Genomic DNA, 461,373 nt, shown 5'->3' on the forward strand with positions numbered 1-461,373 from the left:
GTCTGACCAATTATATAGCTTCTGGTTTTCTCTTATCCCCCTTAAAATGCTAGGTTTTAGTTTCCACTCTTCTTCTGTAAGGCGAATTGGATTTGGTATATCTTCTTTCTTAATTTGCTCATACCATTTCTGATCTACTTGATAAGGTGGATGAGGAAGACTTAAGGCCAGATAAACACAGAAAGGATTTTCTTCATATCGTTCTTCCTGAAGAAATTCGATAGCATTATTAATTTGTTCCCAATCTAACTTAGCAGGGCTTTCTTTTACTCCCTTAAAATGAGAATAATCGAAGTCTTTGGACTCCTTCTTTTTTGGTTGAGCTCCTCTCATTTTGCGGAAAAATTCTGCATACTGATTATCCCTTGTAGAACAATATTCTGCAACATCAACATCGGCACGTAAAAAATCATTACGTCCGCCCCAATATACGTGATATCCTTCTTTTTTTAATGTCTTTAATATATTCGGATCCTCTTCTCCCATTAAATGGTGCATCGTTCTAAAACCTTTTGTATGTGGATACCAACCTGAAAGAAAGGAACTTCGACTTGGGACACAAACAGGCAGTTGACAATATGCATTCGAAAAACCTACACCATCTTCTACTAAACTATCAATATTGGGCGTTACCGTTGTAGTATTACCTGTATAACTAATGGAATCTGCTCGCCATTGATCTGCTACTATCATTACAATATTTGGCCTTTTCATACCCGCAACAAGAAAGATTATCTTTCTTGTCATCCACCTCCTATTTCAAACTTTTGTTTTTTATAAAAATAAGTGGGAACTAAATTATTCCCACCTATTTACATTACTGTATTAGTTCTTCTATTCTTTTAAGCACCTTGCTTCCTTTTGCCATCGCATAATCTCGGCTGTCAATGACTTCGCATGGCTTCCCATTTGCATCTGCTACTTTCTTTACCGTTCTTAATTTATGACGAATTTGTGGTCCTAATAAAACGACATCAAATCGGTCAATTAAGTTCTCTAGTTGATCAACTGGATGGGCTTCTACTGTCCAATCCGCTTTTTCCGGACCAAACGAATCTCTAATACTTTTTTCTAGGATACTTGTTGAAATTCCGCCTGCACATACTAATAAAATATTCATTATAATACCTCCGTAAGTTTTTCTATTAAGTCTCGCATCGTAATGGTTGTCATTAAATGATCTTGAGCATGGATTAACAATACACTTATTTGAACTCCATCCCCCCCAGCTTCAGCTGCTAATAACGTAGTTTGTTTCTTGTGAGCTTGATTTAATTCTTCTTTCGCTAACAACATAAGTTCGTTTATTTTATCTTTCTTTTTAGGCTTTATATAATCCATTGATTCTAAAATGTATGCTCTTGCATTTCCACTATATAGGATAATTTCCATACACAGTTGTTCTAAATTCATTTTTGTCTCTTCCATCTTCGCTTTCATTCCTTCCTTATTGGACGCTTATGCCACTTTCTTGATCATTACTTCTTGCTGTCATTTGTTCTTCCTCTTGTTCTTCTTTCATCATGTCTTTCTCAAAACTCTTATGAAATGGATAATATATAGCAATGTCCACAAGAATGATTATCAAGGCAACCAATCCTGCTTTGACAGATGCAGAAGCTGCCATCGCAATTAAGATAACTGGTGTTTGGGCTGGTACATTTAAGATAGGATAATTAATAAAATGGAACCAATCAAATGCTGCATAAGTAATTATTGTATTAATAACCGGCACAGTAACAAATGGTATGAACAATTTCGTATTAAAAGGTATTGGTGTTCCGAACATCGTTGGTTCACTAATATTAAACACAGAAGGAATAAAGCCAATTCTTCCTATTTGCTTCAACCCTTTAGATTTACTAAAAAGATTAAGGAAAGCTAGAGCAAAGATTCCTGCTCCTCCAATCAAAATAAATCCAAAGTGTACCGGTGTAGTAAATACCTTGTCATAAGGAAGCCCAGCTGAATAGTTATTAAGATTCTCAACGATATTTTGAAGTTCTATCGGTAATATAATGGGCATAATGATACTTCCGCCATGTATTCCCATAAACCAAAATAAGTTTATTATGAGCATGAACAAACCAACTAAAAATACATTATCAAAATTATTTACAAGCGGACTAAAGATAGTAGTAATTAATTCAGGAAGCTTCACTCCAAATAAAGCAGTTAATATACCGTTAATAAGGATGAAAACCAATACCGTGACAATACCTGGTAAAATTGCATTAAATGAAGTTTTCACATAAATCGGTACAGAATCAGGAAATTTAATGCCTATATCTTTCACATGAAATAACCGAATGATTTCTACAACAATTATCGAAATAATAATCCCTGAAAATATACCCGTAGCGCCAAATGCACTCATATTAACTTGTAAGGTGGCAACATCATTAATCAGTATAGAAGTTGGCTCTCCTACAATGAAAAAATAAATCATCAGACTAGTAATTAGGGCACCCAGCTCATTCAGCTTATAATGTTTGGCTAAATTATATGTCAACCCCATTGTGAAAGCGATGCCAATTATTCCAGTAGAAATATCATTTATTCCTCTTATCCATAAATGATTGTCCCCCCAATTCGCCCAACCTACAAGCATCTTAGCAAATATACTCTCTGAATCAAAAACTACTTCAGGAATCGGCGGCTTCCCAATAATAACTCCTAAGGCTCCAACAATAGTCAGTGTAAGCGTAGCCAAAATACCTGTCATAATAGCCTTTAAATAACGATTGCTCGATGCCCAATCTGCTACTGGCCCCATAACCTTCTCTATATTTCCCATCATTTTATCAAACATTTTTATTCCCCCTTTATCTTTTATTTTGTTTTAACTTCTATCTTCATTATAGATAAGCACCATATTAGTTCCATTTAGATATTTACCAGATAAACTGGAAAAAGAAAAAGACATGCTTTTTACATGCCTTTTTTACTTTATATATGAAAATATGAGTTAGCTAACTCCCATGCTGTGTCAATGTTTGGCTGATATTTTTCTAGTTTTGGCTGATTTCTCCCTTACTTTGGCTGATATTTTCCCAGGTTGGCTGATTCCTCTCCCACTTTGGCTGATATTTTCCTAGGTTGGCTGATTTCTCCCTTACTTTGGCTGATATTTTCCTAGTTTTGGCTGATTCCTCCTCCACTTTGGCTGATATTTTCCTAGTTTTGGCTGATTTCTCCCTTACTTTGGCTGATATTTTCCTAGGTTGGCTGATTCCTCCCCCACTTTGGCTGATATTTTCCCAGGTTGGCTGATTTCTCCCTTACTTTGGCTGATATTTTCCCAGGTTGGCTGATTTCTCCCTTACTTTGGCTGATATTTTCCTAGTTTTGACTGATTCCTCCTCCACTTTGGCTGATATTTTCCCAGGTTGGCTGATTTCTCCCTTACTTTGGCTGATATTTTCCCAGGTTGGCTGATTCCTCCTCCACTTTGCCTGATATTTTCTCAGGTTGGCTGATTCCTCCCTCACCTTGCCCAATAATTAATGGATAATGAGTACATTTTCATTCTCTACTCATCATCCATTCGAATATTTATCCTGATTGCTTATGGGTTTTGATACTTTCTTCCTCTATTTTCTCCTATACTTCGCAAATTCATTCTTACTAGCATTTTAGCAGCTGTTTCACGTGAGGATATGTTGGCAAATTGCCGGAATTCTTTATTTGTAATAGTGGCTTTTATTAATAAAAAATAATCGTTCACTGTTTGGTGATGGGCATTTTTGTCATATGTGTGGCAGTGAGGACAGAACCATTTGCGTTTTTGACGTATCATCGCAAATTTTTCGCATGCTGGGCATTGTACACCTGTGATGAGGTCACTTTGTGGGATTCCATATTTTCTTAGTAGATCGATACTTTCAGGAGTGTTATTTTTCAAGAGATTTTTGGATACTTTGCGGAGGAGCTTCCCTTCTACCACAGTCACTTTATATTTTTGAGAGAGATTGTCCCATTTTTCTAAAAAACTATGACTGTGAATGACTTTATCTCTGATAGCTGGACTTCCTTTTAATATAGTAGATGAACTGCTGAATATTATGATGAATTCGATGGGGATTGGCGGGAGATTATGCAGTTGAAAGTACTTTTGCAATTGACGTTGGTGCCTTTTTGCTTGGGAAATTGGATTCGAATAGCCTTCTACCTTTTCATCTACTTTGCGAATCATCTGATTAAAGTTGGAGTCAATCTCTACTTCTCCATAATAGTTTTTGCATTCGACAATAAGAGCAAATTTTTGCGTGAGGATGAGATAGTCCATCTGGAAATATGTTTTTCCATCGTAGAGGCGAAGATTATGAATGATGAGGCAATCTTTGTCTGGCAAAAATTGAAAGTAATACTTCATATCTTTCTCACCCCGATAGCCTGCTAACAATTTCCTTAAATCTTCCATTACATTCGGTCTAAGCTTATACATTTCTTTTAATCTTTTGATTAGAATTTCCGTAGTTTTTAATCTATTGCTCTTACCAATTTCGTTTATAAACAATTTACCACTTCCTTTCTCTATTTCATTTATTCTATTTGTTTGCTTGAAAATCCTTTTTTTGGTGGGGAGAGGGATTGGGGTTGGCTGATATTTTCCTAGTTTGGCTGATTCCACCCTCACTTTGGCTGATATTTTCCCAGTTTGGCTGATTCCAACCTCACTTTGGCTGATTCCTACTCTACTTTGGCTGATATCCCCCGCACTTTGGCTGATTCCACCCCAACTTCGACTGATATCCGCTGATTTCCTCGCCTGCTTCAGCAAAATCCACCCCAATCAAGCCAATTCTCCCCCATATTTCAGTCCATTCACATCAAACTTCTCCAACCACCCCGCTCAATTAGTCAAACTATCTTAAAACTCTTCATAAACAGCTGGATCTTGATCGGCAATTCGCCCGTCAGCACGGGTTAGGCTGGAAATTTTATTCATTTCGTCTTCGTTCAGTTTAAAATCGAATATCTCTAAGTTTTCTTGTTGGCGTTGAGGGGAGCTTGATTTTGGGATTGGTAATGCTCCTAGTTGGGTGTGCCATCTAAGGATGACTTGGGATATTGTTTTTCCATGGGCTTCTGCTATTTGTTTAATTGTTTCGTTTTCTAACACGTTATTGGCGCGGCCGAGCGGGCTCCATGATTCGGTTACAATACCGTTTGCTTTATCGTAGGCCAGTTGTTCTTTTTGAGAGAAAAATGGGTGGAGCTCTACTTGATTAATGCTTGGCAGTACGCCGGTTTCTTTTTTCAAGCGGTCGAGATGCTCTGGCAGGAAGTTACATACGCCGATGGAGCGGATGAGTCCCCATTTTTGGGCATCAATTAAGGCTTGCCATGCCTCTACATATAAGTCTGTTTTTGGGTTTGGCCAGTGAATTAGGAATAAATCGTAATAATCTAATTTGGTGCGGTATAGTGATTCTTGGATGGTATAGATGGCTTTGTCGTATTGATGATGGCGTCCTGGAAGTTTGGAGGTAATAAATAACTGTTGTCTGCTTACGGTGCTACGGCGAACTGCTTCTCCAACTGCGCCTTCATTTTCGTAATTGAATGCAGAATCTAGTAACCGATAGCCCATGTCTATTGCTGATGTCATGGCCTGAACCCCAGTTGCTCCTCGTAAATTATAAGTACCAAAACCAATTGCTGGAATAACAAGACCGTCATTAAGCGTGATTTGTGGAATAGTTGTATGCATGATTAATATCCTCCTTCTATGAATTAGAAAAGATTTCCTCTTCAAAAAAAGTATAGTGGAAACCTAGTAGCTAATTCTAGTGATATGCTTTCAGCAAGTTATCTTTACTTCAAAATATTTCTTCATTTTCCGAGACTGTATGTTAAAATATAGGATATATATTAAAAATTGTATAGGGAGGGAAAAGTATGAAAAGCACAGGAATTGTTCGTAAAGTGGATGAATTGGGTCGTATTGTTATTCCAAGAGAATTGCGAAGAACATTAGGAATTGAAATTAAAGATCCTTTAGAAATTTTTGTCGAAGGGGAAAAAATTGTCTTCCAAAAATATAAAGCTTTTGAAGAATGTGCCATTACAGGAGAAGTCTCCCCCGATAATATCACGGTTGGGAATGGAAAGCTTGTGTTAAGTAAAGAAGGCGCAGCATTATTAATGAAAGAGTTGGAAACTGTCTTTGCAAGTGAATCACAGAAGTAAACTTTATAATAGGACAATTCCACCTTTTTCAATCACAGCGGAATTGTCTTTTTCTATGGAAATCGATTCATTAAGAAGGGCAGACTCTCGCCTAGGAGGAACTGCAGACTACTACATTTCTTCCTAATTTCTTCGCCTTATATAGCATTTGGTCACTCTCTTTTATTAATTCGTCTAGTGATTTCCCCGCAGAAAGACCACCTATTCCAACAGAAACGGTTACTTTTCCATTAGGCTGTGTCTCTTCCCCAAAGAATCGATACTCTTCCACATTTTTCCGAAATCGCTCGGCAATAGTTGCAGCTGTTTGCATATTCGTTATTTTGGTAAAGCACATTATAAATTCTTCGCCGCCATATCGAGCAAACACGTCTTCTTGTCTCATCGTATCATTTAATAACTGTGCAATCGTACGTAGTACAGCATCACCAGCTGGATGCCCATGGGTATCGTTATATTTTTTAAAATAATCCACATCCATCATGGCAATGACAATGGGAACATTATGCTGCATTAATTTTTCAACATTGGTCCGAAAAAAACGAAGATTGTATAAATCGGTCATACTATCATGTCTTGAATAATATTCTAGTTCTTTTCGTAATAATTGTTTTCTACTTACCCCATTTTGCATAAAAAAAATGCTGAGAACGGCAATGAACTCGAATACTATCAGGACAATTACTGTCATAAACGAAACATGAGTTGTCTGCAGAATAAGGAATAACCTTAAGATCTGGTAGCAGAAAAATGCGCTTAGCATATGCTTCATATTTACAATGGAATATGGTGGATTATGGGACTTCTTATTTTGAAAAAAAGCGCCTATTATAAAGGGCAGGATGATTGCCTGAAATATTCCTTCCATTACAACGGTTCCACCAAGCTGATAACGATATAAAGCCGGTAGGATGGTCGAGATTAATCCACATTTCCATCCCAATAAATAAGAAATATAAAAAATCGGAACACCTCGTAAATCCAATCGCACCTCCCCATAAATTAGTGGTTCCCACATGGCTGCAATACTTAATAGACTAACAACGATTGGAGTAACCCACATATACTTGAGAATATTTTTATATCGCAAGACAAGATATTCTTTTAACTGAAGTGCCAAAAACATAAAAGCAATTATTAATGTCATATTATTTAAAAAGGCATGGAACGTTATTTTAATGTCAATCACCCTATTTTCATGTTATCTCTTGTTGAATTGCGAATGATTATCCACTCTAGTTACATGGAAACTATTCCTACTTTTGTCCCTGTAAAAGATGCTTATTCCTAGGGGATATTTATTCAAGAGGATTTATAGAGGAATCACTTTACACATTTGAAAGGAAGTATCCCAAAACGAGCAATTAATGACGCGGTGCAAAAACCATTATCATTACACCTATTAAACAAATTCCTGCCCCTATCCAGTCATATATATCTGGTGTTTTTCTATCTATGCCCCACCCCCATAATACGGAGAGAATAATAAAAATTCCTCCATATGCAGCATATACTCTACCAAAGGACATAAAAGATTGGAAGGTTGCAATAACACCATATAAAACGAGCGATATCCCGCCAAAAATCCCCCAATAATAGGGTTTTCCTTCGCGAAGCCATTGCCAAATAAGATAGCCTCCACCAATTTCGGCTATACCGGCGATGATAAATAGAAGAATTGTCATGTCAAACCACCTAAGATTTTAGTATTTCCTTTATTATACCAAATTGGAGGCAGTTTAATGGTCGCTTTCTCTCCTGCTTCTTTTCAATAATTTCACCGTAAATTGATGAAAGAGAAGGAGCGTGACATAAAGAACTGGATAAGTAAATATAGAATATGATTGCTTCCAACCATTTAAATAGAAGGTACCGCTCCAAATAAATATCGTTTCAAAGATCATGGCAAGGACGACCAAGACAAAAACATAAACTATCTTATTCCTGAGCCTCTTTTTATACGGAAAGCAATTGAGAAAAATAATATTGACCGCAGGGTAAATTCCCAGAATATAGATAAAGCTTTCCCAATCCGGTCCTTTTTCGAAGTAACCATAAATATTATATTTCAAACTAAGATAGATATCTGTTAATAACTGAATTAACATTGCAAATAGTGTTGTTGTCAACATTTCAATAGGAGTTAAACGTTTTGGTATGCTATAGGCTAGCGTATTAAATAAAAGCACAATAAGGATAAGAACGAGCATGGAATAGACTCCAATCTATACTAAAATGTTCTTTCTTATCCTTGCCGAAATCAGATAAATTACTCATCTTCTTGCCATTTCATAAATAGTTTTGTTACTAAATATCCACCAATATATAGGAGCAAATAAATCAAGAAGATATGAAAAAAGTTAACCCATTTATATGGTTCAAATAATCCAATGCTTGTTAACAATGGTTTAAAGCCAAAACCAAAAATGGCTGCTAAAATGACAGCATATAGATAGAAGTTCTTTCCGTGTTTTAATGTCCATTGAAATACTAGCATAACCGCGACTGGAATAATCGACCCATCTAACGAAAAGCTTGGTAAGAAAGGAAGCATCTGGTATGGATAGGCCCATAACCCAAAGCGAATACCAATTGCATCTGCATAGAAAAATAACATATGCACGGCGAATCCAAAGAAACCAATGATGAAAATCCGCTTGCGGTCAATGGTAAAATATAAGACGATCAGGGGAACAACTAACATAAGCAGCACCACCCAAAATTGCCATGAATCTATGCTTGAATACAAACTCCAATACTCTTGTGCCTCTTTTGTATATTTTTCTTGAATGGAAACTAATCGATCAAAAAAGGAACGTTGTTGGTCATCATCTGATCACCTCAGGAATTATTTTCATTTTTGTAGTATGAGCTTTTTTTTAGAAAATATTTCTCCCCTGCAAAGCTTATTAAATTAGAAGAATAGGGAATGCTTCCATTAATAGAGGTTGGTTCGATTAAGATTAGCACTGGAGGTCCGATATGCATCATCGAATTTGGAATAATCCTGCTTATTTTCGTTATTTATTCTTTATTCTCTTTATCATTAGTATCATTTTAAATCGCTATATTCTGCAAAACCATGATAATTACTTTATTTTATATATATTATGCTCTATTTTTCTGGGACTCGGCTTCTACAATAGCTCTCTTTGGAAAATTGTAATGTTGACGTTTCTAGTCGTTATTTGTAGATTTTTTTTCATTCCGGATCCACATACTTCGTCTATGCTTACTTTTATTACCTATTTATTAACCTACCTTCTTATCACATTCATATCCGTTGCCTTTATGTCCCGTGTGCAAAGAGTGATGGAAGATAATTTAGCTTTAACAAAAGTACTTTCAAACGCACTAGACTCCCGAGATTCCTATACGATGCACCATTCGAAAAACGTCGCAAAATACGCCATGCAAATCGCCAAAAAAATGAAGCTCCCTCATCATTTATGTGAGGTTATTCATATCGGGGGATTACTCCATGATATTGGAAAAATTGGCATCCCAGAATCTTTATTAACAAAACCTGGAAAGTTAACAGAAGAAGAATACGAATTAATAAAAACACATACAACAAAAGGGTATGAAATCATTAAACATGTGAAGCAATATAAAAACAGCGGAATATTAGATATTGTCTTATATCACCACGAGCGTTTTGACGGAAAAGGATATCCACGACAATTAAAAGAAGAAGAAATCCCCTTGCTTGCTCGTATCGTCGCAGTAGCAGACACGTTCGACGCGATGTCTTCTGGACGTGTCTATCGAAAAGAACTTCCTTTAGCGGAAATTCTCCACGAAATTAGGCTGAATAAAGGAAAGCAGTTTGACCCAAACGTAGTCGATGTCTTTCTCGCTCTTTTTGAAGAAGAAAACAAACCATTTACAGCTGATTAATAAATTAGTGATTTCCTTAACAAGATCTCACCAAATCCGTTGACTTCTTTAAAAAAATATGCGAAAATCCAATAGTTCGCATACGAACAGTTCTGATAAAAACTATTAGAAAGGGAGAAAAATTTCAGATGAACGGGTCGTTAAATAATGAATTAATCCGCTCCTATTCTCGCATTAATAAAGCCTATAACCACCTAGTGCACCTTGATGCGAAGAAACTGGATTTAACAGCCGTGCAGCTAAAGACACTGTACAGAATTTATTTCTGCCCTAATATCGGCATTGGAGAACTTGCAACAAAACTATCTTTAACCAAAAGCACCGTTAGTGGCGTTATCGATCGACTATCCCAACGACAATTAATTGAACGAACCATTCCTGAAAACAATCGTCGATCGGTCAACATCCAACTAACTGCAGAAGGTCAGCACGTCATGCAGCAATATTTCGCCGGAACTTCCATTCTAGCGGGCAAAGTGAGAGAAGTTATGCAGCTTCCAGAGGAAGACATAAACAAATTACTTGAGCTAAATGAAAAAATACTGACCATTTTAAATGAAATTGAGGAGGAACAACCATGAATAGTAAACGCATGATTTTATTAAATATTATCCTATTGATTGTGTTAGTTGGCGGAGGGTTTGCCGGCTATTACTTCTACGATCAATCTGTTTCCTATATCAAAACAGATAATGCACAAATTGCTGGACAACAAATCAGCATCGCATCACCAGCAACAGGGAAATTAACGGATTGGAAAGGCGAAGCAGGTACTTCTTTTAACAAAAACCAAAAAATCGGTACTGTAGAAGTTGTAACAGAATCAGGTACAAATAAAATGGATATTACCGTTCCAGAAGATAGTACCATTGTTCAATCTAGCGCTGTTCCAAATACATTTGTTGCTGCAGGAACTTCCCTTGCTAAAAGCTATGATTTAGAAAATCTATGGGTTACAGCAAATGTCGATGAAACAGATATTAACAAAGTAAAAGTTGGCCAAGAAGTTGATTTATATGTAGATGCCTTCCCAGAGACTGTTTTAACAGGGAAAGTAGACAGCTTGGGACTTGCAACAGCAGGAACATTCTCCCTTCTGCCAAGCAACAACAGCTCAGGAAACTATACAAAAGAAACACAAGTAGTTCCGGTAACAATCTCTATCGATAACTACGGCGGACTAAAGCTAATTCCAGGTATGAACGTTTCCGTAAGAATTCATAAGTAGGTGATGGATATGACCACTTACATCACAAGCTATATTATAGGAAGCATCCTCCTCCTGCTGATCATCAATCTTCTTTTACGAAAAAAGAAGACAGTAGCAGAACCAAACCGCGTTATGGAAGATGCCAAGAAGGAAAATGACACTGCGTCATCCCTTACAAAATCAGAGATGGTGAAACAAGAAGAGCCATCGAAGAAAGAAGATGGCGTAGCAGAAGCAATGGAAACAAATGAAGGAATATCCGATGAAGAGGAACGCCTTGCTAATGCGGTCGAATCTAACGAAATAGCGGATGAAGAGGAGCCAGCAGCTGTGGCCAAAGAATCAAAAACTGCAAAAGCGCCTTATAAACCACTTGAAATGGGCGAAGAAATCCACCGCGGCAAAGTGATTATTGCCCTCATGCTAGGTGCATTTGTCGCTATTCTGAACCAAACTTTACTAAATGTGGCCATTCCACATATCATGAACGATTTAAATGTATCAACAAGTACTGTCCAATGGCTGTCCACTGGATATATGCTGACAAATGGAGTGTTTATCCCAATCACCCCATTTTTAATCAATAAACTAGGAACACGGAAACTGCTGATTTCAGCAATCTCCGCGTTTACTATCGGATCCATTGTCTGTGCAACCTCTGTTGGATTTTCGATGCTCCTAATTGGGCGTATCATCCAAGCAGCAGGTGCCGGTTTACTAATGCCACTTTTAATGACCGTCTTTTTAATTATTTTTCCGCCCGAAAAACGCGGAACAGCAATGGGAATTATGGGCGTCGTTATGATTTTCGCCCCAGCCATTGGGCCAACTTTATCAGGCTGGTTAATCGGTCATTATTCTTGGAGAGTTTTATTCGAGCTTGTTATTCCAATTGGCATTCTCGATTTAATTATCGCTATTCTGTGGATGAAGGATGTAACGAAAGTATCCAATCCAGTCTTTGATACAATTGGCTTTATCACTTGTACAGTCGGCCTAGGCTCCTTACTTTATGGTTTCAGTGAAGCAGGAAATAACGGCTGGGATAGCAGAGTAGTTGTTCTTTCTCTTGTTATCGGAGTAATCTTCTTATGCCTCTTCGTCTGGAGAGAACTGACAACAGAAGCGCCAATGGTGGACTTACGTGTATTCAAATATAGTATCTTTACTTTAACAACATTAGTAAGCATGATTGTCAATATGGCAATGTTTGCGGCAATGCTGCTTTTACCAATCTATTTGCAGAATATCCGTGGCTTCACTGCCCTCGATTCAGGATTATTAATGTTGCCAGGTGCGATTGTGATGGGAATCATGTCACCAATTTCCGGTAAACTTTTTGACCGCTTCGGGGCAAGACCACTAGCGATCATCGGTTTAGTCATTACGGTTCTCACCACATGGGGCTTCACTCAATTAACGATGCAGACATCTTATTCTCATCTCATGATGCTTTATATTTTCCGGATGTTCGGGATGTCGTTTATTATGATGACGGTAATGACAGAGGGAATGAACCAGCTTCCATTAAGCTTAACAAGCCATGGGACTGCTGTCTCCAATACAGCAAGAACGGTTGCGGGAAGTATTGGTACTGCCTTCTTAATCACAGTTATGACTAATCGTACCGCTTTTCATTTAGATAACTATAACAACATTATCTCGTCTGCCAACCCATATATTGCAGAGAAATTAGCTCAGCTTGGTCAAGGCTTAGCTGGTCTCACAGGACTTCCGACTGGAGCAGGCCAAACCCTAGCGATTTCTACGATTTATGGAAAAGCAACTCAAGCATCTACAATCAGCGGAATTAATGACGCTTTTATTGTAGCTACAATTATTGCGAGTGTTGCATTAGTGCTATCGTTTTTTATCCGAAGAGCTACTGCAAGTTCGAAATAAAGTTAAAAATAGGAAAAATCCCGAAGCAGAAGATGGTGCTTCGGGATTTTATTTTTTGAAAAGAAAACTGGTTTATGAAAGAGTGTCGTAAGATAGAAAGTTAATTTTTTAGCAATATTGTCATTAATATGCTGAAATAAAGGAGATGATCAGCAAAAATAACCGGTTTTTCAGCCAAAGTAAGGGGCGAATCAGCCAAAGTACAGAGGGTATCAGCCAAACTGGGGATTTATCAGCCAAAGTACAGAGGGTATCAGCCAAACTTGGAAAATATCAGCCAAAGTACAGAGAGAATCAGCCAAACTTGGAAAATATCAGCCAAAGTTCAGAGAGAATCAGCCAAAGCTCAGAGGTAATCAGCCAAACTTGGAAAATATCAGCCAAAGCTCAGAGGTAATCAGCCAAACTTGGAAAATATCAGCCAAAGCTCAGAGAGAATCAGCCAAACTGGGGATTTATCAGCCAAAGCTCAGAGAGAATCAGCCAAACTTGGAAAATATCAGCCAAAGTACAGAGGGTATCAGCCAAACTTGGAAAATATCAGCCAAAGTACAGAGAGAATCAGCCAAACTGGGGATTTATCAGCCAAAGCTCAGAGAGAATCAGCCAAACTGGGGATTTATCAGCCAAAGCTCAGAGGTAATCAGCCAAACTTGGAAAATATCAGCCAAAGCTCAGAGGTAATCAGCCAAACTTGGAAAATATCAGCCAAAGCTCAGAGGTAATCAGCCAAACTTGGAAAATATCAGCCAAAGCTCAGAGGTAATCAGCCAAACTTGGAAAATATCAGCCAAAACAAAGTCAGCGCTGCCACACAAAAAAGCACCTCTCAACGAGATGCCTTTTCCCCATAATACCCTTTAATCAGCTGATCCATTACCCAGTTGGTTCTTGCTCCACTTACGCCTGTGCTTGGACTAGTGCCTTTTCCAGTTAACTCATCCACCATCAATTGAATCATATGCTGCTGAATATGACGCGGATTTTCGATTACCCACTCTTCCGTTCCTTCTGAGGTTGTTAACGTAATGGGACCATTCCCAAAGGTTGCAAAAGTCAGTTTCCCTTTGCTTCCGACAATTTCGTTTTCGTCCATATGGTCATAGGCGCCAAAACACCATGTCCCTGTTCCATGCACACCTGATTCAAATAGATAATTGCCGGTCACCATGTCTTCTGCTTCGTAGCTGCCATTTTGGTTGGTTGCGAATCCTTCTGCCTCCTTAATCGGTCCAAGCAGAAAATCCAGAATATCCAATGTATGGCTCGCTAAATCAAGGAATAGTCCACCGCCTGCAAGTTCTGGCTGCACTCTCCATGCTTGATCATCTTTTAAAGGTGGCTGGTATTGGATTGTTCGCACAAAGCGAATATCCCCAAGCACACCGCTGTCGACTATTTCTTTTATTTTTAGAAAACGAGGAAGTGCACGTCGATAATAGGCAACATATAAAGGCACATCTGCTTGTTTACATGCTTCAATCATCTCTAGGCACTCTTGATAATTTCTTGCCATTGGTTTTTCAACATACACTGGTTTCCCTGCTTTTGCGGCAAGAAGTGCATATTCTTTATGAAAAGCTGGTGGAGTAGCGACATAAATAGCATCGACATCTGGATCATTTATTAGCGCTTCTCCATCGTCATACCATTTGGAAACATGATGACGCTCCGCATAATCCTTAGCCAATTCACCATTGCGGCGCATAACTGCCACTAGCTTTGAGTTTTCAGCTAGTTGAAAGCCTGGTCCACTTTTTACTTCTGTCACATCTCCACAGCCAATAATTCCCCATCGAACTTCTTTTTCTATCTTTTTCATCTATTTTTTCACCTCACCTTTTTATTCGCTCTTCGCCTTTGAAAACCCTTCATTTTCCACAAAATATGTCTAGTCAATTCAGATTTTTATCGCTTGCCCAGGATAAATAAGGTCCACATTTTTAATCTGTGGATTTTTTGCTTGGATGGATGAAAGGCTTGTTCCATAGATTTTGGCAATTTTCGTTAACGTTTCACCACTGGAGACGATGTGGACTGTTTCTTGCTGCGGGTTAATCCATGCCCCCGGTTTTCCTGCTATTTTCGTGACATTTATCATTCCTTGGGATGTGTTAAAAATCGAGTATGTTCCTGGCTTGACGATTCCCTTTTTATTTTGGCCAGCTTTAGCATCTGCTGCTGTTAGAAAGGCACCTGTTTCCTGCTGAACAGTGTACTTATTCGCCTGCATTTTGTCTGCTCCCCAGTGTCCAGGACTTTGCATAATCTGATTCCGGTCAATGTTGACGCCTTCTAGGATGATATTATTTTCATGTTGATACATATGAATAAAGGGAGCGACTTCTCCCCGTGACCATGCATAGGTCTGCCATAAGTAATCAACTTCCCCCTTCATGGCATGCATTACTCCATAGGAACCGTATACGCCTATTTTGTAGGATTTTAGTTCCTTTTTCACAGCCGCAGTGTAAGCTTGGATTTGTGCCATTTGCTTTCCTGTAACCTCACAATCAACTGCAAAGTAAATAGCGGTTCCTGCCGGCTGTCCAACTGCCTTTGCCCACTTTTCTGCGTCCTTCCCATCTACTGTTCCTTGCTTTTCTGTAAAATAGGAAATCTTATTAGCGCTTTTTTGAAAAATACTAATTAGCTTTATTCCTGCCTTCTGAATCACTTCAGCCTCTTTCTTATTAAAGGACTTCCAGCTATCCCCTAAATAGCGTGCGGCATAACGAAATCCTGCTCCATACAAGTCTTTTGCCATTTTCGCTGTTAATTTGGTAGCACAATCAAAGCCTATTGTCATTCTGACCCACTCCTTTTTCTTTTTATATAGAAAAAAAGCAAATAAATGGTCAGCACCTTTTCCATCTGTAAATGCATATCGTCATGTAGTGAAACTATTATCTTGGAAAGAAAAACGGGAAAAAATTCTGCAATGAGCTATCTCTTTCATCCTATCTATATTGGCGAGAAAAGAAAGTTATTCTTTGTTGCTATTTAAGAATCATTAAAGAGTATGAATAAACGACAACTGGAAGTCGTATCCGGTCCTAATTTTGCTCATCAAATAGTGGTGCCGGATCAAAAAAGTTATTGACATCCTTGTTATTCACTTTTATCATGATATTGTACTCGAGTTCAAAAAAATATACCTTAGTACAATTTTATAAAAAAAGGTGGATAAGAAGAATGACAAATATTAGAACACATCCAATTGACATTAATGGAAATCCATTTAGTAGAGCCGGATTTGTCATCGTTTTAATGATTGGTACTTTTTTAACTATCATAAACCAAACGTTATTGGTCACAGCTTTGCCAAAGATAATGGTTGACTTAGACATTAGTGCTATTAACGCACAATGGCTCATTACTGCATTTATGTTGATCAGTGGCATCATGATTCCCACTTCAGCATTTTTGTTAAATACAATAAATAATAGAACATTATATATGACAGCAATGGTAAGCTTTGTAATAGGCACAGTAATTTGTGCTCTCAGCCCTACATATAACATACTGTTATTAGGACGTATCATCCAGGCGGTTGGTTCAGGATTGATTATTCCTTTAATGCAGACATTAATGTTTTTAGTATATCCGGTTGAACGACGAGGAGAGGCTATGGGGTTAGTAGGAATTGTTATTGCATTTGCTCCCGCTATTGCTCCTACTTTATCTGGGTGGATTGTTGATTATTTTAATTGGCGATACTTATTTTATATTATTCTCCCAATTGCTGTGATTAACATGTTGCTGGCATGCTTCTATTTGAAAAACGTCATTAATTTAAATAAACCGAAGATTGATATCCTTTCTATTATACTTAGTAGCTTAGGTTTAGGTTCCCTTCTATATGGGATTAGCGTTGCAGGTAATATAGGGTGGCAAAATAAAATTACAGGGTTCTCTTGCATAGCTGGTCTCCTAATCATAATCTTATTTTCCCATCGACAATTTAAACTCACCCAACCTTTTTTGGAGTTACAAGTTTTTAAAAGTAGAACATTTACATTGTCTACAATGATCGTTTCTATTATTTTTATGACAATGATTGGATTTGAAATTCTTTTACCTATTTATACACAAACTATAAAGAGCTTCTCAGCACTTCAATCGGGGCTAATATTGCTTCCTGGTGCGATTGTACTGGGTATTATTTCTCCAATATCAGGGAAATTATTTGATAAGTATGGCGTTAAAAAAATATCAATAATGGGCATGTTCATTCTAGCGGCAGCAACTTTTCCATTCTTATACCTCTCTAACAATACAGCTACTTGGTGGATTGTTTGTCTTTATTCATTTAGAATGCTAGGTATGGGATTTGTCATGATGCCGTTAGCCACTGCGGGAATAAATGCGTTATCTAATGATTGGATAAGTCACGGTTCTGCAATAAATAATACTGTTCGACAAGTGTTTGCCTCACTAGGCTCCGCAGTCATGGTTGGAGTTATGTCGGCTACTGTGACCAAATATTCAAGCTATTACGAAGACTCTTCCTTTATTCCGTTGTTGAATGGTCTTAAGAATGCCTTTATATCCGGCTTAATTCTAATCGTCATCGCATTTATACTATGTTTTTTTATAAAGTCTCCATCGAATAAAGCTGAATAAACAGTATCTCTTCTATTAAGTCATCTGCCTTATGGGTACTCTTTTAAAAGGAGAAAGGATATCTGGAAATTCGATATAGCTTTGAAATTTAGAGATATTGGGGAATTATTTAAATCGACTTACAAAAGTTCCATCTATTAATCTATTTGTAACTTAAGAACTCTTAACAAACAGTGATCTAAAATCAGTCATAAATTATTTCTTAAAACTTAACTAAAACGATTGGTGAGTTTTAGTAAAAACAACTATGTGGAGGAATTCAAATGAATCATTTAAAGTCAGACGACCCAAAAAGTACATACATTCAATCTTACGATAACGTATTAAAAGCATTATGGCCAACACAATTTTCCTCTTATTTTGTAGAAACGTCTTATGGAAAGACCTATATAATTGAGAGTGGAGATAAGTTGTCTCCCCCACTACTCCTTTTGCATGGTGCTAAAATGAGTTCGACCATGTGGTATCCAAATGTGGCAGAATGGAGTAAGCATTATAGAGTCATTTGTATTGATATTTTAGGTGATACAAATAAAAGCATTGCAGAGAAACCATTCTCCAATCGATTAAGCTATGCCTCTTGGTTAAATGAAGTGCTAGACTCTTTGAAAATTGCTAAAACAAATATTGTAGGTTTATCCTATGGTGCTTTACATACGGTTAATTTCTTGACCTTTTTCCCTGATAAGGTGAATAAAGCTGTTATTATGAGCCCAGCTGCTACTTATATTCCTTTTCAGCCTGAATTCTATTCTTACGCTATCGGATTAGTTAGTAATGAAGCAGGAGTTAACAACTTTTTAAACTGGATTTTTGGCAACCGTTATACTGTTGACCCTCTAATAAAACAACAATTAATAGCTGGAATGAAGGACACTGTGTCTTCTCCACCAAAAGCAACTCAGGTGAAACAAGCATTCCCCTATGTATTTGAGGATGAGGAATTAGCTCAAATTCAGACTCAACTTCTTCTGTTACTTGGAGAAGAAGAAGTAATGTATGATCCTGTGGAAGCTTTTAATCGTGCCAAGAACTCCTCTCCTCATATTATGACAGAGATTATAAAAGGAGTTGGTCATTTGATGTCGATGGAGAAGCCAGAACAAATTAATAATCGCGTCTTAAATTTTTTTAATAAATAGAAAAAGATAAAAGCCCTTATTGATATTACATGAGGGGCTTTTATCTTTTCATCCTCTCTTAAAAATAAACAAAAGTTTATTTTTCTGTACTCAAGTCTATTTTTATGGTAGATTGGTATTATAATGATAACCATCATATTTTAAGGAGTTAAAATTGTATGAGTAAAAAAGAAAAAATCATTGAAGCAGCTAAACAATTATTTCGAACAAAAGGCTATCATGATACTGCAATCCAAGATATCTTGGAACAAGCAAAAGTTTCCAAAAGCACATTTTATAATTACTTCTCTACAAAATCACAATTGATTCTTTCTATTATTCAAAAAGTTGACGAAAAAGTTGACGAACAACAAGATACGTTATTGCTGGAAGGAAGTCCATATGATAAACAGCTATTTCATTCCCAGCTTCGAGTAAAGCACTCCATTTATGGGACGGAGAAAATCTCGGAATTGTATAATATCTCTTTGGGCGAAAATGATGAAGAATTACAAAGTTACATGCAAGAAAGACATTATAAAGAACTAAATTGGCTGTCAAAACGCTTAATAGACGTTTATGGAAAAGAGATCGAAAAAAGTGCAATGGATTTATCCACACATTTTATTGGAAGTTTAGGTTATCAGTTTAGATATTCCGATCAAATAAAGCTGAATATAAGTAGTTCTGATATTCTAGATTATAATATTTTACGTTTAGAAAATAACATTGAGATTACAAAACAAACGAATCAAGTTTTATTTCCGTATAAATCAGCTAATTCAGCCGACGATCAAGAATCAGCTATTAGGGAAATAAGAAAATTACTTGACAAGTGTATAAGTTGGGATGAATTATCACAAGAGCAAAAAGAATTAATAAGTTTTATTTTAGAAGAAACTCAAAGTTCTTATACAAGATGGGGTGTTTGTGAAGGTGCTATTCGTCAATTACAGACACTATCTTCCTCCACAGATTTATCTTATCAAAATATATTGAAAGAATTATTTGACATTATCCATACGCAAAAAGATATTTATCAATAATGTTAAATGTTATGTAACACACTTTTTTATATAAATCAGCAGTGTAGCTAATTGAAAAGCGCTATCCTACCTTAATAAATTGAAGGCTATCAATGGATTTAACTAACCTATATTTAAATAAGTGTAAGGAGAGAATACCATGAACAACTACTTAGAGAGAGTAAGGAAGCTGAGTAACTTGGAGCCAAAGACACTGGAGCAAATGGCATTAAAGTTATCAGAAGAAGCTGGGGAAGTGTCGCAGGCTGTGCTTTCTTATTCAAATGCAAGTGGAAGCGACTATAAACAGCTCAATAAAGAAGACATTAAGGAAGAATGTGTTGATACTCTCCTTGTTGCTTTATCATTATTTTATAAGCTTTCTAATCAAGAAGAAGAGCTGTATGACTTACTAGATAAAAAAATGAATAAATGGGAAAACAAAATAAGTTAAACAAAAAGCCTGCGCTATAGCGAGTCTGTTGAAATGAACAGATAATACCAGCTCGGAATAAAGGTTGGAGTGGTAATTACTTCTTTTGTCAAAATGCCTTTACAACGCAGCAAATAAATTTTTCAAAGAGCTTTGATTCTTAATACTGGACTAGTGAGTCTTTGATTAGAATAAGAAAATTCCTAACTATAGGATTTAAACGATAAAAATATAATAATAAAGGCCGTTTTCTTGTCATGTTATTCCAAATATATATTTTTTTCCTCTAATATTCAACGAAGTCTTATTTATGAGATAGAATGAATGCTATACAATCCAATACATATGGGAAAAAGCTAGATATGCCTGTGTTCCCAACATGTCGGTCTGCACTTTAAGCTATTGCAGCTGCTGACTCCTGAATAAAAATCACTCTTTCTTATCACACTAAGAGAAAAAAGGGTGATTTTTTTATGACTAATTTTCTGCTGACTAACTTGTTTTCGGCATTTCTCCTTCATCGCAACTTACAATGGCACCGTAAACTCGTCTTTCTTGCCATCCCATTGTTTTTTCTATTTATGCTTCTGCAAGGAGAGTATATTATTGCTCGTTTGAAAAAAAATACCTTTCATTTATAAATTAACGGGGAACATGGATAGCATCCTCTTCCCCCATTTTTATTTAGGTTTTCAGCAATGAAATAGGAAATATAGACAAACATAATGCCATAAACAAGTTGTTCTAATTGGTGTAAGTCGATAAAAAACGGTAATCGGCTTCCGCAACGTCTAATATCCCAAACTATTTAATGTATAGTGAGGATGTATGGAAATACATTCAAGCAACTATCTAGGATAAGCGCGAGGGCGGTGAATGGTACTCCCGCATTGACGCAGACGGCGAAGTTATTTCTTCCCTCCGCGATGAAAAGTATCAAACACAAGAAAATATCGTCGATTCCTGGAAATGTCCCTATCATCATGCAAGAATGTGTTTAGAAATGATCAAACGCTTAGCTAATTAAAGAGAAAACCACTGCTCCAGCAGTGGTTTTCTCTTTATCCTTTTAGCACCTTATCAATAGCAGCAAGCTCTTCCGCACTAAAACGAATATTATCCAGCGCCTTCACATTGTCTTCAATTTGGCTTACCTTGCTTGCGCCAATCAGTACACTTGTGACAATGCCATCACGCAAAATCCAGGCCACGGCCATTTCGGCAAGGGTTTGCCCTCGTTCTTTCGCAATATTGTTTAAAGCTCTGACTTTATCGATCGTCTGATCCACATTTTCTTTATGCAGCCATAGTCCCGTTTCCCGATTGGCACGAGAATCCTCAGGAATTCCATTTAAATAGCGGTCTGTCAATAATCCTTGAGCAAGTGGACTGAAGGCAATCGCTCCAAGCTGTTTTTCCACTAAAACATCCTTCAATCCATCCTCGATCCAGCGATTAAACATGCTGTAAGAAGGCTGATGAATAATGAATGGCGTTTTTTTCTCTTCAAAAATCCGCGCGATTTCTCTTGTTTGCTCCGATGAATAGTTGGAAACACCAACATATAACGCTTTACCTTGACGGACCAATAAGTCCAAAGCCTCGGCCGTCTCCTCTAATGGCGTTTCCTCATCTGGACGATGGTGATAATAAATATCCACATAATCAAGCCCCATCCGCTTTAAGCTTTGATCAAGACTAGCCACTAAATATTTCTTCGAGCCACCATCACCATACGGCCCAGCCCACATCCCATATCCTGCTTTTGTGGAGATAATCAGCTCATCCCGATACGACTGTAAATCCTTTTCTAAGATTCTTGCAAAATTCTCCTCCGCACTACCAGCAGGCGGCCCATAGTTATTCGCCAAGTCAAAATGCGTAATCCCCAAATCAAACGCTCTTCTTACAAGAGCACGACTATTTTCAAATAAATCGACACCCCCAAAATTATGCCACAGCCCCAGTGATAGCGCCGATAATTTCAATCCACTCTTCCCCACACGATTGTAGATCATCTTTTCATACCTATTATCATTTGCCATATACATAATTCGTCCCTCTTCTCTCATTATTTTAACTACTATTTTTTGAAAAAAAATAATATTGTGGACTAGCAATATATTGAATCTTAATCGTTGTTTAATGGTCAGCGGCTACTTCGGCGATACTATGTCAGTTAGTTTGAGAGCTACGAAAGTTTGTTTGCGCGATTCACTAGATTACTTGTGGGTTTTGTCCGTTTATTTGCAGTTCTTGCGAGTTTCCTTGCGGCTCTCCACACTTTACTTGCTCCTTCCGCATACTTACTTGCGACTTCGCACACTTTGCTTGCGCCTTCCTCACACTTACTTGCGACTCCGCACTTTCCATTGCCTACTTTCCAAAAACAAGCTCATAATTATAAACAGCACCAATTAAATTGGCATCATTTTGAAAATCGCATATAGCTACGTCGGGAATGAATGGAGCGATTTTTGTGCTTTCTACTACTCTGGCAAGATGAACGTTCAACTCGTCTAGTAAGCCTTCCTTAGCAGAGACACCGCCGCCAATTATGATTTTTTCCGGATCGAAGCTATACTGCAGATTGTAGATGCCTGTTGCCAAATAGTGATAGAACGTTTCTACTTCTTCTTTTGCTGCCTTATCTCCTTGTTCGGCGAGTTCGAATACTTCTTTGCCGCTTAACGGAGTTTCTAATCCCATTCTCTTGGAATAGCGTTTCGCCATATTGACAGCCGTCCCTAGGTCACTAAAGGTTTTATCCTCTTTTAGCAGCATGTATCCAAACTCGCCTCCAAATAGATGCTTCCCATGACGAATTTTTCCATCCACAATAACTGCACCGCCAATTCCCGAACCAATAACTACGAACAGAACATTCTGCATTCCACGAGCGGCACCTTTCCATACTTCCGCCAGACCTGCACAGTTTGCATCATTTTCCATGGAAACAGGACAGCCAAATAGTTCCTCTAACTCGAATATAACCGGAAAGTGGTGAATATAAGGAACAGCACTTGCCCCTTCAATCACTCCTTTTCTTTGATTCACCGCACCTGGAGCACTAATTGCAATGCCCTCAATAGTGTATTTTGCGTCCATTTTTTCTTTTAACTGCATCATTTCTTGTTTCATCTCATCCCACATTTTTGGTGTGATGAAAGAGCCTTTGTCCACTAGCTTTTCTTTTTCCCAGACAGCAAACTTGACGGAAGACCCGCCTATATCCATTACTAATAAGGACATTTGAACACCCTCCATTTGTGTACGCTTTCACTTTTATTATATGCTTTGAGAAAAGATCACCGCAAAAATTAAGCGATGATCTTCTTCCTAATTATTCAATCCCATTCTTGGCACTTACTTCTTTAATCCAATAACCCGATTTCTTAATAGTTTTCACTTGGGTATGAATATTGTTTGAAATAAATCCATAGCGGTTGCGATAGGCATTCATCCAGCTCCAGCAATCGATTGGAGTCCATAAATGATAACCATAACAATTAGAGCCCTCCTCGATTCCCTTATGAATCCATTCCAAATGTTCTTGAATAAATTCAATGCGGTAATCATCCTCGATTACGCCTTCTTCATTTAAGAAACGTTCCTCACGGGAAACGCCCATGCCATTCTCTGATACAAACCATTCGATATTTTTATAGTTATCACGAATATTGATGGCAATATCGTATAGCGCCTTTGGGAATATTTCCCATCCTTTATCCAAGTTCATACGACGCCCAGGCATGGCGTAATGATCGTAATAGCGATCTGGCATCCAGTCCCCGACACTGTTTGGTGCTACATCTGGTGCTTTTACGCGCGAAGGATGATAGAAGTTTACCCCAAGTGTATCAATGGTATTTTCTTTTAAAATCGCTAGCTCTTCTTCTGTTGCTTCCCAAATTACTTTATCCTTTGTTAAAAGTTCCACTAATGCAGGCGGGAATTCTCCGTAAACGGCTGTATGCAAGAACATTTCATTGCGCCAGAGGTCCGCAATTCTTCCTGCTTCCACATCTTCTGGCTTATCGCTAGCTGGATAGGACGGAGTTAGGTTTAAGATTGTGCCTATTTTCGCGCCTTTTTCGTTCATTTTTAAGTCGCGGAATTCTTTAATGGCTTTTGCAGATGCTAGGTTCAAGTTATATGCCACCTGTACTGCCTTTTTTCCATCTACTACTTTTGGATAATGGAATTGGTATAAATATTGCCCATCGACAATGACCATTGGCTCATTAAACGTGAACCAATGCTTCACGCGATTGCCGAATAATTCAAAGCAGCGGCGAGCAAACTTGGCAAAAAGATCAACGACATGCTTAGATTCCCAGCCGCCATACTGATGATACAGCTCGACAGGCAAATCGAAATGATGCAGGTTCATTACAGGTGTAATCCCTTGCTTGATAAATTCATCAATTACATTGTTATAAAACCGTACGCCATCTTCGTTTAAGCTTGCTGTTTCGAAATCATCAATTAAACGTGTCCACTGAATCGATGTACGAACAGAGTTTAAGTTGATCTCTTTCATTAATGCAATATCTTCTACATAACTATTGTAAAAATTAGATGCTGTATCTGGTCCTACATGATTATGGAATACTTCCGGCTCTGTTTCATACCAGTAGTCAAAAACGTTCGCATGCTGTTTATTAAAACGGCCTTCACTCTGCGGCCCAGATGTTGCTGCACCCCACCAAAAATTTTCCGGAAATTTTTTCATGATACTAATCTCCCTTATTGTTTTCTTATATGCTCTAAAGTAAAAGGATGATTCCCCTCTATTTGATTAATAGAAGGACGAATCTCTCTTTCTAGTATGTATTGAGAATTATCAAGTGTCGGTTTGCTTTTACCAAAAATAAAGATGCTCTAGCCAGGATGTTTTTTCAATGACATGAAATAAATAACCTATTAATCCATTTGATAAATAAAATTCTAGTGTTTCTTCTTTGAGTATAATCATTCTACTCATGATTTAACAAAAATCCCCTGACTCTATCTCCGAGCTTCGGCAAATATTCATGCCCATACTCTGGGAAGAAGATCATCTCTTTTGGTGAAGAAATCTGATTATACACAGCAAATTGCGTTGCTGGCGGACAAACTCCATCTTCTAACGCAATTGCCACTTTACTTCTGCTTTAATTCTCGGTGCCAAATGCTGTAAATCAATGTATTCTAATGTATCGAAAAACTCCTCTTCTCTGTCATGCATTGGGTCGCGGAATCGAAACCAATATGCCAATTCCTCATATGCAGATGAATTAATGTCTAACTCAAATACTTTGCGATAATCACTAAGGAAGGGATATTGCACTACTACTTTTTTCACTCTCGGTTCCAGTGCTGCACAGACTAATGATAAAGCTCCCCCTTGTGAGGACCTTGAACAGAAATAGCCTCTTCATCAACTTCCTCCATGCTCATTAAAATTCTAGCTGCATGAGCAGTATCTAAAAATACGCTTCGATAATAAAGGCTCTCTGGTCCTTCTTCGACCCCGCGGATAATTAATCCTTTTAATGTCGTTCCTTTCGCCGTTGTCTTATCTTCTGACTCTCCGCCTTGCCCGCGACAATCCATCGCAAGAACAGCGAACCCCTCTGTTACCCAGGAAAGCTTATCACCAAAGTCCCCACTATCGCCATGGTAACCATGAAACATCAGCATCCCAGGCACTTTTCCTTCTATTTTTTTCGGGCGGATATATTGGCATCTTATCCTTGCACCTTTTACACCTGTAAAATATAAGTTGAAAAACTCTGCCGTTTTGGAAGGAATCTCTACTCTTTCTAACTCGTAATCTAAGCTTTGTTCTGCTAGCTCTTGTATCGCTTTATCCCAATACGCATCATAATCCGCGGGCTTTCGACCAGATCCTTTATATTCTCGATATTCATTGATTACCTGCTCTTTTTTCATGAAGGACACCTCCGAACTGTTATCGTTTTCATTATAATGTTTATACTTGTAATTGTAAATGTCTATGTTTATTTCTTTTAATGTAAAACCAAAACTTTTATTGAAGTATTTTTTCGATTATAAGTGCGGTTATTGGCTATTTTATTGAGTAACTTTCTTTGTATACTTGCTGATTATGTGTTTTGTTGGAGCTGATGGAGGATGAGGTTGCAGCATTTTTGGTATTGTTGCGGTTTATTCAACTTTGTTTGCAGTTTTGCTACTTTTGCTTGCGACTCTCTCCATTTTACTTGCGACTCTGTCAACTTTGCTTGTGGGCTCCCCCTCATCCTCTCCAATCCAATAAACTTTTCACAAAAACAATAAAAAATGTATATCTGCGGAATTGGCTGCATTTGTTAGAAGTAACAGATTTGCATTTAAAGGGGGACTTACAATGGGGCGACATTCAAAAAAGGTAATGGTGATGGAATCGGTAAAGGATTGGGTAATCAATGGACGGGTGAAACCGGGGGATCGGATTTATTCGGAGTATGAGCTTTCGAAGCTGTTTGATGTAAGCAGGCACACGGTTCGATTAGCGATTGGAGAGCTTGTCGATGAGGGATGGCTCTATCGGGAGCAGGGTGTTGGCACCTTTTGCGGGGAACCTTTTGCTAGTAGAAAAGGTAAGAAAATAGCGAATGGGAAAAACATTGGGGTGATGACCACTTATCTTTCTGATTATATTTTTCCATCGATTATCCGTGGAATGGAAACTTATTTAACAGAAAAAGGCTATACTTTAACATTAGTTTGTACGGAAAATGATCATGCAAAGGAGCGATTATGTATCCGCAAGCTCCTTGATTTGAATATGGATGGGCTTATTTTAGAACCTACGAAAAGTAGTCATTTCAATCCTAATCTAGATTATTACCTGGAGCTGGAGGAACGCCATATTCCCTATGTAATGATCAATCAATATTATTCGCAGCTTTCTCCCTTCTATTTAATCATGGATGATGTAAAAGGCGGATATATGGCAACAAATCATTTAATCCAGCTTGGGCATGAACAACTTCTTGGTCTCTTTCAATCAGATGATTTACAAGGCGTTCATCGCATGCAAGGCTTTTTGCAGGCGCTGCGAAATGAAAAGCTTCCGATTGCACCAGAGCTTGTCGTTACTTTTACAACAGAAGAATTACATGCTGGTTTGGAGGAGAAAATTTTGAATACGCTTACAAATCGAAAGAATATACCTACTGCTATCGTCTGCTACAATGATAATATTGCCGTTATTGTTCAAAAAGTTTTACAAAAATTGCATTTATCTGTACCAGAGGATATCTCCCTTGTTGGCTTCGATGATACTGCATTAGCTGACTCACCAAATCTTCCCTTAACTACTATCGCCCATCCGAAAAGTCATATGGGAAGAGATGCAGCTAGAAGAATAATTGCAGCCATTGAAGGAAAAGAATACACGCTTTTCTTGAAAGACCCGATTATTTATGAACCAGAACTAGTCATCCGTTCCTCCACTAACATTGTAAAAAAGAACAGATCCGCCGTGTATTGACACACGCGGATCTTAACATACTAGAATATTAATTTTCCTATTAATCCACTGATAATTCCTAAAACGACTACCGATATGGATACAAATACGAGCACTTTTCTTGGAAAGGATTTTGCTACCATCAATAAAGATGGCAAGCTTATACTTGGCAGTGTAATAAGCAGGGCTGCAGCTGGTCCTGCTCCAAGACCCATCGCCATTAACGTTTGAATAATTGGAATTTCTGCGGCTGTTGGAATAACAAAAAGCATCCCAGCAACTGCAAAAAGCAGAATAGCAAGCAAACTATTAGACATGCTGTCACTTAGCTGCGGGAAGAGCCAAAAACGCGCTGCCCCTAGAATTAATACGGACAGAACATAGGCCGGTACCACATAAAGAACCATGCTTCCAAGAGAAGTAAGCCATCTATTTAAAAATGGACGCTTATCTACTTCCGCATCTTCTATTAATTTATCCACAGAGACAGGAGTTGGATTTTTAACAAAGCGGTTGGCAAAATAGCTAATGCCAAATGTTAAAACTAGTCCAACGATAAGACGTAATAATGTAAACTTCCAAGAAAGGACAAAGGTCATAAAAATTAAGGTTGCTGGGTTGATGGTTGGATTCCCAATCCAAAAAGCCAAGCTTGCGCCGACGGAAGCATTTTTTTTACGAAGCCCCACAGCGACTGGCGCGGCACAGCAAGTACACATCATTCCTGGTATGGATGCTAGTCCTGCTGCTGCAGTACTGCCAAAGCTCGTTTTTCCTAGCACCTTTAATAGCCAGCCAGTCGGCAGAAGCACTTGCACAAGGGAACCAAGTAGAATACCTAAAATTGCTGCCTTCCAAACAGATTGGAAGTAAGTGACCGTATAATCTACTGCGGCACTCCATGTGAATGTTCCGGAAATTTGATCCTGTAAAATCGAATCTCCGATAGAATTTGTTTGAAAAGAAAGGATGGCTTTATGATAATATGGCCACCATTTCACATATGTGAGACCGATTACTGCGACTAAAACAAATAGAAAAGCGAACCAAAACGTTCTTTTTTTGCTTGATTGCTCCTCTGCTAACGTACTCATCACTTTCACCTTCGATATATTAGATTAATTGCGTATAAATTATATCATATTTTAAATTTTAGGTACCCGAAAAATGATTCAACCTCCTTTTTTTCCCATCCAATCTACTAGGCATGCAATGAACCGCCCATTGCTTTATAATAGAGAAGGATACTTAATAAAAAATATTTAATTTACTAGAAAGAAGGTTGGTGTCATATGACACAGTCTTATTCCGTTAAACTTACATCTTTATCCTCCAAAGGGGGCTGCGGCTGCAAAATCGGTCCTGCTGACTTATCTGAAGTTATTCGTACATTACCACCAGCAGAGAAAAATCCAAATCTTCTTGTTGGCTTAGATACAAGCGATGATGCTGGCGTTTACAAGCTGACAGATGAATTAGCAATCGTGCAAACAGTCGACTTCTTTACGCCAATTGTGGATGATCCTTACTCGTTTGGACAAATTGCTGCAGCGAATGCCTTAAGTGATATTTATGCAATGGGTGGAAAACCGTTAACTGCCCTAAACATTGTGGCTTTCCCTATTTCTGTTTTGGAAAAAGAAATTTTGGCTGATATTATGCGAGGTGCTGGCGATAAAGTGAAAGAGGCTGGAGCTACCCTTGTTGGCGGACATTCCATTGATGATAAAGAACCCAAATTTGGTCTTGCTGTCACTGGAACCATTCATCCAGATAAAGTACGTACAAATGCCGGTGCTAAGCCTACTGACAAACTAATTTTAACAAAACCAATCGGTGTCGGTATTCTAACCACTTCTATTAAAAGAGGTCTTTTATCAGCAGAAGAAATTGATCGTGTGACAAAAGTTATGGCTACACTGAATAAGAAGGCTGCTGAAGTGATGGAGGCTTATAATGTGCATGCTTGTACAGATGTAACTGGATTTGGATTACTTGGACATGCTTCAGAGATGGCGAAAGGAAGCAATACAACCATCCATATTAAGCGCGATCAAGTTCCTGTTCTTCCACGCGTAAAAGAATTAGCGGAACAAGGAGTAATTCCTGGCGGTACGAAAAATAACTTTGCCCACCTAGAAGGCGATGTTACTTTTGCTTCTGACTTAGATGAGCTTGATCAGTTGATTTTATGTGATGCTGTAACGTCTGGCGGATTGCTTATTTCGGTGGAAGGTGAACAAGCAGATGCATTGCTGCAAGAATTAGTTGATGCCGGTGTAGAAGCGGCGATCATTGGAGAAGTCACAGAAGAGAGCCCTGGCCATATTTTTGTTGGGTAAGAGAAAGGCGGAGCTACCTTGTTTCAAGATATAACAATCGAACGATTATTTGAATTACGGGAGAAAAAGGAATTTTCTTTAGTAGATGTTCGCTCTCCTTCTGAATTTAACGAGCATACAATTCCTGGCAGTATCAATATCCCTCTTTTTACAGATGAGGAAAGAGCAGAAGTTGGGACTCTTTATAAGCAGGTAAGTGTGGAAGCGGCAAAAGCTCGCGGCTTGGAAATCGTGTCTGCTAAACTGCCTGCTTTCATCCAGTCCTTCCAAGAATTATCAAGGGATGTAGTGGTCTTTTGCTGGCGGGGCGGCATGCGCAGTAAAACAGCGGCAACCGTTATTGATTTAATGGGCGTGCATAGCTACCGCTTGCAAGGCGGTTTCCGAACGTACCGCCAATGGGTTATCCACCAATTAGATACAATGGAAATGGCTCAGGAAGCAATTGTCTTAAACGGCTACACGGGTTCCAATAAAACTGTTATTTTACAGCATTTAAAACAAGAAGGACTTCCTGTATTGGACTTGGAAGGAATGGCCAATCATCGTGGCTCCATCTTCGGACAAATTGGACTCAAGCCCCATAATCAGAAGACTTTCGACTCCTTGCTTGTCGGTGAAATCGAAAAGCTGCCTGCTTCTCCCTATTTTTTAATGGAAGGTGAAAGCAAGCGGATTGGCAAAGTACTGATGCCTAACTTTCTTCTGAAAAAAAAGGAGGCTGGCCTTCAGCTATTTATTCATATGCCCATCGAGGAGCGAGTTCAGCATATATTGGCTGACTATTCTCCAGCCGATCATCATGATGAATGTGTAGAAGCATTCCAATTAATCAAGCGGCGCATCCACACACCCGCGGCTGCTAAAATTGAAGAAGCTCTGCAGACTAGAAATTATGCTGAAGCTGTTGAATTGCTGTTAACCTACTATTATGATCCACTCTATGAAAGAACGGCTTTACAATATAAAGATGAGCAAACTATCGATTTATATGTGCAAAACACAGAGGATGCGATCATCAAAGTGAAGGAGTTTTGGCAAAAGAAGAGTCGGACTTCAGCGAAGAGTGAAGTGAACTAATTTAGAAACTTTGCTTTTGGAAATAGCTTTATTACTTGTTATTGAGGACAAGTGATAAAGCTTTTTTTAGTTTGGAAGGCGTGGTGCGAGTAGAATGTTAAATGAAGGAAGGGAATTTGCAGTGGTGATTGAATGTGGAGTCGATTTGAGTGCCGTTTTGTGGTAATCCTTCTAATTTTGGCGGAGATTTGGAATTATTGGCTAGAAACACTGAGACAAGAGCAAAATTAAACGAAGAGATTTTAGGATATCAGCCATTCTTCAGCACTTATCAGCCAAACCTCAGTACTTATCAGCCATTCTTCAGATTTATCAGCCAAACCTCAGATTTATCAGCCAAACCTCAGATTTATCAGCCAAACCTCAGATTTATCAGCCAAACTTCATAACTTATCAGCCATTCTTCAGATTTATCAGCCAAACTTCAGTACTTATCAGCCAAACTTCAGATTTATCAGCCAAACCTCAGTACTTATCAGCCAAACCTCAGTACTTATCAGCCAAACCTCAGTACTTATCAGCCAAACTTCAGATTTATCAGCCAAACCTCAGTACTTATCAGCCAAACCACCAGCAACTACCAACCCCCTCTCACTCACACCACAAATTCCAAATAAAAACGCCTCTCACATGCAGATTATCTACATCCAAAAGGCGTTCTCTTATTACAATACTTTGATTTTATCTAGATCAGCTTTATCCAGTACTGTTTTCATATATTCAATAATTTCTTCTCGCATTTCATCGCGTTGTAAAGCAAATTCTAATGTTGTTTTTACGAATCCTAATGTTTCACCAACATCATAACGATCTCCTTCGAAATCATAAGCAAAAACACGTTGAATTTGGTTTAATTGTTGGATGGCATCTGTTAATTGGATTTCTCCGCCTGCACCTGTTTTTTGATTTTCCAAGTACATGAAGATTTCTGGCGTTAGCACATAGCGACCCATGATTGCTAGGTTAGAAGGTGCTGTTCCAGGAGCTGGTTTTTCAATGAAATTATTCACCTGGTATCTTCTTCCTTCGCTCTCGCCTGGATCGACAATTCCGTAACGGTGTGTTTCATTATCTGGCACTGTTTGAACGCCGATAACAGAAGCATGTGTTTCTTCGTATTGGTCAATTAATTGTTTTAAGCATGGTGTATCGCTCTGAACGATGTCGTCACCAAGTAAAACAGCAAATGGCTCATCGCCAATAAAGCTTTTTGCACACCATACAGCATGTCCTAAGCCTTTTGGCTCTTTTTGTCTAATATAATGAATATCTGCAAGATTTGAAGAATATTGAACTTTCTCAAGCAATTCAAATTTCTCTTTATCACGAAGATTCTGTTCTAATTCATGTGCGTAATCGAAGTGATCTTCAATCGCTCTTTTTCCTTTACCTGTAACGATAATAATATCTTCAATACCAGAAGCAATTGCTTCTTCTACGATATATTGAATAGTAGGTTTATCGACAATTGGTAACATTTCTTTCGGCATCGCTTTCGTTGCTGGCAAAAATCTAGTACCTAGACCAGCGGCTGGAATGATCGCTTTTCTTACTTTTTTCAACTTATTTCCTCCTTTAGGCAATTCACTTTTGATTATACCATTTTTTTGCTAAAAAGGAATTCAAATACGAATTTCTTCTTTGTAAATTATTAGTAAAAAACACAAAGATGTTCTGTATAAAATCCTATCATCCTACCACTTCGTTCTTTATAACGTACAACTATTATATCACTTTGGCTTTTCTTTGAGAATAGTTGTATATGTATTTTTTAATAACTTATCACTTTTTACAATATTTTGTCAAATTATCCCTAAAAAGCATTAATTACATCTATAATTTTCAGAAAACTTATTATTTCAGCATACAAAAAAAGAGTTGTGATGACAACCCTTTTCTTCTAATATTATTCCGGATATACTTCTTCTTCGGTGACCCACTTGTGGTTTGTTACCCTTTCGCCACCTGTTGTCGGTTGATAATCTACCATATATACGGTTGTGTTCTCAGCGGATTCAATCGTTGCTTTTGCACCTTTCATCCCTTCCATATGATCTGCTTCTAAGGTAACCTCTGTCCCTTTTTCAAGCATTTCATTTCCAGCATCCTTTATTTCCTCTTGGATAACCCATTTATGATGCTTGACTGGTTTTCCACCTGTTGTCGGAGTGTAAGTCACTTCATACGCAATCGTGTTAAATGCATTTAATACCGTCGCTTCTGCTCCGTCCATTCCTTCCATATGATCTGCCTTTAAGATGACTTGACTACCTTCTTTATAAGTTGGATCTGATGCTGGCTCTAGGTCATCGGGAATATCTGAAGATCCTGTTTCTTTATGTTCATGCTGAGTTTGCGTAGATTGATTTTCACCATCGCTATTTTTTTCACCAGATGAACAACCGTAAAATAGTAACAGTACGGCAAAAATCGCCGCCATGTAAAAATGCCTTCTTTTCATTTCATTACCTCCTCTATTATTATGAATTCTTTCACTTTAGAGGTTATTTTAAACATACGTCTATTTATTAGCGAGAGGTAATTGGATTGTGAATGTGGTACCCATTCCATCTTCTGAGACAAAATCTATTTTGCCCTTATGTTCTGCGATAATGTTATAGCAGATTACTAGCCCTAGCCCGGTTCCTTTTTCTTTTGTTGTATAAAAGGGTTCCCCCAGCTTATTCTTTACTTCATCTGGTATTCCTTTCCCATTATCATTAATAGTAACAACTACCCATTTTCCATCAAGCTTTGCTTCCATATTTATGGTGCCGCCATTATCCATTGCTTCAATCGCATTTTTGACCAAATTGATAAAAACTTGTTTCATCTGATCCACATTGCATAATGTAATTAAATGATCTCCATATGTATCTAAATTAATGACAACATTATCTAAATTGGCTTGTGATTGCATCAATGTATAGACATCGAGAAGAATTTTCCCAATATTTGTTTCTTTAATCTCTGATCTGGCTGGCTTTCCTAAGAACATTAGCTCGCTTGCGATTGTTTCGATTCGATTGATTTCAAGATCAAGGATTGGATAAATATCATCTAATTTCATCGCACCTTGGTATGCCAGCTTTAAAAAACCTTTAATAGCCGTGAGAGGATTTCTAATTTCATGGGCAATACTTGCTGCTAGTTGTCCTGCTATTCCAAGTTTTTCATTTTTTATCTGAAGCTGCTGATTCTCTTTTCTGACACTTATATCTCGAGCAATGATAATAATGGTGGAACTTAAATCTTCAAAAAGAAACGGATAAGCTAAAACTTCTACCTCTACCTTTTTTCCTTTTGAGGTAATCAGCTGCATTTCATACGGAGTCGAAATTTCTTCTTTCCATATATTTCTATTTTTATCTAAATAGTTTTCTAGAAAATCTGGCTCCATAATCTCATAAGCTGACTTTCCGACAAGATCTTCTGCATCTAGTAACTTTGCAGCTGCTTTATTTACATACATAATAATATTGTTGGAAGTAATAAATACCGCGTCTAGCATGTCCTCTACTAGCCGGGAATAGTAGGTTTGTGCTAATTGTAAATTAGCAATTGTCTCTTCATATTTACCATTTCGCACGGGGGATGGAGGTAAGATTTCTTTTTCATAAACACTGGATAATGTAAATTCCGTATCTGTCATCACATATGGATGGTATTTTTTTAAGCGTATATAATTGCTTGCTGATAACTCCATCCCGTCATAAACACATACCGTATAATTATGATAATTCCTTATGTACTCATCCACTTCATCCTCATATTGAAGTAATTTGTCTATGTTACTTTTTTCACTTAAGACTCTTGGTATTATTTTCCCCCAATAACGGATGGTAATTTCTTTATTGAAAAAAAGGGTAGGATCCACCAAGTCTTTGCTTGCCTCCAACATATTCTCCAAACATAGCTCTCCGTTTTTAAAATAAACATCTTCACTATTAATAAAGTTTATTTTATCAATTAGCTTAGTATGTAATCCGTTCGCTTCCAACTTTTTTATTATTAGTGGCCATATTTTCTTCTGATCGACAAAAATTACTATTTGCTCCAAAAGCAGACCGGTTTTTAAGAAGGACGCCGCATTAGTTATGTATTTATCTTCATCGTTCATTAAGTACAAGATATGGGCGCCACTTGTCATATCAGAGAGATTTGTAAGAGCAACCTCTGGATGAAACCTTGTCTGAGGAGTATATACAGCCATTAAAAACCCCCAACTTTCTTTATAAAGTTTAATATCCTTTTATTATAGCATGTAAATTTCCGACTATTTGGATGATTTTATTATTTTTTCAAAAAGAGAGAGTTCCTTACTATGCAGGAAGGAACTCTCTCTCCATCTATTCTTCATATTCATACAATGTTACACTCTCAATATAATGAACAAATCTACGAAGTTCTTTCGCCTGTTCTCGATTCACTTCTCCTTTTTCATACATCTTCTGTATGGCTGCACGTTGCTGATCCACGATACCTAGACGCAATTCTTCTATTTGTTCCTGCAGCCTTTCATTAAATGATGCAGTTGGTTTTTCCCAGCGATCGACCATCCGTCGGTATTCTAAAATAACGGATTCCACCTGCTGTTTATGTTCCGCTGTCTCTTTCCATTGTTCTAAATAGAAAAGAGCAGATTTCATCGAATTTAATAGAACTTCTTTGCTGATACGAATTTGTTCTCTTCGATCGGATTTATTGCCGCGGTGCTTCCGAACAAAACGTTTCCAGCCTCTCATGGCCTTTCCAAACAGAAATCTCGTCCCAGTCTGCACATTGGTACATAGAATTTCTTCGCATTAATCCAATGATTTTTCAAAAATCGCAAACACTTCTTCTGAAATTTTTTCCTTTTTTACTAACTGGTGTACATAGTTACGTTCTTCTTTTAAGGCGCGCAATCTAATTTCAACCAAGGCTGAATAATTATTCTCTTCCTCTTCTGTTCTTGCCACTTGATAATTTAATTGCTTAATGCGTCGTTTATACTCATCAATTAGTTCATAAGCAGCCGCTGTATTTTCTTCATTCATTTCTAAATAGAGCTTATCAATAGTAGAAAGCATAATTTTTTTCTTTGCCCTAATTACTAGATCTTCATCATTTATTTCTGTCTCTCCACTACTTTTACTAAGAAATGGCAAAAATATCGTAGCTGCAAGTAAAGTGAACATGATAACACCTGCAGCTAGAAAAAGAATTAAGGAACGCTCAGGAAATCCTTGACCAGTATGGATGACAAAGGGGATAGACAGCACCCCTGCCATTGTTACCGCCCCGCGGACTCCTGTTAGACTGACAAGTAAAGTATGTTTAATACTCGGCTTTTCAATTTCTCTCTTCTTGTTCATTTTATATTCATAAATGGAAAATAAATAAGACCAGAAAAAGCGAATACCAAGAATAACCATTCCAATTAACATAACATATCCGATAATTAACCAGTTACTTAAAGAAGGATCTTCCACTGTATCCACAATAGAAGATGGGATATTCAATCCGAGTAATAAGAAGACTATTCCGTTAAGAATAAAGATAACGATAGACCAAATATTTTCCGTTAATACCTGTTCCTCCGCAAGCATCGTTTCTGTTCGTTCACTGACTAAGGAGTGAATAATTCCACCTACTACAACAGCAATCACCCCAGAAGCATGGAGCATTTCCTCCGCTATAATAAAAATTAGAAACGGTGTCAGCACCTGTAACAAGGAGTGAAATGTAACATCCTGAATTCCCTGTTTTCGTAAAATAAAGCGGATGATGATGATAAGGAGACTTAAAACAAGTCCTGCTACAGCTCCTATAAAAAAGGTATACGTGAAATCAGTCAATGCCTCTGTAATCGAGAAATATCCTGTGACAACAGCAGCAACTGCGTAATTAAATGCCACTAGTCCTGAAGCATCATTAATCAGCGATTCTCCTCTTACAAGGTTGAGCACACTTGCCGGAATATGAATACGTTTCGCAATCCCATTGACAGCTACTGGATCTGTCGGGGATAAAATTGCCGCTAAAGCAAAAGCTGCTGCGAGCGGGATACTGGGAATAAGCCAATGAACAAAATAGCCGCCAACGATAGTTGTAAGCAATACTAAAATGATGGCATTGCCTAAAATAGAAGTGCGCATCTTCCATAGCTCTTCTCTTGGAAAATGCCTACCATCGTTATAGAGCAAGGGGGCAACGAACAAAAGCAAAAACCACTCTGCCTCTAGTTCAAGCTCAAAGTCGGAGAAGAGAAGTGCCATCACTACTCCAAAGGCAATTTGCGTTAAGGCAGTTGGGATAGAGGGAAGATAATGACTGACAATATTTGAAATCAGTAAACAAAATAATAATAAAATAATTGTTATTAATAACTCCATCTTGTTGGCTCCTTGCAGATTCTTATGCTAGTTTTTCTCCTTTTTATGTAGATTATGTTGGAATGAGATTAAAAAGAGATTCCCAACAGGAACCTCAATCCATAATTAAACCATATATCTTTCCTTTATCAGTTTCAAATGATGAAGCTCATGACCGGCGATAATATAAGCAAGAGCCAGGACAGTAAATTCTCCATTATTAGCAAAACCCCTGTTTTCCCAAGTATCTTCTGAAAGACCTCTCAACAAGCTTACCGTAGATTTGCGGACTGCCACCAATTCTTCTAATAGGTCCTCTATTGTTCTTGTCGAAAAGCGGGCATTCTCCACATAGCCTTCATCATCATAGCCGGCTAATGGTGTTTTATCTCCTCGAGCAATCCGCATTAAGCGATATGCCTGAATTCTCTCCGTATCGATCATATGACCAATTACTTCGATGAGCGACCACTTTCCCTCTGCATAGCGAAAATCTCTTCGGTCTTCGTTTTTCTTTATATAAGCAACTGTTTCTTCTATTTGAGCATTAATTATTGCAATAATATCTCCCTCTGGAACTAAGCCTACATACCCCCGATAATGTTCTGGATAATCGCAAATTGCTGGTCTTATCATGCTGACTCCCCCTTATTCTTCTACTGGAGATTTAGGTCCTGTTAATTCTAGCTGATAAAAAGCTAAATCTAACCATTTCTCAAATTTATAGCCGGCTTTTTTGATCGTGCCTGAATACGTAAATCCTAATTTCTCATGAATAAAAATACTTCCTTTATTCGTACTGTCAATTCCTGCAATAAGGGTTGCATATCCCTCTTCTTCCGCTCGCTCGATTAGCGCTTTTAATAAGTGTGTGCCAATTCCTTTCTTTCTTGCTTCTTTATGAACATACACCGAATGCTCAATCGAATATTTATAAGCAGGCCATGCGCGAAATGGTCCATATGTTGCAAAACCAAGCACCCTCCCAGCCTCCTCGAAAACAAAAAGAGGATATCCGCCCTCCAGTTTCTGGTTATACCATGCTTTTCTGTCTTCTAAGGAATGTGCACGATAATCATATACAGCCGTTGTATGTAAAATAGCATCATTATATATTTCCAAAACCTCTTCTAAATCTGTTTCCTTCATCTCACGGATCATCGCCATATCCCCTTTTTTCTATAATTTGAAAAATTCCATCTAATTTTATAATCTTATTAAGTAAGATACCAATTTGGGGCGAAAAATGAAAGTATTATCTACCTTATCTAATGAAAAAAGATGTCCTATTAAAGACATCCCAGACTGTAGACAAACTCCTGTATTTTGGAAATAGAAGTTTAACTAAAAAAATATTTATTAACCTCTTTGAATCAAGGGGTTACTTTCCGCTCCAAGCAACGATAAAAATGCAATTCTACTTCACCAATACCTTTTTATCGACAAACTGAGATGTCTATTAAAGACATCCCTTACTCTTTCCTGCTATTATAGCCACTATCTCCAAACGGCTGTAATTTCTCCAGCCACTTTTCTTCCAACTTAGTCAGCTCTTCCTTTTCATTGTAATAAGGATCATCTTTCCTTGGCTTTAATACTTCTACTATCTCAAAGGAAAATGCCTCTTTTCCATATTGCTTCCATTCGTCCACCAGTTTTTTATTTGCATATCCGCCATTTTCCAAGGAAAATTTTACGCCATTAATGGTTTTGAAATTTCTTGTACTAACGACACAGACTTTCCCATTCTTCTTATTAGTGATTGTATAAATACCGGCTTCAACTGGAATTTCTTTATATTGCATTTTCAACTCTTTTTTTCGATCCATTGTGATTCACCTTTCTCTTATTTTTTTACCAGTAAAGACTTCCATCTGCTTTACGGTCAAGAAATCCGTATTCGATTAAATATCTTCTAATAAGAACATAGTCATCGTAAATTGTTTTTAAATGTTGATTCAATTGCTTCTCCGTGTAGCTTTCTTGCGCATCTAAATACTTCGCTATTTCCCGAAGCACCCCTAATTTCTGCTTTTGTTTGATTGGAAATTTACTTAATATACCATTATTGAAATATTTGGCTACTATCTTTTCCTGCTCTTCTTCCGTGATATTATATCTGTCGTCAACCATTACAGCAGTAGGATGAACAGGGACAAAGCTTGGCGCATGATGGTCCTTTTCCTTCAGCAGCTCCATTATTGCCAGAAAATTTTTCGCCTGCCTTTCTTTTTCCTTAAGAGCAAAACGATGATGCCGAATGGTTGAAGCACTGCCGATTTTCAACTCCTCTTTCACTTCTTCATCCCTTTTTCCCTGATAAAACAGCTCCAGCAATTTTGTCTGATGCTCCGTTAACCCTGTCAGCTTTTTATCTAAGCTTAGTAAATAATGAAAAACTGATTGATGGACATCCTCGATATGACGCTTCATGTACTTTTCCGCTTCATATAATCTGCCGCCTTCCGGGTAGATAACCCCTTTCTCGATCTCCTCCCCACATAAAAGACAAAGATACGAATCTGAATTCTCTATATAACCTTTTTTTAATTCATCAATCGTTGCATTTTGAAAATAAGATGAAACATTCATTTATAAACACTCCATTAATTCGTTTGTTATTTTACAAACAATTATTATTTACGTTAGTTAAATATTAAACTTTCTTTGGATAATCGTCAATAGTCTTAGGAGTTTTTTGTTGATGGATCTTTGGCGTGCTTTGAGGCTTTTGGGGTTTCTTTCTTTTTCAGCTTCTATTGGAGTTAGGTTATGCAAGCTATTTTTCTTCTCTATTCTATTTTTTGGTTTTCATCTGCGCTATGAACGCCATCTTTCTCTTCCCTGCTCTCCTTTTTGGTTTTCATCTGCGCTATGAACACCATCTTTCTCTTCCCTGCTCTCCTTTTTGGTTTTCATCTGCGCTATGAACACCTTTTTTCTCTTCCCTGCTCTCCTTTTTGGCTTTCATCTGCGCTATGAACGCCATCTTTCTCTTCCCTGCTCTCCTTTTTGGCTTTCATCTGCGCTATGAACGCCTCTTTTTTCTTCCCAACTCTATTTTTTGGTTTTCATCTGCGCTATGAACACCATCTTTCTCTTCCCTGCTCTCCTTTTTGGCTTTCATCAACGTTATGAACACCTTTTTTCTCTTCCCTTCTCTCCTTTTTGGTTTTCATCTGCGCTATGAACACCATCTTTCTCTTCCCTGATCTCCTTTTTGGCTTTCATCTGCGCTATGAACACCATCTTTCTCTTCCCTGCTCTCCTTTTTGGTTTTCATCTGCGCTATGAACACCTTTTTTCTCTTCCCTGCTCTCCTTTTTGGCTTTCATCTGCGCTATGAACGCCATCTTTCTCTTCCCTGCTCTCCTTTTTGGCTTTCATCTGCGCTATGAACGCCTCTTTTTTCTTCCCAACTCTATTTTTTGGTTTTCATCTGCGCTATGAACACCATCTTTCTCTTCCCTGCTCTCCTTTTTGGCTTTCATCAACGTTATGAACACCTTTTTTCTCTTCCCTTCTCTCCTTTTTGGTTTTCATCTGCGCTATGAACACCATCTTTCTCTTCCCTGATCTCCTTTTTGGCTTTCATCTGCGCTATGAACACCATCTTTCTCTTCCCTGCTCTCCTTTTTGGTTTTCATCTGCGCTATGAACACCATCTTTCTCTTCCCTGCTCTCCTTTTTGGTTTTCATCTGCGCTATGAACACCTTTTTTCTCTTCCCTGCTCTCCTTTTTGGTTTTCATCAACGTTATGAACACCATCTTTCTCTTCCCTGCTCTCCTTTTTGGCTTTCATCTGCGCTATGAACGCCATCTTTCTCTTCCCTGCTCTCCTTTTTGGTTTTCATCAACGTTATGAACACCTTTTTTCTCTTCCCAGCCCTCTTTCATCTTAGCTCTCCATCTATCAATCTCTGAATGGACATTCCCAAACAAGTGTACTACCATGAAAGAAACAGCTTTTATTGGAGGATATATGGATGAATATTCTTTGGGATTTTGATGGTACGTTATTTGATACGTATCCTGCTTATACAAATATTATTTATAAGGTATTAGGTGAAAAGGTGGACAAAGCTCTTATCTATAAAGAGCTAAAAGTATCTTTTTCTCATGCGATGGAATATTTCAACATATCAGACCAGCAGCGAAGTGAGATTAAGCTTATGAATAAAGGAATTGCTGCGGATGAGGTAAAACCTTTTACAGGGGTAGAAGAGATTTTGAAAGCTGCGAAAACAAATGTAATTATGACGCATAAAAGCTATAATGGTGTTGTCCATTTTCTTCGGCACTATGGGTGGGAGCTTTATTTTGCTGAAATAGTAACATTGGAGAATGGTTTTCCGCGGAAGCCTGCGGTTGATGCCTATCACTATTTGCACACGAAGTATTCTATTGACTTAGCTATTGGTGATAGAGAACTAGATTTGATTCCGGCTAGGGAATTAGGCATACAAACTTGTATATTTCAAAATCAATGTGAATTTGCTGACTTTCAACTTTCAAACTTTGCTGATTTTTTCAAAGTATACCCAATGAAGGCGTAATGATAAAGATAACAAAGAGCATTCCTTCCATCACGGAATGCTCTTTACTCTTTTTCCAACACTACTTCGATGATTTCAGGGCGATTAAAAATCCGCTGGGGAATGATGCTATTTCCTAAGCCCCTATTCACAATCATTGCTGTGTCTGCTTTTTTATACATACCAGCTGTGTATTCTGGCATGAAGCCTTGATCTGGTGCGACGACTCCACCGATAAAGGGCAATCTTACTTGACCACCATGGGCATGACCTGTTAAAACTAAATCTATTTTTTCATAGAGAGAAAAAAGCTCTGGTCGATGGGAAAGCAATAAATTGAAATGTTCTTCATCCTTCAATCCACCTATTATTTCAACTAGCTCATCCTCTCTAGATAAAAAGGTTGGATCATCTACACCCATAATATTAATCGTTTCTCCTCCAACCTCTACAAGAGTCTGTTCATTTCTTAACACAAATACACCTGCATGCTTTAAATTCGCTTCTAACGACGGAAATTCCCCTGACCAGTATTCATGATTACCTGTTACATAATACGTTGGCGCTAGCTTAACAAGCCTTTCCATTAAAGTCATACTTTTTTGTTCATCGTATTTTTTTGAATCCACAAGGTCTCCCGTAAAAACGATCAGGTCTGGTTTTAGCTTTTTTACTTGCTGTATTAAACGCTGTTGCTCTTTTCCAAATTGCTTGCTATGTAGGTCCGATAACTGCACTATTTTTATCGGCTTTGTTATTTTGGGAGACGAGAGAGTAAAGCTCGAGGTCGATAAATGATTATTCTGGTAGTATGAAAAAAATATACATATGCCTATTAAAATAGCAAGAAGCAACACTCTTTTTTTCACTATATTCACTCTTTCTCCCAGTTCACCTCAAATCCACCTTGTAATCCATCTCCGGTCACAATAAGCTTATAGGTTTCTGTTTTTTTTGCATCAAAGGTTAAAACTTTTTTCTCTTCATTACTTATGCCAATTCTTCGATTTTTTTCATCTATCAAATAATACCCGAAGCCACCGCCATTGCGATTGGTAAAATCAATGTGAACGGTAACCCTTTCCCCTTTTTTCGCTTTAATCGGAACCTCATCCTCCCCGTTAAAATAAGCAAAATAGGCTTCGTAGGACTGTTCGCCTCTTACTGTATTCCATTCTTTTTTCACCGTGAAGTCTGGGATTGTTAACAAAAGAAAGAGAATAGGTGTACAAGCAAATATCCACTTAAACCAACTTACTTTTGCGGCTATTTTAATCCCTATATAGAATAAAATCGCGCTAAAACCAGAAACGATAGCAAGGATAGGTAGAACATTCCACATAATCGGCAAAAAAAGACAGACTCCAACCACAATATATAATAATAATTCTAGCTTTGGAAAATAGTTAGATACCCAATCTATTACGATCGAAATAAGAATTCCAAAGCCAAAAAAGCCTATCCAAAAGTATGGATTTTCAATTTCATGTGAAAATAAATATAAATCGAAACTTGATAGAAAAATATAAGAAAAAAAGAGTGTTGCCGCAAAACCAGCTCCTGCTAGTTTTATGAAGGCATATCCCATTCCCCTTCTAAAATTCTGACTATCTACCATATTTGTTCCTCCTAAAGGATAGTTACTCATATTCTATCAAAATAAGAAAATAAATTGTTAAAATTTTGGAAAATAAGCATAAGTTAAGGAAAACTTCCATCAGTCGGTTTTGCTGAGATGGTTATCCTAGCCTTTAGGCATGCGATAAAATCAATTATTGATTTTATATGCTTTTATCATCTTATTCTTTTCCGTCTCAAATAATCACGAGTAGATATCCTTATCTATATATTTTTCAGGAAGTAACATGAAGATTGCTATCTCCTTATTTTCTATTTTGACGGTCAAGCAGCTCTCTTTAAGTTATCCTATTGGGATTCGAAAATTTATTATGCTGTGGGGGATTTAGCTTTTATAAGCTGTGAGGAGGAGGAGGGCATGTTATAACCAACCATTCCGCTTCGCCTCGGCAATGGCCTCCATTCGGTTTTTTGCCCCTAATTTGCTGATTGCTTCTGAGATATAATTGCGAATCGTTCCAGAAGATAAATAAAGCATTGCCGCAAGCTCCTTTACCGATTTCCCTTCTTCAATCAGTACTAATATTTCTCTTTCGCGCTTTGACAATGGGTTTTCCTTTCCTATACTGCCAAAAATCAGTTCAGAGGCGAACTCTCTTTTGCCGTTCATGATTTTGCGAATAGCTTCTGCTAATTCCTCGCTAGGACCATCCTTTAATAAATAGCCATGAACATTGGCATTTAGCGCTCTTTCAAAATATCCTGGTCGCGCAAATGTCGTTAAAATAATCACTTTACAGGGGGATTTCTGCCGCTGTAATTCCTCTGCGACATCCAGGCCGCTTTTAATAGGCATTTCAATATCTAATAGGCAGACATCTGGATTATATTTTTTTATAAGCTCTAATGCCTGTTCGCCATTTTCTGCTTGTCCCACGACCTCCATATCCTCTTCAAAATTAAGCAAGGTTCCTAATGCTCCTCTTAGCATGCGCTGATCTTCAGAGATGATAATTCGTATCACAATATCTCCTCCTCTCTTCCTTCCTTTTGAATAATGGGGACAATGATGTGAATAGTGGTTCCCGAATCAGATGTCATACTCCATTTTCCGTCAACCAATTCCAGTCTTTCACGCATTCCCTTTAATCCATTCCCTTGCGTTTCCTCCGCCTTCACCCCTTTCCCGTTATCCTGCACGATAAGCTCTATCTCGCCTAAACGTTGTTGAATCAATACTTTACTGATGGTCGCCGCACTGTGCCTGATTATATTTGTTACTGCTTCTTTTAAGCAGAGACTAATAATATTCTGGGTTAAAAGCGGGACCTTTTCATCTTCTAGTTCGATTGTTAGTTCGCTTTCTATCTCTGCTGCCTGTATAGCTGTCTGTATCTCTACTATTGCTTCACGAATGGTTATGGCGCGCATATCAGACACAAGCTCGCGAACTTGCTTTAATGCCGAGCGTGATATGCTTTCCATTTCCTTTGCTTCCTGTATAGCACTATCTGGTTGAGCCGGTACCATTTTTGCGACAAGCTGGCTTTTTAATGTCAGCAGGGATAAGGTATGGCCGAGCGTATCATGCAAATCTCGAGCAATTCTCATTCGTTCTTCTCTTTTGACAAGATGGCTAATTTGCTCATTCGCTATATCTAATTGTCTTTCTAAATCCATCCGTCGGTTCATCGAGCGGATTCCAAAAGGAGAAATCAGCATAATGATAAAGAACGGCACTAAGAAAAAGAGAGACTGAGGATTGACACCCTTCCAACTAAAAATAATTGGAATAACCAAAGAAATGGCGAAAAGGCTGTAAAAGTAATAGAAGTACTTTTTGCCTGAGTAATATCCGATAAAGTTAGCAGGAAAATACCCCATAAATAATAGATTAGGATCATAGAAGATACTAAAAAACATGACTATCAAGATTTGCACAACCAGCCAATAATTAAATATACTCTCTTCCATATGACAGTATAATTGTCGATACGCCAGGAGGAAAACAAGTACAAGCAGGATACCAATCAATTGCTTTATCCCCTTCTCCTGCATTACCTGAATAATCGGAAGTAATACGTATACTAAAAAGATATAAGGAAAAAAACCATATCTTTTCGGAAAAAGCTCGAATCTCTTTTTGGTATCCATTTTGCGCCTTACACCGCCTCTTGTTTTTTTCCAATATAAATTGATAATACCATAAATAGGAGAAGATACCCGATAATCATCAGATAATTTAGAAAGGATGGATATTGATCTCTAATAATCTCCCACGCTCCATTAGCGAAATGATAGGAAGGAACCCATTTCGCCACTTGCTGCATAAAGGATGGAAACACATCAATCGGCATCCACATTCCTCCTGTTATTGCCATAGACATATATAATAGATTGCTGATTCCTGAAGCTGTTTCCACTTTTTTGATATTACCGATAATGGTTCCAAGCGCTAGAAACGGGAGGGAACCGAAGAGAATCCAGATTCCGCAAAACATCCACTGGGAAAAAGAAAGATGTACCCCATTAATAAGAACTCCATCTGTAAATATTACCAAGATAGAAAATAAATGAATAACTGTTTGTGCCACCATCTTAGCCCCAAAGTAAGCAAATTGGGAAAGAGGCGTAATATGCAGGAAAATGGTCCACCCTTCTGCTTTTTCCTGCACAATTTTGATTCCTAATGTCATAATACTAGACCCCATAATACTAAATGTTGTCATCGACATTAAATAATGTACATTCCATAACGCCTCATCATCTCGTGGTGCCGTGAAAATATTGGTAAATAAAAAATAAAAAAGGACGGGAATAAGTAAGGACCAAAAGATATAATATTTATTCCGCAGTGTTCGGACGATTTCCGCTTTACTTTGCATCCAAAAAGATTTCATTCTCATTAACCCCCTTCGTATCTTCCATTAACTGCGAGAAAACTTCTTCTAACCGACCAAGCTTTACTTCAATATGCTGAATATCCAACTGTCTTTCGAAAAGTTCTTGTAAAAGCTGATCCGAATTTGTAGCAATCAGCGTTACTTTCTCCTTCTCTTTCTGTACATCCACAACATATGGCAATTCTCGGTAGAAATTTAGACTATAAGGAGATTTCTCCTGAAACATTACCCTTGGTTTTGTAAGTTTTTCCTTCAATTGCTCTGGCGTACCGTCGCCTACTACCTCCCCCTTATTAATCATAATAATTCTTTCCGCTACTTCGTCTGCCTCCTGTAAGTAATGGGTTGTAAAAAGGATTGTCTTTCCTTGCCTATTCAATTCTTTGATTTTTTGCCAAAACTGTTCTCTTGACGTTACGTCCATGCCCACGGTTGGTTCATCTAAAAACAACAAATCAGGATTTCCTGCCAGTGCCAACGCAAAATTCAAGCGTCGTTTCTGCCCGCCAGAAAGCTTTTCCGTCCGTTGATTCCACACTTCTTCTTGAAGCCCCGTTAGTTCCAACAGAGTTGATAACGCTAGCGGACTTTGATAATAGCTTTGAACTAATTGGATTAGCTCCTTTACCTTCAAGCTGTCCATCACACTAACTTCCTGCAGCATCCCACCTACCTTTTCTAATACTTCCTTTTGTCTAGGATTCTTGTGAAAAAGAGAGATAGTTCCTCGGGTAGGCTTAATTAAGCCAAGCATCATCCGCATCGCTGTCGTTTTCCCTGCGCCATTCGCTCCTAAGATTGCCACCATTTCTCCCCGTTTTATTGAAAAGGATATATCTTGAACTGCTTTCTTCCCCTGAAACTCTTTCGTTACATGCCTTAACTCTACAATTGTTTCCAACTACTCCACCTCCAAGCTATTATCCTTAGTATAGCGAGCAAATAAGGGGCGGTTTAGTCGCAGATGTCAGGAATTTAAGATGACAAATGTCATTTTTTTATAAAAAAATGCTCTGGTTACTAACCAGAACACGGTTTGTTTCCTTCTTCTCTTGTCATTACGAAAAACTCTACATCATTTGCATTCATAAAAGCAGAAACTTTACGAAAGCCAAATTTTTCATATAAGGCATTGGCTCGTTTATTAAAGGCTGCAACTGTTAAGCGCAACGGCTGCTTCGTTTCTATGGAATCGATAATAAATTGCATAAAGCCCATGCCCCGTCCCTGTCCTGTTAAGTCAGGACGCATACCGAGGCCGATATCGAAGTATCCTTCTGGATATGCTTGAAACAGATATCCAATTGGAACCTGAGCAACAAAGCCTGTGCAATAGAATCCGACTAGATTCCCTTCCTGTTCAATCGCATAATAAGGGTTTTCTGCAAATTCTTGTAACGATTCCTCTGTTACCTCCCCATTATATAAATCATAGGGGGCAGGATAGGTCCAGCTAAGGATTTCCCTGGCCACCTCTTCTGTCATCTTTTGGATAGTGTAATTCATCCGCTATTTTCTCCTGTCCTTTTATTTCGCGTAAATCCTAAATATCTTGTTCCTTGAAATTGCAGTTCCCCGCTGTCCCCTTCAGCCAGCATGCCGTATTCTTCGTCTTTCAGTTGAAATTCGGTGCGATCTCCATTCGGAAATTCAAATGTGGCAAAGTAATGATTATATGCATGAGTATTTCCTCCGCCGTGAATACTTGTTCGCTTGCCTATTACCTTCGCAGCAGAAGTAAGACGTGGCTGCTGATTGTTCTTGCCCCACTGAAAGATTCCCTTTAAAACATTAAATAAAATAATAGCAAACACAAGAAAAATAAAGAGGCGTACAACTGTAAACATAATATCCCCACCAAGTAGAAATTCTTCCATAGACCAATCTCCTTTTATGATAAGATTATTTTCTTTTTCTCAATATAGTACTTATTACGCCGCTATATGGGAAAAGGTTTCAAAAGGTAGTCATCGTTTTCCTAAAAGGTTATGTTTTTTCACAAAAAAATCTAGTGCTCTCCGCACTAGATTCTGTTAATATACTCGTATTTGTGAATTACTGATGTGGTGCACCTGGAGGATAGAAGCTCGGCGGCATCTTAATCCATCCATGCTCCCTCATTCTTGTTTTCAGCTCCATCCCAAAAATGCTTTTCTCCGTATGGAAACGAATCCACATTAACCCCACATCACTTCGCACACTTTGCGTGATATTAGTGGAACACATAACAATATTGCTTGTCACTTTTGCCGCCAGCAAATTGGCTATCTCCATATCAGTAGATTTCGCTCCTAATGGAACGGCATTCGGATCAGACTTAGGCTTTGACTCAGCAGAATTCGAGAGAGGAACACCTTCCTTAATCATAAACTCCTCTAAAGTTCTGCGTTGCTCTGTTGCTAATTCCTTTGCTTCATGAACCAATTTAATTAAAACATTATCTGTCGTTGTATTAAGTGCCATCTCAAGGACGGGAATTTCATCCGCAATTGCAGCATGATATGTCCAGCAGCCCATCGCCTCTCCAATATGAAGCAAAGGTTTTGGTTCTGAATCAAATCTTGTCCTAATATAATCAAGAAGCGCTTCCATCTTATGTGCCATTACTACACCTCTTAGTGTTTTTTACCTATAATGTTTACAACTAGATGGCAGTTTATTCAAAATAAATGGAAAGGCAAGCAAAAAGTGAAAAGAATCTCCTTTTTTGACAAATGAGCGAGCAGTTAAGTTCACACTAAAACTTATTGATGCTTTTGTTTGCGGGTCTATCTAGTTTTCTTGCGACTTTCTCCACTTTGCTTGCGACTTCCGCTCTTTTACTTGCGACTCTCCACTCAACGCAGCACGCCGATCCGCTTTCTTACTTCTTCTAAAAATGGCAATGTTCGCGCTCTAGCTTTTTCTGCTCCTTTTTGGAGAATAAGATCTATTTTTTCCGGATTTGCCATTAACTCCTGATATTTCTTTCTTGGTTCTTCTAAGAATCGATTCATCACAGCAAATAATTCTTTTTTCACTTCGCCCCATCCGATTCCGCTTTCGTACTTTTTACGCATCTGCGCTATTTCTTCGACACTGGCAAATTCCTTATATAGTGTAAATAGAATAGACGATTCTGTATCCTTTGGAGCTTCTGGCGGAAGCGAGTCAGTTTTGATTTTATTAATGAGCTTTTGTAGCTTTGCCGGTTCTTCAAAAAGCGGAATTGTGTTATGGTAGCTTTTGCTCATTTTTCGACCGTCTAAACCAGGCAAAATGCTTGTTTCTTCATCTACAATATATTCTGGAAGTACAAATGTCTCTCCATATTGGTGATTAAAGCTATCCGCAATATCGCGAGCAATTTCCACATGCTGAATTTGATCTTTTCCGACTGGTACCATATTTGCTTGAAAAGCAAGAATATCAGCTGCCATCAAGATTGGGTACGTAAATAATCCCATATTTACCCCGTCATCTACCTCTTTCCCTGCTTGTTTATTGCTAGCAACTATCCCTTTATAGGCGTGAGCTCGGTTTAGCAATCCCTTTGGGGAAAAGCAAGATAATATCCAACTCAATTCAAAAATTTCCGGCACATTCGATTGACGATAGAAGATTGTTTTTTCAGGATCCAATCCAAGCGCTAACCATGTCGATGCTACTCCATATGTTAATGTTCGAAATTCTTCCTGATCGTGAATTTTTGTTAAACCATGGTAATCCGCAATAAAATAAGCTGCTTGATAATTGTTATTTTCTGCTAGCTTCAAAGCGGGTTTAATCGCTCCTATATAGTTTCCTAAATGAATCTGCCCTGTTGGCTTAATACCTGTTAAGACAATTTGCTCCATTTGATAATCCTCCCTTTTCTTAAGCGAAACCTCCGTCAGCGGGACGATAAGCATCGGATAAAACACAAAAAGGGCTACTCATCCTAAAAAAGGACGAGTAACCCGTGGTGCCACCTTCATTCGTTTATATCCGATAAACGCACTTATCCGTACAGAAACATAGCCGTTTCTTATACTTTGTCTTTTTTAACGGTAAGACGTTCCGCGCAGCCTACTATTGGTTCAGCCTTGAAGCTCCGAAGCCCATTCAGCAATCAATCCGTACTGATTCGCACCAACCATCAGCTCTCTTAAACCTTTCAACTGCCTACTCTTCTTCCTCATCGCTCAATAATATTACATATATAGTAAAATATACATTTCAAAAGGTCAAGAGATCCAAAACGAAAAAATTTTTAAACATAAAATCAACATAACCTCTTGTATTTGCAAATTTTATCTGTTAGTATCTTTATCAAGTTAGCGCTAACTTTAAATTTTACTAATTATATCTTTTAATATATATGCTTTGATTGGAATCAGTAGTGCCTATTTCCCTGTTCTTAGAGAGTCAATGGCCGGTGCAAATTGACACAAAAATAGACGCGAATTACCTCCAGGAGCATTCTTTGTGAAAGAATTTTATTCGATTAGCAAAGAACGGATGAGCCGTTACCCATAATGAGTGGAAGAATAGGAATAATTATATTCTTCAATTAGGGTGGTACCACGTGCTTACAAGCAACCACGTCCCTTTTTTTAGGGGCGTGGTTTTTTTGTTTATTAATCATTTAATTTAACGAAAGGAGAAAAAAGATGAGTCCATTTATTGAACAGTTAACGAGCGACCAAGAAAAAGAAATGAAGAGGCAGCTAGATGTCTATCGCCAAGGCGTGCAAGACATCATTCCAACAGAAGAACTCGCAGAAAAAATTGCAAAATCCCTTGTGACCAATACGCCATTAAAAGTAAAGCTTGGTCTTGACCCATCTGCGCCAGATGTTCACCTTGGCCATACTGTTGTACTGAATAAATTACGCCAATTCCAGGAAAATGGGCATACTATTCAATTGATTATCGGCGATTTCACTGGGAAAATCGGTGATCCAACTGGAAAATCTTCTGCTAGAAAACAACTGACAGATGAAGAAGTAAAGGAGAATGCGAAAACTTATTTTGAGCAATTCGGAAAAGTATTAGACATGGAGAAGGTTGAGCTTCATTACAACTCTAAATGGCTCTCTTCCCTTTCTTTCGAAGATGTTATAGGACTTGCTGGAAAAATAACCGTTGCCCGCTTACTAGAACGAGATGATTTTGAAGAGCGATTAGCATATGGAAAATCGATTTCCTTGCATGAATTTTTTTACCCATTAATGCAAGGGTATGATTCTGTTATGTTAGAGGCAGATATTGAGCTTGGTGGGACAGATCAGCATTTTAACATTCTCATGGGCCGCCACTACCAAGAGAAGTTTGGAAAAGAAAAGCAGATTGCTATATTAATGCCGCTATTAGAAGGATTAGACGGGGTAGAAAAAATGTCTAAGTCAAAGCATAACTACATTGGCATTGATGAGAATCCCAATGAAATGTACGGCAAAGCAATGTCCATCCCTGATCCATTAATGAGCAAATACTTTGAGCTTATTACAGATCTGGAGCCTGCTGAAATCACGCAAATAAAAAAAGAATTGCATACAGGAACTCTTCACCCTCGGGATGCTAAAATGCTGCTAGCCAAAACAATCGTCCGTATGTACCATGGCAAAGAAGCAGCCGAAAAAGCAGAACAGCAATTTATTGCAGTTTTTCAAAAAGGCTCCTTACCAGAGGATATTCCAACCGCTAAGTGGACTGGAAAAAATCCTGAATCGCTTGTTCGGCTATTAGTAGACTTACATCTATTAACCTCGAAAAGTGAAGCAAGACGGATGATACAAAACGGTGGTGTACGCATCAATGGAGAGAAAGTCGAAGAAATGGACCTTGAAGTTTCAATCAATAAGGACTTGATTATTCAAGTAGGAAAAAGAAAGTTTGTAAAACTGCTTAGCGAATAAGAAAAAATGGGCTAGCTGCTAGCCCATTTTTCTATTCTCTCTTTAGGAGCTTACTGCTTCGCCTCCATTTACGTGCAGAACTTGCCCTGTTACAAATCGGGAATCATCGGAAGCTAAGTATACAAAGGTTGGTGCTAGTTCAAATGGTTGGGCCGCTCTTTGCATTGGATTCTCTGAACCAAAGATAGCCACTTGATCAGAGGAGAAGCTCGCCGGAATTAATGGTGTCCAAATTCGTCCTGGCGCTACTGCATTTACTCGAATGCCATCTTTGATAACACTTCTGGCAAGAGCGCGAGTGAAGCCGACATTTGCTGCTTTTGTGGCAACATAGTCAATTAACAGAGGTTCCCCAGCATATGCAACAACAGAAGCAGTGTTAATAATGCTGCTGCCCGGCTTTAAATGAGGAAGCGCTGCTCTTGTCGTATAAAAATGAGAATAAATATTAACCTTAAATGTATTATCAAATTGTTCATCCGTAATATCTGTTAATCTCGCCTGTTGAAATTGAATGCCGACATGGTTACAAAGAATATCCAATTTTCCGAATACCTTAACTGTTTTCTCTACAATATCTATACACTGTTTTTTCTTGCGCAAGTCTCCTGGTAATAACAGACATTGCTGCCCTAACTCCTCAATTCTTTTTTTCGTACGATTCGCATCCTCATGCTCATCTAAATAGGCAATCGCTACATCTGCCCCTTCCTTTGCAAAGGCAATGGCAACGGCTGCACCAATTCCACTATCTCCTCCTGTTATTAAAGCCACTTTCCCTTTCAGCTTTCCACTTCCTATGTAGTGGTCATTTTCAATAATTGGCCTTGGAACCATATAACTTTCAAGTCCCGGCTGACGAAGCTGTCTATTTTCAGGAAAATTAATCGGTATTTCCTCATACTTTGTGATTCTTCCGTAGTTCGGATAAAGCGGATATGGGTCTGTCTGTTTATTGTCAGCAAAAAGTTCTTGAACTTCCTTTAATCCCAAAAGCTTCTCTGATTGATGATTTCTTGTTTCTACTAATTCATAATATGCTTTTGGCACTTGGTACATCGGATCTCTCGGATCATTTACATAAATAGACATACTGATCCCTCCTCATAGTCGTAACATATCGTATGTGGCATTTATTATTTGGTGCCTAATTATCTTTTTGGGACTAACTCTCTTTTGTCGGAAATGAATACATTAAAAGAAGAAATGAAGGAGGGGTATAGATGAGATATGAATTTAACCCAAAGGTAAAACTATTACTACAAAAGCATTCTAATGAAACTGTGTATATGACCTATATCAACCATAAATGGACAATGCCCAAAATAACGTTAAGACCGCCATATTTTAAAAGGCCAGTTTATGAATTACATTTTCCAAAAATATGAGAAAATTAGAGGAATGGAATCTTTTCCATTCCTCTTAGCTTGTCGACAAAAAGATATTGGAGAAGTAAAAATGCATTTTCATGCGTTGCTTGGAGTGGAGGGGGTGAGACTCCCTCGAGGAAAGTTGATATACCAACGTTTACAGCGTTATTTTTTTAGTCCAATATTTTTTTAGGAAAACTCTTTGAATCATATTTTAACTAACTATTCCATTAATTATAATATTTGGTAAGTAAGTGGACGCGACGCTAGAGCCAATAGGGATTTATTGACAAATATACACTATTAGATGCATCCGGTATCTCTACTCTTCTTATGAGGACGTACCCTCCCATGTCTCTTAGCGTCGCGCGCTTACATTCCTTCGTTTGGTCTCATCATAAGGCAGAGGCTGGCATCATGCTCCTGTATGGACTCTAAGTCGTAAGTCTCTCTAAAAGCCAGCTTTCCTGTCATCTTTTTGAATATAACCGTCTTATAGATTTTTATTTGGGTTGGAGGATAGAGAGATCTTGTCTCATTCGCTCCTTATCAAACAGTACTTCTTGCTGACAAAGTCCATGAAAAATCTTTAACATTTTATTACATAGAACGACTAATGCTTCTTTCTTCTTCAAAGGGTTTTCTTTTCTAGAGATATAATACTGATATAAATCATAAAAGGTTTCATTATTTCTAATCAAAGGCAAGACAGCACGATAGAGAAGGGCTCGCAGCTTTCTTCTCCCTCTTTTGGAGATTCGCTTTTGTCCAATCATCTTTCCAGAAGAGTTCTCTCGTAAGGTTAATCCCGCTAATTTAATAAGTTGGCGTGGATGTTTATAATGCTTGAGAGAACCCACTTCTGCTAGTAAATCTATAACGGTAGTTTCCCCAATGCCAGGGATTGATAATAAATAATGATATTCCGCTTGTTGCTCTGCTAGTGTCTTTAAACTTTCATTTACCTGTTCTAATTGCTTTGTCAGAAGTTCGTATTGAGTAATTAAAGAGTAAATTTCTATACGAGCCATATTGGAGCCTTCTGTTAATCCAATAGATTGTACCGCCACTCTCTTTAGTTGTGCTATTTTAGGTCTTGCTGGATACTTTAGTTTTTCCTTTTCCAAGTATAAAAGGACTAACTCCTCGATTTCTTTTTCCATTAAGTCTACTGGTAAAGGGGTATGTTTTAATATGGCACATGCATTCAGCCCTAAATCTTTAAATGCTACTTTAAATTCAGGAAAGTAACGATCCGTCCAGCGAATGATACGATTCTTCACTTTCGAAATGTCCTTTTTCAGATTCCACCGAATAGAGGAACCTTCTCTAAGCTCTGCTTCTATTCCTTCTATTTGACGAGGATCACTAAAGTATCCATTGGTTATTAGTTTAGCAATGACTCTCGCATCCTTCTTATCATTCTTCGTTTGTAAGTTATCATCCAACTCCTTGGAACGATTCACATGTAGAGGATTGACCATGACAAAACGAATATCATTTTGGGTAAGAAAAGCAGCTAAATTCATCCAATAGTGCCCAGTAGGCTCGAATCCAATCAATAAATCATCCTTTTGATGAATTGCCTTTAGATTTTGAAGCTTGAGATAAAATTGATGAAAACCATGATGAGACTGGTGGATAGAAAAAGAGGTACTTAACTCAACCCCTCGATCGTCCACCGCACATGCATAGTGTGTATTTTTAGCAATGTCAATTCCAATGATTAAAGTGGAAGTAGACACTTGATTTAAACGGTGATTACGGGTATTATTCATAATAGATTCTCCTTCTGACGCTGTGTTGATTGGTCTCAATATTAGCATCATAAAGGAGGATCTTTTTTTGTGCAATACCACAGAAACTAATCCCACAGGAATGCTCCTGTGGGATTAGCGAGACAGTCTGAGACCCTGCAGGCTGTAAGCCGAAGCGGCTCAGCGCGAGCCCCACGGAAAGCGAACCCCCGGAGCGGAAAGTAACGTCTAAATTCAAAGAGATTAATAAATATACTTTACTCAAACCTCTATTTCCAAAATACAGGAGTTTGTCTACAGTCTGAGAGGAATGGAATCTTTTCCATTCCTCTTTTATAGGCTAATTCCCTGATTCACTCACCTTCCGCTTCAAAGCAGCATGAGCTTGTCCCCAAAAGATAAGTAAGATACCAATAATCTGCAGAAAATCAGGACGATATGCTGTTAAAACTATATCCATAAAGATTGCAACTGCTGGATCGATAAATACCAGGATTGCAATTGTCCCTGAAGACAGCTTTGGCAAACTGCTAAAAAACAAATAATACACATACCCCGTATGGACGATCCCTGTTAATAAAATATAAAACCAATTCTCTCCCGTTAACTGGCTAAAATAATCCCATTGGACAAATGGCAATAGCATGAGAACCCCTACACCTGTTTGGATAATGGTTGTTAAAATAGGATTTAATTTTGAAATTTTCTTGCCCATCAAAGTGGTTAATGCATAAAACAAGGCTGCTCCAAATGCCCACGGCAATCCAGCTGACATAAGACTTTCTAAAGACAGATAATCTTGCATTCCCCCAACTAATAATGTTCCAATAAAGCATGTAATAACCGTCAACATTACTTTTAAAGTGATCTTTTCCCGATAAAGAAAACTTCCCAGTAACACAACTAGAACCGGTGCCAAATGATAGATCGAAACGGCAACCGTTACGGACATATGCTCAAAGGAACGAAAGAAAAAGACCCAATTGACAACGAGAAACACACCACACAGGACACTAAAGCCAATCTCCTTTTTCTCCACCGTTTCTTTTTTCTTATTTGAAAATAAATACACCAAACTTAATACGACACATGCACAAATGCACCGAATAAATACAAGTTCGATTGATGGCAAATTTGTTTTGGCAGAGAAATAGCCAATCGAACCAAATATAGCCATCGATAATGCAAATTTCATTGCTGCACTCATAATACTCCCCCAAATTCTTCCCAGTTGCTCATTTTACTCTTAATGATATAGAAAAATTGGTCTTTTTGGAATATGTTGGGATGATTTTTTCAGTTTATTTCGTAAATTCTTGAAAAAAATCCTTATTCATTAGAAAAAGAAGGGGTGTGGTCATCATCCGCAGACTGAATACACTTCACTTTCCATAGGGCGAGCGCCGAGCCGCTTCGGCGTATACGCTCCTGCAGGGTCTCGGACTTTCTCGCAGCTCCCATAGGAGTCTCCGTGTATTCAGTCAACTCCATTTTCCCTAGTAATTTTAGTTTACTAAAAAAAATAGAACTAAATAAACACTAAAAACGGAGTGTAATGGAGCGGAGGACACTCAAATCCTATGGGAAGCAAAGCAATCTTTAGACCCTACAGGAGGCTTAGGTTGTTCCCCGGCGCATAGAGTGTCAGTAGCGTAATAGAACGAGTTGATTTTACTTCTTAATTAGAGATTGTTTGTCTTTATCTATTATATATTTTATCCTAGCCTCCATTCAGAAAACAAAAAAACCCTTTCTGAGAAAGGGTTAAATTCTTTTTGCACCATAGTATTTTGTTTTCCAATAAGAGTTAGATAGCTTGTCCACTTTTACTCCTTTGGAGGAGGAACTATGGATAAACTGATTACTTCCTATGTATATGCCGACATGGGAGGCACCTTTTTTATATGTTTTAAAGAAGATTAAATCTCCTTTTTTCAAGTTTGATTTCTTTACTTTTTTTCCTTTTTTATACATGCTCGCGGTTGTTCGCGGCAGTGATTTGCCGACCTTTTTGTAGCTATAACCGACAAAGCCGGAGCAGTCAAATCCTTTTGGAGATGTTCCTCCATATTTATATGGTGTTCCAATGTATTTTTTTGCAACAGTAACAACTGATTTCTTTGAAGCAGCGCTTGCTTCATGGGCATTAAATATGCCGGAAAATAACAAACCAAATGACAGGAGTGACATAACAAGAACTTTTTTCATGTAGTGACCTCATTTTAAAATATTGTTCCCAAGGCTTCCTTCTATCAACAAAATCTATCTTCTCATATTATTCAGATAATTAGGTTACAGCTAGATAGAAATTCGATTACAAATCTATTACACTATTATTCAAGAATAACTTTCCTACGGTTCCAATATCTTCTTATTAGCTAATTTCTCTAAAGAAAGGAACGAACATGATATACTAATAGAAAAAAGAAGGAGCGTATAAACAGTGGATTTTATTGCTATCGATTTTGAAATTGCGAATGCTGATATGGCAAGTGCCTGTTCCATCGGATTAGCTTATGTAGAAAATAACGCGATAATAAAAGAACAATATTTTTTAATAAAGCCGCCAAGTCTATCATTTGATCCAAAGTTTATAGCGGTTCATGGAATAACAGAAAAGGATATTGAGAATGCGAAGAGTTTTCCAGAAGTGTGGGAACTAATAAAAGAAGATATTTCTTCCCATACTATTATCGCTCATAATGCCCAGTTTGATATGAGTGTTCTGTATTCCTGTCTAGAAAAATATCAATTGGCTAAACCTGATTTTTCCTATATTTGCAGTATTCCTATTAGCAATCGGGCAACAAGAGGAGCAAAAATTGGGCAATCATTGAAGGACCGGACCTCTTATTTTGGCATTTCTATGCAAGAACATCACCATGCAGGTTCCGATGCGCGAGCATGTGCAGAGCTAGTAATCGCTTGTATTCAATCGAGAAAGAAGAATTCGTTAAGCCATTACTGTGCGTCCTATCCAACTCTTCCTATAAAACAATTTTCAGAATTAAAACCACAAAGAACTTTTGGAAGAGCAACTAATTTTTCCAACAAAAAACCATTCAAGAAGTTTTCTTCCGTTTCCATATCAGACATAACACCAACAACGGATTCCTTTGATGTGGATCACCCGCTATATGAAAAAAATCTTGTATTTACTGGTGATCTGCGTACACTAGAACGGAAAGATGCGATGCAGCAAGTAGTTAATGTTGGAGGTATTATTAAAAGTGGTGTCAGCAGTAAAACAGATTATTTGGTGGTCGGTGACCAAGACCAAAAGCTTGTTGGATCTGAAGGCATTAGTTCTAAAGAGAAAAAAGCGTATGATTTACAGGCAAAAGGAAAGCCCATAGAAATTATTAACGAACAGGAATTTTTAGCACTATTAAAAAGAGAACGAGTCAATCATTAATTGAATAGAAAAGACTGTTTCTTCCCCACTAAGAAGCAGTCTTTTTATTATCCTTTTTTCCCTTTCTTCCATCGGAAAGGCATAAGCAAAACAAAAAATAAAAAAAAGGCGACTGCCTCAAGAACCAGTATGTAATATGGATATGGACCTAAATAATCGAGTAAAGAACCATTTTCCGGTTTATATGCTAAAAACATATAATTACCGCCTGTATAAACATTAACAATCCATGCAAGCACTGCGCTGCTATTGAGAAAAACAAAGGACAAAACCATCCCTTTTTTAGTCGGTTTATATTGGTGGACAAGCACAAAATAAAGACAAGTCCATATAATAAGAATATGCGTAACAAAAAAGTGAAAATAGCGGAAATGGGGATAACCTATAAATAACTCAGGTGTGACAATAGCCATTAAGGCGCCAATCATGCCGAAAAAATAGACAACTTGAAAAACAAACTCCCATTTTGTAATCAAAAGCAGCAAACAAAGCACTAAGCTAATGGAACACAGATGGAACGGCAGCATAAAAGAAGCATCCCATAAACCATCCTTATACATCCAATAATGATACATCACCTCAAAACCAAGTAATAATACAAAGAAAACAGACTGAAAAATACCCCTGATCATTTGGATGCAATTCCGAAAAATAACAAGGAAAATTCCCCCTATTATAAGAATACCTATCATGATTAGATGGGAAACAGAAAATAATTCAAAGGGAAAATCATCATAAAGATGCCCGTACCATCCCTTCATTACCACCATTCTCCTTTCTGATATTTTCCGAAAAAAAACTTTTTCCAAATTATTTTTAAAAACTATGTATAAAAGTTTAATAGTTTGGGAATATTATAGACAAATACTACTGAAAAGAAAAAATCATTTTTAAAGGAGAGGATTATGATGAAACTACAAACAAATACTGCAATGACTGATTTTATTGACAAAGATAAATTCGAATTAGAATCCTACCTTGAATATTTATTTAACCTTGCTTCGGAAAAATAATCTGAAGGATACGATGATTTTTCTTTATTAAAAAATCATCGTATCCTCCAGACTCCTTTTAGGTGACATGGTGGATATCACTATCCTTCTAGCAAAAAAGGAAAATTATCCAACAAGTCATTCTCCTACATTTTTGTAAATTTAATAGAAAAAGTACTTATTTTTTCCAATTTAATTTGGTAAAATAATAAAGCAATCTATAAAATATAGGAGTTTTAAATGTTAATGGTACTTTCTCGAATGAATATAGAAAATGTTTGTGAACTTATGGACACAATCGATTCTTTAAAAATACAATTACTTAAATATGGGATTGAAAAAGGATTAAATGATCCCAATACCATTCAAATAAGTGAACTGCTGGATACATATATTGTCATGTATCAGAAAAAAATGGCTCAAAAATAGACAAGTATACAAAATTCTCCTGAATCCTCTTCTACAATTATTCCTGCCGAATAAGATTAATCATATCTTTCATCGCCGCTGCCGCTGCGCCCCTTGGATGTGACGCACCGCCAACACAGCAAATTGCTCCCATTTCTTCCGTTTCAAACAAGATTCCTTTATTTGTTCCCTTTACATGGATTAGCGGATTTTCAGGAGGAATCATTTCGGGTTTTACTTGTAAGATAAACTTATCTCGTTGCTTTTTCGCTGTTGCAATTAACTTCCACTCACAGCTATTTATTTTGGCACGCTGTATATCTGCTTTCGTAATCTTGTCGATGCCATCGATATCCACATCTTCTAAAGTTAGATTCGTATGAAGTAATCCATTTGCTAATAGCAATATTTTGCATGCACTATCCAACCCCTTAATATCTAAATCAGGATTTTTTTCCGCAATTCCATTTTCCTGTGCTAACTGTAATGCTTTTTCAAAAGTCAGGTTTCCCTCTGACATACTTGTCAGGATGAAATTGGATGTCCCGTTCAAAATCCCTTTTATCGATTGAATGGTACTGCCTGCCAAACTAAATTCACCGATATCTAATGTAGGCAACGCTGCTGCCGTAGCACCACTATACTTAATATGACACCCTTTTCCTTTGGCAATTGCCAGTAATTCTGGCAAGGAATGAACAAGTGCCCCTTTACTGATAGATACGATATCCATTTTTGCCTCGAGCGCTTTTTTTATGTAAGAAAGTGCTGGTTCGCCTGTTTCTAAATTCGTAGGGGTACACTCTACGAGAATATCTCCTTGGATTACTGGAGATTCAAGCACTAAATCTTTCATACTAGCATATTGCGAAATTCCGATCGATCCTGTGGGGAGCTGATTTAAAATAGTTAGATCCAGGCCTTGTGGTTCATAGATCATCCCTACAGATCCAACCACGCCAGTTACTATCAATTCTGTCTGATACTGTTTTATATACACTTCTTTTTTCCGATATAATAATTCGATAAATTCCTTCCCGACTGTGCCATATCCCGTAATGATTATTTTTTTTTGTTTCATTGTTTCAGATATTCCTTTCTTTGCTATTCTTGCTATAGACTTCTTTTTTTTCGTTTGTATTTCCTTTATTTTGGAATAAAAAATTTTTCACTGTAACTTTTCTTCTCATTAAACGTGTTATAAGCAATAGGGGGCGAAGATGAAGGATTCAATTGATACTATTTATCAAACTTATTTTAATGATATTTATTATTTTCTCCTTTCACTCTGCCATAATCATCATTCTGCAGAAGACTTAGTTCAAGAGACATTTTTCAGAGCACATCTCTATCTGGAAACTTTCCAAGGAAAAAATGTGAAGGCCTGGCTTTTCACGGTGGCGTATCACGTTTTTATCGATCAGTTTCGAAAAAATAAGCGACTAGTAGTCAAAGAGAATGATTTCTTTCAAGAAAAGATGGAGAACGCGCAAAGAATAGAGGAGACAGTCTTATTAAAAGAAGAGATTCAAAGAGTGAAAACCATTCTAAAAGTATTACCAGAAAAACAAAGGATGGCCGTATTACTAGCAGACTTCCAAGAGCTTACAACAGAGGAAGGTGCCATGGTAATGAACATTAGTCCAACCTACTTTAAAGTTTTACTCTTCCGAGGGAGACAAACAATAAGACAGAGGGGGAAACAAATTCGTGAGTGAAGAGTACAAAAAAAGGTTAGAAGCATATAAAAATGGAGAACTTTCTAAAGAGGAAGCAGAAGAAATAGAGAGAGATTTAGAAAAAGTGGAGCAATATTTTCAAGTTTTTGAGGAAGCAGAAATAGGCAATCCTCATCAAGCCGCACCACTGCTGATTGATTCAAAAAAACAAAGGAGAATTGTAAGAAGAGGAAAGTGGATAGCCCGATTACAAACAGCGCTCACTGCATTAGGACTAATCATTCTTTTCACCATTCTTTCTTCCATTTTCACTGCCGTTTATTACGCTTGGGGCACTCCCGATAGAACAGATGTATACCGAAACATTATTGATTTAACCCTTACTGTAACAGATCCCTATGGGCAGTACAGTGGAACAAGTACAGCTACAAAGCCATACTTTGGACTGGAAACAACAACAGATATTGAAAAAAGAGTCGGGGATGAAATCTATAAAACGGGGGAATATAAAACAAATTTCTTCTTTTCTCTCATGGGAGTGCCTGAAAAGAAAACACAGGGAGTCATCTCCCAACAACAAGCCTCCTTTTCCTTTTTACCAAAAGAATCATCACCATCGGAATGGAAGCGACTAGAAAAAGTAAAGAATGGCACTGTTGCGTCTGTTTATCTGTCCTTCTCTGAATTATTATCAACAAATAAAGTGTTTGATTATTTAAAAGATAGAAATGTAGAAATTATCTGGTTTGCTGTTGATACAGGGGTAGAGAATAGAGACGAATTTGGTATAGACCCAATCGGGTTTCCTAATACCCCCATTTGGCATGATGATGATATGATTACAGATTCAACCGAAAAGGAAGGAAACTTTTGGTTTTCCATTGAATCGAGCTCTTCTTCTTCGCCAGAGTATACAGAAGGAGATGCGGAGATTCTCCATAAACAATTTCTAAAAACACTTGCATTTTTGGAACCCTATGAAAAAAAGGCGGAAAATTTTTATTTTGGTCATTTAGAATTAAATAAACGAATTGCTTATATGAAAAAACATGGTATTAATCATTATGGGGTTGTTATTACTGGTCCTACAGAGGAAATTCTCAAATTAAAAAAAGAAAGCTGGATAAGGGCAATTCATATTGATGAAATAGGGTTTTGGAATTGGGATGAATAAAAGAAGCATAAGTACCCACAGGGCGCTATAAAGCACTGTGGGTCTATTTTTTCTATAAATACTTCCGGTGCAGCGCTTTTCCATCATAGCTATAAAGAAGCGGTTTATCTTCTACTACCGTCTCCATATGCACGCCTCTTCCCCATAATTGATGAATATACGGAAGAACCTTTTCTAAATATTTCAAGTCTAATTCAATTCCCTCGAAGCCATGCTTTAAGTACAACTCGCCATTTTTATTATAATCACCATCATTGACTGTAATATATGGAAAGCCCCCATTAACGCGCATGCTGACTAATTGATCTCGGACTTGTTCCCATGCCTTATCGACAATTTTATAATCTCTTCCTTGCTTTTGGAACAAATACATATCTTCTCTCATGACAAGATCTTTGGTTAAATAGTTTCTCAGAAACGAAATATCTGATTCTATTTCCCGAACTTCAAACATTTTTTCCCGTCCTGATCCCGGTTTGACACCTCTTTGCTTCATTTCTTCTGTTGGATTATTATAGCGTTCCTCGATATCTTCAAATATCTTTAATCCTAGATAATAGGGATTAATACCCGTTTTAGATGGCTGTACTACACCAGCATTCAGCTTCGCAAATTCAATGGCTTCCGCACTTGTTAAATCTAATTCTCGAACAATCCGCTGATGCCAATAGGATGCCCAGCCCTCATTCATAATCTTTGTTTCTAATTGCGGCCAGAAATAAAGCATTTCTTCGCGCATCATCGTTAAAATATCCCTTTGCCAGTCGGTAAGCTCTCTACTAAAGTTTTCAATAAAAAGTAATAAATCCTTCTCTGGCTGGGGCGGGAATTTCTTGGCTACCTTTTTCTTCGGCTTCTTTGGTTTATTTCGGTCGTCTAATCCCCATAATTCATCATAAGGCGTACTTGCTGTCTCCTCTTCCTCTACAAACTCTACATCGTCCATAGACCAGGCTAATTTAGGTCTCATTAAGCTTGGATCAATATGTTCATCAATGGCCAATACCGCATCTAAAAACGTTTCCACTTCCTGCTTCCCGTATTTAATTTCATATTGACGAATCCGATCAGCTGTTGCAGCCATACTTTCAACCATTTCTCGTTTGGTATTTTGAAAGCGAACATTATTTTTAAAGAAATCACAATGTGCCAAAACATGGGCAACGATAAGCTTATTATTTATTAAAGAGTTACTATCAAGCAAAAAAGCATAACAAGGATTTGAGTTAATGACTAATTCATATATTTTGGATAAGCCTAAATCATAATGTAATTTCATTTTATGAAACTGCTTTCCAAAGCTCCAATGGGAAAATCGAGTTGGCATTCCGTAAGCACCGAATGTATAAATGATATCCGCAGGACAAATTTCATATCTCATTGGATAAAAGTCTAGTCCAAATCCAGTAGCAATCTCAGTGATTTCTTCAATGGCATATTCCAGTTCCTTTTGTTCTACCTCATTCATTCCGCTCTCTCCTTTCACCGTTTAAACTAATGTATGAAAAGAAAAAGAGAATCATGAGTAAATTGAATAAAATTGAGTTGGATGGATCTTCTTATTTAATGCTTGTGTGGGTGTTGGGGAATTGGTTTTAGAGTAAGTATAGTGCTGGTTTTTTGTGGTTTATCTTGGTGATAAAAGCTAGTTTTTGTTGGACTAATTTGGTTTTGGCTTTCATCACGGGTATGAACACCTTTTTCAGTTATCCTGACTGTTTTTTAGTTTTCCTTCTGCCTACGTACGCTTATATGCTGTCGTTCCTCTTACTTTCCCGCTTTCATCCCGCCTTTTGCCCTTGACCGTCCCTCTTTCTACTTTTATTCCAAAAAAAGGAGCATTCCCACGGAACACTCCTTTTCTCCTTATTCTATTATCTCTTTCACCTTTTTCACAACGTATCCGGAGCTGCCTTTATCTTGTACGCTTTCCATCATCATTGCAATCAAGAGATTCTTATTGCCTTTATCATAGGTAACATACCAGCCGTTTTCTGTTCCTTTTTCGCCTTGCTTTTCTTTTAATTCAGCTGTACCTGTTTTTCCTGCGAATGTCTTGCCGCTTATTTTTCCGGCACGTGCTGTACCGTGAGGACTTTCAATAACCTGTTGTAAGTCGGCAGAAATGGTAGTGGCTACTGATTCATCCATGATTTTTTCTTTCCAAACCTTACTCTTCTCTTCACTATCTAATAATACAGGTGTTATTAAATTTCCACCGTTCACAAATGGTGTGTATGCTGTCGCAAGATGAATCACGCTCATTTCCACATGCCCTTGGCCATATCCTGAGTCTGCTAAAAGCGGCTCCGTATCTAATTTACCATAGGTAGATGTTTCAATTGGGTAAGCATAATTAAACGGTTCTTCAAACCCGAATTTTTTTAGTTCTGCTGCAAATTTATCTTTGCCTAAGTCAAGTGCTGTTTGCGCAAAGTAAATGTTATCACTATATATCAAAGCATCTGCGAGATTTACAGGCTCTGAGCTTGTATGCACTCTTGTGACATAATAACCGCCCCAAGATTTATCCTTCTGCCACTTCTTAGTGGTAATCTTTCTTTCCTGTTCAGGAGTGATAACGCCCTCTGTTAATGCAGCAGCTGCTACAAGCGGCTTCATAACAGAACCAGGAGCATATTTGTTTTTAAAGCGATTGGTAAAAGGATCTAGCTTATTATTTTCATATGCTTCTTTGTCAGATGTTGTCAGGCCAACAATCATCTTGTTTGGATCAAATGCGGGACTGCTGACTAGCGCTAGTGTTTCCCCTGTTTGCGGATTAATAGCTGTAGCTGCACCTGCTTCGCCATCCATTTTTTCATATATTTTCTTTTGCAAGTCTGCATCGATTGTTAACTTTATATTTTCGCCATTCTTTACATCTTTTTTGGCTAAACTAACTGTACTACCGTCGGCTTTTTTAATAGAAATTTCTTCGCCATTCGTGCCCTTCAATCGTTCTTCCAGCACTTGCTCTAAGCCTCTTTTTCCAATTACATCACTGCTTGAATAGCCCTTCCCTTTATTCTCCTCTAGCTCTTCTGCAGTGATGCTGCCAATGTAACCAATTAAATGGGCAGCACTTTCGCCAAATGGATAAATTCTTCCTTTAGTATCCTGCTTCTGCACACCAGGTAGTTTAAAGAGTTTATCTAAATAAGCACGGTCTCCTGTGGCAACTTTTTTAATTGGTACAAAAAAGCTCGGTTGTACCCAATCAGCCTTGATCGCTTTCTCTATGGTTTCTTTTTTAATATCCAAAAGCTTTGCTAGATTACTTACGACTGCATCTGGATTATCTCCCATTTGTTCTGGAACCAGTCCAATTTCATAAATAACTCCATTCATTGCCATCGGATTTTCATTTTTATCAACAATACTGCCGCGTTCTGCAGGTATTGTGTTGACTGAAATTTTATCATCAGGACCTAACTCAGAAAAAATATAAGTAGTATCCCAATTAATATACCAATTCTCATCCTTGTCTCGCTCTTCTTTTACAAGCTTGGCCTTATTATCAAAGCTGATTTCTCCGGCCATGCTGTTCATTTTAACCGAAAATGGAATTTCTGCTTTCTCTACTTTATCAAATTTTTCGTCTTCTGAAGGCTTCTTATATGTTACCTCTAAATCTTTAATACCTAAATCTTTATAGATTTTTTCGTATCTAGAAACAAATTCTTCTTCCGAAACATTTTTCTTTGCTTCTGTTGATAAGAAAGCATACATTTCTTTGAATTTTTCATCATTCCACAGTTTTATATATTGTGATAGCCGTTCATCTGGGGTAGGATCATTTTTATTGCATCCTGTTACCACTGCTATCAATACAAATATCAGTAAAAGCATCCATCTCTTTTTCATTCCTATCTCCCCTTCTAATCTACTATTACTAGCGTACCATTTTTTTATAAAAACGGAAAAAGAATTACATACAAAATGGTCATTTTTTTTATTTCTTCTTTCCTGCATCCTGTATATTATTACCTTTCTGACAAAATAATAACTTTATTACGAAAACCAATTGAAAAAGTTACAAATCGTTTTTAACATACTTTTGTTTCATCATTTGCTAAAATACAGGCTAAGGGGGGATATAGATGATTGTGTTATTTGATGGAGTTTGTAATTTATGCAACAAAAGTGTGCAGTTTATTATTAAAAGAGATCCAGTTAACCAATTTTCCTTTGCTTCCTTACAGAGCGAAACGGGCAAAGATCTATTGAAGAAATATCATTTATCTGAGGTTGATAGTGTCATCCTATTGAAAGATGATAAATACTATTTAGAATCGAATGCTGCTTTAGAAATTTGCAGCCATCTTACAGGTGGATGGAAGCTTCTAGCTATTTTTAAAGTAATCCCGCCTTTCATCAGAGACCCTCTTTATCGAATTATTGCTAGAAATCGTTATAAATGGTTTGGCAAACAAGATTCCTGTATGCTCCCAACAGAAGAAATGAAAAAGCGTTTTTTCGAATAAAAAAAGACCGCTTTCTCATCAGAAAACGGCAGAAAATTGGAGATAAAAGGACTACTCGTAAAACAGATATTGGGGTTTAATAGAAATCTTAAAATTTCTATTAAAAATGCTCAATTAAGTTTTATTATGCGAATAATCAGAAGGCGTAGGTGGGCACTTCTAAAAATAGCAAAAATATTCTTAATATATTGCGGTAAAAACAATTAAATCATATTATAAAGATAGATGAATTCTTGATTTTTAAGTGTATTTCGCCATTTTAAGGCATTTAGTACTGTTTTTTCACAAAAAACCTTCGAAAATATAACTTTAGGAATATCATTTAAAAAGGTGAGCTTTTCTATGTAGGAGTGAAGCAATTGGATTTTTCAGCGGTTGGGGAAAAAATCAAGGAATTACGAAAGCAAATGGGACTATCACAAAAGGAACTTTCTCACAATATTTGTACACAAGCGCAAATAAGCAAGATTGAAAAAGGAGAAGTACTTCCATTGTCCTCTACTCTTTATCTTATATCGAAACGATTGGGAGTAGACGTAAATTACTTCTTCGATATTGGTACGACCCCTAGACTAGATTATGTGGAAGAAACTTTTCGGCAACTAAAAGCAGCTAGAAGAAATACTGATTATCACACAATAAAACAGATTGTAAAAGCAGAAGAAAAAAATCCTTTATTTACGCACCATAAAAAAAACTATCAATTGTTGCTTTGGCATAAGGCGATTTATGTATTTGAAATCGACCGTGATTTTAATCGAGCAGTAAAGATTATTAATGAAGCAATTAAACTTACCTTTGACACTGTTTTCACAGAAAGAGAAATAGAAATCTTTATTAGCAAAGGAATCTTCCACTATGAAGAAGGATTTATTGATGATTCTTTGACCATTTATGAACAAGCCTTTAAAGCGATCAACCAACTACCCTATTTACAGGATGATACGATTAAAAGCAGATTATATTTTAATGTTGCAAAATCCTTAACAGATCAATCAAGGTACGATGCATCCATTACCTATTGTAAGGAAGGTATCGATTGGGCGATCCAACAGGATAACCTTTATTTGCTGGCTCACTTTCACTATCATATCGGATATAACTATGAATTACAAAAGAATTTTGATCTAGCTATTCCTTATATGCAAGATGCACTCATGATTTTTCAATTAGTAAAAGATCATCGTTATACTGATTATATCGAAGGAAAAATCCGCAGCTGGCAAACATAATATATGTATTATAAAGATGTCTTCCAACTATTCTCTCTTACGAATCGAGAAATAGTTGCGGGTATCTTTTTTCTATTATTTTCTTAAGCGGGATATGATCATTTTCCATCTGCTGCCCGCATATATACCTAGTTAGTTTGCACCTGTTTATAAAATTAGTTTTCACTCCCAATAACTAATGTCCTAACGATAAGATTCTATGAATAATTACCTATTTTCGTAAAACTCTATCTATTTAATTAAAATAAAAGGTCAATAGTCTGATAGGTTATGGTAAGATAGATATACCATAGTTTAATCATTAGGAGTGAGTGATAAAAAATGAAGAAGAAAGTCACAGTATTGGCAACTACCGCTATTCTGTCAACCACTTTCGCAGCGAACGCCTCCGCTAGTACTTATGTAGTAAAAAAGGGGGATACTTTAGGACAGATTGCGAAGAAATTCAATACGACTGTTAATGACTTAAAGTCGCAAAATAATCTTTCATCAGACCTTATTTTGATCAATCAAAAATTATCTATTGGCGATGATTCAAAATCTAGCAGCGATACAACTAAAGCTAGTAAATCTTCTACAAAGACAAGCTCAAGTGCCAAAACATATAAAGTCGTTTCAGGGGATTCTCTTATTAAAATAGCAAATAAGCATGCTATATCTTTAGGAGAGTTACAGCAATGGAACAATCTATCCTCTTCGCTTATTTATCCTGGTGATATTTTATATGTTTCCAAACCTGGAAATTCTAATTCCAACCCATCTAGTAATTCTGGAAGTTCTAGCAGTAACAGCAACACAGCTGTAAAGGAAAATACAACTGCTTCTACAGGAACTTATACGATTAAAAGCGGAGATACTTTAAGTAACATTGCCTCTTCGTATAAAATGTCTGTAAGCCAACTAAAGCAATTAAATAACCTAAAATCTGATTTGATTTTCCCAGGACAAAAGTTGAAGGTTACTGCCTCTGAAAAGGCAACTGACACTGGAAATTCTAATTCCAACCCATCTAGTAATTCTGGAAATAACAGCAATACAGCTGTAAAGGAAAATACGGCAGCTTCTACAGGAACTTATACGGTTGTAAGCGGAGATAGTTTAAGTAAAATTGCCTCTAATTATAAAATGTCTGTAAGCCAACTAAAGCAATTAAATAATCTAAAATCTGATTTGATTTTCCCAGGACAAAAATTGAAGGTTACTGCCTCTGAAAAAGTAACTAACACTGGTAATTCTAATTCTTCTTCCAGTAAACCGACCCTTATTTCTAACGGAAACAATGGACAATCCTATGCTTCCAAAGTCGTTTCTGTCTCTAAAAGTTTAGTTGGCATTCCATATGTTTGGGCAGGCTCAACTACTGCAGGGTTTGATTGCAGCGGATTTGTTTACTATGTGTTAAATCAAAGCGGTAAATCTATTGGACGTTATTCTGCTGAAGGCTACTATGACCGCAGCTATTATGTAGATGTGCCAGCTGTTGGAGATATTGTCTATTTTAAAAATACCTACAAACAAGGTATCTCTCACTTGGGTATTTATATTGGCAACAATGAATTTATTCACGCGGACTCAAGCGGCGTTCGTGTTACAAGTTTAGATAACTCATACTATAAAGAGCATTTTGATAGTTTCAAACGTTTATATTAAAAGATAATAGTAGAAAGGACTGTCTATTTAGCAGGCAGTCTTTTTGTTTGCTTTCGGGTTAGTTCATTTCCTCCCCAGTTTGGCTGATATATCCCCTACTTTGGCTGATTTCCTCCCCAGTTTGGCTGATATATCCCCTACTTTGGCTGATTTCCTCCCCAGTTTGGCTGATATATCTCTACTTTGGCTGATTTCCTCCCCAGTTTGGCTGATATATCCCTTTCTTTGGCTGATTTCCTCCCCGGTTTGGCTGATAACCCCTTACCTTGGCACAATTATTCTTCCATTTTGCTAATACATTTGCAATTTCGCACCATTCTGCGCCAAACTTTTACCAAACTGCCTATATTTTCTCTTCATTCCCTATATTCATTACTTCAAAACTAGTAATCCAATTGCGCTCTCTTACTTCTCTTCTTCTGTCCCCTACCATCTCCATTCAAAAAGCGTTATAATTAAAGAATGGACTTTTTTGGTGCCTCTACATTTTAGAGCACATCTTTAAGCAAAATTAATCGATTTACAAATATGGGAGGGATACATTATGCTTCTAGAAAAGTATTTGGAGCCAGTGAATTTTTGTGCAGAAAACTTAATGGATTTATTGGATGCAAATGATCCCCAAATGAAAAAAATTGTGGAAAAGGGACTTCTTCTGTACAGACAAAGCTTTGTCTATCAGGTCAAGTTCTCCAATGAATTGGTGACGGGAATGATCCAAGATGTGACGCCTGTAAGGGCCACTTTAGATTTGGATTATGTTCAACAGAGCTCTTGTACTTGTCACGCTGAAGGATTTTGTCGCCATCAGCTCGCTCTATTTTTCTATTTACTCGCACAAGTTGGGAAAGTGTCCACTTGGTTGGAAAATTGGCGTAAACCCATTGAGAATGCAGAAATGTTAAAAAATCTCGGTATTATGCGAGCAAGTGATTTACTAAAGGAAAAAGAAGACAAAGAGCCAAATTATACAGATTGGATTGAAACATTTGAAAAGAGCTTTCAATCCCTTATAGAGACGAATCATACTAAACCATATATGATTGCAGAAACGTATTATATTTATATACGAAAAATAAAAGCAGCTACTCCTCTCCAAACAGAGTGGAAGCTCCTGTATTTAGTCATCGCCCATGTATTTACTTTCAAGCAATTATTAATACTTAGTAAAAAATTAGATCATAATACACAAACAATCAATCGCTATTATCGACATCTTTTTCATGATTTAATGAATAGCATCGAGGATAACCTCTATAAATTATCGAACTTTACCTTTCCATTTGCGTTTGATAATTTTTTAATTAGTCTAAAGGGTGATATTAGAACCATTCTTACCATCCAGCCAATATTAGCATTTGAATGTATTCAGCTTTATCGCTTAATGTGGACAGATCTTTTTGCCACGAAAAGATGGAGACAGGATGAATTGGCACAATTATCAGCGAGCAGCAAGCCAAGCTTTTCCGAAAAAATTGCCATCATTCATCTTGAAATCCTACTTCAAAAGGATGAGAATGCCCTTAAAATCATTCAATCACTCGATACACAAGTGACCTCGTACATGCTTTATTGGATTGATTATTTATCGAGTCGCAAAGCTTGGAAAAGAATGGATTTATATATACCAGCATTTATTCAAGAGCTGAAAAATTATATATGTACAGATGATGATGACGATTATTGCTACGAATTTACACAGATGGCAATCCGATCAATTCTTCCTTACTGCCTAGCTATGAATAAAGAAGACTTGCTTGAAAAAGCCTATATTCATACACTTCCATATAGCTACCGCAAATACGAGGATTTTCTGTATGAGAAGAAACAATTTGATAAATGGATGGATCTGTTTACCATGATGGGATATGGACTAGATCATCTTCACAAAGAACAAATAAAAACGCTGCAGGAATATGATCAATCATTATTGCTTTCCTTATATCATCGTTCGATTCAAGAACATATCGAAGGGAAAAATAGAGAGCATTATCGAATCGCTGTCCGCCAATTAAAAAAACTGCGTACCCTTTATAAAAAGCTGAAAAAACAAACCGAATTCGAGCAATTCTTATTGGTTATCTTAGAACGTACGAAACGATTAAGAGCCTTTCATGAAGAATGTAGAAAGGGAAAGTTAATCCATGCTGAAAACTAACTATCTAAAAATAAATGTTCATTACTATGACAATAGAGGATTTTTTTTAACAGGAGAAATAGAGAATCGTTATCTATATCCTAATTATTGGAAAAAACTTCTTTTTCAGCAGCATCAAGAGAGCTATTATGGAACTATCCTAGATACTGTAACAATTGATGAAATAGAAGGCGTATTATTAAGTGGCTGGCAGTTGGTGACTTTGCTTGCTACTGAAGGGTTCAATCGTTATGTAGATTGGGATTGGAATGATACTGCACAGGTTTGTCTGGCTGCTGCTCCAAGTATTTTGGAAGCTATTAAACATAAAGAATGGATACCGGATTTCAGCCAATGGGAGGCTGGGAATTTCCAATGGTCCCTTCCCAATCGTGTCATGGACGAATTCGATCCGAGCTTTTGGGAAATGGAACTTCACGATGAGTTGGCAGGTCAAACAAATAGAGATTTTATCCAGCAGTGGTTCCAGCATTCGCTCAATCATTATTTAGAAGACCATCAAGAGACAAAACAAAATTTCCATGAACAAATCCAAACATTAAAGAATGCAAATATTCCATCCGAGCAGCTGGCTGCTTATTTCACTGAAGATAAATGGCAGGAATGGATGGGGTTAAAAGAAACAGACTATCCATTCACATTAGGAATCCGTCTGGAAGAACCAACTGAAATCGATACAACTTGGGATTTGGACTTATTTTTACGTTCAAAGGAAAATCCTGATCTCGTTGTGGATATACATGATGAAAGTAATATGCCGAAGAAGTGGTTAAACTATACCTCCTATATAGAGGAGGAACAACAGCGCTGGCTCCTGCTTTTCCCATGGTTAAAAGGAAAAAGCGGGATAACCAATCAATTAACAGAAGAAGAAGCTTGGCTTTTCTTATCAGAAGCTAGTGAAACATTCCTTGCCCTTGGAGTGGATATTCTTCTTCCTTCTTGGTGGCAAGCAATGAAGTCAGCCAATTTGAAAGTGAAAGCAAAGGTTTCGAGTGCAAGTCATCGTCCATCCTTTGTCGGCCTGCAGGCAATGCTGGACTATAATTGGCGCTTTTCTATGAATGGCGTCACCCTCTCTGAAGATGAATTCAATAAATTAGTGGAGGAAAAACGCCGCCTTGTCTTTATTAAAGGCAGTTGGATTAAATTAGATCCTGCTTTTATTCGCCAAATTCAAGATTTAATGAAAAAAGCTGAAAAAGAAGGTTTACATGTCCGCGATATTATTGAACAAGAGTTAATGCAAGCAGAAGAACAGCAGAATGATGAGCTAGAGAATCCGAAAACATTTGCCAAAATCCAAATCGAACTAAATAGACAATGGCGAACGATGATTCATCAATTAAAAGAAGTAAAGAATCTACCATTAGAAGACGTTCCGCACAGCTTTTTAGGCGATTTGCGTGCATATCAAGTACTTGGAATGAGCTGGCTTCTCTTCTTAAGAAAGTATGGTTTTGGCGCCATTTTAGCAGACGATATGGGACTAGGAAAAACAGTTCAGCTTATTTCTTATTTATTAAAAGTGAAAGAAATAGAAGCGGAACTAACGACTCCTGCTCTTATCATTTGTCCTACTTCTGTCCTCGGCAACTGGCAAAAAGAGTTAGAGCGATTCGCACCTGATTTAAATGTATATCTCCATTATGGAGCTAATCGCTTAAAGGATGAGGCCTTTTCTAAAAGAGCACACGAATCAGATGTAGTCTTAACCTCTTATGGATTAACACATATCGATAAGCAAAACTTCGAAGAGCTCACATGGAGTACCATTGCAATTGATGAAGCACAAAATATCAAGAATGCGCAGACAAAGCAATCAAGAGCTGTGAGAAAATTAAAGGGAGCACATTATATTGCACTCTCTGGAACACCGATGGAAAATCGTCTCAATGAGCTTTGGTCTATTTTTGATTTTACCAATCACGGTTATTTAGGTAGTCTCGGACAATTTCAAAAGCGCTTTGTCATTCCGATTGAAAAGGAAAATAAAACCGAACAAATCCAGCAATTGCAGACACTTATTCGTCCATTCTTGTTAAGAAGAACGAAAAAGGATGAAGAGGTTGCCTTAAATCTCCCTGATAAACTGGAGCAAAAGGAATATTGTCCTTTAACAACGGAGCAGGCTGCCTTATATGAACAATTAGTTACCGATACATTTGTCCAAATTGAACAGCTCTCTGGATTTGAGCGGAAAGGCCTTGTCTTGCAGATGTTAAGCAAATTGAAGCAGCTCTGCAATCATCCTGCCCTTTATTTAAAAGAGCAAGCACCTACTAGCCTAATTGATCGATCAGTAAAAATGGAGAAATTGGCAGAACTGACCGATACCATTATAGAGAGAGGTGAAAGCTGCCTTATTTTCACACAATATATTGAAATGGGACATATGATTCAGGAAATGATGAAGAAAAAGTTCAGCATCGATGTTCCATTCTTAAATGGTAGTATGTCCAAGCAACAACGTGATCGCTTAATTGAGCAATTTCAAGCTGGAGAATTTCCGATTTTCCTCCTTTCCTTAAAAGCTGGGGGAACAGGATTAAATTTAACAGCTGCCAACCATGTTATTCATTATGATCGCTGGTGGAATCCTGCTGTAGAAAATCAGGCGACAGATCGCGCATACCGCATTGGCCAGACTCGTTTTGTTCATGTTCATAAGCTTATTTGTACAGGAACATTAGAGGAAAAAATTGATGCGATGCTGGAAAAGAAACAATCACTAAATGACCAAATTATCCAAAACGAAAATTGGATGACAGAGTTAACAACAGATGAATTAAAGGATTTGGTGTCATTGAATGAAAACCCAGCAGCCTTATAGGATGCAAGCAGAGCACACCCAAATGGATAATGACAGAAGACATGAATAAAAACCCCACCAAGGATACAATTTACTCGGTATCCTTGGCGGGGTTTATCTTTGATTGAACTATTTATGTCCCAACCCGTTACTCGTCTTCTTTTATAGATCTGTTTGTTTATTTATCCTCTGGAACTTTAATATCTTTTCGTTTTTCTTGTTTAGTCATCTTATAGAAATAAACAGTTTTCGTTGTTTTATGGCCAGCTAAATCGGTTGCTGTGAATTCAAATTCATTTAAGCCATTTTCTAAGTCTAATTCCACTTTCTTGACTGTTTTTTCTAGACTTCTCATAGCATACGGCTCTTTAAATGTCTGATAATAAAGCTCACTCCCATTTAGAGCTAATTGAATATCATCAAAATTATCCTTTACTGTTACATGCACAGTTGGATTTTTGCCATTGCTATTTACAATTCGATTGCCAGAAAGCCCTTTGAAAGAGATGACGGGCGCCTCTGCATCAACGATAAAGCTTCGCTTAAAGACTGCTGTATTATCAGCACTGTCTGTTGCTTTGATTTCAACAGAATGCACGCCATTTTCATAAGGAATAACTGTATTAAAGGTATATTCTTCTTTCTCCTTATTATAATCAGCATCTACTTTTTGTCCGCCAATCGTAAATTCTTTAAGGTCCGAATCATCCTTGATTGTTCCACTAAACGCTACTTCCTTTTCTCCATACACCTCTAAAGCTTCTGGAGTCGTTAAAGAGATTACAGGAATTGTTGTATCCTTCTTCTCTTCTTCTGCAACCACATTTGCTTCCTGTTTATTGCCAGCATAATCATATGCAACAACTGTTACAGATGTACCTTTTTTTACTTCATTCGGCAAAGTAAATTCAGTTGTTTCACCGCTGACTGGAGTAGTTACAACCGATTTTCCATCTACTAAAATATCTAAATAAGAGATGCCAGAGCCATTTTCATCATCAGATGCAGCAATTTCCAATACTTTATTACCTTCTGCTAAATCCACTTCAACTGTTGGACTTACTGTATCAACAATAACTGGAATATCTACTATCTGTGGCTTTGCACCTTTATAGTCAAGAGTTGCACTAACGCGGTAGAAATATTGCCCTTCCACTAGCTTTCCATTCACTTTTCCATCCCAAGCCCAATTGGAATCAAGAACATATTTTGTTCCTTTGCCGCCATCATAGAAATTCTTTCTAATTTCTTCTTGTGTACGTAATGTTCTTACGGTTTTTCCCTTACTATCAACAATGGAGAATTGAACTTTCTTTGCATTTCTTAAAAATGATAGAATCGGAATAATTTCTTCTTGGACTCCATCATTATTTGGAGAAATAGCAATTCCTTCTTTTATAAACTTACTTGTAATCGGATCATATCCAAGGTATAGGAAGTCTTCTCCTTCTTTTGTCACCGCTCCAGCCATACCATAGAAAGATGTTTCATCATATTTCATCCCATCTAAAATTGGGGCTTTGTTCCAGTCACCTTTAAAGCCAACATATGGCACGGTTAATGTTGCATTTTTTTCCTGTGGATCTGTTAATGTTACATACCCTTCCACAAAATAGCCGTTTTCAAATACGCGATCAATCGCTACAGGCGTTTCCCAACTGCCTGTTTGAGAAGGATCAATTACTTTTGCATTTGTTAAATCAACAGATACTTTAATTTTTTTGCTTTTATTGGCAGGAATGCTGATCGTTGTTTCATCCTTATCATTTACTTTTATCTTTGCATCCAAAATCTTCTGTGCTTCTAATAGGTCAGCAGTATAGCCTAGCTCTCCGTAAGCCGCAAAGTCTGTTTGAATATTTGCAGCCACATCATACTTAACCTTCTTATCACTATAATTTTTCGCTTCTAGAGTAAAAGTAAAGGTGTTTCCTACTTCTTTTAAGGCTACTTTCCCTTCTTTCGTCTTCTTCTCCGTTACAATTACAGGTGATTGTAACGCTGCATGCAGCTGCATTAATCCAGCTCCTTGACGGCGTGGAGAATATGGTACTTCCCAGTCAAATGCACTGTTTACTGTTCCAATATCTGTCACCGGTTTAGCAGTGTTCATTAAAAGATTTTTGGCAATGTTTACTCGATCAAAGCCTGATACATCGAATTCATTATCTACACGTTCTAATACGAGGGCAGAACCTCCTGAAACATGTGGGGCTGCCATCGACGTTCCACTCTTCATCCCATATTGATTATTTTCTAAAGTAGAATAGATTTGGCCGCCTGGCGCTGTGATTTCTGGTTTAAAATCTAAGTTATTCGTTAGGCCCCATGAGGAAAAGCTACTCATTTTTCCTGCTTCTGGATTAGCGGAAGTTATTTTTTTGCCATCAAATGTAATCGAGATATTTTCACCACTTTGAAGAGCTGCTGCTAATTTATCCCCATCTGTTTTTAATAAGAATAGTTGAGGAATCTTAATGCTTGCATCTGTTGCCATGCTAACAAAGCCATCTGTATTATTATAAATAATTACACCAGCTGCCCCTGCCTTCTGTGCATTGATTGCTTTATCCACGAAGCCGATTTCGCCTCTTTGGATGAGCGCATAGTTATCCTGCACATCAACTGCGGCTAATTCCTCTGGTGTTCCTAATCCAGCATAAACAATTTTAAATGTTTTTTCCGCAACTGAATTCGGATGAACACTGCTTGCTGACAGGAATCCAGCTTGTTCCGTTTGACCATCATATTGATAGGAAAGTGCATCAATATCTATAAAACTATTTTCAATAGACGCAACTTGTAAACTATCATAGGCGACACCTGGTGAACCAGATACGCCAATATCAGGATTAGAGCTAGATGGATTGGCAAAGCCATTTCCAAAGTGGGCGGAGTTTCCAGCCGAAATAGACATCATTATTCCATTTTCCACAGCACGCTCTACAGCTTGCTGCTCTGGTGCATCAGCCGCAACAAAGCCTGCTGGAGATCCTAAACTCATGTTAAGGACATCTGCACCTAATACGATCGCATCATCAATAGCTTTAATATAAATATCTCCCCAAGTAGTAGAAACAGTTGGATCATTTCCGAAAACCTTTAAGGCTAAAAGCTGTGCCTCTGGCGCAACTCCTTTAATCCCATTATTGTCTTCATCGCCATTTGCACCAACAGTACCTGCGACGTGCATCCCATGCATGCTTGCCCCTTCAGCGATATCTTGGATAATATCATTTTCATCCATATAGTTATATCCGTATGGAACCTTTTCGCTATAAAATTTGCCTTGCAGCCCATTTTCCTTTTTAAATTGGGCAATTTCTGCTTTGCTTAATTCCTCTTCTGTTTCATCAGAAAGCACCATGTCCTTATGATTCGGGTCAATGCCGGTATCAATTACACCAACAATCATTCCTTCCCCTTTAAAACCATAATCTCGCCAAGCATCTTGAGCTTGTACAAGTTCTTTACTATATATCATGTCTGCTTCTTCTTCTGGTCTTTCATAAGCTGTGGCAATATGTACTTTTGCTACCTCTGGAAGTTCTTCGATTTTTTCAATATCCCCGTACTTCATTTCTCCACTAAAACCATTAAAAATAGTGGTGAAATTCTCTAATTCCTTAAATTTTACTTTTTTTGCTTTTACTTTTTCTTTTACTGTTTTCTGCTCTGCTAACTTCTCACTCTTTAATTTTTCTTTTGTTGATTTAGGCAATTCTTTTACTTGCTTTGCCTGTGCTTGAGCATATTGCACCGTCGGCTCCGTGTTCATCTCTACCACTACCCGGACCGTATCGGTTTTTTTATAAGCAGTCTCTAGCTCGTCCGCCTTTATGGTTTGGATATTTTGCTTGTTTTCTTCTCCTTTTTTACTTATTTCCTTATCAGGTACAGTTGCTGCCAATACACTATTGGAAAATAGCATAAAGAGCATAATAACTAGAAAAAATACTTTTCTAAGTTTCACGTTAAAACTCCCCTCTAATCCTTCTTTATTTTCGGAATATATCGAACTATATAAAAATATCATAATATTCTTATATTTTTTAAGGGACGAAAGTACTGTCTCTTGCTTGATATGCTAGTAATTTAGTCAGTTAATATCGCATTTTTATTCTTTTTTCGGCAAGAGTTGACGTTATTCTGCTTTTCTGCCAATTTCAGGATATAATCACCTTATAGAAAATAGTGGTACAGCTGTAATAGAAGCTACTTTTAAGAAGGAAATGTTAGCAAAATGATAAAACACTTTCATTTCAGAAAGAATGGTCGAATAAATAGTGAACAATATGGAACAAACTTTTATTAATATAATTTTTAAAGAGATTGTTTTCAGATGGAGCAGGGAAAATATTTTTGTACTATACGAAATAAAATTATATTCACTTATTTTTCAATCAGAGCATTCGAGAGCTTAGATAATTCATGAAGGTAAGGTATAATAAAAGAAATGAAGAATTTGCCTGGGGAGGGATTATTGTGAAAACGTTTAAATTAATTTCCTTACAGATCCTGACGAAGGAAAAGCTAATACCGATTAAATTGATTGATGGATTGATTATAAATAAAGAAGATGATTTTAATCATTGGCTAATTGAAGTTTATACAGAATTAGCTGCTATTGCTTTTCTTGATGAAGCATTTCAGAAGAAGGAAGAGTTGCTTGTTCAAGCTGTTATTTCAAAAAAAGAAAATGATCCCGCTCCTTTTGAAGTAACCATTCTTTCTATCCAAAATTTTGGCGATAAAGCAAGCATTCTATTAGAAGGAACATTAAAAAGAGACAGAAAAGACTATGCAGAGCTATTGCTCCAATATCTAATCGAAGAAGGCTATGAAGGGAAAAAGCTATCGAATAAATTTACTGAGCTGATGCAAAGTAAACCACAAACGTTTTTGGAGAAGAAGTTGTAGGTTATAGAATAGACGAATCTCAAGGTCCAAAATAACCTTGAGATTCTGAACAAATAGACTTTTTATCGATCTAAATCGTCTTTGTCATTCATATCATCTTTATCTTCGATCATGTCTTCACCAGGATCATTATCATCCTTTGTTGGATCTAGATCATCATCTCTATTTTCATCTGGTACATCTGATTCGTTGTCATTATCCAAATCAGTACCTCTGTCTGGAACAACGTCATTCGTATCTAGATCTTTATCTTCGACTGTGGTATCATCATCCGGTGGAGGACTTTGATTATCATCATTGTTACCACAAGCAGTTAACAGCATAGCAGATAATGCTGAAACTCCTAATAACTTCATCCATTTAGTCATTCGTTATACCCCTTTTCTTGATAAGTATCATTCATGACCAATTATTTGGTCAGTTATTAGGTTATCCAAGAAAAGAAAATTATTACGCCTTAATATTCAATTCCAATAATAAACAATGTTTGAATGAAAAAAAGAAGAAGCTCCTCGTTATACAGACACCTCTTCTTTCTACCTTTTTATGCTTCTTTCTTATCTCCAAGAGCAAACATAATTTCTGCTTCACATGCAATTTCTCCGTCAACAGTGGCTACACATTTTCCCTTTCCAAAGTTGCCACGTAATCTCGTCATTTCTACTTCTAATCGCAGCTGATCCCCAGGAAACACTTGCTTTTTAAAGCGACAGTTATCCACTCCAGCAAAGAAAGCTAATCTTCCTTTATTCTCTTCCTTGATCAACATGGCAACCGCTCCTACTTGTGCTAAAGCTTCTACAATTAATACACCTGGCATAACTGGGTATTCAGGGAAATGACCATTAAAATATTCTTCATTTGCCGATACATTTTTGATTCCTACAGCTTTTTTACCTTCTTCCACTTCTAAAATTCTATCTACTAATAAAAATGGATATCGATGCGGAATAATTTCTTTAATTTGATTAATATCTAACATTTTGTGACCTCCTACTAATATGTGGTTATATTATATTGTACTAAAAAAAGCTATGAAAAAGGAAGGGATATCCCTTCCTTTTTTAAGATGTTTTTCAAAATAATTATTTTAGCTAACATCCTGAACAGTTATTACATTAACTTGATCATTCCAGCACATCACCAAAAAAGGAATCTGTAATTATTTTTACAAATTCCTCTCTTAATTACTCTTCATTTATTAAATTGACAATATGCGTCCAGGTTTCTTTTTTAAAGGTATCCGTTGCTTTTCCGTTTCCCATAACACTATAACCGACAACGGCTCCAGCTAGAACACTTACAGCCAGTACTAAAAGAATGACAACAATACGTAGCCATATAGGAAACAGACGAACTCTAATCTTCTGCTTAGGAGAAGTTTTCTCTTCTGGATTATTCTTCTCTTTTTGATCTTCTTTAACCTGTTCTCTTGTCTTAACCATTTCTTGACTACTGCTATTTAATGCCATCACTTTTCTCCTTTTTAACGTATTCCATTCACTAATCCCATCATCTGATCTGCTAAAGAGATGGATCTGGACTGAAATTGATAGGAGCGCTGTGTAGCAATCAGATTGACCATTTCTTTGCTTATATCCACATTAGATTGTTCTAATGCATTCTGTTTCATTGCGATTTCATTTCTTCTGCCGCCATTCAAATCAACCATCACTTGATTTTCATCAGCAGTGTCAGAGAGTCGATATAAGTTCTCCCCTGTTTTTTCAAGGCTTTGTGGATTATTAGCATACGATATGCCAAGATTAAAGGTTTCCTGACCGCCATTATCCAATTTAACTGTTAAAGATCCGGTTGGTGAAAAAGCATATTCTTTAACATTATTATTTAATAAAATTGGGTTATTATTCTCATCAAGGATAGCATGGCCTTCTTTCGTAACCAGCATGTTCTCATTATTAGATACAGGTGATAAATACATCGCTCCATCTCTCGTATAACGCATTTCGGAAGTTCCTCCGTCTTGCACCAATACTCTGTATAATTGTCCTTCTTTCGTCAGTGCTGTATCTAAAACGCGATCAGTTGCTTTAATCGTTCCTTGTGTCATCACTAATTGTGTTTGAGCCATTTTAGCGCCTACGCCTTGCCTAATTCCGTTTGGCGTCTGACGATTGACTTCTTGTGTTTCATCCTTTTGATTATTAAATTGCTGATAAAGCATATCTGTAAACGTCCCATTTTGTCTTTTATAGCCTGTAGTATCTACATTAGCCATATTATTACTAATAAGATCCATTTGCTTTTGCAGCTGTGTTAAAGTATTACTAGCCGTTATCATCGTTCTATTCATAGCGATTCCCCCCTTTACTACTATCTAAATCATTCTTATAGCTTACCAATTTCATTTGCGGCTTGATCCATACTCTTATCATAAGCCTGCAATATTTTCTGATTAGCTTCAAATGCTCGATAAGCAGTCATCATATCTGTCATTGTCTGCGCTGTATCAACATTAGAATTCTCTAAAAAGCCTTGATTGATTTGAAAGGTAACTTGGTTATTTGCATATGCACTTTGTAAAGTGGCTCCATCTTGTGCTCGATACAAACCATCACCCTCTTTTACGAGTTGTTCTGGTGAATCTGTATAACTTATTCCAAGACGATACGCTTCTCCATTACTGCTTGTAAGCACTCCATCAGATGTAACAGAAAAATCCGTGCTTGTAAGCTGAATTCGTTCGTTATTTTCATCTAAAACGTAAGCACCACTAGAAGTAGTTAAATACCCTTGGCCATCTAATGTAAAATTTCCGTTTCTTGAATAGGCAACTCCATTATCATTTTGTACTGTAAAAAATAATCCGCCGCCAGCATTCGTTCCATTCCCTGGAACATTCGCGTTTAAGATCGCTAAATCTGTCTTTAATCCTGTTTGATTAAGATCACCCTGAGTAAACTTCGGTATTGCTTCTTGCATATAGACTCCTGTTGCTAAATAGCCTACTTGCTGCTTTTCTGTCGCACCAACCGCATTTTTCCTAACACTTTGCTGTAATAATTCAGGAAAAGCTCTCATGGATGATTTGTCTGCCTTAAAACCCGGTGTCGTACTATTGGCCATATTATTAGAAAGCATTTCGGTTTTGCGTTGCTGAGCAAGCATACCAGAAGCTGCTGTATAGAACCCTTTAAACATAACTGTCTCCTATCTATACAAAGATTTCGATTCAAGCATATATATTCTATTATAAAAAAAATATCAAAAGATTACATTAAATTTTGTTGAAAAAAGTCTAAAAATGTTCATTATATTTATCATTTATTATATCGGCTATTCATAAGAACAATCTACTGGAAGATAAAGGAGGAAGAATCTTATCGCCACTGAGAAAAACAGAAACGGCAAAATAAAAAATCGGAAAAAGAAAAAGAAATTTTTCCATTCCGATTTTTTATGTTTAAGACTTATTCAAACGGGTATGAAATAAATAGATTTCATTTTCCTATGCATAAACGAGTATTTTCCACTTGTTTATGCACCCCCCATTTTTTAGCCTAATTTTCTTTTGGGAAGACGATCAATATTATCTAACATTATTCCTGTCCCGATTGCTACACAATCCATTGGATTTTCAGCTACTAATACGGGAACCTTCAACTCATCCGCTAATAGTAAGTCAATCCCGTGCAGCAATGCTCCACCACCAGTTAAGATAACTCCACGATCAATGATATCAGCAGAAAGCTCAGGCGGTGTTCTTTCTAAGACACTTTTAGCAGCTTGTACAATAATAGATACGGACTCTCTTAATGCTTGCTCAATTTCCTCTGAATGTACCGTAATGGTTCTTGGAAGACCAGAAACCATGTCACGACCGCGAATATCCATTTCTTCTTTTCGAGAACCTGGAAAAACAGTTCCAATATTAATTTTTATATTCTCTGCCGTCCTTTCTCCAATTAACAGCTTATATCTTCGTTTAATATATTGTAGAATTTCATTATCAAATTTATCTCCAGCCATTTTAATACTAGAAGAAGTAACGATATCACCCATTGATAACACTGCTACATCTGTAGTACCGCCACCAATATCAACAACCATATTTCCACTTGGTTGGAAAATATCCATTCCTGCACCGATCGCTGCAACCTTTGGTTCTTCTTCTAAATAGATTTTCTTTCCACCGCTTTTTTCCGCTGCTTCTTTAATTGCTTTTTGTTCCACACTAGTAATATTTGTAGGACAACAAATAAGAATTCTTGGCTTTGAAAGAAATCCTTTTACGTTCAATTTATTAATGAAATGCTTTAGCATCGCTTCTGTTACATCAAAATCAGCGATAACACCGTCCTTTAATGGGCGAATAGCAACAATATTTCCTGGCGTACGTCCGACCATACGACGAGCTTCTTCTCCTACCGCTAATACTCTGCCTGTATTGCGATCTAATGCCACAACAGAAGGCTCATTTAATACAATCCCTTTTCCTTTTACATGAATGAGAACATTTGCTGTTCCTAAATCGATACCAATATCTCTAGCAAACATTATATATGCTCCTCCTTCGCCTTTAGCTTTTCCATTTTTTTCGTTTGTTCATTTTATAATTTCATTTTCCTTATAGAGACAAAGAGCTGGCTTCCACACTATATGTAACGACATCCTCATATTTAAGTTTCATTAAATGTAGTTAAATGAAAAACATTCCTAAGAATACCTTTCATTCACACAGTTATAGCACCTTTTTAAATGCCACTAAATATTTACATCGCTTAAATATGTCTTTCTTATCGCTCTATATTAAATCAACCATTTTCATTCTTTTGTAAAGTGAATTATGTATGTTTTCAGGTTAAAATTTGTATGTTTTTTTCTCTATCTATTTAAACCACTCTAATTTTTTATTTTATCATAAGATAACGAAATAAGTAACTTTTTGTAAAAAAAATGAGTTTTTTTTCACAAAATAATCCTCTTTTTTTCAAAAAAGAAAAAGGACATTGCTTCCAAGGTCCTTAAAGCTATTATGTACCCTTTATCAGCATTCCAAAATGAGTTGCTTTTTATACTCATTCTTTTTCTCTATCGATGGAGGCACCTCCACCGATAGACTGTTGAAACTCCATTTTTCTAAACTTCCCTTTCTGTTTTAAATATTTCCAGGGTAACTTCCTATCGATACTTTTTCTATATAATTAATGTCGTCATAATAAAGAATTACCCTGGAATTTCTTACTGTACAGTTTCCCCTTCAAGCTCTTCCTTTTTATACTTCATTTTTGTTGCTTCCCCACCGCGTAGATGTCGAATAGATTTATGATAATCAAGGATCTCTTTCACTTCATTTGCTAAATCTGGGTTAATTTCAGGAAGTCTTTCTGTTAAATCTTTATGGACTGTACTTTTGGATACGCCAAACTCCTTCGCTATTACGCGAACCGTTTTTCTCGTCTCCACGATATACTTTCCAATCTTGATAGTTCTCTCTTTGATGTAATCGTGCACACCACTCGCCCTCCCTAAATTGGATGTGAGAAGTGTGAAATGAGACTCGCTTTTCGCTTCATCGAAATTCTTCATCCCGCACGTTTCCTTTCCTGCATAATACTTTTCTTCATGCGGCAGAAAGTTAAAACCTTTCTGTTGTTATAGGGATTAAACATGTCCTCAACTACATATCCACTGTCTTCAAACGACCCCTCACTCCAAACTTCCGCTTTGTAAGGTTTGTAACATTTTATTAGCTTGGGTAAGACTTTATGCAGAAAAATATGAATAGGGACAAGGTTTATCTGTTTTTTTCTATATTTACTTGTTTTTTTTGAATTAAATGGCTAAGTCTTATGTGAAACAATTGATAGGAATTATATTTTGCAAAGAGGAAATTGCTGATGTACGGTTTTACATCTGTTATTTTTGGTGAAATATCTGTCGTTTTCACTGTTTGGAGGTTAAATATTTCCCGAGAAATTTGTCATTTTCCGCTCGTAAGTGACAATTTTTCATTTGTGTCTCTAACTTATAGTTAAATTATACTAATACTTTTTACTTATTAATATTTTGAGTCATTATTTTTCTTGCCTTTAGTGGACTATTCGAGGATATAAATAGAGATGTCTAGATGAGAATTTTTTCTATTTCTTATTATTTTCGACATTTCCCATCCATAAAATACTTCTTTCGAGAATACATAAAGGTTGCCATAAAGCAGCTATCACTCGCATAATATTATTTTATGCTTTGTAAAAACTACTTATAGCAACCTCTAGTAATTAAGCGTTCGGATCTGTGGATGTAGATCCTTCTGAATCTTCATCCTGATTAGCGTTTGTTCCATTTTTTAAATTGTTATCTGTCGGCATTTCTTCATCGGAATTGCTTGATTCTTCTACTGCTGATCCGTTTTCAGAAGTAGCACCAGAAGTATCATCACTTTGTAAAGCACTTAACGGTTTACCAAAATAATCAATAGGGTTCACAGCTACATTATCTTTTCTTACTTCAAAGTGTACATGAACACCTGCTTCTTGATTCAACTTACTTTTTCCAGCAGTTGCTAATGGTTGGCCTTTCTTGACTTCAGCGCCTTCTTCCACTTGGAAATCCTTCACAGATTGATAATATGTTTTAATCCCATTGTCATGATCAATTTCAATTGTATTCCCTAATAGAGAATCCTCCGCAACTTTTGTAACGGTTCCACTTAGAGCAGCTACTACTTCAAATTCGCTGTCATCTTCCATTTTCAAATCAATACCTGTGTTTGGCTGATATTGATTATTGTAGAATACTAAGGATTCAGCTTGTTTTTCTTTACTAGCCGTATTATCATAGAACTCTTTTTGTGTAATGAAAGACTCTTCATCAACTACTGGCCATGCAAAGTTCTCAAATTCTTTTGCAACTGGTTCTGCAGGTTCATCTGTTTGTTTTGTTGGCATATCAGCGTTATCATATTTATACTTATCTGTTTCTGATGCGCTATTTTGATACCAAAGGACACCTGTTAGAATAATAGCTGCACTTGCGATATAAATGGCTGGAAATGCCCAACGCTTTTTAAAAAAGCTTTTTACTTTTGACTTTGGAGAAGTACGTTTGTTTTCTTCCTCTCTCATTTTATCATCACCTCAGCAATCATTCTGAACAGATAATGATAAATATATACCTACATGCTAAAAAAATTTTTTGGACTTATTTTTCGACAAAGTTCTAGAGTTTATACATAGAAACGAAAATTTTAATTATTAGCTGAATAAAGAACGCAAAAAAGCAAGCCTTCTTGAAGAAGACTTGCTTTTTAAAGTGGGGAAGTTATGGGATTAAGCTGTAAGATGAATCTGTAATTAATGCTTTGGCTGATTCCTCCGCCGCTTTGGCTGATTCCTCCGCTACTTTGGCTGATTTCTCCGCTGCTTTGGCTGATTCTCCCACTACTTTGGCTGATTCCTCCGCCGCTTTGGCTGATTTCCCAGCTACTTTGGCTGATTCCTCCGCCGCTTTGGCTGATTCCTCCGCTACTTTGGCTGATTTCCCCGCCACTTTGGCTGATTCCTCCGCTACTTTGGCTGATTCCTCCGCTACTTCGGCTGATTCCTCCGCTACTTTGGCTGATTCTCCCACTACTTTGGCTGATTCCTCCGCAACTTCGGCTGATTCCTCCGCCGCTTTGGCTGATTTCCCCGCTACTTTGGCTGATTCCTCCGCTACTTTGGCTGATTCCTCCGCTACTTTGGCTGATTCCTCCGCCGCTTTGGCTGATTTCCCCGCTACTTTGGCTGATTCCTCCGCTACTTTGGCTGATTCCTCCGCTACTTTGGCTGATTCCTCCGCTACTTTGGCTGATTCCTCCGCTACTTTGGCTGATTCTCCCACTTCTTTGGCTGATTCCTCCGCTACTTTGGCTGATTCCTCCGCTACTTTGGCTGATTCTCCCACTTCTTTGGCTGATTCCTCCGCTACTTTGGCTGATTCCTCCGCTACTTTGGCTGATTCCTCCGCTACTTTGGCTGATTTCTCCGCTGCTTTGGCTGATTTCCCCGCTACTTTGGCTGATTCCTCCGCTACTTTGGCTGATTCCTCCGCTACTTTGGCTGATTTTCTTATTTCTGGGCTGTATATTTCGCTAGCATATCATCAGATGCTGTTACATCTACCCCTTTATAATAGTATTTTACGATTTCCTTGTAGTTTTTCCCATTTGCGGCCATTCCGTTTGCCCCATATTGGCTCATGCCGACACCGTGACCGTATCCTTTTGTAGTAATATAAACGGTATTTCCCTTTCGTTCCATTGTAAAGTCCGTTGATTTTAATTTTAACTTTTCTCTAATGTCTGTTCCTGATATTTTTTTTCCATTAATCTTGGCACTTGCAATCCGTTTTCCTTTTGTATATTTAACGTCTTCTAATACTTCCCTATCGGCTGTCAGCGTAACGCCTAAGCTCTTCTCCAAGTCCTTTACTGGTATGGTCACTTCCCCTTTAAATTTCGGCGAATTGACATCCCAGGGGCTTTTCACACTTTGTAAATAAGAGATCGAATTAGCCCAGACATCATCTGAATTTTCCGTGTATCCGTTGCTTGTAGAAAAAAAGGTGGCATCAATAGGAGTACCCTCATACGTTAAAATTTGCCCCTTTGTAGCCGCTACAGCCTCTTCTATCTTAGCCATATTCTTTTTCCAGTCCAACCCATCGTTTTCCCAAATTTTCTTTAATTCATCGCGATTATTATACACTTGATAGTTAATTGTATCGCCAACTAAAGCTCCCTCTGGCAGATTTGTTTTCTCTTGATTCATCATTCTTTTTACAATATATGTTCTAGCTGTTAAGGCTTGTGCTTTTAATGCTTCTTTTTCAAATTTCGCTGGCATTTCTGATGCAACAACTCCAACTACATATTCTTCTAAGTCTAATTTCTCTACTTCTTGTTTATTTTCACGATATACAGCTACTTCAATAGCAGGCTCTGGCTTTTCTGCAGGTGGTATATGACTCTTTACCTCTTCCTTTTTATCCTGAATAGAGGGGAGAACAAGGATGGTAGGAACAAGTAAAGTAATAACAAACAGAATGACTCCTAGTACGATGAAAGGTTTGATTTTAATCATGAATAAAGCCTCCATAAGATAGAAATAAGACCTTCTTAACTGTCTCTAAAACATTCTTATGGGAATGGACAAGCTTTTATTCCTTCTTTTTTCTAGAGAAATACCCTTAATTTATGGTTCTAAATATTTCGGTTTTGCATACTATTTTAGCAATCCTGTTATTTAAACATCTTCTGCATTTCCCTCTATTATATAACAGCCTTTTAATAAAAATTATGGCACATACCTAAACACAATTTGAGCCTTCATTGAACTTCTAAAATATTTTTCATATTATGTATAATTTTACCCACAAAAAAACAAACTTTATCTATCGGAATGAAATCGATAAATAAAGTTTGCTTAATATATTATGCATTTAAATCTGCAACATAGCTTGCTGTTAACGTTAATTCGCTTTCTTCAGTAATTCTTTCAATATCAGCGCCTAATGCAGCTAATTTTTCGTGGAAATTAACATAGCCACGATCTAAATGCTTAAGCTCTGTAACGCGTGTAATACCGTCTGCAACAAGTCCAGACAATATTAAGGCAGCTGCAGCACGTAAATCAGTAGCAGCTACTTCTGCGCCTTGAAGATTAGTTGGTCCATTCATAACAACAGAACGACCTTCAATTTTCACGTCGCCATTCATACGTCTAAATTCTTCTACATGCATAAAACGGTTTTCAAAAACAGTTTCTGTAATCATGCTAGTTCCCCTTGCACGAAGAAGTAATGCCATCATTTGAGATTGCATATCTGTTGGAAATCCTGGATGAGGCATTGTTTTGATATCTACAGCTTTTAAATTTTCTGCACTAATCACACGGATACCGTCTTCTTCTTCTTTGAAAACAACACCCATTTCTTCCATTTTGGCAATCAAGGATGATAAATGTTCTGGAACAGCACCCTGTACAAGGACATTTCCATTCGTAATAGCAGCAGCAATTAAGAATGTGCCTGCTTCAATTCTATCCGGAATAATCGTATGTTCTGTACCATGCAGCACTTCTACACCTTCAATACGAATAGTTCCTGTACCTGCCCCTCTTACTGTTGCGCCCATTTTATTTAGAAAGTTTGCTAAGTCAACAATTTCCGGTTCTTTTGCCACGTTTTCAATAATAGTCGTACCTTCTGCTAAAGAAGCAGCCATCATGATATTTTCCGTAGCACCAACACTTGGGAAATCAAGATAGATTTTCGCACCTTTTAAACGTCCATCTACGGAAGCTTCGATAAATCCATTACCAACCTGAACCTTTGCTCCCATTGCTTCGAAACCTTTTAGATGTTGATCAATTGGTCTTGATCCAATTGCACAACCACCAGGTAATGCTACTCTTGCATGACCATTTCTTGCTAACAAAGAACCCATTACTAAAACAGATGCGCGCATTTTTCTTACGTACTCAAATGGCGCTTCTACGCTTAAATCGCTTGATGCATCTACAGTTACTTCTCCGTTTTCAAAATGTACTTCTGCATTTAAATATCGCAATACTTCATTAATCGTATATACATCTGAAAGAGTCGGAACTGATTTAATTATACTTTTTCCATCACTTGCTAATAATGTAGCGGCGATCACAGGCAAAACGGCATTTTTTGCGCCTTCTACTTTAACCGTTCCATTCAACCTTTTTCCGCCGCGGACGATGATTTTATCCAAAGTCTATTCCCCTCCGCGTCCAATATCTCTATATTAATATTCAATCGTTATGATGGGTGTGCCAACTACGAAGGTAGTTTTTCCTCCCATATCTTGTGTTCTTAGTCCTATTTGTACATTCATTTCCTTTTCGCTATTATCAATTCGTTCTTCAAATAACGGCGTATATGCGGAGGTGGATATAAAATCATCCTCTTCCAACGCCTCTACTTTTTTTGCCTGAAATGCATCTAGCAAATGGTTAACTTTATAAGGCAAAGTCTCATTCATCTTATCACTGAATTCGCCTTTAATACAAGAGAAAATTGTTGGTTTTCCTCGAAATATGTCAGAAATTTTTTTATTAATTTCCATATCTAACCTTTTCATTTCTTTGTCCGCTAACTTCTTTCCTCTCACCTCATACATAATATATGATTGGACGTTATCAGTTGTTAAAGAAGTGGTTAAGATTATACTTTCTTCTGTTTGGCCACTGGATTTCAAGACCATCTTTGCTTGCCAGCTCTGATGATTTTTCGTTTCCACCCAATCACCATTTGGGAAAACTGTTTTTAACTCCGACTGATATGCTTTTGCATCTTCAATGCTTGTAACATTTTCCAGTCTTTCTCTTGCATGCAGAGACCATTCATTAATCGTTACATTTTCTTGTTTTTGTAAAATTTCATTTATAGTTATTAAGTCAGACTTCGTTCTCGCGATAGTGATGTTATTCCCAATTGTAAGACAAGCCAAACCAATTAATATTGTTATTATAATTAACGTTTTATTTATTTTCATTGTTATTCCTCCCCCATACTACCATTGTTTCCAAGGAGAAGAATTGCATACTAATGATTAATCGTCACTTTTTGACATGAATAAAACGTTAATCAATGAACAAACTATTTAAGCACACAAAATGAATTTTACTTAAAAAACGAACGAATGAAAACATGTATGAAGACCTATCTTTGTAATTAATTATTTCTTATTTTGGTAATTACTTCAATATTAATGGTAATTGTTGAGACCAAACTAAATAGTCGAGTAAAAAATTACTGACAACCGATCCCATTATAATGGCTAATAATACATATAATACTCGTGCTTGAAAAACTCTGTTTTTACGAAGGAATTTCTCAAAATTTAGTGACTGTAATGCCCACCACGAAAGAGCGATAAAAACGATATGTATCAAAATACTCAGTAATGCCTGTTGTCCAAAAGCTTCTACCATTTTTTCCTCCCATCTATCCCTTCTGTTTCAACTATTATTTGACGTATTGACTTATAAAAAGGTTTCACTTTGTGTTATTATTTTTTTATTTTTTTCATCTTAAAAAATGTAAACATTCATCCAGAGTGGGTTTCTCTACTCCATGCTGACTGTTTGTTGCATTTTTATGCCCAATCCGGAGTGTTAGCTTTACTCTTAGTGTCACTTATTTAACTGCCCAATAATTTTTAAAATAATAGGACATCTACTTTACCGCTCTATATCTTTCCTTTAGATCTAACCCACTAAAAAAAGTCCCCTTAGGGACTTTTTTAGTATTTTTTCTCAACAATGGATAAACGATTCATTGCACGTTGAAGAGCAAGTTCTGCACGTCTAAAGTCCACATGTTCTGATTTTTGAGCATGTAATCTTTGTTCAGCGCGCTCCTTAGCACGTAAGGCACGATCATAATCAATTTCTTCCGCTAATTCAGCAGATTGAGCAAGTACTGTCACCTGATCTGGGCGAACTTCTAATATTCCACCATTCACCGCTATATATTCAGAATCTGAACCATTTTTCAAATGAACAGCTCCTATTTTAAGTGGAGCAACCATTGGAATATGGCCTGCTAAAATTCCAAGTTCTCCACTTTCTGCTTTTGCGATCACCATTTCTACATCTGATTCATGCACCGGGCCATCAGGAGTTACTACATTGACTTTAATCGTCTTCATTACTACCCCTCCTGATTATTTTATACTTCTACACCCATAGATTTAGCTTTTTCGATTGCTTCTTCAATACGACCAACTAAACGGAATGCATCTTCTGGAAGGTGATCATATTTACCATCAAGAATATCTTTAAATCCTTTTACCGTTTCTTTTACAGGTACGTAAGAACCTTTTTGACCTGTAAATTGTTCTGCAACGTGGAAGTTTTGAGATAAGAAGAATTGAATTCTTCTTGCACGGTGAACAACTAATTTATCTTCATCGCTTAGCTCATCCATTCCTAAGATACTGATGATATCTTGAAGCTCTCTATAACGCTGTAGTGTAGATTGCACATTTCTCGCTACATTGTAATGTTCTTCCCCAACTATTTCAGGAGAAAGGGCACGAGAAGTAGAAGCAAGTGGATCTACCGCTGGGTAAATACCCATCTCTGTTAATTTACGCTCAAGGTTTGTTGTTGCATCCAAGTGAGCAAACGTTGTAGCTGGAGCTGGATCTGTGTAGTCATCCGCTGGTACATAGATTGCTTGGATAGAAGTTACAGAACCTACATTTGTTGATGTGATACGTTCTTGTAATTTACCCATTTCAGTTGCTAATGTTGGCTGGTAACCAACCGCTGATGGCATACGGCCAAGCAACGCGGAAACCTCAGAACCAGCTTGAGTAAAGCGGAAAATATTATCGATGAAGAAAAGAACATCTTGTCCTTGTTCATCACGGAAATATTCAGCCATCGTTAATCCTGTTAAGGCAACACGCATACGAGCACCTGGCGGCTCATTCATTTGTCCGAATACCATCGCTGTTTTCTTAATAACGCCTGAATCCGTCATTTCATGATAAAGGTCATTTCCTTCACGAGTACGTTCCCCAACACCAGCAAAAACAGAAATACCACCATGTTCTTGCGCGATATTGTTGATTAATTCCTGAATTAAAACTGTTTTACCTACACCGGCTCCACCAAATAGACCAATTTTCCCACCTTTAATATACGGCGCTAATAAGTCTACCACTTTAATACCAGTTTCTAAAATTTCTACTTGGGTTGATAATTGCTCAAACTTAGGAGCTTCTCTGTGAATAGAATCACGTCTTGCACTTGCTGGAATTTCTGAATCTAAATCGATTGTTTCTCCTAATACATTAAATACACGACCTAGTGTTACATCCCCAACAGGTACGGAAATAGATTTTCCAGTATCTAATACCTCTGCGCCTCTTGTAACGCCATCTGTAGAAGACATTGCAATAGCCCGAACTGTGTTATCACCTAAATGAAGGGCCACTTCAAGGGTTAATTCTATGTTAGAAGAACTATTTGGACCTTGAACAATGCGTAATGCGTTGTTAAGGTCAGGTAGACTTCCTCCATCGAACTTCACGTCAACAACTGGTCCCATAACTTGAAGAACTCGTCCTGTGCTCATTAATTTCCCTCCTAAACTTTCTTAAAGCAGGTTCTGCTAAAACATTAAGTCTAGCAGAACTTATTTATATCGTTATTCTAACGCTGCAGCTCCACCAACGATTTCCGTAATCTCTTGTGTAATCGCTGCTTGTCTTGCACGGTTATACTGTAAACTTAAATTGTCTATTAATTCTTTCGCATTATCAGTAGAATTCTTCATCGCTGTCATACGTGCAGAATGCTCACTAGCTTTACTATCAAGCAGAGCACCATAAAGTAGACTTTCTGCATACTGTGGTAATAGAACATCGAGAATTTCTTCTGCTGATGGCTCAAATTCATAGGATGTTAATGTCTTATTAGAAGCATCCATTTCCGTTAACGGAAGAACCTTCTTCTCTATCACATCCTGCTGAATAGCACTTACATAATGACTATAGTAAACATAAAGTTCATCAAAAGTACCATCATCATACATACCTACTGCTTTGCTTGTTACATCTCTAATATCTAGGAAATCTGGTAAATCAGGAATTCCCACTACATCCAAAATGACATTATGTCCTTGCTTTAATAGAAAGTCTCGACCGATTCTACCAATAACAATTATGGCATATTCATCTTTTGATTGATGACGTTCTTTAATTGTTTGATTTAGCTTTCTTAGTACGTTACTGTTGTATGCTCCTGCTAATCCACGTTCAGAAGTAATAACCAGATATCCTGTTTTTTTAACAGGGCGTGTTTGAAGCATTGGATGGCTAACACCTGAGCTGCCTAGAGCCACAGAATGTGTCACTTCTTCCATTTTAGACATATACGGAATAAATGCTTTTACATTAATAACCGCTCTATTCATTTTCGCCGAATACACCATCTGCATGGCTTTCGTAATTTGGCTAGTCTTTTTTGTTGAGTCAATACGAGCTTTTATATCACGTAAAGATGCCAAAGATTCTCACCACCAATCTATAAGTTTGCCTTCTTATTCAGAAGCTACAAACGTTTTTTTGAAGTCGTTAATTGCTGCGTTCATATCATCATCAGATGGAAGATCCTTAGTTTTAACAATATGTTCTACCACATTTGTATGATTATGATCTAACCAATTTAAGAATTCTTCTTCGAAACGTTTAATATCCACTACAGGAATATCATCTAAATGACCACGTGTAAGTGCATATAGAATTGCAACTTGTTTTTCAACTTTTAATGGCTTATTAAGATCTTGTTTCAATACTTCTACTGTACGAGCACCACGATTTAATTTATCTTGTGTCGCTTTATCTAAATCAGATCCAAATTGAGCGAATGACTCTAGCTCACGGAATGATGCAAGGTCAAGACGTAATGTTCCAGCAACCTTTTTCATTGCTTTGATTTGGGCAGAACCACCAACACGAGAAACAGATAAACCTGCATTAATCGCTGGACGTACGCCGGAGAAAAATAGATCAGATTGTAAGAAAATTTGTCCATCTGTAATCGAAATTACGTTTGTTGGAATATAAGCAGAAACATCTCCTGCCTGTGTTTCAATAAATGGTAGAGCCGTAATTGACCCTCCACCTTTTGCATCACTCAATTTAGCGGCACGCTCAAGTAGACGTGAATGCAAGTAGAATACATCCCCTGGATATGCTTCACGACCTGGAGGACGACGAAGTAATAGGGACAGTTCACGATAAGCAGATGCTTGTTTTGTTAAATCATCATATACGATTAAAACGTGTTTACCGTTATACATAAACTCTTCACCCATTGCTACACCAGCATATGGAGCTAAGTATAGAAGTGGTGCTGGTTGAGAAGCAGATGCTGTTACAACGATTGTGTAATCTAATGCACCATTTTTACGTAATGTTTCTACAGCGTTACGTACTGTTGATTCCTTTTGTCCAATCGCAACATAAATACAAACCATATCTTGGTCTGCTTGGTTTAGAATCGTATCGATCGCTACAGATGTTTTACCTGTTTGACGGTCACCAATGATTAACTCACGTTGTCCACGACCGATCGGCACTAGTGCATCAATGGCCTTAATTCCTGTTTGAAGTGGCTCACTTACTGATTTACGATCCATTACACCAGGTGCTAAATACTCAATTGGACGAGTCTTGGTAGTGTTAATTGCACCTAGTCCATCAACTGGTTGACCAAGAGGGTTTACTACGCGTCCAATCAGCGCATCTCCTACTGGGACTTCCATGATTCTTCCGGTACGACGAACTTCATCACCTTCACGAATATCTGTATAAGGTCCAAGAATAATGATACCGACATTGCTTTCTTCTAGGTTTTGAGCTAAGCCCATTACTCCATTAGAAAATTCAACAAGCTCTCCAGCCATACAGTTATCTAGGCCATGTACACGAGCAATACCATCACCAATATTAATTACAGTACCAACTTCACTTACTTGAACTTCCGATTGGTAACTTTCAATTTGCTTTTTTATAAGAGCACTGATTTCTTCCGCTTTGATGCTCATGCGTTTCACCCCTATCTAAAGAATTACTATCCTAATAATTGTCGTTGTAGACGGTTCAGCTTCCCTTGAAGACTACCATCATATATTTGATTACCGATTCTCACCTTAATTCCGCCTAATAGGTTAGAATCAATGATATTTTCAATATTTAGCGATATTTTCCCCACTTTTGCAGCGAATGTAGCTGAAATAGCTCTTTTCTCATCCATAGTTAACGGTTTGATGGAATATACTTTTGCATCTGCAATCCCTTTTGCTTCATTAACTAGTGCAATAAATTGATCACATATACTAGTAATCATCTCTTCACGATGACGATCAATCAATAGCATTAAAAGGTTTTGTATATACTCACTCGCAGAAGCAAATGCCACTTTCACCATTTCTTTTTTCTTTTCTAATGCAATATTAGGAGATTGTAGAAATGTATGAATATCAGGTGAAGAAGTGACTAATGATCTTACTACTCGTACTTCTTCATCTAGCTGATCGATCTGTCCGTTTTCTTTGGCGATTTGGAAAAGGGCTAAAGCATAACGCTTTGCAACACCTGTATCCATCATCGTTTCTCGCCTACCTCTTGAATGTAATCATGAATTAACTTTTCTTGATCTTGTTCATTTAATTCTTTTTCAATCACTTTAGAAGCGATTAAAACAGAAAGAGAAGTGACCTGATCGCGAATTGTTGCAACAGCTTTTTCTTTTTGCTGTTCAATTTCTACTAGAGCAGAATTTTTGATTCGCTCTGCATCTTTTCTTGCATCATCAATGATTGTTTCTCTTTGAGCATCTGCTTGTTGTTTTGCTTTATCAATTAATTCTTGTGCGTCATTATGTGCTTCTTTTAATAATGCTCTTTGTTCTTCTAATAGTTTGGCAGCTTCTTGTCTGCTTTTCTCTGCATTATCTATTTCATTTGCAACAAATTCCTCACGATCCTTCATCATTTTCATTAAAGGACCCCATGCAAATTTTTTGATTGCCCACAGTAATAATAAGAAAGATAGTAATTGAACGATTACATCACCGCCCGCAAAATTCATTACGGCACCTAATACTAATCCATTTGTGAACACGCTTGATTCACTCCTTTCAGATAGTGTTTTGTATCACATACAGGAAACCTTTATTCGCTTATGGAAAAAAGGTGAATATGCTTATTTATAAAATAATAGGAACAATTTGTTAGCTATCGAAATACGCTTTTCACATGTTTTTCATGTGAATTGTTGATTTTAAATAAAGGAATGGCGAAGGTTCTTATCGAATGATCTTCGCCATAACTGGAATAATATTATTCTTATTCTATTAAAGAACCATAAATGCGATAACAACCGCCATGATAGGAATCGCCTCTACGAATGCAACCCCGATGAACATTGTTGATTGAAGCATACCTCTTGCTTCTGGCTGACGAGCAATCCCTTCTACTGTACGAGAAACGATTAATCCGTTACCTAAACCTGCACCTAGTGCTGCTAAACCAATTGCAATTGCTGCTGCTAATGAACCCATTATTAAAATCCTCCCTAAATTGTAATTATTATAAAGTTTGTCCATATTCTGAACTGGGTATATATATTAATGGTCTTGACTTACTTTATGAGCCATATAAACCATTGTTAATAAAGTGAAAATAAATGCTTGGATACTTCCGATAAAAATGGAGAATCCCTGCCATACCATTGTTAATGGGAAGGCCGCTACTGTTCCAATATAATTGGCTTTCGCTAAACCATTTACTAGTAAGTTTAGTAGTACCTCACCTGCATAAATGTTTCCGTATAAACGAAGACCCAGTGTGAGTGTGTTTGAAAATTCCTCTACTATTTTCAATGGTAATAAAAATCCTACTGGTTGGACAAACTCTTTAAAGTACCCTTTTGTACCACGCATTTTGACACCGTAGTAATGAGTTAAACCGACTACCATAATTGCCAGCGTTAACGTTACACCAGGGTCTGCAGTTGGCGATTTCCACCAAAGCTGATGGTCTACTGTAATAGCAAAAGGTAAACCTAACATATTGGAAATAAAGATATACATTAGAAGAGTGATTCCTAAAACATGAAACCTTCCTCCGTCTTTCCAATCCATGTTATTTTTAATAATATTACGGACAAAGTCCATAATCCACTCCATCAAATTTTGTCTGCCGGTCGGCTTCATTTGAAGATTCCGAGTGAGAAAAAACGCAATTAAAAAAACAATTAAACTTGATACAACAATCATTAAAACATTGGAATAGTTAAAATATAATCCAAAGTGTTCATGAATCGGTGCTTCATGATGCAATATTACTCACCTCTTTTCTCACCATTCTTATGTAAAATAAAATAACGCACTAAATAATCTGCCATAATGACAATATAAGCTGTCATCAATCCAATTACAACACTTATTAAGTGAACTTTTTGTGGATATTCTACGGCAATTAAGCAAACTATTACTGCTGTAGCCATTCGGGAAATGGTTCCTAAGCCATAAACCTTTCCTTGTTCTTCAATGGCTTTATCAAAGACCTTTGCTCTTCTAACCAGTAAGGTGAGATTGAATACACTGGCACTTGTCCCGACGAATAGACCAAGAAAAACAGATTGATAGGGGGTGAGCGCCCAAGCAAATGCACAAAATGATAAAAAGAAATAAAGGTATTTCTTAACCCTCATATAAATCTCAAACAATTGTTCCAATTCTCTATCCTCCTTATTTTCAGGGCATCACTCTAAACCCGCGAAAATAAAGCGAAGCAGAGAAAAAGCACATTCCTTTTGTATCATTTCGGGCATTATACCATATGTTTATCTTTCCTTTTCAACCGATAAACGAAGCGATTATATCGCTTGCCCCTTAACTCTATTAACACTATACTAGTGTTAAAATCTTGATACTCCGCGGGTGAAAACCTATTCATACCCCTTGTAAGCATACAATAGGGTATTGTCAATGTCAATGCATTTAAATACAAAAAAAAAAATTCATTGCTCACCATTTAACAATCTCTTTCTTATAGCTTATTTTATTTTTAGAATTTTTTCAAGCATGTCCTCCTTCCCAGCTTTTTTGGCAAATATTTTCATTCGATATGTCCCTGCTTCTTCTACTTTTGTTAGGGCAAATTCACCTTTTAACCGACCTCTTTTTACTTCTTTTTTCCAATCTAGAAACCGGACAAATTGTAATGTATCTTCTCTAAAAAGAGCAATTCCAAATTCTTCAGCACCAGTCGGCAAATAGGTCTCATATTCATAACAGCTTTCTCCATTTTTCTTGTGAAAATCGAATCCCATAATTCTTGGATAATCTGGTTCTTCCAATACATATAAATAGGGTAATTCAATTAATTTTCCGCCTGCCCTCACTCTAATTATACCATCTTGCAGTTTCCTATTGAAAAGGTTATCATCGATATTCATTATTATTGGAATATTTTTCTTTTCTCCTGGTTTTATTGTAAAAGAAAGAGGAAGTTTCCAGCTAATCCCGCGCTTTCCTTTGGGAAAATCAAAAGATATTTTTTCCTTTCTTTTCCCTGCATTTTTAATAGTGATATACGCTTTATATTGATTCTTTTCTTTTACTAATTTATATTTTCCGAAACGAATACTACCTGGCATAATTAAAATATTGGCATCTACGGCTTGGTCAACTTGAATTCGACCCGCTCCCTGCTCATACACTTTATATGTCACATTTTGTCTATTTTTGACTGACTTTGCGGTATTCATTAAAGCCGCTTTTACTTCTTCCGGACCCCAGTCAGGATGCACTTCCAACAATAACGCACAGGCTCCAGCAACAAACGGAGCTGCCATACTTGTTCCCTGTAAAGCCATATATCCATCTGGAACTGTGCTATTTATCACAACTCCAGGCGCGAGAACATCTGGTTTAATTTCCCATGTACTTGTAACAGGTCCACGCGAGCTAAAATCTGCCAGTATATCCTTTTCCCACTTTTTTTCGATGGTTACATATATTTTCTTTTTTTGAATAGTCTTCTTTATAAATTCTCCTTCCTCCTTTGTAATTCCTGCTACTGGTATAGGGACTTCTTTTTCTAGCATTCCTTGAAATGCTCCGGGCAAGTTATTAAATATTAATACCCCGACCGCCCCAGCCTCATAGGCATTCTGCACTTTTTCAGTAAATGTCAATTCTCCTCTTTCTATTAATACTAACTTTCCTTTTGCATTCGTTAACTGCTGCTTCTTTCCTATTCCACCGCTTGCTAATGGAATAGATGCCATCCCCTTCCATTCTTTACTGTTCTCCATATTTGTTAAGGCAATTTTCTTATCATTTATGGTGAAAAAAGGAGTATGGATATTTGGCGTGGTAGCGCCAACGGAAATGGCTTTAGCTGCTGTTCCTGGAGAGCCAACTGTCCATTCGGCCGGGCCAGCGTTTCCAGCTGCTGCAACCGCAATTATCCCCTTCTTAACGACTTCATTTAAAGCCAGACTAATTGGCAAATCTGGGCCGTTCACATCACTGCCTAATGATAAATTGATAATATCAACTTTATCTCTGACAGCTCTATCGATTGCTGCTAATATTTGTTCTGTTGTTCCAGAACCACCTGGACCTAATGCTCTATAGGCATAAATTGTTGCGTTCGGAGCAACTCCTTTGATTTTTCCGTTTGCTGCAATAATTCCAGCAACATGAGTTCCATGAAAAGTATCTTTATTCCCTAACCCTTTTGTTTCCATCGGGTCCTTGTCCTTATCCACGAAATCATAGCCACCCCGATAATTTTTGGCTAAATCAGGATGTTGATAATCTATCCCTGTATCGATGACCCCTATTTTTATTCCTTTGCCACTAATATGATCTAATGACTTGCCTAAGTAATTCCTAATTTCATCTGCTCCTATTATTTCAACTGGGTCTTCTGCTTCTGCCATATAAGTCTGAACCTTTGAGACTTGGTTCACGCTTTCGCTTTGTTTTAATTTTTCAAGTTCATATACCGGTCCTTCCACAGAAAAACCACTGAATACCTCTGTAAAAATATATCTTCTTTTTAAATCAGGATATCGGCTAAGCAGCCGATCGATTTCTTGTTCGGCATAATTCTTCTTTGTATGCACAATAGCAATTTGAACTTCATTGGAATTTTGCGAGGGAAGATTTGGAGTTTTTAAAGATGCTGCCATTGTTAAATGTGATAGTAATAGTGGTATAAAGAGGAGAATTCCGAGTGTTTTTTGTAGCATTATTACCGCCCCCTGCAAATCTTTATGCTTTTTATTTTGACCGCAAGTTGTGTTTTTATGTATTGGCAAAAATACACATCGCAATCCAGATGTGACATTTATCACAAATGAATATTCAACTATTGAGGAAAGCAAAAGACTCTCAAATTTATAAAGATTCTTTTCCTAAGAAGACTTTTTTAGATGAGCAGAATAAAAAAATACCCAGAGCTATGTTGCTCTGAGCATTTCTTCCAACGGTATTATTTTGTACCAAATAATCGGTCTCCAGCGTCTCCTAGACCTGGTATAATATAACCTTTTTCATTTAATTTTTCATCTAGTGCCGCAATGTAGATATCTACATCTGGGTGTGCCTCTTTTAATGCCTCTACCCCTTCAGGAGCTGCGATTAAGCACATAAATTTAATATTTTTTCCGCCTCTATTTTTTAAAGAGTGAATTGCTTCAATTGCAGAACCACCAGTAGCAAGCATTGGGTCTACAACAATAAAATCTCTTTCTTCGACATCCGAAGGTAACTTAACATAGTATTCCACTGGCTTTAATGTTTTAGGATCACGATATAATCCAATATGTCCAACTTTCGCAGCAGGGATTAATTTTAGAACCCCATCCACCATTCCGATACCAGCACGCAGGATAGGAACGATACCCAGTTTTTTACCTGAAAGAACTTTTGATTTTGTTCTTGCGACCGGTGTATCAATTTCAATTTCTTCTAATGGCATATCACGAGTAATTTCAAAAGCCATTAAAGTAGCCACTTCGTCTACTAACTCCCTAAATTCCTTCGTACCTGTTTGTTTTTCTCTGATGTATGTAAGTTTATGCTGAATTAATGGGTGATCAAATACATATACTTTTGCCACAACTATTCACTCCGTTCCTTCATTAGTATAAATATCCACTTTTTTCGACAGGATACTTCGTTAACACACTTCTATTTATTCTACAGAAAAAGTATTTCTGAATCAACTGAAATTCTTTTCTAAATTTGAATTTTCTATGATAGTTTTTCCGAAAACCTAGAAAAAAAATCGTCTTAAAAAAAGAGAACAGTCAATAAGCCGCTATGCGTCTTATCGATTGTTCTCTTCCTCTTATAGTTCCTTGTACAATTCAAATTTACTTGTTAATGCTGTTACTCTTTTGGCAGCTTCTGCTAACTTCTCAGCGTCTTCATGGTTTTTAAGTGTAAACCCAATAATAGATGCTATTTCATCCATGTCCTCTAAACTAAAGCCACGAGATGTTACCGCTGCTGTTCCAATGCGGATTCCACTTGTCACAAAAGGACTTGCTGGATCATAAGGAATTGTGTTTTTATTTACAGTAATCCCCACTTCATCCAATACATGCTCTGCCACTTTTCCAGATAAACCCAATGATTGAAGGTCAACTAATAATAAATGATTATCCGTACCGTTCGACACTAAGTTTAATCCTTCTTTTTGCAGACCACTTGCTAACCTCTTTGCATTTGCAATAATATTCTCTGCATAATCTTTAAAATCAGCTTGCAATGCTTCCCCGAAGGCAACAGCCTTTGCTGCAATTACATGCATCAACGGACCACCTTGAATTCCTGGAAAAATAGATTTATCAATCTTCTTCGCATATTCCTCTTTGCATAGAATCATTCCTCCACGTGGCCCACGTAAAGTTTTATGTGTTGTAGTAGTAACAAAATCAGCATAAGGAACTGGATTTTGATGTAAGCCTGCAGCAACCAAACCAGCTATATGAGCCATATCCACCATTAAGTATGCTCCAACCTCATCAGCAATTTCACGGAATTTCGCAAAATCGATTTCACGTGGATATGCACTTGCTCCAGCTACGATTAATTTTGGTTTATGAGCCAACGCTTTTTCACGAACATCTTCGTAGTTAATATAATGTGTTTCTTTATCCACACCATACTCCACGAAATTATATTGAACACCACTAAAATTAACAGGGCTACCGTGTGTTAAATGCCCACCGTGTGACAAATTCATTCCTAACACAGTATCTCCATGCTCTAAAATGGTAAAATAAACAGCCATATTTGCTTGCGCACCTGAATGCGGTTGTACGTTTACATGTTCCGCACCGAAGATTTCCTTCGCACGATCACGAGCAATATCCTCGACAATATCTACATATTCACATCCACCATAATAACGTTTAGCAGGATAACCTTCTGCATATTTATTAGTTAATACAGATCCTTGCGCTTCCATTACCGCTTCACTAACAAAGTTTTCTGATGCAATCAATTCAATCTTCGCTCTTTGGCGTCCTAATTCTTGTTTTATTGCTTTAAAAACCAGTTCATCTTGCTCCGCTAAATGCTTCATATGTATTTCCTCCCGACTATTCTCTCTTTTCCACCGTAAATCTGCCTCTATTCTATCATGTATATATTTTAAAAAGAAAGAGCAAATTTACGAATTATCAAATGATTTATACACTTTTCGTTCGGTTTTTTTAAAGTATTTTCGTTATTTTTTTTAAAAGATACAAAAAAAATTATTTTTCTACTATTTCAATAAAATGAACCTGTGTTAAAATATTAATTTTTTTATTATCATTGGGTGGTTTTCTTAGCAAAAAATTATTATTTAGCGATAGTACTCAGGGGAATAGGATATAGGTGAGCGGAGGTGTCGGAGTCTCTATTATCTTTTTTCTCTCTCTTCTTAATTTCAACGCCAGTGCATAAAAACAAGAAACCAACAAAATCCCTAAAAAGCATGCAGGAATTTCATTGGTTTTTCATTAACAAGAAAGATTTTCTTTTGTGTTCTCATATACAGCTCTTGGACCACCAATTAATTTAGGACGGGATTTCGCCAGTGTGACATGAGCATTTCCTAGTTCCTTCAGCGAGGTTCTGATTGGTACAGCAACATGCTTTAAGTGCATACCAATAAAGGTGTCGCCAATATCGATTCCGCCATCTGCCTGAATAAACTCTACGACCACCGGATCTTCCATCTGCTGAAAAGCAAAAGTGGCCATAGCTCCACCGGCATGACGCACCGGTACAACAGAAACTTCCGGTAAGTTCCTTGCTAACATTACTTTTCTTTCGACTACCAAAGCTCGGTTTAAATGTTCACAGCATTGAAAAGCAAGCGAAATCCCTGCTTGCTGCTGAAATTTTTGGCATTCTTCAAAAATTAAGGAAGCGACATCTACCGTTCCCGCGGTACCAATCTTTTGGCCGATAACTTCACTTGTACTGCAGCCAATCACAAATAATTGCTGTTCTTTCAGCTGTGCCTGTTCTTGATATTCCGTTAGAATCGTTTGTAACTGCTCCTTTAGCTTAAGTGTTTCCTCATTCAATTCAAACACCCCTCTTCAAGTTACCTACATTTCTTATACTATAACCATCATTGCACAAAGATATAGGGAGTACAAGTATACTATTCTTTAATTTGAAAACGACAAATGGTTTGCTGCAATTCTTCTGCATGCGCTTGTAATTCCAATGCTAATCCATCCACCTTGCGAATAAGTGCCGTTTGATTATCCGCAATATTCGTTACCTGTTGTGCTCCGGCAGCCGTTTCTTCCGCAATCGCTGCAACTTCTTGCGATTGCTGAGTTGTTTCATAAATTTGCTGTTTTTGCTTATGAATCAATTCGGTTATATCAGCTGTTGCATCTATCATTTTATTTGTAGTTTCATTCATTTCATTGAAAATTAAATTCGTTTTCTTCCCTGTTTCCGCTTTTTCTTGGGCATTCTCGACTTGGTTTGTAATTTGCGTGACGACATTTTTAACTTCTGTCTGCATATTACGGATAATCTCCGCAATTCCTTCTACTGCTTTACCACTCTCATCAGCAAGTCTTCTTACTTCTTCAGCAACCACGCTAAAGCCAGCACCATGTTCTCCAGCTCGTGCAGCTTCAATAGAAGCATTTAATGCTAATAAATTCGTCTGTGAGGCAATTTCTCCAACAAGCTTTAACACTTCTTCAATTTCTTTAGAGTGAATTTCTAAATTTTGCACAGACTTTAAGGAATGCGTATTTTCTACTGCCAACTCCATCATCCCATCCACCAAGGAACGAACTACTGTATTTGTCTCTATTAACTTTTCAGACATTTGTCCGGAAATAGATTTGGACATATTCGCTTTTTTTTCCACACTAAGAGCGATATTCATTGATTCTTCCACAGACTCTGCTGATGCTTGTACACTTTGTGCAGACATTTCAGCCCCCCCAGCAATTTCTCCAACCGAATTAGAAATTGCTAATGTTTGCTCCAGTGCATTATCCGATTCAGCAGAAATCCGTTTTACTGTTTCGTTTGTTTTGTTAAAATTATTTTCAATACTTTGAACCATGTCGCGTAAATTAAAAAGCATATGATTAAAGGCTAAACCTAAAGATTTAATTTCATCATCTGATTTTGAAACTTCCGCATCTTGGCTTATATCTCCATGTGCGGCTTTTAATGCACTTTGTTCCAATCGCTTTAACGGTTTAATAATAAACCCCGCCGCCAAAAAGCCCAAAAAACCAGACCAAAATATACCTAATACTAAGGTGACAATATTAAAAATAACGGAACTAATGGCGATTTTGCTTTCAATGACTGGATAGAGAATATACATAAAAAAAGCACTTGTTGAATACGTAATAATCGCAAGAATCGTAATAAATAGCGCCAATTTCTTTCGTAAACTAAACTTATACTGCCCCTTTGTTCCCACTCTTTTTCCCCCTCATGAATAAGAAACACCTTACCACTCACTTTTTGTTATTTTTTCCATTATTTTATCTATCAAGATTTCTAATTCTTCATATGTGTCTCGATACATCGAAACAGTCCCTCCAAAAGGATCACTCACATCCCCATTCAGGTCATCCTCTGCATATTCTTTTATCGTAAACGTTTTCTCAATGGAGGATGGATATGCTGACACAAGCATATTTTTATGTCCTTTTGTCATAGTGAATATATAATTCGCCCAGTCTATTAACTCTTTTGTGACCATTGTGGAAAAATGGTTATGCTGGATTCCCTTTTCAGAAAGAACCTCCTGCGCCTGCAAAGATGCAGCACTACCATCTACCGCATAGACTCCAGCGGATTTGACTTCGACATCAGCAGAAAATTTATGCTTTAAAATAGCTTCTGCCATTGGACTTCTGCACGTGTTACCTGTACAAACAAACAATATGCGAATCATCATTTATCCTCCTTTATATGGTTCTATTATAGACCATTTTACCTAAAAATTCTATTTAACCTACAAAGAAGACGGTGCAAATACTCGTTTATTATCGGTTAAAACTAGTATATTTTTAGCATTTATTAATTGTTAGTATTTTACACTACCTAAAAAATTGTCTTTTCACTCTATATTTTCTAAACAAACGAACGCGAAATGGCTTTCACCAAAAGATGAAAGCCACTTCTCCGTATCTAGAACTACTATAAACTAATAAGCAGCTTGATTCCAAAAATAAGAAGGATTCCTCCTCCAAGCATTTCTCCATAGGAGCCTAACCAACCCTGTACTTTTCTTCCAATTAGTAAGCCTAACCACGTCAGCACCATCGCACTAATTCCAAAGCAAAGCAGAACCACTACTGTTCTTGCCTGATATATTCCTAGACTTAAACCAACGGAGAAGCTGTCCAAACTAACACTAACCGCAAATAGAAGCAAGCCGAGACCAGCCGGCGTAATGCGACTTGTCTCCACTTCTTTAAATCCTGTCCAAATCATTTGAATTCCTAATATAACCAGAAGTGCTCCACCTATATATCCGGCTATTTCACTAAAATTTTCCGAAAGAAACTTCCCTGTAATCATCCCCAGCAAAGGCATTATTACATGAAAAACCCCAATTATAAAACCGATTTTTGCGATTTGCTTTAATCTTAATTGAAACATCCCCATCCCTAGCCCAACCGAAAATGCATCCATTCCTAAAGCAAATGCCATTAAAATAAGTGTAAAAAGTTCTCCTACGACTGCAGACATTTTTTGGCCCCCTTGGACTTGCTCATTAGAGATTATGCACGTCCAAGTTCTTTTAGAAGTAAGAATCTGCAAATAATTTAAGAGCTAACTTCTGATTTAAATACTATTTTATTACTTGGTGGGAAGCAGCTTTCATCAGTCTGTTCATAACAGCTTGTCCAACACCCTCTGTCGGAAAAATTTCTCCGAAAATAATATCCACTTGCTGATGATCAAAGCTTCGCAAACCATCATATAGATCAGCGGCTACCGTAGATAGATCCTGTCGCTCACCACAAGCATAAATAAAATCAGCTTGATAGAATACTTTATTTTCCTCTGTAGTTAAGACACCGACTCTATGTCCCTTTTGTTTTTCTTCTTCTATTAGTAATTGAATTTTCTCCTTAGAACCATCGACTAAAAACAATGGCGCATTGGGAGCGTAATGAGTATATTTCATGCCAGGTGACTTTGGTTTTATTTCCGTATCAGTCAGCGCCTGATCAACTTTCACTTCGCCAACAACACTTTCTAGTTGTTCTTTTGTAATGCCTCCTGGGCGGAGAATCATTACTTTCTCATCCGTACAATCCACAACAGTAGACTCTACACCTACTCCTGTGGAACCACCATCCACTATTCCGGCAATGTATGTATCTAAATCTTCTTTCACATGAATTGCTTTCGTAGGACTCGGTTTCCCAGAACGGTTAGCACTTGGAGCTGCAATGGGCAGGGCTGATTGCTCAATAATCTGTAATGCAACAGGGTGATTAGGCATTCGAATCCCTACTGTAGAAAGACCAGCAGTCGACAACTCCGATAACACCCCATTTTTCTTTTCGAAAATAATCGTAAGTGGTCCCGGCCAGAAGGCATCCATTAATTTCTCCGCTGTCTCCGGCACCTTTTCAACTAATTCATCTAATTGCTCTCGTTTTGCAATATGGATGATAAGCGGATTGTCAGACGGTCTTCCTTTAGCAGCAAATATTTTTGAAATGGCGGAATCTTCTTTTGCATTTCCCCCAAGGCCATAAACCGTTTCTGTCGGAAACGCAACCACCTCATTTTTTCTTAAAAGATCAGCAGCTTGTTTTATTTGTGAATAACTTTCCTCTTTATCCACATTTTTATCCACTGACCAATAATTTGTCTTCATTCAAATCCACCTTTTTCCATTCTAATATCAATTTCTCTAAATCGCTTCTTATTCCTCATTTTTCGACAATACCACCATTTGTGAAAAAGGACAAGTTTCTTCTTAAATGGGGATAAAAATCTGACTTGTCCACAAATTGTGAATAAACACCCCTGAAAAGTGGATAACTTTTACTATTTATCCACAATATTCATCGGAATATACATAAAATGTAACTTATCAACAGTGTAAACGTTTTTTACAGTATTCGACTCTTTCATTGCTGCTGGAATGTTTTCTTCTTCTATCGCTTGAAATCCTAATAAACGAAATAATTGCATGGAATGCGGATTATGAACCTTACAATAGATAGCATCCAGGTCTTTATCCTTCGCTAATTTTAACGCTTGCTGTATTAAAAACAATATATCTTCCACATTTCCTTTAGAAAGAACCATCGAACGCAGTAATCCTGTTTTCCCAAAAGGTTCTATTCCAATTGTGCCTATCAGAGTTTGATCAGCTTCCGCTTCCATAAGCAAAAAGTAGTCCAGCCATTCTTGCAACCCTTCTACTGTCACTTCTGCATTTGTTAAAAAAGCAGCAATTCTTTCTAAATCTCCTATTTCTGCTTGTCGAATGATATGCATCTTCCTCATCCCCTCACCATCTAGTATTTAATCTATTACTATGAAATGATGGAGGAAAAAATGCGAGATTTCTTACTTAAGGCCAAATTCTTTTATTTTGTTATATAGCGTTCCTCTTGATATTCCTAGCAATGTTGCTGCAGCACTCTTATTTCCATAGGTTTTTTTGAGCGCTTCTTCTATTCGTTCCATTTCGTTATCTTCCCTATTCCCTCTTTCACCCCGAATAGAAACCTTATACTTTTCCACAATTTCTGCCGGGATATGTTCAAGCGTTAATTCTCTATTCCCCTCACATACTAATACACTATGCTCTATCACATTCTTCAACTCTTTTATATTACCTGGCCAATCGTATGAACATACAATATGCATTGCTTGTTCATTTATTTTTATTATGTTTTTCTGATATTTTTCATTGTACATCTTTATAAAACTATTAACTAAATGCGGTATATCTTCTTTTCGGTTGCGGAGGGGAGGAATTTCAATATGGACAACGCTAATTTGGTAATAAAGCTTTTCGTTAAATTCCCCTTTTCTTACTAACTCTCCTAGAGGCTGGGTAGAAGATAAAATAAGTCTTGTTGCTGGCTTTTTCTGCTGCTCCCCACCAACCCTAGTAAAGGATCGCTCTGTCATATAGTGCAAAAGTTTTTCCTGAACGGCTAAAGGCATTTTATCTACTTCTTCGATAAAGAGTGTCCCTGACTCAGCCTGTTCTATCTTTCCTTCTATTTCTTCTGGATCTCCTGCATTAAAAGTCATTTTCTGATATCCAAACAGTTCCATCTCCACCAAATCTTTTGGAACAGTGGAACAATTTAACGATAAAAACTGATTCTTTCTTTTCGATCCCCCATAGTGAATCGCTTGCGCTAGCTGTTCTTTTCCGGTACCTGTTTCTCCAGATATAAGAACAGGTATTTCAGCCGAGGCTATTTTTTGTGCCATTTCAACCGCTCTTTTCACTTCTTTGCTGCTTGATAAAATAGAAGAAAAAGGCTCATCTTTTTGTACATATATAGAGGTAGTCGAATCTAATTCTTGATTTAGGTGTATTAGCTTCGTAATATCATGTTCTGTTGAAATGCCACCGATTATTTTATTATCTACAAGAACAGGTGAAGCATTAATTAACACATGTGTATGTTCATTTGGGCGATGATACGTTCCTCTAATCGGATTGCCTTCTTTTAAAATACGATGCAATTGAATCGAATCTGTTTCAAAATGCTCGCCAATTTTTTTGCCGATAATCGCTGCTTTTGTAATTTGATAGGTATCTTCTGCTACACTATTCCAGTAAAAAACGGTTCCATCACTATCTACTGCTGTTACAGCATCATTCATTGTCTCTGCAAGTGTTTCAAAATAAGTAGCGAGATATTTATTTTCCTTTTGTAAAGCTTGGATTCTTGCTGTTGCAGTTACAATCCCTTGAAATTCATTTTGTGTCTTTATAATGACTGGTCTTAACCAACTTAGATTTTCTCTCTTTATATCCTGTACAGCAATTACCTCTGAAGGTAATATATTACTTACTTCTAGCCAATCTTTTATTGTTTGATTATTCCTTACAGCTGCTAAAAGGTATTGCTCTTCATTTCCAATCGTAAATAGCTGCTCACTTTCAATAATAACGTAGGAATAATCTGCTAACACCTCTGTTAGCGTGCTAATTTTTTCGTTGTCTGAGAGGATGGTAAATGAAGTTTCAATCTTCATTTGTGAATCTGTAAACATATCTTTATCCTTTCTTTCCTTATTATTGTTAATTTATCACTAAATAACCGTTTTTTCCAATAAGGGAAAATGGATGCGATTTATGCTATAGAAAAAAGCTGGCTCTAATAGGACTACACTCGAATGATTAAAATGCAGAAGGTACTACTTCCTTCTAGTAATATTCTTGTGTTCCTAATAGAGTCAGCTTGATAAAGTTGATTTATTTTCGACTATGGATTTAACACTGCTTGCTAGCACTTTTCCAAAAGCCAGCTAGCAATTACACTGATTACACTACTTTTTTTGTGCTTAGTTTCGCTTGTGTGAAAAGCAACAGATAATCGAATCCTCCTGCTTTGGAGTCCGTTCCAGACATATTAAAGCCCCCGAATGGATGCACCCCTACTAATGCACCAGTACATTTCTTATTAATATACAAATTGCCGCAATGCTGATTTTCTAATGCATACTCGATTCGATCTTCTTGAGAAGAAAAAAAGGAGCCAGTCAAGCCATATTCTGTATCGTTGTATACTTCAATACCTTTTTTCCAATCAGGTACCTTACAAATTGCAAGAACTGGACCAAAAATTTCCTCTTTCATAATGCGAGCATCTGCAGGAACATCGATAAAAATGGTTGGTTCAATATAGTAGCCATTTCCTTCTGCACGCGACCCGCCTATTGCTAGTTTCCCTTCGTTTTTTCCAATTTCAATATAGCCTAGTATTTTGTTTAATGCTTTTTCATCAATTACTGGCCCTACTGCTGCATTAGTCTCTGGTAGGCCAATAGCTAGATTTTTTGTTCGTGTTAGTACCTTTTCTACTACTTTATCGTACACAGATTCCACAATCATTGCTCTAGATCCGGCAGAACATTTTTGACCTTGAAAACCAAATGCCGCTGCCACAATCGCTTCTGCTGCTGCATCAAGATCTGCTGTTTCATCGACTACAATGCCATCTTTCCCACCCATTTCGGCTACAATTCGCTTTAACCATATTTGGCCCGGCTGTACAACAGACGCACGCTCATAGATACGACAGCCTACAGCACGAGATCCAGTGAAGGAAATGAATCTTGTTTTGGGATGCTCCACTAAATATTCTCCTACTTCCAAGCTATCGCCAGGAAGATAATTAATAACACCTGATGGTAAACCCACTTCTTCCATTAATTCCACAAACTTAGCGGCAATAACTGGTGTATTATCGGACGGCTTTAAGATAACAGTATTCCCCGATACGACTCCAGCAACTGTTGTCCCTGCCATAATAGCAAGCGGGAAGTTAAATGGAGAAATAACAATTCCAACCCCAAGCGGAATATAGGTAATCTTACTATCTACTTCACCAGCTGTCGGGTACAGCGGTTGATGGATCGATGTCTCACTTAAACGAATCATTTCTCTCCCGTAAAACTCAAGGAAGTCAATTGCTTCCGCAGTATCTGCATCTGCTTCAACCCAGTTCTTCCCTGACTCTAAGATTAAGTATGCGGAAAACTCATGTTTTCTTTCCCTCATTAATTGTGCAGCTTTAAACAAATATTCAGCACGCTCAGCTGGTTTTACTTTCTTCCATGTCTCAAACGTATGCAAGGCTTCCTGCATAGCCTTTTCCGCATACTCTTTATTCCCTTTACTTACTTCTCCGATGACTTCATCCACATTCGCCGGATTAATCGATACCGTTTTTTCTTCTGTCATTATTTTGTCTTTGCCAATTACAAGAGGGAATGTTTTTCCTAATTCCCTTTTTACTTTTTGAATAGCCGCTTCCATTGCATGCTGATTCTCGATTTGAGTAAAATCGGTAAACGGTTCATTTTTATACGGTGGGATACTTGTCAAATTCGTCATCTTTATTTCTCCTTTTTTGTTTATATTTTTTCATCCTAAGTCTTGCAAACTTAATATATAAAAAGGGGAGCTCGATTCAATCGACTTACTTAAATAAGTTTTTCAAAATAAACCAAACGTTTGCTGGTCTTTCTGCCAATCTTCTCATAAAATAGCCGAACCAATCTTTTCCGTATGGCACATACACTCTTACTTTGTACCCTTCTTTCACTAGCTTATTTTGCAAATCCTCACATATTCCATACAGCATTTGAAATTCAAACTTGTCTTTAGCAATCCCCTGATTTGCGGCAAGCTCTTTAGTGAATTGGATTATTTTTTCATCATGGCTGGCAACAGCTGTGTAGTTTCCATTCAGCATATGCATTTCAATAATTTTTTTGTAATTTTCGTCTACATCCTTTTTCTCTGGAAAGGCAACATCCGGTGGCTCTTTATAAGCTCCCTTTACCAAACGCAGATTTGCATTTAATTCATTCAAACGTTTCATATCTTCTTCTGTTCGATACAAATAGGCTTGAATGACCAAACCAACATTATCATATTCCTTGCGGAGCTCTTCATAAATATCAATGGTTACTTGGCAATGAGCGTAGTCTTCCATATCAATGCGGACAAAGTTTCCGTATTGGCTGGCTCTAGAAACAATTTTCCGCATGTTATTCAAGCATAAATCCTTATCAATATCCAACCCCAGTGATGTCATTTTGACTGATAAATGGGAGTGAACGCCAGATGCATGAATCTCATCTAGTGTTTTTAAAGACATTCTCGTTGATTCATCGGCTTCTTCTTTCGTGTAGACAAACTCTCCTAAATGATCAAGCGTAACCACTCTACCAGATTTGTTTAATTCGCTGACTTTTGAAATTGCTTCTGCTATCGTTTCACCAGAAACGAATCGTTTCGCTCCAAAGCGTAAACCATATTTGCGAGCTAGTTTATTGGCGGACTTATTCTTAGCTAATGACTGAAACATATTTCTCAATGCAACTTCCATTATCAAGCTCCCCTTTTGAACACTTTTGTTTAAAATTTAAACACTGTACATTTGTGTATAATTCATATTTCGATTATACAATAATATCAGCTTTGAAATCTATAATTTTCTGATTAATTTTTATTATTAAAATACTGGAAGCGCATAATTTTTTCTTTTGATTACGGCTTAAAATTTAGAGGGGAGAGTATAAGAAGTGATTAATGAGGCTGACGATCACATAAAAAAGACTGTCTGACTAGTACGCTTTTAAAAGAAGGTTCTAACCCCTCTTTTAAAAGCGTACTTCATAGACAATCTCTTAACTAATTTTGTATGTTCTCGCGTTGTGTTTTCTTCTTGTCATTCTTTTTGCTAATACTCCATATTTAGGAGAGCAAAGGAAGCTTATCATAAAAATGATGCCTGTAGAAAAAGCCATCGCCCCTGAAATAGAGGTATCTAACCATACCGCCATATAATAGCCAATAAACGCCGCTAGAATCCCAAACCCACTGCTTAACAGAAAAAGAAAGGATAATCGATCTGTCCATAAATAAGCGGCGGCCGCTGGAGTAATAAGCATCGCTACTACCATAATGGCACCGACAGCATCAAAAGCAGCCACTGTTGTTAAGGATACTAAAGACATAAATAAATAATGCATAAAGATAACAGGAATGCCCAGACTTGCTGCAAGTGCTGGATCAAATGAAGTAATTTTCCATTCTTTATAGAATGCTATAATGACCAATAGAACTACAAATAGCACGGCGCTTAGTAATACTACTGCCTCTGGAACCCTTCCTAAAATCGGAACTTCTACTCTTTCCCATGGAATGAAAGTAATTTCCCCCATCAACGTATGTTTCACATCTAAATGAGCATTACCTACTTTTGTTGCAATTAAAATGACCCCTATCGCAAATAGTGTAGTAAAGACAATTCCAATCGAAGCTTCTTGCTGAACTCCGTGTGTATGCAGCCACTGAATGACAACCGCAGTAACAAGTCCAGCAATAACCGCTCCAATTAACATATGAATTCCTGTTAATTCTCGTGTTATTAAATAAGCACACACTATCCCCAATAACACGGTATGACTAATAGCATCAGCCATCATTGCCATTCTTCTTAAAATCAACAAAACGCCAATTAAACCACAACTTAGTCCTACTAATGAGGCAGTCAACAATATCCAACCAGTATAGCTCATTATTGTTCTACCTCCCTCGTCATTTTTACTAACTCCATGCCCTTCCTTTGTCTTTTCTGTTGAAAAAAGACAACAGCCAATCCTTTTTTACTTCCTAAAAATAAGGAGATAAAGAAAATAGCAGCTGCGGTTACTACGATAAACGGACCAGTTGGCCATCCTTTTCCAATTGTGCTTAAAAATGTCCCCATCATTCCGGAGGCTCCTCCAAACAAGGCGGAAAGAATCACCATCACTTTAAAGGATTCTGTCCAATATCTAGCACTTACACTTGGAATTATTAATAAGGCTGCCATTAATATGACGCCGACCGCTTGAATACCAACCACAATAACTAAAACAAGAATTGCCATGTAGAGTGCATTCATCCCAGTTATGGATATACCTATTCCTTTTGCAAAGCTTGGGTCGAACAAAAAGATTTTCCACTCTTTAAAAAGAATTACTGTTAAGAAAAGTACAATAATAGCCACCATCATCATAGTCCAGACATCTCTTGATACCATGGATGCCGCTTGCCCAAATATAAAACTATCCAGCCCGCTCTGATTACCGCCAGGCATTCGATTAGCAAATGATAACAGCATAATCCCTAAGCCGAAGAAAACAGATAACACAATTCCCATGGCTGCATCTTCTTTCACACGACTGGAGCTTCTGATCCACTGAATAAGAAATGCACCTAATAAAGCGGTAATCGCTGCTCCAATTATCATAACAAAGAGATTTTTTTCTCCCAGTAGTATAAACCCTAATACCACTCCTGGTAACGCAGCATGAGAAAGAGCATCACTCATTAAACTTTGTCTCTTCCAATAAGCGAAGCTTCCAATAACACCTGCTGCCATTCCTAATAAGAACGTACTGAATAATACAGATTGCGCATTATAAGATAGAATACTAAACATTATCTCTTCTCTCCCATCCAGTGCAATGTACCACCATACGCTTTCCTAATATTTTCTTTTGTAAAAGTCTCACTTGTAGGACCATGGGCAATGACCGTTTTATTTAATAAGAGAACATGGTCAAAATATTCTTCAACTGTCTGCAAATCATGGTGGACGACCATGACTGTTTTACCTCGCTCCTTCAGCATCTTTAAGGTTTCCATAATCGCCTTTTCCGTTGTCGCATCTACTCCGGCAAGCGGTTCATCTAAGAAGTATAGATCAGCATCTTGCGCAAGCGCGCGCGCAAGAAACACGCGCTGCTGCTGGCCACCTGATAACTGACTAATTTGACGATCTGCATAGTCTTCCATCTTCATTTCTTTTAAAGCTGCCATCGCCTTTTGTTTATGCTCTTTCTTCGGCCACTTGAGCAACCCTATTTTCCCATATAAGCCCATTGTAACTACATCGAGAGCATTTGTTGGAAAGTCCCAGTCTACCGAACCACGCTGGGGCACATACCCAATTCTCGATTTTGCTGTTTGATAGGTTTCACCGAAAAAATTCACCTCTCCACTAATAGCATGGTGAAGCTCTAATATTACTTTTAACAAAGTGGATTTTCCAGCCCCATTTGGTCCGACGATACTCGTCAGAGTTCCCTTCTCCACTTGAAAACTAACATCAGATAACACTTCATTTTTTCGATAAGCAGCGGACACATTTTCCACTGTAAGTATTGTTTCCATCTTTATTCCACTCCTCTGCTCAATGCTTGATAGATGGTTGCAACATTATGTTCATACATCCCGATATATGTTCCTTCTTTCGATTTCGCATCGCCCATAGCATCAGAGAATAATTCTCCTCCAAGTTCTATATCAAGCCCTTGTTTTTTTGCTCCTTCCACAACCGCATTGACGGAGGCTGGGTTAATGCTGCTTTCAACAAAAACTGCTGGAACTTGATGCTCTACTAGTAATGCAATAGTATCCTCTATATCCGACAACCCAATTTCAGCTTCCGTACTTAAACCTTGTAAACCAACAACCTCTATATCTAGCATTCTTCCAAAATAACCAAATGCATCATGTGCTGTAACTAATACCCGCTTATCTTCAGGCAATGATTCCATTTGTGTTTTTGCTTCTTCTTTTAACGAATCTAATTTCGCAAAATATTCCTGTTTATTTTGTTCAAAATAGTCACTATTATCAGGTGATGCTTTCTTTAACTCGGTCGTTGCAGCATCAAGTGCCTCTTTCCACAAATCAACATCAAACCAAATATGGGGATCAATCGCTCCTTCTTCATCCTTCAAAAGCTTCTCCTCTGCAATAACATCCCCGATCGCAAGAACTGGTTTTGTTTTGCTGATTTCTGCAAAAACCTTTACCATGTTGGCCTCTAGATGCAACCCGCTATAAAAAACGATATCCGCCCCATCCATTTTCTGGATATCTCCTTGTGTCGCTGTATACAAATGTGGATCCACTCCAGGTCCCATTAAGCTTTGCACCTCTACTTTGTCGCCGCCAATAACCGACATAGGCTCTGCAATTTGCGCAATTGTAGTAACAATCGTAAGCTTACCATCTTCTTTAGATCCCGTTGATTCAGCTGAACATCCTGTTAGAAAAACAAACGACATTAGCAATCCTGTTAGTATCAATTTCCACATTATTTATTCCTCCTTTTCTTTATCGCAACAAATATACCCATTGGACAATTTGTTTCCTCAAGGAAACTTTTATGTTTATATACAAAATACTTAACTATCCGAAAAATGTCAATGATTTAATCATAATTAGGTAAATTTTTTTAAGTAACTTTACTAACATTCAATAAAAAAGATGCCTTTATTAACAGCATCTCTCTTAAAAACTATTTTGTTATCCAAATATCTTCTCCCATAACTCCACAAGAAAGAATTTCACTTCTACTTCCTCTTCTTTTTCTCCTTCTACAAATACAGGATCTTGTTTCTCTTCCGCTTTAGTTTGTTCTTTCTTTTCTTCCTTTGCTGGTTTATCTGGTTTATCTGCCTTTCCTTCTTTCTTCTCAGCTTCCCCTTCCTCAAATCCATCACTTACCGCAACTCCATTAGAGAAATCCAAGAAGCATAATGGTGGGAAAAGAACACACCACCAATTGGCCCCTTCACCTTCTCCTAAAGTAATTAGAATGGCATCATATTGACCAGCTGGATATAAGAACTCCCCATAAAGCTTTGTTGGAAAATCTACTTTATCAAACGTAACATTTACGGCTTGGTTGGCATTTTCATCTTCTACTACTCTTTCTGCAATCTGTTGAATCTCTGGTAACTTTTCCTTCAATAAGTCTTTAGCCACTTCTTTAGAAGTTAATTCGGAAACCCAGTTTGTAATTTCCTCATTTACAGCATCTCTTACTTTTCTTTTTAACTCCTGATCATCTTCCTTATCACTATTCGCTAATATTCTTAGACGAATCGCATCGTTTGGAATAATTACTTCATTATTAGCTGTCACTTCATTTTTGGGAATATATAAACTCATCATTGTAGATAAAATAAGTACAAATAAATAAATAGTTGCCATCGGTTTATTTTTCATCTTTAGCACCGCCCCTTCACTAACACAGTGTGGGCAGATTAATAGAATCTTAAACTAGTAAATTTCATTTTTTTAGAGTAATTTTTGTAGATTTGGAATTTGCCCTCATTTATCTTGCGGTTCTGCTGCTTTTTCTTGCGATTCCCACACTTTTACTTGCGACCTCCTCTCTCTTTCTTACGATTTTCACACTTCTACTTGCAATTCCACCCCTCTTTCTTGCGACTCAACCTCTCTTTCTTTAACAACGGCTCATCCCCAAATAAAAAAGGCATATGCTATACACCGTATAACCGTGTATAGCATATGCCTTTTCTACTGCCAGCATCCCACAAATCAAAAGCCCACTTCTGCAAATACCATGCGATCTTTGCCATTGATATCATATTGAACTTCTACTTTTGCCTGAGGGAAGGCGGCTTCTAAAAGCTTTGCAACAGCATCGCTCTGGCCTGCGCCTACTTCGAAGCCGATAATAGCTTTTTCCTTGACGACTTGAGGTAGTTCTTCACATAGCCTTTTATATAAAAGGAGTCCATCCTCTCCAGCGAACAGTGCTCTATGCGGCTCGTGCTCAGTTACAACGTCAGACATCGTCACAACATCCCTTTCTGGTATATAGGGAGGATTGGATAGTACAACATCAAAGCTCTTCCCTTGAGCAATAAAAGGCTGTAATAAATCTCCTTGTACAAAATCTATTGGCTCTGCCCCTAAATTCGCAGCATTCTGCTTTGCAACAGCTAAAGAAACTTCATAAAGATCACTAGCTATCACCTGCAAGGATGGACATTCTAACTTCATAGTCACAGCAATTGCACCACTTCCTGTCCCCACATCTATTAGCTTTAAGTCCGCACCTTCTCCAAACAGTCTATCTATCCGCGTAAGTGCGGATTGTACAAGCTCTTCCGTTTCTGGTCGAGGAATGAGCACTTCCTTATTCACCTTAAAAGCTCTGCCATAAAAGTCTTCTTGACCAATAATATATTGGACTGGTTGTCCTTCAGCATGTAAGGAGACTAACTTTTGGAAATCCTTAAATTGTTCTTCATCTATGTCTTCACGAAATTTTATAAGCAATTCAGATCTACTCACTTGTAAAGAATGCCTTAATAATAACTCCGCTGCATATTCTTCTCTATTATGCTCCTTTAAATAAGAAGAAGCCCATTTGAGGGCCTCGAATACCTTACACATCAGAAGCACTTTCCAAACGACTAGATTGTTCTTCAAAAATGAGGGCATCGATTATATCATCCATTTTCCCTTGAAGAATCTGGTCTAACTTTTGAATAGTTAATCCGATACGATGGTCAGTCACACGGTTTTGCGGGAAATTATACGTACGAATACGTTCAGAGCGATCCCCTGTTCCAACTGCAGATTTACGTTGTTGATCATATTCTGCTTGTGCTTCTTGCTGGAATTTATCATAAACACGCGCACGTAATACTTTCATTGCTTTTTCTTTATTTTTTATCTGTGATTTTTCATCCTGACAGGAAACGACTGTACCTGTTGGAAGATGCGTTAAACGGACAGCAGACATCGTTGTATTAACACTTTGCCCTCCAGGACCACTAGAAGCAAATGTATCTACGCGTATATCTTTTTCATGGATTTCAATCTCTACTTCTTCTGCTTCAGGCAAACAAGCAACTGTTGCAGTAGACGTATGGATACGTCCGCCAGATTCCGTTTCCGGCACACGTTGTACACGGTGGGCCCCATTTTCAAACTTTAATTTGCTGTATGCCCCTTTTCCGTTAATCATAAAGATGATTTCTTTGTAGCCGCCAACACCCGTTGAGCTCGCATCAATGACTTCCATCTTCCATCCTTGCGCCTCCGCAAAACGGCTGTACATACGGAAAAGATCTCCTGCAAATAAAGCAGCTTCATCCCCTCCAGCAGCACCTCTTATTTCCATAATAACGTTTTTATCGTCATTAGGATCTTTAGGAATTAATAATATTTTTAAACGTGCTTCTAGCTCTTCAATACGTGCAGCCGTTTCATCCAATTCCTCTTTTACCATTTCACGCATTTCAGGGTCTAGCTTTTCTTCCAGCATTGCTTTAGCTTCTAAATGCTGTTCTTTTACTTCTTTATATTCACGATAAACTTCTACTGTTTCTTGAATATCCGATTGTTCTTTCGAATAGTCACGCAGTTTTTTTGTATCATTCACAATTTCAGGATCACTTAATAATTCATTAAGCTTGTCATAACGATCCTCTACAGCTTGAAGACGATCAAACACACTATTCACCTCGTTTTTATCCATAACGTACTCATTATATTATAGGCTATTTTCCTCGTCAAAACCAATTCTTATGAAAAATAGCGTATTAGTTAAATAAACAGAAGAATGTAAAGCCAATTTTTTTATTATCTATTATAATAGATATAACACTAAAAAGAGAGGAAATGAACTATGTCCCTAACAAACCATTCCATTTATGAATATGTGATGGACAAGGCACCCTCTATTACGAAAACTTGGTTTGCTATTAAAGATGGAGAACCAGGCTCTATTTATTCAAAAAACTCCTCCCCTGCTGTTGAAAAATTGCTAAAAAAACAGCATACTTTTACCATCCAGACTGTCATCAGTGCATTTCTAGAGGATGAAAGCATCTTTGCTAATAACCTAGAAGTATGGGCAAATGAGGTTGCTAAAAGCAGGGTAGAGCTAGCAACGCCAGTTCATGAAGTATTAGAGGCATTGAGCATCACCAGAAAAGCAATATGGAATACAATTGAACAGTTTATCCTGGAGCATAAAGAGGTTTCAACAGCCTTAGTTTTACAATGGAGCTCTAAATATCAATCTACTTTTGATCAATTGACAAATCAATTTACCAGTATGTATCATGCTTTTACAAAAGAAAAAATCCACTCGCAGGAGGAGCTTATCCAACAATTAAGTGTTCCTGTTATCCCAATTACTGAATCGATTGGTGTTCTTCCCCTAATCGGTGACATTGATAGCCTACGGGCAAAACTAATATTAGAAACCGTTCCTGTACGCTGCAAAGAGGAAGGCATTGAGCATTTGTTCATTGATTTATCAGGTATTTCTTCCATTGATACAATGGTTTTGCATGAGTTAATGAAACTAACAAAAATACTTTCTTTTATTGGTATCGAGTCTACTATTTCTGGACTCAGTCCTGATACTGCTCAAATGATTGCTGCCTTGGGAATTAAATTAGGAAAGGTTTCCACATTTAGTACGCTCAAACAAGCGCTATCTTTACAGGGAAAATCTTTAGAAGTCGCAGCCTCCAGCATAAATGCACTGCCTTTTCGCAAAGCATAAACCATAAAAAACTCCGCTAAATTGTTTACACCACTCAGGAAATTGATTTCCTGCGTAACAATAAATGATTTAGCAGAGTTTTTACTCTTTTTCTATTGAACTAGTAAATTCGAAATTAGAATCCTTTATTCAGAATCTCTTCTCCTACAAATTCATCACGTATCTCGCCAACAATTTCTTCTAGAATATCCTCCATTGTAACAAGACCTACAATTACGCCTCTTTCATTTTTCACTAGAGCCATATGCACTCTCTCTTGCTGCATTTTAAGAAGAACATTTTTAATAGGCGACGTTTGAAGAAAAATAGGCATCTCATGAATAAATTCTTCCATTTTTGTTTCTCTTCCCGCTACCACATTTGTTAGCATCTCTTTTGTATTTACATACCCTACTAGCTTTGTACCATTCTTTGTAACAGGATAACGAGTGTATTCTTGTTTATCCAAGACTGTCAGCATCTCTTCCAGTGACATTTCTATTTCTACATTTACAATTTGTTCTCTCGGAATCATAATTTCTTTGAGAATTCGATTATCGAAAGCAAAAATATTCTTTAAATAAGCTAATTCTGTTTGATTGATTTCGCCACTCTCGTAACTTTGAGTCACAATCAACTTTAATTCCTCTTCCGAATGGGCTATTTCATGTCCAGTTGGTTTGATACCAAACCAACCGAGGATCGCTCTTGATGATCCATTTAAAGCATGGATAATCGGCTTTGTAATCCGCCCAAACCAATATAAACCAGGAGCAAGCATCAACGTCATTTTTTCAGCATATTGAATAGCCAATGTCTTTGGAGCTAATTCTCCGACTACAACATGTAAAAAAGAAACAACAGATAAAGCAATTGCATAGGAGAGTACTGTTGATAAAGCATTAGGCACATCAAACCTCTCAAATAAAGGATGAAGAATTTTTTCTACTGTCGGTTCTCCTAATGCTCCTAAAACCAATGCCGTAATGGTAATTCCAAGCTGACAGGCAGATAAATAATAATCCAGGTCATGCGCTACTTTCTTTGCAGTAATTGCCTTTTTATTCCCCTCGGCAATAAGCTGATCCAATCGTGACGTTCTTACTTTTAAAATAGCAAATTCCGCCCCAACGAAAAACGCCGTTAACATAATAAATACTGCTACTAAAAACAAATTCAATAGTATTATACTGTCCAATTATTTCCCTCTTTTAAAGGGATTCACCTCCATGAGTTATCGATAAAGCAGTTTTGACATCTAGATTGTTTTAAAAGCGTTTTGTATAAGGCTAACCTCTTTGATTTGATAATTATCCATATCGGTCACTGTCCATAACCGGTCCCCTTGTTCTACTTGATCCCCAATTTTCGCTGTATCTAATAGCTGATATTGAATCCAACCGGCAATAGTATCAAGTTCTTCCCTTTCTTCAAATGGAATACCAAAACGTTCTTCTAGTTCATCTAGCAATACACGGCCATTAATGAAATATTTATCTTTCCCTGACTCCCGGATGTCCGCCACTTCATCTGCATCAAACTCATCACGGATTTCTCCAACAAGTTCCTCTAGTATATCTTCCATTGCCAATATACCAGAGGTACCACCATACTCATCAATAACCAATAACATATGCACTCGCTCCTGCTGCATTTTTAACAGAGCATCCTGCAATCTTGTTACTTCTAACACAACAGGAAGGTCGCGAACGAATTCGTCTAATTGACGATTTCTTCCCCAAGCCATCTGTGTTAGCATTTTCTTTACATTCACGACACCAATAATATGATCTTTATCTCCATCCTCTGTTACAGGATAACGCGTATAATTATGCTCATCCAAGACTTTTACAATCTCTTCATAAGACATATCTTTATTTAGTGTTACCAACTCTGTTCTAGGAACCATAATATCCTTCGCTACTCTTTCATCAAAGGAGAATACATTTTCCATATACTCAAGCTCTGTTTGATCAATTTCTCCACCTTGATAGCTCTGTGTCATTACTATTTTCAATTCTTCTTCAGAATAAGCCTGTTCGTGCTTAGCAGGTTTAATCCCCATTAAACGAAGTACTACTTGTGCCGAACCATTCAATGCCCATATAAAAGGTTTCATTACCTTACCAAACCAATATAATGGCGGTGCCAGCAACAAGGTTAATTTCTCAGCGAATTGAATAGCAAGTGTTTTCGGAGCCATTTCTCCTACCACCACATGCAAGAAAGTTACCAATGCAAAAGCAATAGCATAGGAAGCAACTGAAGCAACAGAGGGAGAAGCATTCAGTAAATTAAAGATTGGATACAATAGTTGCTCAATTGCCGGTTTTCCTAAAGCACCAAGACCAAGCGCTGTTACGGTAATACCTAATTGACAGGCAGAAAGATAGTAATCTAACTCACTTGCTACTTTCTTCGCCATAATGGCCTTCTTATTTCCTTCTGCTATTAACTGATCAATTCTTGACATACGAATTTTAACAACAGCAAATTCAGCACCAACAAAGAAAGCTGTTAGCGCTAATAATAGCACCAGTAAAAATAAATTGATTATCGTTATTATGTCCAATTATTTCCCTCGTTTCGAGGGATTCACCTCCAGGAATGGTTACATTAAAGACAGTAATTTCATTACGTCTAATAATTTTGTTTCAAGTGTACGATACACTTTCTTTTTCTCTTCCTGCGGCGCATCTTTCAATCGTTCTTCCAAAGAGGCCAGTTTTTTATGCAAACAGGCAATTTCGTCCTGTACCTCATCCATTATTGGTTCAATTTCTTGGTCTTCCATTGAATGAATAACATTTCGTATTTCTCCAATCGACATACGTTGTTTTTTCAAAAGTTTTATTCGTTCCAATGTATAGAGAACATCTTCGGAATACAGGCGATAATTGGAATCAGATCGCGTCACCGGAAGCAATTTATTACTTGTATAATAATCAATCGTTCTTGTAGATAATCCACTTAATTTCGCCACTTGGCCAATACGCAATAACGCCTTCCCAATGAAAAAACCCCTTTCTGTTTATAAGTTAATTATATAGTAACATGAAAAAAAAAATCCGTACAGTATTACGTTATGGTTTATCATTCACGTTGTTACTGAATTTAACTAAGTATAGCGAATGACTTCCATGAGTTTTATCAATTCTACGGTTTTGTACGGCTTTTCGAGCTTTTTTATAAACAATAAAAAAAAGCTCCCGTTAAGAAGGACCAACCATTCCTAACAAGAGCTTTTTCTTATAAAGCCGTTGAGGTATTATCTTTATTTGCTTTCTCTGTACTTCTAGGTACTTCATGATGATGGCGGCATCTTGGTTCATAAGATTCAGAAGCACCTACTAAAATTACAGGATCTTCGTAGTTAGCTGGGGCACCATTAATCAACCTTTGTGTTCTGCTTGCTGGAGAACCGCAAACGGCACAAACCGCCTGAAGCTTCGTCACTAATTCTGCGATCGCCATTAATTCTGGCATTTTTCCAAATGGCTCGCCTCTAAAGTCCTGATCTAAACCGGCACAAATCACTCGATGGCCACTATTTGCTAAATGTTGTATAACTCCAATAATTTCATCATCAAAAAACTGCACTTCATCTATTGCAACTATCTCTATATCGGAAGTAACATATTCAAAAATGTCGGCTGATTTACTAATAGGAATCGCATTAGTTGCAGTTCCATTATGGGAAACGACAGATTTTTCACTATAGCGATTATCGATACTTGGTTTAAACACTATAAACTTCTGCTTAGCAAATTGCGCTCTTCTTACACGGCGGATGAGTTCTTCTGATTTTCCTGAAAACATACTTCCGCAAATAACTTCTACCCATCCATGATGTTTCATTACATACATGAAACCGCTCCTTCCTAGATAAAACAACTTGTCTCTTCCATTACTCTATTTATATTTTTCTAATTAATAGTCAAGATATGAAAATCACTATTCATATTCTCTCTTACATACTTTAACAGCTATCCATGCTAATGGAAATAATAGATTCACTTCAAATATCATTTTTTCACTAGCATCTCGAGTGAAAAATAGAAGAAAAATAACATAAGATACTTAAGAATAAAAGTTATATTATGACTTTCATTCTTAAAAATCCTACTATCAGTCCAAATAAAAAACAGGCAAGGAGAAGTAACTTCTTGCCTGTTCTTGATATTCCATATTACTTAAGACCGTATTTTTTGTTGAAGCGATCAACACGTCCGCCAGCTTCAGCAAATTTTTGACGTCCAGTATAGAACGGATGGCACTCAGAACAAGTTTCAACTTTGATTTCTTTTTTAACAGAACCAGTTTTGAACTCGTTACCACAAGCACATTTCACCGTAATTTCGTTATAAGTTGGATGAATTCCTGTTTTCATTCCTTTTCATCTCCTTCCGCCCTGCAACTTTCGAAACAGAGTTCTAAAACAGTGCTTAGACACTGTAATTGTAAAACACATTGATTATATTATAACAAGTACATTCTTGTTTTGCAACACTATTAACCATGCATTAATTACCAAATATTGAAAAATACTGAAAGCCTTCCATCATAGAAATAAACTATTTAAAATCACTTCTATATATTTAGGAACGTTTAGCAGTTCCTGCTTTCATTTGTTCACCAAGGATCGCAAAGAAATCCTCATTGCTTTTCGTTTGTCTTAATTTTCTTAAGAACTTTTCAGCAAAGTCTGGTGAATCAGACATTGACTTACGAATAGCCCATAGCTTGTCTAAATGTTCTTTAGGAATCAATAGTTCTTCTTTCCGTGTTCCAGAGCGTCTAATATCAATAGCAGGGAATATTCTTCTTTCTGCTAATGCACGATCTAAATGAAGCTCCATATTACCTGTTCCTTTAAATTCTTCATAAATAACATCGTCCATACGTGAACCAGTATCAACTAATGCTGTAGCCAATATCGTTAAAGAACCGCCTTCTTCGATATTACGTGCAGCACCGAAGAATCGTTTTGGTCTATGGAATGCCCCTGGATCAATTCCTCCCGATAAAGTTCTTCCACTTGGAGGAATGACTAGGTTATATGCACGTGCTAATCTTGTGATACTATCCATCAAGATAATAACATCACGTTTATGTTCCACAAGACGCATTGCTCTTTCTAATACTAATTCAGCAACTTTAATATGATTTTCGGGAACTTCATCAAATGTTGAGCTAACAACGTCTCCACTTACAGATCTTTCAATATCTGTTACTTCTTCAGGTCTTTCATCAATGAGTAAAACAATCAGCTCTGCCTCTGGATGATTTGTTGTAATACTATTTGCTATTTCCTTAATCAGCATTGTCTTACCTGCTTTAGGAGGAGCTACAATCAGACCACGTTGTCCAAAGCCAACAGGAGCTAACACATCCATTATTCTAGTAGATACATTTCTCTGTGTTGTTTCTAAATGTATTTGACGATTCGGGTATAGAGGTGTTAAGGCTGGAAAATGAACTCTTTCTTTCGCTGACTCTGGATCGTCTCCGTTAACAGCTTCTACTTGAAGTAAGCCAAAGTATCTTTCGTTTTCTTTAGGCGGGCGAACTTTCCCTGAAACTTTATCTCCATTTCTCAAATCAAATCTTCTAATTTGAGATGCTGAGATATAAATATCTTGTGAACTTGGAGAATAATTAATCGGTCTTAAGAAGCCAAATCCTTCTGACTGAATAATCTCTAGAACGCCTTCCATGAAGAAATAGCCTTCTTGCTCTGCTCTTGCTTTTAAGATGGAAAAAATCAGTTCCTTTTTTGTTAACTTACTGTAATAGGCAACTTTATATTCGCGAGCTAATTCATACAGCTCTTTTAATTTCATATTTTCTAAACTAGATATATTTAATCCCATTTTTACACCACTCTTTTATATTTTCAGTTATCCCTACCATTTATTTCGAAATGTGGGAAGGTTATTCTTCTGTTTGAGGCGAAAGCTTTTTTGAAGAGAAATTTTGATGCGAGAAATAATTAAAGTGAAGGATGGAAAAGAAGAATCCTGCTTCTTCTCCAGCTATCGATAAATCGTATACTTTCATTTTCTTATAACTTTTTCATAAGAATGGCTGTCTTTCAATAAAGCGGAAGGAGCCGTGATTTGAATATAAATTTATCTTAAGAGGAGTTTTTATTTTATCCTTCATGTTTCTATTAGCTTCGACGAGAATCAATTAAAAGCAATCTCTATTTTACCTCCATCTACGAAAAATGTGCAACAAGAATTTTTTTACCAACACTTGTTCACTCCATAATGGAAGCAGAATATGGATGAAGTTTCGTTTTTCATCCTTCTTTTTTAGGGTCTTTCGAAAAGGAAGGTATGGAGGAAGCTTAATGAATATTCCCGTATTGGAGGACATTTATTCTTTCATAAACAAATTTAAAAGGATGGTCCCTACATGCCTTTAGTAGCAAAAATCTGCTTTTAAAATACGTATAAATAATTTATCTAGACTTATTTTCTTTTTCCAAAAAGTTATTAATGAATTTAGAACAGAGGGAACTTCCTCCCCCTGCTATCCTATATTGGCTAATAAATAGAAAAAGGTTCAACACATGATTCGAATAACACGGCGCTGTACTAGTTCACAATTGATTAGCCATTATTTATTTGTTCATATTCCTCTTCGGTCATCTTTTCTCGCCATATTGTCGCCCCTAAACCAGTAAGTTTTTCTACTATATGGCTGTACCCTCTATCAATATGCTCAAGACCTGTAATTTCTGTCACTCCATCTGCCATTAGCCCTGCTATTACTAAGGAGGCACCAGCACGTAAGTCACTTGCTTTTACTTTGGCACCTTGCAAATGAACTGGACCATTAATAATGGCAGATCGTCCCTCTACTTTTATTGTGGCATTCATTCGACGCAGCTCATCAATATGTTTAAATCTAGCACCGTAAATTGTATCTGTAACCATACTTGTACCATTTGTCTTTGTTAAAAGGGATGTGAATGGCTGCTGAAGATCTGTTGGAAAGCCAGGATATACAAGTGTTTTTATATCTACTGGTTTCAAAGAATTATTGGAGCTGATAAACACTTGTTCATCACTTGATTCTATCGAGACTCCCATCTCTCTTAATTTCGCAATTAAAGACTCTAAATGTTGGGGGATTACATTATCCACAAGCACACCATCTCCAACCGCTGCTCCAATAATAATATACGTACCTGCCTCGATACGATCCGGAATAATAGTATGACGGCAACCATGAAGATGATCTACCCCTTCAATCCGAATCACATCAGTCCCTGCACCTTTTATTTTCGCTCCCATATTGGTTAAAAGTGTTGCCACATCAATAATTTCCGGTTCTTTAGCTGCATTTTCAATGATGGTTTTCCCTTTTGCTCGTACTGCTGCAAGCATAATATTAATTGTTGCCCCTACGCTTACTACATCTAAGTAAATTCTTGCTCCCCTTAACTCATCTGCCCGAAGATAAATGGCTCCTTGTTCATTTGTAACCTGTGCACCAAGTGCTTCAAATCCTTTAATATGCTGATCTATCGGTCTTGGTCCTAGATGACAGCCACCAGGTAAGCCAATTACCGCCTTTTTAAATCGTCCTAGCATGGCTCCCATTAAATAATAAGAAGCACGCAATTTTTTTACCTTCCCATTCGGCATAGGCATAGAAATCATAGAAGAGGGATCAATTGTTATATCAGACTCTGATATAGATACCGTTCCACCTAACTCTTCCATAATCTCTTTTAATATCTGAACATCTGAAATGTCAGGCAGTCCCTCAATTGTAACGGGAGATTCAGCTAAAATGGTTGCTGGAATAAGTGCCACTGCACTATTTTTTGCACCACTCACTCTAACCGTTCCTTTTAAAGGTGATCCACCTGCAATCATAAGTTTTTCCATTTCTAGCTCCCTTCTAAGCCAATGCAAAAGTACGAATTCTGCTATAAGTTAATCAAGATGAGGCTTGGATGTAGAATCTTGTTTGAATTACTGTTACTTATTATACCAAATATTAAGACTCAATGGAAAAGTATATATGTATGAACTTTACGTTCTATTGTGTTAACAAAGTACAAACATTTTTAGTATTACCTATATAAGGAGTCCTGATACTTGGAACCAATTCATCGATAACTTCTTTTACTATAATCTTCCACTTTCATATACGCTTTTTCCATAAACAAGTCATGATATCCCTTGGTAATTCACAAATCAACTGAAACCGCTCGCTATTGATGATTGCTAGTAACCTTTTGGAATATAAATAGGGAAGTTATTTTCGAAGTATTTACCTACGCAATTATTTGAAGATATTACCTTTCCCCCCTTCCAAAAACAGCTTTTTTTGAAGAATGCCATAAAAAAAAGGATATCCTTTAAGGGTCTGCCCCTAAAAAGATATCCTCTCTTTCCTACAAATAAAATTATGCTTTATTAGAAGAACCAAATTCTTTGATTTTGCCGATTACAGTTGCTTTAATCGCATCACGAGCAGGTCCTAAGTATTTACGTGGATCGTATTCTTCTGGTTTAGCAGCTAATGTTTCGCGAACTGCTTTTGCAGAAGCAATTTGGTTTTCAGTGTTAACGTTGATTTTAGCTGTTCCTAAAGAAATAGCTTTTGTGATATCTTTAGTTGGGATACCAGTACCACCGTGTAATACTAATGGTAAACCAGTTAAGTTACCGATTTCTTCCATTTCTTTGAAACCTAAGTTAGGCTCACCTTTGTAAGGACCGTGCACAGATCCTAAAGCAGGAGCTAAAGTGTCAATGCCAGTACGTTTAACAAGTTCAACACATTCGTTAGCATCAGCATAAATTACACCTTCAGCTACAACGTCATCTTCTTGTCCACCAACAGTACCAAGTTCTGCTTCTACAGAAACACCTTTAGCATGTGCATATTCTACTACTTTAGAAGTAATTTCAACGTTCTCATCAAATGGATGGTGAGAAGCATCGATCATTACAGATGTAAAGCCAGCATCGATTGCTTCTTTACATTTTTCGAAACTTGAACCGTGATCTAAATGAATAGCAACAGGAACTGTGATGTTATAGTCTTCCATTAAACCTTCAACCATTTTTACAACAGTTTTGAAGCCACCCATATAACGGCCTGCACCTTCAGAAACCCCAAGAATAACTGGAGATTTTTCTTCTTCTGCAGCTTGAAGAATTGCTTGAGTAAACTCAAGATTATTTAAGTTAAATTGACCAACAGCATAGCCTTCTGCTTTTGCTTTGTTTAACATGTCTTTCATTGAAACTAAAGGCATATTTCTTCCTCCTTATTTAATGATCGTTCTTTTTTACAAGAGAATCTTTATTAAATTTCCCAAAGGAAAGTTGAATATGTATATAATACCTCAAGTAAAACAAAACGAATCATTCCATTTAAAAACTCAATTGTAATCATACCAAAATAAATCAAGAAATGCTATCGTTCAAGCTTTTTTTTCTATTTTGTCACAAATTAGTAGACTTTTTGTCGAATGAAAGCACTTTAATTCTAAGTCCACTTATGATGGCTTAGTAAAAAATATCACAGATCTAGTTTTCGAAAACCAATAGCTTCAAAACAGAAACTACATTTTTCGGGTTAAGGGAAAACATATAGGAACTGGCTGGCTAATAAATATGTATAAAATATGGCGATTAATAATTAATGTACTTCTTAACAGCCTCTCTCAGATCATCAATATCAAACGGTTTAGCAAAATGCGTTAGGGCACCGAGGTCCTTCGCTTCTTGAATCATATCTAGTTCTCCATAAGCTGTCATGATAATCACACGAATATCCTGATTAAGCTTTTTCATTCGTTTTAATATTTCAATTCCATCCATTCCTGGAATTTTCATATCAAGCAGCACTAAATCAGGTGATTCTCTTGTCACAATTTCTAACGCCTGATTTCCATTTGCAGCTTGGAATGTCTTATATCCTTCCTTTTGAAAAACTTCATTCAAAAGGATTCTAATGCCGAATTGATCATCAACAATTAATATTTTCCCTTTCATAAGGAACCTTCCCTTCTAACTCAAGTTATATGTATGTATTCTCTCGTTTTTATCATACTTTATCTTTTTCTACTATTTACTCGACTTTTCCTGCTAATCCCCTTAAATTTTACCTTTTCCTTCAATTTAATTATAATTATCTACTATATGAAGCAAATTACTGTTTTAATTTAATAAAATGGAGGTTTTCCACTTGCTTAAAATGTTTTCCACTCAACTAAGTGGGTTATTTAAAAGATTGCATGAGAAAGAAGAGGAAGCAATCGAAGACAGCTCAAGACTATTAGCCCAAGCCATTGTCAGTGACGGAAAGGTTTATATCTATGCAACAAATGAAATGGCAGGAGTGATAGCAGAGGCTACAACTGGGATGGAGCCGATGCTAAATACAGAAAAATGGGCAAATGCATCGCTTGAATCTATTACCTCAAACGATCGGTTTATTCTTTTTGCTCGAACAAATGAAGAGGAAGAAATAAACACATTTGCTAAACAACTATACGATGCTCAAGTTCCCTTTATTTCCATCTGTTCTATTACCAATCCTGATATTGAATCACTGGTTGACTTTGCAGATGTTTCTATCGACTTAAGACTTTCTAAAGGCTTATTGCCTGACGATGAAGGAAAGCGATATGGCTATCCATCGTTAATTGCTGCTCTTTTTATTTATCATGGCATTAAATTTACCACTGATGAAATTTTGAAAGAATATGATTTATAAAAGAGAATTACTATTACACTAAACGTTAGAAAACATTACAAAAAGAGGCTTTTCCAAATAAATGGAATAGCCTCTTTTTTTAAGTTCGCCAAAATTTTATTTTTCTGCTAAGCGGATAGATGCACCGACAAACTCACGGAAAAGAGGTTGCGGGCGAGTTGGTCTCGAGATAAATTCTGGGTGGAATTGAGAAGCAACAAACCAAGGATGATCTTTTAATTCAACAATTTCCACTAAACGGCCATCTGGGCTAGTTCCTGAGAATACAAATCCTGCATTTTCCATCTCTTGACGATATTGATTATTGAACTCATAACGATGACGATGTCTCTCATAGATTACCTCGTCTTGATATGCTTCATACGCTCTTGTATCTTCTTTTAATTTACATGGATATAAACCTAAGCGAAGTGTTCCACCTAAATCTTCCACATCCTTCTGTTCTGGCAGAAGGTCAATAACTGGATGTGTTGTTGCTTCGTTAATTTCAGAAGAATGAGCATCATTCCACCCTAAAACATTACGAGCAAATTCGATAGATGCTACCTGCATACCTAAGCAAATCCCAAAGAAAGGAACCTTCTGTTCGCGTGCATATTGCGTTGCAAGAATTTTTCCTTCCACACCACGGTCTCCGAATCCACCTGGTACGAGAATTCCATCTGCATCTTGTAATATTTCTTGCACGTTTTCTTTCGTTACCTGCTCTGCATTAATCCAATCGATCTCAATGTCAGCATCATATGCATACCCAGCGTGCTTTAATGCTTCTACTACAGATATATAAGCATCTTGTAATTCAACATATTTACCAACAAGGGCAATTTTTGTTGTTTTAGAAAGATGACGAACGCGATCTACTAGTTCAATCCATTCTGTCATATCTGCTTCTTGGCATTTAAGCTTTAAATGGTCACATACGATTTGATCAAGATTTTGCTCTTGAAGAGCTAACGGAATAGTATAAAGTGTATCTGCATCACGACATTCAATAACAGATTTATTGTCTATATCACAGAATAAAGCAATTTTATCCTTCATATCTTCAGAAATAGGTTTTTCTGTTCTTACTACAATCACATTTGGCTGAATTCCTAAGCTGCGTAGCTCTTTTACACTATGTTGTGTTGGTTTAGTTTTCATTTCCCCTGCAGCTTTGATGTATGGTACCAATGTACAATGAATGTACATAACATTGTCACGACCAATATCACTTTTAATTTGACGAATAGCTTCTAAGAATGGTAAAGATTCAATGTCTCCAACCGTTCCGCCAATTTCTGTAATTACTACATCTGCATTTGTTTCACGACCAGCTCTAAATACACGTTCTTTGATTTCATTTGTAATGTGCGGAATTACTTGCACTGTTCCACCAAGATAATCTCCTCTACGTTCTTTTCTTAATACAGTAGAATAGATTTTTCCTGTTGTCACATTGTTATATTTCGTTAAATTGATATCAATAAAACGCTCATAGTGACCTAAGTCTAAGTCTGTTTCTGCGCCATCATCTGTTACAAACACTTCTCCATGCTGATATGGACTCATTGTACCAGGATCCACATTGATATACGGGTCAAACTTTTGAATCGTTACACTTACACCACGATTTTTCAGCAAGCGTCCTAGTGATGCTGCTGTAATACCTTTTCCGAGTGAAGATACTACTCCACCTGTTACAAAAATATATTTTGTCATTATATTATCCCCCTTGATTTAAGTTTGCTCCAATTCCTCTTTATTTAAGACGAATTAACTAATTTTTTTAGAGGGGTATGAAACGATTGCTATTTACTTTCTTTACTAAAAAATAAAAAGCGCTCCACTTACTTTCTAAAAGTAAGGGAGCGCTATATTTAGCGAATTTAAGTTCGTTCCTCTTTTTAAGGAGCCCAAAAAAGATTTTACTAGCAACGACTATAAATGTCAAGACTAGGAGATTATTTATCCTCATCCTCGTCATCAAATTCGTCGTCTTCTTCCTCTTCATCCTCATCTAGCTCATCGTCATCGATTTCATAATCTTCATCGAAATCATCATCTTCTTCCGACAAATCGTCATCTAATAGATCATCATCTTCTTCATCTAAATCCTCATCCTCATCTAGAAGCTCTTCGTCATCTAGATCAGCATCAAAGTCATCAAAATCGTCATCCTCATCAAGGCTATCAAAATCACCGAAGTCATCATCAACAGCTTTTTTCGCTTTCTTCTTCTTCGGTTTTGTAACTGTTACGACATCTTCTTCTGATTTATCTACAGGGTACCATAAACGAAGTCCCCAACGATTGTCTCCTAATGATAAGAAGCGACCATCAATATTAACATCTGTATATAATTGTGCTATTTTTTCATTAACCTCTTCTTCACTTAACCCAACTAATTTTGCTACTTGATCCATTAGTTCATTAAATGCATAAGGTGTTTTACCACCATTCATAATTTCATGTGCTACATCAATTAGCGACATTTCTTTTAGTTCTTCTTGAGTGTATTTATCAATACTCATTCTTTCGCACTTCCTTTCTTATCTACTCTTATCCCTTTCCTGAAAGCTCGGACCGAAATTCAGGTGGAAGTTTCACTTTTCGGGAGTTTATTATTTTTTATGCTTTTGTTGACCATTCTGCAATAAATCCTCTAACCTATTTTAAAGCCTTTTGAAAAGAACTCTAACTAAAATAGTAAAAATACATATTCTCCATTATAAACAAATTTTAGGTGAATATGCTAGTTCTAGTTAAGGTTTATTTAACTTTTCTTCAAAATAAAAGTTTTCCTTCTCTTTTCCCGTTATTTTTGAGTGTTTATTCTTAGCTAGTTTAAAAAACAGAAGGGATAAAAGAAAGAAGCCAATGGAACCTAATTGGTGCTTATAAAGGAAAGAAAACACCACTATATATACAGGCATTCCCAGCCATATCCATAATTTCCGCACTGTTAATCCACCCCAACTAAATGTAGAATATTCTTACTTCTAGGATAACGATTCTATCAAGGGGCACGCAAGTCTAAACGCTATTTTTTTCTTCTCTCTTCCATTATCTATTGTATTTTTGGTGAATAGCAATCTCTTACGGACATGACCAAGCAAGGTATGAAAAGAAGGGAATATCGGCAATACTATCCTTCTAAGGAGGGCATTATGAATGAAGACATTCCTGATTATCCTAAGCATTATTGCCATACTTATTTTCCTTCTTTACCTGGACTTTCAATTAGGAAAGAGAGCTCAGCAAAAAAAAATCAATCGAAAAAATCATCCTTTTAGATATAGTGACTTTCACATTTACTCGGACGGTACAGAACTATTTCCAGCCCTTTTTCAAGCAATTGAAGAGGCTGCTGAACATGTCCATATTCTTTTCTATACTATTAAAACAGACAGTATTTCCAACGAGTTTCTCAATCTTTTAAAAACAAAAGCACATGAAGGAGTGGAAGTGCGACTTATTTTAGATTGGTTAGGAAGTTATAAAATAAGAAAAAAGGTTAGGGCAAAATTAAAAAAGGCCGGCGTTCAGTTTGCATTTTGTCAGCTTCCAATTTTCCCTTATCTTTTTTATTCCTTGCAGGTTAGAAACCACCGAAAAATTGCTATTATCGATGGTAAGGTTGGTTTTATGGGGGGCTTTAATATTGGCAAGGATTATATTCATGCTAATTATAAATTGAGCCCTTGGCGTGACTATCATCTTAAATTGATTGGTGAAGGGGTCGATGACTTACAACGAGAATTTTTAATGGATTGGTTAAAAGCTTCTAAGATAAATTTACTGCAAAATCGTGTATATTTTCCCCTGCAAAAAAAGGGAGAATCTAGACATCAAATAATTCCTACACAAGGGGTTTATTTAGAGGAAATAGTCTGTCATGTCATAAAAAACTGCAAAAGTTCTCTTCTAATTACCACTCCTTATTTTATACCTAGTAAACAAATAACAAAGGAGTTACTAAGAGCATTACATAGAAATATTTCCATTACCATCCTTATACCTGATAAGGCAGATCACTTGTTAGTCAAAGAGGCCTCCTTTCCATATTTACGTACATTGATTGCACATGGAGCAAGTGTTTATCAGTATATGAATGGTTTTTTTCATGGTAAATTAATTAACATTGATAATGAAATTATTATTATAGGTTCAGCCAACTTTGATAGACGGAGCATCTTTTTAAATCATGAGTTAAATTGTTGTATCTACGACCAAGGCTTTATAGAAAGAATGAACAAGATTACAACAGAGGATTTACAGCAGGCAAAGGAGTTATCGCTTGAAGGTTTAGATACTATCACAATCAGAAGTAAGCTAAAAGAATGGATAGCCCGCCTTTTCGCTCCATTTCTATAAACGGATTAGCGATTACGGAACTATCCTAGACGATTTGCATAGACATGCCCAGGACATAAGTATTCCAACAAACATAAACCCAAACAATTATACGAAGAAGTAATAAAACATCTTGTGACTGTTTGGGTCTTTATTAAAAAAAGAATTACTTGTAGGTATTTCCCGCAGACGGACTTTTCATGGTGCTACACCTAAGCTGCTTCGGATTTGCAACCAATATCCAATTAATCATCGTTGCTGTTTTTTATGACTGGTATTTTTATTTTGACAAAAAATGATTCCTCCTTATAGGTGTAATCAAGATAGCCATGATGCTTCTTCACGATATCAAGGATGATTCTTGTTCCATATCCACGTTCTTTCCCCTTCTTCGTCGACTTACCAAATTTCTTATATAAAGAGTCTAAGATGGAAACTGGAATAGGCAAGCAGTCATTTTTGCATGTCAGTAAGTAAAGCCCACTTCTTTTGGAGAGCCGAATAATAATATGGGGCTCTCGTCGATACTTTTGCTGCCATTCTCGACTTGCTTCTAAGCTATTAGACAATAAATTCCCTACTAAACCGACGATATCCTTTTCTTTCATCGGCAACGTTGATAAAGGGATATCAAAATCATATTTTAGCGTGATATTTTCCTGGACCGCCTGCTTATAAACTCTATGTAAGACAGAAGCTACAGATCCACTTTCCCCTTTTATAGATAGATTTGTTTCTTCATATCCTTCTACCAATTCGTCTAAATAAGATTTAGCATGGGAGGAACCCTCTTTTTCCAGCATAAAATGCACTGCTGAAATATGCTTTAGAAAATCATGTCTTTCGCTGCGCACTACTTGAAAAAGTTCATTATATTGGCTTATCTCCTTCTCATAGGACTCTTTTGCCTGTTGCAGTGAAAAAATTTTTGCTCCAATCATAAACCGCACTATTTCGATTAGTACGAACAACAGAAGGAATAATATATTCCAGTATGTGAATGCAACTTGAATATGCAAAAGCAAAACCAATGATTGTACAAGCCAAAAGAGAACTTCTATTCTGGAATTAATAACAGCTTTATCTGCATGTAAATATTTCGAAAGAACAAAGCATATCCCCACAAAGAATGCAAAGATCCAATATGCTTGCACCGAAAAACTTACGTGGTCGATTACTCTTTTGCTATGTATGGTGCTATAAACAGCAATAAGCAGCCAATAAAAATGGTTATTATTAATCATATATACCTCTTTAAAAGTAATTTTCCTGAAGAAAATCTACTTTTTCCTTTGTAATCATTGCCTTTTCCTCTAATCCTTCGAATGCTACAGCATAAGAGTTCTTTGCATAAAGAGAAAAATTTTTAACATAATGAATGTTTATAATAAAAGATCGATGGGAGCGTATAAAATCTCTTTCTCTCAGCTCTCCCTCTAATTCATTTAGCGTTTGATATGTTTTGATCGCTTCGGCTTTAGTATAAATGGTTGTTGACCTTCCGGATCGTTCAATAAAAACAATATCCTTCTTTTGGATAATGTGAATTTCACTCTTTTGTTTAATATAAAGTCTTCCTGCAATCTCTGTAGACTTTGTCTTTTCTAACGCTCGCTGTACCGATTGAGTAAGACGCTCCTTATTATAAGGCTTCATAATATAGTCATGGACATTCAGTTCAAAGGCATGAACAGCATAGCCACTAGTACCTGTTACAAAAATGACCAAAATATTCAAAACATGAGAATGAATAATGTCCGCTAATTCATATCCCGATAAACCTGGCATTTCAATATCCGCAATTAATAAATCAATGCTTTCTTTTTTTATTTCCGTATAAGCTTCTTCCGCCGATATCGTTGAGAAGATAATCTCAACATCAGGAATACCGGAAACAATGCCTATTAATTTATCTAGATCAATCATACGGTCATCTACTAAACCAACTCTCAACTCTTCTTTCTCCCTTCATCCCCACAAATACTGACAGAAATTACCCTTTTTATTTTACCATGATTTCTCTACGTTCGGATGGGTTTCACCGCATTTTCCATCCCCACAAGTATTCCTATATGCGACATCTTCCCTTTTCACGACATGATAAGCCATTTTCGTGACATAATGGCAGAAAAAAAGAGGCTCTCCAATTATGATAAATGTAACGAAACCAATACGAGGTGAAAGAGTATGATAACGATTCAAACGGTAACTAAAAAATTTCAAGATAAAAAAACTTCTGTAACAGCCCTTAAACACGTGTCATTTTCCATACAAAAAGGAGAAACCATTGCTTTACTTGGAGAGAATGGAGCAGGCAAGACAACGCTTCTACGTTCTATTGCCACCCTTATCCAACCAACAGAAGGAACTATAACGGTTGATCAATATGATACAAAGAAAAACCCCAATGAAATTAAACAAAAAATTGGTGTTCTATTCGGTGGAGAAACTGGTCTTTATGAGCGATTAACTGCAAGAGAGAATCTAGAGTACTTTGCCAATCTATATGGATTAGGAAAACATGAAACAAAGGTTAGAATCGATGAGCTTTCAAGAATGTTTGGGATGCGAGATTATTTAGATCGAAAAGTTGGCGGATTCTCTAAAGGAATGAGACAAAAAGTGGCGATTGCCCGAACGATTATTCATGACCCCGAAATTATTCTTTTTGATGAACCTACAACAGGCTTGGATATTACTGCTTCAAATGTATTCCGTCAGCTTGTTCATCAATTAAAAAGAGAAGGGAAAACCATTTTATTTTCCAGCCACATTATGGAGGAAGTTGCGATGCTATGTGATAGCGTTGCAATGATACATAAAGGAGAGCTTGTCTATCATGGAAAGCTTGACGATTTATACAAAGCGGAAGGCAGCAAGGACCTAAACTACATCTTTATGAGCAAATTAGTTAGAGGAGGAAACACATATGCTATTTAAATTATTTTTGAAAGAATTAAAGGATTCATTTCGTGATAGACGAACATTATTACTTACCGTTTTCTTACCGATTATTATGATGACAGGCTTAACCCTCTTTTATGAAAAGTTAGTATCTAGTGATGAAGGAGACACCTACCAATTAGCCATTCCAACAAATATAAATGAAGAGATGCAAGCAAATTTAGCTGTTTATACAAACATTGAATTAGTAGATGCTGATAATCCCGAAAAAATGGTAAAAGACGGAGATGCACAAGCTGCCATTCTGATAGAGAATGATTTTAGCGAAAAACTCAGCAAAGGAGAAAATACCAATATCGTTCTCATTGGAGATTCTTTTAGTGAAAAATCTTCTACATTACTTTCAATTGTTATGAATGCATTAAATGAATACGAAAAGACGGTGGTAACAGAACGGTTAAATGAAGCAGGTGTCGAAAGTACGGTTGTGCAGCCTTTCTCTATTGAACAGCAAGAAATTTCTGCAGAGGACCCAACCATTAATTTAGTCGCTATGCTTATTCCATTAATCCTATCATTAGCTTTAGGAATCGGCGCTTCTCCTGCCGCTGCAGATCTGTTTGCAGGAGAAAAAGAAAAGAAAACAATGGAGGCATTATTAATGACTCCCGTAAAGCGTTCAACTTTAGTTATTTCTAAATGGTTAACAATCACTACTATCGGGGTTTTAACTGGTTTGATCACTTTGCTGGTAGTTGTGCTTGAAATTGCCTTTTTTACGGAAAATTTAAAAAATGCTGTTCCTGTGCATGATAATTTTGCATTAATTATCGTTTTTGCTTTGGTTATGACGATTATTTACTCTATGTTAATTGCTTCCTTGCTTATGATTACTAGTATTATTGGTAAAACGATTAAAGAGGCTCAAAGTTATAGCACGCCGATACTGCTTCTGACTATTTTTCCAATGATGCTCTTATCAACTACTGGAATAAATGAATTAACTACTAATCATTTTATTATTCCTTTTGTTAATGTATTTAGCACTTTAAAGGAGTTAATATTCGGGGAAATAATCTATCAGCATTTGCTTCTTACCCTAGGATCTAATTTAGTCTTTATCGTAATTTCATTTCTGATTGGCAGAATGCTATTTTTGAAGGATAAATGGGTTATTAATTAAGCAGCATGAATGTTCCTTTGATAAGATATACAAAGGAACTCCAGACTGTCGACAAACTCCTAATTCAGTAATTAGGGGTTTGTCTTAGTTTATAAATATACATTCCCTGTTTCTCTTCTACAGGCACTTCCTCCCCTTCCGTTCCTAAAAATCTATTTTCTATACTTTTAATTACGTTTTTGATGTCATCGAATCCAAAGTCTCACTGCCCTTATTTGACGATTCCAGTCACTTTTCTATTTTATTTCTTGAAAATTGGACAGCAGGAATTTTTTATACTTTGGAAACAGGCAGTGCAGGAAAGAAAATTTTGAATATCAGTTATTCACTCCACATAATTTTTGTTTTAAAGAATTAAAATTGTATAACCTTAAAGATTATTTATTGGACAAGTTGATCGTATTGCCAGTAGCCCAAATGTTTTTAGTTTCCAGTTAGAAATGTATCTTGATTAAATTTTGATAAAAGTATTCTAAAATAATCAACATCCCACATAGACACGCACAGGGGGAAAAGTCATAAGATTGAGGTGATGTATATGTTTTTAAAAAGATGTATAAACATTTCAGGCTGTATTATTGTTTTATTTATGTTATCTGCATGTCAATCATTAACAAAGTTTAAAGATAAAACAATGGAAGAAACAAAAAAAACAATGCATTTTACTGAGGGTAACGAAAACGAAACAGCTGAAACAATGGAGAGGTTGATTGATAAGGGAAAACTCGATCAAGTGGTCTACAACGAAAAACTTTATCAGCTGAAAGAAAAAGTTGATGAAGACAAAAAAGGAAAAGTCATAGGGGTAATAGGCAAAACTTTCTTTGTAGATAGCGATGGAAAGAGATGGTCAGAAGAAGAACTGAAAGAACCGTATCTCTCTCTAGACCCTGATGAAATCAAAGAGAAAAAACCTTTACGCTATGGGAAGGTTTACAGTGCAAACGAGGATTCCAATGCCGAAGATGAAATCATTGTGGAGTTTAATCGTGAGTATTATCGGGCGGTTTTGATTAAGAATGAAAAGGAATAAGGGAGGGTGTGACATGAGTACAGCCTTATTAGAAACCAAAAGTCTTACAAAAAAGTTTGGCAAAGAAACAGCTGTTTCAGATGTTTCACTAACTGTTCAGAAAAACAGTATTTATGGTCTACTTGGACCAAATGGAGCTGGGAAATCAACAACACTAAAAATTTTGACAGGAATTTTACGGAAGACTTCTGGTGAGGTTTTCTTCGACGGACATAAATGGAAACGTTCTGATTTGCAAAATATTGGATCTTTAATAGAAGCTCCGCCCCTTTACGATAATTTAACAGCATTTGAAAATGTAAAAGTACATGCCACGTTGCTGGGCCTATCTGAGGAGCGGATACACAGTGTGCTAAAAACTGTAGATATGCAGCATGCTGGTAAGAAAAGAGCAGGCCAGTTTTCTATGGGGATGAGGCAGCGACTGGGAATCGCTATTGCTTTATTAAATCATCCTAAATTATTAATTCTTGATGAACCTACGAACGGGCTTGATCCAATCGGTATTCAGGAGCTCAGAGACCTTATCCGCTCTTTTCCTCAAGAAGGAATAACCGTTATTTTATCTAGTCATATCCTTTCAGAAGTCGAACAAATAGCAGATCATATTGGGATTATCATCGGCGGTCACCTTGGATACCAGGGCGAAATAAATAAAATTGATGATTTAGAGCATTTGTTTATGGAAGTTGTAAAGGCAAGCCGTGAAAAAGAGGGTGTAAAAAAATGATAAATTATATGAAGGCCGAAAACCTGAAGTTTAAGCGGACTTTTTCTAGAAAAATGATAATCTTTGTACCGCTCCTTAATATAGGTTTTTCTTTTTTAATGAACAATCAATTTTTTGTTTCCGGTACTTTTAACTGGTGGTCTATTATTTTTATGCCGGTGATGATTGCTTTACTTTGTTCATTATCTCATCAAAAAGAAAAAAAAGCCTCTAATTATACTGGCACATATTCATTGCCTATTGATTTGGGGAGATTATGGTATTCTAAGATTGTCATTATTATGATTTATTCGTTATTATCTCAAATTGTATTTTTATTGTTTATGTTACTCATGGGATTCGTTATAGCTGATTTTACCATTGTTACGCTTTCTACAGTTGCCGCAAGTTTATTGCTTTGGGTAACAAGCCTTTGGCAGGTTCCACTTTGTTTATTTGTGGCCAAAAAGTGGGGTCTTACGATAGCGGTAATGTTGAATCTCATAGGAACATTTATTCTGGGTATAATGCCGGCATCTCGCTCTTTTTGGTGGTTTATTCCTTGGAGCTGGCCAATTCGAATGATGTGTCCAACAATAGGTATTCACCCTAACGGTCTGTTGCTTGAAAAAAATAATCCTTTGTTGAGTTGGATGGTCGTCCCTCCTGCTATATTGATTTCTGTACTATTATTTTTGATAATGGCGTTTTTGACCAGCCGTTCGTTTGCTTCTTCCATTGATTATAGAATAAAAAAGCAAGGGGCGATGTAAAGTGAGACTGCTTTTGAGGTGTTTACAAGCTGATTTTCAAAAAAACAGGCACACCTCCTTTATGTGGCTGCATTTCATTATCCCTATAGTTTGTTCAGTTGTATTAATCCTGTATTATTATGGAAGAGACCAAAGCCAATTTCACTTGTATAAATCTTTTATGGAAGCTATTGCTATTGCATTGCCGTTGCTCATAGGGGTCTTATGCGGCATGACCGCATCTTTAGAAGAACAGGCTGGAAAATTTCAAGTGTTGCTGGGAGGCACATCTCCAAAAATTATTGCTTATGCCAGTAAAATGTTAATGCTTCTTCTCATGGAACTTTGCTCAATTGGCATAGCGCTTTTCCTTTATATAATGGGATTAACATTTATTTTAAATGTGCCGGATTTGTCTTATGATATTTTTATAACAGGTGCTGCCTGGCTGGTTGCAGGTAGTGTCATTCTATATGTTATTTATTTTTTTATCAGCTGTATGTTTGGAATGGGTGCTTCTGTCCTGATAGGCGGAGCAGGCCTGCTTATGACAGCACTCATGAATACTGGATTAGGAGATGCGATATGGAAATATAATCCTTGGGCTTGGAGTATTAGACTATCAGGTTTAAATGGGGTTCTCCATTTTATAGAAAAAGATAATTATTCTTTATTAATGCATGAAATAAATTCAGGAGTATTCATTGTGATTTTTGGTACAATCTGTATAATCATTGCCGGTCTAATATGGTTTAACAGATGGGAAGGCAGAAAAACATTTGAATAGCATGAGGAGGACGGGAAATGGCAAAAATCCTTGCTGTCGATGATGAAAAAGATATTCTTGCACTGATACAAAACATTTTGCGCCGTGACCAGCATAAAGTCGACACTTTAGATCGTGTTAAAGGCCAGCCGCCTGATTTATTTCAAGGATATGATTTAATTTTGCTTGATGTTATGATGCCGGACATTGACGGTTTTGAGCTATGTAAACAGATACGCCCTTTGGTGGATTGTCCCATATTATTCCTCACAGCTAAAACCGAAGAGGAAGCGATAATCAATGGCCTCATTACTGGCGGAGATGATTATATTACAAAGCCCTTCGGCGTTAGGGAGCTTAGTGCTAGAGTTAATGCTCACTTAAGAAGGGAACGGAGAGACAAACATCAATCGAAAAGAGTCATCTCTGGTTTTTTATTTCATTTTGATAGTAAAGAAGTATTTATCAATAACCAAAAACTTAACTTAACAAAAAATGAATATAAAATATTTGAATTTTTAGCTCAACATAAAGGGAGAACTTTTTCAAGAGAACAAATTTACGAAGAGATATATGGATTAGAGGGGAATGCCTTGTATTCAACAATTACGGAGTTTATCAGAACGATTCGCAGAAAATGTAACGAGCATAATGCAGACCCTATCAAAACGGTATGGGGCTTTGGGTACAAATGGGAATAAATCATAAAGGCCAAAAAACACTTCTTAGAGAACTGATAAAGTATATAGCTGCGTTATGTATTAGTTTGATTGTACTTGCTTTACTCTATTTATTTATGAATACCATCGCTATGAATATGGGCTTCTCACATCCAGCAAATTATAATGAACGAGAAGCAGAGAAACTTATGCCGAAGCTGGAACATGTAGATAAAATAACTGCTGATATGATTCCCGATACGATGTCATTTGCCCTCCTTGATAAAGAAACAAAACAAAAAACAGCTGGAACTATTAAAGTAAAAGATCTGAAACTGGTAAAAAAGAAGATTGAAAAAAAACCGTATGTTAATTATAAACAAAAAGGATATTTGGTTATAGAAAGAAAAAATGAGTATTGTATTTTGCAATATTCATTACGGGCAGATTTTAGCTCACCTTTATTAAGAAAATACCTTCCTAATTATGAATTAACGAGTATCAGTATTTTGATAGTCTTGCTCATTATAGACATTTCTATTATAACAACGTACTTTGCTAATAGATTAAGAATACATTTTGAAACACTGAATGTAATTACTCGATATATAAAAGAGCAAAATTTGCAGTTTACCCCCGAATTTACACATATTAAGGAATTTGACGATGTAATTGACTCCTTAATTGAAATGAGAGATGCTCTTCGGTCATCACTCGAGGCTCAGTGGCGGTTAGAAAAAAATAAGAAAGAGCAAATTGGTGCTTTGGCACATGATATCAAAATCCCGATTACCATTATTAAGGGAAATGCTGAATTACTCAGTTTGTCTATTCAAAACGAAGAACAAGCTGAGTATACAAAGTATATTCTTGGAGCAGGAAATCAAATTGAACAATATATTTCTCAGCTGATTTATCTTTCGAAAACAGAGGAGTCCTTAACTATTCATTTGGAGAAAGCCTTTATAGATAAGCTGACAGAAACTCTGCAGAAAGATATATCCGCCTATAAAGGGAATAAAAAAATAACTATTTCATTTAAAAAAGAAAATCTCAAGAAAGAGGCGGAAATAGACTGGCAGCTGTTACATAGGGCGTTATTGAATATTTTAACAAATGCGGTTGATTATACACCGGAAGATGGGACTGTCTCGGTGCATGCGGAATGCGATTCTGATACTCTTTACTTTTTTGTAAAAGACACAGGAAATGGATTTTCGGAAAGCGGGCTAAAAAAAGCAACAGAACTTTTTTACATGGATGACAAGGCCCGTCAGTCTAAAGGTCATTATGGAATGGGGTTGACCTTCGCAAAAAATGCTGTGAATCTCCATAATGGAGAACTGACTCTTGGAAACACGATAGAGGGTGGCGGAGAAGTGCGAGTGAAAATACCCTTATATAGAAATCATTAAACCCACGCCCTATCTGGACGTGGGTTATAATGCTTCGCGCTATATAAAGGCAAATGAAAATGCTGATGATGATCGATGCTGACAGCAATGCTAATATAATATTCAGTTTCATCATCTCTTTATTTATTTCTTATATTATCTTACAAAGACTGAAGAGTATTATAGGAATAGAAAAAAGAAAAGGAGAAATCGGAAGCTCTGCAAATGTTGAAGAAACAACTTATTAAAAAGAGGAAAGCGTCTATTTTCGCTTTCCTCTTTTTGATTTATTACATTTTTTCTGGTGCAGATACGCCAATAAGCGCCAAGGCGTTTCTTAATGTGATTTGCGTTGCTTGGATTAATGCTAAACGTGCTTTTGTTCTTTCTAAGTTGTCTGCATCTAATACTTTTTCAGCATTATAGAAGCTATGGAAAGTAGATGCCAAGTCGTAAATATAATTCGTAATACGGTGTGGCATTCTCTTTAATGCCGCTTCTCCTACTGCTTGCGGGAATTCTCCTAATTTCTTTAATAGATCAAATTCCTTTTCCGCCGTAATTAGTGCAGCATTTAGCTCGTCCTTCGGCTCGATTCCTTGTTCTTTTCCTTGTCGAAGGATACTAGAGATACGAGCATGGGCATATTGTGCATAATATACTGGGTTTTCATTCGATTGGGATACAGCTAGATCTAAGTCAAAATCTAAATGCGTATCTGCACTTCTCATAGCAAAGAAATAACGAGTTGCATCTAGACCTACTTCTTCTACTAAGTCTCTCATTGTTACAGCTTTTCCTGTACGCTTACTCATCTTCATTTTTTCGCCATTTTTGTATAAGTGAACAAGCTGAATAATTTCCACTTCTAATGCTTCTTTGTTATATCCTAATGCTTGGATTGCAGCTTTCATACGAGGAATATAACCATGATGATCTGCACCCCAAATATTGATAAGCTTTTCAAAGCCTCTATCTAATTTATCCTTATGATAAGCGATGTCTGGCAATAAGTACGTATAAGATCCGTCATTTTTAATAAGCACACGGTCTTTATCATCTTCAAAATCAGTAGAACGTAACCATGTCGCTCCATCTTGTTCAAAAATATAGCCATTCTCCTTTAACTTGTTTAACGCTATATCAATCTTTCCGTTTTGATAAAGAGATGTTTCGGAGAACCACACATCAAATTTTACACGGAAATCTTCTAAATCCTGTTTCAGTTTAGCCATTTCATACTTCAGTCCGTATTCACGGAAAAAGTCAAAACGTTCCTGTTCTGAAACATGGACATACTTATCCCCATATTCTTCTGCTAACTTTTTCCCGATTCCGATAATGTCTTCCCCATGATAGCCATCTTGCGGCATTTCTTTTTCCATTCCTAACGCTTGGAAATAACGCGCTTCTACAGATAATGCCAAGTTATTAATTTGGTTACCAGCATCATTAATATAGTATTCTCTTGATACCTCATAGCCAGCTTTGTCTAAGATATTACAAAGAGAATCTCCTACAGCTGCTCCACGCGCATGACCTAAGTGAAGGTCGCCAGTTGGATTAGCTGAAACAAACTCTACTTGTACTTTTTCATTATTTCCAACTGTAGTTTGTCCATATTGCTCTCCCGCTTGAAGGATGGTTGGAATTAAATCCGTTAGATAGCTGTTATCCATATAAAAATTGATAAAACCTGGACCTGCTATTTCTACTTTTTTAATAGAAGCTTTCGTTTGATCGAAATTCTCAATAATAGCCTCCGCAATCATTCTTGGCGCTTTTTTGGCAACTCTCGCTAATTGCATCGCCATATTCGTTGAATAATCACCATGGGCTTTATCTTTTGGCAATTCCAAGATTACTTCTGGAATTTGTTCTTCTGCTGCTAATCCAGCTTTTATGACGCTTTGTTTAATTTCTTCCTTTAGCTTGTCCTTTATTTGATCTACAATATTCATTCTTACTCTGTCTCCTCCTTAAATGAAATAGTCATATGATAGGTTCCATTATTGCTGCCTTGCATCTTTAAATCATATAAAATATCTAATGAACCTGTGGTTGCTTGCTGTTCCACTTCTAGCGCAAGTCTCTTTGTATCGGTAACTAGCTGAAATACACCGTATGGACTTTCATAGCTGCCGATCTTTTGTTTATTAATAAGAAAAGGAAGGCGCATTTTGACCGCTCCACTTCGAAGGATTAGTCCTTCCTTTTCTGTGATTTTAATAATTGTTTTAATGGTTCCTTCTTCTATGATTTCTTCATATTTTATATATTTACTAGTATCTTTTTCTAAGTATTGACCAAACCCAATCCACTCAATACTTTCTTTATTTTTCCCATTATATATATGTGTTGTAACGTGTAATTTTACAGGCACCTGTTGCCCTGATGGTTGAGACAACGACAACACTTCCTTTTCATTTACTGTGTAACTTTATAAGTATAAATTTTTTAAAGGGGAAGTGCAAGATGGTTCGCAAAAGAACGAAGATATTCTCTCTTGACAGAACCCTGCATGTGTAAAAAGGGTGAGACATAAGTATTTCAACCCAATATAACCCCGAACAATTATGCGTACATATTAGAGAATATTCGTATAATTGTTTGGGGGTTTTTATTTATTTTAAGAAAAAAGGTTTGTGGTAATCACCCGCAGACTGAATACACTTCGCTTTCCATGGGGCGAGCGCCAAGCCTCCTCGTTCCTGCGGGGTCTTGGACTTTCTCGCAGCTCCCATAGGAGTCTACGTGTATTCAGTCTGCTCTGTTTTTTCCTAGTAATTTTAGTTTGCTTAAAAACAAAATAAGCTTTAAAAAAGGAGTGAAATGGAACGGAGGATACTCGACTCCTGCGGGAAGCAGAGCAAAGCCTAAGACTCCACAGGCTTTAGCCGAGGAGACTTAGGTTGCTCCCCGGCGCATCGTGTGTCTGTAGTGTAATGGAACGAATTGGTTTCACCACTGAATTAGAGATTGTTCGTCTTTATCCAATATATATTTTGTTTTGTCCCAGCCTCTTCTCTTTAATAATTGCTTAGTTCCTTGATTGGTGTTTGGATAATCACAGGGTTTTTAGATGGATCTAGCCATTTTAAAATTTTCACAACATTTGCCTCTGTCGTTGCTGTACAGCCTAGTGTATAACTATTTGCAATATGGAAGAAGATTGCGCTTCCTTTATTAGGAATTCGCTTTGTATTATAGTCAATAACAAATCCATATTTATATGCCGGCACATTCATATTTTCAGCACTTTTCCATTGACCTTTTGTTTTCTTTTTCGACTGCCAAGTATTATATAGCTTGGATTTCGGATCATCTACCCATACATCATCTTTGGTTATTTTTCGATAAGGTAATTTTGTCCCAGGGTTTTTTTGTGTACCAAACGCTGTTCCGATCGTAAACTTACCAATGGGTGATTTTTTTCCGCCTTCATTCATATTTGAGGTAAAGCCGTATTTCCCAATATGTCCAGTTGTCGTTAAAACTGGAATCCATTCACCCTTTTTATTTTTTTCAAAGGTACGAATATCAGCAGAGGATGTATTATAGCCATTTGAAGTAACAAGGATCAATTGTTTATTTTTTCCTACTGTTTTTAGGCCTGCTGCTAAATTTTTTGGTGATGCGGGTTTTTTGGTTGTTAGGTATTTACTTGATGCCCAGCCTGTCTTACTGCCCACCGTTACCTTGCTCCAAGATCCCTTTGTTTGAGATACTTTTAAAGATTGATTTTTTTTGACTGTCGTAACTACTTTATAGTTAGTTCCTGCACCACTTCTTACATTTAACGTACTTGCTGTAACATACATCGTTTTTGTAGATGTCGTAGCTTTTGCTGCTGGCTTTTTTGTCGTTAAATATTTATTAGAGGCCCAGCCGGTTTTCTTTCCAACTGTCACTTTATCCCAAGAACCTTTTGTCTGGGTTACTGTTACAGCCTGATTTTTCTTAACGGTTGTCACTATTTTATAAGAAGTACCTGCCCCGCCTCTTATATTAAGAGTGCTTGCTGTCACATATTTCGTTTTTTTACTAGCAGCTTGAGCCGTATTTACCGAATGAAAGCCAGCAAATAAAACCATTACTCCTACTAATAGAACAAAAATCCTTTTTCCCATTTCCATCCTTCTCCCTATGTATAATCAAGCTTCTTTTTTTCATGGACAAGCATGCGCAAAATGCTCCATATGTAGTCTAGCAGAACACTATTTCAGTTTCTTAATATCTACATTACAAAGCTACAATATTTTCATTGCCATTCCAATCTCGAGGGGAATTTTCTTGCCAAACGGCACTTATCTAGTAAAAATTGATAGTAGCCTTTTTCTAAAGTTAATGGTTGAATTTTAAAGCGTCTACTAAATAGATTAACTTCTCACTTTCTATATTTTAACATATTTATCCATTTTTCCGATGGTAAGTAAAGTGCATCCAGTTACGGAGGAAAACCACTAACCAGTAATAATAAAGCCAAACAACCATATGAAATCTTTGGTACAATTGTTTGGCTTTATTTCTAGCTGGAACTATGTCCCCACTTATCAAAATTATATTATTTTACAAACCCTAAAATCATTTCACGAATTAATTTACTTGCTGTATTCGCTGTTTGTTCAGATGGATCGTAAATTGGCGCTACTTCAACTAAATCTGCTCCAACTACCTGAACATTCGAACGTGCTATTTCATGAATGGATGCTAATAATTCTTTTGAAGTAATCCCCCCTGCATCCACCGTACCTGTTCCAGGGGCATGCGCAGGATCTAATACATCAATATCGATAGTTACATATACAGGTCTGCCTGCAAGTGTTGGCAAGATTTCTTTTAATGGCTCTAGCACCTCAAACTTAGAAATATGCATCCCTACTTCTTTTGCCCACTGAAACTCTTCTTTCATTCCAGAACGAATCCCAAAAGAATAAACATTTTTTGGACCAATTAAATTGGCTGCTTTTTTGATCGGTGTGGAGTGAGATAATGGCTCTCCTTCGTATTCATCGCGAAGATCTGTATGGGCATCCATATGTATGATAGCTAAATCTGGATATTTTTTATACATTGCTTGGAACACGCCCCAAGATACTAAATGCTCTCCTCCCATTCCAAGCGGAAATTTATTATCATCTAATACTTTGTCCACAAATTCTTCAATCATATCTAAGCTGCGTTGCGGATTTCCAAATGGCAAAGGAATATCTCCTGCGTCAAAGTATTTTACTTCATCAAGCTCTCTATCCAAATAAGGACTGTACTCTTCTAACCCTACAGAAACCTCTCGAATTCTTGCTGGGCCAAAACGGGAGCCCGGACGGAAGCTAACGGTCCAGTCCATTGGCATACCATACAATACTACTTGGCTTTCTTCATAATTTGGAAAACTTTTAATAAATACATTTCCTGAATATGATTCATCAAAACGCATTGGTCATCTCTCCTTTTTATTCAAAGACAGTCCAATCATTCACTTGCTTTGTTGCTATCCCCTTCACAGAGATCTTGAACAAACTTTGGTAAGATGAAGGCTGCTTTGTGTAACTCTTTCGTATAATATTTTGTCTCTATCGAATGGAATCGACTTTCTGGAACATTTAATGGATCATACTTTTTAGATCCAATTGTAAATGCCCACATGCCACTTGGATACGTCGGAATATTGGCGATATATAATCTGGTGATCGGGAATATTTCCTTTACATCTCTTTGCACGGAACGAATGAGCTCTCCCTTAAACCAAGGATTATCACTTTGAGCAACAAAAAGTCCATCGTCCTTTAACGCTTTCGCTATTCCTGCATAAAAGCCTTTAGTAAACAGATTAACAGCTGGACCCACTGGTTCTGTTGAATCGACCATAATGACATCGTATTCGTGCTCGCTTTTGGCAATATGCATAAACCCATCGCCTACTTGTACATCTACTCGTGGATCATCCAGCTTACCTGCTATTTCTGGTAGAAATTTCTTACTATATTCAATTACTTTACCATCGATATCAACAAGCGTCGCTTTTTTGACACTAGGATGCTTTAAAACTTCTCGAATAACTCCGCCGTCCCCACCGCCAACAACTAGAACATACTCAGGGTTGGGATGTGTAAACAGTGGAATATGGGCTACCATTTCGTGGTAAACAAACTCATCTCTAACAGAAGTCATCACCATATCATCCAATAATAGCATATTTCCCCATTCTTCCGTTTCTACCATATCTAACTTTTGAAATGGTGTTTGTTCTGTATGTAATGTACGCTTGATTTTCATCGTGATTCCAAAATCGTCGGTCTGCTTCTCTGTAAACCAAATTCCCATTGACATATCCTCCATTCATTTGATTGGTATAAAGTTTCTTATATGCTAAAAGTTCCTTATTTCTTCATTTCTTGTGAGTACAATCTTCTTTTTATACTTCCCAATCAAACAAATAACAAACACGAAAAAAGTATAGTGGATATTCGTTAAAATGCAAAGATTTTTTTTATATTCCATGATAAAAATGTTTAAAACGCCAATGTTTACCACATACTAGTTTTATCTATTTACCTTTCATTTAATGTGATAAAAGAACAAAGAAGTTTCTATTTAGGAGGTGTCATGTTTTGGAGGTCATTGTAAATAAACTTAAAAACTCTGGCAAGTATTTACGTCTATTGATTATATTAGGGCTTCTTTTCATGATAACCGCCAGCATCATTTTTATCGGTATATATGTATATGCTCGTACACTAGGCCCTCCACCACTTGCTGTTTCTCAGTCAACAATCTACTATTCAGATGATGGCAGCATTATTGGCGAAAGCAGCAATGGACAGAAAAGGTATTGGGTGTCCATTGATGATATTAGTCCCTATTTAGTAGACGCTACTGTTTCTATTGAAGATAAAAATTTTTATTCCCATCACGGCTTTGACTATAAACGAATTGGCGGTGCTATTTTAGCCGACATAAAAGCAATGGCAAAAGTTCAAGGGGCGAGCACAATAACCCAGCAATATGCCCGAAACTTATTTTTAGAGCATGAAAAGACGTGGAAGCGAAAAATTGCAGAGGCCTTTTACACCCTTCGATTAGAAATATTCTATACAAAGGATGAAATACTAGAAGGCTACATCAACACTATTTATTATGGTCATGGAGCATATGGAGCAGAGGCGGCAAGCCAATATTACTTTGGAAAAAAGGCCTCCGAACTAACTTTAGGAGAAGCAACCATGCTTGCTGGTATTCCGAAGGGACCTAGTATTTATTCTCCTTTTTCATCGATGGAGAATGCGAAGAAAAGACAGGGCATCATCCTAAATTCCTTAATTGAAAATGGATATATAACAGAGGAAGATAAAAAGTTAGCAGCAAAGGAAAAACTATCGTTAGTAGGAAAATTTCCAAATGCTAGTGTGGAAACAGCACCTTATTTTCAAGATACTGTAAAAAACATTCTAAAAAACCAGCTTCACTTAGATGATAAAACGATTCAATTAGGTGGATTAAGAGTGTATACAACCTTGAATACAGAGCAGCAAAAAATAGCAGAGGAAACGATTAATCAAACGATAAATAAGGCTAGTAATATACAGATTGGCTTTGTTGCTATGGATCCAACTACAGGCAATGTTAAGGCAATGGTAGGCGGAAAAGATTATGAGGAAAGCCCATTCAACAGAGCAATTCAAGCAACTCGGCAACCTGGTTCAACGATCAAGCCTTTATTGTATTATGCAGCTCTTGAACATGGATTTACACCTGCTACGATGATGAGCAGCGAACAAACAACCTTTCGCTTTGATGATGGGAGAGATCCATATACCCCGCATAATTTTAACAATCAATATGCCGATGGAAATATTACCATGGCACAGGCACTAGCTGTCTCTGATAATGTTTATGCTGTTAAAACCCATCTTTTTTTAGGGCAAGATACATTAGTGAAAACAGGAAAGAAATTCGGCATTACAACCGATTTACAAGAGGTTCCATCTCTCGCTCTTGGAACGTCCAATGTTCGTGTGATTGATATGGCAAATGCTTATAGTATATTTGCCAACGGAGGAAATAAGGTATCTCCTGTTTTCATTACAAAAATTGAGACAAATGATGGGCAAATACTCTATGAACATAAGCCAAAACCAGAAAAGATTTTAGATACGGATTTAACGTTTGTGATGAATCAAATGATGACAGGCATGTTTGACCCTACTCTTAATGGCTATGCCTCGGTAACGGGAAGTACTATTAAAGACGACATCACAAGAATTTATGCAGGAAAATCTGGCTCCACTGAATCAGACAGTTGGATGATTGGTTATACTCCACAGCTAGTATCCGCTGTTTGGACAGGCTATGATCAAGGAGAGCCTATAACTTTAGCAGCTGATAAAACATATGCAAAGAAAGTTTGGGTTCAGTTTATGGAACAAAGTTTAAAAAAGGAGCCGATCAAAGGATTTACACCTACTAAAGGTACTGTTGGAGTTTATATCGATCCTAAGAGCGGCAAACTCGCATCAGCTGCATGTAATACAAAAAGAATGATGTATTTTACCAAAGACACTGTACCAACAGAATATTGTGCTGATTTACCAAAAGAAGATTCTAGCGAAAAACCAGCAAATAAGGAAAAAGGAAAAGAAAAAGTACCATGGTATAAACGAATTTTACCTTGGTAGGATAAACTTGATAAAGCATACTACCAGCTATTTTGAGGGGAGTATGCTTTTTTGTTTAGGTGCGACAGGGGAAAGCTCTCTTCTTCCTCTAAATGGTACCAGAGAGCCTTTCTCTGTTCCCTTTCCTCTCTCTTCTTCCTCCAAACGGGAACGGAGGGCCTCTCTCTGTTCCCTTTTCTTTCTCTTCTTCCTTCAAACGGGAACGGAGAGCCTTTCTCTGTTCCCTTTTCCCTCTCTTCTTTCTTCAAACGGGAACGGAGGCTCTCTCTCTGTTCCCTTTTCTCTCTCTTCTCCCTCCAAACGGGAACGAAGGGCCTTTCTCTGTTCCCTTTTCTCTCTCTTCTTCCTCCAAACGGGAACGGAGGCTCTCTCTCTGTTCCCTTTTCCCTCTCTTCTTCCTTCAAATGGGAACGGAGAGCCTTTCTCTTCTCCCTCCAAACGGGAACGGAGAGCCTTTCTCTGCTCTCTTTTCCCTCTCTTCTTCCTCCAAACGGGAACGGAGAGCCTTTCTCTGCTCCCTTTTCCCTCTCTTCTTCCTTCAAACGGGAACGGAGGATCTCTCTCTGTTCCCTTTTCTCTCTCTTCTTCCTTCAAACGGGAACGGAGGGCCTTTCTCTGTTCCCTTTTCTCTCTCTTCTTCCTCCAAACGGGAACGAAGGCTCTCTCTCTGTTCCCTTTTCTCTCTCTTCTCCCTCCAAACGGGAACGGAGGGCCTCTCTCTGTTCCCTTTTCTCTCTCTTCTTCCTCCAAACGGGAACGGAGGCTCTCTCTCTGTTCCCTTTTCCCTCTCTTCTTCCTCCAAACGGGAACGGAGAGCCTTTCTCTGCTCCCTTTTCCCTCTCTTCTTCCTCCAAACGGGAACGGAGGGCCTCTCTCTGTTCCCTTTTCCCTCTCTTCTTCCTCCAAACGGGAACGGAGAGCCTTTCTCTGCTCCCTTTTCCCTCTCTTCTTCCTTCAAACGGGAACGGAGGGCCTCTCTCTGTTCCCTTTTCCCTCTCTTCTCCCTCCAAACGGGAACGGAGGCTCTCTCTCTGTTCCCTTTTCTCTCTCTTCTTCCTCCAAACGGGAACAGAGGCTCTCTCTCTGTTCCCTTTCCTCTTACCTCCTATCCCCAAAGGGCTTAGACAGCGAGTCTCTCCTCCTATTCCTCCTCCAACCACACATCTTCTACATGCTTTCTTTTTTGCTGCTTGTTTATTTTCCGATATTCTTTCGATTTAAAAATAATATCGAAATCATAATCTTCTGGATATAGCTCTGTTCCTTTTATATAGAGCTTTAATCGTTTTTGGTTCACGGTTCTTTTTTCCTGCCGAACCTGGACTATATATCTTCCTTGTACATCAGGACCTTGATAAACAATTCCCATTTCATCCGTTTCTGTAAGAATCACATTATCCCCTTTCTCAAAAATAGGCTCCCGGGATGGAGTGGGATTAATCGTTTTTTTCTCAACTGACTTTCGCGCGTACTTATTGACTACAATTTGCTGCTGAAAATCCAGCTCCTTTAAATTCTGGTCATGATGGAAATTCCGATATGTTTTATACGTTATCTGATGCGCTTTTTCGATGAGCTTAGGGTGCAAGCCTAATTTGCTTGCAATTTCAAACGCCTGGCTTCTTCCGCTTTGTCCCAGTAATAGCTTATATGTTGGTCGCAATGTATTGATATCAAATTCCATTGTTCCATTTAAAAAACCTTCTGTTTGATCTGCAAATTCTTTCATCTCGCTATAATGTGTGGTCGCAAATAAGGTTGCTCCTTTTTGATAAAGCTGTTCTAAAATGACAATAGCAAGCGCCATCCCTTCTCCCGGATCAGTCCCTGATCCCAGCTCATCAAGTAATACAAGGGAGCGATCATTGGTTGTTCTTAAGATATCAATTATATTCACTAATCTGGAGCTAAACGTACTTAAATTTTGTTCAATGCTTTGTCCGTCGCCTATATCCACAAATATATGTTGAAAAATAGCGATTTTACTCCCTGCCTTCGCCGGAATTAGTAAACCAGATTGAGCCATCATTGTTAATAAACCAATTGTCTTTAATGTGACTGTTTTCCCACCTGTATTTGGTCCTGTAATAACAAGGGCACGATGCTCTTCTCCAAATGAAAGAGTTAAAGGAACTGCTTTGTCTCCAAGCATTGGGTGCCGAGCCTCTTTTAAATAAATCGTATAATCTTCTGATAAGAAAGGCGGCTTTGCAGCAATCACTCGGCTATATTTTGCTTTCGCAAATAAAACATCATAATAGTGCATCGTTTCTATCGCTAAATTAATAGCCTCTTCCTCAGCCAAAAGCTTCTCCGTTAATTCATATAGAATTCTTTCTACTTCAGATTCTTCTGCTAGCTTCATGGTTTCGATTTCTGCTTGCATGTCAGCAAGTTAGATTGGCTCAATAAATACAGTTGCTCCAGATGCGGATGTATCCAGTACGCTACCTTGGATTTTTGTTCGATATTCTCTTTTTACAGAGAGTGTCAAATGACCGTTACGTTCCGAAACAATTTTGTCCTGAAGATAACTCGCATATTTTTTGGATTTCACTAATTGGCTCGCTTTTTCTTTTACTCTATCTGTCAGGATGGACAGCTGTCTTCTTAAATAGGCTAAATCACTTGAAGCATAATCATCCACATTACTATGCCTAATACATCTTGCTATTTCCTCTGTAAGCTCTCTAACATCAGGAATGGATTGAACATAAAGCGAGACATTTGGTGCCGCATATTCCTTATCCCGCATAAATAGTTTAAGCTTTGTACAATGTTCCAAAAAGGAAATAACAAACGGAAATTGATCTGCCCGAATATAAATCCCTTTTTTCGCTTGGCTTAAATAAATAGACATTTCATCAAGTGTATGAATCGGCACACTACTAGATATTTCTATGATTTTCATCGCCTCTTCTATTTCCTTGATTGACTGCTCCATTTTTCTTTTATCCTGCAGCGGCCGCAGTTTTCGTATTGTCTCTTTCGCTAAATTTGTTTTGGCATAGGATTCTATCTCTTCTAAAATTTTATAAAAACCTAATACTTCAAATGCCTGTTGATTCATTTTAATTCCTCCTATTTTTCTTCCAATAGCCCTTAAAAATAGAAAAAGCCAGCGTGAACAAACACTCACACTAGCTTTTTGGGTAGACCTATCCACTTTAAGAAGCGGAGTAGGAGATCCTTTACAATAAAAAAATAAAAACTATGACAAATATGCCATAGCTTTTTATCATCTATTGCTTGCTATGAGGCTTATTCTTAACCTTCCTTGAAATTCCCATGCTAAATAAACCGGTATATCCCCAGTTTTTTAACAAAATTCAAGGCCGTATATAATTAACGGTTAGTTAAGAACACTCACACTCATAAAACAATCTCCTTTAAAAGGGCTATTTATTATAATTTCTCTTTCAGTTTATCGATTTCCTCGCTCAATTGTCAACATTTTCAAAAAATTATCCTAACAAGTCTTGTTTCAGCTGTTCTACAGAGTTATCCCATAGTCGCTGATCATGTTTTTTCAGAAAATCTGCCAGCACCTTTTTAGACTTCTCATCCATATGATCGACCATAATATGTCTTTTCATACTTTTATCCATCTTATTCACATGCTCTGGAAGAGACTTATAACCTCTTCGAATAGAACGGTCTACAGTCATTTCACATGCTGTTACACCAGCATAATAAGGACCTTCAGGCTTACGGTCAATTGTCACCCAAACTAACCAGTAAGGCTTGCCATTAGGAACCTCTTCCTTTGTTTTCAAAAATTTGATGCCACGTTCCACTGCACTTCTTGCATGCATGGCGCCGATATCAACGATCGCTTCTCCCTCTTCTACATCAATAATAACAGGAGATACATTTTCTAAACTAAGACTGCCAATTCCAAAGCCTTTATGCCCATCGGTTGGGTCATTTTTAATAATATTAAAGCCTATTGTTTTCTTCTTTTTTTCTTCCATTTTCATACTCCTTTTGCGATTTATTATAAACGATCGCGGATTGGTATAGCTTGACGATTTTTATTAGTCGTATATATAAAACCGACTTTTATCCTCTGTAAAATCAAAAGAACAATTGATTAAACAGCGACAGAAAAAAGTATCGTATCACTTCAATCCAAGGGAATATCGTATAGCTTGATAAACCTGTAACAATTAATACAATAAATAAAATAGATCCATAAACTTCATACTTGGACATCGCTGCTCTGACTCGTGAGGAAACCAGATCTTCAATAATTCGGTAACCATCTAAAGGAGGCAAAGGAAGCAAATTAAAAGCAAATAGTAATAAGTTCATATAAACAAAAATTTCAAAAAACGGATATAAATCAAAATTACTTCCCATTGGTACTTGTAACTTTATTAATATTGCAAGAATGATAAAACCAAGAAAAGCTAATATTAAGTTACTGACAGGACCTGCTAAAGTCACCAATACTCCAGCTAATTTTGGCCGCTTAAAATAATGACGATTAACCGGTACTGGCTTCGCCCATCCGAATCCTGCGATTAAGATAAAAATTGCCCCTATGAGATCAATATGAGCGATTGGATTTAGCGTTAACCTTCCTTGCTTTTGCGCCGTGGGATCTCCAAATTTATAGGCTACAAATGCATGTGCGAATTCATGGAAGGTAAAACCTATTACAATGGAAATAATAATATATGGCAAATCCGCCAAATTTTGCGAAAATAACAAATGATTAGCTCCCCTCTATACACAGTTTCTATGGAAAATGAATATTCTCTATCTAGTAATGTTTCCTTTTAAAATTATACATGATATTAAATTGGAAAGGAAAATTTTCTTTTGTTGGCCTCTTCATAAGACTCTATTTACATGCATATACGCTGATTAGAAACTTGCACTTTTCCAAGAAATATGAAAAACTACAATCAAAACTAAGGAGGATTTGAACAAATGCCATATGTCACTGTAAAAATGTTAGAAGGTAGAACGGAGGAGCAAAAGAAAAATTTAGTAGAGAAAGTAACAGAAGCAGTTGTGGAGACAACAGGCGCATCAAAGGAAAAAGTAGTAGTCTTTATTGAAGAAATGCCTACAAACCATTATGCTGTTGCAGGCAAACGCCTAAGCGATCAGTAAAAGCAGTTCAAAAAGGTCCCGCCCAGCAAATCAAATCGTTGCACGGCAGGACCTTTTTTTAATGATTTCTTTTCTCTCTTAAGCTTTCAATATACGCATAGGCAATCTCTATTTCTTCTTCCGTATATTTTTGTTTGGCCTTTAATGTGAATACTTTTTCCTTCACTTCTTCCTTTGGAAGGCTATCAAAGAAAAGAACGGTTGACACAAGCTCAAGGAAGCGAGAATTCTGGCCATTCATATCTTCTAGACAAGGAGACAAATCAGGCATTTCCACCTCATTAAGGTCCAAAAATTCCTTTCCATTATCGGTTAAAGTATATCGATATTGGAAATATCCTCCCTTTTTCTCTTTTACTTCATTCAAAAAACCCATATTGCATAATTCTTCTATTCGCAAGGTTAGTTCTTCTGAATAGGGACCGAAAAAGTGAAACTGATATTTTTCATGAAATGGAAAATCGAGCTTTTTTGCGATATATATCATTTTTTGCAGCTTTTTTCTTCCAATAATTTCGCCCGAAGCAGCAATTGCTTTCATTACTTTGGCATGATCTTTTAACAAATTGGGTCATCTCCTACTCCATTTAATCCTAAGACATACATCTATTGAATATCCAACAATTGACGAATTTGTTTTTTTATTTCCCCTTTGGAACTGTCATCCTTTAAAATATCCTTAGGAAAATATAACTTGTGATCGGTTCTTCTTTTTCCAGAAATACTATCAACAATTTCTGATTCTCTGGAAAGCTCTCTAATTTCTCCGTTTTTCATCAATAGATGAATCGGTAATCGCTCTTCCTCTTCTCCAGGTCGATAAAAATCATAGGGAAGATCTGACGAAGAATCGACAACTAAATAATACTCCGGATCCAAACCTACTTTTTGGAATAAACCAGATAATTCTTGAAGCTTTTTATATTCTTTAGCTGGATCAAACTCCACATATTTAAAAAGATTCCGGTTCATAAACCTGCGGCAGAGATCCTTCAAAACGGCATCATCTTCTTCTTGCCACATCTGAAAATAGTAGAGAATAATAGCCTCATCCAATTTTAAGTAGTCTTCTAACGATGTTTCGTCTTCAAAAATTGAGTAAAAATGAATAGGGTGATATTTAAAAGAGTAGAATTGCTCGTGTAAATATTTCGCTCTATGTAGAATTTTCGTAAGAATTACTTCCGCACTTCTTGTCACTGGATGGAAATAGACCTGCCAGTACATTTGATAACGGCTCATAATATAGTCTTCTACCGCGTGCATTCCGCTTTTTTTAATAACAGCCTGATCTTCACGCGGGCGCATTACGCGCAAAATTCGTTCCATATCGAAATTCCCGTAGCTAACCCCTGTAAAATATGCATCTCTTAGCAAATAATCCATTCGGTCTGCATCTATCTGACTGGAAATTAAACTAACTACTAGTTTTTCCTTGGAGGTTTTGGCAATTATTTCGGCAACCTTTTTAGGGAAGTCCTTCTCTACTTTTGTCAAAACCTTATTAACTTCTGTTTTTCCTAAGATAATTCTGCGTGTAAATTCTTCATGATCAAGATCAAACACTTTTTCAAAAGAATGAGAAAAAGGGCCATGGCCTAAATCATGTAAGAGAGCGGCACATAAAGAAAGCAACCTTTGGTCATTGTTCCATTCTTCTCGGCCTTCAAAAACATCGTCAATGATTCTTCTAACAATTTCATATACTCCTAGAGAGTGATTAAACCTGCTATGTTCTGCACCATGAAAGGTAAGATAAGTCGTGCCCAGCTGTTTAATTCTTCTCAGTCGCTGAAATTCTTTTGTTCCAATCAAGTCCCATATCACTCTGTCGCGAACATGAATATAGCGATGGACTGGATCTTTAAATACTTTCTCTTCATTTAGCTTATCCGTCGAATATGGCATCTTTCTCACTCTCTTTCATTCATTGGCTATTTTTTATCATTCTAGTAATTAGAGTAATTCCATATTCTAAAGATAGAAAAAGAGGGTTCCGTGTAGGCATTTTAAAAGGGAAAAGAATCATGGCTTTCTCCATAAAATAACTATCCAGTGGAAACTCCTCTGTTTTACTAAGGCTCTGTTCATTTTCATTGTTGTTTTATACGAAGATTATTTTTTCAGCTTCGCATTGATCTTATCCATTAACTCTTCTTCTGTTAATGCAGCTAGTGGACGATTATTGACAAAAGCAAATGTTTTTTTACGACCAGGACCGCAATAGGATTGACAGCCTATATCAATTTTAGCATCTGGATCAATTTGCTTTAAACGGGGTATTAACGTTTTTAAATTCACTGCCTGACAATCGTCGCAAACACGAAATTCGTTTGCCATTTGGACAACCCTTTCTATACATGCTCTCCAATTACGTTATCGAAAATTTATTCGACAACATTCTCACTTATTACTATATGGTATTTTACCCCTTCTCCACTAGCAATGCAAGATGCAAAAGATTGTAAAATAGTGACGAATTTGTGGAGAAAATCCACTAGTCCAACAGTATTATTCCCCCACTACTATAACAATAATTTTTGTAAACTAGCTCGCTTCTCTATATTAATTAAGCAATATGGGTTATAATTTTCTCTTGAATATAGGGAGGTTATACAATGAACAAAAGTAGAATATTAGTAATGTGCAGCATTGTTCTTGCGATGCTTATTGCCTCTATTGATACGACTATTATGAATACAACTATGCCAATTATTGCAGAAGAACTTGGCGGTACGGAATTATACGCTTGGTCTTTTGCTGCTTATATGATAGCAAGCACAATTCTATCACCAATTGCAGGAAGACTTTCCGATTTATTTGGAAGAAAAAAGCTGTTTGCTTTTGGAATTATTGTCTTTTTAATTGGTTCCCTGCTATGCGGAATCTCATCCACTATGACTCAATTAGTTATTTTTAGAGCATTGCAAGGGATGGGAGCTGGATTCATGATGCCATTTCCTGCAATCATTGCTGGGGATCTTTTTTCTATTGAAAAGCGAGGGAAAATCCAAGCATTATTTACTGGCATGTGGGCTTTATCCGCCATATTAGCCCCTACTCTTGGTTCTCTCTTTGTAGAATTTATGAGTTGGAGATGGATTTTTTATATCAATTTACCAGTATGCATTATTGCACTCCTAACTTTAATTCCATATAAAGAAGTCTATCAAGCTAAAAAGGCACAGGTGGATTACATCGGAGCAATGCTATTTGGAATCGGAATAACTTGTTTATTACTAGTTACAGTCCTTGAAAGCTACCTTTATCTTTATGCTATAATAGGTGTCCTTCTGTTAATCACCTTTTATTTCTTTGAAAAAAGACAAACATCTCCTATTGTTCCATTATCCATTTTCAAAAATAAGACGATCACTTGGATGTTTATTAATGGATTTGTTGGAACATTGGCCTTATTTGGAACATCGAGCTATATTCCATTATACCTCCAAAATCAGGCAGGGTTGTCTGTATTATGGAGTGGGGTTTCTCTCCTTGGCCTATCGGTTGGATGGATGGCCATGTCTGTTCCTGCAGGGAAATGGATATTAAAATATGGCTATCGCATTCTATTAATTATTGGAAATGCACTATTGCTGCTTTCAGGAATATTATTAGTATTATTAAATGAATCAAATGGCTTCTGGTACGTATTTATTCTTATGGTCGTACAAGGTCTTGCCTTCGGCTTACTAAGTACAGTAGGTGTGATTGGTGCCCAGGCACTAGTTGGAAACCATGAAAAGGGAATTTCCACCTCCTTCTTTATGTTTTGCCGAAACATGGGAACAGCTATTGGCGTAACGATTATGGGATCATTGCTAAATAGTGGTACAACCTTTATGGATGGCATTCACCATCTCTTCCTATTTGGATTTATTGTTAGCATATTTGCTTTTCTTTCTGCATTCTTCATTCGAAACGAAGAAGCTTTAGTTGAAAAAAATGTATAGAGATTCCCATCTTCTTTGTTCCAAAAACAGTCGGTTTATCGCCGGCTGTTTTTTTAATCCTCTTTATCCGCTAATTTCCCTTTTTTCTATTCTATAAAAAAATCTACTATCCTTGTATTTCTTTTGTATAAACATCCAAGTTTCTGGAAAAGATGGGACTAGAAATATTTATTTATCGTGATTAAGTTGGGAGTTGAGTTATCAATGAAAGTTAGACAAGATGCATGGTCAGAAGAAAATGACCTATTATTAGCAGAAACAGTTTTAAGACATGTACGAGAAGGGAGCACACAGTTAAATGCCTTTGAAGAAGTTGGGGATAAACTAAACAGAACTTCGGCAGCCTGTGGATTCCGCTGGAATGCAGTCGTTCGCCATCAATATGAAAAAGCACTTCAGCTTGCAAAAAAACAACGAAAGCAACGACAACGGATGTTAGGAAAAGATCAAGGCGGCAAGAAAAAGCTATTATATTCACCACCTGTGCCAACAGTGGATGATTTCGAAGCACTTACTGTATCCACTAGCTTAGAAATGGGTTCTATGGATTTAGATTCTATGGAAACATTCATTACAGCAGAAACATTAGATACAAATGTTAATAGTCCACAAGAAGAAGAGCTTGCAAACTATCAATCAGAAGAAGATGAGCAGCCATTACCAGCGTATGAAGCGAAACAAGCACCTGTCTATTCATCTGTAAATCATAGCCAAGCTGGCACACTAAATTTCGACATGGTTCTTTCCTACTTACAAAATTTCCGAAATGCTACCATCCAGATGGAAATCTTAAAAAGCGAGAATGAAAGATTAAAAAGAGAAATGACTTCCATTAAAAGTCGAAACAAGGAATTAGAAGACAAGCTCCATCAAATCGAAAACAACTCAGAAACCATGCAAGAAGATTACGAGACACTGATGAAAATTATGAACAGAGCCCGAAAACTCGTCCTCCTAGAAGAAGACGAGCGCCCAACCAAATTTAAAATGGACCGAAACGGAAACCTCGAAAAAGTCGCAGAGTAACTAAAAAGCGGAAGCGCCTTGCTCATCAGCGTACAAACTGGAGGGCTTCGACTGAGATAAAGGATACACGGCGAACGCCAGTGAGTCGATGTTGACTTATCGTAGGGAGAAGACCGAAGTTTGCTAGCTGATAGGCGCTGTAGCTGGATTATGTTAAAGCGGAAAGGGACTGTTTAGCGGCGTGTGGGATGGAGCAACATTTCCTGAGATATAGGAAACACAGTGAGCGACAGCGATCTGATGTTGACTTATCGTAGGGAAAGGTTGTGAAGCCCATCAGCCGCTGGTCCCTTGAAGCTGGATTATGTTAAAGCGGAAGCGCCTTGCTCATCAGCGTACAAACTGGTCGACTAAAAACGCCACGTCCTGTGGCAACGTCGACACTAGTACATCCTATACGTCGAAGGGCTTCGACTGAGATAAAGGATACACGGCGAACGCCAGTGAGTCGATGTTGACTTATCGTAGGGAGAGGTTGTGAAGCCATTATCTAATCTACCTGTAGCGGTCCAAATTTATTAAAAAGAGAGAGGATTAATAGTTGGCAGCACATTTCTCGATTATAAATAGAGGATAAGAAAAGGGATTTTCTTTACTTGAAACCCCCTTCCTTATCCTCTTTTTGGTTTTAGCGAAATGGCTGCATGATTTTCTCGTTTCTTTCCACAACCCGATCATAATAAGATTCAAATAGCGAAAGCTCTTCTCCTTGTAATTGATCTGCAAATAAAAATTCTGCATGATCCTTTAAAGCTAGTAACAATTTGGTCATAACTTGATCAACTGTTAAAGATACTCCTAACAATTCTGCTAAGGATGCCATTACTTCAGGGTCTATCTCGGGATACTCAAACTTTGTCGTCTCTCCTTGTAGACCAGAAGAATAAAATTGTTTGATGATCCCTGCTCTATCCTGTCCACTTCCATTTACGCAAAGATAAATTTGCACAGCAACTCCGTTTCTTAAGCGTCTCTGGGAAATTCCAGCGAATTTTTTTCCATCAATACTTAAGTCATAGCTGCCAGGGCAATAGGAACCAACAATCTCTTTTGCTTCAATCGTTTTTCCATACTCACGGAACATATATTTAATCAATTCAAACATCGTATCATAACCACTGTTAATATCAATTCGTTTCTCCTGCTCTGGGAGAATAAGTGATATATTTAACACGTCCTTATCTAATACGACAGCTAGACCACCTGAATTACGAACAATATAGTGGTATCCCTGCTCCTTTAAAAAAGTTAATGCCTCTTTCAAATGTGGTAATCTCGTATCTTGAATTCCTAATACAATTGTCCGATCATGCACCCATGTTCTGGCCGTAGCTGGCGCCATCCCGCTTCCGACGGAAGAACATAAGGTATCATCCATACCAAAAGATGTAAGCGCGGATACATGTAAACCTGTTGTAGACTGATCAATAATTCTCCATTTTTCTTGTTTTAATAAACTAGTATTGCCAACCATCACTTAGCTCCTTCTGTTTATACCAACTATCTATTCTATTTTAAAAAGTTTTAGTCCTCTTTATTCATCACAATGATTTATTATAACGAATTTAGAGCTATTTCAAAAGCACTCTTCTCTTATTTGCATATATTTTCGTATCAATTTTTAGGAATAAACTTAAATCTGCTTCGTTCATTCGCTCTAATTACTTTTTCTTTAATCCGGGACAGATACTACCCATATGTTGTATAACTTGAAAATTTTATGAGAGGGATAAGATAAAAGGTAGATGACATAAACAAAAAAGACGCCTCCCATTCTAAGGAGACGCCTGCTTTTAAATTTATTTTGTTAAGCTTTGACCAGCTGTAATTAGAGCTAATTTATAAACATCTTCTTCGTTACATCCACGAGAAAGATCGTTTACAGGAGCATTTAATCCTTGAAGGATTGGTCCTACTGCTTCAAAGTTACCTAGTCTTTGGGCAATCTTATAGCCAATATTACCAGCTTCAAGGCTAGGGAATACAAATACATTTGCATCACCTTGAATTGGAGAATCTGGAGCTTTTTGTTTTGCTACAGATGGAACAAATGCAGCATCAAACTGGAATTCACCATCGATTACTAATAATGGATCTCTTAATTTAGCTTCTGCTAATGCACCTTCTACTTTTTCTGTTTCTGGTGATTTTGCAGAGCCTTTTGTAGAGAAGCTTAACATTGCAACACGTGGATCAATGTCAAACATTCTTGCTGTTTTCGCACTTTCCACAGCGATTTCAGCAAGATCTTGGCTATCTGGAGTAATATTGATTGCACAATCCGCGAATACATATTTCTCATCTTCACGCACCATGATAAATACACCAGATGTCTTTTTCACACCTTGTTTTGTTTTAATGATTTGTAAAGCTGGACGAACTGTATCTGCTGTTGAGTGAATAGCGCCACTTACTAAACCATTTGCTTGATTAGCATATACAAGCATTGTTCCAAAATAGTTTTCATCTAAAAGAATTTTACGAGCATCTTCTTCCGTTACTTTTCCTTTACGTCTTTCCACAAAAGAAGCAACTAGTGCATCAAACTGAGCATATTTCTTTGGATCATAAATTTCTGCGTTTTCTAATGAAACACCAAGATTGTCTGCTTTTGTTTGAATTTCTTCTATGTCACCAATTAAAACAGGGATTAACACTTTATCTTCTGCTAAACGACCAGCAGCTTTTAAAATTCGCTCATCTAAAGCTTCTGGAAAAACGATTTTTACGTTTTGACCAGTTACTTTTTCCTTTAAACCTGTAAATAAATCACTCATTAATTTTCTTCCTCCTTTTTATGTACACTTAATAGGATACTCTACCATCATAAAATTTCAAGAAATTTTCCTTACTTTCTTCTATTTTTATCCCATATAAAGCAAGATCTACTCATCTCACTCAGAAGAAGATGGAGAAGAAAAAACATTGGTTGTAGTTCTATTTATACAATGTGATATTTCCCTATATTTATCTTCCTTATACTCTTTTGACCAAACTGAAACTTCCATTTTTTAGAAGTCACAATAAGTTCACAATTATCCTAAGGGTTATTCCACTAAAATCTGGAGAAACTATGATATAGTTAAAATCGTATTAACGTTATTAATAAGGAGTGAACATATAAATGAGTGAAGCAGCAAAAACATTAGATGGCTGGTATTGTCTTCATGATTTCCGGACAGTAGATTGGACTACCTGGAAAATGTTACCTGACGAAGAAAGACAAGAAGCTATCACTGAATTCCTAGGTCTATTGGAAAAATGGAACACTGTTCAAGAAAATAATAGCGGCAGCCATGCATTATATACAATTGTTGGGCAAAAAGCGGACTTCATGATGATGATTCTCCGTCCCACTATGGAAGAATTACAGCAATTAGAAACAGAATTTAATAAAACCAAATTAGCTGAGTTTACGGTTCCAGCTCATTCCTATGTTTCTGTTGTAGAATTAAGCAATTACCTGCCTTCCGATTCCGATAAAGATCCATATGAGAACCCATATGTAAAATCTAGACTATACCCAATCCTACCAGAATCCAGCTATGTGTGCTTCTATCCGATGGATAAACGTCGTCAAGGAGAAGATAACTGGTATATGCTACCTATGGAAGATCGTAGAAGCCTAATGCACAGCCATGGCATGATTGGCCGCCAATATGCAGGGAAAGTAAAACAGATTATAACAGGATCTGTTGGTTTCGATGACTATGAATGGGGAGTAACCTTATTCTCAGACGATGTTCTTCAATTTAAAAAGTTAGTATATGAAATGCGTTTTGATGAAGTAAGCGCCCGTTATGGTGAATTTGGTTCTTTCTTTGTAGGAACCCTTCTAAAACAAGAAGCAATCACTAAATATTTACATGTAAACTAACACAATATGGAGAATTCCCTAAAGAATCTAGCTGATAGATGATTTAGGAGTTCTTCATTTTTTTTATAAAGTTTTCTCATTAATTTAAATATAAAATTCAACTCTCCTTGTCATAACTTATTCCCTTTTCTCATAGGATGAAATAGTGAGCGATGACCTATGAATGAAACAACATTCACCGTCTACTTTCTAAAATTTATGGTCAACTTCGAATGGCGGAAGTATGTAGTGAAGAGTGGATAGAAGATAATGGAGGGATGAAAATGAGTCAGTCAAATTATGGGAACTATGGTTATCCACAAGGATATAGGAATTTTTCTGGGCAAATTCCTACCTATGGAAATCAGCAAGGGTTTCAACAACAAGTACCAATACAGCAAGGAATGCCTATGCCTACACAGGCACCAACACCAACACCGCCTGCTACACCTACTACATTACCAGGACAGTTGCCAATAGAAGCATCCTATATCGAGAATATTTTACGCCTTAACAAAGGGAAAATTGCTACTGTCTATGCAACATTTGAAAACAATAGAGAATGGAATGCCAAAATCTTCAAGGGAATTATTGAAGCAGCAGGGCGAGATCATGTTATCTTAAGTGATCCACAATCTGGAATTCGCTATTTAATTCTAATGCTCTATATCGATTATGTTACATTTGATGAAGAAATAGAGTATGAATATCCTTTTGCCGCTGGTATGCCAGGGTTAGCAACATCCCCACCTAGATAACCAAAACACCTTCCCGTGCATCACTCATTTAGTGATGTACTTTTTTGTTCTTTATTAAGATTAATAATGTTTCTCTTTTTATAGAGACAAAAAAGAATAGGATGAACATTATGATCTGCTCACCTATCCTTTTTAATATACTCTTATTACATCCATTTCCATGCAGCAATAATCACTAAGAGCCACGCTACTATAAACGCTACTCCGCCAAGTGGTGTGATAGCGCCTAATACTTTTATTTGGGTAACAGCCAATATGTATAGGCTTCCTGCAAAGAGGATAATCCCAATGAACATCAGCCAGCCTGCCCAGTTTAACAAACCGCTTTCTGGAAACTTCCCTAAGAGTAAACCGATTAGAATTAAACCAGTACTATGAAACATTTGGTAGGTAACGCCAGTTTTCCATACTTCAAGGTATTTATTTGTGATTTTCCCCTCTAAGCCATGGGCACCAAACGCTCCTAAAGCGACGGATAATAATGCATTAATTGCTCCAATAATAATGAAAGCTTTCATTTTTATCTCCTTTTTTAAGGCTTTTTGCTAACAGAATCTATGTAAATAGATTGGATATTGCTTAACCCTTTTATTTACGATCGTAAAACAAGTATGCTTAAAAATCAAATAAGGAATCGCCATTTCCTTCGTCCATTTTTATTTTATTTGTTTGTGTCTGTATAGGTTGTTTTGGAATGCTTATTGGTGCTTGAACAGCTTGGAAGGATGGTTGCTGAACGGGTTGCTGAAAGGTTACGCCTTCTTTTCTTTCCTGTTCTAAAACCAATTCACATAAGGATTTAATTGCGTAAACTCTTTCTCTTATTCTTGCGTCAGAATTGCTTGCTTTTGCTTCTGTCAGCTGATCCTCTATTTTAGCTAATAATTGCTGGATTGATATATTCACTTCATCCCTCCTTTGCCTGAAATCGCAGGCATTCTTGTCCAGATGCTCTTTTTACCTCGACAGATGGCATCATTCTGCCTTTAAATTGGAATGCCTTGCACCCTTTAGGGAACTGACTATCCCATGTAACATAGTAGAATTTGCATTTATAACAATTAACCTTCTTCTTTTCCATTCCAAACCCCTTCTAATCCCTTAGAAGGAAATACATGATGAGTAGATACTTCTATTTATCTAATAGAAATGACCCTCATATATATTTCCTTTATTATATTCTTCTTTTCACAAAAAATCATCTATACACCAATTGATCGGGGACTGTCCATTATTTTCAAGCATCCTATTTATAGTAGAGAATGGTCTGCTTCCTAGAAAACCACGGTGAGCAGAAAGTGGACTTGGATGTGTCGATAAAATGGTGCCATGCTTTTCTTGATCAATAATAGCAAGCTTTTTTTGAGCTGGATTTCCCCATAGCACAAAAATAACTGGTTCTTCTCTGTCATTCAACATCTTTATTACTTTGTCTGTAAATACTTCCCATCCTTTTCCACGATGAGAATTTGCTTGTCCCGCTCTCACTGTTAAAACGGTATTTAATAGAAGCACTCCTTGGTCTGCCCAGCTTTTTAAATAGCCATGGTTCGGAATAGAACAGCCAAGATCAGCGTGAAGCTCTTTATAAATGTTTTTTAAAGATGGCGGAACTTTTACATCTGGCTTAACGGAAAAGCTTAAGCCATGAGCTTGATTCGGGCCATGATAAGGGTCCTGTCCCAAAATAACAACCTTTACTCTGTCATAAGGAGTATAGGTTAAACTATTAAAAATATCTTCTCTTTTAGGATAAATAGTAGATTCTCTGTATTCTGTTTCTAAGAAGGTTTCCAATTGGATAAAATACTCCTTCTGACGCTCCTGTTCCAATAATTGCTTCCATGATGCTGCCATACTATCTCCTCCTTTATTCTCCTGCAAAGCTGACTTCAAGCGTATAGCCTAGTCTTCCATAGAATTCCTTCAATGTTTTTTGAGCATTTTCCTCTGCTTTCACTAAAATCCCCTGGTCTACAGCCTCTTCCTTCATCGTTTCCTTTGCTTCATCCATTAAACTATATGCTTCTTCCCACTTTACATCTCCTCTAAAAATGCCTGCAACAGAATATGTTTCTACATTGTCAAAATCAATGGAAGGATCCTGAAGAAAATCTGCCTTTGGTAACTCGATATGGATGCTTTTCTCATCCTCATTTACTTTTAATTGATTTTCCGTAACTCGTGATAAGTCTACACCAGCTGTTAGTGTCCCTGGTACAACTAACAATATTTTTCTTTTTGTTCCAGGGAAATCCGTTTCAATTTCCTTACCAAAAATTTCATTATCCTCTTTTTCTAGAATTGTTTTTACAAAAGCTTGAGAGGTGGCTAAAGTGGATAAATCTTTCATCTGTTCTAGATAAGCTGTTGTTTTTAGAACAGACTCTTTCGGAAAGGCTACTTTCCACAAACCTACTATTCCGGCTATCAAAAGTATGATTAACACACTTAAAAAAAGCATGATTTTTTTATTTAACCGATTCCTTAGTCTATATAAACCAAAAAAAGGAAAGCGAATTCCCCTTCTGTTATTTAACTCCATTGCTGTACTTGCCTGTTCCCTTTTCCCTGCACTTAACTCCCGGTTGATTCGTTCTTTTTCTTTTTTACTTACCATTTAACCCCTCCTGATCCTATTATTGTCTCCTTCTATTATATAGGGAAATTTGTCGATTGTGGGGATATTTGTCTATGTAGTATTTCCCAAATCGCAGACTATGAAAAAATTACCAACGAAAAAATTGTTTCATTACCATTTTAAGAGGCTATATAAAAAACATAGATAAATTCCACTATTTTAGGAGGCTATCATTATGTATAAAGTAGAAGTAGTAGAAAACGGTGTACAAGCAACAAATATTATTAATGCATTAGAAAATCAAGGCTACAAAAAAGAGAATATTTACATTTTTGCTCACGATAAAGACCGTTCTGAGGATTTAACAAATGCAACGGAAACTGGAAATGTATCGATGAAGGAGCAAGGTTTACTTGATTCTATCAGCAACGTTTTCCGAAAAAGAGGAGATGAATTGCGTTCTAAATTACAATCAGTTGGCTTAACAGATGCAGAAGCGGCCAAATACGAGGAAGTATTAGATACAGGTAAATTAGTAATCGTTGGTTCACAAGAATAAAAAGAAATCCCGCTTTCTTCTAGCGGGATTTTTTTATCCTAATAATTGGTCATATAGCTTCTTTGCATAGACAACATCTTTTGTTTCATGAATTAACGCTCTCCCATCCTTAAAAAATACTACTCTGTTCCTTTCTAGCTGAACAGATAGGAGGAAAGGATTTTGTCGAACTTTGTAGCCTTTCTTTTGAAAGCTTTCAGTTAATCGTTGAAAAGGAATATTTTTTGGAATAGAGGGGCGAATTTGGACCGTTTCTCTTCCACATAATACAGCTACCCTTGTCTGATTCTCCTTTTCGAGAAAAGGATATGTCCGTTTTTCACCACATGTAGGACAATCACTTCTCTTCGCACGGCTTACTTTCACATTGTGATATTCATTATTCCATAAATCAAACGTTAAAAAAGTTCCGCGCAAAGCAGCTTTGTCTTCTATTAAAAGCTTCAACGCCTCTGTTACTTGATGAGAAACGACCATCTGTACAGCTGGCGCAATAATTCCAACCGTATCACAAGTTAAACCAGTCATAGGCATTGTTTTCAATAAGCAATGAAGACAAGGTGTCTCACCTGGTATTATTGTGTAGCTCATCCCCGAACTCCCGACACAGGCCCCATAAATCCAGGGAATTCTATGCTTAACAGCCATATCATTTACTATCATTCTTATTTCCATATTATCAGTAGCATCTATTATTAAGTCGATATTCTCAACTAACTGTTCTAATAGCGCAGCCGTTGCCTCACCAATTATTCCTTTCACTGTGCAGTCTCTATTAATTTCCTTTAGTCTATTTTCGGCGGCAAATGCTTTTGGTATTTTCTCATCAGCATCCTTTTCTGTATATAGCTGCTGCCGCTGCAGGTTGCTTTTTTCGACATAATCTCTATCTATAATGGTTAAGCTTCCGATACCGCTTCTGCATAACATCTCTGCAACGGAAGACCCTAATGCACCTGCACCAATAATTAATACATGCTTCCTGCCAATTATTCTCTGCCCTTCTTTTCCAATAGAGGAAAACAAAACTTGGCGTGAATATCTGCTTTGATCCATTTGTAACTACTCCTTCCTCATCCCCCGCTAACAGGTGGAATAAAGGCAATTGTATCGTTTTCTTCCACTGTATCTTCTTCCAATGCAAATTCCTCGTTTACCGCAACCATTACTCCTTGAAGAGACAGCGAAGGAAATGCATTTAATAAATATTCCTTAAGCTGTGCAATCGTCTGCCCTTGCCATTCCAATTCCATTGCCTCTTTTCCTATTATTTCTTTCACTCCAGCAAAGAAAAGTAATTGGATCAATTTAATTCCTCCTCACTTGGTGTGCCATCTTCATACCTTTTCGTTCCTTTCTGGTTCCCAATCCACTCTTCACCAGATTCCCAATGTTCCCTCTTCCAAATTGGCACGATTTCTTTTATTCTTTCTATCGCATATTGATTGGCCTCATAAGCATCCTTTCGATGAGGAGTCGAAACTGCTATCACTACCGCTACATCACTGATTTCCAGCTTGCCGATTCGATGAGTAATTGCAATATCAATGTCTCCCCACTTCTCCTTTACCTCTTCCCCTATTTGCGCAAGTTTTTTCGCAGCCATCGGCACATATGCCTCATATGTTAAAAATAATGTTTTTTTTCCAGCAGTCATTTCCCTTACCGTACCAATAAAAGTAGTAATCGCACCTGCATTTCTTCTTACAACCTTATCAATAACCTCTTGCAAATTAATTGGACGGTCCGTTATTTCAAATCTCATATGAATTCCTCTCTCGATCTACTCTTACCTTTTTTTCTTATCGATTTTTCTATTTTTCTTTCAAACGGAAAGATTATATTTAAAGGTTACCATAAACAAAGACAGAATTCTCTTACTACTCTTTGCTCTTTTCCATATTTTTTATCATTGGTATGCAAAATCATCTTGTAAAGCAGACTAAGCAAAGGGTGCTGAAAAGTTGTATGATTAATTAAAATGGTCTACAATTATTCAATCAAACAAAATTACTTTTCGCTGAAATAATAGCCATTACATAGGAGGCGTAACAAATGAAGAAAGTACTAACTTTAGCAGGTTCTGACACAAGCGGTGGTGCAGGTATTCAAGCAGACTTAAAGACATTCCAAGAACTAGGTGTTTATGGTATGACTGCTTTAACAACGATTGTAACAATGGACCCTAAAAATCATTGGCACCATAACGTATTTCCACAGGATATTAATACAGTTAACGCACAATTAGAAACCGTGTTATCTGTGGGAATTGATGCTATGAAAACAGGAATGCTTGGATCTGTTGAAATCATTGAAGCAGCGGCAAAGCTAATTGATGAAAATAATATCAAAAATGTTGTGATTGATCCTGTCATGATTTGTAAGGGCGAAGATGAAGTTCTTCATCCAGAAACAGCTGATGCCCTACGTGAATTGCTTGTTCCAAGAGCAACTGTAGTAACACCAAACCTTTTTGAAGCTTGGCAGCTTGCACAAACTGATAAACCAATTAAAACAGTAGAGGATCTAAAAGAAGCGGCAGTTAAAATTCACGAACTTGGACCTAAATATGTTCTCATCAAAGGCGGCAGTAAGTTAGGACATGAAAAAGCAATTGATCTTCTGTACGATGGAAAAGAATTTACTCTCTTTGAGAGCGAACTAATAGATACAACGTATACTCATGGGGCAGGCTGCACAAACTCGGCTGCTATTACAGCTGAACTAGCTAAAGGTGCTACCGTAGAGGAAGCTGTTCAAACAGCAAAAGATTTTATTACAGCAGCTATCCGAAATGGTTTTAAATTAAACGAGTATGTAGGACCAACTATGCATGGAGCATATCGTAACGAAAAAGAAAAGCTCAGTGCAAAATAAAAACAGCAGTTCAATATATTCTCCTTTTGCCATGCTATTATAAAAGGAGAGTATGCCCTTACCATTTTTTATTATTTAAATAAACTATTAGCAAGGAGGGATATTCTGTGGAATTTGTACAACTGGAAAAAGTGCAAAACGAAATCGACCGTTTTAGTGGAAAGGAAATCTATATCCACTTAGAAACAACAAATGGCGCTTATGCCAACCATAATGATGAAACCTTCTTCAATTCAGGCGCCTATATCCGTAACGCCCAGCTAACTTATGAATATGGCAAAATTACAGGAAACGGCCCTTATCGAATTGGCTTAAAAACAGCAATAGGCTGGATTTATGCTGAAGGTATTACCCACTATGAAATTGACGATAAAAATAGATTATTATTGGCAGGCTTAGACTTTACTGGAAAATTAGCAGTAGCCTTAGAAATAAGCGAAACACCATTTGAATAAACAATTAATGGAACATACTTTTTTTCATTACATGAAAGGAGGAACTCAGATGGAAACAGAAAGACAAGTATTAGTTATTTTTCCTCACCCCGATGATGAAGCATTCGGCGTATCTGGAACCATTTCAAAATTTTTACACGAAGGAGTTCCAGTTACTTACGCTTGCTTAACCCTTGGACAAATGGGAAGAAACTTAGGAAACCCACCATTTGCAACAAGAGAATCCTTGCCAGAAATTCGCAGGAATGAATTAGAGGAAGCAGCAAGAGCAATGGGACTAGAAGATCTCCGTATGCTCGGCTATCGTGATAAAACAATCGAATTCCTAAAAGAGGAAATATTAGTCGATGAATTTACAGCATTACTAGATGAATTAAATCCTTCCTTAGTAATTACTTTTTATCCAGGTTATTCTGTGCATCCGGACCACGATGCTACAGGAGCAGCTGTTGTAAAAGCCATCGCAAAGAGAGAAGCTTCTAAACGACCAAAACTTTATTGTGTAGCGTTTTCCAAGAACACAGAGGAAGATCTTGGACAGCCAGATATTGAAATTGATGTGGAAAATTTTGCAGACCAGAAAATCAAAACGATTGCAGCCCATCTTTCTCAAACACAACAATATGTGGCAGTATTGCAAGAAGGAATAAAGAATCAGGATCCAGAAGTTTTAGCTCGACTATATACGGAAAAATATTGGACATATAAATTTTAATTTTAAAAAAAACAGGGAAAGTGATAGGGGCATACGTATTGCGAATATAAAAAGGTTTGTGGTAACATCTGCTTCTGCGAGAAAAGAGACGCCTTAGCCCCTTCTTTTTCCCTAGTACATTGTTTGTCTGTAGAGTAACAGAACGAATTGCTTTCGCCTCTTGGGTTTTTATTTACCTAAATACCCAAAGTTGTGAAAGCAATCGTTATTAAATCGCTATATTAGATATTGTTCATCTTTTCCCATTATCTATTTTGTTTTGTCCCTGTATGATTTTTATTAAAGAATAATCGCCTAAATTAAGCTTTCAGCCAAGCATTTGCAAGTAGAAGCGCTCCTTTTGCTGCCTCAGTGTGCGCCAATGCATTTAGCATAACAAAATCATGAATGATTCCACCAAAACGAACAGAGGTTACCTTTACTCCCGCTTCACGAAGTTTATTCGCATAAGCTTCTCCTTCATCTCTTAACACATCTGCCTCAGCTGTAATGATTAAAGCATCTGGTAGCCCAACTAATTGATCTTTTGTTGCTCTTAAAGGAGATGCTGTAATTTCTGCTCTTACTTTTGGATCAACAGTATATTGATCCCAGAACCATTGCATACCATCTCTTCTTAAAAAGTACCCTTCTGCAAATTGTTTATAAGAATCTGTTTCAAAGGATGCGTCTGTAACAGGGTAAAATAGTAGCTGTTTTTGAATAGCAGGACCTTTGCGTTCTTTTGCCATTAATGTGATAGCTGCGGACATATTTCCTCCCACACTGTCACCTGCTACAGAAATTTTATTAATATCAAAGGCATACTCTTCTCCTTTTGCTGCAATCCATTCTAACACCGTATATATTTCTTCAATCGCAACCGGATATCTTACTTCTGGAGAAAGGCTATAATTGGTGAATACCACGGCAGCGTTCGAACCTACTGCTAATTCACGAATTAGGCGATCATGTGTATGTGCATTACCGAATACCCATCCTGCACCATGTGTATATAAAATCACTGGCAATTTAGTTGTAGAGCTGTTCTCTGGACGAACAATTTTAATTGATACTTGATTGGTCGGTCCACCTTTAATAAAAAATTCGTTTTCTATCACTGGTAATTTATCTATTTCACTAGATTGCACTTCATCTACTGCTACTCTTCCTTCTGCTGGCTCCAACTCAAATAAATATGGGGGATCAGCTGTGTCTTCTGTAAATTTTTTAGCCGCTTCTTCTAATACAATTTCATTTTTGTTATTCATAGCAAATTACTCCTTTTTTAATTTTCCAAAATTTAATTGTGCACAACTTATTAGATTAAAATTTTTTACTCCTATGTTTTCTGTTCCTTTACATAAAGAGTATAAGTAGTTAGTTTAATCTGCTGCCCGCAAATTAGATTGTGTACAATTTAATTTTATAATAACCATTTCCTCATTCAAAGTCAATTTATTTTTTATTAAAAATGCTGAGGAAAAGTCTTTTTCCTCAGCATTTCATCAAAAAGATATATTTTATAAATTTTCTACTCTTTCTTCTAATACTTCTTTCGCATTCTGCACATGATCATTATCTTCAGATTTCACCATTTTGACAAGAAACTTTCGCATAAGCAGCATTTTTAGTCCCTTAACATGTACAGTGCCTTCAAACTCTACTTGTGTGCCTTCAGGAATTTCCGAAAAGCGATAAGCATAGTCAACCATCAGTCCATTGGAGCTACTTCTTCTAGTAAATGCCTTATTTTTATCAAATGTAAGATATTCTATTTCTGCATACACTCTATTTCCACGAACATTTCTTATTTCTTTATATTTTGTGCCAACGCCAATTGGCTCTTCTGTCAACTTCTCTGCCGATATTACTTTATTCATATACGCGGAAGCATTTGCCATGTCAGCAAAATACGCAAAAACCTCTTCAATGGGCTCACAAATAATAACACTTGCATGAAAATCAGCCATTTTCCACCTCAATAGGATCTATCTTTTTAGGTTTATCATTACTATTATAACGGATAAATGACTAATTGAATAATTGATTTCTAGTGGAAGAAATGGAATTTTTCTTTGCGGATTAAAACCTATAGAAGTTTACAAAGAAAGGTAGATGAACTTATCCATGTTCATCTACCTTTTTTGACTATATTATTCTTCTAATGCTTTTCTAATTGCTTGAGCAACTCCACTTTCTTCATTTGTTCCTGTCACAAAGTGGCATTGGCGTTGAATATCTTCCACCGCATTTCCCATTGCTACTGCTCTGCCGGCCATTTGAAACATGGAAACATCATTATAATTATCCCCAATTGCCATCGTGTCAGAAAGAGAAATGTCACGAGCTTTCACAAATTTCTCAAGCGCAATCCCTTTTTGGGCATCAACAGAAGTAATTTCTAAGTTCTCCTTACCGGAAGCACTGATTGCTGCTCCTTCAAGCTTAGTCAACTCTTCTCTAACATTACCTAAAACAATGGGATCAAAATGGAATGCTAATAATTTATAAATAACCTGGTCATCATCCTCAAATAATTCTTCATAACTATCTAATTGATGAATTTCCTTAAGTCGTTCCTCAGCCGCTTTTTTAATCTCTTCCATATCTTTCACATGGCCACTTACTGTAAAAATATCCATAATCAGTGATCTTGCTACTGTTTTATCAAGCGTATACGTCCCTCTATTAGTATAAACTTCATAATACACTTGATATTTATGTAAAATTTCAGCCATTTGTCTGGCTAGATCTTTACTTAATGGATTTGTATCGACGATAATATGCTCATTCGTTCTAATTTCTGCTCCATTTGCACAAATCATCGGTGTAATAATACCTGCCTCTTTTAAAAGGTCTCCTGCTTCTTCATAAGCACGACCAGTAGCAATTACTACCTCTACTCCTTTATCTTGTGCTTCTTTAATTGCTTCTCGATTTTCTTTCGTAATTTCTTGTGTGGATGTTAACAACGTCCCATCCATATCAATTGCTATGCATTTAATCATCTAAACACCCTCAATAATTTATTCAGCTTCATCAAAATTTTCTAATTCCTTTATCATCATAACATGAAAGAACAAGCAGCAAAAGGAAGAGAACTTTAAGAGATGCTTGTCTTTTTGTAAATTATTTATCTGCTTGCTTTATATGCAGGAGCACAGGTTAGGAATAGGAATGCCTTTACTTGCGGCTTTCCACTCTTTTCTTGCAGCTCTCCACTCTTTTCTTGCGGCTCCCCGCTCTTTTCTTGCGGCTCCCCGCTCTTTACTTGCGGCTCTCCACTCTTTTCTTGCGGCTCTCCACTCTTTTCTTGCGGCTCTCCACTCTTTTCTTGCGGCGCTTCTTATCTAATACCCTCACCAACCCAACTAATGAAATATCCCTGCTGTCCTCTTTCCCTTCTCAGCTTTCTTCCTAAACCATCTTCTATTTTGTCTTTTCTGTGAACGGATATGTGAACATTTTTCAAACAATGAGTGAACTTTACCGCAAACAGACGAAATTTCATTATGATATACCTATCATTTACCAAAAGGAGACGATCGGAAAAATCAACTTTGTTAAAAACCTTTTATATCAATGTTTATCGACTTTTTCCATCATTAAATTACATAGGATGAACATCAAGGAATAGCACTTTTAACAAGTTTTTTTATCCTACTACCTCAATTAAATCTAATTGAATTTCATCTTATGCAATGATTTTTATCGCTTTAGCGAACTGGAAGATTCACAAATCTGTTCAAAATACAAAAAAGGAGGAGAAATTCATGGATATGATTTTTCTATCGCGTTTACAATTTGCTTCAACGACCATATTCCACTTTTTATTCGTTCCCATTTCTATTGGTTTAGTATTTATTATCGCAATCATGGAATCTTTTTATGTGAAAACTGGGAATGAAGAATATAAAAAAATGGCAAAGTTTTGGGGCAAATTATTTTTAATCAATTTTGTTATTGGTATTGTTACAGGGATTCTTCAAGAATTCCAGTTTGGTATGAACTGGTCTAACTATTCTCGCTTTGTTGGTGATGTATTTGGGGCACCACTTGCGATTGAGGCATTGCTCGCTTTCTTTATGGAAAGCACCTTTATCGGACTTTGGATATTCGGCTGGGATCGTTTATCAAAAAAAGTACATTTAGCATGTATTTGGCTTACCGCATTTGGAACAACCATTTCCGCTTTCTGGATTTTAGCAGCAAACAGCTTTATGCAGCGCCCAGTTGGATTTGAGATTAATAATGGCCGCGCTGAAATGAATGATTTTTTTGCACTTATTACAAACGGCCAAGTTCTTGTTGAGTTCCCTCATACTGTATTTGGAGCACTAGCTACTGGCGCATTTTTAGTATGTGGAATTAGTGCTGTTAAATTGCTAGGCAAAAAAGATGTGGATTTCTTTAAAAAATCTTTTCAAATCGGTATTACCGTTGCATTAAGTGCTACTTTTCTAACACTTGTTGCTGGTCATGCCCAAGCGCAATTTTTAGTAGAAACACAACCAATGAAAATGGCTGCTAGTGAAGGACTATGGGATGAAAGCGAAGATCCAGCACCATGGACCGTTTTTGCCAATATTGATGTAGAAAACAAACAAAATAGCGGAGAAGTAAAAATCCCTTATCTACTAAGCATCCTCTCTTACAACACATTAGATGGCAGCGTAAAAGGGATGAATGACCTGCAAGCAGAGTATGTGCAGAAATATGGGGATGGCAATTATATTCCTCCAGTTAAAACAACATTCTGGAGTTTCCGCATTATGGTTGCAGCAGGAGTAGCAATGATTCTCCTTGGGATATATGGCGTATTTCTGGCTTGGAAAAAGAAATTAGTTACTAAACCTAATAAATGGTTCTACCGTTTCATGGTAGCAGGAATTTCCCTGCCATTTATCGCTAATACCTCTGGATGGATTATGACAGAAATTGGCAGACAGCCATGGACCGTTTTTGGATTAATGACAACAGCAGATAGTATTTCCCCAAGTGTTTCAGCCGGGCAAGTATTATTCTCTATCATTGCCTTTTGTACCATCTACGCGATTCTAGGTGCTATCATGGTTTACTTATATGTAAAAGTTATTAAAAAAGGGCCATATTTGATGGAAAAAGAAGATACAAAAGTAACGAATGACCCGTTTGCAAAGGAGGGTTTCCATGCTTGAGTTAAATGTTCTTTGGTTTATCTTAGTCGCTGTTTTATTTATTGGATTCTTCTTTTTAGAAGGTTTTGATTTTGGGGTTGGAATGTCAACAAAGCTTTTAGCAAGAAATGATATGGAAAAACGAATACTCATTAATTCTATTGGTCCTTACTGGGATGCAAATGAAGTGTGGTTAATTACTGCAGGGGGCGCCATGTTCGCCGCTTTCCCTCATTGGTATGCTACGATGTTCAGCGGATTTTATACACCGCTTGTAGTTGTTTTATTAGCATTAATCGTTCGGGCAACAGGATTTGAATTCCGTGCAAAAGATAGCCACCCTGCATGGAAAAAGGCATGGGATCTTTGTATTTTCTTAGGAAGCTTTCTTCCACCTTTATTATTTGGCGTTGTTTTTGCTTGCTTTATGCAAGGACTGCCAATCGATAAAAATATGGAATTAAAAGCTGGCTTCTTTGATGTTGTAAACTACTATACATTAACAGGAGGGCTTACAGTATTAGTCCTTTGCCTTGTACACGGACTAGTATTTACTACCTTACGTACCGTTGGGGACTTACGAGAAAGAGCAAGAAATTTAGCACAAAAGCTTTTGCCTTTACTAGGTATCTTATTAACGTTATTTTCTGCATTAACCTATATTAAAACAGATATTTTCCAAGAACGCGGCTTAATCCTTTCCTTTATCTTCTCATTAGGGGTTATTGCTTTTGTCGTTGGCGGATTCTTTATCTCTCGAAAAATGGATGGATGGGCTTTCGGGATGACTGGTGCCGTTATCACCTTATCCTTTGCTTCCATTTTCATCGGCTTATTCCCTAGAGTAATGGTTAGCTCAATAAGTGATGCATTTAGTTTAACCATTCACAACGCAGCTTCCGGTCACTATTCTTTAAAAGTGATGACAATTGTAGCCCTAACGCTTCTGCCATTTGTTCTTGGCTATCAGATATGGAGCTATATTGTGTTCCGGAAACGTATTACTGAGAAGTCCCATTTAGAATACTAATGGATAAAAATCTTTTAAAACTTACTGGGATCAAGCCGATTCTCGCAACTATAGGAATATTAACCATTGTGGAAGGAGCTGCTATTATTCTGCAGGCCAAATGGCTTGCAGAAATAATAGCCTCTTTATATAACGGAGAGGCCTATCAAGAACAATATGTAAAGATCATATTGTTCTTATTAGCTTTTTTAGGGCGGCATTTTTTACACACTATCCAACAAAATATCGCTACCGCATTTGCTGAAAAAACGAGTAAAGAGCTTCGTCTTCAGTTAATGCAAAAATTATTTGAAGTAGGTCCTAAGTTCACCAAGAAACAAGGAAGTGGAAACATTGCTACACTTGTCCTTGAAGGGATTAGCCAATATAAAACATATTTGGAGCTTTTTCTACCAAGAATGCTGGCTACCGGAATAGTTCCAGGCATGATTATTCTATATGTATATTGGAATGATTGGCTATCGGGTGTAATCTTAACAGTTACAACGCCGATTTTAATCGGATTTCTAATACTTGTGGGCATGGCAGCTAGCAGCCAAATGAATCGGCAGCTTGCCACCTACAAAATCTTATCTAATCACTTTTTGGATTCTTTAAGAGGACTAGAAACACTGAAGTTTCTAGGAAGAAGCAAACAGCATAGCGGAAATATCGAAAAAGTAAGTGAACAATATCGCGGGGCAACGATGAAAACATTACGATTAGCATTCTTATCCTCCTTTTCTTTAGACTTCTTTACCTCGCTTTCTGTTGCAGTGGTAGCAGTAAACTTAGGATTACGCTTAATAAACGGTGATTTAGTTTTATTACCTGCCTTAATGATTCTTATTTTAGCACCAGAATTTTTCCTGCCTGTTCGAATGGTCGGAGCTGATTATCACGCAACATTAGACGGAAAAGAAGCTGGGGATGCAATCCAAACGATTATCCAAACCCAAAAATCTACCAAAATGACAGGACAGTCTATTTCTTTAGGTAATAATCCTTTCTTAACGTTTGACCATGTTACCTTTCAGCATCATCCAAAGGAAAAGGCAACCTTAAAAAACCTTTCCTTTACGATTGATGGTTATAAAAAAATTGGTGTTGTCGGTGAAAGTGGCGCGGGGAAGTCTACGCTTATTGACCTCCTAAGCGGGTTTTCTCAGCATTGCGCGGGGAGTATTTCTGTAAATGGTGTTTCTTTACCTAGCCTTATGACAGAGGAATGGAGACAGCTGACTACGTATATCCCGCAAGCTCCTTATATATTTAGCATGACGTTACGAGAAAATATTGCCTTTTATCATCCAGATGCTACCGACGAGGAAATTATCCAAGCATTAAAAGCAACTGGGCTATACGACATTTACACCACTTTTCCTAATGGTCTAGATGAAATATTAGGAGATGGAGGAAGAAATTTAAGTGGCGGGCAGGAACAAAGAATTGCTTTGGCACGTGCATTCTTAACCAATCGAAAAATCATGCTGTTAGATGAGCCAACTTCCCATTTAGATATTGAAACGGAGTTTGAATTAAAAGAAATGATGCTTCCTTTATTTAATGAGAAATTAGTATTCCTGGCAACTCATCGTCTTCATTGGATGAAAGAGATGGATTCGATTATTGTCATGGATCAAGGCACCATCGTAGAAACAGGCACACATGAAGAGCTAGTCGCAGCAAAGGGCTTTTATTATAAGCTATTACAACAGTAAGGAGGATGACTCTAAAAATGAATGAAAACAAATGGATTTCTCCATTTCTGAAAGCAAATAGTGGCCGAATTGTCTTAATTCTTTTCTTGAGTGTCCTAGCTTTACTTACAGCTGCGATGCTTACCTTTACTTCTGGCTATCTTATTTCTAAATCAGCCATCCCAGTCGAAAATATATTAATGGTTTATGTACCAATTGTTGGCGTGAGAACCTTTGGTATTAGTCGGGCTGTTTTAAGCTATTTAGAAAAATTGGCTGGTCATCATACCGTTCTGCGCATTTTATCGAAAATGCGGATAAAGCTATATCAAATTTTAGAACCACAAGCTTTGTTTTTAAAAAGCAGATTTAAAGTTGGCGACATGCTCGGGATTCTTTCTGATGACATTGAGAAACTGCAAAATATATATTTACGGACCATTTTCCCTACCTTTGCAACCTCTGTTTTATATATTTTAGTGGTATGTGCTATTGGGATATTAGATATTCCTTTCGCCATTCTTATGGCCATTTATTTAGGCCTATTATTATTCGTCTTTCCTATTCTTTCTTTAGTGCTCATGCGCGAAAATCAAAGAGAATTTAAACAAAAAAGAAACGGGCTATATCAAAAATTAACGGATAGTATTTTAGGTATTAGCGACTGGGTTATCAGCGGTCGGTCGAAAAGCTTTATAGAGGAATATGAAAAAGAGGAAGCGATTGTTGCGCAAATCAATTATAAACTTGTTCAATTTACTCGGTGGCGCAACTTTGCTTCCCAAGCAGTTGCGGCATTGATTATCCTTTCTCTCGTTTTCTGGTCTAGTAAGCAATATATCGATGGAGCTATTCCTGTTACATTAATTGCTGCTATTATTCTAGTTGCCTTACCAATCTTGGACGCTTTTCTAGTCGTTTCTGATGCATTTGAAAAACTGCCAGCCTATCAAGACTCGCTAGCTAGACTTAACAAACTAAATGTTCCTGAACAAAAAAACGAAAGAGTTCGTCCGATCTTGGACACCGATATAGTCAATATTCAAGTTGATCAAATTTCTTATCAGTATGAGAAAGAACAAACTTTATCCCTATCTAATGTAAGTTTAGATATTCCACAGGGGAAAAAGATTGCCATTATCGGTAGAAGCGGTGCTGGTAAATCAACCTTACTGAAATTGATTCAAGGAGTAATCCAGCCAACAACAGGAAGAGTCACTTATAATGGAGAGACATCTGCTTCGTTTCATGCAGAGACTTCTTCGATTATATCTGTGCTCAATCAAACACCTCACCTCTTTGCAACAACCTTACGAAATAATATTTTACTAGGGGTAGAAGAAGCATCCGATGAAGAACTAATAAAAGCGATTAAAGCGGCTCAATTAGAGGAGTTAATTTCCTCCTTGCCAAATGGGTTGGCTACTTTTATGGAGGAAACTGGCCAACGTTTTTCTGGCGGAGAGAGACAAAGAGTAGCACTAGCCAGAATATTGCTCCAAAAGACTCCTATTGTTATTATGGATGAACCAAATGCCAGTCTTGACCCAAAAACAGAAAAAGCATTGCTTAAAACAATCTTTACAACATTGGAAGGAAAAACAATCATCTGGATTACCCATCATCTTGTAGGTGTAGAAGAGATGGATGAAATTATCTTTATGGATCAAGGAGAGATCGTTCTGAGAGGAAGCCATCAAGAACTGCTAGCTACAAGCAGCCGCTACCAGCAATTATATGCATTAGATCATCCAGAATGAATCCGATAATAGGCGAGTCTTCATTAAAGAAGGTCGCCTTAATGTTTTATTTGTTTCGGTTCTTCCTCTGTTACCTTTTCACTCTTCGGTTTTCGCAAAAGAGCCTTTGAGGATACCTCTTCACTAAGACATGTTGAACGGCCTGCCCTGCTCTTAAAAATTTAATGAATTACATCTTCTACTCTTGCTTCTGTTACTTGGATTAAATTGTTAACTTCCATTTCAATTTGAACACCAATCTTCCCTCCACTAACAATAATTGAGGATTGTTTGTTCACACTCTCATCCAGGATTGTCTCATATTTTTTTTTCATGCCGATTGGCGAACAGCCACCCCGAATATAACCAGTTGTTTTTTGAATATCCTTTACGGCAATCATTTCTAGCTTTTTTGCATTGACTACTTTTGCTGCTTTTTTTAAATCAAGCTCTGCTTCAACAGGGATAACAAATACATAAATTCCATTCCCCGTATCTTTCACCACAAGTGTTTTATACACCATTTCGATTTCTTTACCAATCTTACCCGCAACGGATATACCATCGATTTTTCCATCCTTATTTTCATAGGTATGTACACTGTAGGGAATCTTTTCGGCATCCAAAATTCGCATTGCATTTGTTTTGGTAATAGCCATAGCTATATACACTTCCTTTCCTAACGCTGGTAAATTTTCTCTAATTAAACCATATCATATCGCCACCCAAAATGAGTATTAATTATTGCAGAACCAAAGCATCATATTCTTCATATAGTATGGAAAGTAGAAATCGACTTGCTGGGAGGAATAAAATGAAACCGACCTATCAAGATGCCCTTGCCTATTTCGGGGTGAGCGGTGCACATCCAGGTGGATTAACATTAACAAAGTTCTTATTAGAACAAGAAAAAATTACGAGCCATACAACATTACTTGATGGCGGCTGCGGCACAGGCCAAACATCAGCTTATATAAAAAAGAACTATCCATGTGCTGTTACAAGTATTGATTATCATCCTACAATGGTGAAAAGAGCAAAAGAACGATTTAAAAAAGAAAAGCTGTCGATCCAATTAGTGCAAGGAAGCCTAGAGAAGATGCCCTTTCCTTCCAACAGCTTTGACATCATTTTAATAGAATCTGTACTAATTTTCACTAATTGCAAAAACTCCCTTGCCGAAATTAAAAGAGTGCTCAAACCAGGCGGCATCCTACTATTGTTAGAAATGACGGCAGAAAGAAGTCTCCATGCAATAGAACAACAGAATATGTGTGAAGTATATGGAATTGAAAAGGTTTATACAGAAAAAGAATGGATATATTTAATGACGGAAGCTGGTTTTCCCAAAGTAGAAATAAAACTTGGGCACTCTGTTTTTTCCCATATGATGACGGGAATGGAAAAAGAAGATGAAGCAATTGATAGAACCGTACCAACGAATGTCCAATTAGAAGGTAAATTGATGGACCATTCCTATATTCTTTATACCTATGGTGATATAATCGGTTATCGAGTCTATAGAGCTAGTTTGTAAAAAAAGGAGGTTACTCAAAAAGATTAGCATCCATTTGAGTAACCTCCTTTTTTATTTTCAGCTGTCCTTTAGTAAAGCTTTATGAATCCATATAGCTGCTTGCGATCCTTCTCCCATTGCGATTGTAACCTGCTCCGAATGAGCCACAACATCACCCGCTGCCCAAACCCCATCTATATTGGTCATTTTCGTACGCGCATTTACGATTATATGATTATTTTCCATTATCTCGACCCCTAAAGGCACTGCCAAATCTGACTTTACTTTATTCCCGCCAAATGCAATAAAACTATGACTCGTCTCGAGCATCTTCCCATTTCCCAATACATACCCTTTGATTTGGGAATCATCTGCTAATACACGATCTATTCTCTCTGTAAAAACGGAAATTCCACTATCACTTAATTGTCTTCCCAGCTTTTCGCAAATAGCCTCCCCACCATGATTAATATACGTAATATCACTTGTCCAATACAACAAAGTAAGGGCCATATTTGCCCCGACACTTCCATTTCCAATCACTATTGTTTTTTTATCCTTTACTTCATATCCATCACAATCCGGGCATAAATAAACACTGATTCCAAGACAAGGATACAATTCTGTAAATGGAGGAATATTATCCATGACACCTGTTGCAAGCAAAATTTTCCGAGATTGAAACAAGCCTTTTGCCGTTGCTGCCGTAAAATGCCCCTCTTCCTTCTTTAAAGAAGTAACAGTACTCTTCAGAAACTCTACCCCAAGGTTTTCTGCCTGCTTCCTTCCTAAGCTCCGCAATTCTGAGCCGCTGATTCCATCAGGATATCCTAAAATATTATGATAGCTTTTACATATCGTAGATCGACCATCCTCTGCATCAATAATAAGCACATCATGATTATATCTTCCTAATTGAATCGCTGCCTGCAATCCTGCTATGCCACCGCCTATAATAATGCAATCAAGAACTTCGGCCATCTTTTTCCCTTCTTTCTTTTAGTCAATCCTGTTTCTTTAGTTTTTACGTGGAAACTATTCTTATTCTTCCAAAATACTGTCCGAAATGGGCAAAATTAAAAAATGGCTATGTATTACGGGATTCCCGAATACATAGCCATTTAATCCTATCTTATGAAGATACTACTTCTTCTTTAAAGAATTGCGGTAAGTGTTCTTTATGTGCTTCTAGCATTTCATCCAAAATTTGTTTTGCCACTTTGTCTGACGGCAACAACGGATTAATCGTCATAGCTAATAATGCTGTATGATAATTCCCGGTAACTGCCGCTTCTGCTGCCACTCTTTCAAAGGACTTAATTTGTTGAACAAGTCCGCGAACTGCAACAGGTAAATCGCCGATTGCAATCGGTTTTGGACCATCCTTTGTGATAATACTGCTAATTTCTACCGCTGATTCATCTGGAATGCTTGCAATAGCTCCATTATTTATTGTATTGACAGGCTGAATATCTCTTCTGTCATTGTACATAGAATCAATTAAGCTGCAAGCTGCATCACTATAATAAGCGCCACCTCTTTTTTCTAGCTGCGGCGGTTTTATGTCTAAGTTTTCATCTTTATAAAGTTCAAACAGCTCTTTTTCTAATTGCTGAACGACTTCAGCACGTGTACCTTGTTCTGCTGCTTCTTCCAGCTCATTTTGCAGCATTTCTGATTGCTTATAATAATAACGGTGATACCCACATGGAATAACTCCTAATGCTTTTATAAAGTCTGGCTCCCAGTCAATAGCAGCAATATTCCTCATCGTATCACTTTTATGCTTCGACATTTTCTCTAAAAATTCTGGTGTAATGTTCTCCCCATCTAAGTATACATTTAACCCGAATACCATATGGTTCAAGCCAGCAAAATCAACGTGTACACGACTAGATTCTACTTCTAATAGCTTAGCGATACCCATTTGGATAGAAATCGGTACATTACATAACCCGACAATCTTTTTCCAATTACTATGACGAAGAACAGCTTCTGTCACCATTCCAGCTGGGTTTGTAAAGTTAATGAGCCAAGCGTTTGGACAAAGCTCTTCCATATCCTTTACAATATCTAAAATGATAGGAATGGTTCTTAATCCTTTAAACAGTCCTCCTGGACCATTCGTTTCTTGTCCAATCACATTATACTTTAGAGGAATTCTTTCATCTTTTGCACGTGCAGCTAGTAAACCAACTCGAAATTGAGTTGTAACAAAATCAGCATCCTTAAGCGCTTCTCTTCGATCTAGAGTTAAGTGAATTTCAATTGGTAAACCTGCTTTCTTCACCATTCTCTTCGCTAGATTTCCAACAATATTAAGCTTTTCTTGTCCTTCAGGAATATCTACTAACCAAAGTTCCCGCACAGGTAATGAATCATATCGCTTAATAAATCCTTCCACTAATTCAGGTGTGTAGCTTGACCCACCGCCAATAGTAACAATTTTAATCCCTTTTCCCATAATAGATCGCCTTCCTTTTCCGTTTATTTCTGCAATCCCTTACAAAATTACCGATAAAAATCAAACGAATATCTCTTCACTTACAACCTTAACGTCTAACTAGTCCCGAGTAAATAGGATGCTGGGAAATAGGTTTTTTTCACACATATTGGAACGTGTTCCAAAAGAAAAACATGCTGTTCCACAAGGAATACTGCCCCCTCTAAAAAAACAATAGAATTCCTTTGCTCTATTTGCTTATAAAAAAACTTGATAAAGAGCTTTTACCCTTTATCAAGTGACTTTTTCCGAGTGCTTGCCCGGAATATTAATTGATTAATTACTTCCGATAACATTAGACCCATTGCAATAGATCCTGAAATTAAGCAGACCTTTGCTGCTAAGCTTACCGCTACATAATAATTATTCTCGACAAAATTACGCATCGCATTATAAGCAGCTCCCCCCGGAACTAAAGGAATGATCCCAGCGACACTAAATATAATAACTGGTGATTTATATATTCTGGCGAACACTTGACTTATGACGGCGACAAGAAAAGAGCCAGACAAGGCCGCAATTACTTCATTTTGATGAAAATGAACAATTGTCCAATATGCCATCCATCCAATTGTCCCTGCAAATCCACATTGGATTAATAATTTCCGAGGAATATGAAAAATAATTCCAAAGCCAAACGTTGCAACAAAGCTAGTTATTGCCTGTGCTAAAAATTCATTCATTACTTATTCCTCTCCTTAAAAAATAAAAAATGCAACGGCGATCCCTGAACCAATTGCTGTAGCTGTTAAAAAAGCCTCTGCTCCTTTTGAAATACCAGATACTAAATGACCTGCTATTAGATCCCGCACTGCATTTGTAATAAGCAAACCTGGTACAAGCGGCATTACAGAGCCGATAATAATCTTATCCACCTCTTGTCCAAAGCCAATGGAAACAGAGAAAAAAGCCACTAGCCCAATAACAAAGGCTGCCGATAACTCAGCAAAAAACTTTATTTGCAAAGCTTTGTGAAAATACAAGGAACACAAAAAGCCTAAACCACCAGCTAGCAAGGCAGGGATAAAATCTCCCCAAACTCCATTGAACATGATTAAAAAACAACCACTTGCAATGGCAGCTGCGATGACTTGAAAGGAATCCGAATACGTACATTTTTCATCTTCCACATCTTTCAATAAATGGTACGCTTCCTTCATACTTACTGTTCCTGTACTTATTTTACGAGAAATATCATTTACACGAGCTACCTTTTCTAAATTAGTTGTCCGCTCAATAATCCGATTTAATTTCGTCTTTGTCGGTTCTTCCCCTTCTAATGATAAAATAATGCCTGTTGGGGTAACAAAGCAGTCAGAATCGGTCACACCATAAGCAGTTGCAATTCTTGTCATCGTATCTTCTACTCGATGGGTCTCCGCTCCATTTTGCAGCATAATACTTCCTGCTAATATGCAGATCTCCATAATGTCATATGTTTTTTCCACTGATATATATGTCATACTATCTCTCCAACTAGAACAGTATAGGTACTCTCAAAATCATCCACAAGAAGTTTCATCTCATTAGTACTTTTAGCATTCTTTATTAGTCATTTAAAAAAGCTATTTTTATCATAAGCAACAAATTACAGTTTATATGAAATATGGCTATTTTATCAATAATTGAAGGGAAAATAAAATAGAGGAATTTTTATTAACAAAACAGAAGAGTGAAAAAAATTTTTTCCAAAATAAAAAGTCCATTATGACATCAAATGGACTAAAAAAATAACATATAGTGTTTTTTATTAATCGTTCTGAATGCCAAATCTCGCATTGATTTGACCACGGAGCATTTGCTTTTTGACTTTCCGCTCTTCTTCTTCCTTGTTTTTTTTCATAATCTCTTGTCTAATTTCATGTGTCCGAACTCCTTCTTCTCGTTTATTAGCAATCTCAATCAGTCTTTCTACATCAGAGAATGAATATTTTCTATTTCCTCTTTCTGGTCTCTCCGGAAAAATTAATTTTCGCTGTTCATAATATCGAATTTGTCTTTCCGTTAATCCAGTTAGTTCACTTACAACACCAATAGTAATGACCTTTCTTTTCTTATAGGACGGTTCATGATCCATTACATCTCACCTCATGAAGTAAAGTAGTATTCTCATTTATCCTAATTATAATACTTTTCAGATAAAACAGAACACCTTTTGTTATATTTCCTAACATAAAATTAAAAAATAGGTAAGATTTCCTTACATTTTTAATGATTTTTTCTTTACTTTTCGTTAAAATGCTAAATGTATAAACTATTTCTTATTTTCCAGCCAAGGAATAGGTAATAGGTATTATTTTTTGTAAATGGAGAGGAGCCTTCTTAGATGATAACCAAAGAAGCAGTCGATTTAGCTAAAAAGATTGTGGAACTTGATCTTTTGAGAGACGAAATTTGGGAACACTTAGCAGAAGTTGCGGGTGAACACGCCCATGAACTTCTTCGAATTGTTCAGAATAGCTAAACAAACTGTATAACCTTTACAATTCATGTTGTTATATAGAGGAATTCCCAATCAAAAACGATTGATGGATTCCTTTTTTGTTTATAAACAGTGACTCTATCATTCATTAACTTTCAAAGAAACAAATCATGTTACTTTATTGTTAATAAACTTAACATCATTTTATAAGAATTTACCTACAATCGCAAGTGATTGTCTATTTCTTTTAATAATCTAACAAAAAAACCATCCGTTAAGTCCCCAATAAAATGGGGAACTAACAGATGGTTGTGATCATTAAATACTAACATCTTTCTTTTTGAAAAACCAAAAAGTGATGATCATGATTATCGCATAGTAGATAAATAAGATACCTAGAGACATCGGCATGGTTATTGTTTCGATTATTTTATCTTTAAACAAGAAAACCGTTTGGTCTAAGTGTGGGAACACTAACAGTTTTAGCCAGGCATACTTTTCAGCTAACGATTGAATAAGTTGACCAATTGTTGAGGAAACAAACAATATAAATACCCCAACTCCCACTGCGATTGCTTGATTTTTGAATAATGTCGATAGCATAAAGGATAAAGTTAATACAAACAATAATCCCGGTAAATAATATAGGATGCTTTTCAAAAAGAACGGTCCACCACTTGCTACAATTTGGTCAACTGTCCCAAAAACAAGCACTTTATCTTCAAAATTTCCAACTCCGAAAAATACAATACTTACTAAATAGCCAACACCCATTAAGAACGCAATTAATATGGCAGTATATATCAATAAAGCAATATATTTAGATAGTAGGATTGCCCAACGCTTATATGGTCGAATCAACAATTGCTTAATGGTTCCATCTGAGAATTCCGAGGAAACGCTACCCGCACATATAATTACCACAAATAAAGTTACTAGAGATTTCATTCCAATAACTATTCCATTCATATTGGACCAAGTATTTGAATACGGACTGACGTCCTGCTTTAAATTATTTTGATAATCTTGGATTTTCGTTTCAATCGATTCTTTCGTATCATCCCAATCAAAATCTTTTCCACTTTTCATTAAAGTATCTTCTGTTTCAGCTGTAGGCAGTTTCTGTTCCAGTTCATTTATTTCTGCTTGTACTTTTGCACGCCAGTCATCTCCTTTATATTGGGGAGTTATCTTCGTTTCCAAGAAACTTCCGCCAATAAGGGCAAATAAGAGAATGATGGGAAATATCCAGCTGTTTTTCTTTTCCCAAATCTTTATAAGTTCATTTTGTACTAATCCAATCATTTTGTTTCCTCCTCTCTCTTCTGATTGGTTATTTCTAAGAAGCGATCCTCTAATGTAGCTTTTACAACATAAATGCCGTATACAGCAACATTGTTCTCGACAAACAATTTATTAACAAGAGGAATCGTTTCTTTAGGCAGCTTCGCCATCAACTCTCTGCCTTTCACGGAACTTTCCGCGACTTCATATTCACTATTACGAAGGAGTTCAACTGCTTTTTCGGGCGAGTCTAATTCAAACGTTACTTCCCTTACACTTACTTCTTCATCCGAAACTGTTTCGTCCATATTAGAAATATGAATTAATTTTCCCTTTTCAATAATCGCAAATCGATGACACATTAATTGCATTTCCGATAAAAGGTGAGAGGATACTAAAACAGAAATCCCTTCACTCGCTAATAAATGCAAATAATCACGAAATTCGCGAATCCCTTGGGGGTCTAAACCATTTGTAGGTTCATCTAGAATAAGAAGTGCTGGTTTATGTAATAACGCCTGAGCAACTCCAAGACGCTGCCTCATACCAAGCGAATAGGTCTTCACTTTTTGATGAATGGCATTTTCTAATCCTACTAGTTTAATAACTTCATTAAAGCGTTCTTCTGAAATTGGCTCCTTAGCCATTCTTGCATAATGCTTTAAATTCTTATATCCACTCATATATTTATAGAACTCAGGATTTTCTACAATCGCACCTAAGCTGCTCATCGCTTCTGAAAAATTATCATCCACATTATAGCTATCGATGATTACTTTTCCATTCGTTCTATTTATTAGGTTAACAATCATGCGGATAATCGTTGTTTTCCCCGCTCCGTTAGGACCTAATAATCCGAATATCTCCCCTTTTTCCACAGAAAAACTAACATTATCAACAATGTTTCTGCCTTTAATTCTCTTAGTGAGATTTGTGACCTCTAATGCATTTAAGCTCATTTTTTTCTCCCTTCTATATAATTGCTCTTAAGTAGTTCCGTCTACCCACAAGATGTATTCCTTCACTTTCCGTATACTAATACGGTTTTTTTTAGGAAAAGTTTCAATTAAATAAACTTTTTTGGAAATTTTTTTCTCCATACTGACAACACGCTGGCTGATTACATATTTTTTCTAGTGGGAGCAGACCAAATCCGCTATAACTCTTAGGAAAAATAAATAAAAAACCGCTCGCCTTTGATTTATTCAGAGGGAACGGCTATGGATATTCCTATAGAACTTGTATGTTTAAACAGTGGTTGTAGATAAATTGTTAATAAGTTCTTGAACTGATTTATACTCATAACCAAGATCTTTTGCTACTGGAGCAGAGGTGATTTTTCCAGCAAAAGTATTTACACCTTGTTTAATAGCGTAATTCGTTTCAATTGCCGCTACTGCGCCTAGATTAGCAATTTGAAGTGCATATGGCATTGTTACATTTGTTAAGGCAATCGTAGATGTTCTCGGAACAGCACCAGGCATATTTGCTACAGCATAATGCACAACTCCATGCTTCACATAGGTAGGATTATCATGGGTAGTGATATGATCTACTGTTTCAAAAATCCCGCCTTGATCAATTGCCACATCCACAATAACAGAACCTGGAGCCATCTTCTTCACCATCGCTTCTGTTACTAGCTTCGGTGCCTTTGCACCTGGAATTAATACAGCACCAATCACCAAATCTGCATTCACCACAGCTTCTTCAATGTTTACTGGGTTAGAAATAACAGTACTTAGGCTTGCACCAAATTGATTATCTAACTCTCTTAATCTTTCTGGATTTAAGTCTAACAGCGTTACATTCGCCCCTAAGCCAATGGCAATTTTCGCTGCATTCATTCCCACAACTCCACCGCCAATGATGGTTACATTCCCTTTTTTGACACCAGGGACACCTGCTAATAAGATTCCCTTTCCTCCATGAGGCTTTTCTAAGAACTGAGCACCAATTTGAACAGCCATTCTTCCTGCAACCTCACTCATTGGTGTCAATAATGGTAATTTACCATTTACTTCAATTGTTTCATAAGCGATTCCAGTCACACCATTCTCTGTTAACGCCTTTGCTAGTTCCTGTTCTGCCGCTAAATGTAAGTACGTAAATAAAATAAGTCCTTTACGGAAATATTGGTATTCTGAAGCGAGCGGTTCTTTTACTTTTATAATCATTTCTGCTGTATTCCATACTCGAGCAGCTGAGTCGATTATCTGCGCACCCGCCGCCGTATATTCTTCATCTGTAAAGCCACTGCCGATTCCTGCATTTTGTTCTACTAAAATTTCGTGACCGCCATTCTTTAAATAAGACACACCGGAAGGAGTAATTGCGACCCTATTTTCATTGTTTTTAATTTCCTTTGGGATACCAATAATCATGAGAATTCCCCCTTGTGATAAAAATTAACATTAATTGTTAGTTGTGTTAATATTATAATAGGACGAATTCAGAAAATTATCTTTGTTAAAATTAATGAAACAAAAATCGCTCATTTGTGAAAAAACACAAAGGGAAAAGAGGAAAGGTTTCTAATCCTATTTCTATTCTTTCTGCCAATGCATTAATTTTAAATCTAAGTAGATCATAAATTTTTGACTAGGAACCGACAAATCCACTTCCATGATTTCTACCATCCGCTTTAAACGATAAGTAAGCGTATTAGGATGGATGTGCAAACGCGCAGCTGTCTTTTGAATATTTTCACTTTCATCTAAGTAAGCCTCTAGTGTTGCTAATAATTCTGTATGATGGGTTGAATCATATTTTTTTAGATTTCGAATGGCAACATTTTCCGATCCATCTTGTCTTCGTTTTTCTAAAAGGATATCTAAAAACTGATAGATACCTAACTCTTGGTAGTGAACGAATGCCCCTGCTTCCTGAGGGAATTTCTCACGTACCTCTAAAACAGTCCTCGCTTCTCTGAAACTCTTTGGTATATCTCGATGCTGTTTGTAAATCCCTCCAAAGGAACCCCTTACTTCTTTAATAGAAAATCTTTCTTCTAGGTTTTGTTGAAAACTTTTAATGAATTTTTTATAACAAGCAATAGAGTCCCCGTTATCCTCAAGGGGAGTTGCCAAAATAATTAATTCGTTATCTTCAATAGTGGAGAAAGAAATTTTTACATCTTGGGATACCTTCAATAGATAGAGGATATGCTTTTCTATTTCCTTTGTAATCATTTTAGAAAACGGAAAAATCATCACCGTAAAGCAAGCTGCTGCAGACATTCCCATTTCCTTTAATTTTTCGTCTATATCTGTCTCTTTCACATACCCAGTTAACATTCTCCAAAAAAATTCTTGATTGTCCTGTAAAGTAGGAGTTTTGCTTGTAGCAAAGCGTGACAATAAATGACGCGCTACTGATGCCGCGTTCTCTAAAAACCCCATCTTTTCTTCTGTTAGAGAGGTACCCATTTCAATGGCCCAAATATATCCGATTACCTCCTCCCCTCTCCAAATGGAAACTGCCACCCGATTTCCAAGGCCGATTTCCCTTTTCTCTTTAATTCGAATTGGCTTTTTACTTTGAAGAAGCTGCGGAATCACCCCATCCTTCCATAAACGATTGATTACCCTCTCCGGAACCCTGCGGCTAATTATGGTAGAGATTCTGACCATATCCGTTTCTTCGTCATGACTGCTGTATACTAGCACACGATGATGAGGATCCTCCAACGTAATCGGACATCCTAATAATTCACTAACATGATCTACAAAACTTTCAAGGGAATCATACATATCCCTTCTAAACGGGTTTCGCGGCTCAGCTGTCATCCATCTACTCCTCTCCAAAACGCTTACTAAAATCGTTCAATCTTGTTATATCTTTATTTTATCTCGTTTATAACGCTTTCAACAATAAGAATCTTTAGAAGATTATATTCTTTCGGCCAAAACGGTATCACTTCTCGTTTGCTTGTTCTCGCCAGTAAAACCTAAGATGGGTTGGTTCCCTTTTACCTTTTCTTCAACAAAAAACCTTTCAAAAGAATTTACTCCTTTGAAAGGTCTGTCACGCAGGATTAAATCAGCCGTTTTTTAGGCTTGCTTCCATTAATATCCTTGTTTCTTTTATCCTTTGCATATTATAGGATGATTCCTGCATTAATGTCTCATCTATATAAGCAGGATGGGTCATTACTTCAATGCTTGTTCCAGGTTTCACACGCTCTCCTAATTTTTCAAAATAATTCTCTGTAATTCCCTCACCATAGAAATCATCAAGAAAAACATCTGTTAATGTTGGAATATCCGTAAAATGAGTGCCTCCATTTCTTACAGGTAATTTATATTTTTCCGAAAGCTTTTTAATTACCGGATAAAATTCTTTTATTCCATGCATATGATGATGACTATCTAAATGGGAAGGGGCAAGGCCGGCATTTAAGCACTTTTCAATTTGTGCGGTCCATTCTCTTTCTAAATCATCTAAGCTTATAGATTCTGGATCGCCATATACAAAAGGCTGCTTTTTAAAATTACCAGACTCATCTACAAGTGTTGGAACATCATGTAAAAGTGGCCTTCCCCATGTTAATACAAGATGGACACCAACTTTTAAAGAAGGTGTCTCCTTTGCTAAAGTGATGGCATGCTTTGTTGCTGTTGCATTCATCATCATGGTTGCGGAAGTAACAATTCCCTTAAGATGGGAATCAACAATTCCATAATTAACTCCTCGGCTAAAACCAAAATCATCTGCATTAATGATTATTTTTGTCATGGATTCGTCTCCTTTTAAAGCTAGTCACATTCAGCATAACTCCGCTTTTTACATACGAATATTTTCCTTTTCCGTGAAAAACTGTGGTAAATATTCCTTATGTGCTTCAAGCATCTCATCTAGGATCAGTTTAGCAATTCGATCGCTTGGGACAAGGGGATTAATGGTCATAGCAAGCAATGCCTTATCATAGTCACCGGAAATAGCTGCTTCTATCGCTACCCTTTCAAAGGACTTGATTTGGGTTACTAATCCTTGAACTGCTACTGGAAGTTCTCCCACTGTTATTGGCTTGGGACCATCCTTTGTAATTATACAGCTTACTTCTACCGCTGATTCATATGGAATTCCTGTAATGGCACCATGATTAGCAGTATTCACCGCTTGAATATCACATTTATCTGTATAAATGGAGCAAATTAAACGTACAGCAGCGTCACTATAGTAAGCTCCTCCGCGCTTTTCTAACTGAGGAGGCTTAATCGCTAATTCTGGATCTTTATATAATTCAAACAAACCCTCTTCTAACTTCTGTACAACCTCTGCTCGCGTTTCCCCCTTTTCTGCTTCCTTTAATTCCTGAGCGAGCACATCTCCTGTTTTATAATAATAGTTGTGATAAGGGCAAGGAAATAAATTCAATCCTCTTAAAAACGAAGGTTCCCAGCCCATCGCGTGAATATTTTGCATCGTAATAGCCTTTTTCGGATCTGTGATTAACTTAATGACCTGTTCCTTTACACTTTTACCATCTATATAAACGTCTAGCCCGTAAACCATATGATTTAACCCTGCAAAATCAATTCTCACTCTGGCAGGATCAACTGCTAGTAAATCAGCAACCCCCCGTTCCATCCCGATTGGCACATTACACAAGCCAGCAACTTTTGTGATACGACTGTGGCGAAGAACTGCTTCTGTTACCATTCCAGCTGGATTTGTAAAATTTATGAGCCAGGCATTCGGACAAAGCTCCTCCATTTCTTTCGCTATTTCCAAAATAACCGGAATAGTTCGAAAAGCTTTAAATACCCCCCCAGGTCCATTTGTTTCCTGTCCGATGACTCCATACTTCAAAGGGATTTTTTCATCAAGTGCTCTTGCAGCGAGCTGACCGACTCGTAATTGTGTTGTAACAAAATCCGCTCCCTCCAGAGCCTTTTTTCGATCCAGCGTAAGGAAAATATCAATAGAAACTCCCGCTTTCTTTACCATTCTACGCGCAAGCTCCCCAACAATTTCTAACTTTTCCTTTCCTTCCTCAATATCTACCAGCCAAATTTCTTTAACTGGTAACTCGTTATGATATTTAATAAAGCCTTCTATTAGTTCCGGTGTATAGCTTGAGCCACCTCCAATAGTTACAATTTTTAAACCGCGACTCATTCTACCGACCCCTTTCTCGTTGTCTGTTGCATACACTCCTGCCGTAAATCAATTATTTCAACCGCAAGATCCTTCAATGTCATTGCATTCATTAAGTGATCCTGTGCATGAATAAGAATAATCGGAATCATAAATTGATCTCCGCCGGCTTCAAGATGGAGTAATTTGGTCTGGATTTTATGAGCCTCCGATAGTTCTGCTTCCGACTCTGTTATCTTCTTTTTGGCTTCAGCAAAATCCTTTTTTTTCGCGTCTTGAATTGCTTCCATCGCAAAGCTTCTCGCATTTCCACTATGTAATATCAGCTGAAAGGAGAGTTGGTATAATTCTTCCTTATTCATGTTTGCACCCTTCTTCCTTTAGAGACTAACTGAATCCGAATCTTTCGTAAGCTCTGTTTTATTTTTGGAATCAATTTTTACTTGTGCATAAACAAATGGTAAATAAACAACTGTTGATATCACTAAATTTAATGCTGCCAAACCAGCTCCCCAAAAGCTTCCCCCCGTCGCTAAGTACCCGCCAATTATCGGTGGTGTAACCCATGGAATCTTAGCCGTTACCGGTGGAACGATGCCATACTGCACAGCAAGATAAGAAATGACAGTTGTAATAACTGGCCCAATTACAAATGGAATAAACCAAATAGGGTTTAAGACGATTGGCAAACCAAAAAGGATTGGTTCATTAATTTGGAATACCCCAGGCGCCCCACCAAGACCAATCATTTGTTTATACCGTTTTCTCCCTGCAATTATCATCGCAATAATTAATCCTAAAGTAGCACCTGATCCGCCCAAGTAAACAAATGCATCTAGGAAGGATCCAGCTAATATATGATATTCTCCTAATGCTTGAATTCCTGATTGCGCTAAATCAATGTTTTCTGCTCCTGTTTTTTCAAATAATGGTGTCGTAATCCCACCTAATATGTTTGGACCATGAAGTCCAACCATCCAGAATAAATGCACTAATAAAACAATTAATACTGCAAATGGAAGAGAATCAACTGCATTTGTTAATGGAGAGACAATAACCGTATTTAACCAATCATTTAGAACTTTTCCATCTGTTATCATTCTGAAGATAACGCCAAACACGCCAACTAGAAAAATAGTTCCCATACCTGGTACTAATTTTGCAAAGGATTTAGAAACAGCTGGCGGTACTCCATCTGGCATTTTGATGATTAAAGCCTTGATTTTCGATAAACGCAAGAAAATTTCTGTGGCGATTATCGCTACGATAATAGCAGTAAAAAGGGCAGTGGCATTGAAGTAATTGACAGATACTAGCCCCCAGACTCCACCTGCAACTGTTTCAGTAGCAGCTTCATCTATTGGTAACGTGACACTTGCTGTTTGGGGCAAAAGTAAAAAGAAACATGCAGCAGAAATAAGCATTGCTTCAAACCCTTCATCCCCATAGGATCTAGCTAATTTATAGGAAATCCCAAAGACTGCAAATACAGAAAGAAAAGCAAATGTTCCAAACCATATGTCCCCACCCAAAGTCGACCAGTTAGCTCCGAATATTGCTTCCATCATTTTTCCATAAGGGGGAATAATTTGACCTAGATTATTAAAAAGTACAGCAAATGAACCTACAATGGTAATAGCAATCATTCCAATTAACGTATCCCTGATAGCAAGCAAATGTCTTTGATTACCAAGCTTTAATGCAAAAGGCATAATATATTTTTCAATAAATCCCATCATCTCTTTATTCCCCCTTTATTAAAGCTGTGGCATGTTCTAACACTTTTTCACCATTACATAATCCATAGTCCTGTGGATTAATTGTTGCAACTGGAATTCCTCTTTGGTCGCCGGCCTTTTTTACTTGTGGTAATAGAAATCGTACTTGAGGACCTAACAAAATAACATCAGCTTTCTCTATCTCGTTGTTCACTTCTGAGGCTGCTATTGCCCAAATCTTGCAGTCTATCCCTTGGTTTCTGGCACTTTGCTCCATCTTTGAAACTAATAAACTTGTAGACATTCCGGCTGAACAACATAGTAAAATATTCACTATTCCATCCCCTTTTAATTGATAGATTATTCCGATATTTCATTCTAAAAAATGTTTCCTTTCGTACGTCTTTTTATCAGCCACCCTTCTTCGGAAAGTAGTAATATCTTATATTCATATTGTAATAACAAATATGACATATTTCAATAACAAATTTATTTGTTACTACAAATTTGTTATTTATTTGCTTATTAGGAATAGAAAAGATATTCTATATTTAGGGACAATATGGAGGGAAACGATTGTGGAAGAAATGAACAAAGATGCTGCGCTACACTCGATTGTAAAAGAGTCCATTATCGACATGATTAAAAGCGGCGAATATCAACCAAATACTAAATTACCAACCGAAGCTGAATTTTGTAACACATTCGGTGTCAGCAGAACAACGATTCGCACAGCCCTTCAACAACTAACAGTTGAGGGCTATGTTTATCGAGTACAAGGAAAAGGTACCTTTGTAGCCGAAAATAAAATCAAACAATCTTTAACTAGTACAGTAGAGCAATTCTCTGAACAAATTACTTTGCAAGGGAAAGCCCCTTCTATCAAGGTGCTTCAGCTGAAGGTTATTGAAGCGACCGATTTTCTAGCTAAGCAATTCAACCAAAATATAGGGGATCCCGTTAACTGCTTAGAACGCATGCGTTATGTAAATGATGCTCCACTACAATATGAAATCTCTTATCTGCCTTGGCACAAGGCACCAGGATTAGATAGCGCTGCTTGCGAAAAATCTTTATACAAGATGTTGGAAACGAAGTATAATATTAAAATCCGCAAAACAATAGAGCACTTAGAAATAGTTTTAGCAGATGACACTATTTCTAAGAAATTGGAAATTCCTGCAGGATCCCCTTGCTTTCTACTTGAAACCTTTGCTTATGCAGAAGATGAAACTGCCATTGAATACTCCAAAACTATTTTCCGAGGAGACAGAGCACACTTTGTTATTGAGCGGAATTATTGAAGAAGGCAATCAAAAGGATATTTGTAATAACAAATATCCTTTTTTGTTCCAACTGTTTTTCCTCTATTCTCTTCATTCTAACTTCTCTTTCCTAGCCTTCTCCCTCGCCTAGTTTTCCACAATAAATCCACAGAACATCTTTTCTCCTACTAAATATCACCTGATTCCTACTTGGTTTTCCACAAATACAATAAAAATCACCTGCGTTATCCACATACCATCCACAAAATTAGTATATTTATCCACAAAAAGACCGGTTATCCCATAAGCATGTTCTAACCGGTCCTTCATCTATTATGCTGCTAATTTTGAGTTAACATTTGAATTGATTTTATTTTTACTAAACGACTTACTAAGATGACACCAATGATGGATCCTGCAAAACTGCTAACAGCAAAGGATGGCAAATAAAAGAGAGCACCCGTTTTTGTCCCTAAGAAAAACGATGCATATGGTACTGCCACTAAGGAGGCGATGACGCCTGTTCCAATAAATTCACCTAAAGCTGCAAAGATTGGCTTAGCTGTTTTATGAAATAGATAGCCTGCCAAAAGTGCGCCAATCATACTTCCTGGAAATGCTAATAAGGATCCCGTTCCTAATAGGTTTCTTAACAAGGAAGTAGCAAAAGCGATGATAACTGCTGGAACCGGTCCAAGTATTGCTCCCGCTATTACATTTAAAGCATGCTGAACAGGATATGCCTTGGCAATACCTGCCGGAAACCATACTAAGGTTGAGCCATATGTCCCAATTGCCGTAAACATGGCCATAATCACCAATAATTTAATTCTTTTCATCGTAATTATTTCCTCCACTCAAAATAGTTTTAAGCATGGAGACTAAGCAAACCTTCTATTGACTCGTAGACCCATAAGGCTTACAGGGCAATTACACGACAGCTTTTTACAAACTAAAAAAGCCAGATCTAAATAGACCTGACTGCTAAAGTCAAAAGAAATAGAGTGAATCCGCTACTTCCCTACGCTGGTATGATCCAGATCAGGTCGTTAGGGTTAAAAAACGAATTTGTTTTTCTCTCAGCCACCAACTGGCACCCCTAGTAGTCCATATATGCTTATACCTTCATTTTAACTTATTTCATTTAGGACGCAAAGAATTATTCTCATTGTTTCTTGGACAATTTATCCACAAACTGCATATCGATTAATTCTTCGTATTTATAGCCTTCCGTATAGACACCCGTTTTCTCGACAACATCCATTGGTTTTGCAACAGCTTCCTCTGAGATGTAACCGTCCTTGCTCCATAATTCATCAGCATAAGCACGATCCAAGGATGCTTGTAAAATCTCATCCGATGTAGTTGGAAATTCTGCTTTTAACACTTTCATGGCTAGGTCTGGGTCTTCATCCACTTTCTTAAGTCCTTTTAAAACTGCTTTTACAAAGCTCTCCACAACTTTCGGTTCTTTCTCAATCGTAGATTTTTTTACACTGACAACAGAATAAGGGTAGTCTCCCAAACTAGCAAAACTGTAGAATGGCTCTTTCCATGCTCCCTTTTTCATTCCTTCTGTGATTTGCGGTTCTCCACCATTAGCAATATCCGCATTTCCGGATTCTACAAGAGAAACTACGGCACTGGCATCAGCTGGTTCTTCTAACTTTACATCTTTTTCCGGATCTAATCCTAGCTCCATTAACAGCCATCTAGTTAAAAGATTCGGACTACCACCATAACGCCCAGCTGCAATAACTTTCCCTTTTAAGTAATTTGCCAGCTCTTCATCGTTTGTACTATCAATCGTTTCATCTGAGTTTCCCATCAAATAAACATTAGCACGGTTAACGACGTTTACTACTGACTGAATCGGATCAGAACTTCCTAAATTGGCCATTTGCACAGAATCTGGTCCGCCCATAACGCCCCAGGCATCACCGCTAACAACAGACGTAACATGTGCTCCTCCGGTTGCCGTAATCACTTCTACTTCCAATCCCTCTTCTTTAAAATAACCTTCTTCTATGGCAACATACAGTGGAAGATAGCCGATCAAATGAACTGGCTCTGAAATAACAATCTTCCGCAACCCATCCTTCGTTCCCTTTTCTTCTTTTGATGAACATCCTGCAAGGATTAAGACAAAACTAAAACACATAAGTAGAAAAAGCCTCCACTTTTTCAAGGTAAAGCCCCCTTTTTCATATATGAATAGAATGGGAAATTTAGTAGTAGATAAGAAAATGAAGATGAACCAGAAGTATATTGCGGATAATGGAAATACATATTCTATTTCATATATATGGAACATTTTTTCTCTTTATGTTCTTTTCAAGGGGGAAAATATTCTATTCCACATTTCTTCCTCGCAAAAGAAGCCTTTCTATCCATACTGTAGCAAAGTACATTACAATCGAAAGAATAGACAGCACAGCTACGCCCACCCAAACAAGATTGATATTCATAATTTGTCCTGCATATAGAATCATTCTGCCAATCCCTTGTCTAGAGCTAATAAATTCGCCAACGATCGTACCTGCCAAAGCTAAAGCAATGTTTATTTTTAAACTACTCACAATCCATGGCATTGTAGTCGGTACCACCACCTTTGTGAAGACATGCCATCTCTTTGCGCCAAGGGAATACATCAATTTTTCCAAATCTTTATCAACTGCCTTTACGCCGCTATATGCTGCAAGAGCTGTTGTAATGATGGTCATCATAAAAGCAAGAACTACCTTGGAGCTAAAGCCTATTCCTAATAAAATAACAAGGACAGGAGCAAGAGCCAGTTTCGGCACTGCATTAAAGGCAATTAAATATGGTTCAGATATACGAGAATAATAATACGACCACCAGAAGGAAAGACCTAATAAAGCGCCAAAAAAGGTACCTAATCCAAAGCCAAAGATAGTGGCTCCTGATGTGTATAATAGATCACTCCATAAAGTTCCTTCCGTCCAAGCTACATAACCAGTTTTCCAAATAGTAAACGGACTGCTCCAATAATACGAATCAATTATTTTCCACTTAGAAAGCAGCTCCCACGCAAGAAGAAAAATAAGTCCAAAGCTCCATTGTCCAATGCGGGTGAATTTCTTTCTTCTTTTGGCAATGGCCTCATCATCCTCTATATAAAGAACTTTCGTTTTATCCTGTGATTCCATATCTCCATTCCTCCCTCCCTATTCTTTTTCTTCTGTTGATTTTAGTGCTTGTAGTACATATTCTTTTAACTGAATAAATTTAGAGTCTAGCAGTGTTTGTTCATTTCTTGGTCTTGGTAATTGGATCGATACCTTCTCCTTAATGGTGCCTGGTCTCGGCGTCAAAATATATATCTCATCTGATAAAAAAATAGCTTCATCTATATCATGGGTGATAAACAAAATAGTTTTCTTAAAATCTCCCCATATTTGTAAAAGCCATTCCTGCATAAATAAGCGTGTTTGTGCATCTAAAGCACCAAAAGGTTCATCCAGTAAAATAACATCTTGATCATAAAGCAATGTTCGCAACAAAGCTGCACGCTGCCTCATTCCTCCAGAAAGTTCTTCCGGAAAATGTTTTTCAAAGCCTTCCAATCCATATCTCTCTAGTAAAGGCAGTGCTCTTTGGATCGCCTCCTTTTTAGGAACACCCTTTACCTCCAATCCTAAAATCACATTATGAAGAATATTTCTCCACGGAAGGAGCAAGTCTTTTTGAAGCATATAGCCAACATGCCCACTCTTTCCAACAATGTCCCTTCCGTCTAACAAGACATGGCCTGTTGATGGTTTTATTAATCCTGCAATTATATTGAATAGCGTTGATTTTCCACATCCACTTGGACCGATAATACTGACAAATTTCCCTTCTGGAATCTGCAAATTTGTATCCTTTAATGCGAAAAACTCCTTGCCATTTTTTCGAAAAACCTTACTACTGTCCTTAACCTCTAATTTATACAATTACAGCCCTCCGTTCTAAAATATTCATATTTTTAAGGTGTTTTTTATAGACCAATTCTCGTGCCTGTTATACTCAACTGAATTATCGTTCACTTCACATGGTCTCGTGTAGAGAAAAAAAGTGATCAACAGCCTTTAAAACTCCCTATTGTCAATGAATATGCCATGCTTCTAAATTTACTCTTGCTATACTATATGTAAAATTAGGCGAATGGGTAATTATTATAGAAAAAAGTTCATTCGAATAAATGAAGGCTTTACAGGAGACTATTCCGAAATCAATATTCTGAAAATTTTCGCAACTACAACTTATCCACAGCATTTCTATGTTAAAATGAACTTATATTTTTACAAGAACTGGAGTCCTGTACATGTTAGAAAAAATCAATGCTTTTCTTGGGAAGTGGATGCCCCTTTTAACCCCGATTAGTGTCCTAATTGGGGTATTGCTATCAGATATCCTTCATCATGTCTCTTTCTTAGTTCCATGGATTTTTGCAGTGATGACTTTTATAGGGAGCTTGACATCTAACTTAAAATCAGTGAAATATACAATCACCCATCCGTTTTCTTTGCTTTTAACACTGGCTATTCTACATATTCTTACTCCTTTGTGGGCATTTTGGATTGGTCACTTATTTTTCCAAAATGACCCTTACACGATTACAGGGCTAACATTAGCTGTTGTTATTCCAACTGGAATCACGAGTGTTATCTGGGTTAGCCTCTATAAAGGAAACATTGCACTTACTCTTGCGATTATCTTGCTCGACACCTTACTGTCTCCGTTCCTTGTTCCATTAAGTATGAACCTTTTTGTAGGAGAAACGGTACAGCTTGAGGTTTGGGGGATGATGAAGGGGTTGCTTGGAATGATTGTTCTGCCATCTATTTTCGGTATGGTGATCAATCAGTTTTCAGTGGAAAAGGCGAAAAAGTGGAATCACACACTATCCGCTTTTTCTAAAATTGGGTTAGCACTAGTTGTTAGTATTAATAGTTCTGTAGTAGCCCCTTACTTACGAAATATTGATAAAAAGTTTCTCCAAGTAGCGCTTACTGTTTTTGTAATAGCATTATCTGGATACTTTTTTGCGTGGATATTAGGAGTAGTTACCAAACGAAGCAAAGAAGAAACAATAGCAATGATCTATTCTGGCGGGATGAGAAATATTAGTGCTGGAGCAGTTCTCGCTGTGAGCTTTTTCCCTCCAGCAGTAGCAGTTCCCGTTGTGATTGGCATGCTATTCCAACAAATTCTAGCAGCTTTATATGGGTACTTCATTAAATTAGTCTATGAAAAGCCTGTAATAGGGAAAATAAAGGAAGGGAAAATTTCTTAATTCATTTGAAAATTAAGAGGTTTTAAGTATTCTAATCGAGGATAATCCCAAACGACTGATAGAAAATGCTACTAATATTTTCCTTATCAATCGTTTGGTTTTTTATTAGTTTGTGAGTATTACCCGCAGACTAAAATCCATTTCACTTTCTAAGCTGCTGACTTTCGGTCTCCTCAACTTAGCCTTTGAGGTCTTGACTTCTTCTGCTCGCTAATCCTATAAAAATCTATGTGTCTGCTTCGTGTTAATTTTTATGATTTTTTCTCTATAATCATGGCACACATTTCTATCATCTCACTTGCCATAATCTTTAATGTTTCGGTTGTGAGCATTTGATCTTCTGCATGCATGAGAATAAGGGAGAATGGCAGTTGTTCTCCAGCAGCTTCTCTTTGGATAAGAGAAGCATGGACTTTATGAATTTCATTGTAAAATTGAACACCTTCTTCTATTTTTTGCTTCGCTTCGTCCATTTTTCCATTTCTTGCAATCTGAATAGCTTCTACATAACAACTTCTTGCTTCTCCAGCGAATGAAATAATCTGAAAAGCTGCTGTCTGCATTTCCTCTAAAGTATTCAATTTCACCACCCCTATTCTCTTCGTCAATTTTTAGCTAATGATAATGCATGATCTAGTATTTTCTCTCCATTAGCTGTACCGTATAATCTTGTATCAATGACATCCACTGGAATTCCAAATGGTTTCGCAGCACTTTCTGCCGCCTGTTTCATAAATCGTACTTGTGGCCCTAGAAGAATGGCCATTACCCCTTCGCTTGAAGTTGCTAATTCATCAGCAATTGCTCCTTCTGGAATGGCATAAACATCAATTTCTTCGCCTCTTGCCTTAATAGCTGCCTTCATTTTTGATACTACAATGGAAGTAGACATACCTGCTGCACAAGCTAATATTATTCTTTTCATTCTTCATTCCTCCTATTATTTAATAAAATCATCATTTTTTACGGTGATTTCTCGAGATTTAATGATTTCCTTATACCAATAAGCTGACTTTTTCATTTTTCGGTTTCGATTTTCTTCTAAATTAATTTCAACTAGTCCATATCTATTTTTAAAAGCATTCATCGGCGAAACATTGTCCGTAAATGCCCAGAGCATATATCCTTTACAGTTTGCACCTTGTTCGACTGCCTTTAATAACCATTTAAGATGTTCGCTAATAAACTCAATGCGATAATCATCTTGGATTACTTCACTTTCGTCTTTATACTTAAACTCATTTTCCACACCCATTCCATTCTCGGCTACAAACCACTCAATATTGCCATAATCCTCTTTCAAGCGAGTTGCCATATCAAACATAATCTGCGGATAGATTTCCCAGCCTCGGAATGGATTCATTTTCTTACCTGGCATATCGAACATTTCATAATAATAAGCCGGATGAAAAGGGGTATTTTCGTTCCATGCCGTTGTCCTTGCCTTTACACGATGAGGATAATATAAGTTAATCCCCACATAATCAACGGTATTATTTCTTATTACCGTTAAATCCTCTTCTGTATGTTCAAATAAAATATCGTGTTTGTGTAAAAGATCCATTAATTCTGCTGGATATTCTCCTTTAATCGAGGGATCTAGAAATACTCGATTAAAAAACAAATCATAAATGCGGGCAGCATCTTGGTCATGCGGAGCCGAAGATCTCGCATATGTTACCTCTGGGTTTAAAACAACCCCGATTTTAGCTCCTGTTCCATGCAGCTGCTTTTCTTTAAACAAGGCAACAACCTTAGCAGTAGCAAGTGCTTTATGATAATTCCACTGCATCCACTTTTGGGTATTTTGCTCAAATGGATAACGTATTGCATCTAAATATACACGGGTCTGCACAACAATTGGTTCATTAAAAGTAAACCAGTGCTTCACTTTACGACCGTAACGCTCGAATACTTTTTCTGCATATTTGACGAATAAGTCCACAACATGTCTATCGTTCCAACCGCCATATTTTTCAAAAAGAGCAGCCGGTAATTCATAATGCTCTAAGCAAATCATTGGCTCTACACCTTTATCTATCAGCTCATTAATAACATTATCGACATATCGAGCATACTCCTCGTCTACCACTGCGTTTTCATAATCCACCAAGAAACGGGACCAATTGATCGATGTCCGGTAATGCGTTAACCCAATTTCCTGCATTATGCTGATATCTTCTTTATATCGATGGTAAAAGTCTGTAGCGATTCCTGGTCCATAGCCATTGTGCCAAACATTTTTATTATTTTTATACCAGATATCCATATAGGAATCTTGTGAATCCTTCTTTCCAGCCCATCCTTCCGTTTGCCACGCAGATGATGCTGCTCCTAAAATAAAATGATCTGGAATAGTAACTTTCATTTGTTCCATTATTTTTTCCTCCTTACCCTTCACAAGTAGCTGTTAACTGCATTGCCTAATGATCCATCATAGACCACCTCACAAGTATTGGTCGGATAGGAGAAAAGAGGAATCATCCCCTCTTTCCTATACGATCCGATTGTCAGATTTATCTCCCCCTCCCTTTCCCTATTAAATTACTCTTCTTCCGGAACAGCAGGAGCCTTATTGGCAATCAATACAAATGGCAAGTAAATTAGAACAGATACGACAATACAAATGATCTGGGTAATAACCGCTCCAATACTTCCGGCCGTAGATAGGTATGCATTAATAATAGGCGGAGTCGTCCATGGAACCATAACAACAGCCTTAGCAGCAAAGCCAGTTACTGTAGCAATATAACCGATTGTCCCTGTAATCAGCGGGGTAATAATAAAGGGAATCGCCATAACCGGATTTAACATGACTGGTAATCCAAAGATAACTGGCTCGTTTATATTGAACACACCTGGTCCTGCGGAAAGTTTTGCAATACTTCTCATTTCTTCTCGTTTAGATACCATAAAGATCGCTATTAATAAACCAATGGTTACTCCTGAACCACCAATATTCATATACACGTCCCAAAACGGCATTGTGATAATATTAGGAATTTCCTTTCCCTCTTGGAATGCCGTCATATTAACAGTAATAGATGCCAGCAGCAGTGGTTCTCTTATCGGTTTTACCATTTGATTTCCATGAATACCAATCACCCAGAAAAATTGGGCGACAAACATAAGAATCAAAATCCCTGGCAGTCCTTGCATGACACTTTCTAAAGGTCTTTGTACAATGTTATATACTGCTTCATATAAATAAATCCCTGTAACTTTGAAAAAAAGAAATCCAAAAGTAGCAACAATCGTTACAGTTAAAATAGAAGGAATTAGTGCTGAAAACGAAGTCGCAACATTTGACGGAACACTATCAGGCATCTTAATTTGCAGCTTATCTACTTTCGATAACTTGCAATAAATTTCAACCGATACAATGGCGATAATCATTCCGAGGAATAAACTTTTTGGGTCAGAAAACTGCCTGGCTAAAACATCAACCACTAATTGACTCTTCTCATTAACAAGCAGTTCTAGCGTTGTTGGAACGACAGAAACATAGGACATTAATGCTAATATTCCAGGGAATAACGACTGATGGCCATTGATCCGTCCGAGCTCTATCCCAATAAGAAAAACGGCCCCAATTGTAAGGAAGTTCAAGGTAGCATATTGGATCGCTTTCATAATTGGCTGGTAATCAGCCAAAAAGGCAAATGCTTTAAAATGGGCTAAACCACTCTCTGTTCCCATCACCATATTCGCGATTAAAACGGCAAATGCTCCTGTTATAATGACAGGCATTAACGTCACAAAAGCTTTTTTTATGGCCATAATATATTTCTGATTTGTTATTTTGTAAGCAACATTTCCAAGGGTCTCGGTAGCTTTGTCTTTAAAACTCATTGATTAACCTCCATTCCTAATTTAAATGGAAATGATATGATTCATTTCTTGTTTTCCATTCTATTGGATAAGCGCTTACATTTACATGCACTTATTTTCCACGTTAAACTGGAAATGGCTGACTCAAAAAAAGGAACTCTAATCCGGAGTTCCTTCCCTTCTATAAATTCCTATTGGCCAATAGCTAAAATACATTCTTTGAATTCGTCAAAGGACTTTACCTTTAATAGCTGATTCACCATATAGGCATTTCCTGATATTTTGACTAGCAGCTGATATAGCTTTTGAATATCTTTCTTGTACTTTTTTTGGACACTTAATAAGAAAATAAGCTGCACTTTATTTTCGCCCCATTGAATTGGTTTTTTTAACGTGCAAATAGATAAAAAAGTACTGTCAGTGATTGGTTTTAGAGGATGAGGAATGGCTATGGAGTTTCCATAGCTTGTTGGAGCAATCTCTTCTCGTTCCATGATTAACTCAAAGAAATGATCTGGCGCAATCCCCTTCTGTATAATTTCTCTTGCTAAAAACGCCAATACTTCCTCCTTCGTTTGATACTCTTGTTGAAAAAATCCAAGGTCAGGATAAAAATATTGTAAGGTAGTTTCAACTCTATCCACAACCATATGCTCTAATTTACTAATGTCTTCCTCTCTTAAAATAGTATGTACATCAATAACAGGTATGGTTAATTCCCTGTTAATAGGAATGGTACTAACAATGAAGTCTAATGTACTTAGATCATAATTATCAATGGTAAACATATTAGCAGTTCCTACAATTTCAAGTTTATTGCCAAAGGTGGACTGAAGCTTATGATACAGTAATTGAGCACTTGCCACCCCAGTAGCACAGACAATCAAGCATCTTTTTACACTGCCTTTTGCTTTCTTTCGCTCGAGCGCTGCGCCAATATGTAATGCCAAATAGCCTATTTCATCTTCATTAATGTCCATCCTCTTATGTTTGCTTAAGTATTTCCCCATAATAACAGCAGCGTCAAAGGACATTTGATAATTTTTCTTGATTTCAGCAAGAAGAGGATTCTTTATAGTTAAATCATATTTATATCTATTGATAGCCGGCTTTAAGTGCAGACATAACCCGTAGATTAATTCTTCATCATAGGCTATTTCTAGATCCAATTCTTGCTCCACTTCTTGGAGCATCGCTTTTGTTAATGCTAGAATATCTTCCTCAATCATTTCTAACATATTCTCTCTGCTATCAGACTGGTAAACTACCATTTTCGCACCTAATAAATGGATGGTTATATAGGCTATTTCAGATTCAGGAAAAGTAACATATAACGTTTTTTCTAGAAAAAAGACAATCTGTTTGGCAATCGCAAATTCTCTCTTTTCTTTAAGAGGCTCCATTTCCTTTAAAGGCATGGAAACATAATTATCATTTTGTATGCGAATACAGGCAATCGCAATATGTGTTGCTAAATTATTTACGCCAATATCTGATAAAAAAATAGACGCCTTTTCGGCTTGTTCGATAATAATTTTTCTTATTTCTTCTAGTTTTTTATTTGGAAGTATCCAATCTGTTTCATCTTGGTCAAACACATATGCCGCAAGACAATAACGCAGCTTAGCTTCTTGTCCCATGATTTTTAAACCATAGTTTGGCTTCTTATCTAAATTTAAATTAAAGTCTTTTAATAATCTTCTTACTTCTTTCAGATCATTTTTAATAGAGGATTCACTTACAAAAAGCTCCTCAGCAAACTGTTCAATTTTCAAGTATTCTTCCGCCAATAATAGACGTTTTAGAATATAGTCGACTCTTTCCTCAGGTTCCGTTGGAAGGGGTGTACTTACGTTATTTTCATTCATTATTTTTGTTAAAAATGGTTTAAAATAATGATAATTTCCTATAACTAATTCATACCCCTTCCCTCTTGTCAGTACTATTTCTGCTCCATTATCTTTTAATGTATCGATCAATGCCTTCATATCACTTCTAATTGTTCGCGTGGTTACATCCAGGGCATTTGCTAAGTAATCACTGGAAAGCGGAGACTTTGACTGCATAAGCTGATGCAGTATCTTTTGTTGTCTTATTGGTAACAATTTCACTCACTCCTTTTAACCAATTCCCTTCTATGTTAGTTATATCCATCATATCTTATCAGGCCTTTTATTAGAAAGCGGTTTCCAAACAAATTATCCGTTATCCATAATGCCAATAATCTGCAGCAGACAGCACCTCGCCTTTTTTCATTCCTGATACGTATGGGTGCCCTTTTACATAATATCGTAATGGTTTTAGCGTCCATTCCTCCTTATTTGGAATCCCAATTCTCGGAGACTCGATTATTTGGGATGGTACTTTCCCATCTACAATCCATAAAGATTCTTCATTTATAAAGACACCATTTAAAGCCTTGGTGATTTCCATTGCTTTTGTTAGCTTCCCAGGTCCATTGCATACATTTATACCATTTGTTTTTCGGTTCTTTTCCATCTCTTCTATTCCTTCAAAAGGTTCAATCGCCCGGATAAGAACAGCCTGAGGATTTCCCTCTTCTTTTGTAACAATGTTTAACATATGGTGGGTATGCATCGTGTAAATATAGATGGTTCCACCTGACTTATACATCGATTCCAATCGAGGCGTGCGTCTGCCTGCATAGCTATGACAAGCCATATCTTCTATCCCAACATAGGCTTCCGTCTCTACAATATAACCACTATACGTATATGCCGGCGTTTTATGAATAAGCTTTTTTCCTAAAAGTAACTGTGCTATTTCTTCTGTTGACTGGTTTATATAATCAATCATTTGTCTCTCTCCTATTATATTTCTTCTAGTATACGTTTCTTTCCCCCAAAAAAGAAAGGATCACCCCTTTATAAAAAGAGATGATCCTTTTCACCTAGTGCTTAACAAGTTCTTTTTGTTTTGCTATAGCTGCCAATCCAGCTTGATTTAATGTATTCCACGGTTTGTTAAAATGCGGTTGGAAGAAGAAATCGATAAATCCTAATTCGTCAATCGTCATTTTAGTTTGAATACATACAGATAATGTATTCATCATTTGCGTAACATCTGCTTTTGAAATTAATTGTGCCCCCAAAATTTCTCTTGTCTCTTGATGGAAAAGTACTTTTAAACGAATTTCATGAAATGTCGGCATAAATTCTGGGCGATCATTATCGATTACTTCTGCCACTTCATAAGGGATATTATTAAATTTAGCCGTAACTTCTGTTAATCCGGTAGATGCCATATTTAAGCCAAAAATATGCAAGCCAGAAGTCCCTTGTGTTCCCATGTATTTCAATGGTCGTCCAGCAATATTATAGCCGACAAGTGTTCCCATTCGAACAGCATTTGTTGCAAGAGGGATATACATTTTTTCTCCAGTTGGATTATAATTAACAGCACAGCTGTCACCTGCTGCATAAATATCTGGATTACTTGACTGCATATATTCATTAATTTTAATAGCACCATTAGGAAGGAGGTCTACTTTACCTTTTAACAGATTTGTGTTTGGTCTAAAGCCCACACATAAGATAACTAAATCTGTTTCATATTCTCCTTTTGTGGTATAAACCTTTGTTACTTTTCCTCGTTCATCACCTGCAAATTTTGTTACAGTTTGTTGTAAAGCTAAGTGAATGTTACGCTCCGCAAATTCTGCCTCAACCACATCTGTAAACTCTTTATCTAAATATTTATTTAGAATTCTGTCCTCACTATCAATTAACGTGACATTTTTTCCATTAAGCGCGAATGCCTCTACTAACTCAACACCAATATATCCCGCTCCAATTACGGTAACATTTCTTACATTCTTAGAACGCTCAATAATTTCATTTGCTTGATTATAGTTTTTAGAAAGCAATATATTATCCAGATTAATTCCTTCAATTGGTGGGATTATTGGCCAAGAGCCTGTAGTCATTACTAACTTATCATATGGATCAATCTTTTCTTTGCCTGTTTGTAAGTCCTTCACATGTACTTGCTTGTTTTCTGTATCAATTTCTAGGACTTCATGCTCCATATGCATCGTTGCGCCAAGCGCTTTTAACTCTTCTGGTGAAGAATAAAATAACTGACTCGCATCTTTGGCAACACCGCCAACATATAAAGCAATTCCACAAGATAAAAAGGAAACATTATTATTTTTTTCATAAACAGTTATATCTATATTTTTATTTACATTTGCTAACGTTTTGACCGCTGCTGTCCCAGCATGTGTACATCCAATTACAACTACTTTCATGTATAAAAACTCCTTTTGTAATAGATTGAATGTGAAACCTTTCACTTAATTAGTGAAAAAAATCACATATATTGTGATAGAATTCACATTCCGTTCACATCTTTATTATACATCGAATATTTCTTAATGCAAGTATTTTGTGATTAAATTCACAAAAGAAAACGCGGAAATTTATTCCAGATTTAAATAGAAAGCAAAACCTCTTATTCAGTCTACCGATAATGCAACAATCTTTCTTTTTTAATGAATTAAAACCCAACCTATAATATTTTCGCTATCATTAGTTGGGTTTGTCTTCGGTTGAAAAACCTCTATTATTTGCCAACTCAAAAACACTTTTTAATGCTTCTACGCCTTATTTTGCACGGTAAGCTCAACTAGCTGATCAATCGATTGGTCTAATGCTTCCTCATATCCCAACGGATCTGATAAAGCACGCCAGCCCTCCTTTCGTATAAAGGATAACGCTTCTTCCATTTCCTTATCCTCTATTCCAAGTTCTGTTAATAAGACTAAGGTACGTTCCAATGCACCAACCATTCTTAGTGGTCCGTAATGAGCAGGCTCTCGATATAGTCCTTTTGCACTTGTAAGAATATAGCCGCTATAATCTCTAACAAGTTCTACTAGCTTCTCATTTTTGCGTGTTTCCATATCTGTCAAAAGAAATTACCTCCTCTTTTTCCCTGTTTTTTTTCTTTCTTGGAGATTCTTTTGAATAGCCTAAACTGATGAGAAGCTCTGGCTCCATCTCATGTGGAAGCTCCAACAATTTCTTAATGGCTTCTTTATGAAAGGATCTAACTGGGCAATTTCCGACACCTAATGAATGGGTAGATAAAAGAATATAGGCAGCGGCTATTCCTAAATTTACAAAACGCAATACTTCTTCCGAATCTTTTCCGCCTTTATGGAGGGCTTCTGCAGGGTTGGAGCACAACACAATAACAGCCTCGGGATCTCCTGATAGACCAGGGGAAAATCTTTTTATACTTTTTATCTGTTCTTCGTTCTGGACTATGAGGAAGTGAGATTCTTGAGCATTGCTCCCTGACGGACTATGTAAAATACTTTGTGCAATTGAATCAACTATTTCTTGAGGTAATCCGCCACGTTCTGCAAATGCGCGTGAACTTCTTCTTGTTTTTATTGCCTCCAGTACATCCAATATCCATTCCTCCTTTAAAAAGAAAAGCCTCTACTTTCTAATACTTTTTTCAAATTTTCTCTTAAACTTGCTGAGGCAGCGATCGTTTCTGGTCTCGTGCATCTTCTAGCAGTATGTTCTCTCCATCCATAGTCCTTTCCCTGCTTTTCTGGTTCTCCAGCTAAGGAGACTCTACGGCCATCGTAGGTTTTACGAGAAATCATCGTATGATCGTATTGTTCTAGCAGCTCGTCAAGATTTTCTATTGTATATTTTTCCTGATGAACCATTACTTTTTCTGGCAATCTCGGCTTTACGCCTCGCCTTGTTCCTTCTTTTTCAAAGCCGATCGATAATCCCGAAACAGCAAATACGCCTGCTGGGAGGCCGAGTTCCTCTGCAACCGCATCAGGATGGTTACGAATGGAACCAACAGGTACACAACCTAACCCTAATGATTCCGAAGCCACTACTGCATTTTGCAGGGCGAGGGTGGCGTCCATTGAGGAAAGAAGAAACATTTCTAGCGTATTGGCTAAAAAAGAATATCCTTGTGATTCTGTCACATATTTCAAACGGTAAATATCTGCACAGAAAACTAGAAACACAGGTGCCTCATGGATAAATGACTGTTCGCCAGAAAGGGTAGCTAACCGTGATCTCCTTTCTTCATCCTTTATTACAATAATGCTATACGCCTGCAAGTTTGAAGAAGTTGGTGCACTTCTAGCTGCAGTTATAATCGTTTGAAGAATATTGGCCGGAATATCTTTCGATTGAAAAGCCCTTACTGATTCATGAGCAGTAAGTACCTCGATCGTTTCATTAAGTAAATGCTCCTCTTTTGATAAGCCTTCTAACTCAATTCTCGTTTCCCTTTTTGTATATTCCCTCACTCATGTCACCACCTTGCTATTTGATCAATACGCCTTTCTCCATCAATAATGCATCATCTATATATACGGTAGGTTGGGTGACAACTCCATCTATATGAACGCCTGCTGAAACTATTCCACCAAACGTGGCATTGCTTCCAAAAGCTACATGAATGGTCCCGTATACTTTTTCATCCTCTAATACCACACCTGTGATCCTTGCCTTATCATTTGTTCCTATCCCAAATTCTGCGAGCATTCTGCCTTCCCCATTGCCTAATATCTTTAATAATTGCTCTCCTTCTTCTCCTTCTGCCTCGACTAGGCGACCTTCTTTTATTGTAAGCTTAAGTGGATTACTTAGCTTTCCTATTCCAGCCACAGAGCCATCCACGACAATTGTGCCAGTTGCAGTTCCTTCTACTGGTGCTATATATGCTTCTCCAGACGGCAGATTACCTGATTCCCCTGGATATAAGTACATCCCCGTACTTGGGATGCCCTTTCTTTCTGTAATATCCAATGCTAAACAATAGCCGTCTTTTTCAATTTTGACATGCTTTCCCTTTGTAAGCTGGTCTGTTATTTCTTCCGTAAGAATTCTCACTTGTTCATAATCTGCAGAAATGGCTCCTTCTAAGAACATATCCTTTGTTATTCCTGGCATTGTCGCAAGCCTTGTTCCTGTCTCTACTGCTTCTTTTCTAGCTTGTGTATGGGTTAAGGAATGCGCCGTTACACAAACAGCCACATCTGCTGCTTTCATGGCCGCTGCGACAGTTGCTGGTGGCTCTTGTCCCGACTTTTCTCTGTCCTGCATAACAATAAACATCGTCTCAGCACGTAACGCTTTGCCAGCTTCATATATGGATTCAGCTATTTCCCTCTTTGCTTCATCTGTGACAACGAGAAATGACTCTCCTTCTTTTATGCCTAAACAGTTAGCAAGAACATTTTTGCTTGTTTCTATCATTTTTTCATTCATTTTACCCTCTCCTATATCATTTCTGATACTAATTTTGCCATGATTGCATTGGAGAGAATGACTGGTTTATTAGCTATTTCGGCTACCATCTCTCTAGCATTCTCTGTATACCCCATACAATCCAACAAAATTATATCTGCTTCCTTCTTTAATTCTTGAGCCGCATTCTTAAAGGTCTCTCTACTCATATTATATGGTGATGCCACACTAAAAATAGGTTTTAATCCTAAGGGGGCATATTTAGGAAGAGACGTCTTTATTTGTTCCTTAAGTGGAACAATTACTCCCAGTCTTCTATTTCCTACTAACGCATTAATGGTGGGGGGAATGATATGATCAGGTTCAATTAAATAAGCTTTCCTTGTTTGCAGCCCTGGAAAAACACCCGTGCACAACAGCAATATTTGGCTTATTCCCATATTCTCTAAATAATAGATTTTCTCCTGTAAAATTGGCTTTATTTTTTCGCGAGACATAACTACCGACTCATTTGTTACTAGTCTAGAGGTTAAAACATAATCGCCTTCTTCAGGATATAGATTTGTCTGAATATAATCTTTCGACATCCCATCTAATACTCCAACTTGGACAAGCTCCGCTTTGTTTACATACTTCTCTACAATTGGAGCAACATCCGTTCTTGGAGCTTGACCAATTGTAATCATTCCAAGTTTTTTCATATAAACAACTCCTTTTTATAAGTCACTCTCTCCTCTACTATAAGGAAAGAAAGGAAGCAATGCTCCCTCTCTGCATTACTTGGTTAAGACTGAGGAGAAGCAGCTTTTCCCATTGTTTGCAGGACTTTCATGGAACCATATAAGGTTGTTATTCTATTAAATTCATCTTTATCATAAAACTCACAAGTACCATTAGCTGTTTCCTTTGCCACCTCTATGGAAAAACGAACTGCATCTGCAATATCCGTTTCATGACTAGCTCCCGTTCCACACCCTGGGACGATTGATTGAGCAGTTATTGCCAAGCCAATAACTGGTGCGTCTGTCGCCACAGATGGCTGCAAAATAGAATTGATATGGTATAAATCATTTCCATATGGCGTTATATCTTGTGAAGTGACAGGGAAGGTGACGGGAAATTTCCCTGTCGTCATTTCCATAATTCTTAGTAAGTCCTCACTAACTCGAAGAATGTAACCTTCTTTTACTGTTGGAGAAAGAGCAATCCCTTTATGATTAATCACTCTATTTCCTTTTGTGGTATCAATTGAAATAATACTGTCCATTTCTGGAATTACTTCATGTTTATTCATTGTTAAAATATCAACTGGAGAATCCATAAAATCAACTGGTTCATGCGGTCTTGTTGGTGCATCTGGGCAAATATGTGTGGATACAATCACATCCCCAGCAAGTACATCTCCCTTTACCTGCATATCTGCTAGTTTCAAAGCAGAAGCAATTGCCGCTACGGCACCATCAGCATCAGAGACTAGCCCAATTCTGCTTGGTCGTGCACCAATGCCCCCTAATCTCCCAATAATCCCCAATGTCGGAACGGTGCCACCAGCAGATTTCCCTTTTGCTCCCGGTATGGTAATCTTAATAAAATCTGTGCTTCCTTTTTCCCCTGTTACTTTTACAACATCTGTTTGTACATTTGGATATTCTTTAAATAAATCGGCAACGGTTTCTCCTGTTACAAATGCATTATCTAACGTTTCTAAAGCTACTAAAGTTTGTTTTAAAACCATTCTATCAATCTCTCCTTTTTAAAGATAAGTTAGAATTTCTTTGTTTATTATTTTTTCAATTGGTTGGATTAACTTTTGGTTACTCATCGTACTACTTAAGCGTAATTTTTCCTTAGGAACGGTTATAACAGCTACTTGCTGCCCTTTTGCCATTTCCGCGGTTACAATAGGTCTAGCTGTTTTTGTATCCAATGTCATAATAAGATCTGGAAAGGTGCCAAAACGCACTCCATCTTTCTCAATTGTCATATACTCGTTCCAAAAGGTCATATCATAGCAATCCTCAATCGTTACTTTTCCTACATCAAAACCTCCTATTGTTTCTAAAGTACATGCCGTTACTGTTCCTTCTGTGACTACAGATCCTCCTAGTTCAGACACAACTGCTTCGATAGCAGATTCTCCTTTATTAGACAGCAAGGCTTTGCCAACTGTAATTGCTTGCGATATGGCTCCATTCGCTCCGTTTTGCTTTGCATATCCCACTGTTATAGGATTTCTTGCCACTGCTACTAACCCGCCAGCATCAACGGACAATTGGCGAACTGCTTTTGCTGTTATATCAAGGGAACCAGTGATAAGCATTTCTACATACTTATCTCCTTTCCCGCCAACGGCTGCTTGATAAGAAATATAAGTAGGCATCTCTGTTAAATTTAATGACCCCATTGTGCCAGTTGGATGAGCTCTTCCATTACAAGGCAGATCTACTACTGGTAATCCTGTCATAGCGGATTGAAACCAGCCATTTACTGTAGTGCCAGCTCCATTTTCATTGGTAATAATTCCTTGAAGTGGTCTATCTAGCTTACTTGCCAATAGCTCCATTGCTTTGACATAATGAACTGGCTTTACGTACTGCTCTTTAGCAGCTGGAGCGCCAACTAGCGAAACCGTTACAAGTAAGTCTTCATCTGCCATTTCCTCTGCTATTTTTAAGATAGGCTGACCAACCTCTAAAGCAAGGCGTCCTATTTGAAGTCCATCTTCTATTTTTCCTCCTCCGCCGCCGCCTAGTATGGCACCACCATATACAGCAAATTCAACGATTTGTTCATCTAATTTTATTGTCACGTTTCATCTCCTCATTTCCCTAATTTAAATACAGAGTTAAAGAAACTATACAGTGCATCCCCAGCAATAAACCCTGCAGCTAAAATACTCATTGGCGTCTCTGCTTCTTTTCCTTTTTTCTTCACCCACATTAATCGAATCGCAATCCCTACCAATACTGCAATGCCTGCATATGGAGTTAAAATTAATAAACCTGTTGCAAACATTACTCCTAGTTGTCTGCTTGAACCACCAAGTATTTGTAAGATAGCACCTGGAATAGCCCATATTAATAATTGCCGAGCGACTTCCATTGAAGTGCCTGCCTGAATCGTAGAAACATAGACAGCGTCTATTGGAGGAACAAGGTTATTGGCAAAATATCCTTTATAAGTGATTAGCACTGTTAGCAATGCGACTCCAAAGGCAACTAATGACGTCATATATTGTTGCTTTCTTCCATCTATTTCATATTCTTTATCAGCGCCATTTCCTCGTAAAATATGGCCTGTTTTAAAGTCATAGCCCATATCTGCAAAGGCCGGTCCTGTTGCAGCACTGAATCCTGCAAGTAAAGCAAGTGCTAAAGGCGGAAAACCAATCATCATACCAATAAGGAGGGTAATAAAGGCAACCGCAAAGGCTGGAAACCACCCTGAATGCATGGCAGCAATACCAACGATTAATTCATGAACAAACGCAGCAAATGCGGCAAAAATCAGAAATCCAATCAACATACCAAATGACATATCTGTAATAAGTCCGCCTGTTAAAGCAATAATTAAAGCAATCGCAATATAAACAATAAAGCCAATTCCTAAAGTCTTTCTTGCTACTGAAATAGGTGTTGTATAATTCGAGTCGTCAACATCATTTTCCATAGCTGCAGCTACCTCTTGATTTTTTCCCTTTTGCTTTCTCTTATCTTTTCCAAAGATTAATAGCGTAACTTGGACTAACGCCACAATTCCTGCACCAATCATAATGCCATGTGGAATGTAAAGGGCGTTTACATCTACACCAAAAACAGGAATAGAATATTGTCGGAATAGTAAGCCAATCCCAAACATCGTTAAAGCCCAAATGTTACCGATAAAAGCAACCCCAAAGGCAGACATCGGAATATGCAAAATCGAACCGATAACGCCAATAAGTGTTCCAATTCCAAGAAGCCCTGCCCGTTTTCCTCCCTTATCACCAGCAACGATAGCTTGTGCTGTTGCTACTCCTGGTGCCCATGTACCTGATGCAGGAAACAGCTTGGAGTCAAATAGTTTATATAAAATGGCAGCATCTGCAAACATGGCCAATGCTGCTCCAATCAACATCGGAACAATCAAATCTGGTTCCCCAATTAGAAAAGGAATACCGATAGGAATTAATAAACTATTTGCAGCCCCAAAAGTTGCTGCAGATATAGAGGTTTGCATTAAATTCTGTCTATGAATAGACTTATACCTTTTAAAGATAGTAACTGGAATTCTAGCAATCAGCATTGCTAGAAGCGCACCAATAATAGATGTATTTGGTGTCACTCCTAAAGAGACGATAATTTGCATCCCGATAATGGCGCCAAACACTGCTGTAATAATGGTAAATATGAGGGAAACAGGTTCAAATAGACGAGGGTGTTTTTTTACTGGTTCTACTTGTTTCATAGACTAGCCTCCAAATTATTTTTAAATAGCATTTTGATGTTAAAGAGTGGGGTCATACTAAACTAAGTGGTACATTTGATGGTTTGAATAAAGAATATTAAAAATAAGGCCAATTAATTCGTTATGCTTATTTACAAATATAATCTGGCAAACAATGAAAATTTTGGTTGTCCATATGACAATGTCAGTATAACTGTGCTGCAAACTGTCCTTCTGCTTCGACTGCATCGATAACGGGAACTTTCAATTCATTACGCAATTGGTCTGCCAGTCCAATTGTTGAAAAACCTGTGCAAGCAAACACAATTACCTTGGCTCCTTGATCTAACAAATCTTTAGCAGCCTTTAGCCCCTTTTCCTTCCCTTCCTCTTTCAGTAAATCAGTCGTATTTTCTACACCTTCTGGAACTTTGAAGCCAACCAACAGCTCCCCTAAAATTTTCTTCATAACTTCTGGAACATCCTGAGTTATCCCTAATATCCCAACAGGTTTTCCTAAAGAAAAAGCTGTTAATGCAGCAGCACTTCCCGCCCCTATTACTGGGATAGACACCGCTTTTCTTAGTTCTTCAATCCCAGGATCTGCCGCACAGCTAATAGCAAGTATCCTTGCTCCTTCCCTTTCCATCTTTTTTCCTAACTCTACGATTTTTGGTATTGCTTCTTTTTCTGAAGCATCATCATAAATACCTAACGCTTGATCTGGAATACATTGATTTACTGTTGGCAATCCAAACAATTCTGTAATTATTTTGCCATGATGGTCCAAGACTGCTTTATTCTCCGTTGTAAAAACACGAATGACACCAATCATATCCCCACTCTCCTAATTTAAATTTTCTGAATATTTATATTTTATTTTAACTTTTCTGTCTTTTTTTCACAATGTCCTAAAAAAACAAAAAACAGAAGGATCTATTGTGCTCCGAGTACAATAGCCCCCTCTGTTTTAGGAACCCTTAAAGTTATGAAAGAATATACAGCAATAGTATAAAACCTTCTCTTGGAAAGTATCTAATTTAATATCTGCAATTTCTTTTATTCTATCCATGCGATATTTTACTGAGTTACGATGAATATATAATTGATTTGCTGTGTCCTTTAAACTGCCATTAAAAGTCAAATAATAAAAGAGTGTTTTGACAAGATCACTGTCATTTTCTTTATCATATTGTATTAACTTACCTATTTTCCTTTCGATTACTGGATCCATATTGACATAGTCGGAACTGTCTAGTAACAATTTAAATAGCTCAATATCTTCATAAAAGTACATTCTTTTCCCTTTATTAAGACTGGATCCAATTAAAAGTGAATTTCTAGCTTCTAAATAGCTTAAATGTATCTCCCATAATAGCGCTCTTCCGCCAAATCCTACTTGAAAATCGGTATATTTCTTGATAAGAGGGAGTAATTTATCCATCCATAGTTGATTTGTTTCTTTTGTTATAATTGGTTGATAGGGAACGGCTGATAGGATGACAAGCCGGCTTCCTTGTTTCTGTGTGTAAATCTTATTAGCATGGGATAGATTAATGGATTCTATAATGCTGCTTAAATCATGTAACAATGATGAACCTTCTTCCATAAGGGTTGCACTTTCCATCACGATTATTTCCCACATTATTTCAGGATCCAATCCAAGTTGTCTTCCTTTATTCACTACTTCCTCTTGGGGGAGAAATATGCCTGCAAGCAGTTCTTCAATAAAATTTCCTCTTAAATGATTCTCTGTATCCATTGCTGTTTTTCTTCTCATTAGTTCTAAAGAAAAAACTAGACGTGCCTGTTCAACACAAATTTTATCCATTTCATCCAACTGTTCTTTTTCAATTAAAAATTTGCCAACTCGCTCCTTATCTACTGTAATATCCCACTGCTTTATATGCGTAAATTCGTTCATCCATCCTTCCTTTGGGGAGCAAACAATTTTTTTACCATCTTTATCTAAGAGAATAATAGGTGCTTCTATCATTTGTGATACATTATCAGCAACCGTTTGTATCCCACTGTTTTCAAGAACCAATGTCGTTAACTTCTTATAAATTTCTTCCGACCTTCTAAGTAGAGCAGCATGCTTATTCACAATTTGTTCCATGACAGCATTTGTAATATCAATGTATGGCACACCAACTGGAAGCTGAATAATAGGAAGGTTATATTTATTACTTACCTCCATCATTTCTTTTGGCATTTCATGTAAATACCTTTCCGGTTTTATTGCTAATGCTGCAGCATTTGCCTGCGCTAATTTCTCCACAAGCTTTGTCAATAAGGAAAGATCATGTCTTATGGAATAAGCTGTTGTGAGCAGCAACTCTCCCCCTCTTAACCAGCCGTCGATGTCGGGAACCTCCATAATATCAATATTTTGCACGTTTCTATTTAATCCTTCCCTCCCACTTATCACCTTTGCATCCTTTAAAACAGGGAGTCGTAATAAATCATTAACTGTAATGCCCGATTGATTCATTCTTACCACCTCCACTACAATATCTTTGATCCATTTTCATTAAAAGAGGCTTCCTGTCTATCGGAAGCCTCCATTCATAAGTTTTACTGAACCCTCATAGCCAAATCTCCAGTTTTTGCCCAGCCTACGCGAAGAATTACGAAATAAAGAGGAAGGGTAATCACAATTGGAAGAACCATACCTACTGCCACATAAATTAAGAATCCCTGCAAGCCTTGAGTGGCCATAATGCTGATTGGCGCAATTAAAGAATTCAATCCTAATCCAGCCAATTCATACGTTGCCGTGAATCCGAATCCTAATGTTGCAATCGGGGCACAAATGACGGCTGCTACAAAAGGTGGAATGATTAACAGCGGATTTTTCACCAAATTAGGGAATTGTACTTTTGGTGTAATGATCGATTGTGCAAGAAATCCTCCTAAATCATTTTGACGAAGAGACATCGCTGTAAATCCAACAAATTGGACCGTACACCCGATTAATGCAGCCGCACTTGATACTGGATCCATTTGCAATGCAATTGCTAAAGCTGCTGATGATGCTGGAGTCATCAGTAGGATGCTCCATACTAACGAGATAACCATTGGCGCTATTAAAGGTGAGCCTTGTACCGATGAAGTGATTTGGGCACTAATCCATTCTAGCATCGGAGTTGTAACTGCCGCCAAACCTACTCCAGCAATTCCTCCAACTAAAATTGCTGCAGCTGGAATGGCCACCATATCTAAAATTGTTTTTCCGTTAACCCGCTTCCCAACATATGTTGCCACTACCGCTGCTAATACTGCGCTGATTGGTTGTCCGGAAACAAGCACCATTCCAGCATCCGTTGCATGCAGCGCGTTCCCCCCAATCGTACTACAAACCATCGCACTAAAAATAACTAATGTGTTTCCACCTAACTGATAGGCAATTCCCGCTCCAAATGCCGGGGCTAACAATACCTTTGCCACTCCGCCAATTTGAACTAAGACATCCCAGCCAAATGCTTTTCCGATCGATTCTAACAACAATCCCATTCCTAACGTTACAAGGACTGCATTTGACATTCCTGCTGAGGCTTTATACATTCGTTCCATAAAATATTCTTTAGTCTTCATCATTTTCTACTCCTCTATTTAAAAATAATTATTAGCTAGATAAAAACAAAAAAGCCTGTCCAATAATGGATAGGCACCTTCAAGTCTTAAAAACTGTTTAGCGCCTTGTTTTTAATAACAAAAACTGGACTAAACAATTCCCGTTATAATACAGAGGGATTATTTAATCCTAAGAGCATAATATGAGTATAATAATCAGTGCTGTATTTGTTTTGATCTTCATGTTATGCTCCTCCTAAACCGTTTAATAGTGTGTAGCTATAATATCATCAATATTCAGAATATGTAAATAATTTTTTTATTTCAGTTTTTAATAAAACGCTATCATCAAAATCAGAATGCAATCTTCTTCTTTTCTTTCTGTAAAAAGTGATTATTATTCAAGAAAAATAAAATCAATATGAAGGCTATATGTGGATTTTTTTACTTTATTGAAGTTTTGTTAGATTATTTAACAAAAAAAAGAGTGGCGAACCACTCTAAATAATTTCGGTATTCTTTGTTTCTTTTCCAAAAAACAGAACTACTGCTGCCCCGATTAATACAGCAATACAAAAAATAGTAAAAATAGAGGGAATGGAGACCTTTTGTGCTGTTAAATAAGGAACTAATAATGGTCCTAAGATTCCGCCAACTCTTCCAATCGCAGCTGCCATTCCTGCACCTGTCCCTCGAACCTTTGTAGAGTATTGTTCTGGTGTATAGGCATAAAGAGCTCCCCATGCACCTAAGTTAAAGAAGGATAAAAGAATTCCTGCTGTAAGAAGCATCGCTGTGCTTCCCGCTAACCCAAACATAAAGGCACTTCCTGCTGTCCCAATTAAAAATAGCACGAGTACAAACTTTCTGCCTGCTTTTTCAATTAAATAGGCTGCCAAAGCATATCCCGGTAATTGTGCTAGTGTCATAATTAATACATATTCAAAGCTTTTTATCATACTAAATCCTTGAGATACCATGACACTTGGAAGCCATAAAAACATTCCATAATAAGAGAAGACTACACAGAACCATAAAATCCATAAGGTTGCTGTTTGCTTCCGATTTTCCTTCGACCATACAGCTTGCAGGCTTTCCTTAATTGTCAGCTTTTTCTCTTTTTCTACTTTTAAGAATTTCGGTGAATCCGGTAAATGCAAACGTAAATATATAGCGTAAAAAGCTGGAAGAACGCTTATGATAAGTGCTGCCTGCCAGCCATATTTTGGGATAACAAAGTAGGAAATTACTGCAGCGAGTAACCAGCCAAATGCCCAAAAACTTTCAAGTAAGACAACGACTCTGCCTCGTTTTTCCTTTGGAACACTTTCAGAAACAAGTGTAGATGCTACCGGCAGCTCCCCACCAAGTCCCATTCCAATGAAAAAACGTAGAATTAGAAAGATCGTTAAGGAAGTAGTAAAGGCAGAGAGCCCGCTGCCAATAGAAAAGAGTAATAATGTAATCATAAATACATGTTTTCTTCCGATTCTATCTGCCATTAATCCAAAAACAAGTGCACCGACAGCCATTCCTATTGAATTCATACTGCCAATCCAGCCCATCTCCTTGCCCGATAAACCCCAATCTGCTTGGAGAGCAGTAATAATAAATGAAAGCATTCCAACATCCATCGCATCAAACATCCACCCTAAGCCTGCGATACCAAGAATCTTTCTTTGAGATATTTCCTTTTTCATTGTAATCCTCCCATTTTCCCCTTAGGTTTCCACTGATAGGTGTAATTATGAAAACTAACTATTATAATAACACTTGTCATGACACTATTCATTACATTTCAAACATTTTTAGCAAAAATTGCGGTAAATAATGGATTATCCTCATAAATAATTCCAAAAAAAGCGTTAATTACTACTATATTCAAGATTTTTGAAAAATTTCTAAAAAAAAATGTTATCTTTCCCTTTACTTTCTTCCAAATAAGCATAAAATGATTGTTATGTTTTCTATTTTTAAATGTAAAGGGGAGTTTTAACTGTTGAGTGTTTCAACAAATAAAATACAAAATCAGTCTCTTTTTAATATATCTTGGCCACTGTTTATTGAACTTGCTTTACACATGGGTATGGGAGTAACTGCTACCTTAATGCTAAGCCATTATTCTGATAGCGCAGCTGCAGGTGTAGGAGTTGCCAATCAGCTTCTGGGAATTTTTATTCTAGTCTTTAATGTAACATCCATTGCTGCCATGATACTAATTGGGCAAAAACTTGGGGCTAATGAGCTTAACCTTGCTAGAAGGTTTGCACGCTCTGCGGTTGGTTTAAACTTCTGGTTCGGAATAATTATTGCAGCCCTCGTTGTTATCTTCGGTGAACATTTATTACAACTTTTCGATATTCGCGGTGAAGTATTAGAATATGGATTAATATTTGTTCGTATATGTGGTGCGTCCCTCTTCTTAGAATCTCTCTCACTTGCACTTAGTGCCATATTAAGAAGTCACGGCTTTACAAAAGAATCCATGATTGTTAGTGTTTTGATGAATGTAATTAGCGTAACCGGTTATGCCATTAGTATTCTTGGTGTTTTTGGTTTACCTATTACAGGTGTCATTGGTGTTTCTTGGACTATCGTTATAGCCCGTACATTTGCTGTACTTGTTTTGCTTTATCTTGTTTATAAGAGAATTGCTTTAACTTTTTCCATTAAGGATTTCATCAAAGTCAATAAACAAGATATTCGAGATATGCTCTATATCGGCATTCCTTCTGCGGGAGAAAATTTATCGTATCAATTTTCTCAGCTTATGATTACTGCAATGGTTGCTTCTTTAGGAGATGCCTCCTTAGCAGCCAGAGTATATATTAGTAATATTTCCATGATCTGCTACTTATTTACATTAGCAATTGCTGAAGGTACTCAGCTCCTGGTTGCACGTTATATCGGCGGGAAGCAGTTTGACCGTGCATTGAAACGAGGCATTAAAACACTTAGACTGGCCATGGTCGTTTCATTAGCGGCAGCTCTTGTAATGGCATTAATCGGTCAGCCAATATTAGAGCTATTTACAGATAACTATGAAATTATTGCTATCGGGCTACCTATTCTCTGGGCAGTGGTCTTTACAGAACCAGGAAGAGCAATGAATATTGTCTTAATGAGTTCCTTAAAGTCCTCCGGTGATGTTCGCTTTCCTGTCATTATTGGTATTATCTCCATGTGGGGAATTGCCGTTACGTTGAGCTATGCTCTCGGAATTACATTAGGGTTGGGACTTCTTGGTATCTGGTTGGCTCAAGGGATAGATGAATGGTTTAGAGGAATATTTGCCTTCAGACGCTGGAAGACAAAACCTTGGGAACGAGTGAAAGTTAATCGTTCGATTGCATAAAACTATTTTGGAAAGGTCTATGTAAAAGAGTGTTTTACATAGACCTTTTTTTGGTTTGGCTGATAATTAGTGTTTTTCGCGAATTTTCTCTTCTTTTTCGCGAATTTCTCAAGTGTTTTCACGAATACCTTCCCTCTTTTCGCGAATATCCCCCCAATAATTCATATTATCCCCTTCTCCTACTTTTTCCCTAATTATTGAAAATTACAAACTAATCATTGAAAAGCGCTTTCATTCCATTTATAATATCACTAAACCGGTTTACTAAATCGTTTTATTAGAGGTGAGATATAAATGTCTACTATATATATCCCTTTAAATTCCTTTTTTGATGAAAAAATAGCAACGAAAGATTTACTTCAAGCCATTTCAATTATTGAAAAATCAAATGCCTCCGGAATTGAAATTAGGAGAGAATTATTACATGAAGAGGAGTTGCTAACAACCTTACAACATATACAGCCTATTCTCCAGCAAGCTAACTTATTTACCGTTTACTCTGCTCCTATTCCAATCTGGAACAATGCTGGGGCTGTAAATGAGCAAGCACTTCATACTATCTTGGAAGAGAGCGAGATTCTCTCAGCAAAATGGGTTAAGCTACCCTTGGGGCATTATCTGGAGAATAAATCAGATCTACACGACTTATGGAAAATTATCCACAACTACCCTTCTCTTTCATTATTAGTGGAAAATGATCAAACAAGGGAAGGGGGGAAAATCCAGCCGTTAGCATCCTTTTTTGAAAACGCTTCTAATTTAAGGATGCCAATCAAAATGACATTTGATATAGGCAATTGGACCATTCAGGAGGAAGATGCATTGGCAGCATTCCAAATTTTCCAGCCTTATATTTTTTATTTTCATTTAAAACATGTATTTAAACAAGGCAAGCATTTTTTTACCGAGCCCTTGCCACTTGACCCAAATGCTGATTGGCGAAAAATGGATCATTTGATTCCAGCTGCCATTCCGAGAGCATTGGAGTTTTCCTTGGAGAGATCAATGGTGGAGATTAATAAATTTATAGATATTGTCCATTCAAATCAAAGGAGGGAAAAATTACATGCACTCAATTGATGTCATTACATTCGGCGAAGCCATGGCGATGTTTATAGCCGACTCTTGCGGCCCACTACATGAGGTACAGCATTATACAATGGAACTGGCAGGGGCGGAAACAAATGTAGCAATCGGCTTAGCTAAATTAGGATATAAAGCTAGCTTTGTAAGTAAAGTTGGTGCTGATGCCTTTGGAAAATTCATTATGGAAAACCTCCAAAAGAATCAAGTTGATGTAGAAAAAATCATGACAGATGCATATTTCCCAACCGGATTTCAATTAAAATCACGGGTAACCAAAGGTGATCCAGAAGTCCAATATTTCCGAAAAGGCTCTGCTGCAAGCCATCTAGCTATTGCTGATCTTGATGAAGATTATTTTCAGAAGGCAAAGCATCTGCATATGACTGGTATTCCATTAGCGCTTTCCTTGGAAACTAGAGACTTTGCTCAGCATGCTTTATCATTTTTTAAAAAGCAGTGTAAAAAGGTTTCTTTCGATCCAAATTTGAGACCAAAACTTTGGAATTCAGAAAAGGAAATGGTAGATACCATCAATTTCTTCGCGAAACAAGCGAACTATGTGTTACCAGGAGTAGAGGAAGGCATCAAACTAACGGGCTATCAAACGCCTGCCGATATTGCTTCCTATTATTTAGACGCTGGCGTAGAATTAGTTATCATCAAACTTGGCGCGCGAGGTGCCTATTATAAATCCCCTACAGAAGAAGGAACCATCTATGGCTACCCTGTAGCAAAGGTGATTGATACAGTTGGTGCAGGTGACGGCTTTGCTGTTGGAGTAATAAGTGGGTTCTTAGAAGGTCTTCCTGTAGAGGAATCCGTGCAGCGCGGAAATGCAATTGGCGCGTTAGCTGTACAATCGCTGGGTGACAATACTGGCTACCCGGATAAACAAGAACTTAGGCAGTTTATAAACAATCATTCTCAAAGGAGTGTACGTATATGAATACCCTTTCTAAAAAAAGATGGATTCGTCTTATCCCGATTGTTTTTATTACTTATAGCTTAGCTTATTTAGACAGAGCAAATTATAGTTTTGGAGCTGCTGGCGGCTTAGCTGAGGATTTAAATATTACTGCGGCTACCTCTTCTCTACTTGGTGCATTATTCTTTTTAGGCTATTTCTTCTTTCAAATTCCAGGTGCTCATTACGCAGAGAATAAGAGTGCAAAAAAGCTAGTATTTTGGGCATTAATCCTTTGGGGTTTCTTAGCAACAGCTACTGGTCTTATTTCAAATGTGAACGTTTTATTCGTCATACGCTTTAGCTTAGGGGTAGTAGAAAGTGCTGTTATGCCTGCGATGCTAGTATTTCTAAGTCATTGGTTTACAAAAGCAGAGCGTTCTCGAGCAAATACATTCCTCATTCTAGGAAATCCGGCAACTGTTTTATGGATGAGTATTGTATCTGGTTATATTCTTGAATCACTCGGTTGGAGATGGATGTTTATATTAGAAGGTTTACCTGCCGTGATTTGGGCATTTTTATGGTGGAAACTCGTCAATGATCATCCAAAAGATGCAAAATGGCTTAACAGCGACGAAAAGGCTGCCATTCATCAATCATTGCTGGACGAACAAAAGGAACTTAAACCAGTTAAGGACTATCGTGAAGCATTTAAGTCAAAGACTGTTATTCTGCTCAGTCTTCAATATGCGCTTTGGAGCATTGGCGTATACGGTTTTGTGATGTGGCTTCCTACTATTATTAATTCAGCCCCAAATGCAAGTATTGTAACAACGGGCTGGCTCGCATCAATTCCTTATGTATTAGCATGTGTGTTAATGTTAGCGGTTTCTTACTTCTCAGATAAATTTCAAAATCGCAAACTATTTGTCTATCCATTCCTCTTAATTGGGGCAATTTGCTTCTACGGCTCCTATTTAATTGGCACAAGTAATTTCTGGTTATCCTTTATTCTCCTTTCTATTGCAGGAGGAGCAATGTATGCACCTTATGGTCCGTTCTTTGCGATTATTCCAGAAATCCTTCCTAGAAACGTCTCTGGTGGGGCAATGGCATTAATCAATAGTATGGGAGCATTAGGCTCTTTTGCTGGAGCCTATATCGTTGGCTATTTAAATGATTTAACTGGTGGTTTTGGAGCTTCTTATAATTTCATGGCAATTTCCTTATTATTGTCAGCTATTTTAACAATTATTGCTACAAAAAAGGAAAAGAAGGTAATAGGAAAATTAGCACAGCAACCATTGCATGAGTAATTTTTAAGCGTTTTCCTCTTTCGCTTTCTTGTAACGATAGATTGTTTTATACTAGAAAAAGAATCTATTAAAGTAGCGAGAGAGGAAAACAAATGGCGAAAGTAACCATGGCGGATGTAGCGAAATATGCAGGTGTTTCTAAAAGCACCGTTTCACAATATATCAACAAGCGTTATGAATATATGGGAGAAGACACAAGGGAAAAAATCAAAAGTGCCATTGAACAACTAGGTTATCATCCCAATTATATTGCACGCAGCCTTAAGCAAAAGAAAACTTCTATGATTGGAATTATTGTAGCCGATATTGTTCATCGTTTTTCGACAGAAATCTGCCGTTCTATTGAAGATTACTGCTTCGAGCATGATTATCAGGCAATCATCTGCAACGCTGACAACAATCCCAAAAAGGAACGAACATATATCGAAACATTGCGTGCCAAACAGGTAGATGGTCTGATTATTTTTCCTACAGGGCAAAACACCGATATTTATGCCAAAATGATAGAGGAAGATTATCCCGTTGTTTTTATGGATCGAGATATTCCGGAAATAAATGCTTCTTTTATTTTATCCACAAATATAGAATCAAGCTATCATGCAATCAAATTATTTTTGGAAAATGGCCACAAGAATATTGCTATTTTGACACAGCCATTAACTATCTCAACAAGAAAAGAACGAATTGAAGGCTATAAGAAAGCATTGCTAGAAAACTCTATAGACATATGCGAAGACTATATTATCAGCTCAGAAATAGAAAATGTGAAAACTGAATTACATCACCTATTTCAGAAAAAGAACCCGCCCACTGCTATCCTGGCAGGTAATGATTTAGTATTCTTAGAGACTTTAGCATTTTTACAGGAAAAGAAACTGCGTATTCCTGAAGATGTATCCCTAATTGTTTTTGATAATTTTCCTTTTGCACATCTTTCCAATCCTCCAATGACGATGATTGCACAGCCTGCCTTTGAAATGGGAAAAAAGGCTACGGAAATATTATTAAAACAAGTTAACAAGGAACATTTTAAAGTAGAAAAAATTATTTATCCTTGTGAATTAATTGTTAGACAATCCTCCATAAAGAAAATATAAAAAATCGATCGGAGAAGCGTTCCTTCTATATGAGCAGAATGACGCTTCTATACTGTTCCATTACTCTATTAAAAATTTTTACTGTTTAAATAAACCGGTTTAGTATTGAAAGAAAGGATGGTTAACAATGATCATTCAATTAGCTTTGGACCGATTAACTATTTCGGAAGCAATTCATATAGCCCAGTTAGTAGAAGCTGATATTGACTGGATTGAAGTTGGGACCTCTCTAATCAAGGAATTCGGAATAGACAGCGTCCGCCAAATGAGAAAAGCATTTCCCCATAAAAAGATCCTTGCTGACACGAAAACAATGGATAATGCGAAATATGAAGCAGAGCTTAGCTTTGCCGCCGGGGCAGATATCATCACGGTTATGGGAACAGCCCCAAAAGTAACCATTGAGACATGTATGGAAGTAGCAAAAAAGAAGCAAAAAAAAGTAATGATTGATTTATTAAACACTTCCAGAGAACAAATGATATCACTTGCCACGATTAAGGATGCTATTTTTTGCTACCATATAAGTAAGGATGAGCAAGAACTAAATGGGAAAAGCGAATGGGAAACCGGCACTGCCTATCTAACTCCAATTGCAGCGGCAGGCGGAATTACTATCGCTTCCATCCCACAGCTTCAAAAAGGCGGCATTGATATAGCCATTATCGGATCCGCTATTACGAAGGCTGCCGATCCAGCAAAGGCGGCAAGACAATTTAATCAGGAGGTATTGTCCAATGAGTAAGCTTACAGCTATTCAACAGGAAATCCAAGTCGTTTTGTCACAAGTCGATGAGAACTTATTAATTGATACAGCAGCATTAATTAGAGAAAAAAGGAGAATTTTTGTCGTGGGAGAAGGACGATCTGGGCTCATGGCGAAATCCTTTGCCATGAGATTAATGCATTTAGGAGCAACCGTTTATGTAGTGGGCGAGACAATTACTCCTTCTATTTCTTCTGAAGATATATTAGTCGCGATTTCTGGTTCTGGGAAAACAAAGTCTGTTATTTGGACGGCTGAAACTGCTCATAAACTAGGATGCACTGTGTTAGTCTTAACTACTGATCCTAGCTCTCCACTTGTGGAAGAGGCAACCCATACAATCTGCATTCCGGCAAGCACGAAATATCGGCAGGCAAATGAGATGAAGTCTATCCAGCCCTTAGGCTCATTATTTGATCAATGTGCCCATATTGTCTTTGATACCATTTGTCTAAATTTTGCTGAGCTAAATGAGATTGGATTTGAGGAAGCCTTTAAGAGACATAGCAATATGGAATAATAATGCTTAATAAATACCCGTAGAAGCGAGTGACTGAGTTTACGTGCTCCTAAGCGGGTATTTTGTGCCTCTTTTGAAGAGCATATCGGCTGTTTTTATCGTAAAAGAACAATCCTCTTATTTTCACTGCTATTGTTTATCCCCGCCAAAACACAAATTGACAATTACTAAAATGGTTAAATCACTCTACTCTTCAAGAATAGTCGATCCTCGAACAACAAGCTTCGGCTCAAAAATATGTTTGCCTTGATTTTTGTTCCGTTCATTAATTTTTTTTAGGAGCATGCGTGCACAAGCCTCTCCCATTTCCATTAAGGGCTGCTTAATTGTGGTAATTTTTGGTGAGGAGATTCTATCTAGAAAGACGCCATCAAACCCAGTTACTGCGTAGTCTTCTGGCACACTTTTCCCCTTCTTCTGAATAGCACGAATCACTCCTGTTGCAATGCGATCTGAGGCGCAAACAAATCCAAATTTACCATCGTTCTTTGATAGGAATTCAGAAACCTTTGCCTCGGCTGCTCTTGAACTATTTGCTACTCTTATAATTTTTCCTTCTATAGCATTCTCTGAAATTGCATCTAGGTACCCTGCCTCGCGAAGTTGCCCAAAAGGCTCTTTCTCATCAATTCCGATAAAAATTAGCTGCTTATATCCTTGGTCTAAAATATGTTTAGTCGTAACATATGTCCCTTTTTTGTTATCCACATCGACAAAATCAAATCCATGCAAATTCTCTCCAAATAATACAACCGGAATTGTTAACTTTTCAATAAAAGCATAGTCAGATTCGCGCATACCCGTAACAATGATGCCATCACACTTTCCTATATTAAGTGATGTCCTTGTTACTAGCTGTAAGGAATAATGGTTCTTATCCAGCTCCCTGCTCATTCCCGTTAATAAATTCATATAATAAGGTTCAACCGTGTCCATTTCTTCTAAAATAAGTAATTTAATCACTTGTGTTCGATTATTAACCAATGCTCTTGCCGCATAGTTAGGAACATAATTTAATTCTTCCATTGCTTTATATACAAGCTGTTTTAATTCATCTGTTACTTGCTCTGGATGATTTAACACTCTTGAAACTGTCATCTTTGAGACATTTGCTTTTTTTGCCACATCTGAAAGTGTTGCCAATGGAACTCCCCCAGTATTAAATTTAGATTTCTCTATTCATTAGATTACTAATTATTGAAAGCGATTTATTATACTACTTCATTTATTCTACAACAAATAATTATTCACTATTATATTTAAACTAAACTTTTTTATAATTATGCTTGATAAATAACGAAAATGGGTTGATAATAGAGGGGCGCAAACGTTTTCCTTTTATCTTTTTATATTATAATTGTTTTTTGCTAGATACTCAACTCTTTAATAATGCAAACGCTTGCGTAGAAAGGGAGATTTTATGTTAAAAGAAGCGATTTATCATCGGCCTGGCAATAATTTTTCTTATATTTATAAAGACGATCTAGTCCACATCCGTCTCCAGACAAAAAAAGCAGAAATGGAATCTGTTCAGCTTATTTTTGGAGACCCTTACATTTTTGTGAATCAAGCTTGGCAATACGAAAAAGCTCCCATGAAAAAAAGTGGCAGCACAGAGCTTTATGATTATTGGTTTATTGAAATAAAGCCTGAGTATCGACGCTTACGCTATGGATTTGAGCTTTCATCTGAAAAGGAGACACTTATCTATACAGAAAAAGGATTTTATGAAGCAATTCCAACAGACGATACTGCCTATTATTTTTGTATCCCTTTTGTGCATAAAGAGGATTCTTTTCATGCTCCCGACTGGGTAAGAGATACGGTTTGGTATCAAATTTTCCCAGAACGCTTTGCCAACGGGAATCCTATGCTTAATCCTGCTGATACGCTCGAATGGGGAAGTACAGAGCCTACCCCTACTAATTTTTTTGGCGGCGATTTTCAAGGTGTTATCGATCATGTTGATCATTTAGTTGATTTAGGAGTTAATGGTGTTTATTTCACTCCAATATTTAAAGCTTACTCTAATCATAAATACGATACGATTGACTATATGGAAATCGATCCCCAGTTTGGCGATAAACAGACGTTTCAAAAAATGGTAGATGTTCTTCATGATCATGGGATTCGGATTATGTTAGATGCTGTTTTTAATCACAGTGGCTATTTCTTCCCTCAATGGCAAGATGTCATGGAGAGGGGGGAGGAATCTATCTATAAAGATTGGTTCCATATTCGTGAATTCCCAATTCAAACAGCACCAATTCCAAACTATGATACATTTGCCTTTACCCCGTTTATGCCAAAGCTAAACACAAGCCATCCAGAAGTAAAAGAATATTTATTAGAGGTTGGCCGATATTGGGTAAGAGAATTTGCCATCGATGGCTGGAGGCTGGACGTTGCCAATGAAGTAGATCATCCATTTTGGAGAGATTTCCGCACAGAGGTGAAAGCATTGAAGCCCGATGTGTATATTCTCGGAGAAATATGGCATGACTCTATGCCTTGGTTGCAAGGAGACCAGTTTGATGCTGTTATGAATTATCCGTTCACAACAGGTGCCGTAAATTTCTTTGCGAAGGATTCGATTACTTCGACAGAATTCAAACATACGATTACCAATGTCCTTCATATGTATCCAAATAGTGTTAATGAAGTATCTTTTAATCTATTAGATAGTCATGATACGCCTCGTATTTTGACCCTTGCAAATAATCGAAAGGATAGAGTGAAACTACTCTATTTATTCCTTTTATCTTTCACAGGAACACCTTGTATCTACTACGGCGATGAAATAGGGATGGATGGCCCACAGGATCCAGGCTGCAGAAAGTGTATGGTGTGGGAAAAAGAGAAGCAAGATCTTGACTTATTTGCCCATATTCAAAAATTAATTTCACTTCGTAAAAACCATCCGGCATTTGGTAACAAAGGATCATTTATTTTCTTGGATTCCAATAATAATAATATTACAATGTACCGAAAAACATACAAAGAGGAACATATTATTTTCTCTATTAATAACACAGATCAAGAACAAACTTTCACGATTCCCGTTGAAAATATCGATAATAAAAATGTTCAAGATCTCTATCATGATAAAGAGATTATTTGGGACCTAGAAAAAGAATTAACACTGTCTCCAGGTGCGTTTTCAATTTTACAATTCAAGGTGAAAAGCTAACACCAACCTTCTTTTAAAAAGCGGATTCCTTCTGCGCTATGCAAAGGGAATACGCTTTTTTGTTTTTGCAATTAATTTGGTTGGGACTTATATGCGTTGAACACCACTTTTCCCCCTATCCCTTCCTCTCCCCAAAACAGCACTTTCCCCAGCCAAATAAAAAAGAACAGAGCATACAATACACTCCATTCCCTCTCACTCTATTATTCTCCTAATTTCTCCCTTAGCCGTTCAAGGGTTATTTCTGCGGTACTTCCGACTTGCCAATCTGCTAATTTCATGCGGTCAGGGGTGCCAACACCAACTGCAAACATATTTGCTCCCTTTATTGCTTGAATGCCAGCTTCCGCATCTTCCACTCCCACACATTCACGCACTTGTAATTGCAGCTGCTCTGCTGCTTTTACAAAGATTTCTGGATCAGGCTTCCCTTTTTTTAATTTTCCGGGATCGACGATGGTATCAAAAAAGTTTGTTACTTCTAAACGATCTAATATCACTGGACCATTTTTACTTGCAGAAGCAAGGCCAAGCTGTAAGCCGGCTTCTTTGCATTCTACCAAGAAGTCTTTTATCCCTGGCAATAAATCATGAGGGGTAATTTCTTTAATTAGCTCTTGATAATAGGTATTTTTATCGTGTGCCAGCTCTTCCACTTGCGCTTCAGAGAATTGCCCGCGAATTCCCCCATGATCTAGTATTTTATATAAAGAGTCCATGCGGCTAACACCTTTTAATTCCTCATTAAACTCACGATCAAAAGGAACTCCAATGGCCTCAGCTGTTTTCTTCCACGCTAAATAATGATATTCTGCAGTGTCTGTAATAACTCCGTCTAAATCAAAGATAATTCCTTTTAACATATTAATTGGCCTCCCTATATAAAAGGAGCCGTGCTTGCTTTATTCTAGCGCTCTTCTCTAGCAATAGAATACAATCAATCAGCGGCTCCCTTCTTCTAACTAGTTATTTCTTTCCAACAAACTCTTTTTCTAGTAAAATATCTTTTCCATATAACTGCATCTTTAGCGAACTCCCGGATAGAAGTTCTAATTTCACTTCCTCTGAAGTCGTTGTGACCCGAATTAATCGATTCCGATAATTGATTGTAAAGGTGTAGCTATTCCATCCTTTTGGAACAAATGGTGCAAAGGAAAGAGTTCCTGCTGCTGTGCGCATTCCAGCAAAGCCGTGGACAATAGCCAGCCAGCTTCCTGACATACTAGTTATATGCAATCCATCTTCTGTATCGTTATTATAATTATCAAGATCTAATCTTGCCGTGCGCTGATACATCTCATATGCCTTTTCCTCCAGCCCGATCTCTGCTGCTAAAATAGAATGGACGCAAGGGGAAAGACTTGATTCATGGACAGTCATTGGCTCATAAAAATCAAAGTTGCGCTTTTTCTCTTCTAAGCTAAATTCATGATTTAAGAAATACATCCCTTGTAAAACATCTGCCTGCTTAATGAAACAAGAACGTAAGATTTTATCCCAAGACCAATTTTGATTAAGTGGTCTCTCTTCTTTTAAAAGGGTATCTACGGTTCTTAAGTCTTTATCAAGGAATGTATCGTGCTGAACAAAGATTCCCAATTCCTCATCTACTGGGAAATACATCTTGTCAATGATTTCTTGCCATTTTGCTAATTCACTTTTGCCAATATTTAAATCTATTTTTCTTTTTGAAGTTGTTTTTTCAAGTAATTCTAAAGTATATCTTAATGTCCACGTCGCAATCTTATTCGTATACCAATTGTTATTCACGTTATTCTCATATTCATTTGGTCCTGTTACTCCATGTATCATGTATTGATCATTTTTTTTCGAATAATGTACGCGATCTGCCCAAAAGCGACTGATTCCGACTAACACATCTAATCCTTCATTTAGTGCATAGGTTTCGTCACCTGTGTACGTTGTGTAATTAAAAATGGCGTGGGCAATGGCACCGTTACGATGAATTTCTTCAAAGGTAATCTCCCACTCATTATGGCATTCTACCCCTGTGAAGGTTACCATCGGATATAATGCACCTTTCAGTCCCTGCTGTTTGGCATTATGCTCCGCACCTGGCAGCTGTTGGCGACGATAGCGTAATAGCTGCTCTGTTACTTTAGGCTCTGCTACTGCCAAATACATTGGAACGATATATGCTTCTGTATCCCAGTAGGTTGCTCCACCATATTTTTCTCCTGTAAAACCTTTTGGCCCTACATTGAGACGCGCATCGTCCCCATAGTACGTAGAGAATAATTGGAAAATATTGAATCGGATCCCCTGCTGCGCTTCTTCATCCCCATCAATTTGAACATCCGCCTTTTCCCAGCGGGCTGCCCATGCAGCAATATGTTCTTCTTTTAAGGAATCATATCCTTTTTCTTTCGCTTGTTTTGCTAACAAGTCAGAAACAGCACCTAATCTTTCTTCTTTCCAATCGCGAGAGGTCGAAACTGCCACATATTTCTGGAGGTGGATTGTATCCCCATGTTTAAGCTTATTGTTATATGCATTAGCAACATACATCGGCTTTTCATTGTAAGAAGTTACTTCTAGATGATTAATGGTATTTGCCATCGAAGCAGATACTGCAAATCTTGGTGTTCCAAAAGGATTATCAACCGTTTTCATTATTAGATTGGCAGCATTAGCTTCTACTTTTCTGCCAGTCTCTTCCCAGAATTTTTCTTCATAGTTGGAATCTTCATTAGTCACATCACCATCTAAATATGGAACCAATTCAATCTTATGCGCTCCTGTTAGCGTTGTTACCTTTATATCTATTGCACAAACTTCTTTTGCAACAATACTTAAAAAGCGTTCAAACTCAAACTTGATTTGACTTTCTCCTTTTTGGAGGATGAAGCTTCTTCTTAAAATGCCTTCCTTCATATCTAGCTCTAGGTGAAAATCAATAATGTTTTCCTTATACAAATCTACTTTGGTACCGTCTACATAAATATCTACACCAATGAAGTTCAGCGCATTGATCACTTTGCCAAAATATTGAGGATAGCCATTTTTCCACCAGCCAACCCTTGTTTTATCAGGAAACCATACACCTGCAATATACGTACCTTGATGGAAATCCCCTGAGTATCCTTCTTCAAAGTTACCACGCATCCCCATATAACCATTTCCGATGGAGGTTAGACTTTCCTGCAGTCGCTTTTCTTTTTTTTCCAACTTATTTGATATTAATTTCCAGCTGTTTATTTCGAAAAGACGCTTATTTGTCATAATCTTCTCTCCCTATGCTTTATCTGAATCTATCTTTAGTCTTTTTTCTTTAAATCCTGTTCTAAAAAAAGCAAATGCAATCATTAATACCGTTCCAAGTCCTTGTATCATGATGAAGGTTGCAACATCAAATTGAATAAATCCATAGATTACAGCTAATATGGTTGGTAGTCCTGCTGCGTTAAGGACAATGGTTGCTGCCTCTTTAAAGGTTCTTATATCGGTAATATTTGATTTCTTTGTCAGCCATAATACGAGTGACATAAATAGAAATTGCACTACATTCATCGCTGTATAAACACCTGCTAGTAATAGTAACAGGATTGGCAGAAGGAACGCTTTGTTCTGCACATACCATAATGTTCCGATATATCGCAGGACATCTTCCTTGTTTTCTATTTTGAAAGGATATTTCTCCTCATTCATTGGGTAATACAATTGAAACCCAAACCCATTTTCTTCGGCAATTACAGCATAGTCCTCTTTAAAAACAATGGCATTTTCATAACCTTTAATAGCAATTGTCTGATCTTCTCCAGTCATCTGATATTTATTGTCCTTATCAATTGCAATCACATTTCCGCCTGTCTCTTCTGTATATTGACTGTCTATTCCCACTAACTTACCGTTTTTAACTTGTTTTGAAGACAATGACTTGGCAAAATCATCTGTAATTAATTCAGCTGTCTGGGGAAACAAAAACTCAAATGGGAAATTTGTTAGTTTTGCCATTTGAATAGAGGTTGGCATCATCATACATGCAATTAAGAAAATAAAAAGGAAAATCATTTTCGGCCATGTTAATAGATTCTTACCCTTAAATACATTTGTCGGTGTAATAATAGACTTGAAATATTGCATCAAAAATGGTTCCGACTTCTTCATTGTAATCCCACTCTCTTACTTTAAAATTCTTTGTTGTTTTCTTTCTATCCTAAGACGCCCGCGCCACTACTAGCAGACGTCTCTAACATTTCTTCAGTTGGTCACCGATTAGCCTTTTGATCCGCCGCTAGTTAAACCAGATACAAAGTTCTTTTGCAGGAAGAAGAATAAGACAACAATTGGTAATGCTGCGAGAACCGCTCCTGCCGCAAATAGCGCTACCTTTTGTTCACGCGGGTTGGAAATTAATGTTTGTAATCCAACAGCCAATGTTAATAATTCGTTGGAGCGTAATAAAAACTTAGATAATAAGAAATCATTAAATGGTGTCATAAATGCCCATAAAGCTTGAACGGCAAGCATTGGGCGCACTAATGGTAAGTTAATTTGTACAAAGATTCTTAAATGACCTGCTCCATCAATTCTTGCACTTTCGTCAAATTCACGCGGTATGGTATCAAAATACCCTTTCATTAACCATACGTTCATCGGGATACCACCACCGATATAGATTAATGACAGCAGCCAATAAGAATCAATTGCTCCAAGTACTGTTGCTAGTACGTAATAAGCAGTTAATGCTGCCATTGTTGGAACCATTTGAATAACAAGGAAGAAAATTAAGCTATATTTTCTTCCAACAAAGCGATAGCGGCTGAATACATATCCAGAAAGAGTGACCAATGTTACTTGCACAACCATTACTGCAACCGCAATAATAATCGTATTTTTATACCAGCTTAAATAATTCGTTTCACTAAAAAGTCTTTGGAAATTATCAAGTCCCCAGTTTGCATCCAATTTCAATGTAAATGCCGCCATATTAGTAGCTTGAAAGGCACTTGATGCCGTTACTAATAATGGGTAAATGATTACTATTGATAGGATTCCAAGAAAACCATATGTTAATATTCTATTGATAAGTCGCGATGCTTTCATGCTCATCCTACATCATCTCCTCATTGCCAAAAGCATTTGTTTTCTTAAATGTTATGAGTGATACTGCAATTACAATTGCGGAAATAATCAATGTTACCGCTGCTGCAACTGCATATTGCGGTGCTTGCCCTGTTGTTAATTTATAAATCCATGAAATGAGGATATCTGTCGATCCTGCATTCCATCCAATACTTCCTGGACCACCTTCATTAAACAAGTAGATGATAGAGAAGTTGTTAAAGTTAAATGTATACTGTGTGATCATAACTGGCGCTGTTGCAAAAAGGATCATCGGTAATGTGATATTGCGGAATTGCTGCAAAGCAGTTGCTCCATCAAGGTTTGCTGCTTCATATAAATCATCTGAAATAGATTGCAATACTCCTGTTACCATTACAAAAATATATGGAAATCCAAGCCAGCCTTGAATCATAATAAGTGCTGTTTTTGTCCAAGTCGCATCTGTCTTCCAAGAAATTGCCGGTATATCAATGAATGGAAGATGATTGATCAATGGGATTACTTGTGCGTTAATGGCACCAATACTGTCATTAAACATATTAGAGAATCCCATGATCGAAATAAATGCTGGTACAGCCCATGGCAATAAGAAAAGAATTCGGAAAAATGCTTTCCCTTTTACATGCTTCTGATGTAGCACTACAGCAGCAACGACACCAAGAACGATTTGTAAAGTGGTTGCCCCAAATGTCCAAATTAATGTCCAAACAAGGATTTTCATAAATGTTGCACGATAAGAACTTAAGAAAAAGATGTTGGTAAAGTTCTCAAAACCAATCCAATCAATCAGCTTAAATGGCGGTATATGTTGAAAATCATAGTTTGTAAATGCTATAAATAATGTCACTAATACCGGAAAAATAATGATAAAAGCCATTAAAATATAAGACGGGAATGTAAAGATGTAAGGGAATCCTTGCTCCCAAAGATTTTTCAATATATCAACCGTCTTCGTATTGATTTTTTCTCCTCTATCTCTTAATGCCCCTATTTTACGAGCATCATAAATGTTTAGTATATAGAAGAAGAGAAAGATAACAGTTAAAATTAACTGTAATGTTCCTTTAATCATTAGGAATAACGAGTGATCATCACGAGGTATACTTCCTAATGTTATTAAGCCTTCCAAAGCCTGAAATCCAGTTAATGCCATCTCTATTGCAAAAACCAAGAAGAGAGCAAAAAATACTATTCCTTTAAATGCTTGTTTATTATAAAACTGACCTAACCCAGGAATAATGGATAACAGGGATGCTTTCTTTTTATGATTTGTTTCATTTCGACTCATTGTGGGCTATCCCCTTTCTATAAAATTGCATATTGTTGCATAATGGTAATTTATTGATTTACCAAAAGAAATCATCACTCGCCCAACTTCTTTTGATAAACCAACTTGTTTTGAAAGTGTTTTCAATGCAAACGATTGCGTTATGGAAAGACGAAATTTCTAATTATCAGTTATGACAATTAGAAATTTCGACTAAAAGGGAGTGGAATATCTCCCTTCCTTTAAGCTACCTTATTTATATTTTTGATCAATCGATTCTTTAATATTTTTCACTGTATCTTCTGCAGATTGTTCAGGTGTTTTCGCACCAGAAACTGCATCAAATATTAGATATTGTCCGCCATCCCATACTTCAGCCATTTGTTGAATATTAGGCATTGGAGAAGCGTTTTCAAAGTTTGCAATAACTGCTTGAGCTAATTCATTATCTGCTGGTACCGCTTTACGTGCAATTGTGTTTGCAGGAATTTCATTTGTAGCTTCAAAGAATTTTGTTGAATTATCAGCATTCCCAACATACTCTAACCATTTTGCAGCTAATTCCGGATCTTTCGCATAAGAAGAAGCTACCCACGCTTTTCCTCCACCAAATGCAGCGAATTTTTCACCATTTGGTAATGTAGGGATTGCACCAACTCCATAATTAACGCCAGCATCTTTAAAAGTATCTGCCATCCATGGGCCATCAATAATTACAGCTGTTTTCCCAGTAGTAAACATTTCTGTGATAAAATCACCAGAACCGGTTACGTCCTGCATACCTTTAGGCCATTGATCATACCAAGTCTTTGCATATTTAATGGCATCGATTGTACCTTGATTGTTTAACCCAATGTCAGTTGGATCTGTTCCTTCACTTCCAAATGCATATCCGCCATATCCAGCAACTAATCCATAACTAAAATAGAAGTCCGTCCATTTTGCTAAGAAAGCTGTGTTCTTGCCAGACTCAGCTTCAAACGCATACTTGCTATCTTTTGTTAATGCTTCTACCTCTGAGAAATCTTTAGGCATTTCTTTAATTAAATCTTTATTATAGAACCCTACTAAAGTTTCGATAACAAATGGTGTTCCATATTGTTTGCCATCAAACGTTACTAGTTTTTCTTCCGTTTCTGTAATTCCTTCAGGCTGTGCTGTTACTTCAGCTAAATGCCCTTGGCTTCCCATTGAACCAACACGGTCATATGGTGCGATAAATACATCTGGACCAGTTCCAGCAGGACCATCTAGCGCTAATGCGTCAGCTTGATCTGTCATCGCCATTACGACGACTTTTACTTCAGCATTATTTTTAGATTCAAAATCGCCTTTGATACTATCAATATATTTTTTATATCCATCTCCATCTACTGACACTGTTAATGTTTGTTTTCCGTCAGAAGATCCGCCTTTTGAACTTTCTTTCGTATCATTGCCGCCACAAGCGGTTAAAGAGAATGCAGTAAGCAACGCTACTCCTGACATTAATAGTTTTTTATAACTCTTCATGAAATTTTCCCTCCTTATTTATCTCACATTCTTATTGTAGATTTGAAACCGTTTTAATGCAATCGCTTTCTCTGTGTTACCGATAACAGAATGTAACATAAAAACATAACAATGAATAAATTACGCTATTATTGGGTAATGTCCGTAAAAGTATGTATATTTCTATGGACCAATAGAATTTGATTACCTTTGTCCGATCCTTTTTTATTAGCTTAGAGAACCTCTCCATGTACAAATAACGGAACGCAAACAAAAAAGAGTCGAAGTTATCCCTCCTAAGGGATACTGTTTCGACTCTTACTTATTAAAATTTTATCCTCTTACTCTTTTCAAAGAAACTTTCCCCATATTAAGCTTTGAGAAAACAATTGTCAGAATAAACGGTATAACAATTGCGAGCACCATTGCAATTAAAAATGTAGGCATATGTTCTGCTTTGATAGATAAAAATCCTGGCAATCCTCCTACCCCAATAGAATGAGCCATAACTCCTGATCCAACTGAGATAACTGCTGCCGCCATCGATCCAATCATGGCCGCTAAGAATGGGAAGCCATATTTTAAATTAATACCAAACATGGCTGGCTCTGTAACGCCTAAATAACAGGAGATTGCCGCTGGAACGGATACTTGTTTTTCTTGTTCGTCTTTACGATTTAAATAAATCATCGCTAATACTGCTGATCCTTGGGCAATGTTAGATAAAGCAATCATTGGCCATAGATTTGTTCCGTCAAATACACTCATTAATTGTAAATCGATTGCATTTGTCATATGATGTAATCCTGTAATAACAAGTGGTGCATAAGCAAAACCAAATATGGCCGCAAATAACCATCCTACCGAAGAGGTTAGTCCAGAATAGACAACATCGGAAATGGCAGAACCAATTGTCCATCCAATTGGGCCTAATACGGTATGGGCAATTAATACAGTTGGTACTAATGCAAGGAATGGCACAAAAATCATCGAAATCGCATTTGGAATGATTTTACGCAGACGCAGCTCTAGGAATGAAAGTAATAGACCTGCTAAAATAGCGGGAATTACTTGAGCTTGGTACCCAATCATGTCTACTTGAGCAAACCCAAAATCCCAAAATGGAATTTCTTCTGCTCCAGCTACTGCATAAGCATTTAATAATTGCGGCGACACCAGTGTGATCCCTAATACAATTCCAAGAATGGGAGTAGCCCCCATCTTTCTTGCAACTGCCCATGTAATTCCGACAGGCAAGAAGTGGAATATCGCTTCTCCTATTAACCATAAGAAATCATTTGTCCCGGCCCAAAACTGCGATACTTCTACTAATTTTTTAGTTCCGCCCTCCACTAATTTAATTTCGCCTATAACATTACGGAAACCAAGAATTAATCCTCCCACAACAATCGCTGGAATGAGCGGAGTAAAGATATCTGCTAAATGGGCAATCATTCTTTGCAGAAAATTCATGTTTTGCTTTGCTGCCTTTTTCGCTTCATCTTTAGAAGTATCACTTACTCCCGCAATAGCGATAAACTCATTGTAAAAAGATGAAACTTCATTGCCAATGATAACTTGGAATTGGCCTGCTTGAGTAAACGTTCCTTTTACAAGCTTGATTTTTTCAATGCTGTCAATATCAGCCTTAGATGGATCATTTAAAACAAAGCGCATTCTTGTCGCACAGTGTGTCACCACAGAAATGTTTCCGCTTCCACCAACATGCTCAAGAAGTTCTTTTACCTGTTCTGTGTACTTCCCCATCGTTCTTCCCCCTTTTGACTATACTATCCTGTATTTATTAAATCGATTATAATTCCTATTGCATAATCAACACATGTATATACAAGTGTTGATTACGTTTTCATTATAGTTGTATATACAGGTAGTGTCAATACAATTAAAATAAATATTTGAGATTAGGGAGAAAGGCGTTATTTGTCCATATTTTCCTAATAAAAATAGATCCCTACAATTTATTCATTTCCCTTCGTGTACATTCCGGAAGATATGAATAAATGTGGGATCTGAACTGCCAAGCCCTATATAAATACAGCAATACAAATAGCAATAACTATCATCATACTAAAATATAAATAATCAAATAATGTAATAGAAGTTTTTTGAAAATATGTCCTATCTTTTTCTCCTGTAAATCCTCTTACTTCCATTGCCATCGCCATTTGCTCGGAACGGCGAATTGCCTGTGTTAACAAGGGAACTGCATAGCGGAGGAAAGCCTTCCAGGTACCGCTATGTTTATAACCTCGAATTCGATGGGCTTCCTTTAATTGGGCAAGATCTGATTGAAACATCGGTATACAGCGAAAACCAGCCATCATTCCATATGCCCATTTCGGAGATAATTTCCATTGATGAATAAGACTCATCATTAATTCGTATAAATTCGTGGTGGTTGTAAAAAGCAATCCGATAGTCACAAATGCCAGCATCCGCATGGCAATAAGCAAACCACTATTGATACTTTCCTCAGTTACTTGAAACCAAGCCCACTTCCAAACGACTGTTTCTCCTTTTCCAAATGCCGCTAACATCCAAAAGGTAAGTACAAAAAAAATAGAATATGGGAGAAGCACTTTACCAAGAAATTTCCCTTTCCACCCCCCCAATGTTAAACCAAGTATTAACACATATAGCCAAATTGCTACAGTCGAAAAGGCGCTTTGAATCGTCATTAAAATAACCATTAATATGATATGGGTCATTAATTTCATCGCTGGATTAAGTTGTGATAGATAAGACTCGTTGCTTTTGATTGTCTTCCGCCTCCTTTAAATCAGCGATTAATTGATAATGAATAGGAGGAATAATAGCTAGCCTTTTACAAAGCTCTTGATTGGAGAAAAGCGAGTACGGCTGATCAGCAAAAACTAGGTTCTTTTGTTGTAGGACAACGACTTTGTCTGCATATTGATCCACTATATCCATATCATGTGTAACCATAATAATGGAAGTTCCCTCTTTCTTTCTTTTTTCAAGAACCTGTAATAAATCATGCGACGATTTTGCATCTTGCCCAAAGGTAGGTTCATCTAATAGAAGAATATCTTGATCTAATAACAGCATCGTAGCTACACTTAATCTTCTTTTCTGCCCAAAGCTAAGGGTGAAAGGATGTTGATTTTTATAAGGCTCTAATCCAAATTCCTGCAAAAGCTCTGTCGTTCTTTTATGAATAGCCGCTTTATCCCATTGATATTGAATACCGGAGAATGATATTTCATCAAAAACCGTTTGAGTAATAAATTGGAGCTCAGGGTTTTGAAATACAAATCCTAAGTGCTGATACAGCTCTCTGTCTTTCCACTTTTTCAGATCTTTTCCATGAAAGCAGATGTCTCCTTTTTGGCTTTTTTTAAGATGAGCAAGCAGCTTTAAAAAGGTGCTTTTTCCCGCACCGTTATTACCAATAACAGCAATCCATTCTCCTTTATTTACGGTTAACTCGATGTTTTCTAAAATGTTCTCTTTAAGGTAAGCAGCAGTTAAATTGTTCACTTCCAGAATAGGGTCGGGTTTTATTTCAAGAGCCATTGTCCTTTTTCTTTCATATGCCTTTATTAATTCTCGTCTTCTCGAATGATTTTCATTTTGGATTATATCCTCCCACTTATATGGAAAAACTTGTGGAAGCCATATACCTGCCTCTCGCATCTCCGCTTTATATTGTTTAACTACCATAGCTGGGTCGCCATCAGCAATTATTTGCCCTTTTTTATTGAAAAGAATGACACGATCCATCCATTCGATACAGCCATCTAACACATGCTCTACCATTATCATTGTTTGCCCAGCTCCAGCGGCAGTATCTTTCATTACCTCAAAGACTTCTTTTCTACCTGCCGGATCTAGCTGTGCTGTTGGTTCATCTAAAAAAAGCACCTCTGGCTCCAATGCTAAAAGGCAGGCCAGTGCTAGACGCTGTTTCATTCCCCCTGAAAGATTTGCAATAGGAGTATGCGGCTCTATTGTTAGTCCTACCTTTTCAAGAAGTTCAAAAATAATGGCATCCATTTCTTCCCTGGGTACTTTTCTATTTTCGAGACTAAAGGCAATTTCCTCATCAACATGCTGCATGCAAAACTGGGTATCAGGATTTTGGAAAAGAACCCCTGTGCTTTTTCTCCTAATCACTTCTCCCGATACATATGCTTCGATATGTTCTGGAATAATGCCCGCTAAAACAGATAGAATAGTAGACTTCCCACTGCCGCTTGGACCAAGGATTAATACTTTTTCTCCTTGATTAATATGTAGTGTCACTTCTTGGAGGACAGGTTCCCTATCCTCCAAGAAGCGCACAGACAGATGGTTACATCCTAACAATGAACTCATCATTACTCTCCTTCTTTCGGTTCACTTTAGAAATCGCATAACCATTTAAGACTCCTGTTTTTCCAAGTCCCTCTACAATTGCCTTTGCTAATAATCCACCCAAAATAAGACCACTTATTACTTGAATAACAAAGGTTAATAAAAGTGTCGTTGTCGTATAATAAGAAAAACCATTTGCTAGAAGGCTATATAGTATGCTGCCACAAGCTGCCAATCCTCCAGATAACATTAAGACAGAAACATGGTATTTTTTATAACGAAAAATCGCAAATGCTATTTCTGCCCCGACTCCTTGGAATACGCCGATTAAAAGTGCTGATAAACCAAAGTGACTGCCAATCAAGAGCTCGACCGAAGCTGCTACTACCTCTGCAATTAAAGCAGCCCCTGGCTTCTGCAGAATAAAGGCAACTATGGGACTGGCTATCACCCATATGCCAAACATAAAGTTAGCACCAACTGGGCCGACAAGTGCCGAAATAGGGAGCCATAAAGTGGACCAGCCCATATAGAGAACGCCGCATGCTACGGCAATCACTACTAGTAAGACAACCTCTTTAACTTTCCAGTTCATATAGACACCTCAAACGTCTTTACTGGCCACTCCTCCACATGGTATGCCATATCCCAAAACTTATATTCTAGCTGACAGCTTAATAAAAAGTATTCCTTTAACTTTTCCTTCTGTTCTTCATTAAGGGTTTCAGCAAGTTCATCTAATCGCTGACAAAGCGGAGTAGTAACTGTCATAGGGCCATCCCCATAAAAATGGATCCAGTCATAAAAAGGATGGGTACTATCTGGGTTTACCTCTTCTAAAAGTTTTTTCCCGATTTCTACATACGTCCATGGACAAGGTAAAAGCACTGCGATAATATCAGCAATTCCTCCTTGATGGGCAACTGTTAGCATATGGCGAATATAATGGTGAGCAGCGGGAGCTACTGGGAATCCTTGTAGGTCTTCATATTTAACACCTGCTACCTCACAAAAATTATTATGAGGGTGTATCTCACTATGAAGCACAAAGGAAATTTGGTTATTAAATAGCTCGATGTCTTGTCTGTTCGTACTTTTTGAAATCGCCAATCCATAAATTTTCATAAAAGCATTTAAATATTCAAAGTCTTGTTTCACATAATGTATAAGCTGCTCTTTCTTTAAATCCCCCTTAGCAATTCCTTGTACAAATGGATGTTCCATAATTGCCTGAAAAATTGGTTCTGCCTGTGCACGTAATTCTTGTGAAAAACTCATGTCCATTTCCTCCTTTAATTTTTATTGAAAAGGAAAACATGGAGTAACTTTGTATACAAAAAAGCCACTCCAAAAAATGGAGTGGCTTTATAATGAATAAATAAAACACTAATATTCAATGGGCCGACTCCACTTTCCTACGCTAGTATGAACTAGATCAGGTTCAAAGGGTCCAAGTAATCTTGTCTCAGCCAAAAAGGCTCCCCTAGTGGATTTTCCTATTCAATTACTTACTACATTACCGAATACACATAATTTTTGTCAATCATTTTTCACTGATACTTTTTGATTATTCTGTTTATCCTTCCTATTAGAAGGGAAACTTAAATATATATTTTCCGTTGATCTTTTAGAAACTTTCACAAAATAGACATATTCATGTGATGTCTTTCACAAAGTTTAAGTGTATAATCACTATATAAACAGTAATAACATTTTACAAAAGAAAGAATGATAAGATATTATGGAGAAAAGTAACAGCAAAGTAAATGATTAACGAATTTGTTCTCCATTTAGTAATAAATAGCTCTAAAAACTATTAATCTATTCATTTAGAAAAAGGGAGTTGCAAAATAATGAAACAGCAAAATATTAACCGCGTCGTTTTAATTGGTACAGGTGCCGTAGGATGCAGCTATGCTTATTCATTAATTAATCAAGGCGTTACAGAAGAACTTGTTCTGATCGATGTCAATAAAGAAAGAGCTGAAGGGGAAGCAATGGATTTAAACCATGGTATCCCATTTGCCCCAGCACCAACGAAAGTATGGGCTGGCGACTATTCAGACTGTGGAGAAGCTGACTTAATTGTCATTACTGCTGGTCTACCTCAAAAGCCAGGAGAAACTCGTTTAGATTTAGTTGCCAAAAATACAGCTATTTTTAAAAGTATTGTAAAAGAAATTACTGCTAGCGGTTTTGATGGAATTTATTTAATTGCGACAAACCCTGTTGATATTCTGACTTATGTGGTTTGGAAAGAGTCTGGGCTTCCGAAAGAACGCGTAATCGGTTCTGGAACTACATTAGATTCTGCCCGTTTCCGCTATATGCTAGGTGAGTATTTTGACGTTGATACACGAAACATCCATGCTGCTATTATCGGTGAACATGGAGATACGGAACTGCCTGTATGGAGCAGTACAACGATTGGATTAGAAAGCATTGAAACAAAGCTTGCTAAAAATGACAAATACTCTCAAAAAGACTTAGATGAACTTTTCATTAACGTCCGCGATGCAGCTTATCATATTATTGAGCGCAAAGGTGCCACTTATTATGGAATTGGCATGTCACTTGTCCGCATTACAAAAGCTATTCTTGGCAATGAGAACTCTATTTTACCAGTATCTGCATACCTAGATGGTGAATATGGACATAAAGACATCTATATTGGCGTACCTGCCATTATTAACCGCCAAGGAATCCGTGAAGTACTGGAGCTAGAATTAAATGAAAAGGAAACAGAACAATTTAATCATTCTGTCGAAATTTTACAACAAACAATGAAATCAGCTCTAAATTAATAAGGGATAAAAGCCTATTGCGAACGCAGCAATAGGTTTTTTATGATTTCAGCAGTCTACTAATCACTCCTAGATCCGTTCATCGATAAAATTCAGCGGTTCATATCCATGTTCTCTTAAATTAATCGATCCGTTTTGTTGAAATACAATTCCCTCTGCTTCTAGCAATCTTCTTTGAAGCTGGCCATGTTCACCGCTTAATCCAATACAGCCTTTACTATTAAGCACTCTATGCCAAGGAAGTTGGTATTTTTCTGATAAGGAATGAAGAACTCTAACAACTTGTCTTGCTGCCCGAGGACTTCCAGCTACAGCAGCTATCTGCCCATAGGTCATTACTTTTCCTTCTGGAATATCTGCAATAATCTCCACTGCTTTTTTTGTAAAAGGGTTCATCATCTTTCCTCCTATATTTACTACTATTCTAACAAAATTCTTTTCCACTTAAAAAGTGTATCTGTCATTTATGATAGAGCAAGAGAGAAATAGATGAAATGTTGATTCAACCGGGAGATTCTTCAAGAAATAAAAAAAGAACTGTTATTCCAGTGAATAACCAGTTCTTCCAAATCTACTATTAATGCCCACCCAAATAAGCCTGCTTTAATTCATCACTTTCCTGTAATTCTTGTGCAGATCCTGATAAAACCACTTTTCCTGTTTCAATGACATATCCTCTATGTGCAATCGATAATGCCATATGGGCATTTTGCTCCACTAATAAAACCGTCGTTCCTTCTTCATTAATTTCTTGAATAACCTGAAAGATGGTACGAACAATAATCGGTGCTAATCCCATGGAGGGCTCATCTAAAAGAAGCAATTTCGGTTTTGCCATTATAGCTCTTCCCATTGCCAGCATTTGTTGTTCTCCACCAGATAAAGTACCAGCTAATTGTTTTTTTCTTTCAAATAACCGCGGAAAAATCTCATAAACCTTTTGTAAATTCTTCTGAATTTCCTGTTTATCTTTTCGTAAAAAGGCACCTAGTTCAAGATTTTCCTCCACAGTCATATTAGAAAAGACACGTCTTCCCTCTGGAACATGTGACATACCTGCCTTTACAATCGATTGTGCAGGCTTTCCTGCAATGGACTTGCCTAAATATTCTATAGAACCCTTTTTGGGCTTGATTAGACCGGATAATGTCTTTAATAATGTACTTTTCCCCGCACCATTCGCACCAATAAGCGTTACTATTTCTCCTTCCTTAATATCAAGCGTTACTCCCTTTAACGCCTGAATATTTCCATAATATACATTTAGATCCTTTATATGGAGCATTATTCAGCAACCTCCTCCCCTAAATAAGCTTCGATTACTTTTGGATGATTTCTAATCACTTCAGGTGTACCCTCTGCAATCAGTTGCCCATGATCCAAAACATAAATTCGTTCACAAATCCCCATAACAAGAGGCATATCATGCTCTATAAGTAAAATGGTCAGCTGAAACTTTTTGCGAATAAAAGCAATCAATTCCATCAGTTCATGTGTTTCTTGGGGATTCATCCCTGCAGCAGGTTCATCCAATAGCAGCAATTTAGGACCTGCCGCTAAAGCTCTTGCTATCTCTAAGCGGCGCTGCTGGCCGTACGGAAGATTTTTCGCTTTTTCCTCCATATATCGGTCGAGTTGAAAAATCTTAAGAAACTCTATTGATTTTTCCTCCATTTCTTTCTCCCCTTTAAAATGGGAAGGGAGCCGCAAAATACTGCTTAGCATAGAGTGCTTAGCCAAAGAATGGTATGCTACCTTTACATTATCTAAAACAGATAGTTCTTCAAATAAACGTATATTTTGAAAGGTTCTACTAATCCCTCTGCGTGTTACCTGAAAAGGCTGCAAACCCTTTAAGCTTTTTCCGTCAAAAAGAATTTCTCCTTCTGTTGGTGCATATACACCCGTTAACATGTTAAAGGTAGTCGTTTTCCCCGCTCCATTTGGGCCTATTAGTCCAATTAGCTCTCCTTGATTCAGCTCTACATCAATCGCGGACACTGCTTTTAAACCTCCAAAAGAAATACCGACATTTTTCATTTGCAATAAAGGTTCCTTCTTAGTCATTAGAATTACCTCCTTTGCGTTTAAACAAATCTGTAATTTCCTTTGTTCCCATTAATCCTTTTGGACGATAGAGCATGACGATTACTAAAACAAGGCTATATATAATCATTCTCGTTTCTGGATAATCTTGAAGATAAGTAGAAATAATAGTCAAGAAGCTTGCTGCAATAACAGATCCTGATAAACTCCCTAATCCTCCAAGGACCACATAAATCAAAATGTCAAAGGACTTTAAAAATCCAAAGTTAGTTGGGTTAATAATATAAAAGTTATGAGCTTGAAGCGCACCGGCTACCCCAGCGAATAAAGACCCTAATGCAAAAGCGGCAACCTTATAATAAGTTGTGTTAATTCCCATTGCATCTGCTGCAATTTCATTCTCCCTAATTGCAATGGCTGCACGGCCATGTCTTGAATTAGTAAAATTAACAATGACTAGAATAGTAATAAATAAACAAATAAACGTACTTGTCCAAGTAGTCAAATGAGTAATCTGCATTCCCGCTGCCCCACCGACATAATCAATATTTAAGAAGAAAATCCGAATAATTTCTGCAAATCCTAATGTGGCGATGGCTAAATAATCGCCTCTTAATCGCAAGGTTGGAATTCCAACTAATAGTCCAGCTAGTGCGGCAACAATTCCACCAGCTAAAATAGCAATTGGAAAAGGCATTTGAAACTTCATCGTTGCAATTGCTGATACGTATGCCCCTACCGCCAAAAAGCCAGCATGCCCAATTGAAAATTGTCCGGTAATTCCTATGACAAGATGCAAGCTAACTGCCAGCATAATATTGATAGCCATTAAAATAATCATATTGCTGTATAAAGTGTCAATCCAGCCGCCAGTCATCAGGAACTGAATTACGCCGTAAATAAGTGCGGACAGTATAAGGAATATCCAAAAAGCTTTTGAGTTTTTCACCCTTCCAGTCACCTACACTTTCTCTTTTGTATTCTTACCAAGAATGCCTGATGGTTTAAAGATAAGAATCAAAATTAAAATAATAAAAGCCGCAGCATCTCTCCATAAAGAAAAACCTAAAGCACTAACAACCGTTTCAACTACCCCTAAGATAAGTCCGCCAATCATCGCGCCTGGAATAATGCCTATCCCCCCTAAAACAGCGGCAACGAATGCCTTTAATCCTGGAATAACTCCCATTAGCGGTTCAATTTTGGTGTAATAAGCGCCAAAAATAACGCCTGCTGCTCCCGCTAAAGCAGAACCAATGGCAAAAGTAGCGGAAATAGTCCGGTCTACATTAATCCCCATTAATCTTGCAGCGTCTATATCATGAGAAACCGCCCGCATTGCTTTTCCTGTCTTCGTTTTATGAACGATAAATTGCAAAATCAACATTAATCCAACCGACGTTCCTAAAATAATTAGGGACTTACTTGTAATTTGTGCCCCAAACACATCAAATGTCTTTGTTGGTAAAACACTTGGATAGGTTTCTAAGCCCGCACCTCTAAAATAAATAAAAACATACTCAATCAATAAAGAAACCCCGATTGCTGTAATGAGGGCAGCAATTCTTGTCGCATTTCTCAACCGTTTATATGCAATTCTTTCAATGATAATTCCAAAGATAGCACAAGCAATCATGGAAACAATCAATGCTGGAAAAAAACTAAGTCCCCAACCAGTAATAGCATAAAAGCCAATAAATGCTCCCACCATAAATACATCGCCATGAGCAAAGTTAATAAGTTTAATAATTCCATATACCATCGTATATCCTAAGGCGATAAGAGCATATATACTTCCCAAGGAAATGCCGTTAACTAGCTGTTGTATCCATTCCATCTATTTATTCACTCCCTTTTGCTAAGCAATAACTTTTTCACATAGCCTACTACTAATTAATTCTTATAAAAAACGTTTTTGTTTATACTCTCTATCTCTATCATTCTTTTATCTCCAATTTTCCTTCCATGGAAAATAGGGAGGCTCACCCTCCCCATCCACCAAGTCTTATTTTGGATCAACCTTTGTTTTAAATACTTGTTTTCCATCTTGATATTCTAAAACTGTTGCTGATTTGATTGGGTTATGATTTTCATCGATTGTCACTATCCCAGTAATCAGCGATAAATCTTTTGTTTTTGCCAATTCTTCTTTAATCTTATCCGAATCAGTACTTCCTGCTCTTTCAGCAGCATCTTTTAATAGATAAACAGAATCATAGCCTAAAGCATTAAATGCATCTGGGCTTTTTCCGTATTCATCCTTAAATGCTGAAACAAACTTTTGAATTTTCTCATCTGGATCTTCCGAAGAATAGTGGTTTGTAATAAACGTATTATTTAAGTTCTCTGCTCCTGCTAAATCAATTAATTTTGGAGAATCCCAGCCATCAGCACCCATAAAAGGAGCTGTTATACCCATTTCGCGCGCTTGCTTAATAATTAAGCCCACTTCTTCATAATAGCCAGGAATAAACACAAACTCTGGATTCTTCCCTTTAATTCTCGTTAGTGTTGCGCTAAAATCTGTATCCTTTGCAACATAAGATTCTTCTGAAACTATTTTTCCACCAGCAGCTGTAAAGGTTTCTTTAAATGCTGCTGCTAATCCTTTTGCATAATCACTTGCACTATCCGCATAAATGGCAGCATTTTTAATTTTCAAATCATTGATAGCAAAATTTGCAGCCACATTTCCTTGGAATGGATCAATAAAGGATGTACGGAATGCATACTCATTTAGCTTTCCATCCTCATTAACCGTAACGTTTGGTGCTGTACCCGATGGAGTTAATAAGACTGTTTGCTTGTCATTAGCTATTTGCACTTGTGCTACTGTATCACCACTTGTAGCTGCCCCTATAATTGCCGAAACCTTATCTTGGTCGATTAGCTTCAATGCACCATTAGTTGCCTCCGTTAAATCAGATTTATTATCTACCTTAACAGGAACTATTTTCTTGCCATCTATTCCACCATCTGCATTAATCTCTTTAATAGCTAAATCAATACCGCTTTCTAATGATTGTCCATATGATGCAACAGCTCCAGAAAGCTCCAAGTTCACTCCAACCTTAAATTCATCCTCTTTTGATGCATTTTTACCACCAGCACTACACCCAGCCAACATTCCAGCAACTAAGGTAGAAGCGGTAATTAAAAGACTTAATTTTTTCTTCATACAAATCCTCCTTTTGTTTGATTATTCTGACAATAAAAAGAAAATAATACTACCTATTAATTATAAGTGCTTATCAAATCCATTAATTTAACTAGTCAGACTATTCTAATCTTTTTTATATTGCGAAATTAATCATAACGAACAAGACAAAAATAATCAATAGCCGACAAACTTCACCATAACGTTACTATTTCTAACGTTTAAAGGAATAAATTTCAAATATTTTTTAACAATTCTGTCAAATATAAAATAAATCTTCTTACTTTTGTTAGTATTTTTACCAAAATAAAAAGGTTCCCATGTCCCCTTAATAATTCATCCCTATTTGTCATGGATATAAGTTACTTTTTCTCACACAATCGCGACTTTCCTTCTCAAAAATTCATCCATAAATTTTTAAAAATTTTTTATATAACTCATTTTTTTCTTATTTTAGGGAATATACAGTATTAATAAGGTATAGAAAGGAGTACGATGAATGAAAAAAATTCTATTTTCTTCACTCTTTATCTTTTCACTTATAGCTGGTGGCTGCTCCAATGGACCAGCAGAAAGTCAATCAAAACTGCCGACAATGGAGAAAGCCGACGCAGCTGGACAAGCTAATATGAAGACGGAACAAACTACGGAGAAATCCCCATCAAACAATGAACAGATGAAAGAAATTCGCTCTATGCTCAAGATGCAAGGTAATAAATTACCGATGAAATTCCCAATCACTGATTCCGAATATGTTGGAGCTAAAATTAATAAAAATGAAACAGACCAATATTCTATTTCGTTCTATCGAACACAAGAACCTGTCTCTATCAATGATAAATCTTTGGACACAAATGATAATTTGCTTGCTACGTTTAAAGCAGAAACATTCCATGATAAAAACAACCAAGAGGAGCTTTTTCCCGAGACTTCATTAGATTCTATTCCAGATGAAATGAAGGTAGATTTAGGACATAAAATTACAGGAATGAAGGAAGGAGCAGCGGGAAGTTCGTATTTACTTTGGAAAGAGGGACGATGGGTAGTACAAATTAAATCCATTTCTGCTGATAAGTTAGACACTACTGATATCGCAAGAAAAATGGTAGATTATTTGGAGGAAAATGCTCTGCCAGTCCCACAAGAAAATGGAAGAATAGAAGTAAATTATCCGGAAAATGCCGATAAAGTTGAGAGTATGGCGAGATGGGAAGAAGGAAATATTGTTTATACTTTAGAAACAGGAGAAGTACCGATAAATGCTTTAATGATGACTGTCTCAACAGAATAATTCGTATTGCTTTAGTGAAAAACAACTGGATTCCGGTTAAATCTTGATTTTTTATACCAAAACAACGTGGGTATCAGCCAAAATTCAAATTTATCAGCCAAAACAACACGGATATCAGCCAAAGTTCAAATTTATCGAGAGCGTCTATAATTTTGTGTAAATGGTTATACTTACCAATTAAGGAGATGATCATTTATGCAAGATCTACGGAATATGACAATTAGAGAGTTGGCCAGTCAATGTGAAACAGTGGATGATATCCACATGATGTTAAAAGAACTTTTTAAGGAAACTCTTCAACAAGTATTTGAAGCTGAAATCGAGGAACACTTAGGTTACTCTAAACACAATGTTAATGGTATTAACTCGGGATATAGTCGAAACGGATATAGTAAAAAAACCATTAAATCTAAGTTGGGTGAAACTAAATTAAATATCCCTAGGGATCGTAAAGGAGAATATGAGCCTCAGATTATTAAAAAGTATGAGACCTCCATCAATGGCTTAGAGGATCAAATTATCGCCCTTTATTCCAAGGGAATGTCTACTAGAGACATAGAAAGTCATATGAGAGACATATATGGAATTAGCGTTTCTCCGACTTTAGTTAGTAAGGTAACGGATAAGGTTTTGCCGCTTGTTTATGAATGGCAATCCCGTCTACTAGAACCTGTTTATCCCATTGTATTTTTAGATGCTATTCATTTTAAGGTAAAGCATGAAAATAGGATTGTGAGTAAAGCTGCTTATACCGTTCTTGGTATTAATACTGATGGGATAAAAGATATTTTAGGTATTTGGATTGGCGAAGAAGAAAGTGCTAGTTTTTGGTTAAATGTATGTCAAGATTTAAAAAGTCGCGGGGTCGAAGACATCCTAATAGCCTGTAAAGATGGGCTTTCTGGTTTTACTGAAGCCATTAACGCTACTTTTCCTAAGACTGATGTTCAATCTTGTATTATTCATCAACTACGGAATAATTCCAAGACTGTTCCCAATAAAAATCGTAAAGAATTTATGAACGATTTAAAGAATGTCTATAAGGCTTTTACCATTGAACAGGCGGAAATGGCCTTTGAAGAATTTAAAGCAAAATGGGAAAAGAAGCATCCATCTGTTATTAAGTCATGGGAAAATAATTGGTTAGAACTTACCACTTATTTCTCTTATCCAGTGGAAATTAGAAAATTAATTTATACAACAAATACTATTGAAGCCTTTCACCGACAACTAAGAAAAGTCACCAAAACGAAAACGGCTTATCCTACGGATAATGCTTTAAGAAAAATTGTTTATCTAGCGACTATAGGTGTAACGGATAAATGGACTATTCCTGTGCCTGGATGGTTAGAATGTAAACAACAGTTTGAAATAATGTTTGAGGGGCGATTTGGGAAATAATCATTTTTTATTATTTTCTTACGCTTTAGGGCTATGCCCTAAGGGTTTATCGCTTTGGTTCTCCCAAAAGAAAAAGAGAGGATAACTCCTCTCCACTTTTGTACAGAACCCTACTAGGTGCTCGGGGTGCTCCCCAGCATTGCCCTATCCCCCTAGTAGGTAAGAATCTTATAGTTATAGTATTAACCATTTATTGTAATTCAATCATTTACACAAAATATTTTACATTCCCAATTTATCAGCCAAAACAACACGGGTATCAGCCAAAATTCAAACTTATCAGCCAAAGCAACACGGGTATCAGCCAAAGTTCAAACTTATCAGCCGAAGCAGCAGGGGTATCAGCCAAAACAACACGGGTATCAGCCAAAATTCAAATTTATCAGCCAAAACAACACGGGTATCAGCCAAAGTTCAAATTTATCAGCCAAAGCAACCCAGATATCAGCCAAAGTTCAAACTTATCAGCCAAAACAGCAGGGGTATCAGCCAAAGTTCAAATTTATCAGCCAAAGCAACACGGGTATCAGCCAAATTTCAAACTTATTAGCCAAAACAGCAGGGGTATCAGCCAAAGTTCAAATTTATCAGCCAAAACAACCCGAGTATCAGCCAAAGTTCAAATTTATCAGCCAAAACAACACGGGTATCAGACAAAGTTCAAATTTATCAGCCAAAGCAACACGGGTATCAGCCAAACTCGCTACTTTGCAGCCATTTCTCATCTAACAAAAAAGAGCTACTGGATAAGCGGAAATCCGTCTTCTCCAATAGCTCTTTTGTCTATGCTATAAAAAATATTGCACCATGTAACGATCAATTGAAATTAGGCACGGATTTTCATTACTGAACAATCATCGCATTGAATCATATTTTTTATTAATTCTTTATTCTTCTCTTCAAATAGTTCATTATGTGATGAGACCATTGCGCTATTACTTGCCTCTGGCTGGATATACAATTTAGCTTTGTTGACTGCGTTTGCAGCGTCTTGAAAAGCACCAGCAATTAAATGGACTTTGCCTTCATGCTTTAGAATATCTCCAGCAGCAAATATTCCTGGCACAGATGTCTCACTATTAACATTACCTGCTATGTAAAAATCTTCAAGCATGTCAATTTTTAATTTACTATTTTTTAAAAGCGACGAATCCATTTCATAGCCATGGTTGATAACTACTTCATCTACTTTTAAAGTCTTAACCTCTTCTGATTGTGTATTCGTTAATTCAACAGAATCAATACGATCATGATTTTCATTCGCAATCAGTTTAGTAATAGAGGTATGGAACAAACACTCTACATTGCTTTCTAGCAATTCTCTCGCTTTTGCCTCATGACCAGCAAGTGTATCTTTTCTACATGTTAAATACACTTTCTTAGCTATCGGCTCTAGTTCAAGAGCCCAGTCCACTGCAGAGTTTCCTCCTCCAGAAAGAACAACCACTTTATCTCTAAAATGCATTAAAGATTTTACCGTATAGTTTAAGTTTGCCACTTCAAATCTTTCGGCACCTTCAATTTTTAATTTTTGTGGAGTGACGATTCCGCTTCCTACTGCCACAATGACTGTTTTGGAATAATGAACTTCTCCTGAATCTGTTTCCAGCAAGAAAATTCCTTCTTCATTTTTGGAGATAGAATGAATCTTCGTATTTGTCACTACTTCGGGGTTAAAGGTCAACCCCTGTTGGACAAGCTGTTCTCTCAACCTTTCCCCTGGCATTGGAGTGATGCCGCCAACATCCCAGATCATTTTCTCTGGATATAAATGCAGCTTTCCGCCTAACTGTGGTAAAAATTCAATAATTTTTGTCTTCATTTCTCTAAGCCCACTATAAAAAGCAGAATATAGACCTGCTGGCCCGCCGCCAATTATCGTCACATCGAATAGTTCTGTATGCTCCATTAACCCGCTCACTCCTATAATGAAAGTTTTATACTATCTATATATGATTAACTCATTCTGTTTATTAGTTAAATTGATTATCATTCTCATTTACATACTACCTTGTTTTTGGAACTTTTTCAATCCTATCTAGTAACTTTTAAACAACATTTTGTGAAATCAAACAATCTCTCTACTCAGAATATAGAACTAACTGCCAGTTTTAGATCGTACGTTTCTTTTTATACACTAAAAGTGCAGAATCTTGAGTTATTTAGTGAATCAGGTAGTATTTATAAGTATACAGTATATTTAATTTAATCAGAAAAAACTTTACGAACGATATAAACTGTATATGCTATATTTTCACGTTTGCACTGTCTTTTATTTGTTTTATATAATAAGAAGGACTCTACAGGAGAAGGATATGGATAAGTCCCATTACCATACTGGGAGTAACAACAAGCAAGTAATACTATATCACACTAATTTTCACCCAAAGTTCCACTAAAAGTATTGCCATAATACTCGCTTAATTCCTACTATTCCTCTATAAATAATCAGTTTTATTTTTTATTTCCTATTTATTTATCCATATTCGGAAATTCTCCCAAATAAAAAAGAAGGAGAAGTGATTAATGCCTAAAATTGAAGTTAAAAATCTTACAAAAATATTTGGGGGAAACCCAAAAGAAGGGCTGAAAAGACTAAAGGCTGGCGAAGATAAAACAAAAATACTGAAAGAAACAGGAATGACAATTGGTGTTGATAATGCTTCTTTCCAAGTAAAACAAGGAGAATTCTTTGTCATAATGGGATTATCCGGCAGTGGAAAATCTACGCTTATACGTCTCATTAACCGCCTGATTGAGCCAACCTCAGGTGAAGTGCTAATTGATGGGAAAAATATTACTACCATGAATAAAAAGGAACTTATCGATATACGACGTAAAAAGCTCAGTATGGTTTTTCAGAATTTTGCGTTATTTCCAAATCGAACCGTGCAAGAAAATGTTGAATATGGTTTAGAAATCCAAGGACATCCGCAGAGTGATCGTTCAAAAAAAGCTCTTAAAGCCATTCATGATGTCGGTCTAAAAGGCTATGAGGCAAGTTTCCCTAATCAACTTAGTGGTGGGATGCAGCAACGGGTAGGTCTTGCTAGAGCATTAGCAAATGATAGTGATATCCTTCTAATGGATGAAGCATTCAGTGCATTAGATCCTCTTATTCGTAAAGAAATGCAAGATGAACTCATCCGTTTACAAAACAAGCTTGGAAAAACAATTATTTTCATCACTCACGACTTAGATGAGGCTCTTAAACTCGGTGACCGTATTGCCATTATGAAAAATGGCTTGATTGTACAGTTAGGGACAGCTGAAGAAATTTTAGAAAATCCAGCGAATGACTATGTATCGACATTTGTAGAAGATGTTGACCGTTCGAAAGTGTTAGTTGCTGGTCAAATTATGAAACAGCCCGATCTTATTACCACTTGGAAGGATGGTCCGAGAATGGCCGTAAGAAAAATGGAAGAAGCTGGTCTATCCAGTATCTTCGTAGTAGATAAGGATAAACAGTTAAAAGGCATTCTTACTATTGATGCTGCCATTAATGCCTATAAGGAAAATAAGTGGGTTGAAGACGTATTAGAACACGATTTCCATTCTACTACATACGATACCCCATTAAACGATTTAATTGGGGTTGCAGCAGAATCAAAATTCCCTATTGCTGTTACAGAAAATAATAGATTGTTAGGAATCATCGTTCGAGTCTCTATATTGTCTGGACTGATTCTCGGAAAAGAACAAAAGGAGGCTATCATATGAACTACTTCTTCTTTCCATTAGAAGAATGGACAAATCAATTTGTAGACAATTGGCTGCTGCCAGTTTTAGGTGACTTTTTCAACTCCTTCAGCGGAGTGTTAAGCGTATTTATAAATGCTGTCACCAATTTATTTACCTTCATCCCTGCTGAAATAATAGCAATCCTTTTAGCTCTTTTAGCTTGGCGCCTTGCGGGAAAACGAATAGCTCTTTTTACCATTATTGGTGCTCTTTACTTAGGTTCGGTAGGTCTATGGACAGGCGCTATGCAAACTCTCTCTATTGTTATTGTAGCAACCTTTTTCTCTATTGTTGTCGGGGTTCCTTTAGGAATATTCACTGCTAAAAATCGAACATTGGATCATATTATCCGACCATTACTTGATTTCATGCAAACACTACCTAGTTTTGTGTATTTAATCCCTGCTATCCTGCTCTTTGGTTTAGGAGAAGTCCCAGCAGTTATCTCTACCTTTGTTTTTGCTACTCCGCCAGCAGTCCGTATGACAAGCTTGGCCATTAAACAAGTTCCCGCTGATATTGTAGAAGCTGCTAAAGCTTTTGGTTCTACTTCTTGGCAGTTGCTCGTAAAAGTTCAGTTACCTAATGCCATCCCAACTATTATGGCTGGAATTAACCAAACGATTATGTTGGCATTATCCATGGCTGTTATTGCATCAATGATTGGTTCACCTGGACTAGGAAGCACTGTTTTATCCGGTATCTCTAGTGTAAATGTTGGATTAGGTCTTACTGGTGGACTCGGAATTGTTGTTCTCGCCATCATCCTGGATCGAATAACACAGGGCTTAGGAAAAAAAGCATAAAAACAAGCAATCTATTAAATTAACAGGAGAAAGGAAGTATACAAATTTTATGAAAAAATTAAAGCTTAGCTTTTTAATGTTACTACTATTCACTCTTTTAATTGGCTGTTCCTCCCAAAACCAAAATACAGGAGGTAGCGAGTCAGGAAATTCTAAAACTGTTACTTTCGGTGTTACTCCTTGGACTAGTACTATTCCGCCAACAAAAGTTGCTAAACTATTATTAGAAGATATGGGCTATACGGTTAAGGAGAGTAATGCTGATGCCGGCGGCGTTTATACAGGACTTTCCCGCGGTGACTTAGATGTATTTATGGATGCTTGGCTACCTGATATGCATGCAAATTATATGAGTCGATACAAAAATCAATTGGAAGATTTAGCAGTCAGCTATAAAGAAGGGGAGCTCGGCTGGGTCATTCCCTCTAATGTAGAGGGCATTGATAGCGTAGAAGATTTAAAAGGAAAAGAAGATCTCTTTGGCGGAAAAGTGTACGGTATTGAAGAAGGTGCCGGAATGACCGTCACTTCTAAGGAAATGATTGAAGAATATGGATTAGATTTAGAATATGTTGCTTCTAGTGAAGGTGGCATGCTGGCACAAGCCTCTAAGTTTATCAAAAGTGGCGATCCTGTCCTTTTCTTAGGATGGCGCCCACATCCAATGTTTGTTGATTATGACTTAAAAGTATTGAAAGATCCAAAAAGTTTCTTTAAGACATCAGAAGTTCACGTAGTCGTAAATAATGGTCTAAAAGAAAAATCCCCTGAGGTTTATGAATTCCTCAGCCACTGGAGCATGCCTGTTGAGGATATTGAAGAAATGATTGTTAAAATCGAAGATGGCGCTGATGAGGAAGAAGTTGCACAGGAATGGATCGATAATAATAAGGATAAAGTAAATGCTATGTTAGGGAAATAAATAATGAAGCGGTTGGGACACCGATATTCCAACCAATATAAGCCCGAACAATTATATGGAGATTCTTATGCGATTTTCATATAATTGTTCGGGCTTTTTTTATTTTTGGAAAGAGGATTGATGGTAATTGCTATCCACAGCGCTAGCACCGATCCGCTTCGTTATTACATTACTATGGGAAATGACAGAAGTAGATCCACTCAATTATTATCTAATCCCTCATAACGGAAGTATGCGAAATCAGCGTATGTACTTGCTTTTTTATCCATATCGTGGACTGCTATCCCAATGAAATTTCCGGTAAATCCCCCTGCTAAAAATAGAATATCTTGGCTGCTGGTTAATTCTTGCCAAGAATGTTCTTCATCTGAACGAAAGTAAAAGGTTCCTCTCGCTCCGTTTCCAATAACCTTTAGCTGCACTTCTCCTGCAGTAATAGTGATGATGGCTGGATCTAGTTGAAATTTCCCATCTTCACAACGCATAAAGCGAAGAACTTGGCCTTTTTCTTCATCAAATGTCACGTAAGCATATAGATAATTGCTATCATTTAAATAAAGCATGAGACCAGCCATTTGATTAAAGGTAGTAGGATGGAATGCTACGCTTGTTTCGGCCTGAAATTGAAAGTCCTTTTGACGAATGGCAAGAATATGATGCTCGAACATGGACTGAATGGATTCCCCTGCAAACATACGTAAATAATTAGATCTACTTGTTAAATCACACCAAGAGTCATCTGCTAAAATACGTAAAGTATTCCACTCTTTTTTTAAAGGGCCAGCAAAGTCATCCTCGAAATCAGTATTGTTTTGAAAAATTACTTGTTCACGCGTAATAATTTCAGTCACCAGACTGGGACCATTTGTACCAGATGAAAGGCGCAGCCAGCCGTCCTCTGTCCAATAAACCTCTTCTATCGCTGTTTCTCTTCCTAGTATCGCGGCTTTATTTTGTAATGGTCTAGTACATAAATAAACCATATACCAATTTCCAAGGGGCGTCTGCACGATGCTTCCATGTCCTGAGCATTGGAGCGATGACTCAGGTTTATCACTAGCTGTAAGCATAGGATATTCTGGATCTAATTCATAGGGTCCTGTTATTGCCTTTGAGCGGCAGACAGTTACTGAATGCCCTTTCCCAGTCCCTCCCTCTGCCGTTATTAAGTAATAATAGCCTCCATATTGATAGAGATGAGGAGCTTCCGTTTTAGCTAATTCTGTCCCATCAAATAGTTTATAAACGGATCCAATCAGCGCTTGATTCTTAGCATCATACTCCTGCATGACAATACCTGCTGATTTATTTCCTGTTATCATGCGATAATCCCAAATTTCATTTAACAGCCATTTACGTCCATCTTTATCATGAAATAAGGATGGGTCAAATCCACTGCTGTTTAGATATACAGGACTTGACCAAGGACCATTTATATTTGGCGCGGTAATCAAATAGTTATGACAATCCTTAAATGGTCTTTTTGTACTTTTAACATCTGTATAAATTAGGTAGAACAGCCCCTCTGAATAACTAATTTACGGAGCCCATATGCTACCATTTTGTGGATTGCCTCTTAAATCAACTTGATTCGTAATAATATCTGTTTCGTGTTCCCAATTTACTAAATCATTAGACTGATAGATTCGTACTCCTGGCAGCCATTCAAAAGAGGAAACAGCAATATAATAAGTGTCATCTACTCTTAAAATATTGGGATCTGGATTAAACCCCCGTAAAATAGGATTTTTAACAGTGGTTCGATACATAGCCTTCTCCTTTCTGACTCACATTAACTCCTTTTCGCAACAAACATAACGTTCCTGCTAAAAAAAGAGAAAGGCGATAGGAAAAGCAATAAACTGGGTACCTATCAATGTTGAAAATCCAGCAACGAGATAGAGTACTCCAGCCCATCTCGGATGTCGATTTCTCCAGATGAAAGCTGTCGCAACTATAACAAATGCTAGGACAAGTACTAGTGTAATACCGAACCATATAGCTAAGACATTCATGGCTTCTAAACTATCCTGCATCTCACCGAAAGAGACACCTTCCTGCAGAATAGGAAACACTGTTTCTTTATATGTTTCTGTATCCATAGAGGTCATTGTTAGTGAAAATCCTCCTAGAAATAGGACACATAACACCATTCCTGCCATCCCAATTATTACTTCCCATTTCCGTTTCATTTCCCTCGTTCCCTTCTCCTAGTCTCTACCTGTAGTAATTTTCTATTTCCCGAAATGTTACTGTTTCTCGATTCTCCTTCTTTCCCCAATCGTCCCATTTATCCGAGTGAATATGAGTCCCTATTCTACATTGAGAAAAGGTTACATTGGCGTATGGTCTCCACGGCCGCCCTAAAAAGACATTTGTTACATCCTTATCTGCTGTTAAATAGCAACGAGAAAATAGGAAGCCATTTTTCCCGGTTGCAGTACTTGCTGCCGTAATATATCCTGGCAGGTTGTTAGGCCGTTTAAGAGATTTCAATTCACATTCTTCAAACTTTGCTTCTCCTCCACCAAATATATAATCAACGGTTCCTTCAATAGAACAATGGATAAAGGTTGTTATATTGTTCTGAAAATTATTTTTTATTTCTGGAGTTGTAAAAGGAGTTCCATCCTTTTGTACATCTGGCAATGGACCGAGACAAACGGTATCTTGGTACCCTTTTATGGAACAATTTTTAAAGCTAACTTTGTTTCCTTCATTATATAAAGCAACTGCTTGCCCCACTATTTCTCCCGGCCCCGAATTATTTATGATTTCGATATTTTCTATCCAGATATTCTCTCCATTGATAAAAAGAGTCGCTGTTTGAAAAGTACCAATTTCACAACCAAACTCATCCAATTGCCGTGCATATTTATTTCCAATAATTCTGACCGTCCCTATTCCAAACAACTTGCGATTTGATTGATAAAGAAGGATATTTTCATAGTAATCTCCACCTAGGATGATGAATGTAACAGGTCTCTCGATATTGGAACAATGCATAATGGCTTCTTGAATACTCGTAAAATCACAATCATTGCCTTTCCCAATGACAAATTGAAGTTCATTTTTCATAAATGCTTCTGCAAAAAGTTTTCCCATTGCTTTCTCATTTCCTTTGTCTCTTGATGACCGCCAGTTACAATTTGGCTGTTCCACTGATTTTTTGCATCATATTTTCCATATATTTTTCCTAATTCCTCATCTAGCAGCATTACGCCTTCCAGCGGACACATGCGGTCATCTTTTCCAACAAGACTCAAGCGCGGTCTTGGGACAATTAACGATTGTACAGCTAAAGTAGAAAACTGCTTTAAAAAGCCTGGCACATAATAATAAAAACCATGATGATCTAGCCCCCGTTTCTGCCTTAATGTTTCTATATGTACCTGTGCAGCTATATCTACGGTTACTTTTATGCGCTCATCTAGTGCTGCCATCCACCAGCTCATAAGGCCTCCCATTGACATTCCAATCGTCGCTACTCTGTTTTGGTCGATATCTGGCCGGTCTACAAGATAATCTAGAAAAGCAATATTATCAAAGATCCGCATCCCCCATAGCGATCTTCCATCTAATAACATTTCTTTAACTAATTCACTCTCTAATTTACCTTTCCGCTCATTAAATCCCCACATATCAATGGATCCAACGGCATATCCTAAAGTCGTTATAGCCTCGACAAAAGAGGGAGATTGTAAATAACTGTTACTTATTAACAGCTCTTCTTTTCCTTGATCGAAATTCCCTCCATGTGAATGATTAAAAAGGACGATAGGCAGTGGACCTTCCTTGTTTAGAGGTTTAGCAACATAAGCGGGTACGGATTCCTCCTCATTTAATTGCAGCATGAGGCTTTCTAATACATAGTTATCCTTCTCTTCTCTCCTTATTAGCTGCACCTTCCTATCCTTTGCATGTGGATAATCCCCTAATAACTCGATTAGCCTTTTTCGCTGTTTTTCCACTTATGCCTTCACTTCCTTTAAAAGCGCTTCTTCCTTCTTTGTATTTTTAGACTTACAGTTTATTAACTCGATATCCTCACAATTTTCTAGAAAAAAAGCTGGACCTTCATGGTTTTCAATCGTCACCCGGTTAAATAAAATATCCTTTGCAAAGCCTACATAAAAGCCCCGGTTATTCATATCTTCTATGCCTGCCATCATTGCTGGTTTTCCAGGAATCGCATCTACCGCCAATGAAATATCCACTTGGTTAAAAGTTAGTTCTGATATATATTGCTCGGCTAAACCGTAAATAAATCCGGCTGCAGACTGAACATTCCTAGCCGTTATATTGGCAAAATGAATGCGCCTAAACATCGGAGTCTCATTAGTTACTGGGTAAGGATTTTTATCCCATACGTATTTCTCCTTTCCTTTAGGCCCACAGAAATAATATAAATTTAAAATGAACGGACACATTACACCTTCCATTACGATATTGCTTACACGAATGTCTTCAACTACTCCCCCACGTCCTCGTCTCGACTTCAACCGAATGCCACGATCAGTATCTTGAAAGACGCAATTACTTATGGTGACATTTCGGATATTTCCGCTCATTTCACTGCCAAGCACTACTCCTCCATGTCCATGAACCATGGTACAATTTGTAATCGTTATATTTTCACAAGCTATCCGTTCTGCAGTGTCCTCTGTTCCTGCCTTAATCGCAATACAATCGTCCCCTACATCAATATGACAGTTACTGATTCTAACATTCATGCAGGATTCTGGATCAATGCCATCTGTATTTGGTGAATCTTGCGGATTATGGATTTTTATATTATCGATCGTAATGTTGTTACTGCATATGGGGTTAACCGTCCAACTTGGAGAATTTATTAAGGTCACATCTTTAATCGATATGTTTTCACAACCATCTAGGCTAATCAATTTTGGCCGCGGATAAAGCAGCTTCTCTCGCTTATTTCGAAAAAGTTGCCACCATTTCTCTCCATTTCCGTCAATGGTTCCAAAGCCAGTGATCGCAATATGCTGGCTATTTTCTGCGTATAAGCATGAAGCATATACTTCTCTAACTACACCTTCCCATCTAGATGTAACAACGAAATAGTCTGCTTGCTGATTAGAGAATTTCAATACTGCTCCTACGGCTAAATGAAGTTCAATATGATCCTTTAAAAAAAGCGCACCTGTCAAAAACTCGCCTGGCGGGATAACAATTCTGCCTCCTCCATTTTCATATGCCTTATCTATCGCCTTCTGAATCGACTCTGTACATATACTCCCATCATTCTCTGCACCGAATTCAGTGATAATATAATCGCTCATTTTATAATCTCCTTATTCGTTAATGACTTCCTCCACTTCCACTAATGCCTGTAAAAAGGCCCCTAAGCCTTTTTGGTCATTGCAAATAATTGGTTCACTAATATAATAGGTATAAGTTCCGTCTCGTTTGTCAGCTCCGCCAAGTCCTGCTACCTGACAATTTTTATTTAAATTGACCCATCCCTCTTTTGTCAGTAAAACAAATTCATCTAATAATCCTTGGTAGCTTTTCTTTAATGGATGCAGCCATTCTTGTTTTTCTAGAACTCCCAGCCGTATCCCTTTTGCAATAGAACATACGTACATACTGCTTGCAGACGCCTCCAAATAATTTCCCTTTTCCCCTTGCTTATCGACTACCTGATACCAAACACCCTTTTCCTTATCCTGATAGTTTAGTAATGCTGCCAATGTATTCTTAAGAATTTTTTCTAAAAAAGGGCGATCAGGTGTATCCTTTGGAATAATTTCTAATGTATCTACTAATGCCATGACATACCATCCCATAGCTCTTCCCCAAAAATTCTCTGATAGTCCTGTCTCTTTATTAGCCCATGGCTGGACTTTCTTCTCATCCCATGCATGATAAAGAAGCCCTGTCTTTTCATCTAATAAGTGTTGATAACTGATTTTGAATTGGTGAAGTATATCGTCAAGACCTTCTCCATCTCGATATTCCATTTGATATTGCGCATAGAATGGCGCCCCCATATATAAGCCATCCAGCCAAATTTGATATGGATAAATTTGCTTATGCCAAAAAACACCTTCTGATGTTCTTGGATGCAGCTCTAATTGGGATTTCAATAAATCGGCTGCTTGCCGATACTTTTCCTCCCCCGTTTGTTTAAAAAGTTGAAATAGTAATTTTCCATTGTTAATATGGTCAATATTAAATTCTGATACTTCAAATCCTTTAATCGTTCCATCCGGTTGCACAAAATAATCGAGGTTTTCTTTTATAAAATGCAAATATTTCTTCTTGCCTGTTCGTTTCCAAAGGTTTTCAAACCCTTTTAAAACAACTCCATAATCATAAGACCATTTTCCGTTATAGCCTCTATCTTCATATAATCGTGGAAGTCTTTCCATAATGGATTGTGCTGTTCTCTCTGACCAACTCATTTCTGTCATTCTTATATTCTCCCATCCTATTTAGATTCTTTATAAAGCCTCTTCATGAAGATTGTTGCTTGCCTTATAAAAATCTTGTTTTTAAATTTTTTAAGGTGAGTGTCTAGCCGAAATCTGCTTTCCCCTCACCTTTATTCAAAATTATTTCGTTTGTTCGTATGCTGCTTTATATTCCTCTTTAATCGTGTTTCCGCCAGAATCTCCCCATGTCTTTACAGCTTGTTTGAAACCATCCAGATCTATTTCGCCTAAAATATACTGGTATGTGGCATCAGTAATAATCTTTTGTAATTCCGATCCTTGTGATGTATTGGTTGCAGATTCTAAAGAATAAGCAGGATTTAACACGGCATAATTCGCATTGTCTGCAATCATCTCATCTGCTAATGCTTTAATAGGGTTGGGATCTTTTAAATCATAGCCTGACTCTTTTGGTCTAGAAGCCGCAAATGGCTGCACTTCCTGTGTCCATAAATCCTGATTGGTAATTTCATATGCACCATCATCTGTTAGTTTATAATGGACATCTTCCAAACCATATGTCATTAATGTGTAAATTTCTGGATCTAGTAAATCATTTACAAACTTGAGAATCCTCTTTAATTCTGCTTCATCCTTTACTTCGGAACGCGGAAATGCCAATAATCCGCCAATTCCATTATTCGCAGCCCAAATGGCACGCTCAGGATTTGAATCCGATACCATATCGTTCACTAATGCTAATTCCATGTTATCTTGGATGCCTGCAGCCATCGTTTGTAGGTTTTTAGCATCGAAAAGTGCGCCAATATAAATTCCTGCTTTTCCCTGTGCAAAGCTTTGCTGCTGGTCTGTTTTTGCGGTAACGGCAAAGTCTTTATTTATCCAGCCATTGCTATACAGCTCCTTCATATAATCCATTGTTTTTACATAACCATCCGTTTCAAATTCCGGGATGAAGTCTCCATTTTCATCCATTTCCCATACATTAGGTGTACCGAAATAAGAACTTAATGTTTTAAAGGCTCCATATATTAAATCGTTCCTATCTACAAATCCAGTCGTATCATTTTTCCCATTACCATCAGGATCACCTTCTGTAAACGCTTTCGAAACTTCCATTAATTCATCAACAGTCTTCGGGACTTTCAGGCCTAAATTATCAAGCCAGTCTTTACGTAAAACGACACCATTACGAGCTAAATCCTTCTGGAAGGGAATGCCATAAAGCTTTCCTTCTATGGAAGCAGAAACCCGTACATCTTGTGAAATTTCCTTCAGATTAGGGAATTCATCTAAATAATCTTCTACATTCCAAAACATTCCAGACTTCAATGCATTGCGGACAGAGGAATTATCTAGAATGGTTAAAGTAACAATATCTGCTAATGAATCAGATGCTAAAGCTGTATTAATTCTTTCTTCCTTTGAAGCATCTGGAATCCACGAAAATTTGATTTGAGCGTTAGTTTTCTCTTCAATTTTGTCTAAAATAGTATCTGTTGGAGGAGATGCCGTATGTAGAATATTCAGCCATGTAATTTCAGCCTTACTATTTTCATCATACGTCCCAGATGATTGTTCTTTTCCTCCACTACATCCTGCTAATAACAACATACCTGCTAAACTAACACTAGCTAACTTTGATAGTTTTTTCATTTAAACGCTCCTTTACAATTTGATAAAGTGAAGTTCCATCAATGAATGTTCGCACTGATTAGTGGAACCATTCGGGTCTATATCGATGCTCTCCCACCTATCTTCCCCGAATTGGATAAGCTGAAAGTTAAGTCTTATTGTCCGTTAAGCGTAGGATAGACAGTTGTATCTTCTACTTCTTCTGTATTTTGTAATTCCATTCTAGTAAACACTTGATTTGCTGTCCAAGTAATCATATAAAATAAGAAACTAATACCGAAGAAAGTGAGAATCCCAGGAAAAAGTGTGATTGCTGTCCAATAGGTAGCTCCAATCACAACAAACAATAATAGAGAATATTGCAAGCAAGAAAAACCAAAGATAAAGGACATCTTTATGCGAAAGAATATTCCCTTCCAGTTATAATGAGCCATTAATGGATAAATATAAACGGCAGAAAGGAAATATAACGAGAATATGATCATCAAGCATACTTTGAGATACCAGTTTGTAACATGGAGTAAATCGATTACTAACACATAGCCGAGTAGTAAATAAATCCAGCTAGTAACCATGGATTCCTTGAAGGACTCTTTGTAATACTTCCAATAAGAAGAAAAGATAGGGACACTGGTATTTCCCCTCATCCACTGTCGGATGATACTAACTAGTGCATAGGTTGCTGGTCCTGCCCCAAATATCCCCAATCCTAATAAAGTAAAGAGCCACCAGAGGAAATTCACATAAACTAAGTTTAAGATTGTTATAAAAATGTGATTTATTTTTTCCACTGATTTTAACATCCAATTCCTCGCTTTCCCCTAACTTTAATAAACCCCATCCTCACCAAACTTCTTGGCAAGCTTATTTGAAAGCATAACTAAAACTAATCCTACTAATCCCTTAAATAAACCAACAGCAGTACTAAAACTTAATTGTCCATTCTTCAAACCAGCAGTATAAATATAGGTGTCAAAAATCTCTGCAACACTTCTATTTAATGAATTCAATAATAGATACATGTGTTCAAATCCTAAATCTAACGTGCTGCCAATTTTTAAGATTAATAATGTAATAATTACTGGTCGAATGGCTGGTAATGTTACATGCCATGTTTTGCGCAGTCGTCCTGCTCCATCCATTTCCGCTGCTTCGTATAATTGAGTATCTACAGCTGTAATAGCGGCAATATATATGATAGTAGACCAGCCTAGTTCTTTCCAAATTACTTGGGCAATATAAACGGTTCGCGTCCAATCAGGTGAAGTTAAAAAACTGACTTTATTGAAGCCCATTGCTGCTAACATTTCATTAATCAATCCACCATCAACATTTAAAAAGACATATGTAATGGAAACAATAATTACCCATGACATAAAATGGGGGATATAAATTAACGTTTGGATACCAGATTTAAAATATTTGTTTTTGACTTCATTTAGCATAAGCGCTAAGATGATCGGCATTGGAAAGAAAATGAAAATATTTAAAGCAAATAAAATAAGTGTATTACTTAAAAGCATAAAAAAGGTTGGTTCTGTAAATAAGCGAATAAAATGCTTCATCCCTACCCATGGGCTGCCCAAAATTCCTAAAAACGGTTGATAATCTTGAAAAGCAATGATCAATCCGCCCATCGGTAAATATTTGAAAATAATAAAATAGAGAAAGCCAGGGAAAATCATTAAATATAGAAGTTTGTTCTTTCTCATATTAGCCCAAGTTTTTTGTCTTCTAATCTTCTTACGCTGCTTCATAGTTAACTCAGGTAATGTCTGATTACTAGGCTTAATGACACTTTCCATTATTTACCCCCATACTTTATGATGTGATGTTCAATTCATACTTTAAGCATATGGAAAAAGCATAATTACGTATATAATCATTATTTGATAACGCTTACAAAACCTTGTTATATCAATAGTTTCCTCTTCCCCACCCAATGTAATGATTACCATTTTGTCCAAATGATTATCTGCCTTTTCAATCGAAAAAAACGCACTTGGTAAGCGTTTTCCTTTTCTGAAATATTGATTATATACGTAATTATCCTCTCTTGATAAAGTAACTTTATAGTAAGAGAGTAGATCTATTTCTTACGCTGTTTTCTACAAAGAGTCTTGACTTTACGAAGGCTTCTAAAGTCTGAGAATCCGCAGATACGCACCTGCGGAAAGCAAAGTGGATTTAGGCGAACCACCTTTATTGAACCGGCCTTTCCCCGTCTGCTTGCTGCTCGTTTAACAGTCTTAACCGAGCAATTAAAACATCTTCAGTAAAGCAACTAGCTAAACAAAATAATAAGGAGGATCTATATGGAGAAAACGCATAAAAATAGGAAAATAACAAAAGGAGGAAAGGTCTTTTCTATTATTAATGGAACCATTTTAATCATTATCGCCTTAATTTGTTTTCTGCCTTTTGTAAATGTTCTAGCTAGTTCCTTTGCTTCTACACAAGAAGTTGTAGCTAAACGATTTATTCTAATTCCTGAAACTTTTTCGTTAGATGCATACCGTTATATTCTTTCTACACCAACACTTTTTAAATCTTTAGCAGTATCGGTTGGCGTTACTGGCGTCGGTACTTTAGTAAGTATGGTCCTAACTTCTTTGATGGCCTATGGCTTATCACGTAAATATCTTCATGGAAGGGGATTTCTTAACTTTCTTGTTGTATTCTCTATGTTATTTAGCGGTGGAATGATTCCTACCTTCTTAGTAGTTAAAGCCTTTGGGTTAATTGATTCTTATTGGTCTTTGATACTGCCTGTAGCAATTAATGCGTTTAATTTAATTATCATGAGAAACTTTTTCCAAGCATTACCGGATAGTTTAGAAGAATCGGCTAAAATGGATGGCTGCACGGATTTAGGTGTCTTTTGGAAGATTATGCTACCTTTGGCACTACCATCAATTGCAACCATTTCTTTGTTTTATGCTGTTACCTATTGGAATACTTATATGACAGCTATTCTTTATATTAATGATTCTACAAAATGGCCAATTCAAGTTTTATTGCGACAGATTGTTATCGTTTCAAGCGGTATGCAAGCAGAAGGTTCGTCAGTTGACGTTATTCCACCTGCGCAAACGATTAAGATGGCCGTTATTGTTATAGCAACAGTACCAATGCTTATTGCGTACCCATTTGTTCAAAAATATTTTGTCAAAGGGGCATTAGTAGGCTCTGTAAAGGGGTGACGTTACTGAAAAAAAGGAGCCTTTAAAAAAACGATATTCTAGTAACTTATAACCTCATACATTTAAAAGCGTGCCATTTCTCATCCAGCTTGCCCTTACCGTTTAAGAGGGTATCTTAGAAATACCGGATGTGCTCTGCGGTTCATAAAAAGCGTGCAAGATTAAGCTCTTTCTTGCACGCTTTTTAATTAATGATTATATTGTTTCCGATAATCTCCTGGGGTCATGCCGACTTTTTTCTTAAAAAAGCGGATGAAGTTTTGAGAATTTCGATATTGGAGTTTTTCGGCAATCTCCTTAATCGGTATATTTGTTTCTTCGAGCAAGGATTTAGCTTTTTGCAGTCGGAATCCCATTAGATAGTCAACAAAGTTTTCTCCATATTCCTTCTTGAATACGCTGCTTAAGTAATTCGGATTATAATGAAGACGGTCAGCAATAATGTCTAAAGAAATTTCCTGGTCATACTCTGTCTGAATGATTTGAACAATTTTATCAGATAAAGACCGAAACTCCTTATCTGTTTTATCCTGTGTGCTGATAATAATTGGCGTAATAAGATGCTCAATTAGCATTTGTTTAATTCGAGCAGGATAATAGGCATTAATCGCTTCATAATAAAGTGGCTTTATACTATCAAAAATCTTCGCCTCTGCACCTAACAGCTGCCCAAGTTGAATAATCTCATTAATTAACCGAATAAGTGTCACCTCTAAGCTGACTGGATTTTTATTCATCCGGAAGATTTCGTTAATTAACGTATCTACTGTCTCCTGCACTTCCTCCTCATTACCTGAGCGAATCGTATTTAAAAGTTCATTTTGTAATTCTACAGGATATTTAGAAATAGAAGCATCATTCAAGAGAGGAGCAATATCATCATAAAAAATGATGGACTCTGGTCCTACATTTACACGATAATGCAGCGCTTCTTTTGCTAAATCAACTGCCTTTTTGCTACTAATTAATGTTTGATAAACAGGACTTATCCCTATGCTGATAGTAATATTTAAATATTCCTTTGCCGCAGATTGTATTTCCTCATAATACTTCATAATTCTTCGACTGGAATCATGATCATTTACATCGGTTATAAATATGGTTGCTTGCATCTCATCATTTAATACAATAGGTATCAATCTTTCCTTAGCAGGGACTATTTCTTCGACAATATTATTTAAAGCCAATAAGTATAAATCTTTCTCAACAATTTTTTGGCTATCCATATTGTCAATTTGTATTAATCCTGTGTAAAAATGATGCCTATCATTAAAGAAATAGCCAAATTGTTTTAACCTGTGCTTTGCTTCATTTGTTGTTATTCTATTTCTAAATAAGCTTAAGACAAACAGCGTCTCAAGTTGTGGTTTTTGCATGGTTAAGCTAGCCATTAATGTTTCATTCTGACCAATAATCTTATCAACAGAATCAGCAACAAGGGAAAGTTCATTCTTCTGCCCACTTAGATGATCTATTGCTAATTTCTCCTGTAATTTGCGGATAGGTCTTGAAAAAGAATTTGCTAACATATAGGAAATGATACCGACCAAAATAATCAATAAGGTCGAGACAATTAGTAAACCAATCCTTGTATTATTAATCATATTAGAGATTTCTTTTGGATTAATCTGTACAACATAAATCCAGCGATTATAGTCTGACTGAGCATACACAAACTTTTTACCATCTGTGTCTACTATTTTGATATTCTCCCCCTCATTTATCATTTTCTCATAATTCTCGTGAGACAATATCCTTTCCTTTTTTCTACTTGAATATAATAATTCATTTTTACTATTATAAATTTCTACTAAACTATCTTGTTCATTATCAACAATCTCATCAATGCTGCTTCTTGGAATATTAGATATCCCTAAAGCAAATTTATCCCGCTGATAAACAGGCAAGGTCATAATCATCTCAATTCCAATACTTGTAGGTCTCCAAAATAAGCTTTGCGTCGCCTCTTCCACATACTTTTCCTTATACCCAGCTATTTCCTCTTCCGATAATTTCTTTAAAGAGCCGTCAATTATTCCCCAATTTTCTGCTAAGCTGATCAGATTATGTTGACTTCCTTCTATCCCCATCATTTCTATATAACTGATTTCTTTTTTTATATCACGATATGTATCAAAGTCTTTTCCTGATAACGGCTTCTTAAAAATCGTCTCAAAGGTTGCAGTAGAACTATATGCCGTATATCCATATTCAATCGTTCGCACCTTTTGCTCTACATTATTGAGAATTTGTTTTGTATAATTTTGTTTATCTTTCAGAAATTCCTCTTCAACGGAGTGATAGGTAGAGTTATAGATAAATACACTAAAGCCAACTACAATACTAATCCCTAAAAGGAAAAAGGGAAAAAATAACTTGTAAAACAACCTTAATTTCTTCAAATCCTCTCACTCCTTATTTCCTCTTACCTCACCATCATTGTAAGCGTTATCATATTATTCAATCATTTAATACGGAAAATAATCATTTTCTTATCTAGTATCAAATGATTATTTTCTATATTCTGGATTAGATTATACATATAATAGCATATCTAGTCTATCTTTTGCGAGTGGATTTTTTCACGTGTGCAACAAATGTCCGATTGACAAAAAGCCTGAAGAATTATAAAATGTGAACGTTAACATTATTATCAGGAGGAACTATGGTTACCATTAAGGATATCGCAAAGCTTGCAGGCGTTTCGCACACCACTGTGTCAAGAGCGCTGAATGATAGTCCCCTTATTAAACCTGCGACAAAAGACAAAATTAAGAAAATCGCAACAGAATTACATTATGTACCAAACTTTAATGCTAAAAGTCTCGTAAACCAGAAATCTTACACAATTGGCGTTTTTTTCTCTAGTATCAGCCATGGTACCAGTTCAAGTTTTCTTGTCGATGTCATAAAAGGTGTAAATTCTGTGCTAGATGAAAACTACAGTATCGCAGTAAATGGAATTGATACTCTAGTCCATTTTGACAAAATCATTTCCAAACGATTTGACGGGATTATCGTCCTAAGTCAAAGTGACACAGACAATGCATTTATTTACTATATACAACAAACTGGCATACCGTTGGTCGTGCTAAATCGCAGACTAGATGATCCTTCTATTCCAAATGTTTCAGCAAACGATCAACAGGGTGTAGAACAAGCCATCGATGAAGCAATTAGCCTTGGTCATAAGGACTTAGCGTACATCAATGGAAAAAGCTCTTTCCGTTCCTCTGCTGAAAGAAAACAAGGATTTATCAATAGCTTGTCGAAGCATCAGCTTCCCATACAGCCTGAATTTATGGTCAATGGGGATTATAGTATGGAAAGCGGCTTTGAAAAAATGAAGCAATTGCTAGACCTGCCGACGCCGCCTAGTCTTGTATTTTGCGCAAACGATGATATGGCAATCGGTGCATTAAAGGCTTGTTTTTTGAAAGAGAGGAAAGTGCCCCATGATATCTCAATCATTGGATTTGATGATACAGCTTTTGCGCAATACTCTACCCCAGCCCTAACCACTATTCATAAGCCTATTGATAAAATCAGCGAAATTGGCATGCAAATGCTTATTGCGTTAATGAATAGCGACACTTTAGAGGAGACACAAATCTTAGTAGACACATTTTTAGTTAAAAGAGAATCGCTTAGTTATCCAACAAAACAGTCATAACTGTTTTGTTTTATCATAAAATGTTAACGTGTGCAAAAAAGGAGGAACTATAGTGGAAAAGCTTTCAAAGCAATTAAAACCTAATTTGTCTATTTTTCCAGAAAAAGTCATTCAATTTGGCTCAGGCAATTTCATGAGAGGATTTCTTAATTGGCAACTACAACAAATGAATAACCAGCATTTATTCAACGGTAGTGCTGTGTTAGTGAAGCCGACCAAGCATGTTTCTAAACCAACCTTAGAAGAACAAGATTATCTTTATACAGTCGTGCTTGAGGGGTTCTATCAAGGTCAAATGGTTCAGACGAGTGAAATTATTACAACTGCTAATCGATTAATTAATCCTTATGAAGACTGGGAAAATTATTTACAATTGGCAGAACAAGAAGAATTGACCTTTATTATTTCTAATACTACAGAAGCTGGAATACAATTTGATGAAAGGGATTGTTCTATCGATCAACCTTCAACTAGTTTTCCTGGAAAACTTACTGCCCTACTATTCAAGCGCTTTCAACTAAAAAAACCAGGATTTACGATTATTCCTTGTGAGTTAATCGATCGTAACGGTGATCAACTTAAAGAAATTGTCTTACAATATGCAAGTCTATGGAATTTAGAAGAGGAATTTATTAGCTGGATTCATGCTGAAAATATATTCTGCTGCAGCTTAGTAGATCGCATTGTTCCAGGTTATCCACGTGATACAGCAAATCTGCTTAATGAGGAACATGGCTATATTGATAACTTAATGGTTAAAGCAGAGCCTTATTTATTATGGGTCATTGAAGGTCCACAAGAATTAAAAGAATCATTTCCACTCGAAAGGGCGGGATTGAATGTACTGGTAACCGATGATATGACCCCATATCGAGAACGAAAGGTTCACTTATTAAATGGTCCACATACAGCGATGGTCCCACTTGGATTACTTGCTGGTCTTGAAACTGTGGAAGATGTGATGAAAGATGCAGATTTTGCGGTCTTTATTAATCAATTAATGCAGCAAGAAATTATACCATTATTACCTCTCCCTTTAGATGACTTAAAGGCATATGCAAACTCTATAATCGAACGCTTTAAAAATCCCTTTATCCGCCATGAATTATCATCCATTGCTTTAAACAGTGTTTCTAAATATAAAGCACGCTTATTACCGCTGCTAATTAAATACCAAGAAAAACAGCAGCAATTGCCTCCATACATGACTGCTTCTCTTGCTGCTTTATTTCTAACCTACAGGGGAACACAATATAAACCAAAAGATAGCGATGAAGTCCTTGAAGCCTTTTCAAACGCATGGGAAAATCCCGAAACTATCGCTTTTACTATTTTGAATGACAAAAATTTATGGGATACTGACTTAACCTCTATTCCTAACCTTGTGGAAGAAGTAACTGCATATATCCATATGCTTAGAAAAGACGGTGCTCGAGCTGTATTACAAAAGCTAAATAATGAAAAGCAGCCTCCTTCCCTATTAAAATTAAATGAGCGAGACAATGTCGCGGTTGCCCTAAGACCAATTAACGCAGCGGAAACAGTCTATCTTGATGGCATCTCGATCACAGCTAAAGCTGATATTCCCCAAGGCCATAAAATAGCCTTAACTGATATTCAAAAATCTAGCAATGTGATCAAATATGGCTATCCTATCGGACATACGCTGACGGAGATTACGCGGGGGGATTGGCTTCATACGCATAATGTAAAAACAAATTTAGATGGAGAACTTGAATATACGTATGAGCAAGATATCCATCAAGTAAAATACCCTAAAAAGGAGCTTACCTTCCAAGGATACAGACGGGCAAATGGAAAAGTAGGAATTCGCAATGACTTATATATTGTTCCGACCGTGGGTTGTGTAAACGGAACAGCAGAATATATGCTGAAAGAATTTGAAGCTCTCCATCCTGGCTTAGGTACATTCGATAATATTACCATTTTGAAGCATCCCTACGGCTGCTCCCAATTAGGAGAAGACCATGAAAATACTCGCAGTATATTAATAGATGCTGTGAATCATCCGAATGCTGGCGGAGTACTTGTTTTTGGATTGGGCTGTGAAAATAACGTTGTTGCTGAATTTAGAGAGTTACTAGGAGATTATGATGCAAATAGAGTTAAATTCTTAGTTGCACAGGAGGTAGGCAACGAAATAGAAGCAGGCTTAGAACTATTAGAAGAAATATATGAAGCTGCTAGAAATGATCATAGGGAACCTATTCCGATTGCTGAGCTAAATGTTGGTCTAAAATGTGGCGGTTCCGACGGTTTCTCTGGAATTACGGCTAATCCGCTATTAGGAGCATTTTCAGACTTCTTAATTTCCCAGGGCGGCAGCACTATTCTAACAGAAGTCCCCGAAATGTTTGGAGCAGAACAAATGCTCATGGCTAGAGCAGAAGATGAAAAGGTTTTCGAAGATATCGTCCATTTAATCAATGATTTTAAACACTACTTTCATTCTTATGGGGAGCCTGTTTATGAAAATCCTTCCCCAGGAAATAAGGCGGGAGGGATTACCACTCTAGAAGATAAATCATTAGGCTGTACACAAAAGGCTGGAACAGCACCGGTTGTGGATGTACTGCAGTATGGAGAGAAAATCTCCAAAAAAGGGCTAAGCCTATTGCAAGCACCAGGCAATGATCTAGTAGCTTCTTCTGCGCTTGCCGCTGCTGATTGTCATTTAGTTTTATTTACAACTGGCCGAGGAACGCCTTTTGGCAGTTTTGTTCCAACTGTAAAAGTAGCAACCAATTCTACTATTTATGAACATAAAAAGCATTGGATGGACTTTAATGCCGGTCCTTTACTAGAGCGACCAATGAATGAAGTATTAGAGGAATTTATTGGAAAAGTAATAGCGGTCGCAAGTGGAGAAAAAACACGCAACGAAGCAAATGGCGTTCGCGAAATCGCTATTTTTAAAACAGGAGTTACTTTATAACAGATTGATTGGTTTATGAAAAGCGTTTGGCTAAGGTGGAGAAGATTGATAGAAACATAGTGTTAACCTGTAGTGCATTCATTGAAAGCAGTGATGCTAACGCTCTCTCTGTTACCTTTTTTGATCTTACGTTGAGTTTTCGAGCACTGAGACAATAAAAGCAATATTAAACAAAAATTATAAAAATAACGAAAGAGGGATTCTAATGTTTCTAAATGACCAATTTCTATTAAAAAATGATATCGCGCAAAAACTATTTCACGACCATGCAAAGCAGATGCCTATTATCGACTATCATTGTCACTTAGATCCGAAAGAAATTTATGAGAATAAAAATTTTAAAAACCTTACGGAAGCCTGGTTAGCTGGTGATCACTATAAATGGCGATTAATGCGCGCAAACGGAATTCCAGAGACTCATATTACTGGCGATGCCTCTGATTATGACAAATTTTTAGCATGGGCGCGTACAGTCCCTAAAACAATTGGTAATCCCCTATATACATGGACCCATTTAGAGCTAAAACGTTTCTTTGGTATAGATTTATTACTGAATGAGGAGAATGCCCCTCTTATTTGGGATTTAGCCAATGAGAAATTGGCTACCGCTGACTTTAAGCGTCGCAATATAATTATCCATTCAAATGTTAAAGTAGTTTGTACGACCGATGACCCGACTGATGATTTGCATTACCATGAACGCTTAAAGAATGAAGAACGACATTTTCAAGTACTTCCCTCTTTCCGTCCCGATAAAGCATTAAATATTGACCAAGATGGATTTATCGAATGGGTAGAAAAGCTAAGTATACAATCACATGTTACGATCAATTCCTATCAAGGATTAATAGAGGCACTTAAAGCACGTGTAGATTATTTCCACCAAATGGGTGGAAAATTATCGGATCATGCACTGGATATCTTAACCTATGAAGAAGCAGATGAGAAAACACTGGAATCGATTTTTCAAAAAAGACTTAAAAATGAAGCATTATCCCCATATGAAATCAGTGCATATCGTACAGAAACCTTAACTCGCTTAATCTGTTTTTATCATGAGCATAATTGGACAATGCAGCTTCATATCCATGCATATCGCAATACAAATTCAGCAATGTTTGACCAATTAGGCCCTGATACTGGATATGATGGGATGAATGATCTCCCTCTTACCATACCTTTGCAGCGTCTGTTAGATCGTGCAGAAAAAGAGGGGAAATTACCGAAAACCATTCTTTATTCCCTTAACCCTAATGACTTCTTTGTTTTAGCTACTTTAATGGGGTCTTTTCAAAAACACACGCCTGGAAAGCTTCAGCTAGGTTCAGGATGGTGGTATAACGATACAAGAGCTGGGATGCGCCATCAATTAACAGTTCTTAGTGACACTGGTCTCCTTTCCACCTTTGTCGGAATGCTAACAGACTCACGAAGCTTTCTCTCGTACACAAGGCATGAATATTTCCGCCGAGTGCTCTGTGAATTTATCGGGGAAATTGTCGAACGAGGCGAAGCACCGGAGGACGAGGACTTGCTTGGAAGCTTAGTTAAGGACATTAGCTACCATAATGCTAAACAATATTTCGGATTTGAGCGTTCATATGTTGAAAATCATCAAGGATAACTATAACCAAATTTCCAAAGAAAATCAGCATATGACATTACATCTCTCCCTTTTAGATAATAAAAAGAGACCCTTCATTCTCGTTTGTCCAGGTGGAGGGTACCACCATTTATCAGAAAAAGAGGCGCAGCCAATTGTAAAATGGCTTCATTCGATTGGTTATCATGCTGGAATTCTCCATTATCCTGTTGGAACAATCAATCATGCAAGCATTATAAAGGAACTAGAAGAAGTATTTAGCCAACTACGAAACAATGCCAAGGATTGGAATTTATTAGAAAATAAAATAGGTGTGCTTGGCTTTTCTGCTGGTGGACATCTAGCCAGTCTTGCTTGCACCAAAATAAACAATCGTGCGAATGCGCTAGTCTTATGCTATCCAGTTATTACCTTCACGGAGCCTTATGGGCATTCTGGAAGCCGAGAGCATTTTTTAGGAAAAAATCCGCCTAACCATTTAGTAGAAGCTTATTCGATTGAACATTTGGTCGATGAAAATATGCCGCCCACCTTTATATGGCACACTGCTGATGATCAATCAGTCCCTGTTCAAAATACCATCATGTTAGCGGAAAGCTTAGCCAAATTTAACATTCCTTTTGAATATCATATTTTTCCTTCTGGAAAACATGGGCTGGCATTAGCAGAGGAATCTCCCTATGTCCATCGCTGGTTGAGCTTAGCAGAAGCTTGGTTAAAAACTACTTTGTCATAATAATCATTTCATTAAACTGCATATGGGAGGGAGAATAATGCCAGACAAGATAACTATATTTATAGCAGGTGATTCTACTGCCGCAGAAAAAACACCAGATAAGCGTCCAGAAACTGGTTGGGGAGAAAAACTTTCCACCTTTTTCACAGACCAAATTGTTATTGATAATAGAGCCGTCAATGGTAGAAGCACAAAATCTTTTATAAACGAAGGACGACTATCTGCCATTGAGGAGGCAATTCATCCTGGGGATTATCTCTTTATTCAATTTGGACACAACGACCAAAAAGATGACCCAGCTCGCGGTACAGATCCATACGAAGACTATCAAACAAACTTGCATACATTTATTCATACCGCCAATAAGCATAATGCACACCCAGTATTACTTACTTCCGTTTCTCGAAGGCATTTTAGAAATCAGCTTATTGATCATATGTCTCTTGGTGAATACCCACAAGCTATGAGGGAACTCGCCAAAACCTCCAAAGTAGCACTTCTAGATATTCATAAAAAATCAATAGACTTTTTTCAATCCCTAGGCCCAGACTTATCCAGGAACTTTTTTCTCCATCTTGAAGCCTATGAATCTAGCAATTATCCAATTGGAGTAAAAGATGATACTCATTTCAATAATCAAGGTGCTGAAGCGGTCGCCAAGCTGATATGTAATGCAATAAAAGAAAGTGACCTACCTTTAAAAAGATTCTTAAAATACTAGTTCAAGAGGGAACCTCATGTTAACACCATTAAATAAAAAGCAGATGATCCCTATCTAAACGGGGATCCTGCTTGCTTTAACTGATTTCCTCCTCCGTTTTGGCTGATTCCCCTTTCGCTTTGGCTGATTTCCTCTCCGCTTTGGCTGATTCCCCCTCCGCTTTGGCTGATTCTCCCTTCGCTTTGGCTGATTTCCTCCGCTTTGGCTGATTCTCCCTTCGCTTTGGCTGATTTCCTCTCCGCTTTGGCTGATTCTCCCTTCGCTTTGGCTGATTCCCCCTTCACTTTGGCTGATTCCCCCTTCGCTTTGGCTGATTTCCTCCTCACTTTGGCTGTTTCCTCTCCGCTTTGGCTGATTCCCCCTTCTCTTTGGCTGATTCCCCCTCCTCTTTGGCTGATTCCCCCTCCTCTTTGGCTGATTCCCTCCCCGCTTTGGCTGATTTCCTCTCCTCTTTGGCTGATTTCTCTTCTAATTTGTAAAGATATTACCTCCCTTTCACTAGTTTCTAACTAATCTATTCCTCCCACCGAAAATCTTTCCAAATTTCACTTCTTTCTTATAGAAATAGGCTTAAAATAAATGCCCTCCCTAAAAAGAGCGGCCCTCACACATTATTGTTATTCTTTTATTTGAGCATCGGAACTATATAAAAATGCAAGATAATAACTCTAGTGAAAAAAAATTCACCTGTACGTAAAGATGTTTTCAAAAATTTTTATCGGGGTAATGTATTGGTAAGCCTATCCCTTACATAGCCAAAACAATATACGTTTTATAAAAGAATAATGAAAAATTTTTATCCCTCTTACTATGCAAGTAAAATAATTGCCTTTCGCCGTACAAGATTTCTAATTTTAATAGGGATAGAACGACCAGCTAGCAAAGGAGATGAACTTCGATTTACCTTTCAAATACAACGATAATAATGAACACTATAAAAAAGCATTATTATAAGAGGAGGAGAAAGTAAATACTATGAGTGACCAATTAAACCCTGACAGTAGGAACACCAACACAAATAAGAAAAATAATTTAAAAATCATTGCCATTATCTCTACATTTGGTGGTCTTCTTTTTGGATTTGATACTGGTGTTATTAATGGGGCCTTACCCTATATGGCTCGTCCAGATCAGCTAAACCTCAATGCAGTAACTGAAGGTCTTGTTACTAGCTCGCTCTTATTTGGAGCGGCATTCGGAGCGATGTTCAGTGGGAAACTCGCGGATAGCTATGGACGAAGAAAAGTTATTTTATATTTAGCTGCTATTTTTCTGATTACAACACTAGGATGTACTTTCGCACCGAATGTCCCCATCATGATTACTTTCCGCTTCTTACTCGGTATCGCTGTCGGAGGAGCATCAGTTGCTGTCCCTACCTTCTTAGCAGAAATGTCTCCTGCCGAACAACGTGGTCAAATGGTAACCCAAAATGAACTAATGATCGTTAGTGGTCAATTACTTGCTTACATTACAAATGCTATTATTGGAAATACAATGGATGGGGCAGGAAACTCTTGGAGATATATGCTTGTCATTGCCACCTTACCTGCTATTGTCTTATGGATAGGAATGCTTGTTGTACCTGAAAGCCCAAGATGGTATGCATCAAAGGGCAGATTCAAAGATGCTTTTCGTGTATTATTGCATATTAGAAAAGAAAAACGAGCAAAAGCAGAGCTACAGCAAATAAAAAAAGCAGTGGAAACAGAAGCACATGTGGAACAAGTTGGCTTTAAAGATTTAGCTGTTCCTTGGGTTAGAAGAATTGTCTTTCTTGGTATTGGGATTGCCATCGTTCAACAAATCACGGGGGTAAATACCATCATGTTTTATGGAACACAAATACTAGAAAGCACTGGATTCTCTACCGAGGTCGCTCTCATTGCCAATATCGCCAATGGAGTAATTTCTGTATTGGCTACTTTCCTCGGAATTTGGCTGTTGGGACGTGTAGGAAGAAAACCAATGTTAATTATCGGACTAATCGGTACTACAACTACCTTACTACTAATAGGGATTTTCTCCTTCACTTTAAACGGAACAACTATTCTACCGTTTGCTGTACTTAGTATGACGGTTACTTTCTTAGCATTTCAACAAGGGGCCATCTCCCCAGTAACTTGGCTTATGTTAGCAGAAATATTCCCATTAAAACTTCGAGGATTAGGAATGGGTGTTTCCGTATTTTGCTTATGGATAACAAACTTTATAATTGGTTTAGTTTTCCCGATTCTTCTCGATAAGATTGGCTTATCTAATTCATTCTTCCTTTTCGCCGTACTTGGAGTATTTGCCATAACATTTGTTAGCAAATTCTTACCAGAAACAAAAGGAAAAACATTAGAACAGCTCGAACAGTATTTCCGAAACTTTGATAAGAATTCCCGTGGTGTTCAGAAAACCACTATTGGAGAAAAACAACTCCATTCTTAAAAAAACGAATTGAAATATACAATTATTTCATGAAAGAGTTCCACTTAGAAAAGGAGGAGCTCTTTCTTATTTTTACACTTTGCATTTTTTCAAACATTTTATTTTACATTTGTATAAAAAAATAGATAATTTTATTTCATTTTATATAGTTTATTAAAAAACACTAATCATTTTTTCACTTTTTCACTTTTTCGCGTTGAAGCGTTAAAAATAATCATTGACGATTATCTAGTTATTACATATAATAAACTCCAAATTCAAGGAAAATGGGGAGTTTAAGGTGAAAGAGTTTTTCAGTAAATTATTAAATGGTATGAGTATCGGAATTGTTGTCTCGTTAATCCCAAATGCATTGCTTGGTGAAATCTTAAAGCTCTTTATTCCTTTCTTTCCTCCGCTTCAGCACGTATTAGATATTACTGCATTTATTATGAGTTTATTGCCCGTGCTTATTGGTGTAATGGTAGGAATATCCTTTAAGCTATCCTCTATACAGACAGCTAGTATCGGTATTGCTGCAATGGTTGGTAGTGGTGTTGTGCAAAAAACAGCGGAAGGGTTATTTACGTTAAATGGTATAGGGGTTGTTTTGAACACAGGTATAACCGCAGCGCTTGCGGTATTATTTGTCCGTTTTATCGGTGACCGCTTGAAGGCCTATTCTATTCTTCTATTACCAACATTATGTATATTAATCCCAGGAATGGCTGGGTACTTATTATTACCATATATGAAATCTAGTACTGGATTAATTGGCATCGCAATCGAAAATGTTACAAACTTACAGCCAATTCTCATGGGTATCATTATCGCTGTCTTGTTCTGTTTAATTATTCTTTCGCCTATCTCAACAGTAGGTGTAGCAACCGTTATATCTCTGTCAGGAGTTGGCTCAGGAGCAGCAAACCTTGGCATTGTGGCAGCAGGTATTGGACTGGCTATTGCAAGCTATAAAGCAAACTCTTTAGGTACTGCGTTAGCACATGTTTTGGGATCCCCTAAAATACAAATGGGTAATTTCTTTATGAAACCTAAGATTGTTATTCCAATGATTATTACCGCTGCTGTGTTGGGTGGATTGGCTGGCTATTTAAATATACAGGGAACTCCTTATAGTGCTGGTTTTGGATTATCGGGATTAGTCGGACCTATGAATTTTATGCGCTTAGCTGATGGCGGTTGGACTAGTAAAAACATTACGATTATGGTTTCTACCTTTTTAATTATTCCATTTCTTTTAAATGTATTCCTACTGTATATTTTTTCAAAAAAATTAAAAATGATTAAATCAGACGATTATAAATTAAACTTTGATTAAATTTTAGTCAGAAAAAGTAGAGGATACCAGTCTTTAAAGCCTGGTATCCTCTACTTTTTTTCTCTACTTTGCTATAGCGATAATGCCCTCTTCATCATCTAACACTAATTTCAACCCCATATATGGGTCCATATTTAAATATTCATCTAACCACAATCTGAGTGCTTCAATCATATTTTGAGTGATAAGGACTTGTTTTCGATCATGTACATATGCTTCTGCTGAAAAGCCATAATCATCATCATACATTAGCTCTACTTCTACTTCCTCTGGTCGCACTTGTTTTTTTCGTGCTACATAGACGCAGATTGCATTGATAATATCCTGTTCTGGAATGATTAATTTCTCCAATTATTTGCTTCCTCTCTTTTTTTGTTTCGATAGAAAGTAAATATCCTTTTAATTAAATTGAATACTAATACAATCGCAAGAACATTAATGAAAAGCCCTAATATAGACCCAAATGCTCCCATATTAGCGAAAAGGCTGCCAAACAACAGACCGGCAAGTCCTCCAACCATTAACCCTCTCATTAAGCCTCCACCTGAGAAGAAGCCACCAGATTTTTTCGCTGTCGTTGATTGATTAGATTTTGACGTATCATTTGTATTATTTTTCTTTTGGAAAAATGAATTTGTATTACTATTATTGTTGTTATTGAAGCTTCGTTTCCCAGATTTATAAGACTTTGCTTCTACTGTTGTTACAGAGTCTTGAAATACTATACTTACTGGAGATAAAACTAAACCTAACGTGAGAATTGCTGACAAAATTTTCTTCATGTTTTTCTATTCCTCCTAAAAAATTGTTTTGAAATTGACATACTAATTTATAGACTTTATCATTCTCCTTGCTTCCTTAGTATTTGCAAGAAAAATAAAAAGCCCTTCCATTGATTTGGTAAAGGCTTCTAAATTTCTATCTATTTATCCCTTTACCAAGAACGGCAAAGGTCTCGCAAACAACATCTCGTTGCCAGTTAAGCCGGCGATTTAATCGCGTATTGACGACTTAACTGTAAGCTACTCCCCTTTGGAGTATACAATTTTTAAATATATATACATTTTAATATAAACAACTTGTCTAGTCAACTTATATGGTGTAAGCCTCTTCACCCATGTTTCCTGAGATTCCGCTAACTACTAAAAATTAAACCTCCTATTTTTTGTAAATCAATGTATAGGATTAACTTATTTTCACACCCTATATATATAATTCCAAAATTAGTAAGTAGGTATGTAAATGAGCGCAACATTAACCTTTCCAAAAGCAAAATATAGCACAGCAGGTATCACCTATTTAATGTATCAAAAGCCAAGTATTGTTGCTTGGTGGTCTGCTGTTTTCCCTGGATTTGGACATTATCTTCTTAATCAGTATGCCCGTGCAACATTGCTGACTGTTTTAGAAGTAATTATTAATACAGGTGCTAATATTAATGAAGCGATGGTTTACTCTTTTTGTGGAGAAATAGAATTAGCAAGATCCGTTATTCATTTAGATTGGATGATTGGATATATTGTGATCTATTTAATAACAATAGGCGATAGTTACCGCTCTGCTGTACAGTTAAATAAGTATATTGAATTATCCACACCTGATTTAGCCAGCGTAGAGATATTCCCATTTGAAATACAATATTTACAAAATAAGAGCCCTCTTTTAGGTGTCTTCTACTCACTTTTCTTTCCTGGATTGGGCCAATTGTACAATCACCGAATATTTTTAGGATTTTATGCAATATTCTGGTGGTGGATATATATTTTATTATCACATGCACATAAAGCTATAATTCTGACCATTACTGGTGATTTTGCTTATTCTACTGCTATATTACACCCACATTGGCTACTTTTTATGCCTTCCGTATTAGGTGGAGCCGTTTATCATTCCTATATAACCTGCGTCCACCATAATATTCTTGCAAAAGAATCACAGCAAAAACGCTTAACAGACAGATATGTCGGTTCCAAATTTAGCATAAGAGGTGTAAAGGGATGATTATTGTCGGAACTTTCCAGCCATCTATTGAAATTGAACGTGCACTTTCTGAAATGGAAGCACTAGGTGTTCCACCAGAAGAAATGATGGTCCTATATATGAATGAGTTCCCTCCTATTAGTAGGAAAAAAAAGGCTTCTGCCGATATCCATGTTTCTTCTTTTGAAATTGGTATTGCTTTTGCTACAGGTATGGCTGTCATTGGTGCTAGTATTGGCTTTAAATTAATTTTAGGACCTATTTTTAGTGGTCTTCTCGCTGCTATTATCGGTTTTTTTTGTGGTTATTCTCTGTATTATCTTTTCCATCGGAAGAAAAAGAACAAGCTGTCTCAAAGCTTGCCTGAAATCATTGTGCTTATTCAAAGCACAAAAGAAGTTGCTCCATTAATTAAGGAGATTTTATGGAAACATAAAGCACTAAGCGTTGGAATGAGAAAAAGATTATAAAAAGAAACGAAATAATAACAAAAGCCAAAAATCTAATTAGTAAGGTTTTCAGCTTTTGTTGCTATTCGTTTTTTTGGTGAACATCTTTTTTAAACGAATTGACCAAAATATTTTAGAAAATTTAGATATTTTATCCATACAAAATGCAAAAGAACATGTTAATATATTGGCATGGTATGTTGATGTAAGGAATCCTTACATCAATTGTGAAAGGGGGAAGGAATGTAAAATGAGCTTAGATGACTTAAATAAACGTGTACAAACAGATCTAGCTTATCTTAATTACGGAGGAGAAAACTGGGTTCGTCCAAAAATTCACGCAGAGGGACATGTTTTCGATGTAGTCATCGTTGGGGGTGGACAATCTGGCCTAGGGATTGCATTTGGTCTTTTACGCGAAAGAGTATCGAACATTCTTGTTATCGATGAGAATAAAGAAGGATGGGAAGGACCATGGGAAACTTATGCTCGTATGGTCACCTTACGTACTCCTAAACATTTAACTTCCATCGATCTTGGTATCCCTTCACTAACCTTTCGATCCTGGTGGGAGGCACAATTTGGTAGAGAAGGATGGGAAAAAATCGACAAAATCCCTCGTCGGGAATGGATGAATTACCTGAGATGGTATCGTAACATTCTGCAATTACCTGTTCAAAATGAAGTTAAATTGACTTTAATTGAACCATTAGAAAAAGGGATACACCGACTCCATATTAAAAGAAAGGGGACTATTTCATCTTCCTTACTCGCTCGAAAGATAATTCTAGCAACCGGCATCCAAGGTGGAGGGGAATGGCATGTCCCAGCCATGATATCCGACAATCTACCTTCTTCTTTATATACTCATACTTCTTCATCCATCGACTTCTCTTCCTTAAAAGGAAAAAAGATTGCCATTTTAGGTGGAGGTGCATCTGCATTTGACAATGCCAACTTCGCTTTATCACAGGGGGTAGCCCAAGCACATGTATATGTTCGCCGTCATAAAATGCAACGCATTAATCCGATTAGGCAAATGGAAGCATCTGGAATGATTGAACATTTTCCTGCCTTAGCAGATGACGAAAAATATGCTGGCATGGCCCATTTTTTCCAGCATAACCAACCACCAACAAATGATACTTTTAATCGAGCGTCTTCCTGGCCTGGTTTCCATTTGCATCTCGGTTCTCCCTGGCTGAAAGTAGCCCAAAAAGGAGAGCAAGCAGAAGTAACTACACCAAAGGGAAGGTTTTTATTTGATTACTTAATCATTAGCACAGGTTTATTAACAGATCCCAAACTGCGGCCAGAACTACGTTTAATCGAAAAGCATATAGCCCGTTGGAAAGATCGCTATAAAGCCCCGGAGGCAATAGCATCTCCTATGCTTGATGCACATCCTTATTTAAGCTATGGCTTTTCTTTCATTAGCCGTGACACAGAAGGAGAAGCATTGCTTCACGGTATATACTCGTTTAATTATGCTGCCCTTATTAGCTGTGGTTTATCTGCTTCTGCATTATCTGGCATGAGATATGGCATTCCCCGTATTGTTAAAGCCGTTACGGATGAACTATTTCTCGATGATAGAGACATGAATTTAAAAGATTTTTTTGAATACGATACAGAAGAATTCACTGGAGAATGGCCTGTGAACCAAAAGGATCCCTCCAAAGTTATTTAATAACAAGCTAAGACTCTTTTATGCAGTCTTAGCTTGTTTATTTTGCCGTGTTTTAAATACAGGATGCTGGGTATTAATTAAAAATAACGATTATAACTGATACATACTATCATTTAGGGAGTATTGAAATGGAAAATAAAAAAATAGACCAGTTAAAAAAATACACCATTGATAATGAACAAAATGCGGGGTTAACAACCAATCAAGGCTTAAAAATGGCAGAAGATGAATTCTCTTTAAAGGCAGGATTAAGAGGTCCCACTTTAATGGAGGACTTTCACTTTCGAGAAAAAATGACTCACTTTGACCATGAACGAATTCCTGAGCGCATTGTTCACGCCCGAGGAGTTGGTGCACACGGTGTATTTCAATTATATGAATCCCTTGAAGCCTACACGAAAGCTGACTTCTTAAATGATACAAATAAAACTACACCTGTATTTGTTCGTTTTTCTACTGTCCAAGGATCTAGAGGTTCTAGTGATACCGTTCGAGACGTACGAGGATTTGCTGTTAAATTCTATACAGATGAAGGGAATTATGATTTAGTTGGCAATAACATTCCCGTCTTCTTCATTCAAGACGCCATTAAATTTCCTGATTTTGTGCATGCTGTAAAACCTGAACCACATAATGAAATTCCACAAGGAGCAAGTGCACATGACACATTTTGGGACTTCATTGGTCAAAATCATGAATCAGCCCATATGGTGATGTGGGCAATGAGCGATCGTGCTATCCCGCGTAGCCTCCGCATGATGGAAGGTTTCGGAGTACATACCTTCCGCCTTATAAATAAAGAGGGGCAAGCTCATTTTGTTAAATTTCATTGGAAACCAAAGCTCGGCATTCATTCACAGGTTTGGGATGAAGCACAAAAGGCTGCTGGAAAAAATCCCGATTTCCACCGCCAAGACTTATACGAGGCGATCGATAAGGGCGACTATCCTGAATGGGAGCTCGGTTTGCAACTCATTCCTGAAGAAGACGAATTTGCTTTTGATTTCGATATATTAGATCCTACAAAAATATGGCCAGAAGAGGAGGTTCCTGTTAAAATCGTTGGAAAGCTAACCTTAAATCGAAATGTCGATAATTTCTTTGCGGAAACAGAACAAGTTGCTTTCCATCCTGGGCATGTTGTTCCAGGAATCGATTTTTCTAATGATCCATTATTACAAGGACGTCTATTCTCTTACACAGATACGCAATTGTCTAGACTTGGCGGACCTAATTTCCACCAAATTCCGATTAACCAACCAGTTTGTCCTTTTCACAATAACCAACGGGATGGTATGCATCAAATGACCATCCACCATGGAGAAACAAGCTATCATAAGAATGCCTTGAATAATAATCAGCCAGAACCAGTATCTGTTGAGCAAGGCGGTTATGAACACTACCAAGAAAAAGTAGATGGTAGAAAAGTTAGAGGCCGTAGTGAAAGTTTCCTTGATTTCTATTCACAAGCTAAACTTTTTTATAATAGCTTAGCACCATTTGAACAACAACATCTAAAAGATGCTTTTAGCTTTGAACTTGGAAAGTGTAAAACAGAAGCGGTGAAAAACAATGCAGTCGCTCTCCTTAATCGAATTGATCGCAGTATTGCGGAAGAAGTGGCCAAAAACATTGGAGCAGCATTACCTCAAGAAAACCTAGAAGTAAAGTCAGCTAAGAAATCTCCAGCCTTAAGCATGGCGAATACCATAAAGAAACCTGACACTCGTTGTGTAGCAATTCTTTTAAACGGCGAGCCGGACAACGCCCAATTACTTCAATGGGTTCAAACATTAGCAGCGAATAAAGTGAATTTCAGCATCGTGGATAAAAATCTGCGTACGATAGACGGAGAATTAAAAGTAACGGACATATACGATACTGCTGATGCGAGCCTATTTGATGCTGCACTACTTATTAGCACCAGTACGAAGCTGGAAACGAAAGCTATTGAATTTATCGAAATGACTTTTAATCATTATAAACCTTTAGGTATTTCCCTTAATAATTATGCGGTATTAGAAAAGAGCCGCATAACAATACATGAACCAGGTATATTCGATCTTGCTAAAAATACGATTAATGACTTTATTACAGGTATAGCGGAAGCTCGATTCTGGAATAGAACTATATAATAAAAAGCGACTGGGACAAAACAAAATTTTTAATAGATAAAGATGAACAATCTCTACTTTAGTGGTGAAACCAATTCATTCCATTTCACTCCGTTTTTAAAGATTATTTAATTTTTAAGCAAACTAAAATTACTAGGAAAAAAACGGAGCAGACTGAATACACATAGACTCGAGAAAGTCCAAACACCCGCAGGAACGAGGAGGCTTGGCGCTCGCCCCATGGAAAGCGAAGTGTATTCAGACTGCGGGTGATCACCCCAAACCTTCTTTCTTAAAGTTAATTAAACCGCGAACAATTATACCAATATTTATTAGTGTGTATGTATAATTGTTCGTGGTTATATTTGATTGAAGCACTTATGTCTCTCCCTCTTTTTTATTTCCCTCCATCTTTATATTTATAAGCTCTCCATGTTGCAAACCATCCTTTTATCCCGTAGACAAGTCCATAGATTATCTAACTTTTAGAAGAAAAAGGCTGTCTTATTTTTATAAAATAGAATCAATTCCACCGTTCAACTATTCATCTTTCTAAAGTATCGATAAATCCTTTCTAGCTTTTTCGCTTGTCCGGATGCTTCCATGTTTCCAAATTCAAAAAACTTTACTTTCTTCATTCCTACAAATTGAAATACGGCTTTTTTCATGAGATTTTTATGAACATTATGTAAAAGGAAGAATGGATACATTCTCGGTCCTTTCATCGTGGAGATACAAATGACCGACTTTCCTTTTAATAACCCCTTCGCTGTATATTTACCTGTATTCTTATAGGCAAAATGAGCTGAGAAAACTTGATCAAAGTATCCAAGTAACATAGCTGGCGGCCTCCCCCACCAAATTGGATAAATAAAGACCACTTTATCCGCCCATAATAACAGCTCTCTATATTTAGCAAAAACAGGATTTTTATGCATATGGCGTCTTTTATTCTTTTCATCAAAATATAAGATAGGATTAAAATTTTCTTCATATAAATCTAAAAGCTGTATATCTTTTATTAAGCCGTTTTCCTTGCATCCTTTTACTACATTTTTCAAAAAGGCGCCATTTAAGCTTTCCTTGTTTGGATGAGTAAAGACAATTAATACGTTCATAAAACCCCTCCCACATAGTTGTCATTTGATAACTATACTACCATCTAACAAACTAGTTATCAATTGATAATTGTTATTTGATAACTTTTTATGCTATCTTACCTTTGAGGTGATTTTTTTGAACGAAGAGCAATTTTTTCAAAAAGTTATAACATTTACTGCTTCTGTTTACCAACTAAAGCATGCGTTAACCAATGATTTAAGACCAAATGATTTAACTCCCATTCAGTATAGTATTCTTGAATATGTTTCCATTAATCAGCCCGTTATCCTAAGTGAAATAAGCAACTGTCTGCAAATATCACTACCAAATACAAGCCGAGAATTAAAGAAATTAACAGAAAAAAATCTAATTAGGAAATTTACAAATGAAAAGGATCGCAGAAAACAATATATGTCGCTTTCAGATGAAGGAAAAAAGGTAATGAATCACGTTTTTGTTGAAATTGAAAATAAGTTAAAGAAACGAATAGACCACCTTTCTGCTGAAGAATTAGAGGAAATAAATACTGCGATGGCATTATTACAAGGCAAAGTGTTTTTTTAATAAATATACAGAGGTGAATAATCATGTACCAGCCCTCCTCCTTTTTACCACCTAAAAGAAGCTTAACGGTATATGGAAATAGTAAATTGTCGCTGGAACCAAATATTTGTAAAATAACGCTTGGTATTAATACAGAATCGAAAAATGTAACAACTGCACAGCAAGAAAATGCCCGTCTCCATCAACAGGTTATTACAGCTATTTTAGGTTTAGGCATTCCTTCCTCCAATATCCAAACAATAGACTATACTATTTTTCCGCAATATGACTTTGTGGAAAATCAACAAGTATTCAAAAATTATAGAGTAACCCATCTGCTAGCTATTCTTGTCGAAACCATTCAGCTTGCAGGTACGGTTATTGATACAGCCGTACAAAATGGCGCTAATCAAGTCATGAGTATTCACTTTGATGTCAGCAATCGTTCCGAACATTACGAACGAGCGCTTCAAGGAGCAATTAAAGATGCTTTGTCAAAGGCAAGAGCCATTGCTGAAACTCTGCGTATAACCATCGATCCTATCCCTGTAAAGGTTATAGAAATCCCATCTGGTTCTAGTATTCCTATGCCATTAGCAAAAATGTCATTTGCGGAGATTGGAGGAGTTTCTACTAATCTAGAACCAGGACAGCTAACCATTGATGCTACGGTTGAGGTCAAATTTTCTTACTAAACACATTTCTCTCCCTCCCACCTAGCTATGAGCTGTATTTCCCGTTATAAATCAGATCCTTACACTTGAAAATGCCTTCTATCTTCTGATAAAAGGCATTTTTTCGTCCCATTCCTTTATGTAATATATCCTCTTCAAAATGATAACGTTTCAATAAAAATTTCCCCATTATATGAAAAATCTTTGACATCCTGATCAAAATAATGTAAAGTACCTAATGGTCGAACGTTTATTAAACAAACCGACCTTAATATTCGTATTTAGGAGTGTATTTAATGGATAACGTGTTTGATTACGAAGATATACAATTAATTCCCGCTAAATGTATTGTGGATAGTCGTTCAGAATGTGATACAACCGTTACACTAGGCGGTCACACATTTAAACTTCCCGTCGTTCCTGCCAATATGCAAACTATCATCGACGAAAAAATCGCTGTATACTTAGCTGAAAATGGCTATTTCTATATTATGCACCGTTTCCAGCCAGAAACGCGCAAGGCTTTTATCCGTGATATGCAATCTCGTGAATTAATTGCTTCTATCAGCGTTGGGGTAAAAACGGAAGAGTACGACTTTATATTACAATTAGCAGAAGAAAACTTGGTTCCTGAATTTATTACAATCGATATTGCTCATGGTCATTCTAATGCAGTCATTGCCATGATTAAACACATCAAAAAGCACTTACCAAAGTGCTTCGTTATTGCTGGTAATGTGGGAACTCCTGAAGCAGTAAGAGAGCTTGAACATGCTGGTGCAGATGCAACGAAAGTAGGTATCGGCCCTGGTAAAGTTTGCATTACCAAAATTAAAACAGGTTTTGGAACAGGCGGCTGGCAGTTAGCTGCATTGCGTTGGTGTGCAAAAGCTGCAAGCAAACCTATTATTGCAGACGGTGGTATCCGCACACATGGGGATATTGCAAAATCCGTTCGCTTTGGGGCAACAATGGTTATGATTGGCTCTCTTTTCGCTGGACATGAAGAATCTCCAGGAGAAACAATTGAAAAAGATGGAAAGCTTTATAAGGAGTATTTCGGTTCTGCTTCTGAGTTTCAAAAGGGAGAAAAGAAAAACGTGGAAGGCAAAAAAATGTATGTAGAGCATAAAGGTCACTTGCAAGATACGTTAACAGAAATGGAACAAGATCTTCAATCCTCTATCTCTTATGCTGGTGGAAACAAATTAGATGCCATTCGCAATGTAGATTATGTTATCGTAAAAAACTCTATTTTTAATGGAGATAAAGTGTATTAAAATTAGCATATAAATAACCCCAAACCTTCTACGGAGATGCTAGTAAAATTTTTCGTATAAGTGTTTGGGCTTTTTGATTAAACACGGAGTGGAAAGGAGCGATGGACATTCCACTTTTTCACTAATAACTTAAAGACTGTTCGTCTTTATCCATTCTATACTTTCATTTGTCCCACTCTCTCTGATTTTACAAAAACAGCCAATTAAGAGAGTGACATAGGTTAAAATCCCAGGTATAATATAACTAACCTCTAGATTAATCCTCCTGTATCCCCAAAAATAAAATAGAAAAAGAAAGGTTGATTGTATTTTTATGAAGAGCTTTTCCTTCCACACAAACCATCGCAAACGAGAAAAATCTCCAGAAACAAGAATTAAACTGATTCCTCTTACCGGCACCCAAAGCAGAAGTGAAATACTAAAGAAAATAGAAATCAGCTCCCAATTTAATATGCGTTATCGAGGACTGTATGAATATTACGGAGATGATTTAATAGCATATAAAAAGGAAAATCCTACTGATTATTTCCGCAATGAATTTCTGCGAACATTCTCCAGTTATCTCACTGACTATCTTGAAGATAACATGCCTGCATCTTGGCATAAATGTAAGAAATCTTTTATCGAGTTACTCCTCCTTATTCACCTACCCAATGCCTTAAAAATTTCCAAAGAACGTAATAGCATGCAGCACTTTATATCTGAATTTAAAAACTTTTCCATATGGCTGGATCACAAGGAAAAAACGATGTGGACAAAAATGTTAGCTTCTTATGAACAGACATTTCATGAGCTAAAGTTATGTGAGGAATTGTTAAATAGATTATATCTACAAATGTATCCTCGATTTTTTGCTTCAGATTGGGATTATCAAAAAGATTTATCAAGAGTTAGCCAGCTCCTAGAGAAATGTACAGAGGTGGAGGATAATTTCTTTCAAATAAACACTATAGATGGAAGAGATACCGTTTATTTTTCTAATCTCCACACAAAGAAACAATTTCAGGTAAATAATTTTCCGATTGAAGAGAAATTTCTGGGGCTGATTCTTCATGGTTCCATCGGTCGTTTAGAAGGACATTCATCATGGTCACTGCTTCTTACAGCAGGGGTGTATCCAATGCGAGCCAAGAGATATTTAACTTTAAGAGAAAATTAAAAAATAAAAACATCGAGGCAAAGAAAATACATATGCTCCGATGTTTTTATTTTTTCTCCATTATTTCTTCTCTTTATATAGGACGTATAATTATTATTATCTAATAAATAACGTTATAATTATTATTATACATAATTGATGGTTGTTAATTAATAAGATATACATAAGTTTTCTTATCATCATAATAGACAAGGAGTTATAAGAATTATGACTATTCTTTTAGTAGATGACAATACTGTCAATCTATTTGTAATGGAAAAAATACTTAAAAATGCTGGTTACGATGATTGCGTCTCGCTAACCTCAGCTAATGAATTATTTCATTATCTACAACTTGATGCTCCTAACTCCACAGGGAATAGTGTGGACTTAATATTACTTGATATTATGATGCCAGAGATTGATGGCATTGAAGCTTGTAAACGCATTAAAAAAGTGGAAAATCTCAAAGATATTCAGATTATCTTTGTCACAGCATTAGAAGATAAAAATAAACTCGCAGAAGCGTTAGATATTGGCGGCGTAGATTATATCACAAAACCTCTAAATAAAATTGAACTCCTCGCAAGAATACGCGTTGCATTGCGATTAAAAGCCGAACTGGATTGGCATACCCAACATGAAAAAAAGATTCAATATGAATTAGACTTAGCCACTCATGTACAAAGAAGCCTATTAAGCTCACCTTTACAAGACGAGCATATGCATATTGAAGTTTCTTACCTGCCTTCTTTTAACCTTGCAGGTGATATGTATTATTGGCATAAAATAGATGAAGATAAATATGCCATTATCCTTTTAGATATGATGGGGCACGGCATTTCTGCCTCTTTAGTATGCATGTTTATCTCCTCTGTCCTAAGAGAATCCGTTAAACAATTAGTAGAGCCTGACCTTGTTATAAAAGAATTAAATCGCTATATGACTTTACTAAAAAATGATAAAGAAGGGCTGCCTTTTTACTTTACAGCTATTTATCTAGTAATTGACACAAAGGAGAAGACAGTTAAGTATGTTAATGCTGGGCATCCTTATGGCTATATGCTAGTTGATGAAAATGATGTTGTTGCCTTAGAACAAAGTACTTGTGCAGTAGGATTTTTTGACGAAATGGAAATTAATACAAAGGAGATTTCCTTTGAGAAAGATGTCCAAATCATTCTTTATACAGATGGAGTATTGGAAGCGATAGGCCCTTGTGAATTCGAGGCAGAAAAACAAATCCGCTCTATTTCCTCCAAAAGATGGGAACATACTAGTTCTGTAATGGATTATTTACTTACAAAAGAACAGCAGTCTAATCAACCAGATGATATGTGTGTCTTAATGATCCAGGCAAAAGCAAGTAACTGACATAGTATTGTTGATTATTTACATAAATAAATAAGAAAAACCGGGCATAGCCCGGTCCTTTTCATGGTTAGAGAATATCCGATAATTTGTACTCTATGCCATGTACCCCTTTATAATACTCAGGATACATTTCACCCCCACATTTTTCACATGCAAACATAGGAGGAGTTGTCGGATCTCCATCATCCATTAAATCGAAATCCCTTACCACGTTAATAGGAATCTCTTCTTTCTCATGACACGCCAAACAAACATAGCTGACGCTCTGTTGCTTGGACTGGTTTAGGCTTATGTTTTTCTTCTTTTTCTTTCCCTTTTTGCGGGTTTTTGATACCGGTGAGATCGTTAATCATCCTTTCTAAATAAGCTCTTGTAGTTTTGCATAAGGCTACCTTTATTTCTAATTTACCATTTTCAAGGCAGACTTCTCCCTTGTATTCATAGTAACATTCACACCTCTGACAAACGAGAGGGTCTTTCTTGCCACTGGCTACTATTCTTTCACGCCACGTCTGGCGACGTAAGGTTTTCTTAACTTTTACAACCCAACGTCTTGCTTTTTGTTGCCAAGTACTCAACACTTTTTTACACAAGTTTTTTGATCTTCTTGAATACATACCGTAATGCCGAATAGTTTTAAATTGCTCGTCTGGGATATGGCGAATTAAACGTGAAATAAATTCTTCGACACTTACGGTTTCGGATTTGTCTTTTCCGTCAGTTTTATCCTTATATTTGAACGTAACGAATTGCCCATCATATGCCTCAATCCGATTGATTCCAATCGCTGGTCGACGAATATAACGGCCAATATAACGAAGTTGTTCTTTTATTTTTCCCCTCTGTTTAGGTGCATACACATAGAAGCCTTCGCCATTATTGGTGAACGCCTTTTGAAGTCTTGGTTGGATTCTTTTCTTTTCTCTTGGTGAAACTCCGTTTCTAATTAATTTTAATACGACCGTTTGCCATTGTTTACGAAGCATCGTAAATGGCAAGAAATCATACTGCTTCCATTCTCCTTTTTCTGTTAATCCACCCATTGTAACTAACATATGTACGTGAGGATTGAAGTTGACCCTTGAACCAAAAGTGTGGAGTCCAGCAATAATCCCAGGTGTTACCTTTGCTTTCTTTTTGAAGAAGTCAGTAAGTAGTCTTGCAGAAGCATCCATTAAATCTTTTAATAGATGTCGGTGAAGGAGAAATACATCTCTTAGTCCTTCATCAATCGTAAAAATTACGTGCCGATGATTAACCTGAAGAACATCTTCAGTAAGTAACCTACTCCATTCTTCACTTTCTCCAACAGAGCACGTGGTACAAAATCGACCTTTACATCGGTAAGGAACCTTTCGCACATCATGACAACCTTCACACACAAATAACTTAAATCCATTTTTGATATCCCCACAATCTCGAAATTTCTCAACCTCCTTAATTACGATAGGGCGGATTTTAGCACCGTGTTTTCTTTTGAAAGCTTCCCAATGTTGGTGTTTATCAAAAAATATTCTTCTCAATATATTGGTCTCCATAAAATGAAAATACCACAGCTTAAATGACTGTGGTAGACCCAAATTTTTATACTTTCTTATCTTTTAAAAAAGGGGGTTTCTTCTATGAAGAAATCCCCTTTCATTATAACAAAGAAGTAGAGCTGGTCGATGAACCTTAATAAAGCTTTTGATAAAGTCTTTCTCCGCCATTAAGCTCTCTATATTTTGGCATTACTTCAACAAAACTCAATGTCTCTTTATCCCCTAAACCTAGAAATCCTTCTTTACTTAAACTCTCATAAAATAGGTGATGAACTTGGTTCTGAAGCATTGGATTAAAGTAAATCAGTACATTTCTACAAATAATAACATGAAATTCATTAAAGGATTGATCTGTTACTAGATTATGCTGCGCAAAAATAATATTTTTCAACAAATCAGAATGAAAATAAGCATATTGATGATCGGTTTTATAATATTCTGAGAAGGCATTTGTCCCACCAGCAAGCATATAATTTTTCGTATATGCTTGCATTTTGTGGAGAGGAAATGCACCTTTGCTTGCCTTTTCCAGCACGGTTTCATTCATGTCTGTTGCATAAATAACCGCCTTATCCTTTAAACCCTCTTCTTCTAATAAAATGGCCATAGAAAAGACTTCTTCGCCAGTAGCACAACCAGCATGCCATATCCGAATTTCTTCAAGCTTTCGTAAATACGGGATGATTTGCGCTCTAAAAGAACGAAAAAAGCTTGGATTCCTAAACATTTCTGTTACATTGATAGAAAAATCATTAAGAAGTTGTTCAAGGAATGCCTCTTCATGAATCACTCTTTCCAGCAATCTCGTAATCGTAGGAATATTATCCATTTTCATTCTATAGTAGATTCTGCGTGTAATAGAAGATCGGTTATATTGACGAAAATCAAAACCTGATAATCGAAAAATCCCTTCAAGCAGCAGATCTACTTCGATGTCTGCATGATCTTGATTCTCTACCTCTTGATCATTATTCAGGAATAGATGATCCATCTCCGTTCCTCCTTACTTAGCTAAGCTAACCATACTCTTAAGACGGAGTATAATTGATCCAAATCTAACGGCTTACTGATATAATCAGATGCTCCCGCCTCTAAACATTTTTCACGGTCATTCTTCATCGCCTTTGCCGTTAATGCGATAATTGGTATCTCTGTCAGATTCAACGTTTGACGGATAATTGTCATGGTTTCATATCCATTCATATTCGGCATCATAATATCCATTAGGATAACATCCAAATCTATAGTTCTATCCAGAATGTCTAAGCATTCCTTTCCGTTATAGGCAACAAGAACATCCATTCCTCTTTTTTCAAGAGTCGTTTTAAGAGCAAAGATATTTCGATTATCATCGTCTACAATCAATACCTTTTTCCCTTTAAACACATCCTCGTTCTCATCCTTAGAAATCACAATTTCTGTTTTTCTTTCTTCTTCCTGTTTCTGTTCTTCCTTATCTATTTCTTGTCGAGCTTCTTGCTTTTTCACTTCCATAGTAGCAGCTACATTCATCTCACTAATATTAAGTTGGGTGTCTGCTATTCCATTCGGAAGACTTGGAATAATGAGGGTAAAAGTACTGCCCTTACCTTCCTCACTCTTCAAGGAAATCCAACCACCTAGCAATCTAGCAAACTCTCTACAAATGGAAAGACCTAAACCAGTACCTCCATATTTACGTACAGTGGCGCCATCTGCTTGCTGGAATGTTTCAAAGATTAATTTATGTTTATCTTTCGGGATGCCAATCCCAGTGTCCGTTACGGAAATTTCCAGCCACTCACTACTTAATTCTCTCATACTGCGGCTAATCTGATTTCTCTTCTTAATATTTAAGGAAACTGTTCCGTTTTCCGTAAATTTAAAGGCATTGGATAATAGATTTTTAATAATTTGTTGGAATCTCTTTTCATCTGTAAATACGATGTCTTGGAGACCTTCCTGTTTGTTTACTAAAAATTCTACTTCCTTCTGGTTAGCGATAGGCGCGAAGCTTCGCTCCAATTGTGAAGTAATATCATGAATGCTTACTTCTCCAAAATGAACATCAAGCTTGCCTGCTTCTACCTTGGAAAGATCAAGAATATCATTTATAAGCGAAAGAAGATCTTTACCAGAGGAATGAATAACATTCGCAAACTCCATTTCTTCTTCCGATAGATGATTCGAATCATTCTCCGCTAACATTTCTGAAAGAATTAGAATACTATTTAGCGGTGTTCTTAATTCGTGGGACATATTAGCTAAAAACTCTGATTTATAATTAGAATTTTGAATAACCAACTCTGTTTTCTCTTCTAATTCCTCTTTTGCTTTTTCTAAATCCCTCGTCTTGGCTTCTGCTTCCCTTGTTCGATCTTCAAGCTGTTCATTAGTAGCCATCAGCTCTTCTTTTTGCATTTGCAGCTCTTCTGATTGTGACTGTAATTCTTCTGACTGTGTTTGTAGCTCTTCTGATTGAACTTGTAACTCTTCCGTCATTGCTCTAGATTCATTTAATAAGCGAACGATTTCCATTCTACCCATAATACTATTAATCGTTAATCCAAATGTCTCCACTATCCCAGTAATGAGATTTTGTTGAAGGGTTGTAAATTCTGTCATTGTAGCAAGTTCAAGTACAGCAATAGCCTCCCCCTCAAACATAACAGGTACAATGATAATACTACGTGGAGAAACATCCCCTAACCCTGTTGCAATTAAGCGATAATCACTTGGGATTTCTTGATAATGAAGAACACGCTGTTCTTTAGCACTTTGACCAATTAGGCCTTCTCCTATTTGGAAGGTCTCTCGTCCAATCGTATCTCCAGATTCAGCAAATGTTGCCATTTTTATGTAGGTTTCTTTTTTCTGTTGGGCGTCTTTTACATAAAAGGCTCCAAAGCTTGCATTTGTTTTTAGCGCTATTTCTGTTATAAACACACTAGTTAACAATTCAATAGAAGGAATTCCTTGAAATTTCATCACAATATCAGCAACGTTCGACTGTAACCATTCTCTCTGTTCAACTGTATCAAGGAGGCTATTTGTCGCTTCTGCAAGCTCTCTTATTTCATCGTTTGTCCGGACATGAATACGAGTACTGACATTTCCTTTAGAGGCAGCGATTGTTTTAATAGATCCTGTTACTTCCTTTATTGTTCTAACAATCGATTTAGAAGTTTGTCCAGCCAGACTAATAGCAACAAGTGAAATCAAGACTAATACGCCGAATAGTCCTACTGTTAAACCATTATTTTGTTTGTCCAGCTTTGTTGCCTGCTTGGCCGATGCATCCTTCTCTGTATCTCTAAGATTCGTAAATTTTTCTGTAATCTCGTTTATATAATCTCGTCCATTATCCTCTTTGAAAAATTCTTCAAGAGCTTCTGTATTATTTTGTGCTTTATATTGGATGGTTGGCTCACCAGCCGTATTAATCCAATTCAAAATATTTTCCTTTATTTCGAGTAAATTCCGCTGTTGTGCAGGTTTATTACTCATTAATTGATACAATTCCTCAAATTGCTCTTTCCAATTTTCCTTCCCATCATTATACGGAATTAAGTAACTTTGGTTACCTGTGATTATGTATCCACGCTGACCTGTCTCCATATCTAATACACTTTTCTCAATAGAAGATGTAAGTTCATGTATGCGAGAATCGTAATTGATAATCGAATTACGTTCCTGTTGAAGGGAGCGTATTTGATTATTTAGTAAAATTACTGACACAAGTAAGCAAAGAATGATAACAATGTAACCAAGGATAATTTTGGAGCGAATGCCAAACTTAAATTTAGAATCCATTTGATTACCTTCCTTAACTTATTTTCTATTTTAATAGTATAGTATTTACAATAAAAATGAAAAGGGAATTTGTTCTATTTTCTTCTTTTTCATCTAGTTTATATTACTTTTTTCATCGCTTTAACTTTACAAGCCTATGCTTTGTATTTGCTACTAATAATTTTGTAAGTAAAACGGTGCTTGAATAACCCTTTGCTTTTCAATTACTTTACAACCTGGAAAACAAAGGGTGAGGATGACTGCATTTGCTACTTCTCACCCTTCTCTTACATTCAAAGCCTTTATGCGTATCAATTTATGTCTAATAAAAACATTCATTACAAACAGCAAATTTAAACTTAGCCGATAGTTCTTTCCCGCATTTCTTGCATTGCTTCGTCCGTTTCTTACCTTTAAACCCAGTCTTTAACTGATCGTTTATTTGGTCACTCAATTCCTGTCTTACCTTTTCCCAATAATAGGCTTCTGTCCTTCTTTCTAATCTATATAGGAATAATAAGTGCAGACCAATCGCTTTATAACCGAGCTCCAGTTCCTCCAAACTATCTTGTTTAATTTTTGGTTCTGGTAAATCCCTGTTTTCCACAATTGCCTCCATATTTGCTTTCCATTGCGCTCGTAATGAGGCTTCACTTGTGGCGAATGGTAGTTTCAGAAAACTAAATAAATCATGCAGGGACATTCTCGCTTCGACCATCGTATCCATAATCATTTCATATAGCTGCATTTCCTCTGCTAGTGAAGCCTTTCTTGTTCCTTCTGGGCTTTTAAAATGTCCCCATAAATAAAAGAACAGCCCCAAATTATTGGAATACTTTTGAAATCTTTCTAAAACAGCACTTGTTGGTGCTATTGTGAATCCATACAAGTCTTCGTCTCTTTTTTCTAATAAATACTTCATCCTTTTACGGTCACTGGTGAAAGCAACTCGCCCAATATCATATATCCCCTTTCTTCCTGCTCTACCTGCAATCTGCTTCACTTCCTGTGAGGTTAACATCCTTCTTCTTATCCCATCAAATTTGTCATTCTCTAAGAAGACAATTCTCCTTATTGGTAAATTAAGCCCCATCCCAATTGCATCTGTTGAAACAATAACTTTCGTTTCTCCCTTAATAAAGCGCTCCATTTGTTTTTTTCTTGCTTCTGGTGGCATACTTCCATAGATGATACTGACTTGCCACCCTTTTCTTTGTAACTCAGAGGCTGTTTCTAAGACACTTCTTCTAGAGAAACACACTAATGCGTCTCCCTTTCTTGTATGACTTAATTGAAATAACTCATTTTCTACCTGTAACGGTGTCTCCCGTCGATATTCATGAACCTCTACATCTATATCACCTAATAACTGTAGAATCATGTTTTTGGCATGCAGACTTGCGATAATATGGACCTCTTGTGCATTTGTCTTGGTGATAGCACGATACCATGAGAATCCTCGTTCTCTGTCCGCAATCATTTGTGCCTCATCAATGACAACAACTTCGTAAAAATCCTTTTCATGAAACATTTCTACTGTACTCGATTGATGTTGAGCTTCCAGAACAAGCTTTTCTTCTTCCCCTGTTTTTAGCGAACATGGAATTCCTTGCTGATTCAGCTTCTCATAAATTTCCAATGCTAATAATCTTAATGGCGCTAAATATAAACCGCTGGAAGCTTCCATCATTCGTTTAATTGCTTGAAATGTTTTACCAGTATTTGTTTCTCCAGTATGAAGGATATATTTAACATCTATATTAGTTGGAGGATAATATTCTCTTCCAAATATATCCTCAATCATTCTTGCTTCTTCTTCTTTACGTCGTCTTTGCTCCTCGCGATCTTCTGCTTCCTTCTGTTCCTTCCTTTGACGGTCTTTTTCCATAATCTCTTTATGAATCTCTACATCAAAAGGAATATCTAATAATTTTTCCAAATCGATTACATACTCAGAAAACAAATCTTCAAGAAACTCTTCTGTTATTTCTTCCAGTAAAGGCGTGCTTACTTCTAGTAAAAAAGAATTGCTTAAGGAATGGTCAAATATGTCTTCATATTCTTCTTTTATTCGATTAGGCAATTTATCTTTCAGCCATGTCGGAAAAAAGTCAATTAAATGCTGAAAGATTAAATCTTCATATGCTTCTGTCCGGTCTTCTAAAAAGTAAAATTGGTTATAGGGCATATTCATTTCATTTGATAAATATTCTTCAAAGGTTAACTCCATCGAAGATAAAACAATGCCATTCCGTTCTATCTCTAGCGCAATATTACTTCCTGTTAAATAGCGAACATAGAGAAACAATTCTTCATAATGCTTTTCCATCAATTGCTCAATATAATAAGAGAATTTCATTTTATATTTACGTTTTGCTTCTAGATTTTTCTGTTCTTCTACGGTTTGCAAATAGTTTTCTCGTCTTTCTTTATATCTTTTTTCCCATTCTTCTTTTTTATCCCCGAGGTTTTTTCTTAACCATTCTTCATAACAGAATACTTCAACCTCACGAATTTCACTTCTAAATAATCGGTTAATAACCTTTTTATTAAGATCATTAATGTCCAATCCTTTATTGGTGAGATATTGTTTCTTTTCAGCATACTTGATATGACTAGTTGCAGTATTAAGCCAAGTATTTAGCCAAATCTGCTCTATAAATACTTTTCGGTCATCCATATATTGTTTGAAAGTAGGCAGACGATCTTGTTTCTCTAAATACTTATTTACATCATTCATTATATGGCTTTTTGTTTGTTGAATCGCTTTATCGTATTGCGGTTTTAATATTGGATTTATCATGATGAACTCCTATAGAAATGTTATACCATTCTTATTTTCCTTTATTTTATCTTAGACATGTAGTTTTTTTAAAATTTTTTAGACTTCTACCATTATTCATATGGACTTTCTTAACGATCATAACATGGATACTAAAGTAAAATGTTGTTATATTCGTTTATTTTATTCAATGTCGAATTTTATCGTTTATTTGTATACGATTTTTTTGTTTTGGAAGATTATTTCTTAAAAATTAGGGAAAAACATAAAAGATGATTTCTCGGGAAATAAAAAATCCTTGCACGTTGGCAAGGATTATTTGGGAGGGTCTTCTTTTATAGACTAAAATTTGCTTAGTTTTTCTTAAGGCTTAATTCTCTTTTATATTTCTCTAGTTCTTTCTCTGTGCAGCGTACATAGTGACCTGGAGTTACTTCTCTTAACTCAGCTGGCTCATTAGTATCATGTACAGATGGATCATATGCAATTCTCTTGCGCTCACGTTCATAACGCGGATCTGGAAGTGGAATTGCGGATAGTAATGATTTTGTGTATGGGTGAATTGGGTTTTCATACAATTCATCTGCTTCTGCAAGCTCTACCATATTACCCATATACATAACACCAATACGATCACTAATATATTTAACCATGGAAAGATCATGAGCAATAAATAAATAAGTCAATCCACGCTCTTTTTGGAGCTTTTTCAAAAGATTTACTACCTGTGCTTGAATAGAAACGTCTAATGCAGAAATAGGCTCATCACAGATAATGAAATCTGGCTCAACAGCTAGGGCGCGAGCAATTCCAATTCTCTGCCTTTGACCGCCGCTGAATTCATGCGGAAAACGTGTAGCATGCTCTTTATTCAACCCTACTACTTCAAGGAGTTCTTCAACTCTTTGACGACGCTCTTCTGGTGTTTTTGCAAGATTATGATTATCAATTCCTTCTGCAATAATATCCAGTACTGTCATACGCGGATTTAGAGAAGAATGTGGGTCTTGGAAAATCATTTGCATTTTTTGGTTAAATTTGCGAAGCTCTGCCTTTGATTTTTTCCCATGCACATCTTCACCTTCAAATTTCACTTCTCCACCTGTTGCATCGTAAAGACGAATGATTGTTCTACCTGTTGTTGACTTTCCACAACCAGATTCTCCAACCAGACCAAAGGTTTCTCCTTTAAAAATATCAAAGGATACACCATCTACGGCTTTTATTACCCGATCTCTTCCAGCTGAGAAATGTTTTTGTAAATTCTTAACCTCTAGTAATTTTTCTCTAGTCAACGTTTTCCACCATCCTTTTTACCAGTTTGCGAGAAACCTAACATTCTTTGCTTAACTGATTCTGGCGGTTCCATATGTGGAGCATCTTCATGCAATAACCACGTAGCTGCATAATGAGTATCTGAAACCTTAAACATAGGCGGCTCCATTACTTTATCAATTTCTAGTGCATATTTATTTCTAGATGCAAACGCATCTCCGACTGGCGGCTTTAACATATTTGGCGGGCTACCAGGTATAGCAAACAACTCTTCATCGTCACTATCAAGTGTCGGCATAGATCCGATTAGTCCCCAAGTATATGGATGTTTTGGATTATAGAATATATCATCTACCGTACCAATTTCAACAATTTTACCAGCATACATTACAGCAACACGATCTGCCACATTTGCCACAACACCAAGATCATGAGTAATAAAGATAATTGCACTATCTGTTTTCTTTTGAATATCTTTCATCAACTCTAGAATTTGTGCCTGAATTGTAACATCAAGTGCTGTTGTTGGTTCATCAGCAATTAAAATCTTCGGATTACATGCAAGAGCAATCGCTACAACCACCCGTTGGCGCATTCCACCTGAGAATTGATGCGGAAACTGATTAATTCGTACTTCTGGCTGTGGAATACCAACTAATTCAAGTAATTCTAAGGCGCGTTTTTTTGCATCAGACTTGTTCATGTTTTGGTGCTTAATTAAGCCTTCCATGATTTGATTTCCAATTTTCATTGTTGGGTTCAAAGAAGACATCGGATCCTGAAACACCATTGAAATATCTTTTCCGCGAATTTTTTGCATCTCTTTTTTGGATTTCTTAACTAGATCTTCTCCTTCAAAAAGAATTTCACCTGTTTTAATCACACTTTGCGGCTCAGGAAGAAGTCTCATAATCGCATTAGAAGTAACCGATTTACCAGAACCAGATTCTCCTACTATTGCTAATGTTTCCCCTTTATTCAGATCAAAACTAACACCACGAACAGCTTGTACCTCACCATTGTAGGTGTTAAATGATACTCTTAAATCTTTGACTTCTAATAATTTACTCATTTATTAAACACCTACTTTCTATTTATGCATCTTAGGATCAAATGCATCTCTTAAACCATCACCTAAAATGTTAAATGCAATCATTAGTACTGATAATACAACTGCTGGGAATACTAATAAATATGGGTATAATCTTAAGTTTGCAAATCCTAGTTCAATTAAAGCACCTAAAGAAGCGTCTGGTGGTACAATACCTAAACCGATGAAACTTAAAAATGCTTCGAAGAAAATAGCTCCAGGAATAGAGAACATGGTGTTAACAATTATGATACCACTGATATTAGGAATTAAGTGCTTTCTAATTATCGTACCGTTTGAGGTTCCTAATGTTTTTGCTGCCAGAACAAATTCCTGGTTAGTAAGTTTCATTACTTCACCGCGAACGACACGTGACATGCCAATCCAACCTGTAATTGTTAATGCTACAACAATAGAAATAATACCTGGTTTTAGAATTAACATCATTAATAAAATGATTACTAAATTAGGTATACCCACTAGCACTTCTGCTATACGTTGTAAAACATTATCTACTCTTCCACCATAGAAGCCAGAGATACCACCATATGCAACACCTATTAATAAATCAAGCGCAGCTGCAACAAACGCAATAATGAGAGAAACTCGAGTTCCTTCCCAAAGTCTTGTCCATTGATCACGTCCAAGTGTATCTGTACCAAACCAGAAATACGTATCATCTAACTTTTTTTGGTCGTAAATATGGAAAGTCGCTTTTACAGAAGCTGAATTTCTTTCCCCATTACCTTCATCTAATACTTTAATATCAATAAACTCTTCATCACTCTTATAACGAGCATAGGCCTTGTTTGTTGCATCCTCTACTGAGACACCTTTATAAGTCCCTGATAATGTACCATCCAGCCCAAGCCAAGAAACCTTCTCCAATACCGGTACTCTAGGAGGTAATTTAGCACGAGACAAATCCTGACCATTACTATCATATCCAGTGAAATAAGGTCCAAATATACTCAAGACTATAATCAACAGGATTACAAAGATACTAATAATTGCAGGTTTATTTTTAAATAAAGTTCTTCTCGCATCTTGTCCAAAAGTTCTACTTGGAGCAGTGATTCTCTCACTAATACTCTCTTCTTGCTTAAGAGGTTTAAATAAATTTTTATCTATATTTTTTAGATTATTTTTATCCATCCTATTTCTTTCCTCCTGCAATTCTAATTCTCGGATCTATCAATCCATAAAGGAGGTCAATGATTAAGATGATGACAACAAATGCAAATGCATATAATAGTGTTGTTCCCATGATAGTCTGATAATCATTTACAGTAACTGATGAAACGAACTGCTCACCAATTCCAGGAATTGCGAATATTTTTTCAATTACTAATGAGCCTGTCATCAAGTTAACAGCCATTGGACCTATAACAGTTATTAAGGGAATTAAAGCATTTCGTAAACCATGCTTAAAGATGATTCCAGACTCTGCAACCCCTTTAGCACGAGCAGTTGTAATATACTGAGAATGTAAAACTTCAATCATTTCTGTTCTAATAAATCTAGCAGAAATTGCTAGAGGAGTTATTGCTAAAGCAATAGTTGGTAGGATTGTATATTCGTATCCATCCCATAATGCTACCGGTAACAAGTCCCACTGGACAGCAAAATAGTACTGCAATAAACCAGCAAATACAAACGATGGTATAGATGTACCCAATACCGCTATAATTGTTGATATAAAATCAATTGGTCCATTTCGGAAAATAGATGAGATCAATCCAAGAAGAATTCCTACTATTGTGCCAAGTACTAATGCCTGTGCACCTAGTAAAGCAGATGGTCCTATTTTACTCATTAAAATATCCATTACAGGTGTATTATCATAAGCAAATGACACACCTAAATCTCCTTGTACCAGATTTCCTAGATAACGAACATATTGAACTGGGATTGGATCGTCTAATCCGTATTTTTCTAAGACAATCGCTTTTTGCTCTTCACTTAACTTATCTTCTGCCTTAAGTGGACTTCCTGGTAAAAACTTCATAAGAAAAAAAGATACTGTTGCTATTATGAAAAGGGTTAAAAACATATACCATATACGTCGAAGTAAATATCGCGTCATCTGTGCACCTCCTATTATTCTTTGTATATTATAGCATAATAATTTATTTTTTATATTATCAGAATTTTCCTGCAGCAAAATATAAGAGAGTATATGCTATAAAAGCATACACTCTCTTGTTATTTCATAGCAAGAATTTTCTTGAAAATCAATTACTTACCTGATCCAACACTAGTCCATTTCCATTCATAAGTCGGTCCAAACGGATTAACAATCATGTTTTGGATTTTTGGAGATGAAAGGAATGCTCTACCACGTTGGAAGATTGGAGCAATTGCACCATCTTCAAATAATAACTTTTCAGCTTCTAAGAAGTTTTTGTAACGTGCATCATTATCTGTTGCAAGGGTAGTTGCTGTATCTGCCAATAGCTTATCATACTCTTTATTAGAGTATCCCATTTGGTTGTTTCCGCCATCAGTAATCCATAGGCTTAAGAATGTATATGGATCTAGATAATCAGGACCCCAACCAGCAACTTGGAGATCATAATCCATTGCTGTATCAAGGGCTATACGTTGTTTAAACGGAACCTTTTTAAAGTTAACTTTTAAACCAGGAAGGTTTGTTTGTAATTGATTTGCTAAATATTCATTCATTGTTGTAGAACTTTCAGAATCATCACCTAATAATTCCACTTCAATAGTATCTTTACCTAATTCTTTTTTCGCTTTCTCAAAATACTCTTGAGCAGCTTTTACATCATAAGTTACAAGATCTCCACTTACTTTACGGAAATCACCACTGCCATCTGGCATTGGAGTAAAGTCTGCTGGCACTAAACCATTAGCTACAGAAGAACCATTGTTAAGGATAGTGTTAACTAATGCTTCCTTATCAAATGCACGACTAATTGCTAAACGAAGATTTTTATTTTTAAGTACTTCGTTTCTTGTTTGATTCATCTTAAAATAGAAAACAGAGTTATCTGGTTGCGTAACATAATCAGGATCAGAAGAGAATTGATCAACATAATCAGAAGATAATCCAGCACGATCTACTTCACCTTTTTGATATAGGTCAACCATTGTCTGGTTATCTTTAACTACTACAAAATTAATTTTTTCTAACTTAACAGTATCTGCATCCCAGTAAGTATCATTCTTAGCAAGATTCCATTTTTGAGAAGCACTTTCCCAGTTTTCTAATACGAACGGACCGTTTGATAAGAGAGTATCAGAGCTAGTTGCGAATTTATCGCCTTTTTCTTCCACAAATTTTTGATTTAATGGCAAGAATGTACCGAAAGTTGTTAATGATTCAAAATATGCAATTGGGTGAGCAAGTTCAACAACTAAAGTATAGTCGTCTTCAGCTTTAACCCCTAATTCTTCTATTTTCTTTTCGCCCTTGCTAATTTCTGTAGCGTTTTTGATTACGCCACCCATCATGTAAGGACCGTATTCAGAACCTGTCTCAGGATTTACTGCACGCTGCCAAGCATAAACGAAATCGTTAGCCGTTACAGGGTCTCCATTTGACCATTTAGCATCTTGACGTAACTTGAATGTCCAAGTTAAACCATCTTTAGATACTTCGTGAGTTTCTGCAATACCTTTTTCTATCTTAGCATCTTTACCTAAACGATAAAGACCCTCCATTGTAGCTCCCAAGAATTGGAAACCGTATTCATCTGTTGCCTTTGATGGATCCATGGATGGAATCGCATCTCCATTAATTAAGTTTAATTCTTGTTTCACATCTTTATTTTCTGCTGACTTATCTGAACCTTTAGACCCTTTGTCGTCGCCAGAACATGCTGCTAAAAATACACTTAACACTAATGTCAGTGAAAGCAGCCAAGTAAATTTGCGCTTCATTAAAAAAAGACCCCCCATTGTTATATTATTCTGTAAATTACATCTAAAAAAGAAGCTAAAGTGAGTATACTATTATTCTAGTAGAGTTGTAAAGACTAAATATAGAGATAATTTCAAATATTACTATGACGAAACGGCACTATTCTGCATTAAAACAATAAAGATAACGCTTCCTTTTTTGGTAAAATTCTAAAAATTATTATAAAAAAGATGGGGAAAAATACTTCAAAAGGCCCCGATATTGTAAAATATATCCATATGCCAATATACTTTTTCTCCATATATTAGCAGATTATTTTATTATGCTAGAATTTTTTAGTGAGTGCTGTTTCACATACCAGTGGATTATTTTAATTTTTAGTGTAAAAGGTAAACAAAATACTACTGTTCTGAAGTATTGAATTTCTATCCTTTTTTCTAAAAATGTACTTTCTATTGGAGTTAAGGTAAAATACGTTTATTCGTGATTACAAACTTAATTAAAAAAGGTGAAACTTTATGCAAAATAAAAAATGGGTTATATTTCTTATAAATCTCTTTCTTACATTTATACTTTTTTTTATCTCTTCATCGGAATATTCTCTTGTTCATTATATTAATTCCGTCTTTTATTTAACCTTCCTTTATATTGTTATTTTTCTATTTATGTATATTGCTAAGGGTGGGTTTTTCGACGGAGTAACATTCAGTTTCAGACGGTTCCACCATGTTATTCTAAAAAGGAATGATTATTTAGAAGAATGGAAGGAGAAGCCTCTTCCTTCTCAAAAATTTAATAAAAGGTTTTACTCTGTTCTTAAGTTCCAAGTTATATCCTTATTTGTTTATTTACTAATTTTATTGATAATTTACTATATCTAATAAGATGGAGTTTTATAGTAATCTTTTATCCCGTACATTCTCCCTATTTTTCTAAAACGTAGGAATATTTATTTAATTACAACATTAAAATTGTATATATAGTGTTTAGCCATTATAATGGTGTTGTAAAAATATTGAAATGAGGGGGATGTATTAATGAAATTGGAAGCGTTTCCACCTGTAAAAGGCAAACATAACCTTGAAAACTACGAGGAACAGTACCAACATTTCAAATGGGACCAAGCAGAAAAGGATTTTTCATGGCATCAAACTGGAAAAATTAATTTGGCCTATGAAGCAATTGACCGTCACGCTGAAAACTACCGCGCCAATAAAGTAGCCCTCCATTATTTTCATCCATCTAGAAAAGAAACATACACATTTAAAGACTTAAAAAAATTCTCCAATAAAGCTGGAAATGTATTAAAGGAGATCGGAAATGTAAACAAAGGAGATCGAGTGTTTATTTTTATGCCTCGCTCCCCAGAATTATATTTTGCCTTACTTGGTGTAATCAAACTAGGTGCTATTGTCGGCCCATTATTCGAAGCCTTTATGGAAGATGCGGTGAAAGACCGTCTCTATGATAGTGAAGCAAAAGTAATTATTACCACACCTGAACTAGTAAATAGAATTCCACATACAGAATTACCTGCTCTCGAAACTATTTTTATTGTCGGTGAAGACATCCAAGAAAACGATAAAACAAAGGATTTCCTTCATTACTTTCAAACAGCATCTACAGAATTAGACATAGAATGGGTCGATCGCAAGGATGGTTTAATCCTTCACTATACCTCTGGTTCAACGGGGAAACCAAAAGGTGTGCTTCATGTTCACAATGCCATGATTCAACATTATCAAACGGCAAAGTGGGTATTAGATTTACAAGAGGAGGATGTATATTGGTGCACAGCTGATCCAGGCTGGGTTACAGGTACCTCCTACGGAATCTTTGGACCATGGCTTACTGGCTCGACAAATGTTGTGGCAGGAGGCCGATTTAGTCCTGATATTTGGTATAAAACGGTTGAAACCTTTGGAGTGACTGTTTGGTATAGTGCTCCTACCTCCTTTAGAATGCTAATGGCAGCAGGAGAGGAGGTAACAGAAAAATATACACTCTCTTCTTTGCGTCATATATTAAGTGTTGGCGAACCACTGAATCCCGAGGTAATTCGATGGGGATACGATGTATTTGGACATCGTATCCATGACACTTGGTGGATGACGGAAACTGGTGCTCAGCTAATATGCAATTTACCATGTATGGATATTAAATTAGGTTCAATGGGGAAACCATTACCGGGAATTGAAGCAGTAATTTTAGATGACAATGGCAACATTCTGCCGCCAAACCAAATGGGGAATTTAGCCATAAAAAAAGGCTGGCCTTCGATGATGCATACAATATGGAACAACCAAGAAAAATTTAATAGCTATTTCCAACATGATGAATGGTATGTTTCAGGAGACTCTGCTTATATGGATGAAGAGGGATATTTCTGGTTCCAAGGGCGAGTCGATGATGTTATTATGACTGCTGGAGAGAGAGTTGGACCATTTGAAGTGGAAAGTAAATTAATCGAATTTCCAGCAGTGGCAGAAGCTGGTGTCATCGGTAAACCAGATCCAATTCGAGGGGAAATTATCAAAGCCTTTATTGCATTGGTTGATGGCTATGAGCAAACAGATGAATTAAAAGAACAAATACGATTATTTGTAAAAACCGGCTTAGCTGCTCATGCTGCTCCAAGAGAAATCGAATTCTGTGAAAAACTTCCTAAAACTCGCAGCGGAAAAATTATGAGACGTGTCTTAAAAGCATGGGAACTTGGCCTCCCTACTGGAGATCTCTCCACAATGGAAGATTAAAAGTTAAGAGCCCGAATATAGAGAAGGAAATAAGCAATCCTCTTTTTCGCAAAAAGAAGATATTTATTTCCTTCTTTTATTTGAAAGCGTTACATTTGGCGTTTATCTCCTTTCTATGGCACAATAGTAATGCTTGTTTAGATCTGATAGCAACATATTTTTAAAGCGTTTTCTTATAGGAGGAGGAAGAAGAACATGAGAACAATCAAACTAGGTAGCAGTAACTTAGAAGTACCAGTAGTTGCAGTTGGTTGTATGCGTATTAATTCATTAGAAAAGAAGGAAGCAGAACGATTTGTTCAAACTGCGTTAGAACACGGTGCTAACTTCTTTGATCACGCAGATATTTATGGAAAAGGAGCTTGTGAAGAAATTTTTGCTGAAGCGATAAATATGTCGCCAAGTGTTCGTGAAAATATAATCTTACAATCTAAATGCGGGATCAGAACAGGAATGTTCGATTTCTCTAAAGAACATATTTTGCAATCAGTAGACGGTATTTTGCAAAGATTGAACACTGAATATTTAGACTCCCTTCTCCTCCATCGCCCAGACGCCTTAGTGGAGCCAGAAGAAGTCGCAGAAGCATTCGACATTCTGGAACAAACAGGTAAAGTTCGCCACTTTGGTGTTTCGAACCAAAATCCGATGCAGATTCAATTATTGCAAAAGTATGTGAAACAGCCAATTGTGGCTAACCAATTGCAATTAAGTATTACGAATGCGAATATGATTTCTAATGGGATTAATGTCAATATGGAAAATGACTCAGCCATTAACCGTGATGGCAGCATTTTAGACTTCTGTCGACTACATGATATAACGATTCAGCCTTGGTCTCCATTCCAATTTGGTTTCTTTGAAGGCGTTTTTCTTGGCAACGATAAATTCCCTGAATTAAATCAACAAATTGATGAAATTGCAGGCAAGTATCAAGTAAGTAACACAACCATTGCGATTGCCTGGTTATTGCGTCACCCTGCCAATATGCAGCCAGTAATCGGTACAATGAATGTGGATCGTTTAATTGATTGCATAAAAGCAAGTGACGTTTATTTAACAAGAGAAGAATGGTACAGCATTTATCGTGCAGCTGGAAATATTTTGCCATAATCTTATTAATCAAAAAGAAAACCAGTCAACTACTCTACATAACGAGTCGCTGACTGGTTTTTTCTTATCGATTGTCTACCTTTTCTGGGTACATATCATGGTTCATTAATCGATGTGCTGCCATCTCTTCAAATTTAGTGCCCGGTTTTCCATAATTACACCATGGGTCGATGGAAATTCCGCCTCTTGGAGTGAATTTCCCCCATACTTCAATATATCTTGGATCTAACAGTTTTATTAAATCATTCATAATAATATTGACACAGTCTTCGTGAAAATCTCCATGATTGCGAAAACTAAATAAATACAACTTTAAAGATTTGCTTTCCACTATTTTCTTATTTGGTATATAAGAAATATACATTGTCGCAAAGTCAGGCTGTCCTGTTATTGGGCAAAGACTTGTAAATTCAGGACAATTAAATTTCACAAAATAATCTCTATCCGAATGAAGATTATCCACTGATTCTAATACCTCTGGTGCATAATCACTTTTATATTGAGTATTTTGATTTCCTAACAAAGTTAAATCTGTTAATCCTTCTTCGTTCTTTCTTCCTGACATGAAAAAGTCCTCCTTGTTTGGTGTTTCCCAACACTGCTTAAAAGAGAGGCATTTACCTTACGCAGAAAAACTAGCTGAATCAAACAAAAAAGCCATGTCCTTTATGGACATGGCGTGAATTGCATGTATCCATAGTTTTTTATAGAGGGTATTTGCTATGAACCTCTCCCGTTTCAGTACGGGTATATCTTTTCTTACTATATAGAATCCACAAAAATTCGTCAATTAAAAATCGCTGGCCTTCTATATCTTTTTCTTCCCTTTATTTATGAATTACTTCCACTGTTTCTATCCCTTCTTTATCCATTTCAGCATTCAGATCATCTTGTACCGTTATTTCCGCAAGCTTAACTTTTGAGCGATAAGCGGAACGAACGATGACATGGGATGCGACAGGAGAAGTTAAAAAAACAAAGAAAATTCCCAAGAACAGGCGAATGCTAAAAACACCTTCTATAATAAAAAAGACAAATGTGCCAACAAGAGTAAAGAGTACTCCCATAGTAGAACCTTTGGATGCAGCATGAGATCTTGTGTATACATCTGGCAGTCTTATTAATCCAAGGGAACTCAGAAAACAAAAAATAGCGCCACAGAATATAAGCAGAACAGATATGAGTTCAATCAGATTGTTTTCGCTCAATGACTACACCTCTTTCCATATATCGGGCAAAAGCAATCGTTCCAATAAACGACAAAATTCCAATTAATAAAATCACCTCAAAAAAACCTGTATTCCGAAGCAGAACGGAAAAAATCGCTACTCCTGCAATTAGATTGATTCCTAAACTATCTAATGCCTGTATTCTATCAGGGGCTGACGGTCCTTTGATAAGACGATATATTGTTGCAAGAATAGATATAATCAGTAAAATTAACGATCCAACTAATAATTGATCAATCATAGCGAGTCACCCTCTTTATGGCCATTTCGAATTTTTCCTTTGAACGAAAGATGGATTCCTTTTGTGCAGGGATATCCATTGCATGAATAAAGAACTTTTTATTATCGGAAGTAACCTCTACTACAACAGAACCAGGAGTTAAATTCATTAATAGAGCTAGTAAGGAGACTTCCAATTCCCCCTCTAATTCCGTTTCTAACGAAAATATTCCTGGGGAAATATTTAATCTTGGCCTTGTTATCTGCCTAATCACAACAACACTTGAGGTAAACAGCTGCTCAATAAAAACAAAAAATAACTTTACGACCGCAAAAAATGTTTCTAAATAAAATTTAGTTGGCAAATAGCGACGCAAGATAAATAAAACTAGTATACCGAACAAGTAACCAGTGAAAAATGTTAAGACATTCCATGTGTCCTGTAAAAACATCCAGATGATACCGATTAATAAGTTGATCAATATTTGCATAGGCATGGATACCACCCCTTTCTGTCTATTTACTACTTAAATCCCCTTAATTATTGCTTAAAACAGCTTTGACATAATAATTGGGGTCCATCAAGCCTTCAACTGCCAAATCTACATATTCATGAATCCCTTCTGTCCCTATCCCTAATGCAATGGTTAAGAAAGTAAGGAAAGCTATTGGCAGCATTAATCCCTTCGTGGTCCCTTTTTCTTGTTCTAGTGTTAAATCGGTATAGCCCCAAAACACAGCCATAAATACTTTCATAATAGAATAAAGGACAAATAAGCTGCTGATCAGTCCAAATGCACCTAACCAGTAATATCCTGCAGTAAAGGTACCCTCTGTAATAAATATTTTTCCTAAAAATCCACTTAGTGGAGGAATTCCTGATAAGGATAAAGCTGCAACAAAGAACATCCAGCCTAATTGCGGGTGCAAACGAATCAATCCACTCATCTCATCTAATTTACTTGTTCCAGTCAGATGAATAATTGTGCCTCCCAGTAGAAAGATAAGTGCCTTAATCACCATATCATGAATGAAATAGTAGATGGAACCAGTCATCCCCACTGTTGAGTACGTAGCAACACCCGCTAAAATAAACCCAACACCAATAACCACATTATAGGTCATCACTTTATAGATATCTCTATAGGCTACAGCTCCAATTGCTCCAAGGGTCATTGTAATAGCTGCGAGAACTCCAATTAATAAATGGGTAATGTGAACTTCATGATAAAAAATCAAGGTAAACACTCGAATAATCGCATACATTCCTACCTTGGTTAACAGCGCAGCAAAGATAGCAGAAATCGCTGTTGGTGGTGCACTATAAGAGCCTGGTAGCCAGAAGAATAAAAACAATCCAGCTTTTAAGCTAAATACAATTAGGAATAAAATTGCTACCGTCGTCATAAGCCCGCCTTGACCAACCTCTGCAATACGGACAGATAAATGAGCAAAATTTAGCGTTCCCGTAATGGCGTATAAATAAGCAATTGCAACGAGAAACAGAAAGGATGAAATAATATTTATCAGTATATATTTAATCGATTCTCTTAGCTGAACCCTTGTTCCTCCTAATGAAATCAGGACATATGAAGCAACAAGCATTACTTCAAAACAAACAAATAGGTTAAATATATCTCCTGTAAGGAAAGAACCGTTTACACCTGTTATCAAAACTAAGAATAACGGATAAAAATAATACTTCTCCAATTGTTCCCCAATCGAATGAAATGCGTACAGCAAACAGCAAAACCCAATAACACTCGTAACGAGAACAAGAATTGCTGCAAACATATCGGCAACCATACTTACACCAAACGGCGCCTCCCATCCTCCTAATTGAATGGACTGAATCCCGTGTGTTTTAATTTGATCAATTAAAACACACGCCACAATAAAAACAGAAAAAACTGCTACTAAGCTTAATATCCGATGAAGGATAACTTTATCTCGAAAAATAACCATGATCATCGCAAATACGATAGGAAGGATGATCGGCAAAATGACAATATTATTCATCCTCATTACCCCTTAATAAATCTGTATCATCGGTGCCTAGTACTTTATATGCTCTGTAGCTTAGTACTAAAAATAAAGCTGTTGTTGCAAAGTTTATGACAATGGCCGTAAGCAGCAATGCCTGAGGCAGAGAATCTGCAAAAGTATGATCGGTTATACCTAAGAGAGGTGGCCCTCCCTTATTCAATCCACCCATTGTAATAATAAGCAAGTTTACACCGTGACCAAGAATAGATGTCCCTAAAATAATTCGTAATAATGTCTTTGTTAAAATAAGGTAGATTCCGATAGAGAATAAGACACCTACAAGAATAGACATTAACGTCTCCATTATCGATCATCCCCTATTGTCATAATAATTGTTATGGCGGTCCCGATAACGGCAAGAGCCACACCCACATCGAAAAGGACTGCAGTTGCCAACTCTGTTTTTCCGAAAATCGGCAGATCAAAGTATCCAAAGGCTTGGGTTAAAAACGCTTCCCCAAATATCATTCCCCCTACCCCTGTCAAAACAGCGATTAACACGCCAACTCCCGCTAATACTTTAAAGTCAACAGGAAGGTTCTTTCGTACGGATTCAATATCAAAGGTAAGAAAAAGCAGTATAATCGCTGCCGCAAAGGTAAGACCGCCAATAAATCCGCCACCTGGAAAATGGTGTCCAGAGACAAAAAGGTTGATCGCAAAGGTGAGGATAATGACGACAGCAACCTTTGCAACACTTCGGATGATAATATCATTTGGTTCCTTCATTCTTATCTCCTCCCACTAGTCTTACCTTTATTAACGTATAAACGCCCAAACCTGCCACTGTAAGCACAAGAATCTCTAACATCGTGTCAATACCACGGAAATCTACCAAAATGGCGTTAACGATATTTTTTGCGCCGGCCAGTTTATAGGAGTTTTCATAATAGCTTGAAATAGAAGCAAATAGATGGGTTCCATTTGCAGATAGAGCAATCAGTGTAACGACTAGCCCTATGCCAATCGAAATAATGGCATTAACCACTTTAAAAGGTACCCTGCTAATTTCTTTCTTTAATTGCGGCAGATGATAGAAGCACAGCAAGAATAATACAGTAGTTACCGTTTCTACTACTAATTGCGTAAGTGCTAAATCTGGAGCTCTAAAAAGAACAAAGAAAAATGAAACAAGAAATCCTAGCGCTCCAACCGCTACAATAGATGTAATTCTCGATTTGGAGAACAGCACAGTAACAGAACTTACTATCATTGCAATTACTATTCCCATATCAAAGATAGTAATTGGTGAATCATGTGACATATCAAATGTAAAACCATTAAATAGGAACAAGGATCCCCCAATGATTAAAATGATAAAGCCAAATATATAGACTAAATAATCACGTAAAAAGCCAGTCATATAAAAATCAGTAATGGACTTGGAGAATTTCTCCAGATATTCCAAACCTAGATTATATAAATTACTTAATGTAAAGGCTTGTGGATATAACCGATAAATCTTATACCATTTTCGTAAAAGTAAATATAGTATCGTGCCTAATCCCACCACACCAATCGTCATCCAAAGCTCTGTATTAAATCCATGGAAAGCACTAATTTTTTTCGACTCAACCGTATGCGCAAGTGTTGGCAGCACGGCTGCAAATGCTGGTTTTAGCAAAAACTTCGAGACAACATTTGGAATGAAGAAGAAAAGAATAACAAGCGCACCTAGGATGATAGGCGAGAGTAACAAGCCAATCGGTGCCTCATGCACCACCTTATCTAGTTTTGGTGCTTTATTTTTCCCTCTAAATGTTTTAAAAATTAATACCATGCAATAAACAAACGTTAATACACTAGCAATCCAAGCTATAATAGGAATAAAAATTCCAATATACTGAAGATTAAATATTTCCATTTCCGATGCTTGCACAACAGCGGTAAAGAACATTTCTTTACTTAGGAAACCATTAAATGGTGGAAGACCAGCCATCGAAAAACCGCCAATTACAGTAAGGGTAAAGGACACTGGCATTAAGTGAATAAGCCCGCCAAGTCTCCGCAAATCCCGAGTACCGGTTTCATGGTCAATTATTCCTACGACCATAAATAAAGAGCCCTTAAAGGTGGAATGATTTACTAAGTGAAAAATCGCTGCAAAAATCGCTGTTGCATACAGCCCTGCTTCTTCTACAGCTAACCCTTTATACATTGCAGCAGAACCCAAGCCAAGCAGACTCATAATTAATCCTAATTGACTAATGGTTGAATACGCTAATAATGCTTTTAAATCTGTCTGCTTCACGGCATTAAAGGAGCCATATAGTAAAGTAAAAATGCCTATTCCTACAACAATCCAAAACCACTCCATCGTCCCGCCAAAAATAGGAGTTAGACGAGCAACTAAATAAATTCCTGCTTTAACCATCGTTGCCGAATGTAAATAAGCACTGATTGGAGTCGGTGCTTCCATGGCATCAGGAAGCCAAATACTAAACGGAAATTGGGCAGACTTCGTAAATGCCCCTAGCAAAATGAGAATCATTGCTGGTATAAATAAAGCATGGCCTTGAATTAAATCAAGTTGAAGCAGCGTTTCTCTTATGCTGGTTGTATCTGCCATAATAGAAAGCATAATCAAACCCGCCAGCATCGCAAGTCCGCCAAAAACAGTAATCAACATTGCCTTCTGTGCGCCATATCTCGAACGGTCCCTTTCATACCAATAAGCAATTAACAGAAAGGACGACACACTCGTAATTTCCCAAAAAACATACAAAACATAATAATTATCAGACAATACTAGCCCAAGCATCGCTCCCATAAATAACAATAAATATACATAGAAGTTATGCAACGCCTCGCGATGCTTTGATAAATAGAAAATAGAATATAAAATGACTAAACTTCCTATCCCAGCAATCAGCAATCCAAAAACTAAGCTAAGCCCATCTAAATAGGTTATAAAGTTAATACCGTAGGCTGGTATCCATTTAACTGTAGAAGTAAACACCTCTCCTTTTGCCACTTTTGGAATGTACGTCAACAGGTAGATAAAAATAAGAAATGGCACAAACAGTACAAACCAGCCAGTATGAATTCGCGGCGTCAGCCTTTTATAAATAAAAGGCACAATTAAGGCAAACATAAATGGAAACAATATCATAAAATGTAACCAAGTCATTTTTAATTTCCCTCCTTTAAATTGGTTCTATTTTGATGAACTTAAGTCAAAAAGGTATTTATAATGGAAACGATGTCTAACCTTACTATTAGTAAAAGAATATAAATATATTTGTTCATTTGGATAATTTAAGAAATCCATTGACTCATAAAGTAGCATACGTTATAGTCATACATAGTTTATTATTAATGGTGTAAATCATTCACATCTATACCTGAGGTGAAAAAAATCATGATAAATGGAAAAGAACGCATGGATGAAAGTATTCTCGTCTGCGTTTATTACGGTCCTAACGGTGAACGTCTTATACAACGAGGCTGTAAATTAGCTAATATGCTTGATTGTCCACTCTATATTCTAACGGTGGATTCCAAACCGTTTGATGAGCTGGATGCAGAAAAGTCAAACTATATTTCTAGATGGAAAGAGTTAGCTGAACGTCATAGTGCGGATGCGTTTATCATTAAAGACAAGGAATCAAGACCAATCTCTAAGGTAATCGCAGAAGTAGCTAGAGAAAAAAACATCACCCAAATTGTTCTCGGTCAAACAGCGCAAAGTCGTTGGGAGCAGATTGCAAAAGGTTCGATTATTAATTCGTTATTACGTGAAATCCCATTTGTTGATCTTCATATCATTTCGGTCGCTCGTTTTTTGAAAAACCCTGAAGGTCAATATGAAAAAGGTGTACGTGCATATTTAGTAAAAGAACAAAATGGATACCGTCTAATTTTTAATCATACAAAGCAGGTAATGTATGAAGGGATTTTCTTTAAAGAACATGGTACGGATTTCAATAATGGTGTATTCAAATTTATGAAAGATCAAGAAACATTGCAAGTGCAAGTACATGAGGACATCGTTAACGAATTAACGAATGTTGACATCGATACGAACGCTAGTAACGATGATGATTATCTATAGGCCATTTATACTCCACCAAACTTGGTGGAGTTTTTTATTAAAGATTAACGTCCACTTTAACTAATCTCTTTTCGTGCTTTTCAATGCCTATATATTTTAAAGTTTCCGAACGGGAAGTGTGATTGTATACATGCATCAATAAAGAAATAGCTATCCCCTTTCGATAGGCATGGTAGCCGAATGTTTTTCTCAAGGTATGCATTCCAATCTTCCCAGAAATTCCAACTAATTTTGCCGCTTTGTTTATAATCCGATAGGCCTGTTGACGAGTAATCGGTTGATTATTCTTCTGAGACTTAAAAAGAAATTCATCTTCTTCAAATTCATGTTCTTGCAAATATTTCTCCAATTCAGTATGCACTTTACTATTTAAATAGTATGCCTTCACTTCATCTGAATCACGAAGATACAAAAACTCCTTAATTCCCGACGCATCTCTTACATCCCGAACTTTTAATGCGAGTAAATCACTAACTCTTATTCCTGTATTAATACCTAATACAAAAAGGAGCAAGTCTCTTTGAGATTGTTTTCTTAATACTTCTTTAATCGCATTAATACTCTCAATTTCTTTTATAGGATCGACATATTCCATCGGTTTGCCTCCTAATAATGTTACATAACTTTATGTTATCATCATTTAAGTAACATTACAACGAATATCTACTATTAAATATTATTTCTTTTGTAGTATGCTTCTCTTGTGTGGAAATAATCTGTTATGAAGTTTTCTAGAGAATTTGCTTTTCTATGCGACCGGAAAAGTAATTTTTTTAACTTATATGAAAAAGAATATGAATAGGTTTTTTTGTTACCTTTTGTCTTAGATTTTCTTGAAATGGGCTTTGACACTGCTTCTCTGTTACCTTTTCACCTTCACTTTTCTTGAAACGGGCTCTGACGCTACTTCTCTGTTACCTTTTCACTTTCCCTTTTCTTGAAACGGGCTCTGACGCTACTTCTCTGTTACCTTTTCACTTTCCCTTTTCTTGAAACGGGCTCTGACTCTGCTTCTCTGTTACCTTTTCACTTTCCCTTTTCTTGAAACGGGCTCTGACGCTACTTCTCTGTTACCTTTTCACTTTCCCTTTTCTTGAAATGGGCTCTGACTCTGCTTCTCTGTTACCTTTTCACTTTCCCTTTTCTTGAAATGGGCTCTGACTCTGCTTCTCTGTTACCTTTTCACTTTCCCTTTTCTTGAAATGGGCTCTGACTCTGCTTCTCTGTTACCTTTTCACCTTCCCTTTTCTTGAAATGGGCTCTGACGCTACTTCTCTGTTACCTTTTCACTTTCCCTTTTCTTGAAATGGGCTTTGACACTGCTTCCAATCCTGACAAACATAGACAAAGGCAGTAAATGTCTCCCATCTACTGCCCATCCTACTTAATATTGAAAAATCTCTAGCCATTCCTCTCCCGTTTCCATATCTCTCACTTTATACGTATTTCCATCTACCTCCTTTTCTCCTATCATAATGACCTTTTTGACCCCTTCTTTATTTGCTTTCTCTAAAGCTTTTGCCAGTTTTTTCTTTCCTAATTCTAATTCCACTTTAAAACCTTGGTCTCGAAGCGCTTTTGCTGTTAATATAGCTTCTATCGGGCGACCAACGGGAATAATGTAGTAGTCTAGCCTTTCCGCTTCTGAAAAGTGATTTTCTAATGAAAGAGCGGCTAAAATGACATCCAGCCCAAAAGAAATGCCCACTGTTGCATAAGTTTCTTCAGAACCAACTAGCCCTCCTATCGCATTATCATATCTTCCGCCACTACCAATGCTTGACTTTACGCTTTTATCTGTTAAAAAAATTTCATATATCGTTCCTGTATAAATTTCAAGGCCTCTCGCAAGAAATGGATTGAATACGCAATATGGCTCAAGTTCTAGCCGTTTTAAATATACTTGTAATTCATTCCATTCTTCCAGTCCCTGTTTGATAATCTCCTCTTTTTCTGCCAACTGTCGATACTGCTCCACAATACCGTCCAAGTCCTTTTGTAAAAATGCTTCGATAGCGTCTATCGCACCTTGTTCTAATCCAACTTCTCTCAGCTCTTCCTTAATTTTATCCTTACTAATTTTCTCGATTTTGTCTAATATCAAAATTACGCGGTTTACCATTTGACCAGTAATATTCAACTGACGGAGAAATCCAACTAATAATTTGCGATTATTATATTGAATCGTCACATCCATCTTTAATTTTTTGAAAACATCCAATGCCATCATCATGAGCTCTGCTTCGGCCACTTGCGATTGAACACCTACAATATCCACATCACATTGTGTGAACTCTCGGTATCGGCCTGTCTTTATCGGTCCATCTCGAAAAACTTTGCCAATCTCGTAGCGTTTAAAAGGCATTTTTAATGTTGGGTTCATCGCAACAACCTTCGCAAAGGGGATCGTTAAATCATAGCGCAGCGCCAGCTCTCTTTTTCCCCGATCAGAAAGTGTATACATTTCTTCTAATATTTCTGCCCCGCCAGCATATTTAGAAGCAAGCAAGCTTTGATAATTTAAGATCGGTGTCTCTATCGGCTTACAGCCATACTGAATAAATACATCTTCCATCGTTCTGCGGATCGCTCTTCTGATTCCCTCCTCTTCTGGCAAATAATCGAGTGTTCCCTTTACATTTTGATAATTCATCTTCTTCATTTTTTTAGCCTCCTGTTTAAAAATAAAAAACCGCCCTTGATTTAAGTAGTAAAACTTAATCAAATGCGGTTTCATGAGAAATAGCCTTCCTATGTACGATTTTTAAATCGAAATAGCAAGACTACTGTTTATGATGATGTAATTGTGAAAGAAAGATACTAAGTATGCGTTTAACCATTTCCATCACCTCGTATTTTCCAAATACTTTAACATATTAGTAAAGAGAAAACAATAGCCATTTATTATAACTTTCTTTCATGTCCATATATGATACTATCTTAATTAGATTGGTAGGTGATGATAATGATAAAAGAAGTCTGTGTAGAAAACTTTACACTTGTTCCGAGCGCCATCCAAAAAGGGGCCGATCGAATTGAGTTATGCGATAACCTTTCTGTTGGAGGAACAACAGTAAGCTATGGCGTTGCCGCAAAAACGATTTCCTATTGTAGAAATACCGATACAAAGGTGATGGCTATCATTCGCCCAAGAGGCGGAAACTTTATGTATAACGAGCATGAGATAGATATTATGTGCCAAGATATCCGCCTTTTTAAAGAGCTTGGTATAAACGGTGCAGTAATCGGCTGCTTGGATAAAGCTAACTGGATTGATGAAGAAGCGCTGGAGAAATGCTTAGACGCTGCTGCTGGGATGGAGATTACCTTTCATATGGCCTTTGACGAAATTGCTCCACAGCTAAAATGGCAAGCAATTGATTGGCTCGCATCCCATGGCGTGCACCGTATTTTAACACATGGTGGCCCTCTATCAACAAGAATAGAGAACAATCTTCCTGCACTAAAAAGTTATATAGAATATGCTTCTGAAAAAATTATTATTATTCCTGGCGGCGGAATAACATCTGCTAACCTTCCGTTGCTTTCTTCAGAGTTAGGAATGAAAGAAGCGCATGGGACAAGAATTTTGGGAGATTTATAATTTGTGTCCTCAGGGGTCATCCTTCTTTCATGCAAACAGCAAAGGGACTATCCCTAAATGGACAGTCCCTTCTATTAATTATTCGCTTCTTTATAGTTCTCGTCAAACCATTTTAATACAATCTGGATTGTTTTATCCCAAAATGCCCAGTTATGGTCTCCCGGCATTTCAATATAATGATAATCTCTTATTTTCTTTTGTGCTTTCTCTCTAAACTTTAAGTTGTCCTGATAAAGGAAGTCTTCTGTACCACAGATTTGCAGCATTTTCACATGGCTATCTTCTTTTAGCTTCTCCAAAAGATGGAATAAGTCATTTTCACTGCCAGCCAGCTGCTGAATAGATCCAAAAATATCTGCAAATGCTTTGTCTCTATCTCTATCCCTCTTCCACAATTCTACGACATCCATCGCTCCGGATAAGGAGGCAAAGCTGTTGAAGCGATCAGGAAAAGTTAGAGCCAATTTTGTTGCGCCATAGCCGCCCATGGATAGTCCAGCAACAAAGCTAGCCTCTTTCTGATCGGAAATACGAAACCACTTTCTAACTAATGCAGGCAATTCTTCCGATAAAAACGTCCAATAGCGATTTCCATTCACCATATCTGCATAGTAACTTAAATCTACTTGAGGCATCACAATCGCAAATTCATACTCTGAAGCATACCTTTCAAGTGATGTAGCTGTTAACCAAGCTTCGTCATCATCAGACCAGCCATGTAACAGATAGATAACAGGAATAAGGGCGCTATTCCCTTTATCAGGAAGATAAATATTCATAGAAGTTGCTTTTCCTAAAACTTCAGAACGAAAATTCACTTTAGAGACAGCCATTTTTCCACCCCTACTTTTTATTAGAAATAAATGATTTCCCTTCTACAAAACTGGTAATTATCCATTCATCCTCGACTTCTTCATTATTTATCAACTGAACCACTTTTTCCGCGGCAACCATTCCCCAACGATGTTTGGAATAAGAAATTGTCGCTAATGACGGATTAAGAAAAGAGCCAATTTCTATATTATCAAAGCCAATAAGAGAAATATCTGTGCCTATCTTTCTATCTTTATCTTTAAAATATTTATAAATTCCTACAGCCATTTCATCATTAAAAGAAAAAATGGTAATAGGTGAGCATGTCATCTTCGAATGGATAATTTCTGCTGCTGCATAACCCGATTCCTCCGTAAATGCAGAGGGAATAACCTCATACTCGACGCCATAGCGAGCTAATTCGCGTTCACTAGCCTCCAGCCTTTGCCGGCTGTCAAACGCTTCTTCTGGACCTGTTACCAAATAAACTTTTCCCAGATTACTTGAAATTATTTTTTCCACCGCAAGCGTTGCTCCGCCTTTATTATCCAATAGCACTTTTCTAACATTAGGACAACTGATTTCTCGATCCAGCACAACTAAAGAGTGCCCTCGATTGGCAAATTGAATAATTTCTTCTGTGCTAAAGCTCCAGTCTAGGATAATTCCCCCATCCACCATTCTTTCTGGAAGAAATAAATGGGACTTCTGCCCACTACAAACAATCATGTCATAGTTGTAATAGGCAAGACCCCGTTTAATTCCTTCTAATAGCTCTCCATAGAAACTCCCGCCATAATCTGCAAGATAGACAGCTATAATTTTTGTTTCCTGCTTTTTCAATGTTCTCGCTGCCATATTAGGAATATAATTGAGCTCATTTGCAATAGCAGTTATTCTTGCACGAGTGGCTTCCGTTACCTTTGGACTGCCATTTAGTGCATAGGATACGGTAGAAATAGAAACACCAGCTGCCTTAGCTATATCTTTAATCCCTACCATTGCCTTCACCCCTTCCTATTAGCAGTACACTTCTAATATATTTTCTTGTTGTAATACTTTCTTCATTGCTTCCTTATTTAAGCATATTCCACCCTGCCGATAAAGATTATCTTCAAGTCTGTTCTCTAGAACATTTCCATTAAAGATCGCCTTCTTATCTTTAGACCCAAGTGTATACTTAATCTCTACAGGCTTATCTAATAATTGAAATGTTACAGTTAAGCCATTTAAGCTTTGTGGCAGAACTGGATCAATAATAACCTCTGCAGCTGTTTGGCGAATCCCTAATACGTTGCTTATTAACTGATTAATATAAATTCCTGGCCCGCTAGAGTATATACGCCAGCCGCCTTTTACAGGAACACCGCCATTTTTAAGTTTACCAAAATTCTCTTGTGCTTCATACCTCGTTTTGAAATCGCCATCAGAACTGCTGAAATAAACATTACTCTGACGAATAGCTGCATTTTCCACACGATCTTTGAGACCAATTGGATTAATCGTATTTAACCCTTTCCACGTTTCTTCCGCTTTCCCTAACTTCGCCATTGCTTCCGTAAAACGAATATGAGCGTGTACATATTGCAAACCAATTTCTCTTCCAAAGTTAGCCGCCTGTTCCGCACGTTTAAAGTTAGTGCTTACGCCGCCTTTATAAGATGCAGGCCGATTCATTAATCGCACTCCATCCGGAAAATATAAATTTTCTTTTATAATTTGATAATGATGCTCGGCTATCTCCGGTGTGATTAATTCTGCAATCATACTTCTCGTCATGGGTAATAATCGGTATTGAATATTTGTTTTTTCATCATCTGGATGTATCATTAATTCCACATGATCCGAATCCTCCATATAGACAAATCCTGGAATAGTATCTGTACTTAATATAAAGCGGTTAAAGTCCGCTTTGATATTTTTAGCCAAATCAAAAAGGTATGCTGCATACAGATTATCATAGCTCTCTAACGCTCTCGCTAAGTTACGAATTGTCTGGTAGGTAAGTGCTACAGTCCAGCTGCTAGCCATATTCTTCTTTAACCTGCTATCATATGGCTGTAATGTATCGTCCCAATCTCCATCTCCATAACAAGACAAAAACGTATTCGGCAGAAAATTTGTCTCTATATAGTGGATTTGCTTCTTAACATGCTCCATTAACGGATAAAACTCTTCCGTTTTTGCAAATGTATCTCGATTTGTAAATGGAATAGACTCCGCTAATATGCTCGTATCTCCTGTAAATGTTAAATAATCTCCAACTACCTTTAACGGCCATACAATAACATCACCATGACTTTCATCTGCCTTAATCTTTTCAAATCGATCAAACATAAACCACTGCGACCAATTCCCATCATTTTCGAATTGGTTTGCATATACTTTTTTCAATATCTCACGAACAATTTCAGGGCGATTAACGGCAAAGAAATATTCCACTGGTCCCTGCGAAACGTCCCTTGTTCCCCATGCAGCACCGCCATATTGCTCTAACCCGTGTGGAGACAGATAATGGACTAGCATATTATGAGAATACCATCTACTAAGCAGATTCATTCTCTCTACTTCTTCTTGAATGAGTGGATTCTCATGCTTCATCTGAAAACCATTTAATAATCCATCCAGATAGCGTTCATAGCTTTCCGTCTCTATACCTTCGCTCTTTTGATGATGCTGATAATTTCCTCTATGCAAATTCCCCTGAATAGTAAGGTTTACGGTATGTTTTTGCAGCAATTCTAACATAACTAGCGGGAAGTCAGATCCTTCCTTAAGGGAAACAAAAACCGTTTCATCCTTCAACGTAAAGGGTTGTTCAACATGGATATGATAAGTTAGCTCTGGATAGCCTTGATCGACAGTTGAACTTGGTGTGCCATTAAATGTGATGACTTGATTTGATTGTTCCCATTTAAATGGTACCGAATCCTCTCCATCATTCATTAAAATATGATTACTAATGACAAAATCATATTTTTTCCCTCTTTTACTTTCGATGCTCAGCTTAATCTCATGGTCTTCAACAGAGGTATAATTTGTCACTATAATCAAGTCATCCGCAAGCTTGTAATACCATTTAGCAACATTAAAGCCCATTTCAAATGCAGATGGCATAGCTAATAACTGCCACTGATTATTTATTTTCATATAAATCCGCTGACCAGATTTCTTCATTATATTAAGTGAATTTCTATTATTGCTCATCATTTTGTTCATGGAAGTGTTCCCTAAAACAATTTGGGAATTAAAAATCCCATACATATAGACCGTTGTAGCCATTACCGGTTTATCTACTACTAAGTCAGTTCCGCTTAAAAGGATATGACCATGCGGCCTTTCCATTTGAACTTCCTTTTCCTTTAATACAACATGATGTTGATTATCTGTGAAAAAGGACAAAAGCTTTTGATCTACTATCTCTTTTTCTAGTTGAATCCCAAATAACTCATCTATTTCCTCAGGAGTCAGGCTTTCTGTTTTGATAACTTGATTAACAATACGCGTCATTTTATTTACTGGTTTTGTAACCTGTTCCAATTTGTTTGCTTCTACCCAAATTTCTTCTATTTGTTGAGTAGTGAAAAAGGGTTTCTCTACAGCTGTTGGATGATTTTCCAAAATAGAACCATAAAAAACAACCGATTGCTTCTCTTGTACATTTCGTTTATCTGTTTGTAGGGCCGCATAAGCCATTTCATACTGATAAACCTCTGTTGACAGGCTTTCCCTCTGTAATGCCTCAGGAATATTTGTTTCTTTATAAGACATTCCAAAGAATTGATATCCATCTGTACTAAATCCAATTGTTTTTTGCAAACATCCTTGTTGTAAATACGGGAATTTACCGTCTTGCGGCTGATTTTGCCTAGAGCAGATTGTATATCCATGCTGTGTATCGATGTAATGATCGATATATTGAGATACATAAGCCTCATTCGATTGAACGGCTCCTTTTGCCGCGATGCCAATATCCTGTCCATATAATAAATCTACTGTTTGATTCCCTTGTAAAGAAACTTCCCAGAACCATACGTCATGCGAGGTTACTATAAATTTAACTTCATAGGATACTCCTTCAAAGGTGCCACTCCAAATTAATGCACGCTCACCTACTGCCAGCTTACTATCCGATTGAATACCAAGTAATGGTGTCGAAAGAATTGTCCCCTTTTTAAACACACGCAAATAGATTTGGTTTGCACTGCCATCTAATAAATTCCCTATGAGTTGGTTAACCATTATATCTTTATGACGAATCTCATATATATCCCCGCTAGGAAGAAATGAAAATGTCGTATTATTCCCATTCAATGTAACTGTTTGCGTATTCATATCTTCATACCTATCCTCTTATCTTTTTTAATTCAAAACTTTTTGATTGAAGTTCTATGCTATTTGGACCAACCATTACTTCAAAATCGCCGTCATCACTTAAAAATTGCATATTTCTATGAGTATATCGAAGCTGCTCTTCGGAAATTTTAAAGGTAACCACTTGCTTTTCTCCATTTTTTAACTGAACTTGCTTAAAGTCCTTTAATTCCTTAACAGGACGCACAACCTCTCCAACTAGATCACGTATATAAAGCTGGACCGTTTCTGTGACAGGATAATCTCCTCTATTTTCCACTTCCACCGTAATTGTCACTGCTTCATTCTCCGATATGGTCTCTTTATCTAATTGCAAATTACTGTAGACAACCTCGCTGTAGCTTAACCCATAGCCAAACGGATAACGTGCATAATTCGAAACATCTAAGTATTTAGAAACATATTTTTCGTCCGGATTCTCTTCATAAGGACGACCTGTATTATCTCCATTGTAGTAGACTGGCACTTGCCCCACATTTTCAGGAAAACTCATGCTTAAACGCCCGCTTGGGTTTACATCTCCATATAAAATGTCACTTAGCGCATTTCCACCTTCTGTCCCAGGGAACCACGCTTCTACAATGGCATCCGCTCCATCTAGCTCACTAATATCTAATGGTCGGCCATTATACAACGTAACGATTATCGGTTTACCTGTATCCTTTAATTGCTTAAAAAGCTTTATCTGTTCTTTTGGCAAGCAAATATCACTTCGGCTGGCCGCCTCTCCACTCATCCATTCTTGTTCCCCTAAAGCTAATATAACGACTTCTGCATGACTCGCTGCTTTTAGTGCGCTTGAAATCATGTCTTCTGATAGTTTAAAGTAATCACAAGGTACTTCTGCTGAGAGAATATTAGCAGATTTCTCCTGCATCCCTTCGAGTAACGACACAGCTTCATCCATTTTCCCTTGCCATGACCAAGCTCCTAAAATATCCTGTGAATCTGCTCCCGGTCCGACAACTGCTACTTTTTGATCGGCAGATAACGGCAAGACACCATTGTTTTCTAGCAATACAATTGATTCTGCTGCTATTTCTCTGGATGCATTTCGATGAGATTGTGACAGTATTACTTCTTTTTCCCGATCTGCATCTGCTCCACGATGAGGATTTTCAAATAACCCTAAATCATTTTTCAATTCTAAAATTCTTAGCACGGCTTCGTTTAAAAGTTTTTCGTCTACTACTTCTTCCTCTACTAACTCCTTTAAATAGTGAGCATAACAAGTGGTCATCATCTCAATATCTACTCCTGCCTTTATGGCAAGCTCCGCAGCTTTTTTTTCATTTCCAGCTACGCCATGAGCAATCAATTCCTTCACTGCTCCCCAATCAGATATTACTACTCCATCAAAACCAAACTGGTCCCTTAATATTTTTCTAAAAAGCCACTCATTCCCAGTTGCAGGAATCCCGTCAACTGTATTAAAGGAGGTCATTACTAATTTAGCACCTGCATCAATCGCAGCTTTGTAACTCGGCAAATAACTTTCCCTTAGTTGCCGTTCAGACATATCGACCGTATTATAGTCTCTTCCTCCTAACGGAGCACCATATGCAGCAAAATGCTTTACACAGGCCGCCAGTCGTTCTGTATCGCTTTTCAAGTCTTCTCCTTGATAGCCACGCACTAACGCTTTAGCAAATTCACCATTTAAATGAGCATCTTCTCCTGTTGATTCCATCACTCTCCCCCATCTAGGGTCGCGCACTAAGTCAACCATCGGTGAAAAGGTTACATGTAAACCAGATACACTAGCTTCTAATGCAGAAATTCGCGCCATTTTTTCAGCAGCTTCTAAACTCCAGGAACTCCCTAAACCTAAAGGAATGGGGAAAATCGTTCGAAATCCATGGATAATGTCAGCCATCATTAAGGTTGGAATTCCTAAACGATGCTTTTTCATATATTCCTTTTGGATACGAATAGCTTCTTCAGCTCCCGATAAACCTAATGTAGAGCCAGCTTGTTTGATATTTTCTTCTGTTAACCCTAAATCAGTTAAAGGTCCTGTCATTTCTTCACTTTTTTTTGTATAAAAATCGGCGGAAAGCTGTAGAAGCTGATCTACTTTTTCCTCTACTGTCATTTCATCCACTAATTTAACTAAATCTTCATGTCTCATTTACATGCTCCTTACTTCAATCCTGATACATTGAATCCTTGCAGGATGTATTTTTGGAATATCATGAATACAATAATGATTGGAATAATCATAAAGGTAGAACCAGCCATCTGCAGAGCATAATTGCTTGCATATTGTCCTTTTAAAAGCTGTAGACCAACAGATAATGTATAATACTTTTCATCATTTGCCATAATTAGCGGCCATAAGAAGGAATTCCACGCACCGATAAAGGTCAATATTCCTTGCACAGCTATAACCGGGCGTGAAACAGGCATAATTATTTTCCAAAATATTTTCCATTCACTCGCACCATCTAATCGAGCCGCTTCTAATAATTCGTTCGATATAGTAGACATGAACTGACGGAATAGGAAAATGGCGAAAGCCCCCACTAGACCCGGAAGAACAATCCCTGCCATTGTATTTGTTAAGCCCATGGCGTTTAAAATCAAATAAACTGGAATCATCGTGACTTGCCCAGGTATCATCATTGTCGCAAGCACTAAATAAAAGAGTATATTTTTCCCCTTGAAGTTATATTTTGCAAATCCATATCCTGCCATCGCGTTCAAAATTAGTCCGCCAAATGAGCATAGGACGATAATTAATGTATTTTTTAAATACACTGCAAAGTTAAACGCTAAAAACAATTCTTTAAAATTAGAAAAGGTGATCTCCTGCGGCCAAATAGTTGGAGGAAACTGCATAATTTCCGCATCCGTTTTCAGGGAAGAAAGCAGCATCCAAATAAATGGTAAGACCATAAAGAATCCGCCAACAGTAAGAATAATTCCAACAATCCATTTTGAAGTTCTCATTTGCTTTTGAGATGTATGCATAGCTATTTCCTCCTATAATGATTCTTCATCACTCTTACGCTGAATGCGGAATTGAATCAAGGTAACGATAATAATCGCAATAAATAAAATAAATGACCCTGCCGCTGCATAACCAAACTTACTAAATTGGAACCCGTTCCGGTAAATAAATAACGCAACGGAAGTAGTACTATCTAAAGGCCCGCCATTGGTCATAATAAACGGTTCTTCGAAAAACTGGAGCCAGCCAATCATCGTCGTAATCGTTACAAAGAAAGTTGCAAACTTAAGCATGGGTATCGTAATTTGAAATAATTGTTGACGTCGATTAGCGCCATCTAATGAGGCAGCCTCATAATATTCTTTCGGTATACCTTGAAGCGCCGCTAAAAAAATAATCATATTCGTACCAATCGCTCGCCATAAAGCAAGAATAATTAATGACACTTTCGCCATTGTCGGATCTTGCAGCCACGGTACTGGAGAAACATTGATAAGAGACAGTAAATAGTTTAAAAATCCAAAACTCGGATTATAAAGATAACTCCACACAACTGCTACGGCAACCACATTTGTGATCGATGGCGTGTAAAAAATCAACCGAAAAAATTGAAAGATTTTATTTTCCCCGAAGTTAATCATAACCGCGATAACTAAGGAACAAGCGATAACTAAAGGCACACCAATCACTACATAAAACAAGGTATTTCCAATTGATTTGAGGAAAACAGGATCTGTTAAAATTTCTTTGTAATTACTTAATCCCACAAAATTGATCTGTGACCAATCAGCTAGTCCAACTAAGCTGATATCTGTAAAACTAATAAAAAAAGCTACAACAATGGGAATTAAGGAAAACAACATTAGTAAGAGCAATGCAGGAGAAATGAATAAATATGGGGCTCTTTTACTAGTAAAGTTTCTCAATTTTAAAGCACTTCCTTTACTTTAAATAGAAAGGAGCATCTCTTTAGAGAAAGATTTCTTTTAACACATTCAGATTAGGAAACAGATTTTTCTAATCGAACCCGTTTATTCAGATAACTTCCGCTAATGTTTGAGATACTCCTTTCTGCTCATTTATTTACTTAAAACCTTTTCTGTTTCTGCATTAAAAGCATCCATCTCTGCCTGTACATCTGCTCCACCCAAATAAATTTTCTCAAAATGCTTCAAGTAGTTTTGAGCGATTTCTTCAAATTCAGGAATTAATGGCATTGGATGAGAGTTTTCCATTTGCTCTCCAAATACTTCATATAATGGATCACCGGCTAGCTTTTCATCCTTCCACGCTTCTTTTACTGTTGGCATGGCATTCGTTAATTCTAACCACTTTAATTGGTTTTCCTTGCTCACCATAAAATCAATAAATTGTGCCGCTTGATCTTTTTTCTTTGAATGTTCAAATATCGTTAAATTCGATCCACCAAGACTTGAATCATTATTATCTTTTCCAGCAGGAAGAACGGCGGTTGCCCATTTGCCTTCGATATCTGGCACTGTATCATTAACTGTTTTCACCATCCACGGACCACTAATAAACATTGGTACAATAGCATCTCCTGAGAACGTTTGCGAAACATCCATTCCTAAGTCTTGTTTAGGAGCATACCCTTTTTGAATCATATCATTTAAAAACGTCACTGCTTCTACAAACGGCGCTTGGTTAAATTGCGCTTCTTCCTTGTCTGACAGCAATTCAGAACCGTTTTGTCGAGCAAACATGAAACCAAGTGTTTGTTCCTTCGAATCGACATTTAAGCCATACATATTATCTCCTCGTTCTGATAGCTTCTTCGCTGCGTCTTCAAGCTCTTCCCATGTTTTAGGTGCCTCTTTATATCCAACGGATTCTAAAATATCGGTCCGATAGAACAAAACTCTCGTTTCCGCTGCCCACGGTATCCCGTAATACTTATCATCAAACTTGGTTGTTTCTACTGAACCTTCGAAAAAGTTTTCTGGCTTTAAATGATCATTTTTATCAATAAATGGCCCCATATCTGCCAATGCACCAGCAGCTTGAAACTCCGGCATCCAAGTAGTACCCATTTGAAGAACATCAGGACCTTCCTTCGAAGCTACGGCTGTCAGTAATTTATCATGAGCACTAGCCCAGGGGATTGCTTGGATTTTCACTTCAATGCCTGTTTCTTTCGTAAATTCCTCTGCCATTTTAGGGAGCTGCTTCACTTCATCGCCCATTCCCCAAACGGTTAGTACTTCTGAGTCACTAGCATCATTTTTACTATCAGAACATCCCGCCATTAATCCTACTGCAAGTAATGCTGTGGTTCCTAGCAATGCAAATTTCTTTTTGAAATTCATTCTTGTTTCCTCCATTTTTAGATGAATTTTATAGAAACGTTTCGATATAAGTTAGTATATATCACCGAATATCAACTTGCAAGCGTTTTCTAACTATTTCATTTAGTATTATCAGTAGAAACGTTTCACAAAACAATGAAAAAACCCAACAAAGTTTTAAAGAGTTACGTAATATCTATGGTTTTCCTAGATATACTTTCCTCTCTTATCTTTGTTGGGTTAGCACAAATTCAAAGAAATTTATCCTTTAAAAAAATCTTTTAGTACTTGGAAATCTTCTTTTACATCAATCTTATTCGGCTCTGCCTTTTGCAATCTTTCCACGATAGCTGGTATGTCATTTAACTCTTTGTTATCTGTATATTCAATAAAGGATAACTCATGTAGCCAATCATTATAAGAATGCTTTGCTTTTCCATAGCTATTTCCGAACACTAGACAAGGTGTTTTAGTGATAATGGAAAAGATCATAGCATGCAAACGATCTGTAATAATTAATTTTTTGGAGCCAATTTTATCAAGCGTTTTTAAGAAGTACTTTTCACGGTCCGCATAATCAATCACATCAACCTCTGATAAAACCGTATCTGTCCGCTCTACAGACTCCGTTTTTCCAAATAAGTCCATTAAGTCAGAAACAAAGCTTTCTTCTGTCACCTTCTCCTTATCTGCTCTTAGAACAAATAGAACACCATCACGTTCCAGCTCCCTTGGCTCAATAGACAGAGATAATACCATATCTGGAGTGTAAATTACATTTGCCTGGAATGTTTCTTTTAAAATATCTAAAGTTTGATTCTCTCTTGCTACTAAAGTTAGATTAGGATTTTGATTGTATGCTTCTTGGCTTTTCCGCTTCTCTTCTCTACCTTGCTCTGTATCCTCAAAAAAAGCAGATTGTGGAAAAACAATTGTTTTGTAGTCTTTAAAGGATGAAACTACTTTTCTACGATCTTCCTCAATATCTACATATAAACTTCCTAAATTTCCTCCGCCTGTAAAACAAACAATATCATCTTCGTTAATAATCTTCTTAACTAGCTCTATTCCTTCTTCTGTTGCATAGTCCATAATTTCAATATATTCATAGTAAGGAAAACAATTTTTAATAAACTTTTCCTCTGCATAGGCGATGGCTTGATCTCCAATATTCGTATAACTTGGCGATCCAAATAGGAATACTTTTCTCTTGTTATTAAACAATGCTTCCTTATCTACATTAGGAGCAATCCCTTTTACCATATTCAATTCTTCTTTTCTTGCTTGATTTAACATGACTGTATTCCTCCTTCTTACTTCGATAGAACTTGTGGTTAATTGTCATGTACCCAAAACAAGCTATAAGTATTCCGAAAACGGTAACTTTCTCCCTTACTTTCTTTGCTTCCATATCAAAAGAATTGATTTGCCATCGTTCGGAGAATCTTCTCCATAATCAAAAGGAAGCACGGCAAAAAAAATAAAATAAAAGGAAAAATAAACAAATTGATAGAGAAATGAGCTTTTTGGTAGAACTTCCTGAATGATTAAAGAATTAACGACTAGAATCGACAATAAGTTAAATAATATGCCTCCCCCATGAATCAATGTCTGCTGCCATCTTTTTTTCTTCTCTATCCCTTTATAATGACAGGCCGCATCTACAAAATAAAGGACATGAATATGCATACACCCTATAGAAAACAGTCTTTTTCCCCTGCCAATCGTTAAATCGCCCTTCAACCCAAATATCCATACAAAGAGTTGATGCCCAGCAGCATGAATTAAATTAACAATAGGCAAAACGACGAAAAAGGCCCATGCAAATTTGTCGAGATCACTTAGAGTAAACATCTTCATCCTCCTTCTCTCACCTTTTAAGATGGGCAGTTTCAGTTACTAGTTTTCTTTTAGAATTTGGATATATGTAAGATACCTCTTTCGCATTGGAACCAATCCCTTATTCGAGATTTGATAGATATTGGTAATATTTATATACAATTATTTTGGTAGATAGTTGATTTCGAAGGGAGAGTCTCTGGATAATTACCCCTTTCTCGAACAGCTGCTCGAATGACTGCGATGGGGTGTAGTCATTGTACTGCTGGAACCTGCTCTGATTGTTTGAATGATCTGTATGCTATGCAAATATAGAAACCTATATCATTTTGTGGTATCCAGTTATCTATAAACGGGATGGTATACATAAAAAAGAAATATATATAACGGAGAGGAAATTAAAAAGCCTAAACACTTAAAATGATACAATAAAGACAACGACAAGGAGGAGTTGATTTATATGCTATTAAAAAGTGCTGTTTATGGATTTATTATTGGTGATGCACTAGGTGTCCCCCATGAATTTAAAATAAGGGGAACATACGCATGTGAGACTATGACAAATGGTGGAGTATGGAATCAACCTGTTGGCACATGGTCAGACGATACATCCATGTTGCTCGCTACATTAGATTCCATTAATCATGAAAATGGTATAAACATCAAAGATATGAGAAATCGTTTTCTCGATTGGATGCATCATGCGAAGTATACAGCAAGAAATGAAACTTTTGATATAGGATTAACTACACAGCAAGCACTAATGGACGGTATTGGTAAAAGTAATGTTAGATCAAACGGTAATGGTTCGCTTATGCGTATTCTGCCTCTTGCATTTATTGATTGTGATGATAAAAAGGTCAAAGAAGTATCATCCATAACACACGCACATGACATATCCAAGAAAGCTTGTCTTATTTATGTGGACATTGTAAGAAGGTTAATAAAAAATGAAAACCTAAAAGATATTCTAAATAATCAGACACACGAGGAACCATTCACACGCTTAAATTCATTGCATGAACTTGCAGAATCCGAAATCAAATCGACAGGTTATGTTGTCGATACCCTTGAAGCAGCTCTGTGGTGTGTCTTACAATCTCATTCGTACAAAGAAACTGTGCTAAAAGCAATCAATCTCGGAGGCGATACAGACACTATCGCAGCAATTGCTGGTGGACTAGCGGGTATTATTTATGGTTATGACGCTATACCGAAAGAATGGATTGACACATTACATAACAAAGAACTTATCACAGCCATACTGTTAAAGCAAAAACTAGAATAACCTTTGCTTTACAGTCCCTTATAAAAAGATAAATACCTTCTTTTTTGGCAGCAAAGAAGTCACACAAAAATGTCTCTGATTTGAGATATGTCCCTTTGTTCCTGATTTCAGACGGAAACCTTTTTTATATGTGATACGTATCTATGCCTGTACACTATATTTATTTATATATACTCTTTCTATATAAAAAGAAGGAACAAAGGAACAACGATACGGGAACGTTGATATAGCAATAATCTTCTGTTCCTAATGACGTGAAAAAGCAGGTACAAAGCAGGGACATTTTACGTCAAAAAGGAACAAAAAAATCGGGTGAAATGGTCATTATCTGAGGTAGATTTTCACACTTCTCGATCTTGTATAATTCTAAAAAAAATATAATGAAGAATTATTTTTGTGACTATTTTTTGGAGGTTGGACAACAACACAAATGAATACCATATGTTTCTTCAATCGATTCTTCTAATGCCTGCAGCTGTTTCGAATATTCAATACAGATATTCTGATACGAATCTTTTTCTTTATTTGTTTTACACGTTTCTATACAATTGGACATTCTTTTCTAAGTTTATAAAGCAATTTTCCAGAGAGGGAGAGTCTGTTTAGGCGTACCTTCTCCTTAAAGTACTCCCACAGCAAGAAACATGTGGGGGGCCATATGAATATGATCAAATGGTTGCTAAATATAAAAAGGGAAACCATTCCTGCCATTAAAGACAGAATGGAGGGATTCGAAAATACGTACAGTATATAAAACATAAAGCACATAGCCCTAATCTGCTATGTGCTTTTCATCCCTTCCTAAATGCCACCTTTCAAAATAAAAAAAAATTCCCCATTGACAAATCCTACCTCTCTCTATAAAATACTGAATAATTTTGCAAAATTATCAATTTGATTCGCTAAATAGCGAATCAAAATAAAAGGAAGAGATCCATGGACAAAGTAAACATTTGGATTAAAAAACATGTACGTGTCATTTACTCCCCCTTTCGTGAATTGTTAACAAGTTTACATGTTTTACACAATCCAGCTCATCACCTGACGAGGCTAGAGTGGGCAGAGAAAACAAAAGAAGCAATATCGAAACCGCATTGGAAAATGATTCAATTCTTTGGGGAAATTAGTAATGAATGGCTTAATTTTCTCGATTTGGATGATTATCTTTTATTGGAAGAGAAGCATGTTGAGGAAGCCATTGAACGATTACGTTTATTGCCAGAGCAGCAATTTCTTGCCTTCCTGCTAGGTAAAAGCGACTTTACAGATGCAAATACAAACCAACAAAAGGTTTTAAAAAAACCTAATTATTATCGGAATCTCCTTTGCGATTTGCTCTATGATTACCAGCAAAATTATTTTGCGCGCGAATTATATCGAATGGAGCCGTGGTTAATTAAATCTGTTCATGAATTAAAAAAAGCAATAGCAGCAAATCCATATGAAGCGATCAACGCTATTCATCCACGCTTCAGACTTGATCCAAAATCGATACGATTTTATAAAGCAAACACCTGGATTTTTGCTTATGAAGAGATAGAAACATTGACGATATACCCATCCAGCTTTATCGCGCCACATCTCTTAGTTGGCTTAGAAGTTCCTGCCATCATTGTTTATTTGCATGTCTCCTTTCCTAATCAGCTGGGAACTAGTCAAGATATAGTCCCAATAGACTTGCTTTCTACTCTCGCTGCATTAGGGGACAAAACGAGATTACAATTATTAAGACAAATGTCTCGGCATCCCATTTGTACACTGCAATTATCGGAATCTACCGGGCTTGCAAAGGCCACAATTTCTAAGCATCTAAAAATCTTAGAAAAGGCGTGCTTAATAAAAGGGGAAAGACATGGACACTTTGTGTTTTATGAGACAGATTTACAAAAATTAGACCAACTGAAGGTCGACTTAAATCAGTTTTTTGATCAGCCTTCCCTTGGTCAAAAGGAGGATACATAAATGTGGTTGAGCATTTCTGCTACTTTTTGGCGAAATTATCTCGTGATGAAAAGAGCTTTTCCTTGGTCTTTTTTTCTAGGACATATATTAAGCGCTATTTATATTATCATCTTTGCCTACCTTACCTATTTTTTTGTTTTTAAAGGAGAATTATCATCCAGTTTCTCTGCCTATGCGGGGACAGATGACTATCTTTCCTACTGCATTTTAGGTGGATTACTTTACTCTTTTTCAGTGTCTCTTTTAATGATTACAAGTCGAACACTTATCACAGAATTGCGAGAAGGGACCCTAGAATCCCTTCTTCTAACACCATCGACAAGAAAGGGATATTTTCTCGGCTATGTAGCGCAAGGGTTGATTAGAATTATGTTGGAATTCCTTGTGATTATTGCCGCTGGCTCTCTATTTGGCTTGCATTTACAAGGAATAAACTGGCTTCATGTCTTAATTGTTCTTGTCGTTTTGATTCTTTCCACCTTTTCGATGGCATTAGTATTAGGATCGTTTATGCTCTACTTTCGAGATACATATATCACGCAGAACACCTTATTTGTCCTTATGGGACTTGTTTGCAGCATCACTTTTCCAAGTGACTTTTTACCAGCGGCAGTAAGGTGGATCAGCCAAGTCATGCCACTTACCTATGGAATTGATGCTTTACGAATGGTCTGGATAGAGGGAACCCCACTTAATGAGCTTTTGGCTCCATTACTAAAAATGGCAACGCTTGGTTTGATTTATTTGCCAACAGGCTCATATTTGATGAAAAAAATGGAGAAATACGTATTAGAAAAGCATTTTGGATAAGGAGTGATAAAAATGATCGAAGCAAAAGGAATTAGTAAGTATTACACAGTGAAAAAAAGAAAGAATTTTTTCCGTTCAGAAAAGCAAGTTGTATGTGCTGTTAAAGATTTAAACATCTCTATTAAAGAAGGAGAAATCGTTGGCTTGCTCGGTTTAAATGGGGCTGGAAAAACTACTACCATTAAAATGCTCAGTACCTTACTAAATCCAACAGATGGACAAATAACAATTGATGGTTTTGATGCTGTAAAAGAGGCAATGAAGGTAAAAAAGCATATTAATATGATTGCTGGTGGAGAAAGAATGTTATATTGGCGGCTGACTGGATCCGAAAACCTCCGCTATTTCGGAAAGCTCTATCAACTATCAGGTCTAGAGCTTGAAACACGCATAGCCTATCTTCTCGATCAAGTTGGATTAAATGAGGCAAAGGACATTCCAGTAGAACTATATTCAAAAGGGATGAAGCAAAGACTCCAAATTGCGAGAGGACTTATAAATAATCCTAAATATTTATTTCTTGATGAACCAACGCTTGGCCTGGATGCGCCAGTAGCTAAGCAATTGAGAGGATTAGTGAAAGACTTAGCAAAACAAGAAAACAAAGGAATCTTATTAACAAGTCATTACCTCGAAGAAGTGGAGGAGCTTTGTGATCGCATCTATATTATTGAAAAGGGATCAATTATTTTAGATGGCACACCAGAAAAAATTATTTCATCTGTAGTAAAAAGCTATCATTTGAGGATGGAAACAAGTTCCCTATCGGCAAGCGCGCAAAATAAACTCAAACAGGCATTAGTCGATTGCAGCATTCAGTTTAATTGGCTGACAGATAGCACAGTGATTCTTGTCGATGCACCCTATGATCCCACTTCTTTTCTTATTAATATTTGTATGAATGAATCTGTTTCAATTCTAAAACTTGAGCTTAAGCGGCCACGATTAGAAGACGCGATTCTAACCTTAGCAAAGGAGAAATCTGCATGAAGTTGTTTTCTATTTTACAAGCAGAAATGGCTAAAAGTCATAAACATAACTTTCATAACAAGTTAATCTATTTTTCCTTACTCTTATGGCCAGCCTTATTGTTTATTACGTCTTATTATTCCTTTAAGCCCTTTAACCTAACGGAATCTAGTCCGCTATCTGCCTATATGGATGTTGACCAAATCACTATGTTTTTACTAACCGGTTATTTAGGATATATTTTCTTTTGGAGCCTTGTTCAATCCGCTTGGAATATGAGCTATGAGCGCCAGGCTGGTACACTTGAGCTCATCTTTCTTACACCTGCAAATCGTTTAACTATCATGTTTGCACGTGCAGCAGGAAATTTGCTTGAAGCTGTATGGTTATTCACTACCTTCATCCTATTGGTGCTTATTGTTACAGGACAAGCGGCTGAAATTTATTGGGCAAATGTTCCACTCGCCTTATTTCTTCTTTGTATATCTGCGATTGTTTGGGGTGGATTTTTAAATATTGTTTTTCTCTTTTCGCGAGATGCAGGAATTCTTTTTACCATTTTCGAGGAACCAATGCAGTTCTTCTCTGGTGTACGTATTCCAATCCTTGCCTTCCCAATCTGGGGAAAAGCAATTGCCTACCTTTTTCCGCTGACTTATGTACTAGGTATCTTTCGAGATCTTGTGCTGAATGGAAAAGATTTTACGCAAATGATCGGACAATATTTACTTTTAGTTTCCATCATTCTAATGCTTGCCGTGGCCTCCGTCTTTCTTTTAAAAAAGGCAGAAACCCATACTAAGAATACAGGAAATATGGTTCTTTATTAAGGGTAATAATCGTGCCTCTTCGTTTCACGTGAAACAAGAGGCTATTTCCTAGAAAATCCTACACTAAAAAGTCCACCAGCTTTACGACAAGAGATAATGCCCTTATCGTTAGTTTCTTCCAAAAACCCGCTTCTGTTTCCTTTACTTTCTCGTCTGATTTATAAGTCCCATCTTCTAAAACTTGTAGACTTTGATTATTTACCGTTTTATTTAATTCCTCTTGAAGAAAGTGTGCGAATTCTTCACTATCAATTAATACCATTGTTTCGGTATTTAAAAAAGTACTTCTCGCGTCCAGGTTATAGGAGCCAATTAAACTAATTCTCCCATCAAAGATATATGTCTTTCCGTGAAGCGATTCCGTTTTCGGCTGGTATTCATATAACTCATCAGCGAATTGAATAATGTCCTTCCTGCTTGCCCAATACCCAGAAAACGCAACTAAGTTCGGAGTAGAGGCAACGGAGTTTGTTAGGACCTTCCAATGGTCAACCGCTATTTTCTTTTTATCTACATATGCCAGCATTTTCCTCGTTGGCACAATATAAGGACTTTCTAAATAAATAGATTTTGCTTGTTCACTTAGTGATACAATTTCTTTCCAAATAAGAGGATCTTTATTAAAGCGCTGATGGGGATTAAAAAGAAAATGGACCTTTTTCGTTGGATACACATCTTTTTTCCAGTTAATCATTTTATCTATCGACAATGGATAAACATCTTTAGCATGTTTTAATAAGTGGAGGGCTTTCTTCCGTTTTTGCTCCCCTAGCTTTTCCTTCCTTGGTGAAAGTTTCTTTACAGAACTTTTGGTAAAAGGATGTTCCCAAACATATTGATAATAACCATCCATTTGCTTTAGCACACTCGTTTTTGGTTTTTCAGTAAACACAAGCACATCCCGATCATTGGAAGCTCCTTTAGCTCCTTGTGCACTAAAATATTTATCTCCTATATTTCTACCGCCAACTAACGCAAGTTCTTCATCTATGATAAATAACTTATCATGAAATCGATTATTCCAAGTCCAAGGCTTGCCTAAATGTAGGGGTTCATAATACTTTAATTCCATATTCGGGTGCTGATAAATAGCATAGCTATACAAACGCAAATCCTTATTAAATCGGTTGACCATTCCATCCAGCAAAATACGTACTTTTACCCCGCGATCTGCTGCTTCAAATAGAGAAGCAAAAAACAAATCAGAATATGTACCTTTTTGAATGGCATAAGTAGATAAATCAATAGATTTCTTTGCATTCTTTATTAACTGCAATCTCGCTAAACCAGAATCTTCCCTGTCTTGAAGTAATACAACTTTATCAGAAGACACTACTCTCTCTTCGTTCTGTGAAAGGTTCACAGCTGGATTCCAAGAAGAGTTTTCCTTAGGCTTGTAAAAATAAGGCACAATGACGCAGAATACGACAATATATAGGAGATAGCATCCAACTAAAACCAAAATAGTTTTCATGCTTTTATGTATCATATTGTTTCCCACCCATTTTGTTAGATACTAAGTAGTTTCTCCTATCGACGTTTAATTATGAAAAAAGCTATTTCTTTTTTTACTCAGTTTCGATCCTTAATTTTCCGAGAGCAAAAATTACTATTTTTATAGAAGGCTTAACATACTATCTATAGATGAATGAACCCCCTCTTAATTGAGAATAGGCCATAATAAATGAAAATTACTAGATAGATATCAAAAACACCGCAAATACAGTGCTTAGGTTGTCAACTTTTCACAAATTCAAGCAAGGATTCTTATAGATAAAAATTAAAATAAGTATTAATTAGTTTTAGATTATCCTTGACAAAATAATTAAATTTATATAATAATAAATGTTGAATTGTAATAATTATTATTTGCATAAGTTTGGATTATTTGTCCAAACTAGTAATAAATTATTCATATTAGGAGGAATTTTATTATGTCAATTATCGGAAAAGAAGTTTCACCATTTACAGCTCAAGCATTTCATAACGGTGAATTTATTGAAGTAACAGAAGAAAACTTAAAAGGTAAATGGAGTATTTTCTGCTTCTATCCAGCTGATTTTACTTTCGTATGCCCAACTGAATTAGAAGATTTACAAAATGAATATGCTACATTGAAAGATCTTGGAGTAGAAGTTTACTCTGTTTCAACAGACACGCATTTCACTCACAAAGCATGGCATGATCATTCAGATGCAATCGGCAAAATCGAGTACATCATGATTGGTGACCCAACACAAAGAATTTCTCGTGATTTTGACATTCTTAACGAGGAAGCTGGTCTTGCAGATCGTGGAACTTTCCTTATCGATCCAGATGGTAAAATTCAAGCGGTTGAAATCAACGCAGACGGTATCGGCCGTGATGCAAGCACACTAGTAAACAAAATCAAAGCTGCACAATATGTTCGCAACAATCCAGGTGAAGTTTGCCCAGCTAAATGGCAAGAAGGCAGCACTACACTTAAGCCAAGCCTAGACCTTGTTGGCAAAATTTAAGGGAGTGGCTCTGTATGTTACTAGATAATGAAATTAAAGGGCAACTGAATCAATATCTGCAAATGATGGAAGGCGATGTTGTTCTTAAGGTTAGCACGGGATCGGATGAAGTATCCCGTGACATGCTAGCCCTAGTTGATGAACTAGCTACTATGTCATCTCATATCAAAGTAGAAACTGCTGAATTAGAAAGAACACCAAGTTTTAGTGTAAATCGTGTTGGCGAAGATACTGGAATTACTTTTGCTGGTATCCCTCTAGGACACGAATTCACTTCTTTAGTATTAGCTTTACTTCAAGTAAGTGGTAGAGCTCCTAAAGTCGATCAAAAAGTAATCGATCAAATTAAAGCAATCAAAGGTGAATTCCACTTTGAATCTTACATTAGCTTAACTTGCCATAACTGTCCGGATGTAGTACAAGCGTTGAATGTGATGAGTCTTATAAACCCTGGTATCACACATACAATGATTGATGGGGCAGCTTTTAAGGAAGAAGTAGAAAGCAAAGATATCATGGCAGTTCCTACTGTTTTCCTTAATGGGGAATCATTTGGCAGCGGTCGTATGTCATTAGAAGAAATTTTAGCAAAAATGGGCAGCGCTGCTGATGCTTCTGAATTTGCTGATAAAGATCCATTTGATGTATTAGTAGTTGGCGGTGGTCCGGCTGGTGCAAGTGCTGCAATCTACGCTGCACGTAAAGGAATCCGCACTGGTATCGTTGCAGAACGCTTCGGTGGCCAAATCATGGATACGTTAGCTATTGAAAACTTCATTAGTGTGAAGCAAACAGAAGGTCCAAAGCTTGCAGCAAGTCTGGAAGAGCATGTAAAAGAATATAACATTGACGTTATGAACCTTCAACGTGCTAAACGTTTAGAGAAAAAAGACTTAATAGAAATCGAGTTAGAAAATGGTGCTGTTCTGAAAAGTAAGTCTGTTATTCTATCAACTGGTGCTCGCTGGCGCAATGTTGGCGTACCGGGAGAAGCAGAATTTAAGAACAAAGGTGTAGCATATTGTCCTCACTGTGATGGTCCATTATTTACTGGAAAAGACGTTGCTGTAATCGGCGGCGGTAACTCAGGAATTGAAGCTGCTATCGACTTAGCAGGAATTGTGAAACACGTAACAGTTCTTGAATTTATGTCGGAATTAAAAGCAGACTCTGTTTTACAAGAGCGCTTAAACAGCCTACCAAATGTTACAGTTCTGAAAAATGTTCAAACAAAAGAAATAACTGGTACTGATAAAGTTAACGGTATTACTTATGTTGAACGCGAAACTGGCGAAGAAAAACATATCGAGCTTGCAGGTGTGTTTGTCCAAATTGGTCTAGTTCCTAATACAGACTGGTTAGAAGGTACAGTGGAGCGTAACAGAATGGGTGAAATTCTTGTTGATAAGCATGGCGCTACAAGTCTGCCAGGTGTATTTGCAGCTGGAGATTGTACAGACAGCGCTTATAAGCAAATCATTATTTCCATGGGTTCTGGTGCAACTGCTTCATTAGGTGCATTTGATTATCTGATCCGTAATTAATAGATTTTGAGAAAGAGCTTCCCTTTTGCGGAGGCTCTTTTTTTGTTATGTTGAGGGTATGCAGAGGTGAAGTGATGCTGTTTGGTAGATATTTTGGACTTTGGCTGATTTCCTCTCCGCTTTGGCTGATTTCCCCTCCGCTTTGGCTGATTCCTCCTCCGCTTTGGCTGATTTCCTCTCCGCTCTGGCTGATTCCTCCTCTACTTTGGCTGATTTCCTCTCCGCTTTGGCTGATTCCTCCTCTACTTTGGCTGATTTCTCCCCCACTTTGGCTGATTCCCTCTCCGCTTTGGCTGATTTCCCCTCCGCTTTGGCTGATTCCTCCTCCGCTTTGGCTGATTTCCTCTCCGCTTTGGCTGATTCCTCCTCCGCTTTGGCTGATTTCTCCCCCACTTTGGCTGATTTCCTCTCCGCTTTGGCTGATTCTTCCTCCGCTTTGGCTGATTTCCCCTCCGCTTTGGCTGATTTCCTCTCCGCTTTGGCTGATTCCTCCTCCGCTTTGGCTGATTCCTCCTCCGCTTTGGCTGATTTCCTCTCCGCTTTGGCTGATTCTTCCTCCGCTTTGGCTGATTTCCTCTCCGCTTTGGCTGATTCTTCCTCCGCTTTGGCTGATTTCCTCTCCGCTTTGGCTGATTCTTCCTCCGCTTTGGCTGATTTCCTCTCCGCTTTGGCTGATTCTTCCCCGCTTTGGCTGATTCCTCTCCGCTTTGGCTGATTTCCTCTCCGCTCTGGCTGATTCCTCCTCTACTTTGGCTGATATACCACAATTACGGACTATATCTCCCTCATCTGCTGCCATTCCACTATACCTCATAGGCCAAATAAGCTCCCTATCGCTTTTACCAATAAAAAAGAGGTCTGTCCACAAAAAGGACAGACCTCAACCACCACTCCACATTATTTTAACTCCAACTCCATCCACTCATCCGTTTCCTTAAAGCCGAACTTCTTATAAACAGGTCTGCCAAGCTTTGAAGCACCTAACCACATTTTCTTAATACCTAAGTTTTTAGCTTCCTCCACTAATTTTGTTAGTAGAGTGGTAGCTATTCCTTTTCCGCGATGAGCATTCTTTGTATACATATTGGTTACATATGCTTTTTTTCCACTCTTATTGGTATAGGTAGGGGGAAATTCATATATTACGATAGCTCCTGTTGCAATTATTTCATTCTTCTCCATTACTAGCCATTGGATTAGGGAACCCTCTGCTAATTTCCTTTGAAAGAAATCTTCCAGCTCGTCATTAATATCTTTATCTGCTGAAACTCCCTCATCTATTAACTGATTTTTTCTTAGCTCTATTAGCATATTAATATCCTTAATAGTTGCTTTACGATAATCCATCCTATTCCCTCTTCCTAAATATTATTGTTATTTTCTCTGATAACTTATTTTTTCAAGCCAAATAGCGTAGTTACACTAAGCCCTAACCCAAATGTAATAATACATAAGATTATACTAGTGGCTCCCGAAACCATACCAGGAAAAACAACAAAAAGAGAACCGATAATTAATCCAATAATGATTGCATATGTGATATGCGGGAAATGTGAAAGAGCATATTTAATCCCTTTGCTACTCCCGATAAATCCAATTATTGCTCCAAGTCCAAGTACGATAATCACTGGGATATTCCATGTTGACAAGGCATTAATTGCTGTTGAATAAACTCCAAGTAACAGTAAAATAAACGATCCACTAATCCCGGGAAGCAGCATAGCCATGCTGGCTAACCAACCAGATAAAAACAATCCCAGAACCGACCATACAGTTAAGGAAGTAATCGGCTCTATTGATTTAACAGGATGCATGAATGCCATGGATGCGATAATAATAGCAGCAATTGTTAAAATAATATAATGTCCAGAACCAAAATTCTTTTTCGGCCGAGCCTCTTTTAACATAAGTGGAATTACACCGATAATTAAACCAATAAAGAAAAATTGTGTTGGCTCATGATAATTTTCCAGTAAAAATTCTATTAATCTACTTAGTAATAAAAGGGCAGCACCCATCCCAACTGCTAATGGTATTAAAAAGCCGAGTTGTTTCTTCCAGTTCCTACTAAAGAAACCGCTAATTGCATCGAGCAAACGGTCATAGATGCCCAAAATGACGGCAATTGTTCCCCCGCTCACTCCCGGTATTAAATCACTTATCCCCATAATAAATCCTCTATATAAGTTTTTCCATTCCACTAATTTTTCATTTCCTTTCTATTCTTCTAATTACATATTTTTTAAAGATTGATAGTATTTTCCTAACTCTATCATACCATAATTCTGAATCTTCCTTCCTTTTTCAAAATAAAATATCTTCAATTTAAAACCAGTCTAAATATACTAAACCTTTCAATAATTATCCAACAATAACTTTACAAATATATCTTTTAGTAGGTATAATAATTTTTATAGTTTTGAATGTTCAATAGATAGATAATATTCAGAATTAATGATTATAAACAGGGGGAATACTTCATGAAACGAAAAAATTGGTTATTACTTCTTATGTTTGCATTTGTGCTAAGTGTATTAGCTGCATGCTCTGGCGATAAAACCGACGTTTCTACCGACTCAAAAGATAAGGACGGTAAATCAGACGAAAAAGTCCTTAACTTTATAAATCCAGAGGCAATTCCGTCAATGGATCCAGCTTTAGCTACAGATGAATCTTCATTTGTTTATCTTGGTGCAACAATGGAAGGGCTTTACCGTTTAGATAAAGATACACAGCCATCACCAGGTATTGCAACTGATCACAAAGTTAGTGATGATGGGTTAATTTGGACGTTTACATTAAGACAAGATGCAAAATGGTCAAATGGTGACCCAGTTACAGCAAATGACTTTGTGTATGCATGGCAACGCGCTGTTAATCCAGACACTAAATCGGAATATGGTCCTTATATGATGAATGGTGTCATTAAAAATGCTGCTGCTATCAGTTCTGGGGAACTAGCTGTTGATCAATTAGGGGTGAAGGCGGACGGTGATTATACACTTGTTGTAGAATTAGAAAACCCAACACCTTATTTTGAGACATTAACTACTTTTGGCACCTTCTTACCATTAAACCAAAAGTTTGTGGAAGAAAAAGGAGATAAATTTGCAACAAGTTCAGAAAACTTATTAGCAAACGGGCCTTATAGCATTACTGACTGGGATAGTACAGGTAATTCATGGGTACTTGCAAAAAATAATAGTTATTGGGATGCAAGCACTGTTAAAATGGATAAATTGACATTTGAAGTAGTAAAAGACCCACAAACAGCTCTAAGCTTATATGAAAAAGGAACAGTTGATCGAATGGATCTTACATCTGATTTGGTTGACCAATATTCAACTGATGAGAATTATGTTGTTTCAGCAGACACGTTTTTATATTTCCTTAAATTTAACCAAACAAAATCAGAAGCCTTGGCTAACAAAAACATTCGTTTAGCGCTTAGCCGCGCCTTTGACAAAGATGCTTTAGTTAATGAAATCTTAAATAACGGTTCTATCGTAGCGAACGGACTTGTCCCAGCTGACTTTACTCCAATGCCAGAAACTGGTGAGGACTTCCGTAAAGTTAGTGGAGATCTTGTTACTTATGATTTACAAGCAGCTAAAGACTACTGGGCAAAAGGCTTAAAAGAATTAGGTACAGATAAAGTTTCTCTAGAGTTTTTAGCAGATGATGATGCAACAACCAAAACTTTAGTTGAATATGTAGCTAATCAGTTATCTACAAACTTAGAAGGCTTGAATATTAAAATTAAACAAGTTCCAAAAAAGCAACGACTTGATTTAGATACTAGCATGGATTATGAGCTGCAACTTTCTAGATGGGGCCCTGACTTCCTTGACCCATTCACATACTTGAACCTGTGGATTACCGATGGAGGAAACAATAAAACAGGCTATTCTAATAAAGAATATGATCAATTAGTTAGCGATACAGCAACTAAACTTGCAACTGATAATGTTGCTCGTTATGATAACTTCTTAAAAGCTGAAAAGCTATTATTCGAAGATGCTCCAATTGCACCTGTTTATCAAGCATCAAGAGCACAATTAATTTCACCAAAAGTAAAGAATGTGTTTGTAAACCCATTCGGAGCAACTTATGAATATAAGTGGGCAGATGTAGGAGAATAAGAATTAACTTAAAAAGCGGGAGTATACCTATTTTGGTAACTCCCGCCTTTTAGTTTCTACCCATTAAGCTTCCTTCATTATGCGGATAAATTCTTCATACATACTTGCCTTTAATATTTTATGAACACTTGTGTGGTCCTCAATAAATTTACCGAGGACATCATACATTTCCTGCAAATCCTCTTGACTGTTCTTTTTTACACATAATAAAAAGATAATCTGAACTGAGTTATTATTCCAATCAATCGGCTTTTCTAGGGTGCATACACAGACAAATGTTTTTTCTGTTTGCGGGGTAATCGGATGCGGGATAGCAACCAAATTCCCATAAGCGGTTGGTGCTACCTTTTCTCTTTCATATACCGCATCTAAAAATGGTTTTCCCACTAACCCTTTCTCCATTAGCTGTGTATGTAAAAAGGTTAAAACTTCCTCTTGGGAATGGAATATTTTCTTTAAAAAAATGAGATCTTGGCGAAAAAAGGACTCGATTGGCTGATGACTACTTTGAGTTAGAATAAATTTTTCAATGGCCTTTAAATCACTTTCCTTCAATATTGCATTTACCTCAATGACTGGAATGTCAAAGCTCTCCTTAAAGGGGATAGAGCTAACGATAAAGTCCACTTCATTTAAATTATATTGATCGAGCATATAATATTCTGTTGTCCCAACCACATCTAAATTACTGCCAAAATAAGATTTGAGACGATAATAAATTAACTGAGCGGTTCCAAGCCCAGAAGCACATACAACTAAGCAGCGTTTTGGACCTGAACGTAATTTGGTTCTTTCCATTGCTGCTCCAATATGAAGCGCCAAATAACCAACTTCATTTTCATCCATTTCGATTCCTGTGTATTCTTTAATGGCCATTCCTGCAATAATTCCCGCTTCATAGGCAAGTGGATAGTTATTTTTAATTTCTTGCAGCATAGGGTTTCTTATATTCATGCCATATTTAATGCGGTTAACTGCAGGCTTTAAATGCATACTCATTCCAAAGATAAGTTCTTCATCCTTTTCAATGCCTAAATCTAATTTTTCTTCTATTTTGGACAAAACAAAATGAACCAGCTGAAGAATATCATCCTCAATTACATGATCAATATGGCCCTTTTTCTGAGTAACTAGCTTTGTTCCAAGTAAATGCATAGCAATATAGGCAATCTCCGCCTGCGGAAACTTAATTTGGTATAGATCTTCTACTTCCTTCACAATTTCATTTGCTACATGATATTCCCTTTGTTGTTCAATTTCATCCATATCGGCGTGAAATATTGCCACATAATGACCACTAACAATCCGCTTTTGGGCGATTACAATATGAATCAATAAATTATTAATAGCGATATCCGATAAAGTAATTTGATACTTTTTTATTTGTCTTAAAATAATTTCTTGAATATTATCCATTTTCTCTTCATTAAAAATAGAAGGATGAGGACTATCTATTGTACTGATTGTTTGTTTTTTACGATCAAGTACATACTCTGATAAACAAAATCGCACTTTAATTTCATCCCCAACTGCTTTTAGTCCATAATTCGGTCGTGCTTCTAATATAATGTCATACTTTTGAAGGATTTCTTTCACATGCTTAATGTCTTGTTGAATAGTAGACTTACTGACAAACAGTTCATCTGCGAGATCATCTAATTTAAAGTATTGATCATTTAATAAAAACCGGATAATAATATAAGTTACTCTGTCCTCTGGCGTTTTAGGAATACCAGTATGAGAAAGTGAGTTTTCTACAAATATAGAATGTAAATACTGCTGAAATACTGCTTTATCCCAAATCTCTAACGTATAACCTTTTGAGATAACGGAAATTATTTTTGCTCCATGATTATTTAATATAGCATCTAGATTTTTAATATCTTCTCGCGTTGTTCGCGCAGTCACATGATTAACAGTAGCTAAATATTCACCTGTTACCGGTGTATCCGCTACCAATAATTCACTTAATACTTGTTTCATTCGGGAGCTTAACAAAATAAAGTCTCCTTCCATTCGTTTTTTACAATTTTACCCATATGCATTTTTACTCAAAAAGGTTCTGATCTTAACTCTTGATCAGAACCTATCTTGATATCTAGAAAGATTATATCAGAAACATTCACTGTTGTTCCTAAAATCCATTATTGGCTGCTACATTTTTAAACCAGTAAGCACTTTTCTTTGGTGTTCTGGTTTGTGTTTTTAAATCTACTGAAATAAAACCGTAGCGATTTTTATAGGCATTGGACCAAGACCAATTATCCATGAATGTCCATAGATGATATCCCTTAACATTACAGCCCTCTTCAATAGACCTATACAGCCATTGTAAATGTCCTTCAATAAACTTAATACGATAATCATCTTGAATTTGACCATCTTTCAAGAAACGCTCTTCATCTTGAACTCCCATGCCATTTTCAGAAATAAAGGATTCCACATTCCCATAGTTTTCCTTTAAATTCATCATGATATCGTAAATACCTTTTTCGTAAATTTCCCAGCCGCGATAAGGATTCATTTTTCTGCCTGGCATCTCATAGGAGTCAAAGAACCATTCTGGCATAAAAGGGCTATACGGATTTGGTAAATGCTCTTTCGCCTTCACTCGGCGGGGTTGATAGTAGTTGACTCCAAGAACATCGACTGTATTTTCTTTAATTAGTTCTAAATCTCCTTGCTCACTATTTGGTAGTTGTCCATGTTCACGTAATATTTCTACTAATTCCTCTGGATATTCACCAAGTACAGCAGGATCTAAGAAACTTCTATTAAAGAATAAATCACAAATATTCGCTGCTTTCAAATCATACGGATTCTGGCTTCTTGGGTAGGATGGCGTTAAATTTAACACAATCCCTATTTTTGTATCTTTGTCTTGATTCCATCCTCGAAAAGCTTGAACAGCTTTCGCATGTGCTAAAACTGTATGATAGGCTACTTGTGCAGCCTTCTTAAAATCTACGATATTCGGATAATGGAAATCATATAAATATCCACCTTCGACCGGAACAATCGGTTCATTGAACGTAAACCATTTTTTCACACGATCACCGAATAGCTGGAAGGATTGTAAAGCATAGGCTTGGTATGCATCCACAACTTCGCGATTTTCCCAACCACCGATTTTCTGCATTTCTAGCGGCATATCAAAATGATACAGGGTAACGAATGGTTCGATTCCATTAGCTAATAGCTCATCAATTACATTATTGTAAAAAGTTACAGCTTCTGGGTTCACTTCTCCCCGTCCGTTTGGAATTAATCTAGACCAAGAAATAGATAAGCGGAAAGAATTATGCCCAATTTCCTTCATCAATTGAATATCTTCTTTATATTGATAATAGAAATTAGAAGTAGTTTCTGGCCCTACATTGTCAAAAAAGCGATTTGGTTCTGCCTCATACCAATGGTCCCAAATGTTTTTTCCTTTTCCTGCTTCATTCGCTGCTCCTTCTATCTGTGTTGCAGATGTGGCGCTTCCCCACCAAAAACCTTTAGGAAATTTGTATTGAACAGTCATTTTAAGAAACCTCCAAAATTATTTATTACGATAAATCTCAATTATTTCAGTAGCCAAATCACGAACAGTAATAGCTGTCATCAAATGATCTTGAGAATGAACTAAAATCACATTCACGCCCGCACCATTTCCGCTCGCTTCCTCTTGGAGTAGTTTCGTTTGAAAACCATGCGCTTTACCAAGTTCAGTACTTGATTCTTCTAGTAATCGATCCGCTTCTTCAAAGTTTCCTTCTTTTGCTTCTTGTATTGCTTCCATTGCACATGAACGGCCATTTCCAGCAAAAAGAATTATTTGAAAAGCTATTTCTGTCATTTTGTTATCTGTTTCCATCCCTGTCACTCCATTTCTAAAACTAAAGGGGGTTTACACTTAAGGTTAACTAAGGTAAATCCCCTTCCTCTTAATGTAAAACTTATTTCTATCTTGCTGACTGCTTATCCTTTTTTCTCTGTTTCATAATAATTTTTGTCTAGAACTTTTAGGAATGGCCACCAAATCACCATCACAACAAGTAAGTTAAAGATTTGCAGTGCTGCCCCTCTCCAATCATTACCGGTTGCTAAGAACCCACTAATACCAATCGGTGTTGTCCACGGAACAATGATTCCTGCTGGTTTCGGAACGATCCCTGCTGACATTGTCAGATACGTAATGATTGTTACTACTACTGGCGCTAATAACCACGGAATAAGAACTAATGGGTTCATAATGATTGGTAAACCAAAGATAATTGGTTCATTTACGTTGAAAATTCCAGCTGGTCCACCTAGTTTTCCAAGTTCTTTTGTTTGTCTGCTCTTACCGATTAAGAAGATAAGAATAACAACCCCCAATGTCATCCCAGTACCACCCATACCTACTAGGAACGTATCCATAAATTGTTTTGTGATAACGTTTGGAAGCTCTGTTCCTGCTTGGAAAGCAGTAAAGTTTTGGTCATTCAATGCATACCAGATTGGGTCAAGGACAGAGTTCATAATAATTTGTCCGTGTAAACCGAAGAACCAGAATAATTGAATTAATAATACCACCACGATTGTTGCTGGAAGACTACTACCTAGAGCAGTTAATGGCTCTTGGATAATCGTATAAATAAAGTTTTGTACTGTTTCAAATGGTGTAAAGCTGAAAAGAATACGAATGATTAAAAAGAATGTTAATGTTAATGTAATAGGAATCAATGCACTAAAGGATCTAGATACAGAGTCTGGTACACCTGGCGGCATTTTAATCGTCCAATTTTTCTTCACAAAGAAGCGATATAGCTCTGCGGAAATAAATGCTGTGAAAATCCCCAAGAACATACCTTGTGCGCCAAGAATAACTGTTGGGATAACCCCAGTCACTTCCCCTAATTCTTGTGGGTTTAAAATAAGGAATGATGCAACCCCTACAACAGCTCCATAAATGGCTTCAAGACCATAATGCTGTGTCAGCTTATATCCAATTCCCATTATGACAAAGAGTCCCATAATACTTAGCGTTGCTGCGGATGCTGGACCTAATGCATTTTGATAAGCTGCATAAGCATCTTCGCTTATCATCTTATCTAGGAAAGGAAAGTTTGCAATTACAACAAAAATTGATCCAAAAATGATTAGCGGCAAGGCAACCATAAATCCATCACGTAATGCTGCTAAATAACGATTGTTGTTCAATTTCTCAGCAATTGGCAACAGAATATTTTCCAAAACCTCCATAAACTTATTCATAAGGTTTATCCTCTCTTCCTTCTTTTAGTAAATGCTTTCATTTGGAAATAAACGATTACTTGTTATTCTCGATTAATTCTAACGCTTTGTTTAAAACAGCTAATCCATCAATTCGTCCATAAGCAACTGGATCAATAACATCTAACGGAATTCCAACCGCTTCTGCTTGAGTAGCTAGTTTCTTTTTTAAGAAGCGCATTTGCGGACCAATTAAAAGAACATCTGCACGTTCCATATCTGTCTGTGCTTTATCTTGCGCAACAGCCCAAATTTCTGCTTCAATGCCTTTTTCCTTTGCAGCATCTTTCATTTTAGAAACTAATAGACTAGTAGACATTCCTGAAGAACAAGCTAATAAAATTCTTTTCATTTTAATGACCTCCGAGTAATTTATTTTAAGTAAATTATTTATAATGATTACTACGCTTTTATCTTACAATGAAAACTCTTACAACTTAACATATTGTTTTTCCGTCTAAAGGGGGAAATGAAATGTTAGCACTTTCATTTTTACTTCCGCATATATAAGAGCATATTATGTGCTAGAAGTGAAAAAGAAAAACCCAGGAGCTAAAATTTTCCTGGGTTTTTACCATTATTCGTTTTCCTGATAGCGGAAATATTTAAAGTCTGCTGGTATATTTTGACCACTTGTATCTTGACATTGCATTCCAACAAATGCTCCGGTAAAGAAGCCGCCGCCGCGAATATAATCATCAGATAGTTTTTTTGATTCAAATACTATATCTAGTTTATTCCACTCTTCTTTATCAAATGAGTAAGAGTAGTAGTAATATTCATTTTCGACTGTGACTCTTAAGTAAATATATTCTGTTTCGGTTGGAACAATTATTTTCTCCTTCAATGGTTGAGAGAAAGAAAAGTTGTCATTAACCGTTAAATCAAGGATGCGTCCAAGATTTTCATCATAGGTCACTTGCAATGCTGTCCAATTTTCAGTGTTGTAGTAATTTACTAAACCTGCAGCCTGCTGAATATTCTCGGGCGTAAAGGCTACGGCTGTTTCCGCTTCAAATTGAAGGCTTTGCCAGCGTCTAGCAACAAAAGATTGTGTAAAGGTTGATGTTAATGATTCTTGGCCAAATAAGCGTAAATGATGAGGTCTTTCTGATAAAGAACCTAATTGTTCTGTAAAAGGAATACGCAATGTTTGGAAATTGATATTAAGATTATCTTGCTCAAATTCATCGACAACTGGATAAGTTGGAGGGAATTTTGTTTCCGGAATCTTTGGAGCTTCTACTTCCAAGCTCCCCTCTTTTCCGCCAACTACATATGGCCAGCCATCTCTCCACTCCAGCTTCTGAATCGCTGTTTCCCTTCCTAAAGGACAATATCCCCTTTGTTGAATAATAGAATCATCATCTGGATGAATAGGACGTCCAGTTAAATGAGCTAAATACCATTCATCTGTATGGGTGTGGACAATAGAAGCATGCCCACATTTTTGCAATGGATTTCTAGGATTATGCCAGGAAGTTAAAAGTGGGTTATGCGGATGTACCTCATAAGGCCCTTCTATATTTTTGGAACGTGCAATTGTTGCAGCATGCTCATATTTCGTTCCGCCTTCTGCTGTTAATAAATAATAGTAATCGCCAATATGATAAAGATGAGGTGCTTCTGTTAATTTGATATCTGTGCCCTTGAAAATTATTTGCGGCTTGTTAATTAATTTTTTCTGTTTTGTAGAGTATTCCTGCATAACAATTCCGCCGAAGGAATGACGGTCAATGCGCTGGTCCCACAGCATATTTAATAAATATTTCTTGCCATCCACGTCATGAAACAAGGAAGCATCAAAACCAGAACTATTTAATTTAATCGGCTCTCCCCAATCCCCATCTACCGTTTCGGAAGTAACCAAATAGTTGTGACAATCTTTCCAAGCTCCATCCACTACTTTTACATCCGTGTAAATAAGCCAAAACTTCCCGTCGCTATAACTTAAGCAAGGAGCCCAAACACCGCCAGAGTTAGGATTTCCTTTCATATCTAGTTGGGAAACTCTTTGTAATGGATGTGCAACTAATTCCCAGTTGACCAAATCCTTTGAATGATGTATTTGTACTCCTGGAAACCACTCAAAGGTAGATACTGCGATATAGTAGTCTTCATCGACTCTGCAAATGCTTGGGTCTGGATTAAATCCTTTCAGTACAGGGTTGATAATTTTCATTTAAAAAATCCTCCTTATGAATAACGATTTAAATAGACTAATATTTTTCTAATAATAGATTGCTATCTATAAAATTTCCTGAAGCTAATAATTGAAAAAAGCAACTTCAAATGTTAGTTAGTTTGTTATATAAACTAAGTTAACCACGTTTTGAAAGCGCTTGTCAATCATTTCGCAAAATTTATATCATTTTTCTATACATTTAGAAAAAACATAGGAATAGCGACGCTTCTATGCATTTCCTCCAAAAGAAAAACTTCCATCTCATGATGAAAGTTTCTTAAAAATAAATGTATCTGATTTTATATTAATCGCTCAAAAAAATTTTTTTCTCTTATAAGTTGAATGGCTTAACAATCTAATTTCGATTAATGATGAATAGGTCTTTTTTCAGACAATTGCAATGTTTCTGCTGTTAATGTATGAACGTCATGCAATAGCTGAGGATTTTCTTTTAGGGATAATCCATACGACGGGATCATTTCCTTTAATTTTGGCTGCCATTCTGGCATTTTTTCTGTAAAACATTTCTGGATTACTTTCAGCATAACGTGAACAGCAGTAGAAGCACCAGGTGAAGCACCAAGCAATGCTGCTATAGAACCATCTGCCGCACTTACAACCTCTGTTCCAAATTGAAGGGTCCCTTTCCCGCCAGCTTCTGTATCCTTTATCACTTGCACACGCTGCCCAGCTACCACAAGATCCCAATCTTCCGCTTTGGCATTCGGGATAAATTCACGTAATTCTTCTATTCGCTTTTCTTTTGAAAGCATAAGCTGCTGGATTAAATAGCTGGTTAAGGACATATTTTTTGCACCAGCTGCCAGCATTGTTAACAAATTATCTGGCTTAACAGATGTAATTAAGTCAAACATGGAGCCTGTCTTCAAGAACTTAGGCGAAAAACCAGCAAACGGGCCAAAAAGCAATGATTTCTGATTATCAATGAATCGTGTATCTAAATGGGGAACGGACATGGGTGGCGCTCCAACCTTTGCTTTCCCATAAACCTTTGCATGATGTTTTTCAACTATTTCTTGATTTTTGCAGACTAAAAATATACCACTAACTGGGAATCCACCCATATGTTTTCCTTCGGGGATACCAGATTTCTGCAATAAATGTAAACTGCCGCCGCCACCGCCAATAAAGACGAATTTAGCAGCATGTCTTTCGACTGTACCACTATTTAGATTTTGTACCTTTGCTTCCCATAAGCCATCATTCGTTCGTTTTAAATCATTTACACTGTGCTTGTAGTTAATTTCTACACCTTTTTTCAATAAATCAGCAAACAGCAAACGGGTTAAGGCACCGAAATTCACATCTGTTCCAGAATCAATCTTTGTCGCGGCTATCGGTTCTTTTAATTCACGATTTTGCATAATGAGGGGTATCCATTCATTTAGTTTTTCGGGATCCTTTGAGAATTCCATTCCGTTAAATAGCGGATTACTTACCATTGCCTCAAAACGTTTCTGTAAAAAAGCTACATTTTTTTCCCCTAGAACTAAACTCATATGTGGCAATGGTCTAATAAAGTCTTGTGGATTATGTAATACTTGATTATTTACAAGATGAGACCAAAATTGCAAGGAAACTTGAAACTGTTCGTTAATTTCTATCGCTTTACTTATGTCTACAGAGCCATCTGGTTTTTCTACCGTGTAGTTCAATTCGCATAGTGCCGCATGACCTGTTCCTGCATTATTCCATTCATTCGAGCTTTCCTCACCTGCACTAGCTAATTTTTCAAACACTGTAATTTTCAAATTTGGGTCTAATTCTTTTAAAAGCGTTCCTAGAGTTGCACTCATAATCCCGGCACCAATTAAAATAACGTCTGTTTTCGTCTCTCGTCTGCTCATTTTAACCTTCCTTATACTTTTATTTTCAGAAAGAATGTAAGCGTTCCCTTTTTGATGCATTAAAGTAAACAAGGAATTATTAAAGCTATCATCTTTTCTGGATCAAGCATCACCTTGTTACAGCCCAACTTATTTTCAAAAAATTTTAAATAGTTACCTATAATTATACGCTAATTATTCATTTTTTTAAAGCCAGAATTTTCCCAAAAAGAAAGCCTTATCCTTGTTAGAAATTAGGATAAGGCATTGATATGCTATTTATCAGTGAAATATGACTGTCTGAGAAAAACCTCTTATTTAAAATGCAGGAATTGCTGTTTCGTCATATTTTTCTTCTAAAAATTTACGGACCTCTGGGCTAGTCATTGCTTCTGCAAGCTTTTGAATAGGTTCCCAATCTGCATTATCTTTACGAGCAACTAATGTAATCGCAAAATCATTTTCTACCCCTTCTACTAACAAGGCATCACTTTTTGGTGTTAAGCCAAGTGGAGATGCATAAGCAGGTGTCATCACGACTAGATCAGCATCATCATACATTCTTGCCAGCATTAATAAGTCAACTTCCTCAAACTTATAGTTTTTCGGATTTTCGATAATATCCGCTTTGGTGTAATAAGGGCCTGTTTTCTCTTTTAACTTAATGACATCATGTTGAGCCAATAATGCCAAAGAACGGTCTATATTGGATACATCATTAGCAATGGCAATTACAGCACCATCTGGCACATCATCCATAGAATCATATTGTTTTGAATAAACACCATAATTTGCAAAATAGATAGCTTTTACTGGCACTAATTCAGCGTTATTACTTCGGTTGAACTCTTCCATATAGGGGACATGCTGGAAGAAATTTGCATCCACATCCCCTGCCGCAAGTGCCGTATTCGGCTGTACATTATCACTTAATACTTTAACATCAAGGTTAATACCTTCCTCTGCTAGTGTTGGTTTTACTAGATCAAGAATTTCCGTCATTGGTGGTATTAAAGACGCAACCTTTAGTGTTACTTCTTCTTTTTCCTTAGTATTTGTTTGCTTTTTATCTGTTTCTGCCTTTTCTTTCCCGCAAGCTGCTAAAAGAAATAGGCCAATTATCATTAAAAATAATATTTTTTTCATTTTCTTATCTCCTATCATTTACCTTTTATCAATTACTTTTGCTATTGCTGTACCAGTAAATTGTATAGCCTGTACTAATATGACCATAATAATAATCATATAAATCATTAAATCAGTTTTAAATTGTTGATATCCATAACGAATCGCAAAATCTCCAATACCGCCGCCGCCAACAACTCCCATAATGGTTGAATAAGAAATAAAGCTGATAATCGAGGTTGTTAGTCCTAAAACAAGTCCAGAACGAGCTTCTACGTAAAGAAATTTGAAGATAACTTCTCTGACAGATGCCCCCATTGAAATGGCTGCTTCGATTACGCCTTTTGGCACTTCTAGTAATGATTGCTCCACTAAACGAGCATAATGGGCGATGGCAATAATCGATAATGGGACTGTTGCAGCTGCTGTACCCATAGCCGTTCCAATGATGATTCTCGTAAATGGAATAAGAAAGACTACTAATAATAAAAATGGAAAAGAACGAATAATATTTACTATTAAGTTCAGTATAGAAAAAATAATTTGATTTTCGAGCATCCTTCCTTTTCTACTCAAGAAAAGCAATGTCCCGACTGGCAGTCCGATGATAATCGCTGCTAGAATAGACATTCCTACCATTACAAATGTCTCCCCAATAGATTGCCAAATTTCCAATCGATATTGAATTAATATCTCAGGCATAATCTATTTCACCATCCTTTTTCAGCTGTTCTACTAACCTTTTGGAGGTGTTATTTATTTGCTGAATTCCTTTTGGCTCAATTGCAACGGTATCATAAATTTCTCCATCTTCCAAAACCGTCACTCGGCTACAGATACTTTTTATTACTTCCATCTCATGACTGACGATTACAATCGTTACACCTAGACGCTTATTAACATCCTCTAGAACATGCAAGATTTCCCCTGTCGTTTTTGGATCAAGGGATGAGGTTGGTTCATCACATAATAATACTTGCGGATTATTCGCAATTGCGCGTGCTATCGCTACACGCTGCTTCTGACCTCCGCTTAATTGTGCAGGATATTTACCCATAAAGCTTTCCAATCCAACAAATCGGAGACACTCTATTACTCGATTTCGTCTGTCTTTTCTTGAATAGTTAGCCAATTCTAAAGACACTAGCACATTATCATAAACGGTCTTATTTGCAACAAGATTAAAGTGTTGAAATATCATCCCAATTGATTGGCGGGCTTGTCGAAGTTCTTTATAGTTAAGGCTGGTCAGCTCACGGCCGTCCACTAGCACTTTTCCTGTTTCGGGAACTTCTAATAAATTCATTAGCCGCAGCAACGTGGATTTACCAGCACCACTCGCCCCAATAATACCGAAAATTTCTCCTTTATGTATCGCTAAAGAAATAGACTTAATGACTTCATCATCCGCAAAACGTTTACTAACATTACGCAATTGAATCATTACATAACCCCCCCTTTTTCATTTGCAGGGCACTTACAACCTTCTCATTATAGCGAAATATAAAGGAGATGTCATTCTGAATGCCCAAAGCGGGATGTCATTTTAAAATTATTAGATTTAAGCCTAAATAAAGAGCCATCGCCCAAATAATAACTGCTGATACTTGGTTAATGTGTTGAATCAGCTTTCCACGCCCGGTGATTTGTCCGATCTTTCTCCCTGCTATTGCCAACAAACAAAACCAAATCCATGAAACACCTATACAAGCGGCAGTAAACATGATTTTCTCCTCTCCTGTATAGGCTAAGGAACTTGTACCGATGACGCCAATGGTATCGAGAATAGCATGTGGATTTAATAGAGAAACAGACGCAGCAAATGCTATTTGGCGGCGTGGAGAAAAGAGTTTTTGTTCTTGCTTGTTCCCCACCACGGCTGCCGTTTTCCACATAGACCAACCCATATAAGCTAAGAAAAAGAAGCCAACAGTAAAAAGCATTGTTCTCACCCATTCAAAGGTAAAAACCACTACTGAAACACCTGCAACTGCTAAATAAATAAGCAAACTATCACAAATACTAGCCGTAATTATGGCCGGTAATACATAACTAAATTTTTTATGCGTTGCTCCTTGATTAAATATAAATATATTTTGAACGCCTAATGGTAGTATTAACCCAAACGCTAATATCATTCCATGTAATAATGGTTCCATCCTTATTCCCCCTTGCTTTATTGAGCATAGCGAAGAATAGGCTATCTGTCTCCATCCAATTGGATGGTTACAAACCCAACCATTTTGTTAAAATAAAAGAAAAAAGAAGGGGGAGCCAACAATTCATGGCAGAAATGGAATGGAAGCCACAAAAGGATTCAACCGTTTCCTTACACCAACAAATTACTACCTATCTGAAAAAGAAAATAATTCATGGAGAATGGACGATTGGGATGAAACTCCCTTCTCAAAGAAGCTTAGCAGAGCAATTTGCAGTCAACCGGAGCACCATTGTTACAGCACTCGAAGAATTGGCTGCGGATGGGTTAATTGAAACAAAAATGGGAAGTGGAACAAAGGTAATAAATAACACATGGAGTTTACTCGCCTCCACTCCGCCTCCTGATTGGATTAGTTATGTTAAATCGAGCATTCATCGACCGAACATCTCCATTATTCAAAAAATTAATAAAGCCGAAGCAAATCCGAATATTATCAGACTTGGTACTGGCGAGCTTTCTCCAAAGCTATTACCTAAGGCACGGATGGAAGAAATGTTTCACCAGAAGGGCAACCTAAGCTTGTCACTTGGATATACCGAGCCTAAAGGAAGTTTAGCTTTGCGACAAGCGGGTTAGTTCTTATTTAAAAAAGAAGGGAATTATCGCTACCTCTGAGTCGATCTTGATTGTTTCAGGCGGGCTCCAGGCACTTCAATTACTATCCCTTGGTCTCTTAAAGCGAGGATCAGCCATTTTTCATGAAACACCATCCTATTTAAATTCCATCCATGTCTTCCAATCAGCAGGAATGCACTTATTAGGCCTGCCGCTTGATGAAGAAGGAATCACCTGTCATAGCATTGGACGACTAAAAAGACAGCATCAAGCCGGGCTGTTGTATACAATTCCTAATTATCATAACCCTACTGGCATTGTCATGTCTGAAAGGAGACGAAAGGAGTTACTAGCAATTAGTCAAAAAGAAGCAATACCTATTATTGAGGATGATGTATATGGAGATTTATGGTTAGAAACTCTCCCGCCCAAGCCCTTAAAAGCACTTGATACACAAGGAAACGTTCTCTATATCGGAAGTATGTCCAAAACATTAAGTCCAGGACTGCGAATTGGTTGGATTGTAGGACCTGAACCAGTTATCGAGCATTTAGCCGATATTAAGATGCAGACAGACTATGGTTCAAGCAGTTTATCTCAATTTGCTGTAGAAAGATGGCTGCAAAACGGATGGTATGAGGATTTCTTAACAGAAGTAAGAGCAGAGCTAAGACTGCGAAGAGATTTTACAAATGATCTATTAAAGAAATATTTCTCTGATATTGCTGAGTGGACAGTACCTAATGGTGGATTCTACATCTGGCTGAAATTAAAACCAATGATATCTTCACGTAAGCTATTTGAGATTTCTCTTAAAGAGGGAATTCTTATCAATCCAGGCATCGTATACGATAAAGCAGATGACCGGCATCTGCGAATATCCTACTCCTATGCTTCATTAGAAGAATTAGAAAAAGGATTAATAACCTTAGCACAGCTTATCAGCAGGGTAGCAAAGGGATGATTCTACCGAGGAGTCCTCAGTAGAGTCGACCCTCTGCGGTCAATAAAAATTCTTGCAAATAAGCGGTATTGGCTATGTTCTTATTGCATTCGCTACTTTCTATACAAATCAGGTTTCCGATAGCCTTGTAATAATCCGCATTTTTAGGTTTCTTGTCTTTGGTAATCGTTGAAAAATAGGCAACCTCTCCAAAGCTGTTGCAAAAGGAACAAATATTTTTTTTATTAGTCGGGGTCATTTTCCCTTCCATCCCTACTAATTTTCCATCTATTTCATAAATGATATATTTTCTATTAGATTTTCCATCTATCCAGCTTAAATAGGTTAATTTATGAAGGTCCATTGTTGCGAAATCAGGTAATCTTAATTTCTTTTGCTTTGGGAATAATTTTTTTAACTGTTGTTCTGTAATTTTTGGAAATGGCAATACATACGTTGCAAGTCGCTCTATATATTGTTCATATTCATCCTTTGTTTTCCATTTGGAAATATTCAATAACTCTTGCTGAGAGCTTGTTGCTTGTGGAAAAAGCTCAAATATTTTCGCCTGAGCTAAGTCGATTACTGCAGCTAACACTGGTTTAGGTAAACTTTTATTCATACTATCTTTAATGTTGGAAATTTGCTTTTTGATAAAATTCAATTGTTCATTTTTTATAAATGGTTCTGTCATTTCATTCTCTCCTATTAATGGGATGTTCTCTCTTCCTATTTTAGTAAAGACACTCTTTTTCTAAAATGGAAAAGATGACTAAGAAACGATTTTTACATAAAAAAAACACTGATGAAAGCTCACCAGTGCTATTCTTTATTTTTATGTGAATAGACGATTTTCTTAATTGTTTCTGTGGAGAGATGGTATTCCTTCGCTAATGCTTGAATGCTGCTTCCATTTGCAAAGGCAGCTTTTATCGCATTATTTCTGCGATCCAGCATTAGCCTTCCCCCACTTGAAGTACCCCACTTCTTATGGGCATTTTCTTGCTTTGGAATATACAAGGTCTCGCCCTGGATATATTTTTGAATTTCCAAAATAAGCTTTTCAGGTAAAACATTCATTGCGTTCGTATACTTCAATTTTGCCCGCTCCCTTATTTTTTATTTTTGTCTAAAATAAGGTGCAAAGCCAAAATATTAGTCAGCGATAAAATTAGTTGTTTCGCCCCATGCAAAGTATCGCCTTTCTAATAATAGGCTTTGCATGAGTGGAAGTAGTATCAGACAATCGTATGTGATTCTCCAACTGTAAGCACCCCCTTTTTCATTATTATAGCTAATTTTATCAAGTGTTTACATGAAAATTTCAAAGAAGCGCTTCTGCCAGCAGTGTATAGGATTGCATTTTTTCTTCAAAATCATAAATGTTCGTAATAATCATCATTTCTTCGGTTTGGTAGACTTTACTTAATCGGAGCAGCTCTTCTTTAACTTTTCCTGGGGTTCCAATGATGGCCCGTTTGCGATTTTTTCTTATGATTGCTTTATCTTCTTCCGAAAGCACTATATTTTTTGCCTCTTCCTTGGAAAGAAGGAAAGTATCTTGTCCTTTTTCGATTGCTAACAGCCATAAATCTTGGCTTAATGCCATTTCTTCGGCTTCTTCTTGGGTAGGTGCACAAACAACAAATACACATACATTTGCCTGCGGATTTGCAAGAAAACTAGACGGCTGGAAGTTCTCTCTATAATGTTGCATGGCAATACTTCCGCTAATCGGGTTTATAAAGTGGCCATAAGTAAAAGCAGTTCCCTTTTCAGCGGCTAATCTAGCTCCCCGTTGTGAGACACCGAGCATCCACATTTCTGGCTGCGTTTCAACAGAAGGATAAGCTTGAACCTCATAATCAGGCGAAGAACCTATAAGAAATTCTTGAAGTGCCGTTACTTGGCGAGGAAATTCATTTAGGCTTTTTCTAATCCCATCTGTAAGAGCCAAACGAGTTGGGGTAGACCCACCTGGAGAACGGCCAATTCCTAAATCGATTCGATTCGGATAAAGTGCTTCTAACACTTTAAAATCTTCTGCAATTTTAAAAGGACTATATTGGGGCAGTAAAACGCCCCCTGAGCCCATACGAATTCTGTTTGTCTGAGCAGCAATACTCGATATAAGTATCTCCGGGGAGGTACCAGCGATGCCATTTGAGTTATGATGCTCCGCAACCCAAAAACGAGTGTAGCCAAGCTCCTCTGTTTGTTTTGCCAATTTAATGGTATTTGCGAGAGTCATGCTCGCATTCCCATTCTTACTTATTACAGATTGATCAAGTACACTTAATTTCACTTAAATACCTCCTTTCTTTTTCACCAAACTTCCTTGGCAATTAGCTCATATGACTTTATTCGTCTCTCATAGCTATTAGTAATGGTTACAATCATGATTTCATCAACACTGTAGGCAGACTGCAACTCAGCTAATTGTTGTTTCACTTCTTTTGGGTTTCCAATCATCATCTTTTTGCGCATTTCTTGTATTCTTTCTTTCTCATCGCTTGTAAAAGAATAATTTCTTGCTTCTTCAAGAGTGGGAATCCCGTTATTTTTTTCGCCTTTATCTGTTTGGATTTTCGATAGGAACCAGCTTAAAGCAAGCTCTTCTGCTAGTTCGGAGGTTTCTGCGCAGATAACCGATACAGTTATGATAGCTTGTGGTTTTTGGAGACCGCTGCTCTGTCGAAAAGCATTTCTGTAAGTGTTGACAATCTCGATTCCATCTTTGTCACTCATAAAATGGCCAAATGCATAGGCAGTCCCATAACTTGCTGCTTGAATAGCACTTTTTTCACTTGTTCCGAGAATCCACGGAACAGGAGGAGTATCCGGAAAAGGATGGGCTGTTATTTTTGAAAACATCTGATCTGTTGGATAATTATTATATAAAAAATGGAGAAGATCTTTAATTGAGTTAGGCATATTTCGGACATTTTCTAAGAAATTCCCAGAAAGAGCTATCGAAGCTTCGGCAGATCCACCAGGTGCCCGTCCTATTCCTAGATCAATCCGATCGGGAAATAACGTTGCAAGCATATTAAATGTTTCTGCTACTTTATATGGTTTATAGTGTGGCAATAGTATGGCTCCTGCCCCAATTTTGATCTTTTCTGTATTGGCTCCGATATACCCAAGCATCACTTCTGGGGCAGAACTAGCAAGACCAGGGAAATCATGGTGTTCTGCAATCCAATATCTTGTGTATCCCAATTTTTCGCCCAATTGAGCAAGCTTCATCGATTCCTTAAGTGCCTCCTGCGCACTCTTCCCAGATAGTACAGGTGCTTGGTCTAAAATACTTAATTTCATAGAGATAACCGCCCTTTCCGTTTATAGAAGCCAAAAAACAGATCGCTCTATCCACTTAACGGTGATCTGTTTTGCTAAACCCCTTCTAAATTTATTCCACTTCCATTAATTCTAAAAAGAAACCACTCGTACTGTCTTCATCAGAGAAATTGGTATAGGAGGTGGAATACTGATTAATTTCCCCTCTAAATTTCAATGATGTATCAGGAATGCTGACATCGAATACATTCTCATATAAAAACTTCGTAACTACGTGGTATTCTTCCCCACCTCTTACTTTAAACTCAAAGCTTACTACCGTTAACAGCTTCTCTGATTTTTTACTTTTCACTTTTGCCTCTTTAAAATTTGAAACCGTTAATGCAAAATCATTTAAGAAAACCTTCTTAGCCATTCTAATCGCTCCTTGTTTAGAAAGTGAGGAACGGGTTTCTACTTACTGAGGTCGGGCTAATTGATCTCAATAGAGCCGTCCTTCTGCTTTCCTATTTTTACTGTTATCTCTGTTCCTTTTCCTATTTGGCTTTTGACTTGGATTTCGCCTTTATGCAAGTCTATGATTTTTTTGACAATAGAAAGACCGAGGCCGTTTCCTCCTGTATTTCGACTTCTTGATTTATCTGCTTTATAAAAGCGTTCAAATATATGCATGAGCGAATCCTGCTCCATGCCAATTCCTGTATCTTTTATTTTAACAGTAATAACCTTATTCTCCGATTTAAATGCCTTGACTGTTATAGTACCTCCTTTTGGCGTGAATTTTATACTATTATGAAGTAAATTAATCCAAACTTGATCTAGCATTTCTTCATCTGCCATAATTATTACGTTCGCAAGGGAGATATCCATATCTATTTCTTTTTCTGTCCATTGTGGTTCATTGGCAAGAATAATTCGACGAAGCTGTCGATCTAATCGGTACTCCTTTTGCTCCAAAGGTAAATGTTCCGATTCTAAAGAGGTAAGTTTTAATAGATTTTCACTTAATTTGGACAAACGGATGCTTTCCATTTCAATGATGTCCAAATAGTGATTGCGCTCTTGTGGACTCAAATCATCATTTTTCAAAGCATGAGCAAACCCACTAATAGAGGTTAAGGGAGACTGAATTTCATGAGACACATTGGAGATAAATTCCTGACGCATTTCCTCCATTTCTCCTAATTTTTCTGCCATATGACTAATGTTTGTTACTATTTGATAATAAGGATGATCATTGTCACCTTCTCTAAACTGATTTTTATAATAGGAAAGGTCAATATTAAAATTTCCTTCTGCTATCATTTTGATTGCTTGAATGATTGGGTATAAGTGTTTATCCTGCTTGGATCTAATCCACGGGATTTTTGAGATAACTGCTATTATGCATCCAAAGAGAAAGAATCCGGCAATGCAATTAATTAATTGTCTGATGAATTCGCTTGGTGTTACTTGGATTGCTTCATAAAACCATGCTGTTAACCAATAGGAGAAGGAACAGCATACCATTAGAAAAATAATAATTGCAAGAAAGCCTGCTATTCTTTTCATCCATTGTGAGAACTTCACTATTTAACCTCCAATCGATAACCAAGACCGCGAACTGTCGTTATTTTAAAGGGACAGTCCTCTTGGGCAAATCGCTGCCTTAGACGTTTTATATGAACATCAACGGTGCGCTCATCCCCCTCATAATCATAGCCCCATATATCTTCAATTAATTGTTCTCGCGAAAAAGTTTTCTTTTGATGGGTTGCAAGCTTAAATAATAATTCAAATTCCTTTAAAGGTAATGTACTTTCATCATCTCCAATAGAAATTTTATAGGTGTCTCGATTAATCACGACATTTCCTATCTTAATCTGATTGGAAACACTAATTTGGTAGCGCTTGAGAAGTACCTTCACCCTAGCAACTAGCTCAGCAGGAGCAAAGGGCTTCACTAAGTAATCGTCTGCTCCAAGTTCAAATCCTTTCACTTTTTGTGATGTTTCTCCTTTTGCTGTCAACATCAAGATTGGCATTATCTCTGTATAATAGGTTCGCACTTCACGGCAAAGTGTCCAACCATCCATATTCGGCATCATAATATCAAGGATAATTAAATCCATTTTTTCTTGCTCGAGTATAGACATCGCTGCTTCTCCATCTTCTGCCTCCACAATAGAGAAGCCTTCCTTTGTTAGAATGACACGGATTAATTCTCTAATATGTGGATCATCATCTACGACTAGTATTTTTGCCATATTATCATTCCTTTTAAAAAAATAAGGAGAACCGCTAATTTCATAGCCGTTCTTCTTCATAGATTATTCTTTATTCTACCATTTAATCCTTCAAAAAATTATGCGCGTCTCATATAAGCACGTACGGTAATCGGTGCAAAAATAGCTACTATTACGGCTGCTCCAATAAGAGAGATTGTGAAATCTAAGCCAATTGTTCCTGCGTTTGTTAGATCCCTAACTGCTGTAACTAAGTGAGAGATAGGATTAATTTTTACAAACCACTGAAGGAAATTAGGCATTGTGTCTGCTGGAACAAAGGCATTGGACAGAAATGTTAATGGAAACAAGACAATCATAGAAATTCCTTGTACACTAGAAGCAGTTCGTGAAATAACACCCAAGAAAGCAAAGATCCAACTGATTGCCCAAGAACAAACAATAACAAGAATTCCTGCCAAGATCACAAAGCCTATACCACCATCTGGTCGATAACCCATAATATATCCCATCGTAAACGTAAGAGTTGTGGCAATGGTATAGCGAATAGTATCAGCAAGCAATGCTCCTGCTAAAGGAGCAATTCTGGCAATCGGCAAAGACTTAAAGCGGTCAAACACTCCTTTATCCATGTCCTCCCTGAGCTGGACACCTGTTACCACTGATGTTGTAATAACAGTTTGAACGAGAATTCCCGGAATAATAATCGGTAAATAGTTTTGCACATTGCCAGAAATAGCTCCGCCAAAAATATACGTAAACATAAGAGTAAAAAGAATCGGCTGTAAGGTAACATCTGATAATTGTTCAGGTGTACGCTTTATCTTAAGCAAACCTCTATAGGCCATTGTTAATGAATTTCGCACTGCTTGACGAAAAGTGGAGTTTCTGTAAACTTTTTGTTCTCTGGTTGGTTTTAATGTAGTACTGCTCATACTAATCCCTCCCCTTTACTAGATTTATCTACATTTGCATTAGAACCAGTAATAGCTAGAAATACTTCATCTAATGTTGGCTTTTGCACACTTAATTCAGCCAATGGAATGCCAGCTGTCTTTAATGTCATAAGCAAATCGGTTACTTTATCCGCATCAGCCATTGGCGCTGTAATTTTTCCACCTTCTGCTGATACAGCTGATTGAACGTTAAGCACACGTTCCACAATCAGGCGAGCTTCCTGCATATTTTGTTCATTTTGAATACTTAAGTGTAAGGAGGAAGTCCCGATAGACCCCTTCAACTCATTCACTGTACCTTCTGCGACCACTTTTCCATGATCGATGACCGCAACTCGATCTGCAAGTTCATCTGCCTCTTGCAAGTACTGTGTTGTCAGCAGGACTGTTGATCCCCCTTTTACTAATTTCCTGATTGTCTCCCACATTTGATTACGCGTTCGTGGATCAAGTCCAGTAGTTGGTTCGTCTAAAAAAATAAGTGGCGGCTGTGCAATAAGGCTTGCAGCTAAATCCAGTCGTCTCCGCATTCCTCCTGAAAAATTTTTCAATGGACGTTTTGCTGCTTCTGTTAAGCCAAACTCTTCTAATAATTCCATTGCTTTACGTTTTGATTCGATACGCCCTAAACCTAATAACCGAGAAAAAATGATTAAGTTCTCTGTTGCGCTTAGGGATTCATCAACAGACGCATACTGACCTGTTACACCAATTAATTGGCGAACTTGCTGTGGCTCCTTTCCTATATCGTAGCCGAAAATCTTTGCAGAACCTGCATCTGCCTTCAACAAAGTTGCGAGCATTCTAATCGTAGTTGTTTTCCCTGCTCCATTAGGACCAAGCACCCCATAAATAGAACCTGTGCGAACCTGTAAATCCACACCATCTACAGCGCGATTATCGCCAAATACCTTTACCAGCCCTTCCGCTTCCACAGCCAGTTCTCTACTATCTATAATCTTTTTATTATTAGTCACTTGATTCAAAGTAAATCCTCCCTCTTTCATCTTATGTAGTGATAATAAATTATAAATATGAACTAAATATGAACTGGAATAAAGAGACGGATTGAAGCAAAGACAGAAGTCTTTTTGGAATGAAATAGACCTTTATTATCAATAATCCTATCTTTTTTTAGTGGAAATATTATATTTATCTTTTTTTGAAATAAGCGCACAAAGACGGTTCTACCGATGACAATTATATTAATTGCTCTCAGTAGAACCGTCTTTTGACTGCCTTGGCCTTAAAAGTCTATATTTTCTTCACAAATTCCGATTTTAATTTCATTGCTCCAAACCCTGCAATTTTACAATCAATATCATGATCGCCGTCTACTAAGCGAATACTTTTTACCTTTGTTCCTTGTTTTAAAACTGATGAACTCCCTTTTACTTTAAGATCCTTGATAACCGTAACGGTATCTCCATCATTCAAAACATTTCCATTTGCATCTTTGATAACTTTGCTATCATCATTTTCCTCTATATTGCTATTGAATATCCACTCATGTGCACATTCCGGACAAACTAAAAAAGTTCCATCTTCATATGTATATTCAGATTTGCATTTTGGGCAATTAGGCAAGGTGCTCATTATTTTATTCCTCCACTGGTTAATTTGTCTTTAAAAATATTATTATAACAAAAAGAAGGGAGCACCCTATGCTTCCCTTTTCATTAATCTACAGAGGCAGAAGATGCAGCTGCTTGGTCCGCCTTTACACAATTAATTGCAACAACCAAAGCAATGAGTATTGCTTCTGTTTCTTCCTTCAGTATCTGCACTTTATAGCTATCTCCCCAGGTAAACCACTCTTTGCTCACCCTGCCTACTTCTTCCTCATTCTGAAAAACACGGAAATCCATATCCCACCAATTCCCACTTACTTCAATGCCAGCAGCATCAATGGTGTAACGTGCTTTAAAGAAAGAAAGCTCTTTGTTAATCGTTAAAACATTTTCCCCATTGATTTCGATATAAAATTTCGGTAAAAGGCTAAAGACCTTTTTGGTAATTAGGGCAATTTGATTATTACTTGTATCCTTTATGGAGAAGGTTTTAGGGATTTTAAAAAAACTTCCTTCCACATAATAAACATCTTTTTCCTGTTGATCCTTGACTGTAAATTTTTCATTAAGGCTAAAAATCTTTTACTTCATATAGAGTTGTTTCATTCAGTGCCTCCATAATTAAAATAGTATCCTTTTCTCTACGAATAGCTGCCATCTGCTAAAGCTACTTTCGTATAAAAGAGATGTTATCCTTATATTCAACACTTTATGACATAATACCTTTCTCATTCACTCATTAAAGCAGTGACATACAACCAGTTATCTTCTAGTTAAATTATTGTTTACCTTTTCCTATAATTTATTTTGATTTCTTGCTAAAATTTCCTATTCCAATTCATTTATTTATTTAGTTAGCTAACATTTCAGCTGAATGAGTTATTTCATTTGTTGCTTGATAAAGTTGATTGACAATTAAATCACTGTTTTTTATCTCGGTAAATATTATTTCTGTTTTTTCTTTTGATTGTTGAACTGCCTGGACAATTTGATTAAAAAATTCGATTGTTTCTTCCGTGATTTTTTGGTTTTCTACGATACCCTGATTAAAATCGGTAACCGAAGCATGTACTTGTTTAACTTGTTGAGAAATATCCTTCACTAAGGAACCAATTTCTTCCGTAGATTGTTTAGTCAAACTCGATAATTTTCTAATTTCTCCTGCTACAACAGCAAATCCTTTGCCGTGTTCTCCTGCACGAGCTGATTCAATCGATGCGTTTAAAGCCAGAAGATTGATCTGATTGGCAATAGAAGTTACTACATCTACTACACTATCAATCCTTTGACTAACCATACTCATTTTGCTGATTTCGTCTTGCAGAACAAAAATCTGATTTTTTATCGAGCTCGCAGACTCTTTTTCTTGACCCATTCTGATTTTCCCGTCTTCGGACAATTTTTCTACTATTTGAATGGCTTGTCCGCCATCTTTAGTGAGTATTTGGATTTTTTCAAATTGGCTGATGAGCTCTTTTAATGAGGCACTTGTTTCTTCCGAAATTGCTGATAACTCATGAGCTGTTTCTCTCATCGTTCCCTGTATTTTTTCTTTTTCTGATTCCTTTACTTTACGAAGAGATTCTTCCCTTAATTCATAGGATTCTAATACCAGTTGTTGTTCTAGACTAAAGATTTTTTGGAGAGAACGAACAGCTTCAAATAATTCCGCTTTATTTTGAATTTCTTTGTAGAAAACTTCTATAATTGTATTCAGCAGCTGTTGAAAGGCATTAACATACCACTTCGTTCCTAATCCGATTTTGACATGGACATGGGCAATTCTTTTTCTCTGCATGACGTAAGATTCATTTACCTTCCCAGAAAATATTTCTTTAATATGGTGGTATAATGTTTTTCCAAGTTTTTCAACATTGCTATAGGTATTAATAATTGTAATTAAGGAAGGTTCCTTCCCAATAGTTTCATAAAATGAATCTACTAGTTGCTGTGCTTCTCTTTCTATAATTGGCTGCAAAACAAATAATCGCTTCACATCTAGCTCTGTTAATCCAATCATTTCAATTTGGGTTTGTAATTCTTTGGGCAAATTAAAATCAACTTGTATGGTTCCTAAAGAGGAAAAATATAATTCTTCCTTTTTCTTTCCTAATAAGAGCATAATGAGTCTCTCCTTGTTTGTTAGAAAATGTATATTTATAACTATTATACCATTATATATATAGGTAAATGGACTTATTGATGTATATTGATATAATTAAAGATTCCATTTTTTTATAAACCTTATTTATAATTAACTATTTATTTAAAAATAAAATTGACTCATCCAATATGAAAAACATCATTAAATTATTATACAAAAATAACATCGAAACTATAATTCCATATATAAATGGCCATAAAAAAAGAGAAGCCCATTGACTTCTCTTTATCTAGTTATGCTATCTACTCCACCTTGTCACTGCTGCTGTCATGCTAGAAATCACCATTTTTCTCTTTAAATCATCGGAACCTATTTCTCATCATAGAAGACATTAGAAAATTATACTGATTGCATCCGATTCTTTTACAGATGACTTACAAAAGAGACCCCACTTTAACAAGTCTTTCCATGCAAGTATTATAAGCTAACTTGTGGTTGTACAATGGTGCGCTTTAGGAATTCCTTCGTACGTTCTTGTGAAGGATGGTGGAAGATTTGTTCCGGACTTCCTTCTTCCGCAATAACGCCCTTGTCCATAAAGATAACCCTGTCTGACACTTCCTTTGCAAACTCCATTTCATGTGTTACCACTATCATCGTTAGGCCAGAATGTGCGAGCTCTTTCATAACCTTTAATACTTCTCCTACCATTTCTGGATCAAGAGCTGATGTAGGTTCATCAAATAGCATCACATCAGGATTCATGGATAAGGCTCTTGCGATTGCCACACGCTGCTTTTGACCGCCTGATAATTGTTTTGGCTTTGCATTAATATACTTGTCCATTCCCACAACATTTAAGTAATGCATTGCTACCTTTTCGGCCTCTTCCTTGGAGCGTTTTAAAACTTTTATTTGTCCTACTACACAATTGTTCAGTACGTTATGATTGTTAAATAAGTTAAATTGCTGAAATACCATTCCTAAATTTTTTCGGTAGACCGCAACATCATGTTTCTCATCCAGTATATTTTCGCCATGGTAGAGTATCTCCCCGCCACTTGGCTTTTCTAATAGATTTATACACCGAAGAAGCGTTGATTTACCAGAACCAGAGGAACCGATGATCGAAACTACTTCTCCTTTATTAACAGAAAAATCAATATCTCTTAATACTTCATGTTTCCCATAGGATTTATTCAAATGCTTGATATCAATAATTTTGTTGTCCAACCTTATTCACCTTCTTCCTTATTTTAGTTTACCCCTTAATGGTTGTGCATCTGTTCCGATAACAGTGTAGCTATCGGACCCTTCTAACTTTCTCTCCATATATAACAATATTCTCGTAACAATAAAGGTCATTACAAAGTAAATTAGACAAGCTACAAAGAATGATTCAAAATACTTAAAGTTATTTCCAGAAATTGATTTTGTTACAAAATATAATTCGGTAACAGAGATAACATTTAATACAGATGTATCCTTAATATTAATAACAAATTGGTTACCAGTTGCAGGTAAAATATTACGGATGACCTGTGGCAATACAACGTTCCACATTGTCTGCACATGATTCATTCCAATCGCATGTGCTGCTTCAAACTGCCCTTTATCAACAGAAATAATTCCCCCTCGAACGATTTCTGCCATATAGGCACCTGTATTAATGGAGACTACAATGATTGCTGCAGCAAAAACATTCATGTCTATACCAAATGCTAGCGCAGAACCATAATAAATCACCATTGCTTGAACAATCATTGGTGTTCCACGGAAGAATTCAATATAGATAGACAGGATGATATTAATTACTTTTAAAATAAACTTTTTTATGCCGCGTTCCGGTGTTGGAATAGTGCGGATAACTCCCGCAATCAATCCTATAGCAGCTCCAATAATGGTCCCTATCAAGGCAATGATAAGCGTTAACCCAGCACCACGAAGAAACATCGGCCAGTTTTCTGATATTATTTTAACGATCCACTCAAGACTCATTTTTTCTCCTCACTTACTATATAAAACCGCCTGTATAAAGATATACAGCCGGTTTTTTTCTTTTTTATTCTGCTGCTGGTTGATTTTTGATTGCATTATCCATCAAGCTTGTACGTTCTACCTCTGGGATATCTGCTAAGATTTTATTAATCTTCTCTGTTAAATCACTATCCTTTTGCAGCCCTACAGCAATGGATGTGTCTTCTTCTGATGTTTTAAATCCTTCCTTAAATTCAACCATTGCAAATTTATCATTTGCAGTTGATGCACTAACTGCTTCAGGACGTTCTGATACGTAGCCATCTATAACACCAGATTCTAAAGCAACCCTCATAGCTGGGAAGTTATCCATTGCTGTCTTTTTTTCTACCCCTTCAATTTGGTCAATGACAGAATAGTGAAAGGTATTTAGCTGTGCCGTAACTTTAGCTCCTTTAAAATCCTGGATAGAAGTAGCCTTTTCATACTTGCTGCCTTTTTTCACTACCATTACTAAATTTGATTTATAATAGCTATCTGAAAAGTCAACTGTTTCTTTACGTTCTGCAGTTGGTGACATCCCTGCTATAATAGCATCTATTTTCCCTGAAACTAACGCTGGTACTAGCCCGTCCCATTCTGTTTTCACAATGACTAATTCTTTTCCAAGACCTTCAGCCACTTTTTTAGCAATTTCCACATCATATCCACTAGCATATTCTGAAGACCCTTTGATTTTAACAGCTCCATTAGAATCAGTGTTTTGTGTCCAGTTAAAAGGAGCATATCCCGCTTCCAGTCCTACTCTAAATGTATTGTCATCTGATGATCCAGAAGCTGACTTATCGCTTGTTCCACAGCCTGCCAATAAAAGAATGGCTGAGACCATTAAAACCATCATCATTAATAATTTGTTTCTCATGTTGTCTCTCCTCCTATTTTTCTTTCAATCTACTAAAACAAAAAAACGACCTGAGATCAACTCAGGTCGTAGTATATGCAATAGCCCTAAAGTCCTCTCTTTATCCCAAATGAGATAGCACAACTCAATAAACTAGGCGTTTATTGAGACAGTCCTGCAGCTCTTAACTACAGACCCAGCATGTAATACGGAGAAATATTACAAACTTCGGCGACATTTCCTTCTCCTTAGCATCATAGCTTCTCAAACTCCACTAAAGACTGTTAAATATCGCGCCTCTACCTCACTGTAAAAAAGTGAGGTCTTATTCAATTAATTTTAATAGTACCGTATTTTGGCAAGATTCGTCAACACGTTTTTCCTTTCTAGTTTTTTCCTTATTTAATTTCACCCTGTCTTGTTAAAAAAATTTTTCCTGTGAATTATTTATTCTTTAACGCCTCTGCAAGTTTCCTTAAAGACTGATATTCCTTTATTTGATAATTCCTTCCGTCCTTTTGTAAATATTGTTTTTCACAAAATTTTGTAAGCATGTATAACAAATGGCGATAGGATACCCCTAAATAATCACAAACAATTACATGTTTCTCCTTATAAATTCCATTGTCTGCCGTTTGCAAGATAAAATCTGCAAGTCTATTTTCAAGGGGAAAAGCGAGAGTTTGCGAATACTTAGCTGCCATTACTGTTGCCTTTTCACTTAAAAACCTTGTAAGCTCACGCAAAAACTTAGCATCCTCCAATAATTTTGTTCGGTAATAATAAAATGGAAGAGCAAAACAAATAACTTTAGTTGATGCTTGTATGCCCTTTGTATAATACACATCATGCAGTAATTCCATTTCGCCAATATAATCATTTGCATTAATGAAATTTATTAAAGATACCTTTCCATTTTGATGTGTTACATATATTTTCGCTTTTCCTTCCATTACAAAAAATAAATAATCCGGTCTCATTCCTTCTTTTATAATCCATTCATCCCGCTGATATTCATGAATTTCTATATATTCTTCTACTTGGAAAGAAAATAGATCAGCAATTGAAGTCCTTGTTAAAAATTGCTGCTTTTTATCTTCTTTGTAAATTTGCATCTTCTGCCTCCATAAATAAGAGATATCTCCTATTATTTATCTTTACTTCTATGATACCATGCTAATGAATGAGGAGGATAAGAATGAATACACAACGATGGATGAGTACACGTTTTTTTAGTTTTTTTATGACTTGGGGAATATTCCTGCCTTATTGGTCTGGCTGGTTAATTTATACAAAAGGAATCTCCGTCTCACAAGCCAGCTTCATTATGAGTCTTGGCTTAATCGCTAGAGGGCTGTCAACATTATTTGCCTTTCCTTATTTGTCGGAGAAATTTAGTAGTAAATCGTTATTAAATATCATGGGAGTCGGCACATTTGTCTCTATTTGTGGTTATATGCTAACAGACTCTTTTTCCGGTCTATTACTCGTAACGGTTATTTTACATCTGTTTTATCCAACTTTAATGCCAGCTTTAGATAGCGCAGCAAGTGTCCTTGTGCAGAATAAACAATTAAAACACTATGGGAGAAGCCGCCAATGGGGATCTATTGGGTTTGTTTCAGTAGGAGTCATATTAACTATTTTCACCGGAAAGTTTGGGGATGAGATCATTTTTTGGGCGCTCTTACTAGGGATTATTGGGTTCGTAGGTCTTAGTTTTATGAATGCACCTGCTATTTTAGCGAAAAAGCCACAAATTAAGCCAACAGAAAAAATAGGTTTGTCTCAACTATTTCGCATCAAGCATTTCATTTTAGTACTTGTTATTGTCATTTTGCTTCAAGCAGCTCATGCTACATATTACAATTATGGCTATATTTTTCTTCAGGATATACACGCACCTATTTATCTCATTGGAGTAATCATTAACATAGCCGTCATTGCCGAAATCGTCTTTTTTTCCATAGCAGATAAACACTTTAGTAAGTTCTCTGTCGGTACGTTATTGGCGGTAGCAGCAGCGGGTTCTTCTCTGCGATGGATATTCATTTTTGCGTTTCCTAATGTCATTGTTTTCTGCCTGGCGCAAACTTTACATGCCTTTTCGTTTGCAATGGGACATTATGCCTTTATGAAATACTTAATTAGCAACATTTCACAGGCACAAATTCCCAAAGCACAAGGGATATATTCAGCTCTGGCTCTAAGCTGGAGCACTGCCGTATTCACCATACTTGGAGGCTTTTTATACGAAATAGAACCAAGGTATGCCTTTCTTGGTATGCTCGCTTGCAGTCTGCCCGCAATGATCGTTGCACTGATCTATCAAAGGCTAGAGCAGCGAAAACAAGTTCGGATTTCTAATTGATATACCCTTCAAAACAGCTTCACTGTTCCTTCACTTAAAAAGGATTGGCCGCTATGATGGACCAATCCTTTAGTCATTATTTTGCCTTTTTAGATACTCTTACAACGTTAAAGATGCTGGCTGCTAAACCACCCCAGAGGATGATCATTCCCACTATCATCATAGTGATTGCACTAGCTGACATATTAAGCAACCTCCTTATTTTTGTCTAGAGCTATTTTCGCATTCCATTTTTTCCTGGATAGAAGAACTCCAATAATGATGCTTAGCGCAACCACAAGCACACCGGCAGACAGAATCAATTCTGTTGGATATCCTCCATAATTTTCTCTTAAGTTTTGGCGAATATTATCAAACATCATATAGCCTAGAACAATAGGTGTTATAACACTTAAACAAAATTTCCACCATGCACCAATACGCAAGTCAGAAATAGCATTCGTATGTGACTGTAATCCGTTTAATCCTCTAAAGAACCATGCAATTAAGATTACTTCTACAAATCCTGCCGTAACAATTCCAAAGTTATTAATAAAGTAGTCCACTACATCCAGTAAATATAAACCGCCATTTGTTGCGAAAAGCAGGGAGATAACTGTTGCAGCAATTCCGCTTGTTAATACTGCTTTTGTTCTTGATACATTAAATTTCTCTTGCACACCTGCTATAAAGGTTTCGACGATTGAAATCATGGATGTCAAACCGGCAAAAACAAGAGAAAGGAAAAATAATACCCCAAATAATCCGTTCATACTAGGAAATTCATTGATGATGCTTGGGAAAACCACAAATGCTAGTCCAATTCCACTGCTGACTACATCTTGGACCTCCACACCTTGTTGGTTAGCCATAAATCCAAGAGCAGCAAAAACACCGATCCCCGCTAATAATTCGAATCCAGAATTTGCAAATGCTGTAATAAACGCATTATTATTGATATCTGATTTTTTTGGTAGATAGCTAGAATAAGTAATCATGATGGCAAAACCAATCGATAAAGAAAAGAAAATTTGCCCATATGCGGCAATCCAAACTTTTCCGTCCAAAATCATATCCCAGTTTGGCTTAAAGAAAGCATTCAAGCCTTGGGCAGCTCCATCTAATGTTAAGGCACGAATAACGATTACCAAAAACATCACAATAAGAACAGGAAGGAATATCCTATTTAATTTTTCAATGCCTTTAGAAACTCCACGATACAATACAAATAACGCTACAACCCATACAAAAAGTACTGGAATGACAATACCAGGAACTAACCCGCCAATCGTTCCAGCTGTATCTGCTCTCTTTAAAACATCATTGAAAAAGAAACTTTCCGGATTTGAACCCCATTGGGTCCCAAATGAATAAATAGTGAACTTAATAGCCCATGCGACAATGACAGAATAATAAGTACAGATGACAAAGGCAATTAACAACTGCCACCAGCCAAGCCACTCTGCTTTTTTATTTAAACGGAATAGAGAAAGTGGTGCGGAACCACGAAATTTTTGTCCGATAGTGAATTCTAATATTAATATTGGGATACCTGCTGTTAAGATCGCAAATAAATAAGGTAAGAAAAATGCTCCTCCCCCATTCTCATAAGCAACTGCTGGAAACCTCCAAATATTTCCTAAACCAACTGCTGAGCCTACAGCCGCCATGATAAAGCCATAGCGTGACCCCCATTGCTGACGTTGTTCCATAAGATGACCTCCAATTAAACTATTTTTTGAAAAGATTCAGATAGTTTAGTTTTTTGCATTCTATTAATATAGGTGTTATTTGCATGAATGTCAAACTACTTTTTAAAGTTTTTGTCGAAATTTAGGTGGTTATTTTTCCCACCCTTTTATATAGTAATCATCCGCAGACTGAATAAACTTTGCCTTCCATGGGGCGAGCCCTCGTTTGAAGGGAATCTCGAACTATCTCGCAGCTCCCATAAGAATCTATGTGTATTCAATCTGCTCCGTTTTTTTTAACAATCTTGACTGCGAACTGTTCTAAAGTCTTTGTCAGTCCTTCTTTGCTTCATATACCTTCAAGGATTTCCCTTTTATCGGCGTATTCTTCATCTTTTCGAGCACGATTCGTCCTTTATCATTCAAAATCTCTACATAAGAAAAAGTATCCATGATCGTAATAATCCCAATATCCTCTGCTGATACCCCATCTATTTTTGCAATTGTTCCAACAAAGTCGACTGCTCGAAGCTTCTTTTTTTTGCCGCCATTAAAGTATAATTTCATAATATGCTTATTTAATTTTTCATTTTTTGCCTTTTTAATCGCCGGCTCGATATTCTTTTTTACCTCAAAGTCAGACCGCTTATCGGCAATTTCCTCCTCTGTAGGAACAGCCATTATAGGAATTTTAAAGCCAATATATTCTTCTATCTCCTGTAAAAACTTCTCTTCAAACGGAGTCATGAAGGTAATGGCTCTGCCTTTTTTACCTGCCCGTCCAGTCCTTCCAGTACGATGAACATAGCTTTCCTTTTCTAAAGGAATATCATAGTTGATCACATGGGTGATATTATCAATGTCAATGCCCCTTGCTGCTACGTCTGTCGCAATTAGATAGCGGAATTCTCCTCTTTTAAAATCATTCATAACATCTAGCCTATCTTCCTGTACCATCCCGCCATGAATTTGATCACAGTTATATCCTAAGTCCGTTAATTGGTCACTCAGCATGTCCACCCTATCTTTTGTCCGACAAAAGATAATACAACTATCAGGATTTTGTACAATCGTTACGGCTTGAAGAAGAGAGAATTTTTCTTTTTCGTCTACTTTTATAAGCGTATGGTCAATTTTATCGGTAGTCAGTCCATTTGCCTTGATTTCAATGTCAATAGGTGTTTTCATATACCGTTGCGATAGCTCTTTAACTGCCTCCGGCAACGTTGCTGAAAACAACATAGTTACTCGTTTTTTTGGTAAAGCCTTGATTATTGCCTCTACCTGTTCAATAAATCCCATGTTTAGCATCTCGTCCGCTTCATCGATCACAAGATAGTTCACTTTTTCTAAGGTCAATGTTCCTCTCTCGATATGATCTAATACGCGACCTGGTGTACCAACTACTACATGTGTTTTTTGTTTTAATTCTGTTTTTTGGATGGCAAACGGCTGCTTTCCATATACAGCTGTTGCTTTAATCCTCTTCAGTCTTCCTATATCAATAAAGTCATCTTTGACTTGAACAGCAAGTTCCCTTGTTGGCGTTAATATTAACGCTTGTGGTTTATTCTCTTCCCATTCCACTAATTCACAAATAGGAATTCCATAGGAAGCTGTCTTACCACTTCCTGTTTGAGATTTTACGACGAGATCAATCTTCTCTAACACAAGGGGGATAACTTTATTTTGAACCTCTGTTGGATTTTTATATTCTAAACTATCTAGAGCTTTTACTATTTGATTACTTAAATTAAATGCATGAAAACCTTTTTCACTCATAACAAAGCCTCTTTTATTTTGGATTATTCTTTTATTATTTCCGTAAGCTCCTATTATACGCTATTTTTAACTTGATTCTCCTTGAATATTTAGAATGACAATTTTAAATGAATATTTTTCTCATTCACTCATCTAAATTTGCTAAATACGCTTGCCGAAATAATAGAAGAAGACGATCCACTTCATACGTGAATCGTCCTAATACTATTCAAGAAATTTTTGCATATCCTCATTTAAATAAACCCAGCCCTTCCAGCCAATATGAATCGTATCCCTCATAAAATAGGGATCGTGCTCATGGCCGGAGTAATCAGCATAGTTAAAGCCATTATCGCTTATCTGTTTCTTTATACGATTGTAATAATCTTGCCGCCCTTTTTTAGGAAAGCCTGTGTAATCATAATAAGCACCATTAACTGGGATAATAACAAAAAGCGGTTCAGCTTCTGCCTTTTTTAGAATATCAAGCATCAGCTGAAAATCATCGTACTCCAGCGATTCAGCATAGGAATGACCTTTGTTCTTTCCTTTCATACTCTTCATATAATCATTCTTATGCTTATATACTTTATCATCAATGTAAAATTGAGAATGCTGTGTCCGTTTTTTGCCATAGGCATCAGCTTGTGCACGTAATTCTTCCCACGTCTTATCCTTCACTTTAGCTGACTGATGTCGATTGGTTGGTTTATCTTTCAAAAGCGTAAAATATAAATCCTTTTTCTTAAGGATGGATATATACCCCTTTGCAGGAACGGATAACATATTAAACAATGTCTTTTTGTCTTTTAGATAAGCATCATAAAGTTGATAGAGTATCGTATCGTTCTTGACCGCACTATATGTCATCAGACGCTCCATCAATTTTCGTTTCACCTGCTCATCCACATCCTTATTAAATGGAAGCTGGTACGCTTGCAGGGCAGAATAATTTGGTGCAAAATGCTGTTCATCTGTACCATGCTTTACAAACCATTGCGGCGATACAATAATGACCATTTGCTTGTTCTTCAATTGAGCAGCATGTGTTGCAAAGTTTAAATCATGAATAATTGACGTCATTCCGCCTTTTCCTATTAAATAAGGTGTGAATGGGGCGGAATTCACTTCGAAATAATTGGATGGATGAAATGGATCCCAGCGTGACAACTCCGAAGAGCCATAGATCGGAACATAGGTCGAACGCTTGAGCATCTCATTTTGCAAATATGTTCCTTGGAACATATTTGGCTCTAAACTGATTGCAGATTCCTCTAACCGATCAGCAGGAACTAGCTTAGCCAGCCATGATGTGGGTATAAATACAACCCCGGCAAACAGGACCAATGCAAGAATGATTGGTCCAAATAAATATTTCTTCTTCATTATTTCAGCTCATTCAGACGTTCAACGATAGCATTTGGTGTATTCCATGTATCTCGGTCGAACTCTGTAATTGGTACATTGATTTCAAGTTGTTCCTCAAATTTAACAAGTAATTCTACAGTCCCAAACGAATCGATCAATCCTGAATCGAATAAATCCAAATCAAGCTCTTCTTTCACCACATCATCTTGACAAACTTCTGCAATAACTTGTAGTACTTTTTCTTTAAAATTCATATATAGATCCCCTTTTTATTGAAATGGTTTGCCGGAAAACAGATAAAAACCGAAACAAACAACATGGAAAGTAATAATGATAGAAACCACTGTCATCGCTTTTCCTGTTGGCCAGCGTTTATGTTTTTTATTCCAAGTCTCGAAGAAATTAAAACCGCTCATCATCAGGGCATGATATGCTCCATAAATGATGTATTGAATCTCTAATCCATGCCATACGCCCATCAAAAGGAACAGGAGAATATACCCTAAATTTGAAACGAGCATATTGTTCTTTATCCATTTTTTCTTCTTTATTAAAAAAACAAAGCGCATAAACACATAATCACGGAACCAAAATGACAAAGACATATGCCATCGATTCCAGAAATCCTTTATATTACGGCTCATAAATGGCTTATTAAAGTTCTCCGGTGACCGGATACCCATTATATAACTGACTCCGACTGCAAATGCCGTATAGCCGGCAAAGTCGAAAAATAGGTATAGGCTATAGCTGTACATGTATAGCAGGTGATAAGAAAGCTTACCATCTGAAATATAAGTTAAATTCATGATGAAATATGCATTAATGCAATAGCCGATTATAAATTTATACAAAAATCCAAGGAAGATTTTGTTAATCCCTTTATAAAGCAGCTCTCTATATTCCTCTGGTGTCCAACGCTTATTCTCATCCTTCTCAAATCGACGGAAACGGTCAATCGGCCCAGATGAAATGGTCGGGTAAAATAACATAAAATTAACAAGCTGAAAAATCGAAAGCTGATTTTTAATCAATCCATCTCTTGTTTCAATAATAATTTGGACAGCTCGGAATGTCAGATAAGAGATACCTAGAAAACTCGCCCAATTATCCACTGCCAAAATAGGCAAGACTTTAGATAAAATTAAAGGCAGAATGGATAGAAAGCTTATTACATAAAATATGAGACTACTATTCTTTTTCTGGCGATAATGAATATAGCCTTTTACCAATATTACTTGAAGGATAGTGAAAACTACTAATGAGAAAAAGCCTGCATTCCCACTAGAAAAGATAATGGCCAGTACAACAATAGAAACAAATACATTGTAAAAACGCAGGTTCTTGCCCTTTATACCGAGGATTATCGTCGGCAGTAGCAAGATACCTAAAATAATAAAGAAAAGGAAAGAACTATACGGGGTCATGCTAGTACCTCTTCCTTCATCTTCTTACGGTCTACTTTTCCATTTATCGTCATTGGAATAGAAGAATGATACGTAAATTTACGAGGAATCATATATGCTGGTAAGCGCAAGGCAAGATCCTTACGAATAGCAGCAGTCAGTTTGAATTCCTTATCAAAGTCATGATTCTCTGGAACAACTGCCGCAATCAAGTATTCAATTTCTTCATTTGGTGCATAAGGAATAATAATGGCAGTCTTAATATATTCAGACTGATTCAGGTGGAATTCAATTTCTTCCAGTTCCATCCGATAGCCATGCAGCTTAATCTGATAATCCATTCTTCCTTGGCAGTACACCACTCCGTCTTGAATGAACCCTGCGTCTCCGGTACGATATGCATTCATTCCGTTTATCATGCCAAATGCCTTTTCTGTCAGTTGCGGCTCACCGAGATATCCTTTTGATACACTTGGCCCTGCAAGAATAAGTTCACCTTTTTCTCCTTCTGGGAGCGGATTATCTAATTCATCCAAAACGAAAACACGCATATCCGATTTTGGATAGCCTACTGGCAGAGCCTTCTCTTCTGCAAGCAATTCTTCCGTAATTTCAATAGATGTCACCGCTACTGTTGCCTCTGTAGGTCCATAGGTATTAAAAATTCTCGCTTTCGGGAAGCGCTCCTTCAGCTCCGTGGCTACAGCAAGTGGCAGTACTTCCCCACAGAAAAGGAATAGTTCAAGCTCTGGAAGCATCTTTTGATTAAAATCTGGGTTAGGAAAACACATTTGCACAAAAGATGGTGTCGATGTCCATATTTGTATAGACGAATGACTTAAGTTCTCAAACAAAAGCTTCGGTTTATTGCTTACTTCTTTCTCCAGCGTATGAATGGTACCCCCACTCTGTAAGGCTGGATAAAAGTCCATTACAGACAAATCGAATGAAAAGGGAGCCTGGTTCAAGAATACCTTTCCTTCCCCTAGCGGAAAGTCCCCTGTCATCCAATCGGTAAAGGATTGTAGATTCGCTGCAGTTATTTGAACTCCTTTGGGATTTCCAGTACTGCCAGACGTATAAATGATATAAAAAACCTCATCACTTTGGACCCAGTACTCTTCTCCAATATGCTCTACTTGTTCCAAATTCATTTCTAGCATCTGTAAAACTATAACACCTTCAAAATCCAGCTTGCTAGTTGTCGTATTAATTACCACCCCAGCGCCAGATTTTTCGACAATAAGACGCACCCGTTCGATTGGAATCGATGTATCTACCGGTATATAAGGATGGCCGGCTTGAACACAAGCGAGAAACGATACCGGCATATCTATTCCCATATGTCCATACACTACAATTGGCGTCTGCCGCTTAAGCTTAATGGCGTGTAATAAGCTTGCCAGCCTTCTTGATTTATCCCAGAGCAATCCATAAGTCAGCATCTGGTCTTCTGTACGATATGCTATCTGTTCTGATTTTTTTACCGCATGCTGCGCAATACGAGTTAAAAGTTTCATTTTATTATCTTCTCCATTTAGAAATCATTATAAATATAGTTGCCTGTATTGGCCGTATGGAAGCCATACAGCAAGAATAAGGTAATGAGGATAGCCAAATAAAAACAAGTCTGTAAAGCAAACCGGACGCCAGTATGCCTATACAACTGTTTAAGCTTATTCATCTTCTCTCTCCTTTCTTTTATTCAAACTTATAGCCTGTTCCAATAACAGTCCGGATATGATGGGATTCAAAGCTTAATTTAGCCCTAAGCTTTTTAATATGTGTATCCACAACTCGACTATCACCATCGAAGTCGAATCCCCATACATGATTCAAAATTGTTTCACGTGAAAGGACATTATTTTTATGCTGAAGTAAGAAAACTAATAATTCATATTCTTTTGGCGTTAATTCGACTTGTTGACCTGCAAGCTGAAGTTGATGAGACTTAGTATTAACAATTGCCTCACCGAAGCTTATCATATGACCAGTCGGCAGATAATGCTCTTTTGCCCGTTTCATTAAGGAATTAGCACGTGCTACTAACACTTTTGGACTGAACGGCTTGGTAACATAATCATCAGCTCCAAGTTCAAAGCCATGGATTTTATCATCATCACTGGATTTCGCTGTCAGCAAAATAATGGGTACGCCAGAGCTCATGCGAACCTGCTTGGTAACAGCAAATCCATCCATTTGTGGCATCATAATATCAAGAATAACTAAATCAGGATATATGGCATCAAACCAATCTATTGCACTGCTGCCATTATCCGTTTCATACACTTCCCAGCCGTCCTTTTTAAAATAATCAGCTACGACTTCTCGAATTCTCACTTCATCCTCGACAAGCAATACTTTCTTCCCCATCGTGAATCTTCCTTCCAATTTAAAGATATTAACAAGGTTATATGTCTTTCATGTGTCCTATAAGAAATTATTACCATTAACGAAAGTGAATATAGAAACGTACACCGCCTGGTATGTTTTCTGCTCCATAATGAAAGCCATGCAGGCTGAGTATTTGCTGAACAATGGCCAATCCTAATCCTGTACCACCAGTCATTCGGCTGCGAGAAGATTCAGCTCGATAGAAACGTTTCCAGATTTTATCCAGCTGCTCTTCTGGTATCTGTGGACCTGTATTCTCGATTTGAAACACACTGTTGCCATTATCTTGATCCAATTCGATACAAATTCTAATGACAGAGTCAGGTTCGCTGTGGCGGATCGCATTAATAAGAAGATTCTTCATTACTCGTTCCATCCACTCATAATCTGCCAAAATATGCTGTTCATTCTTCGGCATGATTTCAATTACCACATTTTTCTCTCTAGCTATACAAAATAGTTTATTTGCCAAATCCTCAATCATTTCACTAAGCAAGAAAGATGTTTTTCGTAGTTTGATTACACCGTTCTCCAACTTAGCCAAATCCAGCATATTTTTAATCAGCACTTCCATCTTTTCTGATTCCTCAATAATTACTTCTATATAGTGATCCTGTTTATCTGGACTGACTCCATCTTGCAGCCCTTCTGCAAAGCTTTTGACAATACTCAGAGGGGTCTTCAGCTCATGGGAAGCATGTTCGAAAAATTCACGCTGCTCCTTCTCCATTTGCAGACGCTTTTCCATATCCTCTTTCAGCTTTCCATTGGCTTCTTTCAAACCATTTAATGCAACATCCAAGTTCTGCGCCATAACAAGCATATTGTTCGCCAGACTCCCCAGCTCATCCTTCTGCTTAATCGGTTTCAGCGATGAGAAGTCTAGATGCACCATTTTTTTTGCCATTTCATTCAGCTTAATCAGTGGTCTACTAACAAGACGGGAGAAGAATAACGACAATAAAAGGATGAGAATAAAGCCAGCAATTCCGATATATACATAAAATATTCGGAGCGATTCATTGGTATCTCTGATTTCTTGAAGAGATGTGACAGAGAACATAATTTGCATTTCTCCGTCTTTCTTGATTGGCTCCATTAATACTAAATAATGTTTTCCACTCCATGACTCTACCCAGTCTAACTTTAGGCTTTCTCCTCTGGAAAGCTGCTTTATCTGCTTCTCTTGAAGAGGGAACCATTCCAATAGTGCATCATAGAGAATTCCTAGCCCTCTACTTGCCACTTTCCCTTTAGGCAGCGAAATACTTTTTACCTTCCCTTTAATGGTCACTTCATTCTCGGCCTGACTTTCCCCAACACTAGAGCTATTCTTCGTAATAATAGATGGATAAATGACTGAAGAAACTAGAGCATCTGTTTCCCCTTGTACAATCACTGTATCCCCCTTTGCAATATTCAATGCTTGTACTTGTTTTCCATAATCTGTGATGAGTAATGAAAGTGATACTTCCACAATTTTGCCATCCTCTGTATCCAACATGATATTAAAAGGATCTTGTACCAACTGATAACCTTCTGTGTCCACAATCGTCAACGGGCTTTTTGTCTTCTTTATGTAGGACAATGTCTGTTTTGTCAGTTCTGCTTCGCTCCAAGAATTTTGCTCATATCCTTCTGCTAACTGATGGATATGCTTTGCTGCTTCTTTCGTTTTATGATGTTGATAAAAACGGTCAAAGAATACTAGCTGAAATATCATAATCATGGCGTAAAACACCAAAAAGAATATAGACGTTACAGCGAATAACTTGACAGTAATACTGCGTTTTCTCATGTTATACTCCTTTGTTTCATGCGGCAGTTTATTCCTAACTTAAACTTAAGCTATGGATATGTTTTTTGTGTGTCCACATGTAATCATCCATATATTAACCATTTTTTTCAAGTTAGGGAAGCCATTTTTTATCTAGATTTTAATATTAGAATAAAAGAGATTCTCGCCTAAACTAATATGGATTATAGCAAATAACGATATGCAATATTTTAGTGACGTGGATTATTTATCCAGCGGAGAACACCTATTTTTTGTACGTAATTATTCGAAAGAGACAAGTGAGGAAAATTAAAAGATGATCTTAAAGTCCTATAGAACCTTAAGAAAGAGATAACCTAATTGAAAACATGCGCAAAGACTATTTCTGCTTTATCTAAAAGTGGAGAGGTATCCTATTATGTGTTAAATCGAAGATGAAGAGATTTTATATTATGTATATAATCTAAATTGGCTATTACCTAAAGAAAATTAATCTCTAAATATGTATTATTATATTTGATAATACATATTTAGGAGGGATATAGATGATTTTTGAAATGACTACTCAGGTTAGAGTTGCCAATATTGAAGAAGGGCAAAAGTGGTATGAAACACTGCTTAATAAGAAGCCTGATTTCACTCCACACGAGGGATTTGCTGAGTGGGAACTCATTCCTGGTTGTTGGTTGCAGGTCGCAGAAGGAACTCTTACCGAGGGTAACGGACCTTTACGTTTAGGAGTTACTAACATTGAAGCTGAAAGAGACAGACTGATAGATGAATTAAAGATTGATAGTTTTGAAATACATTCAAGACCTGAAGTACCAGTGAAATGGGGAACTTTCACAGACCCTTGGGGTAATCGACTGGGATTTTTCGAATACTTAGATAAGGGCGAAGAGCAAGAACGTATTAAAACTATCATTGGAACAATAGAAATTTAAAAAAGTCTAGTTAGAAAGGGAACTTCCCTCGGAGTTCTCTTTCATCTATGAGAAAAACAACAAAGTTTACGAAAACAGCGTTTCTTTTTAAAAAGGAGGTTGTGAGTATCATCCACCTCCCGGGCATCAAATTATCAGATTAACTACTTCGTCGTAAAATAGAAAAAACGCACATTTTTCTTTTTACTGATTCTTTATATTTTCATTTATCTTAAATCAATATTTTTTATTCTATCTGAGGGTGATGTCTTTTTTGATATCGGAGTATTTTTCCCAACGATTACCGAAACGACTACAATTATTGCTGTTACGATCGTTACAAGCGTTATCGACTCATCTAAAAAGATTGTTGCAAAGATAATCATAATAAAAGGTTGTATATATTGAAGCTGGCTAACCCTTGCAACACCTCCTAATGCCATGCCGCCATACCAAACAATGTATGCTAAAAACTGGCTTACAATAGCTAAATAGATTAAGCTAACCCAAGCTTGAAATGGGGCAGTTAACATTTCAACAGAAAAATCCATTACAACTGGAATGACGAAAAATGGCGCTCCAATAACGATGGCCCATGCTATTACTTGCCAACTTCCTATTTCTTTGGAAAGCTTGCCCCCTTCGGCATAACTAAAACCTAAAATAATGACTGCTGTCAAAAGTGCCAAATCTGCAAACTGAAGTTTGCCAAAACCTAAATTAACTGCATAAAAAATTACGGCACCGGCACCGATTAGACTGGCAATCCAAAATCTCACTGAAGGTTTTTCTCCAGCTCTTAACATCGCAATCCCTGCTGTAGCTAATGGCAATAAAGCCACTTCAACCGCTCCATGCGAAACTGGTAGTGCTTGCATTGCCCATGAAGTTAGTAATGGAAATCCTAAGACAGCGCCCATGGCGACAATTAGGATACTTTTAAATTGCTGCCGATTAGGAACTCTCTCCTTTCCAACAACAAGCACGATACCAGCTATAATTGCTGCAAGAACCGTTCTTCCTAATCCAACCACGGTAGTACCAAAATATTCAACAGAAATACTGGTAGCTGGCAAGGTTAAACTAAAACAAATTACTCCCACCAAGCCTAATAATAACCCCAATTTTTCCTTTTCCATTCGTTTTCCTCCTACTATTTTTTTCTGTCTTAAGAAACCTAAATATACAGTGACAGTTTTGCTATAATTTAGATAATACCTGATACAGAAACCAAATATACATATCTATTTTCTAAATCTGTCATGGTACAGTTTGAGGAGGTTGGCCATTATTTTGAGCACAAAATACAAAAAAATTGTAGAGGAAATTAAGAATCAACTTACAAATGGGACACTTGCCGCTGGTAGTAAATTACCTTCTGTTCGCCAGTTGTCTGAAACGTTTTCCTGTAGTAAAAATACTGTGATTAAAGCTTACAGTGAGCTAGAAAAAGAACACTTAGTTTATGCAATACCTCAAAGCGGCTATTATATCGTAAATGAATTTGCCCTCTCTGCCGAGGATTCTACCATTGTTGATTTTTTATCAGCTGGACCAGACAACCATTTAATTCCTTATCTAGAATTTCAGCATTGCTTAAATCAAGCTATCGAAATATACAAAAAGGATATATTCACCTATTCAGATCATCAAGGCTTTTACTCCTTACGTACAGAAATAGTTAAAAATCTTCAAGATTCACAAGTATTCACCGATCCTGATCGTGTTGTAATTGTTTCAGGCTCGCAACAAGCTATCCATCTGCTTACAGCACTCCCTTTTCCAAACGGCAAAAAAAATATTCTTATTGAGCAGCCAACCTATTTTGGCATGATTGAATCACTGCAAATACATCAAGTTTCCACCTTTGGGATAGAACTCTCCATGAACGGTATCGATTTAGACCGCCTTGAATATATTTTTAAAAATAATAACATTAAGTTTTTCTATATCATTCCAAGATTTCATAACCCCCTTGGACATTCTTATACGAATAATGAGAAGAAAAAAATAGTGGAGCTGGCAAATAAGTATGACGTTTATATTGTGGAAGACGACTTTTTGGGTGAATTAGACCGCAACAAAAAATCTGATCCATTATTCTCTTATGACACTTCTGGAAGAGTCATTTATATTAAAAGTTTCTCAAAGGTATTTCTTCCAGGGCTGCGTATTGCTGGAGTGGTATTGCCAAAAATAATGATAAATAACTTCTTACGCTATAAATTTAGTTCGGACTTTAATAGTTCCGTCCTTTCACAAGGTGCGTTAGAAATCTATTTAAAAAGCGGGATGTATAAAAGTCATATTAAAAAAATAAAAGAAGTTTATTTTCATAGAATGCAATTACTAAAAAGTGCTTGTGAAGAATTACTTCCTGAGGGGACACATTACACGCAACCGGACAGCGGTTTTTATCTCTCTATTTATTTACCTGAAAATGTATCAGCCAAAAGACTAGCTTTTTTATTATCTGAAAAACTGATATTAATTGATGATGCGGATAGAATGTTCTTGACCAACTACAAGAAGGATAATCTCATCCGTTTATGTATATCACAAGTACAAGATCATCAAATAAAATGGGGAGTAAAAATGATAGCTGAAACCATCACCCTATTGAGTAATAAAAGGAACTATTATTACTCTCTTCTATAATAAAAATAAAAAATCCACACCAATCTTTAATGATTGGTGTGGATTATCATTAACATTTCAATTACCTGTGATACGTTTTCTCATGTTGAAGCAGCCATTCTTTCCTCCATAAACCTCCTGCATAGCCAGTTAATGTCCCATTTGATCCGATTACTCTGTGACAAGGAATGACAATGCTTAACTTGTTTTTTCCATTTGCGCTTCCTATAGCTCTAATCGCTCTTGCATTCCCAATGGACATGGCTATATCCTTATAGGACCCCGTTTCAGCATACGGTATTTTTATTAAAGCGTTCCATACCGCGCTTTGAAAATCTGTTCCTTCCAATTGGTATGGGATGGAAAATTCATGGCGCTTGCCTTTAAAATATTCGTCGAGCTGGTTATAGCATTCTATTAAAACGAGAGGAGTTTCTGGTTGTAATAAATTCACACTCTTATCATTCTCTTCAGAAAATAAAATAGAAATAATTGCTTCATGGGTACCAATTATTTCTATCATTCCAATCGGCGATTCATAATCTAATTTATATATTTTTGTCATATAATGACCTCCAAAGATAAAAAGTTGCATATGCCTGCCAGCCTTTCCAACCTTCTGCTAATTCTTTCGTTTTTTCTATAGTCGGTTTACTCTTAAGCTCTAATACATTCTTTAAGGCATTATGAAGGCCGACATCTGAAACTGGGAAGGAGGAGGTGTAGTGGAGGCATTTCATCATGACATACTCTGCCGTCCATGCTCCTATCCCTCTTATCAACAGAAGAGATTTTTTTACTTGATAATTATCTTGCTTCATAAGTAATAATTCTTTTGTTAATTTGCCGCTTTGCATATCTTTAGCAATGCCAATGATGTATTCAGCCTTCCTTGTAGTAAATTGAAGTTCCCTTAAATCATCGACATGGATAGACGCAATTTTTTCAAATGAGGGGAATAACCACAATGTTTCCTCTTGGAATGTTAGGCTTTCGCCATACTTTTCAACGAAGCGTTTCTTTAAGGTATAGGCAAATGTTAAATTAATTTGCTGACCCATAATTGCCCACACGGCCGCCTCAAATAAGTCAGGAATGCACATAATCCTTAAACCATGGTATTTATGGGTAAGCTGCCTTAACACTTTATCTTTATCTGCAACTTGGTAAAAGCTCTCCAAATCCTGATCCAAATCAAACCATTCCCAAATATACTCCGCCACTTTTTTGTGTATGTCATTGGATGCTGGATTCAATGGAAATTCGACCTTTATGGCATGATCGATTGATCCAACTTTACATAAAATCAACGATTCATTCACTTTTATCAATTTGTATAAAAATCCCTCTTCAATCCGATGAAGCACTTCCTGATTGGATCTGCCTAAAAAAACTAAACACTCTTCAAAATTAAATTCCTTTGGAGGATAAATCTCGATATAAGATTCATAATCAATCCAATTCATGTTGGTATCCCTTGCGATATTCACTAGGAGAACAGTTTTTTATGCTTCTAAATACTTTGTAAAAATTAGAGGAACTCTGGAAACCCACCTCATAACAAATTTCTAGGTTTGTCATAGCAGTGCTTTTGAGAAGGTAGGCCGCTTTATCAATGCGTATTTTTTCTAAATAAGCACGTGGGGTTTCAGCAGTTTCCTTTTTAAACAATCGCTCCAAATAAAAGGGACTCAAACCGACATGGGCTGCTATATCCTTTAATATCAAATTTTGTTTATAATGATTGACTAGGAAGGTAATGATATTTCTGACAAGTTCAATATGAGGAGAATGCTCAACTTCTGGCTGGCACCTTTTGCAAGGACGATACCCAGCTTTTTCAGCTTCATTCCTATCATAGTAAAATTCAACATTTTTCTTTTTAGGCTTCCGTGATTTGCAGGAAGGACGGCAATATATTTTTGTTGTTTTTACTGCGGTAAAAAAAATCCCATCATATTTACGATCACAATTGATGATTTTCTCCCACATCTCTTCAAATGAAAGATTGAGATTAGTCGACATATAAACCACTATCCTTTCACCCTAGTGCTTCTTTTTCATACAAAGAGGACGTATCCTTGAACTCTAATAATTCGCCAACCTTTTTTTCTAAATGAACAATTACACTATCAGATAGAGCGTTTCCAAAACTAAATCGTCTTACTCCTAATTCTTTAAGCATATTACAATTCGTCAGCCCAGGTAAAGATAATAGATTTAGTGGAGCGCTAACATTCTTTGTAATTTCTTTAATCTCTTTATCCTCTCTTAACCCAGGAACAAAAATTCCACTGGCACCACTTTCCACATATGCACGAGCTCGTTCCATTGTTTCCAGCAAGGGATTTTTCCTTTTTAGGTAAGTATCCGTTCTGGCGTTGATATAAAAGTCTTTATAACCATTTCTATCTAAGGCTGCCCTCATTTTTTCCATTAGTTTACAATGCTGCGTTATTTCTCTCAATTCATTTGATTTTTTCAGTGAATCCTCTATATTGATACCAGCAACTCCAATCTCAGCTGTCCTTAATACATTATTAATAATTTTATCTATATCCTCACTGTATCCAGCTTCAATATCAGCGGAAACAGGGATTTTTACATTCTCTGTAATCGTTTTGATTATAGCTAAGTGTCGATCAAAATCAATTAATTCTCCATCTGAATATCCTAATGAGTTAGCAATTCCCCAACTAGTTGTACCAATTGCTTTAAATCCAGCCTTTTCTAGCGTTAAAGCTGAAAGAAGATCCCAGGCGTTTCCAAGAAATAATAAATCCTCTGAAAAATGTAGTTCCTTGAATTCCTTCATCTTATTCATTTTAATTTTCCTCCAAATCTTTTATTGGACCTATTTTAACAAGTAATCTGCCACCATTTCGTCCTCATTCTTGCTTTTATGGTCTGTCTTTAGAAAAAGAATATTATGCTCTTCTTAGCTCTATTAAAATGAAAGAAGATAACCATAAACGGCTATCTTCTTTAGATTCACAAGCGTATTTTATGAAATATATCCACCCAAATACAATAACAAAGAAGTCCTGTCTATACTTTTAGACAGGACTTCTTTGTTATTTAAGCATCGTAGCTTTTAAAAATTCTTGTGTTCTTTCTTCTTTTGGATTGTTAAAAAATTGCTCAGCTGTACCGTGTTCAATAATCTTTCCATCATGCATATACACAATACTATCTGCTACTTCTTTAGCAAATCCCATTTCGTGGGTTACAACCACCATGGTCATTCCTTCTTCTGCTAAGTCTTTCATCGTTGTTAATACCTCTCCCACTAGCTCGGGATCCAGTGCTGATGTCGGCTCATCAAAGAGCATAATATCTGGTTCCATTGCAAGTGCTCTGGCAATGGCTACCCGCTGCTTTTGCCCACCTGATAGTTTACTAGGATAAACATCTGCCTTATCCTCTAAATCTACTTTTTGCAGTAACTGTTTTGCTTTGGAGATAGCTTTATCTTTGTCTACACCCTTTACCATGATAGGTGCTTCAATAATATTTTCCAGTACGGTTTTATGTGGAAATAAGTTGAAATTTTGAAATACCATTCCTACCTTTTCCCTAATTTTGTTCAAGTTATCGGTGCTTGGATTGACCTCATTCCCCTCAATGATAATGCTGCCGTTATCCTTTTTTTCTAAAAAATTCAAACAGCGAAGGAGGGTACTTTTTCCTGAACCACTTGATCCTATTAAACAAACGACATCACTTTCATAAACAGTCAAATCGATATTTTTCAATACATGTAAGTCTCCAAATGATTTATTCAATTGGTTTATTCTGATCATTTCTTTCTTGTCCAATTTCTTCGCCCCTATCTGTCGCTTACTGCTAATTTTAATTCAATTCGGTTTACTACAAATGTCAACAGTGCTACTAGTACTAAATAGTAGACAGCTACAATGAGTAAATAGGTCATTTCGTCAAAATTATTGGATCCTAGTGTTGTTGCTACATTGAACAGCTCATTCATGGAGATAAATGCAGCTAGCGAAGAATCTTTTAAACTAATGATAAATTGATTACCTAAAGGTGGCAGCGCGCGTCTAAATGCCTGTGGAAGAATAATTCTCCTTAATGTCAGTGCCTTTGTCATTCCCAAAGAACGTCCTGCTTCTAACTGACCTTTGTCAACTGCCTGAATTGCTCCACGAAGAATCTCAGAAATATAAGCTCCATTATGGAATGCTAACGCCAGGGAAGCAGCCCAAAAATCAGGAAGAAGGAAAATTCCACTTATTCCGAAATAGAGAATAAATATTTGAACAATCAGCGGTGTCCCGCGAACCAAATAGACATATGCATCGGAAATAAACTCCAGCACTTTGATTTTAGAAATTTTTAATAAGGCAAAGATCAGCCCAATGACGATTCCGAGTACGATCGAAACAGCTGTCAGCTCTAATGTCAAAAGCATAGCTTTTAGGAATACACCTTTTGTTTCCGCTAGTATGTTAAAAAAATGTGAAAAACTTGGCAAAGTATTACTTCCTTTCTATTCTGGTATAAATTTATTCTGGTTTAGTCGTAATGTCCTCTCCAAAATATTTCATGCTAATGCGAGTAAGTGTCCCATCCTCTCGGAGTTTTTCCAAGGCTTGGTTTACTCGCTTCAATAGTTTTGGATTATCTTTGGGAAGAACTATCGCTTGTTCACTGCGATCAATTAACTGCTGTGCTTTAATCTTAAACCCTTCCTGTGCAGCACTTTTCCCTGTTACAAAATCGGTGATTACTGCATCATGGCGACCGCTGCTTAACGCTTGTAAAGCCGTAATATCACTGTCATATGTTTTTATTTTGTCCGTATACTTGGAGGCAGTATCGGCATATGTAGAACCTTTTGCAACAGCTACTTCCTTTCCCTTTAAATCGTCGACCGTCTTAATTGAACTATCTGGTCTGGTGAAAATTTGCGGGCCCGAGTAGTAGTAAGGAGTACTGAAGGCAACATGTTTGCTCCGCTGCGGATTAATCGTGTGACTGGCAACGGCTGCATCTGCACGTCCTGTTTTCACCCCTTCTACAATCCCTTTGAATTTAATTCGCTTCTGAACTGGTTCAAGTCCCATTTCTTTTGCAAGTGCTTCGCCAACTTCAACATCAAATCCTGACATGGTGAGATCGTTATTTATATAACTAAATGGCTTAAACTCACCAGAAGCAGCAAAAACAAATTGATTTTTATTAATCAGTTCAGATCCATCTGCAAGCTTCTCCTTTTCGGCACAAGCAGATAAAAGGCAGAGCCCGATTAAACTGAAGAACAGTAGTATCTTTTTATTCAACAACATGTTGGCTATCCATCCTTTTTCTTTCATTTACTTTTTACCATTACCTCTAACTTGATATATTGCTTATGGAAATATATACCCCTTATCCTTCTGATAAAACAAAAAAGTCAGGTAGATTAATAGTAGGTAATTCCGTTTTGTGAATAAAACACTATAAATACATGTAAATTTGCTAGCTTGCAATATAGCAAATAACACCCCTAATCGCTTCTTAACAATAAATATTGTCATCGTGCAATCGGGGTGTTATTTTGCTTGTTATTTGGTATGTCATTTTTATCTCATTCAGGAAATTTCAATAGTTATAATTCTGATGCCTGCTATAAGAAATATATTTTTACACTTAAATAAATGAGTTCAAATAAAAAGACAAAATCCAGAAGAAAATCCATTTTGTTCAATTCTTATTCAAAATAGATTTTTTGTGTTTGCTGTTAAATAAGGAATTAATGTGATATTTCTGAGAAAGATGTCCATGCCTACTACCAATATTCCAATGTTTTTCTATATTATAATTAGCAGAATAACTGGCTCAAAATCTCTGAGTATGGTTTTGTTATGTAGATTTAGGTTATTTACTATACTAACCTAAAAATTTGGTGGGATTAAAATGACGATTAGTCTAAGTCTTGTTTTTGTAATTGGATTTATTTTTATTCATTTCTTTTCTAAAACAATGAAGTTTATCAAAGATTCACCTAGAAGTAGATTTCTCTCAATCGCTGGTGGTATAGCAGTTTCTTATGTATTTATCCATCTAATGCCCGAGTTAAGCAAACATCAAAGAGTATTAGAGCAATTAGGAGATAAAGGAATTTTTCACCTATTTGAGAATCACGCCTATCTGATAGCTCTGCTGGGATTAACTATTTTCTATGGACTAGAAAAGATGGTTAAAAAATCAAAAAAAGAAAGTGGGACAAAAAAATCGAAAACCGGTGTATTTTGGATTCATATAACATCTTTTTTTGTATATAACGCGCTAATTGGTTATCTTTTGATTAGAGAAACATATAGAAGCAATTGGGGAATGTTATTCTACTTCTTAGCAATGGCGGTTCATTTTGTTACCAATGATCACAGTCTAAGAAAAGATCACAAAGAAATATATGACCATTTTGGTAGATGGTTACTAACATTAGCAATATTATTTGGATGGATGGTTGGCTTATTTACTGAATTAAAGGAAATTTATATTTCCATGCTCACAGCATTCTTGGCAGGGGGGATAATTTTAAATGTACTGAAGGAAGAGTTACCAGAAGAAAGAGAGAGCAGTTTCATTGCTTTTTTCCTTGGTTTGGTGAGCTATTCTGTCTTGTTATTGCTTGTTTAGCTAGAAAGTTTTGAAGTGTTTAAATAGCCAAAGCATAAGTAAGAAAAAAGAAAGCTTGTAAATAATGCTACTTAAACCAAAAGATCCGTCCGTTAAATAAGGGATACATTTTTACTAATAGGAAAAAATAGGAATATCTATAAAACGACATTCCTAAATTATTACTGATAAACTTCTTTCTATCCAAATAGAACCAGTAAAGAATGGTTCACTAATTAATGGTAGTTCGGCCAAGACATTATGTTTTATATTTTACGGGAACCACCACCATTTTTTCTTTACTGAAAATTTTTCTTCTAGAACAAGATATGCACTCATTGTTAGAGCAGTAAGTACATATTTCTTAATTGTTTTTTTGCTATAAGCGGAATAGATAAACAAGGTAAAGTAACCATTAGAATGAGAAGCCAAATTTTTTCACAGCATAAATATTTACAATCTAACTACCTACAAGTTCTCTTATAATTTTGCTTAACTGGTAAATTCCCTTTTTCAAGTTAGCGATGGAGGCATAGCTATAAGAAAGGCGAAGATAACGGTTAGAATCTTGACCATATATACTTCCAGGGTTCAGTAATATGCCTCTGTCTAAGGCTTTTACATAAAGTTCTTTCATGGAAATTTTTGAAGTTATTTTTAACCAAATAAAGAATCCACCCTTTGGTGTATACCAAGAAGCTATATCGCTTAAATAATATTCTAATGTTTCTAACATAACTGTCCGTCTTTTTTTTAACTCTTCTCGTACCAAGCCAAGGTGTTGTTCATATAACCCACTTTTAAACCATTCAGCTGCTACTCTTTGAGATATGGAGCTGGAACCATAATCTGTCTGCATTTTTATATCGGATAATCGTTCAATGACTGGTTCTGGTCCAACAATCCATCCAATCCTTAAACCAGGGCTTAACGATTTAGATAGACTGCCTAAATACAATACATGACCATGTTTATCATTTGCCTTAATAGGAGAAGGTGAAATTTCATCAAGCCATAATTCTCGATAAATATCGTCTTCAATCATAGGAAGCTGTTCCTTTTTACAAATGCTAAGGAGCTCTTGGCGTCGTTTGTCAGGCATTAAGATACCTGTAGGGTTATGAAAACAGGGAATGGAATACAAAATGGCTCTGTTGCGTTGTTTATTTGTGATGGAAATAGAGTTAGGTATAAGTCCATCTTCATCAATTGGTAGTCCTGTAAGCTTCATCCCAGCAGATTGAAAAACACGAAGGGAATAAAGATAGGAAGGTTGTTCCAGTAAAACACTTGAACCTCTATGGAGTAGCCCCACTGAAATTAATTGCAGAGCCTGTAATGCACCAGATACAATTAAAATGGAAGAAGGGGAAGCCTGAATACCGATAGTTTTAAGATAATCACTCAAAGCTTCTCTTAAAGGAAGAAACCCTTTTGGTTCTTCATACCCAAAAGCCTCTAATTGGTCAGATACTCTTCTTAACACTGATTTCATTGTTTCTAAGGGAAATAAATCTTTAGATAACTCCCCTTTGCTAAGTTGTATAAGATCAGCATTAGATTCGGCCAAATTTATTTCCTGTACAGTTGATTGACTTGGTCTAAGTAATCCAGATTTTACATGTTCATCCCAATCAGGTGGTGGATTTGTAGCCAATAAAGTCCATGTGTTATTCGCTACGTATGTGCCTAATCCAATTTTAGCCTCAATTAATCCATCAGCCATTAACTCTTCCAAAGCAGTAATAATTGTACTTCTATTAACCTCGAATCTTTTTGCTAATACTCTTTGGCTAGGTATTTTACTTCCGATTGGCCACTCTCCATTAGATATTTTCTCTTTAATAAAATCGATTATTTGTTGATATTTTGGAGTTTTAATTTTCAATACCAATTCCGTTTACCTCCATTAAAATTCCCTTATCACTTAAGTGGTTGGTTTTTTTCTTTTTTAACTGGTTGCAGACATTTTAACAAATCTTAAATACTATGGGAAAGAAAAATAGAATTGGTTGGAAATTTTATCGAGGATGTGAACATATGCCGTATAAATTGAATATTAGGATAGTAGTGGCAAATTGTCTTATAATTTTTCTTTGGGGATCAGCTTTTACAGGGATTCGGGTCGGATTACAATCTTATACACCTGAGCACCTTGCCCTATTTAGAATGTTAGTGGGTTCCATATTACTCATAGGAATTGCTATTATTTTTAAAATGAAATTGCCTGAATTTAAAGATATTCCCATTATATTTTTGTTTGGATTTTTAGGCTTTACTGTATACCATTTGGCATTAAATATAGGAGAAAAGACAGTTAGTTCAGGAATTGCCAGTTTACTGGTCTCAACTACACCGATTATTTGCGCTTTTTTAGCTGGTTGGTTTCTCCAGGAAAAATTCGGAATATCAAAATGGATTGGATCTATTATTAGCTTTTTTGGAGTAGCTTTGATTTCCTTAGGAACATGGGGTTTTGGAACTGGCAGTGGAATTTTATTTATTCTTATAGCATCAATATCAGAAAGTTTTTATTTTGTTTTTCAAACGCATTATATTAAGAAGTATGGTTTTTTCGCCTTTACTGTTTATACCATTATTGCTGGGACTATTTGTATGCTTTTTCTTCTCCCGGGTTTAGTAGGAGAAATTACAAATTCTTCATTAGAGTCCACTTTAAGCGTCATATATTTAGGGATATTCCCTACCATTATTCCGTATATAATATTAGCTTACTTAACTTTACGTGTTGGGTCCTCTGTAGCAACTAGTTCGCTTTATTTAACTCCAGCACTTTCATTTGTGATTGGGTGGTTTTGGCTTGGTGAAAAACCAACACAGGTATCTCTATTAGGGGGACTACTAATATTAGCAGGGGTATCGTTTATTCATCTTAATTTAGAAAAATTACAAATTAGATTTAATTTGAGAAGAAGGGGATTTCAAAAATAAGTAAAGGAAGTTAAGTGAATTTGTATAATAAAAATAATCTGATGTTGAATATATCTCTATTTAGAAATAGGAAGATTTCCATAATAATTGAATTGAAAGGGAATTAGCCTGTTAAGAAATATACTTAAAGTAATGGGGGAGCTCGTTGAAGAAAACAACTTTGCAAACAAAACGATTGGATAATAAATCCAATCGTTTTGTTTGTTATCATATATTAGTTCATCGAGTATTTAAACTACAAGTTAATCCTCATCTATTCCATCCCTATGCCTTAGCAGCAAACGATTGTTTGCCGTATAAATTTTCCCTTTGGGACTTCACACCGATCTACTATTTCAAAACCTGCTTCACCCAGTATTCCATCTATATCTTCAGTCGTTACGATGACCATTTTTTTAGCAAAGCGACGGGCGCTTTGCAGCATTGCAAATTTTTCCTCATCGGAAACAACGGAGCAAAGATTATATGGCATGTCGATAATTGCCACATCATACATTTCTGTTATGTCTCTGATATCCCTTAAAAATACAGGACCAGAAAGTCCAAAATGGGCGAGATTGTTCCGAATGCCCTTCATGACTAAGGGATTATAATCACTGCCTGTTATATTAACTCCCATCGATAAAGCCTCTACCAATACTGTCCCGATGCCACAGCATGGATCAATCACCTTCACTCCTCTTAATTCTGGAACTGCAATATTTACTAGCGCTCTAGCCATTCGGGTAGTTAGTGCAGTTGAGTAGTTATGAGGTTTCTGTTGATGAATAAGCCACATACCCTGATTTTCCGAATAGTATCCGAAATACCATTTTCCTTTTAACTTGGTAATAGCAAATACTATCTCTGGATTATGAAGACTTGCTGCACCTGGAACCAAGCATCCAATTTGTCTAGCGATTCCTTTCCTATCATTAAATTCCATTTTATCAAGGGGATCGATGTCCCGATAATTGATGCCGATTACCTTATACGTACTAGGCAAAGAAGGCATTGCCTCTACCCTTTGTTTTAGCTCTTCTAACGTATCACCTGTAAATAGAACCGCTATTTTTTCTTTTATAAAAGGACTCCTGCTTGGATCTCTATTTATACTGCTCTCTAATACAAAGGCATGTAAGTCAGCACGAAATAGAGAACGAACTTCTAATTTACATAGGTGTTCTTCTTCCTCCGCATAATTGAAGGTATTCGGGACCAATCTATTTTGACTCAAGTTCTTTCTCCTCCTTTTTTTTGGATAAGCCCTTGAGCTGTTCCACGTTTTCATGAAAATAGTAAAACGGGGCTGAGACAAAACTAAAAAGGATATGCTTAAAGCTGAATAATCATTTGTTGAATTAGACGAATGATAAATAAAATCTATTTTTGTTTCTCGCCCCATTTTATAAGATTAGTGAAATGGAGTGGAAGACACTCGACTCCTGCGGGAAATAGAGGAAAGGCTGAGACCCCGCAGCGCAGTGAGGAGGCTCAGCTTCCTCCCCGCGGAAAGCGAGTGACTGGAGCGCAATGGAACGAACTTGTTTTTTAGCTATAAAAAAGATAAATCAGCGAAAAGAAAAACGCGAACTATTACGATGTTTTATTGTATTATAGTTTGGCTTTTTCTTTATGTAAAATTCTTTTGTCCCACCCTCTGCGTTGTTTTTCCTACGTATCTTAAATGGAAGACTTGTTAAAGCCTTCTTCCTTTAAGTATTCACAAGCTTCCTCGTAGCTTGAAAAACTATTTTCTAGATTGACTCCGGCATATATATTCCAAAACCCTTCTTCTTGAAGAAGAAGGAGTGTATTATTTTCCGTATCAATCCATGTTTCTTCTTCCACTGTTTCTTCCTCGACCGTCTCTTCTTCTTGTATATTCGGTCTTAATGATTGAATGGATTTTTCAATAATTTCTTTTAGTTCTTCTTTTGAAAAATCTCTAATATTGACCATCCCTTTTTCATCTGTCTCATACTCATTCAGCTTGTCCGCATATACAAATCCGTTTCCATTGGGATGTAAGTGATACACGACGTTCTTTTTGTCACTTCCACTTTCCGCATAATGAAAATTAACGCGTTTTAATGAAACATTCTTTCGTTCTAATTGAGGGAACTCCTCAATAATATTTAGTTTTTCTTCAAATGATAGCATATTTGCCTCCCGAATTTTTATTATATTATTATAATTAGTCTCCGTTCTAATTGTGGGTAAAACTAATATACCACGTTTTATTAGTATGAATATAGTTCAACTTATTAGGATGTAATTTCTAAAATATTTCCATCTGGGTCTATAACATAGAATCGAGAATGGATAGAACCTCTTCTTACCTTAAAATTTTGTGATTCTAATAGTCGATAAAGATAAAATATTTGCATCGGTTTCGCTTCCCGTATTGCTTTAGTGAGTGCAATAATAATTTCTTGATTAGAAGAGGGGATTTTTATATTATTATTTTGTAATTTTAGTTTCTTTCTAGACCGATGAAGTGCTGTTTTAATCGCCTCATTACTTATTCTTAACATGGATGCCATTTCTTTTGAAGTGTAGCCAAATACATCCTTCAAGGTAACTAGCATAGCCTGTTTTAAAGGTAGGGTGGTAAGTAAAATTTCTATTAAACCATCGTAATCTATAAAATCGTAGGCTTCTCCGAAAATGTCCTCATTAAATAAAATACTCTCTTTATATTTCCTGTTCTCATCGATAAACTGATTTTTTGCCACAGTACATAAATAAGAAAATGTAAACTCCCTTTTCGGCTCTGCCTTTTTTATTTTATAAACCTTTAGGATCGTTTCTTGTACTAGATCCTCGGCTGTCCAAGGTGACCCTGACAACCTTAAACAATATTTATAAAGTTTCTTAATCACAACCTCGATATCTTCAAAAACCATGTCTCATCCTCTTTTATATAAATTTACATGTAAGTGTAACTTTTCCATTATTATATTCGTTATAAGGAAGAATTTCATTCAAGGGAGGAAGATTATGTTTAAAGTAGGTAGTATATTTATTCCAGTTACAGATATTAAGAAATCTACCGATTGGTATGTAAAGTTTCTTGGTGTGAAGATAATCGATAGTTGGGAGGATGGTGCCGGCTTTTATTTACCAGCTGGAACAACACAATTAGCCTTAGTAAAAGTAGAATCCCCCCAGCCTACTGAATTTATTATTAAAGGGGATCAGAAGAACTCCTATTTTAATTTTGTCGTTGATAATATTGAAGCTGCCCATCAACAATTTAGAAACAATGGCATCGTTACTACCGAAATCGATGATTTTGGCGGAATGAAATTTTTTGATTTCTTTGACTTGGACGGTAACCCATTTAGTGTCGTTAATGAAGTGAGCAATTCTCCCTTCCACTCAGAAAATGTGAAAGAAATGCAAGAAAGAGATAAAACAAAGAAATAACTATTAAAAAAAGAATTACCCATACTTTTTTGATGGTAATTCTTTTTTCTTTCACAGCAGGATATGTTCAAGTCGTTATTATCCCCATTTAAAAATATTTGGACAAAGTTTATCTGATGCCGCCTTCCTTACAGCCAGAGATTGAAATGGTCCCATTAAAAGTAAATATAATAAAAAAAACAAAATTTTGCTGGCTATATGTGAAGTAAATCACACGTAGACAGCAAAATTTTTTTTATTGTTGTATAGAGGACAAATATGAAATCATAAGAAAGGATATCGGCATATGAAAAAACAAACGATTCAACTAAATCTGCAAACGTTTAATCTTGTCATTGGATTCATGGTGTGGGTGATCTTATCCTCCCTAATGCCTAGTATTCGAGAAGATATTTCATTAACAGCATCACAAGTGTCATTAGTGACGGCACTTCCTGTTATTTTAGGTTCTATCCTGCGGATTCCCATAGGCTTTTATACAAACCGCTATGGAGCAAGACTATTATTTAGTATTAGTTTTTTTATTCTTCTATTTCCCGTCTACTTTATTAGTATAGCTAATTCATTCTCAGATTTAGTAATTGGTGGATTATTTCTTGGAGTCGGCGGAGCTGTCTTTTCTATTGGTGTCACCTCGTTACCAAAATATTATCCGAAAGAAAAGCATGGTTTTATTAATGGAATTTATGGCGTAGGTAACATTGGGACAGCCGTTACTTCCTTCGGAGCCCCTGTTATCGCAGCAATGCTCGGTTGGAACAAAGCGGTTCAGATGTATCTTATCTTATTACTATTGTTTATAGCATTAACTGTTTTTTTAGGAGATAAGCAGGAAAGTAAAGAGCATGTTGCTTTATCTAAGCAATTTAAAGCTGTATACAAAAATGCGACATTATGGGCTTTAAGTCTTTTCTATTTTATTACCTTTGGAGCTTTCGTGGCGTTTACTGTTTATTTACCTAATTTCTTATCTACTCATTTTGAATTAAGTACGGTTGATGCAGGAATGAGAACGGCAGGGTTCATAGCGCTTGCGACTTTCCTAAGACCAGTTGGTGGCTGGCTTGCTGATAAATTTAACCCATATATTATTTTAATGATAACATTTATCGGCATCACTGCTTCAGGTATCATTTTATCATTTTCCCCAACCTTGACTTTATACACGATCGGAACATTATCAGTCGCTGTAACAGCAGGTATCGGGAATGGAACGATCTTTAAATTAGTTCCATTGCACTTTCCAAAGCAAGCTGGGATTGTGAATGGAATAGTTTCTGCCATTGGTGGTTTAGGCGGGTTCTTCCCACCTCTTATTTTGACTGCGGTTGAACAAATGACAGGGCAATATTCGATCGGATTTATGGCATTGTCCCAATTTGCATTGGTTAGCTTCGTTATTGTAGTTTGGATGTATTATCAAGATGAGAAAAACATCGAGAAGCAGATCATAGAAAACACAGCCGAAGCAATTATGTTAACAGATAAAAAACGCGTCATTAAACGGGTAAATTCTGCATTTTCACGGATTACTGGGTATACAACAGAGGAAGCCTTAGGAAATACTCCTGTACTCCTCCAGTCGGGCAAACACGACAAGTCCTTTTACCAAGAAATGTGGAAATCGATTGATCAGCATGACTTCTGGGAGGGTGAAATATGGAATAAAAGAAAAGATGGCTCCTTTTATTTACAATGGTTGACCATTAGTGCCATCAAAAATAATGTCGGGGAAGTCCGGTATTATGTCGGGATATTTAACGATTTAAGTACAGCAAAAAGGAAGATAAACGCTTAAGTTCATATAAGTGTAAAGGCGAAGGACCATGATTTACTATCATCCTTCGCCTTCTTATTTTTTCTCTACTTAACTTTGAAGCAAAGAGTGAGGATAGTCATGTAAATAAATATGATCATTAAGTAATTCACAGAGTATAAAAAATTCCAATGCGCCCATTTCCATTGATCTTTTACCAAGAATCCCGATAAAGCTAAAATAAGCCAGCCCATTGTGAAAGCAAATGTCACGATCACAAACACTTTTCCAAATGAAGCAAGGAGAAAGGAAATTGGTAACAGACATGCAATATAAAATACCATGTGATATTTTGTTTTAGTTATTCCCGATACAACTGGCAGCATTGCTACCTTCGCGTCCGCATACTCTTGAAACTTTTTAATAGCGATGGCATAGGTGTGAGGCATTTGCCAGATAAACAAAAGCAGAAATAAGGCAAGTGGGATTTTATGAAGAATAGACCCAACTGCAGCCCATCCCATCAATGGGGTCACAGCCCCTGATAAACTGCCTATCAATGTATTAAAAGCATAGCGGCGTTTAGACCACATCGTATATAAAAAGACATACGTAAACCAACCAATGAACGCAAATAACGTAGTCTTCATATTCACCATCAGTAAAAAAGCAAAGCCAGCTATCGTGAAGCCTATTCCTAAAATAAGCACCGTCTGCAGTGGCACATTACCTGTTACGGTTGGGCGCTTTTGCGTACGCTCCATGATGGAATCAATATCCACGTCATACCAATTATTCAGTACCAATGCTCCTCCCATTACCAAAGTCGAACCAAGTAAAACAAAGATAAATTCCATCCAGTAATCTAAAAATCCTTCTCTAAGGATGTTCAGTGCTAATAGAAAGGAAGTCAGCACTGGCAAAACATTAGCTAATAATACCTTACATTTAATTAACAATAATAAATCGTGAACTGTCCATTTATAAAGAGGCTTCTGTAATTGCAGCTTCGTATCCTTATTTATGTTCATTTCCTTATATTCCTTGTCTCTAATTTATAGCACCTATCCAGGCATTTATACTCATGACTACTTCTTTATTAGATAATCGTAATCCCGCTGATAATTCAAATTGTAAAAAGGCTCTTCATCTTCTACCTCAACTGTTTTTACCTTTAGCTTTTGAAGGAGCTGATAAACAGCATAGTCCCCAGCTTGCAGCATTTCCTCAATGAGAGGAGCAACGGTCGCATGATATACACCGACTAAAGGTTGTAACCTTCCTTTACAAGATGGAATAATTGCCTGATATCCAGGCTGGATTTCCTTTACGATCAAATGAATCGTAGCTTCTGTCATAAATGGGACATCGGTAGGGATGACCAAATACCATGTACTTCGATTTTCCTGCATAACGGAATACATCCCGGCAAGCGGGCCTTTTTCTCTTACAGAAGGCAAATCTATCAGGATAGAAACATCTGCCTCTGCACTTTTTATCTGATCTACATAATGCGGCTGGGTTACCATGTATACATGTTTAACAAAAGGGGTAATAGCATCCAGGCTATGATGATAAAAAGCTTTTCCATTATGCTCGGCAAACATCTTCGGCGAACCAAAGCGGCTTGATTTTCCTCCTGCCAATAAAATACCAACGATAGGTTGCTGCATGTCATCACTCCATACTTAGACGCTTATTGTTTAAAAATTGTCACTAAGTTTTAGTTTTTCAACGAGCTACTTGCATTTTTTTCATGCTATCATGGAAATGAAACCATGATAAGGGGGTCTCCACGTGAAAATTCCAATACAAGCATCAAGGAAAAGAATGATTTCTCCAGAACTGCGGCATTTGCTTGTGTCTATTGGTACAAAGAAAAAAATATATAAAGACCATTATCTATTCCGCGAAGGAGAAGAAGCAAAAGAAATTTATTTACTTGAATCCGGTTTAGTTCAAATTAGCAAGCTTACTGCAGAAGGAAACGAACTATTGCTGCGGCTTTGTAAACAAGATGATATCGTCGGTGAGCTAACGCTGTTTGCTGATAATCCAAAGTTTCTATTAAGCTGTAAAACGCTCCAAACCGGTGAGGTCTATGTGATAAAAAGAAGCAAATTAGAAAAAGAATTAATGGCGAACAGCGCGCTCACCTTTGAATTCATGCGCTGGGTAAGTGACCACATGAGAAAATTCCAATCAAAGCTGCGCGATTTACTATTAAATGGAAAAAAAGGTGCTGTCTATTCTACCTTAATTCGCTTATCCAATAGCTACGGTGTCCCTGTGGATGATGGCATCCTTATCGACATGACCTTAACAAATCAAGAGCTAGGAAGGTTCTGTGCAACTACAAGGGAAAGTGTGAACCGCATGCTCGGTGACCTTCGGAAAAACAATATTATTTCTTTGAATACACAAGGAAAAATAATTCTTCACGACATTGAGTATTTACGTCAGGCGATCGGCTGTGAAAACTGCCCGCTGGAAATGTGTAATATTGATTAATGAAGCAGATTTTGCGTGTATTGTTCCAGAAGCCAACAGGCCAATTTTTCTAATTGATTAGGCTTAAATATCGGAACAGATATTTCTTCTAAAGGAATACTAGAAACTACCGCTTTCAGGTTAGATACTTTATTTATTAGCTGGATATCCTCTTGCTCCCCAATTAGCACAATTTTCGGCTTCGGTTCATGCTTGTATCCTTCTATAAATAGAATATCTACGTTTAATAGCGTGTATAATTGTATAATTACATCTAGATTCCATTCCTTATTTGTCGCAATTTGCAGCAGGTTTTCTCCTTGCACACCAGCAAAATCTGCTCCTGCTTGAAGATGTTTTGCATTATCTGTCTTCTCCCACCCTAAAGGAAGGCCTCCATGTCCATGGTGCTTGATTGCTGCCACTTGGTAATGGTATTTTGAAAAGTATCCTATTAAATGCTCTACTAAAGTGGTTTTCCCACGATTTTTATAACCGATAATTTGTACACATTGCATGGGCTATCATCCTTTAATTTCCATTGAACTAACTGCTTCACCCGCCGCTGACTGGCGGAATGAGTGCCACTACATCATCTTTTTGGATCATAGCTTGGCCCCTTGCGAATTCTTCATTTACGGCAATCATGACCTGGTCTAAAGAATCAATCCCATAGCTTTGTTGAAAGGCTTCTTTAAATGTCTGAACCGTCTGTGCTTCCCAATCCAGCTCTAATTCTGATGTGTCAAGCTGCTCTTGTAAATGTGCAAACACCAATATTTTCATTTTAAATGCCTCCCTCGTTTGTTGACCATGGATCATGATAGGGGATTTGCTCAAGCTGATCTCCAATCCATGTTTCGCCGTTTTCCCAATGCTCTTTTTTCCATATTGGTACTATTTGCTTAATTCGTTCAATCGCATACTGATTTGCCTGGTATGCAGCTTCACGATGCGGGGAAGAAACCGCTATTACGACGGCAATATCCGTAATTTCCAATCTACCAATTCGATGGGTGATTGCAATTTCGGTATTCGGCCATTTTTCCGTTATCTCATGTCCAATTTGTTCCAACATTTTTATCGCCATTGGAATATATGCTTCGTATTGTAAATAGATGGTACGCTTTCCTTTCGTCCATTCCCTTACCGTTCCAATAAATGTTGTAATGGCACCTGCCTCAGGACGCGTTACTTTGTCAATAAGTTCATCGATTGCAATAGGCTGATCCACGATTTTGTAACGCTTAGTGTCCATGCTGTCTCTCCTTTAATTGATAATTGTTTAAGAACACGGCATCCCCTTCTGCATATTCGAGCAATAAGGCAACCACACTGCTTCCTTGTTCATATCCCCTTGTGCCTCCTGGTAATACAATCAATACATCTGCTTCTCCTAATGAGGAAACGACATTTGATTTATCTAGCCCGAGTGGCGTGACAACAGGTTGTGCTTCGGTAAAATAAAGCTTGCCGCGCACAAATCGATCAAATGGATTTGGCTTTGCAAAATCCGAACCAAGCCTAGCCTGAATTGCTTTATTATAGGCTAGTGGATTTCCTAAAAAGAACTGGAGCACTGGTCTTACAAAAAGCTCAAAGCCGACATAGCACGCAGATGGATTACCAGATAACCCGAATAACAGTTTGCCAGCTAATTCGGCTACAGTTGTTACACTGCCCGGTCGCATCCCTACCTTATTAAATAATACATTTGCTCCCATTCTCCGATAAATCTCTGGCAAGTAATCATAATCCCCTACTGACACACCACCTGTTGTTATTAAAAAGTCCACCTGTTCAATCGCTGTATTTACTTGGTTATAACATACTTCTAAATCATCGATAAATTGACCGAAATAGATTGCCTTTGCGCCAGCTCGTTCTAATTGGGCCATAATCATATATGCGTTACTATTTCTAATTTTCCCTAGTACAAGTGGTTCATCTACTTCTAGTAATTCACTGCCTGTCGCAATCACTCCTACAGTCGGCTTTTTCGCTACAGGGACTTGCTTATAGCCAAATGTGGCAAGTAGTGCGACATTACCTGGGTTAATTCGAGTTCCTTTTCTAACAATGACAGCATTCTTTGTTGTATCTTCGCCTTGAAAGGAAATGTTATCATTCGGCTTCACTTTACGTTTTATGCAAATCTTGTGCTCGGATACTTCCTCTACTAGTTCTAGCATGATAACAGCATCACATCCAACAGGAATCGGACCTCCTGTCATAATCCGGACCGCTTGATTTTCCCCAACGGTATTTGCAAAAACTTCCCCGGCGCCAATATGGCCGATAACAGATAGTGCGATAGGATTTTCTGTTGATGCTCTGCAAGTGTCACTGGAGCGAATAGCATATCCATCATATGGCGAACGATCAAATGGGGGCACATCATGATCGGCCAGAACATCTTCTGCCAAAACTCGATCCATACTTTGTTCCAATGCTATATGTTCAATGCCGCCTGCTGCCCCATATTGCATGACTCGTTCAATTGCTTCTGTAACTTTTATTGGTTCTCGCCGTTCCATCATTATCCCCCCTTAACCTACTAGCTGATAGTAAATTTTTTTCGCTTCTGTAACGGAATTAGTGCCATGTATTAATGTTCTCCCATCAAGGAAAAAGACAATACGATAGGATTGGTACGTAATCGATACTAGATATTCATTCTGTTTTACACTTGTAAATACTTGAAATCGGGCTGCTAATGCTGCTAAGGAGTGTGATGTATTCGCCCTAAGCTGGACCGTATCTCTTCCACACAAGACTTCCGTCTTCAACTGATTTTGGTATGCTAATGCTGGATATGTCGGGTTCATCCCACAAGTAAGGCACTCATCCCGCTTTACTCCCTCCACTCCAATCGTTTGATAAAGGTTATTCCAGAGATCAAACGTTAAATAAGTGGCTCGTCGTTTATCTGCTGCACCTGTTAGGAGCTTCAATGCTTCAGCTGTTTGGTGCGCTACAACCATTTGCACGGCAGGACCAATGATTCCAACTGCATCACATGTCACACCTGCTACTGGTATGGCATCAAGCAAACAACGTAAGCAAGGCGTTTCATTTGGAATAACCGTATAGCTCATTCCCGTAGCACCGACACAGGCACCAAAAATCCAAGGTATCCTATGCTGGTGCAACGCATCATTCAAGATAAATCGAGTATCAAAATTGTCAGTTGCGTCCATTACGAGATCCACATCTTTTATTAATGGCTCAAGCGTTTCACCTGTTACATCCATCACATGTGCATGGATCTTTATACACTGATTTATTTCCCGCAGGTGTTGTTGAGCTGCAATTGCCTTAGGGAGCTGCTGTTCTACATCTTTTTCCGTAAACAGATGCTGGCGTTGTAAATTACTCTCTTCTACATAATCCCGATCCACAATAGATACTTCCCCAACTCCCGCGCGGACAAGTGCTTCTGCATTAGCCGATCCTAAAGCTCCACACCCTACTATTAATACGTGCTTTTTCGCCATTTGCTCTTGTCCATGCTCGCCAATTGGCTGAAAACGTATTTGTCTGGAATATCGATTATTCATCGCTTTGCTCTCCCTTATTGATCTATCCACCAATATAGGACATCTCCATTTTCTTTCTATGCTTCGCTGACTCTTCCGTCCGTTCATCTGAATAGCGGTCGTTTCTGTTTTTCCATGTTGGCACAATTGATTGTAAAATTGTCTGGTCATCTGCATTAGATCGTAATAATGTTCGAAGATCGAGCCCGCCGCTTGCAAATAAACAGGTATAAAACTTCCCATCTGCTGCTAGCCTGGCTCGTGTGCACGTAGAACAAAAGGATTCAGAAACTGACGTAATGAATCCAACCTCTGCATTAGTTCCAACATAACGATAACGCTTTGCCACTTCTCCTATGTAGGCAGAATCCACAGGTTCCAGCTCAAAATGTTGGCTTAATTGCTCAAACAGCTGTTTTTTCGTTATCACCTGGCTGAAATCCCAACCATTTGTTTGGCCAACATCCATAAACTCAATGTATCGCAATGGTATTTCCTGTTCTTTAAAGTATTTTGCCATTGGGATTACTTGTTGATCATTCATTCCTTTTTTGACAACCATATTCACTTTTACACTGAGTCCAGCCTTTCGTGCCTGTTCAATGGAGTCTAATATTTTTTTAGTAGGTATACCGCTATCGTTAATTGATTGAAAAACTTTATCATCTAATGCATCCAAGCTCACATTCACACGTTCTAAACCTGCTTGCTTCAAACTTTTTGCCATTTTCCCTAGCAGTATTCCATTTGTTGTCAAGCCAATATCCTCTAACCCATCAATAGCAGCTAACTTCTCAATTAGGGTTGCAATGTCTCTTCGTAATAAAGGTTCCCCGCCTGTTAAACGAATTTTTCTTACGCCTAATTGAACAAATAGTTTAGCTAATCGTTCAATCTCCTCAAAACTTAGCAACTGGTCTTTGGGTAAGAAAGAAAAGTCTTTACCGAAGATTTCCCTTGGCATACAATACGTACAACGAAAGTTACATCGATCAATAACTGATATGCGTAAATCTTGTAATGGACGACCGAGCCTATCCTGTAACATGCTAAATTCTCCTCTGTTGGTTGTAACCTCATATTTGATCGCTTTCTTCTCTTTTCTACGATAATACTTCTCTGCTATTTATTTGCAATTTGACTAGCTTGTTTTCATAGTAAGACTGCTGCTTTGGAAAATCATGACGCTGGTAAAAATCAATTACTGCTGCGAGTGCCTCTTCAGAGAGCGCCTTATCTTTTAGCTTTTCTATCTGTTCTACGCCATACTGATACCACTCACTTGCTTTTGCAATGTCCTTTTCAGCCTTTTGTTCATAACAATAAGCAAGACGAATACATGCAAAGCCTAAGGAATCCTTACTAACCGGTCTAAGGCCTTGATAAATATCAATGGCTTCTTGATAGCAGATAAAAGCTTTTTCCATATCGTTTTGTTGAATAAAATTAAATCCAATTGCTTGTAATGTATCTGCATATGCCTTCGATTGTTTTTTATTTGCCTTTTCCAATTGATCTAGGAAAGCTTGATATAGATTTCTCGCTTGTTCATACGACTGTTCTTTCGAATAAATCTTCCCGAGTGCATAAAGGAATTGCATTTGAATACGGGGATGGCCTTTCGTTAACGGCAACCCTTTCTCCAAGTAGTATTTGGCATCCTCTAATTGGTTTACCTTCATAAGTAACGTTCCGATTTTTGAATAGGCATAGACAACCATGAAGTGCTCTTGCTCATGAACTTGTTCCAGCTGTTTAAGGCTTCTCTTATAATAATTGATAGAACGTGGAGCATTTGCTAGATTCTCCTCCAGCTCTGCTAATAGCAAATTCGCCTTTGCTTGGTAAAGCAACACTGGCTGTTCAAGGGCTTTCAATAATGCCAGCGATTGCGTTATTGCCTTCCTTGCCTTTTTCAAATCAAGATAAAAGTAGATTTCTCCCATCCGTAACAGGATCAAGGCTTGGGTTAACTTGTCATCTGTCTTTTGGTAGTCTTGTAAGGTCTTCTCTTGAAGATACAAGGCGTCCTGATAATGCTCCATGCGAATATACGTCTCTGTCAATTCATTAATAGTCTGATAGATAATAGGATGCTCTTCAGGAATTGCTTTCCGAAAGCAGGTTAATGCTTCTTTAAATTGTTCAACAGCCGTAGCAAAAGCCAGATCTTGAAAGCCAATTTGCGCTAACAAATGATAGACGAGACCAAATATATAGTTATCTTCTACCTTATTTTTCTCTAGCTGCATCAACAGTGTTGCTAATAGTTTTCTAGCATTGTCAATCTGGTTATAATCTTTTTCTAGTTTTGCATAGTTTAAATACGCGTCAACCAGCGGTCTAGTTAGTCCGAGCTTTCCTATTTTTGCTTGTTGAATTGCCTGTCTGCTATAATGAGCCGATTTATCATACTGGTTCCTTTTTCGAAAATACTTTGCAAGTGACAATGCAATGGTTAATTGATTCGATACGGAAAACTCCTGTGATCTCGCCTCGTAATGAGGTTCCAACTGGCTCACGATATCTTTTGCTTGTGCCATGTTATTCTCTTGGAGTGTTTTATCGAGCTCTGCCCCCAATAAAAGAATGTCCTGATGGTTCATCCTCATCCCAACCTTATTCGTAAAATTATTTCACTATGATAGGTGCTTCCCATCTCATCCAGCCTTACGTTGAACTCTTCGTTTATAAATCACATAATTTCTACTTAAATAACGAAGCGGAAAACTAAATGCATGAACTAATCGAGTAAATGGCCAAGAAACATATAAAGCAAATGTTGTGTAAATATGGATTTTAAACCAAATGGGTACTTCAGCCATTAGCTCAGGCTGCATACGAAAAACGAATAAACCTCTTAGCCACGGCGCAATCGTTGTCCGGTAATCAAATCCTTGTGAATCGACGTTCATGCTTGTTGCTAATAATCCTGTAAAAATAACGATGATGACCAAGATTAATGCTACCCAATCGCCTATCGAAGAGGTCGCTTTAATACGTTTCACACTAAACCTGCGGTGGGCAAGCAACAGAATCCCAATAAAAGCAACAATTCCTGCAGGTAAACCAAAGATTAGGGCAATTCTATGGTAAAAGTGCTCAGAAATACCAAAAGCATTATAGAAAGACACTGGAACAATCAGCCCTGCAATGTGGCCGCCCAAGACAAAAAATAACCCCCAGTGGAACATGGGCGATCCAATTCGCAGTCGCTTTTTTTCAAAAATTTCACTAGACTTTGTTGTCCAACCAAATTGATCCTTTTGATAACGATAAATTAAACCGCCAATAAAAATGGTCAGGACAATATAAGGGAAAACTCCCCAAAGTAATAAATTGAGTGAGTTCATATTGGTTACTCCTTTTCTTCCAGCTAATATCTCTTATCCTAGCTGGTTCTTAATTAATTGATCTCGCATCTTTGCAAGAATAGCTTGATCTTCTAAATTTGGTATAGGAGTTTGCTTTTCGGCTGTCAGATGGTGCTCGAGGCCATCTTGTTCAAAGAGCTGAATCAAAACATCAAAAAGTAAGCCATAAAAGCTTTTAATTGATAAGAGAGTTTCTCTAATCTCCCAAATTGCTTGTTCATGCATTTTCCAAAGCTCTTGTCTGATATCAGCTGAAACCTGTGCAGAAAATTCAAGCATTAACGGTATATAATCTGGCAGTTCTGTTTCAACAATGTCAAAGCCGGATGCCTGATAAAATTTTTTTAGTTTTAGAAGCTCTAAGCCTCGCTCCTTTTGTTCACCATTTTTAAAATACGTAACGTAAAGATTCGTTTTCCGGTCGAAGTCAAATTGGCTTACATAATGGTTAATCCAATCATCCAATGGTGTTTGCTCTACCAGCTCTATAAATTGAAGCAGTTTTTGACGAATTCTCGTGTCGCCCACTTCCTGTATTTCTGCTGTTAATCCAAGTAGAAGCTGCCTAAATTCTTCATTTGGATAACGTAATAAAAATGCTAGCATTTGATAAAGCTCTGTTTGTTTCATGTTTGTTCATCCTTTTTGTCAGGTTACTTATTATCGCAAAGCAGGTTTATTGTGTGGCTAGTAATCCATTGCCTATCTCGAATTGTGCGGGCGCTGCTAGATTGTTGCGCCCTGTCCCAGCTTATGCTTATGCTGTTCCCGCGAAATTCTAGCAGCTACAGATTCCTAGGATTGTGGTTTCCCCACGCAAATCCCTTCATTCATATTTGCTCTAATCATTTATTCGCCTCGTGAAAGGGTGGAACCATTTATCAAGACAAGACGCCACAGGCGCCAGGTCCGCCAGCAAATTCCAATCCACAAGCGCCTTGGTCATAATAAAGATCTGCTATATCTTCCTTATGACTTTTAGGAATAACGAAGCGATCATTATATTTGGCAATAGCTAGCAGTCGGTACATCTTTCTAATGTCGTTTTCCTCGAGCCCCAGCTCTTCAATAATGGAGATATCAAAGGATTTTCCTGTTTGTTCGGCCCGCATATAGCTACGCATAACAGCCATTTTCTTTAATACAGTACGAATATGAGCCGTATCCCCAGCAGTTAATAAATTAGCTAGATATTCAATCGGAATGCGCATTTCGTCAATAGCCGGGAAGATATCTTCTGTATCTGCTTGACTGCCTTTTCCTTCTATCATATTCATAACTGGGCTAAGTGGTGGAATATACCACACCATTGGCATTGTTCGGTATTCTGGGTGTAATGGTAAAGCAATCCTCCAGTCGATGATCATTTTATATAATGGAGATTGCTGCGCCGCTTCAATCCAATCCATTGGGATGCCTTCTTTTTTCGCTTCCTTCACTACTTCTGGGTCATTTGGATCTAAGAAAATATCTAATTGTGCCTGATACAATTCTTTCTCTTCTTTAACAGAAGCTGCCTCTAATACTTTATCAGCATCATAGAGCATGACACCGATATAGCGGATTCTGCCAACACATGTTTCGGAGCAAATGGTTGGCTGGCCATTTTCAATTCTTGGATAGCATAGTGTACATTTCTCCGCTTTACTTGTTTTCCAGTTAAAATACACTTTTTTATATGGACAGGAGCTGACACATTGTCTCCAAGCCCGACAAGCATTCTGATCTACAAGTACAATGCCATCTTCATCGCGTTTATACATCGCACCTGATGGACAGGAGCTCACACAAGGTGCGTTAATGCAATGTTCACATATACGCGGCAAATACATCATAAATACATCTTCAAACTCCGTTTTTATTGATTCCTCCATTTGCACAACATTTGGATCACGCAAACCAGTTATATGCCCGCCAGCAAGGTCATCTTCCCAGTTCGGTCCCCACTCTAAATCCATAAACTCGCCAGTGATAGCTGACTTTGCTCGGGCAATAGGTTGATGCTTACGTTCTGGACTGTTTGTCAATGTTTCATAATCATAATTCCATGGTTCATAATAATCATCAATTTCTGGTTGATTTGGGTTATAGAAAAGGCTGAATAATCGATTTACTTTAGAACCTGATTTCAGTTTTAGTTCACCCTTTTTATCCAGCTCCCAGCCGCCTTTATATTTCTCTTGGTCTTCCCATTGTTTCGGATAGCCGATTCCAGGTTTTGTTTCGACATTATTAAAGTACATATATTCTGCGCCAGGGCGATTGGTCCACGTATTTTTGCATGTCACACTACATGTATGACAGCCAATACATTTATCTAAATTCATCACCATGCCAATTTGTGCTTTAATCTTCAAGCCACTCCACCTCCTTCATCTTTCTAATGACGACATGTAAATCCCGTTGGTTTCCAGTTGGTCCATAATAGTTAAATCCATAGCTTAGTTGGCCATAGCCACCAATCATATGCGTTGGCTTAACATGGATTCGCGTAGGACTATTATGTGTCCCTCCTCGGTTTTTCGTAAGATTTGTGCCAGGAACGTGAATATGTCTGTCTTGAGCATGGTACATAAAGGCAACACTTCTAGGAATTCGATGAGAGACAACCGCTCTGGCAACGACCACACCATTTCGGTTAAAGCATTCAATCCAATCGTTATCTTCTATATCTACTTCTTTGGCATCTTCCTTGTTCATCCATATCGTTGGTCCACCTCTAAACAATGTCAGCATCGGCTGCGCATCATAATACATACTGTGAATAGACCATTTATTATGTGGTGTTAGATAATTTAACGTAATTTCTTTTCCTTCCACTTTTGGACGATCTTGCTGAAAAGGTGTATGGTGGAGCATTGGCTTAAATGTCGCCATCTCTTCCCCAAATTCCTTCATCATCTCATGATCTAAATAAAAGGACTGTCTTCCTGTAAGGGTATGGAAAGGAATCATTCGCTCAATATTTGTTGTAAATGGTGAATACCGTCTCCCGCCTTTTTCCGAACCAGTAAAGGCAGGTGACGTAATGACCGTTTTTGGTTGTGCATTAATTTGTTCTAATGTAAATAGATCTTCTTCACGCTCTGCAGCTAAATCCTTTAACTCCAAGCTTGTTTGCTGTTCCAGTGATTCCCAAGCCTTGACTGCGATTTTGCCGTTTGTCGTAGATGACATCATGAGAATGGCCTGACAAGCGTCTCTTGCACTTTCAATATTTGGGAGACCTTTGGAAATCCCTTCTTCTTCTACTACACCAATTGCATGCTTGACTTGTTCATACTCCTTTTCCATGGACCAGCTTATCCCTTTGCCGCCATATGGGTTTTTGGCAACATTCGGTCCTAGAGAGGTCATTTTTTTATAAACCTGCTTATAATCTCGTTCTACCACATGAATATTTGGCATGGTTCGCCCTGGAATTGCTTCACAATCACCTTTGGACCAATCTTTAATCTCCCCAAAAGGCTGGGCCATTTCTTGTGGAGTATCGTGCTGCAGCGGTGTAGCTACAACCTCTTTAATTACGTCCATATCGATTTGCTCGGCTAGCTCTGAAACCCCTTTTGCTAGCTTCTTGAAAATATCCCAATCTGACTTCGATTCCCAAGGCGTAGCAACCGCTGGATTAAATGGATGTACAAATGGATGCATATCTGTGCTTGATAAATCAAACTTTTCATACCAGGTCGCGGCTGGTAAGATAATATCGGAATACAAGCCCGTTCCTGCCATCCGGAAATCAAGATCGATTAAAAGATCCAATTTTCCTTCTGGTGCCTCTTCCCGCCATTTTATTTCAGCTGGTCGAATACTAGATTGATCATCATTCAACAATCCGTGTGTTGTTCCAAGTAAATGTTTTAGAAAATATTCATGCCCTTTTCCAGAGCTTGAGATTAAATTGGCACGCCAAACAAATAACGTACGAGGAAAATTGACTGGATTATCTGGGTCTTCTATCGCAAATTGCAATGATTTATTCATCAACTCTTTTGCTACATATTGCGCAATTTCCTCTTGGGTTTGACAGCCCTTTGCCACTGCCTCTTTATAAATAGCAATGCCATTCTTATTAAATGTTGGATAGGATGGCAGCCATCCTAATCGAGCCGCTAGCACATTATAATCCCCATGATGGTCATATCTTGCTTTCTCTACTGTCGCAGCCGTTATCTCATTAACAGACGTTTCTTCATAACGCCACTGGTCTGTAGCAAAATAAAAAAATGATGTCCCATTTTGCAGTTTTGGCGGTGCCTGCCAATCTTTTGCTGTAGCTAAGGTATTCCATCCTTCTGCTGGTCGAAGCTTTTCTTGCCCTACATAATGTGCCCAGCCTCCCCCATTTACTCCTTGCGCACCTACCATTAAAATTAAGTTGATGATGGCACGATAGATAGTGTCGGAATGGAACCAATGGTTAATACCAGCACCCATAATAATCATAGAACGACCTTTTGTATCGATAGCATTTTGGGCAAATTCTTTCGCGATTTTAATAACTAAGTTTCGATCGACATTACTAATACTCTCTTGCCATGCTGGAGTAAAAGGCGCCATGTCATCATAGGATTGTGCGACTTCTCCACCGATGCCCCGATCAATTCCGTAATTAGCAAGCATAAGATCATAAACTGTTGTGATATATTCTGTTTGCCCATTTAATTCAACTGCTTTTACTGGAACGGAACGATTCATAACAGAACGCTTTTCTGCATCAAAGTAGGGCAATTGAATTTCCATCACCTCATCTTCAAGCCCTAGAAAGCTTAGCTTTGGATCAATTGCTTCTCCTGTATATTCATCCACTAAATGCAGATTCCATTTCCCTTTTTTATCCCATCGAGAACCTATTGTTCCTTGTGGAATAGCAAAATTCCCCGTGCGCTCATTATACATAGCAGGCTTCCACTCATTATGCTCACCAGAAAGGCCTAGATCCTTTGCATGTAAAAAGCGGTCAGCCTGGTAGCTTGATCCCACTTTTTTCAAACGAACGGCGAAAGGAAAATCAGTATATTGTTTCGCATAAGATTCAAAGTATGGTATTTGTTTTTTATGATAAAACTCATTTAAAATAACATGTCCCATTGCCATGGCTACCGCACCATCCGTCCCTTGCTTGACAGCCATCCAGTCATCAGAGAATTTGGTTGATTCCGCATAGTCTGGACTAACAGAAACCACTTTTGTTCCTTTATATCTTGCCTCGGCAAGGAAGTGAGCATCTGGTGTACGTGTTAAGGGAACATTAGAGCCCCATGTCATAATATAGCCAGCATTAAACCAATCAGAGCTTTCTGGAACATCTGTCTGATCTCCCCAAATTTGTGGAGATGCAGGTGGCAAATCCGCATACCAGTCATAAAAGCTAAGCATCGGTCCTCCTATTAGGGACATAAAGCGGCTTCCCGCTGCATGACTCACCATGGACATCGCTGGAATTGGAGAAAAGCCAACATTACGATCAGATCCGTATCTTACCGTTGTATACAAAACAGCCGCTGCAATAATTTGCGTAACTTCTTCCCAATCAGCCCGTACTAATCCGCCTTTTCCGCGAACACTTTTATACTGATTGGCCTTTTCTTTATCTTCCACAATGCTTTTCCAAGCATCTAATGGTTTCTTGTGTTCCGCTATGGCCTCTCGCCATAAATATAGTAGCTTTTTGCGAATATAAGGATACTTCACACGCAACGGGCTATATAAATACCAGGAAAAACTTGCACCTCGCGGACAGCCCCTTGGCTCAAATTCCGGCATGTCTGGTCCTGTTGTTGGGTAATCCACATTTTGCCCTTCCCATGTCACAATGCCGTCTTTCACGAAGATGTTCCAGCTGCAAGAACCCGTACAGTTCACTCCATGAGTGGAACGGATTACTTTATCATGCTGCCATCTTCTGCGATACACATTTTCCCAATCCCGGTCTCCTTCTTGTAATTGACTATGGTTATTGCTATATGTTTCTTTTGGTTTCAAATAGTTTAATCGTTGCCAAAGTGGAGATGGTTTTTTCTTCATCTTTATCCCTCCATATTCCGACCTGTCATCAAAGCAGGTTGCTTATATGCTTATTAAAACATCCTCCACTAGCTTAAGGTGTGAAATACATCACACATGGATGCATTAACTGCGGCGTGCCCTCTTTTGAATAAAAAGCAGCATAACAAAAGAAATAATCACCATCATCATCACCCAGCTCCATGCGAGTGCAAGTTTGTTAGATTCAAAAGCAACATAAATCGCTAATGGAAGCGTTTGCGTTTGTCCCGGAATATTTCCTGCAAACATAATCGTTGCACCAAATTCCCCTAAGGCTCTAGCAAAACTTAATATTGTGCCTGTGACAAGAAAGGGAGAACATAATGGTAGTGAAATATGTCGAAATAGACGCCAACTATTTGCACCATCTACTCGAGCTGCATCCTCTATTAATGGATCCATACTCGCAAACCCATTTTTCACCGATTGATACATTAATGGGAAAGCAACCACAACAGCTGCAAGGATAGCTCCCGAAACGGTAAACATTAAGGATTGGCCAAATAAAAAATCAAGAGCTTTCCCAATCACACCATTCTTTCCAAATAGCATAATCAGCAGGAAACCAATCACCGTTGGTGGTAACACAATTGGTAATAGCAGAATGACTTCTATGATTACCTTGCCCGGAAACTCTTTTTTCGTCATGAACCATGCCGTTACAATTCCTAATATAATTACAAAAAGCGTCGCGCTAATTGCAATTAATAAAGAGAGCTCAATAGGCTGCCAAAAGCTACTTTTCATTCTGCACTCTCCTTTACTTGTTTACGGTGGTGAACCCATACTTCGCAAAAATAGTGTCTGCCTTTGCACTTCGCAAAAAGTTATAAAAAGCTACTGCTTCTTCCTTATGCTTGGTATCTTTCAAAATTCCGATTGGATACTGGATAGGATCATGCCATTCTTCATCGACTACTCGCTCTACTTCTACTTGCTTAGCGGCTATTACGTCTGTGGCATATACAAAACCAAAGTCAACACTTCCTGATTCCACATACTGTAATACTTGGCGAACATCTTTTGCATAGACTAATTTAGATTCAAGGGAATGAAATATCCCTACATGTTCGAGCGCCTGTTTTGCATAGATACCTGCTGGGACGCTTTCTGGTGTCCCAATAGCAATTTCTTGTACCTGTTCGTCTAGTAAATCCTTAAATTCGCGAAATTGAGAGAAGCTATCTTTTCTTTTGATCAGGACTAACTGATTACGTAATAATAATTCTTGATGTGACTTATCTAGCAAACCCTGTTTATTTAAATAGTCAAATGGCTCTTCAGCAGCTGAGAGGAAAATGTCAACTGGTGCGCCTTGACTAATTTGTTGTTGTAATGCTCCTGAAGATGCTAGATTTAGCGATATAGCTATATTGGATTCCCTTGATTCAAATGCCTCCACAAGCTCCTCCATCGCATCCGTTAAACTCGCGGCGGCTGACACGGTTAGCTTCACTTCTCTTTTCTCCGAAGAACAGCCCGCTAGAAAAAAGAAACAGATACAAATAATGATCAAGCCTTTCCATTTATACATATGGTTCTCCTTTATTTTTTTTAGCCGATAATGATGCAAGACGCATCCATTTACTTTTGTTATACTACAAACAAGGAGTGATATTAGTGACAAACTTCACACATTTTAATCAGCAAGGCCGGGCAAAGATGGTTGATATCACCGACAAGCAGGAATCATCTCGCACAGCTATTAGTCAATCAAGTATTATCGTGAATGAACTTATTTATAAAAAAATAATGAACCATGAGTTTGCAAAAGGAGATGTACTTGCTGTTGCACAAGTTGCTGGTATTATGGCAGCAAAGCAAACTTCTTCGATTATTCCCATGTGTCACCCACTTTCACTAAGTGGAGTTGATATGCAATTTAATTGGAAACAAAATGAGGATAAATGGGAGCTTATTATACGAGTAGAAGTAAAAACCAAAGGAAGCACTGGAGTCGAAATGGAAGCATTAACGGCCGCCGCAGTTACAAGCTTAACCATTTATGATATGTGCAAAGCGGTCGATAAAGGGATGGTAATCGGGCCAACCTTTCTAGTGGAGAAATCCGGCGGGAAAAGTGGCGATTATAAGCGAGAGGAAATGTGAGATTTAAGTGGAGGAAGCTGGATCAAGCAGAGACGTTTGATCCAGCTTTTTTTTACTCTCCTCTTCCATGATTACACCCTAATTTATAAATAGGTAAGCGCTTGGAAAGAAAGGGAGAATCTATTAACTAAACGCTCCTATTCTATGAAAAATAAAATATTCCCTGTTAACTTTATTGCATTTGGGGAATACATCTAGAATAATAGATGGAAGAAATCCATACATAAGGAAGTGACAACATGAAAAGACTAGCCTTGTTTTTTTCAGGAGTACTACTTGTTGTGCTCCTCATCTCTTGTTCGAAAAACACTCCTACTATTAAAGAAACTGAACAACATGATGAAGAACAGACACAGAAAGAAAAGTCTTCTGGTGAGAAGAAAGCAATAAAAGAAGAGAATCCTCCGCCAGCCTACAAACCGCTGGAACCAACAGAAGGTGCTTCTTCTCTAGACAAAAAGGTTGCTGATGAGGAAATAGAGAAGATGCCGAGTGCAGAAGCCCGTGGGGAAGATCGCACCAGGATGGTTCCACTTGGAGAAACATTAGTAAAAGATGCCGTTGATCAAACAGATGGTCCCTTAAAGAATCATAGACTTATAGCGTATTACGGACATCCAAACTCTACCAAAATGGGAATATTGGGAGAAATGGAGCCAGATGAATTAATGGCAAAATTAAAAGAGCAAACCCAAGCATATTCAGATGCTGACCCTTCACGCCCTGCTGTACCAATGATTGAACTCATTTCTACCGTAGCACAGCGTGATCCAGGGACGGATGGGAAGTACTACCATCCAACTTCACCAGAGCAAATTGATGAATATTCTACTCTCGCGGAAGAAAACGATGCCCTGCTTATGCTGGATGTTCAACTTGGAACAGATTCCGTTCTAAATCAGGTGAAATTACTTGAGAAATGGCTAAAGCTCCCTCATGTCCACCTAGCGATTGATACGGAATTTCATGTAAAAGAAGGACAAACTCCAGGTGTCAATCTTGGTCAAGTAGACGGAGCTGAAGTACAAGAAGCAGTGCAGTACTTGACGGAAATGGTAAATGAAAATAATTTGCCCGATAAAATTGTCCTTGTCCATCAATTTATGGACGAAGCATTAACGAACAAAGAAGCCATCAAGCCAACCGAGAATGTAGAAGTAGCCTTAAATTATGACGGGTGGGGCGATTCTAATACTAAAATGGCACTCTATCGCAAATTCGTGCGCAATGAAGCAGTGCAATACGGTGGATTTAAAATCTTTTATAACAAAGATAAACCTGTGCTAAGTCCTGAAGAGGTCTTGAAGCTGGATCCTAGCCCTGCGATTATTAATTATCAATAAAGAGTTAATATTTGTGAAAAAAGGGAGTTTCATTACTCCCTCAGACTGTCGACAAACTCCTAATTCGGTAATTAGGAGTTTGTCTTAGTTTATAAATATACATTCTTTTAAATAAGAGTTGATTTCCGTTGCAGGGGTTCGCTTTCCGTGGGGCTCGCGCTGAGCCGCTTCGGCCTAAAGGCCTGCAGGGTCTCAGACTGTCTCGCAGATCCCACAGGAGTCTCACCCCTTTCACTCCAATCAATGCATAATAATTCCATTTACATTTCCTAAATTCCTTTTGTCAACAAGCTGAGGGAGTTTCATTGCTCCCTTTTTATTATGATCCCCCTATCTTCTTCATCCATGTAATGTGCTACAAACTTGTGCAAGAGCTCATAGAATTGGAAACCTACTTTCATCCCTTGATCTGCCACTATTTATGATAACTTCATCACTCTATTATCCGATTAATATATGAGCCACTCGAATTAGAAAAGTTATATATCAACTATTCCACTCATTCTCTAGTATTCCCGATATGACAGATAGTGCTATAACACTCCGCCTAGGTAAAAAGGTAAAAAAATCCACTAAGCGGTTGCATGTCAAAAAGGAGTTTAGTCTCAAGACAGGGTGGAATGTTAAATAACACATAAATAATTTAGGAGGCGTTATAATTGAGTAAATTAGATGAACAAACCATATTATCAAATGGAGTCAATCCTCAAAAACAATCCGAGCAGCCGGGGGTTGAAAAGGAAATGGACCCTATCCCGATTTATGAGCTAGAAACCCATGTTGGTTCTGGAAAATTGAAAGGCAAAGTGGCCTTGATTACTGGAGGAGACAGTGGAATTGGTAAGGCAGTAGCGATTGGGTATGCAAAGGAAGGCGCGGATATTGCCATCGCCTACTTAAATGAGCAAGAGGATGCGGAAAATACGAAAAAGCGTATTGAACAAGAAGGCGTAAAATGTACGTTGCATGCTGGAGATGTGGCGGATGAAGCATTTTGTAATCAACTAGTTGAAGATGTTATTCAGCAGCATGGAAAACTGAATATCCTTGTTAATAACGCAGCACGTCAGGAAGTAAAAAACAGCGTGCTAGAAATCTCTGCTGAACAATTGAAACGTACATTTGACGTAAACTTTTTTTCAATGGTGTATTTAACTAAAGCTGCCATTCCCCATTTATCAGTTGGTGATAGCTTAATCTATACCGCTTCTATTAATGCATATGTTGGCAATAAAGCGTTGATTGATTACACATCTACTAAAGGGGCTATTGTATCCTTTACTCGTTCCATTGCTCAAGAACTCTCCTCAAAAGGAATTCGAGTTAACGGTGTAGCACCTGGACCGATTTGGACACCACTTATTCCAGCAACCATGACAACCGACCTGCAAGAATCATTTGGCGTTTCTACCCCTATTGGTCGTCCTGGTCAACCAGCAGATCTTGTAGAACCATACATCCTGCTTGCTTCTGAAGGTTCTGCCTATATGACCGGCCAATTCATCCATGTGAATGGTGGACAATATATGTCTTCTTAATTAGATAAATAAGTCATTCGGACAGCTAAAAAAATCAAGCAGTATTTTCTTCATGAAAAGGAAATACTGTCTTGATTGCTGCCATCTATTTAAGGTATCACCTAATGGAGGAGGGTTGCCAATATGGAAGGTTCAAGCCATATCCAGTTTGATCATTATCAGGATAAGGAAGAATTGAAAAAACATATATTTAAGACACTTCATTTTTATTATCCGGCCTGTATCGATGATGAAAAGGGCGGATATATTAATGGGTTTTTAGATGATGGTACTATTAATGACACAGATACTAAACATTTAGTAGCGACTAGCAGGTATATTTATATTTTTAGTATTGGTGCAATTTTAGATGGTCCAGATTGGTGTTTAAAAGCAGCACGACATGGAATCCAATTCTTGCATGAACATCATTTAGATAAACAGTATAATGGATACTACTTTGAAATGAATGGAACGGATGTAAAAGATGCTGCTAAAATGGCCTATGGGCATGCCTTTGCATTATTAGCATCCTCTATTGCGTACCAAGCTGGCATAAAAGAAGCCAAAGAAGTGATGGAAAACGTCTTTAATGTGGTGGAAAACCACTTTTGGGATCCGAAACATGGATATTACAAAGACCAGTGGGATGCTGGGTGGACCACTCTTTCCTCTTATAGAGGCCAAAACCCAAACATGCATATGTGTGAAGCCATGCTGACTGCATATGAAGCAACAAATGAAAAAAAATACTTAAAGAAGGCCTACCAGCTCGCAGAGGGCGTTACCCAAGAATTAGCAGACCGTGCAGGCGGGATGATTTGGGAAAACTATACACCGGACTGGCAGCCTGATTATCAATTCAATAAAGACAACACAAAAGATGAATTCCGCCCATTTGGATTTATCCCTGGTCATCAATTTGAATGGAGTAAACTCTTAATGTGGCTTGACAGGCATCAATCAGAACCTTGGATGCAGGAGACTGCAGAGAAATTGTTCGCAAAAGGATGGGAACAGGGTTGGGATGTAAAATATGGAGGTATTTATTTTGCCCTATCGCCAAGCTTAGAAGTCATTGATACGGATAAAAATTACTGGGTTATATCAGAAGCAATCGCTGCCGCAGCCTTACTAGCTGCAAAAACAAAGAATCAACAATACTGGGATTATTATAATCAGTTATTCACTTATTCCGCCCAGTATTTCATGGATCATGAACATGGTGGTTGGTATACACTGCTTAACCGAGAGAATGTAAAATATAGCAATGTAAAAACTACACCTCCCAAAACAGATTACCACCCCATCTCAGCCTGCTATCAATCCATACTTGCTCTACCATAAACTAGATTTCTAAAGAATAGCCTTGATTATGACATTAAAAAGCATCTTTTAGTGTGTTTAGCTAAAAGATGCTTTTGTCTCTAGATTTTCCACTATCTTCCGATTATTTTTCTATTATTTGTCTCTTAGTGGCCTAATTAGCACTTGATTTAATTATTTTCAATCCCTTGATCCATCTGTATTTTCTCTTCTCTCGAGCTAAAATAAATAGCCATAAAGATTAGGCATAGTCCTATTAGATGGTAATAATAAAGTGGTTCTTTCAAAAGGAAAAATGATAGAACTACTGTGCTTAGTGGCAAAACGCTTGTTAATATACCTACTGTCGCAGCAGATAATACAGCAAGGCCTTGATACATAAGCAAAAAAGCCAAAACAGTAACAACCATTCCGAAATAAAAAATCAAAAGCCAATCATAACCAGAACCGAATGAATAATTAGCAGTTATGCTATCATAAATAGCCATTGGTAAAAATAACAATCCCCCTATAACAGACACTCCTGTTGTTATAGTTAATGGACTTACTTTTTTTGATATAGACTTACCTAAAATGATAAACAATGCTTCTCCCATCACTGCCCCCAAAACAAGGAAGTTACCTACTATTTCTAGATGATTGCCCGATATCTCTTGCATCACTCCTGAAACGTTAAGAATGATGACTCCTAAAATAGCAGTTATTATACCCGCTATTTTATTTCTTGTAAGTTTCTCTTTAATTATAAAGTAAGCAAGAAGAGCAACCATTGCTGGTAAAGTACTAGTAACTATTCCTGCCTCCATTGCAGTAGTATATTTTAAACCATACAGCATAAAGATACTAAATAAAAATACTCCCGTCAGAGATTGAAAAAAGAGAATGACAATATCCCTTCTACTTAATGAAGGAATCCCCTCCTTGTAAATCAGTAAAGGGACTAATATTAGGGAAGCTACTAAAAACCTTAGCTCAGATGCTAAAAATATCGGCATCGTTTGAATTAATATTTTTCCTGCAACCACCGAACTACCTACAATGGTCATTGCCGCAATAACTTTAAGGTATGCTACTATCCTTTCACTCAATATAACCAACTCCATCTCAAGTAATTATTCCATTTAAACTGGTGTTACAGTAAAATTAACATTATAAATTGGTTTATTAAAGAACCAATTATCATTTATTTTTAAAACCAATATGAACACTTTAGGTGATAATGATGATTTGGATTGAATTAGATAGAACTTCAGAAAAACCAATATTTCAACAAATATACGTGAAAATTAAAGAACAGATTTTACGAGGAGAACTTCTTGAGAGGGACCGACTTCCCTCGAGTCGTGATTTAGCTACCATTTTAGACGTGTCTCGAAGTGTCGTTCTCGAAGCCTATGATCAATTAATGGCTGAGGGATACATTAAATCTAAACAAGGAGCTGGAACTTTCGTGGAATCTGGAATATCACTAGAGGGTTTTCCTACGAATGAGGAACGGCCTATCTCTGAAAAAAGTACTGATTCAATGAGTAAGGTAAAGACCAATAATTTCATTGACTTTCGTTCCGGCGTACCTTGTTTAAAAAAGTTTCCTCGAAAAAAGTGGGCCAGTATAGGAAAAGACGTTTTTGAAACGATTGAAGACTCATTATTTGGTTATAGTTCACCTGAAGGAAGTGAAGAGTTACGGGTGGTATTATCAAGCTACCTTTATAGAACTAGAGGAATAAACTGTCATCCTAGTCAAATTATTATCACCTCTGGAGCTACTCAAGCATTCACACTTCTAGCTAAACTATTAGTAAAGACTAACTCCGAAGTATTAATAGAGGATCCAGTAACGAAAGAAATTCCTGAAATTTTTATTGAAAGAGGGGCTAATATTACTCCTATTCCAGTCGATGAATTTGGAATGCAAACAGAATGGCTTACAACGAAAAAAAAAGAAAACATTATTTTCGTTACTCCCTCTCATCAATTCCCTTTAGGTGGAATATTACCCATTCAAAGAAGAATTCAACTTATTAATTTTGCTAAGGAAACAAATAGTTATATTCTAGAGGACGATTATGATAGTGAATTTCGCTATTCTGGTCATCCAGTAAGTTCACTGCAAGGATTATTTCCTGAACGAGTTATTTACATAGGGACTTTTAGTAAAATCTTATCACCTAGTCTGCGAATTGGTTATGTCATTTTGCCAAATGCACTGGTAGAAGAAGCCAAAAATCTTAAAAGATACACTGATTATCACTCTCCAACTATTGAGCAAGTAATTTTAGCACGTTTTATAAAGGATGGACACTTAGAGAAACATGTAGTTAAAATGAGGAAACTATATAAAAAAAAGAGAGATTTCTTAATAGGATGTCTAAAAAAGGAATTTGGAGACCTAATTAAAATCCTTGGTGCTTCAACAGGCATTCACCTAGTTGTTAAATTTAATTTTAAGTTCCCACAAAAGATCTTAGATGAAATCAAAAATAAAGGAGTTAATATCTTTTCCGTAGAGAAACATGCTTTAATTAAAGGAAAACACAACAACAAGCTTATTTTCGGATATGGTAATTTAACTGATACGGAATTAGCAGAAGGAGTAAAGCTCTTAAGAAATGTGATAGAAGCAGAGTCAGGACAGAAAAATTAAACAACACTACTAAATAATCCAATAATAGCTGATTTGAAGAAATCCCTTTTTAATGGAAGGAGGGAAGATATTGGTAAAGCAATTGACAACCGATTTATGAAAGCAGGAGTATATTGAGCATGAAACCATGATCATCATACAGTTACAACGGAAATGCTTAGAATGATTCGTCTCTCACTCGTCAAAAGCATAAACCAATACCTTATTTACTGGTTCAACGTAATACATCTAAATATGGTCTAACAAGCAATGATTATGGACAATATAGAGATAGTCTCCCTTGTAAACCTTCCAAGATTTCTACAGGCATTTCCCTGACCTTGATATCCTCACCTAGGAATAATAGCCAACTTGTTATTTCCGTTAATTCTTCGGAATGATGAACATTAATAAAGGTCTTTAGAATGGCTGTAGTTTGGTAAGGATTCGTATAAGAAAGTGACATTCTTAACGGATGGTATTTCTTATACTGTGCAATTGCCTTTGGACCAAGTTCAAGGACAAGGTTGATTACTTCCTCCTGCTTACTTAGTTTTTCTAAAATCTTTTTCCTGCTTAATTTATTATTGGTAGTGCATGGTTCTACATCTGTGAGATTGTCGACAGGCAAAATCCGTTTCTTCTCTTCCTTTAAATCAAAGCCTTCAATCAGCCACAGGCTTTTTTCACGATAAAGGTTCAAGAGGTAAATAGGATAGGACTTTATAACTTTCTCCTCTCTAATGGTAATCAGTAAATATCTATCCATAATAAGTAATTGGATTAATTTTTCTAACATGGGATGAGGAAGATCAGACAAATCAAGCAGATCAGGATTATTCGGATTGGTCCCTTCAAATAGCAAGATGCGATTTAAAAGAACAAGGTCATCTTGCTGGGTTTCTGAGATGAGTCCTAGTAATTTTTCAGCTAAAGACTGGCGACTCTTTAAATAAGGGAGCTGTTGGTTTCTCGTAGCCATAAAGGCAATAAAAAGAGCTTTAATCTCATTATCAGTAAAACGAACAGTTGGCAGGACAGAGTTGTTCATCACAAAATATCCCCCGTCCCTTCCGACTTCTGCGACAAGTGGCATCCCCATCGCTTCAATTTCTCTGATGTCTCTAATTGCTGTCGAACGAGAGATGTTAAATTCTCTCATGATTTCAGAAATTGTAAAGTTGGCGCGGTTGTTAATATACCGCATAATGGTATTAATTCGTTCAACCTTTTTCATCCCGTCCCCCTAAACAGTATCATTTTTTGACATGGTTTAAGTTTATTATATATCTATCAAGTGAAAAGCAGAATCATTTGATTAAATTTTTAAAGAGGAAGTGTTGAATATGGCAGATTATATGCTAGAAGAAAAAGACAGCTTTATCGTTTTAGGGATTGGAACTGAACTTAAGAGTGATTACACAGACTATGCGGGCATAACAAAGGAAAAAGCAGACTTTTGGCAAGCAGTCAAACAAGAAGGAAAGCTTGACGCCTTAAAGGCCATTGCCACAAATGACTATATTTTTATCGTAAACGAAGCGGTAAACAACAAGATGATGCATTATGTCGGGGTCATGACAGAGCAATCATTACCAGAAGCGGACAGAATGATTCAATTTCCTAAAGGAGAATACTTAGTAGTTAAAGGGGAAAGTAAGACCGCTGATGAATTGCAGAATATGCTTACTGGCATTGCATTTGGTCAAGTCTTGCCTGAAGCAAAGAATTTCGCCTATGTTGGTGGACCAAATACAGTGGTAGAAATGGGACAGCAAAACGGCTTATTACTTGGTGAGATGTGGATTCCTGTTGTAAGGAAATAAGAAGGATATGGAGGGATAGGAATGGCCTATATCGTTGATTTTAAAAATGTGTCTACGATTGGTTTAGAATCTTCACCTATAGCAGAAGCACTTGCTGGCTTACGAGCTAACGAGGCCCGTTACTTTATGAACAAATATAAGCATGAATTTACGGTTGTACCAGCTAATGAGTCCTGTGAGACCCTAGATTATGTAAACCGGATTTTAAAGGAAGAACGTGGTATTGAATTTGCAGCTAAGCCTTTAGAAACTTCAACCTTTCAAGTAGAAAATATCAAATGGACCTACGTCTTTTATGAGGATGGTCTTGCAATTAACGTTCTGTATACAGTAGATAACCCAAAAAAGCGCGCCGTTGGTTTTAAGCTTTCTGATGGGATGGAAGTACCAAAGGAATTAGAAGGGAAATTTAAGTTTGCTAGGCAGAAATCTAAGTTAGCCGGAACAATCCGAGGCTCGTTTTTTGTTATTAAAGGAGAATATTAACGTTAGTAAAGCAGCACCCCTCAAAATAGAGGGTGCTGTTTTTATTTTTGCTTAGGTTATTTACTTGTGGTACGGTTCATCGCCGCTACTCTACATGAGGTTTTTCCTCCATTAATTATGTTATAGTCCTACTAACTAATAAACCACTCAATTGACTACAAGTAAAATTTACGAGAAAATAGAATATAAAAAAGAATGCTGAAAGGAGGATCTCTGTGGAACATCGCTCTCTAATTCTGCTTGGGTTACTAATGGGACAAAGTCAACATGGATATCAAATTAATGAATTCATCGAAAGAAACTTAAGTACTGTGACAGATATGAAAAAACCCACTGCTTATGCTACTCTGGATAAACTAAATCAAAAAGGTTATATAGATATTCATTTAGTACAAGAAGGAAATAGGCCCACCCGAAAAGTGTACTCTATAAATGAAAGCGGCCGAGTATATTTTTATCAATTACTATTAGATAATCTGTCTTCTGCGGAAAGTGTAAATTACCAAGGGGATATTGGGTTAATGTTTATTGATTTCCTTCCGATGAATCAAGTAATACCGGCCTTGAATGAAAGATTAAAGAAAAATAAAAAACTCATAGATCTATTTAAACAAACTCCTGAACATGGTATACGAACCGGTGTTAACCTTGCAGTCAAACATAAGATTACCATGTTAGAAGCAGAAATTTCCTTTCTTGAAAATACCATTCAACATCTTATTCAATCGAATTAAAATTTTATATCCAAAAGATTCAAAGGAGCCGATAGAGGGTTCCTTTTTTATTTAAATCTTAATAATAAGTTTTCGTGATTAGTCACAATTGACTAATCACGAAAATACTAATATACTTTTATTAGTCAAACGTGACTATTATTATTTACAATAAAGGAGTGACATTCATTGTTTCTTGCTATTAGAGAATTAAAGCATGGTAAATTGCGGTTTCTGATGATTGGGGTTATAACTGTCCTGATTGCTTGGCTTGTATTCATTCTATCTGGATTAGGTAATGGCCTATCCACTCTTAGTGCGGCGACATTTAAAAATATGGATGCCGATTATGTGACGTTTGAAGAGGGGGCAAGAGCCTCTATGAGCCGATCGTTGTTGAATGAATCATTGGCAGAAAAACTAGAAAGCCAACCTAATGTCTCAGCTGCATCAGTAATGGGTGCAACCATGGGAACAGTAATAATTAATTCAGATTTGAATGAAAGTGAAAAAGTAGACATTGCCATGCTAGGAATCAATCCCGGTAGTTTTCTGGAACCTAAAGTAATTGAAGGAAAGCCCCTTCATACTAACCTCCCTTTGGAGGTTATCGCTAATGATACTTTAAAGAAAAAGGGCTTTAAGATTGGTGATACGCTGAAGATTGAAGGATCATTAGAAAAAATAAAAATTGTTGGGTTTGTCAAAAATGAAACATACAATCATTTGCCAGCTATTTTTACTATTCTAGATAAATGGCGCTCTATTCAATTTGCAGCACCTGGTTCTGATAAAGGTATTAAGAAACCTGTGAATGCCATTATGCTGCAAGGAAAAAAAATCGACTCAGCGGAACTAAATCATTTATTTAAGAATACTGAAACAGTCACTAAGGCCACAGCCATACAGGGAATGCCCGGTTATAAAGAAGAGAATGGCACAATTACAATGATGCTCGCTTTCCTTTTGGCCATTTCGGCATTTGTTTTGGGGGTATTCTTCTACGTACTTACGTTGCAAAAATCAAATCAGTTTGGGATATTGAAAGCCATCGGCGCCAGCAATCGTTTCCTTGGAAGAGCTATTGTATCGCAAGTATTTTTATTATCATTCATTAGCATTGTCTTAGCAATCTTGTTAACCTATGGGACAGCCCTTATTCTTCCGGATGAAATGCCATTTTCACTTGATCTGAAATTAGTTGTCCTTTATGCTCTTTTACTACTTATCATTTCGATTTTAAGTTCATTGGCTTCCGTTCGAAAAATAGCAAAAATAGACCCACTTCAAGCGATTGGGAGGATAGAATAATGTCAGGAATACAATTTAAAAATGTCTCTAAACTTTATCAACAGGGTGAAAATCAAGTTCTTGCCCTTGATGATGTCTCCTTAACTGTGGAACAAGGTGAGTTTATTGCCGTCATTGGCCCCTCAGGTTCTGGAAAAAGTACATTTTTGGCGATCGCAGATGCCTTACTCCAACCTACTAAAGGTGAGGTCATTGTTAACAGTAAAAACCTTAATGAATTAAAATCTAAAGATTTAGTACGAATGCGGTTGGATGAAATCGGATTTATCTTACAAACCAGTAATCTTGTCCCTTATTTAAATGTTCTGGAACAATTACTTGTAGTGAAAAGAATGGCAGGGAAACCTGTGAAACAGGATAAGGAATATGCAAAGGAATTATTACACAGTCTCGGTTTAGCAGCAAAACTGGAAAAATTACCTGAACAGTTATCTGGAGGAGAACGGCAGCGTACGGCAATTGCTCGTGCTTTTATAAACAACCCATCTATTATTCTGGCAGATGAGCCAACAGCAAGTCTGGATTCAAAAAGGGCTCATGAAGTGGTTCAACTCATAGCCAAAGAAACGAAAACAAGAAACAAAGCAGCAATTATGGTTACCCATGACGAACGAATGCTGGAATACTGTGATAAAGTGTATCGAATGGAAGATGGCAGACTTCAACATGACGATTCTTTCAGTCTTGAAAAGTGAAGACAATTTTACAAAAGGATAAACATTTTCATAGAAAACTATGGAGGTATAACCAATGATTATAGTAACGAACAGACTTAAAACAAAATTGGGTTTTGCTGAAAAGATGGCTCCCATGTTCACAAAACCAGGATCCCTACAAAAAATGGATGGGTTTATAAAAGTGGAGGTTTTAATTACAAAGAATCTAACAGAATATGATGAGCTAAATGTAAATATGTATTGGAATACTATTGAAGATTTTACCCTTTGGAAAAACAGCACTGCTTTTAAGGAAGCACATACAGGCCCAACCAACACTGAACAGGAATCCCCAATCTTGGGAAGTGAAATCATTATTTCACAGGTTGCTTCGACTTCAGAACCAAATGCATAATAACTTATTAACCCCTACTTCAAATAGTAGGGGTCTTATTTATGAACTGTAAAATATAAAGAATAAATAAATCAGGGAGAAACCGTAAATGTTTTTTATCTAATAAAAAACCGCACTTACTTATGATAAGGTTCAGCGAATGTCACCAAAGAACATAGTTAATTTTGAACATAAAGTTTTTATTTCAATTTAACCAAAATGACCACTTCCATTATGAAGTGGTCTGATTGAAATTTAGTAAATAAAAATTGAACCTAACCATGATAACTTTCTCTCTACTGTATTAAAGTAAGATACTAATTACTACTGATAGATTGCTAGAACTTCCAAAATTATAATATTTTCGTCACTTTCAATACCTTTAATGCCTTCAATTTCCTCTTTACCCACTTGCCTTCTAATCCCTCTACTTAGAGAAAATAAATCCTTCATAATATCAAAAACAACAATAGGTTTGTTGTCATTTACATTCTTTCTTGATAGTACTTTTGCAATAATAGTTACTTCTTCATCCTCAAAATCCTCTAATTCCTCTAATTCATAACATAGATTATGTGAGTTTAATTTTGCAAAACCTACTCTGTTTTCAAATACACTACTTTCAATAAATGCTGGAATTTTTGTACTATCTTTAGCAAAAATTTTATTAAATAGTTCTTCTTCTTGGGCATTTTGTAAATTCATACTTGAAGTTAACATAGGTTTAAATTGATTAATTAAATCCATCATATCAAATTCCGAGGGAATCCTAAATCCTCCCTCAAAACGAATAATAGATGTTCTAGGTATTGTTTCAGAATCATATTCATTTTCTAAAAAATCGAAATAGTTATCTTTACTTTTACTTGCAAGTAATTCTTCAAACTCATTACAATCAAGTAAGAGGTTCTCTACTATTTCTCCTTCCATTTCGTTGCTTCCACTTATTCCTCCTGAAACCACTGGTACCTTAGCACTTAATGACTTACCTGAGCTTACTTTAACATTTTTTATAGCTACATGCTTTTTCCCTTCTAGCACAGCTCCATATTCTGCTACTTTGTTTGAATCAAAATATATTAGATTTTTGAACATATTGAACCCCCTATTATGGATGCATAGCATCATTTTGCTAAGTAGTATTTACATAATTATACCAATATACCCAGCGTTCATCCATTCCAAGTTTCAATGTTCGTATACATAAAAAAGACCGTCATTTTCGGAGCTTACTTATGGTACGATTCAGCGAATATTATCAAAGAAAATAGTCAATTTTGGACATAAAGTTTATATATTGGTTTAACCATCTTCCCCACTATTTGTGGTTTTTTACATCAACTTGTGGGAGTGGAAGTGCTATTACACATTTCAAAATATAAATCAATGTAATTGGTGAATAAGTACCCCCACTAAATGAAAAAGCAAAAGACACCCCTTCAAAGATGTCTAAATTGTTTGTTCATATTCTCCAATAATTTTGTAAAAAGAGTTCTTTTTTAGGTCTAACAAGGTCATAAATTCAACCCCTGTTATCTCTTTTCTTTTCCATTTTGGATAGTTGCTATCTAAATTATGTCTTTGTTCCTTACTTAATGTTCTTAGATTCAATTGTGGTCTACCTAGATGCTTCCCTTTTGCTTTTGCAACTGCAATTCCTTCGGCTTGTCGTTGAAGAATATTATCACGTTCACGCTCACTTACAAATGCTAACACCTGTAAAACAAGGTCAGATACAAACGACCCTAATTGGTCTTTATATTGCGTTGTATCGAGTAAGGGCATATCTAATACTTTTATATCTGCTTTGATGTTTTGGGTAATATCTTCCCATTCTTTCTTTATCTCTTTAGAGTTTCTTCCAAATCGGTCAATTGATTTAATGTAAAGTAAATCCCCTTCACGTAAACACTGTTTTAACGCTTTGTATTGGCTTCTATTGAAGTCTTTTCCACTTTCCTTATCAATGAATATGTCACGTTCATTTACGCCTAATTCAAGGATTTCTGTTAACTGTCTGGCTTCATTTTGGTCTTTGCTTGATACCCTTGTGTAACCAAAAGTCTTTATACTCATATTGTTCACCGTTCCTATAGGTTATTTGTTAATTCTATTATAACCTAAGCGTTTGTAAAGATAAACAAAACATTATAAACGTTTATAAAATAATTTAATAAGTTTTATAAACTGCAAAAACACCTTGTTTTAGATTTCCTTAAAGGTATACCTTTACAAACTATGCACTAAATATAAAAATAAAAAAACACCCTATTAAAGGATGTCATTAATTAAACAACTAATTTTTATAGGAAATACCGAAATTATTTTCAATTTCTTTAAAGATTCCTTCAATTTCCTCTCTGTTGCTATCACTATCACCAGATTCACCAGAAAATTTTTCATTCACTTTTTGGATAGCGTATAGACCTTGTTTCGCCTTAATTAATTCTAATTGGGAGAATAAAAGTTCTTCATCTTCTGAGGAATAATCTCCAGATTCAAGTTTATCACTATACCAACTTAATAATTCCTTGTACTCATCTTCTGGAACATCTTCCCCATTCATTTCCATATAACTATACTGTACTAATTTAGTACCTCTTTCAAAAACTTCTTCATCTAAATTTGCTTTATTGGTACTAGCTGAATTACTACATGCTGAAATCATCAATAACAGTAATATTGTAAAAACTATGTTTCTTCTCTTCCTAATCATTTAATTTACTAGCTCCCCTTTCTTTGAATTATATTACAGATTAATAATGTACAACCTATAATTGTAAATATTAAAGCTAATACAAAGTATGCTGTCGCATAATTAGCATTTATTATGTAATTATACGCATCTCCCCCAACATAGGCATTAACATTGTTGTCACCATATTCTTCATAAGAATAAGCAAAAATTTTATAAAATCCAATTATAATAAAAATACCTGTAATCACAAAGTTCAATATAACTTTAGCATCCCAAACTTTTGAAGTTGCTTTCTGTTCAAGAACATTGTTATTATCTAATGTTTGTTTTTCTTGTGACAAACTTGTTTCCTCCATTATCGAACCCCCAATAGTAAAATTTCCCTAATATAAATATACCATGATTTACCGTTTAAACCTATATAGAAAATTATTTCGTTGAGTTCTTTCCACACGTAAGAATCCCGTCAATAGACAGGGTTTTTGTAATAATCATACGGTATTAAATAATTAACATACTGTGGGAATAGAACACTAAAATAAGCATATTTATAAAAATTCCCTTTTATCAAAAACCGATTAATGCCTTCAATCTCCAATATATGATTCAAGAAAGCAAAAAATCCCCTAAGTGGGGATTCAATTTGTTTATTATATGTTTTGCTGTTTAATATTTTGGTGTTATATGTAGGAAGAGGATTTAGGGATTTCCTATATGTAGAATTATGTTAATAGAGGTTATTTAGTCCAATTTAATGTAAAGTTGTTTTTGCTTAATGCCATTTCGATTTATGTTTTTATTATACTCATCTATTAATTCTTTTCTGTTTCTAAACGTTCCATCTTTATAATAGCACTTTTCTAATAGCGTTTTTTCCCCGATTATTTCTACTAACATTTTAAACCCCAGCACTTTTTCAATATCTGCTACTTTCATTATGGTTAAAGCCTTTTGTATTTCATTATCGTCTAGCTCGTTTTGAAATTTTAATAATTCATTTATTTTAAACTTCTCTATTACATATGTGAAAAAAGCTTTTGTTATCAAATCGACTGCTTTTCTATTATTAGAATATTCACTTAGATGATAAGTGGCTGGTCTTATTTCAAGCCTTAATAGACCTTGCGACTGTTCTATTATATGTTGTGGCTCTTTCTGTCTAATACATTCTTTTTCTTTATTGTAAAAGCAGATTGAGCTACTTTTATTCTTAAAAATAACTGTTTGGTTATCGTTATATGTTAGTTTATCCCTTTTTGAAACTACTTTTTTATTAATTTCATTTATGTATGTTCCTACATTATCAACCTTGAAATTATATGATATATCTAAACGCTTTACTTTCCATTGTTCCTTTTGAAAATTGATATTGAATTGGTTCTTTAGTTTGTTATGTAACTTAATCCAAAATTCATCAATATCTATTTGGGTTATCATTTCCGTATTTGTACCATAAACCATTTTAGGAATAGATAATTGCAATTCAAGTATCCTTTTTTGCAAATTATATTTATAACTTATACGTTCCTTTGTAAAAGAAAATCTACTTATGAAATTACCACTATCATTATCAATATATGTAAATGGAGTAATTCCGTCTAGTTGGTTTGGATTTATGTCTATGTCAAAAGCTAGTAACGTTACGGTATCAAACATTCTATTTTCCTCCTAACTTTTAAAATTTTGAAGTCTTTTTGTATGTGTTACTAGAAAAGACAACTATGTATGCTACTATTCATTAATATACTTTATTACTATGCTACTTTTTATTAAGCCGTTTGAATACAGTTTTGACTATCTGCTCCTTTATATTCCTCTAATACTTTATCAAGAATAATTAAGGAAATCTTATCAATAAAGAGGTTAAATGTTTCATTATCACTTTCAATATTTTTCTTTTCTTTATTCATTTTCCACCCCTCCTTTCAAAAACTATTGTAGCATAACTATGCTACCATGTCAATATAATATGCTACTTTTAATTGACTAATATGCTACTTTATGCTATACTATGATTATCATAATCAAAGGAGCGATAAAATTGAGTGGAATTAGTTTTGGTAATGAATTAAAAAGAATTAGAAAATCAGTAGGTATCTCTTCAAAGGTACTATCACAACGTGTAAATAAGGCTGTCACTTATGTATCTCAATTAGAAAGAGGACTGATTAAAAAACCTGATTTTCATACTTGTCTACAAATATTAGTAGAACTTGGCTTTACGGAAGAAGAAGCTAACAAAACCCTTAACTTTTTTGATATAAAATCCCCTGAACAAGAAAAAGCCGAATTAGAATTGACAATAAAACAAGCAGAAAGAAGCCATGAAGAGGAAATAATGAAAATTAAGTCAGGTTTTTACATAGACAAAATTGAAAAGGTATCTAGTAAAAATGATGAAGTTATTGCAAGGCTTAAAAATAATTTGGATTTATTTGTAAAACATGACCTTTCAAGAGCCGAGAAAGTCCTTTCTAACCTTATTTCAATCTTTCATGATGAAGAGAAATTTGATTTCTTTTGTTCTGTATTTGAAAATGATTTTTCTAACTTATCTCCCACAGAAAGAAATAAAATACTTTCGACTATAACGGCTTATGTTAGAAAGGCAAATACAGAAAAAATTTTAAATTCAAATGAATATACAGAGGAGGAATAAAAATGAAGGTTGCACTATATGTAAGGGTTTCAACAGAGGAACAAGCAGAGGAAGGCTTTTCTATCAATGGGCAAATCAAAACACTTGTGGAATACTGTAAAAGAAGTAATTACAAAATAGTGGAAATTTATAAAGATGAAGGGATTAGTGGTAAGTCACTTGATAGACCATCCCTTAAAAAGCTTCTTAAAGATTCTAAGAATGGAAAATTTAATATGTTAATGGTATGGAAAATATCAAGGCTATCTCGTAAACAATTAGATTTCCTTAGTGTCATTGATGAACTGGAAAAAAATAATGTGAGCTTTTTTAGTTATAGTGAAAATATTGACGCTTCAACACCAACAGGAAAGGCTATGCTTCAAATGATGGGAAGCTTTGCCGAATTAGAAAGAAATATGATTTTAGAAAATGTAAAAATGGGAATGACCCAGAGAGCAAAGGAAGGAAAATGGAACGGTGGAAGCGTCTTGGGATATTCCTCCAAGGATAAGAAATTAGTTATTAATGAAAGTGAAGCCAATCTTGTTAAGTATATTTTTGATTTATATATTAGTGGAAAAGGCTTCAAAACAATTGCAAACAAATTAAATCATGAAGGATATAAAACAAAACGTAATGCGAATTTTTCAACTAATTCTATAAGAACAATCATTACCAATCCTGTGTATGCTGGTTTCATTCGCTTTAATCAGGTAGAAGATTGGAGCGAAAAAAGACGAAAAGGTAAAAATGAGAATTTCATTATTGTGAAAGGTGAGCATGAACCAATTATTAGCAAAGAAGTATGGGGAATGACCCAAAAAATATTTGAACAAAAATCACATAAACCTGCTAAAACATTTACAGGTCATTTCCCCCTTACAACCCTACTTCGTTGCCCAAAATGTGGTCAAGGAATGATTGGACATAAAATTAAGAAAAGCAAGAAAAGCAAAGAATACATCCGTTATTATCAATGTGGAAATTTCCACTATAAAGGTAGTGCTGTCTGTAAATCTAATTTAGTACGGGCAGACGAAATTGAACAGTTTGTTTTTAATAGACTTGAGGAAATTACAACTAAGCCAACTGTACTTAAATCCATTGTTGAAAAGGTAAATGAAAAAATTGTAGTATTGAAAGAACCAATTAAAGAAAGGCTTAACTACATTTTAGTACAGTACAATCAAGCAGAAAAAAGTATTAGCAAATATCTCGGGATTATCGAAAAAACAGCTAATCCCCCTGAATCAATATTAGATAGACTTTCAGAACTTGAACAAGAAAAGAAATCCTTACTAGAGCAAAAAGACCAATTAGAGCATGAACTAAATAAACCCTCTATTAAGGAGATTTCATTAGAGCAGTTACAAAATATTTTAAATGCTTTTTCAAAAATTCTCCCTCATGTTGAACCCGAAAAGCAAAAGGATTTACTTCATACCATTATTAATAAAATTACCGTTAATGAAGGAAATTCACCAACTGAAAGAAGCGTCAAAGACATTGAGTTGTACTTTGACGCTTCAAAAAATAATAACTATGTGCTTACTTATGGTACGGTTCTCCCCTCATAATCCGAAAAGCCCGATAAACCTGCTCCACCAAAATCAACCGCATCAGCTGATGGGGAAATGTCATCTTGCTAAACGACAACTTATCATCTGCTCGCCTTAACACTTCATCGCTTAATCCCAACGATCCGCCAATAATAAATGTCACTTTGCTCTTCCCGTATGTACCTAACTTATCGAGTGTGTCGGCTAACTCCTCGGATGACTTTTGCTTGCCCTCTATCGCAAGTGCAATAACGTGTGCATCAGCTTGAACTTTGGCAAGGATTCTTTCTCCTTCTTTTTTCTTCACTTGCAGCATCTCGGCATCGCTTAAGATTTCGGGTGCCTTTTCGTCTGGCACCTCAATAATTTCTATTTTAGAATAGCTTGAAAGCCTTTTTGTATATTCTTCGATTCCAAGCTTTAAATATTTTTCTTTTAACTTTCCTACTGTAATAATTGAGATATTCACATGCTTTCCTCACTTTACAAACAAGATATCCACAATACTTATCCACATATCCACATTTTTAATCCACATATAGTATGGAATCACTTGTTCGCCACCATATATATGGCATTATTTTTACAATATTCACAGGTTGTTGATAACTTTTTTTCTTCTGAAATTTGTTCTAAAATCGGAAAGGTTTCATACTCATTTACAACGGAATCTATTGCTATATCAACGTGTTCAGCACAACTATAAATCATATCTTCTTCTCCTTTTAGCTCTTACTGTTTTCATTTTTCTAAAAATAATTGTGGATAATATTTCTTCTTGACCTTATTATTAGTTATCCACATTCCATCTTATCATTCTACCTAAAAACTGCAACTACTCTAATGAAATTCCTCTGCTTTTTTCGATAAAACCTTATCCACAAGCATTTATTTATTTTTTTCAGAAACTATTTCGCTCCATTACATCTATTCAGCAATAGTATCTCCATTCAAAAAATACGTACACATAAAAAAAGTAGAGCGATACCTAAATAAGGCTTCGCTCTACTTTCTTAACTACATTTCTTCCTCTGATAACGTAAGCTCTGTTGTTTCTAGTTTACCGTTTCGATAATATTTCACTTCCATTTTATCGCCGATTTTCTTCTCCGTATATAAATGCTTTCTTAATGCAATTAAATCGACTATTTCTTCCCCATCTAGTTCTACGATAACATCTAGCTCTTTTAATCCTGCTTTTTGCGCTGGAGAATTTCGTGAAACATCTTTTATCGCAACGCCTGTTGTAACATCATTCGGTAATTTCAAAGCTTCCTGCTGATAGTAGCCTGGAATATCACTAACAGATTGTAGTTCTACCCCCATATAAGGGCGCTGCACTTCTCCATGTTGTTCTAAATCCTCAATAATTGGAATCGCTGAGTTAATGGGAATCGCAAGTCCAATTCCCTCTACCGCAGATTCAGCAATCTTCATGCTATTAATACCGATAAGCTGTCCTTCGATATTAACCAGTGCACCACCACTATTTCCTGGATTAATCGCTGCATCTGTTTGAATAACTTCTGATTGCCAATCAGGTGTCCCATCTTCATTTATATCGACAGGGATAGTTCGCTGTAAGCCAGATATGATTCCTTGCGTGACAGAACCAGAAAACGTTAATCCGAGAGGATTCCCAATTGCAATGACTGGTTCTCCTGCCTTTAAGCTGTCGGAATTGCCAAACTCTGCTACTTTTGTTATCTCTTTTGCAGCTACTTCAACTACTGCTAAATCGGTCCAAATATCGGCACCTATTAGCTTAGCGTTAATTTTTTTTCCATCGGATAACGTGACCTCAAGTTCTGTTGCTCCTTGGACTACATGATTATTTGTGACAATAAATGCTTTGCCGCCACTTTTCTTATAAATAACTCCAGAACCTGTGCCCGCTTCTTGGGCTGTTGTTTCATCTGCCCAGAAATTAGAGGACTGCAGATTGGTAATACCGACAACTGAGTCCGCTGCTTTATCCACTGCCTTAGTAATATCCGTTTCCACGTTCAATGAAATATTCTGTGTTTTTATCCCATCAGAATTAGTTACGATTTGCTCATTTTCATTTCCGTTCTGAAAAATTGCTAAGTCCGTCAAACGGGGGCTTAATAATAATACTAGTAATGCTCCTATCACCGCACCTATAAATCCAGAGAAGAAATAGCCTCTTCTTGAGCCTCTCTTTGGCCCATCTCCCCGATTACCGTAATCATACTCCACAAGCTTCATTCCTTTCTAAAGACATAATCTAAAAATCATCCTTAACCTATATCCTTATTATTTTTCCTGTTTTTCAAAAAAACAAACGAAATACTTCAAGAAGTTTTCTCCCTATCATGCCCAAAAGCCTTCCTGCCATACTTTTATTTCTCTAGTAAAAAAAGCGAATATCTGACTATCCGCTTTTTTCGATCCTGCTATATAGCCATAAGCTTTGTTGGTATTCTTGGATCGGTATCAAATAAATGAACTTGTTCCCCCAATCCAACGCCACGGCTTTCTAATGTCTGTCCAACTGACATCCTTGCTAGATCCTTCATATTATTATCTAAGCTTAAGTGCGCAAGGTATATATGCTTTGTACGATCTCCAATCACTTCACTCATGGCTATCGCAGCATCCTCGTTACAGACATGTCCCACATCACTTAAGATACGTCTTTTAATATTCCATGGATATTTTCCCATCCGCAGCATCTGCACATCATGATTGCTTTCAAATACATACGAATCTGCATTGGAAATAATTCCTTTCATTCGATCACTTACGTACCCAGTATCTGTGATAAGAACGAGCTTTTTCTCCCCTTCATGAAATACATAAAACATTGGCTCTGCTGCATCATGAGATACACCAAAGGATTCAATGGAGACATTGCCGAATGTCTTTACTGTTTCCATATCAAAATGAAATTTCTGCTCGACGGGAATTTCCCCAATGAGTGGATCCATTGCTTTCCATGTTTTTTCATTCGCATAGATCGGCAGTTTATACTTTCTTGCAACAATACCTACCCCTTTAATATGGTCACTATGCTCATGTGTTACTAATATGCCTGTTAGATCACTCATTTTTCGTTCAATGCCTTGAAATAAGCCTTCCATTTGCTTTCCGCTTAATCCAGCATCCACTAAAAAGGAATGTTCTCCTGATTCAACAAAAATGGCATTTCCTGTACTGCCACTTGCGAGAACACTAAACCGCATTTTCTCTCACTCCACTTTCATTTCCTCTGTTTCTGGCTGAATAACTTGTCCATCTAGCGCGTTTACATAAAAATCTTCTTCGTTCACTGTTACTTTCCAAGTTGGTGCTAGCAGCTGTGCCGAAGTATCAAGCTGTGTATAATACCCTAGTTCTATATGACTTACATATGAACCACTTTCAATGAAATTATTCTTAAATAAGTTAAGAATAGCATCAGGCGGCTGCATAATGACCTCTTCTTTATCCATCTCTTTAATGTTTTCTAAATATGTCTGGTTATAAGAAACAATTTTGTTTTCTTCATTGACATTAAAGGTAAGCTCCGCTTTAGGATTGCGATACAATGTCTTTCCTGCATGCTGCTGATAGTACTTTATCGTGTTCCCCTTCTTTTCCAGAAAGCGATACTCTGCACCGTTAAGTACGGAATTAAGCAGAAAATCAGACAACTCATCGGGATCGAACTCTTTATCTATACTGATTGGTTTCTCTAGGACTGCTTGAAGATATATGCTATCTCTTACCGTAATTTCTTGACCGCTTAATAATCCCTTTTCCAACTTCTTGATCTCATCATCGGTAAATTTCTTCGATTTGGCAGATAAATATTGATCCTTCACATTATTCACTGGCAGTTTCTCTTTATCGTAATCAATTCCTAGCCGTGACAATGTGTGTGTTGGTGGTTCTGTTGGTAAATCATCGGCCCGCTGGTACTCCTTAATTTTTACATATTCATAAATTAAATAAACATCTAATAGTAAAAAGGCAATGATAAATATCGTCTTTATCTTACTCCAGTCCATCTAAGCTGCCCCCTGTTCCTTCCGAATATAGGGAATACCATTTATGATCATATTGGTAAAACCAAGTTGGCTGTAAAGACACGATACTTTGCGAATCAACCTGCATATCGTATCCTAGTACGATCTTCTGGAGTTTTTCCATCTTCAGTTTTTTATTGCTTTTAAGATATTTTAGAACATCCTCTCCTGATGAGACAGTCTCTTTCGAAAAATCAAACGGAGTGGTTGTATTAATAATAATTAAATTACTCGTTAACAGGCGCTTTGCCTTATTATCTTCCCAGTATAATCGAATATCGGACAACTCCGTATTTAGATTGAACACAGGCATCCCATTTGTATTGTATAAACGAAAGGTAACCTTTCTATCTTCATCTCGTCCTACATAAAGATAGTCATTAATCCAGCCGCCACGTTCATTAATCAATTCAATACTATTATTTATTATATGGTTCTGAGTCATTTCATTCGAAATGCCTGCAGGTTTAAAGAAACTAACTATATGG

Annotated in this window: 434 protein-coding genes, 6 pseudogenes, 4 riboswitches and 2 other annotated features (2 of these 446 running past the window's edge); of the genes and pseudogenes, 127 read left to right on the top strand and 313 right to left on the bottom strand. The window is 36.9% G+C overall.

What is annotated here, in order from left to right; all coding sequences use genetic code 11:
• The 8 genes from NST77_RS18215 to NST77_RS18250 form a co-directional block, all read right to left on the bottom strand.
• Positions 1-747 carry the 5' portion of a sulfatase-like hydrolase/transferase gene (locus NST77_RS18215; RefSeq protein ID WP_341123372.1) on the bottom strand. 720 nt of this gene lie to the left of the window's left edge, so only the first 747 of its 1,467 coding nucleotides appear in the window; its start codon is at positions 745-747; its stop codon lies off the left edge, out of view.
• Between the two features lie 70 nt (positions 748-817).
• On the bottom strand, positions 818-1,120 hold the full coding sequence (locus NST77_RS18220) for a PTS sugar transporter subunit IIB (protein WP_095332574.1): 303 nt from the start codon (positions 1,118-1,120) through the stop codon (positions 818-820).
• Complete coding sequence (locus NST77_RS18225) at positions 1,120-1,440, bottom strand: PTS lactose/cellobiose transporter subunit IIA (protein ID WP_235850327.1); 321 nt, start codon at positions 1,438-1,440, stop codon at positions 1,120-1,122. Before NST77_RS18225 ends, NST77_RS18220 begins: the two co-directional genes overlap by 1 nt.
• 7 nt (positions 1,441-1,447) lie before the next feature.
• Positions 1,448-2,812, bottom strand: coding sequence for a PTS sugar transporter subunit IIC (locus NST77_RS18230; RefSeq protein WP_163186368.1), 1,365 nt, complete (start codon positions 2,810-2,812; stop codon positions 1,448-1,450).
• A gap of 199 nt (positions 2,813-3,011) precedes the next feature.
• Positions 3,012-3,161 (bottom strand): hypothetical protein, encoded by a 150-nt coding sequence (locus NST77_RS18235; protein WP_341123380.1) that lies wholly within the window; start codon positions 3,159-3,161, stop codon positions 3,012-3,014.
• A gap of 120 nt (positions 3,162-3,281) precedes the next feature.
• Positions 3,282-3,500, bottom strand: coding sequence for a hypothetical protein (locus NST77_RS18240; protein ID WP_341123382.1), 219 nt, complete (start codon positions 3,498-3,500; stop codon positions 3,282-3,284).
• A 68-nt stretch (positions 3,501-3,568) separates the two neighbouring features.
• Positions 3,569-4,795 carry a nuclease-related domain-containing protein gene (locus tag NST77_RS18245; protein WP_249937891.1) on the bottom strand — a complete coding sequence of 409 codons (1,227 nt, stop codon included), beginning with the start codon at positions 4,793-4,795 and terminating at the stop codon, positions 3,569-3,571.
• 78 nt (positions 4,796-4,873) lie between these two features.
• A complete protein-coding gene (locus NST77_RS18250) occupies positions 4,874-5,716 on the bottom strand; it encodes an aldo/keto reductase (protein ID WP_095332566.1) in 843 nt (280 codons plus the stop codon).
• 188 nt (positions 5,717-5,904) lie between these two features.
• Here NST77_RS18250 and NST77_RS18255 point away from each other — a divergent pair, with 188 nt between their 5' ends.
• On the top strand, positions 5,905-6,195 hold the full coding sequence (locus NST77_RS18255; RefSeq protein ID WP_047942606.1) for an AbrB/MazE/SpoVT family DNA-binding domain-containing protein: 291 nt from the start codon (positions 5,905-5,907) through the stop codon (positions 6,193-6,195).
• Between the two features lie 91 nt (positions 6,196-6,286).
• Here the strand turns inward: NST77_RS18255 and NST77_RS18260 are convergent, their stop codons facing one another.
• The 4 genes from NST77_RS18260 to NST77_RS18275 all read right to left on the bottom strand — a co-directional run bounded on the left by NST77_RS18260 (position 6,287) and on the right by NST77_RS18275 (position 8,899).
• Complete coding sequence (locus NST77_RS18260; protein WP_341123383.1) at positions 6,287-7,342, bottom strand: GGDEF domain-containing protein; 1,056 nt, start codon at positions 7,340-7,342, stop codon at positions 6,287-6,289.
• 217 nt (positions 7,343-7,559) lie between these two features.
• Positions 7,560-7,880, bottom strand: coding sequence for a YnfA family protein (locus NST77_RS18265; RefSeq protein WP_123258464.1), 321 nt, complete (start codon positions 7,878-7,880; stop codon positions 7,560-7,562).
• Positions 7,881-7,934: 54 nt separating this feature from the next.
• Complete coding sequence (locus tag NST77_RS18270) at positions 7,935-8,405, bottom strand: CBO0543 family protein (RefSeq protein ID WP_095332562.1); 471 nt, start codon at positions 8,403-8,405, stop codon at positions 7,935-7,937.
• A 59-nt stretch (positions 8,406-8,464) separates the two neighbouring features.
• The gene (locus NST77_RS18275; RefSeq protein WP_286167727.1) at positions 8,465-8,899 is read right to left on the bottom strand and encodes a CBO0543 family protein; all 435 of its coding nucleotides are present in this window, start codon (positions 8,897-8,899) and stop codon (positions 8,465-8,467) included.
• A 278-nt stretch (positions 8,900-9,177) separates the two neighbouring features.
• Between NST77_RS18275 and NST77_RS18280 the strand changes: the two genes are divergently transcribed.
• The 6 genes from NST77_RS18280 to NST77_RS18305 all read left to right on the top strand — a co-directional run bounded on the left by NST77_RS18280 (position 9,178) and on the right by NST77_RS18305 (position 13,932).
• Positions 9,178-10,095: an HD-GYP domain-containing protein gene (locus tag NST77_RS18280; protein ID WP_163186371.1), complete on the top strand. Its 918-nt coding sequence runs from the start codon at positions 9,178-9,180 to the stop codon at positions 10,093-10,095.
• Positions 10,096-10,223: 128 nt separating this feature from the next.
• Positions 10,224-10,676 (top strand): MarR family winged helix-turn-helix transcriptional regulator, encoded by a 453-nt coding sequence (locus NST77_RS18285; RefSeq protein ID WP_047942612.1) that lies wholly within the window; start codon positions 10,224-10,226, stop codon positions 10,674-10,676.
• Positions 10,673-11,323 (top strand): HlyD family secretion protein, encoded by a 651-nt coding sequence (locus NST77_RS18290; RefSeq protein ID WP_163186374.1) that lies wholly within the window; start codon positions 10,673-10,675, stop codon positions 11,321-11,323. Before NST77_RS18285 ends, NST77_RS18290 begins: the two co-directional genes overlap by 4 nt.
• Positions 11,324-11,332: 9 nt before the next feature.
• The gene (locus tag NST77_RS18295; RefSeq protein ID WP_123258465.1) at positions 11,333-13,207 is read left to right on the top strand and encodes a DHA2 family efflux MFS transporter permease subunit; all 1,875 of its coding nucleotides are present in this window, start codon (positions 11,333-11,335) and stop codon (positions 13,205-13,207) included.
• Positions 13,208-13,352: 145 nt separating this feature from the next.
• A complete protein-coding gene (locus NST77_RS18300; RefSeq protein WP_341123385.1) occupies positions 13,353-13,604 on the top strand; it encodes a hypothetical protein in 252 nt (83 codons plus the stop codon).
• 10 nt (positions 13,605-13,614) lie between these two features.
• Entirely contained in the window at positions 13,615-13,932 is a 318-nt protein-coding gene (locus NST77_RS18305) for a hypothetical protein (RefSeq protein WP_341123386.1), read from the top strand.
• 104 nt (positions 13,933-14,036) lie between these two features.
• On the opposite strand, the gene NST77_RS18310 is transcribed toward NST77_RS18305, so the two are convergent.
• On the bottom strand, positions 14,037-15,029 hold the full coding sequence (locus NST77_RS18310) for a Gfo/Idh/MocA family protein (RefSeq protein ID WP_095332552.1): 993 nt from the start codon (positions 15,027-15,029) through the stop codon (positions 14,037-14,039).
• A 78-nt stretch (positions 15,030-15,107) separates the two neighbouring features.
• Positions 15,108-16,016 (bottom strand): glycoside hydrolase domain-containing protein, encoded by a 909-nt coding sequence (locus NST77_RS18315; RefSeq protein WP_172860016.1) that lies wholly within the window; start codon positions 16,014-16,016, stop codon positions 15,108-15,110.
• Between the two features lie 386 nt (positions 16,017-16,402).
• Here NST77_RS18315 and NST77_RS18320 point away from each other — a divergent pair, with 386 nt between their 5' ends.
• From NST77_RS18320 to NST77_RS18340, 5 genes are all read left to right on the top strand, one after another.
• Positions 16,403-17,833, top strand: a complete 1,431-nt coding sequence (locus NST77_RS18320) for an MDR family MFS transporter (RefSeq protein ID WP_171510144.1) — start codon at positions 16,403-16,405, stop codon at positions 17,831-17,833.
• Positions 17,834-18,096: 263 nt separating this feature from the next.
• Positions 18,097-18,975: an alpha/beta fold hydrolase gene (locus NST77_RS18325; RefSeq protein ID WP_095332546.1), complete on the top strand. Its 879-nt coding sequence runs from the start codon at positions 18,097-18,099 to the stop codon at positions 18,973-18,975.
• A gap of 158 nt (positions 18,976-19,133) precedes the next feature.
• Positions 19,134-20,000, top strand: coding sequence for a TetR/AcrR family transcriptional regulator (locus NST77_RS18330; RefSeq protein ID WP_095332544.1), 867 nt, complete (start codon positions 19,134-19,136; stop codon positions 19,998-20,000).
• Between the two features lie 139 nt (positions 20,001-20,139).
• Entirely contained in the window at positions 20,140-20,433 is a 294-nt protein-coding gene (locus tag NST77_RS18335; RefSeq protein ID WP_095332542.1) for a MazG-like family protein, read from the top strand.
• A 452-nt stretch (positions 20,434-20,885) separates the two neighbouring features.
• Positions 20,886-21,053 (top strand): hypothetical protein, encoded by a 168-nt coding sequence (locus tag NST77_RS18340; RefSeq protein WP_163186384.1) that lies wholly within the window; start codon positions 20,886-20,888, stop codon positions 21,051-21,053.
• Positions 21,054-21,473: 420 nt separating this feature from the next.
• On the opposite strand, the gene mgrA is transcribed toward NST77_RS18340, so the two are convergent.
• The 5 genes and pseudogenes from mgrA to NST77_RS18365 all read right to left on the bottom strand — a co-directional run bounded on the left by mgrA (position 21,474) and on the right by NST77_RS18365 (position 26,349).
• A complete protein-coding gene (gene mgrA, locus NST77_RS18345; RefSeq protein ID WP_163186412.1) occupies positions 21,474-22,466 on the bottom strand; it encodes an L-glyceraldehyde 3-phosphate reductase in 993 nt (330 codons plus the stop codon).
• A gap of 163 nt (positions 22,467-22,629) precedes the next feature.
• A complete protein-coding gene (locus NST77_RS18350) occupies positions 22,630-22,785 on the bottom strand; it encodes a hypothetical protein (RefSeq protein ID WP_163186387.1) in 156 nt (51 codons plus the stop codon).
• A gap of 3 nt (positions 22,786-22,788) precedes the next feature.
• A complete protein-coding gene (locus NST77_RS18355) occupies positions 22,789-23,664 on the bottom strand; it encodes an ROK family protein (RefSeq protein WP_095329646.1) in 876 nt (291 codons plus the stop codon).
• 91 nt (positions 23,665-23,755) lie between these two features.
• Positions 23,756-25,147, bottom strand: a complete 1,392-nt coding sequence (locus NST77_RS18360) for a glycoside hydrolase family 1 protein (RefSeq protein ID WP_095329645.1) — start codon at positions 25,145-25,147, stop codon at positions 23,756-23,758.
• Between the two features lie 244 nt (positions 25,148-25,391).
• A pseudogene (locus NST77_RS18365) lies at positions 25,392-26,349 on the bottom strand (acetylxylan esterase).
• A 436-nt stretch (positions 26,350-26,785) separates the two neighbouring features.
• Between NST77_RS18365 and NST77_RS18370 the strand changes: the two are divergent.
• Entirely contained in the window at positions 26,786-27,913 is a 1,128-nt protein-coding gene (locus NST77_RS18370; protein WP_095329643.1) for a GntR family transcriptional regulator, read from the top strand.
• A 20-nt stretch (positions 27,914-27,933) separates the two neighbouring features.
• Here the strand turns inward: NST77_RS18370 and NST77_RS18375 are convergent, their stop codons facing one another.
• The gene (locus NST77_RS18375; protein WP_095329642.1) at positions 27,934-28,986 is read right to left on the bottom strand and encodes a permease; all 1,053 of its coding nucleotides are present in this window, start codon (positions 28,984-28,986) and stop codon (positions 27,934-27,936) included.
• A gap of 198 nt (positions 28,987-29,184) precedes the next feature.
• Between NST77_RS18375 and selD the strand changes: the two genes are divergently transcribed.
• From selD to NST77_RS18390, 3 genes are all read left to right on the top strand, one after another.
• Positions 29,185-30,234: a selenide, water dikinase SelD gene (gene selD / locus NST77_RS18380; protein WP_095329641.1), complete on the top strand. Its 1,050-nt coding sequence runs from the start codon at positions 29,185-29,187 to the stop codon at positions 30,232-30,234.
• A gap of 18 nt (positions 30,235-30,252) precedes the next feature.
• A complete protein-coding gene (gene mnmH / locus NST77_RS18385; RefSeq protein WP_095329640.1) occupies positions 30,253-31,314 on the top strand; it encodes a tRNA 2-selenouridine(34) synthase MnmH in 1,062 nt (353 codons plus the stop codon).
• Between the two features lie 149 nt (positions 31,315-31,463).
• A complete protein-coding gene (locus NST77_RS18390) occupies positions 31,464-31,703 on the top strand; it encodes a hypothetical protein (protein ID WP_341123387.1) in 240 nt (79 codons plus the stop codon).
• Between the two features lie 276 nt (positions 31,704-31,979).
• On the opposite strand, the gene galU is transcribed toward NST77_RS18390, so the two are convergent.
• From galU to NST77_RS18435, 9 genes are all read right to left on the bottom strand, one after another.
• The gene (gene galU, locus NST77_RS18395; RefSeq protein WP_095329639.1) at positions 31,980-32,876 is read right to left on the bottom strand and encodes a UTP--glucose-1-phosphate uridylyltransferase GalU; all 897 of its coding nucleotides are present in this window, start codon (positions 32,874-32,876) and stop codon (positions 31,980-31,982) included.
• A 344-nt stretch (positions 32,877-33,220) separates the two neighbouring features.
• Positions 33,221-33,775, bottom strand: coding sequence for a YdhK family protein (locus NST77_RS18400; protein WP_095329638.1), 555 nt, complete (start codon positions 33,773-33,775; stop codon positions 33,221-33,223).
• 60 nt (positions 33,776-33,835) lie between these two features.
• Positions 33,836-35,527 carry an ATP-binding protein gene (locus NST77_RS18405; RefSeq protein ID WP_171510150.1) on the bottom strand — a complete coding sequence of 564 codons (1,692 nt, stop codon included), beginning with the start codon at positions 35,525-35,527 and terminating at the stop codon, positions 33,836-33,838.
• A 136-nt stretch (positions 35,528-35,663) separates the two neighbouring features.
• Entirely contained in the window at positions 35,664-36,059 is a 396-nt protein-coding gene (locus NST77_RS18410; RefSeq protein WP_341123388.1) for a hypothetical protein, read from the bottom strand.
• A 60-nt stretch (positions 36,060-36,119) separates the two neighbouring features.
• Positions 36,120-37,691: a Na+/H+ antiporter gene (locus NST77_RS18415; RefSeq protein WP_341123389.1), complete on the bottom strand. Its 1,572-nt coding sequence runs from the start codon at positions 37,689-37,691 to the stop codon at positions 36,120-36,122.
• Positions 37,692-37,796: 105 nt separating this feature from the next.
• Entirely contained in the window at positions 37,797-38,306 is a 510-nt protein-coding gene (locus tag NST77_RS18420) for a DinB family protein (protein WP_123258473.1), read from the bottom strand.
• 12 nt (positions 38,307-38,318) lie between these two features.
• Positions 38,319-38,831, bottom strand: a complete 513-nt coding sequence (locus NST77_RS18425) for a GNAT family N-acetyltransferase (protein WP_171510151.1) — start codon at positions 38,829-38,831, stop codon at positions 38,319-38,321.
• Between the two features lie 311 nt (positions 38,832-39,142).
• Positions 39,143-39,499, bottom strand: coding sequence for a GIY-YIG nuclease family protein (locus NST77_RS18430; protein ID WP_123258475.1), 357 nt, complete (start codon positions 39,497-39,499; stop codon positions 39,143-39,145).
• 25 nt (positions 39,500-39,524) lie between these two features.
• Positions 39,525-40,262, bottom strand: a complete 738-nt coding sequence (locus tag NST77_RS18435; RefSeq protein ID WP_341123391.1) for a DUF2087 domain-containing protein — start codon at positions 40,260-40,262, stop codon at positions 39,525-39,527.
• Between the two features lie 1,395 nt (positions 40,263-41,657).
• On the opposite strand from NST77_RS18435, the gene NST77_RS18440 reads away from it, so the two are divergent.
• Positions 41,658-42,227, top strand: coding sequence for an HAD hydrolase-like protein (locus NST77_RS18440; protein ID WP_095329629.1), 570 nt, complete (start codon positions 41,658-41,660; stop codon positions 42,225-42,227).
• A 44-nt stretch (positions 42,228-42,271) separates the two neighbouring features.
• Here NST77_RS18440 and NST77_RS18445 read toward each other — a convergent pair whose 3' ends face one another.
• From NST77_RS18445 to NST77_RS18490, 10 genes are all read right to left on the bottom strand, one after another.
• Entirely contained in the window at positions 42,272-43,075 is an 804-nt protein-coding gene (locus NST77_RS18445) for a metallophosphoesterase (protein ID WP_141231334.1), read from the bottom strand.
• A gap of 5 nt (positions 43,076-43,080) precedes the next feature.
• Positions 43,081-43,824: a hypothetical protein gene (locus NST77_RS18450; protein WP_095329628.1), complete on the bottom strand. Its 744-nt coding sequence runs from the start codon at positions 43,822-43,824 to the stop codon at positions 43,081-43,083.
• Between the two features lie 381 nt (positions 43,825-44,205).
• Positions 44,206-44,808, bottom strand: coding sequence for a response regulator transcription factor (locus NST77_RS18455; protein WP_095329627.1), 603 nt, complete (start codon positions 44,806-44,808; stop codon positions 44,206-44,208).
• On the bottom strand, positions 44,805-45,938 hold the full coding sequence (locus NST77_RS18460) for a sensor histidine kinase (protein WP_341123392.1): 1,134 nt from the start codon (positions 45,936-45,938) through the stop codon (positions 44,805-44,807). Before NST77_RS18460 ends, NST77_RS18455 begins: the two co-directional genes overlap by 4 nt.
• A gap of 8 nt (positions 45,939-45,946) precedes the next feature.
• A complete protein-coding gene (locus NST77_RS18465; RefSeq protein WP_341123393.1) occupies positions 45,947-46,684 on the bottom strand; it encodes an ABC transporter permease in 738 nt (245 codons plus the stop codon).
• The gene (locus NST77_RS18470) at positions 46,659-47,588 is read right to left on the bottom strand and encodes an ABC transporter ATP-binding protein (protein ID WP_123260312.1); all 930 of its coding nucleotides are present in this window, start codon (positions 47,586-47,588) and stop codon (positions 46,659-46,661) included. Before NST77_RS18470 ends, NST77_RS18465 begins: the two co-directional genes overlap by 26 nt.
• Before the next feature lie 119 nt (positions 47,589-47,707).
• Positions 47,708-48,193, bottom strand: coding sequence for a GNAT family N-acetyltransferase (locus tag NST77_RS18475; RefSeq protein ID WP_163187390.1), 486 nt, complete (start codon positions 48,191-48,193; stop codon positions 47,708-47,710).
• Positions 48,190-48,564: a DUF2500 domain-containing protein gene (locus NST77_RS18480; protein WP_095329622.1), complete on the bottom strand. Its 375-nt coding sequence runs from the start codon at positions 48,562-48,564 to the stop codon at positions 48,190-48,192. Before NST77_RS18480 ends, NST77_RS18475 begins: the two co-directional genes overlap by 4 nt.
• A 178-nt stretch (positions 48,565-48,742) precedes the next feature.
• Complete coding sequence (locus NST77_RS18485; RefSeq protein WP_095329621.1) at positions 48,743-49,291, bottom strand: DUF3231 family protein; 549 nt, start codon at positions 49,289-49,291, stop codon at positions 48,743-48,745.
• Between the two features lie 233 nt (positions 49,292-49,524).
• Positions 49,525-50,523: a tryptophan--tRNA ligase gene (locus NST77_RS18490; protein WP_341123394.1), complete on the bottom strand. Its 999-nt coding sequence runs from the start codon at positions 50,521-50,523 to the stop codon at positions 49,525-49,527.
• Between the two features lie 86 nt (positions 50,524-50,609).
• Positions 50,610-50,856, bottom strand: a binding site (T-box leader).
• 166 nt (positions 50,857-51,022) lie between these two features.
• Positions 51,023-51,260, top strand: a binding site (T-box leader).
• A 58-nt stretch (positions 51,261-51,318) separates the two neighbouring features.
• Between NST77_RS18490 and tyrS the strand changes: the two genes are divergently transcribed.
• Positions 51,319-52,566, top strand: coding sequence for a tyrosine--tRNA ligase (tyrS, locus tag NST77_RS18495; protein WP_163187394.1), 1,248 nt, complete (start codon positions 51,319-51,321; stop codon positions 52,564-52,566).
• A 42-nt stretch (positions 52,567-52,608) separates the two neighbouring features.
• Here the strand turns inward: tyrS and NST77_RS18500 are convergent, their stop codons facing one another.
• Positions 52,609-53,658 carry an SDR family oxidoreductase gene (locus NST77_RS18500; RefSeq protein WP_413230961.1) on the bottom strand — a complete coding sequence of 350 codons (1,050 nt, stop codon included), beginning with the start codon at positions 53,656-53,658 and terminating at the stop codon, positions 52,609-52,611.
• Positions 53,659-53,789: 131 nt separating this feature from the next.
• On the opposite strand from NST77_RS18500, the gene NST77_RS18505 reads away from it, so the two are divergent.
• Entirely contained in the window at positions 53,790-53,954 is a 165-nt protein-coding gene (locus NST77_RS18505) for a hypothetical protein (protein WP_164463730.1), read from the top strand.
• 485 nt (positions 53,955-54,439) lie between these two features.
• Here NST77_RS18505 and NST77_RS18510 read toward each other — a convergent pair whose 3' ends face one another.
• The 3 genes from NST77_RS18510 to NST77_RS18520 form a co-directional block, all read right to left on the bottom strand.
• Positions 54,440-55,714, bottom strand: coding sequence for an IS110 family transposase (locus NST77_RS18510; RefSeq protein WP_047945042.1), 1,275 nt, complete (start codon positions 55,712-55,714; stop codon positions 54,440-54,442).
• 319 nt (positions 55,715-56,033) lie between these two features.
• Entirely contained in the window at positions 56,034-56,900 is an 867-nt protein-coding gene (locus NST77_RS18515; RefSeq protein ID WP_341123395.1) for a DMT family transporter, read from the bottom strand.
• A gap of 557 nt (positions 56,901-57,457) precedes the next feature.
• On the bottom strand, positions 57,458-57,901 hold the full coding sequence (locus NST77_RS18520) for a C40 family peptidase (RefSeq protein WP_095329616.1): 444 nt from the start codon (positions 57,899-57,901) through the stop codon (positions 57,458-57,460).
• A 235-nt stretch (positions 57,902-58,136) separates the two neighbouring features.
• On the opposite strand from NST77_RS18520, the gene NST77_RS18525 reads away from it, so the two are divergent.
• A complete protein-coding gene (locus tag NST77_RS18525; RefSeq protein ID WP_123260307.1) occupies positions 58,137-59,108 on the top strand; it encodes an exonuclease domain-containing protein in 972 nt (323 codons plus the stop codon).
• A gap of 47 nt (positions 59,109-59,155) precedes the next feature.
• Here NST77_RS18525 and NST77_RS18530 read toward each other — a convergent pair whose 3' ends face one another.
• Complete coding sequence (locus NST77_RS18530; protein WP_095329614.1) at positions 59,156-59,869, bottom strand: YwaF family protein; 714 nt, start codon at positions 59,867-59,869, stop codon at positions 59,156-59,158.
• A gap of 471 nt (positions 59,870-60,340) precedes the next feature.
• Here NST77_RS18530 and NST77_RS18535 point away from each other — a divergent pair, with 471 nt between their 5' ends.
• Complete coding sequence (locus NST77_RS18535) at positions 60,341-60,529, top strand: aspartyl-phosphate phosphatase Spo0E family protein (protein ID WP_095329613.1); 189 nt, start codon at positions 60,341-60,343, stop codon at positions 60,527-60,529.
• A 37-nt stretch (positions 60,530-60,566) separates the two neighbouring features.
• Here NST77_RS18535 and NST77_RS18540 read toward each other — a convergent pair whose 3' ends face one another.
• Positions 60,567-61,616 carry a homoserine dehydrogenase gene (locus NST77_RS18540; RefSeq protein ID WP_275068616.1) on the bottom strand — a complete coding sequence of 350 codons (1,050 nt, stop codon included), beginning with the start codon at positions 61,614-61,616 and terminating at the stop codon, positions 60,567-60,569.
• 112 nt (positions 61,617-61,728) lie between these two features.
• Between NST77_RS18540 and NST77_RS18545 the strand changes: the two genes are divergently transcribed.
• A complete protein-coding gene (locus NST77_RS18545; RefSeq protein ID WP_095329611.1) occupies positions 61,729-62,226 on the top strand; it encodes an RNA polymerase sigma factor in 498 nt (165 codons plus the stop codon).
• Positions 62,219-63,361 carry an anti-sigma factor gene (locus NST77_RS18550; protein ID WP_171510157.1) on the top strand — a complete coding sequence of 381 codons (1,143 nt, stop codon included), beginning with the start codon at positions 62,219-62,221 and terminating at the stop codon, positions 63,359-63,361. Before NST77_RS18545 ends, NST77_RS18550 begins: the two co-directional genes overlap by 8 nt.
• A gap of 52 nt (positions 63,362-63,413) precedes the next feature.
• Here NST77_RS18550 and NST77_RS18555 read toward each other — a convergent pair whose 3' ends face one another.
• Positions 63,414-64,829 (bottom strand): SpoVR family protein, encoded by a 1,416-nt coding sequence (locus tag NST77_RS18555; RefSeq protein WP_095329610.1) that lies wholly within the window; start codon positions 64,827-64,829, stop codon positions 63,414-63,416.
• A 398-nt stretch (positions 64,830-65,227) separates the two neighbouring features.
• The gene (locus tag NST77_RS18560; protein WP_171510158.1) at positions 65,228-67,228 is read right to left on the bottom strand and encodes a penicillin-binding transpeptidase domain-containing protein; all 2,001 of its coding nucleotides are present in this window, start codon (positions 67,226-67,228) and stop codon (positions 65,228-65,230) included.
• Between the two features lie 236 nt (positions 67,229-67,464).
• Between NST77_RS18560 and NST77_RS18565 the strand changes: the two genes are divergently transcribed.
• The 3 genes from NST77_RS18565 to NST77_RS18575 all read left to right on the top strand — a co-directional run bounded on the left by NST77_RS18565 (position 67,465) and on the right by NST77_RS18575 (position 70,730).
• The gene (locus NST77_RS18565; protein WP_171510159.1) at positions 67,465-67,848 is read left to right on the top strand and encodes a thiol-disulfide oxidoreductase DCC family protein; all 384 of its coding nucleotides are present in this window, start codon (positions 67,465-67,467) and stop codon (positions 67,846-67,848) included.
• A 359-nt stretch (positions 67,849-68,207) separates the two neighbouring features.
• Entirely contained in the window at positions 68,208-69,080 is an 873-nt protein-coding gene (locus NST77_RS18570; RefSeq protein WP_163187482.1) for a helix-turn-helix domain-containing protein, read from the top strand.
• Between the two features lie 321 nt (positions 69,081-69,401).
• Positions 69,402-70,730, top strand: a complete 1,329-nt coding sequence (locus NST77_RS18575; RefSeq protein WP_163187485.1) for a LysM peptidoglycan-binding domain-containing protein — start codon at positions 69,402-69,404, stop codon at positions 70,728-70,730.
• Positions 70,731-70,867: 137 nt separating this feature from the next.
• Here the strand turns inward: NST77_RS18575 and NST77_RS18580 are convergent, their stop codons facing one another.
• Positions 70,868-71,005 (bottom strand): hypothetical protein, encoded by a 138-nt coding sequence (locus tag NST77_RS18580; protein ID WP_249877553.1) that lies wholly within the window; start codon positions 71,003-71,005, stop codon positions 70,868-70,870.
• 269 nt (positions 71,006-71,274) lie between these two features.
• Between NST77_RS18580 and NST77_RS18585 the strand changes: the two genes are divergently transcribed.
• Both NST77_RS18585 and NST77_RS18590 read left to right on the top strand, forming a co-directional pair.
• Positions 71,275-72,888 carry an SWIM zinc finger family protein gene (locus NST77_RS18585; RefSeq protein ID WP_341123396.1) on the top strand — a complete coding sequence of 538 codons (1,614 nt, stop codon included), beginning with the start codon at positions 71,275-71,277 and terminating at the stop codon, positions 72,886-72,888.
• Positions 72,875-75,721 carry a DEAD/DEAH box helicase gene (locus tag NST77_RS18590; protein WP_341123397.1) on the top strand — a complete coding sequence of 949 codons (2,847 nt, stop codon included), beginning with the start codon at positions 72,875-72,877 and terminating at the stop codon, positions 75,719-75,721. The genes NST77_RS18585 and NST77_RS18590 overlap by 14 nt, the downstream gene beginning before the upstream one ends.
• Before the next feature lie 157 nt (positions 75,722-75,878).
• Here NST77_RS18590 and NST77_RS18595 read toward each other — a convergent pair whose 3' ends face one another.
• A complete protein-coding gene (locus tag NST77_RS18595; protein WP_204259900.1) occupies positions 75,879-79,673 on the bottom strand; it encodes a S8 family serine peptidase in 3,795 nt (1,264 codons plus the stop codon).
• 512 nt (positions 79,674-80,185) lie between these two features.
• Here NST77_RS18595 and NST77_RS18600 point away from each other — a divergent pair.
• The gene (locus tag NST77_RS18600; protein ID WP_095329604.1) at positions 80,186-80,620 is read left to right on the top strand and encodes a YwpF family protein; all 435 of its coding nucleotides are present in this window, start codon (positions 80,186-80,188) and stop codon (positions 80,618-80,620) included.
• Between the two features lie 62 nt (positions 80,621-80,682).
• On the opposite strand, the gene NST77_RS18605 is transcribed toward NST77_RS18600, so the two are convergent.
• The 41 genes from NST77_RS18605 to prfA form a co-directional block, all read right to left on the bottom strand.
• Complete coding sequence (locus tag NST77_RS18605; RefSeq protein WP_095329601.1) at positions 80,683-80,988, bottom strand: hypothetical protein; 306 nt, start codon at positions 80,986-80,988, stop codon at positions 80,683-80,685.
• 176 nt (positions 80,989-81,164) lie between these two features.
• Complete coding sequence (gene fabZ / locus NST77_RS18610; RefSeq protein WP_047942697.1) at positions 81,165-81,602, bottom strand: 3-hydroxyacyl-ACP dehydratase FabZ; 438 nt, start codon at positions 81,600-81,602, stop codon at positions 81,165-81,167.
• A gap of 205 nt (positions 81,603-81,807) precedes the next feature.
• Positions 81,808-82,092, bottom strand: coding sequence for a DNA-directed RNA polymerase subunit beta (locus NST77_RS18615; protein ID WP_095329600.1), 285 nt, complete (start codon positions 82,090-82,092; stop codon positions 81,808-81,810).
• A gap of 14 nt (positions 82,093-82,106) precedes the next feature.
• Positions 82,107-82,934, bottom strand: coding sequence for a flagellar hook-basal body protein (locus NST77_RS18620; protein WP_123258485.1), 828 nt, complete (start codon positions 82,932-82,934; stop codon positions 82,107-82,109).
• A gap of 35 nt (positions 82,935-82,969) precedes the next feature.
• Positions 82,970-83,782, bottom strand: coding sequence for a flagellar hook-basal body protein (locus tag NST77_RS18625; protein ID WP_341123398.1), 813 nt, complete (start codon positions 83,780-83,782; stop codon positions 82,970-82,972).
• 354 nt (positions 83,783-84,136) lie between these two features.
• Positions 84,137-85,138: a rod shape-determining protein gene (locus tag NST77_RS18630; protein WP_095329597.1), complete on the bottom strand. Its 1,002-nt coding sequence runs from the start codon at positions 85,136-85,138 to the stop codon at positions 84,137-84,139.
• A 684-nt stretch (positions 85,139-85,822) separates the two neighbouring features.
• Positions 85,823-86,095 carry a sporulation transcriptional regulator SpoIIID gene (gene spoIIID, locus NST77_RS18635; protein ID WP_016204804.1) on the bottom strand — a complete coding sequence of 91 codons (273 nt, stop codon included), beginning with the start codon at positions 86,093-86,095 and terminating at the stop codon, positions 85,823-85,825.
• A 767-nt stretch (positions 86,096-86,862) separates the two neighbouring features.
• Entirely contained in the window at positions 86,863-87,708 is an 846-nt protein-coding gene (locus tag NST77_RS18640) for a M23 family metallopeptidase (protein WP_095329596.1), read from the bottom strand.
• A gap of 196 nt (positions 87,709-87,904) precedes the next feature.
• The gene (locus tag NST77_RS18645) at positions 87,905-88,528 is read right to left on the bottom strand and encodes a hypothetical protein (RefSeq protein ID WP_341123399.1); all 624 of its coding nucleotides are present in this window, start codon (positions 88,526-88,528) and stop codon (positions 87,905-87,907) included.
• 164 nt (positions 88,529-88,692) lie between these two features.
• Positions 88,693-89,706, bottom strand: coding sequence for a stage II sporulation protein D (gene spoIID, locus NST77_RS18650; protein WP_095329594.1), 1,014 nt, complete (start codon positions 89,704-89,706; stop codon positions 88,693-88,695).
• 350 nt (positions 89,707-90,056) lie between these two features.
• A complete protein-coding gene (gene murA / locus NST77_RS18655; RefSeq protein ID WP_095329593.1) occupies positions 90,057-91,364 on the bottom strand; it encodes a UDP-N-acetylglucosamine 1-carboxyvinyltransferase in 1,308 nt (435 codons plus the stop codon).
• A gap of 33 nt (positions 91,365-91,397) precedes the next feature.
• Positions 91,398-92,147 (bottom strand): YwmB family TATA-box binding protein, encoded by a 750-nt coding sequence (locus NST77_RS18660; RefSeq protein WP_095329592.1) that lies wholly within the window; start codon positions 92,145-92,147, stop codon positions 91,398-91,400.
• 202 nt (positions 92,148-92,349) lie between these two features.
• Positions 92,350-92,586 carry a DUF1146 family protein gene (locus NST77_RS18665; RefSeq protein WP_095329591.1) on the bottom strand — a complete coding sequence of 79 codons (237 nt, stop codon included), beginning with the start codon at positions 92,584-92,586 and terminating at the stop codon, positions 92,350-92,352.
• A gap of 311 nt (positions 92,587-92,897) precedes the next feature.
• Positions 92,898-93,305, bottom strand: a complete 408-nt coding sequence (locus tag NST77_RS18670; RefSeq protein ID WP_341123401.1) for a F0F1 ATP synthase subunit epsilon — start codon at positions 93,303-93,305, stop codon at positions 92,898-92,900.
• 20 nt (positions 93,306-93,325) lie between these two features.
• Positions 93,326-94,741, bottom strand: a complete 1,416-nt coding sequence (gene atpD, locus NST77_RS18675; protein ID WP_095329590.1) for a F0F1 ATP synthase subunit beta — start codon at positions 94,739-94,741, stop codon at positions 93,326-93,328.
• A 72-nt stretch (positions 94,742-94,813) separates the two neighbouring features.
• A complete protein-coding gene (gene atpG, locus NST77_RS18680) occupies positions 94,814-95,674 on the bottom strand; it encodes an ATP synthase F1 subunit gamma (protein WP_095329589.1) in 861 nt (286 codons plus the stop codon).
• Positions 95,675-95,707: 33 nt separating this feature from the next.
• Entirely contained in the window at positions 95,708-97,216 is a 1,509-nt protein-coding gene (gene atpA, locus NST77_RS18685; RefSeq protein WP_095329588.1) for a F0F1 ATP synthase subunit alpha, read from the bottom strand.
• Positions 97,217-97,242: 26 nt separating this feature from the next.
• The gene (locus NST77_RS18690; RefSeq protein WP_095329587.1) at positions 97,243-97,779 is read right to left on the bottom strand and encodes a F0F1 ATP synthase subunit delta; all 537 of its coding nucleotides are present in this window, start codon (positions 97,777-97,779) and stop codon (positions 97,243-97,245) included.
• Complete coding sequence (atpF, locus tag NST77_RS18695) at positions 97,776-98,294, bottom strand: F0F1 ATP synthase subunit B (RefSeq protein ID WP_341123402.1); 519 nt, start codon at positions 98,292-98,294, stop codon at positions 97,776-97,778. The genes NST77_RS18690 and atpF overlap by 4 nt, the downstream gene beginning before the upstream one ends.
• A 232-nt stretch (positions 98,295-98,526) precedes the next feature.
• Positions 98,527-98,733, bottom strand: a complete 207-nt coding sequence (gene atpE / locus NST77_RS18700; protein WP_016204791.1) for a F0F1 ATP synthase subunit C — start codon at positions 98,731-98,733, stop codon at positions 98,527-98,529.
• A gap of 66 nt (positions 98,734-98,799) precedes the next feature.
• Positions 98,800-99,513 carry a F0F1 ATP synthase subunit A gene (atpB, locus tag NST77_RS18705; RefSeq protein WP_095329585.1) on the bottom strand — a complete coding sequence of 238 codons (714 nt, stop codon included), beginning with the start codon at positions 99,511-99,513 and terminating at the stop codon, positions 98,800-98,802.
• 2 nt (positions 99,514-99,515) lie between these two features.
• On the bottom strand, positions 99,516-99,911 hold the full coding sequence (locus NST77_RS18710) for an ATP synthase subunit I (protein ID WP_095329584.1): 396 nt from the start codon (positions 99,909-99,911) through the stop codon (positions 99,516-99,518).
• Between the two features lie 321 nt (positions 99,912-100,232).
• A complete protein-coding gene (locus tag NST77_RS18715; RefSeq protein ID WP_235850239.1) occupies positions 100,233-102,440 on the bottom strand; it encodes a S8 family serine peptidase in 2,208 nt (735 codons plus the stop codon).
• A gap of 242 nt (positions 102,441-102,682) precedes the next feature.
• A complete protein-coding gene (gene upp / locus NST77_RS18720) occupies positions 102,683-103,312 on the bottom strand; it encodes a uracil phosphoribosyltransferase (RefSeq protein ID WP_095329583.1) in 630 nt (209 codons plus the stop codon).
• A gap of 231 nt (positions 103,313-103,543) precedes the next feature.
• Positions 103,544-104,785 (bottom strand): serine hydroxymethyltransferase, encoded by a 1,242-nt coding sequence (gene glyA / locus NST77_RS18725; RefSeq protein WP_341123403.1) that lies wholly within the window; start codon positions 104,783-104,785, stop codon positions 103,544-103,546.
• Positions 104,786-105,206: 421 nt separating this feature from the next.
• Positions 105,207-105,779 (bottom strand): TIGR01440 family protein, encoded by a 573-nt coding sequence (locus NST77_RS18730; protein ID WP_095329581.1) that lies wholly within the window; start codon positions 105,777-105,779, stop codon positions 105,207-105,209.
• Positions 105,780-105,859: 80 nt separating this feature from the next.
• A complete protein-coding gene (locus tag NST77_RS18735) occupies positions 105,860-107,161 on the bottom strand; it encodes a methyl-accepting chemotaxis protein (protein WP_172859365.1) in 1,302 nt (433 codons plus the stop codon).
• A gap of 30 nt (positions 107,162-107,191) precedes the next feature.
• Positions 107,192-107,641, bottom strand: coding sequence for a low molecular weight protein arginine phosphatase (locus NST77_RS18740; protein WP_095329579.1), 450 nt, complete (start codon positions 107,639-107,641; stop codon positions 107,192-107,194).
• A gap of 245 nt (positions 107,642-107,886) precedes the next feature.
• Positions 107,887-108,441 carry a manganese efflux pump MntP gene (locus NST77_RS18745; RefSeq protein WP_095329578.1) on the bottom strand — a complete coding sequence of 185 codons (555 nt, stop codon included), beginning with the start codon at positions 108,439-108,441 and terminating at the stop codon, positions 107,887-107,889.
• A gap of 103 nt (positions 108,442-108,544) precedes the next feature.
• The gene (locus NST77_RS18750; protein ID WP_095329577.1) at positions 108,545-109,585 is read right to left on the bottom strand and encodes an L-threonylcarbamoyladenylate synthase; all 1,041 of its coding nucleotides are present in this window, start codon (positions 109,583-109,585) and stop codon (positions 108,545-108,547) included.
• Positions 109,586-109,758: 173 nt separating this feature from the next.
• Positions 109,759-110,214 carry a GNAT family N-acetyltransferase gene (locus NST77_RS18755; RefSeq protein ID WP_341123405.1) on the bottom strand — a complete coding sequence of 152 codons (456 nt, stop codon included), beginning with the start codon at positions 110,212-110,214 and terminating at the stop codon, positions 109,759-109,761.
• 72 nt (positions 110,215-110,286) lie between these two features.
• A complete protein-coding gene (locus NST77_RS18760; RefSeq protein WP_341123406.1) occupies positions 110,287-111,942 on the bottom strand; it encodes a sigma-54 interaction domain-containing protein in 1,656 nt (551 codons plus the stop codon).
• 289 nt (positions 111,943-112,231) lie between these two features.
• Positions 112,232-113,806 carry an L-glutamate gamma-semialdehyde dehydrogenase gene (gene pruA / locus NST77_RS18765; RefSeq protein WP_171510168.1) on the bottom strand — a complete coding sequence of 525 codons (1,575 nt, stop codon included), beginning with the start codon at positions 113,804-113,806 and terminating at the stop codon, positions 112,232-112,234.
• A gap of 85 nt (positions 113,807-113,891) precedes the next feature.
• Positions 113,892-114,806: a proline dehydrogenase family protein gene (locus NST77_RS18770; RefSeq protein ID WP_171510169.1), complete on the bottom strand. Its 915-nt coding sequence runs from the start codon at positions 114,804-114,806 to the stop codon at positions 113,892-113,894.
• Positions 114,807-115,107: 301 nt separating this feature from the next.
• On the bottom strand, positions 115,108-116,001 hold the full coding sequence (locus tag NST77_RS18775; RefSeq protein WP_095329572.1) for a metal ABC transporter permease: 894 nt from the start codon (positions 115,999-116,001) through the stop codon (positions 115,108-115,110).
• Entirely contained in the window at positions 116,001-116,909 is a 909-nt protein-coding gene (locus tag NST77_RS18780) for a metal ABC transporter permease (protein WP_095329571.1), read from the bottom strand. The genes NST77_RS18775 and NST77_RS18780 overlap by 1 nt, the downstream gene beginning before the upstream one ends.
• Positions 116,909-117,643 (bottom strand): metal ABC transporter ATP-binding protein, encoded by a 735-nt coding sequence (locus tag NST77_RS18785; RefSeq protein WP_095329570.1) that lies wholly within the window; start codon positions 117,641-117,643, stop codon positions 116,909-116,911. The genes NST77_RS18780 and NST77_RS18785 overlap by 1 nt, the downstream gene beginning before the upstream one ends.
• A 2-nt stretch (positions 117,644-117,645) precedes the next feature.
• Positions 117,646-118,575: a metal ABC transporter solute-binding protein, Zn/Mn family gene (locus NST77_RS18790; protein ID WP_095329569.1), complete on the bottom strand. Its 930-nt coding sequence runs from the start codon at positions 118,573-118,575 to the stop codon at positions 117,646-117,648.
• 211 nt (positions 118,576-118,786) lie between these two features.
• Complete coding sequence (gene spoIIR / locus NST77_RS18795; RefSeq protein WP_095329568.1) at positions 118,787-119,491, bottom strand: stage II sporulation protein R; 705 nt, start codon at positions 119,489-119,491, stop codon at positions 118,787-118,789.
• A gap of 336 nt (positions 119,492-119,827) precedes the next feature.
• Positions 119,828-120,691, bottom strand: coding sequence for a peptide chain release factor N(5)-glutamine methyltransferase (gene prmC / locus NST77_RS18800; protein ID WP_123258492.1), 864 nt, complete (start codon positions 120,689-120,691; stop codon positions 119,828-119,830).
• A complete protein-coding gene (gene prfA / locus NST77_RS18805) occupies positions 120,684-121,757 on the bottom strand; it encodes a peptide chain release factor 1 (RefSeq protein WP_095329566.1) in 1,074 nt (357 codons plus the stop codon). Before prfA ends, prmC begins: the two co-directional genes overlap by 8 nt.
• 174 nt (positions 121,758-121,931) lie before the next feature.
• On the opposite strand from prfA, the gene NST77_RS18810 reads away from it, so the two are divergent.
• The gene (locus NST77_RS18810) at positions 121,932-122,819 is read left to right on the top strand and encodes an STAS domain-containing protein (RefSeq protein ID WP_171510170.1); all 888 of its coding nucleotides are present in this window, start codon (positions 121,932-121,934) and stop codon (positions 122,817-122,819) included.
• A gap of 115 nt (positions 122,820-122,934) precedes the next feature.
• On the opposite strand, the gene NST77_RS18815 is transcribed toward NST77_RS18810, so the two are convergent.
• From NST77_RS18815 to NST77_RS18855, 9 genes are all read right to left on the bottom strand, one after another.
• Positions 122,935-123,996, bottom strand: a complete 1,062-nt coding sequence (locus NST77_RS18815; protein ID WP_095329564.1) for a hemolysin family protein — start codon at positions 123,994-123,996, stop codon at positions 122,935-122,937.
• A gap of 60 nt (positions 123,997-124,056) precedes the next feature.
• A complete protein-coding gene (locus tag NST77_RS18820; RefSeq protein ID WP_095329563.1) occupies positions 124,057-125,370 on the bottom strand; it encodes a hemolysin family protein in 1,314 nt (437 codons plus the stop codon).
• A 39-nt stretch (positions 125,371-125,409) separates the two neighbouring features.
• Positions 125,410-125,796 (bottom strand): MerR family transcriptional regulator, encoded by a 387-nt coding sequence (locus NST77_RS18825; protein WP_095329562.1) that lies wholly within the window; start codon positions 125,794-125,796, stop codon positions 125,410-125,412.
• 251 nt (positions 125,797-126,047) lie between these two features.
• Entirely contained in the window at positions 126,048-126,665 is a 618-nt protein-coding gene (locus NST77_RS18830) for a thymidine kinase (protein WP_047940757.1), read from the bottom strand.
• 322 nt (positions 126,666-126,987) lie between these two features.
• Positions 126,988-127,188 (bottom strand): 50S ribosomal protein L31, encoded by a 201-nt coding sequence (rpmE, locus tag NST77_RS18835; protein ID WP_047940758.1) that lies wholly within the window; start codon positions 127,186-127,188, stop codon positions 126,988-126,990.
• A gap of 208 nt (positions 127,189-127,396) precedes the next feature.
• Entirely contained in the window at positions 127,397-128,671 is a 1,275-nt protein-coding gene (gene rho / locus NST77_RS18840) for a transcription termination factor Rho (RefSeq protein WP_095329561.1), read from the bottom strand.
• A gap of 744 nt (positions 128,672-129,415) precedes the next feature.
• Positions 129,416-130,702, bottom strand: coding sequence for a UDP-N-acetylglucosamine 1-carboxyvinyltransferase (locus NST77_RS18845; protein WP_095322022.1), 1,287 nt, complete (start codon positions 130,700-130,702; stop codon positions 129,416-129,418).
• 524 nt (positions 130,703-131,226) lie between these two features.
• On the bottom strand, positions 131,227-132,084 hold the full coding sequence (locus NST77_RS18850) for a class II fructose-bisphosphate aldolase (protein ID WP_047940761.1): 858 nt from the start codon (positions 132,082-132,084) through the stop codon (positions 131,227-131,229).
• 379 nt (positions 132,085-132,463) lie between these two features.
• A complete protein-coding gene (locus NST77_RS18855; RefSeq protein ID WP_095329560.1) occupies positions 132,464-132,826 on the bottom strand; it encodes a response regulator in 363 nt (120 codons plus the stop codon).
• 193 nt (positions 132,827-133,019) lie between these two features.
• Between NST77_RS18855 and NST77_RS18860 the strand changes: the two genes are divergently transcribed.
• On the top strand, positions 133,020-133,550 hold the full coding sequence (locus tag NST77_RS18860) for a DUF2529 domain-containing protein (protein WP_163187503.1): 531 nt from the start codon (positions 133,020-133,022) through the stop codon (positions 133,548-133,550).
• Positions 133,551-133,646: 96 nt separating this feature from the next.
• On the opposite strand, the gene NST77_RS18865 is transcribed toward NST77_RS18860, so the two are convergent.
• The 3 genes from NST77_RS18865 to NST77_RS18875 form a co-directional block, all read right to left on the bottom strand.
• The gene (locus NST77_RS18865) at positions 133,647-135,251 is read right to left on the bottom strand and encodes a CTP synthase (protein WP_095329558.1); all 1,605 of its coding nucleotides are present in this window, start codon (positions 135,249-135,251) and stop codon (positions 133,647-133,649) included.
• 242 nt (positions 135,252-135,493) lie between these two features.
• On the bottom strand, positions 135,494-136,063 hold the full coding sequence (gene rpoE, locus NST77_RS18870; RefSeq protein WP_341123407.1) for a DNA-directed RNA polymerase subunit delta: 570 nt from the start codon (positions 136,061-136,063) through the stop codon (positions 135,494-135,496).
• 231 nt (positions 136,064-136,294) lie between these two features.
• Positions 136,295-136,492, bottom strand: a complete 198-nt coding sequence (locus NST77_RS18875; protein WP_095329555.1) for a hypothetical protein — start codon at positions 136,490-136,492, stop codon at positions 136,295-136,297.
• A 211-nt stretch (positions 136,493-136,703) separates the two neighbouring features.
• On the opposite strand from NST77_RS18875, the gene NST77_RS18880 reads away from it, so the two are divergent.
• Positions 136,704-137,906: a phospholipase D-like domain-containing protein gene (locus tag NST77_RS18880; RefSeq protein ID WP_172859361.1), complete on the top strand. Its 1,203-nt coding sequence runs from the start codon at positions 136,704-136,706 to the stop codon at positions 137,904-137,906.
• A 224-nt stretch (positions 137,907-138,130) separates the two neighbouring features.
• Here NST77_RS18880 and NST77_RS18885 read toward each other — a convergent pair whose 3' ends face one another.
• Positions 138,131-139,129: a sensor histidine kinase gene (locus tag NST77_RS18885; RefSeq protein ID WP_095329553.1), complete on the bottom strand. Its 999-nt coding sequence runs from the start codon at positions 139,127-139,129 to the stop codon at positions 138,131-138,133.
• A 10-nt stretch (positions 139,130-139,139) separates the two neighbouring features.
• Positions 139,140-139,838, bottom strand: a complete 699-nt coding sequence (locus NST77_RS18890) for a LytR/AlgR family response regulator transcription factor (protein ID WP_341123408.1) — start codon at positions 139,836-139,838, stop codon at positions 139,140-139,142.
• A 234-nt stretch (positions 139,839-140,072) separates the two neighbouring features.
• Here NST77_RS18890 and NST77_RS18895 point away from each other — a divergent pair, with 234 nt between their 5' ends.
• The 9 genes from NST77_RS18895 to NST77_RS18935 all read left to right on the top strand — a co-directional run bounded on the left by NST77_RS18895 (position 140,073) and on the right by NST77_RS18935 (position 147,533).
• A complete protein-coding gene (locus NST77_RS18895; protein WP_095329551.1) occupies positions 140,073-140,825 on the top strand; it encodes an ATP-binding cassette domain-containing protein in 753 nt (250 codons plus the stop codon).
• On the top strand, positions 140,815-141,972 hold the full coding sequence (locus tag NST77_RS18900) for an ABC transporter permease (protein WP_171510171.1): 1,158 nt from the start codon (positions 140,815-140,817) through the stop codon (positions 141,970-141,972). The genes NST77_RS18895 and NST77_RS18900 overlap by 11 nt, the downstream gene beginning before the upstream one ends.
• Positions 141,973-142,510: 538 nt before the next feature.
• Entirely contained in the window at positions 142,511-143,005 is a 495-nt protein-coding gene (locus NST77_RS18905; protein WP_171510172.1) for a NisI/SpaI family lantibiotic immunity lipoprotein, read from the top strand.
• 13 nt (positions 143,006-143,018) lie between these two features.
• A complete protein-coding gene (locus NST77_RS18910; RefSeq protein WP_095329548.1) occupies positions 143,019-143,735 on the top strand; it encodes a lantibiotic protection ABC transporter ATP-binding protein in 717 nt (238 codons plus the stop codon).
• Positions 143,732-144,487, top strand: coding sequence for a lantibiotic immunity ABC transporter MutE/EpiE family permease subunit (locus tag NST77_RS18915; RefSeq protein ID WP_123258496.1), 756 nt, complete (start codon positions 143,732-143,734; stop codon positions 144,485-144,487). Before NST77_RS18910 ends, NST77_RS18915 begins: the two co-directional genes overlap by 4 nt.
• Position 144,488: 1 nt before the next feature.
• Positions 144,489-145,253 carry a lantibiotic immunity ABC transporter MutG family permease subunit gene (locus NST77_RS18920; protein WP_123258497.1) on the top strand — a complete coding sequence of 255 codons (765 nt, stop codon included), beginning with the start codon at positions 144,489-144,491 and terminating at the stop codon, positions 145,251-145,253.
• A gap of 17 nt (positions 145,254-145,270) precedes the next feature.
• Positions 145,271-145,933, top strand: coding sequence for a response regulator transcription factor (locus NST77_RS18925; RefSeq protein WP_095329545.1), 663 nt, complete (start codon positions 145,271-145,273; stop codon positions 145,931-145,933).
• The gene (locus NST77_RS18930) at positions 145,924-147,306 is read left to right on the top strand and encodes a HAMP domain-containing histidine kinase (RefSeq protein WP_095329544.1); all 1,383 of its coding nucleotides are present in this window, start codon (positions 145,924-145,926) and stop codon (positions 147,304-147,306) included. The genes NST77_RS18925 and NST77_RS18930 overlap by 10 nt, the downstream gene beginning before the upstream one ends.
• Before the next feature lie 53 nt (positions 147,307-147,359).
• Entirely contained in the window at positions 147,360-147,533 is a 174-nt protein-coding gene (locus NST77_RS18935; protein ID WP_164464030.1) for a hypothetical protein, read from the top strand.
• Positions 147,534-147,575: 42 nt separating this feature from the next.
• Here NST77_RS18935 and argS read toward each other — a convergent pair whose 3' ends face one another.
• The 5 genes from argS to speE all read right to left on the bottom strand — a co-directional run bounded on the left by argS (position 147,576) and on the right by speE (position 153,609).
• Positions 147,576-149,246 (bottom strand): arginine--tRNA ligase, encoded by a 1,671-nt coding sequence (gene argS / locus NST77_RS18940; RefSeq protein WP_123258498.1) that lies wholly within the window; start codon positions 149,244-149,246, stop codon positions 147,576-147,578.
• Positions 149,247-149,248: 2 nt separating this feature from the next.
• Positions 149,249-149,692, bottom strand: coding sequence for a DUF1934 domain-containing protein (locus NST77_RS18945; protein WP_095329542.1), 444 nt, complete (start codon positions 149,690-149,692; stop codon positions 149,249-149,251).
• Between the two features lie 622 nt (positions 149,693-150,314).
• Positions 150,315-151,415 carry an SH3 domain-containing protein gene (locus NST77_RS18950; protein ID WP_171510174.1) on the bottom strand — a complete coding sequence of 367 codons (1,101 nt, stop codon included), beginning with the start codon at positions 151,413-151,415 and terminating at the stop codon, positions 150,315-150,317.
• A 434-nt stretch (positions 151,416-151,849) separates the two neighbouring features.
• Positions 151,850-152,722 (bottom strand): agmatinase, encoded by an 873-nt coding sequence (gene speB / locus NST77_RS18955; RefSeq protein WP_095329540.1) that lies wholly within the window; start codon positions 152,720-152,722, stop codon positions 151,850-151,852.
• A gap of 35 nt (positions 152,723-152,757) precedes the next feature.
• Positions 152,758-153,609, bottom strand: coding sequence for a spermidine synthase (gene speE / locus NST77_RS18960; protein ID WP_123260282.1), 852 nt, complete (start codon positions 153,607-153,609; stop codon positions 152,758-152,760).
• 287 nt (positions 153,610-153,896) lie between these two features.
• Here speE and NST77_RS18965 point away from each other — a divergent pair, with 287 nt between their 5' ends.
• Entirely contained in the window at positions 153,897-155,960 is a 2,064-nt protein-coding gene (locus NST77_RS18965) for a transglycosylase domain-containing protein (RefSeq protein WP_171510175.1), read from the top strand.
• Positions 155,961-155,980: 20 nt separating this feature from the next.
• On the opposite strand, the gene NST77_RS18970 is transcribed toward NST77_RS18965, so the two are convergent.
• From NST77_RS18970 to NST77_RS18995, 5 genes and pseudogenes are all read right to left on the bottom strand, one after another.
• A complete protein-coding gene (locus NST77_RS18970) occupies positions 155,981-156,502 on the bottom strand; it encodes a hypothetical protein (RefSeq protein WP_341123411.1) in 522 nt (173 codons plus the stop codon).
• The gene (locus NST77_RS18975) at positions 156,499-156,918 is read right to left on the bottom strand and encodes a hypothetical protein (RefSeq protein ID WP_341123412.1); all 420 of its coding nucleotides are present in this window, start codon (positions 156,916-156,918) and stop codon (positions 156,499-156,501) included. Before NST77_RS18975 ends, NST77_RS18970 begins: the two co-directional genes overlap by 4 nt.
• A gap of 183 nt (positions 156,919-157,101) precedes the next feature.
• Positions 157,102-159,030: pseudogene (locus NST77_RS25965) on the bottom strand (endonuclease MutS2).
• 394 nt (positions 159,031-159,424) lie between these two features.
• Positions 159,425-159,934, bottom strand: a complete 510-nt coding sequence (locus tag NST77_RS18990) for a YwhD family protein (RefSeq protein WP_095329536.1) — start codon at positions 159,932-159,934, stop codon at positions 159,425-159,427.
• A 103-nt stretch (positions 159,935-160,037) separates the two neighbouring features.
• Positions 160,038-160,676: a site-2 protease family protein gene (locus NST77_RS18995; RefSeq protein WP_171510178.1), complete on the bottom strand. Its 639-nt coding sequence runs from the start codon at positions 160,674-160,676 to the stop codon at positions 160,038-160,040.
• A 222-nt stretch (positions 160,677-160,898) separates the two neighbouring features.
• On the opposite strand from NST77_RS18995, the gene NST77_RS19000 reads away from it, so the two are divergent.
• Positions 160,899-161,084 carry a 2-hydroxymuconate tautomerase gene (locus tag NST77_RS19000; RefSeq protein WP_095329534.1) on the top strand — a complete coding sequence of 62 codons (186 nt, stop codon included), beginning with the start codon at positions 160,899-160,901 and terminating at the stop codon, positions 161,082-161,084.
• A 58-nt stretch (positions 161,085-161,142) separates the two neighbouring features.
• Here NST77_RS19000 and NST77_RS19005 read toward each other — a convergent pair whose 3' ends face one another.
• The 3 genes from NST77_RS19005 to NST77_RS19015 all read right to left on the bottom strand — a co-directional run bounded on the left by NST77_RS19005 (position 161,143) and on the right by NST77_RS19015 (position 163,424).
• Positions 161,143-161,649 carry a YwgA family protein gene (locus tag NST77_RS19005; RefSeq protein ID WP_047940787.1) on the bottom strand — a complete coding sequence of 169 codons (507 nt, stop codon included), beginning with the start codon at positions 161,647-161,649 and terminating at the stop codon, positions 161,143-161,145.
• Between the two features lie 41 nt (positions 161,650-161,690).
• On the bottom strand, positions 161,691-162,992 hold the full coding sequence (locus NST77_RS19010) for an HD domain-containing protein (RefSeq protein WP_095329533.1): 1,302 nt from the start codon (positions 162,990-162,992) through the stop codon (positions 161,691-161,693).
• A 207-nt stretch (positions 162,993-163,199) separates the two neighbouring features.
• A complete protein-coding gene (locus tag NST77_RS19015; protein WP_095329532.1) occupies positions 163,200-163,424 on the bottom strand; it encodes a DUF1450 domain-containing protein in 225 nt (74 codons plus the stop codon).
• Positions 163,425-163,702: 278 nt separating this feature from the next.
• Here NST77_RS19015 and NST77_RS19020 point away from each other — a divergent pair, with 278 nt between their 5' ends.
• Together NST77_RS19020 and NST77_RS19025 are read left to right on the top strand one after the other, a co-directional pair.
• Positions 163,703-165,037 carry an MFS transporter gene (locus NST77_RS19020; protein ID WP_171510179.1) on the top strand — a complete coding sequence of 445 codons (1,335 nt, stop codon included), beginning with the start codon at positions 163,703-163,705 and terminating at the stop codon, positions 165,035-165,037.
• 204 nt (positions 165,038-165,241) lie between these two features.
• Positions 165,242-166,063, top strand: a complete 822-nt coding sequence (locus tag NST77_RS19025; protein ID WP_171510180.1) for an RsfA family transcriptional regulator — start codon at positions 165,242-165,244, stop codon at positions 166,061-166,063.
• A gap of 628 nt (positions 166,064-166,691) precedes the next feature.
• Here the strand turns inward: NST77_RS19025 and NST77_RS19030 are convergent.
• Positions 166,692-167,537 carry a lipoyl protein ligase domain-containing protein gene (locus NST77_RS19030; RefSeq protein WP_163185150.1) on the bottom strand — a complete coding sequence of 282 codons (846 nt, stop codon included), beginning with the start codon at positions 167,535-167,537 and terminating at the stop codon, positions 166,692-166,694.
• A gap of 325 nt (positions 167,538-167,862) precedes the next feature.
• Positions 167,863-168,840: a phosphate acetyltransferase gene (gene pta / locus NST77_RS19035; RefSeq protein ID WP_095329528.1), complete on the bottom strand. Its 978-nt coding sequence runs from the start codon at positions 168,838-168,840 to the stop codon at positions 167,863-167,865.
• A 347-nt stretch (positions 168,841-169,187) separates the two neighbouring features.
• Between pta and hemQ the strand changes: the two genes are divergently transcribed.
• Positions 169,188-169,940 carry a hydrogen peroxide-dependent heme synthase gene (hemQ, locus tag NST77_RS19040; protein ID WP_095329527.1) on the top strand — a complete coding sequence of 251 codons (753 nt, stop codon included), beginning with the start codon at positions 169,188-169,190 and terminating at the stop codon, positions 169,938-169,940.
• A 263-nt stretch (positions 169,941-170,203) separates the two neighbouring features.
• Entirely contained in the window at positions 170,204-170,677 is a 474-nt protein-coding gene (gene gerQ / locus NST77_RS19045; protein WP_095329526.1) for a spore coat protein GerQ, read from the top strand.
• Between the two features lie 146 nt (positions 170,678-170,823).
• Here gerQ and NST77_RS19050 read toward each other — a convergent pair whose 3' ends face one another.
• The 5 genes from NST77_RS19050 to NST77_RS19070 form a co-directional block, all read right to left on the bottom strand.
• Entirely contained in the window at positions 170,824-171,195 is a 372-nt protein-coding gene (locus NST77_RS19050; protein ID WP_095329525.1) for a DUF423 domain-containing protein, read from the bottom strand.
• Positions 171,196-171,292: 97 nt separating this feature from the next.
• The gene (locus tag NST77_RS19055) at positions 171,293-171,583 is read right to left on the bottom strand and encodes a YwdI family protein (RefSeq protein WP_095329524.1); all 291 of its coding nucleotides are present in this window, start codon (positions 171,581-171,583) and stop codon (positions 171,293-171,295) included.
• A gap of 1 nt (position 171,584) precedes the next feature.
• A complete protein-coding gene (locus NST77_RS19060; RefSeq protein WP_095329523.1) occupies positions 171,585-171,758 on the bottom strand; it encodes a uracil-DNA glycosylase in 174 nt (57 codons plus the stop codon).
• A gap of 107 nt (positions 171,759-171,865) precedes the next feature.
• Positions 171,866-172,534: a uracil-DNA glycosylase gene (locus NST77_RS19065; protein ID WP_171510182.1), complete on the bottom strand. Its 669-nt coding sequence runs from the start codon at positions 172,532-172,534 to the stop codon at positions 171,866-171,868.
• A gap of 13 nt (positions 172,535-172,547) precedes the next feature.
• On the bottom strand, positions 172,548-173,297 hold the full coding sequence (locus tag NST77_RS19070) for a DUF4230 domain-containing protein (RefSeq protein ID WP_123258505.1): 750 nt from the start codon (positions 173,295-173,297) through the stop codon (positions 172,548-172,550).
• A 196-nt stretch (positions 173,298-173,493) separates the two neighbouring features.
• On the opposite strand from NST77_RS19070, the gene NST77_RS19075 reads away from it, so the two are divergent.
• Positions 173,494-173,817 carry a general stress protein gene (locus tag NST77_RS19075; RefSeq protein ID WP_047940799.1) on the top strand — a complete coding sequence of 108 codons (324 nt, stop codon included), beginning with the start codon at positions 173,494-173,496 and terminating at the stop codon, positions 173,815-173,817.
• 33 nt (positions 173,818-173,850) lie between these two features.
• On the opposite strand, the gene NST77_RS19080 is transcribed toward NST77_RS19075, so the two are convergent.
• From NST77_RS19080 to NST77_RS19090, 3 genes are read right to left on the bottom strand one after another with little or no spacing between them, the layout of a single operon-like run.
• A complete protein-coding gene (locus NST77_RS19080) occupies positions 173,851-174,873 on the bottom strand; it encodes a MoeB/ThiF family adenylyltransferase (protein WP_341123417.1) in 1,023 nt (340 codons plus the stop codon).
• A 17-nt stretch (positions 174,874-174,890) separates the two neighbouring features.
• A complete protein-coding gene (moaD, locus tag NST77_RS19085) occupies positions 174,891-175,124 on the bottom strand; it encodes a molybdopterin converting factor subunit 1 (protein WP_123258507.1) in 234 nt (77 codons plus the stop codon).
• The gene (locus NST77_RS19090; protein ID WP_095329511.1) at positions 175,121-175,582 is read right to left on the bottom strand and encodes a molybdenum cofactor biosynthesis protein MoaE; all 462 of its coding nucleotides are present in this window, start codon (positions 175,580-175,582) and stop codon (positions 175,121-175,123) included. Before NST77_RS19090 ends, moaD (NST77_RS19085) begins: the two co-directional genes overlap by 4 nt.
• 290 nt (positions 175,583-175,872) lie before the next feature.
• On the opposite strand from NST77_RS19090, the gene pdxK reads away from it, so the two are divergent.
• The 3 genes from pdxK to bshB2 all read left to right on the top strand — a co-directional run bounded on the left by pdxK (position 175,873) and on the right by bshB2 (position 177,864).
• Positions 175,873-176,694: a pyridoxine/pyridoxal/pyridoxamine kinase gene (gene pdxK, locus NST77_RS19095; RefSeq protein ID WP_095329510.1), complete on the top strand. Its 822-nt coding sequence runs from the start codon at positions 175,873-175,875 to the stop codon at positions 176,692-176,694.
• Positions 176,695-176,801: 107 nt separating this feature from the next.
• Complete coding sequence (locus NST77_RS19100) at positions 176,802-177,149, top strand: YojF family protein (protein WP_095329509.1); 348 nt, start codon at positions 176,802-176,804, stop codon at positions 177,147-177,149.
• 49 nt (positions 177,150-177,198) lie between these two features.
• Entirely contained in the window at positions 177,199-177,864 is a 666-nt protein-coding gene (bshB2, locus tag NST77_RS19105; RefSeq protein WP_095329508.1) for a bacillithiol biosynthesis deacetylase BshB2, read from the top strand.
• A 299-nt stretch (positions 177,865-178,163) separates the two neighbouring features.
• On the opposite strand, the gene NST77_RS19110 is transcribed toward bshB2, so the two are convergent.
• From NST77_RS19110 to NST77_RS19120, 3 genes are all read right to left on the bottom strand, one after another.
• Positions 178,164-179,114 carry an alpha/beta hydrolase gene (locus tag NST77_RS19110; protein WP_123258509.1) on the bottom strand — a complete coding sequence of 317 codons (951 nt, stop codon included), beginning with the start codon at positions 179,112-179,114 and terminating at the stop codon, positions 178,164-178,166.
• A gap of 252 nt (positions 179,115-179,366) precedes the next feature.
• On the bottom strand, positions 179,367-179,816 hold the full coding sequence (locus tag NST77_RS19115) for an SRPBCC family protein (RefSeq protein ID WP_095329506.1): 450 nt from the start codon (positions 179,814-179,816) through the stop codon (positions 179,367-179,369).
• A gap of 183 nt (positions 179,817-179,999) precedes the next feature.
• Entirely contained in the window at positions 180,000-180,854 is an 855-nt protein-coding gene (locus NST77_RS19120) for a Cof-type HAD-IIB family hydrolase (RefSeq protein ID WP_095329505.1), read from the bottom strand.
• A 765-nt stretch (positions 180,855-181,619) separates the two neighbouring features.
• On the opposite strand from NST77_RS19120, the gene NST77_RS19125 reads away from it, so the two are divergent.
• From NST77_RS19125 to cydC, 4 genes are read left to right on the top strand one after another with little or no spacing between them, the layout of a single operon-like run.
• On the top strand, positions 181,620-183,023 hold the full coding sequence (locus tag NST77_RS19125) for a cytochrome ubiquinol oxidase subunit I (RefSeq protein WP_123258510.1): 1,404 nt from the start codon (positions 181,620-181,622) through the stop codon (positions 183,021-183,023).
• On the top strand, positions 183,016-184,032 hold the full coding sequence (cydB, locus tag NST77_RS19130) for a cytochrome d ubiquinol oxidase subunit II (protein WP_123258511.1): 1,017 nt from the start codon (positions 183,016-183,018) through the stop codon (positions 184,030-184,032). Before NST77_RS19125 ends, cydB begins: the two co-directional genes overlap by 8 nt.
• Positions 184,032-185,732 carry a thiol reductant ABC exporter subunit CydD gene (cydD, locus tag NST77_RS19135; RefSeq protein ID WP_163185143.1) on the top strand — a complete coding sequence of 567 codons (1,701 nt, stop codon included), beginning with the start codon at positions 184,032-184,034 and terminating at the stop codon, positions 185,730-185,732. Before cydB ends, cydD begins: the two co-directional genes overlap by 1 nt.
• Before the next feature lie 17 nt (positions 185,733-185,749).
• Positions 185,750-187,471 (top strand): thiol reductant ABC exporter subunit CydC, encoded by a 1,722-nt coding sequence (cydC, locus tag NST77_RS19140; protein ID WP_163185140.1) that lies wholly within the window; start codon positions 185,750-185,752, stop codon positions 187,469-187,471.
• Between the two features lie 161 nt (positions 187,472-187,632).
• Here the strand turns inward: cydC and ybaK are convergent, their stop codons facing one another.
• Positions 187,633-188,109: a Cys-tRNA(Pro) deacylase gene (ybaK, locus tag NST77_RS19145; RefSeq protein ID WP_163185137.1), complete on the bottom strand. Its 477-nt coding sequence runs from the start codon at positions 188,107-188,109 to the stop codon at positions 187,633-187,635.
• Positions 188,110-188,264: 155 nt separating this feature from the next.
• On the opposite strand from ybaK, the gene NST77_RS19150 reads away from it, so the two are divergent.
• Complete coding sequence (locus tag NST77_RS19150) at positions 188,265-188,987, top strand: class I SAM-dependent methyltransferase (protein ID WP_163185134.1); 723 nt, start codon at positions 188,265-188,267, stop codon at positions 188,985-188,987.
• 57 nt (positions 188,988-189,044) lie between these two features.
• Here NST77_RS19150 and NST77_RS19155 read toward each other — a convergent pair whose 3' ends face one another.
• The 5 genes from NST77_RS19155 to NST77_RS19175 form a co-directional block, all read right to left on the bottom strand.
• Positions 189,045-189,947, bottom strand: a complete 903-nt coding sequence (locus NST77_RS19155) for an NAD(P)/FAD-dependent oxidoreductase (RefSeq protein ID WP_095329498.1) — start codon at positions 189,945-189,947, stop codon at positions 189,045-189,047.
• A 151-nt stretch (positions 189,948-190,098) separates the two neighbouring features.
• On the bottom strand, positions 190,099-191,430 hold the full coding sequence (locus NST77_RS19160) for a 6-phospho-beta-glucosidase (protein WP_095329497.1): 1,332 nt from the start codon (positions 191,428-191,430) through the stop codon (positions 190,099-190,101).
• A gap of 263 nt (positions 191,431-191,693) precedes the next feature.
• Positions 191,694-192,152, bottom strand: coding sequence for a threonine/serine exporter family protein (locus NST77_RS19165; protein ID WP_095329496.1), 459 nt, complete (start codon positions 192,150-192,152; stop codon positions 191,694-191,696).
• 15 nt (positions 192,153-192,167) lie between these two features.
• Complete coding sequence (locus tag NST77_RS19170; RefSeq protein ID WP_095329495.1) at positions 192,168-192,932, bottom strand: threonine/serine exporter family protein; 765 nt, start codon at positions 192,930-192,932, stop codon at positions 192,168-192,170.
• Positions 192,933-193,219: 287 nt separating this feature from the next.
• Positions 193,220-193,546, bottom strand: a complete 327-nt coding sequence (locus tag NST77_RS19175; protein ID WP_047940823.1) for a MerR family transcriptional regulator — start codon at positions 193,544-193,546, stop codon at positions 193,220-193,222.
• 249 nt (positions 193,547-193,795) lie between these two features.
• Between NST77_RS19175 and NST77_RS19180 the strand changes: the two genes are divergently transcribed.
• Entirely contained in the window at positions 193,796-193,933 is a 138-nt protein-coding gene (locus NST77_RS19180; protein ID WP_162837571.1) for a hypothetical protein, read from the top strand.
• A 276-nt stretch (positions 193,934-194,209) separates the two neighbouring features.
• Here NST77_RS19180 and NST77_RS19185 read toward each other — a convergent pair whose 3' ends face one another.
• The 9 genes from NST77_RS19185 to NST77_RS19225 form a co-directional block, all read right to left on the bottom strand.
• Positions 194,210-195,196 carry an ABC transporter permease gene (locus NST77_RS19185; RefSeq protein ID WP_095329494.1) on the bottom strand — a complete coding sequence of 329 codons (987 nt, stop codon included), beginning with the start codon at positions 195,194-195,196 and terminating at the stop codon, positions 194,210-194,212.
• Positions 195,193-196,134 carry an ABC transporter ATP-binding protein gene (locus NST77_RS19190; protein WP_095329493.1) on the bottom strand — a complete coding sequence of 314 codons (942 nt, stop codon included), beginning with the start codon at positions 196,132-196,134 and terminating at the stop codon, positions 195,193-195,195. Before NST77_RS19190 ends, NST77_RS19185 begins: the two co-directional genes overlap by 4 nt.
• Positions 196,135-196,422: 288 nt before the next feature.
• Positions 196,423-197,559 (bottom strand): alanine dehydrogenase, encoded by a 1,137-nt coding sequence (gene ald, locus NST77_RS19195; RefSeq protein WP_123258516.1) that lies wholly within the window; start codon positions 197,557-197,559, stop codon positions 196,423-196,425.
• A gap of 162 nt (positions 197,560-197,721) precedes the next feature.
• Entirely contained in the window at positions 197,722-198,963 is a 1,242-nt protein-coding gene (locus tag NST77_RS19200) for a PucR family transcriptional regulator (protein WP_341123419.1), read from the bottom strand.
• A gap of 253 nt (positions 198,964-199,216) precedes the next feature.
• Positions 199,217-199,912, bottom strand: coding sequence for a chitin disaccharide deacetylase (gene chbG, locus NST77_RS19205; protein ID WP_095329490.1), 696 nt, complete (start codon positions 199,910-199,912; stop codon positions 199,217-199,219).
• 48 nt (positions 199,913-199,960) lie between these two features.
• Positions 199,961-201,298: a 6-phospho-beta-glucosidase gene (locus NST77_RS19210; protein ID WP_341123420.1), complete on the bottom strand. Its 1,338-nt coding sequence runs from the start codon at positions 201,296-201,298 to the stop codon at positions 199,961-199,963.
• Positions 201,295-201,639 (bottom strand): PTS lactose/cellobiose transporter subunit IIA, encoded by a 345-nt coding sequence (locus tag NST77_RS19215; protein WP_047940829.1) that lies wholly within the window; start codon positions 201,637-201,639, stop codon positions 201,295-201,297. Before NST77_RS19215 ends, NST77_RS19210 begins: the two co-directional genes overlap by 4 nt.
• Before the next feature lie 18 nt (positions 201,640-201,657).
• Positions 201,658-203,016, bottom strand: a complete 1,359-nt coding sequence (locus tag NST77_RS19220; protein ID WP_095329488.1) for a PTS sugar transporter subunit IIC — start codon at positions 203,014-203,016, stop codon at positions 201,658-201,660.
• Positions 203,017-203,020: 4 nt separating this feature from the next.
• Positions 203,021-203,329: a PTS sugar transporter subunit IIB gene (locus tag NST77_RS19225; RefSeq protein ID WP_047940831.1), complete on the bottom strand. Its 309-nt coding sequence runs from the start codon at positions 203,327-203,329 to the stop codon at positions 203,021-203,023.
• Between the two features lie 253 nt (positions 203,330-203,582).
• Here NST77_RS19225 and NST77_RS19230 point away from each other — a divergent pair, with 253 nt between their 5' ends.
• Positions 203,583-204,299, top strand: a complete 717-nt coding sequence (locus NST77_RS19230) for a UTRA domain-containing protein (RefSeq protein WP_163185174.1) — start codon at positions 203,583-203,585, stop codon at positions 204,297-204,299.
• A 302-nt stretch (positions 204,300-204,601) separates the two neighbouring features.
• Here NST77_RS19230 and thiW read toward each other — a convergent pair whose 3' ends face one another.
• From thiW to NST77_RS19250, 4 genes are all read right to left on the bottom strand, one after another.
• Positions 204,602-205,099 carry an energy coupling factor transporter S component ThiW gene (gene thiW / locus NST77_RS19235; RefSeq protein ID WP_047940833.1) on the bottom strand — a complete coding sequence of 166 codons (498 nt, stop codon included), beginning with the start codon at positions 205,097-205,099 and terminating at the stop codon, positions 204,602-204,604.
• 162 nt (positions 205,100-205,261) lie between these two features.
• A riboswitch (TPP riboswitch) is annotated at positions 205,262-205,371 on the bottom strand.
• Positions 205,372-205,425: 54 nt separating this feature from the next.
• Positions 205,426-206,421 (bottom strand): ABC transporter substrate-binding protein, encoded by a 996-nt coding sequence (locus tag NST77_RS19240; protein ID WP_235973207.1) that lies wholly within the window; start codon positions 206,419-206,421, stop codon positions 205,426-205,428.
• A gap of 190 nt (positions 206,422-206,611) precedes the next feature.
• The gene (locus NST77_RS19245) at positions 206,612-207,430 is read right to left on the bottom strand and encodes an ABC transporter permease (RefSeq protein ID WP_095329486.1); all 819 of its coding nucleotides are present in this window, start codon (positions 207,428-207,430) and stop codon (positions 206,612-206,614) included.
• A gap of 18 nt (positions 207,431-207,448) precedes the next feature.
• Positions 207,449-208,216 (bottom strand): ABC transporter ATP-binding protein, encoded by a 768-nt coding sequence (locus tag NST77_RS19250; RefSeq protein ID WP_095329485.1) that lies wholly within the window; start codon positions 208,214-208,216, stop codon positions 207,449-207,451.
• A gap of 371 nt (positions 208,217-208,587) precedes the next feature.
• Here NST77_RS19250 and NST77_RS19255 point away from each other — a divergent pair, with 371 nt between their 5' ends.
• Complete coding sequence (locus tag NST77_RS19255) at positions 208,588-209,559, top strand: bile acid:sodium symporter family protein (protein ID WP_123260261.1); 972 nt, start codon at positions 208,588-208,590, stop codon at positions 209,557-209,559.
• 251 nt (positions 209,560-209,810) lie between these two features.
• On the opposite strand, the gene NST77_RS19260 is transcribed toward NST77_RS19255, so the two are convergent.
• The 19 genes from NST77_RS19260 to NST77_RS19350 all read right to left on the bottom strand — a co-directional run bounded on the left by NST77_RS19260 (position 209,811) and on the right by NST77_RS19350 (position 230,347).
• A complete protein-coding gene (locus NST77_RS19260; protein ID WP_249879551.1) occupies positions 209,811-210,146 on the bottom strand; it encodes a PTS lactose/cellobiose transporter subunit IIA in 336 nt (111 codons plus the stop codon).
• 17 nt (positions 210,147-210,163) lie between these two features.
• A complete protein-coding gene (locus NST77_RS19265) occupies positions 210,164-210,484 on the bottom strand; it encodes a PTS sugar transporter subunit IIB (protein ID WP_123258521.1) in 321 nt (106 codons plus the stop codon).
• A 15-nt stretch (positions 210,485-210,499) separates the two neighbouring features.
• Positions 210,500-211,936, bottom strand: a complete 1,437-nt coding sequence (locus NST77_RS19270; protein ID WP_095329481.1) for a glycoside hydrolase family 1 protein — start codon at positions 211,934-211,936, stop codon at positions 210,500-210,502.
• 167 nt (positions 211,937-212,103) lie between these two features.
• Positions 212,104-213,411, bottom strand: a complete 1,308-nt coding sequence (locus NST77_RS19275; RefSeq protein WP_172859482.1) for a PTS sugar transporter subunit IIC — start codon at positions 213,409-213,411, stop codon at positions 212,104-212,106.
• Positions 213,412-213,581: 170 nt separating this feature from the next.
• Positions 213,582-215,495 (bottom strand): BglG family transcription antiterminator, encoded by a 1,914-nt coding sequence (locus tag NST77_RS19280; RefSeq protein WP_123258522.1) that lies wholly within the window; start codon positions 215,493-215,495, stop codon positions 213,582-213,584.
• 100 nt (positions 215,496-215,595) lie between these two features.
• A complete protein-coding gene (locus tag NST77_RS19285; RefSeq protein WP_204259824.1) occupies positions 215,596-216,204 on the bottom strand; it encodes a DNA-3-methyladenine glycosylase in 609 nt (202 codons plus the stop codon).
• Between the two features lie 97 nt (positions 216,205-216,301).
• Positions 216,302-217,660, bottom strand: coding sequence for an FAD-dependent oxidoreductase (locus tag NST77_RS19290; protein ID WP_095329477.1), 1,359 nt, complete (start codon positions 217,658-217,660; stop codon positions 216,302-216,304).
• Positions 217,661-218,008: 348 nt separating this feature from the next.
• On the bottom strand, positions 218,009-218,314 hold the full coding sequence (locus tag NST77_RS19295) for a DUF6092 family protein (protein ID WP_095329520.1): 306 nt from the start codon (positions 218,312-218,314) through the stop codon (positions 218,009-218,011).
• On the bottom strand, positions 218,295-218,828 hold the full coding sequence (locus tag NST77_RS19300) for a nitroreductase family protein (protein ID WP_163185122.1): 534 nt from the start codon (positions 218,826-218,828) through the stop codon (positions 218,295-218,297). The genes NST77_RS19295 and NST77_RS19300 overlap by 20 nt, the downstream gene beginning before the upstream one ends.
• Before the next feature lie 14 nt (positions 218,829-218,842).
• Positions 218,843-219,703, bottom strand: a complete 861-nt coding sequence (locus tag NST77_RS19305; protein WP_123258524.1) for an NADPH-dependent oxidoreductase — start codon at positions 219,701-219,703, stop codon at positions 218,843-218,845.
• A gap of 16 nt (positions 219,704-219,719) precedes the next feature.
• Positions 219,720-220,667, bottom strand: a complete 948-nt coding sequence (locus tag NST77_RS19310) for an aminopeptidase (RefSeq protein WP_095329474.1) — start codon at positions 220,665-220,667, stop codon at positions 219,720-219,722.
• Positions 220,668-220,678: 11 nt separating this feature from the next.
• Positions 220,679-221,347 (bottom strand): AroM family protein, encoded by a 669-nt coding sequence (locus tag NST77_RS19315; protein ID WP_163185119.1) that lies wholly within the window; start codon positions 221,345-221,347, stop codon positions 220,679-220,681.
• Positions 221,348-221,430: 83 nt separating this feature from the next.
• Positions 221,431-222,381 carry a DUF1177 domain-containing protein gene (locus NST77_RS19320; protein WP_163185116.1) on the bottom strand — a complete coding sequence of 317 codons (951 nt, stop codon included), beginning with the start codon at positions 222,379-222,381 and terminating at the stop codon, positions 221,431-221,433.
• 18 nt (positions 222,382-222,399) lie between these two features.
• Positions 222,400-223,455, bottom strand: coding sequence for an S-methyl thiohydantoin desulfurase domain-containing protein (locus tag NST77_RS19325; RefSeq protein ID WP_163185113.1), 1,056 nt, complete (start codon positions 223,453-223,455; stop codon positions 222,400-222,402).
• An 11-nt stretch (positions 223,456-223,466) separates the two neighbouring features.
• Positions 223,467-225,092, bottom strand: a complete 1,626-nt coding sequence (locus NST77_RS19330; RefSeq protein WP_163185110.1) for an OPT/YSL family transporter — start codon at positions 225,090-225,092, stop codon at positions 223,467-223,469.
• A gap of 184 nt (positions 225,093-225,276) precedes the next feature.
• Positions 225,277-225,906: an aspartate/glutamate racemase family protein gene (locus NST77_RS19335; protein ID WP_163185107.1), complete on the bottom strand. Its 630-nt coding sequence runs from the start codon at positions 225,904-225,906 to the stop codon at positions 225,277-225,279.
• Positions 225,907-226,041: 135 nt separating this feature from the next.
• The gene (locus NST77_RS19340; protein WP_341123422.1) at positions 226,042-227,565 is read right to left on the bottom strand and encodes a PucR family transcriptional regulator; all 1,524 of its coding nucleotides are present in this window, start codon (positions 227,563-227,565) and stop codon (positions 226,042-226,044) included.
• Between the two features lie 83 nt (positions 227,566-227,648).
• Complete coding sequence (locus NST77_RS19345) at positions 227,649-228,668, bottom strand: PTS transporter subunit IIC (RefSeq protein ID WP_163185171.1); 1,020 nt, start codon at positions 228,666-228,668, stop codon at positions 227,649-227,651.
• A 479-nt stretch (positions 228,669-229,147) separates the two neighbouring features.
• Positions 229,148-230,347 (bottom strand): MFS transporter, encoded by a 1,200-nt coding sequence (locus NST77_RS19350; protein WP_217279735.1) that lies wholly within the window; start codon positions 230,345-230,347, stop codon positions 229,148-229,150.
• Between the two features lie 299 nt (positions 230,348-230,646).
• On the opposite strand from NST77_RS19350, the gene NST77_RS19355 reads away from it, so the two are divergent.
• From NST77_RS19355 to hxlB, 7 genes are all read left to right on the top strand, one after another.
• Positions 230,647-232,002, top strand: coding sequence for an MATE family efflux transporter (locus NST77_RS19355; RefSeq protein WP_095329465.1), 1,356 nt, complete (start codon positions 230,647-230,649; stop codon positions 232,000-232,002).
• A 294-nt stretch (positions 232,003-232,296) separates the two neighbouring features.
• Complete coding sequence (locus tag NST77_RS19360) at positions 232,297-233,082, top strand: hypothetical protein (protein WP_163185101.1); 786 nt, start codon at positions 232,297-232,299, stop codon at positions 233,080-233,082.
• Positions 233,069-234,034, top strand: a complete 966-nt coding sequence (locus NST77_RS19365; protein WP_095329463.1) for a sugar kinase — start codon at positions 233,069-233,071, stop codon at positions 234,032-234,034. The genes NST77_RS19360 and NST77_RS19365 overlap by 14 nt, the downstream gene beginning before the upstream one ends.
• Positions 234,031-235,311 (top strand): MFS transporter, encoded by a 1,281-nt coding sequence (locus NST77_RS19370; RefSeq protein WP_095329462.1) that lies wholly within the window; start codon positions 234,031-234,033, stop codon positions 235,309-235,311. Before NST77_RS19365 ends, NST77_RS19370 begins: the two co-directional genes overlap by 4 nt.
• Positions 235,312-235,403: 92 nt before the next feature.
• A complete protein-coding gene (locus tag NST77_RS19375; protein WP_172859483.1) occupies positions 235,404-236,408 on the top strand; it encodes a LacI family DNA-binding transcriptional regulator in 1,005 nt (334 codons plus the stop codon).
• A 127-nt stretch (positions 236,409-236,535) separates the two neighbouring features.
• Positions 236,536-237,153, top strand: a complete 618-nt coding sequence (gene hxlA, locus NST77_RS19380; RefSeq protein ID WP_163185095.1) for a 3-hexulose-6-phosphate synthase — start codon at positions 236,536-236,538, stop codon at positions 237,151-237,153.
• Positions 237,146-237,694 (top strand): 6-phospho-3-hexuloisomerase, encoded by a 549-nt coding sequence (gene hxlB, locus NST77_RS19385; RefSeq protein WP_163185092.1) that lies wholly within the window; start codon positions 237,146-237,148, stop codon positions 237,692-237,694. Before hxlA ends, hxlB begins: the two co-directional genes overlap by 8 nt.
• 186 nt (positions 237,695-237,880) lie before the next feature.
• On the opposite strand, the gene NST77_RS19390 is transcribed toward hxlB, so the two are convergent.
• Entirely contained in the window at positions 237,881-238,837 is a 957-nt protein-coding gene (locus NST77_RS19390) for a LacI family DNA-binding transcriptional regulator (RefSeq protein ID WP_163185089.1), read from the bottom strand.
• A 277-nt stretch (positions 238,838-239,114) separates the two neighbouring features.
• Between NST77_RS19390 and NST77_RS19395 the strand changes: the two genes are divergently transcribed.
• Positions 239,115-240,884 (top strand): glycoside hydrolase family 13 protein, encoded by a 1,770-nt coding sequence (locus tag NST77_RS19395; protein ID WP_163185087.1) that lies wholly within the window; start codon positions 239,115-239,117, stop codon positions 240,882-240,884.
• 203 nt (positions 240,885-241,087) lie between these two features.
• Here the strand turns inward: NST77_RS19395 and pgmB are convergent, their stop codons facing one another.
• From pgmB to tenA, 11 genes are all read right to left on the bottom strand, one after another.
• Entirely contained in the window at positions 241,088-241,747 is a 660-nt protein-coding gene (gene pgmB / locus NST77_RS19400) for a beta-phosphoglucomutase (protein WP_095329456.1), read from the bottom strand.
• A 103-nt stretch (positions 241,748-241,850) separates the two neighbouring features.
• On the bottom strand, positions 241,851-244,127 hold the full coding sequence (locus tag NST77_RS19405) for a glycoside hydrolase family 65 protein (RefSeq protein ID WP_341123424.1): 2,277 nt from the start codon (positions 244,125-244,127) through the stop codon (positions 241,851-241,853).
• 12 nt (positions 244,128-244,139) lie between these two features.
• Positions 244,140-245,012: a DUF1189 family protein gene (locus tag NST77_RS19410; RefSeq protein WP_047940862.1), complete on the bottom strand. Its 873-nt coding sequence runs from the start codon at positions 245,010-245,012 to the stop codon at positions 244,140-244,142.
• Positions 245,013-245,120: 108 nt separating this feature from the next.
• Positions 245,121-245,957 carry a sugar ABC transporter permease gene (locus NST77_RS19415; RefSeq protein ID WP_047940863.1) on the bottom strand — a complete coding sequence of 279 codons (837 nt, stop codon included), beginning with the start codon at positions 245,955-245,957 and terminating at the stop codon, positions 245,121-245,123.
• Position 245,958: 1 nt separating this feature from the next.
• On the bottom strand, positions 245,959-247,260 hold the full coding sequence (locus tag NST77_RS19420) for a sugar ABC transporter permease (RefSeq protein ID WP_047940864.1): 1,302 nt from the start codon (positions 247,258-247,260) through the stop codon (positions 245,959-245,961).
• Between the two features lie 231 nt (positions 247,261-247,491).
• A complete protein-coding gene (locus tag NST77_RS19425; RefSeq protein WP_047940865.1) occupies positions 247,492-248,751 on the bottom strand; it encodes an extracellular solute-binding protein in 1,260 nt (419 codons plus the stop codon).
• Positions 248,752-249,063: 312 nt separating this feature from the next.
• Positions 249,064-250,497 (bottom strand): PTS system trehalose-specific EIIBC component, encoded by a 1,434-nt coding sequence (gene treP / locus NST77_RS19430; RefSeq protein WP_172859924.1) that lies wholly within the window; start codon positions 250,495-250,497, stop codon positions 249,064-249,066.
• A 278-nt stretch (positions 250,498-250,775) separates the two neighbouring features.
• On the bottom strand, positions 250,776-251,510 hold the full coding sequence (locus NST77_RS19435) for an energy-coupling factor transporter transmembrane component T family protein (protein WP_123258537.1): 735 nt from the start codon (positions 251,508-251,510) through the stop codon (positions 250,776-250,778).
• The gene (locus tag NST77_RS19440) at positions 251,476-253,089 is read right to left on the bottom strand and encodes an ABC transporter ATP-binding protein (protein ID WP_144545012.1); all 1,614 of its coding nucleotides are present in this window, start codon (positions 253,087-253,089) and stop codon (positions 251,476-251,478) included. Before NST77_RS19440 ends, NST77_RS19435 begins: the two co-directional genes overlap by 35 nt.
• A complete protein-coding gene (locus NST77_RS19445) occupies positions 253,067-253,663 on the bottom strand; it encodes an ECF transporter S component (RefSeq protein WP_123260253.1) in 597 nt (198 codons plus the stop codon). Before NST77_RS19445 ends, NST77_RS19440 begins: the two co-directional genes overlap by 23 nt.
• Positions 253,660-254,346, bottom strand: a complete 687-nt coding sequence (tenA, locus tag NST77_RS19450) for a thiaminase II (RefSeq protein WP_341123425.1) — start codon at positions 254,344-254,346, stop codon at positions 253,660-253,662. Before tenA ends, NST77_RS19445 begins: the two co-directional genes overlap by 4 nt.
• Positions 254,347-254,463: 117 nt before the next feature.
• A riboswitch (TPP riboswitch) is annotated at positions 254,464-254,563 on the bottom strand.
• Positions 254,564-254,921: 358 nt separating this feature from the next.
• Here tenA and NST77_RS19455 point away from each other — a divergent pair.
• Complete coding sequence (locus NST77_RS19455; protein WP_095329446.1) at positions 254,922-255,872, top strand: L-lactate dehydrogenase; 951 nt, start codon at positions 254,922-254,924, stop codon at positions 255,870-255,872.
• Between the two features lie 69 nt (positions 255,873-255,941).
• Here the strand turns inward: NST77_RS19455 and NST77_RS19460 are convergent, their stop codons facing one another.
• From NST77_RS19460 to NST77_RS19485, 6 genes are all read right to left on the bottom strand, one after another.
• Positions 255,942-256,268, bottom strand: coding sequence for an MGMT family protein (locus tag NST77_RS19460; RefSeq protein WP_163185081.1), 327 nt, complete (start codon positions 256,266-256,268; stop codon positions 255,942-255,944).
• Between the two features lie 181 nt (positions 256,269-256,449).
• Positions 256,450-257,157: an ABC transporter ATP-binding protein gene (locus tag NST77_RS19465; RefSeq protein WP_061796971.1), complete on the bottom strand. Its 708-nt coding sequence runs from the start codon at positions 257,155-257,157 to the stop codon at positions 256,450-256,452.
• Positions 257,157-257,939 carry an ABC transporter ATP-binding protein gene (locus NST77_RS19470; protein ID WP_123258541.1) on the bottom strand — a complete coding sequence of 261 codons (783 nt, stop codon included), beginning with the start codon at positions 257,937-257,939 and terminating at the stop codon, positions 257,157-257,159. The genes NST77_RS19465 and NST77_RS19470 overlap by 1 nt, the downstream gene beginning before the upstream one ends.
• Positions 257,932-258,867 carry a branched-chain amino acid ABC transporter permease gene (locus tag NST77_RS19475; protein WP_095329519.1) on the bottom strand — a complete coding sequence of 312 codons (936 nt, stop codon included), beginning with the start codon at positions 258,865-258,867 and terminating at the stop codon, positions 257,932-257,934. Before NST77_RS19475 ends, NST77_RS19470 begins: the two co-directional genes overlap by 8 nt.
• A 12-nt stretch (positions 258,868-258,879) precedes the next feature.
• Positions 258,880-259,755, bottom strand: coding sequence for a branched-chain amino acid ABC transporter permease (locus NST77_RS19480; protein ID WP_047940874.1), 876 nt, complete (start codon positions 259,753-259,755; stop codon positions 258,880-258,882).
• A gap of 168 nt (positions 259,756-259,923) precedes the next feature.
• Positions 259,924-261,096: an ABC transporter substrate-binding protein gene (locus NST77_RS19485; protein ID WP_095329442.1), complete on the bottom strand. Its 1,173-nt coding sequence runs from the start codon at positions 261,094-261,096 to the stop codon at positions 259,924-259,926.
• Between the two features lie 478 nt (positions 261,097-261,574).
• Here NST77_RS19485 and NST77_RS19490 point away from each other — a divergent pair, with 478 nt between their 5' ends.
• The 3 genes from NST77_RS19490 to NST77_RS19500 all read left to right on the top strand — a co-directional run bounded on the left by NST77_RS19490 (position 261,575) and on the right by NST77_RS19500 (position 264,561).
• Entirely contained in the window at positions 261,575-262,366 is a 792-nt protein-coding gene (locus NST77_RS19490; protein WP_172859209.1) for a hypothetical protein, read from the top strand.
• Between the two features lie 195 nt (positions 262,367-262,561).
• Positions 262,562-263,767 (top strand): IS256 family transposase, encoded by a 1,206-nt coding sequence (locus tag NST77_RS19495; RefSeq protein WP_341123427.1) that lies wholly within the window; start codon positions 262,562-262,564, stop codon positions 263,765-263,767.
• Positions 263,768-263,865: 98 nt separating this feature from the next.
• The gene (locus NST77_RS19500) at positions 263,866-264,561 is read left to right on the top strand and encodes a hypothetical protein (RefSeq protein ID WP_341123428.1); all 696 of its coding nucleotides are present in this window, start codon (positions 263,866-263,868) and stop codon (positions 264,559-264,561) included.
• A gap of 32 nt (positions 264,562-264,593) precedes the next feature.
• On the opposite strand, the gene NST77_RS19505 is transcribed toward NST77_RS19500, so the two are convergent.
• On the bottom strand, positions 264,594-265,676 hold the full coding sequence (locus tag NST77_RS19505; RefSeq protein WP_095329440.1) for an NAD(P)/FAD-dependent oxidoreductase: 1,083 nt from the start codon (positions 265,674-265,676) through the stop codon (positions 264,594-264,596).
• 617 nt (positions 265,677-266,293) lie between these two features.
• Here NST77_RS19505 and NST77_RS19510 point away from each other — a divergent pair.
• From NST77_RS19510 to NST77_RS19520, 3 genes are read left to right on the top strand one after another with little or no spacing between them, the layout of a single operon-like run.
• Positions 266,294-267,490 carry a quaternary amine ABC transporter ATP-binding protein gene (locus NST77_RS19510; RefSeq protein ID WP_163185075.1) on the top strand — a complete coding sequence of 399 codons (1,197 nt, stop codon included), beginning with the start codon at positions 266,294-266,296 and terminating at the stop codon, positions 267,488-267,490.
• The gene (locus NST77_RS19515; RefSeq protein ID WP_163185072.1) at positions 267,487-268,317 is read left to right on the top strand and encodes an ABC transporter permease; all 831 of its coding nucleotides are present in this window, start codon (positions 267,487-267,489) and stop codon (positions 268,315-268,317) included. Before NST77_RS19510 ends, NST77_RS19515 begins: the two co-directional genes overlap by 4 nt.
• Positions 268,318-268,366: 49 nt before the next feature.
• Positions 268,367-269,239 carry a glycine betaine ABC transporter substrate-binding protein gene (locus NST77_RS19520; RefSeq protein ID WP_163185069.1) on the top strand — a complete coding sequence of 291 codons (873 nt, stop codon included), beginning with the start codon at positions 268,367-268,369 and terminating at the stop codon, positions 269,237-269,239.
• A gap of 200 nt (positions 269,240-269,439) precedes the next feature.
• Here NST77_RS19520 and NST77_RS19525 read toward each other — a convergent pair.
• From NST77_RS19525 to NST77_RS19565, 9 genes and pseudogenes are all read right to left on the bottom strand, one after another.
• Positions 269,440-271,008, bottom strand: a pseudogene (locus NST77_RS19525) (glycoside hydrolase family 43 protein).
• A 57-nt stretch (positions 271,009-271,065) separates the two neighbouring features.
• Positions 271,066-271,431 carry a DUF4064 domain-containing protein gene (locus NST77_RS19530; RefSeq protein WP_341123429.1) on the bottom strand — a complete coding sequence of 122 codons (366 nt, stop codon included), beginning with the start codon at positions 271,429-271,431 and terminating at the stop codon, positions 271,066-271,068.
• 25 nt (positions 271,432-271,456) lie between these two features.
• Positions 271,457-272,401 carry a pectinesterase family protein gene (locus tag NST77_RS19535; protein ID WP_341123430.1) on the bottom strand — a complete coding sequence of 315 codons (945 nt, stop codon included), beginning with the start codon at positions 272,399-272,401 and terminating at the stop codon, positions 271,457-271,459.
• Positions 272,314-273,210, bottom strand: coding sequence for a dienelactone hydrolase family protein (locus tag NST77_RS19540; protein WP_061796992.1), 897 nt, complete (start codon positions 273,208-273,210; stop codon positions 272,314-272,316). The genes NST77_RS19535 and NST77_RS19540 overlap by 88 nt, the downstream gene beginning before the upstream one ends.
• The gene (locus NST77_RS19545) at positions 273,211-274,542 is read right to left on the bottom strand and encodes a glycoside hydrolase family 28 protein (RefSeq protein WP_249877471.1); all 1,332 of its coding nucleotides are present in this window, start codon (positions 274,540-274,542) and stop codon (positions 273,211-273,213) included. It lies immediately after the preceding gene.
• A gap of 12 nt (positions 274,543-274,554) precedes the next feature.
• Positions 274,555-275,676, bottom strand: coding sequence for a glycoside hydrolase family 88/105 protein (locus NST77_RS19550; protein ID WP_341123431.1), 1,122 nt, complete (start codon positions 275,674-275,676; stop codon positions 274,555-274,557).
• Between the two features lie 141 nt (positions 275,677-275,817).
• The gene (locus NST77_RS19555) at positions 275,818-277,314 is read right to left on the bottom strand and encodes an extracellular solute-binding protein (protein WP_095329433.1); all 1,497 of its coding nucleotides are present in this window, start codon (positions 277,312-277,314) and stop codon (positions 275,818-275,820) included.
• Positions 277,315-277,448: 134 nt separating this feature from the next.
• Positions 277,449-278,096 carry a YesL family protein gene (locus tag NST77_RS19560; RefSeq protein WP_095329432.1) on the bottom strand — a complete coding sequence of 216 codons (648 nt, stop codon included), beginning with the start codon at positions 278,094-278,096 and terminating at the stop codon, positions 277,449-277,451.
• 24 nt (positions 278,097-278,120) lie between these two features.
• Positions 278,121-279,050, bottom strand: coding sequence for an ABC transporter permease (locus NST77_RS19565; protein WP_213084020.1), 930 nt, complete (start codon positions 279,048-279,050; stop codon positions 278,121-278,123).
• A gap of 558 nt (positions 279,051-279,608) precedes the next feature.
• On the opposite strand from NST77_RS19565, the gene NST77_RS19570 reads away from it, so the two are divergent.
• A complete protein-coding gene (locus NST77_RS19570) occupies positions 279,609-280,496 on the top strand; it encodes a carbohydrate ABC transporter permease (protein ID WP_171510197.1) in 888 nt (295 codons plus the stop codon).
• A gap of 188 nt (positions 280,497-280,684) precedes the next feature.
• Here NST77_RS19570 and NST77_RS19575 read toward each other — a convergent pair whose 3' ends face one another.
• Positions 280,685-282,898 carry a helix-turn-helix transcriptional regulator gene (locus tag NST77_RS19575; RefSeq protein ID WP_163185063.1) on the bottom strand — a complete coding sequence of 738 codons (2,214 nt, stop codon included), beginning with the start codon at positions 282,896-282,898 and terminating at the stop codon, positions 280,685-280,687.
• 263 nt (positions 282,899-283,161) lie between these two features.
• Here NST77_RS19575 and NST77_RS19580 point away from each other — a divergent pair, with 263 nt between their 5' ends.
• The 6 genes and pseudogenes from NST77_RS19580 to NST77_RS19605 all read left to right on the top strand — a co-directional run bounded on the left by NST77_RS19580 (position 283,162) and on the right by NST77_RS19605 (position 290,185).
• Positions 283,162-284,169, top strand: a complete 1,008-nt coding sequence (locus NST77_RS19580) for a LacI family DNA-binding transcriptional regulator (protein WP_095329428.1) — start codon at positions 283,162-283,164, stop codon at positions 284,167-284,169.
• Between the two features lie 52 nt (positions 284,170-284,221).
• Positions 284,222-285,610, top strand: a pseudogene (locus NST77_RS19585) (tagaturonate reductase); the annotation flags it as partial.
• Between the two features lie 36 nt (positions 285,611-285,646).
• Positions 285,647-287,125 (top strand): annotated as a pseudogene (locus NST77_RS19590) (UxaA family hydrolase); the annotation flags it as partial.
• A 205-nt stretch (positions 287,126-287,330) separates the two neighbouring features.
• Positions 287,331-288,749: a glucuronate isomerase gene (gene uxaC / locus NST77_RS19595; RefSeq protein ID WP_163185057.1), complete on the top strand. Its 1,419-nt coding sequence runs from the start codon at positions 287,331-287,333 to the stop codon at positions 288,747-288,749.
• The gene (locus tag NST77_RS19600) at positions 288,727-289,464 is read left to right on the top strand and encodes an alpha/beta hydrolase (RefSeq protein WP_163185054.1); all 738 of its coding nucleotides are present in this window, start codon (positions 288,727-288,729) and stop codon (positions 289,462-289,464) included. The genes uxaC and NST77_RS19600 overlap by 23 nt, the downstream gene beginning before the upstream one ends.
• Before the next feature lie 37 nt (positions 289,465-289,501).
• A complete protein-coding gene (locus tag NST77_RS19605) occupies positions 289,502-290,185 on the top strand; it encodes a rhamnogalacturonan acetylesterase (protein ID WP_123258552.1) in 684 nt (227 codons plus the stop codon).
• Between the two features lie 50 nt (positions 290,186-290,235).
• Here the strand turns inward: NST77_RS19605 and NST77_RS19610 are convergent, their stop codons facing one another.
• Positions 290,236-290,511 (bottom strand): hypothetical protein, encoded by a 276-nt coding sequence (locus tag NST77_RS19610; RefSeq protein ID WP_341123433.1) that lies wholly within the window; start codon positions 290,509-290,511, stop codon positions 290,236-290,238.
• 649 nt (positions 290,512-291,160) lie between these two features.
• On the opposite strand from NST77_RS19610, the gene NST77_RS19615 reads away from it, so the two are divergent.
• Positions 291,161-292,621, top strand: a complete 1,461-nt coding sequence (locus NST77_RS19615; protein WP_163188371.1) for a sugar porter family MFS transporter — start codon at positions 291,161-291,163, stop codon at positions 292,619-292,621.
• A gap of 280 nt (positions 292,622-292,901) precedes the next feature.
• Positions 292,902-293,939, top strand: a complete 1,038-nt coding sequence (locus NST77_RS19620; RefSeq protein WP_095329422.1) for a PTS transporter subunit IIC — start codon at positions 292,902-292,904, stop codon at positions 293,937-293,939.
• Positions 293,940-294,002: 63 nt separating this feature from the next.
• On the opposite strand, the gene NST77_RS19625 is transcribed toward NST77_RS19620, so the two are convergent.
• Both NST77_RS19625 and NST77_RS19630 read right to left on the bottom strand, forming a co-directional pair.
• On the bottom strand, positions 294,003-294,290 hold the full coding sequence (locus tag NST77_RS19625) for a YxcD family protein (RefSeq protein ID WP_047940899.1): 288 nt from the start codon (positions 294,288-294,290) through the stop codon (positions 294,003-294,005).
• Positions 294,278-294,721, bottom strand: coding sequence for a hypothetical protein (locus NST77_RS19630; RefSeq protein ID WP_095329421.1), 444 nt, complete (start codon positions 294,719-294,721; stop codon positions 294,278-294,280). The genes NST77_RS19625 and NST77_RS19630 overlap by 13 nt, the downstream gene beginning before the upstream one ends.
• 460 nt (positions 294,722-295,181) lie before the next feature.
• Here NST77_RS19630 and NST77_RS19635 point away from each other — a divergent pair, with 460 nt between their 5' ends.
• From NST77_RS19635 to NST77_RS19650, 4 genes are all read left to right on the top strand, one after another.
• Complete coding sequence (locus NST77_RS19635; RefSeq protein WP_341123434.1) at positions 295,182-295,940, top strand: hypothetical protein; 759 nt, start codon at positions 295,182-295,184, stop codon at positions 295,938-295,940.
• Positions 295,937-296,389: a hypothetical protein gene (locus tag NST77_RS19640; protein WP_095329419.1), complete on the top strand. Its 453-nt coding sequence runs from the start codon at positions 295,937-295,939 to the stop codon at positions 296,387-296,389. Before NST77_RS19635 ends, NST77_RS19640 begins: the two co-directional genes overlap by 4 nt.
• A gap of 229 nt (positions 296,390-296,618) precedes the next feature.
• Entirely contained in the window at positions 296,619-298,058 is a 1,440-nt protein-coding gene (locus NST77_RS19645; RefSeq protein WP_123258555.1) for an NAD(P)-binding domain-containing protein, read from the top strand.
• Between the two features lie 128 nt (positions 298,059-298,186).
• The gene (locus NST77_RS19650) at positions 298,187-300,193 is read left to right on the top strand and encodes a catalase (protein ID WP_163188373.1); all 2,007 of its coding nucleotides are present in this window, start codon (positions 298,187-298,189) and stop codon (positions 300,191-300,193) included.
• A 515-nt stretch (positions 300,194-300,708) separates the two neighbouring features.
• Here the strand turns inward: NST77_RS19650 and NST77_RS19655 are convergent.
• The gene (locus NST77_RS19655; protein WP_095329417.1) at positions 300,709-301,290 is read right to left on the bottom strand and encodes an NAD(P)H-dependent oxidoreductase; all 582 of its coding nucleotides are present in this window, start codon (positions 301,288-301,290) and stop codon (positions 300,709-300,711) included.
• A gap of 109 nt (positions 301,291-301,399) precedes the next feature.
• Between NST77_RS19655 and NST77_RS19660 the strand changes: the two genes are divergently transcribed.
• The 5 genes from NST77_RS19660 to NST77_RS19680 all read left to right on the top strand — a co-directional run bounded on the left by NST77_RS19660 (position 301,400) and on the right by NST77_RS19680 (position 306,282).
• The gene (locus NST77_RS19660) at positions 301,400-301,837 is read left to right on the top strand and encodes a MarR family winged helix-turn-helix transcriptional regulator (RefSeq protein WP_235850236.1); all 438 of its coding nucleotides are present in this window, start codon (positions 301,400-301,402) and stop codon (positions 301,835-301,837) included.
• Between the two features lie 23 nt (positions 301,838-301,860).
• Positions 301,861-302,511, top strand: a complete 651-nt coding sequence (locus tag NST77_RS19665; protein ID WP_163188375.1) for an SIMPL domain-containing protein — start codon at positions 301,861-301,863, stop codon at positions 302,509-302,511.
• A gap of 275 nt (positions 302,512-302,786) precedes the next feature.
• Entirely contained in the window at positions 302,787-303,770 is a 984-nt protein-coding gene (gene guaC / locus NST77_RS19670) for a GMP reductase (protein WP_095329414.1), read from the top strand.
• Positions 303,771-304,083: 313 nt separating this feature from the next.
• Complete coding sequence (locus NST77_RS19675; protein WP_123258559.1) at positions 304,084-304,929, top strand: hypothetical protein; 846 nt, start codon at positions 304,084-304,086, stop codon at positions 304,927-304,929.
• A 207-nt stretch (positions 304,930-305,136) separates the two neighbouring features.
• On the top strand, positions 305,137-306,282 hold the full coding sequence (locus NST77_RS19680; RefSeq protein ID WP_095329412.1) for a fused response regulator/phosphatase: 1,146 nt from the start codon (positions 305,137-305,139) through the stop codon (positions 306,280-306,282).
• 67 nt (positions 306,283-306,349) lie between these two features.
• Here NST77_RS19680 and NST77_RS19685 read toward each other — a convergent pair whose 3' ends face one another.
• The 10 genes from NST77_RS19685 to NST77_RS19730 all read right to left on the bottom strand — a co-directional run bounded on the left by NST77_RS19685 (position 306,350) and on the right by NST77_RS19730 (position 320,647).
• The gene (locus NST77_RS19685) at positions 306,350-306,493 is read right to left on the bottom strand and encodes a hypothetical protein (protein ID WP_341122616.1); all 144 of its coding nucleotides are present in this window, start codon (positions 306,491-306,493) and stop codon (positions 306,350-306,352) included.
• Between the two features lie 22 nt (positions 306,494-306,515).
• Positions 306,516-307,820: an IS91 family transposase gene (locus NST77_RS19690; RefSeq protein WP_083967595.1), complete on the bottom strand. Its 1,305-nt coding sequence runs from the start codon at positions 307,818-307,820 to the stop codon at positions 306,516-306,518.
• A 136-nt stretch (positions 307,821-307,956) separates the two neighbouring features.
• A complete protein-coding gene (locus NST77_RS19695; protein WP_123258560.1) occupies positions 307,957-308,814 on the bottom strand; it encodes a CheR family methyltransferase in 858 nt (285 codons plus the stop codon).
• Between the two features lie 20 nt (positions 308,815-308,834).
• On the bottom strand, positions 308,835-311,615 hold the full coding sequence (locus NST77_RS19700) for an ATP-binding protein (RefSeq protein WP_163188377.1): 2,781 nt from the start codon (positions 311,613-311,615) through the stop codon (positions 308,835-308,837).
• Positions 311,616-311,916: 301 nt separating this feature from the next.
• Positions 311,917-314,397: a DEAD/DEAH box helicase gene (locus tag NST77_RS19705; protein WP_172859490.1), complete on the bottom strand. Its 2,481-nt coding sequence runs from the start codon at positions 314,395-314,397 to the stop codon at positions 311,917-311,919.
• 332 nt (positions 314,398-314,729) lie between these two features.
• On the bottom strand, positions 314,730-315,671 hold the full coding sequence (locus NST77_RS19710; RefSeq protein WP_095329409.1) for an ABC transporter ATP-binding protein: 942 nt from the start codon (positions 315,669-315,671) through the stop codon (positions 314,730-314,732).
• Positions 315,668-316,723, bottom strand: coding sequence for an ABC transporter ATP-binding protein (locus tag NST77_RS19715; RefSeq protein WP_095329408.1), 1,056 nt, complete (start codon positions 316,721-316,723; stop codon positions 315,668-315,670). Before NST77_RS19715 ends, NST77_RS19710 begins: the two co-directional genes overlap by 4 nt.
• 18 nt (positions 316,724-316,741) lie before the next feature.
• Entirely contained in the window at positions 316,742-317,896 is a 1,155-nt protein-coding gene (gene opp3C, locus NST77_RS19720; RefSeq protein WP_163188378.1) for an oligopeptide ABC transporter permease, read from the bottom strand.
• Position 317,897: 1 nt separating this feature from the next.
• A complete protein-coding gene (gene opp3b, locus NST77_RS19725) occupies positions 317,898-318,827 on the bottom strand; it encodes an oligopeptide ABC transporter permease (RefSeq protein WP_163188380.1) in 930 nt (309 codons plus the stop codon).
• Positions 318,828-318,979: 152 nt separating this feature from the next.
• The gene (locus NST77_RS19730) at positions 318,980-320,647 is read right to left on the bottom strand and encodes a peptide ABC transporter substrate-binding protein (RefSeq protein ID WP_163188382.1); all 1,668 of its coding nucleotides are present in this window, start codon (positions 320,645-320,647) and stop codon (positions 318,980-318,982) included.
• Between the two features lie 498 nt (positions 320,648-321,145).
• Between NST77_RS19730 and NST77_RS19735 the strand changes: the two genes are divergently transcribed.
• The 3 genes from NST77_RS19735 to NST77_RS19745 all read left to right on the top strand — a co-directional run bounded on the left by NST77_RS19735 (position 321,146) and on the right by NST77_RS19745 (position 324,496).
• Positions 321,146-321,508, top strand: a complete 363-nt coding sequence (locus NST77_RS19735) for a DUF3899 domain-containing protein (protein WP_163188384.1) — start codon at positions 321,146-321,148, stop codon at positions 321,506-321,508.
• A 156-nt stretch (positions 321,509-321,664) separates the two neighbouring features.
• Positions 321,665-323,383 carry an acetate--CoA ligase gene (gene acsA, locus NST77_RS19740; protein ID WP_163188386.1) on the top strand — a complete coding sequence of 573 codons (1,719 nt, stop codon included), beginning with the start codon at positions 321,665-321,667 and terminating at the stop codon, positions 323,381-323,383.
• Between the two features lie 195 nt (positions 323,384-323,578).
• Positions 323,579-324,496, top strand: a complete 918-nt coding sequence (locus tag NST77_RS19745; protein ID WP_172859112.1) for an aldo/keto reductase — start codon at positions 323,579-323,581, stop codon at positions 324,494-324,496.
• Positions 324,497-324,560: 64 nt separating this feature from the next.
• On the opposite strand, the gene queF is transcribed toward NST77_RS19745, so the two are convergent.
• The 8 genes from queF to NST77_RS19785 form a co-directional block, all read right to left on the bottom strand.
• Positions 324,561-325,061 carry a preQ(1) synthase gene (queF, locus tag NST77_RS19750; protein ID WP_047940920.1) on the bottom strand — a complete coding sequence of 167 codons (501 nt, stop codon included), beginning with the start codon at positions 325,059-325,061 and terminating at the stop codon, positions 324,561-324,563.
• 125 nt (positions 325,062-325,186) lie between these two features.
• Positions 325,187-325,233, bottom strand: a riboswitch (PreQ1 riboswitch).
• A gap of 90 nt (positions 325,234-325,323) precedes the next feature.
• Positions 325,324-325,704, bottom strand: a complete 381-nt coding sequence (gene mnhG / locus NST77_RS19755; RefSeq protein WP_163188390.1) for a monovalent cation/H(+) antiporter subunit G — start codon at positions 325,702-325,704, stop codon at positions 325,324-325,326.
• Positions 325,682-325,966 (bottom strand): Na(+)/H(+) antiporter subunit F1, encoded by a 285-nt coding sequence (locus NST77_RS19760; protein ID WP_047940922.1) that lies wholly within the window; start codon positions 325,964-325,966, stop codon positions 325,682-325,684. Before NST77_RS19760 ends, mnhG begins: the two co-directional genes overlap by 23 nt.
• A complete protein-coding gene (locus tag NST77_RS19765; RefSeq protein WP_047940923.1) occupies positions 325,959-326,441 on the bottom strand; it encodes a Na+/H+ antiporter subunit E in 483 nt (160 codons plus the stop codon). Before NST77_RS19765 ends, NST77_RS19760 begins: the two co-directional genes overlap by 8 nt.
• A 40-nt stretch (positions 326,442-326,481) precedes the next feature.
• Entirely contained in the window at positions 326,482-327,963 is a 1,482-nt protein-coding gene (locus NST77_RS19770) for a Na+/H+ antiporter subunit D (protein WP_172859111.1), read from the bottom strand.
• A complete protein-coding gene (locus NST77_RS19775) occupies positions 327,956-328,294 on the bottom strand; it encodes a Na(+)/H(+) antiporter subunit C (protein WP_047940925.1) in 339 nt (112 codons plus the stop codon). Before NST77_RS19775 ends, NST77_RS19770 begins: the two co-directional genes overlap by 8 nt.
• Positions 328,294-328,719 (bottom strand): Na(+)/H(+) antiporter subunit B, encoded by a 426-nt coding sequence (locus NST77_RS19780; protein ID WP_047940926.1) that lies wholly within the window; start codon positions 328,717-328,719, stop codon positions 328,294-328,296. Before NST77_RS19780 ends, NST77_RS19775 begins: the two co-directional genes overlap by 1 nt.
• Positions 328,703-331,120, bottom strand: a complete 2,418-nt coding sequence (locus NST77_RS19785) for a Na+/H+ antiporter subunit A (protein ID WP_163188396.1) — start codon at positions 331,118-331,120, stop codon at positions 328,703-328,705. Before NST77_RS19785 ends, NST77_RS19780 begins: the two co-directional genes overlap by 17 nt.
• Positions 331,121-331,351: 231 nt before the next feature.
• On the opposite strand from NST77_RS19785, the gene NST77_RS19790 reads away from it, so the two are divergent.
• The gene (locus tag NST77_RS19790; RefSeq protein WP_047940928.1) at positions 331,352-332,044 is read left to right on the top strand and encodes a universal stress protein; all 693 of its coding nucleotides are present in this window, start codon (positions 331,352-331,354) and stop codon (positions 332,042-332,044) included.
• 37 nt (positions 332,045-332,081) lie between these two features.
• Here the strand turns inward: NST77_RS19790 and NST77_RS19795 are convergent, their stop codons facing one another.
• Together NST77_RS19795 and NST77_RS19800 are read right to left on the bottom strand one after the other, a co-directional pair.
• Entirely contained in the window at positions 332,082-332,639 is a 558-nt protein-coding gene (locus tag NST77_RS19795; protein WP_047940929.1) for a tyrosine-type recombinase/integrase, read from the bottom strand.
• A gap of 789 nt (positions 332,640-333,428) precedes the next feature.
• Complete coding sequence (locus tag NST77_RS19800; RefSeq protein ID WP_095329394.1) at positions 333,429-334,706, bottom strand: histidine--tRNA ligase; 1,278 nt, start codon at positions 334,704-334,706, stop codon at positions 333,429-333,431.
• Between the two features lie 303 nt (positions 334,707-335,009).
• Between NST77_RS19800 and NST77_RS19805 the strand changes: the two genes are divergently transcribed.
• Positions 335,010-335,648 carry a copper homeostasis protein CutC gene (locus tag NST77_RS19805; RefSeq protein WP_171510214.1) on the top strand — a complete coding sequence of 213 codons (639 nt, stop codon included), beginning with the start codon at positions 335,010-335,012 and terminating at the stop codon, positions 335,646-335,648.
• 74 nt (positions 335,649-335,722) lie between these two features.
• Here the strand turns inward: NST77_RS19805 and NST77_RS19810 are convergent, their stop codons facing one another.
• The 9 genes from NST77_RS19810 to NST77_RS19850 all read right to left on the bottom strand — a co-directional run bounded on the left by NST77_RS19810 (position 335,723) and on the right by NST77_RS19850 (position 347,954).
• Positions 335,723-336,481, bottom strand: coding sequence for an alpha/beta hydrolase (locus tag NST77_RS19810; RefSeq protein WP_095329392.1), 759 nt, complete (start codon positions 336,479-336,481; stop codon positions 335,723-335,725).
• 10 nt (positions 336,482-336,491) lie between these two features.
• Complete coding sequence (locus tag NST77_RS19815) at positions 336,492-337,463, bottom strand: LacI family DNA-binding transcriptional regulator (RefSeq protein WP_095329391.1); 972 nt, start codon at positions 337,461-337,463, stop codon at positions 336,492-336,494.
• A gap of 18 nt (positions 337,464-337,481) precedes the next feature.
• Entirely contained in the window at positions 337,482-340,796 is a 3,315-nt protein-coding gene (locus NST77_RS19820) for a GH36-type glycosyl hydrolase domain-containing protein (protein ID WP_341123438.1), read from the bottom strand.
• Between the two features lie 10 nt (positions 340,797-340,806).
• On the bottom strand, positions 340,807-342,966 hold the full coding sequence (gene bglX, locus NST77_RS19825; RefSeq protein WP_095329389.1) for a beta-glucosidase BglX: 2,160 nt from the start codon (positions 342,964-342,966) through the stop codon (positions 340,807-340,809).
• A gap of 11 nt (positions 342,967-342,977) precedes the next feature.
• Entirely contained in the window at positions 342,978-343,808 is an 831-nt protein-coding gene (locus NST77_RS19830) for a carbohydrate ABC transporter permease (RefSeq protein ID WP_095329388.1), read from the bottom strand.
• 12 nt (positions 343,809-343,820) lie between these two features.
• Positions 343,821-344,651 (bottom strand): carbohydrate ABC transporter permease, encoded by an 831-nt coding sequence (locus NST77_RS19835; RefSeq protein ID WP_445668899.1) that lies wholly within the window; start codon positions 344,649-344,651, stop codon positions 343,821-343,823.
• Positions 344,652-344,867: 216 nt separating this feature from the next.
• On the bottom strand, positions 344,868-346,115 hold the full coding sequence (locus NST77_RS19840; RefSeq protein WP_095329387.1) for a sugar ABC transporter substrate-binding protein: 1,248 nt from the start codon (positions 346,113-346,115) through the stop codon (positions 344,868-344,870).
• Positions 346,116-346,355: 240 nt separating this feature from the next.
• Positions 346,356-347,390 carry a polysaccharide pyruvyl transferase family protein gene (locus tag NST77_RS19845; protein ID WP_095329386.1) on the bottom strand — a complete coding sequence of 345 codons (1,035 nt, stop codon included), beginning with the start codon at positions 347,388-347,390 and terminating at the stop codon, positions 346,356-346,358.
• A 96-nt stretch (positions 347,391-347,486) separates the two neighbouring features.
• Positions 347,487-347,954 (bottom strand): hypothetical protein, encoded by a 468-nt coding sequence (locus tag NST77_RS19850; RefSeq protein ID WP_341123440.1) that lies wholly within the window; start codon positions 347,952-347,954, stop codon positions 347,487-347,489.
• A gap of 439 nt (positions 347,955-348,393) precedes the next feature.
• Here NST77_RS19850 and NST77_RS19855 point away from each other — a divergent pair, with 439 nt between their 5' ends.
• Positions 348,394-349,221 (top strand): ADP-ribosylglycohydrolase family protein, encoded by an 828-nt coding sequence (locus tag NST77_RS19855; RefSeq protein WP_341123441.1) that lies wholly within the window; start codon positions 348,394-348,396, stop codon positions 349,219-349,221.
• Positions 349,222-349,621: 400 nt separating this feature from the next.
• On the opposite strand, the gene NST77_RS19860 is transcribed toward NST77_RS19855, so the two are convergent.
• Positions 349,622-349,777: a hypothetical protein gene (locus NST77_RS19860; RefSeq protein WP_164464022.1), complete on the bottom strand. Its 156-nt coding sequence runs from the start codon at positions 349,775-349,777 to the stop codon at positions 349,622-349,624.
• Positions 349,778-350,157: 380 nt separating this feature from the next.
• On the opposite strand from NST77_RS19860, the gene NST77_RS19865 reads away from it, so the two are divergent.
• The 4 genes from NST77_RS19865 to NST77_RS19880 are packed head-to-tail and all read left to right on the top strand — an operon-like array spanning position 350,158 to position 353,792.
• Entirely contained in the window at positions 350,158-351,183 is a 1,026-nt protein-coding gene (locus NST77_RS19865; protein WP_123258572.1) for an ArsR/SmtB family transcription factor, read from the top strand.
• Positions 351,184-351,993, top strand: a complete 810-nt coding sequence (locus tag NST77_RS19870) for an ABC transporter permease (protein ID WP_095329379.1) — start codon at positions 351,184-351,186, stop codon at positions 351,991-351,993.
• A gap of 12 nt (positions 351,994-352,005) precedes the next feature.
• The gene (locus tag NST77_RS19875; RefSeq protein ID WP_341123443.1) at positions 352,006-352,983 is read left to right on the top strand and encodes an ABC transporter ATP-binding protein; all 978 of its coding nucleotides are present in this window, start codon (positions 352,006-352,008) and stop codon (positions 352,981-352,983) included.
• Positions 352,980-353,792 carry an ABC transporter permease gene (locus tag NST77_RS19880; RefSeq protein ID WP_341123444.1) on the top strand — a complete coding sequence of 271 codons (813 nt, stop codon included), beginning with the start codon at positions 352,980-352,982 and terminating at the stop codon, positions 353,790-353,792. The genes NST77_RS19875 and NST77_RS19880 overlap by 4 nt, the downstream gene beginning before the upstream one ends.
• A 58-nt stretch (positions 353,793-353,850) precedes the next feature.
• Here the strand turns inward: NST77_RS19880 and NST77_RS19885 are convergent, their stop codons facing one another.
• Entirely contained in the window at positions 353,851-355,281 is a 1,431-nt protein-coding gene (locus tag NST77_RS19885; RefSeq protein WP_341123445.1) for a phospholipase D-like domain-containing protein, read from the bottom strand.
• A 445-nt stretch (positions 355,282-355,726) separates the two neighbouring features.
• Between NST77_RS19885 and ahpC the strand changes: the two genes are divergently transcribed.
• On the top strand, positions 355,727-356,290 hold the full coding sequence (gene ahpC / locus NST77_RS19890) for an alkyl hydroperoxide reductase subunit C (RefSeq protein ID WP_095329375.1): 564 nt from the start codon (positions 355,727-355,729) through the stop codon (positions 356,288-356,290).
• Positions 356,291-356,304: 14 nt separating this feature from the next.
• On the top strand, positions 356,305-357,834 hold the full coding sequence (gene ahpF, locus NST77_RS19895) for an alkyl hydroperoxide reductase subunit F (protein ID WP_095329374.1): 1,530 nt from the start codon (positions 356,305-356,307) through the stop codon (positions 357,832-357,834).
• Here the strand turns inward: ahpF and NST77_RS19900 are convergent.
• The 3 genes from NST77_RS19900 to NST77_RS19910 all read right to left on the bottom strand — a co-directional run bounded on the left by NST77_RS19900 (position 357,770) and on the right by NST77_RS19910 (position 360,035).
• Entirely contained in the window at positions 357,770-358,633 is an 864-nt protein-coding gene (locus NST77_RS19900; RefSeq protein WP_341123447.1) for a hypothetical protein, read from the bottom strand. The two genes, ahpF and NST77_RS19900, sit on opposite strands and share 65 nt — an antisense overlap.
• Before the next feature lie 98 nt (positions 358,634-358,731).
• Entirely contained in the window at positions 358,732-359,181 is a 450-nt protein-coding gene (locus NST77_RS19905; RefSeq protein ID WP_095329369.1) for a GNAT family N-acetyltransferase, read from the bottom strand.
• 44 nt (positions 359,182-359,225) lie between these two features.
• The gene (locus NST77_RS19910) at positions 359,226-360,035 is read right to left on the bottom strand and encodes a DUF368 domain-containing protein (protein ID WP_095329368.1); all 810 of its coding nucleotides are present in this window, start codon (positions 360,033-360,035) and stop codon (positions 359,226-359,228) included.
• 279 nt (positions 360,036-360,314) lie between these two features.
• Between NST77_RS19910 and NST77_RS19915 the strand changes: the two genes are divergently transcribed.
• On the top strand, positions 360,315-361,976 hold the full coding sequence (locus tag NST77_RS19915) for a peptide ABC transporter substrate-binding protein (protein ID WP_095329367.1): 1,662 nt from the start codon (positions 360,315-360,317) through the stop codon (positions 361,974-361,976).
• Between the two features lie 63 nt (positions 361,977-362,039).
• Here NST77_RS19915 and NST77_RS19920 read toward each other — a convergent pair whose 3' ends face one another.
• The 11 genes from NST77_RS19920 to NST77_RS19970 all read right to left on the bottom strand — a co-directional run bounded on the left by NST77_RS19920 (position 362,040) and on the right by NST77_RS19970 (position 374,551).
• Entirely contained in the window at positions 362,040-363,959 is a 1,920-nt protein-coding gene (locus NST77_RS19920; RefSeq protein ID WP_341123449.1) for a BglG family transcription antiterminator, read from the bottom strand.
• 151 nt (positions 363,960-364,110) lie between these two features.
• On the bottom strand, positions 364,111-365,502 hold the full coding sequence (locus NST77_RS19925; protein ID WP_095329365.1) for a glycoside hydrolase family 1 protein: 1,392 nt from the start codon (positions 365,500-365,502) through the stop codon (positions 364,111-364,113).
• An 18-nt stretch (positions 365,503-365,520) separates the two neighbouring features.
• Positions 365,521-365,835 carry a PTS lactose/cellobiose transporter subunit IIA gene (locus NST77_RS19930; protein ID WP_206426377.1) on the bottom strand — a complete coding sequence of 105 codons (315 nt, stop codon included), beginning with the start codon at positions 365,833-365,835 and terminating at the stop codon, positions 365,521-365,523.
• A 104-nt stretch (positions 365,836-365,939) separates the two neighbouring features.
• Positions 365,940-367,217, bottom strand: a complete 1,278-nt coding sequence (gene celB / locus NST77_RS19935; RefSeq protein WP_047940956.1) for a PTS cellobiose transporter subunit IIC — start codon at positions 367,215-367,217, stop codon at positions 365,940-365,942.
• Between the two features lie 55 nt (positions 367,218-367,272).
• Positions 367,273-367,587: a PTS sugar transporter subunit IIB gene (locus tag NST77_RS19940; protein WP_095329364.1), complete on the bottom strand. Its 315-nt coding sequence runs from the start codon at positions 367,585-367,587 to the stop codon at positions 367,273-367,275.
• 225 nt (positions 367,588-367,812) lie between these two features.
• A complete protein-coding gene (xynB, locus tag NST77_RS19945; RefSeq protein WP_095329363.1) occupies positions 367,813-369,417 on the bottom strand; it encodes a xylan 1,4-beta-xylosidase in 1,605 nt (534 codons plus the stop codon).
• A gap of 368 nt (positions 369,418-369,785) precedes the next feature.
• On the bottom strand, positions 369,786-371,348 hold the full coding sequence (locus tag NST77_RS19950) for a malate:quinone oxidoreductase (protein WP_095329362.1): 1,563 nt from the start codon (positions 371,346-371,348) through the stop codon (positions 369,786-369,788).
• A 237-nt stretch (positions 371,349-371,585) separates the two neighbouring features.
• On the bottom strand, positions 371,586-372,413 hold the full coding sequence (locus tag NST77_RS19955) for a MetQ/NlpA family ABC transporter substrate-binding protein (protein WP_341123452.1): 828 nt from the start codon (positions 372,411-372,413) through the stop codon (positions 371,586-371,588).
• An 18-nt stretch (positions 372,414-372,431) separates the two neighbouring features.
• Positions 372,432-373,094, bottom strand: coding sequence for a methionine ABC transporter permease (locus NST77_RS19960; protein WP_163187333.1), 663 nt, complete (start codon positions 373,092-373,094; stop codon positions 372,432-372,434).
• Positions 373,087-373,836, bottom strand: a complete 750-nt coding sequence (locus NST77_RS19965) for a methionine ABC transporter ATP-binding protein (protein ID WP_123258579.1) — start codon at positions 373,834-373,836, stop codon at positions 373,087-373,089. Before NST77_RS19965 ends, NST77_RS19960 begins: the two co-directional genes overlap by 8 nt.
• 97 nt (positions 373,837-373,933) lie before the next feature.
• Positions 373,934-374,551 (bottom strand): LysE/ArgO family amino acid transporter, encoded by a 618-nt coding sequence (locus tag NST77_RS19970; RefSeq protein ID WP_163187331.1) that lies wholly within the window; start codon positions 374,549-374,551, stop codon positions 373,934-373,936.
• A 125-nt stretch (positions 374,552-374,676) separates the two neighbouring features.
• Between NST77_RS19970 and NST77_RS19975 the strand changes: the two are divergent.
• Positions 374,677-376,132 (top strand): annotated as a pseudogene (locus NST77_RS19975) (aminotransferase-like domain-containing protein).
• Positions 376,133-376,148: 16 nt separating this feature from the next.
• Here the strand turns inward: NST77_RS19975 and NST77_RS19980 are convergent.
• The 16 genes from NST77_RS19980 to yeiL all read right to left on the bottom strand — a co-directional run bounded on the left by NST77_RS19980 (position 376,149) and on the right by yeiL (position 390,260).
• Positions 376,149-376,805, bottom strand: coding sequence for a FusB/FusC family EF-G-binding protein (locus NST77_RS19980; RefSeq protein ID WP_163187327.1), 657 nt, complete (start codon positions 376,803-376,805; stop codon positions 376,149-376,151).
• Positions 376,806-376,933: 128 nt separating this feature from the next.
• Positions 376,934-377,209 carry a CD3324 family protein gene (locus NST77_RS19985; RefSeq protein WP_095329355.1) on the bottom strand — a complete coding sequence of 92 codons (276 nt, stop codon included), beginning with the start codon at positions 377,207-377,209 and terminating at the stop codon, positions 376,934-376,936.
• A gap of 226 nt (positions 377,210-377,435) precedes the next feature.
• A complete protein-coding gene (locus tag NST77_RS19990) occupies positions 377,436-378,416 on the bottom strand; it encodes an LLM class flavin-dependent oxidoreductase (RefSeq protein ID WP_341123453.1) in 981 nt (326 codons plus the stop codon).
• 20 nt (positions 378,417-378,436) lie between these two features.
• Positions 378,437-379,432, bottom strand: a complete 996-nt coding sequence (locus NST77_RS19995) for an LLM class flavin-dependent oxidoreductase (protein ID WP_163187323.1) — start codon at positions 379,430-379,432, stop codon at positions 378,437-378,439.
• Between the two features lie 91 nt (positions 379,433-379,523).
• Entirely contained in the window at positions 379,524-379,826 is a 303-nt protein-coding gene (locus NST77_RS20000) for a DUF3219 family protein (protein ID WP_163187321.1), read from the bottom strand.
• Positions 379,827-379,882: 56 nt separating this feature from the next.
• On the bottom strand, positions 379,883-380,980 hold the full coding sequence (locus tag NST77_RS20005) for a sensor histidine kinase (protein WP_163187319.1): 1,098 nt from the start codon (positions 380,978-380,980) through the stop codon (positions 379,883-379,885).
• Positions 380,980-381,657, bottom strand: a complete 678-nt coding sequence (locus NST77_RS20010) for a response regulator transcription factor (protein ID WP_163187317.1) — start codon at positions 381,655-381,657, stop codon at positions 380,980-380,982. The genes NST77_RS20005 and NST77_RS20010 overlap by 1 nt, the downstream gene beginning before the upstream one ends.
• Before the next feature lie 98 nt (positions 381,658-381,755).
• Positions 381,756-382,571: an ABC transporter permease gene (locus NST77_RS20015; protein WP_341123454.1), complete on the bottom strand. Its 816-nt coding sequence runs from the start codon at positions 382,569-382,571 to the stop codon at positions 381,756-381,758.
• Positions 382,568-383,599, bottom strand: coding sequence for an ATP-binding cassette domain-containing protein (locus tag NST77_RS20020; protein ID WP_445668910.1), 1,032 nt, complete (start codon positions 383,597-383,599; stop codon positions 382,568-382,570). Before NST77_RS20020 ends, NST77_RS20015 begins: the two co-directional genes overlap by 4 nt.
• 247 nt (positions 383,600-383,846) lie before the next feature.
• Positions 383,847-384,188 carry a zinc ribbon domain-containing protein YjdM gene (locus NST77_RS20025; RefSeq protein WP_163187315.1) on the bottom strand — a complete coding sequence of 114 codons (342 nt, stop codon included), beginning with the start codon at positions 384,186-384,188 and terminating at the stop codon, positions 383,847-383,849.
• Between the two features lie 83 nt (positions 384,189-384,271).
• A complete protein-coding gene (locus tag NST77_RS20030) occupies positions 384,272-384,742 on the bottom strand; it encodes an LURP-one-related/scramblase family protein (RefSeq protein WP_286167765.1) in 471 nt (156 codons plus the stop codon).
• 271 nt (positions 384,743-385,013) lie between these two features.
• Positions 385,014-386,285: a protoglobin domain-containing protein gene (locus tag NST77_RS20035; protein WP_163187313.1), complete on the bottom strand. Its 1,272-nt coding sequence runs from the start codon at positions 386,283-386,285 to the stop codon at positions 385,014-385,016.
• A gap of 459 nt (positions 386,286-386,744) precedes the next feature.
• Positions 386,745-387,500 (bottom strand): amino acid ABC transporter ATP-binding protein, encoded by a 756-nt coding sequence (locus NST77_RS20040; protein WP_095329345.1) that lies wholly within the window; start codon positions 387,498-387,500, stop codon positions 386,745-386,747.
• Between the two features lie 18 nt (positions 387,501-387,518).
• On the bottom strand, positions 387,519-388,265 hold the full coding sequence (locus NST77_RS20045; protein WP_163187311.1) for an amino acid ABC transporter permease: 747 nt from the start codon (positions 388,263-388,265) through the stop codon (positions 387,519-387,521).
• Positions 388,266-388,329: 64 nt separating this feature from the next.
• A complete protein-coding gene (locus NST77_RS20050) occupies positions 388,330-389,166 on the bottom strand; it encodes a transporter substrate-binding domain-containing protein (protein ID WP_163187309.1) in 837 nt (278 codons plus the stop codon).
• Positions 389,167-389,273: 107 nt separating this feature from the next.
• Positions 389,274-389,455: riboswitch (Lysine riboswitch) on the bottom strand.
• Positions 389,456-389,588: 133 nt separating this feature from the next.
• On the bottom strand, positions 389,589-390,260 hold the full coding sequence (gene yeiL / locus NST77_RS20055) for a transcriptional regulator YeiL (protein WP_123258585.1): 672 nt from the start codon (positions 390,258-390,260) through the stop codon (positions 389,589-389,591).
• Positions 390,261-390,343: 83 nt separating this feature from the next.
• Between yeiL and NST77_RS20060 the strand changes: the two genes are divergently transcribed.
• Positions 390,344-391,516, top strand: coding sequence for an MFS transporter (locus NST77_RS20060; RefSeq protein ID WP_163187305.1), 1,173 nt, complete (start codon positions 390,344-390,346; stop codon positions 391,514-391,516).
• Positions 391,517-391,592: 76 nt separating this feature from the next.
• Here the strand turns inward: NST77_RS20060 and NST77_RS20065 are convergent, their stop codons facing one another.
• From NST77_RS20065 to NST77_RS20110, 10 genes are all read right to left on the bottom strand, one after another.
• Positions 391,593-391,700: a methionine/alanine import family NSS transporter small subunit gene (locus NST77_RS20065; protein ID WP_123258587.1), complete on the bottom strand. Its 108-nt coding sequence runs from the start codon at positions 391,698-391,700 to the stop codon at positions 391,593-391,595.
• Position 391,701: 1 nt separating this feature from the next.
• Complete coding sequence (locus NST77_RS20070) at positions 391,702-393,207, bottom strand: sodium-dependent transporter (RefSeq protein WP_163187303.1); 1,506 nt, start codon at positions 393,205-393,207, stop codon at positions 391,702-391,704.
• A gap of 312 nt (positions 393,208-393,519) precedes the next feature.
• Positions 393,520-394,968 (bottom strand): DEAD/DEAH box helicase, encoded by a 1,449-nt coding sequence (locus NST77_RS20075; protein ID WP_095329339.1) that lies wholly within the window; start codon positions 394,966-394,968, stop codon positions 393,520-393,522.
• Between the two features lie 204 nt (positions 394,969-395,172).
• Entirely contained in the window at positions 395,173-396,333 is a 1,161-nt protein-coding gene (dltD, locus tag NST77_RS20080; protein WP_095329338.1) for a D-alanyl-lipoteichoic acid biosynthesis protein DltD, read from the bottom strand.
• A complete protein-coding gene (gene dltC / locus NST77_RS20085; RefSeq protein WP_095329337.1) occupies positions 396,333-396,569 on the bottom strand; it encodes a D-alanine--poly(phosphoribitol) ligase subunit DltC in 237 nt (78 codons plus the stop codon). Before dltC ends, dltD begins: the two co-directional genes overlap by 1 nt.
• Before the next feature lie 15 nt (positions 396,570-396,584).
• Entirely contained in the window at positions 396,585-397,742 is a 1,158-nt protein-coding gene (gene dltB, locus NST77_RS20090) for a D-alanyl-lipoteichoic acid biosynthesis protein DltB (protein ID WP_171510224.1), read from the bottom strand.
• Entirely contained in the window at positions 397,739-399,241 is a 1,503-nt protein-coding gene (dltA, locus tag NST77_RS20095; RefSeq protein ID WP_123260222.1) for a D-alanine--poly(phosphoribitol) ligase subunit DltA, read from the bottom strand. Before dltA ends, dltB begins: the two co-directional genes overlap by 4 nt.
• Positions 399,242-399,258: 17 nt before the next feature.
• Complete coding sequence (locus NST77_RS20100; protein WP_095329334.1) at positions 399,259-399,405, bottom strand: teichoic acid D-Ala incorporation-associated protein DltX; 147 nt, start codon at positions 399,403-399,405, stop codon at positions 399,259-399,261.
• Positions 399,406-399,422: 17 nt separating this feature from the next.
• The gene (locus NST77_RS20105) at positions 399,423-400,094 is read right to left on the bottom strand and encodes a response regulator transcription factor (RefSeq protein WP_095329333.1); all 672 of its coding nucleotides are present in this window, start codon (positions 400,092-400,094) and stop codon (positions 399,423-399,425) included.
• Between the two features lie 76 nt (positions 400,095-400,170).
• The gene (locus NST77_RS20110; protein ID WP_341123456.1) at positions 400,171-401,913 is read right to left on the bottom strand and encodes a sensor histidine kinase; all 1,743 of its coding nucleotides are present in this window, start codon (positions 401,911-401,913) and stop codon (positions 400,171-400,173) included.
• Between the two features lie 524 nt (positions 401,914-402,437).
• Between NST77_RS20110 and NST77_RS20115 the strand changes: the two genes are divergently transcribed.
• The gene (locus NST77_RS20115; RefSeq protein WP_123258591.1) at positions 402,438-402,836 is read left to right on the top strand and encodes a VOC family protein; all 399 of its coding nucleotides are present in this window, start codon (positions 402,438-402,440) and stop codon (positions 402,834-402,836) included.
• A gap of 206 nt (positions 402,837-403,042) precedes the next feature.
• Here the strand turns inward: NST77_RS20115 and NST77_RS20120 are convergent, their stop codons facing one another.
• Complete coding sequence (locus NST77_RS20120) at positions 403,043-403,954, bottom strand: DMT family transporter (protein WP_171510226.1); 912 nt, start codon at positions 403,952-403,954, stop codon at positions 403,043-403,045.
• Between the two features lie 154 nt (positions 403,955-404,108).
• On the opposite strand from NST77_RS20120, the gene NST77_RS20125 reads away from it, so the two are divergent.
• A complete protein-coding gene (locus tag NST77_RS20125; protein ID WP_341123457.1) occupies positions 404,109-405,473 on the top strand; it encodes an aminotransferase-like domain-containing protein in 1,365 nt (454 codons plus the stop codon).
• A 61-nt stretch (positions 405,474-405,534) separates the two neighbouring features.
• On the opposite strand, the gene NST77_RS20130 is transcribed toward NST77_RS20125, so the two are convergent.
• The 7 genes from NST77_RS20130 to NST77_RS20160 form a co-directional block, all read right to left on the bottom strand.
• Positions 405,535-406,017: a methylated-DNA--[protein]-cysteine S-methyltransferase gene (locus tag NST77_RS20130; protein ID WP_171510228.1), complete on the bottom strand. Its 483-nt coding sequence runs from the start codon at positions 406,015-406,017 to the stop codon at positions 405,535-405,537.
• Positions 406,001-406,918, bottom strand: a complete 918-nt coding sequence (locus NST77_RS20135; RefSeq protein WP_123258595.1) for a DNA-3-methyladenine glycosylase family protein — start codon at positions 406,916-406,918, stop codon at positions 406,001-406,003. The genes NST77_RS20130 and NST77_RS20135 overlap by 17 nt, the downstream gene beginning before the upstream one ends.
• Positions 406,905-407,477, bottom strand: coding sequence for a bifunctional transcriptional activator/DNA repair enzyme AdaA (locus NST77_RS20140; RefSeq protein WP_171510377.1), 573 nt, complete (start codon positions 407,475-407,477; stop codon positions 406,905-406,907). Before NST77_RS20140 ends, NST77_RS20135 begins: the two co-directional genes overlap by 14 nt.
• A gap of 16 nt (positions 407,478-407,493) precedes the next feature.
• On the bottom strand, positions 407,494-408,276 hold the full coding sequence (locus NST77_RS20145; protein ID WP_171510229.1) for an isocitrate lyase/PEP mutase family protein: 783 nt from the start codon (positions 408,274-408,276) through the stop codon (positions 407,494-407,496).
• 250 nt (positions 408,277-408,526) lie between these two features.
• On the bottom strand, positions 408,527-409,255 hold the full coding sequence (locus NST77_RS20150; RefSeq protein WP_061797312.1) for an amino acid ABC transporter ATP-binding protein: 729 nt from the start codon (positions 409,253-409,255) through the stop codon (positions 408,527-408,529).
• Between the two features lie 26 nt (positions 409,256-409,281).
• Positions 409,282-409,947, bottom strand: coding sequence for an amino acid ABC transporter permease (locus NST77_RS20155; protein ID WP_095329327.1), 666 nt, complete (start codon positions 409,945-409,947; stop codon positions 409,282-409,284).
• 31 nt (positions 409,948-409,978) lie between these two features.
• Entirely contained in the window at positions 409,979-410,761 is a 783-nt protein-coding gene (locus tag NST77_RS20160) for a transporter substrate-binding domain-containing protein (protein ID WP_095329370.1), read from the bottom strand.
• A 610-nt stretch (positions 410,762-411,371) separates the two neighbouring features.
• On the opposite strand from NST77_RS20160, the gene NST77_RS20165 reads away from it, so the two are divergent.
• Positions 411,372-412,097: a hypothetical protein gene (locus NST77_RS20165; RefSeq protein ID WP_123258599.1), complete on the top strand. Its 726-nt coding sequence runs from the start codon at positions 411,372-411,374 to the stop codon at positions 412,095-412,097.
• A 439-nt stretch (positions 412,098-412,536) separates the two neighbouring features.
• Here NST77_RS20165 and pdxR (NST77_RS20170) read toward each other — a convergent pair whose 3' ends face one another.
• Positions 412,537-413,970, bottom strand: coding sequence for a MocR-like pyridoxine biosynthesis transcription factor PdxR (pdxR, locus tag NST77_RS20170; protein WP_163187297.1), 1,434 nt, complete (start codon positions 413,968-413,970; stop codon positions 412,537-412,539).
• A 146-nt stretch (positions 413,971-414,116) separates the two neighbouring features.
• On the opposite strand from pdxR (NST77_RS20170), the gene NST77_RS20175 reads away from it, so the two are divergent.
• Positions 414,117-415,028, top strand: a complete 912-nt coding sequence (locus NST77_RS20175) for a DMT family transporter (protein ID WP_123260217.1) — start codon at positions 414,117-414,119, stop codon at positions 415,026-415,028.
• Between the two features lie 271 nt (positions 415,029-415,299).
• Here NST77_RS20175 and NST77_RS20180 read toward each other — a convergent pair whose 3' ends face one another.
• From NST77_RS20180 to NST77_RS20190, 3 genes are all read right to left on the bottom strand, one after another.
• The gene (locus tag NST77_RS20180) at positions 415,300-416,244 is read right to left on the bottom strand and encodes a TRM11 family SAM-dependent methyltransferase (protein ID WP_341123461.1); all 945 of its coding nucleotides are present in this window, start codon (positions 416,242-416,244) and stop codon (positions 415,300-415,302) included.
• Positions 416,245-416,690: 446 nt separating this feature from the next.
• Complete coding sequence (locus NST77_RS20185; protein WP_095333325.1) at positions 416,691-417,170, bottom strand: hypothetical protein; 480 nt, start codon at positions 417,168-417,170, stop codon at positions 416,691-416,693.
• A gap of 104 nt (positions 417,171-417,274) precedes the next feature.
• Positions 417,275-417,916 carry an RNA polymerase sigma factor gene (locus NST77_RS20190; protein ID WP_123260216.1) on the bottom strand — a complete coding sequence of 214 codons (642 nt, stop codon included), beginning with the start codon at positions 417,914-417,916 and terminating at the stop codon, positions 417,275-417,277.
• 94 nt (positions 417,917-418,010) lie between these two features.
• Here NST77_RS20190 and NST77_RS20195 point away from each other — a divergent pair, with 94 nt between their 5' ends.
• Both NST77_RS20195 and NST77_RS20200 read left to right on the top strand, forming a co-directional pair.
• Positions 418,011-418,439, top strand: a complete 429-nt coding sequence (locus NST77_RS20195; RefSeq protein WP_341123462.1) for a VOC family protein — start codon at positions 418,011-418,013, stop codon at positions 418,437-418,439.
• Between the two features lie 286 nt (positions 418,440-418,725).
• Complete coding sequence (locus NST77_RS20200) at positions 418,726-420,237, top strand: nitrate/nitrite transporter (RefSeq protein WP_341123464.1); 1,512 nt, start codon at positions 418,726-418,728, stop codon at positions 420,235-420,237.
• A gap of 65 nt (positions 420,238-420,302) precedes the next feature.
• On the opposite strand, the gene cyoE is transcribed toward NST77_RS20200, so the two are convergent.
• Both cyoE and NST77_RS20210 read right to left on the bottom strand, forming a co-directional pair.
• Positions 420,303-421,226: a heme o synthase gene (cyoE, locus tag NST77_RS20205; protein ID WP_341123465.1), complete on the bottom strand. Its 924-nt coding sequence runs from the start codon at positions 421,224-421,226 to the stop codon at positions 420,303-420,305.
• A gap of 57 nt (positions 421,227-421,283) precedes the next feature.
• Complete coding sequence (locus NST77_RS20210) at positions 421,284-421,868, bottom strand: molybdenum cofactor guanylyltransferase (protein WP_341123466.1); 585 nt, start codon at positions 421,866-421,868, stop codon at positions 421,284-421,286.
• Positions 421,869-422,025: 157 nt separating this feature from the next.
• Between NST77_RS20210 and NST77_RS20215 the strand changes: the two genes are divergently transcribed.
• Positions 422,026-422,706, top strand: coding sequence for a Crp/Fnr family transcriptional regulator (locus NST77_RS20215; protein ID WP_095333327.1), 681 nt, complete (start codon positions 422,026-422,028; stop codon positions 422,704-422,706).
• Here NST77_RS20215 and mobB read toward each other — a convergent pair.
• The 13 genes from mobB to modA form a co-directional block, all read right to left on the bottom strand.
• Positions 422,703-423,203 (bottom strand): molybdopterin-guanine dinucleotide biosynthesis protein B, encoded by a 501-nt coding sequence (mobB, locus tag NST77_RS20220; protein ID WP_341123468.1) that lies wholly within the window; start codon positions 423,201-423,203, stop codon positions 422,703-422,705. The genes NST77_RS20215 and mobB overlap by 4 nt on opposite strands.
• A gap of 37 nt (positions 423,204-423,240) precedes the next feature.
• Positions 423,241-423,471 carry a molybdopterin converting factor subunit 1 gene (gene moaD, locus NST77_RS20225; protein ID WP_341123469.1) on the bottom strand — a complete coding sequence of 77 codons (231 nt, stop codon included), beginning with the start codon at positions 423,469-423,471 and terminating at the stop codon, positions 423,241-423,243.
• A gap of 1 nt (position 423,472) precedes the next feature.
• On the bottom strand, positions 423,473-423,943 hold the full coding sequence (locus tag NST77_RS20230; RefSeq protein ID WP_095333309.1) for a molybdenum cofactor biosynthesis protein MoaE: 471 nt from the start codon (positions 423,941-423,943) through the stop codon (positions 423,473-423,475).
• Positions 423,933-425,225 (bottom strand): molybdopterin molybdotransferase MoeA, encoded by a 1,293-nt coding sequence (locus tag NST77_RS20235; RefSeq protein WP_341123470.1) that lies wholly within the window; start codon positions 425,223-425,225, stop codon positions 423,933-423,935. The genes NST77_RS20230 and NST77_RS20235 overlap by 11 nt, the downstream gene beginning before the upstream one ends.
• Before the next feature lie 9 nt (positions 425,226-425,234).
• Positions 425,235-426,245: a ThiF family adenylyltransferase gene (locus NST77_RS20240; protein WP_341123471.1), complete on the bottom strand. Its 1,011-nt coding sequence runs from the start codon at positions 426,243-426,245 to the stop codon at positions 425,235-425,237.
• Between the two features lie 22 nt (positions 426,246-426,267).
• Positions 426,268-427,272, bottom strand: a complete 1,005-nt coding sequence (gene moaA / locus NST77_RS20245) for a GTP 3',8-cyclase MoaA (RefSeq protein WP_047941007.1) — start codon at positions 427,270-427,272, stop codon at positions 426,268-426,270.
• A gap of 55 nt (positions 427,273-427,327) precedes the next feature.
• Positions 427,328-428,830 carry a tetratricopeptide repeat protein gene (locus tag NST77_RS20250; RefSeq protein ID WP_341123472.1) on the bottom strand — a complete coding sequence of 501 codons (1,503 nt, stop codon included), beginning with the start codon at positions 428,828-428,830 and terminating at the stop codon, positions 427,328-427,330.
• A 54-nt stretch (positions 428,831-428,884) separates the two neighbouring features.
• On the bottom strand, positions 428,885-429,577 hold the full coding sequence (gene narI, locus NST77_RS20255; protein ID WP_341123473.1) for a respiratory nitrate reductase subunit gamma: 693 nt from the start codon (positions 429,575-429,577) through the stop codon (positions 428,885-428,887).
• Between the two features lie 33 nt (positions 429,578-429,610).
• The gene (gene narJ, locus NST77_RS20260; RefSeq protein WP_341123474.1) at positions 429,611-430,228 is read right to left on the bottom strand and encodes a nitrate reductase molybdenum cofactor assembly chaperone; all 618 of its coding nucleotides are present in this window, start codon (positions 430,226-430,228) and stop codon (positions 429,611-429,613) included.
• A 251-nt stretch (positions 430,229-430,479) separates the two neighbouring features.
• On the bottom strand, positions 430,480-431,955 hold the full coding sequence (gene narH, locus NST77_RS20265) for a nitrate reductase subunit beta (RefSeq protein ID WP_341123475.1): 1,476 nt from the start codon (positions 431,953-431,955) through the stop codon (positions 430,480-430,482).
• Positions 431,945-435,628 (bottom strand): nitrate reductase subunit alpha, encoded by a 3,684-nt coding sequence (locus NST77_RS20270; RefSeq protein WP_341123476.1) that lies wholly within the window; start codon positions 435,626-435,628, stop codon positions 431,945-431,947. The genes narH and NST77_RS20270 overlap by 11 nt, the downstream gene beginning before the upstream one ends.
• Positions 435,629-435,733: 105 nt before the next feature.
• Complete coding sequence (gene modB, locus NST77_RS20275) at positions 435,734-436,396, bottom strand: molybdate ABC transporter permease subunit (RefSeq protein ID WP_303985693.1); 663 nt, start codon at positions 436,394-436,396, stop codon at positions 435,734-435,736.
• A gap of 13 nt (positions 436,397-436,409) precedes the next feature.
• The gene (gene modA, locus NST77_RS20280) at positions 436,410-437,183 is read right to left on the bottom strand and encodes a molybdate ABC transporter substrate-binding protein (protein ID WP_341123477.1); all 774 of its coding nucleotides are present in this window, start codon (positions 437,181-437,183) and stop codon (positions 436,410-436,412) included.
• Positions 437,184-437,269: 86 nt separating this feature from the next.
• Here modA and moaC point away from each other — a divergent pair, with 86 nt between their 5' ends.
• The 4 genes from moaC to NST77_RS20300 all read left to right on the top strand — a co-directional run bounded on the left by moaC (position 437,270) and on the right by NST77_RS20300 (position 441,965).
• Positions 437,270-437,758, top strand: coding sequence for a cyclic pyranopterin monophosphate synthase MoaC (moaC, locus tag NST77_RS20285; RefSeq protein ID WP_095258342.1), 489 nt, complete (start codon positions 437,270-437,272; stop codon positions 437,756-437,758).
• 239 nt (positions 437,759-437,997) lie between these two features.
• Positions 437,998-439,101, top strand: a complete 1,104-nt coding sequence (locus NST77_RS20290) for a hypothetical protein (protein ID WP_341123478.1) — start codon at positions 437,998-438,000, stop codon at positions 439,099-439,101.
• Between the two features lie 659 nt (positions 439,102-439,760).
• Positions 439,761-440,639: an SDR family oxidoreductase gene (locus NST77_RS20295; RefSeq protein ID WP_235973164.1), complete on the top strand. Its 879-nt coding sequence runs from the start codon at positions 439,761-439,763 to the stop codon at positions 440,637-440,639.
• A 123-nt stretch (positions 440,640-440,762) separates the two neighbouring features.
• Complete coding sequence (locus NST77_RS20300) at positions 440,763-441,965, top strand: AGE family epimerase/isomerase (RefSeq protein ID WP_341123479.1); 1,203 nt, start codon at positions 440,763-440,765, stop codon at positions 441,963-441,965.
• Positions 441,966-442,114: 149 nt separating this feature from the next.
• On the opposite strand, the gene NST77_RS20305 is transcribed toward NST77_RS20300, so the two are convergent.
• Positions 442,115-443,032 carry a DMT family transporter gene (locus NST77_RS20305; protein WP_341123480.1) on the bottom strand — a complete coding sequence of 306 codons (918 nt, stop codon included), beginning with the start codon at positions 443,030-443,032 and terminating at the stop codon, positions 442,115-442,117.
• Positions 443,033-443,166: 134 nt separating this feature from the next.
• Between NST77_RS20305 and pdxR (NST77_RS20310) the strand changes: the two genes are divergently transcribed.
• Positions 443,167-444,591, top strand: a complete 1,425-nt coding sequence (pdxR, locus tag NST77_RS20310; protein WP_341123481.1) for a MocR-like pyridoxine biosynthesis transcription factor PdxR — start codon at positions 443,167-443,169, stop codon at positions 444,589-444,591.
• 253 nt (positions 444,592-444,844) lie between these two features.
• On the opposite strand, the gene NST77_RS20315 is transcribed toward pdxR (NST77_RS20310), so the two are convergent.
• On the bottom strand, positions 444,845-445,807 hold the full coding sequence (locus tag NST77_RS20315) for a helix-turn-helix transcriptional regulator (RefSeq protein WP_341123482.1): 963 nt from the start codon (positions 445,805-445,807) through the stop codon (positions 444,845-444,847).
• Between the two features lie 109 nt (positions 445,808-445,916).
• On the opposite strand from NST77_RS20315, the gene NST77_RS20320 reads away from it, so the two are divergent.
• The 6 genes from NST77_RS20320 (at position 445,917) to NST77_RS20345 (ending at position 449,977) form a co-directional block, all read left to right on the top strand.
• Positions 445,917-446,396: a GyrI-like domain-containing protein gene (locus NST77_RS20320; RefSeq protein WP_341123483.1), complete on the top strand. Its 480-nt coding sequence runs from the start codon at positions 445,917-445,919 to the stop codon at positions 446,394-446,396.
• Between the two features lie 21 nt (positions 446,397-446,417).
• Positions 446,418-446,882: a phage tail protein gene (locus NST77_RS20325; protein WP_163186597.1), complete on the top strand. Its 465-nt coding sequence runs from the start codon at positions 446,418-446,420 to the stop codon at positions 446,880-446,882.
• Between the two features lie 215 nt (positions 446,883-447,097).
• Positions 447,098-447,616 (top strand): PadR family transcriptional regulator, encoded by a 519-nt coding sequence (locus tag NST77_RS20330; RefSeq protein WP_095333267.1) that lies wholly within the window; start codon positions 447,098-447,100, stop codon positions 447,614-447,616.
• A 168-nt stretch (positions 447,617-447,784) separates the two neighbouring features.
• Entirely contained in the window at positions 447,785-448,906 is a 1,122-nt protein-coding gene (locus tag NST77_RS20335) for an ABC transporter permease (protein ID WP_341123485.1), read from the top strand.
• Complete coding sequence (locus NST77_RS20340) at positions 448,906-449,601, top strand: ABC transporter ATP-binding protein (protein WP_341123486.1); 696 nt, start codon at positions 448,906-448,908, stop codon at positions 449,599-449,601. The genes NST77_RS20335 and NST77_RS20340 overlap by 1 nt, the downstream gene beginning before the upstream one ends.
• Before the next feature lie 55 nt (positions 449,602-449,656).
• Positions 449,657-449,977 carry a heme oxygenase gene (locus NST77_RS20345; protein ID WP_341123487.1) on the top strand — a complete coding sequence of 107 codons (321 nt, stop codon included), beginning with the start codon at positions 449,657-449,659 and terminating at the stop codon, positions 449,975-449,977.
• 303 nt (positions 449,978-450,280) lie between these two features.
• Here NST77_RS20345 and NST77_RS20350 read toward each other — a convergent pair whose 3' ends face one another.
• From NST77_RS20350 to NST77_RS20375, 6 genes are all read right to left on the bottom strand, one after another.
• Positions 450,281-451,051, bottom strand: coding sequence for a DUF6414 family protein (locus tag NST77_RS20350; protein ID WP_341123488.1), 771 nt, complete (start codon positions 451,049-451,051; stop codon positions 450,281-450,283).
• A 354-nt stretch (positions 451,052-451,405) separates the two neighbouring features.
• Positions 451,406-452,032, bottom strand: a complete 627-nt coding sequence (locus NST77_RS20355) for a recombinase family protein (protein WP_341123489.1) — start codon at positions 452,030-452,032, stop codon at positions 451,406-451,408.
• Between the two features lie 220 nt (positions 452,033-452,252).
• Positions 452,253-452,624 (bottom strand): hypothetical protein, encoded by a 372-nt coding sequence (locus tag NST77_RS20360; protein ID WP_341123490.1) that lies wholly within the window; start codon positions 452,622-452,624, stop codon positions 452,253-452,255.
• A gap of 56 nt (positions 452,625-452,680) precedes the next feature.
• Positions 452,681-453,010: a hypothetical protein gene (locus NST77_RS20365; RefSeq protein WP_217486921.1), complete on the bottom strand. Its 330-nt coding sequence runs from the start codon at positions 453,008-453,010 to the stop codon at positions 452,681-452,683.
• 385 nt (positions 453,011-453,395) lie between these two features.
• Positions 453,396-454,310: a phage/plasmid replication domain-containing protein gene (locus NST77_RS20370; RefSeq protein WP_174752208.1), complete on the bottom strand. Its 915-nt coding sequence runs from the start codon at positions 454,308-454,310 to the stop codon at positions 453,396-453,398.
• Between the two features lie 113 nt (positions 454,311-454,423).
• Entirely contained in the window at positions 454,424-454,564 is a 141-nt protein-coding gene (locus NST77_RS20375) for a hypothetical protein (protein WP_160331435.1), read from the bottom strand.
• Between the two features lie 131 nt (positions 454,565-454,695).
• Between NST77_RS20375 and NST77_RS20380 the strand changes: the two genes are divergently transcribed.
• Both NST77_RS20380 and NST77_RS20385 read left to right on the top strand, forming a co-directional pair.
• Positions 454,696-455,313 carry a helix-turn-helix domain-containing protein gene (locus tag NST77_RS20380; RefSeq protein ID WP_066230875.1) on the top strand — a complete coding sequence of 206 codons (618 nt, stop codon included), beginning with the start codon at positions 454,696-454,698 and terminating at the stop codon, positions 455,311-455,313.
• Between the two features lie 2 nt (positions 455,314-455,315).
• A complete protein-coding gene (locus NST77_RS20385; protein ID WP_341123492.1) occupies positions 455,316-456,872 on the top strand; it encodes a recombinase family protein in 1,557 nt (518 codons plus the stop codon).
• On the opposite strand, the gene rlmH is transcribed toward NST77_RS20385, so the two are convergent.
• The 6 genes from rlmH to NST77_RS20415 all read right to left on the bottom strand — a co-directional run.
• The gene (gene rlmH / locus NST77_RS20390) at positions 456,844-457,323 is read right to left on the bottom strand and encodes a 23S rRNA (pseudouridine(1915)-N(3))-methyltransferase RlmH (RefSeq protein ID WP_095333261.1); all 480 of its coding nucleotides are present in this window, start codon (positions 457,321-457,323) and stop codon (positions 456,844-456,846) included. The genes NST77_RS20385 and rlmH overlap by 29 nt on opposite strands.
• Positions 457,324-457,403: 80 nt before the next feature.
• A complete protein-coding gene (locus NST77_RS20395; protein ID WP_095333260.1) occupies positions 457,404-457,565 on the bottom strand; it encodes a CxxH/CxxC protein in 162 nt (53 codons plus the stop codon).
• Between the two features lie 306 nt (positions 457,566-457,871).
• Positions 457,872-459,083, bottom strand: a complete 1,212-nt coding sequence (locus NST77_RS20400; RefSeq protein WP_095320359.1) for a S1C family serine protease — start codon at positions 459,081-459,083, stop codon at positions 457,872-457,874.
• A gap of 188 nt (positions 459,084-459,271) precedes the next feature.
• Positions 459,272-460,060, bottom strand: a complete 789-nt coding sequence (locus NST77_RS20405) for an MBL fold metallo-hydrolase (protein WP_047941022.1) — start codon at positions 460,058-460,060, stop codon at positions 459,272-459,274.
• A gap of 6 nt (positions 460,061-460,066) precedes the next feature.
• Positions 460,067-460,867, bottom strand: a complete 801-nt coding sequence (locus NST77_RS20410; protein ID WP_341123493.1) for a two-component system regulatory protein YycI — start codon at positions 460,865-460,867, stop codon at positions 460,067-460,069.
• On the bottom strand, positions 460,854-461,373 hold the 3' end of the coding sequence (locus NST77_RS20415; protein ID WP_163185931.1) for a two-component system activity regulator YycH. 794 nt of this gene lie beyond the right edge of the window; only the last 520 of its 1,314 coding nucleotides appear in the window; its start codon lies off the right edge, out of view; its stop codon occupies positions 460,854-460,856. Before NST77_RS20415 ends, NST77_RS20410 begins: the two co-directional genes overlap by 14 nt.

Origin of the sequence: Niallia sp. FSL W8-0177, assembly GCF_038006285.1 — a bacterium.
Classification (GTDB): domain Bacteria; phylum Bacillota; class Bacilli; order Bacillales; family Cytobacillaceae; genus Niallia; species Niallia circulans_A.

Bases quoted from the DNA above. Each gene is read 5' to 3' on its own strand.
- NST77_RS18220 (WP_095332574.1), bottom strand. From the start codon at position 1,120: ATGAATATTTTATTAGTATGTGCAGGCGGAATTTCAACAAGTATCCTA.
- NST77_RS18225 (WP_235850327.1), bottom strand. From the start codon at position 1,440: ATGAAAGCGAAGATGGAAGAGACAAAAATGAATTTAGAACAACTGTGT.
- NST77_RS18230 (WP_163186368.1), bottom strand. From the start codon at position 2,812: ATGTTTGATAAAATGATGGGAAATATAGAGAAGGTTATGGGGCCAGTA.
- NST77_RS18250 (WP_095332566.1), bottom strand. From the start codon at position 5,716: ATGCATACAACTATTCCACAAATCACGCTTAATGACGGTCTTGTTATT.
- NST77_RS18255 (WP_047942606.1), top strand. From the start codon at position 5,905: ATGAAAAGCACAGGAATTGTTCGTAAAGTGGATGAATTGGGTCGTATT.
- NST77_RS18260 (WP_341123383.1), bottom strand. From the start codon at position 7,342: ATGACATTAATAATTGCTTTTATGTTTTTGGCACTTCAGTTAAAAGAA.
- NST77_RS18265 (WP_123258464.1), bottom strand. From the start codon at position 7,880: ATGACAATTCTTCTATTTATCATCGCCGGTATAGCCGAAATTGGTGGA.
- NST77_RS18270 (WP_095332562.1), bottom strand. From the start codon at position 8,405: ATGCTCGTTCTTATCCTTATTGTGCTTTTATTTAATACGCTAGCCTAT.
- NST77_RS18275 (WP_286167727.1), bottom strand. From the start codon at position 8,899: ATGTTAGTTGTTCCCCTGATCGTCTTATATTTTACCATTGACCGCAAG.
- NST77_RS18280 (WP_163186371.1), top strand. From the start codon at position 9,178: ATGCATCATCGAATTTGGAATAATCCTGCTTATTTTCGTTATTTATTC.
- NST77_RS18285 (WP_047942612.1), top strand. From the start codon at position 10,224: ATGAACGGGTCGTTAAATAATGAATTAATCCGCTCCTATTCTCGCATT.
- NST77_RS18290 (WP_163186374.1), top strand. From the start codon at position 10,673: ATGAATAGTAAACGCATGATTTTATTAAATATTATCCTATTGATTGTG.
- NST77_RS18295 (WP_123258465.1), top strand. From the start codon at position 11,333: ATGACCACTTACATCACAAGCTATATTATAGGAAGCATCCTCCTCCTG.
- NST77_RS18300 (WP_341123385.1), top strand. From the start codon at position 13,353: ATGATCAGCAAAAATAACCGGTTTTTCAGCCAAAGTAAGGGGCGAATC.
- NST77_RS18310 (WP_095332552.1), bottom strand. From the start codon at position 15,029: ATGAAAAAGATAGAAAAAGAAGTTCGATGGGGAATTATTGGCTGTGGA.
- NST77_RS18315 (WP_172860016.1), bottom strand. From the start codon at position 16,016: ATGACAATAGGCTTTGATTGTGCTACCAAATTAACAGCGAAAATGGCA.
- NST77_RS18320 (WP_171510144.1), top strand. From the start codon at position 16,403: ATGACAAATATTAGAACACATCCAATTGACATTAATGGAAATCCATTT.
- NST77_RS18325 (WP_095332546.1), top strand. From the start codon at position 18,097: ATGAATCATTTAAAGTCAGACGACCCAAAAAGTACATACATTCAATCT.
- NST77_RS18330 (WP_095332544.1), top strand. From the start codon at position 19,134: ATGAGTAAAAAAGAAAAAATCATTGAAGCAGCTAAACAATTATTTCGA.
- NST77_RS18335 (WP_095332542.1), top strand. From the start codon at position 20,140: ATGAACAACTACTTAGAGAGAGTAAGGAAGCTGAGTAACTTGGAGCCA.
- NST77_RS18340 (WP_163186384.1), top strand. From the start codon at position 20,886: ATGACTAATTTTCTGCTGACTAACTTGTTTTCGGCATTTCTCCTTCAT.
- NST77_RS18350 (WP_163186387.1), bottom strand. From the start codon at position 22,785: ATGGAAAGTGCGGAGTCGCAAGTAAGTGTGAGGAAGGCGCAAGCAAAG.
- NST77_RS18355 (WP_095329646.1), bottom strand. From the start codon at position 23,664: ATGTCCTTATTAGTAATGGATATAGGCGGGTCTTCCGTCAAGTTTGCT.
- NST77_RS18360 (WP_095329645.1), bottom strand. From the start codon at position 25,147: ATGAAAAAATTTCCGGAAAATTTTTGGTGGGGTGCAGCAACATCTGGG.
- NST77_RS18370 (WP_095329643.1), top strand. From the start codon at position 26,786: ATGGGGCGACATTCAAAAAAGGTAATGGTGATGGAATCGGTAAAGGAT.
- NST77_RS18375 (WP_095329642.1), bottom strand. From the start codon at position 28,986: ATGAGTACGTTAGCAGAGGAGCAATCAAGCAAAAAAAGAACGTTTTGG.
- selD (WP_095329641.1), top strand. From the start codon at position 29,185: ATGACACAGTCTTATTCCGTTAAACTTACATCTTTATCCTCCAAAGGG.
- NST77_RS18400 (WP_095329638.1), bottom strand. From the start codon at position 33,775: ATGAAAAGAAGGCATTTTTACATGGCGGCGATTTTTGCCGTACTGTTA.
- NST77_RS18405 (WP_171510150.1), bottom strand. From the start codon at position 35,527: ATGGCTGTATATACTCCTCAGACAAGGTTTCATCCAGAGGTTGCTCTT.
- NST77_RS18410 (WP_341123388.1), bottom strand. From the start codon at position 36,059: ATGAGAGGCTGGAAACGTTTTGTTCGGAAGCACCGCGGCAATAAATCC.
- NST77_RS18415 (WP_341123389.1), bottom strand. From the start codon at position 37,691: ATGGAGTTATTAATAACAATTATTTTATTATTATTTTGTTTACTGATT.
- NST77_RS18420 (WP_123258473.1), bottom strand. From the start codon at position 38,306: ATGATAAGACCAGCAATTTGCGATTATCCAGAACATTATCGGGGGTAT.
- NST77_RS18425 (WP_171510151.1), bottom strand. From the start codon at position 38,831: ATGATCCGTGAGATGAAGGAAACAGATTTAGAAGAGGTTTTGGAAATA.
- NST77_RS18430 (WP_123258475.1), bottom strand. From the start codon at position 39,499: ATGGATCGAAAAAAAGAGTTGAAAATGCAATATAAAGAAATTCCAGTT.
- NST77_RS18435 (WP_341123391.1), bottom strand. From the start codon at position 40,262: ATGAATGTTTCATCTTATTTTCAAAATGCAACGATTGATGAATTAAAA.
- NST77_RS18440 (WP_095329629.1), top strand. From the start codon at position 41,658: ATGAATATTCTTTGGGATTTTGATGGTACGTTATTTGATACGTATCCT.
- NST77_RS18450 (WP_095329628.1), bottom strand. From the start codon at position 43,824: ATGGTAGATAGTCAGAATTTTAGAAGGGGAATGGGATATGCCTTCATA.
- NST77_RS18460 (WP_341123392.1), bottom strand. From the start codon at position 45,938: ATGGATACCAAAAAGAGATTCGAGCTTTTTCCGAAAAGATATGGTTTT.
- NST77_RS18465 (WP_341123393.1), bottom strand. From the start codon at position 46,684: ATGAAATCTTTTTGGATGCAAAGTAAAGCGGAAATCGTCCGAACACTG.
- NST77_RS18475 (WP_163187390.1), bottom strand. From the start codon at position 48,193: ATGAATTACACTATCCAAAAGATGACAGAAGAGGTGGCCAGGGAAATC.
- NST77_RS18480 (WP_095329622.1), bottom strand. From the start codon at position 48,564: ATGGAAGAATTTCTACTTGGTGGGGATATTATGTTTACAGTTGTACGC.
- NST77_RS18485 (WP_095329621.1), bottom strand. From the start codon at position 49,291: ATGGCACATAAGATGGAAGCGCTTCTTGATTATATTAGGACAAGATTT.
- NST77_RS18490 (WP_341123394.1), bottom strand. From the start codon at position 50,523: ATGGAGCAAATTGTCTTAACAGGTATTAAGCCAACAGGGCAGATTCAT.
- tyrS (WP_163187394.1), top strand. From the start codon at position 51,319: ATGAGTCCATTTATTGAACAGTTAACGAGCGACCAAGAAAAAGAAATG.
- NST77_RS18500 (WP_413230961.1), bottom strand. From the start codon at position 53,658: ATGTCTATTTATGTAAATGATCCGAGAGATCCGATGTACCAAGTGCCA.
- NST77_RS18505 (WP_164463730.1), top strand. From the start codon at position 53,790: ATGAGATATGAATTTAACCCAAAGGTAAAACTATTACTACAAAAGCAT.
- NST77_RS18510 (WP_047945042.1), bottom strand. From the start codon at position 55,714: ATGAATAATACCCGTAATCACCGTTTAAATCAAGTGTCTACTTCCACT.
- NST77_RS18515 (WP_341123395.1), bottom strand. From the start codon at position 56,900: ATGAGTGCAGCAATGAAATTTGCATTATCGATGGCTATATTTGGTTCG.
- NST77_RS18520 (WP_095329616.1), bottom strand. From the start codon at position 57,901: ATGAAAAAAGTTCTTGTTATGTCACTCCTGTCATTTGGTTTGTTATTT.
- NST77_RS18530 (WP_095329614.1), bottom strand. From the start codon at position 59,869: ATGAAGGGATGGTACGGGCATCTTTATGATGATTTTCCCTTTGAATTA.
- NST77_RS18535 (WP_095329613.1), top strand. From the start codon at position 60,341: ATGTTAATGGTACTTTCTCGAATGAATATAGAAAATGTTTGTGAACTT.
- NST77_RS18545 (WP_095329611.1), top strand. From the start codon at position 61,729: ATGAAGGATTCAATTGATACTATTTATCAAACTTATTTTAATGATATT.
- NST77_RS18555 (WP_095329610.1), bottom strand. From the start codon at position 64,829: ATGAATGAGGTAGAACAAAAGGAACTGGAATATGCCATTGAAGAAATC.
- NST77_RS18560 (WP_171510158.1), bottom strand. From the start codon at position 67,228: ATGAAAAAGAGATGGATGCTTTTACTGATATTTGTATTGATAGCAGTG.
- NST77_RS18565 (WP_171510159.1), top strand. From the start codon at position 67,465: ATGATTGTGTTATTTGATGGAGTTTGTAATTTATGCAACAAAAGTGTG.
- NST77_RS18575 (WP_163187485.1), top strand. From the start codon at position 69,402: ATGAAGAAGAAAGTCACAGTATTGGCAACTACCGCTATTCTGTCAACC.
- NST77_RS18585 (WP_341123396.1), top strand. From the start codon at position 71,275: ATGCTTCTAGAAAAGTATTTGGAGCCAGTGAATTTTTGTGCAGAAAAC.
- NST77_RS18590 (WP_341123397.1), top strand. From the start codon at position 72,875: ATGCTGAAAACTAACTATCTAAAAATAAATGTTCATTACTATGACAAT.
- NST77_RS18605 (WP_095329601.1), bottom strand. From the start codon at position 80,988: ATGACTAAATGGATGAAGTTATTAGGAGTTTCAGCATTATCTGCTATG.
- fabZ (WP_047942697.1), bottom strand. From the start codon at position 81,602: ATGTTAGATATTAATCAAATTAAAGAAATTATTCCGCATCGATATCCA.
- NST77_RS18615 (WP_095329600.1), bottom strand. From the start codon at position 82,092: ATGGCATTAAATAGCAGTAGTCAAGAAATGGTTAAGACAAGAGAACAG.
- NST77_RS18620 (WP_123258485.1), bottom strand. From the start codon at position 82,934: ATGAATAGAACGATGATAACGGCTAGTAATACTTTAACACAGCTGCAA.
- NST77_RS18625 (WP_341123398.1), bottom strand. From the start codon at position 83,782: ATGTTTAAAGGGTTCTATACAGCAGCTTCTGGTATGCTTGCTCAGCAA.
- NST77_RS18630 (WP_095329597.1), bottom strand. From the start codon at position 85,138: ATGTTTGCTAGAGATATTGGTATCGATTTAGGAACAGCAAATGTTCTC.
- NST77_RS18640 (WP_095329596.1), bottom strand. From the start codon at position 87,708: ATGAGAGAGGAAGAAAACAAACGTACTTCTCCAAAGTCAAAAGTAAAA.
- spoIID (WP_095329594.1), bottom strand. From the start codon at position 89,706: ATGATTAAAATCAAACCTTTCATCGTACTAGGAGTCATTCTGTTTGTT.
- NST77_RS18660 (WP_095329592.1), bottom strand. From the start codon at position 92,147: ATGAAAATAAATAAAACGTTAATTATAATAACAATATTAATTGGTTTG.
- NST77_RS18665 (WP_095329591.1), bottom strand. From the start codon at position 92,586: ATGGTAGAAGCTTTTGGACAACAGGCATTACTGAGTATTTTGATACAT.
- NST77_RS18670 (WP_341123401.1), bottom strand. From the start codon at position 93,305: ATGAAGACGATTAAAGTCAATGTAGTAACTCCTGATGGCCCGGTGCAT.
- atpD (WP_095329590.1), bottom strand. From the start codon at position 94,741: ATGAGCACAGGACGAGTTCTTCAAGTTATGGGACCAGTTGTTGACGTG.
- atpA (WP_095329588.1), bottom strand. From the start codon at position 97,216: ATGAGCATCAAAGCGGAAGAAATCAGTGCTCTTATAAAAAAGCAAATT.
- NST77_RS18690 (WP_095329587.1), bottom strand. From the start codon at position 97,779: ATGATGGATACAGGTGTTGCAAAGCGTTATGCTTTAGCCCTTTTCCAA.
- atpE (WP_016204791.1), bottom strand. From the start codon at position 98,733: ATGGGTTCATTAGCAGCAGCAATTGCAATTGGTTTAGCAGCACTAGGT.
- NST77_RS18715 (WP_235850239.1), bottom strand. From the start codon at position 102,440: ATGCTACAAAAAACACTCGGAATTCTCCTCTTTATACCACTATTACTA.
- glyA (WP_341123403.1), bottom strand. From the start codon at position 104,785: ATGAAGCATTTAGCGGAGCAAGATGAACTGGTTTTTAAAGCAATAAAA.
- NST77_RS18740 (WP_095329579.1), bottom strand. From the start codon at position 107,641: ATGATTCGCATATTGTTTGTTTGTACAGGTAACACGTGCAGAAGTCCA.
- NST77_RS18745 (WP_095329578.1), bottom strand. From the start codon at position 108,441: ATGTCTGCAGTCGTAGGAGAACTTTTTACACTTATTTTAATGGCATTT.
- NST77_RS18750 (WP_095329577.1), bottom strand. From the start codon at position 109,585: ATGAAGACAAATTATTGGTCAGTGGATAAAAATGTGGATAAAGAGGAA.
- NST77_RS18755 (WP_341123405.1), bottom strand. From the start codon at position 110,214: ATGCATATCATTCGACAAGCAGAAATAGGAGATTTAGAAAGAATTGCT.
- NST77_RS18760 (WP_341123406.1), bottom strand. From the start codon at position 111,942: ATGAAGATTGAAACTTCATTTACCATCCTCTCAGACAACGAAAAAATT.
- pruA (WP_171510168.1), bottom strand. From the start codon at position 113,806: ATGACGAATTTGACAAGTATCCCACCGTATAAAAATGAACCGTTTACC.
- NST77_RS18770 (WP_171510169.1), bottom strand. From the start codon at position 114,806: ATGGAAGTTGCATTGAGAAATATGTTTCAGTCATTAGCTAAGAATAAG.
- NST77_RS18775 (WP_095329572.1), bottom strand. From the start codon at position 116,001: ATGAGCTATACTGGTTGGATATTGTTGACTGCCTCATTAGTAGGACTA.
- NST77_RS18780 (WP_095329571.1), bottom strand. From the start codon at position 116,909: ATGTTTAGTATTCTATCTTATAATGCGCAATCTGTATTATTCAGTACG.
- NST77_RS18785 (WP_095329570.1), bottom strand. From the start codon at position 117,643: ATGGAAACAATACTTACAGTGGAAAATGTGTCCGCTGCTTATCGAAAA.
- NST77_RS18790 (WP_095329569.1), bottom strand. From the start codon at position 118,575: ATGTGGAAATTGATACTAACAGGATTGCTAATGTCGTTTGTTTTTCTA.
- spoIIR (WP_095329568.1), bottom strand. From the start codon at position 119,491: ATGAAAAATAAACCGATGGCAACTATTTATTTATTTGTACTTATTTTA.
- prmC (WP_123258492.1), bottom strand. From the start codon at position 120,691: ATGTGTAAGGTATTCGAGGCCCTCAAATGGGCTTCTTCTTATTTAAAG.
- NST77_RS18810 (WP_171510170.1), top strand. From the start codon at position 121,932: ATGTCCCTAACAAACCATTCCATTTATGAATATGTGATGGACAAGGCA.
- NST77_RS18830 (WP_047940757.1), bottom strand. From the start codon at position 126,665: ATGTATGTAATGAAACATCATGGATGGGTAGAAGTTATTTGCGGAAGT.
- rpmE (WP_047940758.1), bottom strand. From the start codon at position 127,188: ATGAAAACAGGAATTCATCCAACTTATAACGAAATTACGGTGAAATGT.
- rho (WP_095329561.1), bottom strand. From the start codon at position 128,671: ATGGGATTAAATATATCTAGTTTAGAAAATATGAAATTAAAAGAGCTG.
- NST77_RS18845 (WP_095322022.1), bottom strand. From the start codon at position 130,702: ATGGAAAAACTTATGATTGCAGGTGGATCACCTTTAAAAGGAACGGTT.
- NST77_RS18850 (WP_047940761.1), bottom strand. From the start codon at position 132,084: ATGCCTTTAGTTTCAATGAAAGACATGTTAAACAAAGCAAAAGCAGAA.
- NST77_RS18855 (WP_095329560.1), bottom strand. From the start codon at position 132,826: ATGAAAGGGAAAATATTAATTGTTGATGATCAATTCGGCATTAGAATC.
- NST77_RS18865 (WP_095329558.1), bottom strand. From the start codon at position 135,251: ATGACAAAATATATTTTTGTAACAGGTGGAGTAGTATCTTCACTCGGA.
- rpoE (WP_341123407.1), bottom strand. From the start codon at position 136,063: ATGAGTATTGATAAATACACTCAAGAAGAACTAAAAGAAATGTCGCTA.
- NST77_RS18880 (WP_172859361.1), top strand. From the start codon at position 136,704: ATGAAGACATTCCTGATTATCCTAAGCATTATTGCCATACTTATTTTC.
- NST77_RS18885 (WP_095329553.1), bottom strand. From the start codon at position 139,129: ATGATTAATAATAACCATTTTTATTGGCTGCTTATTGCTGTTTATAGC.
- NST77_RS18895 (WP_095329551.1), top strand. From the start codon at position 140,073: ATGATAACGATTCAAACGGTAACTAAAAAATTTCAAGATAAAAAAACT.
- NST77_RS18900 (WP_171510171.1), top strand. From the start codon at position 140,815: ATGCTATTTAAATTATTTTTGAAAGAATTAAAGGATTCATTTCGTGAT.
- NST77_RS18905 (WP_171510172.1), top strand. From the start codon at position 142,511: ATGTTTTTAAAAAGATGTATAAACATTTCAGGCTGTATTATTGTTTTA.
- NST77_RS18910 (WP_095329548.1), top strand. From the start codon at position 143,019: ATGAGTACAGCCTTATTAGAAACCAAAAGTCTTACAAAAAAGTTTGGC.
- NST77_RS18915 (WP_123258496.1), top strand. From the start codon at position 143,732: ATGATAAATTATATGAAGGCCGAAAACCTGAAGTTTAAGCGGACTTTT.
- NST77_RS18925 (WP_095329545.1), top strand. From the start codon at position 145,271: ATGGCAAAAATCCTTGCTGTCGATGATGAAAAAGATATTCTTGCACTG.
- NST77_RS18930 (WP_095329544.1), top strand. From the start codon at position 145,924: ATGGGAATAAATCATAAAGGCCAAAAAACACTTCTTAGAGAACTGATA.
- NST77_RS18935 (WP_164464030.1), top strand. From the start codon at position 147,360: ATGAAAATGCTGATGATGATCGATGCTGACAGCAATGCTAATATAATA.
- argS (WP_123258498.1), bottom strand. From the start codon at position 149,246: ATGAATATTGTAGATCAAATAAAGGACAAGCTAAAGGAAGAAATTAAA.
- NST77_RS18950 (WP_171510174.1), bottom strand. From the start codon at position 151,415: ATGGGAAAAAGGATTTTTGTTCTATTAGTAGGAGTAATGGTTTTATTT.
- speB (WP_095329540.1), bottom strand. From the start codon at position 152,722: ATGCGTTTTGATGAATCATATTCAGGAAATGTATTTATTAAAAGTTTT.
- speE (WP_123260282.1), bottom strand. From the start codon at position 153,609: ATGGGAATTTGGTTTACAGAGAAGCAGACCGACGATTTTGGAATCACG.
- NST77_RS18990 (WP_095329536.1), bottom strand. From the start codon at position 159,934: ATGGAAGAAAAAAAGAAGAAAACAATAGGCTTTAATATTATTAAAAAT.
- NST77_RS19000 (WP_095329534.1), top strand. From the start codon at position 160,899: ATGCCATATGTCACTGTAAAAATGTTAGAAGGTAGAACGGAGGAGCAA.
- NST77_RS19010 (WP_095329533.1), bottom strand. From the start codon at position 162,992: ATGCCATATTCGACGGATAAGCTAAATGAAGAGAAAGTATTTAAAGAT.
- NST77_RS19015 (WP_095329532.1), bottom strand. From the start codon at position 163,424: ATGGCAAACGAATTTCGTGTTTGCGACGATTGTCAGGCAGTGAATTTA.
- NST77_RS19020 (WP_171510179.1), top strand. From the start codon at position 163,703: ATGAACAAAAGTAGAATATTAGTAATGTGCAGCATTGTTCTTGCGATG.
- NST77_RS19025 (WP_171510180.1), top strand. From the start codon at position 165,242: ATGAAAGTTAGACAAGATGCATGGTCAGAAGAAAATGACCTATTATTA.
- NST77_RS19030 (WP_163185150.1), bottom strand. From the start codon at position 167,537: ATGGTTGGCAATACTAGTTTATTAAAACAAGAAAAATGGAGAATTATT.
- pta (WP_095329528.1), bottom strand. From the start codon at position 168,840: ATGAGTGATTTATTTACAGGTTTAAAGGAAAAAGTAACTGGTCAAAAC.
- hemQ (WP_095329527.1), top strand. From the start codon at position 169,188: ATGAGTGAAGCAGCAAAAACATTAGATGGCTGGTATTGTCTTCATGAT.
- gerQ (WP_095329526.1), top strand. From the start codon at position 170,204: ATGAGTCAGTCAAATTATGGGAACTATGGTTATCCACAAGGATATAGG.
- NST77_RS19050 (WP_095329525.1), bottom strand. From the start codon at position 171,195: ATGAAAGCTTTCATTATTATTGGAGCAATTAATGCATTATTATCCGTC.
- NST77_RS19060 (WP_095329523.1), bottom strand. From the start codon at position 171,758: ATGGAAAAGAAGAAGGTTAATTGTTATAAATGCAAATTCTACTATGTT.
- NST77_RS19065 (WP_171510182.1), bottom strand. From the start codon at position 172,534: ATGGCAGCATCATGGAAGCAATTATTGGAACAGGAGCGTCAGAAGGAG.
- NST77_RS19070 (WP_123258505.1), bottom strand. From the start codon at position 173,297: ATGGTAAGTAAAAAAGAAAAAGAACGAATCAACCGGGAGTTAAGTGCA.
- NST77_RS19075 (WP_047940799.1), top strand. From the start codon at position 173,494: ATGTATAAAGTAGAAGTAGTAGAAAACGGTGTACAAGCAACAAATATT.
- NST77_RS19080 (WP_341123417.1), bottom strand. From the start codon at position 174,873: ATGGATCAAAGCAGATATTCACGCCAAGTTTTGTTTTCCTCTATTGGA.
- NST77_RS19090 (WP_095329511.1), bottom strand. From the start codon at position 175,582: ATGAGATTTGAAATAACGGACCGTCCAATTAATTTGCAAGAGGTTATT.
- pdxK (WP_095329510.1), top strand. From the start codon at position 175,873: ATGAAGAAAGTACTAACTTTAGCAGGTTCTGACACAAGCGGTGGTGCA.
- bshB2 (WP_095329508.1), top strand. From the start codon at position 177,199: ATGGAAACAGAAAGACAAGTATTAGTTATTTTTCCTCACCCCGATGAT.
- NST77_RS19110 (WP_123258509.1), bottom strand. From the start codon at position 179,114: ATGAATAACAAAAATGAAATTGTATTAGAAGAAGCGGCTAAAAAATTT.
- NST77_RS19115 (WP_095329506.1), bottom strand. From the start codon at position 179,816: ATGGCTGATTTTCATGCAAGTGTTATTATTTGTGAGCCCATTGAAGAG.
- NST77_RS19120 (WP_095329505.1), bottom strand. From the start codon at position 180,854: ATGATTAAATGCATAGCAATTGATATGGATGGGACGTTGTTAACATCC.
- NST77_RS19125 (WP_123258510.1), top strand. From the start codon at position 181,620: ATGGATATGATTTTTCTATCGCGTTTACAATTTGCTTCAACGACCATA.
- cydB (WP_123258511.1), top strand. From the start codon at position 183,016: ATGCTTGAGTTAAATGTTCTTTGGTTTATCTTAGTCGCTGTTTTATTT.
- cydD (WP_163185143.1), top strand. From the start codon at position 184,032: ATGGATAAAAATCTTTTAAAACTTACTGGGATCAAGCCGATTCTCGCA.
- cydC (WP_163185140.1), top strand. From the start codon at position 185,750: ATGAATGAAAACAAATGGATTTCTCCATTTCTGAAAGCAAATAGTGGC.
- ybaK (WP_163185137.1), bottom strand. From the start codon at position 188,109: ATGGCTATTACCAAAACAAATGCAATGCGAATTTTGGATGCCGAAAAG.
- NST77_RS19150 (WP_163185134.1), top strand. From the start codon at position 188,265: ATGAAACCGACCTATCAAGATGCCCTTGCCTATTTCGGGGTGAGCGGT.
- NST77_RS19155 (WP_095329498.1), bottom strand. From the start codon at position 189,947: ATGGCCGAAGTTCTTGATTGCATTATTATAGGCGGTGGCATAGCAGGA.
- NST77_RS19160 (WP_095329497.1), bottom strand. From the start codon at position 191,430: ATGGGAAAAGGGATTAAAATTGTTACTATTGGCGGTGGGTCAAGCTAC.
- NST77_RS19165 (WP_095329496.1), bottom strand. From the start codon at position 192,152: ATGAATGAATTTTTAGCACAGGCAATAACTAGCTTTGTTGCAACGTTT.
- NST77_RS19170 (WP_095329495.1), bottom strand. From the start codon at position 192,932: ATGACATATATATCAGTGGAAAAAACATATGACATTATGGAGATCTGC.
- NST77_RS19175 (WP_047940823.1), bottom strand. From the start codon at position 193,546: ATGGATCATGAACCGTCCTATAAGAAAAGAAAGGTCATTACTATTGGT.
- NST77_RS19180 (WP_162837571.1), top strand. From the start codon at position 193,796: ATGATAACCAAAGAAGCAGTCGATTTAGCTAAAAAGATTGTGGAACTT.
- NST77_RS19185 (WP_095329494.1), bottom strand. From the start codon at position 195,196: ATGATTGGATTAGTACAAAATGAACTTATAAAGATTTGGGAAAAGAAA.
- NST77_RS19190 (WP_095329493.1), bottom strand. From the start codon at position 196,134: ATGAGCTTAAATGCATTAGAGGTCACAAATCTCACTAAGAGAATTAAA.
- ald (WP_123258516.1), bottom strand. From the start codon at position 197,559: ATGATTATTGGTATCCCAAAGGAAATTAAAAACAATGAAAATAGGGTC.
- NST77_RS19200 (WP_341123419.1), bottom strand. From the start codon at position 198,963: ATGACAGCTGAGCCGCGAAACCCGTTTAGAAGGGATATGTATGATTCC.
- chbG (WP_095329490.1), bottom strand. From the start codon at position 199,912: ATGACAAAAATAATCATTAATGCAGATGATTTTGGTTTTAGCCGAGGA.
- NST77_RS19210 (WP_341123420.1), bottom strand. From the start codon at position 201,298: ATGAGTCGCGGTTTAAAAATTGTAACTATTGGAGGTGGCTCAAGCTAT.
- NST77_RS19215 (WP_047940829.1), bottom strand. From the start codon at position 201,639: ATGAATAAGGAAGAATTATACCAACTCTCCTTTCAGCTGATATTACAT.
- NST77_RS19220 (WP_095329488.1), bottom strand. From the start codon at position 203,016: ATGATGGGATTTATTGAAAAATATATTATGCCTTTTGCATTAAAGCTT.
- NST77_RS19230 (WP_163185174.1), top strand. From the start codon at position 203,583: ATGAACAAAGATGCTGCGCTACACTCGATTGTAAAAGAGTCCATTATC.
- thiW (WP_047940833.1), bottom strand. From the start codon at position 205,099: ATGAAAAGAATTAAATTATTGGTGATTATGGCCATGTTTACGGCAATT.
- NST77_RS19240 (WP_235973207.1), bottom strand. From the start codon at position 206,421: ATGTGTTTTAGTTTTGTCTTAATCCTTGCAGGATGTTCATCAAAAGAA.
- NST77_RS19245 (WP_095329486.1), bottom strand. From the start codon at position 207,430: ATGGAATCACAGGATAAAACGAAAGTTCTTTATATAGAGGATGATGAG.
- NST77_RS19255 (WP_123260261.1), top strand. From the start codon at position 208,588: ATGTTAGAAAAAATCAATGCTTTTCTTGGGAAGTGGATGCCCCTTTTA.
- NST77_RS19265 (WP_123258521.1), bottom strand. From the start codon at position 210,484: ATGAAAAGAATAATATTAGCTTGTGCAGCAGGTATGTCTACTTCCATT.
- NST77_RS19270 (WP_095329481.1), bottom strand. From the start codon at position 211,936: ATGGAACAAATGAAAGTTACTATTCCAGATCATTTTATTTTAGGAGCA.
- NST77_RS19275 (WP_172859482.1), bottom strand. From the start codon at position 213,411: ATGAGTTTTAAAGACAAAGCTACCGAGACCCTTGGAAATGTTGCTTAC.
- NST77_RS19290 (WP_095329477.1), bottom strand. From the start codon at position 217,660: ATGAAAGTAGTTGTAATTGGATGTACACATGCTGGGACAGCAGCGGTC.
- NST77_RS19295 (WP_095329520.1), bottom strand. From the start codon at position 218,314: ATGGAAACACGCAAAAATGAGAAGCTAGTAGAACTTGTTAGAGATTAT.
- NST77_RS19310 (WP_095329474.1), bottom strand. From the start codon at position 220,667: ATGAATGAAAAAATGATAGAAACAAGCAAAAATGTTCTTGCTAACTGT.
- NST77_RS19315 (WP_163185119.1), bottom strand. From the start codon at position 221,347: ATGAAAAAACTTGGAATGATTACAATTGGTCAAGCTCCAAGAACGGAT.
- NST77_RS19320 (WP_163185116.1), bottom strand. From the start codon at position 222,381: ATGGTTTTAAAACAAACTTTAGTAGCTTTAGAAACGTTAGATAATGCA.
- NST77_RS19330 (WP_163185110.1), bottom strand. From the start codon at position 225,092: ATGAAACAAGTAGAACCAGTAAAAAAACACCCTCGTCTATTTGAACCT.
- NST77_RS19335 (WP_163185107.1), bottom strand. From the start codon at position 225,906: ATGATTGGTGTCATTCGTGTTTTTACAACGGAGAATAAAGCAGTCTTG.
- NST77_RS19340 (WP_341123422.1), bottom strand. From the start codon at position 227,565: ATGAATCAATCGGGCATTACAGTTAATGATTTATTACGACTCCCTGTT.
- NST77_RS19345 (WP_163185171.1), bottom strand. From the start codon at position 228,668: ATGAAGACTAAAGAATATTTTATGGAACGAATGTATAAAGCCTCAGCA.
- NST77_RS19350 (WP_217279735.1), bottom strand. From the start codon at position 230,347: ATGAAAAAGGAAATATCTCAAAGAAAGATTCTTGGTATCGCAGGCTTA.
- NST77_RS19360 (WP_163185101.1), top strand. From the start codon at position 232,297: ATGTCTACTATATATATCCCTTTAAATTCCTTTTTTGATGAAAAAATA.
- NST77_RS19365 (WP_095329463.1), top strand. From the start codon at position 233,069: ATGCACTCAATTGATGTCATTACATTCGGCGAAGCCATGGCGATGTTT.
- NST77_RS19370 (WP_095329462.1), top strand. From the start codon at position 234,031: ATGAATACCCTTTCTAAAAAAAGATGGATTCGTCTTATCCCGATTGTT.
- NST77_RS19375 (WP_172859483.1), top strand. From the start codon at position 235,404: ATGGCGAAAGTAACCATGGCGGATGTAGCGAAATATGCAGGTGTTTCT.
- hxlA (WP_163185095.1), top strand. From the start codon at position 236,536: ATGATCATTCAATTAGCTTTGGACCGATTAACTATTTCGGAAGCAATT.
- hxlB (WP_163185092.1), top strand. From the start codon at position 237,146: ATGAGTAAGCTTACAGCTATTCAACAGGAAATCCAAGTCGTTTTGTCA.
- NST77_RS19395 (WP_163185087.1), top strand. From the start codon at position 239,115: ATGTTAAAAGAAGCGATTTATCATCGGCCTGGCAATAATTTTTCTTAT.
- pgmB (WP_095329456.1), bottom strand. From the start codon at position 241,747: ATGTTAAAAGGAATTATCTTTGATTTAGACGGAGTTATTACAGACACT.
- NST77_RS19405 (WP_341123424.1), bottom strand. From the start codon at position 244,127: ATGACAAATAAGCGTCTTTTCGAAATAAACAGCTGGAAATTAATATCA.
- NST77_RS19410 (WP_047940862.1), bottom strand. From the start codon at position 245,012: ATGAAGAAGTCGGAACCATTTTTGATGCAATATTTCAAGTCTATTATT.
- NST77_RS19415 (WP_047940863.1), bottom strand. From the start codon at position 245,957: ATGAGCATGAAAGCATCGCGACTTATCAATAGAATATTAACATATGGT.
- NST77_RS19420 (WP_047940864.1), bottom strand. From the start codon at position 247,260: ATGAGTCGAAATGAAACAAATCATAAAAAGAAAGCATCCCTGTTATCC.
- NST77_RS19425 (WP_047940865.1), bottom strand. From the start codon at position 248,751: ATGAAGAGTTATAAAAAACTATTAATGTCAGGAGTAGCGTTGCTTACT.
- treP (WP_172859924.1), bottom strand. From the start codon at position 250,497: ATGGGGAAGTACACAGAACAGGTAAAAGAACTTCTTGAGCATGTTGGT.
- NST77_RS19440 (WP_144545012.1), bottom strand. From the start codon at position 253,089: ATGAGTTCATTGTTAGGATGTAACCATCTGTCTGTGCGCTTCTTGGAG.
- NST77_RS19445 (WP_123260253.1), bottom strand. From the start codon at position 253,663: ATGAACTGGAAAGTTAAAGAGGTTGTCTTACTAGTAGTGATTGCCGTA.
- tenA (WP_341123425.1), bottom strand. From the start codon at position 254,346: ATGAGTTTTTCACAAGAATTACGTGCACAGGCAGAACCAATTTTTCAG.
- NST77_RS19455 (WP_095329446.1), top strand. From the start codon at position 254,922: ATGAAACAGCAAAATATTAACCGCGTCGTTTTAATTGGTACAGGTGCC.
- NST77_RS19460 (WP_163185081.1), bottom strand. From the start codon at position 256,268: ATGAACCCTTTTACAAAAAAAGCAGTGGAGATTATTGCAGATATTCCA.
- NST77_RS19465 (WP_061796971.1), bottom strand. From the start codon at position 257,157: ATGCTCCATATAAAGGATCTAAATGTATATTATGGAAATATTCAGGCG.
- NST77_RS19470 (WP_123258541.1), bottom strand. From the start codon at position 257,939: ATGACTAAGAAGGAACCTTTATTGCAAATGAAAAATGTCGGTATTTCT.
- NST77_RS19480 (WP_047940874.1), bottom strand. From the start codon at position 259,755: ATGGAATGGATACAACAGCTAGTTAACGGCATTTCCTTGGGAAGTATA.
- NST77_RS19485 (WP_095329442.1), bottom strand. From the start codon at position 261,096: ATGAAGAAAAAATTAAGTCTTTTAATTACCGCTTCTACCTTAGTTGCT.
- NST77_RS19490 (WP_172859209.1), top strand. From the start codon at position 261,575: ATGAAAAAAATTCTATTTTCTTCACTCTTTATCTTTTCACTTATAGCT.
- NST77_RS19495 (WP_341123427.1), top strand. From the start codon at position 262,562: ATGCAAGATCTACGGAATATGACAATTAGAGAGTTGGCCAGTCAATGT.
- NST77_RS19505 (WP_095329440.1), bottom strand. From the start codon at position 265,676: ATGGAGCATACAGAACTATTCGATGTGACGATAATTGGCGGCGGGCCA.
- NST77_RS19510 (WP_163185075.1), top strand. From the start codon at position 266,294: ATGCCTAAAATTGAAGTTAAAAATCTTACAAAAATATTTGGGGGAAAC.
- NST77_RS19515 (WP_163185072.1), top strand. From the start codon at position 267,487: ATGAACTACTTCTTCTTTCCATTAGAAGAATGGACAAATCAATTTGTA.
- NST77_RS19520 (WP_163185069.1), top strand. From the start codon at position 268,367: ATGAAAAAATTAAAGCTTAGCTTTTTAATGTTACTACTATTCACTCTT.
- NST77_RS19530 (WP_341123429.1), bottom strand. From the start codon at position 271,431: ATGAAACGGAAATGGGAAGTAATAATTGGGATGGCAGGAATGGTGTTA.
- NST77_RS19545 (WP_249877471.1), bottom strand. From the start codon at position 274,542: ATGAGCGATTATATTATCACTGAATTCGGTGCAGAGAATGATGGGAGT.
- NST77_RS19550 (WP_341123431.1), bottom strand. From the start codon at position 275,676: ATGACAGAAATGAGTTGGTCAGAGAGAACAGCACAATCCATTATGGAA.
- NST77_RS19555 (WP_095329433.1), bottom strand. From the start codon at position 277,314: ATGAAAAAACTATCAAAGTTAGCTAGTGTTAGTTTAGCAGGTATGTTG.
- NST77_RS19560 (WP_095329432.1), bottom strand. From the start codon at position 278,096: ATGTTAAAATCAGTGGAAAAAATAAATCACATTTTTATAACAATCTTA.
- NST77_RS19565 (WP_213084020.1), bottom strand. From the start codon at position 279,050: ATGAAGCAGCGTAAGAAGATTAGAAGACAAAAAACTTGGGCTAATATG.
- NST77_RS19570 (WP_171510197.1), top strand. From the start codon at position 279,609: ATGGAGAAAACGCATAAAAATAGGAAAATAACAAAAGGAGGAAAGGTC.
- NST77_RS19580 (WP_095329428.1), top strand. From the start codon at position 283,162: ATGGTTACCATTAAGGATATCGCAAAGCTTGCAGGCGTTTCGCACACC.
- uxaC (WP_163185057.1), top strand. From the start codon at position 287,331: ATGTTTCTAAATGACCAATTTCTATTAAAAAATGATATCGCGCAAAAA.
- NST77_RS19600 (WP_163185054.1), top strand. From the start codon at position 288,727: ATGTTGAAAATCATCAAGGATAACTATAACCAAATTTCCAAAGAAAAT.
- NST77_RS19605 (WP_123258552.1), top strand. From the start codon at position 289,502: ATGCCAGACAAGATAACTATATTTATAGCAGGTGATTCTACTGCCGCA.
- NST77_RS19615 (WP_163188371.1), top strand. From the start codon at position 291,161: ATGAGTGACCAATTAAACCCTGACAGTAGGAACACCAACACAAATAAG.
- NST77_RS19630 (WP_095329421.1), bottom strand. From the start codon at position 294,721: ATGAAGAAAATTTTGTCAGCAATTCTCACGTTAGGTTTAGTTTTATCT.
- NST77_RS19635 (WP_341123434.1), top strand. From the start codon at position 295,182: ATGAGCGCAACATTAACCTTTCCAAAAGCAAAATATAGCACAGCAGGT.
- NST77_RS19640 (WP_095329419.1), top strand. From the start codon at position 295,937: ATGATTATTGTCGGAACTTTCCAGCCATCTATTGAAATTGAACGTGCA.
- NST77_RS19645 (WP_123258555.1), top strand. From the start codon at position 296,619: ATGAGCTTAGATGACTTAAATAAACGTGTACAAACAGATCTAGCTTAT.
- NST77_RS19650 (WP_163188373.1), top strand. From the start codon at position 298,187: ATGGAAAATAAAAAAATAGACCAGTTAAAAAAATACACCATTGATAAT.
- NST77_RS19655 (WP_095329417.1), bottom strand. From the start codon at position 301,290: ATGAACGTATTAATTGTCTTTACTCATCCAAACAAGGAAAGCTTAAAT.
- NST77_RS19665 (WP_163188375.1), top strand. From the start codon at position 301,861: ATGTACCAGCCCTCCTCCTTTTTACCACCTAAAAGAAGCTTAACGGTA.
- guaC (WP_095329414.1), top strand. From the start codon at position 302,787: ATGGATAACGTGTTTGATTACGAAGATATACAATTAATTCCCGCTAAA.
- NST77_RS19675 (WP_123258559.1), top strand. From the start codon at position 304,084: ATGAAGAGCTTTTCCTTCCACACAAACCATCGCAAACGAGAAAAATCT.
- NST77_RS19680 (WP_095329412.1), top strand. From the start codon at position 305,137: ATGACTATTCTTTTAGTAGATGACAATACTGTCAATCTATTTGTAATG.
- NST77_RS19690 (WP_083967595.1), bottom strand. From the start codon at position 307,820: ATGGAGACCAATATATTGAGAAGAATATTTTTTGATAAACACCAACAT.
- NST77_RS19695 (WP_123258560.1), bottom strand. From the start codon at position 308,814: ATGGATCATCTATTCCTGAATAATGATCAAGAGGTAGAGAATCAAGAT.
- NST77_RS19700 (WP_163188377.1), bottom strand. From the start codon at position 311,615: ATGGATTCTAAATTTAAGTTTGGCATTCGCTCCAAAATTATCCTTGGT.
- NST77_RS19705 (WP_172859490.1), bottom strand. From the start codon at position 314,397: ATGATAAATCCAATATTAAAACCGCAATACGATAAAGCGATTCAACAA.
- NST77_RS19715 (WP_095329408.1), bottom strand. From the start codon at position 316,723: ATGAGTAAATTATTAGAAGTCAAAGATTTAAGAGTATCATTTAACACC.
- opp3C (WP_163188378.1), bottom strand. From the start codon at position 317,896: ATGGATAAAAATAATCTAAAAAATATAGATAAAAATTTATTTAAACCT.
- opp3b (WP_163188380.1), bottom strand. From the start codon at position 318,827: ATGACGCGATATTTACTTCGACGTATATGGTATATGTTTTTAACCCTT.
- NST77_RS19730 (WP_163188382.1), bottom strand. From the start codon at position 320,647: ATGAAGCGCAAATTTACTTGGCTGCTTTCACTGACATTAGTGTTAAGT.
- NST77_RS19735 (WP_163188384.1), top strand. From the start codon at position 321,146: ATGCAAAATAAAAAATGGGTTATATTTCTTATAAATCTCTTTCTTACA.
- acsA (WP_163188386.1), top strand. From the start codon at position 321,665: ATGAAATTGGAAGCGTTTCCACCTGTAAAAGGCAAACATAACCTTGAA.
- NST77_RS19745 (WP_172859112.1), top strand. From the start codon at position 323,579: ATGAGAACAATCAAACTAGGTAGCAGTAACTTAGAAGTACCAGTAGTT.
- queF (WP_047940920.1), bottom strand. From the start codon at position 325,061: ATGTCAGGAAGAAAGAACGAAGAAGGATTAACAGATTTAACTTTGTTA.
- NST77_RS19760 (WP_047940922.1), bottom strand. From the start codon at position 325,966: ATGATTGATCAATTATTAGTTGGATCGTTAATTTTACTGATTATATCT.
- NST77_RS19765 (WP_047940923.1), bottom strand. From the start codon at position 326,441: ATGCCTATGCAAATATTGATCAACTTATTAATCGGTATCATCTGGATG.
- NST77_RS19770 (WP_172859111.1), bottom strand. From the start codon at position 327,963: ATGAATAATATTGTCATTTTGCCGATCATCCTTCCTATCGTATTTGCG.
- NST77_RS19775 (WP_047940925.1), bottom strand. From the start codon at position 328,294: ATGGAGACGTTAATGTCTATTCTTGTAGGTGTCTTATTCTCTATCGGA.
- NST77_RS19780 (WP_047940926.1), bottom strand. From the start codon at position 328,719: ATGAAGGAACCAAATGATATTATCATCCGAAGTGTTGCAAAGGTTGCT.
- NST77_RS19785 (WP_163188396.1), bottom strand. From the start codon at position 331,120: ATGACTTGGTTACATTTTATGATATTGTTTCCATTTATGTTTGCCTTA.
- NST77_RS19790 (WP_047940928.1), top strand. From the start codon at position 331,352: ATGATAAATGGAAAAGAACGCATGGATGAAAGTATTCTCGTCTGCGTT.
- NST77_RS19795 (WP_047940929.1), bottom strand. From the start codon at position 332,639: ATGGAATATGTCGATCCTATAAAAGAAATTGAGAGTATTAATGCGATT.
- NST77_RS19800 (WP_095329394.1), bottom strand. From the start codon at position 334,706: ATGAAGAAGATGAATTATCAAAATGTAAAGGGAACACTCGATTATTTG.
- NST77_RS19805 (WP_171510214.1), top strand. From the start codon at position 335,010: ATGATAAAAGAAGTCTGTGTAGAAAACTTTACACTTGTTCCGAGCGCC.
- NST77_RS19810 (WP_095329392.1), bottom strand. From the start codon at position 336,481: ATGGCTGTCTCTAAAGTGAATTTTCGTTCTGAAGTTTTAGGAAAAGCA.
- NST77_RS19815 (WP_095329391.1), bottom strand. From the start codon at position 337,463: ATGGTAGGGATTAAAGATATAGCTAAGGCAGCTGGTGTTTCTATTTCT.
- NST77_RS19820 (WP_341123438.1), bottom strand. From the start codon at position 340,796: ATGAATACGCAAACAGTTACATTGAATGGGAATAATACGACATTTTCA.
- bglX (WP_095329389.1), bottom strand. From the start codon at position 342,966: ATGAGACATGAAGATTTAGTTAAATTAGTGGATGAAATGACAGTAGAG.
- NST77_RS19830 (WP_095329388.1), bottom strand. From the start codon at position 343,808: ATGCATACATCTCAAAAGCAAATGAGAACTTCAAAATGGATTGTTGGA.
- NST77_RS19835 (WP_445668899.1), bottom strand. From the start codon at position 344,651: ATGTTGTTTTCCTTAATTCCCATTGTTGTAGCTTTTTTTATTAGTTTT.
- NST77_RS19840 (WP_095329387.1), bottom strand. From the start codon at position 346,115: ATGAATTTCAAAAAGAAATTTGCATTGCTAGGAACCACAGCATTACTT.
- NST77_RS19845 (WP_095329386.1), bottom strand. From the start codon at position 347,390: ATGTTAAATCAAGCAAGAAAAGAAGAATTGAATATGGTAAAAGGGATT.
- NST77_RS19850 (WP_341123440.1), bottom strand. From the start codon at position 347,954: ATGAAGATGTTTACTCTAAGTGATCTCGACAAATTTGCATGGGCCTTT.
- NST77_RS19855 (WP_341123441.1), top strand. From the start codon at position 348,394: ATGCTATTAAAAAGTGCTGTTTATGGATTTATTATTGGTGATGCACTA.
- NST77_RS19860 (WP_164464022.1), bottom strand. From the start codon at position 349,777: ATGTCCAATTGTATAGAAACGTGTAAAACAAATAAAGAAAAAGATTCG.
- NST77_RS19865 (WP_123258572.1), top strand. From the start codon at position 350,158: ATGGACAAAGTAAACATTTGGATTAAAAAACATGTACGTGTCATTTAC.
- NST77_RS19870 (WP_095329379.1), top strand. From the start codon at position 351,184: ATGTGGTTGAGCATTTCTGCTACTTTTTGGCGAAATTATCTCGTGATG.
- NST77_RS19875 (WP_341123443.1), top strand. From the start codon at position 352,006: ATGATCGAAGCAAAAGGAATTAGTAAGTATTACACAGTGAAAAAAAGA.
- NST77_RS19880 (WP_341123444.1), top strand. From the start codon at position 352,980: ATGAAGTTGTTTTCTATTTTACAAGCAGAAATGGCTAAAAGTCATAAA.
- NST77_RS19885 (WP_341123445.1), bottom strand. From the start codon at position 355,281: ATGATACATAAAAGCATGAAAACTATTTTGGTTTTAGTTGGATGCTAT.
- ahpC (WP_095329375.1), top strand. From the start codon at position 355,727: ATGTCAATTATCGGAAAAGAAGTTTCACCATTTACAGCTCAAGCATTT.
- ahpF (WP_095329374.1), top strand. From the start codon at position 356,305: ATGTTACTAGATAATGAAATTAAAGGGCAACTGAATCAATATCTGCAA.
- NST77_RS19900 (WP_341123447.1), bottom strand. From the start codon at position 358,633: ATGGCAGCAGATGAGGGAGATATAGTCCGTAATTGTGGTATATCAGCC.
- NST77_RS19905 (WP_095329369.1), bottom strand. From the start codon at position 359,181: ATGGATTATCGTAAAGCAACTATTAAGGATATTAATATGCTAATAGAG.
- NST77_RS19915 (WP_095329367.1), top strand. From the start codon at position 360,315: ATGAAACGAAAAAATTGGTTATTACTTCTTATGTTTGCATTTGTGCTA.
- NST77_RS19920 (WP_341123449.1), bottom strand. From the start codon at position 363,959: ATGAAACAAGTATTAAGTGAATTATTGGTAGCGGATACACCGGTAACA.
- NST77_RS19925 (WP_095329365.1), bottom strand. From the start codon at position 365,502: ATGACTGTTCAATACAAATTTCCTAAAGGTTTTTGGTGGGGAAGCGCC.
- NST77_RS19930 (WP_206426377.1), bottom strand. From the start codon at position 365,835: ATGGAAACAGATAACAAAATGACAGAAATAGCTTTTCAAATAATTCTT.
- celB (WP_047940956.1), bottom strand. From the start codon at position 367,217: ATGAATAAGTTTATGGAGGTTTTGGAAAATATTCTGTTGCCAATTGCT.
- NST77_RS19940 (WP_095329364.1), bottom strand. From the start codon at position 367,587: ATGAAAAGAATTTTATTAGCTTGTTCTTCAGGAATGTCTACTAGTCTA.
- xynB (WP_095329363.1), bottom strand. From the start codon at position 369,417: ATGAAAATTATCAACCCTGTACTGAAAGGATTTAATCCAGACCCAAGC.
- NST77_RS19950 (WP_095329362.1), bottom strand. From the start codon at position 371,348: ATGCATCAAAAAGGGAACGCTTACATTCTTTCTGAAAATAAAAGTATA.
- NST77_RS19955 (WP_341123452.1), bottom strand. From the start codon at position 372,413: ATGAAAAAAATATTATTTTTAATGATAATTGGCCTATTTCTTTTAGCA.
- NST77_RS19960 (WP_163187333.1), bottom strand. From the start codon at position 373,094: ATGCCTGAGATATTAATTCAATATCGATTGGAAATTTGGCAATCTATT.
- NST77_RS19965 (WP_123258579.1), bottom strand. From the start codon at position 373,836: ATGATTCAATTGCGTAATGTTAGTAAACGTTTTGCGGATGATGAAGTC.
- NST77_RS19970 (WP_163187331.1), bottom strand. From the start codon at position 374,551: ATGGAACCATTATTACATGGAATGATATTAGCGTTTGGGTTAATACTA.
- NST77_RS19980 (WP_163187327.1), bottom strand. From the start codon at position 376,805: ATGACAGAACCATTTATAAAAAATGAACAATTGAATTTTATCAAAAAG.
- NST77_RS19995 (WP_163187323.1), bottom strand. From the start codon at position 379,432: ATGAAATTAAGTATTTTAGACCAAGCACCTGTACTATCTGGGAAGAGT.
- NST77_RS20000 (WP_163187321.1), bottom strand. From the start codon at position 379,826: ATGGCTAAGAAGGTTTTCTTAAATGATTTTGCATTAACGGTTTCAAAT.
- NST77_RS20010 (WP_163187317.1), bottom strand. From the start codon at position 381,657: ATGGCAAAAATACTAGTCGTAGATGATGATCCACATATTAGAGAATTA.
- NST77_RS20015 (WP_341123454.1), bottom strand. From the start codon at position 382,571: ATGAGCAGTACTACATTAAAACCAACCAGAGAACAAAAAGTTTACAGA.
- NST77_RS20020 (WP_445668910.1), bottom strand. From the start codon at position 383,599: ATGAAAGAGGGAGGATTTACTTTGAATCAAGTGACTAATAATAAAAAG.
- NST77_RS20025 (WP_163187315.1), bottom strand. From the start codon at position 384,188: ATGAGCACCTTGCCTAATTGCCCAAAATGCAAATCTGAATATACATAT.
- NST77_RS20035 (WP_163187313.1), bottom strand. From the start codon at position 386,285: ATGCTCTTATTAGGAAAGAAAAAGGAAGAATTATATTTTTCCTCTTTA.
- NST77_RS20045 (WP_163187311.1), bottom strand. From the start codon at position 388,265: ATGAGTCTTGAGTGGATCGTTAAAATAATATCAGAAAACTGGCCGATG.
- NST77_RS20050 (WP_163187309.1), bottom strand. From the start codon at position 389,166: ATGAGAAACAAATTATTAATGATGATGGTTTTAATGGTCTCAGCCATT.
- yeiL (WP_123258585.1), bottom strand. From the start codon at position 390,260: ATGCAAATTTACAAAGAAGATAAAAAGCAGCAATTTTTAACAAGGACT.
- NST77_RS20060 (WP_163187305.1), top strand. From the start codon at position 390,344: ATGAATACACAACGATGGATGAGTACACGTTTTTTTAGTTTTTTTATG.
- NST77_RS20065 (WP_123258587.1), bottom strand. From the start codon at position 391,700: ATGTCAGCTAGTGCAATCACTATGATGATAGTGGGAATGATCATCCTC.
- NST77_RS20070 (WP_163187303.1), bottom strand. From the start codon at position 393,207: ATGGAACAACGTCAGCAATGGGGGTCACGCTATGGCTTTATCATGGCG.
- NST77_RS20075 (WP_095329339.1), bottom strand. From the start codon at position 394,968: ATGAGTGAAAAAGGTTTTCATGCATTTAATTTAAGTAATCAAATAGTA.
- dltD (WP_095329338.1), bottom strand. From the start codon at position 396,333: ATGAAGAAGAAATATTTATTTGGACCAATCATTCTTGCATTGGTCCTG.
- dltC (WP_095329337.1), bottom strand. From the start codon at position 396,569: ATGAATTTTAAAGAAAAAGTACTACAAGTTATTGCAGAAGTTTGTCAA.
- dltB (WP_171510224.1), bottom strand. From the start codon at position 397,742: ATGACCCCGTATAGTTCTTTCCTTTTCTTTATTATTTTAGGTATCTTG.
- dltA (WP_123260222.1), bottom strand. From the start codon at position 399,241: ATGAAACTTTTAACTCGTATTGCGCAGCATGCGGTAAAAAAATCAGAA.
- NST77_RS20100 (WP_095329334.1), bottom strand. From the start codon at position 399,405: ATGAATAAGCTTAAACAGTTGTATAGGCATACTGGCGTCCGGTTTGCT.
- NST77_RS20105 (WP_095329333.1), bottom strand. From the start codon at position 400,094: ATGGGGAAGAAAGTATTGCTTGTCGAGGATGAAGTGAGAATTCGAGAA.
- NST77_RS20110 (WP_341123456.1), bottom strand. From the start codon at position 401,913: ATGAGAAAACGCAGTATTACTGTCAAGTTATTCGCTGTAACGTCTATA.
- NST77_RS20115 (WP_123258591.1), top strand. From the start codon at position 402,438: ATGATTTTTGAAATGACTACTCAGGTTAGAGTTGCCAATATTGAAGAA.
- NST77_RS20120 (WP_171510226.1), bottom strand. From the start codon at position 403,954: ATGGAAAAGGAAAAATTGGGGTTATTATTAGGCTTGGTGGGAGTAATT.
- NST77_RS20130 (WP_171510228.1), bottom strand. From the start codon at position 406,017: ATGACAAAAATATATAAATTAGATTATGAATCGCCGATTGGAATGATA.
- NST77_RS20135 (WP_123258595.1), bottom strand. From the start codon at position 406,918: ATGAATTGGATTGATTATGAATCTTATATCGAGATTTATCCTCCAAAG.
- NST77_RS20140 (WP_171510377.1), bottom strand. From the start codon at position 407,477: ATGTCGACTAATCTCAATCTTTCATTTGAAGAGATGTGGGAGAAAATC.
- NST77_RS20145 (WP_171510229.1), bottom strand. From the start codon at position 408,276: ATGAATAAGATGAAGGAATTCAAGGAACTACATTTTTCAGAGGATTTA.
- NST77_RS20150 (WP_061797312.1), bottom strand. From the start codon at position 409,255: ATGATCAGAATAAACCAATTGAATAAATCATTTGGAGACTTACATGTA.
- NST77_RS20160 (WP_095329370.1), bottom strand. From the start codon at position 410,761: ATGTTGTTGAATAAAAAGATACTACTGTTCTTCAGTTTAATCGGGCTC.
- NST77_RS20165 (WP_123258599.1), top strand. From the start codon at position 411,372: ATGACGATTAGTCTAAGTCTTGTTTTTGTAATTGGATTTATTTTTATT.
- NST77_RS20175 (WP_123260217.1), top strand. From the start codon at position 414,117: ATGCCGTATAAATTGAATATTAGGATAGTAGTGGCAAATTGTCTTATA.
- NST77_RS20185 (WP_095333325.1), bottom strand. From the start codon at position 417,170: ATGCTATCATTTGAAGAAAAACTAAATATTATTGAGGAGTTCCCTCAA.
- NST77_RS20190 (WP_123260216.1), bottom strand. From the start codon at position 417,916: ATGGTTTTTGAAGATATCGAGGTTGTGATTAAGAAACTTTATAAATAT.
- NST77_RS20195 (WP_341123462.1), top strand. From the start codon at position 418,011: ATGTTTAAAGTAGGTAGTATATTTATTCCAGTTACAGATATTAAGAAA.
- NST77_RS20200 (WP_341123464.1), top strand. From the start codon at position 418,726: ATGAAAAAACAAACGATTCAACTAAATCTGCAAACGTTTAATCTTGTC.
- cyoE (WP_341123465.1), bottom strand. From the start codon at position 421,226: ATGAACATAAATAAGGATACGAAGCTGCAATTACAGAAGCCTCTTTAT.
- NST77_RS20210 (WP_341123466.1), bottom strand. From the start codon at position 421,868: ATGCAGCAACCTATCGTTGGTATTTTATTGGCAGGAGGAAAATCAAGC.
- NST77_RS20215 (WP_095333327.1), top strand. From the start codon at position 422,026: ATGATTTCTCCAGAACTGCGGCATTTGCTTGTGTCTATTGGTACAAAG.
- mobB (WP_341123468.1), bottom strand. From the start codon at position 423,203: ATGCAATGTGTACAAATTATCGGTTATAAAAATCGTGGGAAAACCACT.
- moaD (WP_341123469.1), bottom strand. From the start codon at position 423,471: ATGAAAATATTGGTGTTTGCACATTTACAAGAGCAGCTTGACACATCA.
- NST77_RS20230 (WP_095333309.1), bottom strand. From the start codon at position 423,943: ATGGACACTAAGCGTTACAAAATCGTGGATCAGCCTATTGCAATCGAT.
- NST77_RS20235 (WP_341123470.1), bottom strand. From the start codon at position 425,225: ATGATGGAACGGCGAGAACCAATAAAAGTTACAGAAGCAATTGAACGA.
- NST77_RS20240 (WP_341123471.1), bottom strand. From the start codon at position 426,245: ATGAATAATCGATATTCCAGACAAATACGTTTTCAGCCAATTGGCGAG.
- moaA (WP_047941007.1), bottom strand. From the start codon at position 427,272: ATGTTACAGGATAGGCTCGGTCGTCCATTACAAGATTTACGCATATCA.
- NST77_RS20250 (WP_341123472.1), bottom strand. From the start codon at position 428,830: ATGAACCATCAGGACATTCTTTTATTGGGGGCAGAGCTCGATAAAACA.
- narI (WP_341123473.1), bottom strand. From the start codon at position 429,577: ATGAACTCACTCAATTTATTACTTTGGGGAGTTTTCCCTTATATTGTC.
- narJ (WP_341123474.1), bottom strand. From the start codon at position 430,228: ATGAAACAAACAGAGCTTTATCAAATGCTAGCATTTTTATTACGTTAT.
- NST77_RS20270 (WP_341123476.1), bottom strand. From the start codon at position 435,628: ATGAAGAAAAAACCATCTCCACTTTGGCAACGATTAAACTATTTGAAA.
- modB (WP_303985693.1), bottom strand. From the start codon at position 436,396: ATGAAAAGTAGCTTTTGGCAGCCTATTGAGCTCTCTTTATTAATTGCA.
- modA (WP_341123477.1), bottom strand. From the start codon at position 437,183: ATGTATAAATGGAAAGGCTTGATCATTATTTGTATCTGTTTCTTTTTT.
- NST77_RS20290 (WP_341123478.1), top strand. From the start codon at position 437,998: ATGAAAAGACTAGCCTTGTTTTTTTCAGGAGTACTACTTGTTGTGCTC.
- NST77_RS20300 (WP_341123479.1), top strand. From the start codon at position 440,763: ATGGAAGGTTCAAGCCATATCCAGTTTGATCATTATCAGGATAAGGAA.
- pdxR (WP_341123481.1), top strand. From the start codon at position 443,167: ATGATTTGGATTGAATTAGATAGAACTTCAGAAAAACCAATATTTCAA.
- NST77_RS20315 (WP_341123482.1), bottom strand. From the start codon at position 445,807: ATGAAAAAGGTTGAACGAATTAATACCATTATGCGGTATATTAACAAC.
- NST77_RS20320 (WP_341123483.1), top strand. From the start codon at position 445,917: ATGGCAGATTATATGCTAGAAGAAAAAGACAGCTTTATCGTTTTAGGG.
- NST77_RS20325 (WP_163186597.1), top strand. From the start codon at position 446,418: ATGGCCTATATCGTTGATTTTAAAAATGTGTCTACGATTGGTTTAGAA.
- NST77_RS20340 (WP_341123486.1), top strand. From the start codon at position 448,906: ATGTCAGGAATACAATTTAAAAATGTCTCTAAACTTTATCAACAGGGT.
- NST77_RS20345 (WP_341123487.1), top strand. From the start codon at position 449,657: ATGATTATAGTAACGAACAGACTTAAAACAAAATTGGGTTTTGCTGAA.
- NST77_RS20350 (WP_341123488.1), bottom strand. From the start codon at position 451,051: ATGTTCAAAAATCTAATATATTTTGATTCAAACAAAGTAGCAGAATAT.
- NST77_RS20355 (WP_341123489.1), bottom strand. From the start codon at position 452,032: ATGAGTATAAAGACTTTTGGTTACACAAGGGTATCAAGCAAAGACCAA.
- NST77_RS20360 (WP_341123490.1), bottom strand. From the start codon at position 452,624: ATGATTTCAGCATGTAGTAATTCAGCTAGTACCAATAAAGCAAATTTA.
- NST77_RS20365 (WP_217486921.1), bottom strand. From the start codon at position 453,010: ATGGAGGAAACAAGTTTGTCACAAGAAAAACAAACATTAGATAATAAC.
- NST77_RS20370 (WP_174752208.1), bottom strand. From the start codon at position 454,310: ATGTTTGATACCGTAACGTTACTAGCTTTTGACATAGACATAAATCCA.
- NST77_RS20375 (WP_160331435.1), bottom strand. From the start codon at position 454,564: ATGAATAAAGAAAAGAAAAATATTGAAAGTGATAATGAAACATTTAAC.
- NST77_RS20385 (WP_341123492.1), top strand. From the start codon at position 455,316: ATGAAGGTTGCACTATATGTAAGGGTTTCAACAGAGGAACAAGCAGAG.
- NST77_RS20395 (WP_095333260.1), bottom strand. From the start codon at position 457,565: ATGATTTATAGTTGTGCTGAACACGTTGATATAGCAATAGATTCCGTT.
- NST77_RS20400 (WP_095320359.1), bottom strand. From the start codon at position 459,083: ATGAAGCTTGTGGAGTATGATTACGGTAATCGGGGAGATGGGCCAAAG.
- NST77_RS20405 (WP_047941022.1), bottom strand. From the start codon at position 460,060: ATGCGGTTTAGTGTTCTCGCAAGTGGCAGTACAGGAAATGCCATTTTT.
- NST77_RS20410 (WP_341123493.1), bottom strand. From the start codon at position 460,867: ATGGACTGGAGTAAGATAAAGACGATATTTATCATTGCCTTTTTACTA.